The sequence below is a fragment of the Parasegetibacter sp. NRK P23 genome, assembly GCF_023721715.1.
In the GTDB taxonomy this organism is placed as follows: domain Bacteria; phylum Bacteroidota; class Bacteroidia; order Chitinophagales; family Chitinophagaceae; genus Parasegetibacter.
Genome location: NZ_JAMDLG010000001.1, coordinates 2,162,170 through 2,623,542, shown reverse-complemented (window position 1 = coordinate 2,623,542; position 461,373 = coordinate 2,162,170). Strand labels below are relative to the sequence as shown.

The window sequence follows — 461,373 nt, the reverse complement described above, 5'->3', positions numbered from 1 at the left end:
ATAAAACCTGGCTCCGTTTCACTACACGCGATGGTTACATTTATCCGCTTTTGTTACAGCCTGAAGGGAAAAAAAGAATGGCCACGGAAGATTTTTTAAGAGGCTTCCGCGGCTGATGCGTTATTGCGAGATTTCCACGTTGAATTTACTGTCTTCCTTTACGCCCAGTTCCGCGGCCGCCGCATTGCTGAGCCTGAAGCTCAACCCACTGTTCTGGCGCAGGTCAGGGACTTCTCCCAGCACTTTTGCGTAGATTGTTTTATTAGAACCGATATTGGTGATCTTCACCAGTGTCCCGGGCTGCGCACTGTTCATCAGGATATAAAATTTACCATCCTGCCAGCCGCTCGTGCTTTTGAAGATGGCGCCACTGAGTGTGGTGGTTTTTACTGTTCTGCCGGAGCGGATTTCATCTTCATAAGCACGTTGGAAATAGCTGGAGCCTTTGGGTGTATAAACAGGCTGTGTTTTCACCACAGGCTTTGTTTCTTCTTTTACGACGGGTTTAGACTCTTCTTTGACTACTGGCGGTGCTGTTTCCTTTTTCTCTTCTGTTTTTACCACCACTTCCTCCTTCACGGGGTTAGTAGTAACAGGTTCTGTTTTTACTGGAGCATTGTTGTTCGCGGCGGCCATACCGTCACCTGCGCCTGTAATATAGCCGATGATCAGTGGTTGCCCCACTGTAAGCGTTTCTCCCGGTAGTCCGTTCCACTTTTTCAGCGCGTCATAAGTTACTTTGTTGTGGTTAAGGCTTACCCGGTACATGCCTTCTTTTTCTTTCACCGTATAATAAACGGGGACGGCGCCTGGTTTTGAGGCCGCGTTGATGTCCTGTGAAAAATTAGAAGCCAGCGGTATTTTGATGGTCTGTCCGATGGAAAGTCCTTGTGTTGCCTGCATTCCGTTGAAAGCCGCGAGATCTTTCGGTGCGATATTGTACATTCTCCCGATGCTGTAAAGTCCTTCTTTGGCCGCTACAGTATGGTTCAGGTACAATGTACCGGTACCACTTCCCTGTACCAGGTTCTTTTGTGCGGAAACGCTGGCGGCAAACAATAAGGCAAGTCCAAAAACGATCATTTTTCTCCTCATACGGTTCAACTTTATGCCCTGCAAAGATGGGCAAATTATGTTTAAGTTCTTTCTAAAATACCCTTTCGTGCTCTTCAGGGGCTTAGTCGTTCTTTACGGTATATTAAAATTTTCTTTGCGCTGCTCAGCGCAACCGCGCAAATATCATACCTCAATAGCGGCCATCGGCTTTTTTAAGAATACGCCATGCTGCAGGGTAATAATTATTCACTCTGTTGGATAGCGCTTTTATCCAGCCCAGCGGCACCCCGCCATACTTCACAATACCCCATCCCGTGAAGGGAGCCGTGGCCTGCATGTCTTCCTTCCTGAGGTAGGTCAATGCTTCCTGCAATGTCAGTTCCCATTCCGGGACGTCATGTCTTAACGACGGGCTCAGGGCAAGTGCATGTTCAGGTATCCACTCTTTCCGGGAGGGCATACCTGCCAATACACCTGCTTTCTTCAGGTAGAGGGCCGATTGTAGTAGTGCGATCTCTTCTTCCATACCTGCAGGCAACACGGCGTACTGCTGTCCTACGGGTAGTAGAGAGAACCGGAAATCCTTATCGAGCAAAGTTGCCACCTGTTGATATACCTGTGCGGGAACTGAGGTGGTTTTCCTGCCGGTATGTGTTCTTGATGGCTTTGCTGAACCGGTTGTTTTGGTGATGCAACAAAGATAGAAACCTTCTCCTTTTATCCGATCAGGAAAAAAACGGTATCCATATCCGTTTTTTAACGGGGATTGCACCGCCATGATGCCCCAGTTGTCAGGAATATCCAATGGTACAGATTCGCCCCCAAGTTCTTCCAACATCCAGTCGGTGATGTGTTCATTCTCTTCGATGGAATAGGAACAAGTGGAGTAAATAAGGAATCCGCCTTCTTTCAAAGCGGGCCATACATCCGCCAGAATTCTTTGCTGGCGCTGGCTGCAGAGGGCAACGTTCTGCTCGCTCCATTCATCAATCGCCGCGGGATCTTTGCGGAACAAGCCTGATCCCGAGCAGGGGGCATCCACAACAATACCGTCAAAAAAGCCTTGCAGTTTCTGGAAATCGCGCGGATCATTGTTGCTTACTACTGTATTGGCGCCACCCCATTTTGTGAGGTTCTCTTCCAGTATGGCGGCCCTGCTTTTGATCACTTCATTGCTGACCAGTAAACTATTTTCAGCGAGGATGGATTGAATAAGGGTGGATTTCCCTCCCGGAGCCGCGCAGAGATCAAGTACTTTCAGTCCGGGGGCTTCCGCGCCACACGTTTTCAGGGCATGGGAAACAAACATGGAAGAGGCTTCCTGTACATAATACGCGCCACCGTGCAGCAAAGGGTCGAATATAAACGCGGGTCTTTCGTGGAGGTAATAACCATTTTCACACCAGGGAACCCGTTCCCCGAAAGGTGCTGGCGCAAGTGTTTCCGGAAAAGGTTTTAATGGGTTCAGCCGGATGGATACAGGGGGCTTTCCTTCGGCATGGGCCTCCAGGAAAGCATTTTCATCAAATCCATCCAAATTTCTCAGCGCGTGAACCAGTTGTTGCGGTACCAGACTCATACCACAAAGCTAAGTTGCGGGAACGGTTTTCCGGCATGTTGGTCAGGGATAGATCAGGTACTTTTTGCGGATGGATTTGAATTTATCCAGTGCGGGTTGCCATGATTTCCGGATGGCGGCTTCTGAAGTGCCATTTTTTATTTGCGCCATTAAAGCCGCGTTTCCGGCAAGTTTGTTGAAAAACAAACCGGTGGGGGCCGGGTTGAGCGTGGAAGATTTCAGGAAGAAATCTTTTTTCTCCGGGAACAGCCTGTAGGCTTCCAGCAGCCATTTCAGCTGAAGCTGTCCATTTATTTTCTGCAATGCCGATTCGGGTGTTCCGCTCAGGTTCCAACCATAACAAAGCTGGTTCAGTAACTTAGGATTGGCGGCACCCGGGCGACTCACGGGGGTGTAAGCGTACATGGTTTTGGGCAGATCGGGATGCCCGAAAACCTGGAATGCCTTATCTGTACCACGACCTTCATTCAGCGCCGTACCTTCAAAAAAGCAGGTGGAGGGATACAGGTAAATGGAAGTCATATCCGGCAGGTTGGGGGAGGGGGCAACGGGAAGCTTGTATTTGCTCTGATGGGTATAGCCGCTGCAAGGCACAACGGTAAGCGAAAAATTCTTCTTCTTTTTAGATAGAATAGAGGAGTCCAGCCATTTTTCTCCGAGCAGCATTTTGCCATATTCTCCGATCGTCATGCCATACACAACAGGAACAGGCTGCATGCCAATAAAGGAGCGAAAGGGCTTTTCCAGTACGGGTCCATCCACATAAAAACCATTTGGGTTGGGGCGGTCCAGTATCACCAGTGGTTTATCGAACTCGATGGCCGAAAGCATATATTCTTCCAACGATGAGATATAGGTGTAAAAACGGACACCAACATCCTGGATATCGAACACCATTATATCAATGTCTTTCAGATCAGCCGCTTCGGGCCTTCTTTTCTTTCCGTACAAAGAAACTATTTTGATGCCGGTCTGGGGATCAATAGCGGTATCGAATTTCTGGCCCGCGTCCATATCTCCCCTGAAACCGTGTTCCGGCGCGAAAATGGCGACTATATTTATATTGTTCCTTTTCAACACATCCACCAGGTGTTCTTTTCCCACCGTGGCGGTATGGTTGGCGAAAATACCTATCCGCTTGTTTTTCAGCAGGTGCAGGTATTTTTCAGGAGTTTCGGCGGCCGCAAGGATGGCTGGCTGGGCGGAAACACGACAGGAATGCAGCGATGCGGTTAAAAAAAAGCAGCAGGCTAAGCAAAGGAATATGGCTCTTGACATAACGGGAAATTCATCTGGTGTAGCCAAAATTAACTCAAATCTTCCCTAAAAACGGAGAAATGGTGTTACCTTGCCTGCCTGTTTAATATAAATTTTTAGCATGCAACAAGTAAAAAATGGCGACAAGGTTAAAGTGCATTACCATGGCCGCCTCACAGATGGTACTACATTCGATTCTTCAGAAGGCCGCGAGCCACTGGAGTTTGAAGTAGGCAGCGGAATGGTGATCGCCGGTTTCGATAATGGTGTGATGGGAATGGCTGTAGGAGAGAAAAAGACTATCGAAATTCCGGTAGATGAAGCTTATGGTCCCGCCAATCCGGATATGCTGGTGGAATACCCGCTGAACCAGTTCCCGCCCGATATGAATCCCGAGGCTGGAATGCGTTTGAACATGACCAACGGTGGCGGACAAGTGATCCCCGTTGTGATCAAAGAAGTAAAAGAAGAAGTAGTGGTACTGGATGCCAACCACCCCCTCGCAGGTCAGGACCTCGTGTTCGACCTCGAACTGGTGGAAATCGTTGGCGGATCCCTGATTATCACGCCTTAATATTTTTTCCGGGGAGAATGGTTTGGGGAACTGGCGCCGCATGGCGTAAAGCGGTTCCGGAATCATTCTCCTTTTTTTATTTCATTTTTCCTGTTGACCTATGTTCTCCTCTTATCATTTTACCGTTGCCGAACGGTTCCTCCATTACGTGCAGATAGATACGCAAAGTGATCCGTTTTCTTCTTCTTTCCCCTCTACCGAAAAACAAAAGGACCTTGGTGCCGTACTTGTACAGCAACTAAAGGAAATGGGAATTGAAGATGCTGAAATGGATACTCACGGATATGTATATGCGACTATTCCTTCCAATACAGAAAAGCAGGTGCCCGTCATCTGTTTTTGCGCGCACATGGATACTGCCCCCGATTGTACCGGCGCCAATGTGAAACCTTTGATCCACTGGAATTATGATGGCGGCGATATCGTACTGCCGGATGATTCCACACAGGTGATCAGTCCGGAGGCGCATCCTTATCTGAAAGAGAAAAAAGGGGAAGATATTATTACCGCTTCCGGCACCACTTTGCTGGGCGCTGACGACAAAGCGGGTGTGGCCATCATCATGGATATGGCGCATTATCTGGTAACGCATCCCCAGGTGAAACACGGGAAAATCCGTTTGTTGTTTACGCCAGACGAAGAAGTAGGGCGTGGCGTGGATAAAGTGGACCTCCAAAAACTGGGTGCCGACTTCGGTTATACGCTGGATGCAGGAGAACGCGGGGCTTATGAAGATGAGACTTTTTCCGCCGATGGTGTTACCATCACCATTCACGGGGTGAGTGCACATCCCGGTTACGCGAAAGATAAACTGGTGAACGCGCTGAAAGTCGCGGGCGCTTTCCTGTCTGCGTTACCGAAAGATGGACTTGCACCTGAACTGACAGAAGGAAGGGAAGGATTTTTTCATCCCATCCATTTTGATGGTATCGCTGAGAAAGCTACGCTGCGTTTTATCGTACGTGATTTTATTACCGCGAAATTAGCGGAGCATGAAGCCGTGCTGAAAGCGTGTCTTGACAAGGCTTTGGCGCAATACCCCGGCGCTACCGCTTCTTTTGAGGTGAAGGAGCAATACCGGAACATGAAAGAGATTGTGCAACAACATCCTGAAGTATCCGCTTATGCGATCGAGGCCATTCTCCGGGCCGGCATCGATGTTAAACCGATGAGTGCCAGGGGCGGAACGGATGGCTCACGCCTTTCGTTTATGGGATTGCCTTGTCCGAATATCTTCACCGGCGAGATGGCTTTTCATGGCAAGCATGAATATGTGAGCATCCAGGATATGCAGAAAAGTGTGGAGACGATTGTGCACCTGGCGGCGATTTGGGAAGAAAAACAACCTTCGTGATATGCGTGGCTGCCTGCTGCTGGTAATCTTTTGGGAACCATAGTTTCTTTTTGGTGGTCTTCTGGCGGTAGTTTTAGCGTAGGTCCATTTGATTGTCCTATAAAGTTGATAGTTAACTAAAATATTTAGTATTTTAGCGCAATTTTAATTTATGGACAGTGCTCAACAACATTTCCCAATCATCTTTTATAGCACCCTTGCCGGGGATGTGAAGATTGAAGTTGTCTTTAATGATGAAACCTTTTGGCTCACTCAAAAGCGCATGGCTGAGTTGTTTAGTGTAAAGGTGCCGGCAATCAGTAAGCATTTGTCCAATATTTTTGACACTGGGGAATTGCAGGAGGAGGAAGTTGTTTCCATTTTGGAAACAACTGCTGCAGATGGGAAAAAATACAAAACTTCATACTATAATCTCGATGCTATTATTGCAATAGGGTATAGGGTCAACAGTTACCAAGCTACACAATTTCGCATATGGGCTACCAAGACGCTTCGTGAGTTCATTATTAAGGGGTTTGTACTGGATGATGAGAGACTTAAGCAAGGTAAATACTTTGGCAAAGATTATTTTGATGAACTTTTAGCGCGTATTCGTGAGATACGTGCCAGTGAACGACGCTTCTACCTCAAAATCACTGATATCTACGAGCAGTGCAGTAGCGATTACAACAAAAATGCGGAGCTCACCCAAACTTTTTTCAAAACGGTACAGAATAAGTTGCATTTCGCCATATCCGGGAAAACTGCAGCACAAATTATTGCTGAACGTGCCAACGCCGATAAACCGAATATGGGCCTGACCACCTGGAAGAATGCCCCTGATGGAAAGGTGTTGAAAACAGATATTGGAATTGCCAAAAACTATCTTATTGAAAAGGAAATTAAAGAGCTTGAAAGAATTGTAACCATGTACCTGGACTTTGCCGAACTGCAGGCTTCCCGACAAATACCAATGAAAATGGCGGACTGGATCAGTCGTCTGGATGCCTTTTTGCAGTTTAATGAATACCAGATATTAAAGGATGCCGGTAAAGTTAGTCACGCTGTAGCCATGGAACTTGTTGAAAAATAATATGAAAAATTCAGGGTTATCCAGGATCATGATTTTGTGAGTGATTTCGAAAAGGAAGCAAAAAGGTTGGCTCAAAAACAACCTGGGAAAAAATAATATTTCGGGTGAGTATTTTCCTCTTGCGCTTCAATTAACCAATGATCCGCCGAAAAACAGCGCAACCGCAGGGTGGAAATCTATGTTTACAGCAGTGCTCCGCGCTGATCTTCCTTCCGCAAAATGGCGCGCACAATCAAATCTGCGTGTTCCCTTGAATTTTCAATGAACCATACATGGGTGTTTAATCCCCCGCACACCACGCCCGCCAGGAAGATACCCGGCACATTCGTTTCCATGGTTGCAGGATTATAAGATGGTTGTTTCACCTCATCATCACTCAGTGTAATACCCGTTTGTTGTAACAGGGTAAAATCGGGTTGGTAACCCGTCATAGCGATCACATAATCGTTGGGGATTTCTACACTTCCTTCCGGTGTATTCAACACCACGCTCTTTTCTTGTATTTCAGCGATGGTGCTGTGGAAAAAAGCCCGTATGCTACCTTCAGCGATCCTGTTCTCGATATCCGGCTTGGCCCAGTATTTTACTCTTTTACCAATCTCGCCTTCCCGGATCACCATGGTAACCTGAGCGCCTTTGCGCCAGGTCTCCAGGGCTGCGTCAACGGCGGAGTTGTTCGCGCCCACGACCAATACATGCTGAAGGGCATAGAAATGCGGGTCCTTGTAATAGTGCGTTACTTTAGGAAGTTCCTCACCCGGAACATGCATTTGATAAGGAAGATCGTAGAAGCCTGTTGCCAGCACCACGTTTTTGGTGTGGTAGGCATGGTGTTCGGTTGTTACGATGTGGTGGTCATTTTGTTGCCGGATACCCGTTACTTTTTCCCGTAATTGAATGTTCAGTCTGGCGGAAACGGCTACCCTGCGGTAATATTCCAGCGCTTCGGGGCGGGTAGGCTTCGCGTTGTTGGATACAAATGGTACACCGCCGATCTCAAGTTTTTCAGAAGTAGAGAAAAAAGTCATGTTGAGCGGGTAGTTGTACAGCGAATTGACCAGGCATCCTTTTTCCAGGATCAGGTATTGTAGTCCGGCCGCTTTGGCGGCCAATCCGCAGGCGAGTCCGATAGGCCCGCCTCCCGCAATTACAACATCGTACAGCATACGCAAATATACAATGAAGGAGTTTGAGTTGTTTTAACTGATTTTCAACTCCTTTTAACAATTATGTTAGGAAATTTTTTGGGGGTCCCGGTCGTTTATAGAGGTGAATCTTTACTTTTACGGACCAACATTAAAAAGAACTGAATGGATATTTTTCTTTTACAGGTGCCTGGCGCCAATACAACGGCTGATACGCTCAGCCAGGTGAATAACGCTGTTACAACCGCGCCTGCCACCAATGAAAGTTTGTTCGATATTTTGTCTAAAGGTGGTGTATTGATGATTCCGCTGGCGCTTCTGCTGGCAGTGGCCATCTATGTGTTCATAGAGCGTTTGCTGTTCATCAGCAAGGCAACAAAGAGCGATGATAACTTTATGAGCATCATCCGGGATCATATCGTATCCGGAAATGTTTCCGCCGCCAGGAGCCTGACCAAGAACACAAACAGTTCTGTAGCCCGCATCATCGACAAAGGTATCCAGCGCATTGGTAAACCGATTGATGTGATTGAAAGAAGTATGGAGAATATCGGTCGCCTGGAGCTGTACAAGATGGAGAAAAACATCGCCATCCTTTCCGTGATCGGGTATATCGCCCCGCTGTTCGGGTTTCTGGGTACCATTGTGGGGATGTTCCAGTTGTTCTACGGCATCGCTTCCAGTGGAGAATACACGATTTCGACCATTGCGGGCGGTATTTATGTGAAGATGATCTCTTCCGCGGCGGGTCTGATCATTGGACTGGCGGCTTACATCGGTTACCGGATACTTTCATCCCAGATCGATAAAGCGACCAATAAAATGGAAGTGGCCAGCGCCGATTTTATAGACGTTTTGCAGGAACCTACCCGTTGATTACATTAAACAGCACGAATGAATTTACGCAGAAAACACAGGGAAGAAGCCGAAGTGCACACAGGGCCGCTGAATGATATCCTTTTCATTCTGCTGCTGTTTTTCCTGATTGTGTCCACGCTGGCCAACCCGAATGTGATCAAGCTTTCCCAGCCGAAAGCGAAGAGCGATACGAAGGCAAAGCAAACAGTGGTGGTATCAATAGATATGGATAAGCAATTCTATGTTGGTACTACAAAAGTGTCGATAGAACAACTGAAAGAAACCCTGTTGCCGATTATTCAGAAAGAAACACAGGAACCTTCTATTGTGATCAACGCCGATAAATCGGTTCCGGTGGAAGATGTGGTGGCGGTGATGCGTGTGGCGCGGGAGCTCGGTGCCAAATCTGTACTGGCGGTTGATAAGAATGGGGCTCAGTAGACCGCTGTTTTCCTGGCTTTTACCATCCGGTCCTTCCCCTGCATATCTTTTTTTACTTCTATTGCTGAGAAGCCCGTCTGTTTGAAGAGGTGACGGATATTCTCTCCGGCATCTGCGTGTATTTCCATAAATACCGTTCCGCCCGGCGCCAGTTTCTGCGAAGCGAAAGCCGCGATCAGCCGGTAGAACAGGTATGGATCATTGTCGGGCACAAACAGGGCCAGGTGGGGCTCCTGTTCCACCACATGCGGTTCCATCTCATTTTTTTCTTCCAGCGGAATATAGGGCGGATTGGAAATAATCATATCGAATCCATGGAAGGGTTCCCATTTTTCCGGGTCCGTAAAGTCAGTATGGTGAAATTCGATTTCCGCACCCAGGGCCGAAGCATTTCTTTTGGCCATGTTCAGTGCGGCTTCGGAAACATCTAAAGCGTGAACTTCCAGGCAGGGGAGTTCGAGTTTTAAGGAAACAGGGATGCATCCGCTTCCAGTACCGATGTCTATTACACGCAGTGATTTTCCCGGATCAGCTTCTATGATGTGCGCGATCATCCAGTGCACCAGTTCTTCTGTTTCGGGCCTTGGGATCAGTACATCCTGATTCACGAAAAAACGGCGGTTCATAAACCAGGCTTCTTCCAGTACATATTGTACCGGAACGCCCTTCAGTAAGCGTTCCGCCATCTCAATGATGTTGTTCTCCTGCTGAGCCGTAAGCTCAGCATGGGCCAGCATCATACGCTCACTTCTTGATTGGCCGGTGATGTTTTCCATCACCATATCCGCGATATTGCCTGCTTCCCGGTTGTCGTAACGCGTCTCAAGTTTTTTCCGAAGTTCGTGGAATTGTTGCTGGATGGTCATAGCGTGGCAAAGTTAGGATGTTTCGGTGAATAGGAGGGAGTTGGTATCTTTGAAACATGAGGGATGAAGTTTACATGCGCAGGTGTTTTCAACTGGCGGAAGCGGCTTTGGGTGAAGTAGCGCCCAATCCTATTGTTGGCGCGGTATTGGTGCATGACGACCGCATCATAGGAGAGGGTTTTCATCGTAAATACGGTGCCGCGCATGCGGAAGTGAACGCGATCAATGCTGTGAAAGAAGCAGATCGCCCACTCATCCCCTACGCCACAATGTATGTGTCTCTGGAGCCCTGTGCACATTTTGGCAAAACCCCTCCCTGCGCGGACCTGCTGGTCCGCGAACATGTAAAACGGGTAGTAATCGCCAACCGCGATCCTTTTCCCGATGTGGATGGGAAAGGGATAGGCAAACTAAGAACGGCCGGTATTGAAGTGACCACCGGACTGCTTGAAGAAGAAGGCTGGTGGCTCAACCGCAGGTTCTTTACTTTCAACACCCAACAGCGTCCTTACATCGTTTTAAAGTGGGCCCAGACTGCCAACGGCATCATCGGGACACCCGGGGAACGATTGCTTATTTCCAACCAATTTACCAACCGGCTGGTGCACAAATGGCGTTCTGAAGAAGCGGCCATTTTGGTTGGAAAAAACACCGCGCTGGAAGATAATCCCAGGCTCGATAACCGCTACTGGCAAGGATCGGCTCCGGTAAGAATACTAATGGATCCTGCGCTGGAAGTGCCGGATAAGGCTCATATTTATAACAATGCAGCACCTTCAATTATCATCAATCACCAAGCTGAAAGAACCGTTGGCAACATCACCTGGCTGAAAGCGGATGCCTCACGGCCATTGGCAACCGAAGTTTGCAGGCTTCTTTACGAGCAAAATATCCAAAGCGTATTGGTGGAGGGAGGCGCGAAAACGCTTACTTCCTTCCTGGAAGCGGATTTGTACGATGAAGTCAGAATCATTACGAATGAAACCCTTACTGTGAACCAGGGTATTAAAGCACCTGTTCCGGGTAAGCTGGTACACCTGGACACCCAACGTATGGGTTCCGACACCGTAACTGTATTCCGGCGTCCCTGATCCGCCTTATTTCCCCGCATAAAGAATAATTCGGATATTTGCCGCCCATCATCATGCAGCAGGACTATTATTTCACCATTGAGCAGCCCTCCACGGCTGAATTTAAAGACAGGGGCAGCAAGTTCCTCGCCTATGCCTACCCGGTTCAGGAGGTGGCTGATGTAAAGCTGCGCCTGGGTGAGTTGAAAAAAGAACATCCTAAAGCGGTGCACCATTGTTTTGCATACCGGCTTGGCTTAGACGGCACACAATTCCGCGTAGCCGATGACGGAGAGCCATCAGGCTCTGCCGGAAGACCGATCCTCGGCCAGATCGACAGCAAGCAGCTTACCAATACCCTCGTGGTGGTGGTAAGGTATTTCGGGGGTACGCTACTGGGCGTGCCCGGGCTCATCAACGCCTATAAAACAGCGACGTCCCTTGCTTTGCAGGTTACGCCGATCGTTCAGAAACCTGTAGAAATAAAGTATGTCCTCCACTTCGATTATACCCTCATGAATGAAGTGATGATGGTCGTAAAGCAATCGCAATGTTCCGTGATCGCACAGGAGATGCAGCTTTTTTGCCAACTTACCATCGGGGTACCCCGGAACAGGCTTGATGAAGTGCTCTACCGCATCAGCGAGCTGAGGCATGTGGACATTGCGCCGGTTAAATAATTTTTCTATCCATCTTTCTTCATTCTCTTCTTCTCCTTACATCATCACGGATGCTTTGAACATCGTTTCTATATTTATAGAACTGCAGGCGGAACCAAAACGCTTTCAAATAAGTTTGGATGGCGAACAGCCCCCAGCGTTTATTGCTTTCAGGAATTGGTCGTAATTGTAAAATCACGCCTGTCCAACGTCTTTCAAAGTGCGCTATGTTTTCCCGGCGAATAACCTTTTCGGGAGGTTCCATCAGGGAGACTTTCTTCCATCTTATTCCATACAAAACTACATAGCGAATAGTAACTCCGGACATTACCTGTGCAATGGCCGGAAAGTGCACAGGTCGGAGGTGTCTGGCATTCAAATGCCGTATATCTGTTTTGAATCCGCTTTTTCCGGCGGTCCGCGCTATGTCGTCCAAATTCGTTCCATTGCTTGCAGTGACTTGCAGTTGCCGCAACAACGGAATAGCGATGTATTTATGATAGGTGGCCGATACCACGCAAAGACAGGCAATGCCATAATCCTGCGGGTGAAGTAGGCTTACTTCATTATTTATTATAATCTTGTTTTGCATGACAAGGTTTGGGGTTTCGTAAAAAAAGCTGTTGTTTTCTGCTCACTGTAAAAGTACCGGCAACCCGTAGGCTGATGTGTAGAATAAACGCTTATATGCGTGTATAAATGCTTTCGCTGAATTAGCGGGAAATTCCTTTCTTTTGTAGACCCAATTGATTCACCATGAGCAGTATACTCGTCCCTTTCGATTTCTCCGAAAACGCCATCAGGGCGCTTCAGCAGGCTTTTTTCCTGGCAGATACCACAGGTTCCTCCGTGGAGTTGTTGCACATCACGAATATGAACGTGGCCAGGGAGTATCCTAAAAGCTGGGGAACAGAAAGTATTGACGAAGCCCGGCTTCGTGGGCAGCTTGAAGCGGTTGTAAAGGAGCATAAAGGTAATTCCGGTGCAGGAATCACTATCACCATAAAAGAATCCACGCTCGTTTCAGGTGGTATCATCAGTTACCTGCTGGATACCAAACCCACATTAGCCGTAATGGGCACGCATGGCTGGAGTGGATTGGCCGATAAATTACTGGGCAGCAATACTTCCTCACTCATTACACATGCTATTTTTCCTATACTGGCCGTTCCTCCGCATTGGGCGCCTGCGCCGCTGACAAAAGGAATCGCCAATGTGGAGTTGAAAAACCTGTCCAGTTTGCTGCCTGCGCTGGAACAATGGGCGGCGTTCCTGCATACGCCTGTTGAAGTGATTGAGTTCAGTGCCGTTCCGGAGGTGGAAGAAGATTCGGCTGTAACGCCTGCACCAGGTTCCAATGTTGTGATTTCAGGCGTGGTGAGACTGATGGATGATCTTACCCTCGCCGAAAACATCGCGCAATACACTTCCGCGCAGGAAGGCGCTTACGCCATTATGTTCGTGCATGAGCGCAAATGGTTCGAGAAGATTTTTTCCGGTAGTATTTCAGAAAAAGTTTCAGGTATAATAGAAGCGCCATTGCTGGCGCTCCCGTTGAGCTGATCTTAGCGGAGAAAATACTTACTCACTTTCAATTCTTTGCTTCCCTTCGTGTATTCGTAAAATCCTTCTCCGGATTTTATCCCCAATTTACCAGCGGTTACCATATTCACCAGCAATGGAGAAGGTGCGTATTTCGGTTGTCCGAATCCGTTGTGCAGCACATTCAGTATGGAAAGACATACATCCAGCCCGATAAAATCAGCCAGTTGAAGCGGTCCCATCGGGTGCGCCATGCCCAGTTTCATAATCGTGTCAATCGATTCAACAGTAGCCACGCTTTCATGTAAGGTGTGAATAGCCTCGTTGATCATCGGCATCAGGATACGGTTGGCTACAAATCCAGGGTAATCGTTGGCCAGCGCCGGTATTTTACCCAGTTTTTCACTCAGTGCAAGGATGCTATTGGTTACATCGGATGAAGTCGCGTAGCCGTTGATGACTTCCACGAGTTTCATGACCGGAACAGGATTCATAAAATGCATCCCGATCACTTTCTCAGGGCGTTTTGTTACCGAGGCGATTTTTGTAATGGAAATAGAGGAGGTATTACTGGCCAGTATGGCGTTTTCCGGCGCGTGCTGGTCCAGTTCCCTGAAGATGTCCAGTTTAAGGGAGGTGAGTTCAGTAGCTGCTTCCACAGCAAGGTCAATGCCGGCTGTACCGTTGGCGATACTGGTAAAAGTGGTGATTCTTGCGAGCGCGGCTTCTTTTTCTTCGGTTGTAAGTTGTGATTTGGCGATCTGCCTGTCCATATTGGCGGCGATGGTGGACACAGCTTTTTCCAGTTGGGGTGCGCTTACATCAATCAGGTGAACGGAAAATCCATTTTGTGCGAATACATGGGCGATGCCATTTCCCATGGTGCCAGCTCCGATAACGGCGATGTTCTTCATATCAGCAAACGTATTTTAGGTTAGAAGCGGGAAGTTATTACATTTCACGAATATAAGGGCCGCCGTATGCTGGTAAGAAAAGAAGGCTGGTTGTGAGAACGTTGTTATTTTTTGCTTTTGAAGTCGCCGCGTTTCCAGGCTTTGATGAATTCGTTCCAGGCGAACGGGTTCATGATGTTCATGGGAGGGTTTTGTCCGCGGTAATACAATTGCTGGTTGGCTTTCTTCATGGAGTAGTTCATCCCTTCTCCGGCATCGGCGGGCAGCGTACGGGCGAGTACGCGCAATTTGGCGGCTTCCGTATTCTGGCGTGCGATCTCAAGGTCGTCATCGTCCACTTTCAGGTTCACGAAATCCCGTTCAAACTGTTCCCGGGTAGGCTTGGGTTTGATGATGGTAACTGGCAGGTAGGTGGTGTCTTCCACCATCAGCTGGATGAGGCTTTGTTCGTTGCCTTCCAGGTTTTTGGGAATTTCGGCCAGTTTGGCCTTGTACGAAACGTGCGAGAATTCAATGATGTCACCTTTCAGTACCACAATCGAGAAAACACCCTGGTCGTTGGTGAAGGTACCCTGGTTGCGCCCTTTTACGATAACGCTTACGGCGGGAATGGCTTTCAGGCTGTCGGCGGTCATTACCACACCGTACAATTGTACAACGGAATCCTTGAACGTTTCAAACTGTGCCTGGGCCGCTGCGGGAAGAAATAGGGCAGCAATAAGGAGGTATCGTAAAATTTTCTTCATCCTTTCAAAGATAAGTAGTCAGTACCTAAATCGGTCTGAATGAATCAACAAATTCACGTGGGAAAGGGTTAATTTTGCAGAACTATTCTTTTTTTAACAAAATGTTTTGGGATGACGCAGCAGCAAGTATTAGACGCGTTGAAGAATGTGCAGGAACCCGACCTCGGGCAGGATATCGTTACGCTGAATATGGTGAAAGATATTGAGATTGAAGAGGATAAAGTGTCATTTACAGTGGTGCTTACCACGCCGGCCTGTCCAATGAAGGACATGATCCGGAACGCTTGCGTGAACGCCGTTCAGATCCTGGTGAACAAGCAGGCTCAGGTAACCGTGAATTTCACTTCAAATACCAGTTCACAACGTGCGGCCAACCAGCAGGTGTTGCCAAAGGTGAAAAACATCATTGCGGTGGTGTCCGGCAAAGGCGGTGTTGGAAAGTCTACCGTTTCTTCCAACCTGGCCCTCGCATTGAGCCAGGGCGGCGCCAAAGTTGGACTGATGGATGCCGATATTTACGGTCCCAGCATACCCATCATGTTTGGGGTACGGGGCGAAAGGCCATTGATGCGCGATATCAATGGAAAAGGCATGATCCAGCCTTTGGAGAAGTATGGTATTAAACTGATGAGTATCGGGTTGCTTGTTGACGATAAGAACGCGGTGGTATGGCGCGGACCAATGGCCAGCAGCGCCATCAAACAGTTCATTACGGATGTGTTCTGGGATGAATTGGATTACCTTGTAATCGACATGCCTCCGGGTACAGGAGACATTCACCTCACCATTCTTCAAACCGTACCTGTTACGGGAGTAGTAGTGGTAACCACGCCGCAGGATGTGGCCCTCGCCGACGCCAAAAAAGGCATCGCCATGTTCGGCCAGGCGCAAATCAAAGTACCCATCATCGGACTCGTGGAGAACATGAGTTATTTCACACCCGCCGAACTTCCTGAAAATAAATATTACATCTTCGGAAAAGAAGGCGGCAAGCGGCTCGCGGAAGAATATGACCTTCCTTTCCTGGGACAAATCCCCATCGTGGAGAGCATCCGTGAAGGTGGTGATAAGGGGGTGCCCGCCGCTGTGGGGGAAAACGAGATCGCCCGTAAAGCCATCTTCGATTTCGCCGGAAATGCCGTAAGGCAGATCGCTATCCGCAACGCGAGTGTTGCCCCTACAAGGAAGGTGGAAGTGGTGTAAATTCTTGAACTTTTCCCGTAATGAACGGGTCCAAAATATTATGAACAGAAATGAGCTGGTCGCGCAGATACGCGCAAAGAAATCTTACCTCTGTGTAGGATTGGATACTGATATCACCAAGATTCCGAAACACCTGCTTTCTTACGCGGATCCCGTGTTTGAATTCAACCGCAGGATCATCGACGCTACAAAGGATTTATGTGTTTCGTATAAAATCAATACTGCTTTTTACGAAAGCCGCGGCATGAAAGGATGGGAGTCGCTGGAACGTACCATCAATTATATTCCCGATACACATTTTACCATTGCCGATGCCAAAAGGGGAGATATTGGCAACACGTCTGCGCAATATGCCAAGACATTCTTTGAGGCTTACCCGTTCCATTCGGTAACGGTGGCCCCTTATATGGGCAGCGATTCCGTATTGCCTTTCCTCGAATACCGCGACAAATGGACCATCCTTTTAGGGCTTACCTCTAACCTGGGCGCAGCTGATTTCGAACTCCTGCAAACTGACGGAGAACGTTTGTATGAAAAAGTGCTGAGAACGGCGTCAGGATGGGGTTCCCCGAATAACCTGATGTTTGTGGTAGGCGCCACGCAGGCTTCGGAATTTGAAAACATCCGCAATATTGTGCCCGATCATTTCTTCCTGGTGCCTGGCGTGGGTGCTCAGGGCGGAAGTTTGCGTGAAATTTCAGAAAAGGCAATGAACAAAGATGTGGGCATTCTCGTCAACGCATCGCGGGCCATTATTTATGCCGGTCACGGAGAGGATTTCGCGGAAGAAGCACGTACCGTGGCCGCTCAGTACCAGCAGGAAATGGCCGGGTACATCCGCAGCTACAGCGCCGTGGTATGATTTTTATAACGTTTTGACGGAAAATGTTGTTACAGAATTTATGAACACTTTAAACCGATCAAAATGAAAAAGGTACTCACGGCATTGTGCCTCCTTATGGGCGGAGCGGGTTACGCTCAAACTTTTCAACTGGGCGTGAAAGGCGGCGTGAACGTCAGCAATTACACAGGTAATTTCAGGCAGATTGATAAGGAAGCGCTGGTAGGCTTTCACATCGGCGGTATGCTGAACTTCAAACTGGGAAATAATTTCTCTTTAGGCCCGGAAGTGCTCTTCTCTTCGCAGGGCGCTAAAATTGATGATGGTAACGGTCTGCAGGACTATAAAGTATCTTATATCAATGTGCCGGTGATGGCAAGAGTGCGTTCCAATGGAGGATTTTATGTTGAAGCTGGTCCGCAGGTTGGGTTTAAGTTAACGGAGAATACAGATAATACACCCATCAACACTTTCGCGAAGAACCTTGATCTTTCCGGTGCAGTAGGACTGGGTTACCACGGTGCCAGTGGCTTCGGGGTTGGTATTCGTTATATCGCCGGGCTTTCTAAAGTGGGTGATTTTAATTCACAGCGTATTGATCCGGATTTCAAGAATAGTGTGTTGATGGGAAGTGTGTTTTTCACGCTGTTTAATAATAAGTAGTTTTTCTTTCACGCAACGACGCAAAGGGGCAAGGACGCAAGGCGTAGGGGAGTTGGCATAGCGTTTATTGGCGTTATAATTGAAAAGGTTAGCATGCATTTGATTGTATGCTAACCTTTTCAATTATAGTTGTTCTTATAAATCAACCGGCGTTATAAAAATAGTGCTCTCTTTGCGTCCTTGCCCCTTTGCGTCTTCGCGTGAAAATATCCCGTATTACTTAGCATTTCAACAGACATTTGCTCCTCCGAGATATGAAGCTGTGCGAGAAACCTTACCTCAAATCAATCACTTCCACTCCCGGATACTTCGCTGCATTAAACACAAATTGCGCATCAGGAACAGCAGCGGCTCCATTCAAGGAAGAAACCGTGTAAGTGAACCTGTTCCCGCTTTTTTCCATCACTTTGGTGCTGTAAATCGTTTGTGTGGCTTTATCTACCCATACCAGTACCTTATGAAAGGGCTTGCTTTTGTCTACGGGAGTAAGTTCGATTTCCTGGAGTGTTTTGGCGCCTTGTTTTTTCTCGCCGTTCATTTTGTAGAGGAAATCTTTATCGTAGAAGTTGGAGAACAATTTCTGGGGTGTGATCATATTTGCCGCGGGATCAACTTTGGAAATCTGCACTTCGTTGGCGGAGGGATCATAGGTCCAGATGTTTTTGCCGTCGCAGAAAATTTCCTGGTCGGTGAGGTTCACGTGGTATTTGGAACCTTTCATGGCGACGGTACCTTTTTTAGTGCCTAATACTTTTCCGGAGGCGTTTTCCACCTGGAGGGTGAAGCTGGCCTGAACAGATTTGTATGTTTTAAACTTAGCGGATACCTTATCCAGTACCACTTTGGCGGAGGGATCGTTCTTCGCCGCGCCATTCTGGGCGAAACTTCCTGCGGTTAATGCTAACAGAAGCGATAATGTAGCTATTCTTTTCATCTTAAAATATTCAGGGTATTCAATTGCGAAAATACGCCGCAAAAGTAGCATAATGCTACTTGATTCTAAGACGCCAATAATAATGCTGGGTTTAGCTATCGCTTATATCTTAACATAATGCTAACGGGATTCTTCCAGGAACTGTTCCAGTTCGTATTCGGTTTTGATCAGCACTTCGCGCGCTTTGGAGCCTACGCCAGGGCCAACAATACCTGCGGCCTCCAGTTGGTCCATCAAGCGGCCGGCACGGTTGTAGCCCAGTTTCATCCTGCGTTGTATGAGCGAGGTGGAGCCCATCTGGTTGGCCACGATTAAGCGGGCGGCATCTTCGAAAAGTTCGTCGCGGTCGCCACCCAGTTGGAAGTCTTTCGCGTCCATTTCTTTCTCATCCACATATTCGGGGAGGAGGAAGGCCTGGGGATAACCGCGCTGGTCGCCGATGAACTCCGTTATTTTGTCTACTTCCGGGGTATCCACGAAAGCACATTGTAAACGGGTGATTTCGCCGTTGTAGGAAATGAGCATATCGCCTTTACCGATCAGTTGCTCCGCGCCACCGGCATCGAGGATGGTGCGGGAATCTATTTTGGAAGAAACCTTGAAAGCAATCCGTGCCGGGAAGTTGGCCTTGATGGTACCCGTGATGATGTTCACCGAAGGACGCTGTGTGGCGATGATAAGGTGAATACCTACGGCACGTGCCAATTGCGCCAGGCGGGCGATGGGCATCTCCACTTCCTTGCCGGCGGTCATGATCAGGTCGGCGAATTCGTCCACCACCAATACAATGAACGGCAGGAACTGGTGCCCTTTCTGTGGATTGAGTTTGCGTTTAACGAATTTTTCGTTGTATTCCTTGATGTTGCGGCAACCGGCTTCCTTCAGCAGGTCGTAGCGGTTGTCCATTTCAATACAGAGCGCGTTTAGCGTGGATATTACTTTCTTGGTATCGGTGATGATGGCCTCTTCTTCGCCGGGTAATTTTGCAAGGAAATGTTTTTCGATCATCCGGTATACACTCAGTTCCACTTTCTTCGGATCCACCAGCACCAGCTTCAACTGGGATGGATGTTTTTTATAAAGAAGGGAAACCAGGATCGCGTTTAGTCCAACGGATTTACCCTGTCCCGTAGCACCCGCCATCAACAAGTGGGGCATGGAGGCGAGGTCGACGATGAAGTTTTCGTTGTCGATCTTTTTTCCCACCGCGATGGGTAAGCTGAATGCGTTGTGTTGGAACTTTTCTGAGGCGAGCAATGTTTTCATGCTCACCACTGTTTTTTTCACGTTCGGCACTTCGATACCGATGGTACCTTTGCCGGGAATAGGCGCGATGATGCGGATACCTAGCGCGGCCAGACTCAATGCGATATCGTCTTCCAGGTTCTTGATACGGGAGATGCGGACTCCCGCCGCCGGAACGATCTCATAAAGCGTAACCGTAGGTCCCACGGTGGCCGATATCTTCTGGATATTGATATCGTAATTCTTCAGGGTATTGATGATCTGGTTCTTGTTCGCTTCCAGCTCCGCCGGATCCTGGATAATCTTTTCACTGCCGTGCGCCTCCAGCAATTCGAGGTGCGGGTATTTGTAATCGCGCAAATCCAGCGTTGGTTCGTAAGGCGCGAGGTGGGCAACAGGGTTTTCTTCCGTTTCTGGATCGGGTTCCGGCGCGGATTTGATTTCCAGGGCCAGGTCGTTTAACGGATCAGGCTTTCTCAATCCCTGCTGGTGCAGGTGGAGGGTGGGAATCTCTTCTTCAGGATCAGGCTCGAAAGGAACGAGTTCATCTTCTGCTTCCGGTTCTTCCTCCAATGCTTCTTCTAAAATCTCCTCTTCAGGTTCTTCTTCATGTAGTATTTCAAATGCAGGAACGGGTTCTTCCGCAGGCATTTCTTTTTCTATCAGGGTAAGTGGTATTTCAACGGGTTCTTCCATTTTGGGCGGAATCACCACGATGCCCCCTTTCCCTTTCAACTGGTTGCCAGACGGCACTACTGGTGCAACCACGGGTATTTCTTTTTCCACTTCGGTTTCTTCCGATTCCGGCACGGCAACCGGAACAGCAGCCGGAGCCGCCAGTTTCTTTTCGGGCCAGGCGAAACGTGGATTGAAGCGCCAAACCACATAACAAAATGCCGCCAGCAGAATCACCGCGGCTGTACCGGTTTTTCCAATGAGGGCGTTCAGCCAGTTGCACACCATATCACCTACGGCGCCGCCCCAGGGAAACGCAAAGGATTGACCGATAAATGCCGCCAGCACACTCAGGACCAGTAAGCCGGTGATCACATAACGGATGTTCCGCTTCAGTGAAAATACCTGGCGTTCAAACAGAAGGTTCACCCCCAGCATAAAAAAGAAGGTACAGAAAAGGTAGGAGGCGATGCCAAAGCCTTTGTAAAAGAAAATATGGGAGATGTAAGCGCCCAGTGCGCCCAGCAGGTTCGCGATCTTCAGGTCGTTGGGCATCAGAATCCCGGCACCTTCACGGAAAACCTGGTCCTGGTCCACTTCCCAGGTAAACAGGTACGATGAAAAGGCGAAGAACAGGAAAAAGGCGACAAGCAAACAGAAGGCTCCCAGTATTTTCCGGGTGCGCTCGTCTTTCGCCACTTCTTTCATTTTTACCTCGGGTTCCTTCTCGGGGGTAAGCTGATCGGGATCAGGTGCCTTGTATTTCGATTTCCTCACTTTACTGGCCATAGCAACAAAGATAAAAGAAGGTTTGAACAGCCGTACATACCGGTCGTCAAAACTTTCTTTTCACATATTATAAGTTAATAGTATTTTTCCGCATCATTTGAGCCACCATATTCCCGCGCTTACCCATGGAGTATTTGATTCGCATTTTTTCTTATTGTTCTTTAAGGGTTCCACTGACCGGTTTGTTGTTGCCGGCAGTATTCGTTTTTTTTATGCAACAAGGCCGGGCTCAAGCTATCGAAAAAACAGATACCATTTCTGTTCAGAACATCCGGACCGCTTCTTACATAGAAGACTATACTGCTTTTTATACGCATCCACGGCAGGAAGAACCGATCCCTTCTATTCAGAATATCCCATTCGTACCCAGGAAAAATTTCCTGAAGAATACCGTTCTTCCACCCAAATATGTTGACCGTGATGTGTACCTGAAATTCACGCTCCGCAACCATGCCGATACCAGCGAACGGGTGTATTTCTTTCCAAGTCTTTATTACAAAAAGATCGAAGTATTGCAGGCCGGTTCCAACGGAAACCTCATTCCTATCCCGGATACCGCTTCCCGCCGTGCACCTGATTCTCACCGCGAAGGATTCAGGCGCATCACCATTCCCGCCGATACCGCCATCACCTATGTGGTACGGTTACAGGCTGTGCGTACCTCCATCAATACCCTGGATCCCAAACTCGTGGCCAGTCACTATGTACCCGTGCTCATCACGCTTTCCAGGCAGCAGGGTGGCGACCTCAACATGTTCGGTTACCTGTTTTCCGGGTTGCTGCTTTTAATGGTGCTGTACTCCCTTACAAATTACGTGCAAACTTTTAACCCGGAGTTCCTTTCGTATGCGATTTACACGTTTTGTATGGGGCTGCTCATGTTCCTCAAAACCTATTTCTATAATTTCTCTCATCCCTTCAACTATTTCTTTGAGGGCTACCTCGATTTTATCATCCAGGGCTGTGGTATCCTGTTTTACCTGATGTTCCTGAACCAGTTCCTGCAATCGAAGGAAAAGTATCCTTTGATGTACCGTGTGCTCACCACCGCGCAGGCCGTGATCCTGGTGTCGCTGTTCCTTTTCTCTTACGCGCATTTCAGGATGGATAATTATGAAATGGAATTCAATATCGAGAACGGGATCAAATATATCCTGCTTGGCGTAGGCGTTTTCTTTATTCTTTATGGTTTGCGGGTGAAAGATAAACTCATGCGTTACCTGGTATGGGGAAACATCGTGCTGATCGTATTCGCCGCTTTCTCTTTGCTGATGATCATATTCAGGATCAATTTCAAAGGAGTTCCTAAAGTATTCAACCAATCGTTGTTTTATTATGAACTGGGACTGGTGATAGAACTGATCTGCTTCCTGGCGGGATTGAGTTATAAGAACAGGAAAGAACTGATCCAGCGAACGCGCGAAAGGGAAAAACTACGACTGGAAAACGAACGCAAGGAACTGGAAAAACAGATGGCGGTATATGTGGCGCAACAGGAAGAAAGAAACCGGATTTCCACCGATATGCACGATGAACTGGGCAGTGGTATGACGGCCATCCGCCTGCTCAGTGAACTGGCCAAAAACAAATTGCGGGAGAACCCTTTGCCGGAAGTGGAAAAGATTTCCGCTTCAGCCAACGAACTGTTGAATAAAATGAACGCCATCATCTGGAGTATGAACAGTTCACACGACACGCTCGAGAACCTGGTGGCGTATATCAGAAGCTATTCACTGGAATATTTTGAAGGCTCCGAAATTGATTGCCATATTTCCACGCCCGTTAGTTTGCCGCAACAGGAAATTACCGGAGAAAAAAGAAGGAACATCTTCCTTTGTGTGAAAGAATCACTGCACAATATCATCAAACATGCACAGTGCACGAAGGTAGACATGCAGATCAGCATCAATTCAAATATACTCGTGGTACAAATCCACGACAATGGCGTGGGCATCGATATGGATAAACTCCGCCAGTTCGGCAACGGACTGGTGAACATGAAACGCCGCATGAACAGCATCTCGGGCCAATACGATATTCAACGGAGAGATGGAACGGTAACGCGGTTGACGCTGCCGTTGTAATTTTGAATGTTGGATGTTGAATTTTGAATTACTTCTTCAGCCCCATCGCCAGCAACACCCATCCTGCGATGAAAAACAATCCACCGATAGGGGTGATGATGCCGATGCGTTTCAGTCCTACCGATTGGGTATCGTGCAGGAAAGTGAGCACATACAATGAGCCCGAAAAAAGAAGGATACCTGCGATGAACGCATATCCAGCCCACACAATGTTGTTGGTCGGAAATTCTTTGTATAGAATGGCGGCCAGGAAGAGCGCGAATGTGTGGTAGAACTGGTATTGCACGCCGGTTTGAAACGTACTTACGGTTTCAGCCGGAACAATTTTTTTCAATCCATGTGCGCCGAAGGCGCCTAGGGCAACGGAGAGGGCGCCCAGCAAAGAGGCCAGGGTAAGAAAGGTTTTATGCATGGTCTGCGGTTTCCAGGAATAATTCTACACTGATGGCTTCTTCGTTGATCACGAGATCAGCCTTTTCATAATACATTTTTCGTTCACCGAGTTTGCGCTGGATATAGTGCCTGAGGTCATCGTCACTGATCTCCCGGAGCAGCGGGCGCTTGTTTTTCTCCCGCAGCAGCCTTTGCCAGAGGATATCGATGGGCGGGTTGATCCAGACCACCTTTCCATGTTTTTTCATGTACTCGATGTTGTTGAAAAAGCAGGGCGTTCCGCCGCCGCAGGAAACAACAAAACCTTCTGTTGAGTCGGCCCGTTCAGTAATATCGTACAGGGTGTTCTTTTCCACGATCCTGAAGTATTCTTCTCCTTCTTCCGCGAAAATGCTTTCGATGGAGCGACCTTCTTTTTCAACGATTACCTCGTCGAGGTCGTAAAAAGGAACATTCAGGTATTCCGCCAGCTTCGCCCCCCAATATGATTTGCCTGATCCCATAAAGCCTACCAGGAAAGTTTTCATCCGTGGTTCCATAACATCATCTTTTAAAGTTAGACCATTAATTTCCTTGGAGAGTTGCAGGATAAAGGTAGATAATTTTGGTTTTAACGTACCGGTTTTACAAAGGAGGTTGATAAGTGGTGGAATTATGTGCATGAATTGTATGAATCCTCACTTGAAGGCGTTGATCCCTGTGATGTCCATACCCGTTATGAGCAGGTGGATATCGTGGGTGCCTTCGTAGGTGATCACGCTTTCCAGGTTCATGATATGGCGCATTACCGTGTATTCGCCTGTAATGCCCATGCCACCTAAGATCTGTCTGGCCTCACGCGCAATGTTGGCGGCTATTTCGCAGGCGTTTCTTTTCGCCATGGATACCTGTTGCGGCGTGGCGGAACCATTGTCCATCAGGGTGCCGAGCCGCCAGTTCATCAACTGTGCCTTCGTGATTTCCGTAAGCATCTCGGCCAGTTTTTTTTGTTGAAGCTGAAAGCTGGCGATGGGCTTTCCGAATTGAACACGTTCCAGGCTGTATTGCAAAGCGGTGTGGTAACAATCCATCGCGGCGCCCACGGCCCCCCAGGCAATCCCATAGCGCGCTTTGGTAAGGCAACCCAATGGTCCTTTCAATCCTTTAACCCCCGGCAACAGGTTTTCTTTTGGAACGGGCACATTGTCGAATACCAGTTCACCCGTTGCGCTGGCGCGAAGGCTCCATTTACCGGTGGTATGCGGGGTGGTGAAGCCGGGCATGCCCCGTTCGAGGATCAGCCCACGAATTTCACCCGCATCATCTTTTGCCCAAACAACGGCCACCTGCGCATAAGGGGCATTGCTGATCCACATTTTTGAACCATTCAGTATATAATGATCGCCTTCTTCCGAAAAATGCGACAGCATACCCCCCGGATCGCTACCATGATCGGGTTCCGTTAAGCCAAAGCAACCCAGCCATTCCCCCGAAGCAAGTTTCGGGAGGTATTTCCTCTTCTGTTCTTCAGAGCCGTACGCGAAAATGGGATACATTACTAGTGAACCCTGAACGGAAGCGGTGGAACGAACGCCACTGTCGCCTCTTTCCAGTTCCTGCATCATCAGTCCGTAGCTGATATGGTCGAGTCCGCCACCGCCATACACTTCCGGTATCGTGGGGCCAAAGCAGCCCAACGCACCCAGTTGCGGTACAATAAATTCCGGGAATTCGGCCTTTTGCGCGTATGCTTCAATTACAGGCGATATCTCTTTCTTCACATAATTACGAACCGTTTCACGGATCAGTTTTTGTTCCTCCGTAAAAAGTTCATCCAACGCGAAATAATCGGGTGAGCGGAATTGATCGATAGGCATAGCAGGCAAATTTTCATCCGCTCTCAATGTAAGCAAATTAGTGATGGCGGGCAATATTTGTTTGAATGAAAGGCGGAAATAAGGGTTCGTACATTTCTTGCCCTGCAATTAAGTGATATAAGTAAATTGCCTGCATGAAAACACCATTTGCCCCTACGCGGGAATGTGCCGCTCAACTGGATGCGGCAGATCAACTCGCTGCTTTCAAAAAGGAATTTCTTTTCCCCCAACACAATGGCGCCGATGCCATTTATTTCTGTGGCAACTCGCTCGGATTACAAGCCAGGAAAGTATCTGCGGCCATTCAGCAGGAACTGAACGATTGGCAGCAACTCGCCGTGGAAGGTTATTTCCACGCAAAAAATCCATGGTTGTTTTACCATGAACAGTTTTCGGAGACGCTCGCCGGTATGATGGGATGCCACAAGGATGAAGTAACCGTTATGAATACGCTTACGGTAAACCTGCACCTGATGTTGCAAAGCTTTTACCGGCCCTCCGGGAAGCGAAACAAGATCATGATGGAAGCAGGCGCTTTTCCTTCCGACCAATATGCACTGGAAACCGTGGCGCGTTTGCACCACCTTGATCCCGATACCACCATTATTGAAATCCACCCACGCTCCGGAGAAAAACTATTGCGTACGGAAGATATTTTAGCGACAATTGAAACACATGGTGATGAACTGGCTTTGTTGCTGATGGGCGGCATCAACTATTACACCGGACAACTATACGATATAGCAACGATCACCGCGGCAGCGCAGCGGCAGGGCGCCTTTGCCGGCTGGGACCTGGCGCATGTGGCGGGGAATATCCCTATGCAGTTACACAACTGGAACGTGGACTTCGCGGTATGGTGTTCCTACAAATACCTGAATGGCGGACCAGGTGCCGTTGGGGGACTTTTTGTGCACGAAAAACATGGGAATGATCCCGGTTTCCCGCGTGCAGCAGGTTGGTGGGGAAACGATGAACGTACCCGTTTTAAAATGGAAAAGGGTTTTGTACCTAAAAAAGGCGCTTCCGGCTGGCAAATCAGTACCGCGCAGGTTTTTAATATGGTGAGTCTCAAAGCTTCGCTGGAACATTTTAAAGTTGCGGGTATTGAAAAGCTGCGTGCGAAAAGTCTGGAACTTACCGCATACCTCGAATATCTTTTGGGACAGTCTTCCATGCCTTTCGAGATCATCACACCGAAGGAGCAAGAATGGCGCGGGGCGCAACTTTCCCTCTATTTTCCGGAAAACGGTAAAGCCATTCATACACAAATGATGCAGCAGGGCATCATTTGCGATTACCGGGAGCCTGGTGTGATACGACTGGCGCCTGCACCACTGTATTGCTCTTTCAATGATGTGTATCGTTTTTATGAAGTATTGAAAAATATGCCACATGCGTTATAACTGGCTTGCCCTTGGCGACTCGTACACCATTGGCGAAGGTGTTCCCCTGTTTGAAAGTTATCCTTACCAGACGCTGGAAATGCTGCGTGCAAGAGGACTGCTGTTTGATGCTCCGGAGATTATCGCTAAAACCGGCTGGACCACCGGCGAATTGCTGGCGAGGCTGGAAAAACATACCCTTCAACCGAGGTACGATCTTATAACATTATTGATCGGAGTAAACAACCAGTACCGTGGCTTGCCTATTGATGCGTATGAATATGAGTTGAAACAACTTCTCGATCTGGCAAAAGATAAAGGGGGTAAAATAGTGGTCATCAGTATCCCGGACTGGGGCGTAACCCCGTTTGCGGCGGAACGCGACCAGGAAAAAATAGCGTCCGAACTGGATGTTTACAATGCAATAAACAGCAGGATGGCTGGAGAATACGGTGCGGGATATGTTGATATAACCGGGATTTACAGGGAAAAAGGGGCTTTGGAAGCGATGGTGGTAGAAGATAAACTGCATCCATCAGGAACGATGTATAAAGTATGGTCAGATGAACTGATGAAAGTAATTGCAGGATATTTTGAATAGAAGGGATGGAATGTAGGAAAGGAGCGAAAAAAAGATCCCGCCTTGCGGCGGGATGCACTAATCAAATACCATTAACCATTAAACCTTATCCTATGAAAACTCAAATATAAGACATCATTGTTCTAACACTGGTTGTACTCCGCCACTTTTTTTACACTTCTTTCACATTCTTGATTCAGGTCAATACGCAAACGTTTGTTTTTCAATGATGTTCAGTTCCATGAAGGTTTGAACTGCTTCTGGAAATCCGGGAAACTCATGCGTTTGTAAGCGCCTTCGCCGAAATATTTTACGATGGGCTCGAATTCTGCGGGTGTGAGGTAGCCGGGGATCGCCTGCGGCGCTTCCCCCGGTGGAATAATGATGGTGGTAGGATAGGAGAGGCGTCCGTTGGTCCATTCGATGGCCAGGCGGCTGGTTTTGGATGCCTGGTCCACCGGGTAGGATTTGCCGTTCCATACCAGGTTCTCTCTGGTTTCCGCATTCACTTTTATGGCGTGGAACTTCTCGGTAAGGTATTTTATCACTGCCGGGTTACTGTAGGTGTTTTTGTCCATCACCTTGCACCAGCCGCACCAGGTCGTGTACAGGTCGGCTAGTACGGGCCTTGGGTCTTCCTTTTTCAGCGCTTCCACTTCAGGAAGTGTTTTCCAGTTCATTGTCTCTTTCTGTACCGCACTTCGTGGGGCACAGCCGGCTAGCAAAGCCAGTAAAACCCACACCATAACCTTTTGCATCTTATTTTTGTTGTTTGGTTTAAAGTTACGATCAACTCATGAATAAAATTGTGGTGGCCATAACCGGGGCAAGCGGTTCCGTATATGCGAAAGTTTTGCTGGACAAACTGGAAAAAGCACAGCCCCGTCCCGATGCCGTTGCGGTGGTAATGACACCCAACGCGCGCCAGGTCTGGGAAACCGAACTGGGGGACGCATCTTTCAAAAAATATTCCTTCTCCTTCTATGAACAGCACGATTTCAACGCGCCCTTCGCCTCCGGCTCCGGGCAGTTCAACACCATGATCATCGTTCCGTGTTCCATGGGCACATTGGGACGGATCGCCAACGGCATCTCCAACGACCTGATCACCCGGGCAGCGGATGTGGTGTTGAAAGAACGCCGCAAACTAATATGCGTGGCGCGTGAAACGCCTTATAACCTGGTGCACATCCGCAATATGGAAACCATCACTTTAGCCGGAGGCATCATATGCCCGGCAACCCCATCTTTTTACAGCGTACCGAAAACCATCGAAGAAGTAGCCGCCACGGTGGTGGACAGGGTTCTCGACCTGGCTGGCGTGAAGGTAGATACCTTCCGTTGGGGAAGTGGTTCTTAGGAGCCGGGGTGAAAGCCCCGGAGATACCGAAGCATGAGGAAAACACGGTACCCGGTGCTACCGGGTACCGTGTTTTCACGCGTTCCTTTCCGTTTTTTTCTATTTATAACCTATTGCCGTTTTTTGCAGGTTTGCTGCGTGTTTGCAGGACCCGGTGCCACCGCTAGGTAATTCCCCCTTCCCCGCGGTGTTTTTCTTTCGGCGCGTTAAGTTTTTTCCTACTCTTCCTCCTCGGTGTTTTTCAGTTTCGAGAGCAACGCGTAAGCGTTCTTTACGACAATCTTTTTTCCTGTGATATTTTCTGAAGGAGCCACCAGTATTTTGCCATCCTGCGTTGCAGTTCTTTTCACCGTTACCATGGAATAATTGCCATTGCCATTGTCGGTGAAAATACATTCGTCGTTGCCGAAGCGGACCACCGCTTCTTCCGGAACGATGATCCCCGATGTATCTGAGACCGCAATGCGCGCGTTGAGGAACATACCAGGCAACAGGGAATGATCTTCTTTCTCAAAATGACAATGCACCACCACGCTTCTGTTTTCATCCAGGTTACGGCTGATCAGAATGATCTCGGCAGGATGCACTTCATTGGGACGGTCACTAAGGGTGAGGGCCACTTTCTGACCGATCTTCAAGGCTGGAATATCTTTTTCAAAGACGGTGAGCGCCGCATGGATATCATCAGGATTCACCAGTTCAAAAAGCACATCTGTCGGGTTCACGTATTTGCCGATGTTCACGTTCACTTTAGAGACGAATCCGTTGATAGGCGCATGTATGGCCACTTTCCGTGTAATCGTTGTTTCAGAAAGGCGGTCCGGGTTCAAACCGAGCAGTCTCAGTTTTTCCCGCAGTCCATGCCACTGGATACGCTGCGCTTTGTATTCCGATTCCGCCTGCTCCAGCGATTGATCGCTGTTTGCTTTGGAGGCGTTGAGGGCTTGCTGGCGCTTGTATGTTTTTTCAAGGTAAGTGATCCTGGAGGCGGCCACGAGGTAGTCTTGCTGCAATTGGATGTAGGCCGGGTCTTCCATCCAGGCGATGGTTTGTCCTTTACGTATTTGCATGCCCGGGAGTAATTCCGTGGAAGAAAGGTAGCCGCCAAGCGGGAAGCTCACGGATACCAGGTTTTGAGGGGGTACTTCTACGATCCCGTTTACTTTTAATTCGTCGGATAACGTTCCGCTTCCCAGTGTTTCAGATACTATTCCTGCATTTTTTACCTGGTTCTGTGTCAGTGAAATACTATTGGCTTCCACCGTATTTTCCGCGGCGGGTTCAGCGGTTTTTTCACTTGAATCTGGTTTGCAGGCGACCAGCGTTGCGGCGATGATGAACGGATATATAAAGTGTTTCATGTTAGTTGTTTTGTCCGGTTAAATAAAGCAGGTTGTTGGCGCTTTTAGCGGATTGAAGCTGGGTGTCGAGCCATGCTATCTTTGCTTCCATGGCTTGCCGCACCACCAGGTTCCATTCCAGGTAACTGATGTCCCCGTTGTCAAGTTGTTGCGTGGCGAGTTGTATTGTGGTAGCTGCGTTCGGCAGGATGGTCTGTTGGTAAACGCTCAGTTGCTGATAAAGTCTTTGGTAACGAGCGGTTTCTTCGTTGACCGCCTGTTGCAATTGAAGTGTTTGTGCTTCTAATTGTTGTTGTGCTTCCAATGTTTTGATCTGTGCCGCGGCTGCACTCTTTGACCTCGATCTGCCAAGTAAAGGAACGAGGATGCCTGCCTGTACCGTGGAAAATCTTCTGCTGCCATCAAAATATTGTTCAGTATTCACATCGGTTTGTTGCCATCCCCGGATAGACGTGTTATAATAACCAATGGTGAAGTCGGGATACTGTTGCATTCTGGCCAGTTGAGCGGCTTGTTCCGCCGATTTTACCTGCGTTGTAAATGGGAGCAGCAGCGGGTGAACGGCAGATATCGAGCTATCCGGCAATGGTGAACCTGTAAAGCCAAGCAGTGTTTTTGTTTCCGGAACAAGTTTGGTGTTTCCAGCAAGAAACCTCAGTTGCTCCACACGTATGTTCTTTTCCGTGAGCGCTTCCTGCACCGCATTCGTATTCAGTAATAGCAATTGCTCAGCGCTATAGGTGCCCATTGCTCCTGCTGCTCCCGCTTCCAGCCTTGTTTTTTCTCTTTCAAAAGCGCCTTTGTACAAGTTTGCGGCTTCTTCCAGCAAGGTCTTTTTTTCAGACCAGTACAGGTACTCAACATAGGTGTTCCTTACCTGAAGGTCGATATTGGCTTCCTGAACATGAAACATGGCTTCGGCTGAAGCGGTTTCTGTTTTCAGTAATGCTTTCTGTTTTGAATAAACACCTGGCCAGTGAATGGTCTGGCTTACACCGAAACGGTTATCAGTAAATGCGGAGTTGATGTTGCCATATTCTCCTGAAATATTTGTTTTGTCGGGGTTGAAGCCGGTTTTTTCAAGCTGTTTCCTGTAATTGATATTGCTTTGTCCGCTCTTAAGAAACGGGTTGTTCGCATTTGCCTGTTGCAGGATTTCCGGCAACGAAGTGTTTTCCTGCGCAAAAAGCCCCGTGGATGCGCAAAGCAGCAGTATCATGGAAAGTGGTTTCATGGTCTGATTTTTACGTATTTTTCTTTGTTCCGACCAAACATATAATATAGGCAGTACAAGCAAAGTGAGCAGCGTGGCGGTAACCAGCCCACCGATCACCACGGTGGCCAATGGGCGCTGCACTTCCGCTCCTGCGCCATTGCTGAGCGCCATCGGGAGAAATCCTAAGGAAGCTACAGCGGCCGTCATCAATACCGGGCGCAACCTGATCCTCGTTCCTTTCAGCACGATTGATCTCAGGTCTTCCATACCTTCCCGCCGGAGGCGGTTGAATTCTGTAATCAACACGATGCCGTTGAGTACCGCCACCCCAAACAGCGCGATAAAACCCACGCCCGCTGAAATGCTGAACGGCATTCCGCGCATACCCAACGCGAACACGCCACCAATGGCTGACAATGGGATTGCAGAAAATATAAGCAGTGCCTGCCTGATGGATCGGAACGCGAAGTAGAGCAGCAGGAAGATCAGCAATAAGGCTACTGGAACGGCAATGGATAAACGCTTCTGCGCCTCCACCAGGTTCTCGAACTGGCCGCCGTAAGTGATGTAGTAACCAGGAGGAAGTGAAAGGCCTGCCGTGGTTTTCTTTTGTAATTCTTCCACAATAGATTGTACGTCGCGCCCACGTACATTGAAGCCCACCGTGATTCTTCGCTTAGCATCTTCACGTTGTATTTGTGATGGGCCTTCCTTAATCGCCACATCCGCTACCTGGTTCAGTGGAATCTGCATACCACCGGGTGTTTGAATTAACAATTGTTGCACATCTTTCAGCGACTTTCTTTGTTCCGCGCCAAGTCGCACCACCAGGTTGAACCGTCTTTCTCCTTCGTACAATAATCCGGCGGATGCACCCGCGAATGCGGTGTTGATTACGGTGTTCACGTCTTCGATCTGTAAGCCGTACCGGGCAAGCGCCGCTCTGTTAAAATCTATTACGATCTGAGGCAGACCGGCCACTTTCTCCACATACAGGTCCTTTGCGCCTTCAATATTTCCAGCCAGGTTACCGAGTTTACCGGCGTAGTGCGCAAGCGTATCCATATTTTCCCCGAATATCTTACACACCACATCCTGCCGGGCACCCGTCATCAGTTCATTGAAACGCATTTGTACGGGGAACATGAAGCCTACGTTGATGCCCGGAACATCTTTCAGAGCATCGCCCATTTTTTCGGCGAGTGCATCAAAATTTTCAGCTGTGGTCCACTCATCTTTGTCTTTCAGGATCACCATCATATCGCCCCAGTCCATGGGCATGGGATCGGTGGGGATTTCTCCGGAGCCCAGTTTGGTGACTACTTTTTCCACTTCCGGGAAACTGTCTTTCAGAATACGTGCCGCCTGTTGAACATATTCGACGCCGGTGGTGAGCGATGTGCCGGTAAGCATCCGGGTTTCCACGGCAAAATCACCCTCTTCAAGTTGAGGGATAAACTCTCCGCCCAATCGCGTGAGCAGGAATATACTTCCGGCAAACAGCGCAAGGGAGATGCCCATGATCCAACGTGGGATACCCAGCGCACGGGCCAGGACAGGCTTGTAGCGTTGTTCCAGCCAGTGCATCATCTTGTCGGCCCAGGTGTCGTGGTGCGTAATTTTTTTACTCAGCACAAGGCTGCTCATCATGGGTACGTAAGTAACGGAAAGCAGGAATGCCCCGATAATGGCGAAGGAAACCGTTTGGGCCATGGGCTTGAACATTTTTCCCTCAATACCTTTCAGTGAAAGAATAGGCAGGTAAACAATGAGGATAATGATCTGCCCGAATACGGCGGCGTTCATCATTTTTCCGGCGGCAGCACTCACTTCCGTGTTCATCTCTTCCTGCGTAATGCGTGAGGCGCCCGCGAACGCTTTGCTGTGCCGGAGGCGGTGCATCACCGCTTCCACGATGATCACGGCTCCGTCTACAATGAGGCCGAAATCCAATGCGCCCAGACTCATCAGGTTCCCGGAAACACCGAACATGTTCATGCAGATGATGGCGAATAGCATGGATAAGGGAATTACAGAAGCCACCACCAGTCCGGCCCTGAGGTTGCCCAGGAACAATACAAGTATGAAAACCACGATCAGCGCACCTTCCAGCAGGTTCTTCTCTACCGTGCCAATGGCGTTGTTCACCATTTTACTCCGGTCCAGGAAAGGCTCTATGGTAACGCCTTCGGGCAGGGTCTTTTTGATGCTTTCGATCTTTTCTTTCACGGCTTTCACCACACTGGAAGAATTGGCGCCTTTCAGCATCATGACCACCGCGCCGGCTACTTCACCCTGGTCGTTGAAAGTGAGTGCACCATACCGCGTGGCATGCCCAATCCCGATAGTGGCCACATCACGCAGGAGCACAGGTGTTCCATTCATGGTGGATTTTACCGCGATCTGTTCCAGGTCCGCAATGCTTTGTGCCAGCCCTTCACTGCGGATGAAAAGTACGCCGCTGCTTTTTTCGATGTATGCGCCACCTGTGTTCTGGTTGCTTTTTTCCAGCGCGGCGAATACATCTGAAAGTGTAAGCCCTATGCTTTTCAGCTTATCGGCCTGCACGTTTACCTCGTATTGTTTCAGAAAACCGCCGAAACTGCTTACATCTGCTACGCCGGGTGTACCCAGGAGTTGACGCCGTACGATCCAGTCCTGCATGGTGCGGAGTTCCATGGCATCGTATTTATCTTCGTACCCTTTTTCGGGCCGGAGCACATACTGGTATATTTCTCCGAGTCCTGTTGTGATCGGCCCCAGCTGTGGTGTACCGGCACCCGCGGGAATATCGTTCTGCACCTGGATCAGGCGTTCGCTCACTTGCTGCCGGGCCCAATACACATCCACGTCGTCTTCAAAAACAATGGTTACAACGGAAAGGCCGAACCTTGAAAAAGAGCGGATCTCTACCAGTCCGCTGATGTTCGCGTTGGCCTGTTCTACAGGAAAAGTGATCAGTCGTTCAACTTCAGGAGCCGCCAGCGAAGGGGCCACCGTGATTACCTGAACCTGGTTGTTGGTGATATCTGGAACCGCGTCAATAGGCAGTTGCGTAACGGAATAACTGCCGAAACTAATAAGGCCGAGCAGAAGAATGCCTACAATGAGTTTGTTCCTTACGGAGAAGGAAATGATAGCGTGAAGCATCGGGAATGATTCGGTTCACGCAAAGACGGACCGCTTCGTACCTCGCGGAGCGGAGACGCAAAGCATAGCTGAGTTGGCAATCACTTGATTGTGCAAGCTCGTTGTCTTTGCTGACCGTAGGTCTATAAACGTTCAATACACTGAACTGCTTTCTGCATTGAAGCTGTACAAATAAAACAAACAGCTCCTTGCGTCTCTGCTCCTGCGAGGAACGAAGCAGTGCGTCTTTGCGTGAAAAATTAAAAAATGAATTACAACCAAACAACTCGCTACACCCGCGGAGGCTGCCAGATATTCCCCGTCGTAGTAGTGGGGAGCGATGTTTCCCTTGTAATCGGAAAAGAAGCAATTGCTTCAAAAGAAGGAATAGAAATAATATCGAACGAAGGTGCGGGGTTATAAAATACAACCGCGGCGTTTACGCAATCGTGCGTTTTGAACGGCAACTGCATATCGCGGTCATAATCCGCATCCTGCTCGTCAAAAGCGGAATAGTGTTCTTTCAGAAAAGCGAGAAGAGAAGTGGAGGGATCTTTTTCACGATGCTCCATAAAATGCTGCACCAATACGGGAAGTTTCAACAACTGATGAAACTCCGTTTGGGTGGATACACATATCCCGATAAGGAAAAAAGCGATCCATTTTCGCATGGGGCAAAGGTATCAATATTTTCGGGACAAAAAAATCAATACCTTCAAGTCAACAAGCCAACACGATGATTGAGTCCATCAGAAAACAATACAATCAGCTGTTTACAACGGAGGGATACCGTTCTTTCCTGGCCGCTCTGGAAGAAAAATACCCTGGTGTGGTGGAGTTCCGGATCGCCGAAACGCCCGTGTTTATACCGCGTGATTTCTCCCGGAAAATGGAAGAGACCTGTGCGTATATAATTGACAGTATGATGAAGCCCGGGTTTATGGAGGCTACGGCAAGAGCGGTTCCCGCTGAAGAATGGACCCCGGGAGAAACAGCGCATTGTCATTGCCTCGCCTTTGATTTCGGGATATGCAGGAATGCTTCCGGGGAACTGGTGCCCATGTTGATTGAAATGCAGGGATTCCCCTCGCTTTTTGGTTTCCAGGTGATGTTCCCTGAATTGATGAAGGAATACTTATGGATGCCGGAGGGGTACAGCCAGTTTATGGGTGGACATTCCAAAGAAAGTTTTCTGCAATTGCTGAAAGAAACAATTGTGGGGGCGCATGCGCCTGAAGAAGTGGTGTTGCTGGAAATTAAGCCACACGAACAAAAAACCCGCATCGATTTTTATTGTACCACACAGTACCTGGGTATTCAACCGGTTTGTATTACAGAAGTTTTTTCAGAGAGGAATGACCTGTATTATGAATTGAATGGCCGAAAAATACAAATAAAGCGCATATACAACCGTGTTATATCCGATGAGTTGAAGGGAAGAAAAGATATCCTGGATCGCGCGCTGGATTTTTCAAAACCCTGGAACGTGGAATGGGTGCCGCATCCCAACTGGTTCTACCGGTTGAGCAAGTTTACCCTTCCGTTATTGAAACATGAATATATTCCGGAAACCAGGTTCCTGCATGAATGGAAAGAACTGCCCGCCGACCTGGAAAATTATGTACTCAAACCTTTGTTCTCGTTTGCTGGTCAGGGCGTGGTGATCGATGTAACGATGGAAGATATTACTGCTATTAAAGATCCTGAAAACTGGATACTGCAATCGAAAGTGAATTATGCGGATGTGATTGAAACGCCTGATGGCGCGGCAAAGGCGGAGATCAGGCTGATGTATTTGTGGCCCGAAGGGGCTGCAAGACCGCAACTGGCGATCAACCTGGCACGATTGAGCAAAGGAAAAATGATTGGTACGCGGTACAATAAAGACAAGACCTGGGTGGGTGGAAGTGTGGCGATGGTGGAACAGGATCAGGACAAACTTCCGGGCTGAGCCGCCATTTGAGCGGAACCGAAAACCGCGTCCTGTAGGAAGTTCGGAAGCACATTGGAATAGGTCCAAAGAATTTTATCCGGATCGTTCAGTTGTTCGATCATGCTTTGCCATTTCTCAAAGCCATGGTTCTCGATAATGGTCTTTTTTTTGTCCTCCCTTTGCAGGTACATGGTCATGCCTACTGCATCAGCTTCCGGGTGGAATTGCGTCCCGATCATGTGTTCGTTGAAACGTATGGCCATGATGGCTCTTTCTAATGCTACATGGGGGCGTTCTTTCTCTATCGCCAATATACTTGCGCCGGTTTTTTCCATGCGCAAGGCATCGGGCTCGATCACCTGGAAATCCCTGCTGTCCACTACATAAAAAGGATCCTGCAAGCCTTCAAATACTGGTTCTCCAATGCCTGCCTCCATCAGGTGGACCGGGAAGATGCCGAATGCAGTGGATTTCCTCCTGCATACGTTCGCAAGTTGCAGGTGCCTGCATATTAATTGGAAGGAATGGCAGATGAAAAAGACTTTTTTAGGCGGAAGGCTGCTATTGGCGTTCCATGCCTGCATGTCCGCGAACCAATTGAAATATGCGGCTTCCCAGGCGCTGCCCTCCGTATCCAACGGGCTGCCTGGACCTCCTGAAGAAATGTAAAGGTCGTAAGAAGTATCGGGCACCTGGTGGCGCAAACGAACGTCATACTCATCCCAAACAAGGTTGAGCTGATGTAATGCTCCGAATTGTTGCAGGATTTCCCGAATGCAGCGCATCCCTTCATTGGGTTGGCCCTCATACAGGTCAAGTATGGCCACACGGATATTTCTCTTCGCACCGAACATGCGGCAAATATAGCTGAAATTTATCAATTGATGGCCGGGCGAAAGATAGGGTTCCGTTAAAAAACGGTACGGGATAACGTGATAATACGGGTGGATGAATGTTGAAAGATTGATTTTACGTGCCTAACTTTGCCTGCTACACATCCTCGAGGAACTGATCCCTGATATAGTCTACCACCTGGATCAGGTTGCCACCACTCTCTTCATATACCTTCAGTTGCCTGTCGGCACCGGTGCCGCGGTCGAGCATGGTATGTATGTATGAGATGGCGTGTCTGCAACCGAGGTGATCTGCGACATCATCCACGAAATCCAGGAGTTCGTAGATGAGGGCGCGGGTGTTAACTTCTTCTTCCTTGCCGAAATCGATGAGCCGGCCATCGATGCCGTACCTGCTGGCGCGCCATTTGTTCTCGTTGATAAAGGCGCGTTTGTAGATGATGAAGTTGAGGTTTTCCATCCGGAGTTTGTAAAGCTTCGCGCAGATGCACTGGAACAGCGCCGTGATGGCGATGGTTTCAGAGATGGTCATGGGCACATCGCAGATACGGAACTCAACGGTATCAAAGAAGGGGTGTACACGGAGGTCCCACCAGATCTTCTTGGCGTTGTCAATGCAATTGGTTTTTACCAACAGCTTGATGTAGTTGTCGTATTCTTCGATGCTTTCGAAATAATCCGGGATGCCGGTGCGGGGGAATTTGTCGAATACCTTGGTGCGGAAAGATTTGAAACCGGTGAGCCTTCCTTCCCAGAAAGGGGAGTTGGTGCTGAGTGCGTAAACGTGCGGCAGGAAATACCGGGCGCTGTTGGCGATGTGGATGGCCATTTCCCGGGTTTGCATGCCCACATGCACGTGGAGGCCGAAAATGAGGTTGCTGCGGGCGGCTTCCTGCATTTCGTTCACGATCTCGTGGTAACGGGCGTGGTCGGTAATAAGTTGGCGCTCCCAGTGCGAGAAAGGGTGGGTGCCTGAGGCGCCTATGGCGTAACCCAGATCACCTGCGATGCCCGAGAGTGTTTTGCGTAGCAGTGCCACGTCTTTGAAAGCCTCATCGATGTCCTGGCAGATATCGGTGCCTACTTCCACCACGGCCTGGTGCATTTCGGCCTTCACTTTATCTTTGATCACTTTCTGTCCTTCCTGCACAATCTTTTGTTCATGGCTCCTGAGCTCCCGGGTTTCGGGGTCGAGTACCATGTATTCTTCTTCCACGCCCAGCGTGAAATGCTTGTAGTTGATGTTGGCCATGCTTCGTTTGATTGCTTGTTAGCGCAGCGTTTGCTGGTGTGAACTTCTGCGGATGTATTCGCCCCAGGTCAGGTTATCCTTTCCATCCACCTGCGCCAGCGCTTTTTCAATGGCAAAAGTGGCGACGGTTTCCACCACCCATTCAAAATTCTCCGCTCCCACGCTGTGAATATCGGCATCCGGAGCGGGATTACAAAAATCTATCGCATAAGGAACGCCGTTGCGAACGGCAAGTTCCACGGTATTAAAATCGTAGCCCAGGTACTGGTTGATGCGCAACACGATCTCCTCCATTTCCCGGAGCCGTTCAGCCGAAGGCGAAAAATCCGCGACATACCGCAGGTGAAAGGGATTGCGGGGTTCATAGGGCATGATACGCACATATTTGCCGCCAATACAATAGCAGCGGTAGTACTCTTCGAAAACGATTTCCTCTTGTAACAACATCACGAGCTGACCCGTCTCGCCATGTTTTTCAAAAAAGTCTTCCGGTCCCGTGAGCCGGTACACACTTTTCCAGCCCCCGCCGGCAAAAGGTTTCATATAAGCAGGAAACCCAACATAGGAAAAGATGGACGGCCAGTCCATGGGATAAGAAAGGTTGGAGAAAGATGCTTCTGATGTATCCGTAGGTAACTCCCGGGAAGGTAGGATCACTGTTTTTGGAACGGGAACCTCGATTTTTGTGGCCAGGCAGTTGTTGAAGAATTTTTCGTCGGCGCTCCACCAGAACGGGTTGTTGATCACCGCCGTACCACACAGCGCCGCGTTCTTCAGGTAAGCGCGGTAGAACGGGACATCCTGCGATATCCGGTCGATTATCACGGCGTAGCCGGAGGGTTCTCCCTGCATCACTTTATCGATTACCACGGGTTCGGCTATAATGCCCGCAATGCCCCTGCTGTTGATGCGTTCGATGAACGCTTCGGGAAAACTTCTTTCTTTACCGAAAAGGATACCTATTTTCTTCATACAAATGTTGTTGGTGTAAGAGTTGTGCTTTATAAGAATGGTTATTTCACCAATGATAGATAATGGGGAAACATGTTCAGCCATAAGGGCCAGTCGTGGACCGCTTCGGGACGTATATCCAGCCAGTGGTTCACTCTTTTCTTCAGTAATATATTGCTCATTTCCTCATTGTAGGGACGACATATATCATTTTCTCCCGTGCCCAGCACGATGCCGAGCCTCCAGATATCAGGGTGGTTGGCATCGGGCACGAAGTCAACCGGATTATTAAAATAGACATGGTCGTCGAAATAGCCATCCAGTCTTCCTTTGATGTTGAATACGCCGCTCATGGAGAAGATGTAGCTCACAATATATGGGTGCCTGAATCCGAAGTTGAGAGCATGGTATCCCCCGAAACTGCATCCTGCGGCAATGATGCGTTGGTGTCCCGTTTCCTGCTGCATTCTCGGAACGATCTCGTCTTTCAGCATGGTATCATAACGGTGCTGGTTCCAGGCCCTTTCGCCGGGATGCGCCTGTTTGTTGTACCAGGCGAAACTGTCGAAACTGTCCGGGCAGTAAATTTTCATCTTGCCCTGCTCCAGGAACCAGGATGCCGCCTGTATCAGGTGCCTGTCTTTTGCTTCGTAATATTTTCCCATGGAAGTGGGAAAGAGCAATACGGGAATTCCTGCCGTTCCAAAGACCAGCATTTCCATTTCGCGTTCCAGATTTGGGGAGTACCAGCGGTGAAATTCCTCTTGCATGCAGTGTATTTGAGGTGCTACCAAATATATCTTTTTTACGGCAGAATTCCTACATTTGGCGTTTACATTAATGAAAGGATCATGCACGGCAATTACCGGCCGTATGTATGTTTCGAAGAATAAACCGGAAGGATGTCTGTTATTGCTGCGAAAGAAATGTACCACCATACCACACTGCTTAGTTCATTGCACCTGAACCGCGAGGTAAAGGTGGAATGCTGGTATCCCGCACCTGGAGATATAAGGGAAGAATACCGCCTTATTCTCGTAAACGATGGACAACTGTTACACGATGCAGGGTTCCCGTCCACACTTTCAACTTACCATTCCGAAGAAGCCAATGTGCCTGTTTTTTGTGTGGGTATTCACGCGGGCAAAGAAAGGTTAATGGAGTACGGTACTATAAACGAAAAGGATTACCTGGGCCGTGGCGCTAAAGCCAGACTGTACGCGCGTTTTGTAATGGAGGAATTGTTGCCCTGGATACGCATGCAATACCGCATTCCGGCTTTCCGTGAAAAAATATTCGCTGGGTTCTCCCTTGGTGGATTAAGCGCTTTGGATATCGTGTTGAACCACCCCCATGAATTCTCCTGTGCCGCTGTTTTCTCCGGCTCACTCTGGTGGCGGAACCTAGCGCTGGACCATGAACATTATGCAGATGAAAATAACCGCATCATCCATAACTATGTGAAGTCCCTTCCTTATTTCCCCTGGATGCGTTTCTTTTTCGAATGCGGAACGGAAGATGAAGCGGCGGACCGCAACAACAACGGCGTGATCGATTCCATTGATGATACGCTTGACCTGATAAAAATTTTGAAGGAGAAAGGATATGGGGATGAACAGGTGAGGTATTTGGAAATTGAAGGAGGGAAGCATGATGCGGAAACCTGGGGAGCGGCGTGGCCGGTATTTTTGGAGTGGTGAAATAGGATTCGGAGCTTGAAAATTTTTTACAAAATAAAACGGGCGAATCACAATTGCGATTCGCCCGTTTTATTTTGTAAAAAAGAATTTAGAATGTTATTCTGAATCCAAGTTGACTTGTCCACCTGGATGAATTGAAAACGCCATCGCTAATTGTATAAGGTCTGTTATTGGTAGGAGGCGTAAATTTAAATCTTGGTGTGAGGTTCGAAGCGCTTGCATAGCTGTCAAACTGGAGGAGTTGATAATTGTCATTGTTCGCAAAGTACACGGTTCCCCACTTACGATTAATCATGTTGGTGAAGTTAAATACATCGTAAGTTACTTGCAGTTGGTAAGTTCTTCCGGCAAGTTTAATATTAAAATCCTGTTGTAGTTTCAGGTCCACTACATGGGTAAAGGGGAGTCTTGCTCCGTTTCTTTCTGCGTATTGCCCCCTTCGCTTGCTAAGGTATTTGTCGCCATCGATAAAGGCATTAAAAAGTTCCCATTGCTGTTGAGGCGTAAGGGTTCCGTTTTGAAGGAACGTGATCTCTGAAGCATTTCTGGGAACATAAATCAGGTCATTATCTTCAGCGTTGTCCAGGTCTCTCACCATGCCTCTGGACATTACATAACTGTAAGGAGAACCGCTTTGCCCATTATATACCAGGGAAATTGTTGTGGCAAGCCTATTCATTGCATAGCTGAATTTCTTGGAAACGAAAGCGTTGATTCTATGGCCCTGGTCGAAATCGCTTCTGCTTAATGTTATAAAGTTTCTGCCATTGACAGTTTCCATATATCTCCATTGCGAACTGTTCTGGGAGCTGGTACCTTCATTCAGCACGGTTGAACTTCCATAGGAATAGTTAGCATTAAGGGCGAATCCGTTTTTAAATGACTTGTCTATGGATGCTGTGAAATTATATGCATAACCCTTTTTGCCATCATTGTTTGAAAGGAGATATACACCAGTATAAGGATTGGAGCCATTAGAGCGCATAGGGATTCTGGCCGTGAAACTTCCACTTAATGGATAAACATTTCTTTGGTCTGCACCCACGCTTGTTCCAGTTGGCGCAAGTATGTTTACACTTTTGTAGTCAATTTCATTGATGTTTTTGGTGAAAATTCCCTCTATGGTAAACTTCCAGCCCTTACCAAGATTTTTGTCAACTGCCAATGATGTTCTGAATACTTTATTCATTCTAAAGTCCTCAGAAATAATATTCACCTCTCCGGAAGGGATATTGAGGGTTTGTCCAAAGTCGGAAGCTACATATTGATCAAAAGGGTCAGGACGGAAAGCTACGTTACTAGCATTTATTCCGCCGATAACTACTCCGTTATTATTGTAAATTGCTCCCGGCCAAACCAAAGGAACTCTTCCTGTAAACATCCCGAGACCTCCTCTAATCGTGATATCTTCCTCATTAATCTTGTAAACGAATCCAATTCTTGGATTGATCGACAGTTTAGGGTTGTTGATTTGTCCAGAGCGCGCTCCCTTAAGATCATAATATTGTGAAATGGCACCAAGGGCGGTATCATTGAAGAACTTGTCAGTTTTCGCTGTGGTGAGAAAATAAGCCTTGTCTGCCCGTACACCAAGATTCAAAGTGAAGTTGTCTGAAACTTTAATTTCATCGTTCACAAAAAATGCAAGACGTGCAGTGTTGAACTTGGCCGCTGCGTTTTCAGAATTGTCTCCAGTTACGTCGTCTACTAGCGAGTAAGAACGGTTATAGGTGGTTGCAGAACCTCCGTTAAGAAATGCTGAAAGATTTGGGAAATCGTATGAGCCATAGTTTTGACGAATGAAAACATTATAAGACTTGCTGAATTCATTGTCTGTTCCTATAGATATACTGTGGCTTCCTGCATATAATTTGAACACATCGAAGAGCGCGTAGTTGTTTTGCTTCAACAAATTACCGGTAGAAAATTCTTCGGTTCCAAAGTACAGATTAGATGAGCCGTCTCTTATGCGGACGCGTGGAAATGGATTGCCCATTGCTCCTCTGTCATCTTCAACATTGGTAAAGGTGAGAAGGAGTCGGTTGCTTTTGCCCGCTTTCAGACGGGAGTTCAACTCCAATGTTCCGGAATTTGAAAGCGTTGGAAAGGCGTAGCCATTATTGTAGAAATTAATGTTCTGATTGGTGCTTCTGCTGGTATTGAGCCGCTCGCCTTTATTCATCCTATAGGACGCGCTGAGCCTGTGTATGGCATTTATATTCCAGTCAACTTTAGCCACTATCCTGTCTGCCGTTACTTTTTCCGGGTTATCCAGGTAGCCTCCCGGATCATAACCATAAGTGTTTTTCAGGACATTGGTAAGGTTGGTCAGATCTGACTGAGTTAATGAACCTTCATAGTTGTCAAAATTGAAAGGTTGCGGTCTTTCATCGCGTTGTACTTCTCCGTTGAGGAAGAAAAAGAGCTTGTTTTCAATAATGGGGCCACCAACACGGAAGCCATAAGTTTTATTACTGAAATTGGAAAGCTTTACAGCCTGGCTCTTGTCAATCCCAGGTGTTTTGCCGGATAGGTTCTGATTCCTAAAAAAATAGTATACGGAACCTTCGTATTTATTTGTACCGCTTCTGGTGATCGCGTTGATGCCGCCCCCGGTAAAGTTGCCAAGCGAAGCGTCGTAGGGTGAAAGTACCACCTGAAACTGGTCAATGGCGTCAATTGAAATCGGTGCAATACCGGCCTGGCCTCCATTGGTTCCAGATGCAGCAAGTCCGAATACATCATTGTTAACCGCACCGTCAATGTAAAAACTGTTGAACCGGTTATTCTGGCCAGCAATTGAAATGCCGCCATCATTGGTGATTTTGGTTTGAGGGACATACCTTAAATAGTCAGCGATATTTCTTCCTACTGTTGGGAGGTTGGCCATTTTGTCTTTGCCTATGTTTGTTTCTGCCCCCCCCTTGGCCCCCTGCGGGTTTCTCCTGCTACTAGAAACAATAACTTCACTTAACTGGGAGCCTTCATTAGAGAGCGTTGCATCCTGCTTGGAAGTTTCACCTAGTGATAACTGAATATCACTTTTAACAAGTTTTTCATAGCCAACGTAAGAAATTTCAATAATGTAAGGACCACCTGGGTTGATATTCGCCAGGTCATAGCGTCCGCCTGTCCTCGTGGTTGTCGTGTAGACTGAGCCTGTAGGAACGTGGGTGGCTTTTACCGTTGCGCCAACAAGCGCCTCTCCATTTTTGGCTTTTACGGAACCACTCATACTACTGGTGGTCACCTGCGCGAACATAGCCGCCGGTAGTACCAACAGGGCAAGTAGGTACAAAATTCTCTTAATAAGCATAATGTATGTGTTTTACTGTGCAAAGATGAAGAAATATGTTAAAGGCTTTTTTAGGATTTGTTAACAAATTATTAGGACATGAAAAATACCCAGATGCTGCATGTTAACAGGAAATTCATGGTAAACCCTGCCCTAAAGAAGCCGCTCAACTTTTGCCCGTCTTTAATCGTTACATTTGCACTTTAATCCCGATAAAAGATGTTAGACAGTATAGAAAGTGCCATAGCCGATATCAGGAACGGAAAAATGGTGATCGTGGTAGATGATGAAGACCGTGAAAATGAAGGGGATTTCGTGATCGCCGCCCGCCACGCCACCCCCGAAGTGATCAATTTCATGAGTAAATACGGTCGCGGACTGATTTGCGCCCCAATCACAGAGGAACGCTGCACTGAACTGGGACTGGAAATGATGGTGAACAGCAATACTTCCCTCCACGAAACGGCATTCACCGTTTCCGTTGACCTGCTCGGTCACGGCTGTACAACGGGCATATCCGCCCACGACCGCTCCAAAACCATTCTCTCCCTCATCGATCCCGATACAAAACCCGGCGACCTCGGCCGCCCCGGACATATATTCCCGCTCCGCGCCAAAACCGGCGGTGTACTCCGCAGAACCGGCCATACCGAAGCCACCATCGACCTGGCAAGGCTCGCCGGATTCGAACCCGCGGGCGTACTCGTGGAAATCATGAACGATGATGGCTCTATGGCCCGCCTTCCCGAACTGGAAGTGCTCGCCAAACAATTCGACCTCAAAATCATCTCCATCAAGGACCTGATCGAATACCGCCTGAAATCCGACTCGCTCATCGAAGAGATCGTGCGCGTGGAGATGCCCACGCAGTATGGTAATTTTCAACTGGTCGCTTTCCAGGAACGCCATACCAGCAACGAACATATGGCGCTTATCAAAGGCTCCTGGGCAAAAGATGAGCCCGTCCTCGTGCGCGTACACTCTTCCTGCTTCACCGGCGATATCCTCAGTTCCCTCCGCTGCGATTGCGGTGAACAATTACACAAAGCCATGCAAATGGTGGAATCCGAAGGCAAAGGCGCTATCCTGTACATGAATCAGGAAGGCCGCGGCATTGGCTTGCTGAACAAACTGAAAGCATACAAACTCCAGGAGCAGGGCATGGATACCGTGGAAGCGAACCTCCACCTCGGCTTCCAGACCGATCAACGCGATTATGGCGTTGGCGCACAAATCCTCCGCCACCTCGGCATCAGTCGCATCAAACTGATGAGCAACAATCCAAAAAAACGCACGGGCCTCATTGGTTACGGCCTCGAAATCGTAGAAACAGTACCCATCGAATCCTGCCCCAACCCCCACAACGAAAAATACCTTACCACAAAACGGGACAAAATGGGCCATGAAATTCTGAATGGTATGCCCCAAAACCCCGTCGTATCAGGGAATAGTTAATTCAAAAGAATATATAATAGTATAGAAAATGCCCCGTACAAAACCGGGGCATTTTCATTATCAAATCTTATTAAATCAGTCCGTGAATTCAATGTCATCTACACACAAAATCAAGGCGTTGCGTCGCTGCATTGCGAGGTACGATGCAATCGCGAGAAATAAAAAAAACTTCAGCAATAAAACTTACTTCACCCCACTGCTATCCTTCCGCTTCCGCAACAAATCCCCCAGCGTCTCAAACTCCTTTCTCACCGAAATACTCGCCCCGGAACGATTCCGCTGCCTGCCCACATAAAAATCATAACTGTTCCTTGTAAAGAATGTAGCCCGCACCCTGCCGTCCGGCGTAATCTTCCATTCCGCGTTCAGATCCGGGAGGAACTGAAAATTCAACTGTGCCTGCTGCATGGTACTCAGCCCGAAATCCAGTTCACTCCCGAAAGTGAATGTGAGCCTGTCGTTCAGAATACTTTTACCCACGGAGAGGTTGAAATTACTCCGGTCTATCACCAGGCCCGAGCGACCGGAAGACGAGGAGTTCTCCAATATGATGTTACTACCGTTGTAAAAACTGGTAGATATGTTCACCTTCAATGTTTCATCCTTGAAGATTTTTTGCAATACGGAATTGAATTCCTTGCTGAGCGTATTGGAGAAAATACCCGAAATGGTATTTACCACCACACCTTCCACGAAGGAGGCGCCCACGTCCACGTTGTTGGAAGAGAAGGGCGCGAAACTGTTGAACACCACGAGGTAGGTCACCTGTTTGTTCAGTTCCTGGTTATCCTGTTTAATCAGTTCGAGGGCCTGGGTGAAAGCCAGGTCGTTGCGGAAGGGCATGTTGGTGGGGAAGTCGAAGTTGAAGCGGATATCCGGGCGGTTCAGACTTCCCCTCAGTTCAGCGATCACATACACGTCACCCCGGTATTTCCGGATATTGGGGTCGCCGAGAAGCGCCGAGTTCTGCGAGGAGATCAGGTCGCTGAAGCGCACGTTCTGCGCGGTGTATTCCGCATCAATCTTAATATCCGCTTCATATGGATCCCCGTTCCACTGGATATAATTGCCCGCGCCCGGACGAAGGGTAAATGGTTTCCGTACCAATGTCTGGAAACTGAAATTGTATTCGCCCCGGTCAATCTCGTAGCGACCGTTCATGGTAAATCGATCTCTCGTGCCGATGTGGAAGTTCACGATACCTTTGCCCGTGGCTTTGATCACGTCGCCGGTAAGATCGTCAAGGATCATATCGATGGAAAGCAGGTTGTTCGCGGTCACGTCCATGTCCAGGGTAAAGTTGGATTCTTTCTTCATCGCATCGTTGGCGTTCATCTCACGCCCATACACTTTCCAAACGATGAAATCGGCGCTGCCGCCTTCGCGGGTGCTGGAAGAAGGAATGAAAATATGCGAGGAGTCGGTGGGTTCTGCACGGAGCGTCATGCGGATATCCGATTCGGGTCCGGTGATGCTCATGGTAGCCCTGCCGCGCGCCTGACCGTAAAACTGTGGGTTGTTGGCGGCGAAGGTGTTCAGCAGTTCGAGACGGTTCGCGCTGAGGTTCAGGTTGAACCGCATATCGCTGAAATTGTTATGGGCCAGACTTCCGGAGCCACGGGCTGAATCGCCGAAGCGGTCGTACACCACAAATTTTCCAAAATCAATCCCTTCTTCGGTGAACTGGATCGTGGTGGTGGGCAGCCGGTATTCTACCTGGGTATAGTCCACTTTCAGCATGGCGTTGGTTAAGGTAACGGGACCGGTATACACCAGGTTATCGCCTGATCCCCTGATCCTGAGTTTGCCCGTTGCCTTGCCTTCGATTTTACTGAAGATGCCGGTCAGGTATTGCTGCAGCAGGTTTACCCGGGTGTTGCGTACATCCGCCAGTATATCGATCTCCTGCTGCGTGGTATCTTTTGTATTTACGGAACCGGATATGTCGAATGTATAATCTTTATTATCCGCTTCCGCGAGGAAGTTGACCTTGCCTGATTGCAGCATGTAGTTGGCGTTTCCGCGGATGTTTCCGATGGAGTCGTTATCCAGTCTGAATTGTTCTATGTTGAGGTCCGTTTCGGCGGAAAGTTTCCCGAAGGGATCCGCTACGCGTACCGTACCATGCAGGATGCCTTCCAGCCTGTTGCTGGTGATAAAGAAAGGGGCGAAGTCGCCGATATTGATGTTGGCCAGATCAACGCGAAGGTCGTTGGTATAACCGATATCGGAAGGTTCAGTGGATACCGTGATCTCCTGCAGGTCCTGGTAGATGCGCAGGTTACTGGAGTTGAGCTGGTTTTTCCGGAGGATCAGTTCCCCGTTCCGGTCGATCGCCCATGTTTTCCCGTTGATGTCAAAGTTGGACGCGTTGAATACGATTTGTACGCCATCGGATAACGTGATCACTTTGGCGCTGATGTTCGCGGTATTGAAAGTCTGGTTGGCCGTGGCTTTTATCGCGATATTGGACGTATCGTTCCTGGAAGCGATGGTGATGCTGGTTTCGGGGAAATACAAACTATCGTTCACCACGGTATTGCCTATTACGGTGTGCAGGTTCAATGCGTTGAGGTCGCCGTTTCCTTTCAATACCAATCCTGAAAAACCGACATCTCCGATGTTGAAGGAAGGAATATCGGCATCGAGGGTGAAGATGTTTTGTGCCGAATTGATTCTTCCGCTGAAAGCGCTGTTGTCGAACCCTGAAATGCCGAGGTCAAGTAAGGAGATGTATTCATCCACGCTTTTTGTTTTCACCACGAAGCTAAAATCTTCGTCGGTGCTCAGGCGTTTGGGCGTTTTCACATAGCTGGGGTAATAGATGCTCAGGAATTGAGACACGGCCGCGGGCATATCGCGCACGGAGTATTTGCCCACGATGGCGGCATCCAGTTCATTGCTTTTGAGTACAAGCGTTTTGTAGTCGTCAATGATTCTTGAACTGAGGTTGAGGGAGTCGAAAGATATCCTTTTACCGGAAACATAGGCGGACGCATTGTAGATGCGTGCTTCTCCGAGGAAGTTGTCGATATCGTCTCCTTCAAAATTGAGGGCGAACGAACCAGTAAAATCGAAAGGTTTTCGGGAGAATCCGAGTTTTTTGAGGTCGGCTTTTTGTACGAGCGCATCAAAATCGAACCGGGGTATCTTGTTGCTGAAATCCACCAGTCCGTTGAGGTGGAACACGAGGTTACTGTCCAGCGATTGTATCCATCCGTTGAACTTTTTCCTGCTGAGCGTTCCTTTCGCGGCGATATCCGTATAAGTGTACCCATTAGCTTCGAGCGATTGGATTTTCGCATCGAGGTCGGCGTTGATGTTTTTAAGTTCAAAATCTGTTCCTTTCAGTTTGGAAGAGAAACTGATTGTTCCAAGCTGCGGCACATTAAGGAACTTTCCGATATGGAAACTATTCGCGCTGAGGTTGCCGGAATACCGTGCCATACTGTTCTCCGGCAATTTCATGTTTACGTCGGAAGTGATGGAACCCAGGTTGGTGCGAATGGTACCATAGGTTACGAAATCCCTTATAAACCCGGTGAAGTTACCCTGGAACTGCAGCCATTCTATGGATTGTATATTCGGTTGTGTGATGGTGCGCAGTTGTGGAACGATCAGCATGGCGTCTTCCGAAGTGGTACGGAAATCCCTTGCTTTGAAATCAATATAGGTTCTTTCGATGTAAGGCAATCCTGAAATGGTGAGGTCCCCGTTAAGTGAAGTGTTTTTGCCTGCTTCAACGAGAAGGTTGCGTCCTTTAAGGTTTTCTATTCTGCCCGAAACATTTCCCGATACTTTAAGTTTCTTCTTCCACGACTTTAATTCCGGGGCGAAGAAGGCGATATCGTCGCTATCGATCACGGCATCTTCAAAATTACCGGTTAAACGAACCCTTCTTTCGAAGTCGATCATATCGTCGTTGAAGTTTTCGTACTCCATGGCGAAGTAGTTCTTTAGCCTGCTTTTCGGGGTCCTGATGTCCAGGTTGCTGAAGAACATGCCTTTGGGAAAGAACTTAATATCAGCTCTTAATGTATCTACTGTAAACCCCGATCTTTCTTCAAAATGAAGGGCCGCCTTTCCTGAAATGGTATCCTGCTCCCATTTGAAATTCCTGAACCGTCCGCTGATGGTGGTGAAATGGATGTGGTTGGGATCGAAAGAGGCGTACACGCCGCGTTCTGTGCGGAGGTCGTGTTTGAATTGCCCTTCCCGCAATCCGAGGTTGGCGACTTTAATCAACCAGTTATCGGGGTTCCATTGGAGTTCATCGCTGTTCATAGCCACAGCATCGTTTCTTTTCGGCCTGAGGCTGTCGGGACGGAGCCCGTCGTATTGGTAAACGCTGAAGAATGGGTTGCGGAGAATGAGCGAGTTGATGTCGATGATGCGCTTCGCGAAGCTGATTTCCCTGGCATTCATTTCCATGGAAGCGAGCCTTGCGGTGAGGTCTTCCCCGCGCCATTCATCCCTTTGGATGATGGTGGTATTGGTGAGGTCTATCTCGCGGATATCCAGTTGTATGTTCTTTTTCTTTTTTGTTTTTGTGGAAGGCGCGGAGCCGAAATAGTTGGCGATGAACTGGTAGTTCCAGGTACTGTCTTTCCGGTGGAGGTAAATGCTCGCGTCATCCAGTCCGATGTATTTCAGTTCTATATTGCTTCTTACGAAAAACCAGTCGGTGATGTTTACTTTAAGTGTTCCGGCATATAGGAGGGTATCCCGGTTCAGGTCCTCAATCAGTGTACCTTCCAGTAACATCCTGTTGAAAAGGGCGAAATCCACTTTTTTGATGGAAACATTCGTCTTCAGGTCTTTGGAAAGGCGGTGCGTCACTTTGCCGACGAGCCAGTTCTGGACAGGAGTGGTTTGTACAAGTCCCCAGGCCAGGATCAGCAGGAGAATCAGAACCAGGAAGGTCCGCAGCAGGAAAGTAAAAAAGCGCTTCAGGAAATTACCTCGATTGATGTGTAAAAATAGGTAAACAAACCTACGTGGCAAATTCAATACCAAAGAGATAGGAAGTATTTCATCCCTTTTAATTTAACAGAAACTTTGAATGGGGTTTTTGGGTAGCTTGCGGTAGAAAACCTGCACCAATGAGAATACTGCTATTGCTACTATTCGCTTTCCCTACTATCGCTTTTGCCCAAACAGCCTCTTCTCCCCGTTATGTGTTGGTGATCCATGGTGGCGCCGGCACCATCCTGAAAAGTTCAATGACGCCGGAGGCGGAAGCCGCGTACCATGCCGCATTGAAAGCAGCTTTGGCCGCGGGTGAAACCATTCTGAAAAACGGCGGCAACGCATTGGATGCCGTGGAAGCCGCGGTGCGGGTGATGGAAGATAATCCCCTTTTCAATGCGGGTAAAGGAGCGGTATTCACCAACGATGGCCGCAACGAACTGGATGCCGCCATCATGGATGGGAAAACATTATCGGCAGGTTCAGTGGCTGGCGTTACCACCATTAAGAACCCGATCACAGCGGCACGCGCGGTAATGGAACAAAGCCCCCATGTAATGCTCACGGGAAAAGGGGCGGAAACATTTGCCGCGGAAAAGAAACTGGAAATTGTGGCTCCGTCTTATTTCTATACTGAATCCCGCTGGAAAGGATTACAGCGATTGAAAAAGGAAGATTCACTCAAAACTACACTCGATCACAACGAAAAGCAGGAGGCAGCTGTACTTCAACCCGGCAACCGCGACCATAAATATGGAACGGTAGGTGCCGTTGCCCTGGACCTTCACGGTAACCTGGCCGCGGCAACTTCCACAGGGGGCATGACCAACAAAAAATACGGCAGGGTAGGCGATGCACCCATCATCGGAGCCGGCACTTACGCCAACAATACCACCTGCGCCATCAGTTGCACCGGCTGGGGCGAATACTTTATCCGCCTGGTGATGGCTAAATCAATCAGTGATATGATGGAGTATGGAAAGATGCCACTTTCCAATGCCGCCAATGAAATGATCCATCACAAACTGCCCCAACTCGGCGGCGATGGCGGGCTGATCGCCGTGGATAAGAATGGTAATATTGCCATGCCTTTTAATACCGCCGGGATGTACAGAGGATATGTGAAGGATGGGAAGGTGGTGACGGAGATTTACAAGTAGCTCATTACACCTCCGGTTCCTGCTGGCTCAGACAATGAAAACTTCCCAATCCCCAGATGATCTCGGTGGAATCAATGCCCACCACTTCTCGTGAAGGAAATGCTTCCTGGATGAGCTGCAATGCTTTATCGTCCATCTTGCTGCTGTAGGTGGGAACGATCACCGACTTGTTCGCGATATAAAAATTGGCATAGGAAGCAGGTAGACGCTGGTCATCGTACACCACCGCTTCGGGCATCGGTAATTCAATGATGTTCAGTTGCTTGCCGTTCAGCAGACGCATTTTTTTGAGTTGACTCAGGTTGTGCTGCAGCAACGCGTAGTTCTCATCGTTTTGATCTGTTTCCACTACGGTAAGCACGGTATCTTCATTCACAAAACGGATGGTATCGTCAATATGGCCATCGGTATCATCGCCCACGATTCCTTCGTCCACCCAGAGAATTTGTTCTGCGCCATAATAATCGCGGAGGTAAGTTTCCACCTGTTCCTGGTTCAGGTGCGGGTTCCTGTTAGGATTCAGCAAACAGGCCGTGGAGGTGAGGATTGTTCCTGCCCCGTTGAATTCCACTGAACCACCTTCCATCACTATATCGGGATGGAAAACGGGCAGGTTGAAATGCTCAGCTATTTTCGTGGGGATTACATCGTCAAGGTCGAATGGCGGATATTTTCCACCCCAGGCATTGTATCCCCAATCCACGATCGCTTTTTTATGTTCCGCATGGGGATTGATCAGGAAGGCGGGGCCGTGGTCCCTGCACCAGGCATCGTTGGTGGGGAAATGGTAAAACGAAACCTTTGAAAGATCGGCACCTGCTTTTTCGATATACGACAGGGCGAAGGCTTCCATTTTCGCATCGCTCACGTTGATGCGCACCAGTTCACTTTCGGCCAGTTTGGCGATAAACTGCGCGTAGTAAGGGTAGATCGCGTCTATCTTTCCGGGCCAGGAGGCTTCTTTGTGGGGCCAGCTGAGCCAGGTGGCGGTGTGCGGGGCGAATTCGGCGGGGAAATAGTAGCCAAGTTCTTTCGGGGTCATCTTCCGTGCGCTTATTGTTCTTTAAAATAGGGTTCAGTGTGGTCCGGTCAGGTTAATCTTCATCTATCAGCCTTTTGGTGATGGGCTGGTAGGAGTCGATGCGGCGGTCGCGGAGGAAGGGCCAGTGGGTGCGGTACCGGTCGGTTTTTTCCAGGTCCAGTTCCATCACTTTTATTTCCTCTGCTTCATGGGAAGCCTGGTACAATACGCTGCCGAATGGATTGGCCACGAAGGAGCCGCCCCAGAATTTCATCGCCCCATCCTGCTCCAGACCGGTTCTGTTCACACTCACCACGTGTACACCGTTGGCCACGGCGTGACTGCGTTGAATGGTTTGCCAGGCATTGTACTGCTCCACATTGGTGGCTTCATCCTGCGAAGTGGCCCAGCCAATGGCGGTGGGGTAGAAGAGGATCTCGGCACCCATGAGTGCCGTAATGCGGGAGGCTTCCGGGTACCATTGGTCCCAGCAGATCAGCACGCCAATCTTGGCGAATTTGGTATTGAATACTTTATAACCCAGGTCGCCGGGTGTAAAGTAGAACTTCTCGTAATAAGCAGGATCATCCGGGATGTGCATCTTCCTGTATTTACCCAGGTAGCTGCCATCGGCATCCAGCACGGCGGTGGTATTATGGTAAAGTCCCTGCGCACGTTTCTCAAAGAGCGAGGCGATGATGACCACACCCAGTTCTCCCGCGAGTTTTTGCAACGCATCAGTGGACGGTCCGGGAATGGGTTCCGCCAGTTTGAAGTTGTCGTAATCTTCCACGTCGCAGAAATACAGCGAGGTGAAAAGTTCCTGCAGGCAAACGATCTGCGCACCCTGTTGAGCGGCTTCACGTACTTTCTGCATGGCTTTTTCAAGATTGGCCTGCTTGTCTGCTACACAACTCATCTGCACCAGACCTACTTTAACTTTACTCATATTACCTGTTTGCGGCTTGTTTAAAATGGGGGCAAAGCATTCCTGATTTGCGGGGGCAAAGGTATATAATTTCTACCGGGCTTTTTGTACAATAGGTGTTAAAACGGATACCCGATCGCTATGTTCAGCACCATGTTTTCCTTCCGCCATTGCTTGTCGCCAAAACTGATCTCGTCCAGTACCCACCTGTTTCCTTCGGGATACCAGGGTTTGCGCAGGGGGAAAGCCAGGTCGAATCGTACTACCAGTATGGAGGCATCGAACCGGAGACCTGCACCGGCGCCAACGGCTATCTCTTTGGTCCAGTCCTCCAGGCCGCTGCCGGGTTTTTGCGCGTTCTCTTTTCGGAACCAGATGTTGCCGGCATCGGCGAAAATGGCGCCGTTCACTACGCTGAATAGTTTGGCCCGTAGTTCAGTACTCATTTCCAGCTTCACATCGCCGGCTTCGCTTGCGAGCAATTGGCTGCTGGTGGAATGGTAGCTGCCCGGTCCCAGTGTTCTTGCCCTGAAAGCCCGGATGCTGTTGCTTCCCCCGATAAAGTATTGCTTTACGAATGGCATTACTTCCGAGTTGCCATATGAAAAGCCGTAGCCAAGTAAGAACCTGTTGGCCCAGGTGGCGCCTTCACTCAGTTTCCAGTAATTGCGGAGGTCTGCGGTGAACCGGACATATTGAGAGAACGGATTGCCCAGCAGTTGTTTCTGGCCTGATGCGTTTCTTTCCTTTGTGAGCAGGCCCAACGCGTTGCCGGAGAGGTCGATATTAAAGTCCGCGAAGCTGGTGTTCCATCTTTTGGTCTCGGCCTGGTTGCTGAAACGCAAGGTGTAGGTGGACCCGATAATGAATTGTTTTTCGAAAGACTGCCGCAGCGCGAGGTCCTGGGAAAGAATGGCTTCAAACTCAGGCGTAATATTCGAGGGCAAAACGTAATTGAAGTTCAACGGAAGGAATATATGTTCCCAAAAATTGTTCTGTTTCCAGTTGTAGCCATAGTTTCCGCGAACAGCTTTCAGGGTGTACAGGCCCGTTCTTTTCAATATCTCGTAACCTACCGCCATGCGTGTGTTGGGTACGAACGGCGTTCTGGGGTTGATGATTCTGAAAGGGGATATGAAGCGCGGAAAACTGAGTCCCACTTCACCGTTCAGTGTAAGTGATCTCGTCGATAATTGTGTGGCACCGCCGCCAACCTGGTTCTCGAAACCGCCGCCCAGACTGATGTCCAACTTCTCCGCCCCGCGCATCAGGTTGCGGTTGATCATGCGCAGCGATACTTCCGAACCAATGAAGTTATTTGATTTACTGTTGCCGTTCAGTTCCAGTTGGATCGTTCTTTTGGGGTAGGGCGTCAGGAAAAGTGTAGCGTTCAGCAAGGGCTGACCTGGTACCCGTTCAAAAGCTGCCCGGATGAATTTGAAACTGCCTAAACTAACCAGGCGCCGCAACGTGATGTTATGGGAAGAGCGCCGGTAAATGGAGTCCTGCTTGAGGAACACGGACCGGTCGAATACGATGGGGCGGAAAAGGCTGTCGTCATCTACCAGACTGAATTCCTTGTATGGACGAACTTTGTCTTCCTGGATAAGCGAGTCTTTCTCCAGCGAATAATTCGGGTAAATGGTCACTTCTTTGATGTGGTAGGGCTGGCGCGCAAGACCCGGTGTTTCAGGCTTAACGGTAACATAGAGGTCCACTTTTCCTTTTAAAGAAGAATCTACTTCCACCAACAGGTATTCCGGGTTAAAGTAGAAGAATCCTTCTTCTTTCAGGGCCAGGTCAATGCGGTCGCGCTCCTCCTTTATTTTATCCAGACTGAACCGCTCCCCAGGTTTTAATACGGACTCGTTTCTATAGGTCCGGATGATGGAAGCCACCATGGAACTGTCTTCAGGAAGTACAACTTTGTTGATGTGATACGCTTCTCCGGCATGAACGGTATAAACGGCTCTGGCGGTTTTTTCAGTTTCTATGGTCTCAAAAAGTGTGGTGGCATTGAAGAAGCCATTGTTCTGCAAGTGGTTCCTGAGCACCGCAGCGGTATAGCCCGCCCGCAGTTTGCTCAACAGCACCGGTGGCTCTCCCCATTTTTCGCGGAGCAGGTAGTTCAGTCCCTTTCCTTTCGGGGGCTTTGCCAGGTTGTACAAACTGAGTGGGATGCGCATACCCAGTATTTTCCGGTTGGGTACGGGCCGGATCAGGCCCTCTAATTCCGTTCTCAACAGTTTTTTTCCCTTGGGATCATCGGTGAATTTCAGGGTGGCGCCTGTGTATAATTTATCACCTGCGGGCAGCTTTTTCAGGTTGCTGCACGAGGCGAGTAGTAATAGGAATGGTATGTAGTATAAGATCCTTGTCATGCGTTATTGTTTGTCGTCCTCCTCGTCTCTTCTCCGGATGATCTTTTCCTGCCGTGTGCGCTGGAGAATTTCCCTGAAGTTATTGTAGTCCATAAACAGGATAAAGCTGACGCCGGTTTCCACGAACTGTCCCTGTATCACCACATCATCGTTGTTACGGCGGTAAAGTTTCACCCGGTAGCGGCCGTCTCTCGACAGTTTGTATTCAATGGAAATATCTCCCGCCAGGTTACTGGCATTTTGTGCGCCTTCCACGCCAATGCTGCTGCCAACAGTTACGGTGGTGCGGTCATTGAACAGGTTTTTGGACGCGCTGATGTTCAGATCGGTTTGTGTATTCTTGTTGCCGCTGGAATAATCGTCCTGCGATTCCAGGTCGAAATTCAGGTCCACGCCTTTAATAACGTCGCCCAGCAGGTTGTTGAGTTGCTGGCCCACGATCTTACCCGCGGTACGCCGGGCCGTGGAGGCGAGGTCGCCTGAAAGACTGCTTTCCAGGCTGGAGAAGGGGTTGTCTGCGATGAAGTTGTTCAGCACCAGCAATCCCATCACCTGTTTGTTCAGTTCCGAAGGATCCTGGTTAATTTGTTTCAGTCTGGTATACACCACTCCTCCGAACGCGTTCCGTTCCTGCTCCGGCATATCAAGTTTAAAGGAGATTTCCGGCTGGAGCATTTCTCCATCTATATTAAGGTACACTTCAAAGGGAAGTCTTTGGCGAACCGCGGCGGTGTTGGTATTGCTTACCACATCCTGGATCAGCGTGTAGGCAGTGGTGTTCAGGCGGTACACCGCGCTCAGGTCCAAAGTGGCTTCGGTAGGGGCGCCGTTCCAGATGATGGTACCACCTTTCACGATATCGAAATTCCTTTTGATGAGTTGGTTTAGGGAAAGCTGGTATTTGCCTTCATCCACTTCATACCTGCCCGTCATACTTGTTTTCCCGCTGGGGTCGATGGTGGTGTTGAGACTGGCGGTACCATTCACCTGGAGGAAGTCCCCGTTCATTTCATCCAGCACGATGGTGAGGGAAGAGGTCGGGGTGATTTCGGTGTTTACACTGAGTTGTATCCCCGTAACTTTATCCTCTTCCAAAGAGTCTTTTTTTACCTGGTTGCGGATGAGGGTGGAATCCAATGGCGCGTTTCTGTTTACAAAAGCGATAATGCCTTTCCGGTCTTCCAGCCCGGGGTCTTCTTCTTTAATGATAACGGTAAGTTTGGACTCGTCCCTTACTTTCACCTGTCCTTCAATTACGGGCAGATCCAGGTCGCCTTTCACGGTGAGGGCGGCATCTATGGCGGCGGGTCCGTAAATCCATTGGTCGGGGCTACTGCGTTCGTTCACCGCCCTGAAATTGCTGGCATCCAGTTTCAGGTTGAAACGGAACTTACTGTAATCCGTGGTGAGGATTCTTCCGGAGACCACAGCTTCGTTACGGGCGCTGTCGGCCAGCACGAATTCATTCAGGAGGATGCCCTGCTCATCGAAGATGATGCTTTCGTTCGGCATGTTCACGTATGTGTTGTATGCCTTATATACCAGGCTTGCGTTACGTGTGTTCAGGTTGCCCCTGATGATTGGTTTGGAGGGCGTTCCTTTTACGCTGATATTCCCATTAATAAATCCCCTCATTGAATCCAGGAAGCTGGTCATTACGGGTTGCAAGCTGCGTATATTGATGGGGGATAGCTTTACGTCCAGGTTCATGCTGCCGCTGTCGTTCGCGTTGTACCATCCGTCGATGTCCACATTGTTTCCGTTGCTGCCCAGGTTCGCGTTTACATTGTAAATACCTGCTTCTTTGCTGTTGAGCTGCGCGGTCAACTGACCTACGGGGTAACCCAATCCTTTCAGGCTATCGATCCGGATATCGGCGTTAAAAGAGAAGGGTTTCAGTTCGGGTACAATGACGCTTCCGTTCAGGTAACCTTCTGCCAGTGTGGTATCCTTTTCGATAATGGCCGTAAGCGCTTCGATGGGGAAGTTGTTGAAACGCATTTCAACGGGTTTCCCGCCCGCCCCGGTTGTTACGGTGATGGACTGGCCCTGGTGCGACAGTTCCAGCGCACCACCTGCAAGACCGCCATCCTCAAATACAACCTGGTTCTCGGGGTTTACGTTCCAGTTGGCGCCGTTCAGTAGAATGCCCGGTTGCAATTGTAATATTTTACGTGTGCCGGCTGATTGCAGACTACCGGCTAACCTGTACCGCTCTTTTTCCTCACGGTCGTCTGTACTTACGGCCCAACTGATGGTATTTTGGGAAATGCCTCCGCTCACTTGGGTTTTGAACAAAGGGAAATCACTGCTGATCAACCTTCTGATACCCGCAAAGTAGTTCATGCTGTCTTTGTTGCCTTCCAGGTCAATGCGCAGGGAATCGAAGATGAAGTTGCCATACCGTATTTGTCTGGTAGCGGTCTCAAAATTGAGGGTGGCATCGGCTGTATTGATGAAGCCATTGAAGGGCATGGGCGTCATCGACTTCCATTCCGGAACAAAGGTAGCTGCGATCTTCGGATAAGAGATGACACCTGAAAGCCTTGCCTGCTGAGGGTTTTGTGGGAATGGAATAGTATCCGGTCTGTCGCTGAGGTACCTTTGGATCATATCACCCGTTTGTGTGGCCAGTTGGGTAAGACCATATTTTCCAGACAGGTCCAGCTGAAGAAAGGGTGCATTCACCCGGATGCGTTGACTATCAGCGAACCGCGTTGCCTCAATGCGAATACTATCGAGCGGGTACAGTTCGCCGTTCCTGCCGAATTGTACTTCGTGGATGGTGATATCGCCTTCGGGATGATCGGGGTCCGCGCTGGCAAGGTCCGCGTCTATCTTTCCTTTAAGGGTAAGTTCTTCCCGGGTGAAGCCAAGTTTTTTAAGGTCAACAAAAAACGCTTCAATATTCGATTTAAGACTGGGACGTGTGCTGTCAAGGCTGTACTCCAGCGTTAATTTGGTTTGAAGGTTTGGATCTTCTGAATCCAGGGCCGTTTTCAGTAGTTTGTTTTGTAAACTACCATTCAGTTTCATTTTCGAATAGGTATAGCCGTTCGCTTCCAGCGAAGCGATGTTACCCTGAAATACAGCATTGGCGGTATTGGGGTCTAACCCTTTTCCTTTGGCGGTAACCTGCACCGTTGTTTTGCCGAGGGCTGGATTTTTCAGGAGATAGCCCAGGTCAAGCGTGTTGGTGGAAACCGCCATATCGTACCGTGCATTGCGTTGGTCGGTGATGTTTTCCAGTTTTCCTTTAATAGAGATATTGCCGCTACTTGTTTTCAGTTGAAGATCAGTGCGCATATTGCTTAGCGTACCATTGTAGGTACCGCTGAGGGAAAAGGTTTCAGGCAACTGAATGTTATCGGGCAATAAATCTTTCGGGAGCCAGCTCAGCAAGCCTTCTCTTGTGGACGAAAATTGTTTGAGCCGGAGATCGATCTTCATTTTTTCAGCGTCGGGAAGGCCGGTTACTTTGGCGGAGGCATTCAGGCTTGTTTTCCCTTCGTTCAGCGTAAGCGAAGGAATATCCAGGTTATTCAGTTTGCCTTTCAGGGTAGTATTTAATTTGAACGTTTTGCCCAGTAGCGGCCGCACGTATTCATTCTTTCCCAGTTCAGGAGAAAAATAAAGCATGTCATCCAAAACGATGGAGGTGTTCGATACCGCTGCGGCGATGGACACAAGCTGGGGATGGCTGGTGAACTGGCCGATGGAATCATATTTGGCATAGAGATCAGCATTGATCTGGTTGCGGTTGGTCTGCAGTCGACCGTTCTTCCAGGAGATGCCTTTATCGCCGTAAACGATATCGCCTTCCAATGCTTTTAATTGCAGGCCGGAGCGTTCGCCGGCAGTCATATTGCGGATGGACGCCGTATATTCTTCGCCGTTATAGCTGATCTTTTCAATGGAGGTATTCAGGTCGCTCAGCAAAAGATGGGCAAAGTCAATACCCGCGGGTGCCGCTGGTGTATTGTTGTCGTTATAGCTGAACTGGTTCCTGGCCAGGGAGAGTTGCTCCACATAAAACCGGAATGGCGCGGAGGTATCTGCATCTACGGAGGCGACTGGTGCCTGGGGTTCAGCAGAAGGGCCCATTACCACGCCGGTATGGTGGTCGTGGAGCAATACTTGTTTTACCATTAACCGGTTATCATCAAGCTTCAGGTTGGACCGGTCTATCCGGAGTAACCCGGCGTAAGTTTGTGTTTTGATGCCACCGGGCCCGTCGTCGAATATAAATGTTGTTTGTTTGAGACTGATTTTGCCGATGCTTACTTCGGGAAGTGGGGAACTGCCTTGTGTGGCAACCGCTTCAACAACGGTGGTATCTCTGGAAGCGCTGAATTTTACGACCCCGTTCAATCCCAATGATTCCAAGTAATCTACATCATAGCGTTGTTTTTCTAGGTCCAGGGATCTGATCTTCGTTTTTATGCTGTTCCCTTTCAGCATATAATATTGTCCGCCGAAAGCGTCATTGAACGTGAGGTTCAGTTTGTTCAACGTAAGTTTCCCGATATCGAACCGCATGGCACTTCCCGCCGATGAAGTATCAGCCGGAGCGGCGCTGCTATCGGAGAAGGCATCAATAATAAAACTGAAATTGAACTGGTCGGTATTTACGGGCCTGTATGCGTTGGCGTATAAACTATCCACTTCTACGCTGTGTATGGTCAGTTGATTACTTAACAGGTCCAGCAGGCGGTAGGAGGCTTCCAGTTCGCCGATGTAGAGCAGTGTTTTCTGCTGTTGGTCATCCACTCTTATACCCGATAATTCCAGGTTGTACAACCAGTTGATTCGGATAGAGCCTATTTCAATGTTTGTCTTGAGTGTCTTTTCAAGATAACTTACCGCGATGTTTTTGATTTTTCCCTGTGCCCATGGGGTTTGCAGGATCAGGGTCAGCAACACCAGTAACACGACCACTATGCCAAACAGCCATGCCAGCCCACGAAGTATGCGCCTGTAAATTGGTCGTTTTGTCTTTTCCATGCGAGGTATTAATGGTCGTTATTCAAAGATAACGCCAATACCTTCAATACATTACATTAAATTATTACCTATACGGCGTGTGAGAGACTGTGCTCCCTGGATACGGGAAGGAAGAGGTGCCAGCAGAGCGCCATCAACAGGCACTGACCAGCGCCCGACCTGCGGTGCAACTGCTCCAGAGATGAAGCCTGATCGGCGTTTAAGGCTGAACGTAATAACGGATTGGAAAGAGAATCCTGGTAAATGATGAGTTCAGTTGCGGGAGATTTCTGCCATTTGTAAAAGAAGCGTTCCTGTTCAATATCAATGTGACCGCGGCCGATATGCCATTTCTCATTCCCCATTTGTCCAATTTTTACCCCATATTCATTTTTGAGGATCAGCTTCTTCTGAAGCAGGCTTTCTTCTTCCTCAACAATAAACATCCGTTGCTCATCGTGGCTCGTTACACGGAGGGTAGCCAGGGCAGGATTATAAACGATAGACACTTCCGTGCCGTTGCCATTCTGTAATTCGAATACTTCGTTGCCGTGGTGGGAGTGAACGTAGATCTGAGCCATAATGCATTTTTTACGCCGGAAAGGTACAGCCATCTCCCTTGCCGCACTCCAGTCCGCAATTTGTTAATATAAAATTCATATTGGACAGGTCTATGAAATGCACATTCTTTGGAAATATGAGCAACTTTACTTAAGTTAATTGATTGAATATTAAAAAGTAAAATCATGCGTTTTTCAGTCCGCATCCTGCTGATCCTTTTCTCGTGTATTGTTTCGCTTTCAGTTTCCGCTCAAATCCTTCAGTCGGGATTTGATCCGAAGGAATATGTGAACGCGCTCAATCTCGGAGCGCATTTTTATGATTCACTGACGCCGGGACCCAAGATCAGACCAGGGAACGAATACCGAAGGGTGTATTCTTCAAAGGTGTCCGGACTTTACAATAAATGGGAAATGTGGACCTTTCAAAATAAAACCGGGATCATTTCCATCCGTGGCACCATTGGAAAAACGCCTTCCTGGCTCGAAAACTTCTATGCGGCCATGGTGCCGGCAACCGGTACTATTAAAGTATCGGACTCCGTTAATTTTCAGTACAGGCTTTCCGCGAATCCACGCGCCATGGTGCATGTGGGCTGGCTCACCGGGCTTGCGGATATGGCGCCTTCGATGTTGGCGGAAGTAAAAAAACTTTACCAGAAAGGCGTGAAGGAATTCATCATTATCGGCCATAGTCAGGGTGGCGCGTTGAGTTATATGGTGCGGTCTTTCTTTGAATACCTGGAGCCCGAATTGCTTCCCAAAGACATCCGGTTCAAAACGTATTGCAGCGCGGCGCCTAAACCTGGCAACCAGTATTACGCCTACGATTTTGATTTTATTACCCGGAACGGATGGGGTTTCAGGATCGTGAACGCAGTGGATTGGGTACCCGAAACGCCCTTCTCCCTCCAGACCGTACGCGATTTTAATGAAGTGAATCCCTTTAAAGATGTAAAAGGGGCACTGAAAAAGCAGCCTTTCCTGGTGAGGGCCTACGGCAATCATGTCTACAATAAGATGGAGCGCTCTTCCAGTAAGTCAGTGAAAAGATTCCGGAAATACCTGGGAAAAACGGTATTTAAACAGGTGAAAAAATCAATGCCGCAGATGGAAGAACCTGCCTACGCTCACGAAAGTAATTACCAGACAGCGGGTGTGCCCATCATTCTTCAGCCGGATTCCGCTTATTTTAACCAGTATGTTTTTACCGGGAAGAATGTGTTCGTACACCATTCTTTTGAAGCGTACCGTTACCTGCTTAATTTGTGGTATCCGCTTAAATAGTGGGTAATTTGCTTCGGCATGGTTTTGTAATGCAGTAAATTTATAAGGGCCTTATTCATTTACTACAAAACAAGTTTATGCCATCTACTCCCAAAACTTCCGTGAAAAAGGCGGTCAGAAAGACCGTTAAAAAAGCCGTTGCGCCAGTTAAAACAACGAAAGCCGCTGTTAAAAAGACCGCTGGTAAACCCGTTAAAAAATTGGTGAAGTCACCGGTTAAAAAAACAAAGGCTGCCACGAAAGCAACACCTTTAAAAAAAGCAGCGGTTAAGACTGTTCCGGCGAAAAAAACAGCGCCTAAAAAGGTCAAAACTGTTGCCACAAAAGCCCGGCCCGTTGCAAAACAAACCCCAGCGAAAGTACGCAAGCCGGCAATGAAAAAAGAAGTGTCGATTGCTGAAAAAGCCGCCGCGGCAGCCGAAACAGTAAAGGAAAAAGCTGCACAGGTTTGGGATGATGTAAAAGAAAAGACTGCTGAAATTGCCGAAGCCGCCAGCGAAAAGATCACCGATCTGAAGGAGAAAGTAACGGCTATTTTACCTGGCGCAAAGACTAAAAAGAAAAAGAAATGACCGGACGTGAACTACATTTCATGCAAATGGCCATAGCCCTTTCACGGAAAGGAATGGAAGGTGGATATGGCGGCCCTTTCGGCTGCGTGATCGTAAAAGGAGATGAAGTGGTGGGCCGCGGTTGGAACAATGTGGCAGCGCACAAAGATCCTACCGCGCATGCCGAAGTGGTGGCCATCAGGGACGCCTGCAGGTTCCTGGATCATTTTCAGCTGGATGGTTGTGAAGTATATGCCAGCTGCGAACCCTGTCCGATGTGCCTGGGGGCATTGTATTGGGCAAGGCCATCAAAAGTATTTTATGCGAACACGCGCCACGATGCGGCGGCCATTGGTTTCGACGACTCATTTATTTACAATGAACTGGAACTGCCAACTGAGTTAAGAAAGGTGCCACTGATTCATTTACCAGTGCCTTCCGCCACATTGGTCTTCGAGGACTGGAAACATCTTCCCGGAAAAACGATCTATTGACGGTAATGGAGGTGCAGCACGGTATAAGCGATCACGATCAGGCCCAGCAATACGATGAGTGCAAGATAAATCCATCGGAGGGAGATTTTTCTTTTCTTCCTGCCCCGGTTCTTTTTTTTCAACTGCGTTTCCAGGTGTAGGTTGATTTGCTGCACATGGTCGGCGATGGGCGTAGCAGGAGAAACCAGCGACAGGCCTTCCAGCGCGTCTTTCTCGAAGTCGGACGCTGCCATCCTCGCTTCCATTTCCGCGGCTTCCTGTTCGTTCAGTTCACCGCGCAGGAATTTGAGCAGCATCTTTTCATCGATGGGGCCGTTTCCTTGTTCGTATGGTGATTGTTCGTTCATGATGGTCGCTTCATTTTACGTTCCATAAGGATGCGGAGGTTGCGTTTTCCGTTCTGGATATGGCTCTTCACCTGCAACATCGAAAAACCGGTTTCAGCGCATATCTGCTGGTAGGATTTTTTTTCCAGGTAGAACAGTTTGATGCACCGTTGTTGCTCCGGGTTCAGCAGGGGGATCACCGATTCCATCAGGTTCAGTTGCCATTCGTGTTCCAGGATTTCTTCCACTGGTATTTCTGATTCGGAAGAAAGCGTGTGCTCGTGCAGTTCCGTCTTCTGCGGTTTTCCCCTCAGTTGCATCAGGCAATGGTTCTTCGCGATCATGTACACCCAGGATTTGAAGTAGCTCACTTCATACTTCTGCAGTTCGGTGAGTGCTTTCAGAAATACCTGTTGTACGGCATCGCGTGCTTCGTCTTCATCTTTCAGGTACTTCATGCAAACGCCGAACAGCAGCATGGTGTACCGTTCGAACAGGACGCCCAGCCACTCATTGTTCTGCTGGTGGCGGAACCGGTTCAGCAGTTCCTGGTCGGTAATGTCTTCAAATGATTTGATCGCCACGTGCCGCTAAGGTTTCCTGTTTGATGGATTCTTGGTAAATTTCCATAAAAATCGGCACATCAATATTTTATTATGCAAACTCTTTTTTCGGAGGAACAATTTTCTGTTGCCATCTGCATTGTGCCAGTCGCCCCTTTGCGCGCCACCGCTTCGCATCGTGCTGAAATGGTGAGCCAGCTCCTGTTTGGGGAACGGTGCCGCATACTCGAAAATGAACCGGGGGGATGGGTGAAAGTGCAGTTGCGTTTTGATGGTTATGAAGGCTGGTGCCAGCAAGCGCAGCTTCATGCTATAGATGCATCATTGTTTGAGCAGGAAAGCGAAGCATTTGCGGGCGATTGGGTGAACGATGTGATGTTGAACGGCGAGCCGGTGCGCATTCCGCTTGGCGCGTCCCTGCCCGGATTTCATCCCGAAGGTTTTTCGTGGGGCAAACTTCAGTTGTTGTATAAAGGGATTTTGTGGCGCCGGTCTGAAACACTTCGTGAAGATGTAATCCTGAAAGGGCTCGCGTTCCAGTTTCTTCACACCGGTTACCTGTGGGGCGGAAAATCCGTTTTCGGCGCAGACTGCAGCGGTTTCGTACAACAGGTGTTCAAATTAATGGGGGTGCCATTGCTCAGGGATGCGTCAATGCAGGCAGGGCAGGGAAAAGAAATCGGCTTCCTCGAAGAGACCCGTTGCGGCGACCTGGCTTTCTTCGACAACGAAGAAGGAAAAATCACGCACGTGGGGTTGTTACTCGGCGACGGACAAATTATCCACGCATCAGGAGAAGTGCGGGTGGATTTGATCCACCACGAAGGAATCATCAGCAGTACCACCGGCGAGCGCACACATAAATTGCGGTTATTGCGCAGGGTGCTGCCGGAATATGTTTTTGAGTAGGTATTGGACGTATGCAAGGCCTGGTGTTTTTATTCAACTTTACTTCCGTTGCGTAATCCGGAACGCCGGTATTAAGACGAATTAACGATATAAGCTTTGGACGGCTCGAGTAATGGCAGCATTGATTTCAACGCCGGAAGGAACGCCCTTAATTCCTCCAATTTACTTGTAGTAGTATTCAGCACCACGATACAAACTGGAAAATCTTTTAAGTGTTGCTGAAAGATCAGGTTTTTATCGATCGTAATCAGTACATCATAAGCATGATCCCTGCACAATCCCATCAATTTACCATTCTTGATTCCGCTCCACCCGCATTCCGCAACGGTGTACACTTCATATTCAGCCAGGAAAGGTTTCAGTTTTCTGGTTACACATTCATCAAGCAAAATTTTCATTCAGGATGTTTGTAGATGTTTCAATAAGTTTTTGAGACATCTCCAATAATTTGATCACCTGCTCTTTTTGTACCCCTTCAAAATCGTTCAGGAAGGTTTCGATGGAATCACCTGTTTCGAGGTAGTCAAACAGGTTCTTAATCGGTACCCTTGTGCCGAAGAATACCGGCGTGCCGCCAAGGATCTCCGGGTCGATATGGATAATTTTTCCGCTCATGAAACTACGTTTATCCAAATGTACCCTTTTTGAAGGATAATCATAGTGAGCGCCAGTGTGCCTGTTTAATAAAGAAATGTCTTTCATAAACACAAAACTATCTCAATGACCATTGCAAAAAAATAGGTGTTTTAACCCATAAAAAAAGGCCACCATACAGGCGGCCTTTATCCAATATTTGAAAAAAGCTTACATCATATCCATGGCCTTCACGAATGCGGTGACCACAAACGCGAGGGAGAGGGAAGAATATTCAGGAAGGAGGAACCACATACCTGCCATCAAAGCAAGCGATAAAAAGAAGTAAACCCAATATTTACCGGTTGATTTTTTTTCTTCCATACGTTTAAAATTTTGGCGAAATTAAGCGTTTTGTTCTTTATTTCCGAAGTTTTCCTGGTAAAGCTTGATGGCATCGCTCACAATTTTGAGCGCAGTGGCCTTATCCTGGAATTCTTCCACTTTTACGGTCTTGTTCTCGAGCCTTTTGTATTCTTCGAAGAAGTGACGCAGCTCACTGAAGAAATGCGGGGGCAGTTCTTCCATATTGTTGTAGTGGTTCACACTGGGATCGTTAGATGCCACCGCGATGATCTTATCGTCTCCGTCTCCGCCATCGATCATCTGCATTACGCCGATCACTTTGGCTTCCATGAGGGTGAGGGGCTGCACGGGGAGCGACGTGAACACGAGGATGTCCAGCGGATCCTTATCGTCACCATAAGTCTGGGGAATAAATCCGTAGTTCACAGGGTAGTGGAAAGAAGAGTAGATCACACGGTCCAGTTTCAGCAGGCCGCTTGCTTTGTCGATCTCGTATTTTGCTCTCGAGCCCTGGGGTATCTCGATGATCACATTTACCACTCTTGGGGCCTGGTCACCGGGTTCAACGCCGTGCCAGGGGTGTAACACTTGATGCATATTTGTTTTTTACTTAATATATGTTTTGTTTTGAGTAAGGTCTTAAGGCGGTGCAAAAGTAGTGTTCCTCTTTTATTGATGCACTCGTTTGCGTGAAAATTATATTATTTGTGGATAGATTTTGGTTCAGCAATGGTTTGCGCACTGTAAATTCCTTTGTGCCCGCTCACCATGTAAGCCGCCACACAAGCGGTGGCGAAGTACAGGATGTTCCCGCCGCCAAACAATTCGGCGCCCATAAGGGTACAGGCGATGGGGGTATTGGTGGCGCCACAGAACACAGCGATGAACCCAAGACCCGCGAACAGGTCTACCGGAACGCCCAATACCGGGGCCAGTACATTGCCCAGTGTTGCCCCGATAAAAAATAACGGGGTCACTTCACCGCCTTTGAAGCCCGAACCCAGTGTGATGGCCGTGAAAGCCAGTTTGATGGCCCAACTGAAGGTATCGGCTCCGCCAGTCTGGAATGCGTTGATGATAGAAACTCCGGTTCCATCTTTGGTATGCACGCCCAGCCCCAGGTAATCACCCGCTCCCGGCAGGCTGCCCAATGCTACCATTACAATGCCCCCCGCCACTGGCACCAGCCAGGGTTTAGGCATAATTCTTTTCATTTCCGCGCTCCAGTTGCGCACCGACCAGGCGAACAAGCGTCCTGCCAGACCGAAAGCTACACCTGCCGCCACGGCTTTTACCCAAAGCAAGGGATCGGTGAGGTAGGGATCGGCTTCCGCGATGGTTTGGACCTTATATAAAGTGTGGTGCACACCCCAGGCCATGCAGGTGAGGTGCCCGGCATAACCCGCGATCATGCAGAAAAGGAGTGAACGGTAGCGGATATTGCCGATGGAAACTACTTCAAGTGCGAAGATGGCACCTGTAACGGGCGTTCCGAAAACCGCGCCGAATCCAGCCGCCATGCCCGCTGAAATAAGCAATGTTTTATCCTGGGGACCAATCTTGAAAATCGGAAAAAAAGAAGCGGCCATGCTGCCGCCAATCTGGACGGCGGTTCCTTCGCGACCGGCCGAACCGCCAAAAAGATGAGTGATGAGGGTGGATGCCAACACCAGCGGGGCCATTCTCCTCGGAATGCCGGCATCGGGCGATTGAATTTCGTTCAGCAAAAGGTTATTCCCCTTCTCACTGTTTTTGCCGTAATGATGGTACAGGTACCATATACCCAAACCGGCCACAGGCAACAAATACAACAGCCACGGATGTTGCCAGCGCAGATTGGTGGCCATATCCAGCGAAACAAGAAAAAATGCCACGAGCGAACCGGTAGCGCCGCTGATCAGCAGTACCCGGATTGTTTGAAGCAGATAATACTTTGCGGACATCCGTTACAGGTTTCCGGAGAACGTGTACTTGAAATCCACTTTCCAGGTGCCGTCTCTTTTGATGACCTTTAATACCTGGGGTTTCTTTTTGTAACTGTTCGAGAAGTTGATGATGGAAACGGAGTCGCTTACTTCTTCTTCTGAATTGATGGTGATGCTGGCCCGGCGGAAAGCCTCCCGGTCGTCGGAGGAAAGGTTGCGGTAACTCTCTTCCCAGCGGGTGAGCAGGTTCTGGTTTGTACTGTCTTCGAGGAGGAAAAAGGCGGCTTTCTTGTAATTGCCATCTAAAGAGGCGCGCACAAATTCTCTGCCGGCGTCAAGGGCGTTCTCTGCATTTTTTGGCGCGTCGTCGTGGGAATTGCATGCAAGCCAACAGCCTGTTACTGTGGTTAAGAACAATAACAGGCTGCGTTTTTTACTTTTCAACATTTGAATTATGATTGATGTCTGTTCTGGGATCGTTGTTCCAGATACGCTTCCTCACGTTCCTTGTCTTTGTCGTAGGCGCGGATAATGGCTTTCACCAGTCTGTGCCTTACAACGTCTTCTTCGTCCAGCTCAATATGCGCGATGCCATCAATGTGTTTCAGGATGCGGGTGGCTTTATCCAGACCGCTTCGCTGGTTCTTGGGAAGGTCCACCTGTGTGGGGTCTCCCGTTATAATGGCTTTCGCGTTGGCGCCTATACGGGTCAGGAACATTTTCAATTGCAGTTCGTTGGAGTTCTGCGCCTCATCGAGGATGATGAAGGCGTTGTCCAGCGTTCTTCCGCGCATATAAGCCAGCGGTGCAATTTCGATGGTCCTGGTACTCATGTAGTAACCAAGTTTATCGGCGGGAATCATGTCGTCCAGCGCATCGTATAGCGGACGAAGATACGGATCAATTTTTTCTTTCAGGTCGCCGGGTAAAAAACCAAGGCTTTCGCCTGCTTCCACCGCGGGACGTGTGAGGATGATTTTTTTAACGGCCTTGTTTTTCAGGGCGCGTACGGCCAGGGCTACGGCAGTATATGTTTTACCGGTACCCGCGGGTCCGATTGCGAATACAATATCATTCTTATCGCAGGCGGTTACCATGCGTTTCTGGTTGGCCGTCCGGGCGCGTACGGTTTTTCCGTTCGGACCAAATACTAAAATGTCGTTCGGATTTCTTTCTACAAAATTGTCAACGGTCTCGGCATCGTCTCCACCAAGGATCTGTTCAAAATAATTCTCACTCATGTGTCCGTTTCTTTCGAGGTACTGCACAATGAGGTCGATCTTTTCTTTGGCGGTTTCCACTTGTTCAGGGGCGCCGCTGAGTTTGATCTGTGTGCCGCGTGAGAGGATCTTGAGTAGTGGGAATTTCTTTTTCAGGAGGTCCAGCTTTCCGTTGTTGACCCCGAAGAATTCAATGGGGTTCACCGTTTCGAGGTTGATGATCGTGTCTGTCAAGGTGTTCGAATTTTGGTTCACAATTACTGGCGCTGCAAAGGTTCAGTGCAATTTATATGCCTTCAGCAATGAAGGTCATACACTGATAACGCTTCTAACCAAATATAGTTTTTGAACACTATTAGATGCAATTTTAGTTATTAACAGGATGTTGAAAGAAATGTCTGTAAAGCACTGTTATTTAATTCTTAACCGAAATTGTGTAATGCTGTTTTTTAACGTTTACCAGCGCCCCACGAGTTTGATGTTCAGCAACCGGGGTGTGAGCCGGTTGGGAATGGAGAAAACGTTGTTGGAAAAGTCTTTCACCATCTGGTAAGAAATGGTATTCGCCCTGTCGATGAGGTTGAACACCTCGAGGCTGAGCCAGATGTTTTTGAAGTTCCTGAACGGGCTTTTGCTTCTCCTGTTGCTGGCGTCGGTGTCCAGTAAAAGCGCGCTGAATCCCATGTCCATGCGGATGTAGGGTTCAATGATGAGCGCGTTTCTGTACTTCACGCTATTGGGTAAGTTAAAGGGCATATTGCTGCCGTAAATAGCGTTAATGTGCACCTTGAAGTTCTTGTTGGTGGAAAGGTAGTCCTGGAAGAAAAGGCCGAAGGTGATGAAGCGGTCGGTAGGGCGCCTGAACCAGCCTCCGTTCACCAAAGTGCTGTCGGTTGGATTGTTCTGTTCATCCAGTGTGTAGTTGTAATAAGTATCGTTTTCCAGGTTCTCTCTTGTGCGCATGAAACCCAGGCTCACCCAGCTTTCCGCGTCTTTTACGATCTCTCCGAAGAGGCGGGTTTCAAATCCGGCGGCATAGGCTTTTGCGTTGTTCTCTCCTGCGTAACGGATCTTCACGTTCTCCTGGTCGTAGGTAACCACATCGTACAGGTTCTTGTACCATGCTTCGGTGGTAAGGCGGAAGGGACGGTCGTTCCAGGTAAACTGGTAATCCATTCCCGCGCTGACCTGCCAGCTTTTCTGTGCCAGCAGGTCGCGGTTCACGCTGCCATCGGGTCTGCGGAGTTCGCGGTAAAAAGGAGGCTGGTGGTAAGCGCCGAGTGAAGCACGGAAAATAATGTCCTTCTTCCATTCCGGCCTGAACGTGCCCTGCAGTCGTGGCGACAGCAACAGTTCTTTATTGAGTGCGTTGTAATTGAAGCGAAGTCCTGCCTGTAAAGTAAATTTTCCTGAATCTGAAGGGAGAAGATTGTCCTGAAGGTACCCGGTCAGTCTGATGAAATCCAGGTCCGCATTGGAACGGATCGCTTTGTTCAGGGTGAGCGCGCCGGGCTGGTAGGGAAGGGAGTAACCTGCTGAATCCTGCAACTCCCATTCATTCAGTTTGTCGTAGATATTGTATTGCTCAAGGCCAAGTCCCCATTGGATGAAATGTTTTCCTGCATCCAGCGCTCCTTTGTGAGAGAGGTGCAGGTTCTGGAGGTTGAGCCTGTTCCGGGCGAACTGCTGGTAAAGTCCGGCACCAAGGGGATTGGTGATGGAACCAAATTCCGGTTTGCTTTTATCGAATTCTCTTTCTCCAAAAAGATAGGTGCCTGAAATGTCGATGGATTCTTCTTCTTTGTTCTGAAAATAAGAAGCCATCCATTTGAGCCGGAGTTTATCGTTCACGATGCGCTCCGCGGAAATGCCGAGCATATTGGTGGCGTACCGGTCTTTTTCTTTTCCTTCAAAATAAATATCGAGGGCGATGTTGGCGGTGTAGAAGGGACTGAATACCGAGGTGGATTGCTGGCTGAAGGTGGGTTCCAGACTAAACTTTGTTCCAGAGCGGATACCCGTGGCCGATAGTTCCCAACGGTTGTTGGGGCGATACGTCAGGAAAGCCTGCACATCAGAAGAGGAAGGTACGTAATTGCCCTGTGTTTCCTGGCTCGCCAGCAGGTTGCGGTTGCTTCTGTTCCTGGCCCCGGCCAGCCAACTGAGTTTGCCGTTCCTGGAGGCGCCTTCCAGGTGCAGTCCCTGTTCCAGCAGGGAGATGTAAGCGGATCCGCCGCTGCGCGAAGGTTGTTTGTATTTTATATCGAGTACCGAAGAAATTTTATCGCCATATTTCGCTTGGAAACCGCCATTGTAAAATTGTACGCTGCGTGTAAGTTCGGGGTTAATGAAACTCAACCCTTCCTGTTGTCCGCTGCGCACCAGGTATGGTCTGTATACTTCAAAATCGTTGATATAGATAAGGTTCTCATCATAATTGCCACCCCGCACGGAATATTGGGAGGTCAGCTCATTGTTGGAACCTACCAGTATTTTGATAAGGCTTTCAATGCCGCCTGTGGTAGAAGGAAGTATCAACGCGTTTTTAGGGTTAATGCTCACCAATCCCGGTTGATAACGGTCGGCATTGTTGGTGACCACTACTTCTTTTAAAGTATTGGTTTCCCTTTCAAGCTTAATGGTGATCGTTTCCACCTCCCCGGTATTCAGGATGAAATTCTTCTGAAGCGGCTTGTATCCTGTATAAGTAAATACCAGCGCAAAGGCTTTGTTGGAGGGAACGGTCCATTCAAACCGGCCGGAATCATTGGAATTCAATCCGCCGTTCTTTCCCAGCATTGAAATCGAGGCGCCACTCAGCGGATGATCATTCTCATTCAGTATTATGCCTTTTACGGTAGCCGTTTTGTTTTGCGCGACGGCTATTTTTCCTAAAGAAAGCAGGAGGAAAGAAATCAATAAGCAGCGGAAAATAGTGGGGGATAGCATTCAGCGTTGGTTCAGCTAATGGGTTGGGTATTCTTTAAAGCGGCGATGGTGGCCATTGGGTCTTTCGATTTGAAAACGGTGCTGCCAGCTACCAGTACGTCTGCCCCGGCACCCAGTATTTGTGCCGCGTTGTCTTCGGTAACGCCGCCGTCAATTTCGATCAGCGCCGAGGCTTTGCGTTCCTCGATCAGTTTTTTAAGTTGCCTGATCTTTTCTAAGGTATGCGGAATGAATTGTTGCCCGCCAAAACCAGGATTCACACTCATCAGGCAAACCACATCCACATCGTTGATGATATCGGTAAGCAGGTGAATGGGGGTATGCGGGTTAACAGCGATACCGGGTTTCATACCCAGTTGCCGTATCTGTTGAATGTTCCGGTGGAGGTGCGGACAGGCTTCAATGTGTACCGTTAATATATCCGCGCCTGCTTTTTTGAACGCCTCAGCGTATAAACCCGGTTCCTCGATCATCAGGTGAACGTCACAGGTTTTTTGGGTGGTGGTCCTGATCTGTTCAATCACGGGCAGGCCGAAACTGATGTTCGGCACAAATCGCCCGTCCATTACGTCGAGGTGGAACCAGTCTGCTTCTGAAGCGTTCAGCATGTCGCAGGTTTCCTGTAAACGCAGGAAATTGGCGGCAAGCAGGGAGGGAGCGATGATCGGCATTGTATCAGTTTTTGGAGATAATTCGCTGCAATATAATCAGTCGGCGAGTTTCTGCAACGCTTCACGTGCGGCTTTATAGTCCGGATCGAGTCCTATCGCTTTTTTATATTGGTTGGCCGCGGTGGTTTTTTCTCCCATTTCTTCGAGGCATTTGCCCTGCCAATAATAAGCATCGGGATAGCTGTTGGAAACGGTGGCAGCCAGTTGGAACACTTTAAGCGCGTCGCGGTAATTTTTCTGGTTGAACAACAATCGCCCCTTTTCCGTGTAAGACTCCATGAAAGTATGGTCGATATTGATGCTTTGGTTGAAGGAACGGAGCGCCTCCGGCTGATTGCCTTTTTGAAGATGGTATATGCCTTTAATGTAGTAGGGGTCTCCTTTGGGGTTTTGCCGGCTCATGCGTGCGATCAGTGTATCAGACAGTTCCAGCGCTTTGGAGTTTCCTGTAACGGCATACAGGTAAGCCAGGCTAAAAGGCGTTTCGGAAGCAGGTTCTATCCTGTAAGCGGTTTCGTAAGCGAGGATGCCTGCGGTGGTATCTTTCAGTTCCAGCAACAGTTCTCCTTTAAAAAGGTGCAGCGCGGGGTTGAGGGAATCTTTTTGCAGGATGGTGTCCGTTTGGCGGAGTGCTGGCCTCAATTCGCCCTGGCGCCGTAAGCGGGCCGCGAGTTGCATACGGAGGGGGAGAGAATCAGGATAAGAACGGATTTCAGCTTTCAAACGGCTGATCGTATTCTGTTCCGGTTGTTCCTCCTGCTGTTGTCCTCCGGCGGAACCATTGTGCTGGCAGGAACTTCCCGCAAAAAAAGAGGTCATCAGGATAACATATGCGGCGTAACTGAACTTCATCTGCTTCAAAATTTATTGCGGGCCCGAAAACTGAAATTAAACATTCCAGTATTAAACGAACAAAATGCAGAAAAGGTATATTTGCATTTCAATCAACAAATTACGCGTTCTATCTTAATAATTTTCAACTCTTTAAAATTACACGCATGTACACAGGAATGCTCCATTTGCATAGTTTTTTACGCTGGGTGATCCTTCTTTTGCTGGTCATCGCCATCCTCAGAAGTATCGCAGGTATCTCCGGTAAAAAAGCGTTCACGCCAGGTGATAAGAAAACCGGGCTTTTCCTGATGATTTCCTGCGATATTATGTTATTGATCGGATTGTACCTTTGGGCCGTGGGCGATAGTTGGGGGCTGGTGCACATCAAGGCCGAAGGCATGGCTGGTGTAATGAAGAACCCCACCATGCGTTTCTTCGCGGTGGAGCACTTCATCAGCATGATCATCGCCATCGCGCTGGTGCACGTAGGCAAATCCTTCGCGAAGAAGAATATCGCCGACGAAGTGAAGCACAAGCGTTCCCTGCTGTTCTATGGACTGGCATTGCTGGTGATCCTGATTTCCATTCCCTGGCCGTTCCGCGAAATCGGAGCAGGCAGAGGCTGGTTCTGATAAAAAATGTTTCGTTCAATCGTATTTCTTTCCGGCACGGTATTCCGGGAAGAAATACGATTTTGATTTACATCCTACTGTTTTTTCAATAAACAGCTAAATTTTTTGTTGTGGTTCCCTCGAAAAAGATCATAGTAACCATCGATGGCTGGTCCTCCTGCGGAAAAAGTACACTCGCCAAGCAGCTGGCGAAGGAACTGAACTACGTTTATATAGACAGTGGCGCGATGTACCGGGCCGTTACCCTGTATTTTCTGAGGAACCATATCGACTGGACCAGTCCCGTACAGGTGGTAGAGGCCCTGCAAAATATTCACCTGGATTTCCGTTTCAACGAACAAAGCGCCCAGAGCGAAATGTTCCTGAATGACGAAAATGTGGAATACGTGATCCGCGACCTTGTGGTGGCCGAAAAAGTAAGCGATGTGGCTTCCATTAAGGAAGTACGCGATTTCGCCGTGGCCCAGCAACGGAAAATGGGTGCCCGGAAAGGCATTGTAATGGACGGCCGCGACATCGGTACCGTGGTTTTCCCCCATGCCGAACTAAAAATATTCATGACCGCCGATAACGCCATCCGGGTGCAGCGGCGCTTCAAAGAACTCTTCCAGAAGAACCCCAACATCAGCATTGAAGAGGTGAAAAATAACCTCGAAATGCGCGACTACATTGATTCTCACCGCGAAATAAGCCCGCTCCGGCAAGCAGATGACGCCATCGTTATCGACAATACACACCTCACCATGGAGCAACAATTACACAAGGCTTTGCATCTCGTTAACGAAAAATGCGGGTAAAACACTTGCAGGTTTTCAAAATGGCATTTACCTTTGCCTAAGCATTAACACCTATTCGTACCCAAAATCCTCTTAAAAACTCCATCGGTTAATCTGTATGGCTTTTATGGTAAACTTCTACTGAAAAGTAGTGCTGTCCATTTATTGCCCGCGCTTAACCACCTCCAATCTCCGGTTTGAAAAACGGCTTTACCACTGTTCACATACAAACCACAATAAGATGAATAATTTTTACACAAACAACGGCAAAAGCCGTAACGGCATCGTATTGCCTATTCTTTTTGCCCTGATCTCTTTCTTCGCCACTGCCGCGCAGGCGCAATGCCCATCCGGCTCCGTGGCTCCTACCAACTGGGCCACTTATAACAATGGAGATGTAGTTTGTATTTCTTCTTCCTTCACCGGTGGTCTTACCCTTAACAATGGCGCTAAACTGTTCATCTCCAGTACCGGTTCCTTCACCGGACAACTTACCGCCAAACAAGGTTCTATTGTAGAAGTAGCTGTTGGCGGCACATTCAGTCCTTCAGGTCTTTGGGATTTTAAAGGTTCACTGCTCAATTATGGTACCGCGGTACTGAATAGCGCCAGTTTCAAAACCGGTGCAAGCATTCAGAACGAAGGCGCCATCAGCGGAAACAGCCTTCAGTATATGGATGGACCGCTTACTTTCTCCAACGCGGTATGCGGTACCATGAACATGCCTTCCCTCCAGGTGAAGAATAACGTTACTTTCAATAACAATGGCCGTCTTAATATTTCAGGATCTTTTGAAGTGCAGAGTGGCGGGAAATTTAATAACCGCGGTCGCCTTTATGTATCCGGCAGTTCCGTGATCACCGGGAAAGTGTACAACGAATCATGGATGGTGTTGCAGGGTACGAGTTTGAACCCCGGAGATTCTATTGTTAACCTGCACTACCTGGTGTTCAACGGTGGTATCACCGTAGACAAGCCCATCCGAAACGAAGGACTGGTGATGGTGAACGGGTTGGTGAACTTCAATTCAGCGGGTACCCTCCGTCAGACAAATCCTTCCGCGCTTTTCCGCATCTCCGGCGATATGACCCGTGACAACGTGAGCAACACCGGCGGTAACCTTTATGTGGGTGGAACAACCATTCACAACAACAGCCAACTGAACGGCCTGAATGCTTCCAACAAACTGAAAGTAAACAAAAGCATGAATAACCTCGGTTCCAATGTAGTGGTGGATGCCACCATGCCTTTGTACGATACCACCAACTTTGCGGACAGCTATGGAGCTCCGCTCAACTGTCAGGCTGCCGGAGCGCCTACACCTGTTAAGCTGAGTAGCTTTGAAGCCGCGGAGAAAAACGGAAAAGTTTACCTGAAGTGGACCACTGAAATGGAACTGAACCACAGTTATTTTGAAGTGGAATCCGCTACGGACGGAAAGAATTTTACCGCCATCGAAAAGATCGCTGGTAAAGGAAACGCTTCCACTCAGCAACAGTACAACGCCATTCATACGCAACCCGCGGCAGGCTTTAATTTCTACCGCCTTAAAATCGTGGCAACCGATGGTACCGTTGAATACAGCAATGTAGTAAAACTGAACATGGGTTCCTCCCTGAGTGTAGAACAAGTAAAAACCTATCCCAACCCTTTCATCGACCGCATCAATCTTGATGTAAAACTCGACAAAACACAACAGGTACAGGTGCTGCTGGTCGACAACGCAGGAAAAGTAATGCAGTCGAAGAGCATGCAGCTTTCCGCCGGCCGCCATACCGTGGAAGTGCCCAACCTGGCCGCTTACGCCAAAGGTATTTATACCGTGATCCTGCAAACGCAGGAGCAGAAAGTGGCCATGAAACTGATGAAGTAACACTGTGGTTTGTATAAAAAAGAGGGCCGTCGCATTCTTGCGATGGCCCTTCTTGTTATTTGGAAGTTTTATTTTTTTACGAGATTACCGGATCAGTTGTGCCCGGAATCAATTCCCGTACCCTTTCAATCACCTGCTCCACCAAAGCATCAGGGCAGGACGCGCCACTGGTCATGAGTATACGAAGTGGCCTGTTCGCTGGAAGATAATCGGTGGAAAGCAGTTCGCGCGCATGATGAAAATCGTAATGCAGTATGGAAGTATCCGATAATATTTTTGACGCGTCGCTGATAAAATAGGTCGGGAGTTTCTCTTCACAGAGTTCTACAAGGTGAGAAGTATTGGAACTGTTATACCCGCCCACCACAATGGCTATATCCGCGGGTGTTTCCAACATGCCATACACGGCCTGCTGGTTGTCGTTGGTGGCATAACAAAGTGTGTCGCGGGTATCGGCGAATCTTTCGGTGGTGTTTTCGGGTTTCAGATCGAATACTTTCACCATGATTTTTTTCAGGTATTCTGCGATCTCCTGTGTATCGCTGGCCAGCATGGTGGTTTGGTTCACCACGCCGATACGCTGCAGGTCTTTTTCAGGATCGAATCCCGGGGAAAATCTGCCTTCGAAGAGGGTGAAAAAATCTTCTTTAGCACGTTCACCTGTAATGATTTTCCCGAGTTCAATGGTTTCTTTAATGTCTTTTACCACAAGGGTAGGCGTTCCCGCGGCGCTGTGGGAGAAAGTGGCACGGGTCTCTTCATGCCCGGGTTTGCCATGTACCACCACGCTGTAGCCTTTTTCCGCGATCTGGGCGGAACGGTTCCATACTTTCTCCACGAAGGGGCAGGTGGTGTTGTAATGTTCAACGGCTATGCCCATTTCGTGCAACTTGGATTCCATTTCCAGGGTAGTGCCGAAAGCAGGGATCAGCACAATGTCTTCGGCGCTCAGGGTTGAAAGGGGAATCAGTTCATTGCCTTTCGTATCCATCAGGAAGCGGACACCTCTTGAAATAAGGTCGGCGTTTACCTGCGGGTTGTGGATCATTTCACTGAGGAGGTAGATGTTTTTTCCCGGGTTTTCCTCCACCGTACGGAACGCGATCTCAATAGCGTTTTCCACGCCATAGCAGAAGCCAAAATGCCTGGCCAGGTAAATGTGCAGTGGTCCGAAATTGAGCAGGGTAGGCGTGAAGTCTTTCTTCAGCTTATCCTTGCTGCGTCGTTGTTGTTTGATGGACGTAATGAGCGGACTTCTGTAAAAAGCGGGCACATTGAATTGCTTCATCCGTGGAATATATTTTTCTTTACCCTAACGGGAATATTGTTCATTTGTTCGGCCTTACGGCACGCTGCTTGCGAGTGGTAAAGGTACAAAGTTCCCGAAATACATTAATTTAACCGGCAAACACTATCAATGGCTGTTCTTTTTGATCCTCCTTCCTGGGCTTTTTCTGCGAATATTTATGAAGTGAACCTTCGGCAATACACGCCCGAAGGTACCATCCGTGCTTTTATGGACCACCTGCCCCGGCTGGCGGATATGGGCGTTCAGGTGTTGTGGCTCATGCCGGTTACGCCCATCGCGGTGGAAGGAAGAAAGGGTACGCTGGGAAGTTATTACGCCTCGAAGGCTTTCCGGGCGCTGAACCCGGAATTCGGCACCCTGGATGATTTCCGTGCACTGGTGGATAAGGTACACGAACTGGGGATGAAGCTCATCATCGACTGGGTCGCGAACCATACCGGTCTTGACCATGAATGGACCCGTACAAACCCTGATTTTTACCTGTGTGACGCAGCGGGAAATTTCACGGAAAAAAACGGGTGGGACGATGTGATTGACCTCGATTACACCAACCCTGCCCTCGAAGAAGAAATGATCGCCTGTATGGAATGGTGGCTGCAAAGCTTCAAGATAGATGGGTTCCGCTGCGATATGGCACACCTTGTGCCGCTTTCATTCTGGCAAAAGGCCCGGACCCGGCTGGATGCGCGGCAGCAACATTTCTGGCTCGCCGAATGCGAGGAAGTGCGCTACCACGATGTATTTGATGTTACCTACACCTGGGAATGGATGCATGCCAGCGAAAGGTTCGCGAAACAACAAGCCTCCATGCAGGACCTCTGGGAATTGTTGTACAAACTGGACCACCGGTTTCCCCCGGTTGCCATGCGCGCTTATTTTACGACGAACCACGACGAGAACAGTTGGAATGGTACGGAATACGAGAAGTTCGGTGGACTGGCACTGCCACTGGCTGTATTCTCCGCTACCTGGAATGGGATGCCCCTATTGTACAGCGGCCAGGAAATGCCCAACATTAAACGGCTGAAGTTCTTCGATAAAGATGAGATAGAATGGAATGAAAGGCCCGCCCTGCATGAGTTCTATAAGAAACTGTTTCACCTCCGCGCTGTGCATTCCGCCCTTCGGGCGGGCGATACGAATGTATATACCCAACGTATTCCTACTTCTCACCCTTTACAGGTGTTTTGCTTTGTACGTGAAAACCAGGGTGCACGCGTGTTGATTATGCTGAATTTCTCCGCTTCTACCGTAAGTTTTTCATTGAATACTGAAATCGCGTCGGGCCAATTTACGGAGCTGTTTGGTAACAACGAAGTTGTGCTGGAAAGTAATACCTCAATCACCCTCCCGCCTTATGGCTATTATGTTTTCCATCAATAGCAACCATGTTGGTATAGGATTCTCCTGCAACTCTTCTGAATAATACACTATAAAACAAAAATCCTCCCGGTTATTACCGGGAGGATTTTTGTTTATTCGGGTCTGACCAGTTATTATCTGTCCAGTTCGTTCAATCCATAGGAGAAAATACCTTCAACGTTCAGGTAAATACCTTCCAGAATTGTGCTGCTGCCCGCTTTTGAAAGCGCGGCCTTCAGTTCATCTACGCTTGTTACCGGGCTGTTACCGGCTTTCAGGATAATGAAACCGTTCTTCATCCTGGTTTGATCTGCGATGAGGCCTGTGGAAGAAATACCTTTAACCACCACGCCACCTTTAATGCCGAGTTCTTTTGCTTTGGAGGCTTCCAGGTTCACAAATTCAGCGCCCATTTTATCGAGTACGGAACCCTTTACAGCTGCAAGCGTATTGGAACCGTTCTTCAGTGTTACATTCGTCGTATATTCTTTGCCGTTACGCAGGTAAGTGATGGCCACTTTTTCGCCAATACTGTAAGAGGCTATTTTTCCTACCATTTCCGGTCCGCTGTAAGTGTTGGAGCCATTGATTTTGGTAATGATGTCCCCTTTCTTAATACCGGCATCCTGTGCGGCGCCTCCGGGCACCACTTCCATTACATATACGCCTTCACCTTCAGGAATGCCGTTGGCCTTTTTCTGATCATCGCTCAACAACTCGTTGGGGTATTGAATACCAATGTAGCCGCGTTGAACAGAACCAAACTTCATAAGGTCATTCACGATCTTCTTTACCAGGTTCACCGGAATCGCATAAGAATAGCCGGAATAATAACCTGTGGGAGAAGCGATCGCGGAGTTGATGCCCACCAGCTCACCGTTGGTGTTGATGAGTGCACCACCACTGTTGCCCTGGTTCACGGCCGCATCGGTCTGTATGAAAGATTCGATTACATTCGTAGGGTTCGCCTGGCGCTGGTTGATGCCCAGACTTCTTGCTTTAGCGGAAACAATACCTGCTGTAACGGTAGTTTCCAGGTTCAGTGGATAACCAATCGCCAGTACCCACTGACCAATCTTGATGTTATCGGAATTGCCATACAATACGAAGGGAAGGTTCTTGCCGTCAATTTTCAGTACAGCGAGGTCGCTGCCCGGATCGTTGCCCACTACTTTGGCTTTATAGGTCTTCTTATTGCTGAGCGTCACATTTATTTCATCGGCGATGCCATTATTACCATTAGATACCACGTGGTTGTTGGTAACAATATAGCCGTCCTCGCTGATGAGGACACCGGAGCCCGAAGCACGTTGTTCAGGAATCACGGTGGGGCCGTATCCGAAGAAGTCGCCGAAGATGTCATCGAAACCACCATTGCCGCGCCTGTTGTTGTTAACACGTTGCTGCATGGTTTTCGTTTTAATGTGCACAACGGCCGGCGCCGCCGCGGCAGATGCCTGCGTGAAGTCAACCGGAGCCGCTACATTGCCCGAAGCGTCTACGAAATTCGCGTAATTGGCAGGAATTTTTCCGTCGGTTGCGGAATAGGAGTTGTTATTGCCGCCGATCCATTTACCATATCCCCATACACTCAGTACGGAGGTTCCGGCACTGATCAGCACAATGGAAAGAATCTGTTTGATTTTCATTTTGCTACTCATTTAAGTTCTCTAATCTTATTCAAATTTAATGCCTTGCGTACAAAATAAACGAGAACGTTCGTATATGGTTGTTGCCGAAAGCCCATTTAACAGTAAATTAGTAAGATTTTCGTAGATGTTAACGGTTCTATGGGAAACTCGGTGAAAAATTGACAGTGAAGATTGACAGTCTGCATGTCATTTTTTTAGGGTCAGCAAAAACTCCATTGTGTCCACACCATCAGCATAATCCTCCAGTTCAGGGACCTGCGCCTTTCCGAAAGGAATATGGTTCCTGCCTACCAGGCATTGGAGTTCCTCACTGCCTTCCAATGCATCTATTACCGCGTTGGGCGCGCGGTAAAATTCATAATGCAGTACAGCAATCGGTGCGAAAAGTGATTTGTTTTCCACCAGCAGCATTGTGTTTTTCGTCATGAAATATTCCTTGTTCAGGATACGGACTGCGAGGTGGTAGTCGAAGTTGCTTCTGAATTTCGGGTGATCGAAGAACCACGCATAGGGTTCGAATGCTTCCAGCAGGGGCAGGAAATCATAATTTTCGGGCACGAAAAGTTTGGTCACATTCCGGCAGCCCATACCGAAATAAAGGTGGATATCGGTGGCGAGCGCGTTCAGTTCTTCAGGAGATTCCTCACCCGTAAGTATAGCCGCAGAAGTACGGTTCTTCCGGATAATGTTGGGGAACTTCCCGAAATACTGGTCGAAATACCGCGCTGAATTGTTGCTGCCTGTAGCGATGTACGCGTCGGCGCCTTTAAGCGTTTCTTCGAAACGGGTCTGTCCTTTTATTTCGGGTGCCTGTTTTTCCAGCCATTGTACCAGGTGGGGGAGCAGTACATCGTCTTTGGAAGAAAGTTTCACCATTGCTGTGTGTCCCGTAATAAAAGCACAGAGCCAGTCGTGGAACCCCACCATTGGAATATTTCCCGCCATCACGATGCCCACGTTGGCCGGAGCTGTATTTTCTTCCGGAAGCTGGTAGTTTCCGGCCCAGGCCGTGAGTTTTTCTTCTTTCAGCCATCCGGCAATGCCGGCTATGGCGTTGGCCGTAAACTGTTCGTTGAACCAGGGATTTTTTTGCAGGGCAAGTTCCTTTGCTTCGGCCCATCCGGGTTCGTTTCCATTCATATATCCGCCTAGCTTTACCAGCAGGGCAATTCTTTCTTGCAGGTTCATTTCGTTGATCTTCTGTATCAAACCGGCGCTTTCTTGCGCTGTTTTTTGTAAAAAATTGTACGTTTGCCGTGTAAAGTTATTGCAAATCATACTGTTTAAAATAAAGAACCTATGGCGATCAAAATAACCGATGAGTGTATCAACTGTGGCGCGTGTGAACCCGAATGCCCCAATACCGCCATTTATGAAGGCGGCGTGGAGTGGGCCATATCAGACGGAACTGCGGTGAAAGGTCTTTTCACCATGATGGATGGCAGTACAATAGATGCCGATCAGCGCAATGCCCCTGTAAGCGTGGATATTTATTACATTGTTCCCAATAAATGCACCGAATGCCAGGGCTTCCATGAAGAGCCCCAATGCGCGGCCGTTTGCCCCGTGGATTGCTGTGTGCCCGATGAAATGTACCAGGAAACCGTGGAGGAACTGATGGACAAGAAAGCGAAGCTGCATGTGTAAAAGAAATTCTTGGCCGTTTCGGAAATTTTATTAACTTAGTTTAAGCAATTTCAAACTCTTAATAAGAGTAGCCTAGCGCTACCTAATGCAGGCGGGTGATATTTCCCGTCGAGAATCAAGGGTGAAGGGACAAACAACCTTCACCTTTTATTTTTTCCTTTACTTTGCTTTCAGAAAATTCAACCAATACATGAAGCCCGTTATCGCATTCGTAACCGGTGGTTACTCCGGTGAAGCCGTTGTTTCCTATAAAAGCGCCATTACCATCGAACAAAACCTGGACCCGGAAAAATACGAGGTGTACCGCATCAATATCACGCCTGAAGAATGGTTTCATCCTACGGCCGATGGCGGAAAAATACCGGTAGATAAAAGTGATTTCACCCTTACGATTGCCGGGAAAAAAATCCGTTTCAACGGGGTATTCATCGGTATCCACGGAACACCGGGTGAGGATGGGAAACTGCAGGGGTACTTCGATCTGATGGGCTTGCCCTATACTTCTTGCGACGCGGCCGTTTCTGCCCTTACATTCAATAAAAGGTATACGGTAGCCGTGGCGGCTTTTGGCGGGATCAGGGTGGCGAAATCGCTTCACCTGTTCAAAGCGCAGCCGCTTTCCTCCGCACAGGTGCTGGCTCAATTGAAACTGCCCGTTTTTGTGAAGCCAAACAATGGAGGCTCCAGTATCGGGATGAGTAAGGTAAACCTGCCAGAAGAATTGGCGCCCGCCATCGAAAAAGCATTTAAGGAAGATGCCCAGGTGCTGGTGGAGGAATTTATTACGGGCCGGGAGTTCACCATCGGCGTCTATCGCTCAAAAGGCGCCATTCATGTGCTGCCGATCACTGAAGTGAAAAGCAAGAAAGAGTTTTTTGATTTTGAGGCGAAATACACGCCTGGCCTGGCGATGGAGACCACGCCCGCTGAAATAGATGCCGCGCTCCAATCCCAATTGGAAATGAATGCTAAAAAGGTTTACGAGCTTTTCAACTGCCGGGGCGTGGTGCGCATGGATTTTATTTATGAACCGGAAATAAAAGAGCCTTTCCTCCTGGAGATCAATACCGTGCCCGGACAAAGCGAGGCAAGTATCGTTCCGCAACAGGTACGCGCCTCCGGTGGAACGCTGAAAGATTTTTACTCCGCCCTCCTGGATGAATGTTTGGCATAATTTTGTTTTCTTTGAACCACCCAAACAGGGCAAATACTTAAAAAACAGATACCACGTGTTCCGATTCATAACGAATAAACCTTTCTGGGTGAACCTCCTGGCCGCTATTGCGCTGATTTTCATCCTGGTGTTCATTTTTCTTCAATCCCTTGACTTTTTTACGAACCACGGCAAAATACTCCGGGTGCCTTCCGTGGCGGGGATGAATGTGGACAAAGCAACGGAAACGCTGGAAGCGCAAGGTTTTGATGTGGCCATCCAGGATTCGGTTTACGTAGATACCGCCGCGCGCCTGAGTGTGATCCGTCAGTTCCCGGAACCGGATGTATCGGTGAAAGTGAACCGGACCGTATACCTCACCATCAACCGCGCCATTCCGCCAATCATAGATATGCCGAACCTGTTGAACATGAGCTACCGCTCCGCCAGCGATTACCTGAAATCGTACGGACTGAAACTCGGCGACACCAGCTACAAACCGGATTTCGCCAAAAACGCGGTGATTGAGCAACTGTACAACAACCAGAAAGTGGAGCCCGGCACCAAGATTCCGATGGGAAGCACTATTTCCCTGGTATTCGGAAGCGGCATCAGCAACGAAGAGATTTCCGTGCCCGATCTGTTCGGCATGACCCTCACGGAAGCCGAAGCCTTGTTGAACGCGAACGGACTTTCACGTGGCGCCACCGTGGTGGATCCCAACGTGCAGGATACCGCCGGGGCTTATATTTACAAACAATCGCCGGAAAGAAACGGGGAGGAAGGACGCATCAACAGGATCCGTCCCGGACAACTCGTGACCATCTGGCTCGGACTTCAAAAACCAGTGCGCGTGGATTCCACGGGCACCAACTTTTAACCAAGTATCTACCACCTAAAAGCATATAACTGATGAAAACAATGACTGTTGCGGAACTGAAATCCAGGCTTGACAGCGGTGAAAAGCTCAACCTCCTGGACGTGCGCGAGCCACACGAACACGCCGAATTCAACATCGGCGGAACCTTGTATCCCCTAGGAAAGATACAGACTATGCAACTCGATGATATCGAAGACCTCAAAGAGGAAGAAGTAATCTGCTACTGCAGAAGCGGTAACCGCAGCGGACAAGCGTGTCTTATTCTTGAAACCGTTGGCTTTAAGAATGTGACCAATGTGGTGGGCGGAATGCTCGCCTGGCAGGAAATCGTTGGGTGAGCGAATTTTGAATGATGGATTTTGAATGTTGAATTGGTTGTTGAATTCATAATTCAAAAGAAGCAAAGAAGTATAATTTTAAAAGCCGGGGTATGTTGAATAAACACGCCCCGGCTTTCTTTTATACTGTAGCATTAAATGCGTAGTAATCCATCATTCAAAATTAAAATCTGATGTTCACTCCCGCCATCCAGTTCACGCCTGCCATCGGGTAATAATAATTCTCCGTAGTAAAAGCGCCGCCATACTGGTAGCTGAAGGTGTAACCGTTCGGCTCATATTTCCGGTCGAATACGTTGTTGACATGGAACATCAGCGTGAGTTCCGGAACGAGTTTCTGTTGAATACTGTATTGCATTCTCAGGTCCTGCACATAAAAATCGTCCAGGCTCCTTTCTTTTCGGGAGGTATTATCCAGGTATTGACGCCCAACATATTTTCCGGGCAGACTTACCCGCGCATGTTTGAAGGGAACCAAATCCAGGGAGAAGGACGACACAATGGAAGGGGAGAAGGCGATATCGGCTTTTTTCAACGTTTCTGATAACTGTACATAGTTCGGGTCGTCGTAGTTATCGTAGTACACCGTAATGTTCTTCACCTTGTTCCTGCTCAGGGTAAGATTGCCTGAAACGCTGGCCCAGTCGGTAAGGCGTGCTGCGGCTTCCAGTTCTATCCCCATTCTGTAACTATCGGGTATGTTCACACGCGTGGCGGCGCCCACATCATTGATTTTCCCGGTAGGGATCAGTTGGTTTTTGTAATCCATGTGGTAGAAAGTAGCCGCCAATTGGTAACGGCTGTTCCTGAACTGCAGACCGGATTCAATGTTGCGGAGCAGTTCGTGCTTCGGTTTGGATAAAGCGCCTGCTTCAAAATCATCCCGGTTGGGTTCTTTCTGCCCGATGGAGTAGGAGGCGAATGCGGTGAACCCATTGCCGAAAAGATAGGATACACCTGCTTTAGGGTTGAAAAAACGGTATTGGTTGTAAGCGCTTAATCCGGGTGTACTTCTGAATCCATCGATATCATATTTCACGTACCGGAACTGCAGGTCGGCGAAGGTGTAAAAGTTGCGGAATGCTTCAAACTGCCATTTGGCGTACGTGTTGAAGTCGCGCTTCATCGCGGTGTAATTGTACCATTCATGGTCTTTGGGGATGCCTGTTTCGGCCCAGATCACTTTGCCGTAGTGCTTGCCGTCGTATTGGTTCACGCCGCCCCCGTAAGTGAGTTCATGTTTGCCGTTTTTATATTGGAGGGAGAAAATGCCGCCATAGAAATGGTTGTCGAGCCAGAGTTGACGGATCAGGTCCGTTTCCGAAACCGGGTCGCCGTTCACGTCCGGATCAGCAAGTCCGTAGTCAGAGAACGATTGATCGGCTTTGTACTGCTCGTAATAACCGCGTCCCCTTGAAAGGAAAAGTGCGGTGTTGAGTTTCAGTTTAGGCGACAGTTCCTGGTTGTAAAACAATTGGTAGTGGTCCTGCTGGTAATTGTCGGTCTCATTGTCGTAGGGTGTTCCGGGCTTTTCGGTTCCCACTGAATTATAAGTGCGGTCGTTGTCGAGTTTGCTTTCAGGCAGCCCGTTCCAGGATTGGTAAGTTTTTTCTTTACCGGTGATCACGTTGAAGCGGACGGAGCTTTTTTCATTGAGCCACGCTGCGGAAAGGTAAGCCGATTTCAGGTCGGAGGTGGCACGGTCCACGAAGCCGTCGCTGGCAATTTTGGAAAAGCGTGCGTCGATGGTGAAATGATTGTTCAGTAGTCCGGAACCGGCTTTTACCGTGTGTTTCCAGGTGTTGAAGGAGCCGTAGGAATTATTGGCTTCGCCGTAGGCCTTCTCGTTGAATTCGTTGGTGCTGAAATTGATGGTGCCTCCGAACGCGCCCGCGCCATTGGTGGAAGTGCCCACCCCGCGTTGTATCTGTACGCTGCTCACGGAGGAAGCGAAATCGGGGAGGTTTACAAAGAAAGTACCATGCGATTCGGGATCGTTATAGGGGATCCCGTTGATGGTCATGTTGATGCGTTGCACATCGGTTCCCCTGATGCGCCATCCGGTATAACCTACGCCGTTTCCAGCGTCGGAACTCACCACCATGGAGGGGGTTTGTTGCAGGAGGAAAGGCAGGTCCTGGCCGATGTTGTTCTTTTCCAGGTCCTTTTTGGTGAGATTGGTTTTCGAAAAAGGCGCAATCTCGGAAGCGCGGGTGGCTTTCACTTCGATGGGCTGCAGCAGCAGTTCGGTGCGGTTAAGCCTGATGACCAGGTTTGCTGCACCGGGCACCTGGGCCTGTACCTGGGTTTCATTGTAACCAACGGCGCTGATCTTCAATAGATAACTTCCCGGTTTAACGGGAGCGATGCGGAAATCGCCTTTGGATCCGGCGGAAACCGCGAAATGGTGGACCAACTGAACGGATGCCCCGGCAATAACTTCTCCGGTAACGGCATCGGTGATTTTGCCCGAAATAGATTGGGCGAATAGCATTGGGGAAAATACAAACAAGCATATCCCCAAAAACAATTTTTTCATGTTTCTTTTTTTAAAGTTGAAAAATTGAATTTGGAAATGCTGCGATTGTGAAGAGGGGAGAACAATATTGCGCGAATCCTTCCACCTTCCCTGCGCAGGCATTACCCTGTCCAGGTTCTACGGGTATGATCTCAGCTTTCACAAAATGTGAATTAAGCACCCCGGGAACTTGATGTCTTTACGTTGGAGCTCCTTTGAAAGACGGTCCAAAGGTATGCCGCCCGTTTTTTTTTGCCAAAAACTTGTAACATTTCCTTTGCGATAACGTACCACAGGTGTATTCAGTAGCAAAACCTATAAAAGTAAGCGCATGAAAAATCTTCTTTTTTTAGCAGGATGCTTCCTGGCGTCTTTCTCCGCAGTGGCCCAGGAGAAGATCGTTGTAGATGAAAACGTAACCCCGCGCGATATTGAAAAGTTCGTTGCGGTGGAAGTGTCGGGGGGAATCGATCTGTATATTTCTCAATCCAATGAAATCGCGCTAGCCGTCAGCGCTTCGGAAAAAAAGCTGGTTCCTTACCTGAAAACGGAGGTGAAAGATGGTGTTTTAAGGATTTATGCGGAGAAGGGAATGAAGTCTTTTAACCGGATCGGAAAGCCTTTAAAGGCGTATATCTCGGCTCCCGTATTGCATAGAATAAGTGCTTCCGGGGCTTGTGATGTGCTGATTTCAGGGGTATTGAAGCAGGACGACCTTGAGATCAATTTGTCCGGATCCTCCGATTTCAAGGGCACCCTTGAGGTTAAGAACCTTGCTGTGCACCAGAGCGGCAGTTCCGATTCTTTCCTGGCGGGAAAGGCGCAACATGCCAAACTGGAAGTGAGCGGCGCTTCGGATATCAAAGCTTATGGCCTGGAAACGGAATATTGCAAAGCTTCCGCAAGCGGCGCCTCCGACATCCAGATCAGCGTGAACAAAGAAATTGCCGCGAGTGCCAGCGGCGCTTCAGATATTTATTTCAAGGGCAGCGCCACGGCCAAAGATATTAAGCAGAGTGGGGCGAGTACAGTAGCACGACGTTCCTGAACAGTCTCGTGTTTTATTGTTGTGCCGGGGGCGTATCAGCGTGATGCGCCCTCTTTATTTTTAGGAGGTCGAGAAATTTATGAAAAAGATTTGGCCGTTAAAAATCAGCGCCTTACCTTTGCACTCCACATCGCGAAGTAGAGCAGCGGTAGCTCGTCGGGCTCATAACCCGAAGGTCGGAGGTTCGATCCCTCCCTTCGCAACTAAGGAAGCCTCGAGAGAGGCTTTTTTTATTTGTACTACTTTTGCAAGGTCTCAGCTGAAAAATGAAAGCAGGATTCGTAAACATATTCGGGAAGCCCAACGCGGGAAAAAGCACGTTGCTCAACGCGCTCATCGGAGAAAAAATGGCCATTGTTTCCCCTAAAGTGCAAACCACCCGGCACAGGATCAAGGCGTTCCTCACGGAACCTGGCTACCAGATTATTTTCTCCGATACGCCAGGCATTATTGAGCCGAAATACAAACTGCACGAAAAAATGATGCAGGCCGTCAGAAATTCGCTGGAGGATGCGGATGTGGCCATTCTGCTTGCCGACATCAACGATGACCGCGAGGAGGTGGACCAGCTTTTCAGTAAACTTCGGCTCAAAGTGCCAGGCGTTTTTGTGCTGAATAAAATCGATACGGTTTCCCCCGCCAAACTGAAAGAAGCGCTCGACTGGTTCTCGGATAAACCTTATGCCAGAGAAATCGTGACTTTATCGGCCCTGAAAGGATTCGATAAGCATGATTTTATAGAAAAGATTTTAAAATATCTTCCCGAAGGAGAACCCTTCTACAGCGAGGACGATCTCACGGATTTGCCTACCCGCTTTTTTGTAGGAGAAATGATCCGGGAAAAGATATTCCAGTTTTATGAAGATGAGATTCCTTACCATACCACCGTGTTGGTGCAGGAATACAAAGAAAAGGATACGCTGGTGAAAATCGCCGCCGATATCATCGTGCAGCGGGAAACACAAAAGGCGATCATCCTGGGCGGAAAAGGTTCAGGCATCAAAAAACTGGGCACCGAAGCGAGGAAAGATATCGAAGCATTCATCGGAAGGAAAGTGTTCCTGGAACTGTTTGTGAAAGTCCGTCCCAAGTGGCGGGACAGTGAGATTTTTCTGAGGGAATATGGGTATAAATAATGTTGAATTTTGAATGCTGAACTTTAAATGGAATACTATGGGGAATTGTTCGGCAATCAGGTTCTAAATTGAAAAAAGAATAAAGTGCGATCACATAAAACCAATTGGCCGCACTGAAAACAGGTTGTTTCGGATTTTGATTGTTCCCTGAATGAAACTGCGTTGCACCAACAAATTCATTCTTCATCCAACATTCAAAATCCAAAATTCAAAATTTTATTATGTCAGGATTTACATTAGCTATTGTTGGAAGACCGAACGTGGGGAAAAGCACCTTCTTCAACCGGATGCTGGAACAAAGAAAAGCAATCGTGGACGACGTGAGTGGTGTTACCCGCGACAGGCAATACGGCGTGGCGGAATGGGCCGGCAAATCGTTTAACGTGATTGATACCGGCGGTTTCGTGGCCGGAAGTGAGGATGTTTTTGAAAAAGAAATCCGCAAGCAGGTGATCATCGCACTCGATGAAGCAGATGCAGTTGTGTTTATGGTGGATACCGTGACCGGCATCACCGACCTCGACGACTCCATGGCCGATGTATTGCGCAGAACCACCAAACCGGTTTTCCTGGCGGTGAACAAAGTGGACAACCACGAACGTTTACTGGAGGCTACTGAGTTTTACAGCCTCGGTTTCGAACATATTTTCTTCCTTTCCTCCATGACCGGGAGCGGAACAGGTGAACTCCTCGACGCCGTTACGGCCCTGATACCGGAACAACCCGAGGCAGAAGAGGGCGCGGAGGAAAATCCTATTCCCAAGTTCGCCATCATCGGGCAGCCCAATGTGGGGAAATCCTCTCTGCTGAACGCATTGGTAGGGCAGGAACGCACCATCGTGAGCAATATCGCCGGAACCACCAGAGATACGATCCATACCCACTATAACCTCTTCCAGAAAGAATTCATCCTCATCGATACGGCAGGTATTCGGAAGAAAACCAAGGTGAACGAGGACCTGGAGTTCTATTCGGTGATCCGCGCCATCAAAGCCATGGACGAAGCCGATGTTTGTTTACTGGTATTGGATGCTGAAAAGGGAATCACGGCCCAGGACCTGAGCATTTTCAGTCTGGCGTCTAAAAAAGGTAAAGGCATCGTGATTCTCGTGAACAAATGGGATACCATGGAGAAGGAAACGAATACCGCCCGCGATTACGAAAAGGTGCTGAAAGACAGGATCGCGCCTTTCTCCGACGTGCCCATTCTCTTCATATCCGCCACCGAAAAAGTGCGCATTTTCAAGGCGATTGAAATCGCGCTGGATGTATTCGCGCATAGGCAACAACGTATCCCCACATCTAAACTGAACGATGTGATGCTGAAGGCCATTGAAGCTTATCATGCGCCGGTGGTACGCGGCAACCAGGTGAAAATCAAGTATGTGACGCAATTGCCGACGCACGTGCCTTCGTTCGCGTTTTTTGCCAATTATCCGGATGACATCAAGCAGCCTTACCGCAATTACCTGGAGAACCAGTTGAGGAAAAACTTCAATTTCAGCGGTGTGCCGGTGCGGTTGTTCTTCAGAAAAAAATAAAAGATTTTTAACAGGGGCTTGCAGGAACCGTTCCAGCGATTATCTTTGCTGGCAAAACCGAAAAAACAATAACAATGAAAAAGTTCTTCGCCGTTCTCGCTATCGCTGCTTCTGTTGCTGCTTGTAACAATGCCGCTGAACCTACTGAATCTGCTGACTCAACTTCTGCCGCTGTAGATTCTACTGCTGCTGCTATCGACTCTACTGTAGCTGCCGCTACCGATTCAGTTTCCGCTATCGCTGATTCCGCTAAAGGCGCTATCGACAGCATCGCTAAATAATGATCTTCAAAGATTAAGCATAAAAAATCCCCGCTTTAAGCGGGGATTTTTATTTTCTTCAGCCATTGGCGCAGCTGTTTCCGGTATTTTTTCAGTTCTTCCTGCTCCAATTGGATAAAACTGTTCTCCTCCAGCTTTCCAATCACCTCATCTCTTTCCGCTTCGGAATCGTACAGCATATTGCGGAATGGGTTATTGTAGTCTTTTTCCCGGGATGCATAAATGGCGCCTGCGATCCATTCGCGGGTGGCAATCGCTTCGTTGGCAAGTGTCACAAGGTCTTCGGCTGTAAAAGTTGCGGCTTTCTTCCTGAATACATTGAAGTAAACATTCCAGGCGTGGAAACATTTTTGTTTGTTGTAATCCGCGGCCTGCGTGGTGTAGAAGGCGTGCACGTCCGCCCAACTGTTGATCTTTTTCGATTTGATGGAACTGATCAGTTCTTTCAGTGTTTCTTCCGGCATTAACTGTCCACCCACATTCTGCCATTTTTTGGATGAACGCCCCTGAACAAATTGGTCGAAGTTTTCGGGTGAAGCCGGGCAAAGTTCATATAGGCAATTCACGGCGTGGAAAACGATCATCTTCCGGAAAATGCCCCAGGCTTTCCGCACTTTAACCAACTGGACGATGCGGTTCGTGTTTTCCCAGCCGTTTACGGTTACCAGTAGCGTATCAATCTGCGGATCGTTGTTCAGGAGCAGGGAAAGTCCGGTCTCACGGGCTTGTTTATCCGTAATATCGGTTTTTCCTGAAACCTGTTCCAGGAAAGCCTTTCCTACGGCAAGTTCCATGATCTTCAGTCCTTCTTCCATTTCCTGCACGCTATCGGGTGCGAGGTAGCCATATTCGAGCGACTGCACTTTTTCCACACGCTTATCCCTGTCGGCCGATTTCCAGGAGTTCCTGGCGAGCGCGTACATGTTATAGAGGAACCAATAGCCGGGCATCACGACCAGCTTATCTTTGGAAACATTGTTGCTGACCAGGGAAAAGGGAATTTTAATATCCAGTTCCGCCGGGTAATCCCCTTTGGCCATGATGGTGAAGGAAGGAAACCTGGAATTGTGTTTCAGACTCACGCACAACCCGGGCCAGAAGCCTCTTCCTGCAACGATCTCCCCATCGGCGCCCCTGGAATTATGATTGGAACCAATGGTGGCGCCGGCAGCCATATTGCTTTGTCCCATCACCAGGGCCGCGCAAAGGAACGAATTGTTGTGGTGCTGCTCGTGGGCGGGGAATATCAGTGAATTCAATACTTCGCAACAGGATATGGTGGCATTGTTGCCGAGGTAGGAGTTGATGAGCCGCGCGCCATATTTCAGTTGCGAATGGGAGGCCATTACAAACCGAACGGCTTTAACACCATAGAATATCCTGCAGCCGTAACCGATGATGCCATTCACCATTTCACAGCCTTCTCCAATTTGAGTTGATGCTTTCGGAATAGAATTGATGGTGAGGTTCTTCAGTTTATTTGCGCCTTTGATGTAGGCATCGGAGCCGATCCATACATCTTTGATCATGTTGGTATTCTTGATGATGGAGCGGTCGCCCACTTTACCATAATAGCCCCTTTGTTTATCGAATCTGGCTTCCGTGAATGTCTTAAACCGGTCCAGCAGTTTTTTATCTGCCCTGTATTTGGCCCATAGGTAAGCGTCGCCTGGCAACATGCCGTTAAAAGGGATTACGCTGCGGCCGCCGTTCTCATTGCAGAGTTCCAGGAAAATGCGGATCTGCTCATCTTCTCCATCTTTCACGATGCCGTTTCCGAACTTAGCGGTACTGCTCGTGGTCATTTCGTTCACGTTCATGATCATCACCTCGTTGCCGATAATGTAGTGGGCGAGGTAGTTCACGTTATCGATCACGGCGTTGTCGCCGATATCGCAACTGATGATGATGCTATTGTATAGTCCAACGGGCATCCGGAGGTTGTGGAACTCGAGGTAGAAAGGCTCCAGTTTACCGATCCGGATCAAACCGAAGAATTTACAGTTCTTAACCAGTTCCGGGTTGAAAGCTTCTGAAACAAAGATATTGTTCCAGTTGTCGGACTGGTTCCTGTTGCGGACGAGTATCTCTATTTCCTGCGCGTTGAGCTGGCGGTAGCCCGCGTTGCCCCCATTTTGCAGGTTGCGTAAATGGTATTCATTTTTCCCTTCGGGCAGGTATTGTTCCGGAACGAACTGGTAGCCGAGGGAGTCAAGCTTATGGCGAACGATATGGTTCATTATTCAACGGTTACGGATTTGGCAAGGTTGCGTGGTTTGTCAACATCAAGTCCTTTCGCGACGCCCACGTAGTATGCGAGCAGTTGCATGGGGATCACGGAGAGCATGGGCGCAATCAGTTCATCAGCGGAAGGAACGGTGAGTACATCATCGGCCATACCGGAGATGGTATCATCCCCTTCTGTGATCGTGGCCAATACCATGCCTTTCCTGGCTTTGATTTCCTGTATGTTGCTGACGATCTTTTCGTGGTACGCATCTTTTGTTGCGACAAAAACAACTGGCAACTGTTCGTCTACCAATGCTATGGGGCCGTGCTTCATTTCCGCGGCGGGATAACCTTCGGCATGGATATAAGAAATCTCTTTCAGTTTTAATGCGCCTTCCAGGGCTACCGGGAAGTTATAGCCTCTTCCCAGGTAAAGAAAATCGCGCGCGTCTTTGTATTTTTCAGCCACTGCTTTGATGTGTTCGCTGGAACTCAGTACAGTCGCTACTTTTTCAGGAACATCCTGCATTTCGTTGAGCAGGTGGAGGTACCTTTCTTTGGTGATGGTGCCCTTCGTTTGTGCGATCTTCAGGGCGATCATGTTCAGTACCGCAAGTTGGGCGGTGAAAGCTTTTGTGGAAGCTACGCCTATCTCCGGACCCGCGTGCGTATATGCGCCGGCGTGAGAGATGCGGGCGATGGAAGAACCCACCGCGTTCACCACGCCAAAAATAATCGCGCCCTGTTCTTTGGCTTTTTCTATCGCGACAAGCGTATCCGCCGTTTCTCCACTTTGTGAGATCGCGATAATCACATCACCCTTGTTGACGATGGGGTTTCTGTACCTGAATTCCGAAGCATATTCCACTTCAACGGGTATTCTGCACAGTTCTTCGAACACATATTCCGCCACCAATCCGGCGTGCCACGAAGTGCCGCAGGCGATCATGATAATGCGCGGGGCGTTCACGAGGGCTTCCATATATTTCTCCACACCAGCCATGGTGATCGTTCCGGCAGCGGCATCCAGTCTGCCCCGGAGGCAATCCTGAATCGTACTGGGTTGTTCGAATATTTCTTTCAGCATAAAATGGTCGTAACCGCCTTTTTCGATGGCGGCCAGTTCCATGTCCAGTTTCTGCACGTAGGGCGTGATCTTCTCGTTGCCCAGGTTTTTCAGCACCAGCTCATCGGCTTTGATGATGGCCAGTTCGTAATCATTCACGTACACCACTTCTTTGGTGTATTCAATAATGGGGGATGCATCAGATGCCAGGAAATGTTCTCCTTTACCGATACCGATTACTAGTGGACTCCCTTTGCGTGCCGCTATGATGGTATCAGGATTGTCCTGGTCGAGGAGAAGGATCACGTAGGCGCCCACGACTCTTTTCAGCGCGATGCGTACTGCTTCTTCCAGGCTGCAGTTGTTGTTTACCTGGATGTCTTCGATGAATTTCAGCAATACTTCAGTATCGGTATCACTTTCAAATTTATAGCCTTTGTTCTCTAACTCTTTTTTGAGCAGGGCATAGTTCTCGATAATGCCGTTGTGTACCATGGCCAGTTTGCCATTTGCGGACGTATGTGGATGGGCGTTACGGTCACAAGGTTCACCGTGGGTGGCCCAACGCGTGTGCCCTATGCCTGCGTTGGCATGAACATCCCGGCCCACCAGCTTTTCTTCGAGTTCGGCAACTTTGCCTTTCTTTTTATACGTTCTCAGCTCATCGTTCATCAGGGCTACGCCGGAGCTGTCGTAACCTCTGTATTCCAGGCGCTTCAGGCCTTTCAGGATAATGGGATAAGCTTCTTTTGGTCCTATGTAAGCAACGATTCCGCACATGGTATTGATTTTAACGGCTACAAATATCTGTTATTTGGTTAAAACGCAACCGTTTGCGTATTGTTATGTGCCTATAAAAGATTGAAGTGTTTGGGGTAGCAGGTGCCCGGGCCAACCCTGGTAACAAACAGGCCGCACAAACCTGCATATCGCATCGGCACCAACGGCTGTGAACCTGCTGTCTGTAGTGGCCGGGAACGGTCCGCCATGGTGCATGGCTTCAGTAACCGTAACGCCCGTTGGAACACCGTTGAATACAAGTCTTCCGCATTTTCGTTCTAAGATTTCAAGTATTTCAGGCACCAGTATTTCATCTGCTGATCTGGCCTGGATTGTTCCTGTTAATTGTCCGTCCATAGCCTCCAATGCCTCGGCTAATTCCTGCATATTATTGCATAAAACAGCCACGGCGTAAGGACCGAAAATTTCTTCCCTTAACATCCGGTTTGCAATAAATTTTTTTGCGGAGGTAGTGGAGATGGTGGGGATAGAAAAAAGGTCGTTGCCGGGTGCTTCGGCGGAAGCCAGTAAATCCACCATTCCGGATGCCAGCACTTCTTTCCGTTTTGTGCTGAAACTTTTGGCGATCTCTTCATGCAGCATGGGTTCACTTTGGCTTTTATTCAGGGCTTTCTTCAACGCGGCAAGCAGGTGATTCGTATGGGTTGTTTGAAGTAAGAACCATACCCCCGGATTGGTGCAGAACTGGCCCGCACTGGCGGTAAGAGATTGAACGAGCGTTCCGGAAAGTGCCTCCGCGTCTTTCTGGGCTTCCGGAAGAATAACCACGGGATTCACACTGCCCATTTCAGCGAAAACAGGAATGGGGGCTGGTCTCGCCTGGGCCAGGTCGTACAAGGCTTTTCCTCCCGAAAACGAACCGGTGAAGGCAACGGCTGCGGTAAGCGGATGTTGCACAAGCAATGCACCTGTTTCAAAACCTTCGTCCGGAACATGTTGAAAGATAGGCGGTGAAAATCCTTCTTTTTCAATGACTGTTTGCAACAGCTTTGCACACAACAAAGATGTTTCCGGGTGCGCCGGATGCGCTTTCACAATCACCGGGCAGCCTGCGGCCAATGCTGTGGCCGTGTCTCCGCCGGGCGTTGAGTAAGCGAAAGGGAAATTGCTTGCGCCGAAAACCACAACGGGCCCAAGCGCCCTGTTCATTTTCAGGATGGGTGCCGGACCGCTGAGGTCCTTTGAAATGTGGAGCCATTTACCGGCCGCGCAAGCGTCGGCGTATTGGTTCCATTGTAAAATCGTGCGGTTGAGTTCAGTTTTTAACCTTGCCGGTGGTAAATGCGTTTCTTTGGCTGCAGCATGGATAAGTTCGGTTTCATTTGCTTGCAGCGCCATCGCAATAGCATGCATCAAAGCCGCGCGCTGCGCGGGTAAAGTATTGGCGAAATGCGGATACACGTTGAAAGCATCGGCAACAACGGCGTTTATTTTCATTTTCAAATCCATGGGCTGAAGTTAATCTGTTTTATAACTTGCAAAACATGTGCTCAAATATGGAGTGATGGCGCGTTTTTAAACGGTGTTCCAACCCGGAAAACAACGTCGGTGGCACCGGTTTCCTTCCCGAAGCAGTTTCAGGCCGGTTTAATACCGATTCTATCCATAAATTTTTACCGTGTTTATACCGGGGTGAACCCGCGTTTTTTAACGCAGAAAATTACAATAGATGCGGATGGTGTTTTGAAAAGAACTGGTGAAAATACGGATACCTGCAAATTGACTTTTTTTGTACTAGCGGTGCCGCCGGTACCACCGTTAAAGCAACAGGCCCTGGAGGAAATAGTAGGCCACGCTGAAATAAATGATTAGTCCGGTTACGTCCACCAACGTGGCCACGAAAGGCGCGGAGGATACTGCCGGGTCGGCACCGAGTTTTTTCAGAAAGATTGGTAGCATGGAGCCGGTGAGTGTGCCCCACAAAACCACGCCCAGTAAGGTGATGCCCACCACCAGACCAACTTCAGTACCGAAGCTCCCATAAAGCTCCGGGAAGAAATGCGCCGCGATGAATACCCTGAAAAAGCCGATCACGCCCAATACACCGCCCAGTAACAGACCGGAAAGAATTTCCCGGCGCATCACCCGCCACCAGTCGGAGACGGAAATTTCGCCCAGGGCCATCGCCTGGATAATGAGTGTGGATGCCTGGGAGCCGCTGTTGCCGCCGCTTGAAATAATCAGCGGTACGAAAAGCGCCAGGATAACGGCTTTCGCGATTTCATCCTCGAAATAAGCCATAGCGGTAGCCGTGAGCATTTCGCCCAGGAAAAGGATGATGAGCCAGCCCACACGTTTGCGGAACAGTTTCAGGAGCGGCATTTCGAGGTAGGGTTCGTCCAGGGCCTCGGTACCGCCTATCTTTTGAATGTCTTCGGAGAATTCCTCGTTGGTGATCCAGAGTACATCGTCGATGGTAACGATGCCCAGCAGCAGGTTTGCATCGTCCACTACGGGCAGGGCCACGCGGTTGTTCATCTTGAAGATGTTGTTGGCGCTCTCCTGGTCGTCGTTTACATGGAGGGCGATGAATCGGCCATCTATCAGTTCGTTCACCGGTTTATCGGGGGCGGCGAAGAGGAACTCACGGATACGGATATCGTCTATCAGCTGCCCCTGGTCGTTGACCACATAAAGTACATCGATGGTCTCGGAATCGCGGCCCACTTCCCGGATATGGTCCAGCACCTGTTGTACGGTCCATTCTTCGTGGATGGCGAGGTAATCCGGCGTCATCAGCCTGCCCACGGTACCTTCGGGGTAGCCCAGCAGCGCGAGGGTGATCCTGCGCTCTTCGGGATCAAGTGTTTTGATCATTTCCCGCACCACTTCGGTAGGCAGTTCTTCCAGGAAGGCCGTACGGTCGTCGGCGGGCAGTTCATTCAGTAACTCGGCACTGGTAAACGCCGGCAACGACTGGATGATGCGCTTCTGGGTGGGGAAGTCAAGTATTTTAAAAGTGCTGGTGGCGCGGTGGAGCGAAAGATGGGCCATGATCTGTGCCTCATAGTCTGGGAACTCATAGATCATTTCAGCCACGTCGCTGATGTTCTGGTGGTTCAGAAAATCACGGATCAGTAGCTTGTCTTCCCGTGCTATCAACGCTTCAAACTGGCGGAAAAGTTCTTTTTGTTCCGTTTCCATCGACATCCCGCAAAGTTAAGGAATTCGGTTCAGCCTTATTGCGCATCGAACCATACCGGTTCCGTTTCGTTCCAGGCCCCGTTGTAGTTGATGAACAGCTCTTCTCCCGCGGCAATGTCTCTTACGGTGCGTATCTGCATGGTTCTGCCCTCATAATCCATATCATAATCGCAATTAGAATGGTAGGCATGGTTGTACATCGAAAGGTAGCCGAGGGCCACCACACATTCATCTAGGTTTTCTCCCCATTCGAAGATATAATCGTGGAGCGGCGTTTGATCGAGCAGTTTCCGGTGGTCACTGTTCATCACAATGACAGGAGAAATTTCTATCACCGTTCCGGCTTCCAGCGCTTCCGCCGTAAATACGCCGCGGTCCATGGAAGGAGTGGGGGCGATGTAAAGGCAGGGTAAAATCATATGAGTTCTCCTACATGGTTGCGGATGTTGGCGCTGAGGGAATCGGTGGGCAGGTCGTTTGCATCCAGGCCGAAAGGGTTTTCGATTTCTTCGGCGATCAGTTCAAGTGAAGCGAGTACATAGAAGATAAAGCCGATTACGGGTATCACGTAATAGCCCAGGCTGAATACAAAACCGAAAGGCAACGTCATCACGTAGGCGAAGATGAATTTTTTTAGGAAAGCGGAGTAGGAGAAGGGGATAGGCGTATTGCGGATGCGTTCACAGGCACCGCAGATATCGGCGAAGCTCTGCATTTCCGTGTTGAGTGTAATAAGCTGGTCGCCGGTGATGGTGCCTTGTTTGTAAAGGCGGTTCACTTTATCTATCATCAGAAATGCGATCTGGTTGGGCACGTGTTTGTGCGGATCAATGTTTTCGTGGGAGAACCCATGAGTAGATATGAAGTCGCCAGCATGGTATTTACCCCTGAGGTGGTTTTTCAGCGAGAAAGCGAAGTTCGGGATCATCACCCTGAAATAAGCCCGGTGTTCATCATTTTCAGGTAGGATCGCCGCCATTTTCATGGCCAGGTTTCTGCTGGCATTCACCAGGGAACCCCAGTGTTTACGGCCTTCCCACCAACGGTCGTAGGCGGTATTGGACCGGAAGGCCAGCAAAAGGGAAATTACGAAGCCCAGCATGCTGTGCAATAAGGTGATGTTCTTTACATGGCTGCTTTCCGCTAATTTCCAGACCTCTGTTTCCAGGTAAGCGATGATGCCGGAATAAATGCAGATGGCAATGATCATGGGCAGTAGTTTGCGGAAAGTATCTGCCTTGTGTACGCGGAAAATAAAGGTGAACCAGTCTTTCGGGTTGTATTCTACCATAGATAAATAAGGTCGAATGTACAGGATTTTTGGATTTTGGGAGGCCGTTGAAGGAATTAATACATTATACGGAGGTGTTCGTATATTTTAAACAAGGTTTGTCGGGTGTTTTTACAACATTTACACAGCATTGCATCATACGATGCGTTGTTAACCTATGTTTCTTTTCTCATGTCTGTGTGTGTTTAAAAAAGTCCCGCTTCGAGCGGGACTTTTTATATCCGGAATCCCTAATTTGTGGCATGAGCGCTAAAGTGAAGATTCTGCTGTTTTTTGGTGCCATCCTCGGTATCCTGATCGCCGCGTATGTTTGGTGGGTACCGGCCCTTGCGGAGAAATTCGCGGGAAGGGTGCCGGTTTCCTACGAGCAATCCGTGGGGCAGCAGTTGTATGATCAGATGCGCAAGACCTGGGAGGTGGATGAAGCAAGAACCCGCCTGCTGCAGCTTTTTTACGAAGACCTGAATTACGACCGTGCTTACAACACCAAAGTTACTGTGGTGAAGTCCCCGGAGAAAAATGCTTTCGCTTTACCCGGCGGTTTTATTGTAGTGTACACCGGCATTCTGGAAGATATGCCTTCCGCCGAAGCACTTGCCGCGTTGCTGGCGCACGAAACGGCACACATCACACAGCGCCACACGCTGCGCAATATCATGCGGAGCATGGGCCGCGGTATGCTGATCGCGCTGGTCACCGGAAACGGGGATGGTGTGGCGGGCGCGATATTGAGTCGTGCCAATGAATTGAAAGGATTGGAGTATTCCCGCGAACTGGAAACCGAAGCCGACAATCAGGGCATTGCCTTCATGAAAAAAAGAAAGATCAACCCCGTTGGTATGAAAGCGTTGATGGAGTTCCTCGCGGAAGAAACGGCCGGAAGCGAACCTGCGGCTTTCATGAGCACTCACCCGCTTTTTGATACCAGGATCGCCAATATTGATGCCCAACTCAAAAACTCTTCCGAAGAAAGGGAAGATGTGCGGCTCAACGAATTTTTCAAGATCATCAAAGCAGGAAATCCCGCACCTTCAGGAGATTGGTAAACTACATTACTCATCCACTTACACAAAAAGTGTTACTTGCCGAAGAAGAAACTATAATGCGTTCTAATTGTAGATGTCTCTCCATTCTTCAGCCGCTCCTGCTTAATTAATGCTCCGCGTCTGCGAGGCACGAAGCAGTGCGCCGTCGCGAGAAATTTCTTCTCCCCCAATCATCCCGATTCAAACGAAGCTTACTGCTCATCTATTTCACGTTAAAAATGCAAACCGCAACCCTTAATCTTCCTGCTTAATCAACGCTTTGCGTCCTTGCTCCCTTGCGTCTTCGCGTGAAAAAGCAATCGCGTGAAAAAAACAAAAAAAATGCCGCTCCTCATCAAGAAGCGGCATTACTATTCAAAGAAATAGTACTAATTCTTAGCAAACTCAGCACGAATCACATTCAGCGCCCCACCTGCCTTGAACCACTGGATCTGTTGTTCATTGTAGGTATGGTTCACCGGGAACTGCTCCCTGCTGCCGTCTTTGTGGGTAAGTACTACTGTAAGCGGAGCGCCTGGTGCGAATTCAGTGAGTCCTTCGATATCGATCACATCATCTTCCTGGATGCGGTCATAATCTTCTTTGTTGGCGAAAGTAAGTGCCAGCATACCTTGTTTTTTCAGGTTGGTCTCGTGGATACGCGCGAAGCTCTTCACCAAGATGGCACGTACACCGAGGTGACGCGGTTCCATAGCAGCGTGCTCACGGCTGGAGCCTTCACCATAGTTTTCATCACCAACCACCACGCTTCCGAGACCGGCGGCTTTGTAAGCGCGTTGGGTGGCCGGAACCGGGCCGTATTCACCCGTAAGCTGGTTCTTGATTTTATCGGTTTCGTTGTTGAAAGCATTCACGGCGCCGATCAGCATGTTGTTGGAAATGTTATCGAGGTGACCGCGGTATTTCAACCATGGACCTGCCATAGAAATATGGTCCGTTGTACATTTTCCTTTTGCTTTGATCAGCAGTTTCAGTCCACGCAACTCTGTTCCTTCCCATGCGGAGAATGGTTCCAGCAATTGGAGACGGTCGCTGGTCGGGCTTACGGCAACAGCAACGGATGATCCGTCGGTGGCAGGAGCCTGATAACCGGCGTCTTCCACTTCAAAACCTTTCACGGGCAATTCTATACCTGCGGGCTCGTCCAGTTTTACCTGTGCGCCGGCTTCGTTGGTAAGCGTATCGGTGATGGGGTTGAAAGTAAGACTACCCGCTATCGCGAATGCGGTTACAATTTCAGGAGAGGCTACGAATGCGTGTGTATTGGGGTTGCCGTCCGCTCTTTTAGCGAAGTTCCTGTTGAAGGAAGTAATGATGGAGTTTTTCTCTCCTTTTTCAGCGCCATGACGTGCCCACTGTCCGATGCAGGGACCACAGGCGTTGGCCAGCACCACACCGCCAATATCGGCGAAGGTGTTCAGGATGCCATCTCTTTCCGCGGTGAACCGAACCAGTTCAGAACCGGGGGTGATGGTGAACTCAGATTTTGCCTTCAGGTTTTTGGAAGCGGCCTGGTTGGCGATGGAAGCTGCACGGGTCATGTCTTCATAAGAAGAGTTGGTGCAGGAGCCGATCAGACCCACATCCAGTTTAGCGGGCCAGTTGTTGGTGCGCACCGCTTCGGCGAATTTGCTGAGGGGCCAGGCCAGGTCGGGCGTGAAAGGTCCGTTGATATGGGGTTCCAGTTCAGAGAGGTTGATCTCAATCAGTTGGTCATAGTATTTTTCAGGAGTGGCGTACACTTCAGCATCAGGGCGAAGGTGTTCACGCACACCATCCGCCAATTCGGCCACTTCGGCTCTTTCGGTACCACGGAGGTAAGCGCTCATCTTATCATCGTAAGCGAACAGGGAACAGGTTGCGCCGATTTCAGCACCCATGTTACAGATGGTGCCTTTACCGGTTGCGCTGAGGCTGTCGGCACCTTCACCGAAGTATTCCACGATAGCGCCGGTTCCACCTTTTACGGTGAGAATGCCCGCCACTTTCAGGATCACGTCTTTCGCCGCGGTCCAGCCATTCATTTTGCCGGTCAGTTTCACGCCGATCAGTTTGGGCATTTTCAGTTCCCAGGGCAGTCCGGCCATAACATCCACCGCATCCGCGCCACCAACTCCGATGGCGATCATACCAAGACCACCCGCGTTAGGCGTGTGGGAATCGGTACCGATCATCATACCGCCGGGGAAGGCGTAATTTTCCAGCACCACCTGGTGGATGATACCAGCGCCGGGTTTCCAGAAACCTATGCCGTATTTATTGGATACTGAAGCGAGGAAATCGTACACTTCTTTGTTTACATCGATGGCGGTGGCGAGGTCGGCCTCGGCACCCACTTTCGCCTGGATCAGGTGATCACAGTGTACACTGGAGGGAACAGCGGCTTTCGCTCTTCCGCAGGTCATGAACTGGAGCAGCGCCATCTGGGCGGTCGCATCCTGCATGGCCACGCGGTCCGGGGCAAAGTCAACATAATCCTTACCACGCTCATAAGCGCTTTTCGCGGGCGAATAAGTATGCGCGTACAGGATTTTTTCTGCCAAAGTCATTGGTCGTCCCAGCAATTGACGGGCAGCAGCTACTTTACCGGGGAGTTCTCCATATACCTTTTTGATCAAGTCCAAGTCGAAAACCATTGTATATAAAATTTTAATGAAGAATGCTGTGTGCTTTGAGGCGCTGCGAATTTACTTAAAATTTGCCTTTTTGCCGAAACCAATGTTGTGATTCCCGTGTATTTTCAATAAATTAGCGGTATTAAAAAACCGGTGTTCCTCCATGAAAAAGCTGAAAGATATCATTGAAATGAATGCTTTCGGGGTGTGTTCCTACCTGGGCGACAAAATGGGCATCGCCAGTTCCCGTATCCGCCTTTGGTTCGTGTATATTTCCTTCATGACCCTCGGTTCCCCGCTTATTATTTATATGATCGTGGCCTTTTGGATGAATATGAAGCATTATATGCTCTCGGCCCGCCGCAATCCACTCCGCAACCTGTAGGTCATTCACATTTGATTAACCCGTACCCACGGGCTTAATGGCTACTTTTGGTGATTATTCCGTAAGGCGATGATCACCTATAAATACAGTTATACCAACTATAAGGATTGGCTTGCCGGGTTCGCCCGCGCAATGGGAACATCTCCCCGGAATGAACACCATTTTGTGATTCCCGCGACCTACGGGGAGGGCCATATCTGGCAGTTCTCGCTTCCCAACGGACTGGATATGGTGATCAGCGATTTTAAACTTTCCAAAAACCTGGTACTGCACCGCACCGCTTCGCCCAGCCGCTATTATACTTTGCGTTTCGACGAGATACTGGTGTCTGAGGAACTGGAAGTTCGGATTCATAATGACAGCGTAAAAGAAAAGGGGCACCTCCGTTCCGCTGTTACGCTCACCTGCGATATGTTCGATCTTGAAGTTTTGCTTTCGAAAGGGTCTGCCGTCCGTTCCATTGCAGTGCTGTTTCCGGAAACCTGGCTGGCGCGGTATTTCGACTTCAAAGAACCCGAATCGGTATTGAAGCAGTACCTGGCCATGAAAACGGCCAGCCTGAACTTTGAACCCATTGATACCAACTACCGCCAACTGATGAACGAAATTTTCTCGTTTTCACCGGAACATCCTTTGTGGCTCGCGAAACTCGAGAACAGGACCATGCTGCTGGCGGAACGGTTCTTTACCCGTTTGTTCGATAAACTGGCCGGTAACAAAAGCCTCAAACCCGGTGTGTCTCCATTAGATGTTCAATTGCTGATGGAAGTGGAATCGGCCCTGCTCAAAAGTATTGATTCCGCCCCGCCCACCATTCCCGAGTTGTCCAGGATGGCTTCTATGAGCCCTTCCAAACTGAAGAAGCAATTCAAAACAGTGTATGGGTTGCCTGTCTATAAATATTACCAGAAGCACCGGATGCATGAGGCCCGCAAGTTATTGTTGTCTGGAAAATACTCCGTAAAAGAAGTGGGGCTGCGCCTCGGATACTCCAACCTGAGCCACTTCGCGCTCGCCTTTAAAAAAGAGTTCAGTGTGCTTCCAAGTGAAGTGCTGTTGCTGAACTAAAAAAGAATGAATTTTTTTTGGGATATGTAGAGAGATTTCCCTAATATTGACAAGTCAGGTTCTTGATTGGCCCGATAAGGGCATTAAATGATTTACCTGGGCTTTATTTTTGAGACGGTTTAGTAAGTTTTTTCCCCGGGTCCCGTTTTTACTATCCACCCTTCCGGAAAAACCAACCCGTCCATCCGATCGAAAGGCCGTTGTCCAACCTATTTAAAAACCATAGTTACTTTCCCAACCTTCCTGAAAATATTTAAAATCAATTTTCGCCTTTGGAAAACGAATTGGTGGAGGCTGTATCAATGTTTGGTACAGCCTCTTTTTTATTTTCCCCAAACGTTGATCTGAATTAAGCGCTGCAATTTATTTTGGTACAGTTTTAGAATAACGATGGTCAATAAATTCTACCATCATGAAAAAACTGATCCTTTCCCTTTCTATGTTATGCAGTGTGGCTTTGCTCTGGACCGCCTGCGATAAGAAAGATGAAGACAATTCCGGTAAGGCCCGCGTTCAGGTAAGACTTACTGACGACCCGGGAGATTTTGATGCCGTTTATGTAGACGTAAGGGAGGTTAGAGTGAATATGACCGATGCCGATGATGACGGCTGGCAAACGCTTTCAGGTATAAGGCCCGGCATTTATAACCTGCTTGATCTGGTAAATGATAAGGATACATTGCTCGCAGACGCATTCCTTCCATCCGGCCGCATCCATCAGATGCGACTGGTATTGGGCTCCCAAAACAGTGTGGTGGTAAATGGTGTGGAAACGCCGCTTCAAACACCCAGCGCTCAACAAAGCGGACTTAAACTGAACATCCAGCAGGATATTGATGGCGGCCTGCTCTATGTAATCCTCCTTGATTTTGATGTGGCGAAATCCATTGTGCATACGGGTAATGGTAAGTTTATTTTAAAGCCGGTGATCAGAACTATTTTTGAATCAGTGGGCGGTTCGGTGAAAGGTGTGGTACTGCCAGACTCTGTGAAAGCGGCCTTGTTGCTGATGAACGGCAACGATACCATCGCCAGTTCCTTTACAGGAGCCAATGGCGGGTACCTGATGAAAGGACTTCCTTCCGGCAATTACTGGTTGAATGTAAGGCCGCTTCATCCTGATTTTGATACGGCGGTGGTGAACAATATTGTGGTGAATGCAGGGAGTGTGACCTGGGTGGATACGGTGCGGTTAAGGAAATGATGTTGGTTCACGCAAAGGGCGCTAAGGAGCGGGGACGCAAAGAGCGGTTTAGTTGTAAGGCGTTTGATTGATTTGTAAGTTTACTTTGTATAGTTCAATTCCCAATAAAAGAAACAAGGCATATCGATTTGATATGCCTTGTTTCTTTATAAATTAAACTGTGTATTTACACCACAGCCTTTCTTAACCTCGTTAACTCTTTCAGCAACCCTTCCAGTTTATCCAATTGCAACATGTTCGCGCCATCGCTTTTCGCTTCAGCGGGATTGGGGTGCGTTTCGATGAACAAGCCATCAGCGCCTGCGGCGATGGCCGCTTTGGCGATGGTGCCAATCATGCCCGGGTTGCCCCCGGTTACGCCGCTGGTTTGATTGGGCTGCTGTAAAGAGTGGGTGCAGTCCATCACAACGGGCACATCAAAAGCGCGCATTACAGGGATGTTCCGGTAATCCACCACGAGATCCTGGTAACCGAAGGTGGTACCTCTTTCAGTAAGCATCACTTTTTCGTTCCCGGCCTTCCGGATCTTTTCCACGGCGAACTGCATGGAGGCGCCACTCAGGAACTGCCCTTTTTTTACGTTCACCACTTTGCCGGTTTCAGCGGCCGCGATCAGCAGGTCCGTTTGGCGGCAAAGGAAAGCGGGGATTTGTAAGATGTCTGCGTATTCCGCTGCCATGGCGGCTTCCGGGGCGGAATGAATATCGGTGGTGGTGGGAAGATTATAATGTTCTCCCATCTTTTTCAGCAGGGAAAGTCCTGTGTCGTCCCCAAGTCCGGTAAAGGAATTGGCGCTGGTGCGGTTGGCCTTCCGGTAAGAGGACTTAAAAATATAAGGGATGCCCAGGGAGCGGCATATTTCACTTACTTTCCCGGCCACATCCATCAGCAACTGCTCACTTTCTATCACACATGGACCGGCAATAAGAAAAAACTGGGTGGGTTCGTATTCCTGCCCTTTGAACAACGATTTCAGGTATTCCATGCCGCAAAGGTAAAAGATTACGTGCAAACCGTTGCGCCATTTGTACATTCCGTCATCGGGCAAATGAAAGTTTTATTAGGTTTGTGCACCCAAAAAATCAAATGAATGGTAAGAGAGAAAATACTGGTAATAGGCGCTTGCGGACAGATAGGCGTTGAACTTACACTGGCCCTGCGCAAAGTATATGGCGGTTCAAATGTGATCGCATCCGACCTGCGGGAGGAAAATGAATTGTTGCGCGGATCCGGTCCTTATGTGCAACTGGATGCCATGAACAAAGAGATGTTGCATGTACTGGTGATCCGCCATAACATCACACAGGTTTACCTGCTGGCGGCGATACTCTCCGCAACGGGTGAGAAAAACCCCAACCTGGCCTGGTCGCTGAATATGCAGAGCCTGCTCAACTTATTGGATATCGCGAAGGAGGAAAAACTCCACAAAGTGTATTGGCCCAGCAGCATCGCGGTATTCGGACCCACTTCTCCTAAAAAAATGTGTCCCCAGCAAACCGTAATCGAACCCACCACGGTATATGGGATCAGTAAATATGCGGGCGAATTCTGGTGCAACTATTATTTCCAGCGGTATGGCGTGGATGCGCGCAGCCTGCGTTACCCGGGACTCATCAGCTACAAATCAGCGCCGGGTGGTGGTACCACAGATTACGCGGTGGAAATTTTTCATGAAGCGCTGGAGGAAAATAAATACGAATGCTTCCTGAAGGAAGATACTTATCTTCCTATGATGTACATGCCCGATGCCATTCGTGCCACGATTGAACTGATGGAAGCGCCCGCGGATAAAATATCGGTACGTACTTCTTATAACCTGGCCTCCATGAGTTTTTCACCTGCCGAAATTGGCGCGGAGATCAAAAAGCATATTCCGGAATTTGACATCAGTTATAAACCCGATTACCGCCAGCAGATCGCCGACAGCTGGCCGCAAAGTATTGATGATGCGGTGGCCCGGAAAGACTGGGGATGGAACCATGAATTCGGTCTGGCAAAAATGACCGAAGATATGTTGCAGAACCTGAAGCCTTAGCGGACGGTTCTGAAATCTTCAAACCAGGTGTAAGGGATCGGACGGGATTCCACGTGTGTAACGATGGCGTTCTCCGATCCCTCCCAGCACCAATCCTTGAAGGCGATCAGTTGTTCAGTGGTGCCGGTGGCGATCAGTAAAACCGTTCCATCCGGCATATTGCGGGCGGTTCCGGTGAGGCCCAGTTGCCTGGCTTTTTCGTTTGCGGTTGCCCGGTAGAAAACACCCTGCACCTTTCCACGCACAATAATTTCTATCGTTTCTTCTGCCATACGTTTATTGTTTTCCTATATCGGCTACGGTTTTCTTTTCCAGTATTCTAAGCGTGGCGTCCCGTACGTTTACCATTACATCGTGCAGTCCGCATGATTTTTCATCACAGTTCTTACAGCGTTCGTAAAAGTTAAGGCTCACGCAGGGGAGCAGCGCGATAGGGCCATCCAGCAGCCGCATCACTTCCGCGAGTTGGATGTTTTTGGGGGATTTCTTAAAATAATAGCCGCCGCCTTTTCCTTTTTTGCTGTCCAGTATATCAGCCTTTTTCATTTCCAGGAGAATGTTCTCCAGGAACTTGAGCGGGATTTTCTTTTTCTTCGAAATCTCTGCAATCAGAACCGGTTCGTCTGATTGTTTCTGTGCCAAATACATCAATGCCTGGAAGGCGTATTGCGTTTTCTTGCTGATCATACGGAGGGCCTTTGAAATAAATATACTACAAATATACTAGGAAAGTAGGGAATGGAACTCAGATCAGTTTGTGCTCGTAAGCATATTTGATGAGCCCGAGCACACTGTTGGTGCCTGTCTTCCTGAAGATGTTCTTCCGGTGGGTTTCCACGGTTCTTTCGCTGATAAAAAGGGCATCAGCGATCTGTTTGTTGTTGAATTCTTTTTCAATCAGGGCGATGATTTCGATCTCCCTGGCCGTCAGGTGTACTTCGGCGTTTTCTTTCCGGATCAGACTAGCCTTTCCCATTTCGGCCATGACCTCCTCGCTGAAATAGAGCCCGCCTTCAGCGATTTTGTCGAGGGCATGCAGCAGTTCGGATTTCCCGATGTTCTTCAGTACATAACCGGCGATGTCCGCATCAGCGATCATCTGGTTCACTAGCTGTCCCTCACCGCTCATCGACAGTGCGAGTATGCGTATATGGGGGTATTGCTTCCGGATGGTGGCCGCCAGTTCCCTGCCATTCATTTCGGGCATCATCACATCCGTTAACAGTACATCTACCGGAATATTCCGTAGCTGATCGAGGAGGAAACGCGCGCTGGTGGTGGTGAGTTCCACACTGTACCGGGGTTGTCCTCCCAAAAGAGAGATCAACCCATCGATCACGATCTGGTGGTCATCTACTATCGCGAGCCTGATTTTGTCCTGCGCCATGCGCCGAAGTTATTGATTTTTACAGGCCCAGTACTTCTTTCATGCTGAAAATTCCTTTCCTGCCGGCAATGTATTCCGCTGCCAGCACTGCCCCGGAAGCGAACCCGGTTCGGTTGTGCGCGGTATGGATGATCTCAATGTCGTCGATGGAAGAGGAATATTTTATTTTGTGGGTACCCGGCGCCGGATCGATTCTTTCGGAGAGAATGCTGAGTTCGGCGGGGTTTCCGGTGGTATCGTTTACCCATGACTGTTTCCTGGTGATTTTTTCCATCACCTGTTCGGCCAGCGTGATGGCCGTACCGCTGGGCGCGTCCAGCTTCTGGGTATGGTGGATTTCCACCATGCTCACGTCATAATCGGCGTGCGGCGCCATGAGTTCGGCGAGTTTCCGGTTCAGTTCAAAGAAGATGTTTACGCCAATGCTGAAATTGCTGGCGTACAGCAACGTGCCGTTCTTTTCTTTGACCAGCGCCGTTACTTCATCATATTTGTTCAGCCAACCTGTGGAGCCGCATACGAGGGGCACGCCCGCTTCTATGCAGCGGACCACATTATCGTAGGCGCTTTCCGGTCCCGTGAACTCTATCGCCACGTCGGCCTGCTGAATATTTTCTATGGTATTGTCTTCCAGGTTATCGATACTGATCTTCAGTACAATCTCGTGGCCTTTGGCCACGGCGATCTTTTCAATGGCCTGGCCCATTTTGCCGTATCCTATTAGCGCTATTTTCATCGTGTTGTTTTCTAGCGCAGCGAAATTACGCTTTTAGAGGAGTTTTTCCCGATGTTCAGCACAAAGCTTATACCTGTGGTATTGGCCATGGGGCTATAACCTGGTTTTATCTGGAAACTCAGGTCCTCGCTCACGTCGAAAGATTTAAGGTGGGCATCTACTGTGGCGTCCACCACGTTCAGTCCCCAGAAGAGGAGGAAGAACAAAACGGAATAATCTATATACCGTCTGAATTCATCCCTGCCGTTTTTGATGGATTGCTTCGAATATATTCTCAGTTCTTCTGGAACCAGTATGTCGTTTGCGTCATTGGTATCGGCCAGCAACCGGTATGCATCCCTGTACAGGCGATAGGTTTTGATGTTGTCGGTGAAAACATAAGCCGTGGTACCCAGCGCGCCATACACAAGCGGGAGTTTCCAGTAACTGCGGTTATAAATCTGTCCCCAGCCGGGTAAAATAGCGGAACGGATGGTTGCTTTGCGCGGGATGATCTCGTGTTTTTTCCTGGTTTTCACCGAGTCTTTTTCCGCAGTAACGGAGTCTGTTTTAACGGGAACAATGTTACCGTTTTCACGGATGATCAGGCTGGAAGAGTCCTTATCCTGTGCGTAAATGCAGCAGGATAAGGCGGAGAAAAATAATAGGAGAAAGTATTTCATCAGTTAACTGTAACATTCATTTGTTCCAGTATCTTGTTCAACTCCTGGATAGAATAGTATTCGATACTGATACTACCATATCCTTTTTTGTTGTGCTGGAGTTTCACTTTGGTACTGAAATGCGATGCCAAGTTATCTTCAATTTTTTTGAAAGCGGGCGGTATTGTGGCTTTTGCGTTATTTTTAACAGCTTCAGGCTTGCCACCTTCCTTGTACATTTTGCGTACGAGGTCTTCGGTCTGGCGCACGGAAAGCCCTTTGTTCTTCACTTCCCCGTAGATGTAGAGTTGTTTGTCCACCGCGTCAATGGAGATCAACGCGCGTGCGTGTCCCATGGAAAGATCAGCGTTCCTTACGGCTACCTGGATATCTGGCGGCAATTTCAGCAGACGGATATAATTGGTTACCGTACTCCTTTCTTTGCCCATTCTTTCGGCCACCTGTTCCTGCGTGTACGAGAGTTCGTCCATCATCCTTTTGTAGGACAGGCCAATCTCCATAGCATTCAGGTCCTCCCTTTGCAGGTTTTCCAGCAATGCCAGTTCCAGCAGTTGCTGGTCGTTGGCCTGGCGGATGTAGGCGGGAATATCTTTGAGTCCGGCGATCTTGCTGGCGCGGTACCTTCTTTCACCCGATATCAGGCGGTATTTCCCGTCGGGGAGTTTGGATACCGTGATGGGCTGAATGATATCGTGCATTTTGATGGAGTTCGCCAGCTCATTGAGGGCGGTCTCTTCAAAATCGTGGCGCGGGTTCTTGGGGTTGGTCTCTATCAGCTCTATCGGGATGCGGATGATGCCCGTAGCCGCGTCCACCACACTGCTTTTCAGGTTGCCCGTGGTGGTTTTGAGATCGGCGTCAATATTCTTCAGCAGGGAGCGTATCCCTTTTCCCAGCGCTTCTTTTTTATTCGGAGTCGTCATCGTGTTCGGTAGTTAATATTCTGTCTTCCTGGTTAATTTTAGTGAGGTTGTTCTTTTGCAGTATTTCTTTCGCGAGGTGCAGGTAGTTGAGTGAACCTTTGCTTTCCGCGTCATACAGGATAACGGGTTTCCCGAAACTGGGCGCTTCGCTGAGTCTTGTGTTCCGGTGTACGATGGTATGGAAAACCATATCTTCAAAATGCCTTCTTACTTCACTTACCACCTGGTTACAGAGACGCAGGCGCCCGTCGTACATGGTCATCAGGATACCTTCAATCACCAGTTCAGGATTCAGCCTGTTTTGTACGATCTTAATGGTATTCAATAATTTACCCAGACCTTCCAGGGCGAAAAACTCGCATTGTACGGGCACGATCACGGAATCAGCCGCCGTAAGCGCGTTCACGGTAATCAGACCCAGGGAAGGGGAGCAGTCGATCACGATAAAATCGTAATCATCTTTAATGACCTCGAGTGCGTTTTGCAGCACCAGTTCCCGGTTAGGGTAGTTGATCATCTCGATTTCGGCGCCCACCAGGTCAATATGTGAGGGAATCACATCCAGGTTGGGGATATCCGATTTCAGCACCACATCTTTTGCGGGCGTGTCGTTCACCATGCAATCGTAGAGGCTCTGCGTGATGTTGTGGAGGTCGAATCCCACGCCGGTGGTGCTGTTCGCCTGCGGATCAGCATCTACGAGCAGTGTCCTGTACTCCAGTACAGCGAAACTTGCCGCCAGGTTAATGGCGGTGGTGGTTTTACCCACTCCTCCTTTTTGGTTTGCTACGCCTATGATTCGGGCCATGCTGTTCGGGTTCTTTTAATTATAATGGATCAGGAATTACCTGTTTGAAGGGTAATATCGGTGCCAATAGCTGGCAAATGTAAGGTTAACCCGGCATTTCGGAACATTTCCCGGGCTTTTTCATGGTCAACGCGTATAAATCCGAAGGTATCGTAGTGGACACCCACGATATGGTCCACATTCACCCATTCGGCGGCCTGAACGGCATCTTCCACGCCCATGGTGAAATTGTCGCCGATAGGGAGTACCGCGAAGTCAAGTTTAGCCCAGCGGGGGATGAGCTGCATGTCCATGGTAAGGGCCGTATCGCCGCTGTAATAAAAATTGCCTTCTTCCGTGGTAAAAACAAAGCCCATCGGGTTCCCGCCGTAACTGCCATCGGGTAAACCGCTGGAGTGCTGGGCCACCACGCATTTTACGGCGCCGAAATCAAAGTTCCACTTCCCGCCGGTATTCATGGGGTGGGTATTGGCTACCCCGCTTTTGTTCAGCCACTCATGAATTTCCCAGGCGGCTACCACGGTAGCTCCGGTACGTTGCGCAATGGCAACGCAATCCGCGAAGTGATCGGCATGACCATGGGAAAGGAAGATATAATCCGCGGGAATGCTGTTCACATCTATCGATTTTGCCAACTCATTGTACGTTACAAAAGGATCGAATAAAATATGCTTTCCTTTGATTTCCACGGAGAAGCAGGAATGGCCGTAATAGGTTAATTTCATGTGTTTTATGAGGTTTTCTTTTAATGTGAACCGGTTTCTGAAGAAAGCAGTTCATATTAAGGTAAGTTCCGGTGCAAAAATAATCGTTCGTGGTTGAATTCGGGAACAATTACATTCCTTTGCTGTTAGGAAGGACCGCCAAGACGTTTCACGCAATGACGCAAAGGAGCAAAGACGCAAGGAGCGGTTTTAGGGAAGAAGGTCAAATGTTATTGAAGATAGGCAAGGAATGTGCATCCGCCTTGAAAACAACAGCTGTAACGCGTGACCCAAAACTGGTTACAAATAATCAAGGCTTTGCGTCCTTGCTGCTTTGCGTCGTTGCGTGAAAAAAACTCAATCCGCGAGCAATTAAAAAAATACATGGAAGAAAAATACCTCATCATAGCCGGCACCGACCGGCCCGGCAGCAACACCATCAAAATAGCACGCCTCTACCGCCAGATGCTTGAAAAAAAAGCCATTGAAGCGAAACTCTTTTCCCTCGAAGAATACAACCCCCTCGGAAAAGGAGAAGAGCGCCAGGTCTGGCAGGAAGAATGGCTGATCCCGCCCACCAAATTCATTTTCGTGTCGCCGGAATATAACGGCAGCATCCCCGGAATACTGAAATTACTCATTGATCAGGCCGATATCAGAAGGGCGTGGTGGCATAAAAAAGCAATGCTGGTGGGCGTTTCCACCGGAAGAGCGGGAAACCTCCGGGGCATGGACCACCTCACGGGGATACTGCACTACCTTAAAATGCATGTCCTCCCCAATAAACTGCCTATCTCCACCGTAGATAAACTCTTGGACGAGCACGGACAACTCTCCGATATGCCGCTCATCCATTCCATGGAAGCGCAGGTAGACGAATTCATTCAATTTTAAACAAAAAAAATGCGGAACAGCAACGGTTGGTGGATCATTGTAGCGATCATGCTGCTTTTGGATATATATGTTTTCCAGGTGGTGAAATACCTGACGCAGGGCGCGGGTGATAAAACAAGGCTGTTGGTTCATGGCGCTTTCTGGCTGGTTTCAGGCGTGGCACTTTTATTCATGGTGCTGATCCCGTTTGTGAACTACGATAACTGGCCCAAAGCCGCGCGAACTTATATTTTTGCGATGGTGGTGGGACTGTTTTTCGCTAAGCTGATCGGTACGATATTCTTTTTCGCCGATGATGTGAGGCGCGGCATCATGTGGGTGGTGGGTAAGGCGTTCAGCAATCCTTCGGTTGAAGTGAACATTTCAGGTGAAGGGATATCCCGTTCCACTTTTATGAGCTGGCTCGGTATTGGAGTGGGCGGCACTTTGTTTGGCAGTCTGTTGTTCGGATTCCGGAACAAATACAATTACAGGATAGAAAAGCTGGCGCTGCATTTTCCTGAATTGCCATCCGCCTTTAAAGGATTAAAGGTGGTACATATTTCAGATATACATTCGGGGAGTCTGCAGGATGAAAATGGGGTGCGGAAAGGCATTGAAATGATCATGAATGAAAAGCCTGACCTGATCCTTTTCACCGGCGACCTCGTGAACGACCGCGCCACGGAAATGGATCCCTGGAAGCAGGTGTTCGGTTCTCTCAAAGCGCCGCTGGGCGTATATTCCACCCTCGGTAACCACGATTACGGCGACTATGTAAACTGGGAAAATGACCAGGTAAAAGCGAAGAACCTGGAAGACCTGAAAGCCGTACACGCTGAAATGGGCTGGCGCTTACTGATGAATGAACATGTGGTACTGGAAAAAGAAGGACAACAAATCGCTTTGCTGGGCATCGAGAACTGGGGTGCGAAGGGCCGCTTTCCCAAATATGGTAAGATGGACACCGCTTACCCAGGCACCGAAAATATTCCCTTCAAAATACTCATGAGCCACGATCCTTCTCACTGGGATGCACAGGTGCGGACCACTTACCCCGATGTGCAACTGATGCTGGCCGGGCATACGCATGGTATGCAGTTTGGCGTGGAAATGCCCGGGTTCAAATGGAGCCCGGTACAATATATGTATAAACAATGGGGTGGATTGTATGAAGAAGGGACACAAAAACTATATGTGAACCGCGGTTTCGGATTTATCGGTTATCCCGGAAGGGTGGGAATCCTGCCCGAAATCACGGTATTCACCCTCGCCTGATTTTTTTCGGAACGGAATAGGGGTGAACCCACATACAGTTGTTTTCCTGCTGAAAGCAAAGAATTACTTAAAAAAAGTTTTCTTCAACGGCGCCGGCCACAGGTTTGTCACTTATAACAATCTTTAACAACCGGTGGCATGTAAGTTGATTTCGATGAGGAAAGCTAAAAAACGACTTGTATGAAAAAGAGTATTTTTTTCCTGGCCATCGCCCTGCTGGGTTTTGCTCAGATCAGCCTCGCTCAGAAACCTAATTTCGGACTCGGTATCAAAGCCGGGGCCAACATGAACAAGATTGACGGACAATCTTTCAAAGACGGGTACAATTTCGGCTACCAGTTGGGTGGTTTCGCCGAACTTAACTTTAGCAAAACATTCGGATTGCAGCCCGAAGTATTGTGGACCGAATCGAACGCCCGCACCGGGGCAAAGTTTGAGGACATCTACCAGGACCTCGGCGCCCAGGTAAAAGATGTAAAACTGAACTACCTCGCCATCCCCCTGTTGCTGAACATCCGCCCTTCCAATTTCATCACTTTCCAGGTAGGACCGCAGTACAGCATCCTGATCGATAAGGACAAGCGCCTGCTGGACAACGGGAAAGAAGCTTTTAAAAGCGGGGATTTCTCCATGCTGGGTGGTGTACAACTGAAAATCGCCATGTTCAGGGCTTATGGCCGCTATGCGGTGGGCCTGAACGACATCAACGATATCGACAACCGCGACCAGTGGAAAAGCCAGGCATGGCAGGTTGGTCTCGGTTATGTGTTCTGATAAAACAGCAGAAACAGATTAGAACCCGGTCAATTCGACCGGGTTTTTTTGTGTGGCACCAATATTGACCCCGTAGTTTTTCCCGTTTTCCCGCCATCCCGCGGGCAGAATGGCAGTACTTTTATCTTAAATAAGCACGGATGAGCGAACAGCATTTTTTCCTGAGACCTGAAGATGAGATGGATTTTATGCCCATTATTCCCCTGAACGAAAGCGAAGACGATAACAATGCCGCGATGGACCTGCCAGCCGAGGTTCCTTTATTGCCGCTCCGGAACACCGTTTTGTTCCCGGGCGTGGTATTGCCGATAACGGTGGGAAGGGAAAAAAGCATCAAAGCGGTCCAGGAAGCGTATAAAAGTGATAAGCTGATTGGCGTGATCGCGCAGAAAGATAGTGCCGTGGAAGAACCCGTGGTAGCCGACCTGGAAACGGTGGGTACCGTGGCGCGCATCATCAAACTGATTAAAATGCCGGATGGCGGCACCACGGTGATTATCCAGGGAAAGAAAAGGTTCCTTATAGAAAAAGTGCTGGCGGAAGAACCGTTCTTTAAAGCGGCCATCGCTCAGATGCCGGAGGAAGAAGCCCCGGTCGACGAAAACTTCCTGGCTTATGTGGCCAACATCAAGGACCTCGCCACCCAGATCATGTCGTTTACACCGAACCTTCCGGCGGAAGCGGGGATCATGCTCAAAAATATCGAGAACCCGGCCTTCCTGATCCATTTCGTGGCCAGCAACCTGAACGCGGGATTGGGGGAAAAACAAAAGCTCCTGGTCTCGAACAGTATCCGTGAAAGGGCCGATCTTCTGATGCAATTGCTGCAGCGCGACCTCCAGTTCGCGGAACTGAAAAATAAGGTGACCACGAAAACCCGTGCCGAACTCGACAAACAGCAAAGGGAATACTTCCTGCAACAGCAGATGAAAAGCATCAAGGAAGAACTCGGCGGAGATCCCAATGAGCGCGAACTGCGAGATCTCCAGCAGAAAGCGGAGCTGAAAAAATGGCCCGAAGCCGCGAAGGAAATGTTCCGCAAAGGCATCGAAAAGCTGGAAAGAATGCACCCCTCCACGCCCGATTACTCCGTGGTGTACAACCACCTCGATCTGCTGCTGGAATTGCCATGGGAAGAACATACACAAGATAGCTACGACCTGGTAAAGGCCCGCACTATACTGGATACCGACCATTACGGCATGGACCGCATCAAAGAACGTATCCTCGAATACCTCGCCGTGCTGAAGCTGAAAGGAGATATGAAAAGTCCGATCCTTTGTTTTGTTGGTCCGCCCGGTATCGGTAAAACATCGCTCGGCAGAAGTATCGCTTCGGCTGTAAACAGGAAATACGCCCGCTTAAGCCTGGGTGGTCTGCACGATGAAAGTGAATTGCGCGGACACCGGAAAACGTACATCGGCGCCATGCCCGGCAGGATCATTCAGTCTTTGAGGAAAATCAAAACCTCCAACCCGGTGATGATCCTGGATGAAATTGATAAGATCGGCAACGACCACCGCGGCGATCCCAGCAGCGCGTTGCTTGAAATACTGGACCCGGAACAGAACAATACTTTCTACGACAATTACCTGGAACTGGAATACGACCTCAGTAAGGTGCTTTTCATTGCCACCGCGAACAATATCAACAACATCCAGCCCGCGCTCCGCGACAGGCTGGAGATCATCGACCTGAGCGGATACGCCATCGAAGAAAAGATCGAGATCGCCAAAAGGCATCTGATCCCCAAACAAAAGGAATCGCATGGATTGGCGAAATACAATTTCCGCATCCCCGATAAGGTGATCGAAAAGATCATCAAGGATTATACAAGGGAAAGCGGGGTGCGTGACCTGGACCGCCAGATCGCCGGCGTGATGCGTAACCTGGCCAAAAAAGTGGCCATGGAGGAAAAACTGAAACCCACGCTCGCGGTAACGGATGTAGAGGAGATGCTCGGGAAACCCCGTTTCAGCAACGAAGTGTACAAGTCTGCCAATATACCCGGGGTGGCCGTAGGACTGGCCTGGACCTATGTTGGCGGTGATATACTTTTTATTGAAGCGAGTTTAAGTGAAGGAAAAGGAGAAATGCGGCTTACCGGTAACCTCGGTAATGTGATGAAGGAATCTGCCAGTACGGCGCTCAGTTATTTACAGGCGAACGCGGCGAAGGCCGGCATCGACTCTAAACTGTTCGCGGCAAAAAACATTCATATCCACGTGCCCGAAGGCGCCGTTCCAAAGGATGGCCCCAGCGCCGGCATTACCATGATGACCGCCCTGGCCTCCGCGTTCACCGGCCGGAAAATAAAATCCCACCTGGCCATGACGGGAGAGATCACGCTTCGCGGACAGGTACTCCCGGTGGGAGGGATCAAGGAAAAAATTCTTGCGGCCAAACGCGCGGGGCTGAAAGAGATCGTCCTTTGTTACGTGAACGAAAAAGATGTGCTGGAAATTGATCCCGCCTTTATTAAAGGGCTGAAGTTTCATTATGTGAAACAGATGCAGGAAGTGCTGGACATCGCTTTAGTTTAATATAGTAATACAATGAAATAAGCGTGGCGGCCGCAGGAATGTGGTCGCCATTTTTTTGCTCCCGCTAAACGTTTGCCGGTGCATACCATGGGCCATCCCGTTGTTTGAGCTGTCCGGTATTCGTGTTCAATTTCACCTTTGGCCTTTGCATTTACCCCGTTTTTTAAACGTTGTGACGCCTGCAAACGTTTGTGTGGAAAATCATTAAAAAATAGCGCAAACGTTTGTAATGCGGGTTACAAACGTTTGCGGCAGGTAGTAGCGTTTTCAGGTGTTTTTTGTATTGAAAACACGGGCTAAATTGGGCTTGTATTCAACCAGAACGAGAACAGAATAAGTAGGGAAGGATCCCTGTTTGATGCCTCAATAAATTGACAACAAGCTTATGAGAATGACACTAGCCCCTTGCACGGGGAGGTTAGCCGCGTTGCTGGCCTTCTCTTTCCTGCACGCTATTCAGGGAAATGCACAGTCTGTTCCCCTTTCCGGTAAAGATTCTCTTCCAAAGGATTTCAAAGCGCCAGCGCAAATCTCCCAACTGGGGCAATTGCAAAAAGACGGTGCCGTAAAAGTGCGGCCACTTCAGTTCACCCCTTTTATTACCGCGCAACAACTGGTAAAAGGCAACCTCGCCGGCGTATTCGTGCAGGAGCCTTCCGGAGAACCGGGCACTGAACAGAATATGTTCATCAGGGGCATCTCCTCACCACTGCTTTCCAAAAGAGAACTTTTCGACAACCAGGCGGCTGTTTTTCTCAACGGCATTCCCCTCACGATGGACAATCCTTTCGCCTATGAAATACAACAATACGATTTCAACAGGATCGGGCCGGCCACCAACCTCCTCGCCAACCTGAACATCAACAATGTGGCGAGTATTGAGGTCATAAAAGATCCGGCTAAACTGGCCCTGCTGGGACCCATCGCCGCCAACGGCGCCATCTGGATCACCACGAAAGCAGCCAAATCAGGTGATCGGGAATTGAATATCCATGCTTATTACGGCGTTGCCCCTAAAGAACGCGTAATGGCCGTGAACGGTGTATACGAAAACAATTTCCGCCTTCCGTTCTATGATATGTACGGCACCATGGCCGACCGCTTTAATTATCCCGCTTACCTGAAAGATTCCTCCAACGCCGATTATTACGGCAGGTCGAACTGGACGGACCTCTATTATAAGAACCAGGCCCTGTACAATGTAGACATGAGTTTGACCGGCGGTTCCGAAAGGGCCAACTTTCGCTTCTTCGGCGGTGCCACGCAAAACGCCAACAGCGCCGATGAAACTTCACTCCAAAGGTACAACGCCTCCTTCTCCATCAACGTGATGCCGCTGAAATGGCTCACCATGTCCAGCCTGATCAACGCCGCGCACATGACGCGCGACCGCAACCGCAGTTTTCGCGACAGGCTCGCCGAAGCCAGGTATATTCCCGATGTTTCCAACCCCCTCACGCCCAATAAAGAAGTGTACGGCAGGTATCTTTCCCAGTTCGAAGACAATGTGAAAGACGACAATACCACGAATACCGTTCAGGGCTATTTTAATATTTCCGCGCAGCTTAAAGGCGCCCGCTACAATGGCGGCATTTCCTTTGATTACAACGAAGCCGCACGCGATGTATTCTATCCCACACAGTTGCTGGAGAACAACAACTTTGTGTCCAACTACTTTGGTTACAACCAGCGCTTCATCTTCAGCAACAGCATCGGCTACAACTGGAAGCTGGACGATACACGGAACGTTGATTTTGAAGCAGGACAGAGCTTCCTGAACACCTTCAATAAATTCGATTACGCGTATGCATACAATGGACCCAATAACTTTATCAAACTGAATATTGTAGAAGGCAACAGGAATGATGATGACTATCTTACGCCTCAGGGCTTCGATGTGTTTTACCACCCCTCTTCCGTGAAGCAGGCCATCGCTTCTTTTTATGGCAAAGCCACTTACAACTGGAACGACGTTGTTCGTTTAACCGGCCTCGTTAGAAGGGATGGTTCTTCCGCCATGCAGCCCGACAACAGGTGGTACACCGGCTATGCGGCTAACCTGGCGGTGAACGCACACAAATTATGGATGAAGAACAGTACGCTGTTCAATACATTTGATATCAACGCGTCTTTCGGCAGCAATGGTAAACTCGTTTCCGACGACCGCTTCGCCGGAGGACCCAACTACCGTTCCGATCTTTCATGGACAGGCGCACCAACGATTGGCAGTTACGCCGGACTTCCCGGGTTGTCAAGACCTTATAACTCAGGCTGGGTGGGATATGGCATTCCCTGGGCGAAGGTGCAGCAGGCTACCCTGGGCGCAAATGCCAGTTTGCTGAAAGGAAAACTGGACATTGGTGTTGATTTCTATTCCAAAACTGATAAAGATATGATGCTTGCCGTACCCGTTCCTATGGAATATGGTTACGCCAGCGCTTTCCGTCCGGGAATGGAGGTGAACAATACAGGGGTAGACTTTACTATAGGTGCCACCGTTTTGAAAGCATCAGGTAAAAACGGTATCGGTCTGAATGTCAACGGGAACCTCAACTTCAATAAAAATGAACTGAAAGCACTTCCCGGTGGATTGAATGAAGTGATTATAGGGAACCGCCTGTTGAAAGTAGGCGAACGCATCGATGCGTTCTGGGTGTACCAGAACGAAGGGAAATACAATACAGATGCCGAAGTGCCTGTGAATCCGGGAACGGCACAGCCCATAGCTTTTGAAGGTGTACCCATGAAAGCCGGGGATGCCCGCTGGAAAGATGTGAACGGCGATTTCGCCATTAATTCAGACGACAAGGTGCTTGCCGGAAATTCATTGCCCAAACTGACCGGTGGTTTCGGCGGAGCGCTCGCTTACAAAGCGTTCACCCTCAACTTCCAGTTCTACTTTGCCCTCGGCCATTATTTGCAGAACCAATATGCCGCGAGTAAGTTCGACTTCATCAACTACGACGCGTCTTCTGATATCAACGCAGTGAAAGAAATCACATTCTGGGAAAGAAAGATGGACCTCGCCGGTTACCCCATGTACAACCCGTGGAGCAATACTATACCCTATCGCCTTGACCAGGACCTGTTCCTCGATAAAGCATCTTTCCTGAAGCTCCGTTCCCTCACATTGTCGTATAACCTGGTGGCAGGTAAGGGCGCAGGCAAAACATTTAAAGAAGCCACTGTATATGTTACTGGCGCGAACCTCTTCACGGTTACCCCCTTCAAAGGTACAGACCCCGAACTGGTTCAATACAACGGCATCTACAACGGTTACGGTTTGCCCATTCAGCGTTCGTTCATCCTGGGCGTAAAAATCGATTTATAAAATTTTCAATCTACTAACACCGGCATTTTATGACAGGTAAAAGTGTACTGACTGTTTTTCTTGCGGCCACACTGGTAACGGGCCCGGTGCTGCAATCCTGCAACAAGAAGCTGGATATAGAAAGCACCCGCCAGTCGGATGAGGCCAACAGTTGGAAAACCATCGACGACGCACGTTCCGGTTTGATGGGGATTTACGGATTGTTCCGTGCCGCCATCGCCGACAACAACGCGCACTGGCTGATGGGGGAACTCCGCAACGGCGATTTTACTTCCCTGAAAAGACCAGATCTGAAGGCGATTATTGAAGGTAACCTCAACGCGGGGTACCCCGTTTTTGAAAGCGTATCCAACTGGCGCAGGTTTTACGCCGCCGTGAACGCCTGCAACCTGTTTATTGAGCGTTCAGCAGAAGCGCTTGCAGATACGCGTTATACAGAGATTAACCATAAGATAGATGTGGCCCAGGCCCGTGTGCTCCGCGCCTTCATCTATTATTATATGGTACGCATCTGGGGAGATGTTCCCTTGCTCACCAAATCTTACGATAACGGCAAGTTCGAACAGTTCGCCCGCAGCAGCAAGGAAGATGTGCTCGGTTTCGCCGTAAAGGAAATTGAAGATGCCGCCCCGTTGCTGCCTTATGTGTATGGCGGCGGCGATCCGGTGCTGCCCGGAACCATTTATCATACCAAGAGTTACAATGAGTGGCGCAATATGCTCATCAACAAAGTATCGGCATACGCCATCCTGGCCCATATTTCCGCGTTGCAGGGCAACTATTACGCCGTGGCAGGATACACTGATTTTGTGATGAACAACTTTAACAGGATCGGCATCAGCTACCTTACCGTGGACCAGGTTACGCGTACCAACGGATTGTTCAACGAACTGGCCAACGGCCTTTCCGCTTCCCAGAACCAGTTCATTTCTTTCAACTTCATCAAAGGAATGGGTGAATCCTCCGTAACGGGACATATTGAGCAACTCACCCTCGCATACCCGCTGGTGTCCAAGCAACTGCCCGATATCTATATCACCAACGATACGCTCGCTGCCATGTTCCCGACCAGGAACGGTCAGGACCAGCGTTTCGGTGCCGATACCACCAGTGTTTCCCAGGGAACGCCCACTTTGTACCGGAACGCTTATATCACTGGTTACGGAGAAGAGATTCCCATCTTCAGCAAAATTAAGGCGATCAACGCGGGGGTAGCCGGAGAATCCCAGTTCAATATTTTCACTTCAGCCATACTGTTCTCCCGCCTGGAAGAGATCGCGCTGCTGAGGGCCGAGGCGTTAACCGTATTGGGCCACGAATCTGATGCCATCACCCTGCTCAATAACATGCGTTCCAGGAGAGGATTAGAGTCTTTTGATCCGGCAGAACCGGGCAGCGACCTGCTCAAAGAAATATTTGAAGAACGCCGCAGAGAGCTTGTGGGTGAAGGCTGGAGGTGGTACGACCTGGTGCGTTACCACAAGATCAGGAGAGAAGATCCCGCCTTTAACGACCTGATAGACCGCGGCGGAATTTACTGGCCGGTGGCAAGGGATGTCATCAAGAACAATCCAAAAATCGTACAGAACAGTTACTGGCAGTAGCCCGCCACTGAAAGTGCATAAACCTAACAAGATGCGAATGAGAAACATATTTTCTATAAAAAGCATGCTCTTTACCCTGGCGGTGGCCTGTTGCTTTGCCGCCTGCTCCAAAAAGGACGATACCTATTATAACTACGACAAGGAGTCCAGCGTGTTCCAGGGTAACAGCTACGAATACCTGCAAAGGTTTCCTGGCTTGTATGATTCCATGCTGCTGGTCATTGACCGGCTGGGTGGTTTGAAGGATTCCCTGGTTTCAGGAGAAGTAACGTTGTTTGCGATCAACAACAACAGTTTTAACCTGGCCATGAAAAACCTGAACCTGCGCAGGGCCACCATGCAGCCCGCGCGGCCGCCGTTAACACTGGCCACGCTCGACTCCGCGCACCTTGATACGCTGGCGTGCCGCTACATACTGCGCGGCTTATACAATACCGATAGGGTAGTAGGGAACGCGGACGGTATCCTGGCACCCAACATCAAATATGATTACTCGATGAACCTGCTCTACGAAAGGGTGAACGCGGGCGGTTATGTTGGCGGAGGACCACAACAATTGTTCTTCAGCGATCCCAAGGAAACGCCGTTCGAGATATTCTGGGTAACCACCAAAACACAGATCGTGAACGTAAAGACGAATAACGGTATCGTACATGTGCTTTCTTCCGGACACGATTTCGGATTCGGGAACGAGTTCGTGGAAAGAATGAACAAATAACCCTTCACCATTACCGAACAGCTAAAAAAATGATTATGAAGAACAACAAACTCCTGTTCCCCTGTTGGCTGGCCATCGCCGGTACCGTAATGGCAGGTGTTGCTTCCTGTAAGAAATATGTTCCTGAATACAGGGACGCCCTGAGTGCTGAAGCAGGGTTTGCCCAAACCGCCTTCGAACCTGTTGTGGGCCGCACCACCATGTACTCCAATGTTTTTTCCAACCCCAACAACAGCAGTTCTTATCCCATCGAATTCAAAATCGTGAATGCACGCCGTTTTAACGGGGAGGCGGCGCCTGAGTTGACCGATATCTTTCCGGTGAAAGTCTGGAAGCAGGCTTATACCGGGTTGGAAAAATCTTTGGAAGAAATTGAAGCGAAGCGGGAAGTGGAGTATCATAATGTATTTGAAATAAGAAAGCACTCCGGCGACTTTGTAATGTGGTCTTCTTCCAGCTCCAACTTCATCCGTTGCCAGGCCGATTCCGGTTATGTGTTTGATGTGGAAATGAGTAACTCGGGCGGCAGAAGGTATTTCAGGGGCATGCGGCTGATGCCTTTCCGTGAACGTCCTTATGAACCGTCTAACCTAAACGCCATCACCGGGCAGTCGGTGGCGAACGGCATCACGCCAACCTACATGGTCAACATCGTGGGGGACTCTCTTAAAAGAATACTTGGCAACTTCGAAGTGGACGTATTTATCCGGGAAGCATCGCCTGAAAACGTGACCGGGGAAAATACGCTCTCTTTTATGTTCCTTGATAAATACTACAAACCCATTAACCCCAATAAGTTCGCCCTCACCGACTGGGACAACCTGCTGCACGGCTTCAACATGCGCATGAGTGATACCAGGGTTACCTACGATGTGGCTTACCCGATGCCGCTGATCAACCTCCCCACGCGGTACACCACCGCCGATGGTCGCCGCGCCAGGGTTCGTTTCGCTTACTCCCGCATCGGTTTCGGCGGGATGCGGGAAACCGGGGTGATAGGACTTGATTTCTCCATTTTCCAGGAAGGCAACTGGGAGATCGTATTCGCCTTTAAAACCGATAACCCCAAGTTTACCGATGACTAACGCCAATCAACACGCTATAATGAAGCAACTCAACCATAACGTTATGAGAAAATTACTGGCCGCACCGCTGGCGCTGCTGTTCTGCTGCCTCGTACCCACGCTGTTGAAGGCGCAAACGAAGGTGACCATCCGCGGGATCGTGGTGGATAAGGTGGACAACTCCCGTAAACCCGGCGTTTCCATTACCGCAGGCAAAAAAGTACTGGGCTCCACCGACAACGAAGGTAAGTTCGATTTTACCGTGGAAGCCGGAACTACCGTTACCTTTACCTTCAGCGGATTCGGTTCTGAAAAAAGAACCATCACGCAATCCCAGCTCAGCATGGAGATTGTGATGTCGCCCAAAGACGACGCGATGAAAGAAGTAGTGGTACAGGGGTTCAAACGCTCCACCCGCGAAACCACCACCGGCGCCACTACGGTGATTTCCGGTAAACAACTGCAGGATGTGCCCGTCGCCAACGTGATGGAACTCCTCCAGGGAAAAGTGGCCGGCCTGAACATCCAGAACAACACAGGTTCTCCCGGTGCGATGGGTACCATTAACCTGCGCGGTATTTCAAGTGCTGCCGTGAGCGCAGATGGATTTCTTACCCCCACTTCACCACTGTTTGTAATAGATGGTGTGCCCGTAGACATGAACACCAACTACGAATATGGTTTCCAGGGTGGAGGACCCGGCATTAGTCCGCTCTCCCTTATTCCTCCGGAAGATATTGAGCAGATGGAGTTCCTGAAAGATGCCGCCGCCACTTCACAATACGGTTCACGTGGCGCTTACGGTGTAATTATCGTGACCACGAGGCGCGGTCGTTCCAAAGTGCCCATCATATCCTATTCCGGTTCTTACTTTATGAACTACGCGCCCGCACAACGCAAAGTGATGGGGGGAAACGATGAGCGCCAGGCACGGATCAGCCAGATACTGAATTACGATACGACTTACGAATCCGCGCTCCGGTTGATTAACTCCACACCATTCCTGTCGGATTCACTTAACCCTTACTACAACAACTCCACAGACTGGCAAAACCTTTTCTTCCGCACCACCTACAACCAGACCCATAACATCAATATCTCCGGTGGTGACCAGACTTTCAACTACAAAACCAACCTGAACTATTATTCAGAAGATGGTATCATGCGGAACACCGGTTTCAAAAGATACACTTTGGGTATGGACGCCCTGTATCAGCCCACTGAAAAATTCAGAATGGTGACCAACCTCCGTGGTTCCATGGGGCAAAGGAACAACGGCAGCGGACTCGGTTTGCAACAGGTGGATATTAAAGCGGCTTCCAATCTGTCCTCCTTACTGTCCCCGGCTTATTACGCCGACTTTAATGCGGCGGCGGATGGAAAGGAAGTGGACGATGACAACAAGAACATCAACATAGCTACCACGCTCGATCTGCAGTATGAACCCATCAAGGGCCTGCGGATGTCGAACCTGTTTACTTACAATATCATCACGGGTACTTCCAGTCGCTTCAGTCCTTCCTTCATCAACAACAACCGTTCCGGATACTACAGCTACAACGATAAAACGTACACTGTTTACAACCGTTCGGCGCTCAGTTACATCAAAACCATCAACAGGCATAACCTGAATGCGTTTGTGTTCAATGAACTGTCTTCTTATGGATTCCGGGCGAATGCCATTGAACTGAACCAGACCAGTAACGACCAGATCGAAGGTCCGGTGGGTTACAACTGGACACTTTCCCGCGGCGGTACCCTCAACAACGCGAAAGATACCCGCATCCACGGTTATGGCGGTACCATCTCCTATAACTTCGATACCAAATATGTGATCGACCTGAGTTACCGCTGGGACGGAACTTCAACCAACGGACCCACCACCGGTTATACCCAGAACCCTTCGGTGAGTGCGCGCTGGAACTTTAACCGGGAAAACTTCTTCACCGATAAAGCCTGGCTCAGCTACGGATCCATCAGGGCCGGATGGGGTAAGAACATCGTTCCTACCGGAAGCATCTTTGATGCCTACGGAACGTACAGCATCGGCAACAACTACAATGATGATCCCACCGTTTACATCAACTGGGGCAATATTCCAAACGACAACTTTAAACCACAAACCAAAACCAAGTTCAACCTCGGCTTCGAACTCGGTTTCCTGAACAACGCCATCAATACCACAGTGGAAACTTACTACGAATCGATGGACAACGAAGTGATGGAAGTACCGCTTTCCGTAGAGAATGGATTTTCTACCATCAAGTCGAACGAAAGAAGTATGGTGAACTATGGCTATGAGATCACCGCGATGTTCCGGTTACTGCCGCAGGGCCGTCCGCTGCAATGGACTGTTTCCGGGACCTACGCCCTCAACAACCCTGTACTGACAAGATTACCGAACAACGAGCGTCAGCGGGTACAGAATTTCACCGATTCCGATAATTCGGGTGTGCCCATTGTTTATCGTCTTGGCATGTCGCCATTCTCCAACCTGGTGTACCATACCGCCGGAGTATTCGCCAGCACCGCGGATGTACCCGTGAATCCACAGACAGGATTGCGTTTGCAGAACGGAAGGAATACAGGTGTTTACTTCCAGGGCGGAGATCCCATGTTCACGGACATCAACGGTGATTACATCATAGATGAGCAGGACCTGGTTTCCGCCGGTAACCCGTTGCCCAGGATAACAGGCGGGTTCAATTCACTGACCACTTATAAAAACTTCACCCTGAGCGTGAACCTTTCTTACACCATAAAAAGAGATTTGCTGAACAGCGCGTTGTCTGAAACCTTCCGCAACTTCTACAATCCTACTTCTCCCAATGCACTCGTGCCGATTGATGAATATGATTTCTGGAAGCCATCCGCGGATGATAAAGCCAGCGGCAGCGCCAACGCCACTTATCCCAATCCGTTCGATTTCAGAAGAGCGAACCTGATTCAGCCTTACCGGTATAATCAAACGCTTTTCATGGAAGATGGCTCTTACTGGAAAATCAACAACATCACCCTGAAATACAACTTCAACAGGAACTGGACCAGGAGTATTGGTGTTACTTCCGCCAATGTTTACTTAACACTCAATAACGTGTACACCTTCTCCAATTACTCCGGGCCTGATCCCGAACTGGTAAGCCAGCTTGGAAGAGATGTTTCCGGCGGATACCCGAACAGAAGAAGCATGGCCGTTGGTATGAACATTCAATTCTAAACAGGTAAAGAAAGAAGGATGTTAAACAGAAAATCGACAACAATGAAACACAGACTGATCCATATATTACTGGTTTGCGCAGTGGCCGCAACCGGCTCCGGCTGTAAGAAGTTCCTCAACCTCGATCCGCTGAGTAACCTCTCCGGAAACAATTTCTGGAGAACAGAAGAGGATGTGGACAATTACACCAACGGCCTGTTTGAATTGTACCGCGCCGCTACTTTCAGGAGCAACATGAAATCGCCCGGAGGATCGGATGAATTTCCTTTCTTCGCTTTTTCCGGCGATATGCGTTTTGCGCCGGTGTATGAGCCTTCCAACAGCGGATGGGGACGTACCTATGTTGAGTTCCTGCGCACGAATAACCTGAACCCCATTGTGCGCGGCACTTTTGGGTGGAGCGGGAACAACTGGTCTACCATTTTCAATACTTCCCGTTTCATGAACTGGGACCGTTTATTCAAAGTGGTGTCGGGTGCCAATGTGCTGGTGCAGGAAGTAGATGGCGTGGCCGTGCTCTCCGATGAAATGAAAGCCAAATACAAGGCTGAAGGCGTGTTCATGCGTAATATGGCTTACTTCACCATGGTGCGCCTGTACGGTGATGTACCGTATTATACCAATGCGTACAATTCCACCCCGCTGGCCCGCACGAATATGGTAGAAGTGTTGGAGAAATGCGTGGCCGATATGGAAGCGCATTACGAGAACCTGCCCTGGACCTACAACGACGCGGCAAGAAGAGCGGTGCGCGGGATGCGCGGCGGCGCCCTGGCGCTGATGATGCACATGAACATGTGGCTCGCTTCTTTTGATCCCGGAAACGCGAACGAGCACTATACGAAAACCGTAGCGTTCGGTGAAGAACTGATCAATGAAAATGGCGGCGCTTACGAACTGCTTCCTTACGACAATGGAAATTTCCGGGTAGTATTCCGCGGCCGTTCCAAAGAAGGATTGTTTGAAATGCCGCAGAACTCCAATTACGGTGAAAGCTTTGGCTGGTCGTATTATTCCGATCACGTTACCCGCGCATTTGTGGGCGGTACCACCACCAGGAGGAACACTTACCTGTATTATGCGCAGGCTTTCCTGGATGAAATCTATCCCAGCGGTGAGCCCGATATCCGGAGGTCGGATTGGTACGATGGCATCTATTCCACTACCGGCGAATTCTGGCTCACCAAGTACAGCAATATCTTCCAGACCGAAAACAACGCTACTTATGTGGACGACAGCCAGATCGTTTTCCGGTTGGGGGAGTCTTACCTGATGTTGGCTGAAGCTTACGCGGCATTGAGCCGTGACGAAGAGGCCATCACCATGCTGAATACCATCCGCAACAGGGCGCGCGCCATGGTATATTCCGGACCTGGTGGAGATGAATTGAAAGAGGCGATATGGTATGAGCGTTGTAAGGAGCTGATAGGAGAAGGACATTTCTCCTACGATATGATCCGCACCAGGAACGTGCTTGATCCCGACCTCAGCTTCGGCAACACCATCTCTCCCGAAGATTTCAAGAATGGCGCATGGACCTGGCCCCTCAGCAATGCCGTCCGCAACAATAACCCGAACGTTACTTTAAATAATTACTGGAATTAAGGATCCATAAACCAACGCAGATGATACCAGTTAAAAAAACAGGAGCAATATCCCTAGTCCTGCTGATCCTTTTCAGCAGCTGTAAAAAAAGCAACTACGAAGACGGTGGTGTGCTGGACCCGGTTTTCAAGGGTTCATCCATGGAATACCTTGAATCGGGAAAAGGCATGTTTGATACGTTGAACAAGATCATCCGTTTCGCCGGAATGGAAGAAACGCTCCGCAACCAGGAGGTGACCTTCTTCGCGCCACCGGATCCCACGATCCGGCTTACGATCCGGTTAACGAACATGCTGCTTTATTCTTATGGAAAAGATACCATCAGAAGGGTGGAGCAGGTGAAGCCGGCCGTCTGGAAAAAAATGCTGGGCCGGTATATGTTCGCCCACAAAAAATCACTGAATGATTATCCGCAGATAGATTTCTTCAACATCCCGGTTTTTCCCGGTCAGCCTTATGTTTCACTGGAAGGATCGGTGATGAATGTTGGCGTTGATTACCAGGATGCGGGTGGCATTCAGTATGCAGGACTCAGAACTTTGTACCTGTCTTATATAAGATCCATGTCTGCGCCATCCAATTCGCTTCTGTCAGCTAGTGTAGCTACTTCCAATATCACCACAAACAACGGATACGTTCACGTGCTGCGTTATGCGCTGAGTGGATTGGCCCTCAACCCCTCGCTGAACGACCTTGATCTTTCCACGCATTACTTCGGCTTTGACCCTTTACTTTTCTACAACGAGGCACTGAATGCGGGCATAGATCCTTAAAGCAATGCTGTTCCAACATTCTCAACTGAAAATTATGAGCAAAACGCATCGATCATACATGAAAAAATTTTGGCTGCTGCCGGCAGGCATGGCGCTGTTCCTGTTTGCCTGCACCAAAGACAATCAAACCAGGGTGCAGTTGTATCCTGAAGGACCAAAGGCTGAGATCAGGTTCCTGGATGGACTGCCAAGTCCCTCGCAGGGCAGGGCAGGAGCCCCTGTTACTTTTAAAGTGCTCGGACTGAAAGGCAAGGAAAATAATTTCAAGTTCCTGATGGGGCAGTTGGAAACGGAGGTGATCACCGTAGGCGACAGCACCGTAACGGTACGTGTGCCGGAAGATGCCATTACCGGCGGTGCCGCAGTAGTGTACAACAACCAATATTATTTTGGTCCTGAATTCCGGGTAAGAGGGAACATCTCCATTGACCCTGCTTTCACCGCATTCAACGGGGCTGAAGGAACTATATTTGATGTTGTACCCGCTACGGGGTTGGCCAACAACTACATTGTAGCCGGTTCTTTCACCAACTATCAGAACCAGGGTTCTCCCGCTGCACCAATCATTAACCTGGCAAGAATCAACGGAACAGGCGCTCCCATGACGGGCTCTGGCGACAGGCTGCTTACGCGCACTGGTGCGGAAGGAGGAGCGGTTTACGCCATTGCTCCCATGTCAACTTCGCAATACCTGATCTCCGGCTTTTTCTCCAGGTACAATGAAAGAGACGGGATCAGCTCCATTACCCGGGTGTACCAACGCGCACAATTGGATACTTCCGTTGTAACACTCGTGAACACGGATCCGATCAACAATCCGAATGACGACAGGGATACCGTGGCCACCTTCAACGGCGGCGTGAACGGCGTTATCCGGAGGGCTTTTGAAACTACTTCAGGACAAATCATCGCCGTAGGCGCTTTCACTGAATACCGCAGTTACTTTTACGAGCGTTCCACCAAGAGCGCCAAAGTAACCGACAGGGTGCTGATGAATACTGTATTGCGCATGAACAGCAATGGTACGCTGGATTCTACTTTCAACTACGACCTGGCGCTGCACCGCGGCAAACCCGGCGTGAACGGCGCTGTTTCAGAGGCTTTGCGTATTTCCGGTAACCGCATCGTGATCGTGGGCAACTTCACCAACTACAATGGCAGCGCTGCCGGCAGAATAGTCGCGGTCAACGAAAGCGACGGCTCCGTTGCCACCAACTTCAATACCGGAACAGGCGCGGACGGGGTGATTACCGCCGCCACATACAACGCCACTACAGGAAGGATACTGCTCACCGGCGAGTTCAGGAATTTTAACGGCACACCCGTGAACGGTGTGGTGATGCTGAAAACAGATGGCTCCATTGATACAGGTTTTACCCTTGCACCGGTTGAGGGCGGAATGGTCACTTTCGCAACGCAACTCAATTCAGGGAGAATACTTATCGCCGGTAATTTCCATAAATACAATGGGAAGATTCGTCCGGGCTTCGGTGTATTGGATGCTTCGGGAAACGCCATCCAGGGCTATAACAACTTAGGCGCCTTCAGCGGAACCGTGTACAAGGCGCTGGAAAGAACAACTGAACAGGGATATCCCGGCGTAATACTTGTGGGCAACTTCTCCCGGTTCGATAACACAGAAGTAAGGAATATCGTGTTCCTTGAAATAAGGAACTAACCCATGCTGAACATTAAAACATTGAAGATGCGCAAGAACATTTTTCATACTTTAATCGGAGTGGCCGCCATAGCGGCTGCCATCACCACCTACACCTCCTGTAATAAGCCTTTTGAACCCGCTTTGCAGGAAGATTACGGTACCGATGGCGGCGTTTCCAAAACGCAGAAAATGCTGGTGATCGTAGTGGACGGAGCCGTAGGACTGGAAGTGCAGAAAATTCAGCCGCCCTATATTTCCGTGCTCACCGACAACGCTATTTATTCCTGGAACGGACTAACGGATACCCGTAAAACGCCCGTTACCAACGCACTCGGCTGGACCAGTCTGCTCACCGGCGTAAACCAGGATAAGCACCAGGTTACAGGAGAAGATTTCACCGGCAACCAGTTGCAGCAATACCCCTCCTTTTTTTCCAGGCTAAAACAATTGCGGCCCGAATGGCGCACAGCGGCGTATGGTGCCTCGCAGGCGTTCATCACAAACCTGGCCGCGGATGCCACTGAAAAAACAACTTTCGCCGGGAATGATGAAGCTGTTGCGGATGCGGCATTAAATGATATCTCCATCAAGGATTCCAGGCTGATCGTGGCGCAGTTCCACGATGTGGACCTTGCCGGACAGGCAGGCGCCTACTCCGAAGCCGATGCGGGCTACAAAGCCGCTGTGCTTAAAACGGATACCTATATCCGTGAGCTGGTGGAAGCATTGGGCAGAAGATCAACCTACAACCTGGAGAACTGGATGATCATCGTTACTTCCAACAAAGGATCAATTGTTGCCGATGATCCGGTTGCAGCGGATAAACTGGCTTATGATGATTCAAGAAGGAATACCTTTTTTGTTTGCTATGCGCCCAACCTGAAAGTGAACTACCGCCCCGGCTCTTTGCCTTTTTCCGGCAACACACCTGTTTATCAGGGAGGATCGGCCGCCGCGACAAAAGCGCAAACACTGAACGCAGGCAGCACATTGGATATTGGCGCGTCTGGCAGCTATACCATTGAATGCAAGGTACGCATACCTACAGGAAACTACTATTACCCGGCTATTGTCGGGAAAAGGGCCAGTTTCTCCGGTGGTGTGGTGGGATGGGTATTCTTCCTGGAAGGTAATTTCTGGATGGTGAACTTCGGACAAAGCGGCCTTGGTAACCGGCAGATCAGAGGACATTCTATATCAGACGGAAAATGGCATACCCTTACCGTTACCATCAGGCAGGTGAATGCGACAACCCGAAGAGTAGAAACTTTTACCGACGGCGTATATTATGATGGTGGTATTACAGATGACGCCAGGAATATCCATGCCTGGGGCAATCTTAACAGTCCGGCTCCGCTAAATATCGGACAGCTTGCAGGCGATAATGCGCCCGGCTTGCAGAATTATAATGTGACCGATGTGAAAATATACGACACCGCTTTCAGCCGGGAATACATCGCCACGAATTATTGCAGAACAAGTCATCCGGTTGAAGAAGCCAACACTTTTGATAACCTGCTGGCGTATTGGTCCTGCCGTGATATCGCGAAAGTGAATGTGAATGGTACCGAGCGGGAAGCCTTGCTTGCCCAGTCTGGTAAAATCACTGACCAGAATGTACTGAACAACCTGGCCATGCCACTCTCCGGCACTTATGGCAAAACAAGTTTCGTGGAAGTGGTGAACGGTATTTGTCCTACGCCCGATGCCAATTCATATAAAGTGGTACCCAACTCGGTTGACCTCGTTACGCAGCTGATGGCCTGGATGGGCATTATGCCGTCAAAGAACTGGGGCCTGGAAGGCAGCACCTGGCTCACTTCCTACATGAATCTTTAAACGTATAGAACGAATTAATTGCTGGCCAAACCTTAACATAAACAAACTAGGATGATACCAAAACATACCGGAAAGAAACTGATGGCCCTGGCGCTTTCTTCCTTATTGCTGACGCAATGCGCGAAAAGCACGATCGATTTTGAAAGCGGGGTGGACGATGGCGGCTTCGACGCGCCTTCCGTTACGGTAGATACCACCCGCGCCTTCGTGGATGTGAGCAAATACGCGCAGGCCAGGGTCTTCCCCGGACTCGTTTGCTCCTCGGAACCCCGGCTGGAAAACCACCAGCTTACCATGAGTCTGAACTACAACTATGTGGCGCAGAACCTCCGTATCTCCGTTCCACCGCAACCCCAGTTCAGCACAGGGCTTTACGCGCCGCCCGGAGAGCTGATCGTGATTGATGTGCCCGCGGATTATTCGCTATCCCTGCAAATCGGGGCGTGGACAGATAACCTGAGCAATGTGCAGAACGCCCCGCGCGATCCTGTCATCTTCACACGCACACAACTGGCACCCGGAAGGAACTATGTGCGCAACCTGTATGGCGGACACATCTATATTTATGCCGCCCGTCCGGTTACCACACCCGTTAATTTTCGTATATCCGGCGCCGTTAAATCCCCGGATTTTGAATTAGGAAAATCCAATAACGCGGAATGGACCGCGGCCATCCGGAATTCCTGTGTTCCCTACCTGGAGCTCCGTAGCCGGAACATGACTTTTGTAGTGCCCCGTGAATATTGTGTGGCCAGAAATATCCAGGATCCTGAAAGTATCATGACCGAATGGGACCGTGCCATAGATGTGGATGTTTACCAATGGGAAGGACTGCAAGACAATCCCGCTGAAGGCGTTGACCTCGCACCCAGACTGCCTTATCGCGTGGTACAGGATATTAAACCTTCGGTAGGCTATGGCCACAGCGGGTTCCCGATCGTAACCTACAACGATTACGGCTGGTTCGATGAATACACCAATCTGTCCACCATCCGCAAAGGATGGGCATGGGGCACCTTCCATGAACTGGGACACAACAACCAGCAGGGCAACTACTGGAGTTGGGGCTCACTGGGAGAAACCACCTGCAACCTGTTCTCGTTCAAAGCGGCCCGCAGGCAGAGCATCGAAAAGAATGACCCCGCCGCATGGCCCCCTTATCATCCTTCCCTCAATACTTCGTTCGCCAATGCCCTCGCATTCGCGGCAACTACCGGAACGAAAAATTTTGATGGAACCGATACGCGGATTAATGATCCGTTCTCCAGGCTTACCCCCTTTATCCAAATATTTGAAAAAATACCTGCCGATTGGGGTTATCCCGGACAGCCAGATGGCTACGCGTTCATGACCGAACTCTACAAGAAAGCGCGCCGCGCCCAACGTCCTTCCAATAACGATCAGGATAAAAGAGATTTTGTTTACGAAACACTTTGCGACTTTACCCGTAAAGACTGGCGCTTCTTCTTCAACGCCTGGGGTATGACCGTGAGCAATGTTTCGCTCACCGCTATTGAAAACAAAGGCTATCAGCTGGTAACACAGGAAATCTGGAAATACAACCCACTTACAGGAACAGGAGGAAATACCTTCATCGACCTTTATGCAAGAAGCAACTGGACCGTAACCTTCACTTCTTCCAATGCAGAAGGCGTAGGCAGTTCAGGAAGTGTGCAGGCAGCTGTGCTCGATGGTAATCCCGCCACCTACTGGCATACCGCTTACGGACCTACCACCATGCCACAGGTGATTACGGTAGATATGGGCAGAATACTTCCGATCAAAGGATTCAGCTTCGTGCAACGGCAGAGTTTGTCGAGGAACATTAAAAACCTGAAAGTTGAAATAAGCACTGACAATACCAACTGGACAACGGTAGCCGGAAGTCCGTTGCTGTTGCAGAAGATTGCCGCTGAGCAGTTCTTTACCCTTCCTTCAGCGGTGAATGCCCGTTATTTCAGGCTTTCCATTCTTTCAGCGGCGGATACTTACAATGGCTCGGCTGCGCCTGATGGCAACAATATCTGCCTGGCGGAATTAAATGTGATCAAACCTTAACAACAGGCTTTCATTCCTGAATCCCATAAAACAGTTATGATGAAGAATACGAATGTACATATAGGAAGGCTGGCGGTTACAACGGCGCTTGTGGCTGCTATGGCGCTGCCCGCCTGTAAGAAGTATGCCGATCCCCCGCCGTTCTTTGAAGACGATAGTTCCGGCGCGGTATTGAACGGCCGGAAAGTAATGCTCATCGTTGTTGACGGTGGTGTTGCCCAGGCCATAAAAACCATTGCGCCACCTGCCATTACCACCATGATGGAAAAGGGTAAGTATACCTATACCGCCCGCACGGAAGACGTGACCACTACTGGCGCCACCTGGAAAACGCTGGCTTCGGGTGTGTCTTATTCAAGACATAATATCTCCGATAGCTCACTGGTATATTCTGCCGCTTCAGGCAGTAACCAGCACGATGCGCCGGCTAACTATCCATCCTTCATGCAGTTCATCCTCACCTCCAGCCGGGCCGATATCAAAACATCGGTGATTTCTCCCTGGGGGTATATGGTAAACAAGTTGTTTCCCGAAGCTGAAGATCCGGTGGTGGCAGCGAACGATCAGGGAGTAAAAGACAGTGCGCTTTTGCGCCTTAAAGCGCCTGATACAGATCTGGTGCTGGTGCATTTCAATGGCGTGAACATTGCCGGAAAGGAGCATGGTTATTCCGCTTCAGCAGAAGGATATAAGCAAGCTGTTCTGAAAGTGGATGGATACATCGGTGAACTGATGGCTGCCATGAAGGCGCGGCCAGAATACAACAAGAGCGAAGAGTGGATGGTGATTGTAACTGCTTCCCATGGCGGAAACGGGAACAGTCATGGTGGTTCATCCCTCAATGAAACAAATGTATTTACACTCTATTATAATGAAAACCTGAAAAAGCAGGAACTGATCAGGGGTGGATTCAATGGGGTTCAAATGACTGGAAGAGATGCTACGGCCATCAAAGCTTCGTTGAGCAATGGAAATGACTATAATCCCGGGACGGGCCAGCAAACCGTGCAGATGAAGGTGAGGGGCTCAGCAGGCTATTATCCGCATTTCTTTTCAAAAATGGAAAGATGGCCGTCAACACCCGGATGGTCAATGTTTTCATCCGGCGGGAATTGGGCCATCTCGGTAAGAACTACCACCAGTGGCGAACAACGGATTCAACCAGGTTCACCCACCGTATTCAATAACCAATGGCATACCATAACGGTCGTTTTTGCCGATAGCGCCGGCAAGAAATGGGTGAGAAGGTACACCGATGGTATAAGACACGATCAGACCGAAATCACCTCGCTGTTTAACAACGGCGGCACACTAACTACTTCCGCCCCCCTCACCATCGGTTGGGGCGCAGATCCGGGGTATACTGGTGTTACATTTTTCCCCGCTGATATCATGGTCTTCAATACCGCGCTAACCGATACTGAGATTTATTCCAACATTTGTCTGAAAGATGTAACCACGCATCCCAAATACACGAATCTTATCGGCTATTGGCCCGGAACAGATGGTTACGGGAGCCAGTTTGTGAATAAAGCGCCCGGACAAACCACCAACTTCGTACTTTCCGGCCCTTATAAATGGGCGGGATTAACCGATGTGCCCTGTTCCCTGAATCCATTAGGCAGTGGAGAAATAGCTGTTCAGCCAGCCAACGTGGATATTGTTGCCCAGCTGTTCTACTGGATGCGCATTTCCGTGAACTCCTCCTGGAACCTGGATGGCAGCGGATGGATTAATTTGTTTGAGCGAGAACTGGTGCAGTTGTAATGTATGTTTTAGAATACCATTAACAAACCTTTTATACGCCCTTATGTTATAATAGTATCAATTCAAATGAATTCTTTTTCATGTTGGTTGTTTTAAGGGTTAAAGAAAAATCCCCCTGTATTTACAGGGGGATACTTTTTTAATTGCCTATCTTCATTTTATGAGATGGTGGTGTTCAATCCTGTTTGCTGTGTGCGTGCTTTGCCTTTCAACAAAAGCACAAACGCTGGGTGGCGAAACCACTTTCAATTTCCTTAAACTACCTTTTTCCCCTCAACAAAGCGCACTGGGAGGCATTAATGCCGCCCAACATACCAATGATGTGTCGCTTGCATTCCATAATCCTGCGCTTTTGTCGAAGGAGATGGATAGGCAACTTGCCACATCCTTTAACAGCTTTTACGGCGGGATCAAAAATTACGCGCTGCAGTTCGCTTACCATCATTCAAAACTTGCCACGGACTTTTCCATCGGAACGCATTTTCTGAATTATGGCGACATTTTACAAACGGATGCCTCCGGCATGGAAATAGGCAGCTTCCGGCCCCGGGATTTTGTGCTGCAGGTATCCGCGGCAAGGACTTACCTGAAAAAATGGCGTTACGGTGTTTCCCTCAAATGGATCGGTTCAAATTACGGTATGGCCCGGGCAAATGGTATGGCCGTTGATGTGGGCGTTTTGTACAACGATACGGCAAACGGACTCAGAATCGCACTAACGGCCATCAATATGGGAACTCAGTTCAGGACCTACGCCGGTCTGAAAGAAGAACTGCCTTTCGACCTTCAACTCGGCATTTCCAAAAAACTGGCCGACGCCCCGCTTCAGTTCAGTGTAAACCTCCACCACCTTCACCGCTTCGATATCCGGTACAATGACCCGCTTTTTAACGAAGAAGCAGGAGAGGAGAATGCGGGCCGTTCCGGTCTGGATGGATTGTTCCGGCATGTAGTATTGGGGGCGCAGCTTTTCCTCGGGGAAAAAATCGAGTTGAGCACGGGCTATAACCACCTTCGTCGGCGGGAATTGAATGTCGCTAACACCACGAACGGGTTGAACGGATTTTCCATGGGCATAGGGATAATCCTTGAAAAGATACAGGTCAGGTATGCAAGTACATGGTACCAGAACAACAGGGCTTACCAGCAACTGGGGCTTAATCTTCCACTGAAATCTTACACAAAACGGTAGAATGCGTGGAAGATAAAAAAGATAGTAAAATTATTAAATGTGATCTTATGCATGACGCCGGATAATAATTTACACTTAGTGGCGTTAATAGAAAACCCTTTGAAAGCTCTTTAACTTTTAACAGAGCCAATACTTATGATTTCAGTTTTAATCGTGGACGACCACACCCTGGTTCGCGAAACCTGGAGCTTTATCCTAAAAACCAGCCCCTACATTAGTCATGTAGAAGAATGCGCGGATGGCATTTCCGCCATTGTAAAAGCATCGGAATACAAACCCGATGTCATTCTGATGGACATCAACATGGAGCCGATCTCCGGCATTGAAGCTTCCAAACGTATCCTGGAGCAACATCCCGGTATCAGGATAATAGGCCTTTCCACCCACACGGATGCCGCTACCATCAAAAGAATGATCGCCGCCGGCGCGGCCGGATACGTTACCAAAACAAGCCCGGTAAGCGAAATGATCCACGCCATTCAACAGGTGATGGAAGGCGGAAACTATGTTTGCGAGGAACTGAAAGATATCCGCTGGAACTGATCTGATCGCGCAAAACGTTGCGCCGTGGCGTCGTTGCGAGAGATTATTTTTTTTCTCGCAACGACGCCACGGCGCAACGGAACTGTGGTAGGGCAAGATGCTAAAAAATAATGCTGTAATGCAAAGGAGCAAGGCTTTGCGTCCTTGCTCCTTTGCGTCTTGGCGTGAAACTATTCCATTCCTTGATTGCTTCGTTCTTCGCGATTAATGTGCGCAAACCTCTTTCTCTTCCTTAAACGCCACACGCGGCTTCAGTCCCAGCAACGCGAACATGGCGTTGTCTTCCTCGAACTCGGGGTTGGGCGTGGTGAGCAATTTGTCTCCGGCAAAAATAGAATTGGCGCCGGCCATAAAACAGAGCGCCTGTTCGGCAATGCTCATCTCCGCGCGTCCCGCGCTGAGCCTTACCATCGCTTTCGGCATAATGATCCTTGCGGTGGCGATCATGCGCACCATATCCCAGATGTCTACTTTTGGATTATTCATTAAAGGTGTTCCGGCCACACGCACGAGTGCGTTGATGGGCACGCTTTCCGGGTGTTCGGGCATATTGCTCAGGGTTTGCAGCATACCGATGCGGTCGTCGTGGGTTTCTCCGAGACCGATGATGCCGCCGCAACAAACGGTAACACCTGCTTTGCGAACGTTATCCAGGGTTTGGAGACGGTCATCATAAGTACGGGTGGTGATGATGTCGTCGTAGTGTTCGCGGGAGGTGTCGAGGTTGTGGTTGTAAGCGTGTAAGCCTGCTTCGGCCAGTTTCTGCGCCTGCTCTTCCGTTAGCATGCCCAGCGTGCAGCAAACTTCCATGCCCATGGCGTTGACGCCTTTTACCATATCCAGTACGCGGTCGAAATCGCGGTTGTTGCGTACTTCGCGCCAGGCGGCGCCCATGCAGAAGCGGGTTGAGCCTGCTTCTTTGGCTTTCTGCGCGTATTTCAGGACTTCATCTTTCTGCATCAGTGCCTGAACGTTCACGCCGGTATTGTAGCGGGCAGCCTGTGGACAATAGGCGCAGTCTTCAGTGCAGCCGCCTGTTTTTATACTCAGGAGGGTACAAACCTGTACTTCTCCGGTATCGTTGTATTCACGGTGAATGGCCGCGGCCCTGAAAACAAGCTCCAGCAGCGGCGTGTCGTAAATTTCCTTTATCTCTTCAGCGGTCCAGTCGTTTCTGATCATAAATGTTGTTTTTTCAACCTGGGGGCAAAAATAAGTCAAAATACGTTTCCCCTTCTACAGGTAGCTGAGGTTGGTTTTCGGTGTAAGTGTGAGCAAGGTCTCATACATGAGCCGGATGGTTTGTTCGATATCCGATTTGTGCAGCATTTCCACGGTGGTGTGCATGTAGCGAAGGGGGATGGAAATGAGTACGGAAGGGCAGCCATCGTTCGCATAAGCGAAAGAATCGGTATCGGTGCCGGTGCTGCGGGAGACGGTGCGGAGCTGAACGGGGATATCTTTTTTCCCGGCTACATCCTGTACCAGGTCGAGTAATTTGTTGTGTACCGCCGGGCCATAGGCGAGGGAGGGGCCTTTTCCGCAGGCCACATCGCCTTCAATGATCTTGTTGACCATGGGGGTGGAAGTATCGTGCGTTACGTCGGTGATGATGGCTATGTTTGGTTTGATGCGGCGGGCGATCATTTCAGCGCCACGGAGGCCGATTTCTTCCTGCACGGCGTTCACCACGTATAACCCGTAGGGCAGTTTGTCTTTGTTTTCTTTCAGCATCCGGGCTACTTCGGCGATCATAAAGCCACCAATACGGTTGTCCATGGCGCGACCTATAAAGTAATTATTGGCCAGTTCATCAAATCCATCCTGGTAAGTGGCCACTGCGCCAATATGGATACCGAGGTCTTCCACTTCTTTTTTGGTACGGGCGCCGCAATCCAGGAACAGATTGTCTACGCGCGGTTGCGGTTCTTTCGTATCCGGGTTTCCAATGCGGGTGTGGATGGCGGGCCAGCCGAACACGGCTTTAACCGGGCCTTTTTTTCCGTGGACGAATACCCGTTGTCCGGGTGCGATCTGGTGGTCAACGCCGCCATTTCTTTTCAGGTACAGTAATCCTTCGGGCGAAACGTAATTTACGAACCAGCTGATTTCATCGGCATGGGCCTCAATCACCACTTTAAAAGGCGCTTCGGGGTTAATAACGCCCACGGCTGTTCCGTATGGGTCGGTAAATTGCGTATCGGTAAAAGGTTTGATGTATTCCAGCCACATTTTCTGCCCGCTGCTTTCAAAACCCACAGGGGAGGGATTATTGATATAGGCTTTCAGGAACTCCATTGATTTTTTCGTGAGCAACTCTTCCTGTTTTTTCTGTTTGTTTTTAGCCATGGTGCATCTGTAATTTTGCTGTTGAATGGTCAAAAGTAAGGAATATCAGGTTCCGGCGGCCACCAGTATGGCCTGGAGCAGCATCATGCCATCGATACCGCCAAGGTAAAGGAGGTCGCTGCGGTCAGTCTTGCTTTTTTCAATGAGTATGAACGTGGCGATGGCGGAAAGCATCATGGCGTTGAAGATATAGATGTTTCTGTCCGTCATAAGTTGGTATATACTGATGCCCATGAAAAGTACGAGCAACAGGTAAATGATGCGGTAACTGTTTTGCAGGCCGATGGCTACTGGAACGGTGCCGATGCCCGCTTTCCCATCGAAATATGTGTCGCGGATATCGAAGGCGAGGCAAAGCGCCCCCATGAAGAGGAACCGCCGGATGAAAATCAGCCAGATGTCAAGGTTCCAGCCGCTTTCCGCCACGGGCAACCAAACGGTTATAATGGTCCAGGTAAGTGTAAGTACAAAAATCTTCAGCAGTCCAAAATCCTTCAGCCTTTTTTTTGTCGGGAAGGGCAGGAATGGAAACGTATACAGAATAGTAAGTGCTCCGAGTATGCCCACAACGATGAGGTGGCTGAATGAAAAACTCAGCATCCCCGCAATTACCCCGGCAATGCCCAGCACTATTAGTGTTTTATGTGTGTTTTTGTGTTGAAACGACCAGGATGTGCGCGGGTCGGAGGGAGGGTGCTTGGTTTTTATGAAATAGTGAAGGTTGTATTGCAATAGGGTGGAGCCTGCAACAAAAACATAGAAGCCAGAGCCCTGTAAAGGTATGCCCAGTAACAGATTGGTTTCAATACAAAGCGCCACCGCGCAGATAGAGATGAAAAGGGAACTGTACAGCAGAAAATCTGCCACAACGGCTACTTTAGTTTTATAAGCATTCAATGCCAGAGAAATTATCGTACAAATACAACTTGCTCAATGGTGATGGTGTCACTGTAATTCTGAGCGGCATCTCTTACCCATATTTTAAAATTGACCGTGTCGTTCTCGGATGAATTCGGATTTGCGAACAAAGGTAGGTTAGTCTCGTAAACATCAGGAGATGAATTGATTCTGAAGTTCGCTGTTATTTCACCCTTGGGTGATGGGGGAAAGGTAGGAACTTTGTACCTGAGCGGGTTGAATTGCCAGGCTTCACCTACAGCCGACTGGTTTAAAACTTCCATCATCATGTAAATAGAATCCGTCAAGTCTCCCTCTTTGTCTGTGTATTCCATTGTTATGCTAAAAAGTCCTCCACTGCGAACGGTGGTGGCAGAAAGCGATTTAAGGCTGATGGCGGGTTTTGTTTCAAACGTATCTTTATCGCACGAAAGCAGCAAAAGAACCGCGGAAACCAGTAATATAGGGAGTCTGAATTTCATGAAATTGAATTGGTTGTAACAAATTTATGTTTTCGGTACAAAAGAACCTACAAATGGATTGTGAATTTGATGCCAAAACTTGGAAGAACGATGCATCGCAGTTTAATGAACGTGCCATCCGGCTGTTTCAGTATCAATACAGGCATAACAAAATCTACAGGGAATATGTTGACCTGTTGAACGTTCCGGCCGGAAAACTGCGGCAATGGCAGGATATTCCTTTTCTTCCCATTTCTTTTTTTAAGTCCCATCAACTTCAAACCGGAAGCTGGGTGCCGGAGACCTGGTTCGAAAGCAGCGGTACAACAGGCGCACAAACCAGCAGACATTTTGTAAAGCAGATGGAAACTTACCAGAATAGCTTTATGGAGGGGTTCAGGCTTTTTTACGGAGCGCCATCAGATTGGTGCATCATCGGCTTGTTGCCCGCTTATCTTGAGCGGCAGCATTCTTCCCTGGTGGTAATGACGGACGCGCTCATCAAAGCCAGCAGACATCCAAAAAGCGGTTTTTACCTGTATAACCACGATGAACTGGCAGAAGTGTTACGGCAGAATGAACGGAAAGGGCAGAAAACCTGGCTCATTGGGGTGACCTTCGCTTTGCTGGACTTCGCGGAGCAATATCCCATGGAACTCAGGCACACAGTGGTTTTGGAAACCGGGGGCATGAAAGGAAGAAGGCGTGAACTGACCCGGTCTGAAATACATGAAGTGCTTCGTGCGCAGTGGAAACTGAAAAAAATACATGCGGAATATGGGATGACAGAACTTTTCTCCCAGGCGTATTCTTTCGGTGACGGACTGTTCAACTGTCCGCCATGGATGAAAATAGTATTGCGGGAAGAGGATGATCCACTGGCACTGGTACGGCCGCATTCCGCCAAACCTGTTTCCGGTGCTATAAATATTATTGACCTTGCCAATGTGGATTCCTGCGCGTTCATCGCTACGGAAGATGTGGGACGTCTTCATCCCGACGGTCGTTTTGAAGTGCTGGGGCGGATGGACAATACCGATATAAGGGGCTGTAGCTTGCTGGTGGTGTAAGTTTATTCTCCTTCCAGTATCCTCACGCCCAGGTCCGTTTCCAGGCTGCTGAAATTGTCTTTTTCTTCATACAAATGCCTGTACTCCGAAGGCGTTACACCCTTCAGTTTACGGAATTGCCGGTTAAAATGCGCCAGGTTGTTGAAGCCTGAAGCATGGCAGGCGTCGGTTACCGCGCATTCGGTTTCCAGTAAAAGTTGCCCGGCATAGCCGATGCGCACTTCGTTCAGAAAGTCGATATATGTTTTCCGGGTTCTTTTTTTGAAGTAGTTGCAGAAGGCGGGAACGGTCATGCCGGAAATGGCGGCAACATCCGAAAGTTGCACTTTTTCGCGGAACGAGGCCATGGTGAACCGGTACACTTTATCGATGCGTTCCTGGTCGCGCCAGTTGTAATATTCTGGTTGCACGCCGGCTGAAAGATGCGTATGCTGGTGGGTGCTCCCTATGGCATGCAGGCATTCCAGCAGCGAAAGTAGCCTGTTTCCGGTACCGGCACTCAGGGAAAGAATGAGTTTAACGATGCGTTGGGTGATGTCTCCATCTACTTTCAGTCCGCTTTTGCCCATCGTGAACAGGTCGCGCAACATCCGGTTCTCCGGGAGTTGAACAAAGGCTTCTCCCCAAACCTCTTCTCTGAAATGGATCACGGCCGCGCTGATGATGGCGGAGGGGTCGGATTTATCAAACTGATGCGGCAGCTTTCCGCCTATATAAAATAGATCCCCTTTCTTAAATGGACCGATATAATTCCCAGCCCTGCAAATACCTTCTCCTTCTATAAAGTAGATAAGTTCGGTTTCCTCATGCTGGTGCCAGGGTACCTCAAAGCTGGGCGTGGTATGCACACGGGCGGCAAAGGATTCGCCTTCCTTTAACGGCAATCGTTCGATAAATGGCTTCATGATCGCAAAATATTAATACGATATTAAGTGAAATTCGGCTTAAAGCAAAGTGAAATATTAAAATAGTATTGCTATTTATTAATACAGGCGTTGAAGATTGTTGCTGATACCTGTAAGTTTGCTTTTCAAATAAGCATTGTTTGCCCATGTTGTTATTAGGAATAGATATTGGTACCTCCTCGGTAAAGGTTTCCGTGCTGGATGGGGAAACCGGGAAAGTAAAGGCCGCCGCTACCTGGCCCGAAACCGAAGCCCCTGTAAAAGCGTTGAAACCCGGTTGGGCCGAGCAATCCCCCAACGACTGGTGGGATCACTTTAAAAAAGCGCTCGAAAAAATCTCCGCTATTGTTCACCTGGAAGAAATAGGAGCGGTGGGCATCGCCTACCAGATGCACGGTCTCGTGTTAACGGATGTGAATGGAAACGTGTTGCGCGATTCCATCATCTGGTGCGACAGCCGCGCGGTGCCTTATGGCGACGCGGCCGCGGCCAAACTTGGTGAAACCTATTGCAGAAAGCATTTGCTGAACGATCCTGGTAACTTCACGGCGGCCAAGCTCGCCTGGGTAAAGGAACATGAGTCGGATTTGTACAAACGTATACATAAAATGATGCTGCCCGGCGATTATTTCGGATTACGTTTAACCGGAAACGTTACCACGAGCGCGTCTGCCTTATCCGAAGGAATATTCTGGGACTTTATAAAGAACGATGTTTCTACGGAAGTACTGGAAGTATTCGGTTTCGATAAAAAGATCATCCCCGAAATTCGTCCGGTAATGAGTGAACACGGTCAGGTGAGCGCAGCCGCCGCCGCTGAACTTGGTTTACGGTCAGGCATTCCCGTTACTTACAAAGCTGGAGATCAGCCCAACAACGCACTCTCGTTGAATGTAATGGAACCCGGAGAAGTGGCCGCCACGGCAGGAACCTCCGGCGTCATCTATGCCGTGACCGATGAACTCCTCGCTGACAAAAGGTCTCGCGTCAACAGTTTCGCGCATGTGAGTTACAGTGAGCACGAAAAGAGAATCGGCGTATTGTTGTGCATCAATGGCACAGGCAGCATGAACAGCTGGCTCAAACGCTCCATGGGCAATTCCCTTTCTTATATTGATATCAACGAACTCGCCGCCACGGCGCCTGAAGGCTCCGACGGATTGCTGGTACTGCCTTTCGGCAACGGCGCCGAAAGAATATTCGAAAATAAAGTAACCGGCGCGCGCTTCGTGGACCTCGACCTGAACAGGCATACGCAGGCGCATTGCTTCCGTGCCGCCCAGGAAGGGATCGCTTTCGCTTTCCGTTACGGACTGGATATTTTAAGGGAGAATGGGTTCGCTCCTTCGGTGATCCGTGCCGGGTACGCGAATATGTTCCTGAGTCCTTTGTTCGCCCAGACTTTCGTAAACATCACCGGTGTGGCGGTAGAACTCCATTCTTCAGACGGAAGTGTAGGGGCCGCTATCGGTGCAGGATTGGGCGTGGGCTACTATAAATCGGCAGGAGAAGCATTTGGCAATAAAAAAGCGCTGAAGCTGATTACGCACAAACGGGACTCCCTCCTGGAAACTACTTATGTAAGGTGGAAAAATGAATTGAATCAATCGCTGCAAGCATAATCTTTCATCACAAATCATAAAAAATCAACTCAAATGAATATAGTTCTTGGCGACAAAGAGTATTTCTCCGGTATCGGAGCCGTAGGTTATGAAGGACCTGAATCAGACAATCCAATGGCCTTCCGCTGGTACGACGCAAAACGCGTAGTGGCGGGGAAAACAATGGAAGAACACCTGCGCTTCGCCTGCGCCTACTGGCATTCTTTCTGCGGCAATGGCGCCGATCCCTTTGGTGAACCCACGCATATTTTTGCCTGGGACCAGCACAGCGATGCAGTGACCCGTGCCAAAATGAAGATGGACGCGGCTTTCGAATTCATGACCAAAATGGGATTGCCCTTCTATTGCTTCCATGATGTGGATGTGGTGGACTATACCAATGATGTGAACGAGAACGACAAACGCCTCGCCACGTTAACGGAATACGCGAAGCAGAAGCAGGCTGCCAGCGGTATCCAACTGCTTTGGGGAACCGCTAACCTGTTCAGCCACAAACGTTATATGAACGGCGCTTCCACCAATCCTGATTTCCATGTGCTGGCGCACGCCGGCGCACAGGTGAAAGCCGCCATGGATGCCACGATCGCACTGGGCGGACAGAACTACGTTTTCTGGGGTGGAAGAGAAGGGTATATGTCGCTGCTGAATACCGATATGAAGCGCGAACAAGAGCACCTGGCCATGTTCCTCACCAAAGCCCGCGATTATGCACGCAGCCAGGGCTTTAAAGGTGCTTTCTTCATCGAGCCAAAGCCATGTGAGCCTACCAAGCACCAATACGATTACGATTCCGCTACTGTAATCAGTTTCCTCCGTCAGTACAACCTGATGGACGACTTTAAACTGAACCTGGAAGTAAACCACGCCACACTCGCCGGCCATACTTTCCAGCACGAGCTGCAAGTAGCCGTAGACGCAGGGTTGCTCGGTTCCATCGACGCCAACCGCGGGGATTACCAGAACGGATGGGATACCGACCAGTTCCCCAATAACCTCAACGAACTCGCGGAAAGTATGTTGATCATCCTCGAAGGCGGTGGCTTTAAAGGAGGCGGCATCAATTTCGACGCGAAGATCAGAAGGAACTCTACTGATCCGCAAGACCTTTTCTATGCCCACATCGGCGGTATGGACGCGTTCGCCCGTGCATTGGTGATCGCGGATAATATTCTTCAGAAATCTGATTATAAGAAGATCCGTGAAGAAAGATATGCTTCTTTCGATGCAGGAGAAGGAAAGCGTTTCGAGAACGGAGAACTTTCCCTGGCTGATCTGCGTGCGTTCGCTGTGGCGAATGGAGAGCCTGCGGTGAAGAGTGGTAAGCAGGAGTTGCTGGAGAATATTGTGAACAGGTATATTTAGTGATTTTTCACGCGATTGCTTTGTGCTGCGCACTTCGCAACGCACTGCTTCGTTCTTTGCAGGAGCAGGGACGCAAGGAGCGGTTTGGGTGCTGCGGGTTGAGGATTTTCCCGCGGCAGCACGAACGATTGTTACGGAGCGGGCGATTTGAGTGGTGAATAGCGTGAACTACTGAATACGCACTAGTGAAAATAAAGAAACGGGCTGTGTTGTAAAATCACACAGCCCGTTTTAGTATCATATTGTTTACACCTGCGGATACTTCCAGCCGTTTTCGTACTTCGGTTTCAATAATTTTCTGGCTTTTTTACTGGTTACAGACTGCCTTTCTTTATCCCAGAATACTTTTTCTTTTGAACGAAGCGAGATGTTGCCGAGGTGGCAATGCGCCGCTACTCTGGCACCCGCTTCGATAGGGCAATTGAGCAGGTCTTTGTTCTTTGCGCGCACCGCTTTGATGAAATTGATGGTGTGCATATCCAGTCCGTCGTCTGATCTTTTGGTCCAGGGAACGGCGGCAATATCTTTCTTATCTTTTTCGGGGATCACTTCCCAGCCGCTTCGGTTAACGATGAGTGTTGCATTGGATCCAATAAAGGCGATACCGTGGTTGTAACCGAAGGATTGTCCCTTGCCCATGGAATGTTCCCAGGTAAGTTGGAAACTGCCGTAATCATACAGGGCGGTTTGCAGGTCCGGGGTTTCTTTCGCATCGGTGGGAAACATGTATTTGGCCCCGGAACTGGCCACGGATACGGGATCTCCGGCGTTCATGCCCCAGAGCGCGATATCAAAAAGGTGCACGCCCCAGTCGGTCATCAGTCCGCCGGCATAATCCCAGAACCAGCGGAACTGGTAATGGAAACGGTTTTGGTTGAAGGGACGCTTTGGTGCGGGCCCCAGCCACATGTTGTAATCAACACCTTCGGGAACGGGACCATCGGGAACCGGTGTAAGGGGTTCACCGCCGCCGCGGAAGAACCAGGTTTTCACCGAATAGATGTTTCCTAACTTCCCTGAGTGCACATAAGCGATGGCGTCCTGGAAATGTTGCTGGCTGCGTTGCCATTGGTTCACCTGTACAATGCGGTCATATTTTTTTGCGGCTTCCACCATTGTTATCGTCTCCGCTACTGAGTTGGCGGCGGGTTTCTCCACGTATATTTCTTTCCCGGCCTTGCAGGCGTCCACCATCATCAGGCAATGCCAGTGATCGGGGGTTGCAATGATGACCGCCTGCACTTCAGGCGAGGCGAGCACTTCACGGTAATCCTTATAGGTTTTCGGAACGATGTTCTTCTTTTTCAATTCATCCATCCGCTGGGACAATACATTGTCATCCACATCACAAAGCGCCACACAACGGGTGCCGTTTACTTTGAGCATACTCATGAGGTTGCTCCAGCCCATGCCTTTGCACCCGATCAACGCGATGCCTACAGGGGTTTCCTGAAGAGGCGCTGCCTGTACGATAGAAGGGAATGTTCCGGCAAAGCCTATGCTGGCCCCGGTTAAAATGCTGTTTTTGAGGAAATTACGTCTTTGCATACTGGCAAGGTTTGTTTTGAAGGGAAAACGTGAATATAACTAAAAAAATTATTTCCGGTCGGGAGTAGGGGTAGGCGGTTGCTGAATTGTAATCATCTAAAGTAGCTTTGAGCGCGGTTAAAACATATCACCGGATTTATCACATAAAAGGCATGGAATTAACGGACCAGGTTTTGGTGCCTTTGTTGCTCAACCGCAACGAAGGGGCTTTTGAAACGGTTTTTAAAAGATATTTTAAAGACCTGCATGCCTATGCCTGTAGTATTCTTAAAGCGGAATTGTACGCGGAAGAAATGGTGCAGCAGGTGTTCTTCAAACTTTGGGACCGCAACCACCAGTTGCAGATACAGGGTTCCCTGGCCGCCTACCTGTACCGCTCGGTGCACAACGAATGCCTTAACCATTTAAAGCACCTGAAAGTACGCCATGTGCACCAGGCTTACGCCACGCACCACGCGGTACACCACGCGGAAGATGCCGACCCCGTGCGTTTGGAAGAACTGGAGAAAAGGATCGATACCGCTATGAGCCGTCTCCCTGAGCAATGCCGTACTATTTTTCAGCTCAGCCGCTTCGAGGAACTCCGTTACCGGGAAATAGCCGATAAACTCGGGATTTCCGTGAAAACCGTAGAAAACCAGATGGGCAAGGCATTGCGCATCATGCGGGAAGAACTGGCCGAATACCTGCCTGCCCTTATTATTTTGTACCTGTTGAACACCTAAACCCCGGAAAGTGAAAGAACTGAACAACGATATTATTCATGATCTCCTGGTGAAGACCTTACTGGGAGAGGCTTCTCCGGAAGAAGTGCAGGCGGTGGAACGCTGGAAAGCGGTATCGCCCGATAACCGGAAACTGGCGGAAGACATCGCCACGGTATGGCGAAGGAGTCGTGAAATCGCCGCGACGGCTCAAATGGATGAACAGCAGGCCTGGAACCGCTTCCGCGCGAAACTGCATGACCCCTCGCGTTTACAGGAAGCACCCGTGGTTGCCATGAAGAAAAAATGGAGATGGCCCGTAGCCGCAGCCTGGATATTGCTGGTGGGCATCGCGGCAACCATCATGTACCATTTCGGATTTTCCCGCCAGGAAACATTCTTCAGTACCGATCGCGCGCTGGCTGTTCAGCTTCCGGATGCTTCTTCTGTTTCGCTCAATAAAAACAGCTCCGTTACTTATGCCGCTGCCCCGCTTTCGGGCGAAAGAAAAGTAAAACTGAAAGGGGAAGCTTTCTTTGAAGTGAAAAAAACGGGAAAACCTTTCCGGGTGTACGTGAACAATACGGTGGTAACGGTACTGGGTACTTCATTTTATATTGATGGCAGAAGCGCACAAACGGAAGTGCAGGTGAAGACCGGCCTCGTGCAGGTGGTGCACCACCAGGACACGGTGCTGCTCCACCCGGGAGAAAAAATTTCGCTGCGCAACGATGCCGATTCATTAGTAAAAGAAGTGGCCCACGGCAGGTTGTTTGAAGTATTCGTTTCAGGAGAAATCGTATGCGACAATACCCTGCTTTCCGATCTGGTGGAACTGTTGCGCCAGGAATACGGGGCCATCATCGTGTTAGGTGATAGCGCAGTAGGGAACATCACCATCACCACTACATTTAAAGACATGTCGCTCGATGAGATACTCAATGTAGTGCAACAGACATTGGGTGTTAAAGTAGACCGCAAAGACAAAAAATACCTCATTCGTTCATGAAAAAGTTTGTACGTGTTCAAGCCATGCTGTTGTTGGTCTTCCTGACTTCAGCCCAATATATTTTTGCACAGCAAAACCTGCAGAAGCAGGTATCGCTTGACGTGAAGCAGCAACGCATCGACCAGGTGCTGGAACTCCTGAGCAATAAAGGCGATTTTTATTTCTCCTACAACAGTCGTCTTTTCAAAAGAGACAGCCTGGTCAGCATCTCCGTGCAGCAGAAATCCGTGAAGTATATCCTGGACCAGTTGTTCAGTGAAAAGCTACAATACATAGAAAGCGGCCGGTACATCATACTCAGGCCAAGACCGGTAACCCTCCAGTTGCAGACGGAACAGGGCGTGGATGAAAAATTCGTGCAGGTGAAGGGCTGGGTGCTGGACGATCTCACCGGAGAGAGAGTGGGTTACGCCAGTGTTTACGACCGGAGGTTCCTGGCTTCCGCACTCACCAACGACGCCGGTTATTTCGCCCTGCGTTTCAGGAACAGGAAGGGTGGCGCACAGTTGTATGTAAGTAAGGAATCGTATAAAGATACCAGTCTCTATATCTCCCTGGAACGCGACCACAAGCTGACCATACCACTTGTTCCCGTTCTCCCCGAAGGACAGATCATTACGGTTTCGCCGATGGACTACCTTCGCCCCGATACGGTGATCGTGAAAGTGGAAATAGATACGAATGTGCTGAAGTACATGCCGCTCCTGAATGTAAAGAAAGTGGAAGACAACCCCATCGCCTCGTTCCTGCTGTCTGCACGTCAGAAATGGCAGAGCATGAACCTCAAGAACTTTTTCGCTGAAAGGCCGTTCCAGTTGTCACTTATACCCGGATTGAGCACACAGGGAAAAATGAGTGGACAGGTAGTGAATAATTTCTCCTTCAACGTGCTTGGTGGTTATACGGGTGGCGTGAACGGCGCGGAGATCGCCGGCCTGTTTAATATCAACAAAAAAAGAGTGCAATACGTTCAGGTAGGTGGACTGTTCAATTTTACCGGTGAAAGTGTGCTTGGTTTCCAGGTGGGTGGCGTACACAATATGGTGCTCGATTCCGCAACCGGTTTCCAGCTGGGTGGTGTTTGGAACCATGTGGGCCGCGCCATGAGCGGTATGCAGGTGGGCGGTGTGGGTAACTTCGTGGGCCGGGACGCAAAAGGTTTCCAGGTAGGCGGTGTAATTAATTTAACCGCTGGAAATATGAAAGGCGCCCAGGCGGCGGGCGTATTTAATATTGCGGGGAAGGGCATCGATGGTGTGCAGTTCTCTGGCGTGATCAATGTTGCGGGAAAAGGCGTGAAAGGCGTTCAGTCCGCTGGTGTGATGAACATCTCCACGAAAACGATCCGGGGAACCCAGGTGGCGGGCGTTATCAACTACGCTAAAAAAGTGTACGGCACACAAATAGGACTCATCAACATTTCCGATAGTTCCAACGCGGTAAATTTCGGTTTGCTGAACATCGTGTTCAAAGGGTATCACAAACTTAGCATCGCCACCAACGAAGTTCAGCCGCTGAACATCGCCATTAAAACCGGTCATCCCCGTTTTTACAACATACTTACTGTTGGGGGTGATCCGAAACTGAACGATCGTTTCTTTTCTTTCGGTTATGGTTTGGGAAGTGAACTCCGCATCGCCAAATGGCTCTCCTTCAATCCATCGATTACTTCAGAATATATCTACCAAGGTTCCTGGGACTATTTCAATTCTCTGAATAAGTTCCATGCCGATGTGCATTTCCGCATCACAAAATGGTTCTCCATATTCGGAGGCGCCTCCGCTTCAGGATACTATACCAGGCAAACCATCCCCGGGAAAGGATACCGCTTACTCGAATACCAGCACTTTAACAACAAGTATACGCTATCCGATAACGTTAACGGCTGGATTGGCTGGAACGTAGGCGTGCATCTGTTCTAAGCGGTGGCACCGCTGTAGCGGTGCCACGGGGTGCCGTTTTAAAACATGCTCCAACTCGGTTAAAAAACATTTCAAGGTTCAGATTTAGCGAATTCATAGCGTAACCTATGCCTGGCATAGGTTGCGGCGTAAAAAGCATGTTCGGTGGTTGCCGAAACCGGTGCCACCGATATCATTTTCCCCTGCGCCGAACCGTGTTTTGAACCGGCTCCCTACCGTTAAAACACGCTATCTGAATAGCTTCTCCTCTTAACACTTTCGACACTTAACCATTCCATCTACCAAACAATCAATCTGCACCAAAAACATTATCCTCTACTTGTCTACCTCTCGAAATCACAACAGCTCCCACGTTGCGCCGTAGTGCCGTCGCGAGAAATTTCTTCTTCCTCCTAAATTCCCCTCAGCTTCCCTTCACGCTTCCGCACCTGCAAGGCTGCGAGAAACAAAGCAGGAAGCTGCGCCTCCGCGAAAAACTCCTTCGTCCGAAAGCTTCCATATCTGCACGCCAGCCTTCACATCCCGCAAGGAAATATCAGCCATTCCTCCGCTTACACTTCCAAGAAAAAAATGTCCGGCAGTTTCCTCTTGTATTCTTTTCAGAAAAAATCAACGAAACAAAACTCCTGCCCCGCATTTGCAAACCTTTAACTAAAAAAACTTTCTCCCGAATAGGGGTACCACGCCCAAGGGTTGTATCTATTCAAAGACCCTTTTTTATGACGCTCAATAAACTCAGCGCGATACTCTTAACCTTTATCCTCCTGTTGTTCAAACATAATGTCCAGGCACAACAACATCAGCGTATAAGGGGCAACGTAAGTGACGCCCAGTTGAAATCTCCTTTGGAAGGCGCCACGGTATTACTCGATGGCGGAAAACAAAAAGCAATTACGGGAAGCGACGGTAACTTCAGTTTCGAACTGGTGCCGTTAGGTATACACTACATTACGGTATCCTACACTGGTTATTCAGGCAGAACATTTGATAATCTTTCCCTGAACGCCGGAAAAGAGCTTGTATTAAATCTTGGACTGGAACCTTCATTGGAAGAAGAGGCCCAGGTGGTGGTAACGGCTAAGTCCAAAAAGAACCGTCCCATTAATGATATGAGCGTGGTGAGTGCAAGAGCATTTACCGTAGAAGAAACACAGCGGTATGCTGCGGCGGTGAACGATCCGCTGCGCATGGCCACCGCTTATGCCGGTGTGGTTTCCGCGGAAGATGGCGGCAACGATATTGTGATCCGTGGCAATTCCCCGGCCGGACTCATCTGGCGTATGGAAGGTGTTGATATTCCCAATCCCAACCATTTCAGTTCAGCGGGAAGCAGCGGCGGTGGGATATCTATTCTCAGTACGCAGTTGCTCGCGAATTCAGATTTTATCACCGGAGCTTTCGCCGCTGAATATGGAAACGGGCTGAGCGGTGTTTTTGACCTGCACCTGAGGAAGGGAAACAATAAAAAAGGCGAGTATTCAGCACAGTTAGGTGTGCTTGGCCTGAATCTCGGGGCCGAAGGTCCGTTGTTGCCTTTCTACAAAGGATCTTACCTCGTGAACTACCGGCTTTCCTCGCTGCAGTTGCTGGATAAACTTGGCGTGGCGGTAGGGCCAGGTACTACCGATTTCCAGGACCTTTCCTTCCACGTACACCTGCCCACCGCCAAGTGGGGTTCGTTCAGTTTCTTCGGGTTTGGTGGATTGAGCAGGAGCAAGGTAAAAGCCGAAGACGATCCGGCAAAGTGGGAAGATGAATGGAAAAGATACCATTCAGATTATATCGCGAATACCGGTATGGGCGGACTGAAACATGAGCTGTTGCTGGGGAAGAAAACGCGCCTCGAAACAACTTTGTCGTATTCCGCCACAGATAACGGTTCCGAACTGCAGTATGTGGAATATGATAAATCGAATTCGCTTTACCACAAAGATGCTTACGTAAATACAAAGCTGGCCCTGGCGTCACTTATTCAGCACCGTGTATCACCGCAGCACCTTTTTAAAGGAGGGGTTCGTCTTCAACGACTGGGCTTTTCCTTCGACCAGCAAACCCGCGACAATCCCGGTGCACCATTGGAACAGGTAATCCTGGAGGTAGGGAATACCATGTTGTTACAGGCGCATGCCCAATGGCAGTTCCGTCCCACCAACAAACTCACATTATTGTCGGGGCTTCACTACATGCACCTCTTCCTGAATGATACCTGGATTGCTGAACCACGCGCCGCCATTCAGTTTCATGCGGATGCTAAAAATACGGTCAGCATCGGATATGGCTTACACAGCCAGGTACAACCTTTGGGCGTGTATTATGTAAAGCAGGAAGATGCTGGAGGTGTAATGAGAAATGCCAATCGCGATCTTGATCTTTCCAAAGCGCATCACCTGGTGCTTTCCTGGCAACGACAGCTCGGTAACAACTGGAAAACCAGGGCTGAACTGTATTACCAGCACCTGTTCGATGTGCCGGTAAGCATTTACGATACCAGTAGTTTCTCCATGCTTAATGTGCGCGGTGATTATATCGCCGAACCACTGGTGAACGAGGGCAAAGGGGCCAACTACGGGCTGGAACTCTCACTGGAAAAACACCTCACGAACGGCTTTTACGGCATGCTTTCCACTTCCTTCTACCAATCAAAATACAAGGCAAAGAACGGCGTGGAACACAATACGAGGTTCAATGGAAAGCAGGCGTTCTCGCTGGTGGCGGGAAAAGAATGGGTGCGGGCCAACAACAAAAAAGTGTGGGGACTGAACACGAGGGTATTGCAGAATGGCGGATACTGGAACACGCCCGTCAACCTGGAACAGTCAATCGCCAATGATTATGCCGTGTATTACGAGGAACAGGCTTATTCCATCCAGAACCCGGCGTACTTCAGGATCGATATCCGCGCCAGTTTGCAGTGGAATTATAAAAAGTGCGCGGCTACTCTGTCGCTCGATCTTCAGAACGCCACCAACAGGCAAAACGTATTCATGCAGGTGTACGACCGGCAAACGGCTTCACTAAAAACAGCTTATCAAACCGGCGTAATTCCTGTGCTTAACTACAAAGTTGAATTCTAACACAAACAGCCACCCCCTCTCCCCGGGGAGAGGGGCCGGGGGTGAGGCGTCTCTAAACAAATTCATTCAAATCATAAAAATAAAAGTCATGAAAAAACACATCAACAATTTGGTCCTTGCGGTTTCTCTTTTGTTCACCCTTTCTTCCTGTGAAAAAGTAGTAGGAGAAGGCCCCGTGGTTACAGAAACACGGAGCAATACGAATTTCGATGAAGTAAGTCTTTCGTTGCCCGGCAGACTGGAAGTGCAGCAGGGAACCGCGTTTAAAATTGAACTTTCCGCGCAGCGTAATGTCCTGGATCGCATCCGCACCCAGCAGAATGGTTCTGAACTGGTGTTTAAATTCGAGAATGATGTCCGGATAAAGTCGCATGAAGAGATCACCGTTAAGGTTACCCTGCCTGAGTTGGAGGCTTTGTCTGTAAGCGGTTCCGGTAATGCCCGTGCCTATGGCTCGTTTGAAGGCAGTTCACTCCGGCTGCGCATCAGCGGCTCGGGTAACCTGGAAGTGGATGAAGCTGTGTACAATAGCATAGACGCCACCATCAGTGGAAGTGGCAACATCAGGGTCAAGGACGGTAGCGCTAACGTAAGCGACCTGCGCATCAGCGGAAGCGGATCCCTGTATATGGAGGACGTGCCCGTAAAAGATGTGCATACCACCACCAGCGGTTCCGGGAACATGAGGGTGTGGGCCGAAAATAAACTGGACGCCACCATCAGCGGGAGTGGTAGCGTGCAATACAGGGGAACACCCATCGTGGATACCCGTATTTCAGGGTCCGGAAGGGTGAGCCGCATCAATTAACCGGTATATTTGCCGTATGTACAAACGGCAGGAAGCAGCACGGATAAGACAGGAATTCTGGACCACCTTCGGACGGTACATGAGTCCTGTCCCGTCCTTTTCAGACGAACCCGTAAACTGGGTGAATTATAAAACGGGAGAAAAGTTCATTTTTATCCGGAAAGACCAGTCGGGAAAGAAAGCATACATCGGGTTGGAACTGCAACATCCGGACGAAGGAATGCGCGCGCTGTACTTTGAACAGTTGGTGCAACTTAAAAACATCTTTCTCGCTTCCGCGGGAGAAGGGTGGATATGGGAAAAGGATTTCACGGATGAAAACGGAAAGAAGATCACCAGGATTTATAAAGAAGTGGAAGGCTATTCCATGTTCAATAAGGAACACTGGCCAGAACTGATCCGTTTCTTCAAAGAAAATATGATCCTGCTGGATGAGTTCTGGAGCCAGGCGAAGTACTCCTTCGAAGCGCTCCGATAAAAAAGTGGCAAAAAAGTTTGGGGAATTATAATATTCCCCTACTTTTATGTAAACGATTGCACTGTTGAAAGCCAGAACTACAATCCACGACATAGCAAAAGCGCTGAACACCACCGCGGCCACCGTTTCGCGGGCGCTGAACAACCATCCCGCCATCAGTGAAGCCACCAAAGTTTCCGTAAGGGCCATGGCCCAACAACTGAATTACCAGCAGAACAAACTGGCCTCCGCATTGCGTTCGGGAAAATCGAACATCCTCGGTGTGATGATTCCCAGTGCGGAGATCAACTTCTTCGGCTCCGTTGTTCATGGCATTCAGCAGATCGCCAACCTCCACAATTATAATATCATCATCTACCAGTCTAATGAACTGGCTACTTACGAGCAGAAGGGCCTGGAGGCGTTTTTGCGCTCAAGGGTGGATGGTGTGATCGCTTCCGTGGCGAAAGAAACCGTGAACTGGGAACATTACCGCGAAGTAAAAGCCCGCGGCGTGCCGCTGGTACTCTTCGACCGTGATGTGGAAGAACTGGAACTGCCCTCCGTGGTGGTAGACGATTACAAAGGCGCGTTTATGGCTACGGAACATCTGGTGGAACAGGGATGCCGGCGCATCGCGCATATCTCAGGACAACAGCACCTCCGCATCTTTAACGACCGTTTGCGGGGCTATAAAGATGCGCTGAAGGCCAACGGACTTGAAGTGGTAGACGACATGATCGTGCCCGGAACGGTGTCCATTGAATCCGGCCGTGCAGCCATGCAGCAACTGATGGAAAACAAAATAAAGCCCGACGGGGTTTTTGCTGTGGAAGATTTTACCGGTCTCGGCGCGTTGCAATACCTCAAAACCGCACAGGTGAAAGTGCCTGCGGAAGTGGCGGTGATCGGCTTCGCCAATGAGGGCTTCAGCCAATACATCACACCCTCTCTTTCTACCATCGACCAACAAACGAAGATAATGGGGGAAGAAGCGGCCAATCTCTTCTTCGACCTAAACGCCCAGGGCGATTTCTACGCGGCAAAACCAAAGAAAAAAATACTTGAACCCGTACTGGTGACCCGAGAGTCCAGTACAAGGATAAAAATCAAAGCGATATAATGACAATGACCACGCAACCGAAACTGGCCGAAAAAATAGGGGAGGCCTTCCGGACAAAATTTCAGACTGAACCCACCATTACACGTTCGCCCGGACGCATCAACCTGATCGGAGAACATACGGATTACAACGGGGGATTCGTGCTGCCCGCAGCCATCGACAAAGCCGTATATGTAGCGCTTGCCCCAACTGGAAGTACAGCTTGTCATTACCTCGCTGTGGATCTGAACCAGGAGCATGAAGATGATGTGCGTTCCCTTAAAAATATCGAGGGACATTGGTCGGCCTACATCAATGGCGTGGTGGACCAGTTACAACGGAAAGGGTTTGAAGTGCCCGGATTTTATTGTGCCGTAGGAGGCGATATTCCGGTAGGAGCGGGACTTTCCTCCTCCGCGGCTGTGGAATGCGCCGTGGTGTTCGCTTTAAACGATATGTTCGGTTTCGGGCTGGATAAACTGACCATGGTGCAACTGGCGCAGAAAGCTGAGAATGAATTCGTGGGCGTTAAGTGCGGGATCATGGACCAGTTCGCCAGTATGTTCGGGAAACAGGGGCATGTGATCCGCCTGGATTGCCGCAGCCTGGAATATACTTATGAGCCATTCGTAAGCAAGGATATTATTGTTGTATTGATGGATACAGGGGTGAAACATTCGCTCGCCTCTTCAGAATACAATACCCGCCGCCAGGAATGTGAAAAGGGTGTGGCGCTCGTGAAAGAGCATGTGCCGGGCGTTTCATTGCTTCGTGATGTAACCGTTGACATGCTGGACAAGTATGTAAAGGCCGTGGATGAAAATGTGTACCGCAAATGTTTGTACGTGGTGCAGGAAATCCAGCGTTTGCTGGATGGTTGTGAGGACCTCCGCAACAATAACCTGCCGGCTTTCGGGAAGAAAATGGTGGAAACCCATGATGGACTGAGTAAGCTGTATGAAGTGAGTTGTCCCGAACTGGATTTTCTGGTGGATGAAATACGGAACGAACCCGATGTACTCGGTGGCAGAATGATGGGTGGCGGATTCGGCGGATGTACCATCAACCTCGTAAAAAAAGATGCCGCGGAAACCGTGATCGCCAAAATGAAAGAAAAGTACCTGGCACAGTTCGGAAAAGAACTGGTGACCTACCAGACCACCATTATGGACGGGACTTCCACCGTTCTCTAATTAACGTGTAACGATTTAAAACAGCATATCAACCATTTATGAAACTCTTGCAAACGACCGATTATCTCGTGTTCTTCATCTATTTCATTATAGTGGCAGGATACGGATTCTTCGTGTACTACCGTAAAAAGACCGCCCAGATGGATTCCAAGGATTACTTCCTGGCGGAAGGATCCCTTACCTGGTGGGCCATCGGCGCTTCACTGATCGCCTCCAACATTTCGGCGGAGCAGTTCATCGGAATGAGTGGGAACGGGTTCACCATGGGACTGGCCATCTCCACCTACGAGTGGATGGCGGCCGCGACATTGATTGTGGTGGCAACGTTCTTTATTCCGGTGTACCTGAAGAACAAGATTTACACCATGCCACAGTTCCTGAGCCAGCGCTACAACGGCACCGTGGCCATGATTATGGCCGTGTTCTGGCTCCTGCTGTATGTCGTGGTGAACCTTACCTCGATATTGTACCTGGGCGCGTTGGCGATCAGCGCGATTTCCGGGCTGAACCTTACGTTCTGTATGATCATGCTTGCGGTATTCGCGATCTTTATCACGCTGGGCGGTATGAAGGTGATTGGCTACACCGATGTGATCCAGGTGTTTTTCCTGATCCTCGGCGGACTTGTAACCACTTACCTGGCGCTTGATCTCGTGGCGCAACAGGGCGGCGGTTCAGGTGTAATGAAAGGACTTACCATGTTAAGAGAAGGGGCCGATGACCATTTCCATATGATCTTCAGTAAGGACAATCCAAACTATCCGAGTCTGCCGGGCTTAACAGTACTGGTGGGTGGTATGTGGATCGTGAACCTGAACTACTGGGGTTGTAACCAATACATCACGCAACGTGCGCTGGGCGCCGACCTTAAAACCGCGCGTAACGGGATCATGTTCGCCGCATTCCTGAAACTTTTGATGCCGGTAATCGTGGTATTGCCCGGTATCGCGGCTTATTACCTGCACAGCAAAGGGTATTTCCAGGCTGAAATGATGGTGGACGGCGAGATTGTGCCCGATAAAGCTTACCCTGTATTGCTGAACCTTTTGCCCACCGGACTTAAAGGATTGGCGTTCGCAGCACTTACTGCGGCGGTGGTGGCATCCCTTGCGGGAAAAGCGAACAGCATCGCCACGATATTCACTTTGGATATTTTCAAGAAAAGGATCGAAGTGGAAGCCGATGAAAGAAGAATGGTGAAAGTGGGCAGAATTACCGTTGTAGTAGCCATGGTACTGGCGGTACTGATCGCGCCCTTCCTGGGTATTGATAAAAAAGGCGGTTTTGAATTTATCCAGGAATATACTGGTTTTGTGTCTCCCGGTATCTTCGCCATGTTCATCCTCGGGTTCTTCTGGAAAAAGACAACGTCCAACGCGGCTTTATTCGCTACCATTGGCGGTTTCGCGATGTCTATCTTCCTGAAGTTCCTGCCCGGTATTATGGATCTGTCTTTCCTTCATGGCATGGGCTTCTCCGTTCCGAACAAAGATGGCGTTTATGAAATTCCGTTCCTCGACAGGATGGGCTTCGTATTCCTTTTCTGTATCCTCGGTATGTTCCTGATCAGCCGCGCGGAAAATAAGAAAGGCGTGAATCCCAAAGGACTTGAAGTGGACAGCTCCATGTTCAAAACGCACCCGGCCTTTACCGTTGGCGCAATATTCATCATAGGTATCCTGGTGGCATTGTACAGCTTCTTCTACTAGAAGTTGTACAACCTCGTTCAGGTTATAGAGTTATCAACTATGACAATGTTGAACATCTAGTAAAGAACATACTTGTCGAATAATCAAAGCTCTGCCCCTCTCCCCTGGAGAGGGGGGCGGGGTGAGGCTCCGAAGGCGTATCAAACGATACGCCTTCTTTTTTGCCCGAACTGAATGGTCAAACACAGTTATTTCAGCCAGATACGCGGGAAATCTTGCCAAAAGTGTACACAACACACATATTTTTAAAAATGTTTTTTGTCTTGGAGATCATGTGTTTTAAATGCTGAAACCCTTGCTGGTATTGGGGTCTATTAATATTCGGGGCATTAGGGATAATAAAATCCCCGGAATTATGGTTTTACACCGTTCCGGGGATGATCTAAATTTGTTTTAACAAACAGCGCAAAACAAAAAGACAGGTCAGGCAATCGTAGCGTTCAAATGGCAATCGAAGAGGTCGTAAAAAGCTGACAAAAATTAATCGTTAAACGCGCAAAAAAAAAATAACAAGCAGTGAGTTTCGGCTCCTCCAAATAATTCTCACCTTTTTTCATATGGCAAGCAATCGTTAGACGCCTACTGTTTCTACAGCGGGCTTTCTTTTTTTTGGATGTGTGAAGTTAACGTCTCCGGCCAAATCACAAAACTTTTTTTAACAAATTTTTCGTTTTCCCAAAGCGTTGTTGATTTTCAATAATTTACCTTCTTCTTAAATTTTTTAGGATGGCTATTTTGGGGAGAAAACCATTAAGGCATGAATTTCCTCGTGAAATCCGCATGGCTGGCGCTGATGGGAATTTCTTCTCCACTACTCAAACTGATCTTCTTGTTCCGAATGGCCACGATTTTATCGTGGGCCACTACATAGCTCCGGTGTACGCGGCTGAACTGGTCTTCGGGGAGTTTTTCCAGGATCTTCTTTAACGGCATCAGGGTCATCACGGGTTTGTCGTTCCTGAAATTGATGCGGATATAATCTTCCAGGCTTTCAATATAAGTGATGTCGGGAAGGGAAATTTTTACCATCCGGTATTCGGAGTATACAAAAAGCGCGTGTTCGGGTGTATTGACGGGGCGCGTTTTATAGTCGTGGTATTCTATGGCTTTCTGAACGGCTTTTTTAAAGCGTTCGGGCTGAACCGGCTTCAGCAGGTAGTCGATGGCGTTCAGTTCAAACCCTTCGAAGGCGAATTTTTTATAGGCGGTGATAAAAATGATCATGGGCGGGTCCTGCATGGAGCGTACCAGGTCGAGTCCTGTGATATCGGGCATATTGATGTCAAGGAAAACCAGGTCGGTTTTCCCGGTGCGAAGGAAAGACGCGGCGGAGAGTGCGTCGTCGAAAGTATGCAACAATTTCAGCGCCGGTGTTTCTCCGATGTATTTGCTGATGATGTCCAGCGCGATGGGTTCGTCGTCAACGGCAATGCAGGTAAGTGTTGTCATACGGTATGTTTTGGAAGGGTGAGTAATACGGTAAAGTGACCGTTTTCTGTTGAAATGTCAAGCTGATGGCGGTCGCCGTAGAGAAATCCTAATCTTTTGTTCGTGTTGTCCAAACCGGTTTGCGTGCCTTCAAGATTGGTTCTGTTGGGGAAGAGTTTATTGCTGCAGAAAAAACGGAGGCTATCGTTTTCCTGCGCGATGTGGATGGTGATATCTGCCGGTTCATGGTTGCTGGTGCCGAATTTGAAAGCATTCTCCACAAAGGTCATCAGGACAAGGGGCGGAACGGGAAATGAATCGTCTGCAACTTTTGTGGTAACGTGCACTTCCATCTTTTTTCCCATCCGGAGTTTTTGCAATGCGATGAAATCGTTCAGGCAATTCAATTCATCTTCCAGGGGCACGAAATCGCTGGTGGTTTCTTCCGTAAGATAGCGGAGCATATTCGAGAGGCGCAGAATGCTGGCCGGTGTTTCCGGGTGCTGCAAAACTGAAAGGCCGTAAATGTTATTTAATGTATTGAACAGGAAATGCGGATTGATCTGTGCCTTCAGAATGTACAGCTCTGCTTTGGCGCGCTGCGTTTCAGCCTGTGCGGTACGTTGTTCGCTTAGCCGCCATCTTTTTGCGGTTTCCAGGGCCACACCCAACGCTATGGTGAAGAAATAGAGGAATACACTGATGATGTCGAATCGTCGCTGGTTCATCCTGCCCGGTGGTTTCCCCCCATTTTCCGCGCCCAACCCTGGCGGCCGGTCCTCGTGTATTCTATCTTCCGGTGGCCACATCGGCGGCGGATTTTCTCCGGGATGGGGTCGTGGTCCTTCTGCGGAGCTTTCTTCGAAGCCCTGTTGTCTCGACATTTTTTCCGAAACCAGCTTGTCAAAAGGTTTAAGCAGTAAAATACCCGTAAATAGAAAAAGGAGAGCAAGGCTGTAGCCAAAGTATTTTTTCTCCAGGAAGAGCAGCGGAAACAATACTGTGGTATTAAGGTAAAAAACCAATGCGTAGCAGGAGAAAAACAACCAGTAATAGGGGGATTTCACCAGTTGGAACATGCTTTCCCCCCTATACCACTCACTCATAAAAAGAATAGGCAGACTCATGAACAAGACCCATCCCAGCAGGTGCATGGATATGGAGAGTTTCTTTTGTGTGAGCATCTGCAAATCAACCATAGTTGTAGTGCTTAACGGTAAATGTACCGTTAAAATACGGGAATGACTGGATGAAAAAACGCTATTTTTCCTGTTCTTCCCGCCGTAAAAACGCTTTCAGCGATGCATTGATGTGGAGCGTGATGTCTTCTTCAGATGCTTTTTTGCAAAATTCGTAGCTGGGGCGGTACCGGATCAGGAATGTTTGAAGTGAATCGCCGCTGAGTCCGGTCAGTTGCATGACTTTGCTCCGGGAGAACCTGTAGTTTACATACGCGGCTTCTTCTTCCCGCTTTTCTCTTTTCAGCAATTGACGTTTGTCTTTTTCCTTTTTAGAAAGATAGGTAAAGGGACTTAACGTAATACCGAACCCGTTGCCGTGGTTTCTCATCAGCACTTTTTCTTTATCTGCCGCAATCAGGTTGTACCTTTCACGCGCTTCCAGAGAGTCCTGCCTGTACCGGTCGGCCTGAACCACCACTGTTTTTAGTTCAGTGGCTTTTCTCCGGATGAAAATGTCGATCTCCTGCTTAAAAAAATCATCGTCCACCAACAATGTATCCTGCGTGTATCCGGCAATAGAGAATATAAGGGTATCAAAGCTGTTCGCCCTAATGGAGAAGCTCCCTGAACGGTCTGAACTGGCTTTTGTTTTCAGGGTTATATTGGTCACGAGCACATCCGCAATCACACTACTGTCCGAGAAGTCCCGCATTTTACCCCTGGCGTTTTGCGCTGAAGTGTGGTAAACTGCTAAGAGTAAGATGAACAGTGGTAGAATTTGCCTCATATAATTGTTTGCCGGGCCAAAATAGGTTTATTTCCAAATTTTGTGCCCTGCTATTGGTTAAATTATACCCAAAACAATTACCGCTCCCTGAACAGAGCCACCATTTGAGCTGTTCTTATTTCCACATCGCATTCCTGCAGCATCTGGTGCAACTGTAACAGTTCCGTGCGGTTTAGTATACACTGGATGTTGGGGCTAGGCGTGGGCAGTACAATACATTTGCAGGGCATCTCTGCACAGTCAGGGATATGCGCCGTTCTATCGGCTACTACTGCCGTGAAGTAGCCAAACTCTTCATCAGATAACGTAAGCATTGACGTGCCGAAGCACACCTGGAAATGCTTGCAGTCCACGCATTGAAACACATAGCCGTTCTCATCGCAATACCATTTGATAAGGTTGCACATTTTTTTTCTGTAAATGTGCTGATTTTCGAGGGAGAGGGCTTGCGCGATGCGGAAATTGTGGTTGCGGGATCGGGAAATTTTCACTGCGAGGTGCGCGGAAAACCGCTCCAAACACAAACAACACAGGGGCGCGAAGCAGTTCATCCTTTCGAGCAATAAAATTTTCCCCTTTTAAGAAAGTTCTCCAAACACAAACGAGGCCTTGCGTCCTGGCTACCTTGCGTCTTTGCGAGGAACTCTACTGAATAACAAACTCCCTCGTCTGCAACGTATGCGCACTGAAATACCCCAGCGCCCCACCTGAAATATTAGACACCGGGTTTGAAGGTGCCGCCGACTGGTTATCGCCCGTAGCACTCTGATCCAGGCTATACCAGTACTTGTGCACGTTAGCATCAATGCACTGCATCTGGATGCGGATGTTGTCGCCCACTTTCAGGTCATCCTCATCTTCATCGGAGAAGAAGCGGAGTACAAACTTTACTTTGTTCCCATCGGAAAATCCATCATCGCGGATGAAAATGCTTTTTTCTTTTACGCCATTAACGTATTGAATAAAGCGGTAGTAATTCCTTTTGCCCGCCGGATCCTGGTATTCCGCCTGCACCAGTAGACGCGTATCGCCGAAAAGTTGCTCTTCTTTGGCGAAAGCCGTATCCAGGGGTACCTGTTCGGGCATGGTGCTGCTGGAGGTGAAGACCTGCCCGTTGCTTTCCACCCTTAGCTGGTAGGTTTTTCCTGAGGTTCCGGCCAGGGAAGGAGCCTGGTATACACCTGGTGCTGTTTCGGTAAGCGTTGTGGTGGGGCCGCCCACTTCGGTAACAGTAACGATTGCCCCGCTCAGCCCCGCGAAATCGTTGTTTTCGCTGAATTGCTTCGTGGTGGATACCAGCACCATACAGGTGCCCGACTCGTTGGTGATCGCGCCTTCCACTACAATTTTACCACTGCCGTCGGCGGTATCGATGTTGATGACCTTTTCGCAGGAGGTGAGGAAGAACAGCAGTGCGATGCCGATATAATGAATGTGTTTACGCATGGGATCAGAATTTAAAGTTCCAGGAAATGGAAGGAATGAATTTGAAGAGCGCCGTTTGTACGGCTTCGGTTTTGTTGGGGTCCGTTTCGCTGTCGCGGAAAGTGATGGTGTACGCGTTCTCTCTTCCGTAAGCGTTGTAAATACTGAATGCCAGCTCGGAAAGCGTTTTCTCCGTTTTTTTGAGCGTGTACACCGCGCCCAGATCAAGGCGGTGGTAATCGGGCATCCGGTAACCATTCCTTTCACTGTAATAATAAATCGTTTGCCCGTCCAGCTGGTATTTGCCGGTGGGGAAGGTGATGGCGTCGCCGGTATAATACACCCAGTTGGCGGAGAGGTTCCATTTGTTGTTCAGCTTGTACATGCCTACAAGTGCAATGTCATGGGTGCGGTCCTGGCGGGCGTTGTACCAGTTGTTGTTGTTGATGCCGTCGATCTTTCTTTCTGTTTTTGAAAGTGTATAGCTGATCCAGCCGGTGAACCGTCCCCTTGTTTTTTTGAGGAGGTTCTCAATGCCGTAGGCGCGGCCTTTTCCGAAGAGCAGTTGGCTTTCGATGGCATCTTCGTTGGTGAAGATGTCGGCCCCGTCGCGGTAATCAATCTGGTTCTGAAGGTCTTTGTAATATACTTCTGTACTGAGTTCGTAATCGCCGTTACCGAAATTTCTATAATAGCCGAGGGCTACCTGATCGGAAATTTCGGGTTTGATGATGTTCGTGCTGGCCACCCATTTATCGGTAGGGTTGGAGGATACTGAGTTCGAAAGCAGGTGCAGGTTCTGAACGTTCCGCACATAAGAAGCTTTTACGGAAGAACTTTCTCCTGTGCTGTAGCTGATGGAAACCCGTGGTTCAGGATTGAAATAAGTCTTCACGAAATCACCTTTCTTGTACGAGAATGTATCGGTTACATTGCCTTGCTGGTCGATGGCGTAGAAATCTCCTTTACCCAGGATACTGAAGGCTGTTAAACGGATACCGTAGCCCAATTGCACTTTGTCGGATATTTTCCAGGCATCTCCGGCGAAAAGCGCGTTCTCCCACGATAGCCGGTCCTGGAGTTTGCTGAAGTTCACGGAGCTGCCTTCTCCGGGACGCACTTCTCCCGGACGGATGGTATGGTGCACGGAGTTGAGTCCGAACCGCACCTGGTGGTTGCTGCCCGCGTTCCATTGGAACTCCTGTTTGAGGTTATAATCGCGGATATCGGAGAGGATATCGAGGTTGTTCGCGCCCGTTCTGATGTTGATGAGGTAATCGTAATTACTGAAGATGAATGAGGTGTTGGAGAACAATCTCGGGTGGAAGATATGGTTCCAGCGGAGGGTGGCGGTGGCGTTTCCCCAACTGAGCCCGAAGTTATCGCCTGCGGCCAGTTTATCGCGGCCGAAATAACCTGAAAGGAAGAGCCTGTCCTTTTTCCCGAGCGTATAGTTCATTTTAGCGTTCAGGTCGTAGAAGTAAAGCGTGTTGTTGTTGATGGTGGAATCGGGTGAAAGTTTGAGGAACATATCCACGTAGGTTCTTCTTCCACTCAGCAGGAAAGAGGATTTGTCTTTCTGAATAGGGCCTTCCACATTGAGTTTTGCGGATATCAGCCCAACGCCGCCGCTTACGGAATAATCTTTATTGTTGCCGTCGTTCATTTTAATATCCAATACGGAAGAAAGGCGTCCGCCGTATTGGGCGGGCATTCCACCTTTGTAAACGGTCACGTCTTTGATGGCGTCGGAATTGAAGGTGGAGAAGAAGCCAAGAAGGTGGGAGGCGTTGTACACGGTGGCTTCATCCAGTAATATCAGGTTCTGGTCGGCCGCGCCGCCACGAACGTAGAAGCCGCTGTTACCGTCTCCCGCTGATTTTATGCCCGGAAGCAATTGCAATACTTTCAACGCGTCGCGTTCGCCGAGCAATACGGGGATGTTCCTGATCTCCTGGGTATTGATGCGTTCCATGCCCATTTGGGGTTGTTTCAGGCTGCGGCGGGTGGAGGAGGCGCGCACCACCACTTCATCGAGGGCCGTTGGCGCTGTTTCCAGTTCAATGTTCAGGGTAACAGGGCTGTTCAATGCTACATTGATTTTCTTTTCCACCATACCCACGGCGGAAACGATCAGTTCGTAATTGCCTTCGGGAAGCAGGATGGAATAGAACCCGTATTCGTTGCTGGTAGCGCCAGCGGATGCACCATTGATCCGGATGCTCGCGCCGATGATGGTTTCTCCTTTTGCCTCGGAACGGATGGTGCCGCTGACGCTGAACTTCTTCTGCGCATGAGCGATACTGATAGTGAACAGAAGGATAAAGAACGGTAAGATTTTTTTCATGGATGTTTATTTGTTGGAATGGGTGCTGAAAGGTTGATATAAAAGGCGGGTATGTTTCATGCAGTTTAGATTTTTGCAAAGATGTACAACAGATAGTGTTGTAAAAAGGTTAAAACAATTGAAGCGGACAAAAACGACCATGAATTTCAGGTGGTTTCCATCCATTTAAGGAACTCAGGCGCTTTTTGTTTGCTCACCAATAGTGTTTCAGGTGTATTTACGGTTAATTTAATATGTAATCGGCGGGTGAAATAGTGTTCGATGCCTTTGATGGCGCCACGGTTCACGAGGAACTGCCGGTTGATCCTGTAGAACTGTGCGGACGAAAGGGATTGCTCCAGTTCCTCCAGCGTACTGTTGATGGTGTAGGCGTCTCCGGTTAAAGTAGTTACGCTTGTCTGACCCGATGAAGCGTAGATATAGGCGATATCAACTGCTTTCACCGGGATGATCTTTTCCTGGAAATGAACCAGTAAGGTTGTCTTGTAAGGGGTGTGCATGTCCCGAAGCAGGTTTTGCATCTTCGCTGCGGAGAACCAGGTTTGGAGCACATCAAACTTCTGAAGGCTCTTCTTCAGTTTCTCTTCATCCATAGGTTTCAGCAGGTAGTCGATACCGTTGGCTTCAAAGGCGCGTATGGCGTATTCATCGTAGGCCGTGCAAAAAATAACGGGCACTTCCACGTTCAGTTCCCGGAAAATATCAAAGCTGAGCCCGTCACCCAGTTGTATGTCCGCGAAAATCAGGCCGGGCGTATGTTCTTTCAGCCAGCGCAAGCCTGCTTTCACTGAAGGTGCGATTTCCACCACTTTCATATCCGGACGCAAGGTTTCTACCATGCGTTTCAGTTCCAGTCCGCTCTTGCTTTCATCTTCCAATATCAATACCTGCATCATGCCAGGGGAATTTTAACTTTGAATACCGTATCATCCGCATAAATTACGATTCCTCTTCCGCACAACAGCCTGCACCTTTCATCAATGTTCTGCAATCCTTTGCCGGAGCTGCTTTCTTCCACCGATCGCCTCGGTTGGCGGTTGTTCTCCACCGATAGGAAATCCTCTTCCTCGTAAATATGAATAGTGAGCGGATCTTCTTTGGAAACCACATTGTGTTTCACCGCGTTTTCGAGGAGCAACTGCAATGAAATAGGGGGTATCTTTTTATAAGTAGAAATATGTTCAGGATGAATTTTGATGCGGAGGGCATCTTCAAATCTTTCTTTCAGGATATACGCGTAAGCTTCCAGGAACTGCAGCTCTTCTGTTACCGTGGCCAGTTCCTGTTGTTTGTGGTTCAACAGGTAACGGTAAACCTGCGCCAGTTGCGAGATGTAATTGCGCGACAATGGGTCCTGTACCATGGTGCGCAAGGTACTCAGGGAATTGAAAAGGAAATGCGGACTCACCTGTTGGGTAAGCGATTGCAAACGCGCACGTACATTCTCATGTTTCAGTTTTTCGATTTCCAGTTTGGATTGGTGCGACACTTCCAGCACCGTGATGTAGTAGACCATAAAATACTGGAACCCGCCCAAAACAAGGCTCCTGACCAATATGGCGAAGTAAGGATGTTTCACGTCGCGATCCAGTATGAACGGGGCCAGGAACGCCGATAGCAATACGCTTACAAAAAGCGCCATCGCCACTTTAATACCCGGACGGTTCAGCAATCGGTACCTGAAATGTGTACGGTGAATGTAGTGGTGGGTGAACCAGCAGGAGAGGGTGAAGAGGAATGCGCCGCCAATCTGAAATACGGCCTGCTGAACGGGTACATCCTCCGTGCGGTAGAGCTTACGGAGCGAGACGATCACAGCCAGACTGAATGAAATGGTGAGGCCGGGAACGAGATGCCATTTGCGGAGGAATCCATTCATGGTGCAAAGGTAGGCCGCGGCAATGCTCCCGGCAAAACCGGAAGGGTGAAACGGACAAAAAGCCACCTGAACGGGATCACCATCCGATGCCGTAGTCTTCTCCGTGGTTGGAACTCCCGCCCCAGAAGGAGCCATGCTGCCAGTCGAAGAAGATCGCGTTGATGGGGCCGCTGGTGCGGTCGTCGAAACTCAGGGTATAACCCATTTTGCGGAGCGCTTCGCGCACATTTTCCGGTGTGCGCTGGTGCAGCAGCAGATGCCCCGGTTTGGGCTGACGATCCGCTGTTTTGGTGCCGCCCAGCGAGAGCCAAAGCTGGTTGGAATTGATGTTCGCCGCTTCGGCAGCTTGTTGCACATTCATCCCGAATTCCACCACGTTAAGGAAGAATTGCAGCAGGTTCTGGTCCTGCGTATCGCCTCCCTGTACGGCGAAAGACAAAAACGGTTTGCCGTTCTTCAGGGCGAGCGTTGGCGTAAGTGTTACGCGGGGCCGCTTTCCAGGAGCCACCACATTAAAAGGGTTGAGCGCTGAATCCAGTACAAAACTCTGGAGCCGCTGGCTCATGCCCACGCCCGTGTTGCCAGCAATGCAGGCGGGGAGCCATCCGCCGCTGGGCGTAATGGAAACCACCCAACCTTCTTTGTCTGCCGCTTCCACGGAGGTGGTGCCGCGCCAGAGGCGGTCCATGTATTCGTTGTCGGGAACGTTGTATGCCTCCTGTCCGCGGGCATCATGCGCGGGAACAAAGTTGCCGGGCTTTCTGGTGGCGCTGGTATCTAGCAGGTAACCTCTTTTTTTGAGCAGTTCCAGGTAGGGGTTCTTCTTTCCCTCAAAAGGGTAGGGATCACCCGGGCCCGCGTTGGGATTGTTCTTTTCTTTCCATATCTCCGCCGCACGTTGCTGGGCGTAAGCTTTGGAGAGCAGTCCTTTAATCGGTTCCTCTGGCGTAAAATACGGATCGCCATAATAAAAATCGCGGTCCGCAAAAGCGAGATTCATTGCCTGGTAAACGGTATGGATGTACTCGGTGGAATTGTAGCCCATCTTTTTAAGGTCGAAGCGTTCCAGGATATTGAGGGCCTGCAGCAAGGCCGGGCCTTGTGTCCATTCGCGGAGTTTGAATACCTCGATGCCTTTGTAGTTCGTTTGCAGCGGTGTTTCTTCGATTACTTTCCAGTTGGCGAGATCGTTCATGGTAATGAGGCCGCCCTGTTCTTTGGAACCGCGTACAAATTCTTCGGCGATATCGCCTTTGTAAAAACGGTTGTAAGCCGCGTAGATAGCTTCTTTCCTGGATTTTCCTTTTTGCAGGGCTTCTTTTTCTGCCGCTACCATTTTTTGCAGGGTCAGCAGCAGGTCTTTTTGAACGAAGATTTCTCCTGGCCGTGGCGCTTCCCTTTGTTCGCCTGCATGGGGAAGGAATACTTTCGCGGAATAGGGCCATTCTTTGATCCGCGCTTTGTTCCGCTCCATGCTGTTGGCGGTTTGCGCGTCTATCGGGTATCCGGCGGCCAGTTCCATAGCAGGAGCCAGCACTTTTTCGAGTGTCATGGTCCCGTATTCAGCCAGCATATAACAGATGCCGCCCGGTGTGCCTGGTGTTACGGCTGCCAGCGGACCATATTCGGGCGGGAACTCAAGACCTTTGGATTGAAAAAAAGCTGGTGTTGCTCCCGTAGGTGCCAGGCCCAGCGCGTTGATGCCGATTACCTTGCCTGTTTTGGGGTTGTAAATAAGCGCCTGTGTTTCTCCGCCCCAACTCAGTACGTCCCACATGGTGCAGGTAGCGGCCAGCATGGCACAGGCCGCGTCCACAGCGTTTCCGCCCTGTTGGAATACCATCGATCCCGCTGTGGCGGCGAGCGGTTTACCGGTAATGGCCATCCAGTTTTTACCGTGTAGTACTGGTTTTTGAGTTTGCTGGGAATAGATAACAGGGGAAAGCAGGACGAATGCGCCCGCAAGGAATATAGTTTTACGCATGTGTTTCGGTTGGAACTCAAATCTAGGCAATTTAAAAGAAAGAACCCCGCCAGGAATGACGGGGTTTTCAACCAAAACTAACTGCTGAGAATGATGTTTATTGTCACATGAGCATAAAGTAAAGGTAGTCGTACCATTCCGACCCTGAAATACCACTTTGTGGTAAATGTTTTTGCAGGAATGTTATCAGGTCACATATACATGTGGTTTACACGATTACTTCAGTTTAATACTCCACATTTTCATGTGGCATAGCGCTGAACGGTTCATTTTATTTTTACGGAAAATCATTCCTATGTATCAGCTGCGTAAAATCACGATCGTAGTTTTACTGGTGTCTTCCGCTTTCATTTCCTGCCGGAAAAATGATTCGCCTTCCAACCAGGAAAAACCAATGTCTTTGCTCCGCAAAATAGAATGGAATGTTGGCTTGGTTTCGCAATATGAGTACAATTCAGACAGTACAATCCGGCAAATAGCCTCTTTACAGGGAACCATCTCATCATTGAATACCTATACGCATATCAACAAACGCGTAACAGAGGTAAACACAGGGCACTCGCTCTACACGAACAAATTTTATTACACCGGTGACTTACTTACTTCAATTATAAATGCGTCCATTCATCCCACATTACCCGATTCATATAAATTGGAGTATGAATACGATAATAAGAAAAGGCTTTCGAGGTTATTGTACTACGATATTCATGAAGGTGGACAAACCTTAAAGGCTTCATCCACTTATTTATATAATGCGGAGGGCCTTCCTTCAAAAATCACGACACAATCCGGCTCGGCCGTCATCAATACATATGTGGACGCTTATTCCGCTCAGCACCGCTTCAATCCCTGGGTTTTCGTGGCAATCGGATTAAACGAAAATTATACGCTCTACAATTATCCCGTCCTGCGTAATGCACAGCGCCTTCCAGCCATTATACGTACCACAAGGATTAATCCGGGACAACCGGAGGTGCTGGAGAAGACCGTTACCAATACTTACTTCATCAACAACCTCCGGCTCGATTCAGTGAAAAGTTCAGTAGTATTCGATACTGAACCCCAATACAACGCTTCCTTCTCCTACAAACTCCTTTACTGATCTACCTGCTGGCGGCCATTTTTGCCCGGCTCAATACCTGGCGGATGGCCGATGTATGATCTCCATGTGTGTTTTCTCCGTTCTCCATCCTGGCGGCACAGTTTGCTTTGTAACGGCGGTACAGGTAAATTGAAGTGCCAACAACGGCGGCGGCGATGCCCGCGGCTTTCATGATGTTATTCCTTTGCATGACTTAAATTTTTAGGTGATACAGATATTTTCTTTCAAAAAGGCAATTACCATACCACCCCGCACGTTCCTTTCGGGCATATTTCCCGGATGGGTTAAAATCCTTATTTTTACCGTACGGGCAAAAGATTAGCAGCTGAACGATATCAGAAGAACAGCCCATGGAGCAACATGAATAAACCATTACACCCACTCCTCCAATATCAGCTGGGTAAACACCTGGACAATGAACTGCTGAAGAACCCCGGCATGAAGGATTTTATTGCCGCTATCAACCAGGTATACGCCGAACACATCACCGATCAGCAAAGCACGAACAACACTTCCGAAGGAACCTCTTATATTCAGTCTGAACTCGGGCATCTATCCCTGGTCGCAAGTCTCAACAAGAATGGTGTTGTTTTTACCGATATCAGGGGACGGATCACCTGGTACAACGAGGCATTCTCCTCGCTCACTGGCTATGTTGGGGAGGAGATCATCGGGAAAACGCCCGTAGAACTGTTGAAAGGTCCCGAAACCGATATGGACGCGCTGAGAAGAATGCTGGATCTTTTCTACAGCGGGAAAGCATTTGAACCGGAATTGCTGTGCTACCGGAAAGATGGCACAACTTTCTGGGCCAGGTGCTCCGGACAGGCCATTACTGACGCGAACGGCGCCGCCATCGAATTCTTCGCGATAGTGGAAGACATCACCGCCAGCAAACTCGCCGAAGATGTGCTCCGTCTCCAGGAAGAAAAGTACCGCAACATCATCGCCAATATGAACCTCGGTCTCATCGAAGTGGATATCGATGAAAAGATCCAGTACGTGAACAATAGTTTCTGCGAGATGTGCGGGTATGAAAGGGAGGAGTTGCTGGGGAAAAACCCCTGGATGCTTTTCGCCCGGAACAAAGACCAGGAACTGATGGAGGTGAAGAATGAACTCCGGAAAAAAGGGATATCAGATGCTTATGAGATCACGGTAAAAGATAAAAAAGGCGCCATCAAATGGTGGCTCATCAGCGCGGCGCCAAGGTACAACGATAAGGGTGAACTGGTAGGCTCTACCGGCATTCACCTCGATATTACCGATCAGAAATACATGGAAGACGCGCTTGTTTCTTCCTGGGAGCAGGCGGAGGAGTCTTCCCGTGCCAAAGAGAATTTCCTGGCCAACATGAGCCATGAAATGCGTACGCCCATGAACGCGATCATGGGCATGGCGCTGCAACTGGAGAAAACTAACCTGAGCGATAGCCAGCAATTCTACCTGCAAAACATCATCACGGCTTCCGAGAACCTGCTCGTGATCATGAACGATATCCTCGATATCTCCAAGATAGAAGCAGGTCAGCTCGTGATCGAAGCACTGCCTTTCAGGCTGAGGGATGTGGTGAACCAGGTACTCCGGATGCATGAACTGAAAGCGGAGGAAAAAGAGATTGAACTGAAACAGGAGATGGACGATTCCATTGCGCCTGAACTTATAGGTGATCCGTTCCGCCTGCAGCAGATACTGGTGAACCTGGTGGGCAACGCGATCAAATTTACAACGGAAGGTTCCGTGTCGGTGGAATGCACCGTAAGTAATGATAAGGCGTCCGAACAGGAGATCGTGATAAAAGTAAAAGATACCGGTTCTGGCATTGATCCGGATTACCTCACCAGGATATTCGAAAAATTCAGCCAGGAAGACCGCTCCATCGCCCGTAAGTTCGGGGGGACCGGCCTGGGCATGAGCATCGTGAAGAACCTCACCGAATTGCTGGGCGGGTCCATCGCCATTGAAAGTGAACAACAGGTGGGCACCACCGTTATCGTGACCCTTCCATTCGAGAAGAGTGGCGCCCGGCCCGTATTATCGATTGAAGAGCCGGAACATATCGCTGACCTCACCGGGAAGAAGGTGTTACTGGTGGAAGACAATGAAATGAATACACTGGTCGCGAAGATGCTGCTCCAGCAATATGGTATAGAAGTAACGGAAGCCGGAAATGGCATTGAGGCCGTGGAAGCCGTTAAGAACAACAACTTCGACCTGATCCTCATGGATATTCAGATGCCGCAGATGGACGGACTCGAAGCCACGCGCATCATTCGCCAGGAACTGAAAAGTACAACGCCCATCGTGGCCCTCACGGCCCATGCGCTGAAAGGGGAGGCGGAAAAATGCCTGAATGCGGGGATGAACGATTTTCTTTCAAAACCATACCGGGAAAACGTATTGCTGGGGATGCTGGAAAAATGGATAAGGGGAGATGCGGCTCCGGTAACGGAACAGGAGGTGAAGAAGCGCAAATCCGGCTTTACGATAGATATAGCTACGCTGGAAACCTATAGTGCGGGTGACCCCGAATTCATGCAAAGCCTGATCTCCGTGTTCTGCAGGCAGACACCTATAGCGATGGTGGAAATGCAGCGCGGATTTGAAGAGCGCGAGTTTGAACTGATGAGCGCCGCGGCCCACCGCATCAAGCCCTCCCTGGAGATCGTGGGTGCCACGGAAGCAGGCGCCATTGCTTTGGAAATTGAACATTGGGACAAGCACAGCCGGGACGATAAAGCACTGCAAATGCTGCTCTCAAAATTATCCATGCTGATCGACGATGCCGTGGCCCAGCTCAGGGACCATCAGACCCAGGCTTCAGACTGATTCAGTTGCTGCTTTCTTTCCAGGATTTCTGCAGGGAACGCGGCGCCCTGATTTCCCAAGAAGTTTGTACCAGCTCCTTCAACTCGGCTTCACCCACCTTTTCGAGGTTGATGAGCAGCATGGGGTGGTTATTGTAATGCGCGGTAATGAAATACACTGCGGGCCTGAGTTTCATCCATCTTTCCCTTTCAGCGGAATACACGGCGAGTGTTTTTCCATCTTCCCAGAGCCTGGCGAAAAGTTTGCTGTTTACTTTGCAGGCGGGCGTGCCGTGGGAGCTGGACTCCTCCGTTCCGGGCAGTTCCAGGGCAATATTCAATACTTTCCGCCAATAATGAAGCATGTCGATATTCATGGGATGAAGATTGATAAGGTTCCGCTAAGGTAATGAAGAATAGATTTCATCCCAATACCGTTGAAGAACACCACGCATTTTTTAAAAGAAGAATTAAATGTGTAAAGAATACGTTCAAACCCTTAATTTGCGGCCCAGAAATATTCTGCATGGCATTACTTGAAAAGAAACTCGTTGTTAAAACCTCTACCATACCCGATTCAGGGATGGGCCTGTTTACAGAAGTAGATATCCCCAAAGGAACACAGATCGTGGAATACAAAGGACGCGTCAGTTCCTGGAAAGAAGCCAACCACGATGATGGTGAAAACGGCTATATCTTTTTCGTGAACCGCAACCACGTTATTGACGCGCGCCGCATGAAGTCTTCACTGGCCCGTTATGCGAACGATGCGCGCGGACTCCGTAAAGTGAAAGGCCTGGTGAACAACGCGGAATATGAACCCATCGGCACAAGGGTGTTCATCAAAGCGTTGCGCAATATTCCCGCCGGCTCCGAAATTTTTGTGAGCTATGGCAAAGAGTATTGGGAAACCATCAGAGAGAATATAAAGATCGACGCGCAGAAGGCGAAAGAAGCCGCTGCTAAGAAAACGAAAGCAGCAAAGAAGAAAAAATAGCGGCATCCTTATCCATTGGATAAGATCACTCTTTTTTCCTTTGAACTGCGCAGCGCCATTTCAACGATTTTAATGATACGCACCCCGTCCCCTGCAGGCACGGGGTTTTCTCCTTTTCCTGTAATGGCGTCGTGCACATCGCTGAAGTAACCCATATAGTTCCCCGGTTCAGAAGTCTGAAGTTCCCTGACCACCGCACCATTCCTTACGGTATGCAATAAGCCATCGGGTGAAGCGGGCGCGGGGCACCAGCTTTCAATAGAAGGCACCACACCTGCCAGTAATTCCTCTTCCTGCCGGTCCGAACGTTGCTGGTGGAATGATCCCAGACTGCCGTTCAAAATGTAAGCAGGCAGCAGTTCACGTACCAGCATATTACTTTTTAAACGTACCCGCAGGTTGTTTTTATAGAAAAGGAGCAGCTCGAAATAGTCGTTCGCAATCACGTTTTCCCGCATCGTACATACATCCGCGAAAACGGCTTCGGGGAAACCGAATAATTGCAGCGACTGGTCTATCAGGTGCGCACCCAGGTCGTGAAGGATACCTGCTCCGGGAAGATCGCCTTCCTTGTGTGGCTTTCCCGCGGGCACATCACGGAAACGGTTGTACGCTATCTCCACTTCCTTTATGGTACCCAACACACCTTCGTCCAGCACTTTTTTTACCGCCCTGAAGTCGCCATCGTAACGGCGGTTCTGGTAAACACATAAAATAAGTCCCAGCTTTTCCGCCAGCGCCGCAAGTTCCTCCGCTTCGTGCAGGTGAACGGTCATAGGCTTTTCCAGTATCACATGTTTTCCTGCCAGCAACGCTGCTTTCGTATAGTCGAAATGCGTTTGCACGGGTGTATTCACAATAATGAGTGCTATGGCATCATTCGCCAGCATTTCTTCCACCGACCTGTACACTATGGCATTCGGGTACCTTTCTCTCGATTCATTTTTCGTGCGCTCCACCATGCCCGTCAACTCAAATCCCGGATGCGCCTCAATGAATGGCGCATGAAAAAGCTTACCACTCATACCATAAGAACAAATGCCCGTGCGTATTACTGTTGCCATAATCTCAGAAATTTGGGCCATGAAAATACGATAAAGACGCATCATAACCACCATGCGTCCTTACCGTATTTTAACCAACGTAGCGTCGTGGCGTCGTCGCGAGCAACCAATCCCTACAAATTCAACCGCTCACCAACCAGTCTATGCTTTGCGTCCTTGCTCCTGCGAGGTACGAAGCAGTGCGTTGCGAGGCCGCAAGGCCGAAGCAATTGCGTGAAAAAATCTCACCACACCTTCAGGAAACAAACTGTTACACGTGCACCACCACCTTCTCCCTATGCCGCTCCTCCAACTCCGCAATCGCCTGCACCGTCTTTACCAATGAATCCGGCGTTACCGAAATACTATCAATCCCTTCCTCCACCAGAAACTGCGCGAATGCCGGATTATCCGATGGTCCCTGCCCGCAGATGCCTACTTTCACCCCACATCTTTTCGCCGTCCTGATCAGCATCCGGATCATCTCTTTTACCGCGGGATTCATTTCATTGTACAAATGCGCCACCAATGAAGAATCCCGGTCCAGCCCAAGCGTAAGCTGCGTCAGGTCATTCGAGCCAATGGAGAACCCATCAATGTGTTGCGCGAACGCTTCCGCCATAATGATGTTGGAAGGAATCTCTGCCATCAGAAAGACTTCCAGCCCGTCTTTTCCTCTTTCCAGTCCGTATTTTTTCATCACTTCATACACGGCCAACAGTTCTTCCACTGTTCTGCAGAAAGGAACCATCACCACCACATTGCTTAATCCGAGGTGGTTGCGTACATGGCTGATCGCTTTACATTCCAGTCCGAAAGCCTCTTTGTACGCGTCACTGTAATACCGCGAAGCACCTCTCCAGCCGATCATCGGGTTCTCTTCGGAAGGTTCAAAATATTTTCCGCCCAGCAGGTTGAAGTATTCGTTGCTCTTGAAGTCGGAGAACCGCACGATCACTTTTTCAGGGTAGAAAGCGGAAGCGATCTTCGCGATGCCGAAAGATAGTTTCTGAATGAAGAAATCTTCTTCGTCAGCAAAGCCAGCCATTCTTTTTTCTATCTCGGCTGTGAGTTCGGGATCATTCAGTGTTCTGTGGCGCAACAACGCAAGTGGATGCACCTGGATGTAGTTGTTGATGATGAATTCTTCCCTGGCGAGTCCAACGCCTTTATTGGGCAGCGCCGCGAACTGGAAACTCATGGAAGGAGAAGCCACGTTCAGCATAATATTCGTTCGGGTTTCAGGGATATCCCGTACATCAGTAAACGATGTTTCGAAAGGTATTTCGCCTTCATAAATATGGCCGGTATCGCCTTCAGCGCAGGAGGCGGTCACCAGTTGTCCATCGGCGAGTAATTGTGTGGCGTTGCCACAACCCACTATTGCCGGGATGCCCATTTCTCTGGCCACGATAGCTGCATGGCAGGTCCTGCCTCCTTTGTTGGTGATAATAGCGGCCGCTTTTTTCATCACGGGCTCCCAGTCGGGATCCGTCATTTCGGTTACCAGTACATCGCCTTCCCTGAATTCGTTGCCTTCCGTGAGGCGTTTGTCGAGTGAATAAAGGATGCTTACCTTACCTGAGGCTACTTTGTCGCCAACGGCAATGCCGTCCAGGATTTTTTTTGATTGACGGTTCTCATCTGTAATGCGGTAACCCGTTAGTTTTGCGGGGTCTTTACGGGAGTGAATGGTTTCGGGACGCGCCTGGAGAATGAACAACTGCCCGGAAAGTCCGTCCACGGCCCATTCCACATCCATCGGGGTCCATTTCCCTTTTCTTTGGGAATAGTACTTTTCGATGTTGCTCACCCAAACGGCGAGTTCAAGGATGGATTCATCTTTGAGACAGAATTTCTGCCGTACTGATTTTTCTGTCGGAATGATTTTTACGCGTTCATCTGGGTCATCGCCATACACCATCATTTTGTCTTTCTGACCGATCTTTTTCTCGATGATTGCCGGGAAGCCCTTTTCTAATGCGGGTTTGAAAACAAGGTATTCATCAGGGGAAACTGAACCCTGTACAATCATTTCGCCCAATCCGAACGAGGCGTTGATCAATACGGTGTGTGGAAAACCGCTTTCAGTATCCAGCGAGAAGGCGACCCCTGAGATGCCGAGGTCGGAACGTACCATTTTCTGTACGCAAACGGAAAGTCCGATGCTGAAATGGTCGTACCCAAAGCTTTCCCGGTAACTGATGGCGCGGTCGGTGAAAAGTGAGGCGAAACAGTTGCGCACGGCATCCATCAGTGATACCGGGCCGCGTACGTTAAGGTAGGTTTCCTGCTGACCAGCGAAAGACGCGTCGGGGAGGTCTTCCGCAGTGGCAGAAGAGCGTACGGCCACATCAGTGAACTCCTGGTCATAATCAGCGGAGAGCATTTTATAAGCCTCGATGATTTCGGCGCTGAACTCAGGCGGGAAGCGGCTGTTCTGGATCAGTTGGCGCACACGCAAGCCACCCCGGCGGAGCGATTCGATCTGGTTTACGTCAACTTGTTGAATGATGTCCCGGATTTGCTGGTCAAGCTGGTTGTACGCGATAAACCTGCGGTAGGCTTCTACGGTAATCACGAATCCGTCAGGTATTCGTATTCCGGCAGCAGTGAGGTGCTGGAGCATTTCACCCAATGAGGCGTTCTTTCCGCCAACCAGTTCCAGGTCGTCCAGTCCAACGGCTTTTAATGGCAAAACAATCGCATTTTTGTGCATAGCTGTACATTTATGGCAAGTGAATAAATACACAGGGAAATGCAGCAAGTGCTTAGAAAGGGTACGGCAAATGTTCCGAAAATTGAAATGCCCCCGCTTGTCTTCTACACAAAATGGGCGTTCTTCCCGACAAAAGCAATCATTTGTCTGCTTTTTTAAAAGGTGTACTACATTTATGGGATAAGCACGATTTGTATGAGCATGACCACGGAATTCTGGCGCACACAGTTTGTTGATTTTCTGCAAAAGCATTGGGCAACAGGCGATGGCGCGCACGACCTCCATCATCTGCACCGGGTATGGCAATACGCAACCTCCATTGCAGATAAAGAGGGGGGAAGCATTGACAGGCTGGTGTTACTATGTGCCGCTTATTTTCATGATTTCATCGCGCTGCCGAAAGATCATCCTGATCGTGCCGCTTCTTCCCGCATGAGCGCGGATAAAGCATTGGAGATTTTAAGAACAACTTTCCCGGCATTTCCTCCGGATTTGTATCCTGCGGTGCACCATGCCATTCATGCGCACAGCTTTTCGGCGAATATACCCACTCAAACACCGGAAGCCGCGATATTACAGGATGCCGATCGGATGGAAGCATTGGGGGCCCTGGGAATCGCAAGGTTATTCTATACCGCCGGACGAATGAACGGCAACCTGTTTGATCCGGAAGATCCGTTGGCAGAGAAAAGACCGTTAAACGATAAGTTGTTCGCCCTGGATCATATTGAAGTGAAGCTGCTCACCCTCCCCGCCACCATGAAAACGACGGCTGGAAAAGAAATGGCGGAAGAAAGAGCGGCGTATATAACCGCATTCAGGTCCCGTTTACTTTCCGAAATCGCGTTTTAATACCTGCTCATGAAAAGTTTTTTCACTGTATGCTTAATTGTTGGGGCTACCTTTTTTGCTCCGGTATCCGCACAACAAATGCCGGAACTGAAAATGGAAACTGGTTTGAACCAGCGGTTCCCGGGACCGGTGTTTATCCCCGTTCCAAAAGCATGGAAAGATGGCGTGGAATATGAACTGGAAAACCGGCGATCAAAAAAAAGATTCGCTTTGCAAAGATTGTCGGATGAGGAATTGGTTTTTCTCCTGACGGATACTTTACAACAGGGGCAGACTGAAGTATTTCGTTTTGTTCGCAACAAGCGTCAGGATAAACAGTTTGTACATGCGGAAAAAACGGATAGCGGCATCCTGGTAAAAAACGGCGAACAGCCCGTGTTTTTCTACCATACCTCCGTAAAATATCCGGGAGGAGATTCCGGCTCAGTATATAAAAGGAGTGGGTTTATTCATCCTGTTTATACCCCGGGAGGAAAGGTTTTAACGGATGATTTTCCGGTAGGTCACACGCACCAACATGCGCTTTTTTCCGCATGGGTGAATACTATTTTTAAAGGGGAGAAAACTGATTTCTGGAACCAGCACCAGTTAACGGGTACCGCAAAGCATGTTGCCGTGGAAACAATGAACTCAGGACCAGTATGTGTACAATTGAAACTGCGGCTGGCGCAGGAAAGTCTGAAATATGGTACAGTACTGGACGAGAAGTGGGAACTCCGTATATACAATCTTCCTGGAACTTTTTTATTCGACCTGCATACAGAACAAACGAATGTTACCGGCGATACGCTTTTCCTGCCCAAATATATTTATGGTGGTATGGCCTTGAGGGGGGCGGCCAGATGGAACAAAGAAGATTCAGCGCATTTCGAAGAAAACTGGAAAGTGATTAATGCAGCAGGAGAAGAGAACGAAGCCGCCAACCATAAGCCGGCAAGATGGGTAAAGGTTTCAGGAACAGGTGCTTCAGGTAATGGAATGGTGGTGTATGATCATCCCGCAAATTTTCGTTACCCGCAGCCGGTACGCGTTCATCTCTCCATGCCTTATTTTGTTTTTTCACCCGTAGTGAATGAGGGTTTCGCGATTGCGCCCGGTGAAAAATACAAAGCCAGGTACCGTTATTTTACCTATGATGGTTATCCTGGGAAAAACAGGCTTTTACAGGAAGAACAAAATTGGATATCAGCGCCAGTAATGAAATTAACGTACAAGAAGTGAGTGCTGTCCTGCTGTATTAATGTCTCTCCAAATCCTGTTGATGAGCTGAGCCTTATCGGCGAAACTTAACCCGCCATAAGGAAAGAGATTAGTCACAACATCGCGTGCTGTTTTCGCGAGTGCCAGACTCCTGGCAGATACCGCCTCCAGGAGTGCATCATTCAGCTTTTGCCCTTGTTCACAAACCTCCCAGGAACGATGCACGGAAGTATAAAAATTATGCTTTGTAGTCAGCAATAAATTGTGCTGCGAGATCCATGCTGCCCTGATTTGCCCGGCCCGGAGGTCTCCGTTTTTTAATGCAAATTCTTCTGAGAAAAACACCGCGTAACTAAGGTCTAAAAAGTGGCGAGCCATACCCGCCATATTGATGGAAAGCGTAGTATCCGCCAGTTGCAGGAAAGGATATTGATAAATGGGATGTGGGTGCGTAGCGTATTCAGGCGCGATACGGAAAGCGCGCGAAGCTGGTAAGAACAGCGCTTCAACGGAGAAAGCATGGCTCGCGGTTGCGGTCATACCTATGCTGTTCCAGGTTTGGTGCAATGTTATTTCTTCTTTTTTGAAAAGAAACGCAAGTACTTCACCGGTGCCCGTGGTGCAATTGCCCGTAAAGGCAGTGGCGTAAGGCGCGCCCGTGGCATATTTCCAGTAGCCGCTGATGATATAACCTCCCTCAGTAACTTCGGCTTTGCCGCCAACGGCGCCACTGCCTGCAATACAAACTTCGGGTCCGCTGAAAAATTCTTTCCTGGTCTGTTCAGCAGTGAAACCTGCGAACCAGCCCGCACCACTGCAAAGCGTTACCGTCCACCCAAGACTACCATCGATCCGGGCAAGCGCCTCTTCCAATGCGAGCAGCTCAGGCAATGAAACCGGATGTTGCCAGGAAGTATCATCGATCAATGCACGGAACCATCCTTTGGAATGAATCAGGGAGATTAGTTCAGGGATAAGCTGCTCATTTGTTGCTGACTGATTCGTGTATTGCAGGAGCAGCTTGCTTTCCAGGTCCGTGATGGGTGAAATATCATCTTGTAACATGGTGTAAAGGTAGTTTGTAAATCCGTTTTTTACTGGTATGGATTGGGTTAAAACACGGCTTGAAAACATTTTTGCCCGGCATAAATTTGCTGAAATGAAGGGGCCATGGATAAAACTGGTGAAATTTTTAAGAGAGAAAAAGTGTATACCGATAATATATACCTTTATGGAAATGGACTGAATATGAAAACACTTTCGCTCAAACTGGATGAAGCCATTTTTGAGGAGGCAGAAGCAATTACTTCAAAAATGCATCTGCCGAGAAACAGGTACATTAATGAAGCGGTAAAAGCATATAACATATACAATAAACGACGGTTGTTAAAGCAACAGTTGGTTCGGGAATCAGGATTGGTGGCTCCGGACTCAATGGAGGTATTGCGGGAGTTTGAAAAAATGTTTGATGGGAATACGACAGTTTGAAGTATGGTTGGCTAACCTGGAACCTGCCATTGGAACAGAGCCTGGAAAAACGCGCCCGGTTGTGATTGTTCAGACTGATTTGTTGAACGGCATCCATCCATCTACTTTGATTTGTCCTGTTTCTACCAATGTAAATAAACAGGCGGAATTACTAAGGGTGCATCTTAAAAAAGGAATGCTGGACCATGCAAGCGATATATTGGTGGATCAGTTGCGCGCAATAGACAACAGGCGACTTATAAAAAGGCTGGGTAAGATTCCCGCCGCGCAAGCGGAGAAACTCCGGTCAAATATGCGGGTGTTGCTGGATTTGTGATGGATACCGGAAAAATATGTACATTCATCGCAATGATTGATAACGTTGCACTATGGGAGACATACAGATCAAGAAGAACGCTAAACAGTACGATGCGGTAATAGTAGGTTCGGGCGCAGGTGGCGGTATGGCGGCTTATATGCTGGCCAACGCCGGACTTAAAGTCTGCCTGATTGAAGCAGGACCTATGTACGATCCGCAGAAGAACATCACACAACTGAAAAATCCATGGGACTCTCCCCGCAGGGGGGCAGGGACAAAGTTTCGTCCTTTCGGGGATTTTGATGCATGTTACCATGGATGGGATATAGATGGGGAGCCGTATACCAAAGAGAAAGGAACCGAATGGGACTGGTTCCGGGCAAGAATGCTCGGCGGAAGAACGAACCATTGGGGCAGGATTTCTCTCCGGTTCGGGCCGAAAGATTTTAAAAGAAGAAGTATCGATGGGCTGGGCGACGACTGGCCTATCGGGTACGACGATATCAGTCCGTTCTACGACCGGGTGGATCGTATGATCGGGATTTTTGGCTCAAAAGAAGGAATCGAAAATGAACCTGATGGTATTTTCCTGCCGCCACCAAAGCCGCGGCTGCACGAAATGTTCATCAAAAAAGCCGGGGAGGGAATGGGCATTCCGGTGATCCCATCGAGGATGTCGATCCTTACTCAAAAGATCAATGACGACAGAGGCGTGTGCTTTTTCTGTTCGCAATGCAACAGGAACTGTAGTATGGCTAAGGCGGATTTCTCCTCCTCTAATGTGCTGATCTATCCGGCTATGAAAACCGGCAACCTGGACGTGATTCCCAATGCCATGGCGAGGGAAGTCCTCACCAACCAGGAAGGATTGGCAACGGGCATCTCTTATGTAAACAAGGATGACCTGAATGAATACCAGGTCTTCGGAAGGGTGGTGATCCTGGCGGCGAGCGCATGCGAAAGTGCGCGGTTGATGCTCAACTCAAAATCCGACCGGCACCCGAACGGGATTGCCAACAGCAGCGATGTGGTGGGCAGGTACCTGCATGATTCCACGGGCGCATCATTGGGAGGCGTTCTGCCGCAGCTCTTCGACCGTAAGCGCTACAACGAAGACGGCGTGGGCGGGATGCACGTATATACCCCGTGGTGGCTCGATAATAAAAAGCTGGATTTCCCACGAGGATACCATATTGAGTATTGGGGCGGCTTTTCAAAACCAGCCTACGGGTTTACGGATGGTATTGAAAATATGAACGGGAAGATGATGGTGAAAGGCGTACAGAAAGAAGCGGGTGGATATGGAAAATCTTTGAAAGAAGACTATCGTTTTTTCTATGGGGCTTCAGTGGGTATGGCCGGAAGGGGCGAAGCAATCGCCAGCCGCGAGAACCATTGCGCCATAGATCCGAACGTGGTGGATAAATACGGTATCCCGGTACTGAAGTTTAATGTGAAATGGAGCGAGCACGAAATCGCGCAGGCAAAGCACATGAAGGAAACGTTTAAGGAAATGATGCACAATATGGGGGCCATCATTACCTGGGGTGGAAACGACGGGCCGGAAAACAATTATGGCCTCGAAACACCAGGCAAGATCATCCACGAGGCGGGTACGGTGCGCATGGGCAACGATGCGAAAACCTCAGCGCTTAACAAATGGAACCAGGCGCACGATTGCAAGAACCTGTTCGTCGTGGATGGCGGTGCTTTCGTATCGCAGGCGGATAAGAACATTACATGGACGATTCTCGCCTTGTCGATGAGGGCCAGCGAGTACATCATGGACGAAATGAAAAAACAAAACATCTGACCTGGTTATGGATAGAAGGAAATCACTCAAACTGATTGCTACAGGTGCTATTGCTTCAGGTGCGGTGGCCGCAGGCTGTGCTACTTCCGATGAAAAGGCGGTAAAGAAAGAGGAACCTGCTTTCAACTTCGACAGGGCTGCCCCGGAACTGGAAAGAGATACCGCGCTCATGGCACAAACGTTCTTCACCAAAGAAGAAATGGAAACCATCACCGTGCTGGCCGATATCATCATCCCGGCGGATGACGTGAGCGGCAGCGCTTCGCAGGCCGGTGTACCAGCATTTATCGAGTTCATCGTGAAAGACATGCCCCGGCACCAGGTGCCCATGCGCGGTGGCTTGCGCTGGCTCAACCTGCAATGCCTTAAACGTTTCGAAAAACCTTTCGTGGCCTGTTCGCCGGAGCAAAGGATCGAAATCGTGGACCAGATCGCCTATCCCAACAAGGCCAAAAAAGAAATGGCGCAGGGCGTGGCCTTCTTTTCATTGATGCGGAACCTTACCGCAACGGGTTTTTACACTTCCGAAATGGGCGTAAAAGATATTGGTTACGCAGGGAACAAACCCAACCAGTGGAACGGCGTACCGGCAGAAGTGCTTGCGCAATACAACTTGGCATATTCCGAGAAGGAATTAAAAGAATGCCTGAGCTTTTAGTGGAAACGTTTAAACCTTAATGGCATCGAGTTTATCGGTACATTCCGCAAGCAATGCTGAAACTGGCTTACGCAGCACAGGATGTACAAATGTGCCTGCAATGTCATTCAGTGGCGTGAGCACAAACCTGCGGAAAGCCATCTGGGGGTGGGGGATGGTGAGTTCGGGGGTAGAAAGCACGAACTCATTGTAAAAAATAATATCAATGTCGATGAGGCGGGGACCATATTTTTCCTTCCTTACCCGTCCGCATTCCGCTTCAATAGCGAGCAATACGCTCAGTAGCTCGTGCGGCCCGAGTGCAGTCTCCACCAGCAAAGCCTGGTTGAGAAAAGCCGGTTGATCGGTTTTGCCCCAGGCTTCCGTTGCGTAAAAAGGGGATGTTTTTTGAATGGAACCGACCTTTTTCCCGATCAAAGTGGCCGCCAGTTCAAGATTTCTCCTTTTTTCACCTAAATTGCCGCCTATCAGTAAATAAGCCTGATTCATATATCCGCCAGGTTGAAGGCTGCAAATATCTTTAAATTTATTTTCAAAGAACCGGTAGCACAATGAGAAGTTTCTTCAAATTCTTTTTCGCCTCCCTGCTGGCGCTCGTCGTTTTTTCGCTGATAGGCTTTTTTATCATGATGATGGTGGTGGCCGGACTCACCTCAAAAGAGCCCGAAGCCGTTGCCGCGAAATCGGTGCTGGTGCTTGATCTTAGCCTGCCATACATGGAACAGGAACTGCAGGATCCCATCGCGGAACTTTCAGGAGAATCCGATCGCCTTGTACCTGGACTATACGATGTGGTAAGGCTGATTGACAAGGCCGCCAAAGATTCTTCCATTAAAGCGCTCTACATTAAAGCGGGCAATAACCCAAATGGGTTTGCCGCTTCTGAAGAAATCAGGAACGCTGTGATCCGCTTCCGGTCCAAAAGAAAACCGGTGATCGCCTACGCCGAATACATCTCGCAGAAAGCATATTTTGTGGCGAACGCGGCTAATAAAGTGTACGTGCACCCAAAAGGCGGCATGGAATGGATGGGCCTTTCAGCCCAGATACCTTTCATCAAAGGAACGCTGGATAAACTGGAAATAGAACCGCAGATATTTTACGCCGGCAAATTCAAAAGCGCTACCGAGCCGCTCCGCGAATATAAAATGACCGATGCCAACAAACTCCAGACCCTCGAAATGCTGGAGGATATGTATCGCCGTATGCTGGTTACAACGGCTGAGGCACGTCAGGTGGATACGGCTACGCTTCGTGCACTTACTTTAAACGCTGCTGTAAAGACCGCTCAGGATGCCGTTTCCCAAAAACTGATAGATGGGTTGAAATACGATGATGAAGTGAAAGCCGAGTTGCGCACGCACCTGAAACTCGCTAAAGATGCGGCCATCTCTTTCGTGAGCATGGGCAGTTATTCCAAAGCGGTGAATTACAAACGAACAGGCTCAATGTCTAACAGGATCGCTGTAATCTATGCGGAAGGAGATATCTTATCCGGGAAAGGCGCTGAAGGACAGATTGGTTCCGATACTTACCGTAATCTTATCCATAAAGCCCGCACCGATAAAGCCGTAAAGGCCATCGTGCTCCGGATCAATTCAGGTGGAGGTTCTTCCATCGCGAGTGAAACCATCTGGCGGGAATTGTCGCTCGCCCGGAAAGACAAGCCCGTTGTGGTGAGTTTTGGCGATGTGGCCGCTTCCGGCGGATACTATATGGCTTGCGCGGGCGATAGTATTTTCGCGCAGCCCAATACCATTACGGGTTCTATTGGCGTGTTCGGAATGATCTTCAACCTGAAACAGTTCATGGATCAAAAGCTGGGTGTTACATTCGATGGCGTAAAAACTGCACCATTGGCCGATATGGGCAATGCATTCCGGCCATTGAACGAAACAGAAAAAGCGTGGATACAACAGGAGATCGACCAGATATACCTCGATTTTAAAACCCGTGTTTCTGATGCCCGGAAACTTTCCATGGAGTATGTGGACAGTATCGCACAGGGGCGGGTATGGACAGGAGAGCGCGCGCTGAAACTTGGCCTGATCGATAAGCTCGGTGGGCTCGAAGACGCGATCGCCTGCGCTGCGCGCATGGCCAAAGTTTCCGATTACAGGGTGCGTGAATTCCCGGAGCCGCAATCCTTCCTGGATAAAATTTTCAACACAGGCAAAGAAGCCGTCAGGACAAATGCCCTGAAAGAAGAACTTGGTGCGGAAGGGTTCGCGCTTTACCAACGCGCCAGGTTCATCCGTCAGCACCTGAACCAGGCACAAACCCGTATGCCATTCGATATCCTGGTACACCCAGGCAGATTTTCCGTAGAACAATAATACATGAGTAAACAATACAGCCAGGTCAGGGCCACGATGGCCGTCGCGAAAGCGAGTCTGCGCGCTATTTTCAGAAGTCCTTCCACCGTGGTGTTCAGCCTCGGTTTTCCCCTGATTTTTATTCTGGTGTTCGGCTTCCTCGGAAGCGGCGGCAAAGTATCGTTGAAAGTAGGATTCGACCCCGCTTCCGATACCAGCAACATCGTGTTTCAGTCGCTGAAGGATTTAAAGGGACTAAATATTCAATCCGGTACTTACGCTTCAATGATGGAAGAATTGCAGAAAGGAAGAATGACCGCATTGCTGAACATCCTTCCGCCGAAGGCGGGCGATTCTTCCTATAGGATCAGCATCCTCACTTCTGATGCGGTGAACCCGCAACAGGTGCAGGTATTGCGTTCTTTGCTGGAAGGGAAGATCAGCGGGCTGAACGCGGCGCTTTTTCCTGACCGCCCCACCATCGCTGAGGTTGAAATAGCATCCCAGGCGGTGAAAGGGAGGGTGTATCGTACCATAGATTTTATTCTGCCGGGCCAGTTGGGCTTCTCCCTGCTGAGTGCCGGTGTTTTCGGCGTGGCGTTCCTTTTCATCGGCCTGCGCCAAACACTTGTGCTGAAGCGTTTTTTTGCCACACCGGTTACCCGCGCTTCCATCCTGGTGGGAGAGGGGATCAGCCGGGTCATCTTCCAACTTTCAACAGCCATCGTGATATTGCTTGTTGGGCATTTTTTCTTTCAATTTACGTTGGTGCATGGATGGGTCACTTTTATTGAATTGCTGGCGCTGAGTCTGATCGGACTGTTCGTTTTTATGGGCTTTGGCTTTGTGGTGAGCGGTATCGCGAAGAATGAATCGGCGGTGCCCCCCATCGCCAACATGGTGACCATGCCGCAGTTCCTGCTGGCGGGCACTTTTTTCTCCATAGACGCTTTCCCATCCTGGCTCCAGCCGTTTTGCAGGGTGCTGCCGTTAACTTACCTGAACGATGCCATGCGCAACGTGGCGTTTGAAGGGATGCACCTGGTGGATTGCGGTAAACAGCTTGGCGCATTGGGCATCTGGATCGTCCTGGTGTATGCCGCTGCCGTGAAGTTGTTCAGGTGGGAGTAGCCCTAAATTCGTAATATTGCAGCATGACCAGCAGTATTGAATTGATCCCTTCTTTCAAAATAGGCAATCCGTTCAGGGAAGGCGGCCAGGAACACGACCGGCACCTGCTCCTGGAGATCGGCGGCAGATCGGTTACACTCGCCGTGTACAACGGTGAAAAACAACTGCTCACCGGGCTGGAACATTACCAGTTGCCCGAATCGTTCGAAGAGATTTACCGCCAGTTGGAAGATTTCCTGCTCACCCATGAATGGATCAGGAAACAATACCGTGCGGTATGGATTTGTTTCAATACCAGCGACGCATTGCTTTTTCCCGAAGAACTGCACGATCCTTCCATCCAGGAATTGGTATTGAATACCGTTTCGGGTGATCTTCCCGATGGCGACGTGATCAATGAACTGGTAGAGAAATGCGGGTTCTATTGCGTGTACCGGGTGCCTTCTTCTTTGTATGACCTCATCGGCTCCCGTTTCGGAGAAGAATCTGCCACACATATTTATTCCGTTATGGCTCGCTTCAACGCGGTCAATCCCGTTCAGGATGAAATGGAGGTGGTGATTGGCGCAGGCAGAATGACGGTACAGCTTACATTGGATGGGAAACTTCAGCTGATGCAGTCTTACCCTTGCGGCAACGGCGTGGAAGCGGCATATTTCCTGTTGAATATCCGCCAGCAGTTTGGGCTGGACGCGGAAGCCATTCCGGTCGTATTGAGCGGGATGGTGGAAATGGACTCCGCGCTGGAACAGGAGATCAGTAAATATTTCCGGGAAACCCGCTTCGCGGAAAAACCTTCCGGTGTGGACCATACGGAAGAATTCAGTCAATACCCCGCACATTATTTTCATACCATATCTAAACTGGCATTATGCGTATCATCAGCGGTAGCTTAGGAGGAAGAAAAGTAAGTCCTCCCGCTAAAATGCCCTACACACGCCCCACCACCGATATCGCGAAAGAGGGGCTTTTCAACATCATTCAGAACAACATTGAAATAGAAGGCATCAAAACGCTGGATCTTTTCGGGGGCACCGGCAGCATCAGTTACGAACTGGGGTCCCGTGGTGCCGCTGATCAGACCATCGTGGAGAAGGACCCCACTATGCACGCTTTCATCAAAAAAACAGCGGCAGAACTTGGGTTGAAGCACCTTGATGTGGTGAAAAGTGAAGTGTTCAAATTCATGGACCTGTGCCAGGAGCAATACGATCTTATCTTCGCCGGCCCGCCGTATGCGCTGGAAACGATCGACCTGCTTCCGGTGAAAGTGGTGGAGAAAAAACTCCTGAAGCCTAACGGCTGGTTCATCCTGGAACATACGCCACGGAACAACTATGAAGGCTATCCGCTGTTCGTACAGGAACGGAACTATGGCACCACTGTATTCTCATTCTTCATCAACCGGTAATATGCAGGAAACAACCGTTGTGCCTTACTTTATTACGGGCATTGGTACCGATGTGGGCAAAACTGTATCGTCAGCGATTGTAGCACGTGCGTTGAACGCATGGTACTGGAAGCCCATCCAGGCCGGACTGGAACCCGGGACCGATCAGCAAACAGTTGCTGCGTTAGCGGATATGCCCGCCGAAAAAATACTGCCCGAAAGTTATCGTTTGCTGAAGCCCGCTTCCCCACACTGGGCCGCCAGGGACGAAAAGGTTCAGATCGATATTAAAAAGATCACGCGCGATTTCAGGAATATACTGGAACACATCAGCAAAACCTCTTCTGGGAAACAATACCTGTTGATTGAAGGCGCAGGCGGTATCATGGTGCCGCTCAACGAAAAACAGTTTGTTGGGGATATGATCAAACAACTGAGTATCCCTTCAATTTTAGTGAGCAGGCATTACCTGGGAAGCATCAACCACTCCATGCTTTCGGCAGAGTACTGCAGGATGAAAGATATTGAAGTGAAAGGCTGGATCTTCAATGGAAGCTATGGGCATTATGCCGATGAAATATGCCACTGGAGCGGGTTGCCCCAACTAGCCGCGTTCCCCGAACTGCCAGCCATCACCCCGGAAACAATTGCCGCGCAGGCCACGGAGTGGGCGGATACTTTAAAAAGGATACTATGACCAAAAAAGAACTCCGGAAAATATACATCGAAAAAAGGAACGCGTTATCCGAAAGGGAGGTGCTCCGTGCCGACGACCTGCTCCTGATCCGGTTCCAGCAATTGTATTTCGAATCACTGAACGTGGCGCACAGCTATATGGCCGGTCCCGGGAAGAAAGAATTTGATACCACGCATATCCTCGATTACCTCCGCTTTCAGTACCCCGAACTGGTGGTGGCCGTTCCCCGTATTTATCCCGGCTCTTTTGAAATGGAACACATTGTTGTGGACGATGACACCGTTTACCAACCCAATACCTGGGGTATCCCCGAACCAATAGAAGGAACGGTGATTGAACCTTCAGCCATTGACCTGGTATTGGTGCCGCTGCTCTGTTTTGATGAACGCGGTTACAGGGTGGGCTATGGAAAAGGTTATTACGACCGCTTCCTGGCGCAATGTCGGCCCGATGTGGTTAAGCTGGGATTATCTTATTTCGAACCTGTTCCCGTTATCACGGATGCCGCTGATTTTGACGTACCTTTAAATTACTGTATCACACCGGAAAATAGCTATGAATTTTAATTTCCCGCTGCTGAAGCCGGTCCGCATGTTGTTGCTGCCAATCTCCCTGCTGGCCGGTATTTATATTTTTATCAGGAACAAACTCTACGATAAGGGCATTTTGCGCTCCGCGAGGTTCAGTCTGCCGCTGATCGGTGTAGGTAACCTCGCGTTGGGCGGAACGGGCAAATCGCCTATGGTAGAATACATTGTTCGTTTACTGAAAGACCAATACAACGTGGCTACCCTAAGTCGTGGTTACAAAAGGAAAACAAAGGGTTATGCGCTGGCTGGTGTGGATACCACCGCATTGGAGATTGGGGATGAACCCATGCAGTTCCACAGGAAATTCCCTGGTATTTCAGTAGCGGTGGGAGAAGAAAGAATTGTAGCCATTCCCCAACTGCTGCACGACCGGCCCGATACGCAGGCGATTATTCTCGATGATGTATTCCAGCACCGTCCGGTGCAGCCCGGGTTAAACATCCTCCTTACGGATTACAGCAACCTTTATACACGGGACTGGTTCATGCCCACCGGTGATTTGCGGGATGAGCGCCGTTCCGCCAGAAGAGCGGATATTATCGTGGTTACCAAGTGTCCGGATGATCTTTCAGCAGAAAAGAAAAAAGAAATATTGGCTGAAATAAACCCGGTACCAGGGCAGGAAGTTTATTTTTCGGCTATCCATTACGGTGAACCATATCATATCATCAAAGGAAATACCGCCCCGCTGGTAGAAGAAACCGAAGTATTGCTGGTGTCCGGCATCGCCAATCCGCGCCCGTTGAAACAATACCTGCAGGAGCATACCAAGACCTATTGGATGATGGCCTATGGCGATCACCACATCTTCTCGATAGACGATCTAAAAGAGATCATACGGAAGTTTCAGTCGCTCACTAATCCCGATAAACTAATTCTTACCACCGAAAAAGATGCGGTACGGTTATTGAAATTTGGCAAAGAACTGTCGGAACTTCCTGTGTTCGTGCTGCCTGTGGAGCACCGCATTTTATTCGGGGAAGCTGAACAATTTAATAGCAGAATCCTTACATTCATAGAGAAATTCCCTATGAACCATAATACACTTTCATGAAGAAAAAAAAACAAGGCAAACCAGGCAAGAAGAGATCGGCTCCGGAACTCAGTTTCAGGGGTAAACTGGAAGTGTCGCGCTCCGGAATGGGCTTCGTGATCGTGGATGGTCTCGAAAGGGATATCATGATCCGTCCTTCCGATATGCTTACCGCTTTGCACGGGGATACCGTAAAAGTGGACGTAACGAAAGACAATCCTGTGAGCGGGAGGATGCAGGGCGTGATCACCGAAGTGATCAGCCGGAAACAAACGGATTTTACCGGAACCATACAGGTGAGCAGGAACTTTGCGTTCTTTACCGCCGACAACGATAAACCTATGCCCGATATCTACATTCCGCTTACCGAGTTGAATGGCGCGGAGAACGGGCAAAGGGTGGTGGCCCGCATCACCAGATGGGAAAAAAATAAAAAGCCGGAAGGCGTGGTGGTCAGCCTGCTGAGCAGTGAAGACGCCAACGACGCGGCCATGAAAGAAATACTGCTGGAGAACGGCTTCCCGCTCGATTTCCCGGATGAGGTTATGGAAGAGGCGGCCAGGTTGCCGGACGTGATCTCCAAAGCGGAGATTAAAAAAAGAAAGGACTTCAGAAAAATACTCACCTTCACCATTGATCCGGTGGATGCCAAAGATTTTGATGATGCCATCTCTTACCGCAAAACAAAATCGGGGTATGAGATTGGGGTGCACATCGCCGATGTGAGTCATTATGTTGAACCCGGGACTGAACTCGATAAAGAGGCCTACAAAAGAGCGACTTCCGTTTACCTGCCGGACAGGGTGAATCCCATGTTGCCGGAGCAGATATCGAACGTGTTGTGTTCCCTCCGGCCCAAAGAAGAGAAACTCGCTTTCTCCGCCGTTTTCGAAATGGATAAAAAGGGAACGGTGAAAAAATACTGGATCGGCAGGACGGTTATTTATTCCGACCACCGGTTCACCTATGAAGAAGTGCAGGAAATCATTGAAAAAAGGGAAGGACTATACGCAGAAGAAATACTGCACCTCAACCAGTTGGCGCAGCAATTCAGGAAAGAAAGGTTCGATAAGGGCGCCATCAATTTCTCTTCTACGGAAGTACGTTTCAAACTGGATGAGAAAGGTAAACCCGTTGGCATTGTAGTAAAAGAAAGTAAGGAATCGCACCAGTTGATCGAAGAGTTTATGTTGCTGGCGAACCGCACGGTCGCCACCCATGTTTCCGAGATCAAATACAAGGATAAGGAGGTGCCGTTCCCATACCGTGTGCACGATCAGCCCGATGAAGAGAAACTAAAGCCATTCGTGGAGTTCGCGCTCAAATACGGGCACCGGTTCGACCTTACTTCTCCAGAAAAAATCGCGGCCTCATTCAATGGAATGCTCGCCGCTGTTCACGGAAAGCCGGAACAACATGTTTTGGAACAACTTGGTATCCGCACCATGGCCAAAGCGATTTATACTACCGGAAATATTGGTCACTATGGGTTGGGATTCTCCCATTACGCGCACTTCACTTCACCCATCCGCCGGTACCCTGATGTGATGGTACATCGGATTGTGCAGGAATGTCTGGATAACAATATTCATCCCGATAAACGCCTGGAAGAGAAATGCAAACACTCCAGTGAACGGGAACGTGCGGCCATGGATTCTGAACGCGCATCCAACAAATACAAGCAGGTGGAGTACATGCACAATTACCTCGGCGATGAGTTTGAAGGCGTGATCTCCGGCGTTTCTTCCTTCGGCTTCTGGGTGGAAACCGTGGAACACAAATGCGAAGGATTGGTGAGCATCGCGAGTTTGAGTGACTACGATGAATTCCGGCATGTGGAATCGGATTACGCCCTGGTGGGCAGAAGAAGTGGCCGGAAGTTCAGGATGGGTGATAAAGTGACCATCAAAGTAGTGGCGGCGAATCTCACCAAGCGGCAGCTTGATTATGAATGGGTGATTGCCTCGGCTATTAAGGAGGAACACGAAGAACAGCGTCCTCCAAGGAAAAAAGACCAGCAAAAGAAAGGTGGTTCCGGCCAGAAGCAGAAGCCCGGCAAAAAGAAATCAGCAAAAAAACAATAGGCGTACATGCACTCGTTTGAAGAACTTACCCGTTTATTCCTGGAAAGATTTGAGCACCGGCATTTCCCGGAAACACCGGCCAGCCTGTATGATCCCGCACACTATTTCCTGGGCCTGGGCGGCAAACGCATCCGTCCCGTAACCTGCCTTATGGGCAACGAACTGTTCGATGACATCATCGCCGATTCCTGGCACGTGGCCACCGCCATTGAGCTGTTCCATAATTTCACCCTCATCCACGATGACATCATGGACAAGGCGCCGCTGCGCCGCGGCATGGAAACCGTGCACACCAAATACGGCGATAGCACCGCGTTGCTGGCCGGTGATGTAATGCTGGTGGTGGCTTACGATCATATCAATAAAGTACAGTCTGGTTACATCCATAAAATCATGTACCTGTTCAACAAAACGGCACGTGAAGTATGTGAGGGACAGCAACTGGATATGGATTTTGAAAAAAGAGCGTATGTAAGCCTGAACGAATACATCCGCATGATAGAACTGAAGACCTCCGTACTGCTGGCCGCCAGTCTGCAGATGGGTGCGGTATTGGGTGGTGCCGGAGATGCCAACCAACATCATCTCTACGAATTCGGCAGGAACCTGGGCATCGCGTTCCAGGTGCAGGACGATTACCTGGATGCCTTCGGCGATCCTAAAAAATTTGGAAAGCAGGTAGGAGGGGACATCCTCTCCAATAAAAAGACCTTCCTCATGATCCACGCGCTGGAAACGGCCACCGCTTCGCAAAAACAGGAACTGGTACGGCTGATGGAAGAAAGCCCCGCCGATAAGGTCGAGAAAGTACTGAACGTGTTCCGGGATTGCGGTGTGGATGAATGGGCGCTCCGCCTGAAACAACAATACCTTGATACAGCCATACAACACCTTGAAGATATTGCCGTACTTTCGGCACGGAAAGAGCCGTTGAAAAAACTGGCCTCCTTCCTGATCCAACGGGAACACTAAAAACTGCTACCTAAACTAACCGACACCAATGGCCAGTAAACTTTTCAGGAAGAAATCCATTGAATCCATCAAACGTGAATACGAAGCCGGCCAAACGGAGCATGGCAAAATGAACAAGGTCCTCAATGTCCGCGACCTTACTTTTCTCGGTATTGCCGCGGTGGTGGGCGCCGGTATTTTCTCCACCATCGGTGGTGCCGCTTACAACGGCGGACCCGGTATTTCTCTCCTGTTCGTCATCACGGCCATCACCTGCGGGTTCTCAGCATTGTGTTATGCGGAATTCGCGAGCCGGGTACCGGTTGCGGGAAGCGCATATACCTACTCGTATGTTGCTTTCGGGGAACTGATCGCCTGGGTGATCGGCTGGGCCCTGATACTGGAATACGCTATTGGTAATATTGTGGTGGCCATTTCCTGGAGCGGGTATTTCAACAACCTGCTCGTACACATTTTCAATATCCATCTTCCCGACTGGATGCTGGTAGATCCTCAATCGGCGGCATCGGCCTTTAAAACCGCCACAACGGCCCTGGCATCGGGTACAGTCACCGATCCGGAGCAACTGAAAAGTTACGCCTTCGTAGTAGAAGCCTACAACAAAGCGCCGCAGATCGGCAGCACAAAAATATTCTTCAACCTGCCCGCCTTCGTGGTGGTGGCGCTCATTACGTGGATCGCTTATATTGGGATCAAGGAGAGCAAGCAGGCTTCTAATTTTATGGTTATCTTCAAAGTGGCCGTCATCATTTTCGTGATCATCGCCGGCGCGTTTTTCGTGGACACAAACAACTGGGTTCCGTTCATGCCGAATGGATTTGAAGGCGTGCTGAAAGGTGTTTCCGCGGTATTCTACGCGTATATCGGCTTCGATGCTATTTCCACCACCGCCGAAGAATGTAAAAATCCGCAGCGCGATATGCCCCGCGGCATGATCTATTCCCTCCTGATATGCACGGTATTGTACATCCTCATCGCCCTCGTCTTAACAGGCATTGAAAACTATGCCGCTTTCAAAGACGTGAACGATCCGCTGGCTTTCGTCTTCGAAAAACGTGCACCCTGGATCGAGAAGATCATCTCCATCAGCGCCGTGGTGGCCACCACTTCAGTATTACTCGTATTCCAGCTTGGTCAGCCCAGGATATGGATGAGCATGAGTCGCGACGGATTATTACCTAAAAAATTCCAGCAGATCCATCCCAAATACCAGACCCCCTCTTTCGCTACCATCATCACGGGTATCATTGTAGGCGCGGGCGCGCTTTTCCTGGAGGGCGGACTGGTAACTGATCTTACCAGCATTGGTACTTTTTTCGCTTTCGTGCTGGTATCCGGTGGGGTATTGCTGCTGCCGCCCGCAGCCAAAGAGCCGGGCAAGTTCAAACTGCCGTATGTGAACGGGCAGTTCATTGTGCCCGGACTGTTGGCCATCTTTATCTGGCTCTTCCGGGTACGTATAAGCGATGCTTTTACCAATATCGGCAACGAAGGGTACCAGGAAATCCTGTTCCTGCTGTTCCTCGCCGTGGCGCTGCTGCTCACGGTGCTTACTTTTATCCGTAAATATTCGTTGATCCCGATTATGGGTGTGCTCTCCTGTTTGTACCTGATGATAGAGATTCCCGCGGTGAGCTGGAAATGGTTTTTTGTGTGGATGGGGCTGGGGCTGGCGATTTATTTTCTGTACGGGCGGAAGAATAGTAGGTTGGCGTAAAGCGGTTTTGCGGATTCGCGTGGAAAGGAATATTTCTCGCAACGACGCTACGGCGCAACGTTGGCGTAATATTATGTTCTATTCTGTTGCTTTATTTTATAATTGGGGATTTTATTTTCTATTTTTTTTGAGTGGAAAGAATAGAAATAAGAATCCTGTAACAATGCACGCTTAAAACAACAGCTTTACTACAAAAAGCCGTCCCTTAACTCGACAGCCCGTTGCGCCGTGGCGTCGTTGCGAGAAAAAAACTTCCCTCACAGAAACCATCCAAAACATAATGAACGCCTTGCGTCCTTGCTCCTGCGAGGAACGAAGCAGTGCGTCGTTGCGAGGCACGAAGCAATCACGTGAAACTGCGCCAAAAGAAAAACGGCCCTCCTCCCGGAAGACCGTCTTCAAAATCATTATCAGAAAAGCCTATAAACTCGCCGCAAGCTCAGTACCCATTTTCACATAATCAGCATTATTAGCAGCCTTTGCCAGTTCCACACAGGTTTTCGCGCTTGCTTTCGCGCCTGCTTTATCACCGGCGTCTTTTTGGATTTTAGCTTTCAGGAGGTACATCCAGAAAGGCTTCTGACCGGCCTTTTCAGCGGATTCGATGGCCCCGTTTGCATAGCTGAGCGCTTTGGTCAGGTCTTTTTCCCACTCGTAGTAGAAGTTGGCGGCCTGGAAGTAGGGCTTGCGGTCGCTTTCCATGGCTTTGTCGAGCTGGGCTTTGAGGCGGTCCTTCACTTTTGTTTTCACGGGAATAGCCACGGCGGTGTTCTCCCACATGATATGAATTTCGCAGCTTTCGTTCTGCACGTTGGCGATCTGCATGGTGAAGGTCTCGTTTTTGGTAGCTGTTTTCATGGAAGGCACTTTCAGGCGAACCACATCTTCGGCTTCTTTATAACCATCAACACCCCAGTTGCCGATGCCTTTGTTGAGCACAATCTCCCATTCGTTCTTTTGGGGAATGGTGTAAATGGCGTAGCTGCCGGTATCAATCTGCTTGCCGCCAATTTCCACCACATCGGTGAATTTCACGCGGGTGGCGTTGTTTGCGCCGGTGCGCCACAATTTACCCCAGGGCACCAGGTTGCCGAATACTGTTCTTCCTTTTGCGTTCGGACGGGAATAAGTAAGTTCGATGCTGCCCAAACCAAATGCCTGCTTAATGTTTTGAGTGGTGCTGGGCTGTGGCATGTTTACCTGGGCGAAAGCGCCGTAAGCCATGCACGCGGCAACGAACGTAGAAATGATCTTTTTCATCACGTAGAGTTTTATTGATTGGATTGCAAATTTGAAATAATTTTCAAAGATAGGAGTTATAGATATGCTACAGGCATTCTCTATATTTACAAACAGGGAAGTTTTATCCCTGCCCGACCATAAACCATCGCGGATGAGGATATGCTTTTTTTTGCTCCTTTTTACTTTGCTTGCGCCGGGTATGGTACGCGCCCAGCAAAAGGACAGTGTGTTGCAGCATGGTATTAACCTGTACAACGCAGGAAACTACAGGGAAGCGGTAACCGTATTTGAGGGACGTTTGAAAACCGCCGAGAAAGAAAAAGACCTGCCAGCGCAAACCATTCTTTGTAATAACCTCGGCAATGCCTGCTCTCAAAAAGGTGATGCGGTAAAGGCGCTTGGGTATTACCAACGGTCCGTGAAACTGGCGGAAACACTGGGCAACGATACGGCAAGGGCGAAAGCCATCAAAAATATCGGAACGTTATACGAATCTCAGAAAGACTTTGAGGCCGCACTCCGGCATTACCAGGAAGCCGAAATACTTGCTGAAAAAATCAGAGATTCCCTGATCCTGGCCGATTGCGCCAACAACAGGGCCATGATACTGGAGCAACAACAACGTTATGATACCGCGTTGAAAGCATACCGGCAGGCATTGGGTATTTACGAGCGCAAAAACCTTGACGACCGCGTGGCACTTACGCTGAACAATATGGGCGTGTTGTATAAAACGCAGGGAGATTATGCAAAAGCCCTGGAATACTACGGCCGTTCAGCACAACTTTCAGAAAAGATTGGCGACCAGTTTTTCGTGGCCGCGAACTATATTAATATGGGGAACGTGCACCGGTTGCTGAAACAGCACAAACAAGCCGTGGCACTTCATGAGCAATCGCTGGCCGTAGGTGAAAAAAACAGTATGGCCACCATCATCACGGAAGCCTATGCGAACCTCTCGGAGGATTATGCCGCAGCCGGGGATTTTGCCAAAGCGTACAGTTTGCATAAACGGTACAAAGCCGTACAGGATAGTTTCCTGAATGTGGAAAGATCGCGCCAGCTTGCGGAAATGCAAACCAGGTTTGAAACGGAAAAGAAAGAACAGCAGATCACATTGCTGAACAAGCAGAATACCATCCAGCAATTGACCATCGGGAAAAGAAATACCACCATCGGCATCATCGCTATTGCTTTCCTGGCCGCGATAGCACTGGGATTACTCTTTTATAACCGTTACAAATTAAAACAGGAAACGCGCTTACAGGCCGCCGTTATGGAGCAGCAGGATATCGCTGCCAAAGCCGTGATTGAAGCGGAAGAACAGGAGCGGCGCCGCATCGCCGGAGACCTGCACGATGGGTTGGGACAATTGTTCTCCGCTGTGAAAATGAACCTCTCGGAATTTGCGCACCGCGTGGAAGAGATCGCCAAACCTGAGGATAAATCATTGCTCGATAAAACCATAGCCATTACCGATGAAAGCTGCCGGGAAATACGTTCCATCTCCCACCAGATGATGCCGAATATATTGCTGAAATCAGGACTGGTGAGTGCAGTAAGGGATTTTATCGATAAGATTCAATCTTCACGCCTTAAAATAAGAGTAGATACATTCGGGCTGCAGGAACGGCTTGATCCGCACATTGAAACCGTGCTGTACCGGGTGATCCAGGAGTCGGTAAACAACGTGATCAAACATTCCGGCGCGGATACACTGGATATCCAGATGCACAAAGAGGAAACCGAAATATCCATCACCATTGAAGACAACGGGAAAGGTTTCGATGTGAAGGATGTGGAAGCATTCGCGGGAATCGGGTTAAAGAATATGATGAACCGCATCGCAGTATTGAAAGGACATATTGAGTTCGATTCCGCGCCGGGAAAAGGCACGGTGGTATCCGTGAGCCTGCCCTTGAACGGGAGCGCCTGATCACTTGTTGTACGCGGGATGAAAGCGTTGTAAGGTTTCGCGCAGGTATTCCCGGTTAAGGTGCGTATAAATTTCGGTGGTGGTAATACTTTCGTGACCCAGCATTTCCTGGACCGCACGCAGGTCGGCGCCGCCTTCCACGAGGTGCGTCGCAAAGGAGTGGCGGAAGGTGTGGGGAGAAATGCTTTTCTCAATGCCCGCGGTCCTTGCCAGGTCCTTCAAAATAAGGAAGATCATAACCCTTGTGAGGCGTTTCCCCCGTCTGTTCAGGAAAAGTATGTCTTCTTCTCCTGGTTGAACGGGTTGCAACCTTCTTACCGTATCCATATAAATGGCGATGTATTTCAACGCTTCTGATCCGATGGGGACCAGCCTTTCTTTATCGCCTTTGCCCGTTACACGGATGAATTCGAGGTCGGGGAAAATGCAGGATATTCTCAGGTTTACCAATTCTGAAACGCGCAGTCCGCAACTGTAGAGTGTTTCCAGCATAGCCTTGTTACGTGTGCCTTCCGGTTTGCTGAGGTCTATGGCATCAATGAGCGCCTGGATGTCTGTTACACTTAATACATCAGGAAGGGCGCGTTGTAAACGTGGCGCTTCGAGTAACAAAGCCGGATTACTGGAAATAAGTTGTTCCTGCTGGCAATACCGGAAGAACGCCTTTATGCCCGAGATAATCCGGGCCTGCGAACGGGCCGTCATACCCAGCGCTGCGATCTGGCCGATGAATGTTTCGAGTTGCGCCAGTGTAATATCTGAAGGAGAAGTGCCGGGGGCTTCCGCTTCGAGGTACTGAATAAGCTTGTCCAGGTCGTAGCCGTAGGCTTCCACGGAAGTATCAGCCAGTGATTTTTCCAACTGAAGGTATGCTTTGAATCCTTTGCGGTACGCTTTCCACATGGCTCAAATATCCTCAAAAAACGCAAACCTGGCCATATGGTGTTCCACCATGAGGGAGAGTACACTGAACTGAATGTTTTTCCAATAGGGATGGAGGGCCATGTATTGTCTGGCCGCATCTTCCAGCATACCGATCTTTTTCCATGATACAGCCGCTTCGGGCCATCCGAATGCGTCGCTGAAACGGGTTTTCACTTCAATGATGTGTAAGGTGCCGTTCTTTTCAGCGATAATATCAATCTCTTTTCTGCCTGTGCGCCAGTTGCGTTGCAGGATGCGGAACCCATTCCGGCTGAGCCACCATGCGCCCGCGAATTCGCCTAAATTCCCCCTGATTTGTTGGATGCCCATGCGATACCTTTATATTTGTAACCATTAGATGAAAACTATGACAACTACGAAAAGGATATTTCCCCTGCATGGGAAGGTACAACACTACGCCTGGGGTGGCAACCGTTTTATCCCCGAACTGTTGGGGGAGAAAAACACCGATCAGCAACCGTTCGCCGAATACTGGATGGGTGCACACGACCAGGTACCGTCTTTGATTGAAACAGAAAATGGCGTACAACTCGGATTGAACACCTTCATCCGTGAAAATACGGTGGATGCACTCGGTGAATCAACCGCCCGCGCCTTCGGCAGATTACCCTTTCTGTTTAAGGTGCTGGATGTAAAAGAAATGCTGTCGATACAGGTGCATCCCACGCGCGAAGAAGCCATCAAAGGATTCGCCAGGGAAGAGGCGGCGGGAATGCCAGCGGGTGACCCTTCCCGTAATTATAAGGACGATAACCACAAACCAGAGGTAATGGTGGCCCTCAGCGATTTCTGGCTGCTCCATGGTTTCCGGAAAAAAGAAGCCATCCGCCATGCACTGGAACAGCAGGCCGCCTGGCATGCCCTGATCCCCGTACTCGAAGAAAAAGGAATAAAAGGGCTGTACGAAACCGTGATGAATGCCTCGCAGGAAGAAGTGGACAAGATGCTGGCACCTCTGGCCGAACAGGTGTTGCCGCTGTATAAAGACAACCTGCTCTCCAAAGCCGATCCCGCTTTCTGGGCAGCGCGCGCCATCGAACAATACAGCGGCGGAAAAACCGAAAAGCTGGACCGTGGCATATTCTCTATTTACTTTTTTAACCTGGTGCACCTGAAGGAAGGAGAGGCTATTTTTCAGGGGGCTGGAATTCCACACGCTTATCTTGAAGGGCAGAACATGGAGCTGATGGCCAATTCAGACAATGTGCTGCGTGGCGGGTTAACCCCAAAGCATATTGATGTGGCCGAACTTATCAGGCATACTTCTTTCGAAGAAGTAACGCCCGCAGTGATGCAACCTACAGCAGGAGAAGACGGCTCCATCGAATACCCGTGCCCGGTACCTGATTTTTCGATGAATGCGGTGGAATTGTCCACCGGTGGGAAATGGTCGCAGAAAAGTTATTCGGCGGAAGTCGTGTTTGTTCAGAAAGGACAGGTGGAACTGGTAAGCGGTGACACGGTACTGCCTTTGACAACCGGCAGCGCTGCATTCGTGATGGCTGATACTCCGTATGAACTGGTAGGTACGGCCCAGGCTACCGTGTTTATCGCCGGTGTTCCACGGTGAAAAAACGTGGAATAAGGAAAAGAATATTGGTTACTTTTGCATCAGAACGTTAAAACAGAAGCATGAAACTGAACAGATCCACCATAGTTATTTTTGTTGTGATGGTAGTGCTGGCGGCCCTTTACCGGCTTGTACCCGAACGTCCGCTTGGTTTTGCCCCGCAGATCGCGATGGCGCTTTTTGGTGGTGCCGTTATTAAAGACAGAAAGTTCGCCTTTGCGCTTCCACTGCTTTCCATGTTTATTTCCGATTTGCTTTACGAATTGGCTTATACCCAGGGATGGCTGTCCATGCAAGGTTTTTATGAAGGACAATTTACCAACTATGTGCTGTTCGCCGGACTTACCCTTATCGGTTTCCTGCTCCGCGACCTGAAAGTTTTCAAAATAATGGCAACCACCATTGTTGGCCCGACCTTGTTCTTCCTGGCCTCGAACTTTTTCGTATGGCTGGAAGGCGCCGGTTTGAATCGTCCTAAAACATGGGATGGGCTGGTGATGTGTTATACAGATGCGGTTCCTTTTTATGAAGGAAGCCTGGTTTCAACCGTGTTTTTCTCCGTGGTGTTGTTTGGTGGATATTTCTTCATCAATGGGATGAAGGAAGTGAATAAGGTGGAAACAGCAGGGTAGGTGGAGTATGTATTAAGTTTAGAATATCAACTGATAAAGAAAATGGGGTATCAAAAAATTGATACCCATTTTCTTTATCAGTTAGGAATATTTTCCCATTTATTTGATGCCCAACGTGTTTCTCAGTTTATCAAAGGGCTTACCCGTGGCGTCGTCGCGCCGTTGCGAGAGACCTGCTTTCCGCTTCTATGAAATGGCTTATTAAAAGTTATCCCCCCGCTTCATACCCATAATCTACCAGTAAATCCCTGCCATCAGCGGCTCGGGTAGCCAACTCATCACAACGGTTGTTGTAAGGATTATCCGCATGTCCTTTCACCCAAACAAAACGTATCCGGAAAGGGCGCGACAATTCATAATACTTCCGCCACAAATCCGGGTTCTTCTTCCCCCCTTTAAAATTGTTCGCGATCCACCCATTCAGCCAGCCCTTCTCAATCGCGTTCACCACATACTGACTATCGGAATAGATCACTATGGGCAGATCGGTTCTTTTCAACTGCTCCAGGCCCGCGATTACGGCCCAGAGTTCCATGCGGTTGTTGGTCGTTTTCCGGAAACCCTGAGAAAGTTCTTTTACTTTATCGCCCCACATCAATAAAGTGCCGTATCCTCCGGGGCCGGGATTACCCCGTGAAGAACCATCTGTATATATCGTGATCTGGTTGGTGGTCATTTTTTAACATCCGTTTGAGCGGCAAAACTAAGGATTGAAGTAAACAAGCGTTGTTTTATTTTATCATAAACAAGGAAAATATAGTATTGATTCCCAGTAGAATAAAAAGGCTATTTTAATTTTTAAACCTGGAATACGCCCGTTTTAAATGGGGCGATTTCCGGGTTATGACTGGCTGCGGATAATCCCTCAGAAATGACTTTCCGGGTATCCATCGGGTCAATGATCGCATCCACCCAAAGCCTTGCGGCAGCATAATATGGAGAGGTCTGGATTTCATATTTTGCTTTGATCTTATCAAGCAGTTCCTTTTCTTCCTCGGGGGCCACCGTTTTGTCCTGGGCTTTCATCGCCGAGACCTGAATCTGCAACAATGTCTTAGCGGCCTGTTCACCACCCATCACCGCGATCTTCGCGGAGGGCCATGCGTAGATGAAGCGCGGATCGTATGCCTTGCCGCACATGGCGTAATTGCCGGCACCGTAAGAGTTCCCGATGATGATCGTGATTTTGGGCACTACAGAATTGGCCACTGCGTTCACCAGTTTGGCGCCGTCTTTGATGATGCCCGCGTGTTCGCTCCTGGAACCTACCATAAAACCGGTGACATCCTGGAGGAAAACAAGTGGGATGGTCTTCTGGTTACAATTCTGAATAAACCTGGCTGCCTTATCGGCGCTGTCGTTATAGATCACGCCACCCATCTGCATTTCACCTTTCTTACTCTTCACGATCTTTCTTTGGTTGGCCACGATGCCTACTGCCCATCCATCAATTCGGGCGTATCCGCAGAGAATGGTCTGACCATAATCTGATTTGAACGCATCAAAACTTCCTCCATCCACAATTCTTTCAATCACTTCCATCATATCGTAGGGCTTGCTTCCGTCTGAAGGGAAAACACCGTACAATTCTTCGGGGTTTTTCCCCGGCGCAACGGGTATAATTCTATCAAAAGAAGCTTTGGCCGGTGCACCGATCTTATCCATGATGCGCTTAACCTGGTCCAGACACGCTTCTTCAGTATCGAATTTATAATCGGCGATGCCTGAAATGGATGTATGTGTGTCAGCGCCACCCAATGTTTCCGCGTCCACCTCTTCTCCTATGGCGGCTTTTACGAGGTAGGGGCCGGCAAGGAAAATAGACCCTTTCCCGGTCACCATCAGTGTTTCATCGCTCATGATGGGAAGGTATGCACCACCAGCCACGCAGGCGCCCATTACGGCGGCAATCTGTGTGATGCCCATCGCACTCATTTTCGCGTTGTTGCGGAATATCCTTCCGAAATGTTCTTTATCGGGGAAAATCTCATCCTGCATCGGGAGGTAAACACCGGCACTGTCTACCAGGTAAATAACGGGGAGGTGGTTTTCCATGGCGATCTCCTGTAAACGCAGGTTTTTCTTTCCTGTGATCGGGAACCAGGCTCCGGCTTTCACCGTCTGGTCGTTCGCGACCACGAGGCACTGGCGTCCGCTTACATACGCCATTACGGCCACGGTGCCGCCCGCAGGGCAACCGCCTTCCGCTTCGTACATGCCAAAGCCAGCAAGTTGTCCGATCTCTATTATGGGAGCGGTTTTATCACACAAATAGGCGATGCGTTCACGGGCCGTTAGTTTACCGCGCTCTTTTTGTTTGGCAATGGCTTTTTTGCCGCCACCCAGACTAACTTCATCGAGGTGCCGGCGCAGTTTCGCCAAAGCCTGTTTCATGGTGTCTTCCTGTTGGTTAAAAGTGATGTCCATACGGCATTATTTCTTTGTGATGTTAGGTAGTTTTTTAAAAATACGGGTTTTCCCAACAGAAGGCGTTGTAAGTTTGTTGCAACTTGGTTGAACAGAAAGGTATGAAGCAAGGAAAGTTCCCCTGGAAATGGATCGTGGCAATCGTGCTGGTTATCGGTATCAAATGGTTCTCCGTACACCATCCTTCGGTGGAACGGTATTATTCCAATGGGGTTTACCCTCCCCTTGCAAGACTGCTCCGCACTTTATTCGGCTGGCTTCCTTTCAGCCTGGGTGATGCGTTGTATGTGCTGTTACCCCTCACCGTTATATGGTGGCTGGTGCGCTGGATCAAAAGAATGCTGAAAAGGCAACTGCCTGAAAAATGGGGGATACTTGTGCTGAAACAGGCTGGGGGCTTCGCTTTAACTATCTATATCTGTTTTTATACTTTGTGGGGATTGAACTATTCGAGGTTAGGTGTGCGCGACGTATTAAAGCTGGATGTGCACGCGTATGAAACTGCGGAACTGGTTACGGTGATGGAAATAATCTCCTCCAAACTTACTGCGGAAGCCGCATTGGTGAACGAAGCGCACCGCGATTCGCTGAAAAAGATGCGTTTTATGCGAGCCGAAGTGCAGAAAGCGTATGATGCCCTCTCTAAGACTATTCCCGAACTTTCGTTCAGTAACATGTCGCTGAAAAGATCCCTGTTTGGAAGGGTGGGAAACTATACCGGCTTTTCAGGCTATTTGAATCCTTTCACGAATGAAGCACACCTTAACCGTACCATTCCATGGTTTTATCAACCTGCCGTAGCCTGCCATGAAATCGCGCACCAGATCGGTATTTCCAGTGAGGCGGAAGCGAATTTCGTGGGATATCTTTCCTGTAAATCATCGCCCAGCGCTATCTTCCGGTATTCGATCTATTACGATATGTTCTTTTATGGCATGCGTGAATTAAGAAGAAGGGACAGTACGCTGGCCAAAGGATTTCTTGAAAACGCGCATCCACAGGTGAAAAAAGACAGGGCCGCTTACAAGAAGTTCCTCGACGAGCACCGCTCCGTACTTGAACCGATGGTAGACAGTTTCTATGATGCTTATCTCCGTGCGAATGAACAATCTTCCGGTATCCGTAGTTATGATGAAGTGATCGGATTACTGATGGCCTGGTACAGGAAGTATGGGCTGGAAGCCATTTGATAATGACCGTGCACCCTGGTACAAACCTTGCAAACATTGTTCAAACCGGCAGTATGAAACTATTGATAGCACTACTTATTCCTTTAGCGGTTGGCTTTACCGGCAGTTATTTTACAACGCCTGAGATACAGGGTTGGTACAGTACATTGAACAAACCCTGGTTCCAGCCGCCCAACTGGTTGTTCGGCCCTGTGTGGACGAGTCTCTATATCTTAATGGGAATCGCCATGTACCTGATCTGGAAGCAATCGGACAGCACGCCCGGTAAAAAAGGCGCTTTGTATATTTATGCGGTACAGCTGGTGTTCAACTTTTTTTGGTCGATGATCTTTTTCAGGTTCCATGCCTTAGGCTTCTCGATGGGCTGGATCGTTGTGCTGTGGTTGCTGATCCTCCTCACGATCTTCCGCTTTGGCAAAATATCTTCCACGGCGGCATGGTTGCTGGTTCCTTATATCAGTTGGGTGAGTTTCGCTTCCATCCTGAATTTCACGATCTGGCAGCTCAATTAGAACTTATTCTTCCACATCATACTTTCCACGGGACGGTTGGGCTGACCGCTGTACTTCGCATTTTGTTTCTGGTTGTATTTTACTTCAATCTCACCTTCAACGGGGAAGTAAATGAGTTGACCAACGGGCATTCCATGGTATACGCGCACCGGTTGTTTCACGGAAATTTCCAGGGTCCAGTTGCCGCAGAAGCCCACATCGCCCTTGCCCGCAGTGGCGTGGATATCTATGCCAAGTCGTCCTGTAGAAGATTTTCCTTCCAGGAAGGGGACATGCGCGTGCGTTTCCGTGTATTCTTCGGTTACGCCGAGGTATAGCACGTTCGGTAACAGTACAATTCCTTCTTCAGGAATTTCGAAATGTTCGATGGTATTGTGTTTGCGGGCATCCAGTTCTGTGTCCTTGTACGTGGCCAGGTATTTGCCCAGGTGCACGTCGTAGGAATTGCTTCCCAGGCTGCTCCTGTCGTAGGGTTCAATTAAAATGGTGCCTTTCGCTATTTCTTCCAGGATGCGCTTATCAGATAAAATCATACCGCTTGTTCTCTATAATTCGTGCAATATTACCCCGTTTGCCGGGAATTGCCGAATTTGCCGGAAGAATTTCATTATGCCACTGATACTCATTAAAGAACCTCGGCAGGAAACAAAGCTCGCGGTGTGGGAAATTGCGGAGGAAGAAACATTTTTCCAGCGGAAAGCTTCCGTACAGCGGGAGATCGCGCACCCGCAGAAGCGTTTGCAGCACCTTGCCGGGCGCTACCTGCTGAAAGAACTTTTCCCTGATTTTCCAGCCCACGAAATCGCTGTGGCGCCCACACGAAAGCCTTTTTTACCAGGTGATGCTTTTCATTTTTCCATTTCTCATTGCGCCAACCTGGCCGCCGTAGTGGTAAGCCGGGATAGGAGGGTGGGGGTTGATGTGGAAAAGATCACGGAGAAAACCGTAAAGCTGAAAGGTAAATTTCTGGATGCCGATGCCCGCGGTCACTTTGATGCCTGGGTGAAAAAAGCCGCGGCATTACCGTTTTTTCACGGTGATCCTGAAGCATTGTGCGCCACATTAATCTGGAGTGCCAAAGAGGCCATGTTCAAATGGTATGGACTGGGCAACGTGGACTTCAGGCAACAAATGCTGGTGCGCTCCCTTTCTTTCCAGGACGATGGCAAGGTGCTTATGGACGGCGTTTTTATGTTGGAACAGCCATTCCCGCTGAAACTGCATGGCCTTGTACTGGGCGAAGAAGTACTGGTATGGACGATCTCCTGAGGTTATTCCTCCGCTTCTTCGGGTTCTTCCAATAGCTTCAGGTCTATAATGTCCTGCCCCGCGATCCCTTCAATGGAACCTTTAAAATGGGCCGCGTTCAGCAATACTTTCTCCAGTTGTTTCTCCCGCGCTTTCCATAGTTTTTCCATGGTGTCCCGTTCGCGTTGAATAGACAGCTTCATGGATAAAAATCCTTCCCGGATCGCTTTCCATTGTTCCGCGAATTCGTTGCTGGTGAGGTAGTCGTACAACATGTGCATTTTATCGCCTTTGTTCTCCTGCGAGCGGGCGGCCTGCGCCACGCGTAAAATACCATCGCGTACCAGTGAAGAAACAGAACGTATCTCGTGGAAATTACAGATCCATACACCGTCTTTTTCTCCGAAGCCTTCCATGTCTTTGGGCATGGCCTGGGTCACGATAATGGCGATATCGGCTTTAAGGCTACGCATATCGCTTTTCAGTTTTTCGATCCAGTCGTTGGAGAAATCTTTCGTGCGTTTGCTTTCATAAATGATGCGGCCGCATTCCTGCCCGATGTTGTTCCGCACCACCTGGATACAGTCCGCGCCACGCACGCCTTTGCCTACTTCTTCTACCAGGTCGAACGGATGTGCTGATCGCAAAAGCGCTTCCAGCGCCAGTTCCTGGATTTCACCCTGGAGTTGCATGGAACCTTGTTCGGCCCTTCGCTTCATTTCTTCCGCCAGTTTTTTCTGGTCGTCCAGTTGTTTTTCCAATTCTTTCAACCGGAGTTGAAACTCGGTTTCGCGGGCGGCGTTCTTCTGTTCTTCCAGTTGACGGATATCTTCCGCGATGCGGGACCTTTCTTCCTGTAATTTTTTCTGAACGGATATTTCAAGCTCTTCTTCCTTGCGGCGAAGGGCCTCTTCCTTCTGCATGAATTCCAGTTGCTGTTTGCGCGCTTCTTTCAACCTTTCTTCGTTCTCCATTTTTTCCTGCTGCAACAGCGTGATCCTGTTCTCAAAATCAGCGGTAATGTTGCGGCGCATGTTTTCCTCCATCTGCTGCGCGAACTGTTTTTTCTCCAGTTCTGCCTGCTCTTTCAGTTGCAACTCTTTCTGCCGGGCTTCTTCCTGCCAAAGCTTTTCTTTCTGCCGCAGCAAATCTTCCTGTTGCCGGGTTTGTTGCTGCATTTCTTTTTCTTTTTGCAGGAACAACTCCTCTTTCTGGCGGAATTCCTCATTTTTGGAACGAACGAACTCCTCCATCTTGCCACGCAATTCTTTCTTGTATTCTTTTGCCACCGCTTCTTCCATCTGGAATGGGGTGCCGCAGTTCGGACATTTTATTTCATTCAGCATAATCAGTGCTCCGCTTTAATAATACATGAGGTTAGAAACTGGTGCCATATAAAAGGCTATGGGCGATCAAGCCGATGAGCAGGGCAATGCCCAGGCTCAGCAACGAGCCAATCAGCAAATACTCTGTTTTCGCTTCCATCGGGTTGCTCTTTTCATACAAGGGCCTTCCTTTTTCAGAAAAGCGCAACAAACTTTTCGCGGCAATGAGCAGGCCCACCGCTCCGAATTCACCTTTGATCACCAACAGGAAGATGATGATCCTTTCAATGATACCGATCCATTTACCCGCATTGGCCAGGCTTTCCGCATCAGGTATCCGGTTGCGCCATTTCTTGGTAAGCTGGCCGATCAGGATACCCGTTGGGGTGGAGAGTAGTACCAGTGAGGTAACCACGATCCAGAACCGGTTATTTTCTCCCAGTTGATACAATGTTTCCACTATACTTTGCGGCGTGAAAAAAACATAACACCATGCTATCATAAGCATGATGAAATGAAGCGCCTGGTCGGCAACAAATACCACTGCGTTCTGCTTTTGGTAAGATTTCCAGCCATCAATAACCGCATGTGTCACAAAAATGAACAGGGCTACATCCCAGTGCTTCGCGCCGGTGAGCAGCCAGGCCATGGCGGCGGTTACCAGTGCATGAAGGTATAAATGGGGGGCCGCGAAATGTTTGGCGTTGCGGCTGTCGATCCACTGTTTGGGCTGCAGCAGGAAATCGGTGAGCAGGTGTGCAAGGATAAGCTTGATGAGCCAGGTGTATTTTTCGTCCATTAGGCTAAAGTTACTACTTGTTTATAGTCGTTCAGCAATTGAGCGATCTCCTGCCACTTGGCTGCTTTAAGCTGCCGGTTAATGGTGGGCTGCGACTTGTTCAACCGCTCCGATATTTCCTGTTGGGTGGTATGGCCCAGCATTTCAAAGATTACTTCCGATTGTTTGCTGGTGAGTTCGTTGAAAAGTCCATCGGCATACCGTGCGATGAGCTCAAATAGTAACTGTGTTTTTCTGTCTTCCTCCCCGGTGAAAATACCGAGCCTTTTTTCTTCCTTCACCATGTGATCAAACTGCCGTCCGGATAACAGAAACGCGGTTCCTTTCGCCGTGCCCAGCGATTGAAACGGTGTTTCCACCGTGCCAATGCCAATGCTGGCCCGGATATCCGAGAGGGGCATCGAAGCATCCGGTGCCGGGATACTTCTTGCCGCGGCCCTGGCCCTCAGCGTCCAGTCCAGCGCGTCTGCCGCCTCCGGGAAGTAGGCCTGGAAGCTGTCTCCACGGTAAAACTCCAGTTTGTTTTTTGTCCCGGTTATCGCGTGAAGTTGTTCCAATAAAGTGGCTTCCTGCTCCGCAGTAAGGGAGGAGGATTGTACAATATCACCGGTAACTATGGCGCTTTTCATTATAGCTAAATTATGCTATTTTTAGGTTTTATAGCTTTTTTTTGCTATAAAATAATATTATTGATGAAAGATGCTATAAAGGAGGAAAAAATCACAAACCCATAAGCCGGATTCTGTTACCCGAAGGCGCTGTCATTTATCTGGCACAACCATTACTGGCTGCGTCTATCTGCCTACCCTCCGGTCTTTCCGCCGAAGGCGGAAAAGGGCGAGCCACCCCGGACCGGTTTACATGGCATTTCAGCATGAAAGGTTTACCCGCCCCTGGTGTTACCACCAGGAACCGTGGGCTTTTACCCCACATTTTCACCCTTACCCGTATGCTTACGCGTAGCGGGCGGTTATTTTCTGTGGCACTTGCTCTCTCCGCCGAAAGGTGGAGGCCGGCCGTTAGCCGGTTCACTGCTCTGTGCTGTCCGGACTTTCCTCATTCACCGAAGGTGAACGCGACAGCGGGTTTGTGATACCGCAAAGGTAGTTGTTAAAACTTGAAATAAACTTCCGTTGCGCCATAACCGTACCAGGGATGGTACTGGTGCACAAAGTGTTTCACATCTTTCCGGTGTTTGAGTATCTCATGGATCTCATCTTTCAGCTTTCCGGTCCCCACGCCGTGTATTACCGTGAGCTGGGGGAGGTGGTGCATATATACTTTGTCGAGGTGCTTTTCGAATGTCCGTAACTGGTAGTCGAGGATTTCTCCTTTACCCATCGATTTCCAGTCTTCCCGGAGTTTCTCAATGTGCAGGTCTATCGTGGTTTGAACGTTTTCGGCGCCCCTGCTTTTTTTGTTGGTGATTTTAAAGCCAGAGGCGGAAAGTTTGCCCAGGTCAAAAGCGGCTGAAGCGGGGAGATCGGGTGCATGGTCCTCCGCGCTGCGGTCGGGGTAATCGGCGAAGAGTTGGTGCGCGAACAGGGCTTCTCCTTTTTCTTTCAGCTGTTCAATCTTCGCGAAAAGCTGTTTCGCTTTCATTTTATGCGCGGCTTCAAAATACGGCGCCTTGCGCACGATCGGTTTGCTGAGGGAGAACTCGAACCAGAACTGCGGGTTATCGTTCATGTCCTCGAACGGCACATCATGCAGGTAAAAATCGTGGAATGCAGCCACCTGGTTTTTGAGTTCAAAAACAGTATCGGAGTGGCCTTCCAGTTTGTACGTGAACTGCAGGTCGTAAGGGGAATTGTTCTGCAGGTGAATTTTCAGGGTGGTCACATAGTCGTCGCCGAATTCGTCGGTACGGAAAACGGGCAGGAAGGCGAGCCATACGCCGGTGGCTTCACGCGGTGCGGTGGTTTTCTTCTTTTCGCGCGGCACATCATCTATGAATACCTTTTTTTTGGGCGCTTCCGGGAAAAGTTTTTTCTCGGTGAACCGCTTGAAATAAGGAAAATCGATCTGGTCGGTATAGGCGGGGAACTTCACGCCACGCACTTCAATCATCACCATTTTTTCGTTCATGATCTCAATCACCCTGCCTTCTTCATTGGAGTGCAGCACTATAATCTGGTCGCCAACTTCATATTTCATGGTGCAAAGGTAGGAGAGATTATTCAAAAGAAGTTTGGGGGATTGGGGCGTGCCCCTTCGGGTCGGGCTATCCGCTGCAAGTCCGCCCGCTACGGCCTCCGGCCTCGCGGTTGCGGGCTTTCCGCTGCTATCCCTCACGCAGTGTTCACGGGAAGATGCCGGGAGATGTTTGCGTTTCTATGGGGAGTTTTGAAAAGCATTGCTTACACAGGTGTTGGTTTAAGAGAAAGGTTTCCCGCGAAGACGCAAGGGAGCAAGGGCGCAAGGAGCGGTTACATTTTTTATCTGGCTGGTTTTGTTCCTGGGAACTGGTGGTGGCATTGGCTCTTATCAAATAAAGTGGTTGCTATCCCTGGCTTCATGCCCTCATTCCTCGAAGGGGCAAGGATGCAGGGAGTGGTTGAGGAATGGCTTGCGGAGGAATTTCTCGCACTGCTTCGTGCCTCGCAGGCGCTAAGAAGCGAGGACGCAAGGCCTTGTTTGTGTTTGATGCGTTTTTATTGCTGAAGGAATGTTGCTCGTAGTAGCTGACATGCAATGGAGCTCATGCTCATATTGTGGTGTTGTTTTAATAGGCTTCCCTTGTATTGGTGCTCAGCATAGCTGATTTATCACTGTCTGTACCTGTGATTTTTCTGTTGTACTGATTTGTTTGTGTGGTTTATTTAGAGAAGTATTCTCTCTTACCACCCCTGCTTCCTGCTTCGTTCCTCGCAGCCTCGCAGCCTCGCAATCACGAGGACGTAACGTTTGGTAGAATTTAATTATGCCCCAATTACACTTCGATTGGTCAGAACATTGCCCCTTTCCCCCGAAAGAGGGGACGGGGTGAGGCCAAAAAAGCCCGCTGCTCAGCGGGCCTTACTTCTCTTGATTGTAAACACTAAAAATGAACTGCTTTATTTCTGTGCGAAACCTTCTTTTTTATTGCCGAACTCTACATAAAACTGCTGCATCAGTTCAGCATCACTGGCACGCAGGTGATCCGCCTGCAAAGAAGCGAGGATGATCTTCGGCGTAAACTCGTTTTTGAAACGGGTTACGATGTCCGCGTCAGCTTGTTGGGCAGTCGCATCGTTCCAGTTAAAACTGATCAGCTTGGGCTGCGATTTCATGAAGTTCTCCACTGATTCAGCATCCGCAATGTTCGCATTGGCGAAATTGAACGCTACTTTAGGAGCGGCGGCTTCGTTGAAGTTACGGATGATTTCCATTTCAGCGGCTGCGCCCGACTTGCGGAGGAAGCTGAAATCGATGGAACCGAATTCCTTCAGGAAATTCCCGTACACTTCCGCGTCAATCGCTTGCAGGTTCTGCCTGAAGCTGATTTTAGTTTCAGCGGTTTTCCCTTTTACAGGAGTGGAGAGCATGATTTGCTCGCAGCACACGGTGGTGTCTTTTACAGATGGGGCAATACCTTTTTCGATGGTGGTATCGTCCTGTACAAATGACTGGTTGCCTATAAAGAAGGTCACCAGGGTGAGCATCATAACGATGCGGTTAAGGATTGTTTTTGTGTTCATGGCTATTTTGTTTTCCGTTTTCATGTTATAAGTGTTGTGGTATTCCGTATTTGATATAACAAAGATAATGTTTAAGGCTGGTACTATGCAATACATAATACTATGTTTGGTTTTAAATCAGGATAAATGGTTGTTTTTTCATTTGATCCATCTTACCTCATTCTCTGCTCTAATAGTTCTCTCTGTGTTCGCCTGATACGGCATTCAATCGTGGAGCCTTTCGGGTGCTTTCCCCGCGCCGGGAAAGTTGCTACTTGAAGTCTGATTCAACGATGCAAATGTACTGCGCGTTTTCAGAATCCGGAAATATTTTTTGGATAAACGGCAAAATTATAGGCTTAATGCCCTGTTTTATGTTTTCGTTAACGGACATTTTCCTGTGAAAGGAGGGTTTCGCAGGATGACTAATCGGCTGTTTTGAGGGCTGAACTGAGGATATCTGTGTATGAACCGGCTATTTCAGCCTGTTTCCCAGGTATCCCGCAATTTCCATCAACCAGGCGATCCCGATATGTATAAATAGTCCTCCGGCAATGGATTTGGTGCGCCAGGCAATGATGCCCAGCAATAAGCCGCCTAAAAAAGAGCTGATGCATTCGCCCAAAGGCTTCCCGAAATGGATGGAACAATAGAAAGCGGCCATGGGTAGGATGGCCATTGGGCCGGCGAAATGCACCATGCCTATTGCAAGCAGTCCCCTGAAAAAGAGTTCGATCCCGATAAAATCGGTGGCATAACTGAGTTCATACAGGAAAATCATCCAAATCCGGCGAAAGCCGCTCTCCGGCAGGGGAAGTTTGCTGAACTTGGGGTAATAGTCAATAAAAGAAGGAAGCATGGCGGCTACCGCAATCAGCGGAACCATGATCCCCAGCATAATAAGGTAAGCGTAAATATGCTTGTTTTCGGGGTAGGAGAGCCCCAGTACGGGATTGCCTGCTTTCAGGTAGCGCCATACCAGCCACATGGCGATGGTGAGGAGCAGTAACTTCAGTGGTGTATTCAGTATCCTGGACCAATACACAGGATTATGCTCTTTAAACAGTGTTTCCAGTGAGGAAAGAATAGTGGTGGAACTCACCTTGAAAGCGAACAACGCCGCGATCACCAATACCAGTCCGGCAAGCGGAACCAAAGGAACTTTCATGGTATGGCAGGCGATGCACAAAAGGAAAGGTAAACCATACGTAACGCTATACAATATAGTATAGCCAGCCCAACGGGAAAATCCCTGCCAGCGCGATAAGTGTGCATCCAGTTGCCACCTGTAATTGATGAATACGATCAGGCCCGTGAATACGGTAACCAGCGCCAGTAATAACTTGTCGGTATTTTTCCAGTAGTCCTGGATATAGCCAAGAATGTCGTGCATGCTCCAAGATAGGCAAAAAACCTGCCTAGGTGTTCACCGACTGGAAAGCGGATTTTATTTTTTCCGGGAGTTGGGATTCGATCATCTTCTCGGAGAGGAGGATCATGTTTTTGAAAGCGAGCGCATGGGAGATGCCGTGTCCGATGATCACGGGTTTGGAAACGCCCAGTACCGGGGTCCCGCCGTAAATTTCGAAATTGAAGCGGTCGAAGTACGCGTCTTTCAGTTGACGGGCCTGCGCCAGGTCGTAGAGGGATTCCGCCATTTTAAGGATCACATTACCGGTGAATCCTTCACACACCATTACATCACTTTTGTCCTGGAAAATATCGCGTCCTTCAATGTTCCCGACAAAGTTGATGGAAGTTGTTTCTTTTAAAAGGGGATAAGCGGCTTGCGCGAGCAGGTTGCCCTTGCCTTCTTCTTCGCCAATGTTCACCAGTCCAACGCGGGGCGCTTCAATGCCCAGCACGTGTTTGGCGTAGAGTGCGCCCAGTACACCGAACTGCTGGAGGTTTTCCGGCTTACAATCGGCATTGATGCCCACATCGAGCAGCAAACCGGTACCACCGTTTTCTTTGGGGATGATGGTGGCGATAGTGGGGCGGAGTACGCCTTCAATGGCTTTGATGGTATACATGGTACCAACAAGCATTGCGCCGGTGTTTCCGGCGCTGATGAAAGCGTCTATCTTACCATTGGAAAGAAGGTAGAACCCGATGGCGATGGAGGACTGTTGCTTTTCCTTCAGCGCTTTGGTGGGGTGTTCGTTCATTTCTATAACCTGGGGTGCGTGTACAATCTTGAACTGCGTCGCATCCAGGCCTTCTTCTGAGAGCATGGGCAGGAATTTATCCTGGTCGCCAATCAGAAACAGGTTTGCCGGAGTTGTCGATTCAGATAAGTACAGCTTAAGTGCCTTAACGGCTTCAAGTGGGGCGAAATCACCGCCCATCATATCTATTCCGATGTTCATCTCCGGCAAACTACTAAAAGTATATGAACGAATTGTAAAAACTACTTACTTTTTAATGGGAGCGGTTTCAGAAACCAGCTGTCCTTTGTAGTACAGCTTCCCTTCGCTCACGTGTGCGCGGTGGCGAACGTGTGTTTCGCCCGTAGTGCTGTCTACACTCAGGGTAGCACCTTCCGCCTTGTAATGTGTTCTTCTTTTAGCACTACGCTGTTGTGAATGTCTGCGCTTCGGATTTGGCATAACACAATTTTTACAGGTTTTTAAATTTATCCAGATCTTTCCAGATCGGGTTCGTTGACTGATTGTTTCCGGCGTTCATCTTCTTCAGCATCTCCAACACTTCTTTATTGCAATGAGGTCCGCCGATCTCGTCTTCCCCGCACATTCTCTGTAGAGGAATGCTCAGGTTAACGAATTCATAGATCCAGTCGGAGAGGTGCAGGTGACTTTCCGTTTTCGATATATAATATACATCCGGATCATCTCCATTCGCGTTCATCTCTTCAGGATTCTCCACGAGTTTTACAAGTACATTGAATTCATCCCACAATTCCATCGGAAGCTGGTTCCCACAACGGTCGCAATTCACTTCCACGGAACCGCCCACTTCAAACTTCAGCATCATGAAACCGGTGTTCTTTTCCAGTGTCAGTTTCACCAATGCGCGGCTGTTCCTGAATTCCTGTTCCTTATATTGCTCAAAGAACTTGTCTGTTACTTCGTACTGAAACTCATGAAATCCGGGCTTCAATCCTACAAAAGCGATCTCAAATTCCCTTCGGCTGTTCATTGAGTAGCATTTTAAAGAGTTTGCAAAGGTAGATAAATTTATTGAATTTCAGCGGGAAGATTTAATTTTTTTAGGCTGAGAGGAAGGGGTGCTTTGGATGAAGCTTACTTGTGGTAAACAACCAGTTCACATTTGTTCCTGATGCTGCGTTCTACAGCGGGGATTTTGTCCTGCGCTTCAGCCTCCATCAGCTTAAGTAACTGATCCATAGCTTTTTCGCCCAGGCCGTAAGGGTGCTCCTCTACGGAGGCCACCAACGGGTAATTCATATACCGGAAAGAAGGGGAGTTGCCGAAGCCGACAAATTCCACGGAAGGATGGCCCAGCGCCAGCGCATCTAGCGCCACATGGTCCTTGAACGCAAGTACCGCTGTTGGCGGCTCCGCCACACGCATCATCTTCCCGAACGCGGTTTCCGTTCCGGAACGGCTCAGGTCCGAAGATTGTATCCATCCCGTTTGCAGTGTAATGCCCGCTTCCGCCAGCGCAGCTTTAAACCCTTCACAGCGTTCAACACTGGTCACCAGGTTGTCTGGCCCCATAAGATGTCCAAGTTTGGTATGACCACGCGAGATCAGGAAGCGTGTCGCATCCTTCGCGGCCTCAAACACATTGTTGGAAACAGAGTAAATGGCATCAGTATCAGGCACCCGTACAAAATATACAACGGGGATGCCTACCTGCTCCAACTGCCGGATATGGTCAAAATCACGGGTTTGTTTGGTCACGGTGATGATCACCCCATCCACGCGTTGCAGTAACATCGTTTTTACCAGGTCGCGTTCCCGGTCGGGGTCCTCGTGCGACTGGCAGAGCAGTGTAATGTAATTGTTTTGCCTTGCCACGGCTTCCATGCCGCTTACGGCTTCCACATAAAACTGGTCGCGCAATGAAGGCATGATCACGCCCAGTTGAAACGATTTCTTTTGTTGGAAAAAACGTGCAGCCTGGTTCGGAATATAATTCAGTTCCTTCGCCTTCGCCTTTACTCTTTCTTTGGTAAGGGCGCCGATGGCCGGATGGTCGTTCAGGGCCTTAGACACAGTTGAAACCGACATTTTCAACAGCTTCGCGATCTCAACTATGGTAACGGCTTTTTTCATTTTTCTGGTTGGGGGGTGAAATTAAGCATTTTCAGATTTCTTCAATCGTTGGAATAGCAGAACACTGCTTCCCGCCGGTAAATCAGTGCATTGTATGTATTACCTTGTGCCGGAAATACAGAAAAATGTCTAACGATCTATCTGCGGCAGGAGCCGCTTCTCCATCCATGCTTCAGTTCTCTTTAAAGGATAAAGTGATTTTAGTTACAGGTGCCACAGGCGTACTGGGCGAAGCATTCGTACGGGCCATCGCCGAAGCCGGTGGCACCGTGGTGTTGCTTGGCAGGAATGCGGCCGTGGCGAAAGAAAGAACGGACCTGCTGGTTTCCCAGGGATATAAAGCCGGCTATCGTGTTTGTGACGTCCTGAACCAGGAGGCGCTGGAAACTGTTGCGGAAAAAGTATTGTCTGAATATGGCGCTATCCATGGATTGGTAAACGGAGCGGGCGGTAACAAACCCGGCGCGGTGATCATGCCCGACCAGGACCTGTTCTCCCTGGACGTTCCCGCTTTGCAGGAAGTATTCAACCTGAATCTTTTCGGTACGGTACTGCCTTCTATGGTGTTCGGAAAGCACATCGCCGCGGCAGGCGGGGGCAGCATCGTCAACATCTCTTCCATTGCGGCGCAGCAGGTGCTTACCCGCGTACTGGGTTATTCCCTGGCGAAGGGCGCCGTGGATAATTTCACCCGCTGGATGAGTGTGGAACTCGCCTTGCGCAAATACAACAATACAAGGGTGAACGCCATCGCCCCGGGCTTTTTCCTGGCGGAACAGAACAGGAAATTGCTCCTGAATGATGACGGAACGCTTACGCCGCGCGGACAAGCCGTTATTTCCAATACACCATACGGGCGTTTCGGTAATCCGAATGAACTTACGGGCGCGTTGGTATGGTTGCTGAGCGACGCATCCGCCTTCGTAACCGGGGAAATCATCCGCGTGGATGGTGGCTTCGGTGCATGGTCCGGCGTTTAATTCAACCGGAATCCGTAAATTCCACTACTTCAAATCAACTTATTCATCTATAAATCACGACTTCCATTATGAAATTTGCACAAACCTGGCGCTGGTTCGGTCCCGGCGACCCCGTTTCTCTCCGCGATGTACGCCAGACAGGCGCCACAGGTATTGTTACCGCACTCCACCAGGTGCCACACGGTGAAGTATGGACCACCGATGAGATCCGGAAAAGAAAAGAAATGATCGAGGCCGCAGGACTCACCTGGGATGTGGTGGAAAGCGTGACCATCCATGAGTCCATCAAAACACATACCGGCGACTATAGAAAATACATCGGTTTCTACAAAGATTCCTTGCGTAACCTCGCTTCGGAAGGCATTAAGATCGTTACCTACAATTTTATGCCCGTGAACGACTGGACCCGCACCAACCTGGATTATCCCATGCCCGACGAATCAAAGGCGCTGTACTTTAACTGGGTGGACCTGGCGGTTTTCGATATTTATATCCTGAAAAGAGAGAATGCTTCAGACAGCTACCCCGCTGATATCCTGAAAGAAGCCGAACAGCGCCATGCGTCTTATTCCAAAGAACAACTGGAAGAACTCGCGGGCATCGTGATGTTCGGTATCCCCGGCGAAAAGAAATCGACCGTAGCGGAAATGCGCGAGAAACTAAAAGTCTACGACGGCTTCTCCCATGCCGACCTGCGCGGAAACCTGAAATCATTCCTTTCCGAAATCGTACCCGTGGCCGATGAACTGGGGATGCAACTTGCCATTCACCCGGATGACCCTCCGTTCGATATCCTCGGTTTGCCCCGTGTGGTGAACAAACAGGCTGATTATGATTATATCCTGGGCGAAGTGCCCGGCGCTTCCAACGGCGTTTGCTTTTGTACCGGTTCTTTAGGTGCCTCCCCGCAAAACGACCTGGTGGATATGGCCCGTAAGATCGGCGACAAAGTACATTTCATTCACCTCCGCAATGTGAAGAAGGATGCGCAGGGTAACTTTTTTGAAGATGACCACCTGGGCGGAGACGTGGACATGTACGCGGTGATGAAGGAACTCCTGAAAATTCAACAGGGCAAACCCGCGCCCATTCCGTTCCGGCCAGATCACGGCCACCAGATGATGGACGACCTGAACAAGATCACCAACCCGGGCTATTCCGCTATCGGAAGGATGCGCGGACTCGCGGAACTCCGTGGCCTGGAACTGGGCATCTGCCGGGAAAACGGTTGGTAATTCATATTAAAACAACGAACATGCAAGCCACTGATTTGATGCAGGGAGGGAAACCTTTCCTGCATCCTGATTTTCTGCTGGAATCGAAATTAGCTTCCGAACTGTACCATGATGTGGCGGCGGATATGCCCATCATCGATTACCATAACCACCTTTCTCCCGCCGATGTGGCCAACAACAGGCGTTTCGGCAATATGACGGAAATCTGGCTGCATGGCGACCACTACAAGTGGCGGGCTATGCGCGCCAATGGCATCAGCGAGGCGTTCATAACCGGGAAAAGTTCAGATCGTGAGAAATTCAGGCATTGGTCCGCGACTGTTCCCCGCACATTACGCAACCCGCTATATCACTGGTCGCACCTCGAATTGCTGAATCCTTTCGGTGTCAATGAACTGCTCAACGCCACCAATGCCGATGCGGTTTACGACCGTTGCAATGAGGTGCTGAAAGACTTTCCCGTTCAAACATTGCTTAACCATTATAAAGTAAGCTGGTTGTGTACCACAGATCATCCTTTGGATGACCTGGCTTTTCATCAGAAGGCAGCAGCGGAAATCCCCGGTAAAATGTTGCCCGGTTTTCGTCCCGATGCCCTGCTGGACTTTAGTACGCCTCAAAAATTCAGCACTTCAAAAGAAGGGCTGGAAAAGGCAACGGGAAAGGAAATCCGTAATCTGGCAGATTATATTGATGCTTTTTTACAGCGGGTACAATATTTCCACGACAATGGCTGTCGCATCAGCGACCATGGTTTCGGGGCTATGCCACAGTTGGCGAACGATGCGGCTGGTCTGGATAAAGCTTTCACGCATTTGCTGGAAGGTAAAACGATCAGTGTCGATCAGGCCGATCAGCTCCGTGGGTTGATCCTCCTGGAATTGTGCCGGAAATACCACCAATTGGGCTGGGTACAACAATTTCATGTAGGCGCCATCCGCAACAACAATACGCGTTTGGGGATACTACTTGGCGCCGATGCCGGAACCGATTCCATCCACGATCTTCCGCAGGCGGAAAGAATGGCCGCGTTTCTCAACCAGCTCGATACTACTAATCAACTGGGACGTACGGTAATTTATAACCTGAATCCCGCTGATAACGCGGTTTTCGCGACCATGGCCGGCAACTTCCAGGATGGTAGCATTCCCGGTAAAATACAATGGGGTGCGGCCTGGTGGTTCCTCGACCAGAAAGATGGCATGGAAGAGCAGTTCAAAATATTGTCGAATATGGGACTGGCAAGCCGTTTCATTGGGATGCTCACCGATAGCAGGAGTTTTCTTTCCTTCTCCCGCCATGAATATTTCCGGAGAATACTCTGTAATTTACTGGCCGACGATGTGTTGAAAGGACAGATTCCTGCTGATAAGAATATGTTGAAAGAATTGATCCGGGGCATCTGCTACGAAAATGCGCGTGCATATTTTTCCAAAGATTAATAAGGTTGGAAACGTTTTCAATTCGTAACTTTCCAACCTTTACCGCAACTTTCGATTAGAAAATTTAACTTTCAGTCTATTTTACTGAGAAATTTTCAGGACGGAATTGCCGGAATTTTACATTTATTGTTGAACGATCACGCTATGCAACCAACTGTATTCTGCTTCGGAGAACCGATGCTCCGGATCATGCCCGATGCGCAAAGCAGCGCAGCCACCATCTACAAAGGAGGAGCCGAACTGAATGTGGCCGCCGGACTTGCCAGGTGGAACTTTCCTGTTGAATATGTTTCCGCCATGCCCGATAACGCGTTGGCCAACCAGTTCATCGGTCTGATGAACGGAAACGGCATCGCTACCAGCCACATGCTTCGTACCGGCGACCGTATAGGTACTTACTACCTGATGGGCGGTACCGATCTGCGCAACCAGGTGGTGTACGATCGGAAATATTCCTCCTTCGGAATGCTGAAAACAGGTCAGTTCAAATGGAATGATATCCTGGAGGAAAACGGATGGCTGCACCTCACCACCATCAATCCTTCTTTGTCGGACGAACTGATGGAAGTTTGTATTGAACTCACCGAAGCCGCTCAGGCAAAGAACATGCGCATCAGCATTGACCTTAATTTCAGACCCGCGCTCTGGAAGAACAGAACCATACCGGTAGAGAAGTTCAGGCAACTCGTGAAGCCTGTGCATTTGTTGTTCGGGAACATCTGGTCCGCGGAACAATTGCTCGGAATCCCGGTAAAGGCGCAGATACAGGCGGACAGCGGGATAGATGAAACTGTGGAAGCAGCGGCACATTGCAGCGCTGAACTGGAAAAGATTATCCCTTCGCTCAGATATACCGCATTCAGTTTTCGTTTTACCGAACAACTGCCCGGTAAATACATGGCCACCATCCATTCCGGTAGTGATTATGCCGTTTCACAGATTCATTTCATCGATGAGATCGTGGACAAAGTGGGCAGTGGCGACAGTTGCATGGCCGGGCTGATCGCCGGGTGCATCAGAGAGAACGAATTACAGGAGATCATTGACTTTGCGGCGGCAGCGGCCGTTTCCAAATTAGGTCAACCGGGCGACTGGAACCTGTGGTCCGCGGAGCAAATTGAAAAACTTATCACTAAAGTCGTATAACCATGAACGTTATTGAGCAGATCGAGAAGGACCGCTTGGTACCCGTATTTTTTGATGCTGATCCCGCTCGTGCCACGGCCGTGCTGGAACAGTGCTATGCAGCGGGTATCCGTTCTTTCGAGTTCACCAACAGGGGGGCTAATGCCGCGGAAGTATTTACTATACTGAAACAAAAAGTGAAGGAATCGATGCCGGGCATGTTTCTCGGAATCGGTACGATCTGGAATGAGGAAGAAGCCGAGCATTTTATTAACCTGGGCGCTGAATTCGTGGTGTCTCCCGTGGTGAACCCCGCCGTGGCCGATGCCTGCGCCCGCCACCATATTCCCTGGATGCCCGGTTGCATGACGCCTACCGAAGTATACCAGGCCAAAGTTTCCGGCGCTTCGGTGGTAAAGATATTTCCCGGTGCGGTAATGGGACCCGCATTCATCAAATCCCTGAAAGCTGTTTTTCCTGCCATGAAATTCATGGTAACAGGCGGTGTGACCACAGAACATGAGTCGCTGAAGAAATGGTTCGAAGCGGGTGTTTCCGCCGTTGGTATCGGGAAAGAATTGTTGCAGAAAGAAGTGCGTGAAACCTTCGGTTTTATTCAATCTTTATAAAAACGAACCGCTTGTCCAAACAACCCGATAGCACCATACTGGATATTGCCGCATTGCTGAAACTCTCTCCGGCAACCATTTCCCGTGCGTTGAACAACCATCCTTACGTGAAAGAACACACGAGGAAGCTGGTTGTAGAAGCCGCAGAGAAACTGGGCTACAGGAGGAATATTCTTGCTTCAGGCTTGCGCAACAGGAAGACGAACACCATCGGGATGATTGTTCCCCGCATCTCCATGTTCTTCCATGCCGCGGTAATTACGGCGGTACAAACCGCCTTGTACAACCACGGATACCAGTTAATCATCAGCCAATCCAACGATGATCCCGCCCTCGAGAAAGAATTGCTGGAAACATTTTATGCTTCAAGGGTTGAAGCGGTGCTGGTGGCCTGTTGCCTTCAAACAACGGATTTTTCAGTTTTCGATAAACTCAGCAACAACGGAACGCCCGTTCTTTTTTACGACCGTGTTCCCGGAGCGGATGCCGCCGTGAATATGGTGCGTGGAGATGATGTGCGTGGGGGATACCTGGCCGGCAATCATCTGGTAGAAACCGGATGCGGCAAAATCGCACACATCAGCGGACCCGTTTCCAGTAACCTGTACCGCGACCGTAAAAAAGGGTTCCTGCAGGCCATGGAGCAGCATGGCGTACCCGTTCGCGAAGATTGGATCTTTCACCACGACCTCACTTACGCCAATGCGAGGGCCACACTCGAGAAACTATTCTCCGGAACGGAAGTGCCAGACGGTATTTTCACCGCCAACGACGTCACCGCACTGGCCGTGTTGGAATTCGCCAGGGAAAAAGGTATACAGGTGCCCGGCGCATTGAAGATTGTAGGCTATTCCAACGATCCGCGTTCCGCTATCGTGAGCCCGGCCATCACCACCATCGAGCAATTCCCGGAACAGGTTGGGCTGCGGGCAGGCGAAACCCTGCTCGATTTGCTGGACAGGAGCAACGGGAGTACCCAATATGTTCATAAAGAAGTGATTACGCCTGTCCAACTGATTCGAAGGATGAGCACCTGATAAATCCTGTTTATTCCTGAAAACGTTTTCATACTTTTACAATCCTTTAAACTTTCTACAATATGAATTTCGAAAGCAGGTGGGCCACCGCGCCTTCAGAAGCAAAAAAAATGGATACGCAGGCGTTAAGAAAGCACTTTCATATCGGAGGTCTTTTCCAGCCTGATCAGATCAATATCGTGCTGTCGCATTACGACCGCTTCATTACCGCGGGCATCATGCCTGTAAAGCAAACGTTGAAACTGGAAGCGCCGGAGAATCTTAAAGCGCCTTATTTCCTGGAAAGAAGGGAGCTTGGTTTGATCAATGTAGGGGGAAAAGGAACAGTAACCGCTGATGGCACCACGTATGAGATCGGCTACAAAGAAGCGCTGTACCTGGGTAAAGGCATTCAGGACGTAGCATTCGCTTCCGCTTCAGCCGACGCGCCAGCGAAATTCTATATGAATTCCACACCGGCGCACCACAGCTATCCTTCCGCGCACATCACCCGGGAAAAAGCGGATATCGTGGAACTGGGCGCGCCTGAAACCGCGAACCACCGTGTTATCAATAAAATGATCGTAAACAGTGTAATCCCTACCTGCCAGTTGCAGATCGGTATGACGGAACTGAAATCAGGCAGCGTATGGAACACCATGCCTGCGCATACTCATGACCGTCGTATGGAAGTATACTTCTATTTTGAAGTACCGGAAAACCAGGCTGTATGTCATTTTATGGGAGAACCCCAGGAAACAAGGCATATCTGGATGCAGAACGAAGAAGCGGTGATTTCTCCCAACTGGTCCATCCATTCGGGAGCGGGCACTTCCAACTATACCTTCATCTGGGGCATGGCGGGAGAGAACCTTGATTATGGGGATATGGACCATTGCAAGATCACTGAACTCAGATAAATACATGCATATATGAAAAAGATAACCTTATTTGGCGCAGCCTGCCTGTTGCTGGGTGCCTGCGGTACAACCGGGCAAACCAAAATCAGCCTGTCCAACCCATCCGCCTTTGAAAGAAAGGCGGAAGTAGTGGAACTCCCATGGTCAGCTGTGCTTAAAAAGTATCCCGCAATGGATACCACCCAACTGAAAGTGACCGATGCCGGCTCCGGAAAAGAACTGCTGTACCAGATCGAATACAAAGGGGAAAAATCTCCTGTGAACCTGCTGGTGCAGGTGGATATCCCCGCTTCAGGCACCACCACAATCGCGCTCGATAAAGGAAAACCTGCAGCCACAACACCACTCACTTATGGAAGATATGTGCCGGAACGCCTTGACGATTTTGCATGGGAAAACGACCGCATCGCTTTCCGGATGTATGGAAAAGCACTGGAAACCACGCCCAAAGACAATGCCTATGGCGTGGATGTATGGAGCAAACGTACGCCCGCACTGATTATCAACAAATGGTACAAAACAGGAGATTACCATAAAGACAACGGTGAAGGACTCGATTATTACAAAGTAGGACGCACCTTGGGCGGCGGGGATATTGCGCCTTATACCGCAGACAGCATCTGGTTCCCGCTGAATTACCGCACCTGGAAAGTGCTGGACAACGGCCCGCTCCGCACCACGTTCGAACTGGGTTACGAACCATGGAACGTGAATGGACGAATCGTTAAAGCTGTTAAAAGAATCTCACTGGATGCGGGCAGTAGCCTCAACAAAGCAGTGGTAACCTACGAGACTTCAGATAAAAATCCTTTGGATGTTATCACTGGTATCACGAAAAGGCCTGAACCAGGCGGCAATACCGTAACAGACGCGGCCATTGGGTTAACAGCTTATGAAGAACCCGCTCATGGCGAAGACGGCGTGATCTTCCTGGCTACCCTTGCCGCAAAGAAAGCGGAAACAACTGAGTTCAAACAGCACCTGGCCACCAAAATGCAGGTGGAAAGTGGCAAACCTTTGGCGTATTACTTTGGTGCAGCCTGGAACAAAGCGGGCTATTTCACTTCCAATGAGGCCTGGACCAACTATGTGCGCAATTTTTACCAACGTTCACAAGAACCGATTCAAATCAAATTCTAATCATGAGTGTATTACAAACATTTGATCTTACCGGAAAAACAGCTTTGGTAACCGGCTGTAAGCGTGGTATCGGTATGGCGATGGCCGTGGCTTTGGCTGAGGCGGGCGCCGATATTATAGGCGTGTCCGCTACTTTGGAACTTTCCGGGAGCCAGGTGGAGAAAGAAGTGCTGGCAACGGGCAGGAAATTCCACGCTTACCAGTGCAATTTCCAGGACAGGAACGATCTGTACCGCTTCATCAAAGAAGTTCAGTCTGCACATCATGTGGATATTCTTATAAATAATGCCGGAACCATCCTTCGCAAGCCAGCCGCTGAACATCCCGATGAATACTGGGATGAAGTGATTGCCATCAACCAGACCGCCGCATTCATCCTCACCCGGGAATTCGGGGCGAAGATGGTGGAGAAAGGCAGTGGTAAAGTGGTGTTCACAGCGTCGTTACTCAGTTTCCAGGGCGGCATCACTGTACCTGGCTACGCGGCCAGCAAAGGCGCCATCGCTTCCCTCACCAAGGCCTTCGCCAACGAATGGGCGGGCAAAGGTGTGAACGTGAACGCCATCGCGCCGGGATATATTTCTACCGATAACACCGCCGCCCTCCGGGCCGATGAAAACAGGAGCAAATCTATCCTCGACAGGATTCCGGCCGGAAGATGGGGCGAACCTTCAGATTTTAAAGGACCTGTGGTGTTCTTATGCTCGAATGCGGGCGCTTATGTACATGGTACATTGCTCACGGTAGATGGCGGATGGATGGGACGATGAACTTTAAAGCCTAAAGACTTGTTAATAAATTCCTGTAAAGGCGTGCTCCACAGCACGCCTTTGTTATTTGCGGGAATAAGATTTGCCTGATCCCGATAGTTTGGATGTTAAACGGCGTCTAATTAGCCTTCATTGAAAGTGTGTAAGGATGTTTAAAATTTACCGGATGAAAAATTTGTGCCTGTTAGTAGTTGCCAGTGTTTACAGCTTATCGCTCTTCGCCCAGCCCCCTGCTCAGGATGGCCCTCCCAGGGTAAAAGATGGCAAACTGTATGGAAGAATTACCGATGAGAAAACAAAAAAAGGAATAGATGCCGCTTCGGTTCAGTTGTTCATCGTTAAAGAACAGGACGGGATTTTTAAAGATAGCCTCGTAAGAGGCATGCTCACCAAACCCAACGGCGATTTCAGCTTTGAAGGACTGCCCCTGAACGACAGCCTGAAAATGATGCTCAGCGCCGTAGGATATGCTTTCACTGAATATGGGCTCAATCCAATCGGGGCAACAGGTGCACAGGATGCGGGCAATATTAAACTAGCCCCCGAGGCCACGGTACTCGATAATGTGACCGTTACCGCCAGCCGCCCTACCATGCAGATGGGCATCGACAGAAAGGTATTCAATGTAGAAAAAAACCTCATGGCAACAGGCGGAACCGCGGTTGACATCATGCGCAACATTCCTTCCATTACCGTGGACGTCGAGGGAAACATTGAACTCCGGAACAGTACACCCCAGATTTTTATTGATGGAAGGCCCACCATTCTTACTTTGGAACAAATTCCTGCCGATAACATTGAGCGCGTAGAACTTATTACCAATCCCTCCGCGAAATTTGACGCGGCCAGTGGCGGCGGGATCATTAACGTGATCCTCAAAAAGAACCGCAGACTTGGTTTTAATGGTACCGTATCCGCTGGTATCGGAACGCCTGAAGTCCTGAATGGTAACGCCAACCTGAATTTAAGAGAAGGCAAATTCAATTTTTTCCTGAGTGGTGGGTATAACCAGTCGGGTGGCGTGGCGCGTGGAGAAACATTTCGTCAGAACAAAGTGAACGGCGTTACCGATAACTTCTTCAACCAATACAACCGAAACGAGCGCGACCGGAAATTCAACAACATCAGGTACGGCATCGACTATTTTCTCGACAACAGGAACACCCTTTCGGTTTCCCAGAACCTTACCGATGGCCGCTTCGCGAACCGGGAAACCCAGGACCAGGAATACCTGAACAGTGCCGGTATCCTCGAAAGAACTGGTTACCGCGTTTCCAGCGGAAGAAATGGTTTCAAAAGGAACAATGTTCAATTGAATTACAAACACCTCTTCAACTCTTCCGGCAAAGAACTCACCGCGGATGCCACTTACAATGGTGGAAGCGGCACCAACACCACCAATATCCTGAATACTTATACCAATGCGGATGGAACGGAATACGCTTCCCCGAGTAACGTAAGAAACGCAGGTTCCAGCGACAACGATCAATGGACGTTCCAATTGGATTATGTAAATCCGATCAATGATACACGTAAAATAGAGACTGGTCTGCGCAGCTTCATCAACAACAGCAACAGCATGTTCAGCACTTTCTCCATCGATAACGGGGGCGCTGAAACCAAACTTCCGCTCAGCAACAACTACTCATTCCGCGAACTGGTTCATGCGGGCTACTTTACCTACACCGATCAATTCAAAGGGATCGGCTACCAGGCCGGCTTGAGAACGGAAATCTCTGATTTCGAAGGAACATTGATCGACAGCGCACGCACCTTCGGTTATAAATACCCGAATCAACTGAAAGATATATGGGACGCGCTTTTCCCCAGTTTATACCTTTCAAAACAGGTGAGTGAGAACACGGAACTTCAACTCAACTATTCCCGCCGCATCCGCCGTCCGGGGTTCCGCCAGGTGAATCCCTTCATCGATATCAACGATCCCGTGAACCTGCAGCAGGGTAATCCGGAACTGCGTCCCGAATTCACGAATTCACTCGAATTCAACTTAAACCAGAAGTATAAAAAAGGCAATTTCCTCGGTGTAATTTATTATCGCAACAACAACGGCGACATCACCCAATACAGTGATACCATCAGCGCGGCGCAGTACCAGCAACTGAACAACGCCGCCGTTGACCCCAACGCCATCCTGAATACTTACATCAACGCACAAAGTACCAACAGGCTGGGCCTTGAACTCACCTTGCAACATAAGTTCACCCGTAATTTCGATATCGTGCCTACCATGAACTTCCAATACAGGAAAGTGAACGCCAATGTGGGCGACCTGAACCTCAGCAACGAAGGCTTCAACTGGGAAAGCAAACTGATCGTAAACTATAAAATCACCAACGCCTCTCCCGTGTTCAACAACCTCGGGTTTCAGGTAACGGGCGAATATGAATCACCCGAAATTATCCCGCAGGGCAGAAGGAAAGAGCAGTATGGCGTGGATTTCGCGATGCGGAAAGACCTGTTTAAAGACAATAAAGGAAATATCACTTTCGCGATCGATGATGTATTTAATTCCAAACGTTTCGGCACCATCTACGATACGGATGCTTTCTACCAGGATTCCTACCGCCGTTGGCGCGTACGGACTTTCAGGGTAACATTGAGCTATCGTTTCGGGGATAATAATTTCTCGCTGTTCAACAGGAGAAGAGGTGGCGGGGAAGAAAGAAGCGGGGATGATATGGAAGGGTGATCTTGTGCACGGAGTAGTTTTTTTCACGCAACTGCTTTGTGCTTCGCACGGCGCAGACGCGAGGTAGCAAGGACGCAAGGCGTTATTTGTGTTTGGAGCGTTTCTGTTTTATTTCTCGCAACGGCGCAATGACGCAAGGCTAGAGCACTATTTAATTTTTTCCTGATTGGTTGGGGAAGAGGGGAGTCTTAGTTGAGAATATTGCAATGATTGTATGTATGCTGCAATGGGTGTGTCATTGTAGCTGCTTCACATTTTCCGATCTTAATTGCTGACTGATGAAGTAATATGATGCGTTTTTTATTCCTTATAGAAAATCACGGCAATGAACCTCGATAATCCGAATGGAACATCAGGCAAAGCTCTTTCCCCCAAATTTAAACGCTCCCAATAAAACAGCCCGCCGCGTCGTAGCGTCGTTGCGAGAAAATTTCCATGCCCGCTCCCCGATAGCATCGCGCTGAAACACAAACAACGCTTTGCGTCCTTGCTCCTTGGCGTCTTTGCGAGAAAATAAAAAGTACTAAAGTAGTTGTGTGAAACAACAAAAAAGCCGGCAACATTACTGCTGCCGGCCTTAAGTTTTAGGGGAATATCTTACTTAGTTACCACCATTTTGTCCGCGTCTTTCGCATTCAGGTTGATCTCGAATACGGTAGTTTCGTTTGTTTTGCGGCTGGTCACTTCAAAACGGAGGAAAGTGTCGTCGATTGCTTCAGTGTTCAGCAGGAATTTCTTGTAACCGATCTCTCCGGCGAGGTTGTCTTTGTAAAGCACATCACCGTAAGCGCCTTTCACCACTACTGTGTAATCGCTCTGGTTGGCCAGGTTCAGTTGGAACACAGGACGCTCCTCCATTTTACCGATGAACTTCAGGTTAACGGCGGTGGGAGCAGGACCATCAGCAGCCATTACTGTGCTGTTGAAAGAGAAAGACATGATGGCCATCAGTGCTACAGCGAAAAATTTGTTGTTAAGTCCCTTTTTCATAATAAATGATTTCTTAGTTAATTAATTTTTTTTGCCTCGAATTATGAATATGGACTACAATCGTGTTACAAGCGGATGCTAGATGTTGAGCGGCTCGGTGCGCGTTCAGCGCTGTTTGATATATCAACAGTACAAAAGTATAACGGGACAAACGGGGCCGCAAATCAAAAAAAAGGTGATTTCATTACCGTAAAACTGTTAGAAAAAATGCAAAACCCTTGCTGGGAAAGTGTTTCAGCGAATAAAAATCATGACACCCAGCCTTGTTTTTTGTCAAAAAAAACTTTTAAAAACGTTTGAAATGCGTGAATAGGTTAAGAAATCATGAACTAATTGCAGAAATGTTCATTCATTTTAAAATCCATATATGTTGTTCGCTGTATTAAACCGCCATTCCGGGGTTTGCAATATGCCGTCTTCAGGAACTTCATACCAGGGTGATAGCTTGCGGTTCTCCTTGTTCACCAGTATATGGATATCCTGGGCCGGCATATAGCTCTGGGCCAGCAGGAATATCTTTTTCCCAAAAGTCTTTTCCCGCGCTACGGCCATTACGATCACGGCATGCCCCGGACTTCCGGCTTCTATGAAAACATCTCCCGCCTCCAACTGCGCTATGGGTTTCCGATGGAGTTGTTTGCTCAGGGATATCGTGCTGGCATAAGCGAAGACGATATCAAGGTATTTTCTGAAATTGATGTAGGAATGGTCTGCCGCGGCGCCCGCCTTCCAGGAACAATGGTTCCCGTTAAACTGGATACGTTCCCCGTTTGCCCACCTGCTGTATGTTGCGGAGAATCCGTTCACAAAATTAAAGCTGATCAGTTGAGGTTGTTTTGTTTGAAAAAGATATTCAGCACGCAGCCGCATCACGGCATCGGCACATTGCTGGAGATCGCGTTTGCCCACATCAATATCCAGAACACCCGCATGAACTTGCTGATTGGCTTTCAGGCGGCCATCATACAAGTATACGGCGCTACCGTGCGGCTTCATAGGAAAGTGGTGCAGGAAGTGAACGAAGGTGTTCCTGGCTGCAGGAACCAGTTCATAACCGGCCGGGGGTGGAAACCTTAATAGCAGTGTATCTGATGGAGTCGCTTGTGCCGGAATTTCTTCCTCCGACGAAAGCGCATCGGGCTGGAAGGTACAGGCATGGCCATAGAGTGAAAGGAGTCCTGCTAAAATGCAAAGTTGTTTCATGGGAGCAATGGTTGGTTGATTACTCCCGGGAAGCAGGAACGCTATTTCTCCATAAGCCGCGGCTGTTTAATTTGTGTTAATGTCTGTTTCTGTAAGCCTGTATTTTACGGCGTGAGGAAGTGGTTTCACCGGTCTGCCGCTGAATTCTCCCCATATTTTGGTGAAGGCTGCGCCGAAATAGAAGATCAGCGCGGTATAAAATACGAACAATAGAATGAGCACAATAGCGGATGATGTACCAAAGATGGTGCTGATGTTACTGTAGTTCAGCAACCAGCGGAGGATCAGTTTGCCGATATTGAACGCGATGCTGGTAACAATGCCACCCACAATGGTGGTGCGAAGCGGTGCCCGTCCATCCGGCAAAAAATGGAACACCAGTACGAACCATACGGTAACGATGATAATGGAAATGAAATAGCTGAGTACACTGTTGAAATATACCGCCATCTGCGGAAGCAGTTTTTCCAGGTAACCGGCCAAAAAAACATTCGCGGCCTCAGCGATCACACCGATGAACAGCAGTAGTCCGGCGGACACGATCACGCCTACCGACTTCAGCCTGGAGGTCAGTGTTTGTAATACTTTCTTCTTCCCGACTTTTACCTTCCAGATCTGGTTGATGGAGTTTTTTATGACCCTGAAGAGGGTGGTGGCCACGAATAGAAGGAATATAAATCCCCCGATGGTGATGAAAGGGTTTTCCGCCAGGCTCCTGAATGCGCGCAGGGTTTCCAGTATTTGCAAGGCGCTTTCCTGCCCCAGCATCTGGTCGAGTTGCCGGAAAAGCTGTCCGCCAATAGACTTTTTTCCGAAGATGGATCCGAGTAACTGGATGATGATGATCAGGATGGGAGGAAGGGCGAAGGTGGTGAAGAACGCCGTGGCGCCAGCCATACGCAGCGGATCATTGGAAACCAGTTCCCTGAAAGTGTTTCTTAAAATCTGTATGGTGGAACTTACGAACTTCATGGTGCTTTTTTACAGGCGTAAAAGTCCTGCTTTATACAATTGGTTCACGGGTTTATTGTACCAGAACAGGTCAAAATCTTCCAGTCCCGCGGCTTCATACTGTGCTGTTATTTCCTGCAATGTAAATGTTTTCATGTTGGATGGCGACAACTTTGGAAGTGTGTCCACGAGCCAGGCGCCTTGTTCCCGGTTGAGTTTTATTTCCAGTGTTTCTTTGTTGTTGCTGAAGGCAAGACTCATCATTTCCCACTGTTGTCCTTTTTTCGATTTGGTGAAATGGCTGATCTCTGGTGGTTTTCCGAGCCATACCAACTTGGCTGTGGGTTTGGGCGCGCTGTATTCCTCTTCTTCCAGGCATTTGACGATATAATCTGGAGGAACAGAAGTAGTAGGTACTTTGAAATCGAACCATTTTGAAAGCGGGTAATCGAAGCAGGCGCCGTGCATATAATTGAGCAACGATTTTTTCAGGCCGAAACTGAAGGCATCGTGGTCGGCGCCTTTCGGATCGGTATGAACGATGTCGTTGTTGGCGAAACTGCCGATGGTTTCCGTTTCCTTTTTCACACCGAATTTTTCGGGATGCAGGCCCACCGGACTGTGTGCCGTCATGGCGAACTGGTGCCAGAAGGCGGATTGCAGTACTCCGGCCTGGAACATTTGCCGTACCATTTCGAGCGAATCGATCGTTTCCTGGGAAGTTTGTGTGGGGAACCCGTACATCAGGTAGGCGTGTACCATGATGCCGGCTTCAGTGAAATTCCTGTTCACCCTGGCCACCTGGGCAACGGTAATCCCTTTCTGGATCAGTTCCAGTAAACGGTCGGAAGCCACTTCAAGCCCACCGGATACGGCGATGCAACCCGAGGCTTTGAGTAAGATGCAGAGGTCACGGGTGAAGCTTTTTTCAAAACGGATATTCGTCCACCAGGAAACGACCAGTTTTCTCCGGATGATTTCCAGCGCGAGGGCACGCATCAATGCGGGCGGGGCTGCTTCATCCACGAAATGAAAGCCCGTTTGTCCCGTTTGCGCAATCAGTTCTTCCATGCGGTCGCACAAAAGGCTGGCGGTAACGGGTTCGTATAGCCGTATATAGTCGAGTGAAATATCACAGAAAGTGCATTTGCCCCAATAGCAGCCATGGGCCATGGTCAGTTTATTCCAGCGCCCGTCGCTCCAGAGACTGTGCATCGGATTAGTGACCTCAATCGCGGAGATGTATTGATCGAGTGGAAGATCACTGTAATCCGGTGTGCCCACCTGGCCCTGTTTATAGTCGGTACAGGCCGGGTTGCTGATGTAAGTTACGGTATCATTTTGCAGGAAGAAGGTGCGTTTCAACTGATCGCTCCCTATCTCGCCGTTCACGTGCCTGATTAAATTTTCTATGGGTGCTTCTCCATCATCGAGGGTGATGAAATCGAAACAACTGAATACCCTTGGGTCTGATAAAGAACGGAGTTCCGTATTGGCGAAACCGCCGCCCATCACCACTTTGGAAGAAGGGAAATGAAGCTTGATGAATTGCCCACAACGCAAGGCCGCGTAAAGATTACCGGGGAAAGGAACGGAGATCGCCACGAGTTCTGGGTTCAGCCGTTCCATCTTTTCTTTCAGCAAATCCAGCAGGATTCGGTCTATATAAGTGGGCGCTCCCTGAAGCGCCTCATGTAACTCATCGAAACTGTTCGCGGAGCGACCCATTCTTTCCGCGTACCTGCTGAAACCGAAATGCGGATCGGCGCATTCTTTAATCAGGTCTGAAAGGTCTTCCAGGTACATGGTGGCCAGGTGCTTTGCCTTGTCCTGGTTACCCATGGCGCCGAAGGCCCATTGCAGGTCGTCTGTTTGTTCGAAGCGGGAAGCTTCGGGCAGGAAGCGGCGGCTGCATACCTGGTGCGCAAGTGTTGGATTTTTTCCTTGCAGGAAGCTGATTACCGCATCTATAGTGTGGATGTATTCATCTTTGAAGAGCAGCATCCGTTTCGCATTCGCTGAAATGGCCGTTCCTTCCTGTTCAATATGCTGAAACAACGCGGAGAGCCCATTCTTACTAAAAAGTGCCAGCGTTACTTCGATGCCAAGATCGGCCTGGAAGGAACGGATTTTTTTTGTATTCAGAAATCCTTTCAGGTAGGCCGTAGCCGGGTAGGGCGTATTGAGCTGTGTAAACGGAGGCGTGAACAGGAAAACGGGAACACTCAAAGTCTGATGATTTAAAACGCAAAAGTACCCGATAATTTCCGGTTACTGAAACCCATATCACAGGACGTATTCGCCGTTTATGGGGTTCACTGGCTCAGGCACGTTCTTTTCTCCCAGCATTTGGAGCAGGTTGATTTCGATGGTGCGCGCGATCTGGTTCAGCGGAATGGCCGCCACATTGTTCTCGAAGGGATTGATCAGGCTCATCCCGTTGATTTGGGTGGAAACGAACACAAAGCCCAGCAACCAGCTCATCGGAATTGACCAGATGCCCATAGTCTGAGACGTTACCAACGCAATGGATACCACAAAAAGCCAGATGAAAAGTTTCGTAAAATAACTATAAGTGGTGGGAAAAACAGTGTTTTTGATGCGTTCGCTCATACCCATTTCATCCGTAAATTTAACCAGCAGGGCATCCAGTTGTATCAGCCTGAACCCATCTATATACCCCTGCTGGTGCAAGGCCTGGAGCTCGCGGGCCTGAAGTAGGAGCAAGGCGTTGGGCAGGTTCGTGTGTTCGTCCACTTCGTGGAGATCACCAGTGGGAATATAGGTTTTGTCGCTATCGGTTACACCACCCCTCAAAGCGCCTTTTAAGGTGTACAGAAAACCAATATGCCGGTAAATCAATCTTGTGCGCAGTCCCTTCAAGACTTCAGGGGCCACTTCTTCCTTATCTATGTAACTCAGTACCGACCTGGCCCAGGAGCGCGAATCGTTCACCAATGCCCCCCATACTTTCCGGGCCTCCCACCAACGGTCGTAAGACTGGTTGTTGTTGAAACCGATAAAAAACGCGATGGCCGTACCCAGCACCGTTGGTACAATCACCGGAATCTGAATGTGGTAGTTTAGCAGGTATTTATGGATGAGGTAGGCTCCTGTACAGGAAGCTATCATGATCAGGTCTACATGCCAGGTGTTGCGCAGGATGCGACTGACCCTGATGTTGGAGGTAACAAGCATGAGTGGGATTTAGTGGCTTAAGTAATGAAGTTACTGTTTCCCACCCATGCTTAAAATATTATGCCATCTAAATATCGTAGGGAATAAAAAACTCGGTGGTATTGCCCTGCTTGTCGGTAGCGATCAGGTCCACTTCCCCGTTGTTCCAGTTTTTTGTTTTCACTGCTTCGGAAAATTGCAGAAACTTGGTTTTATCTGAAATGTAGTTACCGTTGGTAAAACATGCACCGGGGCAATCCCAGCTGCCTTCCACCTTTAATTCATTACCTGAACCGCTGTTCAGGCGGAACATGGCGGAACGGGAAATATAAAAGCTTTGCCATTTGGCAGCATTGGTGGCCCTTACTTCAAAATAAGGATTGGTATTGTCGAGTGGCACAATAACAACCAGTTCAGGGTTTTTGGTAAGCAGCACATAAGGTTCCCACACATCGTCGATACCGCCTTTTGGGCCTTTGTGTATGATGTTTTGTGGGACGGAGCCCTGCTGGAATACAAGCGTGTCGATGTATTCCCTTTTAGCCGTGCCGCTGGTTGCGCTGCCGTAAACATGAAGGTATGCGGTCCATTCTCCTGCGCGGAAACCATCTATGTTCGCGGACAGTTTTCCATTCACCTTATCGAAACGGAGGTGGTACTGGTTAACGGTACCCTTGCGTTGGAACACGACAAAAGCGGAATCTACTTGCGCGGTAGAGATGGTGGTGGCATCGAAGGTGATTTGAAACTCCTGCGCGGGGGGCTCCGGCTCTGGGGCCGGAGCGTCGTCTTTACTGCAGGAACTGGTACCGGCGCACAATATGCTAAGGAAAAGTGCGCAACGGAAGAATGTGTTGGAACGTGGGTAGAAAAACATGGCTGTACTTTTTTTACCACTACTGACCGCGTTCGGGGATTCAACGTTGCAAACGGCTCCACCACATGTTCATGTGATTCGAAAGTATTTTAACCGAATAGTTAAGGTGCAAAACACGGTGTCGGATAACGGAAAACAACGTCGGTGGCACCGGTTTACCAACTGATTTTACCGCCACCGCATAAAACGCGAAAACCGTTCTTTCACCTAAAATTTAAGGTGAAAGAACGGTTCAAACGGTGTTTTTCCCACCGTTTAGGCGGCGAGTCTGTGGTTCAGCTCTTCGCCGATGGCATATTCAATGGATGTTGGTATATGGTCTGCTGCTGCGCTGTCAATGGCTTTCACACTATTCGTTGCAGTATCCCACCCGAATATATGTACGGGGCTACCATTGTAGCTTACCCGGAATCTTCTTTTATCGTTCGCCATATAAGGCTTGGCTTTTACGTTCACCACGCTTCCGTTCACTTCAATGGTAAATTCCAGTGTTGGTTCTCTTTCTATACGTTTCATAGTCTTTAGTTTTTATAGATGAGCGAATAAGTACAAATGGGATAATTCAAGAAATATGCCTTTAAGGAGCCGGAAAGCCGGGTTAAGCAGTTCTTTAATGCGATTTTAACCCTCATATTAAGATGATGCGGATTATTTTAATTTTCAGGTGGTTCATTTTATAACTGAGTTTACGTAATCGTCCGTAAGAGTAACGTCTTACAATGTGGTTAATTGGTGGTTAAACGGGGTGTATTCCGATGATTTTTACGTTATTTTTTTGGAATATTGAAGCTCCGGAACGGCACAGTTCGTAGCAAGAATACGACCTCATTCCTGGACCGCCGCCGGACCTTATCCGTAGCAGCCCTTAAAAGCTGCTGCGGTTTTAGAAATCCCTGAACAAAAAAATGAACCCTATGAAGTTGTTGCAGAAACAATTACATGATGGCAGGAACGAAGGCGAAACCTGCGTAAACGACCACGAAGTGGAATATGTACGCCTGCCCGAAGAGATTGTGGTGTACGGCCGCCACCCGGAATTCGATGAAGTCGGGAACGGCATCGACGTGAGTATCGTTTTTTCAGTGTCCAGCATCCAGGAGTTGTTCGAAACACTCTCGCTGACCGGCTTAAACGAACTTAAGGACATCACCCCTGCCAGATTGCTGGAAGTATGGACCGCCGGCCTCGCCGAAATCCACACTTGTATCAACGACCGGTTCGCCGGCCTCATTTTCCGGAATTTTATGGGTGAACTCCTTGTAAAAGAGGACGTTGAGGGCGCCACCTGGCATAAGACCACTGGCATTTCAAACGATCCCTACCACCTTTTGTGGTTCACAAGCACCCATATTAAGGAGTTCAAAGCCAGGCTGGTAGCGGTTTAACGAACATTCAACTTATTATTTGACAGATACAGCGGCCCATAGTGGCCGTTTTTGCTTTACAATCTTACCTTTGTGGCTCATTTTCAGGGTCGCAGCATGGTGGTACAGTTTTTTGTGTGTTGCGCCCGTAAACCAAGTAACCCGTATCATGGGAATGGAAAAGGGCCCTAAAAAAGAAAGGAAATACATACTAACCAGGAGGCTTGACAATTTCTTCGGAGAAATGTATGCCATCTGGAAATTCGTCCAACGCTTCTTTAAAGAACTTTTTCTGCCGCCTTACGAATGGCAGGAAGTGATCCGCCAGTGCTTCCAGGTGGGTTATAAATCACTCGCACTTATTTCTTTAACCGGGTTCGTAACGGGGATCGTATTCACCAAGCAGTCGAGGCCATCACTTTCGGAGTTCGGTGCCACATCGTGGCTGCCGTCGCTGGTTTCTATCGCCATCCTCCGTGCCCTGGCCCCCCTGGTTACCGCATTGATCGCCGCGGGTAAAGTGGGGTCTAATATCGGGGCGGAACTGGGTTCCATGCGCGTAACAGAGCAGATCGATGCCATGGAAGTTTCCGCTACCAATCCTTTTAAGTTCCTGGTGGTAACAAGGGTAATGGCCACAACGCTGATGTTGCCGATGCTGATGTGTTATACCGGTTTCCTGGCCATGATGGGCGCTTACCTTAATGTGCACCAGAATGAGCTTACTTCCATGGAAACCTTTTTCTCCCGCGCTTTCGAAAAAATCGTTTTCCTGGATATCGTTTCTTCCGTAGTGAAATCACTGGTGTTCGGGTTCACCATAGGTATGGTGGGCTGCTACCAGGGCTACCATGCCACGCAGGGAACGCAGGGGGTGGGGATCGCCGCGAACAAGTCGGTGGTAATCGCCATGTTCCTCATATTCATCGAAGAAATTTCATTGGTTCAGGTCACCAACTGGCTCCGTACTTTCTGATATGAAAAAGACAATACCTAAAATAGACAAGCATAAAAAGGTGATCGATATCACCGGGCTCCGGAAATCGTTCGGCGATAACCACGTGCTTCAGGGGGTGGACCTGCAGGTGTATCACGGTGAGAACGTGGTGGTGCTTGGCCGGTCGGGAACGGGAAAGTCTGTACTCATCAAGATCATTGTCGGGCTGCTGAAACCGGATGCCGGGCACGTGAACGTGTTGGGTAAAAATGTGGAAACTCTCTCTGAAAAAGAGTTGCGCGAACTCCGCAGGAAAATCGGCTTCTCCTTCCAGAACAGCGCGCTCTACGATAGTATGACGGTAAAAGAAAACCTGGAATTCCCTATTCTGCGCAGCAACCGTAAAATGACCCGAAAAGAAATTGACATCGCCGCTGAAAAAGTGCTGGATGCCGTGGGCCTTTTACAGACCCTTCACCAGTACCCCGGAGAATTGTCCGGCGGTCAGAAAAAAAGGGTAGGCATCGCCCGGACGCTCATCATGCAGCCCGAGATCATGTTGTACGATGAACCCACCGCTGGTTTGGACCCCATCACCAGCATGGAAATCAACAACCTGATTAACGAAGTGCAGGAGCGTTTCCATACTTCTTCCATCATCATCACCCACGACCTTACCTGCGCCAAAATAACCGGCGACCGCCTGGCCGTATTGCTGGACGGCGATTTCCTCGCCACCGGAAGTTTCAGCGAAGTGTTCTCCGTAGACGATGAACGCATTAATAATTTTTACGAATATAATTTTATAGACGGATGAGTGCACCTAAAAACAAACGCGCCGTAATCGTAGGCATCTTCATTTCACTGGGCATACTCATATTGCTGGTGACGGTGATGACATTAAGCGGACAGAAAAAAAGTTTCGTGAGCGCGATCTCCCTGCGCAGTTCTTTCGACGATGTGGGTGGTTTGCAAAAAGGGAACAATGTATGGTACGCCGGTGTGAAAGTGGGCGTGGTGAAGGAAGTGGAATTCGCCGCCGATGGCTCCGTACAGGTGGTGCTGAACGTGGAAGAACGTGTGGCGCCCTTCATTAAGAAAGACGCGTTCGTAAAAGTTGGTTCCGACGGATTGATCGGTAACAAGATCATGGTCATCTATGGCGGAACCGCTGCTTCACCGGCAGTAGCGGATGGCGATGTATTACAGGTGAAAAAAGCCATTTCCACCGATGAAATGATGGCCACGCTCCAGGACAATAATAAGAACCTGCTTGCCATAACGGATAATTTCAAAACGATCAGCGGTCGTCTGGCAAATGGAGAAGGCACCATGGGCGCCTTGCTGAAAGACTCTTCTTTGTATGTGCATCTTCAGCGTACCATGGAACGTTTCCAGGCATCCGCGGCAAATACGGAACAATTGACCTCGGGTATCGCACAGTACGTGGCGCAACTCGAAAAGCCCGGTACTTTCTCGCACGAATTTGTGAACGATACCACGATGATGCACAACCTGAAAGCTGCTGCCGGAGAAATAAAAGCCGCGTCTTTAGCTGTTTCTGCAACCACGGGAAACCTGAAAGCCGCCACGGAATCTTTCAATCAGAAACTCAACAGCCCCGATAACGCGGCTGGTGTATTGCTGAACGATCCCGCCACCGCCAATGAATTGAAGTTGCTGATACAAAACCTGGAATCGGGCAGCGCCAAACTGGATGAAAACATGGAGGCCCTGCAACACAACTTCCTGTTCCGTGGCTATTTCCGCAAGAAGGCCAAACGGGAGGAGAAAGAAAAAGAAGCCGCGCAAAAAAATAAATAATGACCCCTTTCCTGATCATCGCGTTCATCGTGTTGGTTGCCGTGGGCATGGCCCTGTACCGGAAGCCTGCGAAAAAAGCGCCGCTTTCAGATGCTACTTCCACGATACTCGAAAAATATATCCCTTTCTACGAAGCGTTGGATGCCGAGGGCAAAAAACGTTTTGAAGAAATGGTAAGCACGTTCCTGGGCTATGTAAGAGTGCACGGGATAGAAACAGATGTGACTGAAACCGATAAGTTGCTCGTGGCTTCCAGTGCTGTAATTCCCATTTTCGCTTTCCCCGAATGGAAATATTATAACCTCACGGATGTTTTGTTATATGCAGATTCTTTTACGGATCGTGGCTTCTCCATGAAAGAGAAAGAACGCAACGTGCTGGGGATGGTGGGAGAGGGCGCGATGCAGCGGGTCATGATCCTTTCCAAACCTTCCCTGTACCAGGGTTTCGAAAACAAAACCGCCAAAGAAAATGTGGGCATCCATGAATTTGTTCACCTGCTGGATAAGGAAGATGGTTCAGTGGATGGCGTGCCGGAAGCCTTGCTCAACAGGCAATACACAATTCCCTGGCTGCACATGATCAACGAGAATATGCAGACTATCCTCGCCGGTAAATCAGACATTAATGTGTACGGCGCCACGAATAAAGCTGAATTCTTCGCCGTGGCCGCGGAATATTTTTTCGAAAGACCCGATCTTTTCCGGGAGAAACATCCTGAATTGTATGAACTGATGGCCGGGGTTTTCCGGCAGGAACCGGCACACGCTTAAAAATTATGGAAGGACAATACAGAAAAGATATTTATCCCGGTCTGGAAGTGGAGATCATCCTCAAAAAGGACCAGCGCACCGGAAAGCGTACGCGGGGCATCGTTCAAAGGCTGCTCACCTCTGCCGTTTACCATTCCCGTGGGATAAAGGTTCAGTTGGAGGATGGCCAGGTGGGTCGCGTATGTGCCATACTGGGAGACGTTGAGGAGGAATAGGCCTTCTATGGCTGTTGGGTGGCTGGTAGTCCCAATTTCAGCAATTCAACCAGTTTCGGGATATCGGTGGTGCGCACGTAAATAGGGTCATAAAAAGTATTGTTCTTCGCTACCAGATACGATTCATATATTTTGAGGTGCGTCCACCTTGATTTGTAAGGAAGTTCCAGCACGAACCTGATGCCATTCTCCGTAGTGTAACGGTACATCGCCGCATCACGGTACAGGTTCTCCTCTTTCAACTCCGCGAAGAATTCCAATGCTTTAATCAATGCGGGCAATTCATGCTGGTCTATAAAAATGCCTTCTTCCAGAGAGGGACTTAGAAATGCGCTCATGCGTCCAGTTCCCGGCAGGTGTATGGCGAAGCGGGTGGAGTCTGTGCTGAAATCGCGTACCCAAAGCAAGTGTACATCCCGCAACGCGATGTTGCCGAGTTTGCGCTGCATGTTCTTTAATACGCTTCCTTTTGAATGAAGCAGCACTTCATAACGGCTATCAATACGCATGGAATCCTGGGACAATACAACAATCGGCCAACATACTAAAACGAGTATAAATGTTTTCATGAAAAAGGTTTCCATGAAATTAAAACAGCCGGTAATGCCCGGCTGTTAAGGAATTTGAAAGGGGGAGAAGGATTAACTTTTCTTTTGTGATTGTTCTTCCCGTTAAGGATTGTTGTTCCCTACGGGACGGAACGAAAGTTTTTTCCACCGCCTGAACAACATCATGAAAGCGGCTGCCAGCAGGAGCAGCGGCCACGCTTCTACGAGTCTGATCAAAATGCTCCGCATCCATTCTGATCCATTTCTCAGGGCCTGGCTTATTTCCGCTCCAAAGCCGGCTCTTGTTATCGCGACAGGATTAACCGTCATATAAGTGTCCGCTTTAAGTGGTTCGTACAAAGAAACCGTGAAAGTGGAATAGGCTACATTGTCCAGGATTTCCAGGTTTTCGATGCGCCGGTTGGTGATTTTTGTTCTCCGTTCTTCTTCATGCACCGCGCTTTCAACGGTGGTTTTTGGTTGGGGGCGAATAGGTTTGACCTGCAATTCAGCTTCGTTCTTCAAAGCGTTGGAAAGGTAGGTGAAAGTGGCATCCGTATCTTTCATATTCCTGTATTCGATGTGGCTGGCAAGGGATGAAATCAGCGTTGCCAAGGAATCCAGTTTACTAGCGGGGACGCGCAATGTAAGTTCGGAAACAGGGGTGAAAAGATGTATCTTTTTAAGAGAATCGCTGCCGGAAGCGTATTCGTGGTAGTCTGAAGCGGTAGTGGAAAAACTGCTTTCAGCCACTACGCCATCCACGGAACGGGTCATTTTCTCGATTTGGTTGCTGGCGTCCAGTACATCGGTTACACGGCACCGTATGGTGGCGGACCTGATCCTTTTTCTGGAAGGTGCGTTTAGCGTTGAGATATCACTGGAGAAGGTGGTGGAATCGGTTACGGCTGCAACGGCATCCGTATATTCCATGGAATTATTTTCGCAGGAGCATAAGATGGCAAGGGCCATCACGTTAATAAGGGATAAATGGCGCATGGTTATGGTTTTTTATTGATACCATGCGCCATTGAAAAGTAACCTCAACGGAATTGTTAAAGTTAGGGTTGGTATTTCTTAAAGACCGAAGTAGCGGTATGTCCTCCGAAACCAAAAGTGTTGTTCACCACATAGTTTACGGTCTGGTGCAGCGAACTGCCTAAAACAATATCCAGTCCTTCCGGAATAGCTGGATCCAATACAGTAGTATTGATGGTGGCGGGGATAATATCGTGTTTTACAGAAAGTGCGCAGGTAATGCTTTCGATGGCACCGGCCGCACCAAGTAAATGACCCGTCATCGATTTGGTGCTGGTTACTTTTACCCGGTGGTGGCCGAAAACACTTTTGATGCCGTTCAGTTCACCGATGTCTCCAAGTGGGGTAGAAGTCGCGTGCGCGTTGATGTAGTCTACCTGTTCGGGTGAAACGCCCGCTTCCTGCAATGCTTTCTTTGTACCAAGTGCGGCACCCAGTCCGTTGGCGGGCGTTCCGGTAAGATGGTAGGCATCTGCGGCCATACCGCCACCAACGATCTCTGCATAAATATGCGCGCCACGACGTACCGCATGGTCATGTTCTTCCAGGATCAGGGCACCGGCACCTTCCCCGATCACGAAGCCGTCGCGGGTAGCATCGAATGGCCGGGAGGCGGAAGCGTATTGTTCATTGTTCTTCGACAAGGCCTGGGCCGCGCCGAAACCGCCTACCGCCGATGGTGTAATCGCCGCTTCTGAGCCCCCGGCTACCATAACAGTGGCTTTGCCCAAACGAATGGTATCAAAAGCGTTGATGATAGCCGTATTGGAAGAGGCGCATGCTGAAACCGTGCAGTAATTTGGACCGTGCAGTTTATGCCGGATGGAAATCACGCCCGCAGCGATGTCTACGATCATCTTTGGAATGAAGTAGGGGTTGAACCTTGGTGTGCCGTCACCGCTATGGAATTCCTTTAACTGCTCTTCGAATGTGCCGATACCTCCATTACCCGAGGCCCAGATCACACCAATTTCATAACGTTCTTCTTCGGTCATCGCCGCGAAATCCAGCCCTGAATCCTTAATGGCCTCATCGCTTGCGGCAACGGCGTATTGGGTGAAAAGATCATATTTCCTGGCTTCTTTCTTTTCAAAATAAGCTTCAGCGTTATAACCTTTTACTTCGCAACCGAACTTCGTTTTGAACTTTTCGGTATCGAACTTGGTAAGCAGTGTGGCGCCGCTTTTACCGGCCACGATATTGTTCCAGAAATCGTTCACATTGTTGCCCAGCGGGGTAAGCGCCCCCATGCCGGTGATCACTACTCGTTTCATTTGTTCTTTTTGATGGGTTGAGTTCCGCTTTGTTCCAGGTTGGCTATCATGAGCTTTACCTGTTGCATCGCGGTGGAAAAATAGTTGTTATTGTTGCACACCCTGGCGATCATGATGGCCCCTTCTATGATGGCGATCATGGTGATGGCGGTGTGTTCAGGGATGATGTCGTTGCGTAATTCTCCGGTTTCCATTCCGTTGTTGATGATCCGCTCCAGTTGTTTTTTCCAGGAACGGATGGCGTCGGATGCTTTTTTCCGGAGTGCGGGATGGGTGTCGTCGGCTTCAACGGAAGTATTCAGAATGGGACATCCGCCTGTTGCCGAGATGGTGCCGAACAGCGCTGAATAGCTTTCAACATAGGCCAATAACTTGCCGGTTGCTGTGGTGGCCGCAGCGGCTTCCTGGGCAACAGTGGTCGTTATTTGCGCAAGATTGTATTCGAATGCGGCGAGGGCCACTTCATCTTTCCCTGAAAAATTGCCGTAGATACTACCTTTTGTTAAACCGGTGGCCATTGTGAGGTCGTTCAGGGAAGTGCCCGCGTACCCTTTCCTGTTGAAAACGGGTGCGGTTTTTTCGATGATGAGTTGCCTGGTGACGTCCGATTTACGCATGAATGGAAAGAAATAATTTGTAAAATTATACCAATCGGTATATTTTAAGAAATATTTCTTTCGTCGGCCAAACGCAAGGTGGGAATACGTAATCTTTTATTTCGATAATGTAATTTTTCCGACGGCTATTTTACTCTTAGCCAGCATACGGTCATCTTTACCGACGAGGTACATTTCTTTGCCGAAAACGGTTCCGCTCCTGGGCATGGCCGTGGGCGTTTCGGTATTTGAGCATAGGAAACTGCGGTTGAATGTTCCGGTTAGCGCATCCAATGTAATGCTATAACAATGGGATGCGTTAAAAAGTATTGTTTTTTTAGGGATTTGACCGGGATGCAGAATTGCTTCGTTCCTTGAATTGTCGTTAAAGAATAATGTGATGGTATTCCCCGATTGAAGGGTGTTGAAGCCTGAATAATAGGGGCGTTTTCCGAGGTCGAAAAAACTGGAAGAACTAAATTCAGAATAGCCCGCTGACCCTCCTCTGAATACTTCGCGTTGAAACTTTGGAATGATTTTTACCCAATTTACATTTTGCGCACGGTCTATCCTGCACATGAACAGGTCGCCTGATTCATAAACTGAGTATGTAACCGGGGTCCATTGTCCGGGCATACCATTGGATCCTGGTGAATAGGTTTGAGTCGTATAATTGTACTGATAAAATTTTTCAGCCAGGATGATCAACCCGCCATCGTTGTCATAGTGGATTTTGCGAAATTTCATCAATGTGGACAATGCTTCCCCTTCATTTTTTATTTTCTCTAGTTTCTCCAGTTCTTTTTTTTCTTCTTTACTTAAATTGTCAGATGCTTCTTCATCAGCTATTACATCCAGCATAGAGAGGTTGAGTTGTTTATCCGTTGTGGAAACTACTTCACATGAAACGGGATCTATTTTTTGAAGCAACATACCGTCAATGGTTTTATCCTTTCGGTCTTTACTATAAAACCCCGCCAGTACCAGCATCTCATTTTTCTCTTGTACAATTTTGGTACTGTTCAGCCATTTGCCGTTTACGGTGGTATTAAGTTCTTTTAACTGCGTGCCTTTTGGATCGTAAATACGGATATTATACCTTGCAAAGTCAAGAAATTTGCCTTTTTTCTTTTTACCCTCTCGGTATTCATATATTCTTCCCACCAGAACAATCCGGTTGTTGGAAGTATAAATGAGGTCTTCCAACTGGTAGGTTTTCGGATCAAACTCGTTTGATAAGGAAACCGTATTGGCGGTAGGGCGCAAAGCCTCGTTGAACCCACTAATGCTGAAAATGTTATTACTTTTTCCTTCGAGACTGCTTACCACCACCATACTGGTGCTGTCAGGATTATAAATTATCCTGAAGTTGATGTCGTCTCCCTTTTCTTTTTTCCGGATACTGACCAATTCTTTCCAAGTGCTTTTTATTTCACCGGTATTCTTATTTATCTCAGCGGCATGTACAATAAATGAGGTGTTTTTTTTGTCGTATTCGGATGCAAGTATGAACAGCTTTTCTTTGAGGGGAAAAAATTGAAGAAAGTCTTTTCCTTTTAATTCTTTGCTAAAATCTGTGTTGTACAATTCAGATAAACGACTATCCAGCTTTATGAGTCTGGCGGAAATACGCAGTGATCCACCAATGGCGATGTAGGTTTTCATCGTAAGATGCCCCTCCTGAAGGTAAACGCCGGTTTTATCCGCCTGAATAACTTCTAAGTCTGTACTCCCTCTTTTCAATTTAAATTCTTCTCCCCAATTTATAGAGGGTTTCTGTGCTAAGCCGGACATTGCAAATAAGGAGAGGAGGGCTTGGGTAAACCATTTTTTCATCGGTGAAGTGGGGTTGTGTTAGGGTGAGCTGCATGCTGCATTACGATAAGGTATATGCGCAAATGTCTGAAATATTTTTCAGTAATGAAGCCCTGCAAAGGAAAATCTGAACACAACGCATGCAGGTGGCAGAAACCACTCCTACCGAACGCCCGCGTCTATCGGGCTAGTCGTTTGAATGAAAATAACCGTTCCCAGAAATTCTTTTTAGACCTGCGTTGCTGTTGAAAAGAAACAGGTGTAACGTGTTCCATCAGCAGGGGCCTCAGCTCCTGAAGCTCCGAGGCTTTGGTCCAGGTTTCCATTCCCAGTTTCCATACTGGTGTGTGGCGGGTGATTTTACCCTGGAGTTCAAGCAATGTAAATGGGCCTCTTTCAAGCTTTCCGTCGTGGATGTAATAGGTTTTCATGATATGGGTAAGTGTAACTGTGTAAAGAAAACGTAGATTTTATAATTATATGATGCTAAGTGAAATTCTTTGACATATATCAAATTGTGGTGAGCAAACGATTGATTTTTAAGGCTAAACCTGATTCATCGTTACAAAAGAGGAACTGTTGACCTGTTAGAGAAAACAAAAAATATATATTCCCGGAAAGAAAAATTTGGACATCCGCCAAGATTCCATGTACATTTGCCTAACGGTGTTAAATTGTTTACCATGTAAATAAAACCGATGGCAAGTAAAGACAGAATACTACGACTGAAAGAAGAAAACAGGTGCAATATCCTGGAAGCTGCCCTCCACATTGCGAAGGAGGAAGGGTGGCAGTCGTTGAGTATGCGTAAGATTGCCGATAAGATTGAGTACACCGCGCCGATCATTTATGAATATTTCAACAGCAAGGATGCGATATTAAAGCAATTGGCCACCCAGGGTTTTCTGATGTTGTCGAAAGATGTGAGTGAAGCACGGGATCGTTTTGCTGAACCGGAAGCGCGACTGGAAGCTATGTGGATCGCTTATTGGGAATTCGCTTTCCGTGAGCCTGAATTGTACCAGTTGATGTTTGGGGTACAGGTGGGGTGTTGTACCATGGAAGGAACTTATCCTGAAAACTACCAGGATCCCAAAAAACTGATTATGGATGTGATTGCCGGACTTGTAAAAGCGGCTGGCAAATCTGAAGATGAGATTTGTAAGAAGTACTACACTTTCTGGTCGGTGATTCACGGATTGGTATCCATTAATTTTGTGCGGAATGAAATTTCAGATGAGATGAACAGGGAGGTGCTGAGAGATGCCGTTCGGGGAATAATTCTTTCTATTACCAATGGATCAACGGTTAATGATGCGTCAACGGTTACCAATGGATCAACAGCCCCGGCCTGATCTTTTTTTTGAATATAGATTTAACAGCATTAAATGAATAAACATTGTTTTTGAAGTTTTTGAAAATGGTATTTAACAATGATAAATAATTGAATAATGTTCAGTGTTTCGCGCATATCTGACATAAGTATTCAGTACAAAACAGCCGACTAATAATTTGCAGCAAGTCCGAAGTATTTGAATAACGAAGTAAACCTAATATAAACTGAAAGCTTTTTATAAACGATTAACAGGCATAACCGGGTAAAAGCGATTAGATCAGGTTAATCGTTTAAAGCAGGTAAAACGGGTTAAGCGAATAAAGTATTTAAAACTTTTAGACCTGGTTAAAACGGTAAGCCTCGGATAAACGATTAACAAGCATAACCGGGTAAAAGGGATTAGACCAGGTTAACCATTTAAAGCAGGTAAAACGGGTTAAACGAATAAAGTATTTAAGCTTGTAAAACTTGTTAAAACGGTAAGCCTTGGATAAACGATTAACATGCATATCCGGGTAAATGCGATTAGATCAGGTTAACCATTTAAGGCAGGTAAAACGGGTTAAACGAATAAAGTATTTAAGCTTTTAAACCTGGTAAAAACGGTAAACCTTGGATAAACGATTAACAAGCATTACCTGGTAAAAGCGGTTAAATCTGGTTAACCGTTTAAAACAGGTAAAACAGGTAAAACAGGTAAAACAGGTAAAACAGGTAAAACAGGTAAAACAGGTAAAACAGGTAAAACGAATAAAGCATGTAAATCTTTAACCAGGTAATCGAAAGAAATGGTAATCACGTAAAACACTAAATGCTTATTTATTCAATGCTCAACTACAATTAAAATTTTTTAAAGATAATTTCTAACCATCCTTCAAACTCAATCTCATGCAAACAAACACAGCATCAAACCGGAATCCCCGGTCTTTTTCATCCCAATCATTTAACGGCATTAAATTATTTAATAGTAATATCATGAAATCGTTTTTTCTCGGCCTGCTCGCACTTTCCGTTCTTTCTTCCTGCAGTGAAAACCAGGCTGCTCCCGGTGCTGCAGTTGAAGCGCCTGTACTGCCCCTGCTTGAAGTAACAGCACAGAATACCACCACAATCATAGAATATCCTGCTTCCATTCAAGGCGCGGTGAATGTTGAAATCCGCGCACAGGTAAGTGGCAACCTGGAAAAAGTATTGGTGGACGAAGGTGATTTTGTGAAAGAAGGACAACCACTTTTTAAAGTGAACGACCAACCTTACCGCGAACAACTGAACAGTGCACTGGGAACACTTCACGCCGCGGAAGCCGCAGTTATTAACGCCGCGCTGGAAGTGGATCGCCTGACCCCGCTGGTTGAAAACAAAGTTATCTCCGAATTTCAATTGAAAGCCGCTAAAGCCGCACACAATGTGGCATTGGCAAATGCTGAACAGGCGCGTGCCATGGTGGGCTCCGCTAAAATCAATCTGGGGTACACTACCATAAAAGCGCCCGTGAGTGGTTACATTGGCCGTCTTCCCAAAAAGCAGGGTAGCCTCGTATCGCCTGCAGATACCGAAGCCTTAACGCTACTCTCCGATATCCATAATGTACATGCCTATTTCTCCCTGGGTGAACGTGATTTTATCCGCTTCAAATCGCAATACAAAGGGAACTCCGTGGAGGAAAAACTCAAACAGGTTCCACCTGTGGGATTGCGGCTGGCCGATCAATCCGTTTATACGGAACCCGGTAAGATAGATATGGTGGATGGACAATTTGATAAAACAACCGGGGCCATTACCCTGAGGGCCAGTTTCCCGAATGCGAAAGGCCTGCTGCGTTCCGGCAACACCGGCAAAGTGCAACTGCAACTGGAACACCCCGGCGCCGTATTGGTGCCACAGGCTTCCACGGTGGAAATTCAGGATAAAACCTTCGTGTTCCTGGTAGATAAAGGGAACAAAGTCACCAAACAGCCCATCGTGATCGAAGGAAAAACAGGAACGGATTACCTGGTAAAAGAAGGCCTTAAAGCCGGTGATAAGATCGTGGTGAAAGGATTCGAAAACCTCCAGGAAGGCGTGGTGATTTCGCCTGAAAAAAGTACCGATAAAGTAGCAAAGAACTAATTCTAAGATTTTACAAACAACCTTTATGTTAAAGCGATTTATTGAACGCCCCGTATTGGCCACGGTGATCTCTATCCTGCTGGTGATCGTGGGTGTGTTAGGATTGACCAAACTTCCCCTCCAACAGTTCCCCGATATCGCGCCGCCCGCCGTGCAGGTTATGGCCCTGTATCCCGGTGCCAACGCTGAAACAGTGCTGCGTTCCGTGGCGCCGTCTCTTGAAGAGTCCATTAATGGCGTGGAGAACATGTTGTACATGAGTTCCACCGCCAGTAACGACGGCTCACTCGTGATCACCGTTTTCTTTAAGCTGGGTACCGATCCCGACCAGGCCGCGGTGAACGTTCAGAACAGGGTGGCCCAGGCTACCAGTCAGCTACCTGCTGAAGTGGTGCAGGCGGGTATTACCACCGCGAAACAACAGAACAGTCTGGTAATGGTGGTGGACCTTTTTTCTGAAGACAAAGAAAAATATGATCAGACTTTCCTGACCAACTACGCACAGATCAACATCATCCCGGAGATCAAAAGGATACCCGGTGTCGGGCAGGCGGTGGTATTTGGTGGCAGCAAGGATTATTCCATGCGTGTATGGCTGAATCCAGCGCAACTTACTTCTTACAACCTCACTCCGCAGGAAGTAATGGCCGCCATCCGCGATAAGAACCTGGAAGCCGCGCCTGGAAGGTTTGGCGAAAGCAGCAAGGAGTCATTCGAATATGTAATCAAATACAAAGGGAAGCTCAGTAAGCCCGATGAGTACGAAAACATCGTGATCCGCTCGAACAGTGATGGTTCTATCCTTAGATTGAAAGATGTGGCCAGGGTGGAATTCGGGTCCTATACTTACGGCAGCAATACCCGTGTGGAGGGGTTGCCGGGACTGAACATCGGTATCTTCCAGAATGCGGGTTCCAATTCCAGTGATATACAGATCGCGATCAAAGCATTGATGGAAAAGGCCGCGAAAGATTTTCCGAAAGATGTGAAGCACCTTATTCTTTACAATACGAAGGACTCCCTCGATCAATCCATCAGTCAGGTAAAAACAACTTTGATCGAAGCGTTCATTCTCGTGTTCCTTGTGGTGTTTCTTTTCCTGCAGGATTTCCGTTCCACCCTTATTCCCGCGATCGCCGTTCCGGTAGCCATCCTCGGTACTTTCTTCTTCATGCAGTTGCTTGGTTTTTCCATCAACCTGCTCACGTTGTTTGCGCTGGTGCTGGCCATTGGTATTGTAGTGGATGATGCCATTGTGGTGGTGGAAGCGGTACATGCAAAAATGGAACACGAACACCTTTCTCCCAAAAAAGCCACGGTATCCGCGATGAGTGAAATCACCGGCGCGATCATCTCCATCACACTGGTAATGGCGGCGGTGTTTTTGCCGGTAGGTTTTATGGAAGGGTCCACCGGCGTATTCTACCGGCAGTTTGCCTTTACCCTGGCTATTGCCATCGTGATTTCCGCGGTGAACGCGTTAACGCTGAGTCCTGCGTTGGCAGCGCTTTTCCTGAAAGAACACGAGGGTTCCACACACGGAAACAAGAAAACATTCAAAGAGAAGTTCTTCGCCGGGTTCAATTCAGGCTTTAATAAACTCACCAATAAGTACACCGGATCCATCAGGTTCATGACAAAATACCGTTGGGCCAGTTTGACCGCGCTTCTGCTGGTGATTGTTTCCACTGTGTACATGGTGCGTAAAACACCGACCGGGTTTATTCCTTCAGAAGACCAGGGCTTTATCGCCATCTCCATCGCCACACCGGCAGGGGCTTCCCTCGACCGCACCAACGCGATCGTAAAAGAAGTGGAAGAGAAACTGGCTGCGCTTCCGTCTAAAAAAACGCTGATGGGATTGGGTGGATTCAATATCCTTACGCAATCCACAAGTCCTTCCGCAGGTGTGGCCTTTATCCTGCTCAAACCCGCAAAGGAAAGGGGAGATTTGAAAGACATCAACGCGATCATGGGAGATGTGAACCAACGCCTGGCCGCGATTAAAGGCGCCAACTTCTTTGTGTTCACTTTCCCGACAGTGCCCGGTTTTAGCAATGTGGACGGACTTGATTTTGTGTTGCAGGACAGAACAGGTGGTGATCTCCAGAAATTCAGCGGCGTGGCCAACAACTTCATCATGGAATTGATGAAACGCCCGGAAATAGCCGTGGCATTCACCTCCTTCAAAGCTGATTACCCGCAACTGGAAATGGAAGTGGACGAAGTGAAGGCGGAACAACTGGATGTGAACCTCCGCGATGTATTGCAGACCATGCAGGCCTATTTCGGCAGTGCGCAGGCTTCCGATTTCAACAGGTTCGGGAAATACTACCGTGTAATGGTGCAGGCCGATGTCTCCGAAAGAGCCTCTCCCGAAGCGCTGGACGCCGTATTCGTGAAGAACAGGCAAGGCGAAATGGTGCCGCTCAATACAATCGTGCGCCTGAACAGGGTTTATGGGCCGGAAACCGCTTCGCGTTACAACCTGTTCAATTCTATCGGTGTGAACGCCATGGCCAAACCCGGTTTCAGTTCCGGTGACGCGATCCGTGCCGTGGAAGAAGTAGCACAGCAACAATTGCCTTCCGGTTATTCTTATGAATTCTCCGGGATGACAAAGGAAGAAATCAGTTCCGGCGGACAATCCGCGGTGATCTTCATCCTTTCTCTGCTGTTCATATATTTCCTGCTGGCGGCGCAATACGAAAGTTATATACTGCCCCTTGCCGTAATTCTTTCCATTCCAACAGGTGTATTTGGTGTGTTCGCGGCGATTGGTATGACCGGCATCTCGAATAACATCTATGTGCAGGTAGCACTGGTGATGCTGATCGGACTTTTGGCGAAGAACGCTATCCTTATCGTTGAATTCGCGGCACAGCGCCGCCGGATGGGATATACTTTGCTGGAATCGGCACTGGAAGCGGCGCGGCTGAGGTTGCGTCCTATCATCATGACCTCTCTCGCGTTTATTGTGGGACTGATCCCGATGATGTTCGCGACCGGTCCATCGGCGCAGGGTAACCACTCCATCAGCATCGGGGCCGCAGGCGGTATGGTGAGCGGTGTATTGCTGGGATTGTTTTTCATCCCCGTATTGTTCATCGTGTTCCAGGGACTCCAGGAGAAACTGGTCAGCAGAAAAACACCTGAACTTGCGCTGGAACCCGCCTGATTGAATTGATATGTTTTAAATGAATGAAGTGCCTGTAAGGTAATGCCAGTGCGGTCTGCTAATGCAGGCCTTCATTCCATCAGCAAAAAATCAACAGTAAAAAGATGAAAAAATTACTGAATATACCCATTCTTGCCATCGCGATCTTTTCGATCCTGAACGCATGTAATGTAACGAAGAATACTTCGGCCACGGAAATCCCTCTACCGGATACTTTCCGCTATGCGACTACATCCGATACTGCTTCTGTAGCGGCAGTGAATTGGAAAGCGTTTTTTACAGACAGCCGGTTGCTGGCACTGATAGATACCGCTATTATCAGGAACTATGATATGCAGGTGGCCCTTAAAAATATGGAAGCCGCGCAACTTACCCTGAAGCAGTTGAAGAACGCCTACCTTCCCGATGTGCGTTTACAGGTTATGGCCAGTTCAAACCGCCCGTCAGACAATAGTCTGAACGGTTTGAGCGCCAGCCAGTTCCTCGGCACCACCCATGTGGAAGATTTTACCGCGGCAGTCGGGCTTTCCTGGGAAGCGGATATCTGGGGCAAGATAAAGAACCAAAAAGCCGCAGCCCTGGCCGCTTTTCTCCAAACCGGGGAAGCGCGTAAAGCCATTCAGACCAATATAGTGGCGAACCTGGCGAAAGGTTATTTTAACCTGCAGATGCTGGACGAGCAACTGCGCATCGCAAAAAATAACATTTTGCTCAACGACAGCACACTCCGCATCATTCGTTTGCAATACAACGCGGGCGAAGTAACCCTGGCGGGTGTGCAACAGGCAGAAGCACAGCAGATGGCGGCGCAGCAACTGGTCCCATTGCTGGAACAGCAAATCGCTATCCGTGAAAACGCGCTGAGTATCCTCTCGGGGAAACTGCCCGGTAGCATCCAACGCAGTCCGTTGCCAGCCAGCGCCTCATTCGCGGGCGCGCTTACCGCGGGTGTACCGGCCACCTTACTGGGAAGAAGGCCCGATGTAAAGTCGCAGGAACTCGCGCTTGCCATCGCCAATGCAAGAACAGGCATTGCCAGGGCAAATATGTACCCTTCGCTGAGTATTACGGCTTCCGGCGGACTGAACGCTTTCAAAGCAAGCAACTGGTTTAACTTACCTGCTTCGCTCTTCGGAACGGTGGCCGGAGGTTTAACACAACCGCTCTTTTTGAAAAAACAACTGAGGACGCAATATGAACTGGCGCTGATAGAAAGGGAAAACACCGTGATCCGTTTCCGCGGTACCGTACTTACCGCCGTTGGGGAAGTAAGCGATGCATTGGTACAGTTGGAGAAACTGAAGGAACAGGAGCTCATCGCAGCGAACCGCACGCAAACCCTGCAAAAAGCGATTCAAAACGCCACCCTGCTTTTTGCGAATGGGAAAGCAAGCTACCTGGAAGTGATTACCGCACAGGCAAATGTATTACAAAGCGAACTTGACCTTGTGGCCGTAAAAACAGCGCATCTTACTGCGGGGGTTGAATTGTACCGCTCCCTGGGTGGGGGCTGGAATTGATAAAATGATGGTGGCAAAGAATATATGAAATGATTTTATTGATCGTATGCCCTTATCGGACAGCATAAAGCCCATAAAAGGCATAATATTAGAGCTGGATAAATTTTAACCTCCGAAAAGCTGTGATATTTACTTCTTTCATATACATTTGTGCTTTCATAGGATAAGGTTTAATGGTTTAACCATTATTAGCCCCGGTGTCTACCGGGGCTTTTGTTTTTTTAATAATTGATCTGGTCGAAAACATACAGGGCATCCTGCCAGCTGAGCCGGGATTCTACGATCCTTACCTGGGTAAAGTAATTACCTGTTCTGTTGTACGTGGTTTGAACGCCCCAACTGTTGAAATTGGCGTATTCAAGGTCAAAGTCGCGGGGCGCAACGCCGTTCAGTGACTCGACCACTGAATATCCTCTGAAAGTTTCTACAATATAGTTTCCGGTAAAATGGTCCACATAAGCAACGGTACCCCGCTCGTGCGTACGCATCCATTCCTGGGGATCCGGGTTGTTGTCTATGAGCACCTTGCTGCAACTGCTTAACACAAATGTACTGGCCAGCATCAGGAGTAAAATTGCCCTTTTCATAGTTGTAAATTTTGGGTTTGGAGATAGGAAGTCAATATCCGCCCAAAGCTTACTAACAACTTGTTAAACAAAGGATGTTGAGGATTTCATTAACAGGGTTTTATGGCAACTGTTAATGAAATGTTCAGGTAAGTATTTCCCGGATTTTTTCCGCTACCGCACTAAGCAGCCCGGGGTCCGTTTTCATATAAGCCTTTTCATCTGCTCCATAGGGTATTATTGCCCGGTAGTTGCCCTCATCATCGGGTTCAAAATGAAATGTACAATCCTGTATATTAACGATGAACCGGTGTGAATACCCCGTTTGCTGCAATTGGGTGGCAAAGGAATAGTCGGTTCCCAGGTGGTGAAGTTCCAGGTCAAATACATCGAACATAGCAGGTGGTGGCTGATATTTTTTATATTGGTGAAAGATAGGCCTTTTGTGGGCTCTGCCATTCAATCCTGTATCATGCTTCGATCAAAGTTATTGGTATATATGGTTTCCATGCTTTGTTTTTCCTCCTGTTTCACCTTCAGGATGGAAGAGGGTAAGATGTTGCGGAAGCTGAATCGTGCTGGGGTGGATGCCCGTTCTGTAATGCTGACCTATGGAAATGATCGTATACACTATACCGTAACCGGATCGGATACTATGCCCACGCTCGTTATCTTACATGGCAGTCCGGGGGGCAGCAGGGAATACCTTCCTTACCTCAGGAGTGCGGCATTGCTGGAGAAATTCCGCGTGGTGGCGGTGGACCGTCCGGGGTTTGGGCTTAGTAATTTTGGAACATCCTATCCGTTGGAGGAGCAGTCGCGTTTGTTGGGGCCAGTATTGTACGCCCTTCGCAATAGAAAACCTTTGTTTGTGGCCGGCCATTCATTGGGTGGGCCTGTTGCGGCTATTCTTGCAGCCGATTACCCTGAACTGGTGCATGGATTGGTGATTATGTCTGGCGCATTGGATCCTGCATTGGAAAAGAAAGAATCCTGGCGGCCATTGTTGAACAGGGAGCCGCTCCGCTCGTTATTGCCCGGCGCTTTTCCCCAGAGTAATATTGAATTGTGGTACCTTAAGAACGACCTGAAACTGTTGGCGCAGAAACTGGACCGCATTCGTGCCCGGGTATATATTCTCCATGGGGCCACCGATAAAATGGTGCCTCCGGAGAACGTAGCTTATATGCGGCAACATTTCGTGCACGCCCAAAGCATACAGGTAACCATGCTGCCGCGAACCGGACACCTGCTGCACCTCACAAGGGTGAAAAAGGTCACGGAGTTTCTGCTTGGCTTGGAATGATTTTTTGCCCGGGATGTTTTGGTACAAATAACACAATTAACGTGGGAAGCGGTTAACTTCGCGGCAATGTATTTTGCATGAAACGGATATGTCTTCTTACCCTGCTTTTTTTTCTTTGCTTTATTTCTTTTCAACCTGCAACTGCGCAGGTGAATTACAAGGCGGAAATGAAGGCGCTCAGCCGGAACATTCAACAATATTTCTTTCTGCAAAAGGAAGGCTATTATAAAGAAACCGTTCATCCCGAAAAAGATGGCCGTCCTGTGTCTTACCTGTGGCCACTTTGCGCTATGCTTCAGGCTTCCAATGAAGCCAGGGATGCGCCGTTGATGAAGCAGGTGTATATGGTGATCGGCAAATACCTCGATCCCCGTTCCCCGGCTCCGGGCTATGCTTCTTACCCCATGGAGAAAGGTGGCGGCTCCCGCTTTTACGACGATAACCAATGGATCGGCATCACCGCCATGGACACCTATGAACGTACAGGAAAAAAGGCATACCTCGAAACCGGGAAATTGATCTATCGCTTCATGATGACAGGATACGATACCATCTCAGGAGGAGGATTGTACTGGAAGGAAGATGAGAAAAAATCCAAGAACACCTGCAGCAATGGACCGGGCATATTGCTTGCCCTGCAGTTGCACCATGCTACAAAAGAAAAGGCCTATCTCGATACGGCCCTGCTTTTATACAAATGGACCAATCAACAACTGAAAGCGCCCAATGGCGTTTTTTACGATAACATTGAAGTGCCAGGTGGCAAACTTGTAAAATGGATGTTCTCCTATAACGCAGGTACGATGTTGCAGGCTAATGTGTATTTATATGAAGCAACGGGTGATACAGCTTATCTTACCGAGGCGCGAAGCATAGCAAAGGCTGCCACGGCGTATTTTCTTTCCGGTGAAAAATTCCTCGATGCTTACTGGTTCAACGCGGTGCTGTTGCGGGGATACGAGCACCTGCTGCGGCACGATGCTGATACAACGCATATAGTCGCTTTCCGTGCCTGCCTTGACCATGAAATACTTCACCAGAAATCCGCGAACGGCCTATTTAAAAAAGAAAAGGAACTCGACCTGGTGGCGCAGGGTGGCATGCTGGAAATGCTGGCCAGGTTCGCCGCGATGCAAAGACGTGGTATGCTAAAGTAGGTTGATGGCGCTACACAACCTTATTGCCTTCGGCGATTTTTTTAATGCGTTGCAACGCTTCTTCCCACATCGGCTGGTGTACTTTGATGTGCTTCAGCGACAGCGGACCGGCATCCGTGGAAAGTATGGTGCCACCGGCTTTTTCAGCCAGGGCAAATATTTCAGTGTATTCTCCTAACGGTGTGGGGGGAACGCTGTTGATGTCATCATAATAACCTGTCTTTAACAGCGATGCGGGTTCGTTAAGGAGAATAATCCCTTTCGCGCCCATGTTGCCATCGTTGTCTTTCCATACTACTTCCGATCCCTGCGCCCAGTTGGTCTCGGCCCAGGTGCCTTCTCCGAAGGCGGCGGCCCATTGGCGCAAGGTTTCAGTTCCGGTGAGTACGGCCCAGGTCCTTGCAGGTGCTGCGTTTATTTCTATGGAAAGTACAATACGCGCCGTTTCAACATATTCTTTTAATAAAGTGCCGATGATCTCATTCCACCCCGCCTCGAAGTTTTTGCGCGCGAAATCAGGATTGTCGGCCGGAAATGTTTCCAGTCCGCTATGGGTTAGTCTTAACAACGTGCCGTTCGCTTCTTCAGATAATTCAAAACTAACCAGTGAATCTCCCTCATATCCTTTGTAGCGCCAGCTGTAGGCGAGTTTGTGTTGCGGAACCACTTCCGTTATAACGCAAATATGTGTATAAGTATGTGCTTCCGTTCCGCCATCAAATTCAAAGGTGAACCCGGGCTCCGCTTTGAATTCTGCCAGGTCGAAATACCATTCTTTCATCTGGGTTTTGTCGGTAATGGCTTTCCATATTTTTGAGGCGGGTGCGGTAAGGTGTATTTCTTTCACCAATGCTTCCATATTGATCCGGTTTAATTACCTTCAATTTACTTTATCCGCATGGATTTTTATTTTACTTTTTGAAAAGCGATATGAAAGATTTTCCACCGGAATTTTCCGATAACGAACAGGAACATCATTTTGAATGGACCACACCGTCAGGAACGGCGTTCATTGATTATAAAAAAACGAGCCGCCAGTTAATGCTCATCCATACCGAAGTGCCTGAAACCATGCAGGGACAGGGCATCGCGCCCAAACTGGTAACCGCGGCGCTTACTTTTGCGGAAGAGAACGGACTGAAGGTGATCCCGCTTTGTGTATATGTACTCGCGTTCCTGAAGAAGCACCCGGAATGGAACCGCGTGCTGGCGCATGAACCCAAAGGATAAAAATTACAACACCAGTTTCTGGAAAAGTTCTTCCAGGGTGGTGGCAGCGTCTTCGCAGAATCCCGGGTGCACTTTGGAACATTGCACCACCGTGCTTCTCGTGGCTGTGAGCCAGCGAAAACGCGCCGCCGCATCCAATGCGCCAATGGGGCCGCTACCGGGCAGCGCCAGACTTATTTCCCTGAACGCGTTCAGGTGATGGCTGATCTCATCGCAATCCACCGCGTCGGAAAACGCATGTATGCGTTCGTGGTTGATGTGGAACTTCGTTTCCAGGAAACGCAGGCTCTTGCAATAAAGAATCACCCCCACGTTTACAAATTCCTCCCTTTCAACGCGTGGTACCACCCTTACTACGGCATATTCATATAAGTGCTTTCCTTGCATGGAGGGCTTCGTTTACAAAGTTTCGGGAATGGAGCAGCCTGTTCTCCAGGAAACGGGCATAAATATTCTTTTGCTCAGGAACACTGCTTTCATGGTGCGTAAGCCATTCGTCGGGGATGAGTTCTGTGATGGCACGGATATGTTCCGGTGTGAGCAGCTTTTTAAAGTCTTCATCCACTGCTTCAATATCCGTGGCATAGGGGAGCAGTACATGGTCTTTCACCTGCACAAAGGGTTTGGTACTTTGTTCTTCCCAATTGGTCCAGGTATGGTGGAAATAAAGTGAGGCGCCGTGGTCTATCAGCCACAGTTCCCGGTTCCATACCAGCATATTGGTATTCCGGGGGGTACGGTCCACATTCATCAGGAAGGCGTCCATCCACACAATTTCGGATGCGGTACGGGAAGGCAGTTTCGTAACGTTGGGATCGAAGGTGATGGCGCCGGAAAGGTAGTGCAGTGCCAGGTTCAGGCCCACACTCGCTTTCAGGAGATCCTGGATTTCCTCATCAGGCTCTGTTCTGCCAAAAGCCTCATCCAGTTGGGCGAAAACCAGTTCCGGAACGCGGAACCCAAGCAGTCTGGCCATTTCTCCGCCTATCAGGTCGGCGATCAGTGCACGGGAACCCTGTCCCGCACCCCTGAATTTCAGTACATACATAAAACCATCGTCTGCTTCGGTAATGGCAGGCAGGGAACCGCCCTCCCGTAACGGGGTGATGTAACGGGTCACGTTTACTGTTCTGAGTTGCGGAGCAAATAAAGCCATAAAAGGTATTCCTGCTGCAAAGAAAAGGAACTTTGCGGAGGAATTTCATAATCCTTAGAGCATGAATGGCTTAGGTGAATTTTGCTGTAAGTGTTAAAATAAATGTAAAAAAGACAATTATTTTAAATAAGTTTGTTCTAACGATTGAATTCGGGAGCCAAAACTGGATTGCTACTATGAATATCACTTGCCATAAATACACTTCGGTGGTGTTGTGTTTGTTGATTTGGTGCGCACAAAACACCGCCATGGCCCAGGAGCCTGTTTACAAACTTGGCATAGAACAAGGCCTTTCCAATAATTCAATACGCTGTATTTTCCAGGACCATAACGGCTACATGTGGTTTGGTACCTACGATGGCCTGAACCGCTATGATGGCTACGATTTTAAGGTGTTCAGGAACAGACCGGGCGACTCTCTTTCGCTCTCCCACAATTTCATTTACAGTATCGCGGAAGATAAATCAAACCGTTTGTGGATCGGAACAGGGCAGGGGATCGGTATATATGACCCGCCCACGGATGTTTTTACGCCCGCCCGTTTTTCTGATCCAAGAGACGGTAAAAAGAAACGCATCATCACCAGTGTTAATGCGGTGGCGGCCGATGAGAAAGGGAACGTGTACATCGGCTCAAACGGGTTGGGTTTTATGGTGCAGCAGGCGGGGGGCGATGCCGCAAAGGTGGTGCCGGTGCAGGTAAATGGTGCTGAAACGTATTTTTATAATGCTTTCGATATAGATGTGGATCGTGCGCAGCGGGTATGGGTATTGAACGATATCGGGTTGTGCAGGTATGATCCAAAGCAGGGAAAACTGATGCTGGTGCATCCGCCCATTCCTCTCGTAAGGAGTATGGCTGTGGGGGAGCAGGGTGAAATATGGCTTGCGTCGGACGCAGGCGTGTTCCGTTTCGATCCCGCTTCAAAAAAACTTACCCGCGACAACAGGAGCAACGGCATTACCGGAACAATCACCAGCATCGCTTTTGATGGGCGCAGAAACCTCTGGATACCCTCGGAAGGTGGTGGTGTCACTATTTTCAGGGGTGATGGCCTGGGGCGGGATGAATTGAAATACGGGGAAGGGAAGTACATGCTCAACAGCGAGTCGGTATTGAGTGTTTACGAGGATCGCGAAGGAAGAATATGGATGGGAAGCATGAAAGGCGGTCTGAACGTCATGGATCCTTTCAAAACCAGGTTCCGCGCCGTGGACCTCACGTTCACGGGCAACAAGGAGTTGCCGGCGAACAATTTCACTTCTTCCTTCTGCGAAGATTCTGAAGGGTACATCTGGATCGGATCGGAAGGTGGCGGTTTAACCCGGTGGAACCGAAAATTGAATACGGTGGTGCATTACAGGCACCGTCCAGGAGATGCCTCCTCACTCAGCAACAACCAGGTTACGAATATTTATGAGGATAGCCGTGGGGAAATATGGGTGGCTACTTTCGGTGGCGGTGTGAACCGCTTCAAAAAAAACAGCGGCACATTTGAGCATTATACCTGCTTCAACAGCGGGGAAAAAATTGTTAACCCCAATGCCTGGCAGTTCCTCGAAGACCGCGACCATGTTTTGTGGGTATCCACCTTTAGCGCTGGAAAACTGTACAGGTATGATCCGGAGAAAAACAGTTTTCTTCCCTTCGACCAGCAACTAAATGACCTGTTCTCTCTTTATGAGGACAGGGCCGGTACCATGTGGGCCGGCGATTGTTATTACCTGGTGCGGATCGATAAGCAAAATCACCAGCACCAGTATGTAGACATCGGCAAACCCGTAAGGGCATTGCATGAAGACAAAAAAGGCCGTTTCTGGATTGGTACCGAAGGAGCCGGGCTGATGCAATACGACAGGAAGACAGGTAAAATACTGAAGCGTTGGAGTGATGAGGATGGATTAAGTAATAATGCCATCCTCAGAATACTGGAAGATGATAAGGGGGTGTTGTGGCTCACCACGTTCAACGGCCTCACCAAATTCGACCCCGCTTCAAATACCTTCACCCGTTTTTTCTCTTCCGATGGTTTACAAAGCAACCAGTTCCTGCACAACGCGGCGCTCAGGTTAAAATCTGGTGAATTTCTCCTGGGGGGTATTGGCGGCGCAAATATTTTTTTCCCGTCATCCATTGTGCCGCGGTCGTACATGCCACCGTTGTCGCTTACTGCATTAAGCATCAACAACCTTCCACTTCGCGAAGGCAACCGGTATGTGAAGAATGAAAAGAACGAGCCGGTTGCACTGGAAGTACCTTATGATGATGCATCGGTAACCGTAAGTTTCGCGGCATTGGAGTTTTCCGCACCGGAAAAAGTAAGTTATGCCTACTTCCTGGAAGGCTGGGATAAGAACTGGCATGAAGCGAGCAAACAACGGCAGGTGAGTTATCCCAGGTTGCGGGAGGGGAATTATGTGCTGCACATCAGGTCTACCAATGCTGATGGTGTCTGGAACCCGGGACAAATTCGCTTACCCATTACCGTATTACCGCCCTGGTACCGCACCTGGTGGGCCTATGCGGCTTATCTTATACTTGCAGCCATCGGTTTTTATGTATTGCTCCGCTACAGGGCAAGGCAGCAGCAGTTGTCTTACGAAATGAGACTCGTGAAGCTGAACGCTGAAAAGGAGCGGGCCGAGCATGAAATGGAAAAGGTAAAAAGCAACCAGGAAAAAGAGATCAACGAAAGACGCATCTCGTTCCTCACCAATATCTCGCACGAATTCCGCACGCCGCTTACCTTAATCATCAATCCGCTGAAAGATATGATCCGCCGGAAGCGGGAGGAAGAAGACGCGCCCGCCGATGAATTGCAGATCGTGTACAGGAATGCGCGCCGCCTGTTGAGCCTGGTGGACCAATTGCTGCTTTTCCGTAAATCCGATGGAATGGAAGAGCAATTGAAAGTAAGCGAGTTGAATTTCCGGGAATTGTGTGAGGAAGTCTACCAGGCATTCACCCAGCAGGCCAGGCTTCAGCAGATTGAACTGGTATTCGAGTGCGCCGAACCACAAGTCGCCTTATTCGGTGACAGGGGAAAACTGGAAATTATCCTGTACAATTTATTGTCCAATGCAATGAAATACACCCCAGCCGGTGGAAAAATTACTGTTGGCTTGTCAGAGGAAAAAGAACAGGTGGTATTAAAAGTAGCGGATACAGGTGCAGGGATACCCGCCCATGTGGGCGACAAATTGTTCGGGCGCTTTTACCAGGTGGAGCAGCCGGGAGTGGCCAAACCCGGATTTGGTATCGGACTGTACCTGGTGAAGCAGTTTGTAGATGAACTGAAGGCTGATATTGATTATGAAAGCCGGGAAGGTGCCGGTACGGAATTTACCATCACCTTCCGCAAAGGAAATGACCATTTGCAGGATGCCATTGTAGAAGAAAAGGCGGCTTCCGGCAACGGTTTGCTCAACGAATTGGTGGAAGATGAACTTTGTGTGGCGGAAGAAATCAGGTTGGAAGCAAAGCAGGAAGCCATTATCGGAGAAGAACCCGGGCTGCTGGTAGTGGATGATGATCCGCAGATCAGGCAATACATCGCCGGGATGTTCACCGGTTTCACGGTGTACACGGCTGAAAACGCAGAGGAAGGGCTGGTTCTCGCCAGACGGCATCTCCCCGACATGATCCTCTGCGACGTAAACATGCCCGGCATGAATGGCGTGGAACTCTGCGGCATATTAAAAAAGGATCCCGCGCTCAACTTTATTCCGGTGATCCTGCTCACCGGCAGCGCTTCCCAGGAGATGAAACTGAAAGCCGTGGAAACCGGGGCGGATGATTACCTCACCAAACCGTTCGACAAAGACCTGCTGCTCGCAAGGGTACAATCCTTATTGAAGAACAGGTCCAATCTCCAGCACTATTTCTACAATGAAGTCACCCTCCAGGATAATCCGCTGAAAATACCTGCCGAATACAAGGAGTTCCTCGAAAAATGTATGGCCATTGTGGAGCGGCATATAGACGATGAACAATTCAACGTAAAACTTTTCGCTTCGGAACTGGGCATGAGTCATTCCGCCCTGTATAAAAAAGTGAAATCCATTTCCGGACAATCGGTAAACGCCTTTATCCGCTTTATACGGCTCCGGAAGGCAGCTGAAATATTAATTCATACCCCCTCGAATGTGAACGAAGCGGCTTTCCAGGTGGGCATCAGCAGCATTAAATACTTCAGGGAGCAGTTTACCAGGCAGTTCGGGGTTACGCCATCAGAGTACATACGAAAGTACAGGAAAGCTTTTGGCCGGTCCTACCACCTTACGGACACCACAAACAAACGGAAATAATCAGCTTCAACAGGGGAAATACGAAATTGTACCCCCAATTGGGAGAAAATGAGGGTTAAAATCGGGTGCAACGAGGTTAATATTGCATCAGCACCCAAGTAACGAAACCAAAATTGCCATATAAAATGAGAAAATTCCGGGCTTTCCCACAGGCTCCCCCTTGCAGGGACAAACCATCCTTTTTACCATTATTTCAGAAAATTTCAGTTCGGTACGGTTCCGCCTCCGGTTCTTAAACGGCGGTAACATTACCCGGATTCAGGTCGTGAACGCGTGGCTCCCCCGTGTAACGGGTTTGCCGTGCCTGCACTGCCCATTCATCAATTACAACAAACCATTACATGAGTTTCAGGAAAAATAGCCGTTTTTGGGTGATGTGGATATTGCTCTTCGTGTTCCACAGCGCTGTTGCCCAGCAGCAGGTGACCGTTCAGGGAACGGTGGCCGATAGTGTTGGCGGATTGCCTAACGTAAGCATCGCCGTTTCAGGTAAAACGCAAAAGTTCGTGACCGACGAACTGGGACGTTTTAAAGCAGCAGTGGCGTCAGACGCCATTCTGGAGTTTACATTTACAGGTTACCAGAAAGAAGTGGTGGCCCTTTCGGGAAAGAACATTGCCAACGGGGTGATTGAACTGGCCGTTAAGATGATCCCGCTGAACGCTGACCTTGGGGAAGTAACCGTAATCGGTTTCGGTGGCACGCAGAAGAAGTCGAGCCTGGTAAGTTCCATTACTACTGTAAGCGTGAAGGACCTCACCGGTCCAACCGGGAACCTTACCAACCAGCTTGCGGGCCGCGTGGCGGGGATGATCTCTTTCCAGCAAAGCGGTGAGCCGGGGCGTGGAACGGATAACTCCGCGTTTTACATCAGGGGATTGTCTACGTTCGGAACTGGTAAACAGGATCCGCTCATCCTGATTGATGGGGTGGAGTCTTCTCCAACCGACCTTGCGCGGATTCAACCCGATGATATTTCTGATTTTTCCGTATTGAAAGATGCCGCCGCCGCTTCAGTGTATGGCGCACGCGGCGCGAATGGGGTGATACTCGTGAATACAAAAACCGGTAAGGAAGGCGTGGCCAAATTCTTCCTAAGAAGTGAAACCAGGATGTCTTCCAATACGAAGAATTTCGATATGGCGGATAATATTACTTATATGCGACTGGCCAATGAGGCCGCGCTTACCCGTTCCCCGAACGCTATCCTGCCGTATTCTCCCAATAAGATCAACCACACCATCGATGGAGATGATCCTTTTCTTTACCCCAGCAACAACTGGATCGATCAGCTCATCAGGAAAAATACCATCAACCAGAACAACTACCTGAGTGTGAACGGTGGAACGCCCCGTGCTAAATACCATGTGGCCGCCTCTTATGGTCGCGACAACGGGGTGCTGAAAGTGGACCCCATCAATGATTTCAACAACAACATCAAACTTTCAAAATATTCACTCCGTTCCACTGTTACTCTGAACCTTCGGGAGGGTACTGAACTGGTGGTGCGTTTATATGGCCAGTTTGATGATTATAGCGGACCCATAGGCGGAGGTGCTGCTATTTTCGACTATGCGCGCCGCTCCAATCCGGTGATGTTTCCCGCCCTTTACCCAAGGGAGAAAAGGCCGTATGTGGATCATCCGCTTTTCGGCTCCGCGCTCACCCAGGCCAACGGACAACTTACCTCCACCCTCTATGTTAACCCATACGCCGAAATGGTGCGGGGCTATAGCGTGTATAAGACCTCAAATGTGCAACCTCAGTTAGAACTGAAGCAGGACCTCGACTTCCTTACCAAAGGACTGAGTTTCCGTACCATGGGCTACCTCAGAAGGTATTCCTATTTTGATGTGAACAGGTCTTACAATCCTTTTTACTATAATAGTGTGGTGGGAGAAGATGGTAAATCCTATGATATCATGGTATTGAACGATGGTTCAGCCACCTCTGTGGGAACAACCGGTACCGAATACCTGGGATATGGTGAAGGGGGAAAAGTAGTGGATTCCAGGCTTTGGCTGGAAGGAACCCTTACTTACAACAGGCTTTTCGCTGAGAAGCACCGCGTTGGTGGGTCATTGATTTATTACATGTCAAGTTATGAAACCGGTAACGCCGGAACCGTAGCTTCTTCCTTACCCAGCAGGAACAGCGGTTTGTCCGGAAGGATGACATACGGTTTCGATGACCGTTACCTCGCCGAGTTCAACTTCGGGTACAACGGGTCCGAAAGGTTTGATTCCCGCAACCGCTTCGGTTTCTTCCCTTCAGGCGGTATCGGCTATAAAATTTCTAATGAGAAATTCTTTGATGGCCTTTCGCACGTGATCACTGACCTGAAGTTCAGGGCCACCTACGGCGTGGTGGGTAACGACCAGATCGGCAACGTGAACGACCGCTTCTTCTACCTGTCTAATGTAAACCTCAACGATGGCGGCTTCGGCGCTTCCTTTGGCAGGAACGATGGTACCGCTACTTATTACCGCCCCGGTGTATCCATTTCCCGCTACGCGAATGCCGGTATCACCTGGGAAAAATCAAGACAACTGAACCTGGGGATGGACCTGAAATTGTTCAACTCCCTGGACCTGATCGTGGATGTGTTCAAACAGAAACGTTCCCAGATATTATTGCCCAAGACATATGTGGAGTCCGCACTGGGCCTGATGGCCGTGCCATATGCCAACTATGGTAAGTCTGAAACGCAGGGTGTTGACCTTTCCGCCAGCTACCAGAAATCCTTCAGCAAAAACTTTCATGGAAACCTTCGGGGAACTTTCACTTACGCCACCAGCAAGCGTATAACGGTGGATGAGTTGTTGTACGATGAGAGCCTTGCGCACCTGCGCACCGCCGGCTCGTCCATTTCGCAGGCATGGGGCTATATCGCCGAGCGTTTGTTCATCGATGAAAAAGAAGTGGCGAACTCTCCCACGCAGTTCAATGATCCAGGGCTGATGGCGGGAGACATCAAATACCGCGACATCAACGGAGATGGCGTGATCACCTCCGATGACCGTGTAGCCATCGGTTATCCGCAACAACCGGAAATTATCTATGGTTTCGGTGCGTCCATGAGTTACAAGAAACTTGATTTCAGCTTCTACTTCCAGGGATCGGCCCGCTCTTCCTTCTTCATCAACCCCGCGGCCATCCAGCCCTTCTTCCAGGAAGGTGGCTTCCAGAATGGCTTGCTGAACGTGATCGCCAACGACCACTGGAGCGAAGAGAACAGGAACCTCTATGCTTTCTGGCCCCGCCTCAGTACCTGGAGGGTAAACCCCAACAACCAGACCTCCACCTGGTGGATGCGCAATGGTGATTTCCTCCGGTTGAAGAGTGTGGACCTGGGTTACACTTTCGGAAAAATACCCGCCGTGGGTATATCAGGTGTAAGGGCATACCTGTCCGCCACCAACCTCTTTGTGCTGAGCGATTTTAAATTGTGGGACGTTGAAATGGGCGGTAACGGTTTGGGATACCCGATCCAATCGGTGTACAGTCTTGGATTGGAAGTGAATTTTTAACCTGAAGGAAAAACTGAACAAATTATGAAACGTAAAAATATATGGATACCGGTGGCCCTTTCCCTGTCTGTGTCGATGCTGGCCTCCTGTAAAAAATTCCTGGATGTGGTGCCGGACAACGTGGCCACCATTGAGAATGCCTTCAAATTAAGAAACGAAGCTGAAAAATACCTGTTCACCCTTTATTCTTATCAGCCCAAAGGGGGAGACGGATGGTACAATGTAGGATTGCTGGGCGGTGACGAAATATGGCTGCCGCAAAACGACCAGGCGCACTGGCATCCAATCTTCCGGATCGCGCAGGGACAACAGAACAAAGATGCGCCGCTGTTTGATGAATGGACAGGCTCCAGGAAAGGCAACAGTACCCGTTTCGACCACCAGAAACTCTGGAGAGGCATCAGGCAGTGCAATATCTTCATTGAGAATATGGAGAACCCTACGCTGGTGCCCGATATTACACAGTCTGAAAGAGAACGCTGGATCGCTGAAGCCAAGTTCCTCAAGGCCTACTACCATTTTTACATGATGCGTATGTATGGTCCGATTCCCATTATGGATAAGAACCTGGGCCTGGATGATGATGTGGATGGCTCTTTGTCGAAAAGAATGCCCGTTGATTCCTGTGTGAATTACATCTCCAATCTGCTCGATGAATCATACGACAGGCTTCCCCCGCGTATTACAGAAGAAAATACACAATTGGGAAGGATCACGCAAACCATTGCCATGGCGGTGAAAGCGAAACTGTGGATCACAGCCGCCAGTCCGCTGTTCAATGGAAACGCCGATATGGCCTCGTTCCGTGATAAAGAAGGGGTAGCGCTCTTTAATCCGACCTTCGATGCCAACAAATGGGTGAAGGCGCGCGATGCCATTAAGGTAGCGATTGAAACCGCTGAGGCCAACGGTCACGGACTGTATAAATACACCGTGGATTTCCTCGGGCTTACCGATACTACAAAGACCCAACTGAGCATCAGGAACGCGGTTACAGAAAGATGGGGACGTGAAAACGTATGGCCCAACGCGCAAATGTACTTCGTGAACGAAGCGCTTTGTATGCCGCCGATGGAAAGGGGTACCAATACAACAAGGGCGCAGTTGCAGGGGATCTGGGCGCCGCCGATGAAAATCGCAAAAATGTTCTACACCCAAAATGGTGTGCCGATAGAAGAAGACCGCACCCTTAATTTCTCGAACTATGAACAATTGCGCACGGCCACTTCCGCTGAACGCAATTATATTGAACCTGGTTTCGTGACCGCGCGCCTGAATTTTGACCGTGAACCGCGCTTCTACGCTTCGCTTGGATTCGATGGTGGTGTTTGGTACATGAAAGACGCCACTACCTCAGGAAACGACAGGAACACCTTCTATGTGAAAGCGAAAAATGGCGACAAAGCAGGTTTCGGCGACTTCGTGAACTGGAATGAAACGGGCTATTTCATTAAAAAACTGGTGCATTGGGAATCCACAACCGCAGGTTCTTCCGCACCCGTTTATAAACAATACCCCTGGCCGGAAATCCGAATGTCTGATCTGCTGCTCATGTATGCCGAAGCTTTGAATGAAGTGGAACCCGGATCCGCACAGGCCATCCAGTACGTGGATATGGTGCGGGAGAGAGCCGGATTGAAAGGTGTAGTGCAATCTTGGAGCAATTATTCCAGCAACCCCACTAAATACACCACACAGGATGGTCTCCGTGAAATTATCCACAGAGAGCGCCTTATCGAACTTGCTTTCGAGGGACAAAGATTCTGGGACCTCCGCCGCTGGAAAAAAGCATTCGAAGAACAGAATAAGGACATCACCGGATGGACCATCATGGGCAAAACCGCGGAGACCTATTACAGGGAAAGGGTAATCTACAGCCAGCGTTTTCTTTCTCCAAGGGATTATTTCTGGCCGATAGGATTGTATGATACCCGCCGCAACCCTAATCTCGTTGAAAACCCAGGATGGTAAGCTCAATTTAAACCAGAAATTATGAAACTGACAATAAAAACAATCATGATAATGCTGCTGCTGGGAACTGTTGTTTCCTGCAGGAAAAGCGAAGGGCATAACCCTATAAACGATGATCCGGTACCGCCTGCGGTGGTTACGGGTGTCTCGGTCGTGAACCTGCCCGGCAAGGCGAAAATTACGTACCAGGTTCCGAATGATGAAAGGTTGCTTTATGTAAAGGCGGAATACGTGCCCACTTCGGGTGTGCCGGCGGAAGCTAAGGCATCTTATTACCTGGATTCCCTGATTGTGGAAGGATTTGCCGATACAAAGGAGTATGAGGTGAAATTGTATTCCGTATCCAGAAGTGGCGTAGAATCTGAACCGGTGGTGGTAAAAGTGCAGCCGCAAGAGGCCCCGATATGGAAAGTGTTTAAGAGCATGAAAGTATTGAATGCTTTCGGCGGCTTCAATATAACGGCTGAAAATCCTTCAAAGGATAACATCGGGCTGATCGTGCTTTCTAAAAATAAATTCCTGGAATACGAAGCCAACAATAACTGGAGCGTTTTCACCAATGTGGACAGCATTCTTCAGAAAATCAGAGGACTGGATACCACCCTGGTAACACTCGGCTTCCTGGTACGCGATCGTTGGGGCAATACAACGGATACGCTCTTCCAGGATATAAAACCCATTTTTGAAGTGCAACTCGACCCTTCTAAATTCAGAGGGCTGGCACTTCCGGGCGACGCGCCGCAGGTTACCAACGGCGCCCGGTTGGAGTACGCCTGGGACAACAGGCTGGGCTGGCCCTACACCAGCTTCACCCACCAGGTGAATGGAGGACCGCAACCACACATGATTACTTTCGATATGGGCGTGCTTTCTAAGTTGAGCCGCGTTTACATAAGACCATATCCGGAAGGAAGCAGGTGGTATTTCCTCACCACGATGAAACGCTTTGAAATCTACGGATCAGAGAATCCTTCTTCCAACGGCGCGCTGGATGCAAGCTGGACACTGCTTGGTTACTATGAAGTGGTTAAACCTTCTGGATTACCTTATGGTACCGACAATAACCTTGATCAGACAACAGCCAGCGCCGGGTTTAACTGGGAGATAAGACTTGATGCGCCTAGGGTAAGATACCTCCGTATCCGCTGCCTGGAGAATTTCGCGGGAGGAACGGCGCAAAGTATCAATGAACTGAAAGTATATGGTGACCCGCGTTAAGTGTGTCCCGTTCATCTAAATTAAAAACAGCATCATGAAACTGTTTTCAGCTATAAAAAATAAAATGGCGGTGGCCGGCGCCATCCTGTGCTCCGGAACATTACTGCTCTCCTGTTCAAAATGGGACGATTATAAACAACATATTGAAGGAGGTGAAATTCTTTACACCGGAAAACTGGACTCCGCGAAAATATTTTCGGGAAAAGAACGCATACAGGTTTACGGACTTTTAAATGCCGATCCTAAAATCACAACACTGAAAGTATTTTGGAACAATAAGAATGATTCGGTGGTGTACGAAATAAAACCTTCCCTTATTGATACCTTTCGCCAATACATCAATATTCCTGAAGGTATAAGGCCTTTTACAATACACACTTATGATGCCAAAGGAAATAAGTCGGTCCCGGTAACGGTCACAGGTGTTTCCTATGGGGATGCTTACCGGCGTAAATTAACCAATCGACTGATCGCGGGTATTGAATTCGAACCCGGATATTCCATAATCACCTGGGAGCAGTTGGATCCTTCTATTGGGCCACAGTTCACGGAAATACAATACACCGATAGTGGCATGGTGAAATCAGTATTCATCAAACCCGGTGAAACTTCAATAGCGCTCCCCGGAATGGATACCACCACTACTATCCGTTACAGAACAATATACAAGCCTGAGCCTACCAGTGTGGATACTTTCCATGTCCCTTATACCGAGCGACTGGTGAAAATCGCCCCGCAACTGCTCAACCGGAAAGTACCATTCATCACCTCAGGACGAAGCGGAAGATGGGGGAATCTTGCGGACTGGAAATCGAATGACGCCGTGAAAAGTCATGGCGGATACGGCGGCTGGGACGAATGGAACGGTAATATCTTCAACGTGGAATCTGGATGGGGCGCTCCCGCAGTAACAAATGGCAAAATATGGCAAACACGGGTACTGAATCCCGGAACATATACATTCGCTATCTCCGACCTCAGGGATACGAATTTAACGGAAGCGGATAATGCCTACCTGGTGGTTTCAGAAGGCGATGGTTTGCCGGATGTGGCGCAGGTACAAACGGCGATCGGGTACACCAAGATCGTGAACGGAAAACCCCTGGCCCAATTAAAAGTGACCTTCACTTTAACCGAAAGGAAAGAAGTGAGTATCGGCTACCTTACCACGCAACCGGCAGGAGATCCAGGCAGGTTCTGTAATGTAAGGGCATTCAACTTTATTGAGAATTAAGGCAGTTTGGTTAGATTCATTTGCAATCAACGAGGGGCATGTTTCTACATGTCCCTCTCTTTTAATGGCCTTTAAGGGTTTAAGCAATTGTTAAAACAGTAAGCTTAATACGATACTTGCAGGAATGGTTAAAATATACGAAGTCATTCCGCTCCTTAACCCTTTAACTTGCGCGCAATACTCCTTTATTGATTTATTGTAATCCGAAAATTGATGTTGAAAAAGATCATGGTTCTTTTGCTGGTTGTAATGGTCACAACCGCAGCTTCGGCCCAACAGCCGAAACACAGTTTTGAGATCGGCAAAAAAGATTTCATCCTCGATGGAAAGCCCTTCCACATTATCAGTGGTGAAATGCACTATGCGAGGATACCCCGGCCTTACTGGCGGGATAGGCTGAAAAAAGCCCGTGCCATGGGACTCAATACCATCTGCACGTATATGTTCTGGAACGCGCACGAACCCACACCCGGAAAATTCGATTTCAAAGACAACCTGGACATCGCGGCTTTCTGTAAAATCGCGCAGGAAGAAGGACTATGGGTGATCATTCGTCCCGGTCCATATACCTGTGCCGAATGGGACCTCGGCGGTTTGCCCGCCTGGCTGCTCAAAAACAAAGGTATCACACTCCGCAGTTCCGATCCGAAGTATATGCCCGCCACACTGGCTTTCCTGAAAAGGGCCGTGCAGTCCTTCAAACCTAACCTCATCTCCAAAGGCGGGAACGTCCTGATGGTACAGGTGGAAAACGAATATGGTGTTTATGCCGGAGACAAAGTATATGTAAACGCGATTAAGCAAACTTTGCTGGATGCAGGCGTAGATGTACCCCTTTTCCATTGCGACTGGGCCGGAAAGAATTATTACGACAACGCGCACGTTGAAGGTGTAATGCCATCTATTAATTTCGGTGGCGGCGCACAGAAGAACTTCGCCATCTTCGAAAAATACGCGCCAGACGTTCCTAAATTCAACTCCGAATTCTGGACCGGATGGTTCGACTACTGGGGCGGAAAACACGAAGTGCATTCCGTGGAAGAAAAACTCGCCGACTTCAAATGGATGGTAGACAACGGGGTGTCCGTGAACCTCTACATGTTCCACGGCGGCACCAGCAACGGTTTCTTCCCCGGAGCAAATGGCAGCAATACTTATTTTACGCCTTATACCACCAGCTACGATTACGACGCGCCGCTGAGTGAAGATGGTGAACCCAACGAAAAGTTTTACGCTTTCCAGAAAGTCATCAAAGATAAATATCCTTCGCTGCAACTTCCCGCGCTTCCGGCACCCCTCAAAAAGATTACGATTCCTGAATTTACTTTCAAACCTGTGGCCTCCCTTCGGGAAAACTTACCGAAACCCATCATCTCCGAGAAGCCGCAGCCCATGGAAATGCTGGACCAGAACTCCGGTTATATTTTGTATGCACACGAAACCGCCGGTCCCTTGCAAGGCAACCTGCTCATTAAAAGAGTGATGGATCGCGCTACAGTGTATGTGGATGGAAAAAAAATCGGAGTGCTTGATAGAAGATTGAACCAATCCACCTTAGCATTGGATATTAAAGAGAACACAAAGCACCGCATTGAAATCTTAGTGGAACACCAGGCGCGTGTGAACTTCGGCAACGCCATCGACTCAGAAAGAAAGGGCATCACCGAAGGGGTATGGTTCAATGGAAAAGAACTGACCGGCTGGCAACATTATAAACTCCCGCTCAACAATGTAGCGGCTTTCAAACCTTCTGCGCACAGGAATGGGTACCCGCACCTCTATCGTGCGAAGATTACACTCAGTGAAACAGGCGATACTTATTTTGATACCCGGAAACTGGGCAAGGGTTTATTATGGGTGAATGGAAAACATATAGGCCGCTACTGGTTCATAGGTCCGCAACAAACCCTGTTTATTCCCGGGTGCTGGTTGAAAAAAGGGGAAAACGAAATCATGATCCTGGAAAGTGAATCCATCGCGGAGCCAAAAATAACAGGCATCACCAAACAAATCTGGGACACAAAAGTGGATTCTTCTCTTCTCCACGGAAAAAACGGAATGCTCCCCGTATTGCCTGACGCCGACAAAAAATATGCCGGCACACTCGAAGACAAAGACGGCTGGCAGGAAGTTTCGTTCAACAACACCTTCTCCGGCCGTTACATTTGCCTCGAAGCGAATGCGTCCTACGGTAACGTGAATTATACCACCATCGCCGAACTCCGTTTCCTTGATGCGCAGGGAAAAGAAATTCCCCGAGAAGAATACAATATCGTTTTCGCGGACAGCGAAGAACTTTCACAGGAAAACGGTCTGGCCAATCTCCTGGCCGATAACCAACCCACCACTTACTGGCATACCGCCTGGAGCAAAAACGAAAAGCAGTTGCCCCACCAGGTAATCATTGACCTTGGTACATCAAGAAAAGTAAAAGGAATGAAGTATTTGCCACGGACAGGTGTTTCAAAAGGAAGGGTGAAAGCGTTTAATTTGTATGTTTCAGAGGGAGGTTTTGAGTTTAAGTAGCCTTACCCTGCCCCCTCTCCCAGGGGAGAGGGGCAATGTTCATTTTGACGGAGTAGTATAATCATTACAATAAGTAATTTTCCACGCCAAGACGCAAAGAAGCAAGGACGCAAAGCCTTGCTTCTTTGTTACAGTATCAATTTCCAGCATCTTGTGCTACAACAACTCCTTGCGTACCTTGCGCCTTTGCGTCTTCGCGTGAAAAAAATAATCTCCAGCAACAACGCTGCCACGTAAAACAGAAAAGCCCGGAACGTATTGTCCGGGCTTTGTTTTTCTAAGGTAACCACCACCTTAGAAAGTATACCTCAGCGTGATGCCGAATGTTCTTGGATCACCCAATACACCTGCATAGTGTCCGGCATTGCCTGCCGCGGGCAATAGTTGTTCAAAATAATCCTTGTCAAACAGGTTGCGTGCCCAGATGAAGGCGGAAAACCCTTCCAGTGCGCGGAAACCTAACCGGGCGTTCACGAGGGAATACCCGTCGATGTTCAGGAACCTGGAAGGCGAGGGGCTGGAAGAGAAAGAGGAGCGGTGATAAGTTTCTACCGCGAAGAAATATTTTCCATCCTGCTCCAGGAACTTCGCCTGGTTGGAAGTAAGTTCTCCACCCAGTGAGCCGGCCCATTTGGAGATGCCGGGAAGTTCACCGCCGGAGATATCTTTGAAAGCGGAGGGAGCACCTGTTTCTTCCAGGGGAACCGGGGCGTTTTTAAAGGAAACATATTTTCCATCCATATAGGCGATGGCACCGTTCAGACTAACATGTTTGCCTAACCGTGTATTTGCATCGAGTTCAACACCAAGCACGCGTACTTTTTCGGCGTTGGCGAGATAGCCCCTGTTTACGCCTACTTCAGCGGTTTGTACCTGGGTTTGGTAATCTTTGATATCGGTATGGTGGAAGACGATGTTCACAGTGGTACCGCGTGCGGGTTGTGATTTAACGCCCACTTCATAGTGTGTAACGTATTCAGGTTTGATCCTGGCGAGTTCAATCATCACTTCCCCGCCGGAAGTGGGAAGACCGCCAAGGTTTACGCCGATGGGTTTGTAACTGGTGCTGAAGGTGGCGAAGGTATTTACTTTTTCGGCGGCTTTAAAGGAGACGGTAAGTTGTCCTGAGAGATTGCTTTCATCCACATCGGCTTTAAAAGCCTGGTTGGTATATACGGCGTTCTTCAGCGCGAGCAATGCTGGATCTGATGTTTGCAGTCCGCCATAGGTTTGGCGGTCATAGTCTACTTCCTTTTGGTCGTAGTTGAACCGGAGTCCTGGCAGTACGTGCAACCTGTCGGTGATGGCCCAGTCTAACTGACCGAATGCGGCTGCGCCGAAACTTTTTAAACGAGAGTTGGTTCTGATGCCGTAACCTTCAAACAAGCCCGGCGTTTGCCACAATGAACTGGTGGAACTCTGGGAGAATCGCCACTGTGCATCGCCGGATTCTTCGATATGGTAAGGATCGGTTTTGAGGTCCTGTCCGATGAGGAACGCGCCGATCACGCCGCTGAGTTTGGCCGAAAGGTCACCGGCGTAGCGGATTTCCTGTGTCCATTGTTTGTGTTTGGAAGTAGCCTGTGAAAGCGAGAGCACGGCCAGGCCCGTGAAATCCCGGTCGTTAGAGGGATCCCAGTTCCAGTAGCGCCATGCGGTGGTGGAGGTGAGTGTGCCTCTGCCAACCTTCGCGTCAATATTCAGTGATACGCCACCGAGGTCGTTGCCGGAGCGCCAGGTGGTGTTGTGGTCGATGATTCTGTCGAAAGGATTGAGAGAAGGCAATTGGTAATTCAGGTCAGCGATGATGTTGTTGAACTGACGGTATGCCGCACGTTGCGTTTGCACCACACCGGCGACTACCTGCGCGTAGCCGTCGGGACGTTGCTGCGTGGCATCTCCTGCCAGTGTGATTTTGATACGGTCGTTCGGAACGAACAACAACTGGCCCCGGACACCGAGGTTGTTGAGGTCGTTCACTTTCTTCTGTGTGGCGATATTTTCCAACACACCATCTCGCTGGGTGCCGGAGAAAGATAACCTGCCGGCCAGCTTTTTGGTGATGCCTCCTGTAACGGAAGCTTTGGCCTGTATGTAACCATAGTTGCCATAACTTACTTCGAACTTAGCGCCCGGTTTGAAAGTGGGTGCGCTGGTGGTGATGTTGAAAGCGCCTGCTGTGGTGTTTTTTCCAAACAGCGTTCCCTGCGGTCCGCGTAACACTTCGATTTGTTCTATATCAATAAAGTCAAGTGTGGTGGCGGCGGGACGGGCATAATAAACACCATCCACGTAAAACCCGACGCCGGGATCAATGCCATCATTTGTCAGTCCGAAGGTGGAGCCGAGGCCGCGCACATTCAGTGTGGTATTTCTTGGGTTGGAAGAATAAAGTTGTACGGTGGGTACCAATTCTTTCAACCTGTTCACGTTAAACGCGCCGGCATCCGCTACCTGCCCGCCGCCTACCACGGTGATCGGGATGGGTACCGATTGTGCTGTTTCCAGTCTTCGGCGCGAGGAAATTACTACTTCCTTTAATTGTTCATCACTCACCAATACGATCGCTATGGGCGCGAGGGCCGTTTCCGTGGTTACCACTACATCCTGTTGTGTGAAGCCTACGGAACTGATCCGCAGGGTAGCCGGAAGTTGCTCGGGTTTACGGATTTTGAAATGGCCATCGGCGTCGGCCACAACATAAACGTTTGATCCTTTTATGGTTACGCTCGCTCCGATTACAGGGAAGCCTTTCTGGTCTTTTACCGTTCCTTCCAGTGTTTCCTGCGCGAAAACAGTACTGAAAGCGAAGAATAGGAGAAGGCTGAGTTGTATTTTTTTGCTCATAGCGCTGCTGAATTTTTAAAAGTCTAGTGTTTTGGTGGACAAATATATAAAGTCTACTTAAATACTAGACAAATAATTTTAAACTTTTTTTTCAAAAGTTCTTTCAGCGCTTTTTGGGGGATTGGTGGCTTATTCTTTTGTACCGGTATAAATCAATATCGGTTGTTGTTTTAAATGAAGCTGAATGTCTTCAAAACGCAAACCGTCTTTCCCGTTCAGTTCATCCCGCCATACTTCAGGCGCATCTTCCGGAAGTTGAATGAAAGAAGATAGTTTAGCTGATACGGGATTTGCAATACCCTTCTTCCCGGGCACTACAACCAGCACCCAGGTTCTATCGTATACACGGGCGAAGCAAAATATTTCTTCCTTCGTTGATCTATCAAGTGGAATATAGTTTCCTTTTGTAAAGCAATCGATGTATTGCCTGCGGATGCGCAGCAACGCTTTCGTTAACCTGATTTTTGCTGCTTCCCAATTTCTATTTCCCGTTTCAGTTTTATGCAATGCTTTAAAGTCTACCGGGCGCCTGTTGTCGGGATCTACAAAAGAGAAGTTCGTGCTTTCATTGCCCTGGTAAATATCGGGCATACCCGGGGCCATACACTTCAAGGCAAGTTGAGCCAGGGAACATGATTGCGCGTACACATCCATTTCTTCCACGAAAGCTGAAAGGGATTGGTAGAAAAGATTCGTGGCATCACACAATGTTCTGGTAAACTTTTCGATGCGTTGTTCGTAATCAGTATCCGGATCGTTCCAGCAGGTTTTCACTTTGGCTTCGCGCACCCATTTCAGGTGTGCCTGAACGGCCCGGTCGGCAAAATCCTTCTCTTCTGTAAATCCGCCGATCAGGGATTGGTAAATGTACCAGGCTTCTTCCGGTGTGATATTATTGGCTTGAATGTCTGCATCATTAAGGCGCTGCCATTGCTCGAAGGTTTGCATCCATTTTTCAGGTAAATGGGAGAGGACCAGAATTCTTATGCGCGCATCTTCGCCGCGTTTGGTATCGTGCGTGGAAGAAGCGTTCATGGTGAAAGGACTGTTTTCCATTCTTTGCGACATCAGCTGGTGAAATTTTTCCTGGCTGATCTTTTCACCATCCGGATCATCACCTACTTCATTCAGCGCTATTAACGGAATATACCGGTAGAAAGTGGTGTCTTCCACGCCTTTGGCCATCAGTGGTGAAGCCAGCTGGCAGGTCCGCTGCAGGAAAAAAGTACTGCTTGGAGAAAGCGCTTCGTCTGCTTCACGTTGCCATACATTTTCGAGCCATGCGGTAGAAGCCGTTGCCGACCGCATCTCTTTCCATATATTTTCAAGAATGCTCTTTTCTGCAGGATGGTGATGGTGGGGCGGGTAAAGACGGTACACGGGCATACGGGTCAGGAAATCTTTTAAGGTTGCGCGTGCCCCCTCACGGGTAACCCCATTGCTCAGTAGGCCATTCGTTTCAGCGGTATGAACCAGGTTGTCCCATTCCCCGCGCATATACATCTCAAGAATCAGTTCTTTTGAATGCTGAATGATCGCTTCGGGATCATCTTTCGAAATGTGTTTCCGGTAGCATGTTTTGAGTTCGTTGAAGCCTTCGTTGTGCAGGTAAAGCTGGTTGACGAAATGCAGGAAATCGTACCCGCTGGTACCTTGCAGCGGCCAGGTTGCCGGAACCTGTTCATTATGCGCCAGGATTTTCTCTGCTACTATATAACAGGCTTCTCCAAAAGTTGCCCTGAACCTGTGGAGGTAGTTTTCAGGATCGGCCAATCCATCAATATGGTCTATTCTGAATCCCTGTACCAATCCTTCTTTGTAAAGTTGTGCCAGCAACTGGTGGTATTCGCGGAACACGCTTTCATCCTGCATGTTCAGACAAATAAGATTATTCACGGTAAAAAAACGCCGGTAATTGATCAGGCCGGAAGTGGCGTTCCAGTAAGTGAGCCGGTAATGTTGGGCTTCCAGCACTTTTTTGCGCAGCAGGATGCTGTTGTTGACCTGTGTAAGAAAATTTTCGAGTGCGGCATTAAAGGATTCGTTGGTATTTAAGATTTGTATCCATGCTGTTTTCATTTCCTGCAAGGCTTCATAAGTAGTAATTTCTTTCATGCCGGTAAGCAGGTTACGGATGCTGTTTTCCACTGGCTCCATGCCGGGTACCGCGGAAGCGAAGCCAGCCAGCAATTCAAGTGAATCCGGGGAAAGCGGGAAGAAAGAATCGTTATAATTGAAGTGCCATCCTTTTTTATTGAATTGAATGGTGAGGTTGCCCTTTTCGATGGCCTCGTCCGCTTCTTCTCCCAGGAAGGGTACCATCAGTTTTCCATTCAGTTCCGGATGGGGATGGTGCCAGTTGATGTCGAAATAATTACAGTAAGGCGATTTTTCTCCCCATTCCAGTACGTTCCACAAACGGTAATTGTTTTCATGAAAAGCCATGTGGTTGGGAACAATGTCCTGCAGCCACCAGATGCCGTAGTTTTTGAGTTCGGTGGAGAGCGTGCGCCATTCTTCCAATGTGCCGATCTCCGGATTTACCGTATGCGGGTCCGTTACATCGTAGCCGTGGGTGCTTCCGGGAACAGCACTGAAAACCGGGGAAGCATACAGTGTGGAGATGCCCAGTTGATGGAGGTAGGGCAGGATTTCTTTGAGGTGACTGAAGGTAAATGTTTTACTGAATTGAATGCGGTAGCTGGCTACTGGTGTAAGATCAGAAGGGTTGAATTTCATAAACAACGGCGGTATAAGGTGGAATAAATGATGTTTTTGTTTCAGTGGAGGAAAGGCTCCATTGTGCTTCGGAGGAATCGAATATTTTTTTGAGGGATGGATATTGTTTGTCGTGGAAAACTTCGGGTTTATCCGAGAAGTTCAGCAGTACCAGGAGATGCTCTCCGGGCGCTTTGCGCTCGAAGGAAATCAGTTTACCCGATGGTTCCTCCACAACTGTAGCGTTCCGGTCCGTATTCCGGAGTGCTGCCCTGTTCTTCCGCATGGCGATCAGGTAGGTATAATAACGGATAAGTATAGCTGCTTTTTCATTATCCGTGTTCCAGGAAAGCGTGGATTTGCTGAATTCATCTTCGGATTGTGGATCGGGCACTTCGTCTGCCCAGTTGAAGCTTTTGAACTCTTCTTTTCTTCCCTTTCTCAGGTTACTGATGAGTTCAGGGTCGGAATGGTCCGTAAAGAAGAGGAACGGATTTGTTTCCCCGTATTCTTCACCCATAAACAGCATTGGGGTGTGCGCGGTGAGCAACATGGCCGCCGCGGCCAGCTTCAGTGCGTCGAAAGATACCAGGGAGCTGAGCCTTTCTCCTTTTAAGCGGTTACCGATCTGGTCGTGGTTTTGCGTGAAAACGACGAACTGGTGGTAGGGAAGTTGTTCCGGACTTCTTCCAAATTTCCGGTTACGCACTTGTGAGTATTCACCCGTGTACACATAGGACTCACGCAGACTCTTTACAAACGGCGCCACGTTCCCGAAATCGGCGTAATAACCATTTGTTTCATTGGTGAGTAAAGCGTGGAGCGCATGGTGAAACTCATCGGTCCATTGTCCGGAGAGGCCGTATCCGCCTTCGTTGGCCGGTTTAATATAACGGGGCGCGTTGTAGTCTATCTCCGCGATCAGTACTTTTTTTCTCCCGGAAATGCTTTCCAGTTGTTGCACCGCGTTGGCGAGTTCTTCCATAAAATGGGTAGCGCCGCAATCCCAGATGGCGTGTACGGCATCAATCCGCAATCCATCCATTCTGAATTCGTTGAGCCACATCAATGCGTTGTTGATGTAAAAAGAACGTACGCCATCGCACCAGGCATCGTCAAAGTTGAGCGCCTTTCCCCAAGGTGTTTTGTATTTCTCTGTAAAATAAGGGCCGTATTGTTCGAGGTAATTGCCTTCTGGTCCCAGGTGGTTGTATACCACATCCAGTATAACGGCGATGCCATGCAGGTGCGCGGCGTTTACCAATGCCTTTAACTGGTCGGGTGTGCCGTAAGTATGGTGCACAGCGAAAGGAAATACCCCATCGTATCCCCAGTTTCTTTTCCCGGGAAACTGTGCCACGGGCATCAGCTCAATGGTGTTGATGCCGATAGAACTGAGGTAGGGCAGGCGTTTTATGATGCCTTCGAAACTATGTTCAGGAGTAAAGCAACCGGTATGCAATTCGTACATCACCATGTCATGGAGCGGTATACCTTTCCATTCGGTGTCGGTCCAGGTGAAATGCGGATCCACCACTTCTGAAGCGCCGTGCACGCCATCCGGTTGCCTGCGGGAAGCGGGATCGGGTATTGCTTCAGCGCCATCCACACTATAACGGTAATGCATGCCTGGGGGAATATCGGGTAAGATAATGCGCCAGTAGCCGGAATCATCTTTGTCGAGCTGAAAAGCCTTTTCCCTGTAATCGTCTTCTAAAATAAGTTGAACATTTTCCGCAAGGGGTGCCCATACGGAGAAAAGGCAGTGGCCATCATTCATCACGAAAGCCCCCGCGAAAGGATATTTGTTTGCCGGTTCCATACCTTCCGGGCTGAAAAGGCTATGCCACGGCGAATAGGGAGCAGGCGTACATTTTTTTGCCCGTAATGGGGGATCTTACTTCAGTATTTTATTGGCCCAGGGAATAAAATACTGGAAATTTGGCGCATCGGTATGCCCGCCATCGTGCTGGCGCCATGCCAGTTTCCCGTCCATCAACCCCGACAATACCGGAGGCATTGCTTCTTTTTGATCATCGTTGCTAAGCCCCAGATCGGTTGCCCCGAGCAATTTATAAACGGCTCCCGCGGCAACAGTAGCTTTGAAACTGCCGTTCTGGTCCAGCCATTTTGCGTCACCTTTTTCGGGGATGCCATAACTGATGAACACGGGTCGGGGTGCGCAAAGCGCAATGAGTTCGTGGGAATCTACAGGAAGATCGCAACCTGTTTTCCTTCCGAAACCGGCTGTTTCCGCGGCGTATTTCAGGTAGTTTCCGGCCATCCAATGGTAGGAGCCGCTGTTGGCAAGACTTTCCACCGCTTCTCCGAAAATCCTCCTGTGGAGCGTAGTGCCACCTTTGCCCGAAGAACCGATGAGGGCGATGGCGAACCTTTGGTCGAACGCCATGGTAACCAATGCCGCTTTGCCATACCTGGAAACACCTTCTATCCCTACTCTCTTCGCATCTACCAAAGTATCTTTTTCGAAGAAGTCGAGTGCACGCGAGGCGCCCCATCCCCAGGCCCTTAATGCGCCCCATTGATCGGGCTTGCGCGACTGGCCCTTATTGGTGAGGCCAATGATGCCGCGCGTGAGCCCTGCGCCATTGTCGGCCTGGATGCTCGACGGATCCAGCACGCAATAGCCCCATCCCGCGGCCAGCAGTTGTTCGGTGGGTGGAGAGTCGCCGTTGGGCGGTGGGGCGAAAAAGTTCGGGCCCGGAAGCCGGGTGGCGGGCGCGTAGGCCGGGTATTTGTCAAAAATTTGTTTCAGTTCCGGGTTATTTTTTGAAAGCAACTCTTTTAACGCGGCATTGATTTTCTCCATGTCTTCCGGCGATGGTTGTGCTGGTGCGGGCAATGCAGGACGCCCAAACATAATGAGCAGTGGTACGGGGCCTTTTACGTTCCGGGGTACCACCACCACCATATTGATGCGCACATCTATAAGCGGATAGGTGCTATTGTCGGCCACGCCAATCACCTGCCGGGCAATCACCGGAATCCTGCCAACGAATTCATGGTCCGTTATTTTTGTGGTCCACTGTATTGCGGGAGCGTTAGCAGGGATCTTGCCATACACTTCAGTTTCAAAATCCGCAACGATTTCGGGCCTGCGCTGCGACCACCATTGCTGTACTGTTGTTATCTTCTTTCCGCTCTTTAATGTGAATGGGTCGGGCAACTGCGGGCATGGGTTCGCCAGCGCTTCCTCATAGTTCGCATGGTTGGGGTCGGCTTCGTTAGCACTTGGTCCGGGACGCAGCGTTTTGATGCCCAACTGCGCCATCATGTTGGCCTGGTCTTGTTGCGCGGTAAAAGTTTTTAAAGATGGGTATTGGGTGCTATCTATGGATGTATGTTGGGAGAAGGCGCAAATAGAATGCAGGATATATGCATGCAGGAAGAATAGTTTTTTCATATTGCAACTGATCGTTTTGGAAGAAATGACACTGTTGATGCTAAGTTAGATCAGGGAATTGAAAAGTATTGATGTGATATTACTGGAGGCAGATAGTATTTTAATGTGTTTCGTTATTACTCCGGCTCATATCCCTTTTGAAACCTCAATCAACGTTCGCAGGTCATCTGTTTCTCCAACTGAAAATATTTCTCCGGATGGTGCAATTACTATTTGTTGCGGAACGGATTCAATATGATACAGCCTGGCTATTCTATGCTGTTGGTCAATTAAAACACGGCCGAAGTATTTCTTGTCATTTATTATTTTTTTCGCCTGGGCGATTGTGTTCTCCGGTGTATCGAATTCGTATGTATCGATCAGTAATATCGCCACCGTGCTGTCATTTTCATACTGGTCAATGTATTGCTTCATGGCTGGTATAGTGGCAAGGCAGGGGCGGCACCAGCTTGCCCAGAAGTCCAGCACAATGGTTTTTCCTTTCAGCGCCTTCGTGGTAACGCTGTCTCCGTTTAGGTTTTGAAGTGCGAATTTCCGCATGTGGAAGTTTCCCATTTGTTTCAGCACTTTATCTCGTTGCTGCTGGTTGATTTTTTGAACGAGGAGAACGCGCAGCGAGTCGGCTTCTTTACCGGATTTTCCAGGAACGGCTGAAAGGCGCTTCAGGTGTTGAAGGTTGAACCGGGCATATTCATTGTTGTTGATGTTCTGCAGCAGGAATTGGTAAGCATATTCGGGGCTCTTTACCTGTTCTGTTACCGTAAGGTAGGTGTTGTACATTTCTTCATTCATCGGAATGCCCGTTGCCGCCATGCTTTCTGCAAAATGAAATGCGGAGTCAAAGCGTTTTTCGCTAATGTGGTATTGGACGTATTGGTACAGTAATTTTTGATATGAAGTGTTTAGTGTTCCATCGTTTTGTTCTGGAAGCGAATTTTGAAGCTGCTTTTCAACCATTCGAATGGCACGTTGAAGGAGAACGCCTGCAAAATGTATTTTATTTTTCGATGGTTTTTCCTGTGTTAATAACGCTTCAGCATAATATTCGTATGAGTTGGCTACAACAGCAGGTTTATTGATCAGCTCCTCATATTCAATTAATTTTTCACTTCGAAGTTGATCAAGTTGCAGGTGTAGAATCTTATTATAGAAAACATATTTCTTTCTTTCCGATGTGTCCGGGAACGTTTGAATATAGTATTGAAGTTTTGCTAGAACTGTACTTTCTGTATCATTGGTGCTTCTTTCCAGGCTATCCAGAAAAATATCCTGGGCAATAGTTCCATTTGGAAATTGGGTGATTGTTTTTCTTTCCAGCTGCTCGTAAGCATATTTTTCACCCAGCAGTTTATAAATGAATCGCGCGTTTCCCCAGTTTTTTTCATTTTTTGACAAGGTTGAAAGTGAATCCGCAAGTTGGTAAAGGACTGGTCGCATGGAATCCTGGTTGCGGCTATACATTAACCTTAAGTAATACCTGAAGTCCGGGTCGTTTTTTTTCAACTCAGGGTAATCTTTAAATACTTGCTGGTATATACTGATGATGGCTTCTTCTGCTGATTTTCGGTTTAATTTTAAGATACGCCAGGCGTAGTCACTGAGTAATTCTACCGTCTCAGCATAAGTTTGCATGGGGATGCTTGCCCCTTTCTCAAAAACAGATGGCCGGTATCCTGTTTCGTTGTTGTCCAGAACCATTCCTTTCTGATCAGTTACTGCTGCCACTACGGCAATAACTTTAGCGGGCAGCTTTACTACGCTTTTGAAATTGTCGCCATTTTTAAAGAGTGGCGCAGCGCAATAATGGTAGTCGTTTTCGTGTTTGTAGACTACGGCAGCCCTGATGTTTTCAGGTAACCGTAGCAATGACGGAGGTGAATAAAGAAGCGTAATGGTGGTATCGGATCGTTTCACCATCTGTAATGTTCCTTTCACACTGGATTGGGCCTTTACTGTAGTGGGGAAACACAGCAGGATGCCTGCTACAAGGCGTGAAATTGCGCTATACAGCAAAGCCGTTTTGAATGAATATGTCATAGTTAAGGTTGGAGGATGCAGTAACACCCACTATCGCTTCAAATTTGTAATACGGCTAATTTAAGCAAAATATATCATGCGTATCTGAAGCCCTAATGCGCAATCTCCCGCATTCCCAATTTTGTTTTAGTTTCGCCCCATATCTCCCATGGGGCAATACCACGATACAAAACTAACCCAGCAAATCGCCGATGGCGACCAGCGCGCTTTCAAACAAATCTACGAGCGCTATGCCCCCGCCATGTTCAACAACGCCTTCCGTTTTACCAAACACCACGAACGCGCCAAAGACCTCACCCAGGATATTTTCTTCCGCATCTGGACCAACAGGGAAAAACTCCGCGAAGTGGAACATTTTGAAGCCTACCTCTATGTGGTGGCCCGGAACTGCATTTTCAACGACCTGAAAAAGCAGCTCCCGCTTAACGGCTCCGGGGAGTTCCTCGAGTCATTCCTGCTGTACGAAGACACCACACCGCTGGAACAGGCGGAAACAAGGGACCTCGAAAAGCGCTTAATGGAAACCATAGCGGGTTTGCCGGCCCAGATGCAGACCGTTTTCAGGCTCAGCAGGTTCGAAGGGCTCACCCACGCGCAGATCGCTGCTAAACTGGGTATCTCGGAGAACACATCTAAAAGTTATGTGGTCCGCGCCCTTATTGCCATCCGCAGGCAGCTTTCCGGGCAGGGAGAACAGTTGCTGGTGTTGCTGCTTGCGCTCTGGAAACTCCGTTAATTTTTTTTCTGCCGAACGCATTACCCTGCGGTGAACCGGTGTCTTTACCGTAACAACTTCTTATGGATACTACTGAACAGCAACAATTAATGGAGAAATTCCTGGCAGGAAAGATGGCCTTATCGGAAATCAAAAGGTTCAGGGAATTGCTTCACCGCCAGGAAGGTGCGGAGCAATGGGAAGCACTGATCGCTGAGAAATTGAAAGAAAACCCTGAAAATAATTTTGCAGAAGAAGCTATTGAACAATGGTACAGGGAATTGCAAACCCGCATGGCTGCTTCGCCGGTAGCGGAAATTGGTTCCGGAACCGCTAAGGTGCGGAGGTTGCGCAACTGGGGTTGGGCCGCAGCCGCGATGGTAGTACTGGCAGGGGCAGTTTGGTTGTTCTCCCAACAGCAAGGGAAAGACACACCGCAGGTAGCCACTACTCCGGCAGAAATTCAGCCCGGGAAAGAGGGGGCCGTGCTTACGCTCGCGGATGGTTCTAAGGTGGTGCTGGATAGTCTGGGAAATGGGGTGATCTCCACCCAGAACGGGACCAGAGTAGTGCTGAAAGATGGACTGGTGGCGTATGAACCACAGCAAAAGGAAGGCGCTGTCGCTTACAACAGTATTGCCACGCCAAAGGGGCGCCAGTTCAGCATCTTGTTGCCCGACGGCTCCAGGGCCTGGCTCAACGCTGAAAGTTGTTTGCGTTATCCCACCGCTTTTTCCGGGAACGAGCGCCGGGTGCAGGTTTCAGGAGAAGTATATTTTGAAGTGGCCCACAATGCGGATATGCCCTTCCGGGTGAGTATCGGCGCCGGAACGGAAGTGGAAGTGTTGGGTACCAGTTTTAATGTGAACGCGTACACCAATGAAAAGGCGATCTATACTACGCTGCTGGAAGGAAAGGTGAAGATGAAGGCGGTCGGAAAAGGGGAACTGTTGCTGCGTCCGGGGCAGCAGGCACGCCTGCCAGTAAGCAATGCCAATAGTATTGCGCTTGAAACAGAAGTAGATACCGATAAAGTGATGGCCTGGAAAAACGGCTTGTTCAATTTTGATGGTGCGGGCATTGAAGAAGTGATGCGGCAACTGGAACGCTGGTACGATATAGAAGTGGTGTACGAAAAAGGAATTCCGGATATCATTTTCGGGGGGAAACTGCGGAAAGATGTGAGTTTATCAGGTGTGCTGAAATCGCTGGAAGAATCCGAGGTGCATTTCCGGATGGAGGGGCGGCGCCTGATTGTGTTACCTTAAAAAAGAAGATCAATATATAACCATTACCTACCTGTGAAAGAACCGGCCAAAAAAGAGCCGGAGGTGCTTGCGACACCCCCGGCGAAAAGATGGCTGGTATAAAAATGCGCTGTAAGCATATTTCTTAACAACCAAACTGCAACAAAAGTATGCAAAAAACTGCTGTGTCTGCTACCCTGTGTGGCAGATCGCCACGCGCTTTCCCGCTATGGAGGGAAGGTCGCTGGAAACCAATTCTGAAAGCTATGAGAATGCTGAGTTTTTTTCTGTTCGTCGCTTCCCTTACCGTGTCGGCCAGTTCCCGTTCCCAGAACGTGACCATCTCGGGTAAGGGTATCCAGTTGAAAAAACTGTTCTCCCTCGTGGAGCAACAAACCGGGGTGGTATTCTTCTACAACCAGCGGTTACTGGCCGGTACTAAACCGGTGAATGTTTCCGCGAAGCAAATGCCGCTGGAAGTTTTCCTCGGGAAGGTGATGGAAGACCAGCCCCTGCAGTTCCGCCTGGATGGAAAAACGGTTACGCTGTCCCGTAAAATTGTTTCTGTAGAACCTGCCGCCGAAAAAATACCGGCAAATCCTGTGCAACGCGCCGATACGCTGATTCGTGTAACGGGAACCATTCTTTCCGAACAGGACGAACCCATTGCCGGGGCGAGTATCGTTGTGAAAGGTTCCCGCAAAGGGGTGAGCGCCGATGCCCAGGGCAACTTCAGTATGGAAGCCGAACGCGGGCAATCGCTGGTGGTGTCCTATGTTGGTTATGAAAACCAGTTGGTGAAAGTGAATGGCTCCGGCCCGCTGCGGATAAAAATGATCGTGTCCGCCGCGGCCATGACCGATCTTGTGGTAACGGGTATCTATCAGCGCAAAAAAGAAAGTTTTACCGGTTCTTCCTCTACTTATACCGCAAAAGAACTGAAGAACATCGGCAACCAGAATATCCTTCAAAGTCTGAAAACACTGGACCCTTCGTTCGCGGTACTCGATAACAATATTTTCGGCTCCGATCCCAACCGCCTGCCCGATATTGAAATCCGGGGCAAAAGCAGTGTGATCGGCTTAACGGAAGAATACGGCACCAATCCCAACCAACCCTTGTTTATATTGGACGGTTTTGAAACCACGCTTACCATCATCAGCGACCTGAGCATGGACCGCGTGGAAAGCATCACCGTACTCAAAGATGCCGCGGCCACGGCCATCTACGGTTCCAGGGCCGCCAACGGTGTGGTGGTGGTGGAAACAAAACGACCTGTGCCCGGCCAACTCAGGGTATCGTACAACCTCAACTCCTCCTTTTCTTTCGCCGATCTTTCAGATTATAACCTGATGAACGCCGCGGAGAAACTCGAATTCGAAAAGCTCTCCGGTTTCTTCAGTTCCCGCGACGCGAACGGCAACCTCACCAATTATGAGCAGGAGCAGAAATATTTTGACCGGAAAAAAGAAGTGGAACGCGGTGTGAATACCTACTGGCCCAACGAACCGCTCCGCTTCGCGCCCGTGCTCCGACACACGCTGATGGCCGAAGGCGGCGACGCGAACCTGCGTTACAGCGCCATGCTCACCATCGGCAATACCAACGGGGTGATGAAAGGCTCTTCCCGCGATGTAACCGGCGGCAACATACGGCTCATCTACCGCAAAGGAAAAGTCTCGTTCAATAACTCGCTGAGTATCGATTATACCAGCGCCAGCCGTGAAAGTGTGCCTTTCTCCCGTTTCTCCAGGGCGAATCCTTATCACAGGAAATACAACGCGCAGGGCGGCATCGATAAGGTGATGGAATCTTTTCAATACCTGGATGTCGGCACGTTTTCCGTTCAAACGATGAATGTGTTCAATCCGCTCTATGATATGAGCAACAACAATGTGGACGAATCGCGTTCGCAGGGCTTTACCAACAACTTTGAAATAGAATGGCGCATCTTTGATGAACTCCGGGCCAGGGGCCGCGCCAGCGTGCGCAGGATCACCGCCAGAGATGAAATTTTCCGCTCTCCGTTCAATTCCGAATTCTTTGGCGTGGATGTGCTGCAACAAGGTTCCTACAATGAGAACATTTCGGAGGAGATGAACTACGACGGCGATTTCAGTTTCACGTACGGCAAATTGCTGAACGGAAAGCATATGCTGAACGCTGTTGCGGGGGTGAGGATGAACCAGTTGGAATCCGAAATGAGCGGTTATGAAGTGCGTGGATTCGTGGACGATGATTTCAGTAATCCCACTTTTGCCTTTGGCTATCCTGAAGGAAAAAGATCGGTTTACCAAGAAGCGCAACGCAGGAACGCGAGTTTCTTCCTCAATACCGGCTACGCGTACAACGACAGGTTCCTGTTCGACGCCACGTTGCGTTCCGATGGTTCCTCCGTGTATGGCGCCAGCAAACAGTTTACGTCCATCTGGTCGTTCGGCGCGGGCTGGAACCTTCACAACGAAGACTTCATCCGGAACTCAAGCCTGAACTGGTTCGATATGCTGAAACTCCGTGGCTCCATCGGGAATCCTGGTAACCAGAATTTCAGTGATTATATTTCCATGCGGGTGTACCGCTACAACAATGAAAACCGCAATCCTTTCGGTTCCAGTGTGGTGATCAATAATTTCGGCAACAGCAACCTGAAATGGCAGAAAACACTGGATAAGAACATCGGTCTGGACGTGGTGCTGCTCGACAGGCGCGTGCGGGTGAACGCGGATTATTTCATCAAGAACACAGATCCACTGCTGGTTTTCGTGGCCATGCCTTCTTCTTCCGGCGTAACCAGCATCCCCCAGAATATGGGAGAGCAACTAACAAAAGGGTTCACCGTCATCGCCGATTATACCTTCCTCCGCAGGAAAAATTTCAACTGGCTTGTGAATGTGAACATGCGCCAATGGAAATCGGAGTACCGTAATATTGGCAATGCGCTGGATCAGTTCAATGAGGAGAACAAGAGCCGTAACCTCGTACGATACTATGATGGTGGCAGCCCCTCCGATCTTTGGGCCGTCCGTTCATTGGGCATCGATCCCGTTACGGGAAGGGAAGTGTTCCTGAACAGCAACGACAAGCAAACCTTCGTACACAATTACAACGACGAAAGGGTGGTGGGCAACAGCGATCCGGACCTGGAAGGCATCATCGGCACAACGGCCCGCTACAAAGGTTTCTCCGCTTCCATTAACCTGCGGTACCGTTTGGGCGGACAGGTATTCATGCAGACCCTTTATGAAAAAGTGGAGAATATTTCGATGGCCAATATCGCGCTGAACCAGGATAAACGCGCTTTGTATGACCGGTGGAAAAATCCCGGAGACAACGCGGTATTCCGGGCGATCTCTTCTTCCGACGTAACGCCGATTTCTTCCCGGTTCATCGCCAACAACAACCTGATATCCGGAGAGTCCATTTCGGTGGGGTATGAAACCACCACCGCCGCCTGGCTGCATAAAATGGGCGCTTCGTCCATGAATGTGCGCGCGTACATGAACGATATCTTCCGTATCGCTACCGTGGTCAACGAAAGGGGACTGGATTATCCTTTCGCCCGTTCCGTATCGTTGTCGCTGGGTATCCGTTTTTAACACCATTCCAAACAAGTTTGTATGAAGCTTAAAATATTTATCACCTGCGCGGTATTCGCGGTTACTTCGGTCTCCTGTAAAAAGTGGATCGATGTAAAGCCTTCTGATCGTTTATCGGAGGATATGCTTTTCGCTACCCGCGATGGTTACCTGAAAGCGCTGAACGGCGTTTATGTGGAACTCACGAATAACTCGATATACGGGCAGAACATGTCTGCCACCGTGCTAGATGTGTTGGCCCAGTATTATTATATGGTGTCTTCCACCCATCCGTATTACAATTACACCATGTTCACCTACACGGCCGACAACACAAAGCTGAGTTTCGACAACATGTGGAAGAAAAGCTATGAGCTGATCGCCAATTGTAATGTGCTCATCGAAAAATGCGGGGAACAAAACGCTTTGTTGCCCGCGCCCTACTTCGGTATCGTGAAAGGCGAAGCGCTGGCGCTGCGTGCCCTGTTGCATTTTGATATGCTGCGGCTTTTCGGGCCGATATGGTCCGAAGAAAAAAAATCGCTGCCGGCTATTCCTTACAAAACCACTTCGGTAACGGAAGTGACTCCGTTGCTGAGTTCGGCTCAGGTGATGGAGCAGGTGCTGGCAGACCTCACCGCCGCGCGTGACCTGCTGCGCGAAGCCGATCCGGTGCTTACGGAAGGCGTACGCAATGCCGCCAATCCTGCCGGAACGAACGAGCTCTTCTTCCGCCAGTACCGCCTGAACTATTATGCCGTGCGCGCATTGATGGCGCGGGCTTACAGCTGGATGAAAGAAAAGAACGCCGCTTTCCAGGAGGCTAAGGCGATATTGGAAGAAGTGCAGTCGCCTTCAAAACCGGTGTTCCCTTATGTAACGAACGCCGCCGCTACCAGTGCGGATAAGCCCGACCGTATGTTCTCCACGGAAGTGATGTTCGCCCTGTACAACAGCAACCGGATCAATATTTACAACAATGTTTTTTCGGCTGCCATTCAGCCCGGGGCAAGACTATCCTTCAATGCCGGGAACGCCGATATGGCGCGGGTGAACGAAATGTACAACGATGAAAACGACTACCGCAGGCGTATATGGGAGAACGTTACACTGGATAATGCGACACTGCTTACCAACCAGAAGTACAAAGATTTTGTGGATGCCCCTGGTCGTTATATGATCCCGCTGATCCGCCTGAGCGAATTGCTGCTGATCGCCGCTGAATGCAGTGGTACACTGGAAGAGGGAACCGCCTACCTGAACGCGCTGCGTTCCGCGAGGAACTGCGTGAGTGTGTCCCCCGCCGGTGAACCCGATCTGAAAGCGGCCATCACCGCGGAGTTCAGGCGCGAAATGATTGGAGAGGGACAAATGTTCTTCTACTACAAACGCAACGCCATCCAAACCATTCCCAACAACGCCGCGCTTACCGGTACGAAAACAATGGTGCTTGAAAATTATGTGGTGCCGCTGCCAGACAGTGAAATCAGTCAGCGTGGCAAATAAATATTCATCAGCAAAAAAGAAAGATTATGTTCCGTAACAATAAAATAGTCCTCCTCTTATCGCTTTTCCTGCTGTCGATGACCGCCTGCAAAAAGGATATGATGCAGTATGAAGGGGTGGAAGGCGTTTACTTCGCCGTGCAGCACGGCGCTTCCTGGGGAAACGAACGTTCCTGGCCCTACCAGCCTTTTACCAACGTTGAATTTGTAAAACTTACCGGCAACGAGGTGACGATCAACATAAAGGTGATGATCACCGGGCCTGCCAAAGATTATGACCGCCCTTTCCTGGTGGAAATCGATCCCGATTCTACCACGGCGCAGGCGGGCGTTCATTTTGAAACCATTTCTAAGGAACTGGTGGTGCCGGCAGGGAAAATGGAAGCTTATGTGCCCGTTACCCTGAAACGGACCAACGACCTTCAGACCTCGGCGAAAAGTATCGGGCTGAAACTGCTGCCCAATGAGCATTTCAAACTTTCCTTCCCGGAATGGGACGCGGTACCGGGCTATACGGCCAGTTCCACGGGTATCGTGCAAAAATTCGACGCCAGCCTGCACAAGATCAACGTGAACGATTTTATGGTGCAACCCGCGGTGTGGATCGGTTCCATCCAGCCCGGAAACATGGAGTCCGGTTTGTGGGGCGCTTTCTCCAGAAAGAAAATAGAACTGATGTGCCGTCTCTTCAACCTGACTTACGCTGATTTTGGAAGTACGACCACCATGCCCACTGTATTGGCGCTGCTGATCGCCGTTGAGGGCGGTAACTACCTGATTGAAAGGTACAACGCCAAGGATCCCGTATTGGAAGATGACGGCCGGCTGATGTTCATGGGCGCCGTTCCCTGGACCTCCTACATTGGCGTACCCTGGGTGCCTGGCCCCTGATGCCTGGCCCTGAACTTGGGCCGGATCCACTTTTCGAACTTCATAAAAACTGGCCGGTGGAGGTCGCCTGTACCCCGCTGCCGGAGCTGACTAAAACATTTGAGCATGAAAAAAAACATCATACTGCTTTCCCTCATCGTATTGGGTGTAACCGCCTGCTACAAGGATAAGGGGAACTACGATTATAAAGAGATCAATGAGATCACGATCTCGGGAATAGAAGCTGTTTACGCCGGGATGACAGGGGTAGATAAGTTGCAAATAGAACCCACCATCACCATGACCATGAGCAATGGTGATCCGGAACGATTCAGCTATTTATGGATCGTGATCAAGGGTACTTCCGTGATAGATACCATCGGCACCGAAGCCGCACTGGACTATGCGATTAATCTTCCACCCGATAACTACAGTCTGCATTTCCGGGTGCTGGACCAAACAACGGGTGTGGTCTGGAAAACAAGGACCAACTTCAATGTGGCAACGCCCTATTCAAGAGGCTGGATGCTGATGGGTGAAGATGAAAACGGTAATGCTGAAATTGAAATGCTCTCCATGGTGGTGGATACCGCCCACGTAAAAGGCGTCCTTTCCCAAAGCGGGTTGCCCGTGCTGAAAACTCCCATCGGTGTGGTACATACCGGCGGCAGCGCAAGTTATATGAAACTCTGGGTGATGACGGGCTCCGGAACTTACCAGTTGGATCGCCTCAGCATGAGAGGGGCTGCGTCCAACAGGTTCGGACGACTGGTGTATACCACAGATCCCATCAATAAAGATGGATTGGATCCTATATTGATCGCACCGCAAATCAGGGATATCGGTGGCGCGGTTAGCAGCACTTCAAACAGGGCCATGTTGTGTTCCGACGGGAATATCTTCGCTACTTACCTGGGCCTGAACGGGGATTTTTATACCAATCCCATTAACCGCGAGGCCACAAAAATGAACGTGATGCTCAAAGCCGCGCCCTATATGTTGTATCCCATCGGAAGCATGAACTCAATGGTGTGGTACGATACCGATAACGATCGGTTCATGAACTACAGTTCGTTCCTGCTGAATACTTCTTCCGTAGCCATGAAAGACAATCCTGGCGATATATTTCCGTGGAACCAGGCGGGTACGGGCCGCAAACTGGTTTACGCGGAGAATACACGCAATACTGATGGCGGTTCCACCAACGGCAACTCTTTCGCTGTGCTGAAAGACAATTCCAACCAAGCTTTCATTTATAAGTTCTACGCGAACGGCGCGGCTCCGGGAAAGCGGAGTTTTTATACCGTAAAACCCATGGCCACCGACTTCGATAAAGCGACTTTTTATGCTTTCTCTTCCAGGCGTACCGTGGTGTTTTATGTTGCCAACAACAAATTATACGCCTACGATTACAATACCGGGAACGAGAAAATATACCAGTTTCCTGATATTGATGCGGGCGAAATCACGATGCTGAAATTCGATACACAGGTGGATCAACTTACCAATGCCTTGTACGTGGCAACTTACAATGCGCAAACGAAGGGCACACTGCGCCGCTACATTGTGGGCAGCGATCCCAATGTGGTAGCGCTCACGCCGGGCGTTTCCTGGAGTGGGTTGCTGAAGGTGAAAAACATGAACTGGAGGGCGGTGAACTGATTGCGCGCAAGGTGAACTGTTTTCATTAAATGATACATGGAATTTTTCCCGCGACGGCGCCTGCTTCCTGCTTCGTACCTCGCAGTCTCGCAGTCTCGCAGGCGCAACGTGAAAGCAGCTTGATTATGCTGATTTCTTTGAAGAAAACACAATTCGATTACCAAAAAACATTGCCCCTCTCTGCAGGAGAGGGGGCGGGGTGAGGCCCCACAATTATGAAAAATACAATCATTATTTCCGCATTATTACTATCAGCCACAGTTCTGCAGGCGCAACAATCCTTCGAAATAAAAGGTAAAATCTCTGATCCTTCCCTGGAAGGCGCGAAAGTTCACCTCATGTATAACGATGCCGGACAGAGCCGGAAAGACAGTACGGTGCTGGAAAACGGGGCTTTCTACTTTAAGGGCACCGTGGCGCAACCTGTGCAGGGAACGCTTCTTCTGAAAGCGGCCACTACAAAGCCCGCCACATTGGCCGAGTTACTGGGGCCACCTCCTAACCGTGCGGATGTGTACCTCGAAAAAGGAATCATTCTGCTGGAAGGGAAGGGGATGTCGGTGGCGCAAATAAAAGGCGGAAGATCCACGAAGGAATTGCTTACACTTAAAAACGCGTTGAAACCCTTTAAAGAAAAACAGGTGGAAACGGTACTTCAGATGAACACATTCCGTGAAGCGAATGATTCAGTCGGAAAGGCGCGCGCCATCGCGGAGCTGAATAGGATACGGGAGCAGGAAGATAGTGTGAACCTGGCTTTCATTAAAAACAATCCCAACTCTTATGTCGCCATTAATATGTTGAAGGAACGTGCCAATCCGAAGGCGCTTGCGGAAAACAGAGACGAGGTGGAAGCCTCGTTTAACAGGTTTTCACGGGAAATGAAACAAAGTCTGGCCGGACAGGATATCGCGAAAAAACTGGAAGTGACCGCAAGGATCGCTCCTGGGAAAATGGCGCCCGACTTTACCATGAACGATACCCTGGGGAATCCCGTAAGTCTGTCGTCCTTCAAAGGGAAATATGTGTTGCTTGATTTCTGGGCCTCCTGGTGTACGCCCTGTCGTTATGAAAATCCTTCCGTAGTGAAAGCGTACAACGAATTCAAAGACAAAAATTTCACCATACTCGCTGTATCACTTGACGGGCCAAAAGCCAAACAGGCCTGGCTGGACGCGATCCATAAAGACGGTCTCACCTGGACGCATGTATCGGACCTGCAATACTGGAACAGCGCCGCCGTTCAGTTGTATGGCGTAAGCAGTGTCCCGATGAACTACCTCATCGGTCCGGATGGGAAGATCATCGCGACGCACCTGAGAGGGGAAGCGCTCAGTAAAAAGTTGAAAGAGCTTTTGCATTAAAAGAAGTCGCCGCGGTAATAATGCTTACCGCGGCGACTTCTTTTTACCATTTTTCATCAGGCTTCGCTGAATTGTTTTTCTATCCCTTCTATCTTATCCAACACTTCATTCAACGCCTTTTGTTGCTTCCTGATCTGCCGGGGCCGGATGTAAAACCAATTGAATCCTACCCAAAGCAGTGTGGCACCATAAGTGATCAGTTTACCGGTACCGCTCATGCGCAAGGTGTATTCATACAGGTAAAGACATAGTCCCACCGTGAGCAATACAAAATAGCAGTTCATGATGGTGGTATGCAGGAACTGTTCTCCTTTTTTGATGGCGCGCATTTTTTCGATGAAATCATGCCCGTTGCTGCCGTTATCGTTGTTCCGGTAAAGTGGGATCATTTTACCCGATACCACTGAAAAAAGAGAAATTGCAAGAATGATCAATACGATACCTGCTTTCGTGGAGATGAGTTTCGGCTGGTAATGCACCCATATCCACACAATAAACGCGGCGGTGGCCAATAACATCAGGTTTACGAGTACGATCCGCTTCATCCTCCGCGACCTGAATTTTTCTATTCTTTTCAGGACAGCCGTTTTGTCGGCTTTGGGTGTGGGCCGTTCCTGCCAGAGGGCGCTGAAGTTGATATCAGTATCCATTTTCCTTGAATTTTTTAGTCAGTTTTTCTTTAATGCGGTGAATGCGCACACGCACATTGCTGTCGGAAATACCGGTGATGCGCGCGATCTCGCTTTGTTTCACCGCTTCCAGTTCCAGGGAGATGATGATGCGGTCCAGTTCCGGGAGTTCGGAGATGAGCCGGTACAGCAACCGGATGCGTGGCTCCAGGTCATGCTCCGTGTCGTAGTGGTGCAGCGGAGCATCTTTCTTCAGTCTGAATTCGCGGTTGTTTTTTTCGATCTGCCGCAGGCACAGGTTTACAGCGATCCGGTAAATCCAGGTGCCGATGGCTGCTTCTCCCCTGAAGGTTGGCAATTGTTTCCATACGATCACGAAAGTCTCCTGCGCCATGTCGAGTGCCAGGTCGTGGTCATTTACATAACCCATGCACAACCGGAAAATCCTGTCCCAGTATTGGTGGTACACCTCGTCGAAATTGTTCATTTCAGCCAATCGGTTATAGATGCGATGAATATGTCCTGCTGGTCCATGAATACGCCGTGCGAACAATTGTCAAGATATAAAACCCGTGATTCATTTCCTATGATTCCGCGTAGCGTATTGATATGCGCGGGATTGAACAAACCATCTTCTTTGCCGTAAATGCCATAGATGGGGATGTTTTCCTTGCTGACCTTATGCAGCGCAGTGGTAATGTCCAGTGTGGTGTATTTTTCATTTTTCCAGAAGCCCATCACAGGATTGAGCATGGTTTTGTAGTTGGTGGCGGTGAGGGAAGCGGTATATTGTTTCATCGCTTCATGTTCCATCATTTCCTTATACAATTGCCGTGCTTTCGGGGTTGGATTGCCGGTGTTGTAAAGGCGCGCCTGCATGGCAAGCATAAAACAGCCTGAACTGTAATGGATGGAAGCGGTATCATACCCTTTTACTTCATGCAATTGCTTTAGAAGGCCGGAGTCTTTGCTGGCGTTTTGCACGTTGGTAAGAATAGTGCGGAACATGTGCTGAAGAGAAAGCGGCGCGCCCGCAAGAATAAGATGATTAACCTGTTGAGGATATTGCGCAGCGAATTTACCGGCCACCACACCACCGAAACTGTGACCCAATAAGGCGGCAGATTTTATGTTGTACTGTTTGTAGATACCATGGATATCATTGAACGTTTCTTCAAAAGTAAACTTCGCGGAATCGGAGATGGACCTTCCTTCGCCACGACGGTCGTACACGATCACAAAAAATCCTTTTTTCGCGAGTTCCGGCGCGGTGGTCAGTTCAAAATCGAGGGTGCTTCCGCCCGGACCACCGTGTAAAAAGAGCAGTGGTTTTCCTGAAGCCGGCCCGAAGGTTTTTACATAAAGCTGTTGCGCCTGTGCAAAGCTGCTGAAGGCGATAAGAAAAGTAAAAAGAATGAATGGTTGAACCTGCCGCATATTGTTTTTTCGAATTAGATACGCGGGCTTTCAGAATGTTACAACAGGGCAGGAATTTTCCTGGTTATTTTTTCACCACCTTTTTCGTGCCATAACAACGGCTACAGGTAACCTCGCCTTTGTACGTGCTTGGCGGTGTATAAGTAGTGGTTTTGATATAGTCACCTGAAACCGATGAGCCGGTATGTTTTTCGCTGATCGAATAAGAATAGGTATAGGGCGATTTGATGGTTTTGGTAACGGTGCCGGTTCCGGCGCATTCGGGACATCTGGTAAAAAACTGTTCGTTGCTTTCGTTCAATATTTTAAAATTGGTGGCCGTGGGCGGAATCACATCGCCGTTGCTGAGGTTTCTGCCGTTCAGCGAAGTATGCAGTACCATTGCTTTTTTTCCATTGAATAGCACCACCTGTCCGTACTGAAGTACGTCCGCGGCCAGTTTCATCCCGGCAAGCTCTTCTACCTGGTGCGCATATACCTGGGTGTGGTTGGCAGCCGCCGCGCTTTTCGCTTTCAGCAGGTGCGATGCCGCCAGCGTTTTGTCGCCCTTTGCATAATGTATTTTGGCCAGGCCTATATTGGCGTAGAGGTGCGCATAGCTATTGAACTTTGTTTTTGAAATGGCTTTCTCATAATAGAAACGGGCGCTGTCGGGATTGTTCTTCATAAAAAGAGCTGCGATCTCAATATTGTAATACGGCATCATATCGGCTACGGCCCTGAACAGTTGAGCGAAGGAGAGGGAGGAGTCCAGGTCACGAAACTCGGTTTTTGTGCGGAGGAATTCGGCCAGACTTAAACCTGCGTATAACGAAGAGGGGGCTTCTTGCCATCCCATTTTGTACCATTTGTAGGCTTCTGCCAGGTTGTTGATGCTGTCGTGTGTGGTGTGGTAGGTTTTGGCGATAGCGGTTTTGCCTACTCCTTTTAGTTTGTCGAGGTTTTGCAGCAGGAAGGCTCTTTGAGCGAGGTAATCGGTGCCAAGTCCACCACCGCGGTAACAGCAGTTTGCAGCGGTGGCGGCAATGTCCATGGTATTCGTGCTGTCCACATAAATAGTTTGTTGATTGGGTCGCGATACCCGGAATAAGTACGGCGTGGGATGAAAAATGCCATCGTCTTTCAACTGTCCGAAGTCCATCGTCATGTATTGTGCCGGGATGAGTATTTCGGCTTTAGCATTCATCAGGCCCCAGTCCGTATTTTCAAAGAAGAGCACATACTGTGGGTAATGGTAGTTTATTTTTATTTGATGGTATTCTTTGCTGAATGGCTGAAAATCAAAATTATACAAGGCGTATTTTCCATTTTTACCCAATACCATAAAATTGCTGCCCGCGTACCCTTGAGGCAGCATGGTTAAGTCTTTCCCCTTTTTAATTACTTTCCCTGTTTGCCTGTGAAGCAGTTCCACTTTATGGTTTTTATCTTCCGCGATAAAGCAGCCGGCTTTGGGGGCGTCATATATTTTATGGTATTTCCGTTTCACCACTTCATTATTTTGTTGATCCGTCAGGCCGTAGAATCCCAATCCCAGACTGCTGATTTTAAGGTCCTGGGAAAGCAGTATATTTCCATAACATACACTTGCCAGTAATACTATAGATTTAAGGATATGATTCATTGAATATCAGTTGATAAGAATGAAAGAATCGAATTGGAATTAAAGTATTGGTTTCAGGCTTTTGAATAATCCCGCGCTCGTTCCTACCCAAACGAAATTGTTGTTGTCGATGGATGCGCATTGCAGGTTTCCCTGGATACCTTTAAAGGCAATCTCCTCCTGTCCGTTGTAAAAAAGCCTGTTGGCCTGTGAAACGTAAATGGCATGTTGCCCTGTTTTGTCCTGCCCAATATGGTATACCAGTCCGGCCTTCCAGTAGCTTACCAAAGGAAGCCAGCTGTTGTTATGGCCTTTCTGATCAGAGTAATACGGAATAAGAATATTCATGTTGGCGCTGGGCACATATTCGTACACGCAAAGTGTGGTGCGTTCGGTATTGCCCGCGATGTAAAAACCTTCGCAATGATTTTTCAGGAAGGTAGGGTTCTTACCCATTACATAGGTGTGCGAAGGCGTGCGTTGGTTGAAGATTTTTCTGCCATCGGGACGGATATTGCCGAAGAAGCCGTCTTTCATGGTGCTTCTTCCGAAACTGGCGTACACCGATCCGTCTCCGTTCCAGGAGGCACGCATGAAATCGCATTGGATGGGGTCGTTGAGGTTGGCGATCAGCGCTTCGCCGTTATAATCCAGGGTGGCCCCGGTGTTTTTCGGGGTATTGTACACCCAGAACTTAGCGCCGTAGGTATAATTGTCCAGACTGATCCCCCCGAGAAAGAGTTTTTCGCCATCGGCCCGGAGGGCGATGCACCGGATCGTGTTCCCGCTCATGTTGAGTTGTTCTTTCCATTCCGCTCCGTTACTGTAGGAGAAGAAAATCCTGTTCAGGTCGTCGAGGTAGGCGGCGTTTCCTTCGTTGAAGACGATGTCTTTTACGGCACGTTCTCCGGCGATATTTATTTTTTCAAAGGACGCATCCGCGATCCAGGCCGCTGTTGTGTTGCCGGGTGACGGCTCTTCGGTTGGCGTGGTGTTCTTCGAGCACGCCAGCAGGCTCAGGGAAAGCAGGTAAAAGAGTTGTTTCAGTTTCATACGGAACAGGGTTGATCCTTCCCGCAATAATAACAACTGCGGAACGCTTATACCATACCCTCTAACACGTATATTGCTATGGTTTCCGCTTTACCCGGAATTCGCCTTCCGTAATCTGCACGTGGGCGTTTAAGGTGTTGTCATAAAGGTGCGCGGAGAAAACACCCTGGATGATGTCGTCGTTGATAACCGAATAACGTACTGTAGCTGAGCCGGGATTGTTCACGATATTCAGGCTTTTCGACATTACAAACAATTTTCCGGAATTATCATAGTACCCAAAGTTCATGAGTGCGAGTGGTGAATTGCTGGCGGTGGTGTAGTCGATACCCGTGGTGAATGCGGCGTCGCCATTCATTACTACGGAAACCGCGTTGCGTAATACCTGGTTGATGTCTGCGGTGGCGGAAATAATGGCTGAAAATCCGGAAACGCCGGTAGTGGTGGTGTTCACCGAAGTGGTACCGGGATAATAAGCCTGCTTAATGGTATTGCTGTAATCTACGGTAGCGCCGTTGGCTTTGAACCTGAAATAGTAATCACCGCCGGAGCCGCCATCATCCCCGGATTTAGAACAACTTCCGATAAAAATGGCGCAGCATGCGACCAGAACAGCAACAATTGAGGCGTTGAATTTTCTTTTCATAAAGAATCTTTTGCATTGAAAGGAATAACTACTGGTTTTCGTAGTTGTGCTGATAAGGTTTTTCAATGCATAGATTCTAAGGAGCGATGAAGGTAAGAAAATTTTCAGATTCCTTTTTTAAGCCGTTTCGTTCACTACCGCATCCTGCCGCTGGCCCATTCAATGGCGTACAGCGCTTTCAGGTATTTCACCTGCAATTCCACCAGTTTTTGTTGTGTTTCAATCACCTTGCTTTCGCGGCTGTTGATCAGGAACAAAGCGCTTTCGCCCTGGGAGAATTTCAGTTCTTCCGTCTTCAGCAAAAAACTCAGGTCGTTGTACATGGAAGTGGCCGTTTGCAACTGGGAGCGGAGGAGTTTCGCTTCGTTGAGGTATTGCAGAATTTTCTGTTCGATCTGAAAGGATTTGCGTGCGATATCCAGGTTGGCAGATTCTATTTTCAGTTGCGCGTTCCTGTAGGCGCCTCGCGCTTCTCTCAGCAGCAGGGGCATTTTGAAGGTAAGTCCCCACTGGTGGTTGTTGCGGAAATACGCGGGATTGATTTCCTTGTAGTCATAATACTCTTTGCTCAGCAGGTTCGCTTTCAGTTTAAGTACAGGCAACAGTTCCTGTCTTTTGAGCCGGAGCTCCACATCCATTTCCTGTAGTTTGAAACGATAGGCCCTTAGTTCCGGGTGGTTGAGGATGATGTTGTTCATGACTTCCGCCTGCAATGCTTCAGGTGCTTCCAGATTGGTGCTGAGGCTGTCGGGTATGGCGTTTTCAGGTAACAACATAGGATTGCCCGCTTCGGACCACAGGTAACCGGAGAGTTCAATGGCTTGCCTGTTGCGTTCCTGCAACGCGGCAGTGGCCAGCAACCGGTAGTTGAGCAATTGGCTGTGGGCTTCCACGGTATCGGCCATGGGGCGGTCGCCGTTTTCGAATAAGAGCCGCACCAGGGCCAGTCGTTCCGCGCTGATGGCTTCAAACTCCTGGTATACTTGCAGCAACTGGTGGGCGCCGGCCCATTGCCAGTAGGTGGTGTAGGCGTCAAACAGCAGGTTGTTGTAAGCGGCCAGTCTTTCCTGTTCGCTTCTGGTGCTGATAATTTTCGCCTGTTGTAGAGCTGCCCTGCGTTTATCGATGAGCAATCCGTTCAATACAGGGATTTCCAGACCGAGGTACGTAGCCACTCCTTTGGTGCGTTCGGGGTTAAGGTATACCCCTTCGTTTCTTTCAAAACCGGTTTTCAGTTCCACGCCAAATGCTGTAGGCAGGCGCAGTTCCGGGTTCGTGTTGCGGTAATAATTGGTACCGTCAAGCGATTTGGCGTTGTTGGTCAGTTCAGCTACGGGATCAAACGCGCCGCGTGCGGCCAGCAGGTTGGCTTCCGCCATTTCAGTGAGCAGGTTGGCCTGCCGGGCCACAGGATGGTAAGTGCGTACCTGTTCAATAAAACGGGTCACGCTTAACGTGTTGGCGGTATCCTGTGCCGTGCCCCGCGCACCAAAAAGCGCCAGCAGGAGAAATGTATAGATTGAACTTGCTCTCATCAGTAAGGACGCTTTTTATTTTTGAACGGGTGCAGCCTGAGCCTGATAATATTCCGGCGGGAAACCATTGATGCGCCGCCATATTTCGTAGTAAATGCGCACATCTTTGAGCAGGGCGATGCCTTCAGCGCCACCGCCGATGCTCAGTTGCTCGGGCCATTTTCTATCGTCTGGGTCTTCGGTTACCAATACACGAAATTTGCCGTTCACGCTCACCGATTTTTCGATGGCTATTATTCTTCCGCCAAAGGTGCCGTAGCTGCCGCCGGGCCATCCGCTGAAAACGATTACCGGGAACCCGTCGAATATGAAACGCACTTTCTGGCCGATGCTGATGAGGGGAAGGTCCATGGGGGAAACGAAAAGCTCTATCGCGAACTGTACCTTATCGGGTACGATTTCAGCGATCATTTCACCTTCTTTGAGGAACTCGCCGATACCCGCTTTTTTGGCCTTCGATACCTGCCCGCTTTGCGGAGCCAGTATATAATACAATTTGTTCCTTACATCGTAGTTGGCATAGGCGTTCTGGAGTTTGGCCACTTCGGCTTCCGCTGTTGCCGCTTCGGACAAAGAGGAGAAGCCTTCTCCCTGTGCCTTGGCGATCTTGTCCGTATATTCCTGTATGGCCGATTGTTTTTCGATGCTGAGGTTCACCAGTTCCTGCCTGCTTTGTTCCAGTTTGTTGGTGGCGCTGTTCAGTTTTGCGGTGCTGTTCTGGAAGTTAATTTTTCTTCTTTCAAATTCAGTGAGGGAGATGGCGCCATTGTCCAGCAGTACCTTTGCGGCGTCAATCTGCCTTTGGTAGGCGTCCAGTTCGTTTTTTACCGCAATCAGTTCAGCCTCTTCGGTTCTGATCTTTAATTGTTGCTGGGTAATTTTGTTGTCTAATGTTTCGAGTTTGAACTTCCTCGCTTCCCGCAAAGCTTCCATTTGCGCTTCGCTGGCGTTGGCTTTGTTGCGGTAGCCATCAATACTTTGTTGTTTGGCGACGATCTGCTGCTGGGTTCTCTGGAGCAGGTTGCTGTCGAAGTATTCGGCTTTCACTTCCCCCAGTTGCAGGATGGTATCCCCGGCCTTCACGAAATCTCCTTCTTTCACGTACCATTTGGACACGGAACCGGCGATCACGGTATTGATCTGTTGCGGACGCTGTTCCTGCCGGAGCGTGGTCACCGAACCCCTTGCACGGATGTTCTGTGTCCACGGAAGGAACATGAACACCAGCAATACGAAGAGGGTGCCGAAGAGCCAGCGTTTGGCCCGGCTTTTCCGGTCGATCCGGTATATTTTTCCGAAAGCCGACGGACACTTTTCAGTTCCTGCTTCAATCGGTTGGTATAGGTAGTTGTTCATTGTTGTTGTTTTTCCCTGTGGCTGTTACTGTTGGTTGTCCATTTGAATAATTTTATCGCAATGCGGCGCGAGCCTTTCGTCTTCTGAAGCAATTACGATGGTGGCATTTTTTTCCTGCCGGATGTAATTGATCATATTCGTCCGGTAAGGTTCCTGCAGGTGCTCAAACGGTTCTTCCAGTAACAGCAGCCGGCTGGGACCCAGGAGTGCACGCATCAGGAGGATGTTCTTCCTTACATTGCGCGACAGTTTATTGCCCACCGGCAGCAACTGGCTGTCGTAACCGTTACGGCTGGTACGGATGAATTGCTGCAGGCCGCAAAGTTCCGCGAGCTTCGACACCTGATCCAGTGTTACGGACTTATTGCCCATGGTGATGTTGTCCCAGAGTGAACCTTCAAAAATGTCCTGTACACTGAGTAAGATGCCTGTTTGTGCACGCAGACTTTCCACACTATAATTTGATAGCGGCACACCGTTCAGCAGAATATCGCCTGTAAAGTTAGAGAACGCGCCGGTGAGTAAGCGCAGTACGGTGGATTTTCCGGAGCCGGATGCGCCTTTCAGTTGAACGATCTGTTGTTTTTGAATATCCAGGTTAACGCCCCGCAGCACCTGGTCACTGTTTTCATAAGAGAAATGCACGTTTTTAAAGCTGATGTCCACGCCCTCTTTCTCGGGCGCAAGCTTCACCGTGCCGGATTCTTCCAGGTCGGCGCCAGCGATGGCGTTCAGTTTTTCAACGGAAACCAGTGCGTCGTAAATAGAGTCGAGGTTGGTGATCACCTTTTCAATAGAGGCGATGATCGCGATGATCACGATATCCGCCGCGATGAATTGTCCCACGTTGATCTGCTGGTTCACCAGCAGGTAGGCGCCGATGATAAGCATGGCCGCCGTAATCACGATTCTGAAAGAGATCAGGCTCCAGAACTGGGTAAGGAGGATACGGAAATGTCCGGTACGGGATTCCAGGTATTTACCGGCCACTTCATCGCTTTTGTTCATGTGCAGGGAAGTACCCTTGGTGTATTTGAATGATTTGATGGACCGGGCGATCTCCTGCAACCAGGCCGCCATTTTATATTTGTAAGAACTCGCTTTTAACGCGGTTCTCAGTCCCTGTGGAGACGTAAAACGGATGATACTGGCCACGGTCACCATCAGGAACAGGCCGAAGCCTATAAAGATAGGGTGGTAGAAAGCCAGCAGAAGTAGCCCGAGCGTCACCTGGATGATGGCCCCCGGTAAATCAATCAGGAGTTTGTCCATTGATTTCTGAAGCGAAACCGTGTCGAAATAGCGGTTCGTTAATTCAGGCAGGTATTCGCCATCCAGCTTTTCGATGTTGAGTTTGGGGATACGGTCGCTGTATTCAAGGGAATACCGGACGAATATTTTTTGTTTCACCTTCTCCAGCAACTGCAACTGACGCACCTGTAACAGGCCGGCGATAAATACTCCGAACACCACCAGCCCGATCAGTACGGCAATACTGGTTGAAAATGTGCCCGCCATGACGAAGTTGATAATGGACTGAATGCCAAGCGGCAGCGAAAGTTGCACCAACCCCGCGAACAAAGCGAATATGTACATGGCCACCACGTCTTTCCGGTCCGGGAAAAGTACCTGGTTCAATTGACGGATAGCGGCCGACATGGAAGCAGTTTTTTGCTGCATAGGGGTATTTCTTTTTTGCTGAACAAAATTATATTTACTAACTTAAATAATAGTATTACTATTGTTAATGAAAGGATAAATATATTTAATGAAAGTTATAATATTCTAATTTTGCTCTAATCTCGTTCTTATGGACTTCCAGATTCAGATTAAAATGAACCCCAAGCTCTACCTCCGCGACCCCGAACAATCGGCGTTGGGCAGGAGTATTGTGCAGCATAGTATTCTGATGATCCATAAAATGGGTTTTGAAGATTTTACGTTTAAAAAACTTGCCCAGGAAATCGGCACCACGGAAGCAAGTATATACAGATATTTCGAAAACAAGCACCGGCTGCTCACTTATATTATCGCCTGGTTCTGGACCTGGCTCGAATACCAGATCGTTTACCATACCCACAACATGGGCTCCGCACGCGAAAAAGTGCTAACGGTCATCAAACTGCTCACGTCCCGGTTGAAGGATGAGTTTACTTTCGAGCACATCGACAAAACAAGATTGTACGAAGTGGCGATTACGGAAGGAAGCAAACCCTACCTGACCAAGCATGTGGAAGAAGACAACCGCGACCGCCTCTTTAAACCTTACAAAGATCTTTGTGGAAGAATAGCCGATATTTTCACAGCGTACAACCCTTCCTATAAATATCCCCGTTCACTTTCCAGTTCACTCCTTGAGCTGGCGCATTACCAGTTCTTTTTTAAACACCACCTGCCCTCACTCACCGATTTTGCGCAAGAGCCCGATGATGCTGGCGTGGTGCGTTTCCTGGAACAAATGGTGTTCAGTAGTTTGGACGCACCGGTTGCCTGATCTGATATTGTACTTTTCACCCGCTGATAACAGGATTTCCGGACAATGGTTTAGGACATGTTTTTAAAATCCTTCATTAGTAGATGACCAGTGTCTTATTTCATACCTTATACATAGTATCCGGTTTACCTGCTGAAATCATTTTCAAAATTGCTTCATGGAACTGAAAGTGGTAATGGATTGTCTTACCCGTTATGCTTCTTGGGTAGAGCGGGGGAAAATCTTCTTCCGGGATGGGTGTTTACACTGATGATGTGGATTTGGAAAGCCGCTTTCAGGAAGGCTATGCTTATCTTGTTTGGAAAAGCGGTGCCACCGACGTTGTTTTCCTGCGTCACCCACCGTTGAAATACCGTGATGCACATACGTGTTACTGCTCTGCTGCTTCAGTGAAAAAACATGCTTTAACCAAGACATCCATTTCAATCTGTAAACACTTCGGTTATCTTTTAAAATATTCTGATACGGAGTGCAGGTGCTTATTCTAAAAGATTGATTCGGAGGAGATATATAGACTAAAGCTATTCGATAATAAAATACATTGATTTTGTTTACTGCTGCCAACCCCTAATTTTACGTACTTTAATAGAAGCAATTTCAAATCATCGAACAAAACTTATACACATGGAAAAGGAATCAAACGACATCAGTAAGTGCCCGTTCCACAACGGTAAAATGAAACAAAGCGTTGCCGGAGGTGGTACACGAAACCGCGACTGGTGGCCGACTCAGTTAAAGGTCGGCGTGCTGCGCCAGAATTCTCCCGCTTCAGATCCTATGGACAAAGACTTCAATTACGCGGAAGCCTTTAAAAGCCTGGACCTTGAAGCGGTAAAAAAAGACCTTCATGCTTTGATGACGGATTCGCAAGACTGGTGGCCGGCGGATTTCGGTCATTACGGACCATTATTCATCCGTATGGCCTGGCACAGCGCCGGTACCTACCGTGTAGGGGATGGGCGTGGCGGTGCGGGAGCGGGACAGCAACGCTTTGCGCCCCTGAACAGTTGGCCCGATAACGTGAGCCTTGATAAGGCGCGCAGGCTCCTCTGGCCCATTAAACAGAAATACGGTAAAAAAATATCCTGGGCCGACCTTATGATACTCACTGGTAACGTGGCCCTGGAATCCATGGGCTTTAAAACCTTTGGTTTCGCGGGCGGAAGGGAAGATGTGTGGGAACCCGATGAATCAGTGTATTGGGGTTCTGAAACCACCTGGCTGGGTGGCGATATCCGTTACGCGCATGGCTCTGAAGGGGTGCCCAAAGAACATGGTGTGGTATCCTCCGACGACAATGCCGATGGCAAGATACATTCCCGCAACCTGGAAAATCCACTCGCCGCTGTGCAGATGGGATTGATCTACGTGAACCCTGAAGGTCCCGATGGTAATCCTGATCCCGTACTTGCGGCTAAGGATATCCGTGATACCTTCGGTCGCATGGCCATGAACGATGAAGAAACGGTGGCGTTGATTGCAGGCGGCCACAGCTTCGGAAAAACACATGGCGCCGCACCCGCCACGCATGTGGGCAAAGAGCCGGAAGCGGCAGGCATTGAAGAACAGGGCTTCGGTTGGAGCAGCAGCTACGGCTCCGGGAGAGGTGCCGATACCATTACCAGCGGACTGGAAGTAATATGGACCAAAACCCCCACGCAATGGAGCAATAACTTTTTCGAGAACCTCTTCGCCTTCGAATGGGAACTCACTAAAAGTCCGGCCGGTGCGCACCAATGGGTGGCGAAGAATGCGGACAGCATCATTCCCGATGCCTACGATGGCTCGAAAAAGCACCTGCCCACCATGCTAACGACCGATCTGTCCCTGCGCTTCGATCCTGCATACGAAAAGATATCCCGGCGTTTCCTGGAAAATCCCGATGCCTTCGCCGACGCGTTCGCAAGAGCTTGGTTTAAATTAACGCACCGCGACATGGGGCCGCGTGCCCGTTACCTGGGCCCGGATGTTCCGGCGGAAGAACTGCTGTGGCAGGATCCTATACCCGCTGTGGACCATGAACTGGTGAATGAGCAGGATGTTCAGGACCTGAAAGCAAAGTTACTTTCCTCCGGACTCACTTTATCCGAACTCGTGACCACCGCCTGGGCTTCCGCGGCCACGTTCCGGGGCTCCGATAAACGCGGGGGGGCGAACGGAGCCCGCATCAGGCTGGAACCACAAAGGAACTGGGCGGCGAACAACCCGGCGCAACTGCAAAAAGTGCTGGACGTACTTACCGGTATTCAACACGAATTCAACAACGCGCAAACCGGCGGCAAAAAAGTATCACTTGCCGACCTGATTGTACTGGGCGGTTGCGCGGCCGTTGAAAAAGCCGCTTACGAAGCGGGACATGACATTAAAGTGCCTTTCACGCCCGGACGTATGGATGCTTCGCAGGAACAAACCGACGTGGAATCAATGGGCTACCTCGAACCCAAAGCCGATGGCTTCCGCAACTACAGGGCTTCCCGTTTACCCGTTTCTACCGAGGAAATGCTCATCGACAAGGCCCAGCTGCTCACCCTTACCGCTCCGGAACTGACCGTGCTGGTAGGAGGCATGCGCGTACTGAACGCCAATTACGATGGCTCCGCTCACGGTGTGTTCACCAAAGAGCCGGGTAAGCTGACCAACGACTTTTTCGTAAACCTGCTCGATATGGGTACCGCCTGGAAAGCAATGTCCGACGACAAGGAACTCTACCTCGGCAGCGAACGCGCCACCGGAAAAGCGAAGTGGACCGCCACCCGCGCCGACCTGGTATTCGGTTCCAACTCCGAACTCAGGGCCATCGCTGAAGTGTACGCCAGCGACGACGCTAAGGAAAAATTCGTGAAAGATTTCGTGGCGGCCTGGAACAAGGTGATGAACCTGGACAGGTTTGATATCGCGTAACAGTTAATAGAAATTGAACCGCGAGGGCGTGTCCATTTTGCGATGCGCCCTCTTTTTATTTGGGTCCTTATGGGAATGATTTTCTCTTATGCGATGCTGAGCGTCCTTTTTTACTTTTAAGTTACCAGTTCTTATCAAAGTTCTCCTTCGCGAACATGAAGCGATTTTGAAAAAAAATCTAAAATCAGTACTTTGATATGGAAACTGACTTCCCATGAGAAAAACACTTCTGATCCTTGTGGTCCTTCTTTCCGGTCAACGTCTGGCCGCGCAGGATACACTCCTTTTTCCCGGAACTTTATGGTACGATTTCTATTGGGATGGGGATGAACAATATCCCCGGGACGCGATGATGCTTCGTTCACGAATTGATACCATTGACTTTAATTTCCGCTGGCAGTTCGATACGGGCTCGCCCCGTACTTTTTTCTATGGCAAACTCTGGAACTCCTTCGTGGCAGCGTATCCATACCTGGGAAAACGGTTCTTCATTACCGATAGTACGAGACTGGACGGCTTTACCCAGGTGGCGAACCCACTGGTGCGTATCAGCGGAAAGTTATTGCCCAAAAACCGGTTGGGCGTAATGGAAAATTATGGCAATGCGGTGGAACCTGCTGTAATTCTGGAAAGCAGGGGCGCTTCCGCTACCATCGGAACCATTGGCATTGACCTGTTCCGGGATGGGGTTTTGGTCATCAATTTCAAAGACAATAAAATCGGATTCACATCAGTGTTAAAGGAGGCGTTTTATGCTAAAAAGGAACGCAATGTGGTGGATTTCATGTTGTATCAGAACCGCATCATTCTTCCGGTTACCGTGGGCGGAAAAAAACTCCGTTTCTTCTACGACAGCGGCGCGAGTTTGTTCCCGCTGAAATCCACCGCGTCCTTCCTTGGTGAACTTCCGGCTGTAAATTACACCGATACACTTCGGAACATCACCACCTGGGGAAAGTCGCACGATGTGCCCGGCGGTGTTTTTAAAGAGAAAGTATTCATCGGTAAAATGGAGATCAAGCAGCCGAAACTTTATATTCACCCGGATCCGGATAAATTCCATACCAATATCTTCAGGGAGGCGGGAACGCTGGGTTTGATCGGGAATGAATTCTTTCAGGAAAAAGTACTTGTGCTGGATTTTACACGAATGAAATGCGCCATATTGGACCAGTTGAAATAAAGTCCTTTTTTTATAGAAAACGCAGTGCTGGCCCGCGTGTTTAAGCCTCTTCTGGTCGGAGTGTATTTCGCTGGTGGTAGTCGGAATTCACCTCATCTTACGAGTACTGAAAGTGATCAGTTATTTTTTCTGGCAGAAACATATTTCAATCGTAGTGGAACGATTCATTAAATGTGTTTCTTTCTAATTGCAGGGTCTGCTATGTACCTATTTATGGGTATTGTCTCCCATAAACGCCTATTGTAATTTGCCGCCTGAAGGCGGTGTTCGTCTTCTGCTCAATATCCCAGGTAAAAACATAATCTCTACCGTATGAAGAAGGTAATATTACTATTGCTGCTGGTTCCATTTTTAAATTGTGGAAAAAAGGATGCCACGCCTACGCCTGAAGAAAAGCGTAGTGCCGATGCTGCATACAATGCGGCAAAAGTTCCCGGATTGGGAAATATTTATTTTGAAACGGACCTGTTGCCCGGTCAGGAAGCACAACTCGCCATGAAGCTGGTGTTCGGTAACGATACCCTTGCGGCTTATGCCAGTACCGACGCGCAGGGGCGCGTGGCCTTTATTTCCGCAACGGTGCTCACTTTCAACAACGGACAGCATGCGTATGTATGCCACATCAACCCGGCTACGGGAAGCAGTCGTTATTACACTACAACGGGCGGTGTATCCGATGGACTGGTATTGGAAGAAAGGGCTTTCGGTAACAACAACTTTGAGATCGCTGTATTGGACGAAACAGGCGGGGGAGAACCAGAGGTGTTGAAAAGCGCTTATTTTAATGATGGGGAGAAAGCCGCCGGCTATTCAGCTTTCCGCCAGCAACAGGGAACGGATCCCTGGAATTGCGCGCAGCCGCAGCCTGCGGAAGACCTGGACAAAACCATCGACAATCACCTGCAATACCACGCCTGCGGCGGACTCGCATGGGACAGCTATCCGGCGCTTTCAACTATTAAGAACGCGTTCACCGAAGCGCTGGATGCCATCAAATCTCTCGATGCCTATAAGCCCAAACTGGAAAAGATACAACTGCTCGAAAATGCAAGGGCAAAACTCTCCGCCGTATTAAAAGCCGTTACCGGAAAATTGTCAGGGCTCAAATGGGAATCCGCGGCATTGTCCGGATTGCTGAAAAGCCTGGAAGAGCAACTGCGTAAACTGAAAGCGGAACCTTCACTGGAACTCGCGCTGGTGCCCGCCGCATCGGATATGAATTATGATGAAGTAACCGATATCACCGCAAAGTTCACTTATGTTGTTAACGATGCGGATACGAAACTTCCTTTTACGAAAAAGCCTGTTTTTGCCGACTTTGAACTGATGTCCGCCTCCGGTAACATCGTTTATAAAACCGCAAAAGCTTCTGTTCCGGCAAACGGCTTGCTCGTTTTTCAGATTGACCCCTACACGATCACCAACTATAAAAGTTATTCAAGCCTGAAATCGCGCTGCACACTGGTGGGGGGAGAAGGACAGCAGCCGCTGGAGCATTCGTTGTCGCTTTCCTACATGGAACCGAAGGTGGTTGAAGTGAACGGCGCACCCGTTCTGTCCACGCCTTTCATCGTTTTTAACAATGTGGCGCGGGATTTCAAACTGGTGAATAAAGACAACAGACAACTGTACATTCATTACAGCGATGTAACCATCGGAGAGGTGGGCAACAGTCTCGTGAACCACCAGTTGGTCCCCGGTGATGATGGTTTTAGTTTGAAGTTGTCCACCAATGAGAAGACCGATCAATCCACTCATGTAACGATTCTTTACAAAGGCGAACAGGTGGCCAAACTGAATTTTAAGTTATCGGTGGAATGCGATCCCGCGATTGTACATGCACCCGTTATCGGCAATATCACACTTGCCTGTTCCGATGGCACTGCCGGAACCCTTTCCTTTCTGGTACCGTTCACTGCCGACGGTCCGGGAATTCTGATTGACGGGTCTTATTCCGCGTTATGCGATGCAAGCACTACCTGTTATCCGGTTAGGCTCTATTTTAAGAGTCCTGGTGCAGATTGGTCGATAGGACACAACAGCTATAATGTAAAACTCATTTCAGGAACCGTTAACCAGGGTGTTCTACGCGTTTCCATGAGGTATGGATTATGTGTTTCGGGTAAAACCGTTGCGGAGGGTTTTCAGCAGCAATACCCGGATTTCCAGTGGGAGATACAGTTGATGAACAAGTGCAATATGCGCTCAGGCAGGGTAAAGGCATTGTAATGACCGCCGCGTAATTTGTGTTGACAGAATGTAGTGGTTTTGAACGCAATCACAAAATCACTACATTCATGCTGAAACCAACGATTTGTTCATGCCATCCATCCTCGATACGCCACCGCCATTTATTCAGCAGGAGTTGACAGATTTGTCGATTGATCTTTCACTTTCCATTCCCGCCAAGCAACTCGATCGCAACATACTCATCGCCACTTGGAACATCCGTGCTTTCGGTGACTTCACGGAAGCCTGGGAAGCCGGGCCGAATCAGTCGCCCAAACGCGACCTTCATTCCCTCCTCGCTATCGTGGAAATAATAAAACGGTTCGATATCATCGCCGTGCAGGAAGTAAGGGCCAACCTCAAATGCTTACGCCATACCATGAAGCTTCTCGGCTCCGATTGGGCCTTTCTGATGACGGATGTCAACAATTCAGGTTCCGGAAATTATGAAAGGCTCGCGTTCATTTACGATACGCGGAAAGTGAAATTGTCCGGCCTCGCCTGCGAAATCGTAGTGCCCCATGAAGTGCTGGAAGCCAACCGCATGATTGGAGCCGATGCCCTGCAAAGGCAGTTCGTACGTACACCCTATGCCGTTAGTTTCTTGTCTGGGGGAAGAACTTTTGTTCTACTTACCATGCACGTGTTGTATGGCGACAGGAGCGCCGACAGGGTGCCCGAACTGAAAGCCATCGCCAACTGGGTAAAAGACTGGGCGGATGAATTACACAGTTGGGACCATACGCTGCTGGTGCTCGGCGATTTTAATATCGTGAAAAGAGGTGATCCTACTTATGAAGCCTTTGTGTCCACAGGGTTACAGGTGCCGCAGGAACTGGAATCCTTCAGCAGAACCATCTTTAAAGACAGTTATTCTTACTACGACCAGATCGCGTGGTTCAACAATACACTTTCCCTTCAATACAAAACAGGCGGCGTGTACGATTTCAGGGATAAAGTGCTGAAACAGCGAAACTATACCACCAGGGAACTTTCTTACAGAATATCGGATCATTTCCCGCTTTGGGCCGAGTTCGGGGTGTGAAGAACATTTGCGTGGATGGATTCAATTACACCTAAAAAGAAGTTTTTCAATTCCTGAAGTTGAATATTCAATAAATTCAGGTCTACAAAACATTCGTATGCCGAAGATCATCACCGTAACCTTCAATCCCGCGATCGATAAAAGTACCACTGTCCCGGTGTTAATGCCGGAGAAAAAACTCAGATGTGGTGATCCGGTATTCGAGCCGGGAGGCGGGGGCATCAATGTGGCCAGGGCCATTAAAAAACTCGGGGGTGAGGCCACGGCTTTTTACCTGGCGGGCGGTTATGCCGGGCAGGCGTTTGTGGATTTGTTGAAAGCAGAGGGCGTGGAATCGGTGGTTACGCCTATTGCAGGAAATACCAGGGAGAATTTTATCGTACTGGAATCGGCATCGGGGCAGCAATACCGTTTTGGAATGCCGGGGCCCGAAATTTCGGAGACTGAATGGCGTGATTGCCTGAACGGACTGGAACTCGCAAAGGATGCGGATATTATCGTAGTTAGCGGCAGTTTGCCAAAAGGCGTTCCCGATGATGTATACCTGATGATAGGCGCCATCGCGCAACGCAACAAAGCCCGGTTGATCATCGATACTTCAGGTGATGCCCTGAAGAAAACTGTTCAGGCGGGTGTTTATCTTTTAAAGCCCAACCTCGGCGAACTCGCTTCGCTCGTGGAGAAAGACGACCTGGATATAGAACTGGTGGATGATGCGGCCAGGGAAGTAATCAGAAGCGGCCACTGCGAAGTAATGGTGGTGTCTATGGGCGCTGCCGGCGCTATGGTGGTAACGAAAGATATCGCGGAGCACATCTTTCCTCCGGCAGTAAAAATTAAGAGTACGGTTGGCGCGGGCGATAGTATGGTAGCCGGTATGGTGTGGAGCATCGCGCAAAACAGGAGCATTCAGGATGCCGTCCGGTACGGTGTGGCTTGCGGAACAGCGGCTACAATGAACGAGGGAACGGCATTGTGCCGTAAAAAAGATGCCGATCATTTGTTCACGCTTATGAAGTCGAGAAACGTACTATAAATAGAAGCACTATGGAACTAATGAAAGGCGGCTGCCGCGGCCCGGACTTTCTCATTTGGATGTGAAACCGCGATTTGCCCGATCAACTCCAGCAAAGAAGGATAGTGGTAAGAATAATGGCAAAGGAGTTGCAGGCACTGAAGCTGTAATTTCTCTGAACCTGTTTGTAGTATTTTTTCAAGATGTGGCAACGCCTCCGGCCTGAAGTGGCGATAGAACATCGCTTCCAATATAGTGCTAAGTACAGGTTCGTTAAATGCCGCGCCATTTGAAATTGCATCAAGGTATAAACGATCCACCTTTTCATGTTCAACAAACCGAAGGGCATACCAGGCCATACCACTGATGGTTTCAGTAGTGTCTTTCAGGTAGGGAAGAATGGCGGGTAAAGCGTTGTTTGTTCCGGCGTTGCCCAGCACGGAAAGCAACAGCATGGGATCGTTGATAGGTTTTAGCAGGTGGATCAATCGTGCTACCAGTGAATCTGCGCGTGAACGATCGGTTGTACTCAACGCGCCGGCCATATTGCCCAACGAAAGAAAGGTGGATGATTTGCGGGCGGAAGGTGTTTTCGGGTCCGTTACAATGTCTTCCAGTTCGTATTGTAAGGCATATCCAGGTGTTTGGATAAGACCAACCGACGGCACGATATACCGAAGCAGGTTCACCTCCTCATGCCGGTATTTTTTGATCATTTTTACCATTATAGCCTGGGCCTCTGTTGTAGCGGCGCCAATCAATGCGGCCCTGATCAGTTTGAAACGGGCTGTCCGAGGGTTGGTTTCCAAAAAAATGTTTTCCAGTTGTTCCGATAGAGGCTTTTCCGCCAGCAGAAAGGCTTTCAGGTCGTCCAGTATATGCTGTTGCCGGAGTTCGGTGGTGCTGTCTTCAATGGTGGCCAATGCCGCTTCCAGGTCTGCGGACCGTATATTTTCCGCGCGCGCCAGTATTCTTTTCTGCTCCAGCAACTGCACCCGTTGCGGGTAATAAAATGGTCGTTTATAAGCGTATGAATCGGAGCTGTGGCCCGCATTATTTTTTAAAATTTGTTTCCTGCTGTAAGCATAGCTGTTCTTCATTGCACTGGCCAGGTGATGACTGATGAAAGATTGCCGGTTGATGAAGCCGTTTACTTCCGAAGGAAACGCCGCTGCTTTTTCAAACGTAAAACGAAGGTGGCTGTGGTAAACAGTATGTTGGGGAATGAGATCGGGATGCCGGCTGGATTTTTCATACACGGCATTCAGAGAATCCATTACAAGGGTGCGGCCGTTGTGGTTAAAAACCGCGTTTACCTTTCCATCTGAAAGATATATTTCGTTTGTCCGTTTATGCCTGGAAGTTCCGGGATTGAAATACTGCCATCCTTCAATAAACTGGACAACGAGGTGTTCAGCCGCATCTCCTGGTGTTCCGGGAAAAAAGATGCTATCGATCAACCCATTTGAATGACGTGTGAAACAAAATCCTGCAAGTAGGCTGTTGTTAACTGCTTCTTTCACAGATTCCGGTAAGGGAAGATTGAGTTTGCTGATGGAAGTAAACCGGCAGCAAACATGCGAACCATTCTTATCCTTTTGTACTGAGATATTTATCAGTCCTTCCATTCCGGCATTCAGTTGCGTGTCGGCGATCGCTGCATTAAAAAAGGAAAGGTTTGTTTGCACACCACTGTTAAAAACGACAGCGTATTCCCAGGCTTCCGGCGCTCGGGACACCAGCTTTCTTTCCTGCGCATATCCTTGCAGGACCATGAGGGGACAGTAAATAAAAACGGTTGCCGTTTTGGTGAAGGAAAGAAGCCGTGTCGGGAAATACGCTGTCGTCATAAAATTACCAGTTCAGGTTAAAGCCTTTGTCGGATTCCAGCAAAGTGCCATTCAGGCGGAAAGCGGCAGGTGTTTCATAAATGGGGATGGTTTCTTTTTTAATGCAGGGCGCGAAGCAACTCCAGTTGGAAAGGTCAGGGTATCTTACAAAAAGATTGATCTCTCCTTTCAGCGCTTCCAGTGTGGCTTCTACGGAAGAGATGTTCTTCAGCCGCCAAACACCTTCTTCTCTCGCAAGACCGGCAGTGCCGCCGAAGCCCAGTCCTCCTTTCACTAAAGTGATGATGCCTTCTATGCCGCCTTCCAGCACATCTTCCATGCCATAAGAGGCGGCTACGCGGAGGGTCGTGCCATAGGTGGGGCCGATGTGTGCGGAAACTCCGTTTCTGTCCATCTGTACGTCGTAGCTGCATCCTACAGATCCACCCAGCGAGAAAGTGGTATTGATGCCGATGGAAGGAAGCCAGTCCATAAAGTTGAGGGAAGAGAAGGTGCGGGTGGGCATAATTTCACTCAATTGCAATTCTTCCTCATCACTTTCAGAAAAGGTGGCGCTGGAAATATTGGTGGTTCTGTTGAAAAAAGATCTGCCCATCAGGTTTACCACCACTTTTCTTTCATGGGCCTGGTTGTTGTTGGCCTTGGCGGTGAACTCTCCGTTCATGGTGGCCATGGGAATAGTGATGGTGAAAGGCAGCCCGAAGGACCCCCTGACATTGGCGTTGAAGTTGACCGCTACTTTGTATTCTGAGCCGGTGGTGCCCATGCCGTTTTCCACGTTTCCGCCCAGTGGCTTCACGGCGTAACTGGAAACTTTGAGCGAGGCGTTTGATAGGCTGAAGTTAGCGCCATCGTTGCCCATCGATTCCTGTATCTGGTCGGTAAGTGGTTTCAGCAGTTGCGCGATGGAGTATTCTTCTTCAATTCTTTTTTCTTCTCTTTTGATTTCCAGGTTTACATTCGATACCGGTTTTTTCTGTGTAATCAATCCGTTGTTGGCAGTCTTGTTGAGCGTGGTAGCCGAAGCCGTTGCCGTGCTCTTTTTTTGCGGAAACAACATGGTTACCCGTTGCTGACGGCCCAAAGGCGCTTTCACCCCGGTATTGATGAGCTGGTTCTTGCGCAGGATTTCCGTATTCGAAATGTTGACCGGTTTGAACTTGAGGGATGTTTTACCGATCTCATATTTCCGGAGGGAATAGCCCCGCTTGCTGATTTCCTGTTCAATTTTATTGACGCGCGCCAGGTATTCTTCCACCGTGATTTCTTTTCCGCTGATGGTTTTAATTTTGTCGGTAGGCTTCATTTGCTGCCCGTTTACTTTGGCTTCTGCAAGGTCGAATCGTTTAAAAGCGACCGGTGTTTTGCCGCTGAAACTGACCGGCTGCCTGTTTTCGATGACGATCCTGTTCTGGGCCATCGAACTGTTTGCGAGCAGGAACGAGGTGCCCGCGAGGAGGAATACTTTTTTCATAATTGTATGTTGTGGGATGAAGGAATATTAGCGGGTGCCGGGAATGGGGGTATCGGTTGGACCTTTGGCATAGAGGAAGGGGAAGCTGTCGTCAATAGAAGGAAGACGGGCTTTTTCGGTTGCGGATAACAGTTTGTAAATACCCCGCAGCATCCACTGCGGGTTGTGGTTATGGCCCATCAGTTTGGTGGGTTCAGCCATGAAATCGGTCATTACCCCGCTTTTTCTCGCTTTCAGGATACGAACGGTGTTGTCGCTTCGGCTATCGCCCGGACATTTGTTGAATTCGCAGGGGTTAAGGGAAAGGTAGCGGTCGTCGTCGGTAGTGTATTTCTGAAGATCGCCGTATTCCACATGGTCGAACCAGTGGCGTTTGCCCGGCGCATGGTAGAAAGGAACGCCTACTACACTTACCGGGTCCAGATAGTATTCAAAACGGTGGATGCGGTTGGGCAATAAACTATTTCCTTTGTTTTTAAAGGCATCGTTGCCCAGTACTCTTGGTGCGGAGAAACCGTATACGGACTGTACATTGTATCCGGCGGCTTTCAGGTCAACCCCTGCGATCACGGCCATGGCGGAACCCAGGCTGTGGCCGGTGAGCCATATCTTTTTCGATTTCCCGCCGTTGGCATTCAGGAAGCCGATCAGTTCGGGCCTGATGAGCAGGTAACTTTCGTAAAAACCACTGTGCAATTTTGTGCCGGACAGCGAACCGGTTCCATCCTTGAACGTGGCGAGAAAGTCGGTTCCGATCCATTCCCCTCTGTTGCCGATTTCTTTATATGCATCGGTGCCGCGGAAAACGATGAAGTTCGCTTTTGGCGCATCTATCATCATGAGTTCAGGATCGAAGCCCGCATCAATGCCCAGTATCTTCACCCCGTTGCGCTGGCGGATAAATTTGAATTGCGCCGTGTTTTCGTTCACCCAGGCAATGGAATCTTCTTCGAAGTTCCGGGCAACCGGCTGACTCGCTTTCGGAGGCACGGTGCTTTTCGAAGAATCCAGCCTGAGGTTAATGTTGGCAGGTAATTTGGTTACCTTCTGCGCTTCGGGCACCATCTTTACCGGAACGGCCAGGAGCGCTAGGCGTTTCGGTCGCTGCCGTTCATCAAAGAAGTAATGCGCGAACCGCCCGGCAAACACGGCTTCAATATTACTGTTGTTTACCGTGCTGTTCTGTTCGATCCAATCGGTACTGGAAATGGAAGTGACCGGACGCTGGCCATTCTGAAGGTAGCGCGTTTGGTAATACAGTCTTTCCGGGTAAATCAGTTCACTCATCTTGGCGAGAATGAATGCGTTCCCGGGCGTCATGCCGGTTTCGTTGTAATTGAAATACTGCATACAGTTATTTTCCTTTTCAGGAATATCGAAGGCAAAACGCGGGTCGGTACAGAACCGGACCTGTGTTTTTGCGCTGAAGCAAATGCTGAATGAAAGCAGCATGAACATTAATACTCGTTTCATATAATGGTGATTGAGGATTGAAAAGATTACCGCATCATGCAGGAAATACCCGCCACGGGGATAAATGCCTGCGACTTCCCGTTTTTATCCAGTATCCAGCGCATCCCGTAGTTGATGATCACGTTCCTGCTGATGCGCCAGTCGCCACCCAGGCTCAAGGCGTTGGGATGAACGGTGGTCCACTTCACGGAGGATTCAACAATCTCCACATCTGCCGGAGCGGTAAACGCTTCGCTCAGTGCTTCTATGGGTGTTTTGAGCGCTTTCTTTTCATAGAGGAATTCCACGAAAAAGCTATAGAGTGGTCCGCCATAACGGAGGTTGATACCCGCGGAATAAAGTTTGTTTTCGGCTACGGCCAATTGTTGGGTTTCTTCCCCGGTATTTTTATCTCTTAACAGGAAGTTCAGTTCTTCTTCATACCAGGTAGTGCGGATCAGGCCGGAGAGCAGCCATCGTTTTCCCAACGGAACACCGCCATTCACCCACATGCCCCATCCGGTATTCCGGTTCAGTCTTAATTTGTTCAATGATCCCGCGCTATCGCTCTGGTAAGTGTATACGCGGCCAAAAGCAACGTCCAGCGAGGCGGCGTTCCAATGTTCCGCTACGAACAATGCGGCCCGTTCATTTATTTCCGTGTTCCGCCGGCTGTTCAGGGTTTGCAGTTCAGCGTTCGTATTGCTGATTTCGGTGCGGATGGCCGATCTTTCAATGATACTGATACTGGTGTCCAGCTTTTCCTGCAAGGCTTTTAATTGTGCTTCCAGCGTGGTTTGCTCTTCCTGGAAACGAATGGAAATTTCTTCATAAAGGTCCTTCTCCATCAAAGGGTCGCGGCCTTTTAAGATGTTCATTTTTCCAGCGAAGCCTATTCTCCGGTCGCTTTCTTCGTTCTGAACCGTTCCCAATGATACATCGAGTGAGGCCAGTCTTCTCATGAAATAATCGGAGCGCTGGTATTTTTTCAGGTCTTTTCTCCGGTACAACAATTCCCAGACCGGTTGCGATTGAATGGCGATATTTGGATTGAGGCGCCATGATTTGAACGACCAGTCTACCTTAAAATCCTTGATATCAGAAGTGCGGTTGATCTGGGAAGGCGTTACGCCCATCAGGTCGAATACGGGAGAAGGAGGAATAGCGAATTCTTTCGGTGATAATCGTCCGGACTTGCTTTCCTCTTCCTGTGCGAATCCGGCGAAAGGAAGAAGCAGTAGCGGTAATAAGAATAGTTGTCGCATGAAAGGCATATTTGCGGGGATGTACTCCTGTTGGTTTTGTTCCCTGTAAATGTCCGTTGTGAAGGGGCTTCAGTATATACCGGTTCCTGGCGAAAAATCAGCGGGATAAATACCTGATATTTGGTATTGGGGTCACCGGCGATTGTAGTAGTTTTCAAGCCTGAATCGTGCAAGGTTCAATGATTCGTAATATTTAATGCTTTATTGTATGCGGCTCTTGTATAAAAAGATATGTATTGTTCTGCTACTGGTGCTGGTTTCGGGTGTTCTTCTTGCACAGAAAGTGAACGAAGACAGCCTTTGGCAGATCATCCGGAAACCGAAGGACGATACCACCCGGGTGGACGCCCTGAACCGGCTGGGGGGCTACCTGCTCACGCACAAGCAGGATACGGCGGGCCTTTCCCTGCTTGGGCAGGCGCTGGATATTGCGCGGAAGGAGAAATATTATACGGGTATATGCCAGTCGCTGATCGCAAAAGGCAACTACGCGGTGAAGATGAACAACTGGCTGGAAGCGATCGGGACTTATGAAGCTATTCTTACTGAGCCATCACCTTCGAAAGACAGTCTCCGCAGGCTCCGTGCCCACATGATGGCCCATAATAACCTCGGGGGTATCTACAACCGGAATGGTGATTACGCTACGGCTTTATCGCACCGCCTGAAATCCCTTGAACTCGCGGAACTGCAAACGCCTGATCCTAACAACCTGGTGATTGTGTATTGCAACATTGCGAGTGAATACCGGCAGTTGAAACTTTTCGACAAAGCCGCGGAATACCTGGCGAGCGCCGAGCCCCAGGTGAAAAAGGCGAAGCCGATTTATCATTTCGATTATTTGTACGAATTGCATTCACTCTATAGTGTGCGTAAAGACAGTGCTGGTATAGACCGCGTACTGAAAGAAATGAAAACCCTGATCGCAACCGCAGAATTCAGTCCTTACCAGGCATTGGATACCCGTTATGAATATTATAAGCTGGAAGGGAATTTCTTCCGCGATTACCTCAGGGCATACGATAAAGCGATCGCCGCGCATGAACAATCATTGAAAACGGCTTCAGAAATGAACAATGAAGGCAGCCGCCTTTCCGCCATGCAAAACCTGGCTACGAGTTATTATGAGGCGGGCATGATTCCCAAAGCCATTCCGTTGTTCGAAGAAGTATACCAGGCCGGCGTCGCCACCGGACTTACGTTTAATGCCCGGAGAGCGGCTGGTTACCTGGCCGATATTTTTAAGGGAAGAAAGCAGTTTCAGCAAGCCCTGGATTACCGTGAAAAAGCCATCCGCCTGAGCGATAGTCTGGAAACAGATGAAAAACTGAAGGAACTGAATTTCCTGGAAGCCAAATACCAGAACGAAAAACGCATGACCCATATTTCTTCCCTGGAAAAAGAGAATGCGTTGCGGAAACTGGAGGTGCTGGAGAAGAACCGCTGGCTGCTGGTATCCTTGGGCGTGGCCCTGTTGTTGTTGCTTTTGGTATTGCTGATTTACAGAACGGGCAGGCAACGAAGAATACTGGCCGAAAAAGATAGAAAACTGAAAGAAGATGAAATCAAATTCCTGGAGGGGCAGCAACAGGTGATCTCGCTCCAATCGATGGTGAACGGGCAGGAAGCGGAGCGCACTCGCATCGCGAAGGACCTGCATGATGGGCTTGGCGGACTATTCTCCACCGTGCGGATGCACTACAGTACACTACAGGAAGAGGTGCCCGGCTTAACGGGCAATCCGCTGTATAAAAAAACCAGGGAACTGATCGGTGCCGCCTCTGAAGAACTGAGACGGGTGGCGCACAATATGATGCCCGAAGTATTGCTGAAAGTAGGGCTTCCCGAAGCGCTCCGGGATATGAGCAACAACATCAGCGCAGGCAAAATGTTATCCGTTAACTTTCAATCTTACGGATTGGAAAACCGTCTCGACCGCACCACAGAAGTGATGTTGTACCGTATTGTGCAGGAACTGATGAACAACATTATCAAACACGCGGCCGCCACCAGTGTGCTGGTGCAACTGAACAGGGAAGGGGACAGGCTCAGCCTCGTGGTGGAAGACAATGGCAAAGGGTTTGATACCACTGGTACCGGCGAGGCGCAGAGTATGGGCTTGTCAACCGTAAAAAGCCGTGTGGAATACCTGAACGGGAAATTGTCGATCGATTCCGTGCCCAATGTTGGGACCACTGTATTGATCGATATTTTACTGGACGAAGGGCAATCCTTGAACCGATAACGTACATTTGACCATCGCTGAATTTATGGTAAAACTGATGATTATAGATGATCACCCGCTGGTGGTGGATGGTGTGGCCACCATGCTGAAGGATGAGTGCTACCTGGAGGTGATTGCCGCCGCCCGCACGGGCAGGCAGGCCTTAAATATATTGGGGGAACACCCCGAATGTGATCTTGTATTGCTGGACATTAACCTGCCCGATACCGATGGACTTCAACTCTGCGAACAGATCAGGCGGTTGTATCCTTCTGTAAAAATCATCTGCCTTACTTCTGTGAACGAAGCGGGCATCATTTCCCAGATGATCCGCAAAGGAGCGAATGGTTACCTGCTCAAGGATATGGAAAAAACGGAACTGGTTACGGCCATCAACAAAGTGCTGGACGGAGACGTTTACCTGAGTAAAGCGGCCAACGATAAAATACTCCAGCAACTCCGGGAACTGGACATCAATCCGCAGCAGATTCCCATGCTGACCAGGCGGGAAAAAGAAATTCTATCCTTACTCGATAAAGGACTTTCCAGCCAGGAGATCGCGGAGAAACTTTGCCTGAGTATTTACACGATTGATACGCACAGGAAGAATATGCTGCAAAAAATGAATGTACACAATACACCCGCGCTCCTGAAAGCCGCTTACAACCTGGGGTTGCTGGTCAGGCAGCAATAAGTTTACAATGCAGCCCTTAGTTTCGCCGGCAGACTTTTTACCACCAGTTCATAAGAGTGATCGATCCATTCCTTCAATACCGCGTCCGGCACTGAGCCATCGGGCGTAACGGTGTTCCAGTGTTTTTTGTTCATGTGGTAACCGGGTGTAATACAGGGATAACGTTCCCTCAACTCAACGGCAAGATCGGGATCGCATTTTACATTGAACCCGAACTGCTCGCTGTCGAGCGAGGTGAGCAGGTAAATTTTACCGCCCACTTTATAAACAAGTGTATCCGGACCGAAGGGGAGGGTTTCTTCGGTGCCTGGTTTTGAAAGGCAGTATGCCTGAAGCGCTTCGATGTGCATGGGGTAAAGATAAAATATTCTCTTTTGCCATGCTTCGTATCGGCTACTTTCATTGCCCTAAGCTGCTTAAATTTACCAGGATAAAAATTCAGCCGCCTTCATTAACCATTTTGTATGAAAATAGCCATCGCTTCCCCGGTTTATCCTTTGTCTGTAACACATGCTCTTGCTGAAATGGAAAAGCTCACTATGGACGCCGCCGGACAAGGCGCTTCCATCATTTGTTTTCCGGAAACGTTTATACCGGGTTACCCACTTAAAACGGATGATCCCTACCAGGCTCCGGATAAGCAGGAATTGGAATCGGCGCTTGAAACTGCCTGTAAAACAGCGCTTCGGTATCAAATCGCCATCATTCTTCCCATGGATTGGTATTCGGAATCGGGCCTGCAGAACGTGGCGCAGGTGATTTCCGCATCGGGGGAGTGGCTCGGTTTTCAGGCTAAAGTGCAGTTGGATCCTTCGGAAGATCATATCTGGGTGCCGGGAACGGAACGGCGTTTATTCGAGACCGGTGGGCTGAAGTTTGGGATATCCATTTGCCATGAAGGGTTTCGTTATCCGGAGACGGTTCGTTGGGCGGCTGTTAACGGTGCCCATATCGTGTTCCATCCGCATTTTGCGGGCAGCGATATTTCGGGCAGAAAGCCGGAACAGTGGGGGAGTATGGAGCAGCCTTACTACGAGAAGGCGATGATGATGCGCGCGTTGGAGAATACCATTTATTTCGCGAGCGCTAATTACACCACAAAATTCCCTGAATCGGCCTCATCCATCATCGCGCCGGACGGTGGGTTGATGGCGCATCAGCCCTACGGATTGCCCGGTGCGCTGGTCGCGGAGATTGATCTTTCGAAGGCGACGGGTTTGTTGGCGAAGCGGTGGAAGATGGCATAGGTTACTTTTTTATCAAAGCTTGCTTTTCACAAAGAAGTAACTTATACAGTATGTTCAGCGTTTAATCTGCTATTTTAACTTCTCCCAGTATGCCGTAAGCATTTGTGGCGTAATTGTCTCCCATCCGGAATGCCAGGTAGGCCGATTTGGTATAAATCGGATGCACTGAAGTTTCGACCACTACTCCTCCATTATTGCTGTAATTGTTTGCTGCGGTCACAACCATGTAGTCGTCCGTGTTGGCAACAGGTGTGATTCGCGTGTAATACCACACATCTTCCTGCATGAGTGTAGACCCATTGAAGCTATTTTTGGTAGTAAAAAAAGTCAAATCTTCGCCTTGTATTGAAGGAGTACCATCGTTGGTCAATGGGTTGTATTTGACCTGAACAACGAAAGCTGCAAACTGGCCGCCGCCATTTCCTTTCCATTTAAAGTACAGTGATTTTCCACTGAAGGGCAGTGCAGTTTTCGTTTGCAGTCTTGCACCGTTTCGGTAGCTTTGTCCGTGGATTTTTACTCCTTCGGTTGTGGTGTGGTATGTAGTGGAACCTGAATCCAGCAAATCAAGCGTTTGGAAACTGAAGGCATTCCAGCCTTTAGCAGTTATAACCAACGTGGTGTCTTTAACAGGGGCATAAATAATTTCTGTTTCCGTACTTTTTTCACAAGAACTGGCAGCAATCATTACGACAAGTGCTGAGCATAGAAAAAGGCTACTTCTCTTCATAGACGTTAAGGGGGCTGAATTGAGCATTTAAGATACATATATAATGGGAAAAACTGTGTTGACGGCAAAAAAAAAAGGCTGGAGAAAACTCCAACCTTTAACTCTCGTGCCCAGAACAGGAATCGAACCTGCACTCCCTTTCGAAAACCAGATTTTGAGTCTAGCGCGTCTACCAATTCCGCCATCTGGGCTTTTGCTCAACGGGCAGCAATATTACGGATTCCGGCTATTCTGTCCAAAATCCGCTGTAAGTATTTTTTCTTCAGGTAGTAATCTTTTACGCGCAGCAGCGCTTTTTCGGCAGCAGGATCTTCCGGGTCAGCGTCCAGATCTTTTTCAACAGTTTCATATAATGTTTTTTCGAGTGTGGTAATTTGTTGCGCCGTTTGCTCCACTGTGGCGGTGTTCCCTTCCATTTCGGCATCCGCCAGCGCTTCGTTGATGTCCATCATTTCCATCAGGAAATCGGGCGGGAGGGGGGCTTGTTTTTCTGTTTCCAGCAATCCTTTGGATTCCAGTATATAGCCGATGGTCGCATCCGGATCAAGAAGTGTTTTGTACGCTTTGTTGAGTTGGGCGGCTTTTTCGAGGTTAACCATCTGTTCTTCCTCCGATCCGGATGTATTGAAGTCGGGATGAAGTTCACGGCTCAAAGCGTAGAACTTCTTTTTCAATAAGGATGGATCCGTTTTGAAGGATGGTTTTTCGCCAAACAATTCGAAATACTGCATCATCAGGAATTTGTTCGGTGCAAAGGTAGCACGAAACGATGAGCTAAAACGCCAGGTAATAATCTTTCAGCAGTTCCCGGAATTCGGGGGTGTAATCGCCGTCCACTTTGATGGAGAGGGTATGTTCTGTAGGCGAGGGGTCGGGTGTGCGCGAAAATTGCACGATGGCCCGGAACCAGTTGTGTGTGGTGGTTTGTTGCACCAATAATGTTTCATGCAGGTGAAACCCCAGGGGCACGGCTATTTCCTTTACTTCTTGCAAACGGTGAAAGGGAAGGAGCAGACCGAAACTTCCGGAGTCGGAGAGCCACTGGTCGATCGTCTCCAGGAGTTGTTGCAAACTTAATGTGGTACTGTGTTTGGCAGCATCTTTACCGGCATTGCCGGACACGAGATCGCCTTCAAAAAAAGGTGGATTGGAAATGATGAAATCGTAAGAATGGGGGAACTGGTAACGCCGTACATCGCCGGGGAAGATGGTGATGCTGCTTTTCCAGGGACTATGGTCCACGTTGTCTTTCAGTTGCCGGAAAGCGTCCAGGTCTATTTCAATGCCATGTATACGCGCTTTGGTTTGTTGCGCCAGCATCAGCATCTGCAGACCGGTTCCCGCGCCAATATCCAGTATGGTGGCGTAATTCGGGACTTTGCGGGCAAACCATGCACCCAGGATGCATGCGTCTGTGCATACCTTCATGGCGCATTTACTTTGCTCTATGCGGAATTGTTTGAACTGGAACCAGGTGTTTGCCATAAGCAGGGCAAAAGTAATCAACGTCCGGTAATCTGCCCGAGTTCTGTTACATAACCCGGCCCAACGGGCAGGGAGACCTGGTTGCTGAGCCATACCTGTGTGCGTTCGATGCGGTTGATGTTGGCCGCGGCCACGATATAAGAGCGGTGGATGCGCACGAACCGGCCTTCGGGCAGTAGTTGCTCCGCCTCCTGGAGGGTAAGACGGGCCAGTATCTTCTGCGAACGGAGGTGAAAATGCACATAATTGCCGGCGCTTTGCAGGTAGATAAGATCGTCTAAAAGGATGCGTATCTGGTCGTAGCCGGACTTCACGAATATGTAGGGCTGCTCTTCAGGTACTTCTTTTGAAGGGTGTTGCAGTTTATGCAGGTGCAATGCTTTGTTGCAGGATTTCAGGAAACGCGCGAACGAAAATGGTTTCAGCAGGTAGTCGATCGCGTCGAGTTCAAAACTTTGCACGGCATGTTCGCTGTACGCGGTGGTGAATACCACCATGGGCGGCGACTGCATGGATTTCACCAGTTCCAGCCCGGAAATATCGGGCATCTTGATGTCCAGGAACAGCATATCGGGCGGGTCCTGCTGAATGTGGTGCAGGGCTTCCAGCGCGTTGGTGAAACTGGCTTTCAGTTCCAGGAACGGCACTTTCGAAGCGAGTTGCCTGATCACTTCCAGGGCCATCGGTTCATCGTCTATTGAAATCGCGGTAATTGCTGCCGTTTGCATACTGTGCTAGTTTTTCTGAAAATAGAACAGGCTTGTTTTGATGCTGTTCCAGAATTTACGGATAGGGCCGGGCTGTTGTTTCCATGCTCTGAACTGTTCGGATGCCTGTTCGCGGCGCCATGCGTCTATCTCGGCCAGTACCTGTTCCTGCAGGAGTTGATCCTGTTGGGCGGCCTGTTCGTAGAACTTGTTTTCCATGGCTTGCCTGGCGCCGCGTTCCAGTTGAAGGGTGGTGCGTTGGGCGTTCACTGCGTCGTTCAGTTTCTCTTCGTACAAACCCGAGGGCATCATCAACTTGGTTAACAGGGGCATCAGTTCTATGAGCATGATGAGGAAGATCACGAGCCGGTAGCGGTATTGAACCGGGGGGTGCAGCAGCATCAGGTCGTCCAGGGTTTCAATGCGGATCAGGAATCCGTCGTTCAACCCTTTTTCAAATTCGGCCATGCGTGCGGCAATATGTTCTTCCGTTCTTTTTTCTTTAGCGAGGGCGGAGTCCAGCATGGGTTGCTGTTCCCGCTTCCATACAATCAGGTCTTCTTCGGCCTTCAGCCAGGCCAGTTTTTTTACTTTGGCGATGGTGTATTCGCCTATTTTGCCGGAGCCTCCGGTGCCGTCGGTCTCGCGGATATAGCCGCTCTTCAGGTCGGCGATCTCCTGTTCTCTTCTTTTCTGTTCATTCCTGATGCGTTCAATTTCCGTTTTGGCCTGTTGCAGGGTGATGGCGTTTTCCTGGCGCACCTGCGCGAGGTAGGCCGTAGTTTTTTTCTCTTTGATCACCGGCAAATGCGCATCCACATCTTTTTCGAATAACCACAGTACAACGGGTTGCGACAGAAAGAAACCGATGGTGAGCGCCAGCACGATCCGGAACGCCAGGGGCAACAATTTGTTCTTTCCCCCATTGCTGTTCATGCCTGCGATCAGTCCCCGGTCGATGGTGAGGATGATGAACCCGAAGAACAATGCGCACGGAATGATGAGCAGTGATTCGGTGAGCAGCGTGGAGAAGAAATAGCCCCAGGCCAGCGTGGCGAAAATCCAGGTAGCCATTACCGTGTACCCGATGATGGAATAGCGGAACCTGTCCGGGCCGCAATCTTTCATCAGTTGGGGGTCGGCGGCGGCCATCCACCAGAGGAAGCGGTCCCAGCCCGAATTTTCGTTACCGGGTTGTGATGGTGAGGTGAACGAAGAATTCATCGGGGGTTTGTCGGATGTTGAGTGCATGGTGTTGCGGGTATAATAGGTTTAAACGTTGTTTTACATTTTCAAGCCCGATGCCGGAACGGTCCTTTTCGGGATCGGATTCATCTTTCCTGTGGATGCTGTTGTAGGCGTCGAAATACACGTGTTGAGCATCACAGGATAAGTTGATTCTTATCCATGATCTTTCCTTCAGGCTGATCCCGTGCTTGAACGCGTTCTCTACGAACGGTATCAGCAGCATGGGCGCTATCTGGTGGTCACAGTCTTGTTCGTGAACGGTAAAGTTGATGTCGATGTCGGGCGATTGTTCGGTGCGAAGTTTTTGGAGGTCGATGTAATGTTGAAGATAAGTAATTTCTTCTTCGAGTGCAATTTTTTCATGTTGATCTTCCTTTAACATAAAGCGCATCATATCGCCCAGTTTCTGCACCCCTTCGGCGGTACGGTCCGCGTTTTCCTGGAGTGCCGTGCCGTAAATGGTATTCAGCGCGTTGAACAGGAAATGCGGGTTGATCTGTGAGCGGAGAAAATCCAGGTTGGCGGAAGAGGTGCTGACCGCGGTTTCCAGTGTATGCACCTTTGATTGCTGCTCCTGTCTGATATTGTAATAATATTTGCTGAGTGGCCATATAATGAAGGCGGGGATAATAGCGGCTGAAATGAAAAGCAGCATAATGATCTCTTCTCGGTGGAAACGGACGGCGATGAAATAGAACATCATCGGCAGTTGTGATACCAGCAGCAGAAAGAAAGAGGGTAGAAATACTTTTCGTTTTTTGCCATGTTGTTTGTAGCGGGGAATGATGCGGTACACCCAAAGGAAAAAGAATAAAATGAATACCGGAATTTCATAGATGAAGAAGAATTGTACCACACCAAGATGCCCGTTGGAGAGAATGAGCATTACGGCTGAAAGGCCCATCCACAGCATGGCTGCAACCGTGATCTCTCTCAGGATTTTCTGCTCTTCCTTTTTACCTGCGAGATGTTCGTTGTGTATCCATTGTACGAAGGTCTTTATGATGTAATAGCTTCCAATGGCCAGCATCACCAGAATGCTGTAACTGAACGCGCTTTTCAGCCACAATATCCTGGCGGTGGTTCTTGAAGCTGAACTGATGAAGAAATGTGTATTGGAAAGATAAGAGGCGAAGAAGAACATCGTGAGCAGAAAAAGGCCGCTGAGGAAAATGGTGAGGACACCATAATAAGGTTGTTTACCCGATTGGAGTGCGGGAAAAGTTCTGTAATTCAACAAAAGGAAAACCACATATGATGCCAGTACCTGCAGGATGCGCGGGGCCATCAGGTGTTTGATGTAATCAAAACGGACGGCCTGGCCCATGTCCTCATCAGCGGGGATTTCCAGGTAGTAGCCGGAAGGCTCCGTGATGCCCTGGTACGACAGCAGGAGCAGGTAAGTGATAAGGCAACTTGTGACGAGCCAGAATTCAAATTTTCGCAGGTTCATTTCGGAAACTTTCCGCAAGTATATTGCAGTTCCGTGTATTCTACCACGGTGGTGTGATGAACCTGCCTATCGGTGTGATAAAATGAAACCCGGTGTGATTTACCAGGTGGCCCTTGCGGAAGGCGTTACGTCCATGCCGCTGAAGTCGCCATCCAGGTATTTGTAATGGGCTGTAATGGCGATCATCCCGGCATTGTCGGTGCAATATTGAAAAGCGGGGATGAATACGTTCCATTTTTTCTTTTCACCCAGGGCGGTGAGCGCGTTTCGCAGCCCGGAATTGGCGGATACGCCACCGGCGATGCACAGGTTTTTGATCCCTGTTTCTTTCGCCGCTTTTTCCAGTTTATTCAGCAGGATGCTCACGATCCTGTGCTGGATGGAAGCGCACACATCATTCATGTTATTGGCCAGGAAATCCGGGTCCTTGGTCTGTTGTTCCTGCACGAAATAAAGTATGGCTGTTTTCAGTCCGCTGAAACTGAAGTTAAGTCCGGGTATCTGGGGTTCAGGGAACCGGAATTTGAGCGGATCGCCCAGTTTGGCGTATTTATCGATGAGCGGGCCGCCGGGGTAGGGCAGTCCCAGTATTTTTGCGGATTTGTCAAATGCTTCACCTGCGGCATCGTCCAGGGTTTCGCCGATTACGGTAAGGCGGTTGGGCGCATCGCAGCGCACGATCTGCGTGTGGCCGCCACTTACGGTAAGGCAAAGGAAGGGGAATGCCGGTTTGGGGTCATCGATCAGGTTGGCGAGCACATGCGCCTGCATGTGGTGCACGGCGATAAGCGGAATGTCCAGTGCAAGGGCAAGTGATTTGGCGAACTGCGCGCCCACGAGCAATGCGCCGATCAGTCCGGGTGCCTGCGTGAAAGCGATGGCATCGAGTTGACGCATTTCCACCCCGGCTTCTTTCAACGCGGCGTCCACTACGGGAACGATGTGCTGAAGGTGGGCACGGGAAGCGAGTTCGGGCACCACGCCACCATATTTTTCGTGAACGGTTTGGTTGGCGATAAAATTGGAACGGATCACCCCGTCCACCGAAACGGCGGAGGAGGTTTCATCGCAGGAAGATTCTATGGCGAGTATGGTGGGCACTGGAGGAGGTTTGATGTGCGAAATTACAAATTACTTCGTTCTGATGGCCACCACCGGATCCAGCCTTGCGGCTGTCCGGGCAGGAATGATACCTGAAAGCACGCCGAGCAATATACAAATACTGATGGCCAGTGCCAGGTTTTGTATGGAAACAAAGATGGCGAAGCCGAAGGCGGCGCTGAGTATTTTGGTCAAAATGAATACGAGCAATACACCTACCAGTCCACCAATGATGCAGAGGAAAGCCGATTCCAATAGAAATTCGGTGAGGATGATGGATTTTTTCGCCCCAATAGCTTTTTTCAGGCCGATCTGGCTGGTTCTTTCCCTAACGGTCACGAACATGATATTGGCTACGCCGAAGGCGCCTACAATAAGCGATAATGCCGCGATGGCCCAGCCCCCGGCGTTGATGGAACCGAAGATGGAATCAAGGAAGTCGTTGGCGGCGGATATTTCGTTGAGCGCAAAATTGTCTTCCTGGGTGGGAGAGAGTTTCCGGATGGAGCGCATCACACCGGTCAGGTCTTCTTTTAAGGCCTGAACGGGCAGGTCCTCGGCGCCTTTGGCCATCAGGATACCGCCGGCGTATTTTTCATTGATAAGCGCGCGGGCGAACAGGTAGGGCACGATCAGGATATTGTCGAAATCCCATCCCCCGAAGTTGCTCTGGCCGTATTTTTTCATCACGCCCACAATCTGCACTTTTCTGCCTTTGATGGTGACTTCCTTGCCCACGGCCCTTTCGGGGTTGCCGAAGAGTTTTTCAGCGTTGGCATAGCCCAGTACCATGGCGTTGCTGCCGCTGAGAAAATCATTGGCGCTCAGGTAGCGGCCATAAGCCACGTCAATAGGTTGGATATCGCTGTATTCTTCGGTAACGGCATACCAGGTTACGTTGTTCAGCTGAGATTCCTTGTATTCCACGTTAGAGCCGCTGAACGTGATAAAGGCCACGTTTTGCGCAAGGGACGATCTTTTTTTGATGAATTCCAGTTCTTCGTATTTGGGGTTTGGCCGGTTGGCGTATTTCCACCAGGAATTGGGACCGCCATCGTCGCCCCAGGGTTCTTTCTGGATGTAAATGGTATTGGCGCCCATGGAGGATACGCTCTCCTGGATATTGTATTTCAGCGAACTGATGGTGGCCAGTACACCGATGATGCAGAATATGCCGATGGTAATGCCAAAAAGGGAAAGGAAGGTGCGGAGTTTGTTTACCCGCAACTCCTGTAAAGCCATTTTAAAGCTGCTCCAGAGTACTTCGAGGATTTTTAGCATACCCAAATATAGGACTTGGGCATTTTATATTAAAATTTGAAGGATAAGCGGTGCCAGGCCGGTATTTTCAGTTGCTTTTCACCGTCGCCTCATTCACCTTAAACACAAATCCCACCCCATAAATATTGCTGATGCTGATGTCGGGATTGTTCCCGATGTATTTGCGGATGCGGGAGATGAATACGTCCAGGCTTCTGCCCAGGAAATAATCGTTCTGCCCCCAAAGCCGGGTGAGTATCTCCGCGCGTTTGATCACCCGGTTGGGGTGGTTGAACAGGTATTCCAGGAGTTCGGCCTCCCTTGGGGTGAGCGTTACTTCTTTCTGTCCGTCGATGATTAATTTGAGGGAGTCCTTGTGGTAACGGAGGTTGCCCATTTCCAGCACGTCGTTTTTTTCGTGGAAGGCGCCCGACTGGTTCCTCCGGATGATGTTCCGGATGCGGAGCACGAGTTCGTCAATATCGAAGGGTTTGGTGATATAATCGTCCGCGCCCAGTTTTAACCCCGCAATACGGTCGGTTTTTTCCCCGCGTGCCGTGAGGAAAAGGAACGGTATCTTGGTGTTCATCGACACGATGCGTTCCGCTAACTCGAAACCATTCATCTCCGGCAACTGGATATCGATCAGGATGATATGGAACTGGTAGGGCGATGCCTTAAAGGTTTCGAGGGCCTGCAAACCGGTTTTGCACCAGGCCACTTCAAAATCCATCACTTCGAGGTATTGTTTTACTACGTTCCCCAGATCGTGTTCGTCTTCAATCAGTAAAACCTTCGCTTTCATCACTAAAATTTATTGTACCCGTTTTATTTAAGCGGGATCATTATGGTAAAGATACTGCCTGTTCCGGGTTCGCTGGAAACGGAAATTTTCCAGCCGTGGGCATCTACGCATTCTTTTACATAGAACAGGCCCAGGCCAAGCCCACGGAGCGGGTGGGAATAGCTGTTCTTTTCCCGGTAAAATTTTTCAAAAATATGCCGGATGTTTTTGGGTGACATACCCATGCCGTTGTCTTGTATAGAGAGTACCATGTGTCCTTCTTCTTCCCGCGTGGCAATCACCAGTTCCTTTACATCGCTTTCATTGTATTTGATGGCGTTGTCGAACAGGTTCATCACCATGGTGGTGAAGTAGAATTCATCCAGTAATACCCGTTCCTGCTTTAAGGTATTGTTGTAAATAATATTAACGGGTGTATCACCCAGTTTCAGCCTGTAATCCGTAATGATGCCCTGGATCAGTTCGGGCAGCAGGTATTCTTTTTTGTCGAGATTCCTGTTTTCCATCAGGGTAATGTCCAGTACCTGGTTGAACAACCTTTTCAGCCTGTCGGCCTGCCTTGCAATCACTTCCGCCAAAGAAACGATGTTCTCCTTTTTCTCCATGATGCGTTCGTTGCGCAGGTTCTTGTTCGCGACGATGATGGCGGAGAGCGGCGTATGGAACTCGTGGGTGATGTTATTGATGAAATCCGATTTCATTTCGGCCAGCTTCTTCTGGCGGAGCCAGTTCCTGAAAGTGAAGAAGAACAGCACCAGCATAATCAGGATAGAACCCAGCGACAGGCCAAGTGTTAACAACATGCGGCGTACGATCTCCATGTTTCTTTTTACCGTATCCACATACAACGTAAAAGTAACACCGTAATTAAATGCTTCAGGACTGCTCACCGTGAAAGCCGATACATTGTTCTGGCTGTTGAGGTCCTTCAGGTTACCTCCGATCAGGATGCCCGTGGGCGACTGAATATTTTTTGAGATATAGGGCGAAACGAATTTCTTGTTGTAAACGGAGAGGTATTTTACATCGGAAAGCACGATGTGCATGTCATCTATCCGTAAGGCATATTCGAGAGAATCGGTGATGTTGTTTTGCTTCTTCACCTCCTGGATCAGTTGTCCGATGTTTTCTTTCCGGATCAGTTCGTGGAAAATGGAATCGGCCAGTTTGCCCACATAAGGATTCAGCTTTGCCGGCGCGAACTGCCGCAGGGAATCCATATAATACAACTTCGGGTTCAGCATGGAATCAATGATCTTTCTGCCACCGGGGAAAACCTTATCGTTGCGTACACTCAGTCCATACTTTTCTTTCAGAATGCCTTTTTCCGAATAATAATACCGTTCATTGGTCAACTGGTAAGTGTTCCACACCAGGTAGAACTGTACGCAGGCCAAAATCAGGAAGCTGATAATGGCGATGATCCGATAAGTGTTCAGGGATTGTTTCATAACCTTTCCGGAGTTTAAAGTAACGGCAAATTCCGCGGAGCGCCTTCAAATTTAAAATCCGTTAACATTCCGTTTGAATTCCGTTGACAACAAACCGGGCCGCCCTTGAATAATTTGCCTACATAAATAAAACCGGCTAATTGTTATGAGAAGAACAACGATTTTGTTGCTCCAGGCAGCGCTTTGCCTTTCTTTTTCCAGTGTACAGGCGGGAATGCTCCCGGTAGAACCCAATGTTACAGAAGTTACGCGGCAACTGATCCGTTGGTACGACGCGCAAAAGACCGATAAGCCGGTTTACCTCTCTTCCCAGGCGGAAGGCGAAGCTTTTATTGACTGGCTGGCCAGTTGGAACACAGCCGTAGTCGATTCTTTCTCCACCCGTTTGAAAAAGAAGGAAGCGCCTTCTCCCGTATTGTGGAATACCTATAAAGAAACCGAACAGCAGTTGTGGAGAAGGTTCCAGGTATTCAAAAAGAACCACGAAAAATATAAGATACACATCACTTTCAACAACGACCCGGTATTGGTGCCCGTGGTCAAGAAGGTGGAAGCTTTCTTCTACGAAGTATATCCCATGATCCACGAGCGTTACGGCAAACGCGGCGGCAACGAAGGCTGGGAAGTATATGTGCGCTTCGACCCGGAACTCACCAATGTGCCCGCTTACGCCAGCGACGGCAAGCTTACCTTCAGCAACGAATGGTTCAAAAAGAACCCTAATGATATTGGTGTACTCACCCATGAGGCGATTCACCTGTTGCAGAAAGATTACCAGCGTGGCGTTCCCGGCTGGCTGGTGGAAGGCATGGCCGATTACATCCGTCACACCTACAAAAAGATCGCCCATGAAGCATTCCCGCTTCCTGCCGATACCAAAACAAGAAATTATACGGATGCATACCGGGTTACCGCCCGTTTCCTGAACTGGATGGAAGTACAATCGCCCGGGTTCAACGATTACCTGCACCACCGCATGATGCGCGAGCGCTACAATGAAGCCATGATTGAAGAGAAGATGGGCATGGGGCTGGATGCATTGTGGCAGCTGTATGCCGCAGAACAATAAAAAACAAACACATATACAACGATTCGCCAAATTCTACAAACCAAACAAACCAGTTTATGAGTAAAAAAAGAAGCGTTTCCCTTCGCGGTGGCAGTGCCGTGTTGGGAATAGGCCTTTTAAGCTTTAGCGCCCTTCTGATGCATGCGGACGCGAGGGCCGAAGGGCGTTCGGTGTACGCGCCGGAAGGCTATTTTCAGCAACCGCCCAGTTCGTTGTACATCGGAGGAACAGTACGCGACAAGTTGGGCACACCTATTTCCGGCGTTACCGTACGCGTGGTGGGAGCGGATTCCACAACGGGCGTAGCTACGGATGATATGGGAAAATTCTCCATTAAGGCTGATCCGAAAGGAACATTGGAACTTTCTCACATCAACTATAAAACATTAACCTACGCCATCAACAACGTAATTGACCTCGACATTACGATGGATGGCAAAGAGGGGAACATGAACGAAGTAGTAGTGGTGGCTTATGGTAAGCAAAAAAGGCTGAACCTGGTAAGTGCCCAGTCTACCGTAAATGTTGAAGAATTAAAAACACCTGTGGCCAACGTTTCTGCCATGCTGGCCGGTAGAATCGCCGGTTTGGTGGGCGTGCAAAGAAGCGGTGAGCCAGGTAGGGATGGCGCAGACGTATGGATCAGAGGTATCGCGTCGTTTTCCCGTTCCGGTCCGCTGATTTATGTGGATGGCGTACCCAACCGTGGAATCGGGATGCTTGAACCCGAGGATATCGAATCGGTAACCACGCTGAAAGATGCCGCCGCAGTAGCGATGTATGGTGTAAATGGCGCCAACGGCGTGATCCTGATTAAAACAAAATCGGGTAAGGCTGGTAAGCCGCAATTCAACGCCCGTTACGATCAGGGGATGACGGCATTTACCATGACGCCTAAGCTCGCCGATGGCGTTACCTATATGCAACTGGTGAACGAAGCGCAGATCGCCAGCGGATTTGCGCCGGGAGCCGTAAAGTATTCCCAGGATTATATCGACAGAACGGCCACAGGTGAAGATCCGTTCGTTTATCCGAATGTGGACTGGATGGATGCGCTGTTCAACGATTTTGGGAAGAATCGTCGACTTAACCTGAATGCCAGAGGAGGCGCGCAAAACGCAAACTACTATGTTTCACTCACCTATTATGATGAAACAGGGTTGCTTAAAACTGATGGATTGCAATCATACAATGCTGATACAAGATTCAAAAGGTATAACTTCACTTCTAACCTGAACCTGGACCTTACCAAAACCACAAAGTTTGAATTGGGCGTTCAGGGTTACATCAGTAACGCGAACTATTCAGGCGAAAGTTCTTCTTCCGCTTTCGCGCAAGCGATGCAAATTACACCGGTAGTGTTCCCCATCATGTACCCTGGAAACATTGTTCCCGGCGTAAGTTCCCAGGGCGACCAGCGTAACCCTTATGCAGATATCACGCAGAGAGGCTTCAGCAATACAGCTAACTCCCAGTTGTATACTAACCTGAGGGTAAACCAGGACCTGGGTTTCATAACACCCGGACTTACATTTACCAGCATGTTCTCGTTCGATAATTTCGTTTCTCAAACCATTTCCAGAACAAAACGCAGAGATACCTGGTACGTAAACCAGACCACGCCGCGTAATCCTGATGGCACACTTAACCTGATCAGAACCTTTGCAGGAAACAACACGCTCGGTTTTGGCAGTGCCGTTGGAGGTAACAAAAGATACTACACAGAAAGCGCTATCAACTATACAAAAGATATTGGCAACAGTAACATTACCGGTATGGTATTGTACAGCCAGTTGGATAATACCACCACATTTACACCTGGCAACCTGCAGGCCTCTATCCCAAACAGAACGAGGGGTATTTCAGCAAGAGGTACCTATGCTTATGACAGCAGGTATTTTGTTGAGTTGAACATGGGTTACAATGGTTCGGAAAACTTTGCCCCCGATAACAGGTATGGGTTCTTCCCTTCGGTTGGCCTGGGATGGGTAGTATCCAACGAGAAGTTTTTCGACAACATCAAAGATTATGTTCAGTTCCTGAAATTCAGGTATTCTGATGGTTATGTGGGTTCAAGCAACGTGAACCGTTTTGCCTTCCTGTCATTTGTTACACAGTCGGCTGCCGGTTACACTTTTGGCGGAGCTGGTGCGCGTGCCTCCACTTCAGGAGCAGCAATAGAGCAATACGGAACTTTCGTGCAATGGGCGGAAGGAAGGAAAAGAAACCTTGGGCTTGAATTCAAAGTGCTGAATAATAAACTCTCCTTTATTGTAGATGGTTTTCATGAGCGCCGTACAGGGGAGTTCCTGGCCCGTGGAAGCATTTCTGATATAGTTGGTTTGCTGAACGTTCCGCCTGCTAACGTGGGTATCATTGAGAACCGTGGTATTGACGGGCAGGTGGAAGCGATGGGTATCAACATTGGTAAAACAAGACTCACCCTCAGAGGTAATTTTACCTATGCCATCGACAAAATTATTGACAACGACCAGCCCGAACAGAAGTATCCCTGGTTGAACAGGTATGGCTGGAATTCTTTGTCAAGATTTGGTTACACAGCTCTCGGGCTGTTTAAAGATGAAGATGATATCGCAAAAAGTCCGAAGCAGGAAGTGGGTAGTACTCCAAGACCCGGCGACATTAAATACAAGGATTTGAACAATGATGGTGTGATCAACGCCGATGATATTCAAAGGATTGGTCGCGGAGATGTTCCCGCCATAGTATATGGATTTGGTACGAGCCTCACCTGGAAAGATTTTTACATCGATCTGTTTATTCAGGGCACTGCGCTGGCCGACAGGATGATTGCTGGTGATGGTGTGATTCCCTTCAACAACAGTACCGGTGCCGACAGAAGTAACCTTTTTGCTGCAGCCGTAGACCGCTGGACACCGGATAACCCTAAGGAGAATCCGCTGTATCCAAGACTGGGCTGGGGCACACAGAACGCCAATAATGCCGTAGCAAGTTCATGGTGGGTGAAAGACGTAGGTTTTGTGCGCCTTAAAACTGCTGAACTCGGTTATAATATCCCTAAAAAAACATTCAGCAGCATAGGTATAAAAAGCGCACGTGTTTATTTGCAGGGTGTTAACCTTTTAACCATCAGCAAATTTGACCTGTGGGATCCTGAACTGAATACCAACAACGGTACGATTTATCCCAACATCACAACAGCATCTATCGGTTTACAGGCAAGCTTCTAATGCGGCCTGAGTACATTCCAAAAAATTGAATCAATGAAATTCATATACAACGCACTTATCATTGCAGCTTTGGCGACCGGGGCTGGTTCTTGCGCAAAAGGATTCCTGGACCAGGTGCCAGATGACAGGTTGACTATAGAAGCGATCTTCCTGCAGCGCAATACCACGGAACAATTTCTCGCCAACGTTTACAGCCAGATGCCCGATGAATCGGATGGCCGTTTCGCGCCGACAAATAATAACGGCCCCTGGACCGCGGCATCGGATGAGGCTAAATACAATTGGACCTTCGTACAGGCGAATAATTTCAACAATGGTTCCTGGAACCCTACTTCAAGTATTGTACGGGCTTACTGGCGGAACTATTACATGGGAATCAGGAACGCTACGTACTTTATCCAGAATGTGGACAAATGTCTCGACCTTCCAGCAGAACTCCGTAATCAGTACAAACATGAAGCTAGGGCCCTGAGGGCGATTTACTATTTCTACCTGGTAAGAACTTACGGTCCGGTGGTAATGCTGGGCGACCAGATGCTTTCCATAGACGCTACGGCTGATGAACTTGCGCTTCCAAGAAGTTCCATGGATGAATGTGTTAATTACATCGTAAACGAATTGGATGCGTGCGTCGCGCAACTTCCTTTGGTTCCCATTTCCAACGACCAGTATGGCCGCGTGAACAAAGCGGTGGCCATGGCTTATAAAGTAGAAGTGCTGCTGCTAAATGCAAGCCCGCTATTTAATGGGAATACAGACTACGCCGACTTGAAAAATAAGGATGGCAAACAACTGATCAGTCAGCAGTATGATGCTGAAAAATGGAAAAAAGCAGCGGATGCCGCCAAAGATTTTATCAATCAGTATGTAGTATCCGGTACCTTTGCGCTTTATAAAGAGAACGATCCTACTACAAACCAATTCAGCGCATACCTTTCCTGCAGAAATGTGATGCTCACTGATTGGGGAATTTCAAGCACCAACAAAGAATGGATCGTGGCCCGTCCCGGTTCAAACATGGGAAGCACGCAATATGAAAGAACGCCCAACCATGCGCAAACAGCTCAGATCGATGTGAAAGGTGGTGGCGCGCTGGGGGTTACGCAAACCATGGTAGACGCTTATTTTATGGCCAATGGCCGCAGCATCGATGATCCCTCATCCGGCTACATGAATACAGGGTTTTCCAACTTCCAGGCTCCTGGAGACATAGCGCCACGTCAAACTTATAACCAGTGGGTAGGCAGAGAGCCCAGGTTTTATGTGGGCGTTACTTACAACAACAGCCTCTGGCTTACCAGAGACTATGGTGAACTGGTTACCAATCTTGAAAGTTCTGGTAATTCAGGTGTTAAGGCCACCGCAAGTGATTTTAGTCCTACAGGATACGTTGTCAGGAAAAATGTTATACCCGGAAGCAGAAACTCCGCCTCCCGTGCGATACCAATGATCCGCCTTGCGCAGCTTTTCCTCAACTACTGTGAGGCGTTGAACGAATACAGCGCGAGCAACGCAAATGAAGTAATGACCTACCTGAACATGATCAGGGAAAGAGCAGGCGTTCCGCAATATGGTGGCAGCAGCCCCGACGCGCTGCCGGTACCTGCAGGACAGGCAGCCATTCGTGAGGCGATAAGGAAAGAAAGAAGGGTGGAACTCGCTTTTGAAAGCAGCAGGTATTTCGATACCCGTAGGTGGAAAATTGCCGAAACAACTGATAAAGGAGCCTTTAAAGGACTAAACATCAATGGCGACGGCACGCAGTTTTATAACGTGGTAACATTTGAGACCAGAGTTTTTGAAAAGAAACATTATCTGTTTCCTCTTCCTCAAAGTGAGATGAACATCAATACCCAATTGGTACAAAACACCGGATGGTAACTCCTCTCATAACCCTAAAAAAATAAAATGAAATCATTTATATCAAAAGCACTTTGCATTCTTCTGCTGCTGGGTGTATTTAACCACAGCATGGCGCAGGATATTACGGCGCTGGGAGGAACACTCACCGTAAACAGGGACAACTCAGGAGGACCAAACGCTGGAGAAGGATCCTTGAAAGTGGTAGACAATAATACCAGCTCCAAATTCCTCATCAACCCGTTCGTAAACCCTTTGTGGATGCAGTTCGAATGCACTGCTCCAGCTACAGCCGCCCAATATTCATTAACTTCTGGCGGGGATGCCCCAGGCCGTGATCCCAAAGACTGGCGCCTGGAAGGCTCATCCAACGGCACTGACTGGACCCTGCTCGATTCACGTACCAACCAAACCTTTTCCGGCCGCGGGCAAACAAGGATATTTGATATCGCCACACCTGCGGAATATAAGTTTTACCGTGTTACCATCACATCCGTTAATGGTGATCCACTCTTCCAACTGGCGGAATGGAGGCTGTTTGAAGCCAAAGTGCCCGTAGCGCCTACCGAACTTACCGGCACCGTACTCTCCGGAGCAAATATTAACCTGGCCTGGAAACGCAATGCCAACAACGATGTTACAGCGGTGATCGAAAAATCAACAGATGGTACCAACTTCGTAGTTGCGGGCACAACAAGCCCCACGCCATCCTCATTTTCCGTTATCGATCTGCAACCCGGCACCACTTATCAGTTCCGTGTAAGGTCAGGCAACAAATACGGTAACTCCGCTCCCTCCAATGTGCTCACATTACAAACGCGGAATATCAGCAGCGAATTGAAAAGCATCACACAGGATGGCGGAAAACTCACCGTATTGCTTGAACACAGCAGTGGAGCAGCCTCAGGTGAGGGATCTTCCAAGTTGATAGACAATAATAATTCTACCAAGTATCTCCCTTATAATTCACCATTCCCGGCCACAGGCTTGTGGATGCAATATGAAGCCACAGCGGCCTACATACCATCAGCCTATACCATTGTAACCGGTAACGATGCCACAGATCGTGATCCCAGGACATGGAGATTTGAAGGCTCCAATGACGGACAGAACTGGACGGTGTTGGATACGAAAACGAATGTTTCCATTCCGCAAAGGAACTTTGAACTCTTTGTTCCTTTAACCACTTCTGAAGCCTTCAAGTTTTTCCGTCTTTTCGTAACGCAAAACAATGGCTCCACAAACACAGTGGCTTCTTTCCAGATGTCGGAATGGAGAATCTGGGGCATCAACCCCAATGCGCCTATCGTTCCCACCAGTTTCCGTATAACGGGTAAAACGATTACTACTGTTGCATTGGCATGGAACAGCGCCGGAACAGCCGGTGTGGATATTCAGCGTTCTGAAAACGGAACAAGTTTCGCCGTTGTAGGATCCTCGGCAGCAGGAGCAACAACCTATACAGATGCCGATCTTTATGGTGGCACCCAATACTGGTACCGCATCCGCTCCAAAGGGCAACCGACGAATTCCGTTTGGACCGATACCATCAGTGTTACAACCGACTGGGATCCCGCACTTCCGCTTACCCCGCGTGACTTAACGGCCACCCCCTTGTCTGAAAATTCTATCCGGATCAACTGGAGCGACCGCTCCGCGAATGAGACAAATTTTGAGATTGAACGTTCCGCTAATGGTACGCTTTTCTCCCGCATCGCCACCGTAAATGCTGATGTCACCGAATACCTCGACCAGGATGCGGCACTTACCGTTGCCACACGCTTCTGGTACCGTATCCGGGCGATCAACGCCGCAGGTACTTCCTTCTATTCGAATATCGCCAATGCCGTGACACTTGGGCAGAATACAGCGCCCTCTTTCGATGTGATCGCGGATACCATGACCTGTAGCGCATCAAAGCAATATACGATCCCCGTTACTTCCATTACGCCTGGTGTTGAAGCCTGGCAGAATGTAGCGCTTACGGTAATGAGCAGCAAGTCAGGTGTATTAAGGCAGTTGGATGTGGCGACTGTAAATAACGGAGCTTCTGAAATCACATTTACCGGCAGAGGCGCCAGAACCGGAAGGGATACTACGTTTATAACTGTAGTGGCCACGGATAACGGCGGAACACTCAACGGGGGAAGGAACACCTTCTCACGCACCTTCCGCGTCATCATTAATCCAATCAGAGTTTCCATCACCGCTAACCCCGGCACACAGATCACCCGTTACAGCACTGCGCAGCTCACCGCATCAGGCGCACCCAATTACGCCTGGGATGATTCAGCAGGCATCATCAGTCCGCTCAACGGCGCTTCCATTACCGTGAAGCCCATGGTGAACACCACTTACAGGGTTACCGGAAGCAATGCTGAAGGTTGCACCGCCGATACCACCATCACCGTTCAGCTTTCCGCCGGCGTACTGGCTGAAGCCGTGAACATCCTTACGCCCAACGGCGATGGGAAGAACGACCGCTGGATTGTATGGAACATCAACAGGTATCCCGAAAACACCGTGAGCGTGTTCGACAGAAGCGGCCGCCTCGTGTTCCGTCAGCGCAATTATTCCAACAACTGGGATGGTACCTTCAACGGTAAACCACTTCAGGAGGGCGCTTACTACTATGTGATTGAGCTGGGCTCCGGTATTGAGCCACTGAAAGGAACACTTACCCTTATCCGCGAGAGAAAGTAACCATCACCACCAAAACCTACACAAATGAGCGTACGATCAATATACAAAAGCAGCATCCTGAAAGGCGTCTTCGCGCTGGTGCTGATCGGCGGCGGAATGGCCCAGGAAGCCTCGGCCCAGCTTAGCCCATTCGGAGCCTCCTGGTTCCAGAACCAGTACCTGAACAACCCCGCCATGTCGGGGTTGAAGGAAGGCACTTTGCTGAACGGCGGCTACCGCCAACTCGCATCCACCATCTCCGGTTCAGGTTCTTCCCAATACCTTACCGGTGAACACCGTTTCTCTAACCGGGTGGGTGTGGGACTGATGGCCGTAAACGATGAAGCGGGCCTGATCCGCAACACCACTCTGCGCGCTACTTATACCTACCACCTGCCACTGGAAGGAGAGAAGGGATTGCATTTCGGCATATCCGCCGGAGGCGCTTTCCAGTCCCTCGACCAGAAAGCGATGAGCGGTGAAATAGATGATCCGCTGGTGATCGGTTTCCAGGACCGCGGCTTCGATTTTGACGCCGATTTCGGCGCGGCCTATACCGATGGAAAACTTACCGTTCAGGGCGCTTTCCCCAATATGGTCACTTATTTCAGAAAAGGAGAAAGCGACCTCGTGAACAGGACCACTTTCTTCGCCGCCGCTTCCTACAAACTGAAAGTGGGGATCGAAGAAGATGAAGTGGGCGTGGAACCCAAACTCGGTTACCGCGGTATCCAGGGGCAGGAAGGCATCATCGATGGTGGTGTGAACCTTTCCTTCAAGCAGGAACTGCTGAACCTGTACGGCATGTACCATTCTTCCAAAAACCTGACTTTCGGACTGGGCATCCGGATCAAGGAAGTGGCGTTGCTTTCCGCAGCGTATACCACGCAGCCTTCCGGACTGAGCCAGGAAGTGAAAGGAAACATGGAGTTCGGCGTGCGCTTCCAGCTCAAGTAACCCTTGCTAATGTTTGAATACACCTGAGATGGGAGGGAGGCCCCTTCAAAAAGGGCTTCCTTTTCCATCTCTTTTTTATGAATCTAAACCTGCTTACTATGCGTATCCCCCTCAAGAAACTGGCCCATGGCCTTACCCTCGCGACTGTTTTTAGCTGTCTCATCGCGTGCGGACAAAAAAAATACGAAGGCATCCCGAATACCAATACCGGCGGTGGCTCCGGAACGGTAGACAATTCACCCCCACCTCCCGAAACCTGGCAGGAACATTGGTTCGAGCACAGGCAGTTGGTGAAAAGAGTGTACTATGATAGCTTGCTGGCACTTTATCTGGATGATGATGTGAACCGCGGAAGCACCACCTGGCTCACCAAACTCATCAAAGATACCTGGCAGTACACCCGTAAGGAATACAACTACGGCTATGGCCCAAGTCCGCGCCTGTTTGCGGTATTCCATGCCGACAAATACGGCGGCGGTCACCCGGCTTATTATTTTGACGCCGGCCACGATTACAGAAATGTCATAGATTGCGGCCTGGGTGGAAAAGATGCCTGGCTGAACCAGACCTGGCAGGAAAGGAACATCATCATCCATGAGATCGGACATATCGTGGAGAGCGCCAGCCTGAATACTAAAGGTTCTCCCGCTTTCAAGATATGGGGCGACAGCAAATGGTGCGAGATCTATATTTATGATGTGTACAAAGGATTGGGAAGGGAAGAGGAAGCGAAGAAACTGTACGACGAGATGATGGTGCAAACCGATAACTTCCCCCGTGCAGGAACACAGTGGTTCAAGAACTGGTTCTACCCGATCTATGAAAACTATGGAAAAACAAAAGTTTTGGTGAACTTCTTTGCCATGCTGAAGGCGCATTTTCCGAAAGATGCCAGCAACAAATTCACCCGCGATATGAACTGGGGTGAGTTCATTCACTTCTGGAGCGGTGCTGCCGGGGTGAACCTGAAGGCGCAGGCGACGATCGCTTTCGGATGGCCCGCTGAATACGAGGCCCAGTTCACCAAGGCGCAGTCCGATTTTCCATTGGTGCCCTATACCCGGTAATTTTTATTTTTTGATAAAAGGAACAACAACTGATGAAGCCTAAGCACCTCGCGGTAGTATTGATGGCGGCCACGCTGGCCGGACCTCAGGCGAAAGCGCAAAAAGTATTGTCTGTGACCGACCCCGTTGAGTGGGTGAATCCATTGATGGGAACACAGTCGAAAGTGAGTTTGTCTAACGGGAACACCTATCCGGCCATCGCCGTTCCCTGGGGCATGAACTTCTGGATGCCCCAAACGGGCCGGAACGGAGATGGATGGGCATATACCTACGATGCCGATAAAATCAGGGGATTCAAACAAACCCACCAGCCTTCCCCCTGGATGAACGACCACGGTCAGTTCAGCCTGATGCCCGTTACCGGCTCCATGAAATTCGACCAGGAGCAACGTGCCAGTTGGTTCTCCCACAAAGCTGAAACGGCAAAACCTTATTATTACAAAGTGTACCTCGCCGACCACGATGTGACCGCCGAGTTCACGCCCACGGAAAGAGCGGCCAGCTTTCGTTTCAGCTATCCCACAACAGACAGTTCTTTCCTCGTACTTGACGCATTCGACCGCGGTTCTTATGTGAAGATCATTCCTTCAGAAAGAAAGATCATCGGGTACTCCACCCGCAACAGTGGTGGTGTGACGAAAGATTTTAAAAACTGGTTCGTGGTTCAGTTCGACAGGCCTTTTACCGTGGCGCATGCCTGGCGCGGACAGAACCTTGCCAAAGATACATTGGAGATAAACGCGCACCATGCCGGTGCCATTGTTGGTTTCAAAACGGTAAAAAATGCACCTGTACTGGTGCAGGTCGCATCTTCCTTCATCAGCCTGGAACAGGCGCAGCGCAACCTTTCCACCGAAATCGGAAAGGCATCTTTTGAAACGGTTATGGCTTCCGCCAAACAAGCCTGGAACAAACAGATGAACAGGTTGCTGGTAGAAGGCGGTACCGTGGATCAGACACGTACTTTCTATTCCTGCCTCTACCGCACGCTTCAGTTCCCGCAAAGAATGTATGAGATAGATGCGAACGGGAAGCCGGTGCATTATAGTCCGTACAATGGTAAGATACTTCCTGGCTACATGTTCTCCGGAACCGGTTTCTGGGATACCTTCCGCGCGTTGTATCCTTTCCTTAACCTCATGTATCCGGCCATCAACAAAGAGATGCAGGAAGGTTTGCTGAACGCGTACAAAGAAGGCGGGTTCCTGCCCGAATGGTCCGCGCCCGGTTTCCGCAACATCATGATCGGCAACAACTCCGCTTCCGTGGTTTCAGATGCTTACATGAAAGGACTGAGAGGATACGATATTGAAAAACTGTACGAAGCCCTGCAGAACGGTGCCAACAATGAAGGGCCGATGACGGCGGTTGGCAGAAAAGGCGTACAGTATTACAACGAACTCGGATACGTTCCCTACGATGTGAAGATCAACGAGAACGCGGCACGTACGCTGGAATACGCTTACGATGATTTCACCATCTGGCAACTAGCTAAAGCGTTGAAGCGTCCGCAGGCGGAGATTGATCTGTATAAGAAACGTGCGATGAACTATAAGAACCTGTTCGATCCCGAATCCAAACTGATGCGTGGAAAGAACAAGGATGGGAAGTTCCAGTCGCCCTTCAACCCGTTCAAATGGGGTGACGCGTTTACGGAAGGGAACTCCTGGCACTACAGTTGGTCCGTTTTTCAGGATATTGAAGGATTGAAGCAACTCATGGGTGGCGATAAATCTTTCATCGGCATGCTGGATTCGGTATTCAATATGCCTCCCGTATTCGACGATTCTTACTATGGCGGCACGATCCACGAGATCCGTGAAATGCAGATCATGAACATGGGGCAGTACGCGCATGGCAACCAGCCCATCCAGCACATGATCTACCTTTATAACTACACTTCCGCACCCTGGAAAACACAATACTGGGTGCGCGAGGCGATGAACAAATTGTACAACCCCAATCCCGATGGCTATTGCGGTGATGAAGACAATGGCCAGACCTCGGCCTGGTACGTGTTCTCCGCGATGGGCTTCTATCCTGTTTGCCCGGGTACCACGCAGTATGTATTGGGCGCGCCGCTTTTCCCCAAAATTACGCTTCAGCCGGAAGCCGGGAAAAAACTGGTGATTGAGGCGCCCGGCAATTCAGACAAAGCGATCTATGTACAGGACCTGAAACTGAATGGTGCCACGTACACAAAGAACTGGCTTGATCATTTTGAGCTGATGAAAGGCGGTAACCTCCGTTTCCAGATGGGCGCTTCTCCTAAAAAAGACAGAGGTGCGGTACAATCGGCCTGGCCGTACTCCATGAGTTTGGATAAGTAGAACAGGTTGAGTCGAATTTTGAATGGGCCCCTTCGCAACGGAGGGGCTTTTTTATTGCTTCTCTGCCAATCTTCTTCCCAATACCGTTGTGCCGAGACCAAGTATCGCCACCGTAATAAAAGACCATCTTAAACTGGCGACTTCAGCGATGAACCCGATAATGGGTGGTCCGATCAGGAAACCCAGGAACCCTATGGAGGATACAGCCGCAAGAGCCACACCTGGAAGCATGGTGGTGGATTTGCCGGCCTGGCTATAGGCCAGCGGTACTACGGAAGATGTTCCCAGTCCTACCAGGAGGAAGCCACAGGTAGCCGCAAAAATAGTGGGGATGGCCACAGCCAGTCCCATGCCCGCCAGAATAAGCAGGCCGCTCATCTGAAGGATGCGTGTGTTGCCAAAGCGGGTCACCAGAAAATCGGCGGCGAAACGGCCTCCGGCCATGGTGGTCATGAATGCGACATATCCGAGCCGGGTGATCTCAGTAGGCGCGTTCACCACTTTTTCAAAATAAATACCGCTCCAGTCGAACATGGTTCCTTCACAGATCATGCTGGCGAAAGCGATCATGCCGAGGGTGAAAATCTTTTTATCGGGCTTCACGAATATCTTTCGTTTGGCGCTTCCGGCACTGGCCGCATCGCGTGGGAGAATGTATTTGTGTGCCACAGCAAGCAATACAAGCGTAATGAGGTAGATGATGCAGAAATGCCTGAAAGGTGAAATGTGGTCGGCCACCATAAAGCTGCTGATCACACCACCGGTGAAGCCGGCCAGGCTCCACAAACCGTGGAAAGAAGCCATGATGCTGCGGCGGTAAATCCTTTCAACACCTACACCTTGTGTGTTTACGCTGATGTTGCAGAGGTTGCCGCACATCCCGAAAATGAACAGTCCCAGCGTAAGTTGCCATACCTGCGTTACCGTGCCCAGCGCTACCAGCACGGCTGGATACAGCATTGCCGCGGTGGTCAGTGTTTTTTTACTGCTGAAACGACTCACCAGGTAGCCGGAAAGCCCCATGGCGGTGAGTTGTCCCAATGGGAGGGCAAACAATACCCCGCCCAGTCCCCCGTCGGAAAGATGGAGTGCGTTCTTAATATCGGGGATACGGCTGGCCCAGGTGGAAAAGACGAGTCCCTGCAAAAAGAAGAACGTGCTAACGCCAACCCTGAAATAGCGTTGTGTGGTGAAAGAAAGGGAAAAATTCATGCTGCTACTGTTTTCTGCGCTAAAAAATGGCAGCAAATCGTTGGCGCAAAACTACCAAAAAATCACCGAAACGATGGTTGCCGTATCTTTAAGCCATGGAAAGTTATCTTCAAAGCACCATCAAATTGTTCCGTTATTATAAGGAGCAGGCCGATAAAACCATGGCCCAATTAGAAGAACAGGAACTGTTCTGGCAATACAATCTTCAAAGTAATTCTATCGCCACGATCGTGCGGCATATGGCCGGCAACATGCTGAGTCGTTTTACCGATTTCCTGGTTTCCGACGGAGAAAAAGACTGGCGGGACCGCGACGCGGAGTTTTCCGCTGAACCGGGTGCGCGCACGGCATTACTGGAACATTGGGAAAAAGGCTGGGCCGTACTCCTGGAAACCCTGTCTTTATTGAAACAGGACGATCTCGAGAAGGTGGTGTATATCCGCAACGAGGGGCACACGGTAATCGAGGCCGTGAACAGGCAACTTGCGCATTACGCCAGCCACGTAGGGCAAATCCTGTACATCGGGAAGATGATAAAAGGGGAAAGCTGGCAATACCTTTCAATTCCTCCTAACCAGTCCGCGCAATTTAACCAGCAAAAGTTCTCTCAGGATAAAACCAGGAAACATTTTACGGATAAGGCATGAAACTTTGTGATCATTGAATACAAAGTGCCGTTCTGATACTTTTTTATCCATGTATTCTTCCCAAACATGAATAATGGATTTCGTGTGCGAAATTTTGTAAATTCCGATCCTGACATGCGTATCCTTTTATAACCAGTTAGCATACGCGTTGATTTTTAAAAATTGATCTCCATGAAACGATGCTTGCTTTTTGCCTTCCTTTTCTTCCTGGTATCTGATGTTTTTGCGTTGTTGCGCCTTCCCGGTATTTTCTCTGACCACATGGTTTTGCAACGGAATAGTGTTGTATCGGTATGGGGTTGGAGTCAGCCCAATGAAACGGTGCGCGTAACCGCGTCCTGGTTGAAAGACACGGTTACGGTTCAGTCGAAGGAGAATGCCCGTTGGGAGTTGAAACTTTCTACGCCGGAAGCGGGCGGACCTTATGAGCTGCACGTGATGACCCGCTATGAAAAGCTGGTGCTAAAAGATGTGTTGATCGGCGAAGTATGGCTTTGTTCCGGCCAATCGAATATGGAATGGAATGTTTACAATGGGTTACCACAAATGGAAGCGGAGTTGCCCAATGCTACCAATAAGAACATCCGGTTGATGCATGTGCAGAAAAAAGGAGCGGAGCATCCGCAGGAAGACCTGCGGGATACCTGGAAGGTCTGCAATCCTGAAGATGCGAAATCCTTCAGCGCTGTGGCGTACTTTCTGGCCAAAAGACTTCAGAACGAACTTAACGTCCCCATTGGCGTGATCAACGCCAGTTGGGGCGGCACGCCCGCGGAGGTTTGGACACCGGAGGCCGTGGTAACGGAAAGCCCTTTTCTGAAAGGGTTCGCTGCGCAGCAAAAGTATAGTATACACTGGCCCGTTGCGCCGGGTGTACTTTGGAACGCGATGATCCATCCCCTGGTAGGGTATAAGATCGCCGGCGCCTGCTGGTACCAGGGCGAATCGAATGTTGGCACCTGGCAGGGCTACCACCTGCTCTTTTCCGGCATGATCCAGGCCTGGCGACAGGCATGGGGCTATGAGTTTCCATTTTACTTTGTCCAGATCGCACCCTATACCTACAATTCGGGAAGCGCGCAATCGGCGGCCCTGTTGCGTGAGCAACAACAAAAAACACTTTCCCTGCCTTCCACCGCAATGGTAGTGGTAACTGATATTACAGACAATGTAAAAGACATTCATCCCCGTCTCAAAAAAGAAGTGGGAGATCGCCTGGCAGCTATCGCGCTGGCGGAAATGTACCAGCGCAAACTGATCGACTACAAAAGTCCTGTTTTCGACTATTTTAAAATCGAGAAGAACCGCATGCGCATTCACTTCAAATACCTCAACGGCGCTCTTGTGGTGAAGGGCACTGAAGTGACCGATCTTTTCCTTGCAGGAGCCGATGGGGTATTCTACCCCGCGAAGGGAGTAGTGGATAAAAATACATTGCTCGTCACCAGCGATAAAGTGCCAAACCCGGTGGCTGTCCGTTTTGGATTCACCGATACTTCCATACCCAACCTGTTCAACAGCAACGGGCTTCCCGTTTCACCATTCCGTACGGATACCTGGGAACTGCGTTAGTGCAGTAATTGTTCCAGTAACGGATCGGTATAATCTTCAATGAAGCCGATAATGTTATCGTACTTGCTGAATTCCTCCGCGGTATGCATCGTTGTGATCACCACTGCTTTCATGCCGGCGTTGGCGGCCGCCTCAACGCCTTTGGGCGCATCTTCGAACACAATACAATGCGCAGGATCAATATTAAGTTGCGCAGCACCTTTCAGAAATGTTTCCGGATCCGGTTTACTCAGTACCACATCATCCGCGCTCACGATAACCGGGAAGTATTTGTGCAGGTCCAGTCCATCCAGGATAAAACTGATGTTGAAGGGGATGGCCGCGGAACCTATCGCCATGGGTATTCCTTTCTTGTGTGCACTTTCAAGGAAGGAATCCAATCCGTTGATCAGTTTCATGTGTTCCCGGTAAGCCGTCTGGTAACGTTTTTCTTTTTCAACGGACCAGTGATCGATCTCTTGTGGCGTGAACGCTTCTTTACCGAAAATACGTTCCAGCAGTTCGCTGTTTTTTCCATACATCTCTTTATCTACCTGGGCTTTTGTTAATCCTGCCGCGAGGTCGTTGTTGAGGATATCAAACCAGCTTTTGGAATGATAAGCCATGTCGTCTATGATGGTTCCGTTCAGGTCAAAAAGAAACGCTTTGTTCATCTGTTGTGTTTTGATTCGGGGCAAAGGTAAAGCGGTAGAAGTTGAGTTGGTGGCTGATGGTGTTTTTCTATAGTTAAATACGGAGACGTTAGGCAGAAAAACACTGAATAATAATGGCGTTTTTCACCTAAGAATAAATGGCATATAAAAAAAAGCTGTATCAATTAAGATACAGCCCGTTTTCACATGTGTCCGCAGGTATTCGTCCCTACTCTTGCAAAAAACGGCAAAAAAACGCATATAAAAACTGTTAGTTGCAATATTTTACTTATTTTACGGGTACAAACGACTGACTTATGCGATTACCTAAACTAAGCCTCTTGCTGGGCATTTTCCTATTATTTATGGCAAACTGCGTTTTTGCGCAGGAAAAGGTGGTAACAGGAACCGTACTTGATGACCTGGGAACTCCATTAGAAGGAGTGACAGTGCGAATCAAGAAAAGTTCACGTGCTACTCAAACCGGAGCTGAAGGTAAGTTCAGTCTCCGGGTGAACAGTACAGATGTACTTGAATTTTCTTATGTAGGATTTCAACCTCAGGAAGCCAGAGTGGGTGACCGCTCAGCGTTTTCTATAGTGCTGAAGCCTGCTGGAGCAAACCTGGGAGAAGTGGTTGTGACGGCAATGGATATTAAGAGAAGCAAACGCGAACTTGGGTTCGCTACGCAGACCGTTGATGGGGATGATGTAAAAGAAACTCAACGGGAAAATTTTCTGAATAGCTTACAGGGGCGGGTTGCGGGCCTTACAGTAAACCCTACCTCGGGAGCGGCAGGAGCCTCGTCTTCCCTCGTGCTGCGAGGCTTTAACTCTCTTTCTCTAAGTAATGAACCTTTGTATGTGGTGGATGGCGTTATTCTTGACAACCAATCAGTAGATGAGGACTCTAAAGGAGGAGCATCAATAGGTATTGTTCAGCGTGGCGCAGGATTGACCTCAACCAATAATCAGAAAAACGATTATATCAACCGTATGGCGGATATAAACCCGAATGATATTGAAAGTATCACTGTACTTAAGGGACCAGAGGCGACTGCCTTATACGGAAGCCAGGCAAGTTCCGGAGCTATTGTAATCACTACAAAAAAAGGCAAATCCAATAAACTGGCCGTTCAGTACGACAACAGTTTCAGGCTACAGAAAATTACACGTTTCCCTGAAACGATTGATAAGTATGAAAACGGAGAAAATGGTGTTCCAAGTAATGTTTGGCGTTATTTTGGACCAGAATACCCTGAAGGAACGGTGCTGTTCGATAATAAGAACTATTTCTTTAAAAACGGGTTCTCACAAACTCATAACCTGGGATTGGACTTTGGAATCAAAAAATCGATTTTCAGGGTTTCAGGTTCTTTCTTTGATCAGGATGGTATGGTTCCTAACAATACCTATAGAAGAAACAATATAAGAGTATCCAATACTACTAAAATCGGCAAATACGTAGACATTACGCCTACTGTTTCTTATATAGGCAGCAACAACAGAAAAGTAATTCGAAGCACAGGCGGCTTCATGATCAGCTTGCTAAGCTGGCCTAATACAGTCGATATCCGTGACTATGAAGATGAGTCAGGTGGTAAAGTGCCTGTTTTCAATGCTAACCCGAACGCCGATTACGATAACCCACTTTTCAATGTGTACAAAAACAAAAGTTATGATGAAACGGACAGGTACAACGCTTCAGTGGGGATCAATATTAATCCTTATCCGTGGTTATCTGTTTCAGGAAGGTTTGGCTACGAAACCTACAATACCTATGGTTATCTTCAATACCACCCGCAGTCTTATTACATCTCAGCCAGTGTGAACGGTATTCAGGACAACTGGTGGAGAAAGTACAAAGGATATAACCATACGATTACGGCTACTGCAAAAAAGAAATTCAACAAAAATTTTTCTGGCCGCTTGATGGTTGGAACAATGTGGCAGGATTATGAAACAAGTATGTATGCGGTTACCGGAAACAATTTAACTGATCCGAACAGGACCGACAGCAGTAATACGGCTCCAAATACGAGAGATCGTTTGCTCAGGAATAAAATCGGAGAATACAACCTTTCCCAACTCAGGCAAATCGCCTATTTCGGCGAGGCGATGCTGAGTTACAAGGACCTTGTATACCTGACAGCTTCCCAGCGTTTTGAGCAGGCTTCCACGCTGCCTTCCCAAAATAGAAATTACAATTACCCTGGTGCAAGTCTTAGCGTGATATTAAGTGATATTGTGCCTGGCATGTCAGCTGGAAAAGTTGATTTTGTAAAACTTCGTGGGTCGCTTGCTGGAACGGCCCGGCTCAATCTTCCTTATAGCACACAATCTATATTCGCGGACGTTTCATCCAGCGGTGGTGGCTATCAATATGGATTTACGAACAATAACCCTAATCTTGAACCTGAAAGACAAAGCACCTTTGAGGTGGGAACAGAAGTCAGAATGTTCAACAGCCGGCTCACTTTCGATCTTGCCTATTACAACACGCTTACCAAGTCTCAGATCATAGAAAGTTTCCGCCTCAGTTACGGAACCGGATATGTTTTAAATACGCAAAATGCCGGTAGCACCAGGAACCAGGGGGTTGAAGCGGTGATAGGTATTGATGTGGTTAAAAAGAATGACTTTTCCTACAGAACACAGTTTAACATGAACAGGATGTGGGGGCGTGTTATTGAAATGCCCGCTAACGTACTGGAATATTACATTGCGGATACATGGGTTTACAACAATACAAGAGGTGGCATAAGTTTAAATTCTCCAACCACATCCATTACTTCCGCAAACTATCTTACAAATGCCAAGGGAGATATTTTGATAGATCCAGCCACCGGACTTCCACTGGTAAATACAGTGTATAGCGTAGTTGGTGATCGTAATCCGGATATCAGATTGGGTTGGAACAACCAGTTCCGCTATAAGAACTGGAGCTTTAATTTCTTATGGGATCTTAAGTTGGGTGGTGATATTTTCAATGGCACTGCGAAATACCTTACGGCTATTGGAAGGCACCCGATTACCGAAGACCGTTATACGCCAAGAATTGTAGAAGGTGTGCTTCGCGACGGATTGGAAGAGACTGCCAATCCCACCAAAAATACCATCCAGATAATACCCGGATACAACTTTAATTATTATGGGGCAAACATGCCGGATGCGCTGTTTATTGAAAAGGATGTTAACTGGTTCAGGTTGAGGGACGTTACATTAAGTTACACTGTTCCTGAATCTATCACAGGAAAGATCAAAGGGATTAAAAACCTCGGTATTTTCTGCACCGCAAATGACCTGGTGCTGATTACAAACTACACCGGTGCTGATCCAAGTGTAAGTGGGAATAGTGCAGGTACGCGGGGAGTTGGGTCTTTTGGTTTTGATTATTCAACAGTGGCTGCTCCGGTTAGCATAAACTTTGGATTACGTGCTTCTTTCTAATAATTAATCAGCAAAACGATGAAAATGAGAATTCATAATAAATGGTTACTTCCTGCAATTGCCGTTATGGCGGCGGTTGGGTGTTCAAAAAAAATCGATGAAGCTTATCTTAATCCCAATGCGGAAACCGTTAAGCCGATTGAACAACTTCTGCCTGGTTTAATCGATAATATGACCTGTAGTTATACGCCAGCTGCCGGAACAAATTACGGTACAACCAATGATGGTTTGTACTTTGGTAAATACATTCAGTTCTGGACAACCAATACCGCTAATAACCAGTATGACCTTATGGGAGGTGCTATTGGAAACAGTGATTTGTTGGGCAGTGTTTGGGCCATGCATTATTACGGTCAGGGGCAAAACCTGAACCGGGTGGTAGAGTGGGGAACGGAGCAGGAAAAATGGGATTATGTAGGGGTGGCACATGCAATCAGGGCATGGGGTTGGCTTACACTTACAAGTGTATACGGCGAAGCGATTCTAAAGGAAGCGTTTAATACCAGTCAGCGTGTATTCAATTATGATTCGCAAGAAGAGATTTATGCGGAGGTGAGAAGGGTTGCCCATCTTGCACTTGAAAATTTAAACAGAACCGATGGTAATGTCAGCAAAGAAAATCTTGCGATCGGCGACAAACTTTTCTACCAGGGCGATGTGGAGAAATGGAAAAAGTTTGTATATGCCGTTCTCGCACGTTCTTTCAACCACATGTCGAATAAAGCTGATTATAAACCCGATTCTGTCATCAAGTATTGCGATCTGGCTATTAATGATAATGTTGACAACGCATACGCCCGCTTTACCAATGCAGGACCAGTGGGCACCTATCATTTCTGGGGACCTCAGCGGTCTAATTTCGGGGCGCAGCGGCAAACAGATTTTGTAGCAAACCTGATGACCGGTCAGAACGAAACGTTTAATGGCGTAATGGATCCGCGGGCCTGGTACATATTGCAATCCAATCCCAATGGAACGTTCACCGGACTTAGAATTGCCCAGTCTGCTACATCCCTTGCCGTAAACGATCGTCCGAATGGTTTCTGGGGACAACGCTTTGATTCCACTGTGGCGCCCGCGAATGATAGTCGTGCGAAATATGTTTTCAGAAATGGCCCGCTTTACCCTATTATTACTGCAGCGGAAGTACAGTTTATGAAAGCTGAAGCGCTCTATCACAAATCGGAGAAAGCGGCTGCACTTGTCGCTTATGAAAGAGGAATTGAATTAAGCATGAATATGCTGGCCACTGATTTTGCAACGAATGTTCCTTCAGATAAGTTGTTGACGCCTTCCATGATAAGTGATTATTTGAATGAACCGACAATTGTGCCGGCCGTTGCCGACTTTAATCTTTCCCATATCATGATGCAGAAATATATAGCAATGTATGGTTATGGAGTAATTGAAACCTGGGTGGATATGAGACGGTATAATTATACAGATACTGAAGAAGGCACTGCCAGACAGGTGTACACTGGTTTTGAACTTCCCTCCACGTTTTATGTCAACAACCTTGGAGAACCTGTTTACCGCGCCAGGCCACGTTATAACTCTGAGTACCTGTATAATATTGAGGCGCTTCAGAAGGTCGGAGGTTTAGATTTAAATTACCACACCAAAAAAATGTGGTTTTCTGAACCCTAATTTTAAACGTCAAAAAATTATATAATGTCTAGTAAAAGATTTGTTCCATTTGCATCTCTGGTGTTAGCATTTGGTTTGCTGCTTTCCTGTACGAAAGAGTTCAAGGAAAACACACCTATGTTGGATGAACTTTCGGATTCAGCCACCATTAAAATCTTTAATGCTTCGGTTTCTTCCGCAAGAAATCAGTTAATTATTAATGATATACTTACCTTACGGACGGTGTTCACCTATAACTCCACCTGGCCTACATCAGCGGCAAATACCGGCTTTGTTGTATCCCCCGGTCAGAAATCTCTTGTGATAAAGGATTCTAGTGCAACTTCTACCCAGCCTGTTCAAAATATTGCGCTGACAGCTGAAGCAGGAAAGTCATATTCGATCTTTCTGTACGATACTGTTACCGCAATGAAAAATAAGCTGGTCGTTAACGATATTGTGATCCCATCTGACACAACATCCAGGCTCAGGTTTGCAAATTTCAGCTTCAGAAGGGCCACGCCTGCTCCCGCAATCGATGTTTACTCTTTCAACAGAAAACAATTGATATTTACCAATGTTGCATTGAATGATGTTACCGGATACATCTCTTACCCCTCACTCACATCTGACACGCTGGCTATTCTCCCAGCCGGTGCAACTGATACGCTTGTTAAGTTAAATGGTTATTCAACTACTCCTAAGCGTAGCTATACGCTTGTTTTCCGGGGTGTTTATACTGTTACAGGTACTGGCGCCACAGCGAGAGGTGTTTCGTCTGTTACGGATTATTAACCGGTATTTAGTTTATGTTTTCCGATGAAATATTAATCCCCCCAAAGGACCGCCCCGGCGGTCCTTTTTTATTCTCCCGTACTCACCGCATTCTTTCCTTTCCCCAACACGAACCTTACCGTAAACCCAAACGCCGCCGGTTCAAAAAACAATTCGGGAACCATATTCAGTTCCGGTTTCCAGTCCAGGGAAATATTGATCGGCGCCGTTGGAAAAACATAGTCCAGTCCCACTACACCTGCGGCGCCAACGCGGGCACGTTTTTCAAAGGAGCCTACATAACCGCCGCCGCCGAAATACCATTGCAATCCCTCCGCGGCCAGCGGCTGGTGGATTTCGTATAAAGCGCCTATGCCATAGGGATTACCTAAGGAAATCAGTCCTTCGATGGCGCCGTCTTTGGAGATGAAATGCTTGAAAGAAAGAGAGTTGTTGATGGTGGGGGCCGTGGGGCTCAGCCTTACGCCTATGGCGGTTTTGTAATCCTGGGCTTTGGCGGAGCCGGAAGTGGCGATGCACAAAGTAACCGCCACGCATAACCGGATACATGGGTTCATAAAAGGTTGTTTCGGGATTAACAACCAAACCTGTGCCGTCATTGTTCCAGAGCCGCTAAATTGTTGTTAATTGGGGTTTTTCTTCCCCGGGAAGTTCAGCCACAGGTAGCCGATGAACACCGCGGCCAGGGAAGCGATCAGTGTCGCGATCTTCGAGATGTCCTGGTTTTCCACTTCACGGAACGCCAGCATGGAGATGAAGATGGACATGGTAAAGCCGATGCCCGCCAGGGCGCCGATGCCCCCAAGCTGGAACCAGGTACTGCCTTTAGGTTTCTCACCCAGTCTCAGTTTTACCGTGAGCCAGCTCATGAAAGTGATGCCCAGCGGTTTCCCGATCACAAGGCCGGCAATGATGCCCCAGCTCAGGCTGGTGCTGATCGCTCCGGCAAAATCGCTCGGGATAGGAATGGCCGTATTGGCCAACGCGAAAATGGGTAGTATGAGAAAATTGACAGGATCGTGTAAGCGGTGTATAAAGTTGGAAAGGTCCTTTAACGGGACGAAAAGCGCGAATACCACCCCCGCAATAGTAGCGTGGATACCGGAACGGAACACCACATACCAAAGCAGCAGTCCCAGTATGATGTGGATGAAGTTGAACTTCATTTTAGTTTTTCCAAGGATGAAAAGCGCCACACAAATGGCCGCCCCGGCCAGCAGAAACTTCACCTGCACATCCCCACCGTAGAACAGTGCGATGACCAATATGGCCCCGAGATCATCGATGATGGCCAGGGCCATCAGGAAAACCTTCAGGGAAAAGGGCACTTTCTTGCCCAGTAAACTGGCTACACCCAGTGAAAACGCAATATCGGTGGCCATCGGGATGCCCCAGCCGTGCTGAAACCCTGTGCCTGCATTGAAGAGTAGAAATATCCCCGCAGGAGCCAGCATCCCGCCTATGGCGGCGGCGATGGGCATAATGGATTTTTTAAAGGAACTAAGTTCTCCTGCCAACAATTCCCGCTTAATCTCCATGCCTACCAGGAAAAAGAAGGCGGCCATCAACAGATCGTTGATCCAGTGGAGCAGGGAGTGGGGGAGGTGCAGTATTTCCGGCGCATGCAGTTCCATGTTCCAGAAACCGATGTACCTTTCCGCGGCGCCTGTATTGGCCAGCACCATCGATATAATCGTACATACAAACAGCGTAATGCCCACGGCACGGCTATCGTGTATAAACTCGAGTATCGGATTAATGAAACGTGAACGGATAATGTGTCGAACTTTGCTCATGAAATATCTTATTTAGTCTAAATACCTTGTGCCCCCCATCGCGAGGCCCGCAGGGCCGAAGCGATCTCCCCTCAACTACCTCTACCCAACCAGCCGCTCTCCCAACCAGCCGCTCAGCCAACAAACCAATTCTTCCCCATCAATCAACTCCCCAGCCAACTAACCAGCTCCCCACTCAACAACAAATCCCGCCCTCCCAACAAATTCCCCACTCAAAACCAACTCCCCACTCAACCACCAACCCCTCAGCCAACCAACAAATCCTTCCTCCACAACCACCCACTCCCCCTACTCAAACAACTCATACTTCGTTTTAGGCCTCCTCGCTTCCAGCCACCGGAAACCCCGCAGCCGCATCTCCGCCACGTTCACCTGCTTAATAGGCGTTTGCGTCCCCTTTGGCTGATTGATGAACGCGATCTGACTCAACTCCTTCGTAGAGTCAAAACGCATATCTATCGCATCCGCGGTCATCCGGTTGGTGCCCACATAAGCGCTGTCGTCGTCCATCACATAATAAATGCTTTCCGCTTCTCCTTTCGCTCTTATATAATCAATGTTCCCGTTGATAAAATAAGCGTTGATGGTAAACCCTTTGATCTGGTTGTACAGTTCTTTCGCCGTTTCGTTCACCGCGATGGCATTGTTGAACACGTAAGCGCGGAGGGGTTGTTTGTTCAACGTATACAGGTACATCGTATCACCGGATATCTGCGTTTTGTTGGCCCAGGCCACCGGGTCGCGGAACATGCGGAAAATAGAATCTTTTCCGGAGTAAAACAGACTATCGCAAACAGCCTGCAGGGAATCTGAGAAGATGCGCACATTCCGATACGCTTCAAAATAACGGGAAGCAGTATCCGAAGCGGCGGTGTCTTTTTTGTCTTTCAGTGATTCGGTATTTACAACGGTGAGTCCTTTCAGGGTATCTGCATTGGTGCTGTCGCGGAGCGTGGCGAGGTCCGACAGTTTCCCGGAGAACAAAGTGTCGGCGGCAACATAAATCGAATCTGTTTTCTGCTTGATGATCAGCAATGGCTTTTTGGTGGCCAGTAAGGCACCGGAGTTTCTGTTGCTGAACAATTGGTTGGCGAGGATGGTAATACCTTGTGCGGTGTCGATCAGTACGGCGTTTCCTTCAGCCTGACTGATACCTGTTTTTTCATCAAAAGCAATCTTGTTACCGGTAACGGTAACTGCGCCGTCTTCAATCACTGGATTAAGACCGAACTGCGCCGCGCCGTTTTTAAGGTCGTAATAACCTTCACTGGTGGTGATTTTTCTTTTACTGCTGTCGATGATCGTGGTTTTGGTGATGAACCTTGCCGTTTCGGTGGTGAGGTTGTACAGCAGTGAATCCGCTTTAAGGTTGTACTGCGGGTCGTTCAGCACCACATTCCTTTTGAAATAGGCATCTTTGATGTCCGAATAATAGTAGGCTTCTTCACTGGTAAGCACCGACTTTCCGTTGACCACTTTTCCGCCGTTCTTATAAATGCCGATCTTCAGCGCTACATCGTATTCCAGTTCATTGGTGGTAAGCACGGCTTTGCCGTCGGTAAGACGCACATTTTTCTGCAGGTAAGCATATCTTCTGTCCGCGTGGTAACGCAGGTAATCACCATAAGTATGAATGGAATCGCCGTCGTTGATATGGATATTGCCGAAGGCTTCCAGCTTACGTTCCTTAATATTGTAGATGGCGCTGTCGCAGAAGAACCAGGTGCCTTCGTGCAACGCTTTTACGTGGCCCACAACGGTACGGAACTTGCTCGAGTCATTGTCTGCACGATAACCCAGCCTGTCGAACGAACGCAGTTCAATATGCTTCATCGTATCCTGCACGGGAGCGAAGTGCAGATGTTGTATTGCTTTTGTATTGTCCTGGCTGCCCCACATCCAGGAGCCCAGTACCACAATGAATGACCAGGTAAAATATTTCATCTTTTATTTAACGATCACGGTATCTCCTTTTACCGTTATGGTGTCACGATCAATGGGGGCGGGCTTCGTTAGCGGACCGGATTTTTCCTTTCTGCCGAATACGGAGAAGCTTACATACCTTTTGGGGTTCATCCTCAGGTCGTCGAGCAATATGTTCAGACTTCTGGTGGAATTCTCCAGGTTACGGTAAAGCTGCTGGTCGTTCAGCAACAGGCCCGCGGAGCCTTCCGTATTATTGAGTTTCGCCATGGCGCTATCCAGGGAGTTTACTGAACTGTTTAAAGCGCTTATGGTGCTTTCCAGTTCAATTTCAGAAAATTTTGCCGTGGTTTTTTCCACGTTCTCCAGCACATTATTGATCTTCTGCTCGTTGTTGGCGAGTGTTCCGGTAAAGCGCTCTACATTGTTGAGTGATTTTGCGAGGGCACCCTGTTGCGCGTTCAGCAGTTGTTGTAGCGATGCGGTACTGGCGGCGAGGTGCGCAATCGTGGCCCTGATGTTCTGTTGCGCGTCGGGATCGAGTGTTTGGTTGATGCCGCCCAAAGTTAGTTTGAGCGAATCCATCACACTGTTTACCCTTTCGAGGGTGGGGGCTAGGTTCTTTTTCAGTTCTTCCACCACACCGGGTTTGTTGTGTATCCCGATGGTGTCGCCGTTCTGAAGGTATTCCGAAGAGGTGCCCAGCGCGATAGAAATAGTGGTAACGCCAAGGCCTCCCAGACTGGGGTTGATGGTGGCTTTGGAATCTTTTGGAATGAGGAGTTCTTTACTCATACGGAGCTCCACTACCACGCCGCTCACGTTTTTATCTTTTTCGCGCATCGTGGAAACGGCACCCACCTGCAAACCGTTGATCATAACGGGATTTGAAGGGGCCAGTCCGTCCACGTTGGGGAACTCCACGTAAAAGTTTGTTTTTTTATCGAAAAGGGAATTGCCTTTCAGAAAATTAAACCCAAGAATAAGTACCACGATGCCGATGGCCGTAAGTACACCTATTTTGGTTTCGTTTGATATGCGCATGGGTCAGTGCTTTCCTTATTGTATGGCAACAAATGTATAAAAATTGTGCCGCACGACCGTGAAAATGCAGTTAAATCGGTGATAGTCAACTTATTTTTTGGGCAGCGTTCCCTCTTTGGATACCGAAGGTGAATATGGGGAAGGAGGTTCGTTGCTGATAGGAGAACCAGTTTCCACACCGCCCACCTGTGAAGATTCCAGTTCTACCTTGTAGCGTTTGATGGCCGTGGCGATGCATTGGGCGATCTCCTGCTGGCCGGGTTCACTGTTCAGGTATTCTTCTTCTTCTTTATTAGAGATGTAGCCGGTTTCCACCAGAATGCTTGGCATCGCGGTGGCCTGAAGTACCCAGATGCCTACCGCGCGTTGCTTGATATCACGGCTGGCACGGCCCACTTTACGGAATTCTTCTTCCACATGGAGTGCAAGGGTCGCGCTTCTTTTAAAGAATTGTTTGGTTTTCAGACTGGCCATCACGATAAAATCCTGCGAATTTGGGTCGATGTCACCATATTTGGCCTGGTAATTCTCCTCCATTAACATGGGGGCGTTTTCGCGCAAGGCCACTTCTTTTTCATCATTTTTATGAGAACCCCAAATGTATGTTTCTGTTCCTTTGGCAGGGTTAGGAATGGTATAGTAGCGGTATTGAGGTACTTTACGGGTGTATTTTTTCTTGTTCTTCCAATACGTGGATGTTTTATATCCTGTAAGTTCTCTGCCTTTTTTTGCGGGTGCTGAGTTCACGTGAATGGAAACGAATAGATCGCCCCTGCTTTCGTTCGCGAAATTGGCACGGGAATGCAGGTCAGGGTAAATATCTGTGGTGCGGGTGAAAAGTATTTTGGTATTGGGCAATTCTTTCTTCAGCAGATCACCCAGCTTCAAACTAACAGCCAGGCATATGTCCTTTTCTTTGGAAAAACTGCCATTAGCCCCTCCATCGCTACCCCCGTGTCCGGGATCTATGATAATGGTGCGCAGCGCGTTGGCCCTGTTGGGAGATAAATTGTTCCTGAAAGAGATCGCGGTAACAATAATGGCCACCAATGCCAGACACAGACTGATTTTTTTGAGCATACCTAATCTTAATATTTACTTAAACCAAAAACTGGGGTATCGTTCACAACTTTATTCTCTTATTTTTGCCCCCACTGCATTATGAACAACCGTTGCAAAGTTAGTCCAATTTACATTTTTACCGGGATAATAGCCTTGCTTTTATCTGGAATAACGCTTAAATCTACTGCGGTTGTATCCAACAACGAGCCTTTTCGTAATTTTTTAACAGTCTTTCAACAGGATACTGTTCCACCGCCAACACTCAAAAGACCAACACTGCGGAACGGAGATTCTTCCCTGTTGCCGGTTTCAGGCAGACTCAATCTAAATGATACGATTCCTGTTAAAGGAGATTCACTGCGTGGAAAAGATTCCGTTGTACAAAAGATTGATACACTCGATATAAAGATATCCAGAGACTCTTTAGATGCTCCGGTGAACTACCAGGCGGAAGATTCCATCGTGTGGGACATCAAAAAGAACAAGGCCTATATGTATGGGAAGGGTGTGATCGAATACAAAGATGTAAACCTGACCGCCGACCGCATCAGTCTCGATCAGGCTACACAATTGGTTACCGCCACCTATACGCTGGACACCGCTGGCGCCCAGGTGGGCGTGCCCAAACTGAAACAGGCGGAAACGCCTTTCACCGCGGATACCATTGTGTATAATTTCAAAACACAACGCGGCATTACGAAAACCACGTTCACCCAGCAGGGAGAAATGTATGTGGCCGGGGAGAAGATCAAAAAGGTAAACGAGAACGATTATTTCGCCCTCCGTGCCACCGTTACCACCTGTAACTATGACCATCCGCACTTTGCCTTCAAGGCCAATAAAATGAAACTGGTGAACAAGAAGCTGGCCGTTACCGGCCCTATTCACCCGGAATTTGAAGGTGTGCCCATCCCGTTGTACCTGCCATTCGGCTTGTTCCCGATGTCGAAAGGTGGCCGACAATCCGGTATCCTCGCACCAACTTTTTCCACGAACGAACAGTTCGGCCTCGGATTGGAAGGATTGGGGTACTACAAAGTGCTGAACGATAATTTTGATGTAACCTTACTCACCAACGTATATTCTTATGGTGGATGGTCGGTGAACGTTCAGCCCACGTACAGGAAACGTTACCGCTACCAGGGTGGCATGACCTTCAGGATGCAGGATTTTAAAGTGAACTTCAAAGGCGACCCGGATTATACGCAAACAAAAACCTTCAACATTACCTGGAACCACAGTGTGGATGGAAAGGCCAGACCCGGACAAACATTTTCCGCCAGCGTGAACGCCGGTTCCACCAAATTCAACCAGTATATTCCCAATAACCCCACCGCCAATTTCAACAATAACCTTAACTCTTCCATCGCGTACAGCAAAACCTGGGAAGGCGTGGCCAACCTCACGGCCAGCGCCAACCACAACCAGAACGCCGTTACCAGGCTGGTACAGTTGAACCTGCCGGATATCGGTTTTACGGTCAATACATTGTACCCGTTCCAGCGGGAAGAAATGGTGGGACAGCCGAAATGGTACGAAAAACTCGGGGTAGGACTGAACACCAACTTCCGGAGCATGGTATCGTTTTATGATTCCGCGTTCAGCTTCCGCCAATTGATTGATACGTTCCAGTGGGGCGCTTCCCATAATGTGCCTATCACGCTTTCTTTGCCGCCGCTGGGCCCGTTGCAGATTGCGCCTTCCGTGAGTTTCGATGAAAGATGGTACGCGCAGGAATTCATCCGCCAATGGAACCCGACAGACGGAAAGGTGGATACCATCATCAACAAAGGATTCTATTCCGCCCGCCAGATGGCCTTCGGCCTGGGCTTCAACACCGCAATCTTCGGTACCAAAAACTTTAAGAACTCCCGGCTCGTGGCCCTGCGCCACGTAATACGTCCATCAGTTGGTTTGAACTATCGCCCCGATTTCCAAAAAGATAATTATTATACCTCCCAGGTGGATACCTCCGGCAGGGCACAGCGCTTCTCCCGTTTCGACGGAAGTATTTTCGGCGGCTTCGGCGAAGGTACTTTCGGGGGCATGAGCTTCGGTGTAGACAATAACCTGGAGATGAAAATCCGCTCCAAAAAAGATACTGGCGACGCAGCCATTAAAAAAGTGCGCCTGATTGACGGTTTTGGTTTCAATGGTTCTTACAACTTCATGGCCGATTCTTTCAAATTATCGGATATCAGTTTGTACATCAGGAGTACATTATTCGAGAAGCTGAACATCACCGCCAACGGAAACCTCAGCCCTTACAAAGTGGATGCCCAGGGATACCGGTTGAAAGAATACATGTGGGAAGGCCGTAAATTCTCTCCCGGCGCATTGGGCAGGATCACAGGCGGAAGCATCGCCATGAGTACCTCTTTCAGCAGCAAACCCAAAGACGATAAAAAGCAACAGACAAAAGAGGAAATGGAAGATGAACTTGGGCCATTGACCGCGGAAGAACAGCAGGCGCAGCTAGACTTCGCCCGCCGGAACCCGGGAGAGTTCGCGGATTTTAATATACCCTGGTCTATCAATACTTCTTTCTCCCTGAGTTTTCAGCGTGTACCCAAAACAGATTATTCCGGCTTCGAAACGGTAGTGAATTCCAACCTGAATCTCGGAGGAGATTTTAACCTCACGGAGAAATGGAAAATGGGCGCAAATACTTTCTTCGATTTCAAAACAGGCAAAATTCAGTCTTTCACCATGTTCATCACGCGTGAAATGCACTGCTGGCAGATGTCCATCAACATCACGCCCGTGGGTTTATACCGTTTCTTCAACATCACGCTTCAACCTAAATCGGGCCTGCTCCGCGACCTGAAAGTGAACCGTACCCGTTATTTCTACACCGGCTTCTGATATGCGCCACAATCCTTAATTTTAGGCATGTTCAAATCTATTGCAGGCAGGTTCTTCGCCTTGTGGGGCATGTTGTGGTTCATTGCCACCATGCTGCTTTTCTTTCCCTGGTTTCTGTATTGCAGGTGGTTTTTACCCGAACCGAAAAGAACTGCGGCCTTCATCAGCGCTTCCCGTTTGTGGATGGGTATCTATCTTCCAATGATCGGTTGCCCGTTGAAGGTGCGGGGTACATCGAATTTTCAAAAAGGTAAAAATTATATTGTCGTTTGTAACCACAATTCTTTGATGGACGTACCGGTCACTTCCCCCGGCATACCGGGTACGAACAAAACCATCGCCAAAAAAGAATTCGCTAAAGTTCCCCTGTTCGGCATCATTTACCAGTTGGGCAGCGTTTTGGTGGACCGGAAAAGTGAACAGAGCCGCAGAGATGGCTACCAGCAAATGAAAGCCGTACTGGAAATGGGCCTGCACATGTGCATTTACCCGGAAGGAACGCGCAACAAAACCAGTGAACCGCTAAAACCCTTTAAAGATGGCGCTTTCCGCCTTGCGCTTGAAACAGGGAAGCCGGTAATGCCCGCTTTACTTTACCATACAAGAGGGGTGATGCCCGCAGGAAAAATATTCTTCCTCTGGCCTCATCCGCTGGAAATGCATTTTCTTCCATCCATGAGTCCGGCCTCGGGAGAAAGCGTGAAAGCGTTCCGGGAGCGGGTGTTTGAAGTGATGAAAACTGAATTGATCGCGGCCGAAAAAAGGAAAAACTAAACTACCATTTTGCGGAACGGTAAAATTCGGTATATTTGCCGCTCCAAAAACGGACCGGTAGCTCAGCTGGATAGAGCAACTGCCTTCTAAGCAGTAGGTCATTGGTTCGAATCCAATCCGGTTCACAGGAAACCGCCTCAAAAGGGCGGTTTTTTTATACGCATGACAGAAAGGTGTGCGGGAAAAAAGTTATTTTGCAATATATGTACACGTTAAACGCAATCGTAAATATCCTGCAAAAGCACAAGCCGGAACTTCAAAAAAAGTATCCTATTGCACGGCTTGGCGTATTTGGATCATATGCCAGGGGAGAGGCCACTGAGCATAGCGATATTGATATTGCCGTTGACATTACCGGACCAATGGGGTTAAGTTTTATCCAAATGGCTGATGAAATTGAAGGGCTGTTCGGAATTAAAACCGATGTGGTGCCTAGCCGTTCCATAAAGCCCGCTTATCTACCCTATGTAGAAAAAGACATTATCTATGTCTAAACGTGTTCCTTCACTCGTGATCGGTGATATTTTACAATGCATCAGTCACATTCAGACTTATACCACTGATCTCTCATTTGATGATTTTTGTTCCAACTTTATGGTGGTGGAGGCATGTCTTTATAACATTCAGGTGATTGGTGAAGCTACGGCACATTTACCAGAGGATGTGAAAGAAGGAAATCCTCAAATTCCCTGGAGTCTGATCAAGGGAATGCGGAACAGGCTCATTCATGAATATTTTGGAACTGATCTTCCTGTAGTATGGAATGTAATCAGGAATGATCTGCCAGCACTTCAAACAGAAATGCTTGCTGTTTATAAGAAATTGCAGGCGCTTAACAGGTAGGTCTGCCCGCACAGGAATGCGTATCATTTACCATGTCTGTGCGATAAGGCACCAGATGCTGAAATTACCGTTCGCACACGGTCATAACATGGCACACAATCGCCTGGAAACATTATTACAAAAGATAACTGCATAAGCCATCTTCAAAAAAACGATCCCATGCCAGCAAAAAACAAACTATCCAACACAGAACTCCAACAACTCCTCGCCACCCTCAAATCCCGCTTCGAAAAAAACATGAACCGCCACAAAGGACTGGAATGGGCGAAAGTGGAAGAGCGGATCACAAAGCAGCCTGATAAAGCATGGTCGCTCCAACAAATGGAAGTTTCAGGGGGGGAACCCGATGTGGTAGGGTATGATAAAGCCGAAGGCACTTTTCTCTTTTTTGATTGCTCCGCGGAGTCGCCGAAAGAACGGCGGAGTTTGTGTTTTGACGATGAAGCGCTGGAGGCCCGGAAAGAAAACAAGCCCCAGGGCAGCGCCATCGGGATGGCCCATGAAATGGGGGTAGCGTTGCTTTCTGAAGAGGAATACCGTTTCCTGCAGGAACTCGGGAAGTTCGACCTGAAAACATCCAGTTGGGTGCAAACGCCCGCAAACATCAGGAAGCTCGGCGGCGCTCTTTTCTGCGACCGGCGGTACGATACTGTGTTTCTCTACCACAACGGCGTACAGTCTTATTATGCGGCCAGGGCGTTCCGTGCCTCGCTGAAAGTTTGAGGCGGGTAATTATTTTTCCAGCACCACGGTTGTAACGGAGCGTGCGGGCAATTCAACCGCTTGCGTGGCTTTAATGGGATATGCTTTCAGGTCATCCTCTTTCGATGTTACATATTTTGTAGCGCGTTTCACGCGACCCTTTCCCGAAATGTTCAGTTGCAACGATTGAACTGTATCGGTATAATTAATGAATACCGCCACCACCTGTTTATCTGACACATACGCGGAGGCCATCAGATGTTGCGCGGCCGCGAATTCATCTTTACCGTCGTTACGACTTGTTTGCACGCGCTGCATACCCGGACGGATAAACCTGCTGAAGTTTCCCATGGCCCATAATCCTTTGGTCTGGTAGAAATCTCCGTCGGTATGGGTGGCGTTTGGGCGCAGAGCAATCAGGAAATAGCGTGTATCAAATGCGGGATTGCCAGGTTCATAGCTGTTCCAGAGGTGCCAGGCCTTTGCATTGGCTACAGTCAGGTCGGTATGGATCACTTTAGCCAGGAACAGCGCGCAATCCATGGCGCTTCTTCTTCCCCGGATTCCTTCCCGGAAACTTTCGCCCAGCATGGAATATTCAGTTTGCCAGTAATCTACGCCGTAGGCAAGGGCGGTATCTTTCAACGCCTGCCGGATGCGGATGCGGTTTGTATCGCCTCCATCAGTAAAGTAACTGTGTCCGCCAATAAATGGCGCCATGTGTGTAAGTTTTGAAACGTTCAGGGCGCTTTTCGGGTTAAAAAAAGTCTGTATCTGCGTACCCGCGCGGCCTTTATTTGTATAGAGGTAATCCAGCATGCCCGCTTCGGTGATCATGATGCGGGAACTGAGTTGCTGCGCGGATAGCGCACTGTCAAGTGCTGTTATGACTTTATATATTTCTCCATTGTACCACGGACTTCCTTCCTGGCTGGCCTGCCCCGGTTTATTGCTCCAGTCCCATTGTGGTTCATTCACCGGACTGATGTATTTAAAGTTGATGCCTTCCTGCTGGAAGTGCTTCAGCACATCCGCAAGAAATCCCGCGTAAGCGCTGTATTTGTCGGGACGAAGGTTCGAGGTGAAATCTTTTTCCGTTTTAAATCCGCGTCCGTTTCTCGTAAAATGCACGGGTGGCGTATTGGAAAAAGCGATCAGGTTTTCAACGCCGTAAGTTTTTGCTTTTTTTACAAACCACAGGTAACCCGATTGTTTGCTCCAATCGTAGGAGCCATCCGGGTTTTGAAAACTTTCCACTCTTTTCCTGAAATCTTTGATACCGCTGCTGTCGCCCTGTTCAGCGGTTCCGCCACCAATGTTGAAGCGCCAGGCGGAGAGACCGATTCCTTTAGGGGTGCCGTTTTGATCCATTTCTTTGCTGAAGAGCCATTCCGCGATCTGTTCTTTTTTTCCTTCGGGCCAGTGCTTGCCGATGCCTTCAGAGAACCAGCAGCCGGAGGCGCCGATGTTATCTACGACCTGCTCTTTACGGTCGGTGTGAATGGTAAAACGGATGGCTTTGTTTTGCTGCGCGAAGCCTGTTGCCGGTAAGATAAGAAGGGGTAGTAAGGGTAATCTCATTGTAATACAATTCTGAAACATTAAATGTAAAGAAAATGACGGGATAACGGGTTGAAAGAAAGCGGGCGTATCTTTTTAATGGATACGCCCGCTCAGGGAAGGTTTAATCATGTAATTATTCCTTATAGAAGCTGAGGGATACTTTTCTTACTTTGTAATAGCTTCCGGTATTGGGCATGTTCGCTACGAAGCCGATACATACATTGGTTGGTTCATCAACCCTGAACTCAATATATGGGGTGGCTGTTGCGGAAACCGTTGAGAAGTTGAGGTAGTATGTTGCGGAGGTGATGTCTGCAAAGTCGGGCAGGGTAGCGGCTTTGTTTACCACCAGGTATTTGGTGCCCGCTGCGCCGAGGTCGCTCATGTGCGAGGTAAAGCGCCATTTACCGGCGAATGGAAGATGCACCACCTGGTATATTTTCCCGTTTGGCACAGCGGGTAATCCCCATCCGCCTTCCATGGAAAGATGACCGGCATTGTTTCTAAGTTCCCATCCGCCATTTCCTCCCGATGCGTTTTTCACATCTGCGGAAGTGGTCCAGTCGGCCAAAACGCCCCATCTTGCGCCATCCCATGAAGCCCTGTTAAAGGGGGCGCCCGGGTTCTTTACATATTGCGCGGAAACATCTATCCATGCCGCCCCGGATATGGGCTGATAGCTTTGGTAGGGAGTTAAGAAAGTGTCTATGGCGTTTTTGGCGGGCAGAAAATAAGTTCTGTACAGTACTTCGGAACCATATTTATGATTGGGCAATACACCTTCCGATTCTGTATTGGGAAGGAGCAGTGGAACCCTTGTGGAAGCGCTGTCGCCATTAACCGTGAGGTAACGGATTTCAGTAAGGATCGCTTTGGTGGCGGTGTCCATACCTCCAAGCACTACTACAGTTTCGAGTTGGGGATTCAACTTACTTTCCTTGATAGCCCTGTTGCTGATGGATTCCTGGAACCTGGTTCCGAAGGCGGCGACGCTTCCGTAAAGTGATACGGATTTATTACCCGAGGCATCGAACGTTACGAACTCAAAAGATTGTTCACCCTCCGGTACATTGGGGATGGTCTTGTATACGGCAGTGCCCAGTTCTCCTGGTTTTACCGTAAAGGTTGCGGAATCCGCTTTCGCGCCCCAGTAAACGCGGAACATCGTAACGCGGGGATCGTTATTCAGGAAGGCGGTAAAGCCCACCCTGTTCTTACCCGGATACATGTGCACGCTGTCTATTTTCCCGGTGTACACGATCTCCCCGTTGGGAACGTATTTTTCTTTGTACTCATCCATTTTGGAGCAGGACAGTGCCATAGTGCCGGCTAGCGCCACAAACAGTCCTTTCCGGAAGTATTTTGATATGGTAGATTTCATCTTGAATAGTTGTTGTTGGTTACCTAATGATTAGCGTGGATCGCCATATACCTGTACTTCAGCGAGCGCGAGGAAATAAGAACCGGCCCAGTTTTGAAGGCAACGGATGCGTACGTACCTCATTTTGGGTACATCGGAGCGAAGGTCCCAGTTGAAGCCCGCGAAGCCAATGGTTCTGTCTTCGTTCGTTGATTGTCCGTAAGGCAGGCCGGAAGGTTTTTTCTCTTCACACTCCGCGAGTAAGGTCCAATTGTTGAAACTGCCGTCCAAAGGAGGGTTGGCGCTGCCCCATATTTCAAACTTCCTTGGGTTTCCGCCATAAAAGAAGCCGCGTCCGGAGTTCAGGTATTCAGGATAATCCCATATCACGATCCGGCTGAGTTGCGCCAGCTTTCCCACATCAAAAGTGATCACGGATGGTTTTCCCTCATCTTTTGTAATGTTTACCATCGGCCATCCTTCCGTATTGCCATCCCAAAGGTTGGCGACCCTGTTGGAGGACCAGGCGGAAGGCGCGTCACCGGGGAGGTTGTACTCACGGTAGCCGTTTTTAGGCAATGCGGTTTCGTAAAATGGCGTAAGTGTTTTAAACAAAGTATCCGTAATGTTCATAAACCGATCCCGCACATAAATCGCCAGTTTTTTGGGAAGGGTGTCCATGCCCCTGATGGCGGAGTTGATGCTGTCAAGACTGGTATAAATGCCTGAATAGGGGAACCATTGCCCAACGGAGTCAATCATCACCTCAATGGCGAGATCGTACTTGGAAGGGTTTTTTGTTTTTACCCTGATGCCGGCAAAGTCTGGCAGTACTTCCATGTTTCTGAAAACGCCCCAGATGGGGTTTTCCAGTGGTTTTACCTGTACGGTTACCGGATCGGAGGCTACTTCGGCTTTGTTCACCACGTAAAGTTTTACGTCGTGTTGCAGTGTATCGCCGAATCCGTCGGCTACCAGGAATTTTTCATAAATGCTTGCCTTCACTTCCCGCATTCTGCCACCGCCCAGATCGTATACCGCTTTTACATAAGCGATGTCGGGAATATTGGGCACATTATAGCCTATGATCGCCTTAGCGCTATCGTTTGTTACCGTGATCGCTGAAACGGGACCTGGTGTTCCGCTGCTTGGGGTGAGCGGGTCGTTAAATGCTTCTTTTTTTGCGCACGCGATGGCCAGTATGCTCATGGAGCCTACCAGGATCGCGGGCAATATATTGCGTAAGTTCATATTCAGGTTTGATTTTCGGTTGAAGAATTACCATCCGGGGTTTTGCACCAGGTTGGGGTTTACGGAAAGGTTGTACAGCTTGATGGGCCACAGGTAGTCACGTGGCGATACAAACCGCTGCTGGTAGAGGGTTCTCACCTGGTAATAGGTGTCGTCCGTTGTACCCGTGATGGTCCATCCCTTTACCGGTTGGTTCATTTCGAACGAAGCGTCTTTCCAGCGGCGCAGGTCCCAGAAACGACTTCCTTCAAAAGCCATTTCGATGGCTCTTTCCCTTTTGATGATTTCCCTTCTGCCGTTTTTAGTGGTGTACTTGGTGGGGTTGTTGGAGTACTGCCCCCATGAAACCTGCACGGTGGGAATACCTGCACGCTCCCTTACTTTGTTCAGGTAGTCGCACACCTCATTCTGTGCGCCATCCGCTTCATTCAGCGCTTCGGCATAAAGCAGGTATAGATCAGCCAACCTTACTTCCGGCCACTCATAACCACGAACAGTGGTACCGTTTTCGGTGAAGGAGAAGTTCCAGTCTACCAGCTTTTTGATAAAATACCCTGTCTGGTTGATGCCTCCGCCAATATCGGTGCCGCCATACTGGTTTGCTTTGGCTTTCATCACATAGGTACCGAGGTCGGATTGTGTAGGACTGCTGTAAAGGTACCAGGTACCGCCATCGAAGCCCAGGTCGGCATAAAAACGGGGTTCTCTGTCGAAGTTGAGCCTGGCCGTTTTATACGCTGGTTCAATCAGGTATTTTTCACTGTCAACGGCTACGCGCAGCCCGTATTTGGTGTTAAAATCCAGGGTTTTGTCTTCGTTGATGGGGACGCCGTTTTTCGTATAGAACATTTCAGCCATTTTCATCGTAGCACTGAACATGGCCCTCATATTGGTATTGGAAGCCGCGGCTGTTGTGAGTCTTCCCATACATGTTTGTTGCAACCTGCTGGCGAGTCTGCCGGAATTTCCCCATATCTTTTCAACGTTCCATCTGTCGCATACCGCCTGCCGGATACTCAGCTGTGTTTTGGTGTGTTCCGTAAGCTGGAACGATGTGGCGGGGAATTTGTAAAGGGCGAATCCCTGTAATTCGGCTTCCTCAATTGCTTCTTTACAAGCCTGTGCGGCCTTTACCCATTTTTGTTGATCGTATTCGTTGTTGAACAAAGGGGTGCCGTCGTGGTTTTTGGCGGAAGCCAGATCGGGGTTTCCGTTAAAAAGGGGACTGGCCGACAGTACAAGCACACGGGCCTTGATGGCTTTCGCGATGGGAACGGTGATGCGCCCCAACTCCGTGTTTCTGTCCGCGATAAATGCAGGCAACGAAGGGATGGATTCGTCGATCAGTTTTACGATGTAGTTCACGCAACTGTCGAAGGGCACACGGCTCACTTTCACTTCGTCCGCTTCCGCGAATACGGGAATGTTCTTATCCATCAATGGGAAAGCGCCATACATGCGCAGCAGCAGGAAGTGGTAATAAGCCTTCAGAAACTTCACTTCCCCCAGCCATCTTTCCCTTTCGGAACTGGAGAGGTCCACTACTTTATTAAGGTCGGAAACATTCTCCATGAAAATGTTGCATTGCCTGATGGCCTGGAAGGTATTCACGCCGTACCTGCTGCCATCCCAGTAGTTTACATGAGGTTCGGTTACGTTCTGGTAGCCTCTTCCGATGCTCCAGCTCCATATTTCGGTATCAAATTCCCTGTATTCTGAAGGGAACCAGATTTCGTCTCCACCCAGAAAGCCTACGTTTCCTTGCGGATCAGCGTTATTCGGGAGATAGGAATAGCAGGTGGCCAGGTATTTCTGCGCCTGGGTTCTGAGTGAAAAGGCATGGTCTATCGTAGCCACGTTATCGGGAACAATGTCCATATATTTTTTGCACGACGTCAAAGCGAGCGCGGTGCAAACGGATGCGATCAGTATATTTTTTCCTTTGAACATTTCTGTTGATTTAGAGATTGAAGTTGATACCGGCGTTGAATACACGTTGCACAGGGTAGCCGAGACCGTTACCGCCCATTTCCGGATCCCACATGTCGAAGGCGCTCCATACATGTAGGTTGCTTCCGTTCAGGTAAACCCTTGTCGTTTTTAAGCCGATTTTTTTAAGCAGATAAGTGGGAATAGAATAGCCTACTTCCATGTTTTTCAATCTGAGGAAAGAACCGTCTCTCATCCACCAGGTGGAAGTGAGGTTGTTGTTGTCGATAAACTGGTTGCTGAGGCGTGGCCAGAAGGCGTAACTGTTCCTGTTGTCTTCACTCCAATGATCGTTCGCGATGGTATTAAGCAATCCATTCTGTGAACCGCCGTTTCTTACGAAGGGAGAGATGTTTTGCGGGTTGATAAAGAAAGATGACCTGGCTGAGCCCTGGAACATGACGCTGAAGTCGAAGTTGCCATAACCCACAGATCCACCGAAACCATAAATGATCTCAGGTGTGGTGGGAAGTCCGATGGGTACCACATCATTGCTGGTAATCCTTCCGTCTTTGTCCACATCATGGTACTTAATGTCGCCACCCATTACATTCTCATACGGTGTTCTTGGGGTATTCAACACTTCTTTTTCATCATAGAAGAGACGTTCCGCAATATAACCGTAAACCTGTCCTATCCTTGCGCCAAGTCTGTACAGGTTGGCGAGTTGCGGACCATATTCAGGCTCGTCGTAAGCTGTTATTTTTCCTGTGGCGTAGGTGAGGTTGGCGCGTCCTTCCACCCATATTTTTTTACTGATGGTTTTGTTGTAGTTCATCAACAAGTCTACACCCTTCACCTCTGTTTTTCCTACGTTCGCCGAAACGCCCGCCTGAAGGCCCATTGTGGTGGGGATATAGGACCTGGGCATTAAGAGTTGTGACCGTTTGTTTTTGTAGGCGTCCACCGTAAAAGTGAGCGAGTTCATTATTGTAAGGTCCATGCCGATGTTCAACTGTCGGGATTTTTCCCAGGTAATCCTTGGGTTGGCGTATCGGTCAATGGAAATACCGTTCAGGCGAAAATCATAATCAAGTCCGAAGTTATAACCGTAATTACCATTGTCCATGTTTACTCTGGACATGTAGAAGAACCTGTCGTTGGCACTGCCGATCTGGTCGTTTCCAACCAGTCCATAGGTACCCCTCAGCTTCAGGTTAGTGATTTTGTCGGCCAGATTGTCGAAGAATTTCTCATTGGAAACGTTCCAGGCCAGGCCTATGGAGGGGAAGAAACCAAAACGCTTGGATGCCTTGTCGAATTTCTCAGATCCGTTGTAACCGAAATCAAACTCCGCCAGGTAGCGCCGGTCGTATCCATAAGTGAAACGTCCTGAAACGCCCAGGTTCCTGGCTGGCAGGCTGGCCTCAAGGGTAGGCGCATTGCCGGTAAGGTAATTCCTTAAAATACCGATCACCATACCCGACACTTCATGATCGTCGTTGAATGTTCTGTTGTAGTTCAACGCCGCTTCCGTATAAAAAATACTGTTCACCATTTTGTAGCCTTCTGAATACCCTAAGAACTCGGTTCCCTGGGGGTTTATCGGGTTGGGGCCGCCCGCATTCAAGACCATGAGGTCGTCGATATTACGGTCATCGTAGGAGAGGGCTTTATAATAGAACGGGGTATAGCTCCTGGTCATGTCGAAGTAGCCGTATCTTCTGGTGTACGACATCAGGCGTCCCGAAAGGCCCGGGGTAATACCACCCATATCCTGTTTTACTTCCACCTGCACCTGAAGCGTAGAGGCATTGCTTTGCGCAAAACCAGACATCATATTCGCATAGGGGTTGCTGTACATGGTAGGGTTGGATAGCCCTGGAATAGTGCTGTTCCCGAACAAAGGGTGTTTAATGTGGGGAAGGTATTCCTGCGGATAAATAGCGGGGAACATCACGGGGTTCGACCAGATCGCCTGGTTGAATACCCTTTGTCCGCCGCTTCCCATAGTGCCATCGCTTCTTCTGTCGCCTATCGGACCATTGTAATCGTCAAACTGTCCGTACATTCTTAATGCGGCAGACGTGGTATTGGTTACTTTCAGGTCGATGTTGGAACGAACGGAATAATTCTTCAGTTGAATGTTGTTGTTGAAACCATTCAATTTGTTTTCTTTCAACAGGCCATTGTCAACGTTGTAAGTTCCTGCTATGTAATAGCGGGCCTTGGCCACGCCGCCTGATACGCCGAAGTTGAAGCGCTGGTTGATGGTATAATCATCAATCAGCATATCGATCCAGTTGTTGTCTGGATACAGCAGCGGGTTGTCTCCGGCAATTGTTCTGTTGATCTTGGTTTGTGAGTACGGCGCGCCTCCTGGCGCATCTCTGGTGAGCGCGGCCTCGTTGGCCATGTTCATATACGTGATATTGTCCGTCAGGTTAAAGTTCCTGGTATTGGTGGAAAGAGAGTTCTCGAACCTTCCGGTTAGTGTGGTGGTGCCTGCCACACCGGTTTTGGTGGTAATAATCAGTACCCCATTTGCGCCCCTTGCGCCGTACACAGCCGCGGCTGTGGCATCTTTCAGCACGGAAAAGGAGGCGATATCATCGGGCTGTAAACGGGCCAGGTCGTTGTTGGTAGATTCCACGCCATCAATCAGGATCAGCGGATCTACTTTACCGGCACCGAAAGAACCCAGTCCGCGGATAAAGAAGGATGCGTTGTCCGACCCCGGTTCTCCGGTTCTTTGGTAGGCGATCACACCGGAAACCCTTCCCGCAAGCATGTTCGTGAGGTTGCTGGTGGGGCCCTTCAGTTCTTTGGGATCAACGGAAGTGATTGAGCTCACCAGACTGGTTTTTTTCTGGGTACCGAAACCAACGCTTACCACCACGTTTTCCATCGCCTGGTAATCGGTGGTCAGTTTAACATCAATTTTATCGTTTCCCTGGATGGGCTGCTCCAAAGTCTGGTAGCCCACGCTTGTGAATACCAGAGTGCCGTTGGCCGGCGCTTTAATGGAGTACACGCCTCCGGGGCCAGAAACAGCGGAACGTCCGGGGTTCGCTTTTACTGTAATGGTAACACCTTCCAGTGCGGAGGAGTCGCTCCGCACCTTACCAGTTATGGTAATCTCGGTTTGGGCCGAAGCATTCAGGTTGGCAAGAAAAAGGAAGAGCAGGAAGAAAAAACTTCCTTTCCCCATCTTGCGGGATAGTCGTTTTTGGATCATAAACAGTGGGTTTTGAAATGAAATGATTGAGGGTTTTTGGTTTATATTAAAGCAATCGATGCCTGAAAATTGCACTATATTAACTTGTTGTCATAGGGGGTAGATCGCAGAAAAAAGGGGATGAATCGGTAATTCAGCCCAGGCGTGTTATTTTCTCAGTAGCTGCTGGGAAGGCCGTCTTTTTTCATACCCTGAACAATCAGTACATTGGTGATGTACAGCATTTCCTGGCCATTGTCTTCGTTTGCGCCGTTGATGCCGTAGGGCCAGAAATGCATACCATCCCCTTTAATGGTTTCGGTTGTACTTCCTGTCATGAAACGAAGCATCTTATTGGCATTTTTGCCCTGGTATACCCCTCCCTGAATGAGTTGGTTCCATACCGCATGTGTACCAACTCCAACCGTGTGGGCGAGTTCATGCAAGGCCGTACCCGTTCTTTGGTAACTCGTGTTAGGGCCAAAGCGGACATTTCCGGCAATGGTGGCATCGGCCGTTTGTACGCCCGGATTGTAATTCACGGTAAGGTGCTTGGTGATGGAAGTGTAATTGTTGTAATAAACCAACGCTTCATCGAACGCGGCTTTTATTCTGGCATAGGCCGCTTTTTCATCATCGGTCGGGTTCGCGTTTTGGTTCAGGGTGTAGGTTACATTGCCGCGCGCGATGGTGGACACCGTAACATCGGCGCCATATACTGTTGTGCCGTAGGTGTTCGTGCCATAACTTCTGATGTGGTAAGTAGTGGATGGCTCCAGGTTGGAAAAGCGGAGGAAAAGATTCTGATCGTTACTGCTGGTCGCGGCGATTTTGGTATCCGCGATGGTTGGATTGGGGTTTTTGCTCAAACAAATACCCACTTCCCGCATGGCGATGCCTTTGGTATCTACCACTTTGCCCGCGGCGAAAAGGGTGGTGGCCCCGCTGGCGAAGATGGTGTCCGTGAAAAGTTCGGCCTGGGGTACACGGGTTGTGGTGAACTGAATGTCTTTGGAATAGGATGTACCCTTGCTGTTGGTGGCATATCCCCGGACAAAGTAAGTAGTGTTGGGGGATAATTGTTTCAGGTCCACTGTAAACCGGCCGCTGGTCAGGTAGCTGGTGGCCGTGGTTTTGTTTTCCGTTGGGGTGGCGGATGTGCCGAAAAGAACGCCGCGGTCGGCAAGCGCTTCTCCGCCATTGGAGGGTACGTTGCCGTAAAAAGTGGCCCCGGCGGTGGTGATGTTGCGAACACTGTCGGCGGTAATGGAGGGTAGGGTTAGCTCCGGCGTTACCGTGCCGGGGTCGTTGGTTCCGCCGGTTTTTTTGTTACAGGCGTAAATGCAGCCTACGGCTACGGCCGCAAGTAATGGCAGGTGCAAAAGTTTTTTCATAACTGTTTGTTTTGGTCAATGGATGAATCAGCCAATGCAAAATGCACAGTTATGGAGCGAAGTTATAGGGGGTGAATGTTCAAAAAAGGGGGGTGTAATAGTAAAAATCACCCGGAAAAAGCGGGTATGGACTTTAGGGCCTGTTCACGGCTTTCTCGTTCACCTGGTAATTTTTTCCGAAAGTATGGTGGTAACGCTTCCGGTATTCAGAGGGGTTCATCCCGAAAAGTTTCGCGAACTGGGTCCGGAAATATTTACTGTCGCCTATGCCTACCTGGAAAGCGGCCTCGTTCACATTGCAATCTGTGGTAATCAGTAATTCGGCCGCCTTGCGCAGTCGGAGAAAACGAAGGAAGCCGTTGATGGATTGTCCCGAAACATGTTTCACTTTTTTATACAGGTTGGAATGGCTCATGCCCATTTCGCGCGCGAATTGTTTAATGGAGAAGTCGTCTTTGTCGAAATTCGCTTCCACAATTTCGATGCACTTCTCGAGGAAGATTTTGTATTCTTCAGAAATGGACAGGTTGTTCCTTTGCAAGGTCACTTCGTTGTAGAAATACTTCTGAATATTGTTCCTGCTTTTTAATAAACTCGCCACCCGGGCCAGCAGTAGTTCTTTTTCAAAAGGTTTGGTGATGTAATCATCGGCGCCGCATTCCACGCCTTTCAGTTTAATTTCCGCGGAGGAACTACCTGTAAGCAGGATGAGTTGGATGTGGTTGAGTGTGGGATCTTCCTTAATGGCCGCGCAGAATTCAATACCGCTCATTTCATCCATCACGATATCGCTGATGATGATATCTGGTTGGTATTGCCGCGCCATGGCCAGCCCTTCTTTTCCGTTGGTGGCTTCCAGTATCCTGAAGTTTTCGTGGAAAACCTGTTTCAGGTAGGTGCGTATGCCTTCATTGTCGTCCACAACCAGTATGCTGTGTCCCGAGTTGATCAGTGTACTGATGCCAACTTCCGGCGGCGGCAGTTCTTCTTCAGCATGCAGTATTGCTGGTTCTTCCTGAATGGAAAGTTCCTGTAACAATTCTGATTGTTGTACTGAAGAATCCTTGATTTGTGTTGAGGAGAAATGGGCGCGGCCTTTCGGAATCGTAAGGGTGAAACTTGTTCCTTTTTCTGGGACAGAAGTGAAACCGATGCTTCCTTTATGCGCTTCCACAAAACTTTTCGCGAGGAAGAGGCCAATGCCGAAACCAGCTTTGGTGGCGGGGCTGGTTTGTTTAGACTGGTAGAATCTCTCAAACAACCGCGCACTTTCTTCCTCCGGAATGCCGCATCCGGTATCCGCTACAACTAGTTCAGCTTCGTTTTCCCGCTCAGACAACATTATTCGGATACGCCCGCCCGGCGGCGTAAACTTCATCGCATTGGAAATAAGGTTGAAGATGGCGATTTCAATTTTTTCACGGTCCCCGTATATTTCCAGTTCCTGTATAGCGCTTTCGAAACTGTATTGCAGTTCCTGCGTTTTGGCTTGTTGTGAAAAACAGAGGAACACTTCTCTGCAAACGTGCACCATGTTGAGTTTCGCTATGCGAAGGTCGTCGGCGCCGCTGTCCGCTTTTTTGAAAAGCAGGAGTTGGTCCACCAGACTGAGCAATCTTTTACTGTTTCTGAAAGCCATTTTCATGCCCGCGGTTTCCAGGCTGTTGCCCTGTTTCTGCAGCAAATCCTTTATCGGGTTGATGATTAGCGTGATGGGTGTTCTGAATTCGTGGGCGATATTGGTAAAGAAATCGAGTTTCCGGCGATTGATTTCCTGTTCCCGTTCCGCGTTAAGGTGCGCGAGTTTTACTTCGAAAGCCAGTTTGGCCTGCCGGCTGCTGAAGCGCAGGTACATCGCGAGGATGCTTACGGCAATGGAAACATAAAGTGTCCATGCCCACCAACTCCGGTACCAGGGCGGCAATACTTTGATGGAAATGAGTTTTTCATTGCCCGTCCAGGTACCACCTGGATCGGTTGACCTGATGCGCAAAGTATATGATCCTTCTTCCAGGCGGCTGTAATGCGCCGTTCTCAGTTTGCCGGAATGGTTCCAGTGTTTATCCCAGCCTTCCAGGTAATAGGCGTAAGCGATCTGATCGGGGTTGTTGAATTCCGGCGATGCGAAGTCAATGGATAAGATCGCCTGGTCGTAAGGTAGTTCGAGTTCACTCAAAGTGTACATCACCTGGTTTCCGGTGAAACTGCTGTTTTGCGCTACCGTTTGGTTGTTGATCCGTAAATCTGTGATCACAATGGGAGCGGGGGAATAACTGAGTGCGATACTATCCGGATCGAAATAATTCATTCCCTTTAGCGTGCCGAAAAAAAGTTGTCCCGATGGTGCTGCGAAAGCCGCGTTATAGATGAACTGGTTCGATTGGAGGCCATCGGTCTGGAAGTAATTCGTGATCTTTTTTGTGTCGGTATTCAACCTTGATAATCCGTTAAAAGTAGTTAGCCAAAGGTCTCCGTTTTTATCTTCCACGATGTTCAATACCGAGTTGTTGGCCAATCCGTTTTCTTCCGTAAATGCTTCAAATTGTCCGCTGTTCCTGTCAAAAAGCAGCAATCCGTTTCCTTCGGTGGCGATCCAGCACCTTCCTTTTTTGTCTTCGCGGATGGCCCGTACAGGGGCTTCAGTATTGTAAAATTGGTGTTTGCCACTTTTTTTGTCGATCCTGATGAGTGCTTCGAAGTTGCCCGCCCAAAGTTCACCTTTACGGTCTTCTGTAATACAGAGTATGTCCCGAAGGCTTTGATCATATACTTCGAATGTATTGGTGCTTTTATTGAAGGTGAACAGGGCACCTGTTACCGTTCCCGCCCATAGTGTTCCGCTCTTGTCTTCTAAAAGTGTCCATACGTTTCCTTCGTAGGTGCGCGCCTGTTTGTTGATGAAGGTGTAGTTGGTAAACCGACCGCTCTTCGCATCAAATTTATCAACACCTTTGCCATACGTACCCACCCATACGTTTCCGTCCGAGGTTTTGCGTATGGCAGTGATTACGCTGCTTGAAAGGCCGTTCTTCCCGTTAAAGGTTTTGAATTTGTTTGCCGCGGGTTCCCAAAGGCATACCCCGGCGCCTTCAATGCCAATCCAGTATTTTCCGTTGCCATCATATTCAAAGCAGGATACAAAATTCCCCGGTAAACTGTTGGGGGTATCAGGCAGATGCTCAAGTGAACCGAATATTTTTTTTCCTTTCTGCCGGCAGAACAGCCCCTGCTGTAAAGTGCCCACCCATTTGTTTTCCTTTCTATCTATATAAATAGCTGAGACAAAATCGCCGTGGATATCTTCCAGGTCAGCGGGCACATGAATGTTTTGCGCTTCGTTAAATGCATAAATGCCGCCGCCATCTGTTCCCATCAGCAGGCGTTGCGGGGTTTGATAGAAACAGAGAATTCTTTCTCCTTTAGGTGAAGGGTAGCCCAGCGAACGAACTTTGTTCGACTGAATATTATAGCTGTACAACCTGTTTACCAAAGCGATAAGCACATTACCTTTCCCATCGGTTTCCATCAGCGAGCAGGTGGTGAGCGTAGTGTTCAGGATGGTGATTTCTTTGGTGGAGGGATTATATTTTCCTATTCCCATCTGGTACACCAGCACCCATATTGTGCCATCCTTATCTTCTTTCAGTCCGTTCACCTGAACGTCGTATACCATGCTGCCGTTACCCGATTTTACCGGTACCTGTTCCAGCAGGCCCGATGCATTATTGTACCGCAACAGCCCTAATGATTGTGGCGCTACGAGTATTTCACCTGTTTTCGTGGCGAGCACTTCGTTTACCGGAATGCCTTTCAGCGCCTTCTTTGGCGCATTCTTCAAACCTGTAGCATAGTATACGGGTGAAAAACGCTGTGTGGTGTTTGAAAAAGTACAGAGCCCTTTTTTAGTGGCTATCCAGAGGCGGTCCGATTTGTCTTCGGTAATGGTGGTGATCTTGTTGTTCACCAGGGAGGTGGTGTCGTTCAGCCGGTGCCTGAAAATTTTGCAGCCATAACCGTCATACCGGTTAATACCATCGTAAGTGCCGATCCACAAAAAGCCAAACCTGTCCTGGTAAATGCTGGTGATGGTGTTGTTGGAAAGGCCTGATTCAATACTTAAATTTCTGACTGAAGTGGGAGGAGTACTCTGGGCATGATGTACACAAAATACTAAGGACAACAGAACTAAAAATGTTCTTTTGCCTGATTGTAAGCAGTTTTTGGTATAAGAAATACGCATCATGATCCCTCCATTTGCAAGAAAAGGTTTAATTACAAAATGGGGTTTGCGGATTTTAAGGGATAATTACCATTTAATAACCTTTTTTAACATGGAATGGACAATACTATTGGCGCTAGTTCTTTCCTGCATAGTCATAATTTACCATCCATTGTACGCCGAACCGGTCGTAGAAAAGGCCGAACAGCGCGCCCCAGAAAGTTTTTTCCAACGGAATAACCACCACGCCTTCCCGGGAAAGTGCGTTATAAATACGTTTTACCTCGGTTTCGCTAGAGGTGCTCACCGAAACGGCCATGTTCTGCCCCATGACCAGTTCGCCGAAGGTGGAAGGGGCATCACTTCCCATCAGAATAGTACCATTTCCAATCGGAAGTGATACGTGCATCACTTTGTTCCCCTCTTCTCTGCTCTCATTTTCAACAGCGTTGAACCTGATAAAATGGATAAAAGTTCCCCCGAATACTTCCTTATAGAAAAGAAAGGCGCTGGCGCAGTTGCCGTTAAAGGTGAGATAGGGATTTACCGCTGCCATGGAAGTCGCAGTTTTTTAGTGAACGGTAAATTTAGAGCGGTTACCATTTTTAATGTGGTGCTAAACTGACAAAAATGAGGTGAAATGCGACTGCGGGTAAAGTTGGAACCGTTTGATTATATAGACTATAAAGTCAATTTAACCCTCTATTATCGGTGATTTACCCCCGTTGCTCTGGGCGTATCTTTGCGATATTTGCGTCAGCTTAAAAATAACCATCTGAATAATAATAAAGTGAAGGCGGGAAAGACTGCTGATTGAAAGGCAAATGGTTTCAGTATTTTTTCCGCCTGACTTAAATTTAAGTATGAATGATATGCTGCCGGAAATGAAAAAAAAGTTCAATACAATAAAAATTGAAGGCTTATTCGGGCTATTCATCCTTGTCTGTCTTTCGCTTAGCTATACGCAGCAGGTTTGTGCTACGGAAAAAACACAACCTGGTTTTTGGATTACATCCCCTGAAGAACAAGTGAACGCACCCAACACCTGGATCGCTTTCAGAAGAGATTTTACATTGGAAAAGAAACCGCAACATGCCGAAGCCATTATCGCTGCCGATACCAAGTACTGGCTTTGGATAAATGGGAAACTGGTGGTATTTGAAGGCGGACTAAAACGCGGCCCCACACCCTCCGATTCCTATTATGATAAGGTTGACCTTGCGCCGTACCTTAACAAAGGCGATAACGCCATTGCTGTTCTGGTCTGGCATTTCGGAAAAGATGGCTTCTCTCATATCAACAGCGGAAAGTCAGGACTTCTTTTCAGCATGCAATCTGGCCGCTTTAAACTAATCAGCGACAAAAAATGGGTTTGTCGTATCCATCCCGCTTATGGTACAGCAGATGGGCCCTCTCCGAACAGCCGTTTGCCGGAATCCAACATCAGGTTCGACGCGGCAAAAGATATTCCGGATTGGCAGGTCTTACCCGTAGCCAATCTTTACGGCTTTCAATCCGCAAAGGAAATCGGAAGTCCGGGTGATGCGCCTTGGAACAAGCTGATAGAACGCCCGATTCCCCTTTGGAAAGATTTCGGCATAAAGTCATTATCGTTTGAACGCCGCACCGGCTCAAAGGTAGATACCATCATTGCACGCCTGCCCTATAACATGCAGATGACTCCAATCATTTCTGCGGATGACCAATTGGGCGGAAATCTGATTGGCATCGCCACCGATCACAGCCGAAGTGGTGGAGATGTGAACCTAAGTGCTGCATACGTTACAAAGAAGGGATACCAGGAATATGAATCTTACGGCTGGCTGAATGGTGAAAAAATAATACTCACCGTGCCCGCCGGGGTCAGCATACTTTCGGTTAAATACCGTGAAACTGGTTTCAACACGGAAATAACGCAAAGCTTTCATTGCAGCGATGAATTTTATAACCGGTTCTGGAAAAAAGCGTCACGTACCTTGTATGTGAATATGCGCGATAATTATTTCGATTGTCCCGACAGGGAACGCGCCCAGTGGTGGGGAGATGTTGTATTGCTGATGGGTGAATGCTTTTATACGGCTTCCGTTTCCACGCATACCCTTATGCGCAAAGCGATCCGTGAATTGGCTGCCTGGCAGCGTCCTGAAGGTCAGCTGTTTTCCCCCATACCCGGAAACTTTAAAGGTGAATTGCCCGACCAGATGCTCACCAGTATCGGCTACTATGGTTTCTGGAACTATTATCAGAATACTGGAGACCGCAAAACGATAGAATCGGTTTATCCTGCCGTAAAAAAGTACCTCGCCTTATGGGAAACGGATGAAACAGGGCTTACGGTGCTTCGAAAAGGCGACTGGCTGTGGGGCGACTGGGGCGAAAACAAAGACATCAGGCTGATCATGGCCGGCTGGCATTACCTGGCTTTGAAAGGCGCCGCGAACATGGCCACCTTACTGGGGCACGAAGCAGATAGGATAATGTTTTCCCATACAATGGAAACAGTAAAAAAAGGATTCAACCGTTGCTGGAATGGACAGGCTTATCGCCATCCGGATTATCAGCTGGAAACCGACGACAGGGCACAGGCACTGGCGGTGATAACCGGTATCGCCGATGCTTCAAAGTATGAGCAACTGTTGAAGTTATTTCAAACCCAATGCTTCGCAAGTCCGTACATGGAAAAATATGTAATGGAAGCGTTGTTTGTTATGGGCGAGGGGAAATACGCGCTTGAAAGAACAAAGCGCCGCTTCTCGGAAATGGTGGAGCATCGTGATTATACAACGCTTTTTGAAGGATGGGGCATTGGAGAGAAGGGATATGGCGGAGGTACCACCAACCACGCCTGGAGCGGCGGGGCACAGATCGTGATAGGGGAATATCTTTTCGGAATTAAGCCACTGGAGGCGGGGTATAAAACATTTTTGGTAGAACCATGTCCGGCAACTTTTACAAGTGCCACAATAGATATCCCCACGGTAAAAGGAAACATTCATTCATCGTTTGAAAACAACGCAGGTGGTTTTGCCGTGAAATTGATTGTTCCGGCAGGAGCTACTGCTATTGTAAGCATACCTGATGGCCAGTCCGTGCTGATCAACAACAGGCCGCTCCATCAAAAAATGCTTTCGGTAAAAGAAAACCCGAAGAAGGCTGGGTTCATGGCTTTCAGGTTGCCGCCCGGCGAATATTCAATATATCGGGAAACTCCTTTATAAGGGAAATTGCTTTTAATATTGCGCGATTAAATCCGCAATGGAACGATAAAATATTGATAGCCGAAATGCCTGAAAAAAGATGCACCCTCAGCAGTAATCAGGTAAGCGGCCAGATGTGTGCTTTGTAATGATGGCAGCGGCTATAACTCAAGGCAGAATTTTAATCATATCGTTTTATTTTTATTTATTATTGTTTATCAATAATAATTTATTATTTTGCATCCATAACACCATCTTATGAGATCAAAGTATTTTTTGAAACATTGGGATGTTTTCCTGATGGTTTTTATTGGGATAACGATCATCATCGGCAGTCTGCCCAGACATTCTGAATTTTTTGTAACAGGAGAGGATGAATATTTTCTGGGTATCAGAAATGAAGAAGATGGGTGGCTTCGACCGGATTCGTTGCTTACCTATTCAGGGTTTCAATCGCTCCAACGTACTATTGAATCCAGGAAAAAACAAAAAAGGCGGATGGATGAGGGGAATATTGTAAGAGGTATGTATGTAGGCATGTGGGGGGTGGCAACCGGTTCTGCATCAGCAGATTTATTTACGAGTAAAGAGTCGGATAAGCGGTATTACTTTGCGCTGAACGATTTCGCGCTGAAGCACAACATCAGCCGGTTCAAGGTGGTGAATGGAGAAAGGCGAATTCTATACACCAATAAGATTCCCCGCAAAGACAATGTCGTGGAATACGCAAAGGTCACATCCGTTAAAGTGCCTTATATTTTCCAGGATGTAACAACCAGGGATACGCCTGTACAACAGAGAAACAGGGGGCGTATTCTTATTGAGATCAGTAAGTCGGCGCACCAGGTGCTTGGTGTGGTGATCCGGGCAGGCTGGATTATTTTTTTTGCATTCATCTACATTCTTGTGGCCCTTCCGTTAAAAATGGTCATCCGTATTTCCCAGGGGAAAGCATTTTCAGCAAGGAATGTGCGTGCGCTGCATCTTATTGCCGTAACCCTGCTGATCATGTCCTGGGGTGGTATCGTTTTGCGTTTTATCCTGCAATTTATTTTCCGGCATACGCTAACGGACGAGGTGTACGTGCCGGTTGGCGCTTTGTTGCACGATAATATCGGATTGATGATGGGCGCCATAGCAGTACTGGCCACGGCGAAAGCGTTCAAAAAAGGACTTTCTTTGCAGAAAGAACAGGAGTTCACCATATGAAGCCGATAATATGCCGATAGTAGTAAACCTGGATGTGATGCTGGCTAAAAGAAAGATGTCCCTCACTGAACTCAGTGAACGGGTAGGGATTACGTTGGCTAACCTGAGCATTTTAAAAAGCGGTAAGGCCAAGGCGATCCGTTTCTCTACCCTGGAAGAGGTATGTAAGGTGTTGGAGTGCCAGCCTGGTGATCTCTTGGAATATATGGATGACGCGGCTTACAGGAAGCTGATGCGCTAACCGGTCCCTTTTTCTATGAGGTATTTCCAGTACCGTTTGGGCATGTGCCGGATATGCAGTTGCATGTTTTTCCTTGATGGTATGTTCACGCTGGTGAAATACCTTTTCCACAATTGCTGGAAAGCGGCCTCCGTTTCATGGATGATGTGAGAAATATCTTTTCCATTGGCGGTTTCCGCTTTAAAATCAAGGGTTACATTGGTGGTTTGCTGCAGGTCATAATAAATGCCGTATTTTCTTTTTTCATCGTAAATCAGCCAGCGCTGGTCGGCATACCTGTTGGAAAAATGCGGCGCGATCAACGGGAGCACGTTGAAATCGGGGGCTATGATCGCGTAATACAACTCGTCGCTGGTGAGCTGGAAGCGTACAAATGCCTCCATGCGGTGTTTTTCCCGCTCTACTTTTTTAACGGTCTGCGTTACCTTCAATACATGTGGGTTGCCGATGTTTCTTTCGGCGCCCTTCCTGCCGGAAAGTACATACCGGATAAACGAAAGCACCAGGCTTTCCATATAAGGGATTTCAGCAAGATAGGTGAGGTACACCAAGCGTGCCGTTTGTGGTGAGATGGCCGCGAGTTTTTTCCATACCCGCTTTGCTTTTTCCCGGTTGGAAATGGCGTTGTGTTGTTGGCCGAACACGTTCGCGTTGAAGGTGGGGGCAGGATGAATGCTGGCGTCGGTAAATTTGTATTCGTAGATTTCGAAGACGGCGGTGAGCAGTCCTTCAAAGCTGCCGTCGTACACCACCTGCGTCATGTCAGAATAGTTTTAACTGGGGTGAAAAATTCGGGGCGTATTTCGATTGTTGCAGGGAAATGATCTGCTGCCGGATCTGCAGGTCGGAAAGGTCTTTCCGGAAGGATGGATCTTCGGCGATGAAATAACGCGCCCTTTCCACGGCTACGCCTATTTTCCGGAGCAAATCAAGACTTATCTTCCCGAAGCGCCTTGCGGCCACGATCCTGTGGGCGCTTTGTATACCGATGCCCGGGACGCGGATGATCTGTTCCAGGTCCGCTGTTTGAAGGTGTACCGGGAAGAGGTGCATGTTCCGGAGTGCCCAGCTCAGTTTGGGGTCTATCTCCATGTCCAGCAGCGGGTGTTCCGGCGGTACGATTTCCTGCGGCTGAAAACCGTAGAACCGCAGCAGCCAGTCTGCCTGGTACAACCTGTTTTCCCGCAGCATAGGAACCGGGGTGCCGGGCGCGGGAAGTCTGTTGTCGGTGCTCACCGGTATATAGCCTGAATAGTACACTCTCTTTAAAGAATAGGAACGGTAGAAATGTGCCGCGATGTGGAGGATTTGCCGGTCCGTCTCCGGACTGGCGCCTATCACCATTTGGGTGCTTTGTCCTGCCGGTGCGAAAGCGGGTGTATGGGTGAATTTTCGTTTTTCCTCCCTCTGGCGTACAATTTCCTTACTGAGGTATTGCATCGGCGTAAGCACGTCTTCCTGGTTTTTATCGGGCGCCAGCAGCTTCAGACTTTCTTTCGTAGGCATCTCCACGTTCACGCTGAGCCTGTCGGCGTACAGTCCGGCTGCTTTCATCAGTTCTTCGCTGGCCCCGGGTATGGCTTTCAGGTGAATATACCCGTTGAAGCGGTGTTCCGTCCGTAGTTTGCGGGCGATCATTACCAACCGTTCCATAGTATAATCCGCGTTTTTAAAAATGCCGGAACTCAGGAACAGGCCTTCAATATAATTCCGGCGGTAAAATCCGATGGTGAGTTCGACCACCTCGTCTACCGTAAACGCGGCTCTTTTCACATCATTGCTTTTCCGGCTCACACAATAGGCGCAATCGAAAATACAGTGGTTGGTCAGCAGTATCTTCAGCAGCGAAACACAACGGCCATCTTCGGTGTAAGCATGACAAATACCCATCCCGGTGGTGTTGCCAATGCTTTTTCCGGCATTGCCCCGCTTGCTGCCGCTCGAAGAACAGGACACGTCATACTTGGCTGCATCAGCCAGAATTTCCAGTTTCTCAAGTGTTCTTTCCCTCATGATTTCAAAGCTAATAAATAAAATTCAAATTGCTAAAAAATTTAGTATTTTTGATTTGTCGCGGAATGATTCTGCAAAATGTTCAACATCAAAAAACAAACTTCATGAAGATTCCAGCCCAGTATTTACCAGTAATGCCTTATCTCATCCTTCAGGATGCCCAGGCTTTTGCGCGGTTTATGCGTCATGTATTTAAAGCGGAGGAACAACTGATTGTTCCCGGTGAACGAGGGATTATGCATGGAGAATTGAAGGTAGGAGATGCGGTGATCATGTTTGCCAACGCTACGGAATTGTGGAAACCATTTCCAGGTTCAGTTTTTATTTATGTGGAAGCGGTGGAAGGTATTTTCGAAAGAGCCTTTGCGGAAGGGTGTAAACAGTTACAGGAGCTGGCGCAACGGGAATACGGCTATGGTGGTGGATTTGAGGACCCGTTCGGCAACCAGTGGTGGGTAAACACGTATACGGGAGAATAAGCAAATGTGCGGTGATTTTATGTCGGATGATTCTTATTGAGATTTTTCCGAAGTTATAGCGCTTCATGTATTGCATAGCGCAATAGAGCGTAGTGTACTATAGTTATCCCAATCCTGCCCTGTTTGGGTTGTAGGTTTATTGAAATAAAAATATTTCCATAAAGAAATTCCCTACATTTGTATAAGTACTTATATAATTATGTTGTACCAGCAATTAGGATTTCTTGCCTTCGGAAGCCGGCTGCGCCGTTTGAGTGAAGGATTTCTCGCAGAGATTAACGCCACTTACCGCGCGTTGAACATTCCATTTGACGCTTCGTGGTTCCCTGTGTTTTACCTGCTCGATCAGGAAGGACAGGTTTCTATACGTGATATCTCGGATAAAGCGGGTGTGTCACATTCCGCCGTAAGTCAATTGGTATCGCTCCTGCAGGAGAGGGGATTGGTGGAAAGCGTGGTATCTGAAGTGGATGCCCGCAAAAAGGTACTTTCTTTTACGGCGGAGGGTAAGAAGTTGTTGAAGCGGGTAAAACCTGTTTGGACAGCGTTACAGGCATCTTTGGAGGATTTATCGCAGGAAAATGTTGCGCTGAAGCAGCTATTAAAAACGGTGCTTCAATTGGAAAAAGCGCTGGAAACAAAACCGCTTTCCGCCAGGATCATTCAACAAATTCAATCATAACAACCACCGCGCTTTATTCACCTGGAAGAAAGCGAGGCTACATTGCAGCATATGGAAAACACTTTTTTATACGGAACGGAGCAGCTTACGGTGGAAAAGGCCATCGCAATTTCCAATGGTACATTGAAGGGAATCATTGCGCCGCAGGCGCGGGAAGCCATTCTTAAAAGTCAGCGGGATGTGCAGGAGATTGTTGCTTCAGGGAAAACGGTGTATGGTGTGAATACCGGCTTTGGCATCCTGGCCGATACGCCCATTTCGGAAGAAGATACGCGCACCCTGCAGTATAAAATATTACAAAGTCATTCGGTAGGGGTGGGACAACCGGTTCCGGTACAGATCGCCCGGCTCATGCTCATCACTAAAGTGCATGCGCTGGCGAAGGGAGTTTCCGGTGTGCAATTGACCACATTGGAAAGATTGTGCGCGCACATTGATGAAGAAGTTACGCCCGTGGTGCCGGAACAGGGCTCGGTAGGCGCCTCCGGTGACCTTGCGCCACTCGCGCATCTTTGTTTGCCCTTGATAGGATTGGGAGAAGTCTGGTACAAAGGAGCGCGGCAACCCGCTGCCAAAGTGATGCAGGTATTACAGTGGGAACCCGTGGTACTCGGGCCGAAGGAAGGACTTGCGCTGATCAATGGCACGCAATTTATTTTGTCCTATGCCACACTCGCCGTCGCACGTTTGTTCAACTGCCTGGAAGCGGCTGATATTATCGGCGCCATGAGTCTGGAAGCGCTTACCGGTACCCAGGCCCCTTTTGATGAGCGGCTCCACGAGCTCAGGCCTTTTGAAGGCAATATACTGGTCGCGCAACGGCTCCGGAAACTGCTGGCGGGTAGCGAGATCATGCAAAGTCACATCGATTGCGGGCGCGTCCAGGATCCGTATTCACTCCGCTGTATGCCGCAGGTGCATGGCGCCACACGTAACGCCTGGATCCACCTGAAAACACTTACGGAAATAGAACTCAATTCGGTTACCGACAACCCCGTTATCTTCAGCGCCGGTGATACCATTTCGGGCGGGAACTTCCATGGTCAGCCGATGGCGCTGCCACTGGATTATGCCTGCTTCGCCGCCGCTGAACTGGGGAATATATCCGATCGCCGTTGTTATCTTTTGCTGGAAGGAAAATGGGGACTCCCTATGTTGCTGATGAAAAATGTGGGATTAAACAGTGGTTTCATGATCCCACAGTACACCACGGCAGCACTGGTTACAGAAAATAAAACATTGTGTTTCCCCGCCAGCGCCGATAGTATTCCCACTTCCCTAGGTCAGGAAGATCATGTGAGCATGGGCAGTATCTCCGGTAGGAAACTCAACCGCGTGATCGATAACCTTGAGCAGATATTGGCCATAGAGTTGCTCTCGGCCTGTCAGGCCATTGAATTCAGAAGGCCACTACGTTCCAGTGCCCTGCTTGAATTCGCGCATGACCATGTACGGCATTATGTGGGCTTCGCCGAAGAGGACCGCATTTTCGCTGATGATATCCGGGAGATACACGCCATGATAGCCAATGAGCGTTTTGTTAAAGAGGTGAATGGTTTCGCACGGGAGAAGGGGATTGATTTGTGAGTGAGTTTCACGCAACTGCTTCGTTCCTCGCAGGAGCAAGGACGCAAGGGGCGGTTGTGGTGCAGCTCGCTGAGAGGTGTTTTCTCGCAACGACTTCTTGCCCTACAGACGTAAGGAGTGGTTGAGACTGTAGCTTGCTGAGGCGTTATTTCTCGCAACGACACGGCGACGCAACGTTAGCGTACTATATAATTTCTGGTTGATTTATTTGAAAGGAAGGGGCCGGATGCTTCCTGATTGAAAAGATTCAGGGAGAATTTAGCGTGAAGTGTAAAGAATTAAATAAGTTCTTCCAAAGAAAATCAACCATTCCTCAATAAGCAGCCCGTTGCGTCGCCGCGTCGCCGCGTGAAACAAAAAAATATCCCAAAATGAACCATTCCAAACACAAACAACGTTGCGAGGCACGAAGCAATGCGTCCTTGCTCCTGCGAAGTACGAAGCAGTGCGCTGCGCAGTGCGAAGCACAAAGCAATGGCGTGAAAAAATAAATAACATTAGAATCACATCCCGCACCACCACAAAAAAACTACCATGAACAACACCACCCTCCGCTGCAAAGACTGGCTCCAGGAAGCCGCCCTCCGAATGCTCGAAAATAACCTCCACCCAGATGTGGCCGAACGTCCCGAAGACCTTGTAGTGTACGGCGGAAGGGGCAAAGCCGCCCGGAACCATCAGGCGCTGGAGGCCATCAAAAAAGCGCTCATCACCCTTGAAAACGATGAAACCCTGCTTGTGCAAAGCGGTAAGCCCGTAGCCATTATGCCCACGCATGAAGATGCGCCACGCGTACTCATCTCCAATTCACAACTCGTGCCCAACTGGGCCAATTGGGAGCATTTTGATGAACTCGAAAAAAAAGGCCTGATGATGTATGGTCAGATGACCGCCGGTTCCTGGATATATATCGGCTCCCAGGGCATCGTACAGGGTACGTTCGAAACTTTTGCCGCGGTTGCTGATAAACATTTTGAAGGAACCCTGAAAGGTAAACTCTGCGTTACCGCAGGACTTGGTGGTATGGGCGGCGCCCAGACACTGGCCGTAACCATGAACAACGGCGTATGTCTAGCCGCTGAAGTGGAACGTTGGCGCATTGAAAAAAGACTGGAAACCCGGTATTGTGATGTAATGATCGAAGATATAGATGCCGCCATCGATCGTGCTTTGGAAGCGAAGAGCACAGGCGAAGCGCTTTCAATCGGCGTGTTGTGCAATGCCGTGGATCTCCTGCGCAGGCTGCGCGAAAGAAATATTGTTCCGGATGTGCTTACTGACCAAACATCGGCGCATGATCCGTTGGTGGGCTATATTCCGCATGGGATGAGCCTGGAAGAGGCGAACAGGTTGCGGTCTGATAATAAAACGGCTTACCTGGAAGCGGCTTACATCAGCATGAAAGAACATGTTGAACTGATGCTGGCGCTGCAAGATGAAGGTGCCATTACTTTTGATTACGGCAACAATCTCCGGGCCCGCGCATATGAAAAAGGCTTGAAGAACGCTTTCGGCTTCCCTGGTTTCGTTCCCGCATACATAAGGCCGTTATTCTGTGAAGGCAAGGGGCCGTTCCGCTGGGCGGCATTGAGTGGTGATCCCGAAGATATTGCCGTTACCGATAAAGTAATTGCGGAACTCTTTCCACAAAATGAATCGTTGCAACGTTGGCTGAAACTGGCCAGGGAAAAAATTGCTTTCCAGGGATTGCCCGCCCGTATCTGCTGGCTGGGACAAGGAGAGCGGGAAAAAGCGGGCCTTGCATTCAACGAACTGGTACGTTCAGGGAAAGTAAAGGCGCCCATCGTGATCGGAAGGGATCACCTGGATACCGGATCTGTCGCTTCGCCCAACCGGGAAACGGAGGCCATGAAAGATGGTTCTGATGCCGTGGCGGACTGGCCTATCCTCAATGCGCTCGTAAATACCGCTGGCGGCGCTTCCTGGGTGAGCCTCCACCATGGCGGCGGCGTGGGTATGGGATACAGCATACATGCGGGAATGGTGATTGTTGCCGATGGTACCGATGCCGCTGAAAAAAGATTGTCGAGGGTGTTAAGGAATGATCCGGCCATGGGGGTGATCAGGCATTTCGATGCAGGGTATGAACTGGCCGGGCAAACGGCAAAGGCCCATAAACTTGATCTGGAAAGCCGTTTTTAATGTTCTTTTAATCTGAGTTTCACCATGTTTTAATCTGCTCCGGGCATATTTGACGCATTCCCGAACAGGGTATGGAAATTGCCATACCCTTTTTATCACCTCATCAATTACCCTATACTATGAGCAGATTGATCATAATTTCAAACAGGCTTCCTTATTCCCTTGAAAAAGAAGGAGATAAGGTGGGGCTGAGGCAAAGTTCCGGTGGATTGGTATCGGCTATTAAGAGTTATATTGAACAAGGGCAGGAGGGATGTGAATTCTCCGAAAAAATCTGGGCCGGCGTGGCCGACTTCTCTCCGGAAGAATGGGAGGAAATCAGGAAAAACGAGGATACCCAGGACTTTTCTATTTTACCATTGTTCACCGATGAGCAATTGTACAGCGATTATTACAATGGGTTTTCCAACTCTGTACTCTGGCCACTGTTCCACTATTTCCCTTCCTTGGCGGTTTATAAGAGAGAATATTTCGATGCCTATGTAAAAGTGAACCGCCAGTTCGCCGATGCATTGATACCCATGTTACAACCCGGCGACGTGATCTGGGTGCACGATTACCAACTGATGCTGCTGCCGCAAATGCTGCGTCTCGAAATACCGGATGCGACCATTGGTTTCTTCCTGCATATCCCATTCCCATCCTACGAATTGTTGCGTCTGTTGCCTTCGGAATGGAAGGATTCGTTGCTGAAAGGCTTGCTGGGTGCCGACCTTGTTGGTTTCCATACTTTCGATTATGTGCAGCATTTTATTCATTCGGTAAAAATGCTTCTGCGCATTGACAACAATTACAATACACTCACTTATCAGCACCGGCTCGTAAAAGCGGACCTCTTCCCGATAGGTATCGACTTCAATAAATTTCACGATGCCACCAATAACCACGAAGTATTGGAGATCAGAAATGGCATTAAAAAGAATTTCTACGAAAAGAAAATCATTTTCTCCGTAGACCGCCTCGATTACACGAAGGGCTTGATGTACCGTTTGCAGGGCTTTGAAAAGTTCCTTGAAATGTTCCCGGAATGGAGAGAAAACGTTGTTTTTATATTGAATGTAGTTCCGTCCCGCGATAGCATAGAAACTTACAATGAAATGAAGCGCCGCATTGAAGAGAAGGTAAGTACCATCAACGGTATTTATTCCAACCTCAGCTGGCAGCCCGTTATTTACCGGTACAATCACTTGCCGTTCGACGACCTCTGCGCCTTGTACCAGGCCGCCGACGTGGCGCTGATTACGCCGCTCCGCGACGGGATGAACCTGGTGGCGAAGGAGTTTGTAGCCAGTTGCAACGCGCACCGGGGGGTATTGGTATTGAGTGAACTGGCCGGTGCCGCAAGCGAACTGAGCGAAGCGCTGCATGTGAACCCTACAGATGTGGAAGATGTGGCCGCCACCATCAACCGGGCGCTTACCATGCCGGTTGCCGAACAGCGCAACCGCATCCTGCTGATGCAGAAAAGACTGATCGATTACAATGTAACAAGATGGGTAAACGATTTTATGGATCAACTCAAAGCGGTGAAAAAAGAACAGAACAAGATCGGCGTAAAACTATTGGACGACCGCATAACAGGTATGCTTAAACAACGTTATGCCAGCGCGCAGAAAAGAGCCATTCTCCTCGACTATGATGGAACACTGGCGCCATTCACGAAACTTCCGGGTGATGCGCGTCCTGAATCGGGCGTAATCACCTTACTCAAACGCCTGGCCGAGGATGAGAAGAATGAAGTGGCGATCATCAGCGGAAGAGACGCGGCAACCCTCGACCAGTGGCTCGGTCACCTGCCCATTACCCTCGTGGCTGAACACGGCGCGCAAATCAGGAAGAAAGGCGCGGACTGGGTTTCCACTACCAGTATTCCCGATGCCTGGAAGGAGGAAATCAGGCCTTTGCTCCAGGTTTTTGTTACACGATGCGCAGGGTCGTTTATTGAAGAAAAGAAGAACACCCTTGCCTGGCACTACCGCAATACCATGCCTGAATTCGGTTTTACGCGTTCCAGGGAGTTGATCAATTCCATTTCCCAGCTCGCGCAGAATACGCCGATACAGGTGATAGACGGTAATAAAGTAGTGGAGATAAGGCTTACAGGCGTGGATAAGGGTATTACTGCTTTGAACCTCGTTGAAGCCAGTCGCCCCGATTTTATTCTTTGCATGGGCGACGATACCACGGATGAAGATATGTTCAAAGTGCTGGAGCACCGTGGTTTTACCATTAAGATCGGGAACGGCAACACCGCCGCCCAGTACAATATTATCTCGCAGGAAAGGGTACTTCCTTTCCTCCATTCAGTAACTACTCAACAAAATAAACCAGAATATGCCGGTGCATAAATACAATATGGGCGTGGTGGGCAACTGTTCCTACCTGGCCTACGTGGACACAACCGCCAATGTGAAATGGATGTGTATGCCGCGCTTCGACAGCAGTTTTCTCTTCGGATCATTACTCGACGAAGAAAAAGGAGGTGATTTCTATATTCGTCCGGCAGCCGAGATCTATGAATCAAAGCAATATTATCTTCCAAACACCAATGTTTTATGTACTGAATTTCTTTCCGCTGAAGGAAGTTTCCGGGTCATCGACTGCGCGCCGCGCATGATGGTGCACGAAAGGCAGTTCAAACCCCTGATGCTGGTGCGTAAGATTGAAGTGCTGAATGGTGATCCCGCCATAAAAGTGCGGTGTCAGCCACGCGGGGAATATGGTGAACTTGTTCCGGAGACGGTGATGGGCAGCAACCACATCAGGTTCCTCAATTTCGAAAAGCAGGTGCGCATTACCACCGATATCCCGCTTACTTATGTGCAGGATGAAAAGCCTTTCGTCCTCGACCAGAACCGGTACATCGTGCTAACCTACGGGGCTCCGCTGGAAGCGCCTTTGCAGGAAACCTCGGAAGAATTCATCCGGAAAACAGTCGACTACTGGCAAACCTGGGTCAAAAGTTCTTACATCCCCACAATTTACCAGGATCAGATCATTCGTTCCTCACTGGTATTGAAACTGCACCAGTATGAAGATACCGGCGGCATTATCGCTTCCGGAACTACGAGTCTGCCCGAGTTTCACGACAGTACACGCAACTGGGATTACCGTTTCTGCTGGTTCCGCGACGCGTACTACACCCTGAAAGCATTCAACCAGATCGGTCACTTTGAAGAACTGGAAAAATATTTCGATTTCATTCAGAACATCATCTACAACGCGGAAGACTCCCTCCAGCCATTGTATTCCATTACCGGCGAAAAGGACCTCGTGGAACTGGAACTGGACCTGCATGGGTACATGGGGAACAAGCCAGTGCGCATCGGCAACAAAGCCTATATACAGACCCAACACGATGTATACGGGCAGGTATTGGTGAACCTGCTGCCGCTTTACACAGACAAGCGATTGACTTTCTCCAAGAAAAGCAGTTACCTCAAAATCGTTCCCTGGCTCCTCAACCAGATTGAACGCACCATGACGTTGCCGGATTCCGGCTTATGGGAATTCAGGAACCAGACTCAGGTACATTCGTATACGTTGCTCTTTCATTGGGCGGGTGCGAAAGCCGCTTATAAAATCGGCGAAGCCTTCTCCGATATGGCGCTGATGCAGAAGGCGGGTAAACTGGCCGAGGAAGCCGATGCATTGCTGAAATCCTGTTACGATGTGGATCGGAAAGTATATACCCAGGCGATGCATACCTCTAACCTTGATGCGAGTACGCTGGCGATGGTGACCATGAACTACCTCGATCACAACAAAGAAGCCGCCAAACTCCATATTGAGGCTTTGGAGAAAGAGTTGCTCGCTGAACACGGTCTTTTTTACCGTTATAAGCACTATGACGATTTTGGTTTTCCGGAAAGCACCTTCCTGGTATGCGCCTTCTGGTATGTGGATGCGCTGGCTTGTGTGGGCAGGATCGATGATGCGCGTAGGAACCTGGAGCAGTTGTTTAAATTCTCTAACCACCTCGGCATTTACAGTGAAGATGTTTCTACTGATGGCTCCCAATGGGGGAACTTCCCGCAAACGTATAGTCATGTGGGATTGATCAACGCTGCGTTTCGGATCGCGAAGAAACTGGATATGCCGGAGTTTATGTAGAATAATATATATTGAATGTAAAATATTGGTAGTCAAATTTTAGACATGCAATGCTTTACATTTTTTTGTGAACCAGCTTAAAGTTTTTCTGTCAGAACTTCGGGCAATTCAGTCTGTTTCTTCGAATAAAATTGTAATATAGGCCGATGGTATGGGAGAAGTAAAAATCACCTTCCGTAGGGTGTCCCGAATAACTGAACCCATCCAGGTAATCCGTGGAGCTGATCCGGTAAGTGGTTTCCACGCCAATGGATAGTCGTTCTGAAAACCGGTATTTCAGTCCCGCGCTCACCGGTAAACTGATCAATCCTTTTGGTGGTGAGGTAACGGTGTCGACGGCCAGGCCGGTCATTAATGCCGATTCGGGAGAAAAATATTCTGAATTGAGTGCGCTCCAGTCTCTGTGCACCTTCATAAAAGAATAACCGATTCCGGCTGCGAGGTAAGGGGATAATTTGCCTGAAGTACTATTGTGGTTATTGCCCAGCACATCCCAAACCAATGCGGCCGATACTTCAGTGATCTTGTTGGTGAACTGAAAGTTTCGCCATCTTCTCCATTCGGGATCGGCATAGCGTGCTTCGTTCCCGTGTAAATTACCCCTGAGCAAACTTATTTTCACTGAGAAGGAACGGGTTAAAAGACGGGCCACTGAAATTCCCGCTACGGGTTTCATGGTTTTGTAGGAACCGATTTTGTCGGGTGTAAGGTCGCCCTGGTAAATAAATGTTCCAGCGTGAATCCCGAGTTCATATTTCCAGGGATCAATCTGGGCGGAAGTTTCATTGCAACAAATTAAAACGAGCGCTGTAGCCGGTAGTGCCTTCAATAGTAGTTTATTCATGCCTGTGGTTTTTCCAGCGTAGAACTCTTTACATGCGCAACGTTTTCTTTTATAAAGAAAGGGGGAAACTATTATTGTGGAGACGGTATTTAAACGCCGTACTTAGTGGTGAAAAGACTGTATTTGGAAGAGATTAACAAGGGCATGGGAGACCGTTTTGGTGTATGATGAAAAAATGCAACCGAGCTGGATGGGAGATACAATTCCTTCAAAAAAGGAAAGGCCAAAGTGATAAGTGCGGGATAGCATAAAACGTATCCAGAAAATGCTGAAATGTTAATTTTCGTTAAAACCCGTGTTTAAACTTCAATTCATCGGCGCATTTCCCGGTTCTGTCCATAAACGTTTTCATTCGATTTTCTCACTTGGTAATTTCAGTGAAACAAAACCGGGTAGTATGAATATGATTCAATCCAACGTAGCTGGCGCGCCACTGTTTCTCCGGGTGAATTACAGTCTGGTGAAAATTGATCCGGCGGATATTCTCTACATTGAATGCGCCGATAACTACATGAAATTGCATTTGAAGGAAGGTCGCCCCCTGTTGGTGCGCATCACCCTGAAAGCGTTGATGACAATGCTTCCTGAAGGTTTTATGCGCATCCACCGTTCTTATGTGGTGGCACTTAATCAGATCAGCGCCATCAGGAACAGGTCTTTAAAGATCGGGACAAGCGAGTTGCCACTTGGTGTGAGTTATGAAGAGCCCTTCATGCGCAGAATAAAAAACAGTCCTACCTTTGGACATGCTCATTACTAACCTCGGTATGCTCGTTAATACAGGGCACCACCAACATCCCCTTCGCGGAGCCGCCATGAAAGCTATGGCATGTATCCCCAATGCATGGGTTCGGGTACATGAGGGCCGCATATTGGGTTTCGGCGCCATGGATACAATTGATACTTCGAACACCGATGAAGAAGTCTGGGACGCGCAGGGCGAATGGTGTTTTCCCTCCTGGTGCGATAGCCATACCCATCTTGTGTTCGCGGCCAGCAGGGAAGAGGAGTTTGTGATGAAGATAGGAGGGAAGTCATATGCGGAGATCGCTGCCGCGGGTGGGGGCATATTAAATTCAGCGCGGAAACTCCGGGCGATGCCGGAAGAGGAACTTTACGAGGTAGCCGCGCAACGTTTGAAAGAATTGTTGTTGCTGGGAACGGGTGCCATCGAAATAAAAAGCGGATACGGTTTAACAACGGATTCGGAACTGAAGATGTTGCGCGTGGTGAAACGGCTGAAACAGAATATTCCTATTCCCGTTAAAGCCACCTTTTTAGGGGCGCACGCGCTTCCTGAAATGTTCAAAGAGGATAAAGAAGGCTACCTTAAACTGATAGAAGAAGAAATGCTTCCGGCCATAGCTAACGAAGGATTGGCGGATTATATAGATGTTTTTTGCGAAAAGGGTTTCTTTTCAAACGAAGAAACGGCGCGGCTCATCAAAAAAGGAGCGGCGTTCGGCCTGAAAGCGCGCATTCATGCGAACCAGCTTTCCGCCTCCGGGGCCGTAGAAACCGCGGTGGCAAATGGCGCCGTGAGCGTGGACCATTTGGAAGTGATGGATAGAGCAGCCATCAACGCGCTGGCCGCTTCAACTACAATCGGCACCTTACTTCCCACGGCCGCGTATTTCCTGCGGATGGATTTTCAGCCCGCAAGAACATTATTGGACGCGGGTTGCGCCATTGCCCTCGCCTCTGATTTCAATCCCGGTTCCTCTCCTTCCGGAAATATGAATACGGTGGTTTCCATGTCGTGCATACAAATGAAAATGTTTCCGGAAGAAGCGTTGCATGCCGCCACTACGAATGCGGCGTTCGCCATGGAACTGGAAAACGAAGTGGGTTCCATCGCGGAAGGAAAGCTGGCGAATTTTTTCTTCACCAAACCGCTTTCATCGCTGGCCTACCTCCCTTACGCCTTCGGTTCCAACCTGATCTCCCGTGTAATGTTGAATGGAAAATGGTATTCCCCGCTCGCTATTTCAGGGGAATAGCTTACATTCATTTTACAATTGACTGCCATGCAACATTTCCGCTTTTACAACAGGGAAGACCTGCTGTTTCTTACCCGCCTCCGACGTTTCGAAACCAAATTGGGAGAAAGGCTCGCCACCCTTTCCAACAGTGATGAATGGGAAGAATCGCTGCGCCATTCGCCCGCGAAGTATATCCTTATCGGTATTCCGGAAGATATTGGGGTGAAAGGGAATTTTGGCAATGGCGGGGCCGATAGTGTATGGTTGCCTTTTCTTTCCGCTTTCCTGAACATCCAAAGCAACGATTATTTTTCCGGCGAAGAAATGATGGTGTTGGGGCATTTCGATTTCGGGGACCTGAAATACCTGATCGAGAACAATGCCAGCAACGAAGAAGAACGGGTGGATGCCTACCGGCACGCGGTGCACGCCATTGATGAGGAAGTGGAATCACTGGTGAAGGTGATTGCCGCTGCGAACAAAATCCCGGTGGTGATAGGTGGGGGGCACAACAATGCGTATCCCCTGATTAAAGGCGTGGCAAAGGGATTAACCAAAGCGGGCATCATTCCACTTGCCCAGATCAACGCGGTGAACCTGGATGCCCATACTGATTACCGTCCATTGGAAGGGCGACACAGCGGTAACGGTTTCCGGTATGCCGATGAGGATGGGTTCCTGCACCAGTATTGTGTGGTGGGCATACATGAAAATTACGTTCCGCAGAACGTATTGACGGACATGGCCGAGAATCCGTTTACCGATTACATTACCTGGGAAGATATTTTCCTGTACGAAAGGCGCAGTTTTATGCAGGCCGTGGCCCATGCGGCAGACTTCACCAAAGATGGTTACACCGGTATCGAACTGGACCTTGATGCCATCCAGGGTGTACTCAGCAGTGCCGAAACGCCTGTTGGTATTTCAGCGATCAATGCACGGCAATACGTTTATTACACAGCTTCAGAAAATAATGTGGCTTATCTCCACATATGTGAGGGTGCGCAACAACTTGCCGATGGGCGCCGCAGCGATACCACCGGTAAGTTGATCTCCTACCTGGTCACCGATTTTGTGAAGGCGCACGTAGTGGCAGTTAACGATCCAGCGCCATAATCTGTTCAAAAAGCTCCTCGTACTGCACATTCATCTGTTCCAGTTCAGCACCCACGGCTTTGTAGGATTTCTCCGTGTCCTGGAATTTCTTCGGGTCTGAATAAGTATCCGGGTTGCCCAGCGCGGCTTCCAGTTTTTCTTTTTCCGCCTTTTTAGCGGCTATTTTTTCTTCCAGTTGCTGGAAAGTCTTTTGTAATTTTTGAAGCTCCTTGTTGATGGGGGCGTTCCCTTGCTTTGCTTGCGGTTGTGGCGCCACAGGGGCGGGCTTCGACTTTTCTTTTTCTTTCTCCTCTTTTTTAGGCGCTTCTTCTATCGCACGGGCGGCCATTCTCTCCTTCCATTCCACCCATTCGTGGTAGGTGCCCTTGAATTCTTTGATTTTACCATCCACGATCTCCCATATCTTGTTGGCGGCTTTGGAAATGAAGTAGCGGTCGTGGCTCACCAGGATGATGCTCCCTTCATACTTGTTCAGCGCTTCCACCAGGAGTTCCACGGAATGGATATCAAGGTGGTTGGTCGGTTCATCGAGCATGAGGAAGTTGGCCTTGCTCACAATAACTTTTGCCAGAGCCACACGTGCTTTTTCCCCACCGCTTAGTATCTTGATGCGTTTATCCACGTCGTCGCCGCCGAAAAGGAACGCGCCCAAAAGACTTCTGTATTCCAGTTCCGTTTTCCCCGCGCGGGAACTGTTCATCTCTTCGATCAGCGTATTGTTCAGTCCGAGTGATTCCAACTGGTGCTGTGCATAGAAACTTTCCGCCACGTTATGCCCCCATATTCTTTCCCCTTCAATGGGTTCGGTACCGGCCACAATACGGAGGAGTGTGGATTTACCTTTACCGTTCGCACCGATCAGCGCGATCTTATCGCCGCGTTCAATTTCGCCGGAGGCATTCTTCAGAATCTGCAGGTCTCCGAAAGATTTCGACACATTTTTCAGCGTACAAATGATTTTGCCGGGCTCTTTGCCCACCGAGAAGTTGATGCGCATGTTCGGGCGCTCAATTTCCACATCTTCGATCCGGTCTATCTTATCCAATCGTTTTTGCACACTCTGTGCCTGAGCGGCTTTAGAAGCTTTGGCCTTGAAGCGCTCAATAAAGCGTTCCTGCTGGCGGATAAAATCCTGCTGGTTCTCGTAAGCGCGTTTCTGCATTTCCACCCTTACTTCCTTTTCGGTTTCATAGTAAGAGTAGTTGCCTACGTATATGTGAAGCTCCTGCTGGTAGAGTTCCACGATTTTATTCACCATTTTGTCGAGGAAGAACTTGTCGTGGCTCACAATTACCACGCTGCCCTTATAATTAAGCAGGTATTTCTCCAGCCATTCGATAGAAGGGAGGTCAAGGTGGTTGGTTGGTTCGTCCAGCAGCAGCACATCGGGTTGTTGCAGGATCATTTTAGCGAGCAGTACGCGCATTCTCCAGCCACCGCTGAATTCTTTATAGGGGCGAACGAGGTCGGTATCGCTGAAACCGAGTCCGTGTAAAACCTCTTCTGCTTTGTGTTGCACATTGTAGCCATCGAGCAGATCGATCTCATGGAGCACATCCATGTACCTGTTCAGCAGTTTTTCGTCTTCTTTGGCTTCGAGCAGCTTTTCGAGTTCGTGTTGTTCTTTCTGAAGGGCCATCACTTTTTCGAAGGCTTCCATGGCCACCTGGGTGATGTTGTTGTTCGTATCAAAGCTCAGCAGGTCCTGGTGCAGGTAGCCAATAGTGGTTTCTTTACTTTTCACGACTGAACCGGCACTGGGCGTATATTCCCCCACCAGTACTTTCAGCAGGGTACTTTTTCCCGTACCGTTGTAGCCTATGAGGCCTATTCTTTCTCCCGGGTTCAGGTGCCAGGTGGCATCGCGTACAATGGTTCTGGCCCCGAATTCGAACGTAACATCCTGTAATCCAATCAGCATTATCTTCCGGCGTTTTTTCTGCCGCCCCGCAAAGGTATTACATGTTTAGGGCGGTAAGCCTTACATTTGTAAAAAAACTTTCGCTCATGAAGCAATTCTTTTGCCTGGCCATTGCCGCTGCTGCTTTTCTGGCGGCCTGTAGTTCTTCCGATACCAAAGCGCCTGAAAATGCCGAACCCGCTCCACCGAAAGTGAGTAAACATACCGCCGCCTTCAATTCCTCTTTTTCCGCTTTGCTGGGTGGATACTATGAACTGAAAGATGCACTGGTGGCCAGCGATACCGCAAAAGCCAACCTTGCCGCCGCGAAAATGGGCGCCGCCGCCGATAGCGTAAAACTGAACGAAATCTCCAACGACAGCACCGGCGCCATCGCCGCCACTGCCGCCGATTATACCAAAACACTCAGTGATCTCTCTAAAACACTACGTTCCGAATCCGATCTCGAAGCAAAAAGAAAAGAGTTCCAGATGGTATCCGACGCGATGTACGACCTGGTAAGAACAGTTCAATACGATGAGCAGGTGGTGTACCACCAATATTGCCCGATGGCCTTCGATAACCAGGGCGCTTACTGGCTGAGCAACTCCAGCGATATCAAGAATCCGTATTTCGGGAAGAAAATGCTGGTTTGCGGCGAGGTGAAAGATTCGCTCAACTTCTAGCGATTGGCTTATGCCAGTAAAATGACATATAAAAAATCCCCCGGCGGTTAAATACTTCCGGGGGATTTTTTATGTGGTGTTTTCACCGGGCAACTCCGGGCCGTAACACTGTCTCGTCTCCCGGAAAACAACGTCGGTGGCACCGGTTTCCAACCCTCCTCCACCAGCCATTCCTCCACGATGCCCGTAAACACTTACTTATTAAGAATTTCCGCCCTGCATCAGTGAAATCACGGGATACCCGCGGGGATAAACACCGGGTACCCCCCCCGTTCTTCCGGGAACCCCCAACCTTTCCCGGAAAAACTTGTTATTCCCAGCATGAAAGGAACTTTACTCAGCGTTTTTCTTTTTCTTTTCACCCATCAGCTTTCAGCTCAAGATAAATTTACCATCAGCGGGTATGTAAAAGATGCCCTGTCTGGCGAAACACTTATCGGCGCCACGATTGCCGTGAACGGAAGCGGACGGGCTGTACTGGCCAATCAATACGGCTTCTATTCTATTACTTTGCCAGCCGGGGAATATGAGTTATACGTTTCTTTTGTAGGGTACGAAGTGCTGGGTAAAAGTATTAAACTGGACGCGGACACGCGAACTGATTTGCTGCTCACCCCACGCACCGCGGCCGCCAATGAAGTGGTAGTCACCGCCAGGAAAAGGGACAACAACCTGAAGGACGCGCAGATGGGTAAGATAAGCCTGTCTATGAACCAGGTGAAATCGCTGCCCGTGCTTTTCGGGGAAGTGGATATTCTTAAAACAATTCAACTGCTGCCCGGCGTGCGCAATGCGGGGGAAGGCAATGCCGGTTTTTACGTGCGCGGTGGTGGCCCCGACCAGAACCTGATTATGCTGGACGACGCCGTAGTGTACAACACCGGCCACTTATTCGGGTTTTTCTCCATTTTTAATTCCGACGCTATCAAAAATACCTCGCTCATCAAAGGAGGAATGCCACCTCAATACGGAGGAAGGTTGTCTTCGGTACTGGATGTGGCCATGAAAGATGGTAATATGAATGAATGGGAAGCCCGGGGCGGCGTGGGGCTCATTGCTTCGCGCATTTCTGTGGAGGGGCCGATTCAAAAAGACAAAGCATCTTTTATGCTTTCCGCCCGCCGGACCTATATTGATGCCCTGATAAAACCGTTCATCTCAAAATCAAGTTCGTTCTATGGTTCAGGATACTATTTCTATGACCTGAACACCAAGTTGAACTATACTTTTTCCGATAAGGACCGGCTCTATCTCAGCGGTTATTTTGGCCGCGATGTATTTACGTTCCGCAACCGGGAACGTGCTTTCAACGCGGATATCCCCTGGGGTAATTCAACGGCAACCATCCGGTGGAACCATGTTTTCAATCCAAAACTGTTCTCCAATACCACCGTGGTGTACAACGATTATAAGTTCTCCTTCGGCGCCGCCCAGCAGGATTTCGAACTGAAACTGAGTTCAGGTATCAGGGACGTCACCACGAAAGCGGATTTCGATTATTTTGTTTCTCCGAAACATAAGTTGAAATTCGGCGGACTATGGACCTACCACACTTTCGTGCCGAATGTGCTTTCCGGCAGTCAGGGTGAAACCACCTTCAATCCCAACAACAGCAATACGAAATATGCCCATGAAACCGGGTTATATATACTGGACGACTGGTCTGTGAGCGATAAACTTAAACTCAATGCGGGCCTGCGCTGGAGTGGATTCGCACAAACGGGTCCGTACAAAACCTTCACCACGGATGCGGACGGAAACAAGCTGGACAGCACGGTATACAACCGGGGCGAGCGCGTAAAAATGTACCAGGGCATTGAACCGCGTTTAACGGTAAGGTACACACTGAATGCGCAATCCTCCCTGAAATTTGCCGTAAACCGCAACCAGCAGTTCATTCACCTGGTCAGCAATGCGGGTTCCACGTTGCCGACTGATCTCTGGGTACCGAGTACCCTTCGCGTGAAACCGCAATTAAGCTGGCAATATGCCGCGGGGTACTTCAGGAATTTTTCAGAAAACACCTGGGAAACTTCTGTTGAAGTCTATTTCAAAGACATGCAAAACCAGATCGAATACCGGGAAGGATACACGCCTTCTCTGAAAGATCCGGAAGAAGAATTCACTTTCGGAAAAGGATGGAGTTACGGTGCGGAATTTTACGTAAATAAAGCGAAAGGAAGGCTCACGGGCTGGGTAGGTTATACATTGTCCTGGACCTGGCGCAAGTTTCCCGGACTGAACGATGGATTGAAGTTCCCCGCTAAATATGACCGTCGGCACGATCTATCCGTGGTGGGAATTTATGAGTTGAGCAAGAAATGGAAACTGTCCTCTGTTTTTGTTTATGGTACCGGTAACGCCACCACGCTTCCCGAGCGGTTCTATCTCGTGGAAGGCGTACTGACACAGGAATACAGTAAGGTGAACGCGTATCGGTTGCCCGCTTACCACCGGCTTGACCTCGCCGCCACGTATTCGCCCGCGCCCCGTCGCCCCGAACGGCGGTTCCGCAATGAATGGGTTTTCAGTATTTACAATGTGTACAGCAGGCTGAATCCCTATTTTATTTATTTCGATCAAACGGGAAGCGCGTATGATGGAACGCTGGAGGTGGAGAGTTTGCAGGTGTCGCTTTTTCCGATACTTCCATCGGTTACCTGGAATTTCAGGTTTTAGGTGGCGTTTCTTAATCAATGCGTGATTGCTTCGTAATAATACCATTCCCACGCCGTTCATCCAATCCTCCCGCTGAACCTGTTTAAGTTTCGTAAATTCAAACATGAGGTTCGGGGTAGTTTTATTCCTTTTATCATTTGCGCCACAACTACGTGCGCAACCGCTGAATGGCGTCTGGAAAGGCACGCTCACCCAGCGTGAAGGAGGCTGCTTTCCCGTCTATTACCTCGAGATTCAATTACAGGAAGACGGGGTCCAACTGATGGGTGTTAGCTATGACTATTACGATACCACGAAGTACGTGAAACACAGGTTTACCGGCCGCTACAATGCGCTCACCAAACGAATGGTGCTGGAAGAAACGAAAATGCTGGCCGTGCGGATTCCACCACATTGTGTGCCGTGCATAAAAAGTTATGACCTTGTATATTCAAAAGAGGATGGGTTAGAGGTGTTGTCCGGTTCCTGGAAAGGGGTGGATGCTGAAAAAGGCGCGCCCTGTCCGCCCGGAGAAATTCGCTTGTTGCGGAACCCGCAACCGGTGTTCCCTGTGGAGCGACTTGCGCCTGATACGCCTTCAAATACATTGACGGACCGCATTACGGACCTTGTTTCTACCATTGATGTACATGCGCCGGAAATGGAAATTCTCCTGTATGATAATGCTGAAATTGATGGCGATACCGTGAGTCTGCACGTCAACAACCGGGCGATCGCGCAAAAGGTAAGGCTCGCGGCGCAGCCGCTGCGCTACGAACTGAAACTGGAACCCGGTGTGGTGTACGACCTGGTGATGCGCGCCGAGAACTTAGGGGAAATCCCTCCCAACACAGCATTGATGGTCATACGTTCGGGGGAGGAGCGGTTTGAGGTAAGAATGTCGTCCACATTGGAGAAAAGCGCGATGGTGCGTTTCCGGTTTATCCAGCGTTGATCATTCTTTGAGTTTAAAGCGGATCATGGCGCTCTTTTGTAAGTTTGAAGTCAGCCGCACTTCCTTTTTCAGGTCGCCGCATTCCACCACCATCAGCGCGGTATTGGGCGGCACTTCGCCCAGGTTTTCTGCCACCATCACCAGTTCCTGGATATCGTCTGCGTTTTCAATGCGGAAGGTGAGCGTCAGCGGTTTCGCGGTGAGTTGCTGTTTGGAAAGTATAAGCTGGTTGTTGCGGTAAACGGAGATGGTATCTTTATCAATTACGCCATTGTCGTAGAGTTTAACGGTCACCTCTTTGCTGGTGACTTCTATGGTGCTCACCAAAACATTTTCCCTGCCCGCGATCACCTTCGGGGTAATTTTTGGCGCGGCAACGGCAGGCTTGGTCTCGTTGGGACGAATGCTCTCAATCACTACGGGATTCGCTTTTTTCACCGAATCCGGTTTTGTTTTTACCGTAGGCGGTGTATTGGTTTTAGAAGGAGTGGTTGTTTTAGGGGGTGTTGTAGTTTTTTTTGGCGTAACGGGTGTCGCTTTTTTAACGGTGGGCGCACTTGTTTTTACACGGTCGCGCGGGTCGGGAGCGCCATCAAGATCGGGCCTGGGCGCAGAAAGGAAAGGTTCTTTTTTGAAGTCGGAGAAAGGTACTTTTCTTAACCTGACCCTTCCTCTGCCGCAATCACTGGAATCCCTTACGTTCAGGGAGGTGAAGGGGCCTTCAAGGAACTCTTCCCTGCCGAGTTTTGAATATTCAAGGTAACAGGTCATGATGCAGGCGCTGCTGTTGGAGGCGATCCGCAGTTCCAGCATTTTCTTTTCCTGCACCAGCACCCGGTTTGATTTTGGATCAAAAGTGCCGCTGAAAGAAGCCTTCCCGTAAAAACTGGTGTCCTGGTAGGAATAGGTGACGCCTTTGAGTTGTCCCGAAACGTCCTTTATCTGCACTTCGTATTTATAAGGATTGGCGGCTTGTGGACTATGCAGTCTTTCAAAAACGGATGTTTGTCCACCGGAAAATGCGCCGCGCCAGATGCCCGTGATGTTCTGGGCCGATGTAAAAATCACCGAAAGCTGAAACAGTAAAATAATCAATATCCTCATAGTGTTTTTCCCTATGTGAAATTCCGAAAATACGCCACGGCTTTCTGCCAAGAGTTTGTTAATTTCGCCGTTCTCAAATAACAAGTCGAAAGATAGGACAATTAAAATCATGATCAACATCACATTACCAGATGGGGCAGTGCGGCAGTATCCTTCGGGAACTTCGGCGCTGGAAGTGGCCAGATCCATTTCAGAAGGATTGGCCCGGAAAGTTTTGGCAGCGAATGTAAATGGAGAAGTGTGGGATGCCACGCGACCCATAACCACGGATGCTACGCTGAAACTCCTCACGTGGGATGATGATGGCGGCAAGTCCACTTTCTGGCACTCTTCGGCCCACCTGCTGGCCGAGGCGCTGGAAGCCCTGTTTCCCGGAACGAAATTCGGAATAGGTCCTTCCATTGAAAAAGGATTTTACTACGATATCGATACCGGTGACCGCCAGATCGGGGAGGAAGACCTGCGTGCGATTGAAAAGAAAATGGCTGAACTCGCAAAGAACAACGAGGAATATACACGTAAATCCGTTTCAAAGCAGGATGCCCTGGCTTATTTCACCGATAAGAACGATGAATACAAACTCGAACTGATCGACGGCCTGAAAGATGGGGAAATCACTTTTTACTCCCAGGGTAATTTCACAGACCTCTGTCGTGGGCCACATATTCCGCACACCGGCTTCATCAAAGCCGTGAAACTGACCAGCATCGCCGGTGCCTACTGGAGGGGCGATGAAAAAAGAAAGATGCTGACCCGCATCTACGGCGTTACGTTCCCCAACCAGAAAGAACTGGACGAGTATATCGTACTGATGGAGGAAGCGAAAAAGCGCGACCACCGCAAGCTGGGAAAGGAACTCGAGCTGTTTACCTTCTCCGAAAAAGTGGGGATGGGTCTTCCGCTGTGGTTGCCGAAAGGGGCCATGCTCCGCGAAAGGTTGCAGCAGTTTTTGCAGAAAGCGCAAATCGAAACCGGTTACCTGCCCGTGGTAACTCCACATATCGGTCATAAGAACCTGTACGTGACTTCGGGCCACTACGAGAAATACGGAAAAGACAGTTTCCAGCCCATCAAAACGCCACAGGAAGGAGAGGAGTTCTTCCTGAAACCGATGAACTGTCCGCACCATTGCGAGATATACAAAGCGTCACCACGTTCTTATAAGGATTTGCCCCTCCGTTTGGCGGAGTTCGGAACGGTGTACCGCTACGAACAGCATGGAGAACTGCACGGACTTACCCGTGTAAGAGGGTTTACCCAGGACGATGCGCACCTTTTCTGCCGTCCCGACCAGGTGAAGGATGAATTCAAAAAGGTGATCGATCTTGTTTTGTATGTATTCAATTCACTCAGCTTTACCGATTTCACCGCCCAGGTTTCCCTGCGCGACAAGGAAGACCGCTCCAAATACATTGGTACCGACGAAAACTGGAACCTGGCCGAAGAAGCCATCATTGAAGCCGCGGCTGAAAAAGGGCTGAAAACGGTGGTGGAATACGGAGAAGCCGCGTTTTATGGTCCTAAGCTCGACTTTATGGTGAAGGACGCCATCGGCAGGAAATGGCAACTGGGTACCATCCAGGTGGATTACAACCTGCCTGAACGCTTCGACCTTACTTATGTGGGCGAAGACAACCAGAAACACCGACCCGTGATGATCCACCGCGCCCCGTTCGGCTCGCTCGAAAGGTTCATCGCCGTACTCACGGAACACTGCGCGGGTAAATTCCCGGTTTGGCTCACGCCTACCCAGGTGAAGATCCTGCCCATCAGCGATAAGTTCCTCGATTACGCCAAAAATGTTTCGGATGTATTGAAAATTGCTGATATTCGTGTGGAAATTGACGACAGAAACGAGAAAATAGGGAAAAAGATCAGGGATACAGAATTGGAGAAAGTCCCCTATATGCTCGTTTTGGGTGAAAAAGAGGTGAACGAAGGACAGGTGGCGGTACGCCGCCAGGGAAAAGGAGACGTAGGCACCATGCCAACCGCGGACTTCGTTAAACTTATCACCGAAGAAATTGTTAATAAAACTTTTTAATACCTGTTTGCCACAGGCACTATTCTTAATCAAAAAACATAAATGGCATTACCAAACAGAGGAAGATTCAATCCTAATTTCAGAAGACAGGTACAGCAGGAACACCGTACCAACCAAATGATCCGCGTACCCCAGGTAAGACTGGTGGGCGACAATGTTGAGCCAGGCGTTTACTCCACTTTTGATGCCATGAAAATGGCGCAGGAAAAGGCGTTGGACCTGGTGGAAATTTCCCCAAACGCAGATCCTCCCGTTTGCCGTATTATCGATTACAATAAATTCCTATACGAAAAGCGGAAGAAGGAAAAGGAAATGAAGGCCAAAAGCAAGGCCTCCGAAGTAAAAGAAATCCGCTTTACACCTGGTACCGACGACCACGATTTCGATTTCAAAGCAAAACATGCCGAGAAATTCCTTCAGGAAGGCAACAAAGTGAAAGCCTATGTGCAGTTCCGCGGACGGGCCATCATGTTCAAGGAAAGAGGTGAACTCCTTCTTTTGAAATTCGCCGAAAGACTTGGCGAAACCGGTGTGCTTGAAGGAATGCCAAAAATGGAAGGTAAAAGAATGCTCGTAATCTTCGCGCCGAAAGCCAAGAAGAAAGCCTAGGTTCTTTATACAGCATATTGGTGAGGGCGTATCTTAAGAGATATGCCCTCTTCTGTTTCATCACTTCCGGGTTGGTATTCAGCAACGGTGTTCAGTATGAAAGACTTATCCCCTCAATTGGCAGAAAAAGTATACCGGAAGGATGTTTATTTCGGAAAAAAATATACCTTTGCATCCCGTTAAAATACGGACGTTTTTGTAAGTCACTGATTTTCAGAAACGGAAATTGCCCAAACGGTTCCATAAGTGTTCTCCGGTGAGAGCCACCAGCAGGGTGTAACAGCAAAATTCGGATCAAAATGCCAAAGGTTAAAACCAATTCGAGTGCCAAAAAAAGGTTTAAAGTAACCGGTACGGGTCAGATCACCTTTCAGAAGTCTTTCAAGCGCCACATTCTTACCAAAAAATCCAAAAAACGCAAGCGTGCCCTTAACAAAAAAGGTGTTGTAGCGCCAGCTAACATGGATTTCGTAATGCGCCTCCTGCGTCTGAAATAATCCCCCTTTACCTCTTATTATTAACTTTTTTAAACTCATTATAACATGCCACGTTCAGTAAACGCTGTTGCATCTAAGGCAAGAAGGAAAAAAGTGCTGAAGCAAGCCAAAGGCTTCTACGGCAAACGTAAAAACGTATATACCGTTGCGAAAAACGTACTCGAGAAAGGACTTACCTACCGTTATGTTGGCCGCAAATTAAAGAAACGCGAATACCGCGCCCTGTGGATCGTGCGTATCAACGCCGCCGTAAGGGAGCAAGGACTTACTTACTCTGTATTCATGAACAAACTGGCCGAAAAGAACATCAGCATCGACCGTAAAGTACTGGCCGATCTCGCGATGAATGAGCCGGAAAGCTTCAAAAAACTGGTTGACTCCGTGAAATAAGGAGCCAGCTTCAAATAGCAGAACCGGGGTGTTGAAAAACATCCCGGTTTTTTTTGTTCGCACCCCTCAAAAAAAACTACTTTTGCATCGCCGCGAAAACGGCGCTAACAAATCTTCATTACCAATACACTCTGGAGTAAATGAACAATACGTACACCGGCCTGGTGCAACAAACCTTCCACTTTCCGCAGGAAGGATTTGACGTAAAAAACGGATACCTGCATTTTAATGGCGTTGATGTGAAATACCTGATCGACAAGTACGGTACCCCCATGAAGGTAACCTACCTGCCTAAGATCGGGATGCAGATCAATAAGGCAAAGACCATGTTCGCTAACGCGTTCAAGCGCCACAAATATGAAGGTCAATACAATTATTGTTATTGTACGAAGAGCTCCCATTTCTCCTTCGTGGTGGAAGAAGCGCTGAAACACAATATTCATCTCGAGACTTCTTACGCTTACGACCTGGAGATCATCAACAAGTTGTACGAAAAAAAGAAGATCAACAAGGAAACCTTCATCATCTGCAACGGGTTTAAGCAACGCGCCTATACCAGCCGCATCGCTAAACTCCTGAACGCAGGATTCAAGAATGTTGTGCCCGTTCTTGACAATAAAGAGGAACTGAACCTCTATAAGCGTTCCGTAAAAACGCCTTTCAAGATCGGGATCCGGGTAGCCGCGGAAGAAGAACCTTCCTTTCCGTTCTATACTTCAAGACTCGGCATCCGCGCCAAAGATATCCTCGAATTCTATGTGGACGAGATCGAAGGGAACGAGCACAAGTTCCAACTGAAAATGCTCCACATCTTCCTCAACAAAGGAATAAAAGATGATATCTACTATTGGAGTGAACTGAACAAGATCATCAACCTGTATTGCCAGTTGAAGAAGATATGCCCCGAACTGGATTCCATCAACATCGGCGGCGGATTTCCCATTAAACACTCGCTCGGCTTCGATTACGACTACCAGTTCATGATCAACGAGATCGTGCGTAACATCAAGATCGCCTGTAAAAAAGCGAAAGTGCCCATGCCCGATATCTTCACAGAATTCGGCAGTTTCACCGTAGGAGAGAGTATGGCGCATATTTATAGCGTGATCGGCAACAAATCGCAGAACGACCGTGAAACCTGGTACATGATCGACTCTTCTTTCATTACCACTTTGCCCGATACCTGGGGGATAGGAGAGAAATTCCTGATGCTCCCGATCAACAAATGGGAGAACGAATACCAGCGGGTGGTGTTAGGAGGGATCACCTGCGACAGCCATGATTATTATGATTCAGAAGAACACATCAACGAAGTGTTTCTACCCAAAGTGAACGCGGGCGAAGAACCATTGTACGTGGGTTTCTTCCATACCGGCGCTTACCAGGACCAGATCAGCGGATACGGCGGTATCAAACACTGCCTGATTCCTTCGCCCAAGCACATTATTATTGAATACGATAAGAACGGCAAGCTGATCGACTGGGTATATGCGAAAGAGCAATCTGCGCAATCCATGCTGAAGATCCTGGGTTATATTAAATAAGCAGGAACATACATAAATGAAAACTCCCCTCGGTAACGAAGGGAGTTTTTTTATTGAAACCGTCCATAGTATGTAGGTTAAAAGTAGCGGTTGTCCAGTACATAGAAACCATCACGGTCTTTCCAGTAGGTGAACCCGCTACGGTCGGTATAATAGTACCTGCCGCCGTCGCGTTTGCAGTAGCGGTCGGGAACGGAAACCACTATCGGGGGAACATAGCCATATCTTTTCTGTAATTTCTTACGTTGACCAGGCGAGAAATTCCGGGCCGATTTATAACCGTACACTTTCTTCGCGTGTCCGGGAGGCAGGTGGCGGAAATCGTTGCCTCTTCTGCCATTGCCGTCAATAATCACCACGGGGCCGCCGTCTCTTTCCCACCTGTCGTTATCCCAGTTGCGGTCGCGGTCTCTATCCCGGTCCCTATCCCGGTCCCTGTCCCTGTCACGGCGATCTCTGTCGTTGGTACGGCCCCCTGGGTAACGTACGCTGCCATCGGGGTAGCGCACCGTGCCATCAGGATACCTCACACTTCCGTCCGGGTAACGTGTGGCCTGTTGGTTGCGTTGTTGTGCGTAAGTAGTGCTGCTGCTCGCGAGAAGTCCAATTGTTCCTGTAATCAGTAACCACTGGTGTAAAAATCTGGTTTTCATAACGCGATGTTTTTATATTTACCTATAAGCCAATTTGTTTGCCAGTTTTCATTAAAATTCCGTTAATGAGGTACGTTGCCATTGTTTTAACAATACTTGCTGCCATGCAGGAAGGAAAGGCGCAGACCGCCACAGATAGCGTGAAACAAACCGTGAATAACCTGTTTACGGCTATGCGTACAGGTGATACCATATTGCTGCGTTCCGCTTTTTCAAATGAAGCGATCCTTCAAACCATAACTAACGCAGGTGGACAAACGAAAGTGAGAACGGATAAAGTAGATGCCTTTGTTCAATCCGTAGGAAGACCGCATACTGAAGTGTATGATGAACGCATCGTTTTTGAAAGGGTGGACGTGGATGGCGACCTGGCGAGTGTATGGACGCCTTACAAGTTTTACATCGGAACAAAGTTCAGCCATTGTGGGGTGAACTCCTTCCAGTTGGTGCGGTTGAACGGGGAATGGAAGATTCAGTATTTGATCGATACCAGAAGAAAAGAACCCTGCCGGTAGGGGCAGGGTTGCTGATTATCGCTTTTTCATTTTGTATTTCTTATTCACTTTCGGGCTGTTGAAGTACTGGTTCAGTTCTTCTTCGGTCATCCCTATGGCGATATCTATCGGCACATCTACCAGTTGCACCTGGATCTGTTTCATCTCATTGCGCATGTTCTGCGCCTTGGTATTGATATCCGGATCTTCTTCGCCCAGTAATGAGTTATTCTGAAGGTTGTATTCGAGCCGCTTGATGCTGCTTCTTACCACCGCAGCCGAGTTCTGTTCAGCCTGTTTGGTGGGCGCCACACTTTCTTTCACCGGCACCATAGCCACACCAACGCCAGGGAGTATTTTACCGGCTGTTTTCTGGCCATCGGTTGGAAGGGAAGAGAATACGGTTCCTCCCAAAGCTGTGGCCGCCGAGGACAGTTCAAAAGTGGTACGTGTACCTTTCGTCTTCTTCAACCGCTTGTCCATTTGCAGGAACGTATATTTCAATTGCAACACATAGCTGCTGAGGTTCTTCCTTACATATTCATATTCCTGGAGGGCAAGCGGGTAGTTCAACGCGTCTTTTACCACAATCTTAATAATAGCGGTATCCCTCGCCCTGAATTTATTGGAGCCGACAAAATAGAGCAGCAGTGTTTTTTCCTTTTCTTTTTCGTTGTCTTTAATGAAGTCATACGGTGGCGACCAGATAAAATCGTCATCACATTGTTTTACAACCGTATAATTTTTTAAGGGGATGTTCGAGAGCATCGTGATCTGTTCGATCGGGAAACTTCCGATATCGCATTGCACCTTAAAATTGATGGTATCGCCTTCGTCCACGTAAAGCGTATTGTTTACGTTGGGCTTAACCCTGGAAGGGATAATCTCCGTATTGTAGAAAACCAGGGTAAAAACGGTATCTATCCTTTCTTCGGGATTGGAAAGATTCTGTACTCCGATGTTTACACGGTAATCGTAATCATATTTGAGCTTCCCGGAAAGGAAGAACGATTTTTCCGCCTTGAACGAAAGGGTGCCGTTATCCTTATTGATTTTCAGTCCCACCGGGGAATTGCGGAGGAACCAGAAATATTTCCCATCGTTCTTGTTGATCTCAAACTGGTAGGTGAGGGTGGAATCCACGTGCAGCGTCACATAAGGATTCAGGTTCCTGATCCGGAGGGCGGTATCCAGGAAAACCGGGTGGTACGTCGTGTCTGTTCTGATCACCGTGCTGTCGCCATGTTCCTGGCCCCGTACAAACTTGCTCATCGAGAGTACCAGAAAGCATAATAATATATGCCCGGACTTTTGAATGCGTTTCCTCATCTTGGATTTTGTGTGTTATGTAGCCGTCTGATCAAGGGCCGAAGTTAAAACAAACCACACAAAATCAGTGTGAAATAGGTATAAAAAATCCTCCCCGGGAACGGGGAGGATATCAAACCAAACCAACTGCTTATGAACTAAACTTTTCTTGTTATTGAATCTCAATGGATTTTTGCGGTGCGGCTGTTTCCGCTTTTTTAGGCAGGAACAGTTTCAAAACGCCGTTCTCATATTTAGCGGTGATGCCTGCCGCATCAATTTTTTCATCAAGGGAAAAACTTCTTTTGAAAGACTGTGCGGTAAATTCCCTGCGAACATATTTTTCCTGTTCGTTGGTTTTTTCTTCTTTTTTCTCCGCTGAAATCGTGAGCAGGTCGTTTTCCAGGTTCACTTTAAAATCTGTTTTCTCATACCCGGCCGCTGCTACATCCAGGTGGTAACCTTCGGCTTTCTCTACAATGTTCACCGCGGGATGATGAAATGGTGAACCGGTGAAAGCGTGCTTTCCGAATACGGAGGGAAAATTGAAGAAGTCTTCAAACAAATTGTTTGCGGGGCGGTTGTTAACTTTTACCAGTGTCATAGCTATTCTTTTTTAATGTTTTTTGAATTTGATTGAACGATAGGCTAAGATCAAATCAGGGACCAGTTGAAAAAAATGGCTTTTGCAGAGAAAATTTGTCTGATTCTAACTTCATCAATATGACTAATTGTCGTTTTCGCTTATTTTTTAGCGACATAATGTCTGGTTTTAATCTATTTCAATCGTCCTATATTTGCATATCGAAATAAGAAAAAAGAAAAAGTATGTATCCAGCAGAATTAATAATGCCGATGAAGGCAGAACTTACAGATAATGGTTTTGATGAATTGGTAACACCAGAAGAGGTGACGAACACACTTACGCAGTCAGGTACCACCCTGGTGATGATCAACTCAGTATGTGGTTGCTCCGCAGGAAGTGCACGTCCGGGTGTATTGATGGCGGTAGCGAACAGTGGAAAACGTCCCGACAGGCTCACCACAAGCTTTGCCGGTTTCGATACAGCCGCGGTAAGCAAGCTCCGCGAACACCTGCTGCCTTATCCGCCTTCTTCACCCGCTATCGCTTTGTTTAAGGATGGGCAACTGGTGCACATGATCGAAAGACACCAGATTGAAGGGCGTCCCGCTCAAATGATCGCGCACAACCTGATCGGCGCCTTTGAACAATATTGCGGTTAATTATACCCGTAAATAACTTTCCTGTATACAAACTCCTCCAGGCATGGGGGAGTTTTTTATTTTGTGCCGGGCAATATTTTATGATGCCCGGTTTTCGCACTTCCTGTTTATTCTATATCATTGTAAATTGAATCTTAACCAAATAACATTCATGTATCCCAACCTATATTTCGCGTTTAAGGACCTGTTTGGTGTGGAATGGAAATTCCTTCGTTTTGTGAATTCCTTTGGCTTCTTTGTGGCACTGGCTTTTATAGGTGCGGCGGTTGTGCTTACCCGTGAATTAAAACGGAAGGAAAGGGAGGGATTGCTTCATCCCAAAGAAGAAAAGATCGTGGTGGGTAAACCCGCTGGTATCGGGGAACTGCTGCTCAACTTCATAATAGGATTTCTTTTCGGTTATAAATTATTAGGAACACTCTTTTTAGATGCTGCCATTACCGAGAATACGCAGGAGTATCTTTTCTCCTCGCAGGGGCATTTGCTTTCCGGACTTTTCCTTGGCTCGGTCCTGGCTTTCTTCAAATGGCAGGAAAAGAACAAACAAAAACTGAAACAACCCGAAGAAAGACTGGTACGCATCTGGCCGCACGACAGGGTAGGCGACCTGGTGATCTTCGCCGCGATATTTGGTTTCGCAGGTGCCAAAGTGTTCCATAACCTGGAAAACTGGGGTGAATTTGTGCAGGATCCGATAGGGGCCTTGTTTTCCCCGAGTGGTCTTACCTTCTATGGCGGACTTATCTGCGCCGCAGCGGCCATCTGGTATTATGCCCGCAAGAACAATATCAACATCTGGCACCTGAACGACGCGGCAGCGCCCGGACTAATGTTGGCATATGCTGTGGGCCGCATCGGTTGCCAGGTTTCTGGCGATGGTGATTGGGGCATCGTGAACAAAACGCCTAATCCATATTCGTGGTTACCAGACTGGATGTGGAGTTATACGTACCCCAATAACGTGAACGGGGAAGGTATACCCATTCCTGGTTGCGTCGGACAATATTGCAACGAACTCGCGAACCCGGTTTATCCTACGCCTTTTTATGAAACCGTGATGGGATTGCTGATTTTCGCCGCCCTTATGCTGATGCGCACAAAACTCAAAGTGCCCGGAACCCTGTTTGCGGTTTACCTTATATTGAATGGTGTAGAACGATTCCTGATTGAAAAAATCCGCGTAAATACCACGTACGATATTTTCGGTTTTCACCCCACGCAGGCGGAATTAATTTCCTCCGGACTGGTGATCGCGGGTATTATAGTGTACATCATCCGTAAAAGAACGTACAAACCTTCGCTGGCCGATCACAAAGCGTAACCAGAAACGTCTCAATTCAAGCCCATGTTGTTCCGTGCTTTTTCCTATGGCCTGTTCATCAGTTTCCTGGGCACATTGCCGTTGGGTACGCTTAATATCGCAGCGATGCAGATTTCGGTTACCGATGGGTTGCGTCCTGCATTGTTGTTCGCTTTGGGCGCACTACTGGTGGAGATGATTTACGTGCGCCTGTCGTTGGTAGCGATGGACTGGGTAAGAAGACAGGAGAAACTTTTCCGCTGGCTGGAATGGGCCACTTTACTGATCATCCTCGTTTTAGCCGCGGCGAGTTTTGTGGCCGCCACAAGTCCTGTGGTGGAAAAAAATGTGATACTCAGCAGTACGCTGCCCCGTTTTTGGCTTGGCGTGAGTATGAGCGCATTGAATCCTGTTCAGATTCCTTTTTGGTTCGGATGGAGTTCGGTGCTGTTTGGAAAGAACATCCTTCAAACCAAAGAATCCTTTTACAACATATACATCGCGGGCATTGGCCTTGGTACATTGTTCGGTAATTCCGTATTTATTTTCGGTGGTCGGTTAATGGTAGATACGCTGAACGCGAACCAGAATACCTTGCATTGGATTATTGGCGGCGTATTCGCGGTTACCGCGATGATACAGGCTTACCGGATGTTTTTTGTGAAGAAGAAACCGCTGTAAGCATTATGCTTTTGCCCATGCATCCCGGTCGTCGGGACTGAATTTCCAGGGAGCGAAATTGTTTTCGATGTTACCGAACATCATGTTCCATTCCTGCGGCGCGTTGCTTTCTTCCATAACGAGGGAGCGGCGCAATTCAAGAATGATCTCCAGCGGATTGATGCTCACGGGGCATTCTTCCACGCAGGCGTTGCAGGTGGTGCATGCCCGGAGTTCTTCCGTGGTAATATAGTTGTGCAACAGGCTTTTCCCATCGTCCTGGAAGCTGCCTTTGTTCGCGTTAATATTTTTCCCTACTTCCTCCAGCCTGTCGCGGGTATCCATCATGATCTTCCTGGGAGAAAGCAGTTTCCCGGTTGCGTTGGCGGGGCATGCCGCTGAACAACGGCCGCATTCTGTGCAGGAGTAAGCATCCAGGAGGTTGCGCCAGCTCAGGTCCATTACGTCGCGGGCGCCGAATTTTGCGGGCGGCGGCGCGTCTCCGGCTTGCGCGGCCAGTTCGGGTTGCATGGCGAACAACACTTCCTGTTGGATGGAAGGCATGTTGTTCATGTGTCCCTGAGGCGCGAGCCTTGCGTAATAAGCATTGGGGAACGCGAGTATGATGTGCAGGTGCTTTGAATAGGGAAGGTAGTTCAGGAACGCGAAGATGCCCAGGATGTGCAGCCACCAGCAGGTGCGCTCAAGTCCGGTCAGTGCGCTGTCGGAAAGCCCTGAAAACAGGGGCTGTAACAGCGAAGATACCACGAAGTTACCTGTAAGGAATGCACTGTAATGAGGCGCGCCCCGTTGTTGAAGGAGCGTGTCGGCGGCATTCATGGTCAGGAACAGGCTCATCAGTACGATCTCGGTGATGAGGATGTAATTCGCGTCGGAACGGGGCCAGCCGTCCAGTTCTTTCTTTCTGAAGCGGCGGATGTTCATTACATTCCTTCTGATCAGGAAAATGACACACACGATCAGTACACCCAAAGCCAGTATCTCGAAAAAGTTGATCAGAAAATTATAGAAGCCACCCAGGTAAGGCGCGAAAAGCCGGTGTGTGCCGAAGATGCCGTCCAGGAATATTTCCAGCACTTCTATGTTGATGATTACGAAACCCGCATAGATGATGAAGTGCATGATGGCTACAGAAGGATTCCTGAACATCTTCTTTTGCCCGAAAGCCAGCAATAAGAGGTTGCGCCAGCGTGCCGCCGGGTTATCGGTCAGTGTTTCTTCTTTCCCCAATAAGATATTACGGCGAATTTGTTTCGCCTTGCCTGCGAAAAGAAAGATGGCCGCAGCTGCAGCCGCCACGAAAAGTATCTGCGGTAGAATCGACATAATAAGCAGTTGTGCGCCACTAAGATAAGAGTTTTGCGTGTTTCGATGGTTAAATAGCTAAGTCTTATTAATTTACGACCAAATAAGCGCTATCGTTTTATGTCGGAACAGAAAAAGTACATTCTTAATAAAGAAGAAGCCGGAAGAAAGATCCAGCGGATGGCCTATGAAATTGCGGAAAGGAACATGACAGAGACCCCTCCAGCACTCATCCTGGCAGGGATCCGCGACAATGGCGTGGTGATCGCCCGCTCTTTACAACATCTTTTACAACAAATCTACCCCGCCCCGGTACAGGTGCTGGAAGTGGAACTGGACAAACGGCATCCCGGTGTTATTTCCTGGAGCGATGCCGGGGATTTTAACGGTAAAACCATTGTGCTGGTAGACGATGTGGCCAACAGTGGAAAAACGATGTTGTACGCGTTAAAACCACTGCTGGAATTTCACCCGGAAAGTATCCAGACCCTGGCGCTGGTGGAGAGAACACATAAGAAGTTCCCAGTACATACGGATTATGTGGGGCTGTCGCTGTCTACCACCTTGCAGGAGCATATATTCGTGGAAGTGGAAGGGGAAAGGGTAACGGGGGCGTATCTGGTGTGAAGTCTCACCCCCAACCCCTCTCAGGGGGGAGAGGGGCGTTTGTTCCAGCTGTTTAAGTTGAATGTGTGCCCGATAATAATAAGTAATCTAACTTGTTATCGTTGTTTTGCTAAAAGGGTAAACGAACTCCATCACAGAAGCGGCGTTTATTTATTCCAAAATTGGAAAAGAATAAATTGGCTCTATTTCAATGTTCGGCCAATGGCGACCTTGGTATATGAATTTACAGGAGTTTTTGTCCCACCCTCAGGTTCCTATTAGAGCATAATTAGCGGTGATGCCGATACCTGCCTGAGCATGTGAGGCGAGGTTGAATCCTTTGAAATTATAAAACCTGACATCATATTCAAAGCATAGGTTTTCTTCCAATTTAGAAATCATTGCTGACGCTTAAGAGAGATACTGCTTTAACTTTTGGGCTTCTTCCATCATCTTACTTGAAGTTATTACAGTCCTATAAAAAAGCTCCCAATAAGTTCGACACTTGTTGGGAGCTTTTTTTTCTTAAAGAAATTGTAACCGGTACAAGATCGCATTAGTCAAGTTTAATGCAATCCGCACGCTTCACTTTTATTTTACCGTAAAAGGCACTTTCACTTTATCCCACATCAGTTCAACCACGCCTTTGGGAGTGATGTTGATCGTGAATTGCTCTGTCATGGCGTTGGCCTTGGGTTTTGCGGTAACGCGCAACTGGTCGGCGGTGGAGTCGTATTTATAAGCGCCCCATTGCTCTGCGGTTTTATTGAAAATGATGGTCCACTCTTTCTCACCCGGGATAGTGAAGAGGGAATATTTTCCGGCGGGCAGTGTTTTTCCGTTCACTTTTACGTCTTTATCCACGGTAAAAATGGTGGCTTCATTTGCGCCGGTGCGCCATACTTTTCCATAAGGAGCAAAATTGCCTTCCCAAACATTTCTCCCCTTCACAGAGGGGCGGCTGTAATCAATAGTGATGGTTGTTCCCTTTACAGTTTGGGTAACGGTGGCCGGGGGACTGGGACGTTTAGACTTGTCCTGCTGCGCATTGGCGGAAGTGGTGGAAAGAACAAAAGCTGCGCCCAGCAAAACTGTGGCTGCACGTTGAAAGATCTTTTTCATTGTATGAATTTGTTGTTTTAAAATCAATTGAGGCAGAAAGTTAACAAACCCTTTCTAAGAATGGTTCATAAAAATTATCTCTTTACATTGCGGGAAGAAAAAAACTGAATATGGTTACGTTGGATAACGGTAAACTCAGGGTGAAAATAGCGGAGAAAGGTGCCGAATTACAGGAGTTATTTTCAATTGCAGAGGGGATCAACTTTATGTGGAGCGGCGATCCCGCTTACTGGGGGAAGTTCTCACCGATACTTTTTCCGATCGTTGGCACCTTAAGAAACAACAACTTTTCGCACAACGGAAATACCTACTCACTCAGCCGGCATGGTTTCGCACGGGATAAAGTTTTTACCGTTGAACACACAGCTGCGACCGAATGCAGTTTGTTGCTTTCTTCGGATGAGGATACGCTGAAGGTGTATCCGTTCCTTTTTCATTTCAGGATAAGATACAGGCTTGAAGCCGATACGCTCCTTGTGCAATATGAAGTAGAAAATAACGGGGCGGAAACCATGTTTTTTTCCGTAGGGGCGCATCCGGCATTCGCCGTACCATTCCTTCCGGGTACTGCGTATACTGGCTACGAACTTTTCTTTGGCCGGGAGGTTACGGCCGGGCGCTGGCCTATTACCGAGGATGGGCTGATTGCGGAAAGCCCGGTTCCGTTATTGGAACACAACGCAACACTGCCGCTTTCTCATGAATTATTCGAAAAGGATGCGCTGGTTTTTAAGCAGTTTCCTGCCGATTCAATCCTCATTCGTGCCGCTAAAGGTGGTCCCGGATTGGAAGTGACCTGGAAAGATTTTCCATTCCTCGGCATTTGGGCCGCAAAGAATGCAGACTTTGTTTGTATCGAACCCTGGTGCGGTATTGCGGATGCCTGGAACGCCGGAGGCGAAATCGCAACAAAAGAAGGGATAGAAAAACTGGAACCCGGTAATGTTTTTTCACGGGGCTGGCAGGTCCGTATTATCCCCGGATAGCCGCCGGATTTTCACTGTAGCACAGCTTCCTACCGTATAAAAGCATACCTTTGCGCCTCCAGATAAACAAGGGCTTTCATGAAATACGAGCAGGAAATAAAGCGCAGAAGATCGTTCGCCATCATATCCCACCCGGATGCGGGTAAAACAACGCTTACGGAGAAATTCCTCCTGTTTGGTGGTGCCATTCAAACCGCGGGTGCTGTTAAAAGCAATAAGATCAAGAAGCATGCGGCAAGCGACTTTATGGAGATCGAGCGCCAGAGAGGTATCTCGGTAGCTACTTCCGTGATGACCTTCGAATACAAAGGATGCCTGGTAAACCTGCTCGATACACCCGGTCACAAAGACTTTGCCGAGGATACCTACAGAACCCTTACTGCCGTGGACAGTGTTATTCTCGTGGTGGACAGCGTGAACGGGGTGGAAGCACAAACCCGCCGGCTGATGGAGGTTTGTCGCATGAGAGATACGCCCGTAATCGTATTCATCAACAAAATGGATCGGGATGGTAAGAACCGCTTCGACCTGCTGGAAGAAATTGAAAAAGAACTGAGCATCAGTCTGCACCCCCTTACCTGGCCCATCAACAGCGGAAAAGACTTTAAAGGCGTTTACAACCTTTACGATAAAAACCTCCTGCTTTTTACCGCCAATACAAAGGCCGCAGAAGAAGATTCACTTCATATTTCTGATCTCGCCGATGAAGTGGTGGATCAGAAACTAGGAGACCGCGACGCGGAAATTCTCCGGGAAGATGTTGAACTGGTGGATGGCGTGCATGGAGAGTTGAATGTGCAAGACTATCTCGCAGGAAAAGTGGCCCCAGTTTTCTTCGGTAGTGCCGTGAACAACTTCGGGGTGAAGGAGATGCTGGATACATTTATCCGCATCGCACCTACGCCACGGAGCAGAGAAACGTCTAAAAGAGTGATAGATGTGAACGAAGATAAGTTCAGTGGCTTTATCTTCAAAATACACGCCAACCTGGATCCTAAGCACCGCGACCGGATCGCGTTTCTCCGGGTTTGCTCCGGCCGGTTCGAGCGCAACAAATTCTACCACCACGTGCGCCTCGATAAAGATGTGCGTTTCAGTAACCCCTATAGTTTTCTTGCCCGCGATAAAGATGTGATTGAAGAAGCTTATCCCGGAGATGTGATTGGCCTGTTCGATACCGGCAACTTCAAAATCGGCGATACGCTTACCGAAGGAGAAGATTTCTATTTCACCGGCATACCCACTTTCTCACCGGAAATATTCAAGGAACTGGTGAATAAGGATCCGATGAAGACCAAACAACTTGAAAAAGGCATCATGCAACTTACGGACGAAGGGGTGGCCCAGTTGTTTACCCAGTTCGGGGGCAACAAGAAAATCATCGGTTGCGTGGGTGACCTCCAGTTTGAAGTGATTCAATACCGTTTGTTGCAGGAATACGGCGCATCCTGCGAATTCAGGACCCTGCCTTATTATAAAGCCTGCTGGATCACTTCCAATGATAAAAACAAACTCAACGAATTTACCCGCTTCAAATCAAATAACGTGGCGGAAGATAAGGACGGGCACCTGGTGTACCTCGCGCAGAGTGAGTGGTTCCTGAACACAGAACGCACCAACAACCCGGATATTGAGTTTCACTTTACGAGTGAAGTACACAAGTAATTTTGGATGCTGAATTTTGAATGATGAATTGGGGTGCTTGAAATTTTAAATCCTTAATAGCTGTTTTGCGATTCAGGCCAGGCCATTGTTTAGGTCAGAAGAAACTTGTTTAGGCCGGAAGAGTTCTATTTTGAATACAGAATTACTTCTTGCTATTGAAAGGGGAGAAACGCGAAAATGTGTTTTTACCCTGCGCTATTCTCCATGTAGCTGTTCGTTTTAAAACATGCCCGTCCCGTTAATGAAATGAATTTTGAATGTTGAATTACAATGCATCCAACATTCAAAATTCATCATCCAAAATTTAAAATTCTCCCACCACACCCAGGTAATTCTGTGGGGTAATCGCTTTCAGCTCCTTCTTCACTTCGCCAGAAACCTTCAGCGTTGTAATAAAACTGTGGATCGCTTTTTTATCGATATGCGCTTTGCCGCGCGTAAGTTCTTTCAGTGCCTCGTATGGTTTGGGATAGTTCTCCCTTCTGAGGATGGTTTGGATAGCTTCCGCCACTACTGCCCAGTTGTCTTCCAGGTCGGAATGGAGTTTTTTCTCGTTCAGCAAAAGTTTACCCAATCCCTTTTCAATCGCTTTGATGGCGATGATGATATGAGAGAACGGAACGCCGAGGTTGCGGAGCACGGTGGAGTCGGTAAGGTCGCGTTGCAGACGGGAAACCGGCAGTTTTGCGGCGAGGTGTTCCAGCAAGGCGTTGGCGATACCGAGGTTGCCTTCCGCATTCTCAAAGTCGATGGGATTTACTTTGTGTGGCATGGCCGAAGAACCCACTTCTCCTTTCTTGGTTTGTTGTTTGAAGTAATCCATGGAGATGTACGTCCAGATATCACGGCACAGGTCGATCAATATATTGTTTATGCGTTTCATGGCATCAAAATGAGCGGCCATATTATCGTAATGTTCGATCTGGGTGGTGAATTGCATCCTGTGCAGTCCCAGTATATTATTCACGAATTCGTTGCCGAAGTCGATCCAGTTTCTTTTAGGGAAAGCTACATGGTGCGCGTTAAAATTACCGGTGGCACCACCGAATTTAGCGGCGAAAGGAATGTGCGTGAACAGTTCAACCTGTCCTTCCAGCCTTTCCACGAAAACCATAAATTCTTTTCCCAGACGGGTGGGGGATGCAGGCTGGCCGTGTGTGCGGGCGAGCATGGGCACATGCTTCCAGTCGTTGGCGAAATCGTGCAGTTTGTGCTGAAGGTTCAGCAGGGCGGGGAGGTATTCGTGTTCCACCGCGTTCTTCCAGGAAAGCGGGATGGAGGTATTGTTGATGTCCTGTGAGGTAAGTCCGAAATGGATCCATTCTTTCACTTCGCCTGCTTCCACTTCATCGAGCCGGGCTTTCAGGAAGTATTCCACGGCTTTCACGTCGTGGTTGGTGATTTTTTCAATGTCTTTGATCTGTTGTGCGGCGGCGAAATCGAATTCTTCGGCTACTTTCCGCAGGTGTGCCTTAACTTTGGCGGGCAGTTTCACGATCTTTTTTTCGCCGAGGAAGAGGAGGTATTCAATTTCCACCAGCACCCGGTATTTCATGAGGGCGTATTCGGAGAAATATTCATCAAGGTGCTGCACCTGACCACGATAGCGGCCATCAATGGGGGAGATGGCGGAAAGAGCATTCAATTCCATGTATTGTTACCTTTTATTTTGTTGCGTGATCCCTGCGGAAACGTGCCCATCCTTTGCAGGGAAGACCATTTAACGTAGGTTTGCGGGCAAAATTAAGTGAATTGGAACGAAAGATAAGGGTTGGGGCGGTCAGTTATTTGAATACGAAGCCTTTGTTGTATGGTATTGAACGCGCGGAATGCCGGAAAGATATGGATCTGGTGCTGGATTATCCCGCAAAGGTGGCGCAAATGCTGCTGAATGATGAGATTGATATGGGGCTGGTACCCGTGGCCGTGATTCCGCGTCTCCGGGAATGGCATATCAATACCGATTTCTGCATCGGCGCCGATGGCGATGTGGCTTCCGTTTGTCTTTTCAGTGAAACGGAATTGCACAAAACAGAAAAAGTGTTGCTCGATTACCAGAGCCGCACTTCAGCGGCGCTTACCCGCGTGCTGCTGAAAAACTACTGGCGCATGGATCCGGTAATCGAAGATGGCGGCGGCGAAGATTACCGCAGCCGCATCAAAGGAACCACCGCGGGCCTGGTGATTGGCGACCGCGCCCTGGAACAACGAAAGATATCTACCTATATCTATGACCTTGCAGATGCCTGGAAGGACCATACCGGACTATCCTTCACCTTCGCGGCCTGGATCAGTAATAAACCCATCGATCCGGATTTTATCAGTGCTTTCAATACCGCTAACGCAGTGGGGTTTCAACACCTCGACGAAATCGTGGCCGCGCATCCTTATGATGTTTTCGACCTTAAAAAATATTACAAACAGCACATCAGCTACCAGTTGGATGAAAGAAAACGTGCGGGGCTGGAGGAGTTTTTGTTTCAGTTGAAGCGCTTGTAGGTATATAATACGGAGATTTTTTATCTATCTTTACCCCATCATTTAACCTAAACCTTAAATCAATTGAAACTGATTCAATCCTTAGCCTTATCCGCTACCTGCATCTTCGCACTTGTTAGTTGTACAAAAGACGTTGAGAACTCCATGCCTATTGCCAATGCGGGTATGTCGCGTTCTATTAAACTTCCCCAGGATACTGTGAAACTCAGAGGAACTGCCACTGATGCTGATGGCTCGCTGATTGGTTATATCTGGAAGATGGTTTCTGGTCCTAACCGTCCTTTCTTGGACAATAGCGGTTCAGATTCAGCCCTTGTTATGGGACTTACAAAAGGTACTTACCAGTTTGAGTTTACGGCTATTGATGACAAAGGAGGCCGAGGTTTTGATACGGTACAAATAGAAGTATTGCCTTCAGACATTATCCAGCTTTCCCAACAGCCTTCCTTTAATGAGTATGAAGGATATCTTGCAGGTAACGACAACGGATATGAAGCCTCCTGGCAAACGCACGAGCTCGGAGTAATATATTGGACCGACCAGGGTGTTCCTTATGGGATGCGGCCGGTTGTGAAATTTGATTTGAGCAGTATTCCTGCCAATGCCACCATCGTAAGCGCAAAGTTATCATTGTATAGCCATCCCAATCCTTCAAATGGTAATCACGTCAGCCCCAATTCCGGATCGGACATCTCAATGCTTATTCAGCGGGTTACCAGTCCGTGGACGGTGTCTTCCCTGAAATGGAATAACAAACCTTCAACAACTTCAACCGGACAGGTAATTGTTCCGCATACCGCGTTGCCATCTTTGGACCTTTTAAATGTCGATGTAAAAAGTATGGTTGCTGCAATGGTAGAAAGCAATAATTACGGATTTGCTATGAAATTGCAGAATGAGGCACTCTACAATTCACGTATTTTCTGCTCCAGCCGACATTCAGATGCATCAAAACATCCAAAATTGGTAGTGGAATACAGGGTGGATAAGTAAATTCTATTCTATAAGTAATTCTAAACTCCCGGTTAGCTTAGCTTCCGGGAGTTCTTGTTTCAGTTGGCGCGCTTGTAAAGCTCCCTATCCACTTCCCCTACCACAAACACACTGCCGCAAACCAATACCATATCATCTGCGGTAGCAGCGGCTAACGCAGTTTGCACGGCCTCATCCACCACAGGGAAAATACTGCCTTGTAATCCGTATTTTGCTGCTTTTTCTTTCAGTTCTTCCGCAGGCAATGCCCTTGGAATGGAAGCATTGGTAAAGTAGTAGGCAGCATTTTGAGGGAGCAGACTGAGTACTTTCTCCACATCCTTATCTTTCACCATCCCAATTACAATATGTAACTTTTCGTACTGCTGGTGTTCCAGTTGTTCCAGAATCTGACGCATACCATCTTCGTTATGGCCCACATCTAATACAAACAAAGGGGTTTCCCGTAATACTTCCCATCTGCCCATCAGCCCGGTGTTTTCTTTTACATGCAGCAGTCCCTTGCGCAGGTGTTCATTATTCAAAGCGGTGAATTGTTTCTGAAGTATGGAAGCTGCGGCCAGCACGGTCGCCATATTTTTAGCCTGATATCTTCCGGGCAGATCGGTTGAAAAAAAACTTGTCCCGTCCTCCGTAGCGTATTCAACGTTCAATTCAACAGGAGAGGATTGGATTGTTTGAGGACGAAATAGCTGGTCGGCGAATATGATGGGCGTGTTTTTTTCTCGTGCTTTTTCGGTAAAAACAGCCACAGTCTCCGGGTGGGATTCCCCGATCACCACCGGTATTTTCTCTTTGATGATACCGGCTTTTTCATGCGCGATCTGGGGGAGCGTGTCGCCCAGCAACTGCATGTGGTCATAACCGATATTCGTGATGATACTCAGTTCAGGGGTGATTACATTGGTGCTGTCCAGTCTGCCGCCGAGCCCGGTTTCTATAACGGCGACGTCTACCCGTTGTTCAGCGAAATACCGGAATGCCAGGGCTACGGTTACTTCAAAGAACGAGGGTTCTATTGCTTCAAAATATGTTTTATAGTCTTCGGTGAAACGGATCACTTCTGCTTCCGGTATCATCGCTCCGTTGATGCGGATGCGTTCCCGGAAGTCCTGCAAATGGGGACTGGTATACAGCCCGGTTTTATACCCTGCTTCCTGCAGAACGGAGGCGAGCATGTGGCTCACGGAACCTTTCCCGTTGGTGCCGGCAATATGGATGGATTTGAACAACTGCTGCGGATTGCCTGCCTTTTTGCAAAGCAGGAGGGTATTGGTGAGGTCTTTTTTGATGGCGGCCGCGCCAATGCGTGTGAACATGGGCAGGCGGGCGTAGAGGTAGTCGAGCGTTTCGGCGTAAGTCACCTGATGAACATTGTAATAAAAAAAGCGGATAACAACTCGAAGGTATGAACTGTTATCCGCATGGAATAAGTTTAAGAAAGGAAAGCTATCCGCGCACTTTAAAGTTAAAAATGATGGTACCGACCTGTTCAGCTGGTGAATCCGGAGACGCGTTCATTTTAATTTTTTTCGCTTTTTCTATTGCAATCGCTTTAAGATTAGGATTGGATGTAGTAGACCCTCTTTGTTGAAAAGTGGCCGCGACAACGCGTCCGTTCTGATCTACACGGATATCGACCGCTACTTTGGCGTTTTCATTGAAATCATCTTCAAAAGAAGGATAGGTGGTAATCCTGCGTCCTGAAAGTCCACGACTGATCGCTACGCCAGACTTGCCGGTTCCGCCATTACCGGTATAACTATCACTGTCCGGGTTTCCATTGATCTTTCCCTGGTCACCTTTTCCTCCGGCGATGCCCTGGTTGGTGGATTTGTTGTAAGTATCCGCATTGTTGCCGCCCGGGCCGGAAGCTGTTCCTCCTTTGTAAACCGCTTTAGGCTGAGGCTTGGGAGCGGGGGGCGTAACTGTCTCAGCTTTTTTAACCGTTTTATTGACCGGTTTGTCCGTAATCTTCGTTGAGGTGGAAGCACGGGTAGGTTTGGCAATTTCCGGTGCAGCCTCGTCACTTTCATCGGTATCCACATCTTTCATCTGTTCCGTAGTGGAAGAAGATGTTTTGGGCGGATCATAAGAAGTTTCGTTGGACGCCGATGGCGGACCAGGAATTAAAGGTGGTTCTTCCCCAAGACCTTCATCGCTGTTGCCAAGGTTCACTTCAATTCCATCTTCTATTAACACAGGCGGCTGTGCCGGGGTACTCCAGCGCACCAAAAAAAGGATCACCGCCAGTAAGACGTAACTTACGATAGCGTAGATCAGCGCTTTTTGCCTGCTTTTATTTTCCTGTTGTACTGCGATCATGGTATAACTGTTTTCGTTCGAGAGATGCACACTATTCATTTTTTACACACTAATTATCCTTTTTCCCGAATATCTTTTTCAATATCCCGCCCTTTTTTTTTTCGTCGGGCTTGGTCGCTTCTTTTTTATCCTGGGTTTTGGGCGTATCCTTTTTTTCTCCTTTCCGGGCCTCATCCAGCACCTTTTTTTCATCATCTGAAAGCGGCTGCGATTCTACCGGGATATTATTTCCAGGCGTAGGCGTGAACATGTAGTCGTTGGCATCGTAAGTGGGGTCCTGTCCTTCAGCTCCCGGCGGTACTTCCGGCGCTACGTGGAGGTAATCGTACATCACTTCGTTGCGCAGGCTTTCAGGCACAGCGAACTTGGCGGAAGCATCTATGCCTAAAGTTTTGTCTTTGTATACTTCGTTGAAGAAATAAGCCCAGATGGGAAGGCCCATCAATGCGCCCTGTCCGTAATAATTACTGGATATCCTGATGAACGGATCATCGCAACCCACCCATGCACCCGCAAGCAGTTGGGGGGTAAAGCCCATGAACCACCCATCAGTATTGTCGTTGGTGGTACCTGTTTTTCCCGCGGCCTCGCCGGTAATGCCGTATGCGCCACGCAACGCACGACCTGTTCCGAAATCCACGGTACCGCGCATCATATTGGTGATGGTATATGCTTCACCTTCGGTGATCATCTGGATGCGTTCCGTAACGAAGGATTCCAGCACGTTACCGTTCTTGTCTTCGATTCTGCTGATATAAACCGGTTTGGTATTGTATCCGTTGTTCGGGAACATGGTGTAGGCGCGCATCATCTCATATAATGAGATATCGGGAACACCGAGGCAGAGCGTGGGTACTTCAGGAAGTTCACTTTCAATTTTACATTCCTTCAGAAACTGCGCGAACCGCTTGATGCCCACCTGTTTTAAAAGATATGCCGTCACATTATTGAGCGACCATGCCAAACCTGTGGCCATACTGGTGGAAGCGCTGCTGTTGCCGCTGGAGTTTTTGGAGCACCAGTTGTTGTAGGCGGGAAAACATTGTGGGGTGTTCTCACAAGCGGTTTCAGGCGTGAAGCCCAGTTCCTTGATGGCCTGCACGTAGAGCAGGGGTTTGATGGTTGAACCCACCTGCCTTTTGGTATTGATGTTAACGTGGTCGTACTTGAATGTTTTAAAATCCACGCCGCCCACCCAGGCTTTCACTTCGCCGGTCATAGGGTCCATCACCATGAAGCCGGTTTGCAGCATTTGCTTGTGGTATTTGATGGAGTCGATCGGTGTCATTACAGTATCGGTATACCGCTTGCTGTTCCAGGCGAATACCCGCATGGGTACTTTTTCCTTAAAACTTTTACGGATATCTTCTTCTGAAATGTCTTCCGCTTTCATGGAGCGCCAGCGGTCGCTGTTCTTCATCGCGGCTTCAAGAATGTTCTCGCGCCCCTTCCAGATGGATCCGTTCTTGATATTGGCCTGGCTGTTGAGTACTTTCTGGAGGGTGGACATGTGCTTGTTCACCGCCATTTCCGCCGCCAGTTGCATCCGCGGGTTGATGGTGGTGTACACTTTTAAGCCATCGCGGTAAATATTATATTCTTCACCGTTCTCTTTTTTGTGTTCTTTGCACCATTTCTTCAGGTCATCGCGCAGCACATCCCTGAAATAAGGCGCTATGCCGGCGTTTTCATCCATTTTCTTATAGTTCAGTTTAATCGGCTTCAGCTTGTACTTCTGCGCTTCTTCTTCAGGAACCACATTATTGCGCACCATCTGGTCAATCACGGTATTCCTGCGGTCCATGGCATTTTTAGGATACCTCCGCGGGTTATAAATGGTGTTCCCTTTCAGCATACCAATGAGTACAGCCGCTTCTTCGAGTTGCAAACGATCGGGTTCCTTCTGAAAGAAAGTTTTCGATGCGTTTCTGATTCCATACACGTTGTCGCCGAAAGCCACCGTGTTCAGGTAAAGCGTGATGATCTCTTCTTTGGTAAAATTCCTTTCCAGCTTCACGGCTATGATCCATTCTTTCAATTTCTGAACGGCGCGCATGAGTGGGTTACGCGCTCTTGATTCTCCAAACAGGTTCAGCGCCAGTTGTTGTGTGATGGTACTGGCACCGCCTTTACTGTTGAAGGTAAGTACCCCGAATACGGCCCTTCCCAATGATTTGGCGTCGATGCCGGAATGCTCGTGGAAACGTTCATCTTCGGTGGCGATGAGCGCGTTGATGGCGAAAGGACTGATGTCTTTATATTTAACGGAAGTTCTGTCTTGTAGATAATATTTCCCCATCATGGTACCATCGGAAGCGTAAATCTCCGTGGCCAGGGAAGCCGAAGGGTTTTCCAGTTCCGAAATAGAGGGCATAGAACCCAACAAACCGAAGTTGGCGCCTATGATCAGGAGAATAAAAGCACCCAGACCTGCAAAGAAGACCTTCCAGAGGATGCGAACGGATTTTTTCATACAGTAATTTACAATTTAATCCCGCCCAAAGCTAACAAAAAATGTACCTATAGTTGGGCACAGCGATATTTAATCACTTGATTTTAACAGCCTCCTGCCAGAATTCAAGATAACCGCCCGTTTCACGTTTTTCCTGCAGGGTGGGGAGGTTCGCTTCGCTGATCACGAGGAAGCTGTATTTGGCCGCGGGTAACCAGGGCACGATCTCCGTACCGGCTTTCGCACGGGCCCCATTGGCGTACTGAATAGCGGAAGCGGCATCGGCGAAGCCGGAGAAACTCAACAGGCGGATGGTATCATTCAACTGGATGTTTCCCGCGTTAATGGGTTGACCGGCATAATATTCCCTGTTGTAACGGATAAAGGCGTTCCTGGCTTCGGAAATGTACACGGGATCCACTTTGTCCAGCACAAGCATTACGTAGTGCGGCTGCGCCGGGTTATAAATGTACCCGTTCTTAGAGAAGAGTGCCACTGGTTTTATGGCCGGAAGATTGGAGGAGATACTGTCTTTTTTTACGGGCAGTTGTGTTTTTACCAGTTGCTGCGCGGAATCCACCCGTACATTCTTCGCGGCATCCACATCCTTGTACTTTTGAATGATACTATCGGGCGTAACGGGTGCCTTGAGGGATGAATTTTTGTTGAGTATATTCTTTTGAGCGATATCCGTTTTAATACCTGGTTGAATACTGGTGTTTATACCTGCCGATTGCACGGTTTTTATCTCTTCTTCCAGCACTGTCTTTTTCGCGAAAATAGAACTGTCAACAGGCGCGGTTTCATCTTCATCCCTGGTTACTTCCAGTTTGGTGAGGTAATCTTCAATTTCTTTCCTCCTGGCCAGGATGGATTTAAGGTGCTCGGCTTTCGGCGCAAGGGGAGACGTGGTAAACGAGGAAGTGATGCGGTTCAACTGCTGGATCGCATTGGCATCATCGCGCTGTTTAATATGGTAAACGGCTTCGATATACAACAGCTGCGGGGTCCAGTACACCTGCCCGTACATACTATCGGCGCTGCGTTTCATATCCAGTGCTTCCTGGAAGGCGCCTTCAATGAATTTGTTGTAGATTTTTTCGTAAGTAGCGGTGGCCGCTTTTTCATGGTTCGCGGCACTGTTTTTTACCTGTGAGGGATCTACGGTTTTTACCGCGGCATTGCTGCCGGGGAACTCTTTTTGAAGTTGTGTTTTAAACCGGGCGGCTTTATCGTTTAATCCCAGTTTCCAATAGCAGTAATACAGGTTGAAGTATATATTTTCTTTGTTGGTCGTATTGGGGAACCTTGCGAGCAATGCTTCATATTGTTCCGCCGCTTTGGCGTAATCTTCGAGTTTGTCCTGGTAGGCGAAACCAATTTCGTAGAGCGCGTTGCGGATGGAATCGTTGGATACCTGCATTTGCTGCTCGGTAAGTGGCACCTTGGCTAAGAGTGATTCATACGTAATTTCTGCCGTAGAGTCCTGCACCTGCTCATTGGATGCAGTCACCTCCTGGATTTGTGTATTGCGGTCAATGGCCGACATTCTTCTCCAGTTGTCGGCATCCGGGCGATCGCCCCATTTTACATTGAATTCACTTCTTCCTTTCGAGCGGAGCCCGGCATTGTAGAAATACCATTCTCCCTTACCGGTTCCGGCAAACAGGTCGGCGGGCGCTTCTTCATTCAGTGCGGCGGAGCCGGTATATTTGCCGCGTTGGGCCTTAGCGGAAGCCTTGGCTATTTTTTTCAGGATATCGTCCCTTTCATTTTCCGGAAGCCGGGCCAGGTATTGCAGGCTATCCTGCCTTTTTACCACGGCAACATTTGCGGCGAGTGTGCCCAGCGCCGATTTTCTCGCCAGGATAAGGTCCGCAGATTCAATAGCGGGTTCATCGAGGTTGATGCTGTCGTAAGCGTTTTTGGCCAGCAGGAATTCGCCCGTATTAAAATAGGCGTTGCCCAGTTCCACCCAAGCCTGGTTGCGCAAAGAAACATTCGCGCTGTTGAAGCGGATGCTGCGTTGCATGGATTGAATGATGCCCGTATGGTTGTTCCGTTCCTTGTCCATAATGCCCGCGGTAAAATATATGATGTCGCGGTAGGTCGTATAGTTATCGCGGCGCGCCATTTTATACAACGTCAGGATATTCTCATTGATATAATTATCTCCTCCTTCTTTGTTCAGGCGGATGGCGTTCAGGCGGGCGTAAATATCCTGGATGGGGTTGAGCGTGCTTTTGATTGATTTATTGTACCAATCGATGGCCTCATTCCGGTGGGCCGCTTTTTCGTGGAGCTGTGCGATCAGGAATTGCCATCTTGAGGTTTCCGTAGTGCCTTCTGCGGAGGGCAGTGCTTGTTCCAGGTAAAAAGCCGCGCTGTCGTATATATTATTGGTGTAGAAATAATAGGCCTGCATCTGCGCGAGTTCGGGTTTCAGCCGCTCAGGAAACTGGGGGTCGAGCCGGAGCGATTGTATGAGGGCCGAAGCTTTTGCCATATTACCCTGTTCAATAGCGGTGCGGATGATCCATATCAGGCCCTCGTTCCTGGAGGGGGCTTCAGAGAACATTTTTTTAGGGAGGTTCCGGTTTTCTTTGGTGGAAACCAGAAACGCGTTTCCACCTTCACTGGAATTGCTGGCGATTATTTTCGCGTAGCCGTCTTTTTCCCTCGGGGCGAACGCCGTATTCAGGAACTGGAAAGTCAATGCCGCGGAATCAAGGTCGTTGCGGAGGAAATAAGCCCTGCCGATCAGCAGGTACATGTTGTCGATCCAGTCGTTGCGGAGGTCGTGCAACACGATGCCCGCCGTCGCCTTGTAAATAACGGAATCCAGTTCAGCCTTGCTGGCTGCGGTATTTGTAAGAGAATAATTGTAAAAGGGGAGCAGTTTGGTGAAATCATCCACGTGCATGGTTTTCGCCTGCTTCAATACATTATCAATCTTCAGGGTTGCGTTGTAGAAATAATTGTAATGGGTGATGGTGTTTTGAACGAACCTCCGGCTGCCGGTGAACTTTTTCGTGTAGGTTTTTTCATAACCCAACGCCCTGTTCTCGTACTTTTTAGGTTTCTCTAACCTGAGTTCATAACCTTCCTGCCCGAAACAAAGCACTGTCGGGGAAAAAAAAGTGGAAAATAATATAAGATTTCTGATGACCGCCCGCATGAAGCAATTCTACACCTTAATAACTGAAATTCAATAATATTATTGTAATTTGATTGGCAAAAATCGTTTACTTTCGATCCGCAAACCTCTCTTTATGGCCAAATCTGATGCCAATTCCACACTCAAACGCCTTCAAAACCGTTATCGTCTGGTGGTGATGAACGATGATACCTATGAAGAGGTGGTCACTTTCAAACTTTCAAGGCTCAGTGTGTATGTATTTTTAAGCACGATATTTGTTGTGCTGGTGGGGCTCACGGTGGCGCTGATCGTTTTTACCCCCCTCAGGTATTATATTCCGGGGTATGGCAGTTTGAATGAAAGAAAGGCCCTGATGAACCTGAAAATAAGAACAGATTCCCTGGAAAGGGAAATGAAGTACAAGGATGTTTACCTGGAAGGGATCAAAAAAGCACTTACTGGAGATGGAAATGTGGTACTGGACACAACATTGCTGGCCATACCACACGTGGAAACGACCAATGAATAAACCATTTTTGATAATCCTAAAATCCGGACCATGTTCAACTCAAAATCCAAATCCGATTCCACGCCGCTTTCCACCAACGGCGGAACCAGCCTTATTGGCGCAGGCACCATTTTCACGGGCAATGTTGTAGCCCCCGGCGATATGCGCATCGACGGTACCATCAAAGGGAATATTTCCAGCAAAGCAAAGATCGTAATCGGCCCGGACGGGCTGGTAGAAGGCGATATCGAAGGCGACCAGGCTGATATTATGGGGCGTGTTTCCGGCTCCGTAAGGGTGAACGACCTGCTGTACCTTCGTGGAGGCTCCGTTGTGGACGGCAACATCAGCGCGAAACAGCTCCAGGTGGAACCCGAGGCCAAATTCAACGGGCAATGCCAGATGATTGTTCCTGCACCCGCAATGGCCGCCGCCCAGTCAAAAGAAAAAAACGACAAAAGGATACCTGCCCTCGCCATAGGGCAGGGATAAGTTCCTCTTTGTTTTTCCCTAATTTTGCAGCCACGCGGTAAAACCCCGCGTGGCTAAATTTTTTATATGGACAAACAGGTGGCAAGGAAATCCTTTTTAGCGATCGTAGTTGTTTTCGCAGCGCTGAATGGCTTCCTGATTTTTGGAAAAGCGTTGCTGGCCAAATGGGAAGCAGACAGGGATGTATTAATTATTGGCCACACCCTGATCTTTCTTCTTACCACACTTACCTATTCCCTGCACGTGCGGGCGCTCAATAAAAAAACATCAATGGGCTTTGTAAACGCAGTGTATGGCGGCATGCTCATCAAAATGTTCGGATGCCTTATCGCTGCTTTTGTTTACATCATCATAGCCAAATCAGGCGTAAACAAACCCGCGCTGTTTGGCTGCATGTTCTTCTATCTTCTTTATACCTTCCTGGAAACCAGGATCGTAACCAAACTCAATAGTCTGCAGAAAAAGAATGGCTAAACAGGAAGCCCCGCTGGAAGCGCTCCGTTCCTACCTGCCGCATGGTTCCTTTGAACAGGTGCAGCATTACCTTTTACATTATAAGGTGCACCTTACTATTACGCGGGCCCGGAAATCGGTTTTGGGCGATTACAGGAACGCGGTCAATGAAAAGAACCACCGCATTTCGGTAAACGGCAATCTTAACCGTTATGCTTTCCTGGTAACCTTATTACATGAGTTGGCGCATCTGCTCACTTTCGACCGGTACGGGCACCGCGTGGCCCCGCATGGCAAGGAATGGAAAACCCTGTTCAGTCATATCCTCGCGGAGTTCATCCGGCTGAATGTGTTTCCGGCAGACATCACGAAGGCGCTGCTGGACTCGTTGGGAAATCCTGCCGCCAGCAGTTGCGCCGATGAACAACTGCTTCGTGTATTGCGTCGTTATGATCCCGTAAAGGATGGACACGTGCTGGTAGACGAACTGCCAATAGGCGCACTATTCACCATTGAAAAGGGACGAATTTTTAAAAGGGGAGAAAAGATCCGGAAAAGAATCCGTTGTGAAGAAATGGCGACCGGGAAAATCTATCTTTTCAGCCCGGTGTACGAAGTGATGAAAGCATAAAAGAAAAAGCCCTTCCTAAAAGGAAGAGCTTAATCATTAACCCTACAACCCTTAACTCTTTAATCAGATAATCAATATATTATGGTTCGTTGTTTCAAGTTAATTCCAGTCTGAATTATATCCTTTCGCTTTGATCATTTGATTACCGTACAAAGATAATGTTCAAACATTGAAAAAACATTTAAAGCCATGTTAAGATTATCTTGAAGTGGTGTTAAATACCTTCAGGTGGGTATTGTTCCCGCTTCATCAAACCCCTAATTTTCAGCATGAAATTTCCCTGGTTTCTTCCCAATGCCCGGAACCAAACCCTCTGGTTTTCAGCCGTAGTGATGGTTGCGGGGCTGCTGCTCGGCTGGTGGCGGCCCAATACTATCCTGTTCGCTTACCTGGTGGAAACACTGGTAATCGGATTGGTTCATGCCCTGAAAATGCTCACCGTTTCTATACTGGGCCGGAAGCAAAAAGTACTTCGTCTGGAAAAGCCCCACGACCACAACAACCATGTTTTCATGGTGCCGTTCTTCCTGGTGCATTACAATTTTTTCATTTTTGTTCAGTCGGTATTCATCTTCCTCTTGCTGGGCGTGGATGACAAGGGTGTGAAGGACAGTTTCAGTGTGGTGGAGAATTTCGCCTACATGCTTGGTCAGCCCGGAGCGGGCTGGGCGGTTGCTTCCATTGCTTTTTTCAATGTAATGCAGTCGGTAACCGATTTTTTTCTTCCCCGGAAATACCATGAAACTGTATTGTCCGACATGTTCATGCAGCCTTACGTCAGGATATTCGTGCAACAGATCGTGGCCATTACCGGCGGCTTTTTTATCATTTTCCTGCATGCGGGACTTATGGCGGCGATACTGCTGGTGGTGATACGCCTGGTGGTTGACCTGTTCGCTACGGCTTTCAGGTACAGTCCGGAGGCCAGAAAAATATTGGCCCGGAAACTCGCCAAGGGAGAAACCGGGCCTGAAAAAGTGGAGAAACAGCTGGAGCTGTTGTTTATGAATTAACCGAAAAGGTCGGAGGAAAGATAGCGGTCGCCGCGGTCGCAGATGATGCACACGATTACCCCGGATTCGATTTCTTCCGCTATCTGCAGGGCGGCGTGAACGGCCCCGCCACTGCTCATCCCGGAGAAGATGGCTTCTTCCTTAGCGAGGCGGTTGGCCATGATGCGGGCATCTTTCTCGGCGATATCCACTACACGGTCAACCCTGGAGCGGTCGAATATTTTAGGAAGATACGCTTCCGGCCATTTGCGGATGCCGGGGATTTTGGAACCGTCTGTGGGCTGGCATCCTACGATCTGAACGGCGGGGTTCTGTGATTTGAGGAAGCGGGAAACGCCCATAATGGTGCCGGTGGTACCCATGGCCGAAACGAAATGCGTCACTTCGCCCTGGGTGTCGCGCCATATTTCAGGGCCGGTGGTATTGAAGTGCATGTTCGCGTTGTCTTCGTTCGCGAACTGGTTCAGCATAAAATAACCCCCTTTTTTAACCTGCGCATGTGCGTAGTCGATAGCGCCTTCCATAGATTTTTCTTTGGGCGTAAGAATAACTTTGGCGCCGAAAGCTTCCATGGTGAGTACGCGTTCGCGGGTAGCGTCTTCCGGCATCACGAGTTCGATGGCGATGCCATACAGGTTCGCGATCATGGCGAGTGCTATACCGGTGTTGCCGCTGGTGGCTTCAATTAATTTAATACCTGGTTTAATATCTCCCCTTTCCAAAGCGGCGCTGATCATGCCATACGCAGCCCGGTCTTTCACGGAACCGCCGGGGTTATGGCCTTCCAGTTTCGCGTAAATGGTGACGCCGGGCTTGTTAAAAACGTTTCTAAGTTTAACCATGGGGGTGTTCCCCACGAGTTCCAATACAGAAGATGCGGTCATGCTTATTATAAAATTTGTTCTGAAATCGAGATGTGTTCGTCGGCCTTATAGTAAATACGTGCGTTTGGTGCAACAGATCGGATGAGCCATACATTCCCGCCAATGATGCTGTGGTGGCCCACAACGGTTTCTCCGCCGAGAATGGTGGCCCCGGCATAGATTACGACATGGTCCTCAATGGTGGGATGCCTTTTCTGGAGTGCCATCGTTTTTTCAACGCTCAATGCACCAAGGGTAACGCCCTGGTATATTTTAACGTGTTCCCCGATAACGGTGGTTTCGCCAATCACGATACCAGTACCGTGGTCGATGCAGCAATAGGCGCCGATCTTTGCGCCGGGATGGATATCGATACCGGTGCGGTTGTGCGCGAATTCCGTCATAAGGCGGGGGAGAAGCGGTACGCCCAGTGTGTAAAGGATATGCGCCATCCGATAGAAAGCGAGGGCGTAAAAGCCAGGATAGGCGCGGATTACCTCGTACCTGCTGGTGGCGGCGGGGTCTCCTTCGAGTATGGCGGTGGCATCTTTATTCAGCATATCGTCCAATGCGGGGATGGACTGGAAAAAGAGATCGGCTGTTGTTGTGGCCGGTTGTTCCAGTTGCGCTTCCATAGGACTCAACAGTTGCTCCAACTGTTCGCGCAACGCTTCATATTTTTCTGCCAGCGCTATTTCAGTAGGTAAACAATGCCCGGTCTGCTCCGGGAAAAGCCAGTTCAGCAAAGCACTCGAAAAGGTGCAAACATCACTTGTAGCGGGGAATGCGGTAGCTGCGGCGGCCACGTGGCGCCTGAATATCCTTTCTCTGAATGAATCGCCTGGCATAAAACGTAGTTGTACCAGCAAATGTAGTCTACTATGGCTATAGGATAGTGAATTTCGTAAAATTTTAGTCTTTTCACTACCTTTCAGGTCTAAATCGCAAAAATTTCAATGAGCACAAAAAGAATCGCGCAGCAGGTGATAGGTTCCCTGATAATCAGTTCGGTATGTTCTGTTTCCCTCGCTCAGACAAAAACCACCACAAAGCCCCCGGTAACCAAGCCCAAAACCACTACCACCAAAACAACGGTAAATCCCAAGCCACCTGTAGTGGCGCCGGCCCCCGCCATGAAGAATGCCATCGACTCGCTTTCTTATGCGATAGGGGTGAACGTGGCCAGCTACTTTAAAACACAGGGTGTGGACACCATGAATTACAAATTGCTGAACAAAGCCTTTGCTGATGTGCTGGGCGGAAAAACTCCTTTATTGGATGAAATGCAGGCAAATATGACTTTACAGGAAAAACTTCAGGCATTCGCCAACAAAAAAATCAACGCAGTGAAAGAAGAAAGCGCAAAATTCCTCGCGGAAAACAAAAAAAGAGCCGGGGTAACCGAATTGCCCAGCGGCCTTCAGTATGAAGTTCTAAAAACCGGTACCGGCACCGTGCATCCACACGATACCAGCCGCGTGAAAGTGCATTACACCGGAAAACTGATCAACGGTAAAAAGTTTGACAGCTCCGTTGACCGCGGCCAGCCGCTGGAAATAGGGGTTGGACAGGTGATCAAAGGCTGGACAGAAGCCCTGAAACTGATGAAAGAAGGGGATAAGTGGATCATTTACATGCCCTCTTCCCTGGGTTATGGCGATCGTGGTGCCGGAGGAGATATTCCCGGTGGCGCGGCGCTGATCTTTGAAGTGGAAATGCTCGAGATCCTAAAATAATCCAGATGGACGGAACTTCTTTGCAATACCCTATCGGCAAATACCAGCCGGTAGGGTATTCCGAACAGCAGAAAAAAATATGGCTGAACGATATCCGGTACCTTCCGGAACTGTTGGAACACGCCATCAATGGTCTGGATGCCTTTCAGTTTGAAACACCCTACCGGGAAGGCGGCTGGCAGGTAAGGCAGGTGGTGCATCATCTGGCGGACAGTCATATGAATGCTTTTATCCGTTGCCGCCTCGCGCTCACGGAAAAGCAGCCCATCGTAAAACCTTACGACGAAAAAGCCTGGGCCGAACTGCCCGACGTATTCGCGGTGCCGGTGAACATGTCGGTAACCCTGCTGCATGCCCTGCACGCCAGGTGGTACACGCTGATGAGTAGTATTGACGGTGAACAATGGGAGCGCACTATATACCATCCGGTGTACGGAAACATACAAACTTTATGGTTTATGCTGGGTTCCTACGCCTGGCATGGAAAGCACCATGTGGCGCATATTACATCGCTCCGGGAAAGGATGAACTGGTAGAATGCTACCCTTCATCTTCAGATATTTCCCCGGCAGCAACCGATAAATTTCTACCAATGAAAGATCCGCTAGACTGGAAACTGATTTCAAGTGAATACCTTTTCAAAGATTCCTGGCTCACGGCCCGCAAAGATACCTGCGAAAGGCCCGATGGCACCATTGTGACGCCCTATTACGTGATGGAATACCCCAACTGGGCCACCGCTCTGGCGCTTACGGAAGATGGAAAAGTGATACTCGTGAAACAATACCGTCATGCCATAGGAAGAACCTGTATGGAGATTCCAGGCGGCTGCATTGATGATACCGATGCTTCTCCAGAAGCGGCCATCCAACGCGAACTGCTGGAAGAAACGGGGTACGCGTTTGATTCTTTTGAATTTCTGGGGGAAATATCTGCTAATCCCAGTACCAATAACAATATGATGTACATGTTCCTGGCGAAAGGGGGGAAGAAAGTGCAGGAGCAGATGCTGGATCATAATGAAGAAATTGAGGTGCACCTGGTGGAGATGGGGGAATTGAAGGAGATGTTGCGGCGGAATGAGATTTTACAGAGTATGCATGTGAGTTGTATATTTTATGGGATGATGAAGCTTGGTGAAGTGAATTATTAATACCACAAACGCGGATTTGTACTCCTGATATATTGCATTGCTTTTTCAGAAAGTGGCTTTCTGGGTTCTGCGCCTGGAATGGCACTCAATGCTTTAAGTCCGGAAATAAAGAGCCTGATATTAAAGCCGGTTTTAAGAAGAAATAGAAGTCCCCACATGCCTGCCGTGCTGTAAAAGTATTTTTTTGGCAAATAGCGCCAGGCCACTTTGGATTTATTAATCCACATCCCTTTCAGTTTTTCCGGTTTAGGCTGTCGCCCATGGGGTGATTCTTTATGCAACACGGTTACGCCGGAATTATATTGTATAGAGAATCCCGCCTCAATAGTTCTGTAGCTTAAGTCGTACTCTTCCATCCCATAGAAAAAATCTACGGGCAGCATGCCGGCTTTTTCGAAGACTTCCTTTTTAATGGCATGCGCGCAGCCTACATAGTAGTAGGTGCCAAATGCCTGAAGATGACTGTACGCCTTAAAATGTTTGTGCGGAAAAGCATTGATCTGCCATTGACGGTTTTCATGGTACAAAACCCGGAAGGACAAAATGCCTGGCGCCCGCTCCTTGTAGGGGGCTGAAAAGGCTGTATGAATTTGTTGCAGAGCGCCTGCGTCGTCCAGCAATGCATCGTCGTCCAGGAAGAATAGGATAGGGGCCGTGGCTAGTGAGATGCCAAGGTTTCTTCCCCTTGAAACGCCAAGATTTTCTGGTGACGAGACGTACTTAAAAGGGTAAATATTATGCTGGCTGATATAGGCTTCAACATCTTGGTAAGAAACAGAGGAGTTATTATTTATAAGAATAACCTCTTGAAGAAGCTCAGCTGTTTGTTTAAGTGTGGTGATGTTTTGAAGAAGTTCAAGCGCGTCAGCTGGGCGGTTGTAAGAGATGATAATGATACTTATTTTGTTGATTTCCATCAGAAAAGCGCTTATTCGCGCCAAATTAATCTATTTTAGGGATTTTGTGGATGGCTGAAATATTTTGCAGAATATTGCAGGGAGAAATATTTACAGCTACCAGAAACGTGATTTATTGTATATGTTATTGAAGAAAATTTTAAAGGCAGCAGGCTTAACCGGCATACCGAAGGCGATGGCAGATGAGCTCACCAGCGCCAGGGGAAACCTTGATAAAACGTTTCCTTCTGATTTTTCTCCAGCTGAAGCGCAGCACATCAACTTTGTGAAGGAAAAAACAATGACGAGCCCTGAAAGACTGGTGACATTGGCGCGTGCAATAGATCACTTAGAATCGGGTAAAATTGAGGGGGATATTGTAGAGTGCGGTGTATGGAAAGGTGGCAGTATGATGCTCGTCGCGAGAAAATTGATGGAATACAATAATACTGCAAGACGGCTTTTTCTATTTGATACATTCGAGGGCATGTCTGAACCCGGAAGTGCGGATGTAAGCGCGGTGGACCTTTCTAAAGCCGAGGATCTTTTGAAAAAAGAAGACCGGCTTAACGGAGATAATGTATGGTGTTATTCGCCTGTTGATGAGGTAAAGGCCAATTTGTCCCAAACTGGTTACCCGCTTTCTTCGATACACTTCATCAAAGGTAAGGTAGAGGAAACCCTGCCGCATCCGGAAATTGGAAAGATAGCCTTGCTTAGACTTGATACCGATTGGTATGAGTCCACCAAGCATGAATTGGAAACATTGTATGATCTGCTGGTACCCGGTGGCATTTTGATCATAGATGATTATGGGCATTGGAGTGGAGCAAGAAAAGCTGTAGATGAATTTTTTGCGGAAAGAGAGATACGCATATTTTTAAACCGGATAGATTACACAGGCCGTATTGCTATTAAACCCAATTGATATGAGTCTTTTTAAGTGGCTATTTCCCGATAAAGTGGAATTTAAATCACAAATTGATTTTCCCGCAGCGGCCCTGGAGCCATTCATAGATAAAAACAGGCAGGCGCTTTCTCTCATTCCCAACTGGATTGATGAGGATGCATTTAAAAAATCCTGGTTCGATTATGGCGTGCCTTCCTTTATAAGGGGGGACATTAACAAGCCCATCAGCAGAACCCTTACTTATTCAGACCTGCTGCTTTATTTTTCTGACAAACATTTTCCCCACTTGAATTATTTCGAGATTGGTGTTTCCGTAGGAAAGAACTTTTTCCAAATGATCAATGGTCACGAAAAAGGGACTTTTACCGCTTTCGATATTGAAACAATAAATCCGGTACTTGAAAATGAATTGGAGCTGGTTGAAACTGAAACCTGGAAAACACCAGCGGGTTCCATCAAGAAAAACGAGTCATACCTGAAAAAATACCGGAGGAATGCGCTGGATGTGCGCTATTTATGTGGGGATGTATGGGATGAGAACAGTTGGGCGAAGCTCAAAGGGAATAAGTACAACATCGTTTTCTCGGATGCGCTTCATACGCCAAAGGCGATCTTGTTTGAATTTGAAATGCTTGTTAAATATGACCTGCTGGATGAAAAATTCGTGATAGTATGGGATGACCTGGTGGGAAAGATGCAGAAATCCTTCTTCAGGATCATCAATAAATACAAAAGGAATTATCCCATCCATGATATTTACCTGGTAAACATTAACGGATGGATTGGAGAGCATGAGGCGCCGCATACCGTTGGTATCATTTCCAGTTTTCCTTTGTAGTATGAAAATTGCGCTGACAAATCTTTCCAATCATTCTTTTAATGAAGGTCGTGAGAGACTGAACACTTCAGCTTTGAAGCATGGTGTGCAGGACCTTTATTCTTTTTCTTTCGAATCATTTTCCGGAAAACCGTTTTTTAAACAGTTTGAGCATATTCTTGCACAGCCAAGGGGATTGGGATATTGGCTCTGGAAGCCCTATATTATCCTGGAAACACTGGAACAGTTAAACGATGGAGACGTTCTGATTTATTCCGATTGCGGAATTGAAATCATTGAAGACCTTAGTCCTTTGGTTGAAATTTGTGCCGCTAAGCAGCCAGTGGTGCTGTTTGCCAATGGTAATTTATTAAATGCCGCCTGGACTAAACGGGATTGTTTTGTGCGGATGAACGCGGATGCCCCGGCTTATTGGCTGGCCATACAATGTGATGCTTCTTTTGCGCTGTTTCGAAAAGGAAGTGATAGCGTGAAATTTGTACAGGAGTGGTTGAATTATGCATCTAACGAATCTATTCTCACGGATATTCCTAATTCCAGTGGCAAAAGAAACCTTCCCGGCTTTATTGAACACCGCCACGACCAGTCTATATTATCTATTCTGGCAAAAAAGTATGGTTACTCATTGTACAGGCAGGCCTCTCAATACGGAAATCATTATAAAATGCCTGAATTAAGAGTGCCAGGGGAATTCAACTGTGTTAGTCAACGCTACCAGCAGGAAGTGAGTTTCTATGCGCAAAATTGGTTCAGCAATTCGCCTTATCCACAGCTGCTTCATCACCACAGGCTTGTGAATGCGAAAAATAATACCGTGCAGAAACGCAGCCTTGCTACGGTATTAAGCTCGTATATAAACCGGCTTTCGGGAAAGATATTCAACTTGTACTACAAGAAATACAAGAATAATGGTTGAACCGAACGCCCCATACCCATTAATAACCGTGGTAATTCCAACTTATAATTCGCAAAATGAATTAGAAGTGGCTATCAAAAGTGTGCAATCACAGCTTTTTTTAAACTGGGAACTTCTAATTATAGACGGGGGCTCTTCAGACAACACGCTGGATATCATCAGGAATTACGCGAACAATGATGCCCGGATCAGTTATGTTTCGGAGAAAGACAATGGAGTGTACGATGCTATGAATAAGGGCATATCGCTTGCGAGAGGAGAGTGGATCTACTTCTTAGGATCTGACGATAAGCTTTATGCTGAGAAAGTTTTTTCAGTAGTGGCACCAATGCTGCAACATGCACCGGGACAGTTCGTTTATGGCAACGTAAAAATGGGAGATCGCCCCGAAAAATATGATGGTCCTTTTGATTTCAGCAAACTGCTGATCAAAAATATTCCACATCAGGCCAGTTTTTATAAGAAAGAACTGTTCAAAAAGTTTGGCCTCTACGATCAGCGTTACAGGCAGCATGCTGATTGGGCGTTGAATATAAAATGTTTCAGGCAGGTCGATCCGTTATATATTGACGTAATAGTTGGTCTTTTTGGATTAGGTGGTATCAGTGGGGCACATGATGAATTATTTTTAAGAGAAGTGTTGCTGCCTGAAAAAATGAACTTGTTGAAAGAAGAAGGAAAGCATGTGCTGCGTAATATCAGGAGTTATGATATTGTATGGAGAATGGTGAGGAACGCCGCTTTTAAAGACGAGCAGGACTTTGAGCATGCGTTTTTAACGCAGGAAGTACCCATGGTAATTAAAAGTATGTTTCATGTGCAGCGTTGCATCCCTGTCGGAGCGCTTAAAAATGGGTTTGTCTCTAAAACTTTAATGACAGCGAATTATTTGTATAACAGGATAATTTTCAGGCTTTGATGTTGTCCATTATAATCGTTAATTATAAATCAGTTCAACATATCCTGAACTGCCTTCAATCCGCATCCCGATACCCCGGTTTTCTCTCCTATGAATGGATCGTGGTGGATAACGAAGTTGACGGCAATTGTATGGAGTTGATAAAGCAGGCCTTCCCCTCTGTGAAGTATTTTCGTATGGGGTACAATGCAGGGTTTGCACGGGCCAACAATGCCGGTATGCGAAAAGCTTCCGGAGATGTTTTTTTATTGCTTAACCCTGATGTATTATTTTCTTCAGATGTTTTACCCGGTTGTTTACAAAGGTTCAATGAATCTTCCTACGCTGCTTGCAGCGTTCAACTCCGGTTTGCCGATGGTACACCGCAGATTACCGGAAATTATTTTATAAAGGGAGCATTGAATCTGCTGCTGCCTTTGCCTTACATAGGAGCGCTGGTGAAGAAGGCCGGTCAGTTTTTTGGGGTAAAGAAAACAAATGTTGAAGAAGCCAAAAGTTTGGAAGTGGTGGATTGGATCAATGGCGCTTTCCTGATGGTAAAAAAAGAGGTGGTGCAACAAGCAGGTATGCTTGACGAAGATTTTTTTCTTTATGCTGAAGAAATAGAATGGTGCAGCCGGTTAAGGAAAACCGGAGAATTATGCGTTTATGGAGATCTTGATATTGTTCACCTGCAGGGAGAAACGATAAATGCGGCTACTGGCAACCTGGAAAAAGGCTACTACAACTTATACGATAAAAAAGGGCTTCAGTTGATTGTATCTAATTTATTACGCGTCAGGAAACAGTGGGGACTGCTATGGTATTTGTTTCACCTGGCCGCTTATTCATTTGCTGCTTTGTTGTACCTGTTCATCTTTCCCATCCAAAATCTTATTTCCGGAAAGCTTGTGTTGCATAATGCGGATAAAGCGTCGGGTTTCTTTACGAATATGATAAAAACATGGCGCCTATTTCCAAAAATGGTAAGACTGACGCCATATTTTTACAAGATGATTTAAGTAGAACTTATACTTTGTTCTTTAACCGTGAATAATTTTTCCATCCTACAAAAGCGGCCAGCAAAAGCAGCAGGTAGGTAACGGCTGCTGCGCCCATGGTAATCATTGAGCCCGTTTTATAACTTTGCGGCTCAAAACGGAATTCTACCTCATTTTGCCCGGCAGGAATTTTCATACCGCGTAAGATGTAGTTTACTTTACAAAAGTCTGCTTTACTGCCGTTGATATAAGCGTTCCAACCTTGTTTGTAATATACTTCACTGAACACGGCGAATTGTGGTGAAAGCGCACTGGTTTTATACCTGATCAGGTCATTTTTGTTTTCCAGCCAGGTAATGGTCGCGGTTGAATCATATACGGGCTGTTCTCCCGCAATAGATTTGAATTTTTCCTGAACAATCGCTACCTCCTTTAGTGGCATACTATCCAATGCTGCCATTTCCGCATCTGCATTTGGAACGTATTTGATGGATCGGGCGAGCCAGCATGGTCCAAATGCTTCAGGATTCAGTTGTGCAACAGGTTGATTGTTCGATGGGTTTGAAACAATAAAATACCGCGTATTCATCATATTAAACGCCTGCATGTTTCCTTTAGAAAGCTGGTATTCGATAAAATCCTGATATAGCTCCAGTTTTGCCGGGCTATATCCCCCAACAGAATTGTGAAAAAAAGAAGCCCTGGAACTATTGAAAGGCCCTTGCTGGTCGGCTTGATCAAAAACACGGAATGGAAGATTACTGTCTTGCTTGATTTGCAGATCAGCCTGCGTGGGCTGGGTTTCAAAATCTGATTTTTCAATAAAATTATTGCTGTTAAGGTACCTTGTTCCTACGGAGAGTATATCGAAGCTGCTTAACAATAAGAGAGCGGGCAATACGATATTGAGTTTAAGTTTTTGCATCAGTAAGAACCAGATAAGTCCCGCACCCAATGCAATGAGCAGTAAACTCCTGAAAAGATCACTTCCGAAAAGACTTCTCCTATCGTCTTGTAACGCTTTCACAATGGAACTACCGAAAGATTCGGCCTGTTGCTGAACCTGCGGCGAAGCGTTGGCACCTGCCTGCTGAAGCATCATTCCTGAAAGGTTTTGTTTTAACCCCTTATCGTTTTCGTTGCTGAAATCGGAACTGATGTAAAAGAAAAGCATTCCTGCTGCTATTATTCCGGTGGCGATCAGTGACTTCTTAAAGATTGCAAGAACATGTTTGTTTTCGTCTTTTCCCGATGCAAGTCGTTCTAAAGCCAGCGCGGCGAGTGTTGGGAAAGCAAGTTGAGGAATAACGAGCGACATCGCCGGCGCGCGGAACTTGTTATAGAAAGGCAGCGCATCAAACAGGAAATAGTTGACGGTCTCCAGGTTTTTTCCCCACGACAAAACAAATGCGATAGCAGAGGCGATGATGATCCACCACTTGTGCCAGGAATCAACATAAAAACAGCCGAAAATAAAAAGGAAAACAATGATGGCACCCAGATAAACAGGCCCCGCATGAGAGGGTTGGTTTCCCCAATACGCGGGAAGTTGTTTTACGAACTGGTTCGCCTGTTCCTCTCCCATACCGGTAAGCTCAGAAAGCTTTTCAGCAGTTTTTGTGTTTTCGCCAAATTCACTTTTTAATTCATTGTTTACAACCGTTGGAACACTGCCGCCATACAAGCGTGGAACCATAATGGTGAAAGATTCACCTATACCATAGCTTCCGTAAAGAAAAGCGTAATCTTTATCCAATCCACCTTTGGTCTTCGTAGCGCTGTTGGGTTTTGTTAATTCAGAGGCGCCACCACGCATGGTTTCTTTCGCGTACTCCTGCAGGGGAAGCATGCTCACCGCATAGTTGGCGAAACCG

Annotated in this window: 378 protein-coding genes, 3 tRNA genes, 1 other RNA gene and 1 riboswitch (2 of these 383 cut by a window edge); of the genes, 201 read left to right on the top strand and 181 right to left on the bottom strand. The window is 48.8% G+C overall.

Features of this window, described 5'->3' with window-relative positions:
• Positions 1-116, top strand: partial view of a methionyl-tRNA formyltransferase gene (gene fmt, locus M4J38_RS10685; protein WP_251759553.1) — the end only. Its footprint begins 817 nt before the window's first position; 116 of the gene's 933 nt are visible here — the last part of the coding sequence; the start codon falls outside the window, past its left edge; its stop codon occupies positions 114-116.
• 4 nt (positions 117-120) lie between these two features.
• On the opposite strand, the gene M4J38_RS10680 is transcribed toward fmt, so the two are convergent.
• From M4J38_RS10680 to M4J38_RS10670, 3 genes are all read right to left on the bottom strand, one after another.
• On the bottom strand, positions 121-1,095 hold the full coding sequence (locus tag M4J38_RS10680) for a LysM peptidoglycan-binding domain-containing protein (protein WP_251759552.1): 975 nt from the start codon (positions 1,093-1,095) through the stop codon (positions 121-123).
• Between the two features lie 151 nt (positions 1,096-1,246).
• Positions 1,247-2,635, bottom strand: coding sequence for an RNA methyltransferase (locus M4J38_RS10675; RefSeq protein WP_251759551.1), 1,389 nt, complete (start codon positions 2,633-2,635; stop codon positions 1,247-1,249).
• A 42-nt stretch (positions 2,636-2,677) separates the two neighbouring features.
• Positions 2,678-3,913, bottom strand: a complete 1,236-nt coding sequence (locus M4J38_RS10670) for an exo-beta-N-acetylmuramidase NamZ domain-containing protein (RefSeq protein ID WP_251759550.1) — start codon at positions 3,911-3,913, stop codon at positions 2,678-2,680.
• 100 nt (positions 3,914-4,013) lie between these two features.
• Between M4J38_RS10670 and M4J38_RS10665 the strand changes: the two genes are divergently transcribed.
• The 3 genes from M4J38_RS10665 to M4J38_RS10655 all read left to right on the top strand — a co-directional run bounded on the left by M4J38_RS10665 (position 4,014) and on the right by M4J38_RS10655 (position 6,892).
• Entirely contained in the window at positions 4,014-4,466 is a 453-nt protein-coding gene (locus tag M4J38_RS10665; protein WP_251759549.1) for a peptidylprolyl isomerase, read from the top strand.
• Between the two features lie 100 nt (positions 4,467-4,566).
• Entirely contained in the window at positions 4,567-5,820 is a 1,254-nt protein-coding gene (gene pepT / locus M4J38_RS10660) for a peptidase T (RefSeq protein WP_251759548.1), read from the top strand.
• Between the two features lie 151 nt (positions 5,821-5,971).
• Positions 5,972-6,892, top strand: a complete 921-nt coding sequence (locus M4J38_RS10655) for a virulence RhuM family protein (RefSeq protein ID WP_251759547.1) — start codon at positions 5,972-5,974, stop codon at positions 6,890-6,892.
• Positions 6,893-7,074: 182 nt separating this feature from the next.
• Here M4J38_RS10655 and M4J38_RS10650 read toward each other — a convergent pair whose 3' ends face one another.
• Positions 7,075-8,058 carry a YpdA family putative bacillithiol disulfide reductase gene (locus M4J38_RS10650; RefSeq protein ID WP_251759546.1) on the bottom strand — a complete coding sequence of 328 codons (984 nt, stop codon included), beginning with the start codon at positions 8,056-8,058 and terminating at the stop codon, positions 7,075-7,077.
• Positions 8,059-8,202: 144 nt separating this feature from the next.
• Between M4J38_RS10650 and M4J38_RS10645 the strand changes: the two genes are divergently transcribed.
• Positions 8,203-8,913 carry a MotA/TolQ/ExbB proton channel family protein gene (locus M4J38_RS10645; RefSeq protein WP_251759545.1) on the top strand — a complete coding sequence of 237 codons (711 nt, stop codon included), beginning with the start codon at positions 8,203-8,205 and terminating at the stop codon, positions 8,911-8,913.
• Between the two features lie 18 nt (positions 8,914-8,931).
• The gene (locus M4J38_RS10640) at positions 8,932-9,336 is read left to right on the top strand and encodes a biopolymer transporter ExbD (protein ID WP_251759544.1); all 405 of its coding nucleotides are present in this window, start codon (positions 8,932-8,934) and stop codon (positions 9,334-9,336) included.
• Here the strand turns inward: M4J38_RS10640 and prmC are convergent.
• A complete protein-coding gene (prmC, locus tag M4J38_RS10635; protein WP_251759543.1) occupies positions 9,330-10,202 on the bottom strand; it encodes a peptide chain release factor N(5)-glutamine methyltransferase in 873 nt (290 codons plus the stop codon). The two genes, M4J38_RS10640 and prmC, sit on opposite strands and share 7 nt — an antisense overlap.
• Before the next feature lie 56 nt (positions 10,203-10,258).
• Here prmC and ribD point away from each other — a divergent pair, with 56 nt between their 5' ends.
• Both ribD and M4J38_RS10625 read left to right on the top strand, forming a co-directional pair.
• On the top strand, positions 10,259-11,293 hold the full coding sequence (gene ribD, locus M4J38_RS10630; protein WP_251759542.1) for a bifunctional diaminohydroxyphosphoribosylaminopyrimidine deaminase/5-amino-6-(5-phosphoribosylamino)uracil reductase RibD: 1,035 nt from the start codon (positions 10,259-10,261) through the stop codon (positions 11,291-11,293).
• 38 nt (positions 11,294-11,331) lie between these two features.
• The gene (locus M4J38_RS10625; RefSeq protein ID WP_251759541.1) at positions 11,332-11,952 is read left to right on the top strand and encodes a YigZ family protein; all 621 of its coding nucleotides are present in this window, start codon (positions 11,332-11,334) and stop codon (positions 11,950-11,952) included.
• 19 nt (positions 11,953-11,971) lie between these two features.
• Here M4J38_RS10625 and M4J38_RS10620 read toward each other — a convergent pair whose 3' ends face one another.
• On the bottom strand, positions 11,972-12,523 hold the full coding sequence (locus M4J38_RS10620) for a cysteine peptidase family C39 domain-containing protein (RefSeq protein WP_251759540.1): 552 nt from the start codon (positions 12,521-12,523) through the stop codon (positions 11,972-11,974).
• Positions 12,524-12,687: 164 nt separating this feature from the next.
• Here M4J38_RS10620 and M4J38_RS10615 point away from each other — a divergent pair, with 164 nt between their 5' ends.
• The gene (locus tag M4J38_RS10615) at positions 12,688-13,494 is read left to right on the top strand and encodes a universal stress protein (protein ID WP_251759539.1); all 807 of its coding nucleotides are present in this window, start codon (positions 12,688-12,690) and stop codon (positions 13,492-13,494) included.
• Positions 13,495-13,496: 2 nt separating this feature from the next.
• Here M4J38_RS10615 and M4J38_RS10610 read toward each other — a convergent pair whose 3' ends face one another.
• Positions 13,497-14,387: a 3-hydroxyacyl-CoA dehydrogenase family protein gene (locus M4J38_RS10610; RefSeq protein WP_251759538.1), complete on the bottom strand. Its 891-nt coding sequence runs from the start codon at positions 14,385-14,387 to the stop codon at positions 13,497-13,499.
• Positions 14,388-14,491: 104 nt separating this feature from the next.
• Positions 14,492-15,133 carry a carboxypeptidase-like regulatory domain-containing protein gene (locus M4J38_RS10605; protein WP_251759537.1) on the bottom strand — a complete coding sequence of 214 codons (642 nt, stop codon included), beginning with the start codon at positions 15,131-15,133 and terminating at the stop codon, positions 14,492-14,494.
• A 111-nt stretch (positions 15,134-15,244) separates the two neighbouring features.
• Here M4J38_RS10605 and M4J38_RS10600 point away from each other — a divergent pair, with 111 nt between their 5' ends.
• From M4J38_RS10600 to M4J38_RS10590, 3 genes are all read left to right on the top strand, one after another.
• Positions 15,245-16,336, top strand: a complete 1,092-nt coding sequence (locus M4J38_RS10600; protein ID WP_251759536.1) for an Mrp/NBP35 family ATP-binding protein — start codon at positions 15,245-15,247, stop codon at positions 16,334-16,336.
• 40 nt (positions 16,337-16,376) lie between these two features.
• A complete protein-coding gene (gene pyrF, locus M4J38_RS10595) occupies positions 16,377-17,198 on the top strand; it encodes an orotidine-5'-phosphate decarboxylase (RefSeq protein WP_251759535.1) in 822 nt (273 codons plus the stop codon).
• Positions 17,199-17,261: 63 nt separating this feature from the next.
• Complete coding sequence (locus tag M4J38_RS10590; protein ID WP_251759534.1) at positions 17,262-17,840, top strand: porin family protein; 579 nt, start codon at positions 17,262-17,264, stop codon at positions 17,838-17,840.
• Positions 17,841-18,114: 274 nt separating this feature from the next.
• Here the strand turns inward: M4J38_RS10590 and M4J38_RS10585 are convergent, their stop codons facing one another.
• Together M4J38_RS10585 and M4J38_RS10580 are read right to left on the bottom strand one after the other, a co-directional pair.
• Complete coding sequence (locus M4J38_RS10585) at positions 18,115-18,774, bottom strand: outer membrane lipoprotein carrier protein LolA (protein WP_251759533.1); 660 nt, start codon at positions 18,772-18,774, stop codon at positions 18,115-18,117.
• 120 nt (positions 18,775-18,894) lie between these two features.
• Entirely contained in the window at positions 18,895-21,483 is a 2,589-nt protein-coding gene (locus M4J38_RS10580) for a DNA translocase FtsK (RefSeq protein ID WP_251759532.1), read from the bottom strand.
• A 212-nt stretch (positions 21,484-21,695) separates the two neighbouring features.
• Here M4J38_RS10580 and M4J38_RS10575 point away from each other — a divergent pair, with 212 nt between their 5' ends.
• Positions 21,696-23,567 carry a 7TM diverse intracellular signaling domain-containing protein gene (locus M4J38_RS10575; protein ID WP_251759531.1) on the top strand — a complete coding sequence of 624 codons (1,872 nt, stop codon included), beginning with the start codon at positions 21,696-21,698 and terminating at the stop codon, positions 23,565-23,567.
• Positions 23,568-23,595: 28 nt separating this feature from the next.
• On the opposite strand, the gene M4J38_RS10570 is transcribed toward M4J38_RS10575, so the two are convergent.
• The 3 genes from M4J38_RS10570 to M4J38_RS10560 all read right to left on the bottom strand — a co-directional run bounded on the left by M4J38_RS10570 (position 23,596) and on the right by M4J38_RS10560 (position 25,816).
• A complete protein-coding gene (locus M4J38_RS10570; RefSeq protein ID WP_251759530.1) occupies positions 23,596-23,979 on the bottom strand; it encodes a DUF423 domain-containing protein in 384 nt (127 codons plus the stop codon).
• The gene (locus M4J38_RS10565; protein ID WP_251759529.1) at positions 23,972-24,499 is read right to left on the bottom strand and encodes a shikimate kinase; all 528 of its coding nucleotides are present in this window, start codon (positions 24,497-24,499) and stop codon (positions 23,972-23,974) included. The genes M4J38_RS10570 and M4J38_RS10565 overlap by 8 nt, the downstream gene beginning before the upstream one ends.
• Positions 24,500-24,637: 138 nt before the next feature.
• On the bottom strand, positions 24,638-25,816 hold the full coding sequence (locus M4J38_RS10560; protein WP_251759528.1) for an acyl-CoA dehydrogenase family protein: 1,179 nt from the start codon (positions 25,814-25,816) through the stop codon (positions 24,638-24,640).
• A 134-nt stretch (positions 25,817-25,950) separates the two neighbouring features.
• On the opposite strand from M4J38_RS10560, the gene kynU reads away from it, so the two are divergent.
• Together kynU and M4J38_RS10550 are read left to right on the top strand one after the other, a co-directional pair.
• Complete coding sequence (gene kynU / locus M4J38_RS10555; protein WP_251759527.1) at positions 25,951-27,222, top strand: kynureninase; 1,272 nt, start codon at positions 25,951-25,953, stop codon at positions 27,220-27,222.
• On the top strand, positions 27,212-27,802 hold the full coding sequence (locus M4J38_RS10550) for an SGNH/GDSL hydrolase family protein (protein ID WP_251759526.1): 591 nt from the start codon (positions 27,212-27,214) through the stop codon (positions 27,800-27,802). Before kynU ends, M4J38_RS10550 begins: the two co-directional genes overlap by 11 nt.
• Positions 27,803-28,014: 212 nt before the next feature.
• Here M4J38_RS10550 and M4J38_RS10545 read toward each other — a convergent pair whose 3' ends face one another.
• On the bottom strand, positions 28,015-28,461 hold the full coding sequence (locus tag M4J38_RS10545) for a DUF255 domain-containing protein (RefSeq protein WP_251759525.1): 447 nt from the start codon (positions 28,459-28,461) through the stop codon (positions 28,015-28,017).
• Between the two features lie 116 nt (positions 28,462-28,577).
• On the opposite strand from M4J38_RS10545, the gene M4J38_RS10540 reads away from it, so the two are divergent.
• Complete coding sequence (locus tag M4J38_RS10540; RefSeq protein WP_251759524.1) at positions 28,578-29,141, top strand: UbiX family flavin prenyltransferase; 564 nt, start codon at positions 28,578-28,580, stop codon at positions 29,139-29,141.
• A 218-nt stretch (positions 29,142-29,359) separates the two neighbouring features.
• Here the strand turns inward: M4J38_RS10540 and M4J38_RS10535 are convergent, their stop codons facing one another.
• The 3 genes from M4J38_RS10535 to M4J38_RS10525 all read right to left on the bottom strand — a co-directional run bounded on the left by M4J38_RS10535 (position 29,360) and on the right by M4J38_RS10525 (position 35,518).
• Positions 29,360-30,502: an efflux RND transporter periplasmic adaptor subunit gene (locus tag M4J38_RS10535; RefSeq protein WP_251759523.1), complete on the bottom strand. Its 1,143-nt coding sequence runs from the start codon at positions 30,500-30,502 to the stop codon at positions 29,360-29,362.
• A 1-nt stretch (position 30,503) separates the two neighbouring features.
• A complete protein-coding gene (locus M4J38_RS10530; protein ID WP_251759522.1) occupies positions 30,504-34,868 on the bottom strand; it encodes a CusA/CzcA family heavy metal efflux RND transporter in 4,365 nt (1,454 codons plus the stop codon).
• Positions 34,869-35,137: 269 nt separating this feature from the next.
• Complete coding sequence (locus tag M4J38_RS10525) at positions 35,138-35,518, bottom strand: hypothetical protein (RefSeq protein ID WP_251759521.1); 381 nt, start codon at positions 35,516-35,518, stop codon at positions 35,138-35,140.
• Positions 35,519-35,583: 65 nt separating this feature from the next.
• Here M4J38_RS10525 and M4J38_RS10520 point away from each other — a divergent pair, with 65 nt between their 5' ends.
• Positions 35,584-36,798 (top strand): hypothetical protein, encoded by a 1,215-nt coding sequence (locus M4J38_RS10520; RefSeq protein WP_251759520.1) that lies wholly within the window; start codon positions 35,584-35,586, stop codon positions 36,796-36,798.
• Here M4J38_RS10520 and M4J38_RS10515 read toward each other — a convergent pair.
• The 4 genes from M4J38_RS10515 to M4J38_RS10500 all read right to left on the bottom strand — a co-directional run bounded on the left by M4J38_RS10515 (position 36,777) and on the right by M4J38_RS10500 (position 40,607).
• A complete protein-coding gene (locus tag M4J38_RS10515; protein WP_251759519.1) occupies positions 36,777-37,634 on the bottom strand; it encodes a type 1 glutamine amidotransferase in 858 nt (285 codons plus the stop codon). The two genes, M4J38_RS10520 and M4J38_RS10515, sit on opposite strands and share 22 nt — an antisense overlap.
• Before the next feature lie 136 nt (positions 37,635-37,770).
• Positions 37,771-38,886, bottom strand: coding sequence for a carboxylate-amine ligase (locus M4J38_RS10510; protein WP_251759518.1), 1,116 nt, complete (start codon positions 38,884-38,886; stop codon positions 37,771-37,773).
• A gap of 18 nt (positions 38,887-38,904) precedes the next feature.
• On the bottom strand, positions 38,905-39,858 hold the full coding sequence (locus tag M4J38_RS10505; protein ID WP_251759517.1) for a RimK family alpha-L-glutamate ligase: 954 nt from the start codon (positions 39,856-39,858) through the stop codon (positions 38,905-38,907).
• Between the two features lie 41 nt (positions 39,859-39,899).
• Complete coding sequence (locus M4J38_RS10500) at positions 39,900-40,607, bottom strand: esterase family protein (protein WP_251759516.1); 708 nt, start codon at positions 40,605-40,607, stop codon at positions 39,900-39,902.
• Between the two features lie 132 nt (positions 40,608-40,739).
• On the opposite strand from M4J38_RS10500, the gene M4J38_RS10495 reads away from it, so the two are divergent.
• The gene (locus M4J38_RS10495; protein WP_251759515.1) at positions 40,740-41,537 is read left to right on the top strand and encodes an esterase family protein; all 798 of its coding nucleotides are present in this window, start codon (positions 40,740-40,742) and stop codon (positions 41,535-41,537) included.
• A gap of 88 nt (positions 41,538-41,625) precedes the next feature.
• Here M4J38_RS10495 and M4J38_RS10490 read toward each other — a convergent pair whose 3' ends face one another.
• On the bottom strand, positions 41,626-44,853 hold the full coding sequence (locus M4J38_RS10490) for a carboxypeptidase regulatory-like domain-containing protein (RefSeq protein ID WP_251759514.1): 3,228 nt from the start codon (positions 44,851-44,853) through the stop codon (positions 41,626-41,628).
• 198 nt (positions 44,854-45,051) lie between these two features.
• Here M4J38_RS10490 and M4J38_RS10485 point away from each other — a divergent pair, with 198 nt between their 5' ends.
• Positions 45,052-46,287 (top strand): bifunctional 3,4-dihydroxy-2-butanone-4-phosphate synthase/GTP cyclohydrolase II, encoded by a 1,236-nt coding sequence (locus M4J38_RS10485; protein ID WP_251759513.1) that lies wholly within the window; start codon positions 45,052-45,054, stop codon positions 46,285-46,287.
• 183 nt (positions 46,288-46,470) lie between these two features.
• Here M4J38_RS10485 and M4J38_RS10480 read toward each other — a convergent pair whose 3' ends face one another.
• Positions 46,471-51,303 (bottom strand): translocation/assembly module TamB domain-containing protein, encoded by a 4,833-nt coding sequence (locus M4J38_RS10480; protein ID WP_251759512.1) that lies wholly within the window; start codon positions 51,301-51,303, stop codon positions 46,471-46,473.
• Between the two features lie 86 nt (positions 51,304-51,389).
• On the opposite strand from M4J38_RS10480, the gene M4J38_RS10475 reads away from it, so the two are divergent.
• Positions 51,390-52,415 (top strand): isoaspartyl peptidase/L-asparaginase family protein, encoded by a 1,026-nt coding sequence (locus M4J38_RS10475; RefSeq protein ID WP_251759511.1) that lies wholly within the window; start codon positions 51,390-51,392, stop codon positions 52,413-52,415.
• A 4-nt stretch (positions 52,416-52,419) separates the two neighbouring features.
• On the opposite strand, the gene M4J38_RS10470 is transcribed toward M4J38_RS10475, so the two are convergent.
• From M4J38_RS10470 to M4J38_RS10450, 5 genes are all read right to left on the bottom strand, one after another.
• Positions 52,420-53,457: an agmatine/peptidylarginine deiminase gene (locus M4J38_RS10470; protein WP_251759510.1), complete on the bottom strand. Its 1,038-nt coding sequence runs from the start codon at positions 53,455-53,457 to the stop codon at positions 52,420-52,422.
• Positions 53,458-53,509: 52 nt separating this feature from the next.
• Positions 53,510-54,385: a carbon-nitrogen hydrolase gene (locus M4J38_RS10465; protein ID WP_251759509.1), complete on the bottom strand. Its 876-nt coding sequence runs from the start codon at positions 54,383-54,385 to the stop codon at positions 53,510-53,512.
• Positions 54,386-54,483: 98 nt separating this feature from the next.
• On the bottom strand, positions 54,484-56,745 hold the full coding sequence (locus tag M4J38_RS10460; RefSeq protein WP_251759508.1) for a BamA/TamA family outer membrane protein: 2,262 nt from the start codon (positions 56,743-56,745) through the stop codon (positions 54,484-54,486).
• Positions 56,746-56,748: 3 nt separating this feature from the next.
• Complete coding sequence (locus M4J38_RS10455; RefSeq protein WP_251759507.1) at positions 56,749-61,749, bottom strand: translocation/assembly module TamB domain-containing protein; 5,001 nt, start codon at positions 61,747-61,749, stop codon at positions 56,749-56,751.
• 68 nt (positions 61,750-61,817) lie between these two features.
• Entirely contained in the window at positions 61,818-62,309 is a 492-nt protein-coding gene (locus tag M4J38_RS10450; RefSeq protein WP_251759506.1) for a hypothetical protein, read from the bottom strand.
• 165 nt (positions 62,310-62,474) lie between these two features.
• Between M4J38_RS10450 and M4J38_RS10445 the strand changes: the two genes are divergently transcribed.
• Positions 62,475-63,575 (top strand): lipase family protein, encoded by a 1,101-nt coding sequence (locus tag M4J38_RS10445; RefSeq protein WP_251759505.1) that lies wholly within the window; start codon positions 62,475-62,477, stop codon positions 63,573-63,575.
• Between the two features lie 55 nt (positions 63,576-63,630).
• Here M4J38_RS10445 and M4J38_RS10440 read toward each other — a convergent pair whose 3' ends face one another.
• A complete protein-coding gene (locus M4J38_RS10440; protein WP_251759504.1) occupies positions 63,631-63,942 on the bottom strand; it encodes a hypothetical protein in 312 nt (103 codons plus the stop codon).
• Between the two features lie 7 nt (positions 63,943-63,949).
• On the opposite strand from M4J38_RS10440, the gene M4J38_RS10435 reads away from it, so the two are divergent.
• Positions 63,950-64,147: a hypothetical protein gene (locus M4J38_RS10435; protein WP_251759503.1), complete on the top strand. Its 198-nt coding sequence runs from the start codon at positions 63,950-63,952 to the stop codon at positions 64,145-64,147.
• Positions 64,144-64,620, top strand: a complete 477-nt coding sequence (locus tag M4J38_RS10430) for a nucleoside deaminase (RefSeq protein WP_251759502.1) — start codon at positions 64,144-64,146, stop codon at positions 64,618-64,620. Before M4J38_RS10435 ends, M4J38_RS10430 begins: the two co-directional genes overlap by 4 nt.
• Here M4J38_RS10430 and M4J38_RS10425 read toward each other — a convergent pair.
• Both M4J38_RS10425 and M4J38_RS10420 read right to left on the bottom strand, forming a co-directional pair.
• Entirely contained in the window at positions 64,614-64,967 is a 354-nt protein-coding gene (locus tag M4J38_RS10425) for a hypothetical protein (RefSeq protein WP_251759501.1), read from the bottom strand. The two genes, M4J38_RS10430 and M4J38_RS10425, sit on opposite strands and share 7 nt — an antisense overlap.
• Positions 64,964-65,530 carry an RNA polymerase sigma factor gene (locus tag M4J38_RS10420; RefSeq protein ID WP_251759500.1) on the bottom strand — a complete coding sequence of 189 codons (567 nt, stop codon included), beginning with the start codon at positions 65,528-65,530 and terminating at the stop codon, positions 64,964-64,966. The genes M4J38_RS10425 and M4J38_RS10420 overlap by 4 nt, the downstream gene beginning before the upstream one ends.
• Positions 65,531-65,602: 72 nt before the next feature.
• Here M4J38_RS10420 and M4J38_RS10415 point away from each other — a divergent pair, with 72 nt between their 5' ends.
• Positions 65,603-66,418, top strand: coding sequence for a C40 family peptidase (locus tag M4J38_RS10415; protein ID WP_251759499.1), 816 nt, complete (start codon positions 65,603-65,605; stop codon positions 66,416-66,418).
• A 71-nt stretch (positions 66,419-66,489) separates the two neighbouring features.
• Here M4J38_RS10415 and M4J38_RS10410 read toward each other — a convergent pair whose 3' ends face one another.
• The 10 genes from M4J38_RS10410 to M4J38_RS10365 all read right to left on the bottom strand — a co-directional run bounded on the left by M4J38_RS10410 (position 66,490) and on the right by M4J38_RS10365 (position 74,974).
• Entirely contained in the window at positions 66,490-66,816 is a 327-nt protein-coding gene (locus M4J38_RS10410) for a DUF5615 family PIN-like protein (RefSeq protein WP_251759498.1), read from the bottom strand.
• On the bottom strand, positions 66,800-67,033 hold the full coding sequence (locus M4J38_RS10405; protein WP_251759497.1) for a DUF433 domain-containing protein: 234 nt from the start codon (positions 67,031-67,033) through the stop codon (positions 66,800-66,802). The genes M4J38_RS10410 and M4J38_RS10405 overlap by 17 nt, the downstream gene beginning before the upstream one ends.
• A gap of 189 nt (positions 67,034-67,222) precedes the next feature.
• Positions 67,223-67,375, bottom strand: coding sequence for a hypothetical protein (locus tag M4J38_RS10400; RefSeq protein ID WP_251759496.1), 153 nt, complete (start codon positions 67,373-67,375; stop codon positions 67,223-67,225).
• Positions 67,376-67,396: 21 nt separating this feature from the next.
• The gene (locus tag M4J38_RS10395; RefSeq protein WP_251759495.1) at positions 67,397-67,954 is read right to left on the bottom strand and encodes an inorganic diphosphatase; all 558 of its coding nucleotides are present in this window, start codon (positions 67,952-67,954) and stop codon (positions 67,397-67,399) included.
• 104 nt (positions 67,955-68,058) lie between these two features.
• Entirely contained in the window at positions 68,059-69,300 is a 1,242-nt protein-coding gene (locus M4J38_RS10390) for a voltage-gated chloride channel family protein (RefSeq protein ID WP_251759494.1), read from the bottom strand.
• A 3-nt stretch (positions 69,301-69,303) separates the two neighbouring features.
• Complete coding sequence (locus M4J38_RS10385) at positions 69,304-69,729, bottom strand: DUF4878 domain-containing protein (protein ID WP_251759493.1); 426 nt, start codon at positions 69,727-69,729, stop codon at positions 69,304-69,306.
• 5 nt (positions 69,730-69,734) lie between these two features.
• Positions 69,735-70,736, bottom strand: coding sequence for a PhoH family protein (locus M4J38_RS10380; RefSeq protein ID WP_251759492.1), 1,002 nt, complete (start codon positions 70,734-70,736; stop codon positions 69,735-69,737).
• A gap of 222 nt (positions 70,737-70,958) precedes the next feature.
• Complete coding sequence (locus tag M4J38_RS10375; protein WP_251759491.1) at positions 70,959-73,451, bottom strand: TonB-dependent receptor; 2,493 nt, start codon at positions 73,449-73,451, stop codon at positions 70,959-70,961.
• 11 nt (positions 73,452-73,462) lie between these two features.
• The gene (rpe, locus tag M4J38_RS10370) at positions 73,463-74,122 is read right to left on the bottom strand and encodes a ribulose-phosphate 3-epimerase (RefSeq protein ID WP_251759490.1); all 660 of its coding nucleotides are present in this window, start codon (positions 74,120-74,122) and stop codon (positions 73,463-73,465) included.
• Positions 74,123-74,158: 36 nt separating this feature from the next.
• Entirely contained in the window at positions 74,159-74,974 is an 816-nt protein-coding gene (locus M4J38_RS10365; protein WP_251759489.1) for a lipopolysaccharide assembly protein LapB, read from the bottom strand.
• Between the two features lie 146 nt (positions 74,975-75,120).
• Between M4J38_RS10365 and M4J38_RS10360 the strand changes: the two genes are divergently transcribed.
• From M4J38_RS10360 to M4J38_RS10350, 3 genes are all read left to right on the top strand, one after another.
• A complete protein-coding gene (locus M4J38_RS10360) occupies positions 75,121-75,588 on the top strand; it encodes a hypothetical protein (RefSeq protein ID WP_251759488.1) in 468 nt (155 codons plus the stop codon).
• Between the two features lie 110 nt (positions 75,589-75,698).
• Positions 75,699-76,385 (top strand): (d)CMP kinase, encoded by a 687-nt coding sequence (gene cmk / locus M4J38_RS10355; protein WP_251759487.1) that lies wholly within the window; start codon positions 75,699-75,701, stop codon positions 76,383-76,385.
• A 220-nt stretch (positions 76,386-76,605) separates the two neighbouring features.
• Positions 76,606-78,237, top strand: a complete 1,632-nt coding sequence (locus M4J38_RS10350) for a T9SS type A sorting domain-containing protein (RefSeq protein WP_251759486.1) — start codon at positions 76,606-76,608, stop codon at positions 78,235-78,237.
• 76 nt (positions 78,238-78,313) lie between these two features.
• Here the strand turns inward: M4J38_RS10350 and M4J38_RS10345 are convergent, their stop codons facing one another.
• The gene (locus M4J38_RS10345) at positions 78,314-79,525 is read right to left on the bottom strand and encodes a 4-hydroxy-3-methylbut-2-enyl diphosphate reductase (RefSeq protein ID WP_251759485.1); all 1,212 of its coding nucleotides are present in this window, start codon (positions 79,523-79,525) and stop codon (positions 78,314-78,316) included.
• Between the two features lie 129 nt (positions 79,526-79,654).
• Here M4J38_RS10345 and M4J38_RS10340 point away from each other — a divergent pair, with 129 nt between their 5' ends.
• The gene (locus tag M4J38_RS10340; RefSeq protein WP_251759484.1) at positions 79,655-80,929 is read left to right on the top strand and encodes an alpha-amylase family glycosyl hydrolase; all 1,275 of its coding nucleotides are present in this window, start codon (positions 79,655-79,657) and stop codon (positions 80,927-80,929) included.
• 113 nt (positions 80,930-81,042) lie between these two features.
• Here M4J38_RS10340 and M4J38_RS10335 read toward each other — a convergent pair whose 3' ends face one another.
• Entirely contained in the window at positions 81,043-82,557 is a 1,515-nt protein-coding gene (locus M4J38_RS10335; protein ID WP_251759483.1) for a trypsin-like peptidase domain-containing protein, read from the bottom strand.
• A 189-nt stretch (positions 82,558-82,746) separates the two neighbouring features.
• Positions 82,747-83,769, bottom strand: a complete 1,023-nt coding sequence (locus M4J38_RS10330; RefSeq protein ID WP_251759482.1) for an acyl-CoA reductase — start codon at positions 83,767-83,769, stop codon at positions 82,747-82,749.
• A gap of 90 nt (positions 83,770-83,859) precedes the next feature.
• Here M4J38_RS10330 and M4J38_RS10325 point away from each other — a divergent pair, with 90 nt between their 5' ends.
• From M4J38_RS10325 to M4J38_RS10310, 4 genes are all read left to right on the top strand, one after another.
• Positions 83,860-84,207 (top strand): 4Fe-4S dicluster domain-containing protein, encoded by a 348-nt coding sequence (locus M4J38_RS10325; protein ID WP_251759481.1) that lies wholly within the window; start codon positions 83,860-83,862, stop codon positions 84,205-84,207.
• 190 nt (positions 84,208-84,397) lie between these two features.
• Positions 84,398-85,381, top strand: a complete 984-nt coding sequence (locus M4J38_RS10320) for a D-alanine--D-alanine ligase (protein ID WP_251759480.1) — start codon at positions 84,398-84,400, stop codon at positions 85,379-85,381.
• 55 nt (positions 85,382-85,436) lie between these two features.
• Positions 85,437-86,240 (top strand): PASTA domain-containing protein, encoded by an 804-nt coding sequence (locus M4J38_RS10315; RefSeq protein ID WP_251759479.1) that lies wholly within the window; start codon positions 85,437-85,439, stop codon positions 86,238-86,240.
• Between the two features lie 32 nt (positions 86,241-86,272).
• Complete coding sequence (locus tag M4J38_RS10310) at positions 86,273-86,578, top strand: rhodanese-like domain-containing protein (protein ID WP_251759478.1); 306 nt, start codon at positions 86,273-86,275, stop codon at positions 86,576-86,578.
• 163 nt (positions 86,579-86,741) lie between these two features.
• On the opposite strand, the gene M4J38_RS10305 is transcribed toward M4J38_RS10310, so the two are convergent.
• Entirely contained in the window at positions 86,742-89,117 is a 2,376-nt protein-coding gene (locus M4J38_RS10305) for a TonB-dependent receptor (RefSeq protein WP_251759477.1), read from the bottom strand.
• Positions 89,118-89,186: 69 nt separating this feature from the next.
• Positions 89,187-89,291: riboswitch (TPP riboswitch) on the bottom strand.
• Between the two features lie 136 nt (positions 89,292-89,427).
• Between M4J38_RS10305 and M4J38_RS10300 the strand changes: the two genes are divergently transcribed.
• From M4J38_RS10300 to M4J38_RS10280, 5 genes are all read left to right on the top strand, one after another.
• Complete coding sequence (locus M4J38_RS10300) at positions 89,428-90,144, top strand: head GIN domain-containing protein (protein WP_251759476.1); 717 nt, start codon at positions 89,428-89,430, stop codon at positions 90,142-90,144.
• 131 nt (positions 90,145-90,275) lie between these two features.
• Positions 90,276-90,347: transfer RNA gene (locus M4J38_RS10295), tRNA-Met, on the top strand.
• A 63-nt stretch (positions 90,348-90,410) separates the two neighbouring features.
• Positions 90,411-91,280 carry a GTPase Era gene (gene era / locus M4J38_RS10290; RefSeq protein ID WP_251759475.1) on the top strand — a complete coding sequence of 290 codons (870 nt, stop codon included), beginning with the start codon at positions 90,411-90,413 and terminating at the stop codon, positions 91,278-91,280.
• 221 nt (positions 91,281-91,501) lie between these two features.
• Positions 91,502-92,821: a ribosome biogenesis GTPase Der gene (gene der, locus M4J38_RS10285; RefSeq protein ID WP_251759474.1), complete on the top strand. Its 1,320-nt coding sequence runs from the start codon at positions 91,502-91,504 to the stop codon at positions 92,819-92,821.
• 74 nt (positions 92,822-92,895) lie between these two features.
• The gene (locus M4J38_RS10280) at positions 92,896-93,102 is read left to right on the top strand and encodes a hypothetical protein (protein WP_251759473.1); all 207 of its coding nucleotides are present in this window, start codon (positions 92,896-92,898) and stop codon (positions 93,100-93,102) included.
• Between the two features lie 35 nt (positions 93,103-93,137).
• Here M4J38_RS10280 and M4J38_RS10275 read toward each other — a convergent pair whose 3' ends face one another.
• The 6 genes from M4J38_RS10275 to M4J38_RS10250 form a co-directional block, all read right to left on the bottom strand.
• Positions 93,138-95,342, bottom strand: a complete 2,205-nt coding sequence (locus M4J38_RS10275; RefSeq protein WP_251759472.1) for a DUF4954 family protein — start codon at positions 95,340-95,342, stop codon at positions 93,138-93,140.
• Positions 95,342-97,177: a glutamine--fructose-6-phosphate transaminase (isomerizing) gene (gene glmS / locus M4J38_RS10270; protein WP_251759471.1), complete on the bottom strand. Its 1,836-nt coding sequence runs from the start codon at positions 97,175-97,177 to the stop codon at positions 95,342-95,344. Before glmS ends, M4J38_RS10275 begins: the two co-directional genes overlap by 1 nt.
• Before the next feature lie 63 nt (positions 97,178-97,240).
• Positions 97,241-98,647: an aldehyde dehydrogenase (NADP(+)) gene (locus M4J38_RS10265; protein WP_251759470.1), complete on the bottom strand. Its 1,407-nt coding sequence runs from the start codon at positions 98,645-98,647 to the stop codon at positions 97,241-97,243.
• 309 nt (positions 98,648-98,956) lie between these two features.
• A complete protein-coding gene (gene mgtE / locus M4J38_RS10260; RefSeq protein ID WP_251759469.1) occupies positions 98,957-100,348 on the bottom strand; it encodes a magnesium transporter in 1,392 nt (463 codons plus the stop codon).
• A 29-nt stretch (positions 100,349-100,377) separates the two neighbouring features.
• Entirely contained in the window at positions 100,378-100,761 is a 384-nt protein-coding gene (locus M4J38_RS10255) for an SET domain-containing protein (protein WP_251759468.1), read from the bottom strand.
• Entirely contained in the window at positions 100,758-101,633 is an 876-nt protein-coding gene (locus M4J38_RS10250; protein ID WP_251759467.1) for a bestrophin family protein, read from the bottom strand. The genes M4J38_RS10255 and M4J38_RS10250 overlap by 4 nt, the downstream gene beginning before the upstream one ends.
• Before the next feature lie 242 nt (positions 101,634-101,875).
• On the opposite strand from M4J38_RS10250, the gene M4J38_RS10245 reads away from it, so the two are divergent.
• Complete coding sequence (locus tag M4J38_RS10245; RefSeq protein WP_251759466.1) at positions 101,876-102,679, top strand: M48 family metallopeptidase; 804 nt, start codon at positions 101,876-101,878, stop codon at positions 102,677-102,679.
• A gap of 368 nt (positions 102,680-103,047) precedes the next feature.
• On the opposite strand, the gene M4J38_RS10240 is transcribed toward M4J38_RS10245, so the two are convergent.
• Complete coding sequence (locus M4J38_RS10240) at positions 103,048-105,315, bottom strand: aconitate hydratase (RefSeq protein WP_251759465.1); 2,268 nt, start codon at positions 105,313-105,315, stop codon at positions 103,048-103,050.
• A 142-nt stretch (positions 105,316-105,457) separates the two neighbouring features.
• On the opposite strand from M4J38_RS10240, the gene M4J38_RS10235 reads away from it, so the two are divergent.
• From M4J38_RS10235 to M4J38_RS10225, 3 genes are all read left to right on the top strand, one after another.
• Positions 105,458-105,679: a PspC domain-containing protein gene (locus M4J38_RS10235; RefSeq protein WP_251759464.1), complete on the top strand. Its 222-nt coding sequence runs from the start codon at positions 105,458-105,460 to the stop codon at positions 105,677-105,679.
• Positions 105,680-105,748: 69 nt separating this feature from the next.
• A complete protein-coding gene (locus tag M4J38_RS10230; RefSeq protein ID WP_251759463.1) occupies positions 105,749-106,747 on the top strand; it encodes a helix-turn-helix transcriptional regulator in 999 nt (332 codons plus the stop codon).
• A gap of 412 nt (positions 106,748-107,159) precedes the next feature.
• A complete protein-coding gene (locus tag M4J38_RS10225) occupies positions 107,160-107,951 on the top strand; it encodes a DUF4382 domain-containing protein (protein WP_251759462.1) in 792 nt (263 codons plus the stop codon).
• A gap of 166 nt (positions 107,952-108,117) precedes the next feature.
• Here M4J38_RS10225 and kdsA read toward each other — a convergent pair whose 3' ends face one another.
• Positions 108,118-108,936 (bottom strand): 3-deoxy-8-phosphooctulonate synthase, encoded by an 819-nt coding sequence (kdsA, locus tag M4J38_RS10220; RefSeq protein WP_251759461.1) that lies wholly within the window; start codon positions 108,934-108,936, stop codon positions 108,118-108,120.
• Positions 108,937-109,041: 105 nt separating this feature from the next.
• Here kdsA and M4J38_RS10215 point away from each other — a divergent pair, with 105 nt between their 5' ends.
• Positions 109,042-109,986, top strand: coding sequence for an NAD-dependent epimerase/dehydratase family protein (locus M4J38_RS10215; RefSeq protein ID WP_251759460.1), 945 nt, complete (start codon positions 109,042-109,044; stop codon positions 109,984-109,986).
• On the opposite strand, the gene M4J38_RS10210 is transcribed toward M4J38_RS10215, so the two are convergent.
• The 8 genes from M4J38_RS10210 to M4J38_RS10175 are packed head-to-tail and all read right to left on the bottom strand — an operon-like array spanning position 109,983 to position 115,227.
• Positions 109,983-110,258, bottom strand: a complete 276-nt coding sequence (locus M4J38_RS10210) for an acylphosphatase (protein WP_251759459.1) — start codon at positions 110,256-110,258, stop codon at positions 109,983-109,985. The two genes, M4J38_RS10215 and M4J38_RS10210, sit on opposite strands and share 4 nt — an antisense overlap.
• A gap of 4 nt (positions 110,259-110,262) precedes the next feature.
• The gene (locus tag M4J38_RS10205; RefSeq protein WP_251759458.1) at positions 110,263-110,673 is read right to left on the bottom strand and encodes an Rrf2 family transcriptional regulator; all 411 of its coding nucleotides are present in this window, start codon (positions 110,671-110,673) and stop codon (positions 110,263-110,265) included.
• 58 nt (positions 110,674-110,731) lie between these two features.
• Positions 110,732-111,373, bottom strand: coding sequence for a response regulator transcription factor (locus tag M4J38_RS10200; protein ID WP_251759457.1), 642 nt, complete (start codon positions 111,371-111,373; stop codon positions 110,732-110,734).
• A 19-nt stretch (positions 111,374-111,392) separates the two neighbouring features.
• Positions 111,393-112,109 (bottom strand): 4-hydroxy-tetrahydrodipicolinate reductase, encoded by a 717-nt coding sequence (gene dapB, locus M4J38_RS10195; RefSeq protein ID WP_251759456.1) that lies wholly within the window; start codon positions 112,107-112,109, stop codon positions 111,393-111,395.
• An 11-nt stretch (positions 112,110-112,120) separates the two neighbouring features.
• Positions 112,121-112,771 carry a DUF5683 domain-containing protein gene (locus tag M4J38_RS10190; RefSeq protein ID WP_251759455.1) on the bottom strand — a complete coding sequence of 217 codons (651 nt, stop codon included), beginning with the start codon at positions 112,769-112,771 and terminating at the stop codon, positions 112,121-112,123.
• Positions 112,771-113,694 (bottom strand): ParB/RepB/Spo0J family partition protein, encoded by a 924-nt coding sequence (locus M4J38_RS10185; RefSeq protein ID WP_251759454.1) that lies wholly within the window; start codon positions 113,692-113,694, stop codon positions 112,771-112,773. The genes M4J38_RS10190 and M4J38_RS10185 overlap by 1 nt, the downstream gene beginning before the upstream one ends.
• Positions 113,678-114,502, bottom strand: coding sequence for a ParA family protein (locus M4J38_RS10180; protein ID WP_251759453.1), 825 nt, complete (start codon positions 114,500-114,502; stop codon positions 113,678-113,680). Before M4J38_RS10180 ends, M4J38_RS10185 begins: the two co-directional genes overlap by 17 nt.
• A 29-nt stretch (positions 114,503-114,531) precedes the next feature.
• Positions 114,532-115,227 (bottom strand): metal-dependent hydrolase, encoded by a 696-nt coding sequence (locus M4J38_RS10175; RefSeq protein WP_251759452.1) that lies wholly within the window; start codon positions 115,225-115,227, stop codon positions 114,532-114,534.
• Positions 115,228-115,590: 363 nt separating this feature from the next.
• On the opposite strand from M4J38_RS10175, the gene M4J38_RS10170 reads away from it, so the two are divergent.
• From M4J38_RS10170 to M4J38_RS10090, 17 genes are all read left to right on the top strand, one after another.
• Positions 115,591-116,100 (top strand): NADPH-dependent FMN reductase, encoded by a 510-nt coding sequence (locus M4J38_RS10170; RefSeq protein ID WP_251759451.1) that lies wholly within the window; start codon positions 115,591-115,593, stop codon positions 116,098-116,100.
• A 9-nt stretch (positions 116,101-116,109) separates the two neighbouring features.
• Complete coding sequence (locus M4J38_RS10165; RefSeq protein WP_251759450.1) at positions 116,110-117,357, top strand: metallophosphoesterase; 1,248 nt, start codon at positions 116,110-116,112, stop codon at positions 117,355-117,357.
• A 180-nt stretch (positions 117,358-117,537) separates the two neighbouring features.
• A complete protein-coding gene (locus M4J38_RS10160) occupies positions 117,538-118,131 on the top strand; it encodes a porin family protein (protein ID WP_251759449.1) in 594 nt (197 codons plus the stop codon).
• 140 nt (positions 118,132-118,271) lie between these two features.
• On the top strand, positions 118,272-120,674 hold the full coding sequence (gene lon / locus M4J38_RS10155; protein WP_251759448.1) for an endopeptidase La: 2,403 nt from the start codon (positions 118,272-118,274) through the stop codon (positions 120,672-120,674).
• 391 nt (positions 120,675-121,065) lie between these two features.
• Complete coding sequence (locus tag M4J38_RS10150) at positions 121,066-124,005, top strand: SusC/RagA family TonB-linked outer membrane protein (RefSeq protein WP_251759447.1); 2,940 nt, start codon at positions 121,066-121,068, stop codon at positions 124,003-124,005.
• Positions 124,006-124,034: 29 nt separating this feature from the next.
• Positions 124,035-125,609, top strand: coding sequence for a RagB/SusD family nutrient uptake outer membrane protein (locus M4J38_RS10145; RefSeq protein WP_251759446.1), 1,575 nt, complete (start codon positions 124,035-124,037; stop codon positions 125,607-125,609).
• 37 nt (positions 125,610-125,646) lie between these two features.
• A complete protein-coding gene (locus tag M4J38_RS10140; protein ID WP_251759445.1) occupies positions 125,647-126,327 on the top strand; it encodes a hypothetical protein in 681 nt (226 codons plus the stop codon).
• Between the two features lie 35 nt (positions 126,328-126,362).
• Positions 126,363-127,412, top strand: coding sequence for a DUF5007 domain-containing protein (locus M4J38_RS10135; protein WP_251759444.1), 1,050 nt, complete (start codon positions 126,363-126,365; stop codon positions 127,410-127,412).
• Positions 127,413-127,455: 43 nt separating this feature from the next.
• Complete coding sequence (locus M4J38_RS10130; protein ID WP_251759443.1) at positions 127,456-130,608, top strand: SusC/RagA family TonB-linked outer membrane protein; 3,153 nt, start codon at positions 127,456-127,458, stop codon at positions 130,606-130,608.
• A gap of 42 nt (positions 130,609-130,650) precedes the next feature.
• The gene (locus tag M4J38_RS10125) at positions 130,651-132,213 is read left to right on the top strand and encodes a RagB/SusD family nutrient uptake outer membrane protein (RefSeq protein ID WP_251759442.1); all 1,563 of its coding nucleotides are present in this window, start codon (positions 130,651-130,653) and stop codon (positions 132,211-132,213) included.
• 20 nt (positions 132,214-132,233) lie between these two features.
• On the top strand, positions 132,234-132,986 hold the full coding sequence (locus tag M4J38_RS10120; RefSeq protein WP_251759441.1) for a fasciclin domain-containing protein: 753 nt from the start codon (positions 132,234-132,236) through the stop codon (positions 132,984-132,986).
• A 58-nt stretch (positions 132,987-133,044) separates the two neighbouring features.
• Complete coding sequence (locus tag M4J38_RS10115; protein ID WP_251759440.1) at positions 133,045-134,664, top strand: DUF5008 domain-containing protein; 1,620 nt, start codon at positions 133,045-133,047, stop codon at positions 134,662-134,664.
• A 27-nt stretch (positions 134,665-134,691) separates the two neighbouring features.
• A complete protein-coding gene (locus M4J38_RS10110; RefSeq protein ID WP_251759439.1) occupies positions 134,692-136,485 on the top strand; it encodes a DUF4983 domain-containing protein in 1,794 nt (597 codons plus the stop codon).
• 51 nt (positions 136,486-136,536) lie between these two features.
• The gene (locus M4J38_RS10105) at positions 136,537-138,543 is read left to right on the top strand and encodes a M60 family metallopeptidase (protein WP_251759438.1); all 2,007 of its coding nucleotides are present in this window, start codon (positions 136,537-136,539) and stop codon (positions 138,541-138,543) included.
• A gap of 36 nt (positions 138,544-138,579) precedes the next feature.
• On the top strand, positions 138,580-140,310 hold the full coding sequence (locus M4J38_RS10100) for an alkaline phosphatase family protein (RefSeq protein WP_251759437.1): 1,731 nt from the start codon (positions 138,580-138,582) through the stop codon (positions 140,308-140,310).
• A 160-nt stretch (positions 140,311-140,470) separates the two neighbouring features.
• Positions 140,471-141,502: a type IX secretion system protein PorQ gene (gene porQ, locus M4J38_RS10095; RefSeq protein WP_254004474.1), complete on the top strand. Its 1,032-nt coding sequence runs from the start codon at positions 140,471-140,473 to the stop codon at positions 141,500-141,502.
• Between the two features lie 135 nt (positions 141,503-141,637).
• Positions 141,638-142,045, top strand: coding sequence for a response regulator transcription factor (locus tag M4J38_RS10090; protein WP_251759435.1), 408 nt, complete (start codon positions 141,638-141,640; stop codon positions 142,043-142,045).
• A gap of 204 nt (positions 142,046-142,249) precedes the next feature.
• On the opposite strand, the gene bioB is transcribed toward M4J38_RS10090, so the two are convergent.
• The 4 genes from bioB to M4J38_RS10070 are packed head-to-tail and all read right to left on the bottom strand — an operon-like array spanning position 142,250 to position 145,773.
• Positions 142,250-143,227 carry a biotin synthase BioB gene (bioB, locus tag M4J38_RS10085; RefSeq protein ID WP_251759434.1) on the bottom strand — a complete coding sequence of 326 codons (978 nt, stop codon included), beginning with the start codon at positions 143,225-143,227 and terminating at the stop codon, positions 142,250-142,252.
• Positions 143,228-143,281: 54 nt separating this feature from the next.
• Positions 143,282-144,394, bottom strand: coding sequence for a M42 family metallopeptidase (locus tag M4J38_RS10080; protein ID WP_251759433.1), 1,113 nt, complete (start codon positions 144,392-144,394; stop codon positions 143,282-143,284).
• A gap of 45 nt (positions 144,395-144,439) precedes the next feature.
• Positions 144,440-145,261: a UbiA family prenyltransferase gene (locus M4J38_RS10075; protein WP_251759432.1), complete on the bottom strand. Its 822-nt coding sequence runs from the start codon at positions 145,259-145,261 to the stop codon at positions 144,440-144,442.
• A 41-nt stretch (positions 145,262-145,302) separates the two neighbouring features.
• Complete coding sequence (locus M4J38_RS10070; protein WP_251759431.1) at positions 145,303-145,773, bottom strand: hypothetical protein; 471 nt, start codon at positions 145,771-145,773, stop codon at positions 145,303-145,305.
• A gap of 53 nt (positions 145,774-145,826) precedes the next feature.
• Here M4J38_RS10070 and M4J38_RS10065 point away from each other — a divergent pair, with 53 nt between their 5' ends.
• Positions 145,827-146,822 carry an acyl transferase gene (locus M4J38_RS10065; RefSeq protein ID WP_251759430.1) on the top strand — a complete coding sequence of 332 codons (996 nt, stop codon included), beginning with the start codon at positions 145,827-145,829 and terminating at the stop codon, positions 146,820-146,822.
• 2 nt (positions 146,823-146,824) lie between these two features.
• Here the strand turns inward: M4J38_RS10065 and M4J38_RS10060 are convergent, their stop codons facing one another.
• Positions 146,825-147,727, bottom strand: a complete 903-nt coding sequence (locus M4J38_RS10060) for an AraC family transcriptional regulator (RefSeq protein WP_251759429.1) — start codon at positions 147,725-147,727, stop codon at positions 146,825-146,827.
• A 146-nt stretch (positions 147,728-147,873) separates the two neighbouring features.
• Between M4J38_RS10060 and M4J38_RS10055 the strand changes: the two genes are divergently transcribed.
• Both M4J38_RS10055 and xylA read left to right on the top strand, forming a co-directional pair.
• Complete coding sequence (locus M4J38_RS10055) at positions 147,874-149,349, top strand: xylulokinase (RefSeq protein WP_251759428.1); 1,476 nt, start codon at positions 147,874-147,876, stop codon at positions 149,347-149,349.
• Between the two features lie 33 nt (positions 149,350-149,382).
• A complete protein-coding gene (gene xylA, locus M4J38_RS10050) occupies positions 149,383-150,711 on the top strand; it encodes a xylose isomerase (RefSeq protein WP_251759427.1) in 1,329 nt (442 codons plus the stop codon).
• Positions 150,712-150,957: 246 nt separating this feature from the next.
• On the opposite strand, the gene M4J38_RS10045 is transcribed toward xylA, so the two are convergent.
• Entirely contained in the window at positions 150,958-152,259 is a 1,302-nt protein-coding gene (locus tag M4J38_RS10045) for a Gfo/Idh/MocA family protein (RefSeq protein ID WP_251759426.1), read from the bottom strand.
• 152 nt (positions 152,260-152,411) lie between these two features.
• On the opposite strand from M4J38_RS10045, the gene M4J38_RS10040 reads away from it, so the two are divergent.
• From M4J38_RS10040 to M4J38_RS10000, 9 genes are all read left to right on the top strand, one after another.
• Entirely contained in the window at positions 152,412-152,984 is a 573-nt protein-coding gene (locus tag M4J38_RS10040; protein WP_251759425.1) for an RNA polymerase sigma-70 factor, read from the top strand.
• A 10-nt stretch (positions 152,985-152,994) separates the two neighbouring features.
• Positions 152,995-153,972, top strand: a complete 978-nt coding sequence (locus M4J38_RS10035; RefSeq protein WP_251759424.1) for a FecR domain-containing protein — start codon at positions 152,995-152,997, stop codon at positions 153,970-153,972.
• Positions 153,969-155,894 carry a hypothetical protein gene (locus tag M4J38_RS10030; RefSeq protein WP_251759423.1) on the top strand — a complete coding sequence of 642 codons (1,926 nt, stop codon included), beginning with the start codon at positions 153,969-153,971 and terminating at the stop codon, positions 155,892-155,894. The genes M4J38_RS10035 and M4J38_RS10030 overlap by 4 nt, the downstream gene beginning before the upstream one ends.
• 719 nt (positions 155,895-156,613) lie before the next feature.
• Positions 156,614-158,968 carry a TonB-dependent receptor gene (locus M4J38_RS10025; RefSeq protein WP_251759422.1) on the top strand — a complete coding sequence of 785 codons (2,355 nt, stop codon included), beginning with the start codon at positions 156,614-156,616 and terminating at the stop codon, positions 158,966-158,968.
• An 88-nt stretch (positions 158,969-159,056) separates the two neighbouring features.
• Positions 159,057-159,776 (top strand): head GIN domain-containing protein, encoded by a 720-nt coding sequence (locus M4J38_RS10020; protein WP_251759421.1) that lies wholly within the window; start codon positions 159,057-159,059, stop codon positions 159,774-159,776.
• Between the two features lie 16 nt (positions 159,777-159,792).
• Positions 159,793-160,254, top strand: coding sequence for a DUF4268 domain-containing protein (locus M4J38_RS10015; RefSeq protein ID WP_251759420.1), 462 nt, complete (start codon positions 159,793-159,795; stop codon positions 160,252-160,254).
• A 64-nt stretch (positions 160,255-160,318) separates the two neighbouring features.
• Positions 160,319-161,356, top strand: coding sequence for a LacI family DNA-binding transcriptional regulator (locus M4J38_RS10010; protein ID WP_251759419.1), 1,038 nt, complete (start codon positions 160,319-160,321; stop codon positions 161,354-161,356).
• Entirely contained in the window at positions 161,356-162,528 is a 1,173-nt protein-coding gene (gene galK, locus M4J38_RS10005; protein ID WP_251759418.1) for a galactokinase, read from the top strand. Before M4J38_RS10010 ends, galK begins: the two co-directional genes overlap by 1 nt.
• 38 nt (positions 162,529-162,566) lie before the next feature.
• Positions 162,567-164,237: a sodium/sugar symporter gene (locus tag M4J38_RS10000; protein ID WP_251759417.1), complete on the top strand. Its 1,671-nt coding sequence runs from the start codon at positions 162,567-162,569 to the stop codon at positions 164,235-164,237.
• Positions 164,238-164,987: 750 nt separating this feature from the next.
• Here M4J38_RS10000 and M4J38_RS09995 read toward each other — a convergent pair.
• The 9 genes from M4J38_RS09995 to M4J38_RS09955 form a co-directional block, all read right to left on the bottom strand.
• On the bottom strand, positions 164,988-165,686 hold the full coding sequence (locus tag M4J38_RS09995; protein WP_251759416.1) for a LytTR family DNA-binding domain-containing protein: 699 nt from the start codon (positions 165,684-165,686) through the stop codon (positions 164,988-164,990).
• On the bottom strand, positions 165,683-166,864 hold the full coding sequence (locus M4J38_RS09990; RefSeq protein ID WP_251759415.1) for a sensor histidine kinase: 1,182 nt from the start codon (positions 166,862-166,864) through the stop codon (positions 165,683-165,685). The genes M4J38_RS09995 and M4J38_RS09990 overlap by 4 nt, the downstream gene beginning before the upstream one ends.
• 61 nt (positions 166,865-166,925) lie before the next feature.
• Positions 166,926-167,633: a hypothetical protein gene (locus tag M4J38_RS09985; RefSeq protein ID WP_251759414.1), complete on the bottom strand. Its 708-nt coding sequence runs from the start codon at positions 167,631-167,633 to the stop codon at positions 166,926-166,928.
• A 77-nt stretch (positions 167,634-167,710) separates the two neighbouring features.
• Positions 167,711-168,184 carry a DUF6686 family protein gene (locus tag M4J38_RS09980; RefSeq protein WP_251759413.1) on the bottom strand — a complete coding sequence of 158 codons (474 nt, stop codon included), beginning with the start codon at positions 168,182-168,184 and terminating at the stop codon, positions 167,711-167,713.
• Between the two features lie 94 nt (positions 168,185-168,278).
• On the bottom strand, positions 168,279-169,079 hold the full coding sequence (locus tag M4J38_RS09975) for a DUF4249 domain-containing protein (protein ID WP_251759412.1): 801 nt from the start codon (positions 169,077-169,079) through the stop codon (positions 168,279-168,281).
• Positions 169,080-169,083: 4 nt separating this feature from the next.
• Positions 169,084-171,405: a TonB-dependent receptor gene (locus M4J38_RS09970; RefSeq protein WP_251759411.1), complete on the bottom strand. Its 2,322-nt coding sequence runs from the start codon at positions 171,403-171,405 to the stop codon at positions 169,084-169,086.
• 146 nt (positions 171,406-171,551) lie between these two features.
• Complete coding sequence (locus tag M4J38_RS09965) at positions 171,552-172,301, bottom strand: LytTR family DNA-binding domain-containing protein (protein ID WP_251759410.1); 750 nt, start codon at positions 172,299-172,301, stop codon at positions 171,552-171,554.
• Positions 172,298-173,419, bottom strand: coding sequence for a sensor histidine kinase (locus M4J38_RS09960; protein ID WP_251759409.1), 1,122 nt, complete (start codon positions 173,417-173,419; stop codon positions 172,298-172,300). Before M4J38_RS09960 ends, M4J38_RS09965 begins: the two co-directional genes overlap by 4 nt.
• A complete protein-coding gene (locus M4J38_RS09955; protein WP_251759408.1) occupies positions 173,361-175,268 on the bottom strand; it encodes a gamma-glutamyltransferase family protein in 1,908 nt (635 codons plus the stop codon). The genes M4J38_RS09960 and M4J38_RS09955 overlap by 59 nt, the downstream gene beginning before the upstream one ends.
• 295 nt (positions 175,269-175,563) lie before the next feature.
• Between M4J38_RS09955 and M4J38_RS09950 the strand changes: the two genes are divergently transcribed.
• Positions 175,564-176,373, top strand: a complete 810-nt coding sequence (locus tag M4J38_RS09950) for a hypothetical protein (RefSeq protein WP_251759407.1) — start codon at positions 175,564-175,566, stop codon at positions 176,371-176,373.
• 1 nt (position 176,374) lies between these two features.
• Here the strand turns inward: M4J38_RS09950 and M4J38_RS09945 are convergent, their stop codons facing one another.
• Complete coding sequence (locus tag M4J38_RS09945; RefSeq protein ID WP_251759406.1) at positions 176,375-176,563, bottom strand: hypothetical protein; 189 nt, start codon at positions 176,561-176,563, stop codon at positions 176,375-176,377.
• Positions 176,564-176,733: 170 nt separating this feature from the next.
• On the opposite strand from M4J38_RS09945, the gene M4J38_RS09940 reads away from it, so the two are divergent.
• Positions 176,734-179,202, top strand: a complete 2,469-nt coding sequence (locus tag M4J38_RS09940; protein ID WP_251759405.1) for a PAS domain S-box protein — start codon at positions 176,734-176,736, stop codon at positions 179,200-179,202.
• A 1-nt stretch (position 179,203) separates the two neighbouring features.
• On the opposite strand, the gene M4J38_RS09935 is transcribed toward M4J38_RS09940, so the two are convergent.
• On the bottom strand, positions 179,204-179,557 hold the full coding sequence (locus M4J38_RS09935; RefSeq protein ID WP_251759404.1) for an MmcQ/YjbR family DNA-binding protein: 354 nt from the start codon (positions 179,555-179,557) through the stop codon (positions 179,204-179,206).
• A gap of 149 nt (positions 179,558-179,706) precedes the next feature.
• Here M4J38_RS09935 and M4J38_RS09930 point away from each other — a divergent pair, with 149 nt between their 5' ends.
• The gene (locus tag M4J38_RS09930; RefSeq protein WP_251759403.1) at positions 179,707-180,177 is read left to right on the top strand and encodes an SET domain-containing protein; all 471 of its coding nucleotides are present in this window, start codon (positions 179,707-179,709) and stop codon (positions 180,175-180,177) included.
• Positions 180,178-180,185: 8 nt separating this feature from the next.
• Here the strand turns inward: M4J38_RS09930 and M4J38_RS09925 are convergent, their stop codons facing one another.
• Both M4J38_RS09925 and ppsA read right to left on the bottom strand, forming a co-directional pair.
• On the bottom strand, positions 180,186-181,241 hold the full coding sequence (locus M4J38_RS09925) for a Gfo/Idh/MocA family oxidoreductase (protein ID WP_251759402.1): 1,056 nt from the start codon (positions 181,239-181,241) through the stop codon (positions 180,186-180,188).
• Between the two features lie 250 nt (positions 181,242-181,491).
• Positions 181,492-183,939, bottom strand: a complete 2,448-nt coding sequence (gene ppsA, locus M4J38_RS09920; RefSeq protein ID WP_251759401.1) for a phosphoenolpyruvate synthase — start codon at positions 183,937-183,939, stop codon at positions 181,492-181,494.
• 195 nt (positions 183,940-184,134) lie between these two features.
• Between ppsA and M4J38_RS09915 the strand changes: the two genes are divergently transcribed.
• Positions 184,135-184,791, top strand: coding sequence for an HD domain-containing protein (locus M4J38_RS09915; protein ID WP_251759400.1), 657 nt, complete (start codon positions 184,135-184,137; stop codon positions 184,789-184,791).
• A gap of 9 nt (positions 184,792-184,800) precedes the next feature.
• Positions 184,801-186,012, top strand: a complete 1,212-nt coding sequence (locus tag M4J38_RS09910) for a PmoA family protein (protein ID WP_251759399.1) — start codon at positions 184,801-184,803, stop codon at positions 186,010-186,012.
• On the opposite strand, the gene M4J38_RS09905 is transcribed toward M4J38_RS09910, so the two are convergent.
• Positions 185,995-187,056 carry an acyl-CoA dehydrogenase gene (locus M4J38_RS09905; protein WP_251759398.1) on the bottom strand — a complete coding sequence of 354 codons (1,062 nt, stop codon included), beginning with the start codon at positions 187,054-187,056 and terminating at the stop codon, positions 185,995-185,997. The genes M4J38_RS09910 and M4J38_RS09905 overlap by 18 nt on opposite strands.
• A gap of 105 nt (positions 187,057-187,161) precedes the next feature.
• Between M4J38_RS09905 and M4J38_RS09900 the strand changes: the two genes are divergently transcribed.
• The 4 genes from M4J38_RS09900 to M4J38_RS09885 are packed head-to-tail and all read left to right on the top strand — an operon-like array spanning position 187,162 to position 190,248.
• Complete coding sequence (locus M4J38_RS09900) at positions 187,162-187,479, top strand: ribbon-helix-helix domain-containing protein (protein WP_251759397.1); 318 nt, start codon at positions 187,162-187,164, stop codon at positions 187,477-187,479.
• Entirely contained in the window at positions 187,460-187,795 is a 336-nt protein-coding gene (locus tag M4J38_RS09895; RefSeq protein WP_251759396.1) for a type II toxin-antitoxin system PemK/MazF family toxin, read from the top strand. Before M4J38_RS09900 ends, M4J38_RS09895 begins: the two co-directional genes overlap by 20 nt.
• Positions 187,796-187,847: 52 nt before the next feature.
• A complete protein-coding gene (locus M4J38_RS09890; RefSeq protein ID WP_251759395.1) occupies positions 187,848-189,590 on the top strand; it encodes a GMC family oxidoreductase in 1,743 nt (580 codons plus the stop codon).
• A 7-nt stretch (positions 189,591-189,597) separates the two neighbouring features.
• Positions 189,598-190,248 (top strand): gluconate 2-dehydrogenase subunit 3 family protein, encoded by a 651-nt coding sequence (locus tag M4J38_RS09885; RefSeq protein ID WP_251759394.1) that lies wholly within the window; start codon positions 189,598-189,600, stop codon positions 190,246-190,248.
• 9 nt (positions 190,249-190,257) lie between these two features.
• On the opposite strand, the gene folK is transcribed toward M4J38_RS09885, so the two are convergent.
• A complete protein-coding gene (folK, locus tag M4J38_RS09880) occupies positions 190,258-190,737 on the bottom strand; it encodes a 2-amino-4-hydroxy-6-hydroxymethyldihydropteridine diphosphokinase (protein WP_251759393.1) in 480 nt (159 codons plus the stop codon).
• A 62-nt stretch (positions 190,738-190,799) separates the two neighbouring features.
• On the opposite strand from folK, the gene sppA reads away from it, so the two are divergent.
• The 10 genes from sppA to M4J38_RS09830 are packed head-to-tail and all read left to right on the top strand — an operon-like array spanning position 190,800 to position 202,177.
• Positions 190,800-192,584 (top strand): signal peptide peptidase SppA, encoded by a 1,785-nt coding sequence (gene sppA, locus M4J38_RS09875; RefSeq protein WP_251759392.1) that lies wholly within the window; start codon positions 190,800-190,802, stop codon positions 192,582-192,584.
• A 3-nt stretch (positions 192,585-192,587) separates the two neighbouring features.
• Entirely contained in the window at positions 192,588-193,694 is a 1,107-nt protein-coding gene (locus tag M4J38_RS09870; protein WP_251759391.1) for an ABC transporter permease, read from the top strand.
• A gap of 23 nt (positions 193,695-193,717) precedes the next feature.
• Positions 193,718-194,590 carry a DUF3822 family protein gene (locus M4J38_RS09865; protein WP_251759390.1) on the top strand — a complete coding sequence of 291 codons (873 nt, stop codon included), beginning with the start codon at positions 193,718-193,720 and terminating at the stop codon, positions 194,588-194,590.
• Entirely contained in the window at positions 194,566-195,105 is a 540-nt protein-coding gene (locus M4J38_RS09860) for an RsmD family RNA methyltransferase (protein WP_251759389.1), read from the top strand. The genes M4J38_RS09865 and M4J38_RS09860 overlap by 25 nt, the downstream gene beginning before the upstream one ends.
• A gap of 1 nt (position 195,106) precedes the next feature.
• Complete coding sequence (gene bioD, locus M4J38_RS09855) at positions 195,107-195,781, top strand: dethiobiotin synthase (RefSeq protein WP_251759388.1); 675 nt, start codon at positions 195,107-195,109, stop codon at positions 195,779-195,781.
• Positions 195,778-196,347: a 5-formyltetrahydrofolate cyclo-ligase gene (locus M4J38_RS09850; protein WP_251759387.1), complete on the top strand. Its 570-nt coding sequence runs from the start codon at positions 195,778-195,780 to the stop codon at positions 196,345-196,347. The genes bioD and M4J38_RS09850 overlap by 4 nt, the downstream gene beginning before the upstream one ends.
• Positions 196,337-197,425 carry a tetraacyldisaccharide 4'-kinase gene (gene lpxK, locus M4J38_RS09845; RefSeq protein ID WP_251759386.1) on the top strand — a complete coding sequence of 363 codons (1,089 nt, stop codon included), beginning with the start codon at positions 196,337-196,339 and terminating at the stop codon, positions 197,423-197,425. The genes M4J38_RS09850 and lpxK overlap by 11 nt, the downstream gene beginning before the upstream one ends.
• Entirely contained in the window at positions 197,422-199,488 is a 2,067-nt protein-coding gene (gene rnr / locus M4J38_RS09840) for a ribonuclease R (RefSeq protein ID WP_251759385.1), read from the top strand. The genes lpxK and rnr overlap by 4 nt, the downstream gene beginning before the upstream one ends.
• A gap of 6 nt (positions 199,489-199,494) precedes the next feature.
• Positions 199,495-200,460: a polyprenyl synthetase family protein gene (locus M4J38_RS09835; RefSeq protein WP_251759384.1), complete on the top strand. Its 966-nt coding sequence runs from the start codon at positions 199,495-199,497 to the stop codon at positions 200,458-200,460.
• 28 nt (positions 200,461-200,488) lie between these two features.
• Positions 200,489-202,177, top strand: a complete 1,689-nt coding sequence (locus tag M4J38_RS09830; RefSeq protein ID WP_251759383.1) for an amino acid permease — start codon at positions 200,489-200,491, stop codon at positions 202,175-202,177.
• 420 nt (positions 202,178-202,597) lie between these two features.
• Here the strand turns inward: M4J38_RS09830 and M4J38_RS09825 are convergent, their stop codons facing one another.
• Positions 202,598-203,437: a DUF2911 domain-containing protein gene (locus tag M4J38_RS09825; RefSeq protein ID WP_251759382.1), complete on the bottom strand. Its 840-nt coding sequence runs from the start codon at positions 203,435-203,437 to the stop codon at positions 202,598-202,600.
• A 133-nt stretch (positions 203,438-203,570) separates the two neighbouring features.
• Between M4J38_RS09825 and M4J38_RS09820 the strand changes: the two genes are divergently transcribed.
• A complete protein-coding gene (locus tag M4J38_RS09820; RefSeq protein WP_251759381.1) occupies positions 203,571-205,355 on the top strand; it encodes a tetratricopeptide repeat protein in 1,785 nt (594 codons plus the stop codon).
• Here the strand turns inward: M4J38_RS09820 and xerD are convergent, their stop codons facing one another.
• Together xerD and M4J38_RS09810 are read right to left on the bottom strand one after the other, a co-directional pair.
• Entirely contained in the window at positions 205,356-206,258 is a 903-nt protein-coding gene (gene xerD, locus M4J38_RS09815) for a site-specific tyrosine recombinase XerD (protein WP_251759380.1), read from the bottom strand.
• 3 nt (positions 206,259-206,261) lie between these two features.
• Positions 206,262-206,609, bottom strand: coding sequence for a YraN family protein (locus M4J38_RS09810; RefSeq protein WP_251759379.1), 348 nt, complete (start codon positions 206,607-206,609; stop codon positions 206,262-206,264).
• 37 nt (positions 206,610-206,646) lie between these two features.
• Here M4J38_RS09810 and manA point away from each other — a divergent pair, with 37 nt between their 5' ends.
• Positions 206,647-207,870 (top strand): mannose-6-phosphate isomerase, class I, encoded by a 1,224-nt coding sequence (gene manA / locus M4J38_RS09805; protein ID WP_251759378.1) that lies wholly within the window; start codon positions 206,647-206,649, stop codon positions 207,868-207,870.
• Between the two features lie 62 nt (positions 207,871-207,932).
• Positions 207,933-208,502, top strand: a complete 570-nt coding sequence (locus tag M4J38_RS09800; protein ID WP_251759377.1) for a DUF6580 family putative transport protein — start codon at positions 207,933-207,935, stop codon at positions 208,500-208,502.
• Between the two features lie 208 nt (positions 208,503-208,710).
• Here the strand turns inward: M4J38_RS09800 and rnhA are convergent, their stop codons facing one another.
• Together rnhA and M4J38_RS09790 are read right to left on the bottom strand one after the other, a co-directional pair.
• Positions 208,711-209,178 carry a ribonuclease HI gene (gene rnhA / locus M4J38_RS09795; RefSeq protein ID WP_251759376.1) on the bottom strand — a complete coding sequence of 156 codons (468 nt, stop codon included), beginning with the start codon at positions 209,176-209,178 and terminating at the stop codon, positions 208,711-208,713.
• A 122-nt stretch (positions 209,179-209,300) separates the two neighbouring features.
• Positions 209,301-210,929: an acyl-CoA carboxylase subunit beta gene (locus tag M4J38_RS09790; protein WP_251759375.1), complete on the bottom strand. Its 1,629-nt coding sequence runs from the start codon at positions 210,927-210,929 to the stop codon at positions 209,301-209,303.
• A 101-nt stretch (positions 210,930-211,030) separates the two neighbouring features.
• Here M4J38_RS09790 and M4J38_RS09785 point away from each other — a divergent pair, with 101 nt between their 5' ends.
• Positions 211,031-212,119 carry a DUF3810 domain-containing protein gene (locus M4J38_RS09785; RefSeq protein ID WP_251759374.1) on the top strand — a complete coding sequence of 363 codons (1,089 nt, stop codon included), beginning with the start codon at positions 211,031-211,033 and terminating at the stop codon, positions 212,117-212,119.
• 53 nt (positions 212,120-212,172) lie between these two features.
• On the top strand, positions 212,173-212,631 hold the full coding sequence (locus M4J38_RS09780; protein WP_251759373.1) for a TspO/MBR family protein: 459 nt from the start codon (positions 212,173-212,175) through the stop codon (positions 212,629-212,631).
• Here the strand turns inward: M4J38_RS09780 and dcd are convergent.
• Positions 212,628-213,164: a dCTP deaminase gene (gene dcd, locus M4J38_RS09775; protein WP_251759372.1), complete on the bottom strand. Its 537-nt coding sequence runs from the start codon at positions 213,162-213,164 to the stop codon at positions 212,628-212,630. The genes M4J38_RS09780 and dcd overlap by 4 nt on opposite strands.
• Positions 213,165-213,240: 76 nt before the next feature.
• On the opposite strand from dcd, the gene M4J38_RS09770 reads away from it, so the two are divergent.
• Positions 213,241-213,900 carry a 4'-phosphopantetheinyl transferase superfamily protein gene (locus M4J38_RS09770; protein WP_251759371.1) on the top strand — a complete coding sequence of 220 codons (660 nt, stop codon included), beginning with the start codon at positions 213,241-213,243 and terminating at the stop codon, positions 213,898-213,900.
• Positions 213,901-213,902: 2 nt separating this feature from the next.
• Here M4J38_RS09770 and M4J38_RS09765 read toward each other — a convergent pair whose 3' ends face one another.
• The 11 genes from M4J38_RS09765 to M4J38_RS09715 form a co-directional block, all read right to left on the bottom strand.
• On the bottom strand, positions 213,903-215,225 hold the full coding sequence (locus M4J38_RS09765) for a DUF2130 domain-containing protein (RefSeq protein ID WP_251759370.1): 1,323 nt from the start codon (positions 215,223-215,225) through the stop codon (positions 213,903-213,905).
• A gap of 31 nt (positions 215,226-215,256) precedes the next feature.
• The gene (locus M4J38_RS09760) at positions 215,257-216,003 is read right to left on the bottom strand and encodes a DUF3307 domain-containing protein (RefSeq protein ID WP_251759369.1); all 747 of its coding nucleotides are present in this window, start codon (positions 216,001-216,003) and stop codon (positions 215,257-215,259) included.
• The gene (locus M4J38_RS09755; protein ID WP_251759368.1) at positions 216,003-216,632 is read right to left on the bottom strand and encodes a winged helix-turn-helix transcriptional regulator; all 630 of its coding nucleotides are present in this window, start codon (positions 216,630-216,632) and stop codon (positions 216,003-216,005) included. Before M4J38_RS09755 ends, M4J38_RS09760 begins: the two co-directional genes overlap by 1 nt.
• An 86-nt stretch (positions 216,633-216,718) precedes the next feature.
• Positions 216,719-217,097: RNase P RNA component class A (gene rnpB / locus M4J38_RS09750), an RNA gene on the bottom strand.
• Between the two features lie 16 nt (positions 217,098-217,113).
• Positions 217,114-218,160, bottom strand: coding sequence for a Smr/MutS family protein (locus M4J38_RS09745; protein ID WP_251759367.1), 1,047 nt, complete (start codon positions 218,158-218,160; stop codon positions 217,114-217,116).
• Positions 218,161-219,059: 899 nt separating this feature from the next.
• Complete coding sequence (locus M4J38_RS09740) at positions 219,060-219,683, bottom strand: hypothetical protein (RefSeq protein WP_251759366.1); 624 nt, start codon at positions 219,681-219,683, stop codon at positions 219,060-219,062.
• Between the two features lie 454 nt (positions 219,684-220,137).
• Positions 220,138-221,055 carry a CPBP family intramembrane glutamic endopeptidase gene (locus tag M4J38_RS09735; RefSeq protein ID WP_251759365.1) on the bottom strand — a complete coding sequence of 306 codons (918 nt, stop codon included), beginning with the start codon at positions 221,053-221,055 and terminating at the stop codon, positions 220,138-220,140.
• 25 nt (positions 221,056-221,080) lie between these two features.
• The gene (plsX, locus tag M4J38_RS09730; protein WP_251759364.1) at positions 221,081-222,031 is read right to left on the bottom strand and encodes a phosphate acyltransferase PlsX; all 951 of its coding nucleotides are present in this window, start codon (positions 222,029-222,031) and stop codon (positions 221,081-221,083) included.
• A gap of 45 nt (positions 222,032-222,076) precedes the next feature.
• A complete protein-coding gene (gene rpmF / locus M4J38_RS09725) occupies positions 222,077-222,271 on the bottom strand; it encodes a 50S ribosomal protein L32 (protein WP_251759363.1) in 195 nt (64 codons plus the stop codon).
• Between the two features lie 10 nt (positions 222,272-222,281).
• On the bottom strand, positions 222,282-222,821 hold the full coding sequence (locus M4J38_RS09720) for a DUF177 domain-containing protein (RefSeq protein WP_251759362.1): 540 nt from the start codon (positions 222,819-222,821) through the stop codon (positions 222,282-222,284).
• A gap of 104 nt (positions 222,822-222,925) precedes the next feature.
• The gene (locus M4J38_RS09715; RefSeq protein WP_251759361.1) at positions 222,926-223,924 is read right to left on the bottom strand and encodes a LacI family DNA-binding transcriptional regulator; all 999 of its coding nucleotides are present in this window, start codon (positions 223,922-223,924) and stop codon (positions 222,926-222,928) included.
• Positions 223,925-224,049: 125 nt separating this feature from the next.
• On the opposite strand from M4J38_RS09715, the gene M4J38_RS09710 reads away from it, so the two are divergent.
• From M4J38_RS09710 to M4J38_RS09665, 10 genes are all read left to right on the top strand, one after another.
• Positions 224,050-224,904 carry an SDR family oxidoreductase gene (locus tag M4J38_RS09710; RefSeq protein WP_251759360.1) on the top strand — a complete coding sequence of 285 codons (855 nt, stop codon included), beginning with the start codon at positions 224,050-224,052 and terminating at the stop codon, positions 224,902-224,904.
• A 68-nt stretch (positions 224,905-224,972) separates the two neighbouring features.
• Positions 224,973-226,139, top strand: coding sequence for a mannonate dehydratase (gene uxuA / locus M4J38_RS09705; RefSeq protein WP_251759359.1), 1,167 nt, complete (start codon positions 224,973-224,975; stop codon positions 226,137-226,139).
• 20 nt (positions 226,140-226,159) lie between these two features.
• Positions 226,160-227,581 carry a glucuronate isomerase gene (gene uxaC / locus M4J38_RS09700; protein WP_251759358.1) on the top strand — a complete coding sequence of 474 codons (1,422 nt, stop codon included), beginning with the start codon at positions 226,160-226,162 and terminating at the stop codon, positions 227,579-227,581.
• Positions 227,582-227,725: 144 nt separating this feature from the next.
• Positions 227,726-228,727 carry a sugar kinase gene (locus tag M4J38_RS09695; RefSeq protein ID WP_251759357.1) on the top strand — a complete coding sequence of 334 codons (1,002 nt, stop codon included), beginning with the start codon at positions 227,726-227,728 and terminating at the stop codon, positions 228,725-228,727.
• Positions 228,728-228,729: 2 nt separating this feature from the next.
• On the top strand, positions 228,730-229,335 hold the full coding sequence (locus M4J38_RS09690) for a bifunctional 4-hydroxy-2-oxoglutarate aldolase/2-dehydro-3-deoxy-phosphogluconate aldolase (RefSeq protein ID WP_251759356.1): 606 nt from the start codon (positions 228,730-228,732) through the stop codon (positions 229,333-229,335).
• Between the two features lie 11 nt (positions 229,336-229,346).
• The gene (locus M4J38_RS09685; protein ID WP_251759355.1) at positions 229,347-230,372 is read left to right on the top strand and encodes a LacI family DNA-binding transcriptional regulator; all 1,026 of its coding nucleotides are present in this window, start codon (positions 229,347-229,349) and stop codon (positions 230,370-230,372) included.
• 62 nt (positions 230,373-230,434) lie between these two features.
• A complete protein-coding gene (kduI, locus tag M4J38_RS09680; protein WP_251759354.1) occupies positions 230,435-231,271 on the top strand; it encodes a 5-dehydro-4-deoxy-D-glucuronate isomerase in 837 nt (278 codons plus the stop codon).
• 12 nt (positions 231,272-231,283) lie between these two features.
• A complete protein-coding gene (locus M4J38_RS09675) occupies positions 231,284-232,411 on the top strand; it encodes a DUF4861 family protein (RefSeq protein WP_251759353.1) in 1,128 nt (375 codons plus the stop codon).
• 2 nt (positions 232,412-232,413) lie between these two features.
• Positions 232,414-233,181: an SDR family NAD(P)-dependent oxidoreductase gene (locus tag M4J38_RS09670; RefSeq protein ID WP_251759352.1), complete on the top strand. Its 768-nt coding sequence runs from the start codon at positions 232,414-232,416 to the stop codon at positions 233,179-233,181.
• Positions 233,182-233,347: 166 nt separating this feature from the next.
• Positions 233,348-235,891: an outer membrane beta-barrel protein gene (locus tag M4J38_RS09665; protein WP_251759351.1), complete on the top strand. Its 2,544-nt coding sequence runs from the start codon at positions 233,348-233,350 to the stop codon at positions 235,889-235,891.
• A gap of 597 nt (positions 235,892-236,488) precedes the next feature.
• Here the strand turns inward: M4J38_RS09665 and M4J38_RS09660 are convergent.
• The 7 genes from M4J38_RS09660 to M4J38_RS09630 all read right to left on the bottom strand — a co-directional run bounded on the left by M4J38_RS09660 (position 236,489) and on the right by M4J38_RS09630 (position 243,605).
• Positions 236,489-236,881, bottom strand: a complete 393-nt coding sequence (locus M4J38_RS09660; RefSeq protein WP_251759350.1) for a hypothetical protein — start codon at positions 236,879-236,881, stop codon at positions 236,489-236,491.
• Between the two features lie 354 nt (positions 236,882-237,235).
• A complete protein-coding gene (locus M4J38_RS09655) occupies positions 237,236-238,084 on the bottom strand; it encodes a DUF4846 domain-containing protein (RefSeq protein WP_251759349.1) in 849 nt (282 codons plus the stop codon).
• A 66-nt stretch (positions 238,085-238,150) separates the two neighbouring features.
• Positions 238,151-239,056 carry a YihY/virulence factor BrkB family protein gene (locus tag M4J38_RS09650; RefSeq protein WP_251759348.1) on the bottom strand — a complete coding sequence of 302 codons (906 nt, stop codon included), beginning with the start codon at positions 239,054-239,056 and terminating at the stop codon, positions 238,151-238,153.
• Positions 239,057-239,065: 9 nt separating this feature from the next.
• Complete coding sequence (locus tag M4J38_RS09645; RefSeq protein ID WP_251759347.1) at positions 239,066-241,264, bottom strand: radical SAM protein; 2,199 nt, start codon at positions 241,262-241,264, stop codon at positions 239,066-239,068.
• Positions 241,265-241,321: 57 nt separating this feature from the next.
• Complete coding sequence (locus tag M4J38_RS09640) at positions 241,322-242,233, bottom strand: bestrophin family protein (protein WP_251759346.1); 912 nt, start codon at positions 242,231-242,233, stop codon at positions 241,322-241,324.
• 67 nt (positions 242,234-242,300) lie between these two features.
• The gene (locus tag M4J38_RS09635; protein ID WP_251759345.1) at positions 242,301-243,089 is read right to left on the bottom strand and encodes a hypothetical protein; all 789 of its coding nucleotides are present in this window, start codon (positions 243,087-243,089) and stop codon (positions 242,301-242,303) included.
• A gap of 255 nt (positions 243,090-243,344) precedes the next feature.
• The gene (locus M4J38_RS09630) at positions 243,345-243,605 is read right to left on the bottom strand and encodes a hypothetical protein (RefSeq protein WP_251759344.1); all 261 of its coding nucleotides are present in this window, start codon (positions 243,603-243,605) and stop codon (positions 243,345-243,347) included.
• A 398-nt stretch (positions 243,606-244,003) separates the two neighbouring features.
• Between M4J38_RS09630 and M4J38_RS09625 the strand changes: the two genes are divergently transcribed.
• From M4J38_RS09625 to M4J38_RS09600, 6 genes are all read left to right on the top strand, one after another.
• Positions 244,004-244,474, top strand: a complete 471-nt coding sequence (locus M4J38_RS09625; RefSeq protein WP_251759343.1) for a hypothetical protein — start codon at positions 244,004-244,006, stop codon at positions 244,472-244,474.
• A 148-nt stretch (positions 244,475-244,622) separates the two neighbouring features.
• On the top strand, positions 244,623-245,429 hold the full coding sequence (locus M4J38_RS09620) for an ABC transporter permease (protein WP_308217817.1): 807 nt from the start codon (positions 244,623-244,625) through the stop codon (positions 245,427-245,429).
• Position 245,430: 1 nt separating this feature from the next.
• The gene (locus tag M4J38_RS09615) at positions 245,431-246,207 is read left to right on the top strand and encodes an ABC transporter ATP-binding protein (RefSeq protein ID WP_251759342.1); all 777 of its coding nucleotides are present in this window, start codon (positions 245,431-245,433) and stop codon (positions 246,205-246,207) included.
• Positions 246,204-247,214 carry an MlaD family protein gene (locus tag M4J38_RS09610; RefSeq protein WP_251759341.1) on the top strand — a complete coding sequence of 337 codons (1,011 nt, stop codon included), beginning with the start codon at positions 246,204-246,206 and terminating at the stop codon, positions 247,212-247,214. The genes M4J38_RS09615 and M4J38_RS09610 overlap by 4 nt, the downstream gene beginning before the upstream one ends.
• Positions 247,214-247,987: a zinc-dependent peptidase gene (locus tag M4J38_RS09605; protein ID WP_251759340.1), complete on the top strand. Its 774-nt coding sequence runs from the start codon at positions 247,214-247,216 to the stop codon at positions 247,985-247,987. The genes M4J38_RS09610 and M4J38_RS09605 overlap by 1 nt, the downstream gene beginning before the upstream one ends.
• A gap of 5 nt (positions 247,988-247,992) precedes the next feature.
• Positions 247,993-248,202, top strand: coding sequence for a YwbE family protein (locus tag M4J38_RS09600; protein WP_251759339.1), 210 nt, complete (start codon positions 247,993-247,995; stop codon positions 248,200-248,202).
• Between the two features lie 5 nt (positions 248,203-248,207).
• On the opposite strand, the gene M4J38_RS09595 is transcribed toward M4J38_RS09600, so the two are convergent.
• The 6 genes from M4J38_RS09595 to M4J38_RS09570 all read right to left on the bottom strand — a co-directional run bounded on the left by M4J38_RS09595 (position 248,208) and on the right by M4J38_RS09570 (position 253,904).
• Positions 248,208-248,771 carry a hypothetical protein gene (locus M4J38_RS09595; protein ID WP_251759338.1) on the bottom strand — a complete coding sequence of 188 codons (564 nt, stop codon included), beginning with the start codon at positions 248,769-248,771 and terminating at the stop codon, positions 248,208-248,210.
• 102 nt (positions 248,772-248,873) lie between these two features.
• Positions 248,874-249,749 (bottom strand): DUF4349 domain-containing protein, encoded by an 876-nt coding sequence (locus tag M4J38_RS09590; RefSeq protein ID WP_251759337.1) that lies wholly within the window; start codon positions 249,747-249,749, stop codon positions 248,874-248,876.
• A 62-nt stretch (positions 249,750-249,811) separates the two neighbouring features.
• Positions 249,812-251,062, bottom strand: coding sequence for a beta-ketoacyl-ACP synthase II (gene fabF / locus M4J38_RS09585; RefSeq protein WP_251759336.1), 1,251 nt, complete (start codon positions 251,060-251,062; stop codon positions 249,812-249,814).
• Positions 251,059-251,679, bottom strand: coding sequence for a TetR/AcrR family transcriptional regulator (locus M4J38_RS09580; protein ID WP_251759335.1), 621 nt, complete (start codon positions 251,677-251,679; stop codon positions 251,059-251,061). The genes fabF and M4J38_RS09580 overlap by 4 nt, the downstream gene beginning before the upstream one ends.
• A gap of 96 nt (positions 251,680-251,775) precedes the next feature.
• Positions 251,776-253,401, bottom strand: coding sequence for a hypothetical protein (locus M4J38_RS09575; RefSeq protein WP_251759334.1), 1,626 nt, complete (start codon positions 253,399-253,401; stop codon positions 251,776-251,778).
• Between the two features lie 251 nt (positions 253,402-253,652).
• Positions 253,653-253,904: a DUF4339 domain-containing protein gene (locus M4J38_RS09570; RefSeq protein ID WP_251759333.1), complete on the bottom strand. Its 252-nt coding sequence runs from the start codon at positions 253,902-253,904 to the stop codon at positions 253,653-253,655.
• A gap of 267 nt (positions 253,905-254,171) precedes the next feature.
• Here M4J38_RS09570 and M4J38_RS09565 point away from each other — a divergent pair, with 267 nt between their 5' ends.
• From M4J38_RS09565 to M4J38_RS09550, 4 genes are all read left to right on the top strand, one after another.
• Positions 254,172-254,828 (top strand): TetR/AcrR family transcriptional regulator, encoded by a 657-nt coding sequence (locus tag M4J38_RS09565; RefSeq protein WP_251759332.1) that lies wholly within the window; start codon positions 254,172-254,174, stop codon positions 254,826-254,828.
• 956 nt (positions 254,829-255,784) lie between these two features.
• The gene (locus M4J38_RS09560) at positions 255,785-256,918 is read left to right on the top strand and encodes an efflux RND transporter periplasmic adaptor subunit (protein WP_251759331.1); all 1,134 of its coding nucleotides are present in this window, start codon (positions 255,785-255,787) and stop codon (positions 256,916-256,918) included.
• A 25-nt stretch (positions 256,919-256,943) separates the two neighbouring features.
• Positions 256,944-260,096 carry an efflux RND transporter permease subunit gene (locus tag M4J38_RS09555; RefSeq protein WP_251759330.1) on the top strand — a complete coding sequence of 1,051 codons (3,153 nt, stop codon included), beginning with the start codon at positions 256,944-256,946 and terminating at the stop codon, positions 260,094-260,096.
• Positions 260,097-260,200: 104 nt separating this feature from the next.
• Positions 260,201-261,616, top strand: a complete 1,416-nt coding sequence (locus tag M4J38_RS09550; RefSeq protein WP_251759329.1) for a TolC family protein — start codon at positions 260,201-260,203, stop codon at positions 261,614-261,616.
• 221 nt (positions 261,617-261,837) lie between these two features.
• Here M4J38_RS09550 and M4J38_RS09545 read toward each other — a convergent pair whose 3' ends face one another.
• Together M4J38_RS09545 and M4J38_RS09540 are read right to left on the bottom strand one after the other, a co-directional pair.
• Complete coding sequence (locus M4J38_RS09545; RefSeq protein ID WP_251759328.1) at positions 261,838-262,203, bottom strand: hypothetical protein; 366 nt, start codon at positions 262,201-262,203, stop codon at positions 261,838-261,840.
• A gap of 124 nt (positions 262,204-262,327) precedes the next feature.
• Entirely contained in the window at positions 262,328-262,579 is a 252-nt protein-coding gene (locus tag M4J38_RS09540) for a hypothetical protein (RefSeq protein ID WP_251759327.1), read from the bottom strand.
• Positions 262,580-262,654: 75 nt separating this feature from the next.
• Here M4J38_RS09540 and M4J38_RS09535 point away from each other — a divergent pair, with 75 nt between their 5' ends.
• The gene (locus M4J38_RS09535) at positions 262,655-263,488 is read left to right on the top strand and encodes an alpha/beta fold hydrolase (RefSeq protein ID WP_251759326.1); all 834 of its coding nucleotides are present in this window, start codon (positions 262,655-262,657) and stop codon (positions 263,486-263,488) included.
• 77 nt (positions 263,489-263,565) lie between these two features.
• Positions 263,566-264,645, top strand: a complete 1,080-nt coding sequence (locus M4J38_RS09530) for a glycoside hydrolase family 76 protein (RefSeq protein ID WP_251759325.1) — start codon at positions 263,566-263,568, stop codon at positions 264,643-264,645.
• Between the two features lie 10 nt (positions 264,646-264,655).
• Here the strand turns inward: M4J38_RS09530 and M4J38_RS09525 are convergent, their stop codons facing one another.
• Positions 264,656-265,504 carry an SRPBCC domain-containing protein gene (locus M4J38_RS09525; RefSeq protein ID WP_251759324.1) on the bottom strand — a complete coding sequence of 283 codons (849 nt, stop codon included), beginning with the start codon at positions 265,502-265,504 and terminating at the stop codon, positions 264,656-264,658.
• A gap of 71 nt (positions 265,505-265,575) precedes the next feature.
• On the opposite strand from M4J38_RS09525, the gene M4J38_RS09520 reads away from it, so the two are divergent.
• Entirely contained in the window at positions 265,576-265,875 is a 300-nt protein-coding gene (locus M4J38_RS09520; RefSeq protein WP_251759323.1) for a GNAT family N-acetyltransferase, read from the top strand.
• 3 nt (positions 265,876-265,878) lie between these two features.
• Here the strand turns inward: M4J38_RS09520 and M4J38_RS09515 are convergent, their stop codons facing one another.
• Together M4J38_RS09515 and M4J38_RS09510 are read right to left on the bottom strand one after the other, a co-directional pair.
• Positions 265,879-266,262 carry a DUF3037 domain-containing protein gene (locus M4J38_RS09515; protein WP_251759322.1) on the bottom strand — a complete coding sequence of 128 codons (384 nt, stop codon included), beginning with the start codon at positions 266,260-266,262 and terminating at the stop codon, positions 265,879-265,881.
• Positions 266,240-267,031, bottom strand: coding sequence for a HipA family kinase (locus M4J38_RS09510; protein ID WP_251759321.1), 792 nt, complete (start codon positions 267,029-267,031; stop codon positions 266,240-266,242). Before M4J38_RS09510 ends, M4J38_RS09515 begins: the two co-directional genes overlap by 23 nt.
• Positions 267,032-267,207: 176 nt before the next feature.
• On the opposite strand from M4J38_RS09510, the gene M4J38_RS09505 reads away from it, so the two are divergent.
• The 6 genes from M4J38_RS09505 (at position 267,208) to M4J38_RS09480 (ending at position 281,817) form a co-directional block, all read left to right on the top strand.
• On the top strand, positions 267,208-271,338 hold the full coding sequence (locus tag M4J38_RS09505; RefSeq protein ID WP_251759320.1) for a two-component regulator propeller domain-containing protein: 4,131 nt from the start codon (positions 267,208-267,210) through the stop codon (positions 271,336-271,338).
• A gap of 341 nt (positions 271,339-271,679) precedes the next feature.
• Entirely contained in the window at positions 271,680-274,868 is a 3,189-nt protein-coding gene (locus tag M4J38_RS09500; RefSeq protein ID WP_251759319.1) for a TonB-dependent receptor, read from the top strand.
• A 24-nt stretch (positions 274,869-274,892) separates the two neighbouring features.
• Positions 274,893-276,839, top strand: coding sequence for a RagB/SusD family nutrient uptake outer membrane protein (locus tag M4J38_RS09495; protein WP_251759318.1), 1,947 nt, complete (start codon positions 274,893-274,895; stop codon positions 276,837-276,839).
• A 21-nt stretch (positions 276,840-276,860) separates the two neighbouring features.
• Entirely contained in the window at positions 276,861-278,057 is a 1,197-nt protein-coding gene (locus tag M4J38_RS09490) for a DUF4959 domain-containing protein (protein ID WP_251759317.1), read from the top strand.
• A 34-nt stretch (positions 278,058-278,091) separates the two neighbouring features.
• On the top strand, positions 278,092-279,291 hold the full coding sequence (locus M4J38_RS09485; RefSeq protein ID WP_251759316.1) for a DUF4998 domain-containing protein: 1,200 nt from the start codon (positions 278,092-278,094) through the stop codon (positions 279,289-279,291).
• Between the two features lie 213 nt (positions 279,292-279,504).
• Complete coding sequence (locus tag M4J38_RS09480) at positions 279,505-281,817, top strand: beta-galactosidase (RefSeq protein ID WP_251759315.1); 2,313 nt, start codon at positions 279,505-279,507, stop codon at positions 281,815-281,817.
• A 294-nt stretch (positions 281,818-282,111) separates the two neighbouring features.
• Here the strand turns inward: M4J38_RS09480 and M4J38_RS09475 are convergent, their stop codons facing one another.
• The 5 genes from M4J38_RS09475 to M4J38_RS09455 all read right to left on the bottom strand — a co-directional run bounded on the left by M4J38_RS09475 (position 282,112) and on the right by M4J38_RS09455 (position 292,843).
• Positions 282,112-284,664, bottom strand: a complete 2,553-nt coding sequence (locus M4J38_RS09475; protein ID WP_251759314.1) for a TonB-dependent receptor — start codon at positions 284,662-284,664, stop codon at positions 282,112-282,114.
• Between the two features lie 129 nt (positions 284,665-284,793).
• A complete protein-coding gene (gene treY, locus M4J38_RS09470) occupies positions 284,794-287,403 on the bottom strand; it encodes a malto-oligosyltrehalose synthase (protein ID WP_251759313.1) in 2,610 nt (869 codons plus the stop codon).
• Positions 287,384-289,204 (bottom strand): malto-oligosyltrehalose trehalohydrolase, encoded by a 1,821-nt coding sequence (gene treZ / locus M4J38_RS09465; RefSeq protein ID WP_251759312.1) that lies wholly within the window; start codon positions 289,202-289,204, stop codon positions 287,384-287,386. The genes treY and treZ overlap by 20 nt, the downstream gene beginning before the upstream one ends.
• A gap of 75 nt (positions 289,205-289,279) precedes the next feature.
• Positions 289,280-290,806 carry a hypothetical protein gene (locus M4J38_RS09460; protein WP_251759311.1) on the bottom strand — a complete coding sequence of 509 codons (1,527 nt, stop codon included), beginning with the start codon at positions 290,804-290,806 and terminating at the stop codon, positions 289,280-289,282.
• Between the two features lie 126 nt (positions 290,807-290,932).
• Positions 290,933-292,843, bottom strand: a complete 1,911-nt coding sequence (locus M4J38_RS09455) for a TlpA disulfide reductase family protein (protein WP_251759310.1) — start codon at positions 292,841-292,843, stop codon at positions 290,933-290,935.
• Between the two features lie 148 nt (positions 292,844-292,991).
• On the opposite strand from M4J38_RS09455, the gene M4J38_RS09450 reads away from it, so the two are divergent.
• The 7 genes from M4J38_RS09450 (at position 292,992) to M4J38_RS09420 (ending at position 303,781) form a co-directional block, all read left to right on the top strand.
• A complete protein-coding gene (locus M4J38_RS09450) occupies positions 292,992-293,579 on the top strand; it encodes an RNA polymerase sigma factor (protein WP_251759309.1) in 588 nt (195 codons plus the stop codon).
• Between the two features lie 62 nt (positions 293,580-293,641).
• Positions 293,642-294,826 carry a FecR family protein gene (locus M4J38_RS09445; protein WP_251759308.1) on the top strand — a complete coding sequence of 395 codons (1,185 nt, stop codon included), beginning with the start codon at positions 293,642-293,644 and terminating at the stop codon, positions 294,824-294,826.
• Between the two features lie 149 nt (positions 294,827-294,975).
• Positions 294,976-298,401 carry a SusC/RagA family TonB-linked outer membrane protein gene (locus M4J38_RS09440; protein ID WP_251759307.1) on the top strand — a complete coding sequence of 1,142 codons (3,426 nt, stop codon included), beginning with the start codon at positions 294,976-294,978 and terminating at the stop codon, positions 298,399-298,401.
• Between the two features lie 21 nt (positions 298,402-298,422).
• The gene (locus M4J38_RS09435) at positions 298,423-299,886 is read left to right on the top strand and encodes a RagB/SusD family nutrient uptake outer membrane protein (RefSeq protein WP_251759306.1); all 1,464 of its coding nucleotides are present in this window, start codon (positions 298,423-298,425) and stop codon (positions 299,884-299,886) included.
• Positions 299,887-299,912: 26 nt separating this feature from the next.
• Entirely contained in the window at positions 299,913-300,776 is an 864-nt protein-coding gene (locus tag M4J38_RS09430) for a DUF4843 domain-containing protein (RefSeq protein ID WP_251759305.1), read from the top strand.
• Between the two features lie 105 nt (positions 300,777-300,881).
• Positions 300,882-302,417, top strand: a complete 1,536-nt coding sequence (locus tag M4J38_RS09425) for a PKD-like family lipoprotein (RefSeq protein ID WP_251759304.1) — start codon at positions 300,882-300,884, stop codon at positions 302,415-302,417.
• A 215-nt stretch (positions 302,418-302,632) separates the two neighbouring features.
• Complete coding sequence (locus M4J38_RS09420; RefSeq protein ID WP_251759303.1) at positions 302,633-303,781, top strand: TlpA disulfide reductase family protein; 1,149 nt, start codon at positions 302,633-302,635, stop codon at positions 303,779-303,781.
• A 56-nt stretch (positions 303,782-303,837) separates the two neighbouring features.
• Here M4J38_RS09420 and M4J38_RS09415 read toward each other — a convergent pair whose 3' ends face one another.
• The 9 genes from M4J38_RS09415 to M4J38_RS09375 form a co-directional block, all read right to left on the bottom strand.
• Positions 303,838-304,431 carry a hypothetical protein gene (locus tag M4J38_RS09415; RefSeq protein WP_251759302.1) on the bottom strand — a complete coding sequence of 198 codons (594 nt, stop codon included), beginning with the start codon at positions 304,429-304,431 and terminating at the stop codon, positions 303,838-303,840.
• Positions 304,421-304,897, bottom strand: a complete 477-nt coding sequence (locus M4J38_RS09410) for an RNA polymerase sigma factor (protein WP_251759301.1) — start codon at positions 304,895-304,897, stop codon at positions 304,421-304,423. The genes M4J38_RS09415 and M4J38_RS09410 overlap by 11 nt, the downstream gene beginning before the upstream one ends.
• Positions 304,894-305,847 (bottom strand): alpha/beta fold hydrolase, encoded by a 954-nt coding sequence (locus M4J38_RS09405; protein ID WP_251759300.1) that lies wholly within the window; start codon positions 305,845-305,847, stop codon positions 304,894-304,896. Before M4J38_RS09405 ends, M4J38_RS09410 begins: the two co-directional genes overlap by 4 nt.
• Positions 305,848-305,911: 64 nt before the next feature.
• Entirely contained in the window at positions 305,912-307,471 is a 1,560-nt protein-coding gene (locus M4J38_RS09400) for a lipopolysaccharide assembly protein LapB (protein WP_251759299.1), read from the bottom strand.
• A 39-nt stretch (positions 307,472-307,510) separates the two neighbouring features.
• Positions 307,511-308,503: a hypothetical protein gene (locus M4J38_RS09395; protein ID WP_251759298.1), complete on the bottom strand. Its 993-nt coding sequence runs from the start codon at positions 308,501-308,503 to the stop codon at positions 307,511-307,513.
• 76 nt (positions 308,504-308,579) lie between these two features.
• A complete protein-coding gene (locus M4J38_RS09390; RefSeq protein WP_251759297.1) occupies positions 308,580-309,149 on the bottom strand; it encodes a hypothetical protein in 570 nt (189 codons plus the stop codon).
• A gap of 134 nt (positions 309,150-309,283) precedes the next feature.
• The gene (locus tag M4J38_RS09385) at positions 309,284-310,684 is read right to left on the bottom strand and encodes a TolC family protein (RefSeq protein WP_251759296.1); all 1,401 of its coding nucleotides are present in this window, start codon (positions 310,682-310,684) and stop codon (positions 309,284-309,286) included.
• Positions 310,685-310,699: 15 nt separating this feature from the next.
• On the bottom strand, positions 310,700-312,040 hold the full coding sequence (locus M4J38_RS09380) for an HlyD family secretion protein (RefSeq protein WP_251759295.1): 1,341 nt from the start codon (positions 312,038-312,040) through the stop codon (positions 310,700-310,702).
• A 24-nt stretch (positions 312,041-312,064) separates the two neighbouring features.
• On the bottom strand, positions 312,065-313,720 hold the full coding sequence (locus M4J38_RS09375; RefSeq protein WP_251759294.1) for a peptidase domain-containing ABC transporter: 1,656 nt from the start codon (positions 313,718-313,720) through the stop codon (positions 312,065-312,067).
• Between the two features lie 130 nt (positions 313,721-313,850).
• Between M4J38_RS09375 and M4J38_RS09370 the strand changes: the two genes are divergently transcribed.
• The 6 genes from M4J38_RS09370 (at position 313,851) to M4J38_RS09345 (ending at position 322,928) form a co-directional block, all read left to right on the top strand.
• Complete coding sequence (locus tag M4J38_RS09370) at positions 313,851-314,534, top strand: TetR/AcrR family transcriptional regulator (RefSeq protein ID WP_251759293.1); 684 nt, start codon at positions 313,851-313,853, stop codon at positions 314,532-314,534.
• Positions 314,535-315,158: 624 nt separating this feature from the next.
• Positions 315,159-317,435 (top strand): catalase/peroxidase HPI, encoded by a 2,277-nt coding sequence (katG, locus tag M4J38_RS09365; RefSeq protein ID WP_256469197.1) that lies wholly within the window; start codon positions 315,159-315,161, stop codon positions 317,433-317,435.
• A gap of 214 nt (positions 317,436-317,649) precedes the next feature.
• Positions 317,650-318,618: a retropepsin-like domain-containing protein gene (locus M4J38_RS09360; protein WP_251759292.1), complete on the top strand. Its 969-nt coding sequence runs from the start codon at positions 317,650-317,652 to the stop codon at positions 318,616-318,618.
• A gap of 312 nt (positions 318,619-318,930) precedes the next feature.
• Positions 318,931-320,847 carry a hypothetical protein gene (locus M4J38_RS09355; protein WP_251759291.1) on the top strand — a complete coding sequence of 639 codons (1,917 nt, stop codon included), beginning with the start codon at positions 318,931-318,933 and terminating at the stop codon, positions 320,845-320,847.
• A 91-nt stretch (positions 320,848-320,938) separates the two neighbouring features.
• A complete protein-coding gene (locus M4J38_RS09350; RefSeq protein ID WP_251759290.1) occupies positions 320,939-321,892 on the top strand; it encodes an endonuclease/exonuclease/phosphatase family protein in 954 nt (317 codons plus the stop codon).
• A gap of 97 nt (positions 321,893-321,989) precedes the next feature.
• On the top strand, positions 321,990-322,928 hold the full coding sequence (locus tag M4J38_RS09345) for a 1-phosphofructokinase family hexose kinase (protein ID WP_251759289.1): 939 nt from the start codon (positions 321,990-321,992) through the stop codon (positions 322,926-322,928).
• Between the two features lie 17 nt (positions 322,929-322,945).
• On the opposite strand, the gene M4J38_RS09340 is transcribed toward M4J38_RS09345, so the two are convergent.
• The 4 genes from M4J38_RS09340 to M4J38_RS09325 are packed head-to-tail and all read right to left on the bottom strand — an operon-like array spanning position 322,946 to position 328,948.
• Positions 322,946-324,757, bottom strand: coding sequence for a hypothetical protein (locus tag M4J38_RS09340; RefSeq protein WP_251759288.1), 1,812 nt, complete (start codon positions 324,755-324,757; stop codon positions 322,946-322,948).
• A 4-nt stretch (positions 324,758-324,761) separates the two neighbouring features.
• Complete coding sequence (locus tag M4J38_RS09335; protein WP_251759287.1) at positions 324,762-326,231, bottom strand: hypothetical protein; 1,470 nt, start codon at positions 326,229-326,231, stop codon at positions 324,762-324,764.
• A gap of 27 nt (positions 326,232-326,258) precedes the next feature.
• A complete protein-coding gene (locus M4J38_RS09330; RefSeq protein ID WP_251759286.1) occupies positions 326,259-327,704 on the bottom strand; it encodes a lipase family protein in 1,446 nt (481 codons plus the stop codon).
• Between the two features lie 26 nt (positions 327,705-327,730).
• A complete protein-coding gene (locus tag M4J38_RS09325; protein WP_251759285.1) occupies positions 327,731-328,948 on the bottom strand; it encodes a hypothetical protein in 1,218 nt (405 codons plus the stop codon).
• A gap of 208 nt (positions 328,949-329,156) precedes the next feature.
• On the opposite strand from M4J38_RS09325, the gene M4J38_RS09320 reads away from it, so the two are divergent.
• On the top strand, positions 329,157-331,193 hold the full coding sequence (locus M4J38_RS09320; RefSeq protein ID WP_251759284.1) for a sensor histidine kinase: 2,037 nt from the start codon (positions 329,157-329,159) through the stop codon (positions 331,191-331,193).
• Positions 331,194-331,230: 37 nt separating this feature from the next.
• Complete coding sequence (locus tag M4J38_RS09315; RefSeq protein ID WP_251759283.1) at positions 331,231-331,866, top strand: response regulator transcription factor; 636 nt, start codon at positions 331,231-331,233, stop codon at positions 331,864-331,866.
• A 2-nt stretch (positions 331,867-331,868) separates the two neighbouring features.
• Here the strand turns inward: M4J38_RS09315 and M4J38_RS09310 are convergent, their stop codons facing one another.
• On the bottom strand, positions 331,869-332,216 hold the full coding sequence (locus tag M4J38_RS09310; protein WP_251759282.1) for an MmcQ/YjbR family DNA-binding protein: 348 nt from the start codon (positions 332,214-332,216) through the stop codon (positions 331,869-331,871).
• Positions 332,217-332,330: 114 nt separating this feature from the next.
• Between M4J38_RS09310 and M4J38_RS09305 the strand changes: the two genes are divergently transcribed.
• On the top strand, positions 332,331-333,113 hold the full coding sequence (locus M4J38_RS09305) for a carbon-nitrogen hydrolase family protein (protein WP_251759281.1): 783 nt from the start codon (positions 332,331-332,333) through the stop codon (positions 333,111-333,113).
• 61 nt (positions 333,114-333,174) lie between these two features.
• Here M4J38_RS09305 and M4J38_RS09300 read toward each other — a convergent pair whose 3' ends face one another.
• The 11 genes from M4J38_RS09300 to M4J38_RS09250 all read right to left on the bottom strand — a co-directional run bounded on the left by M4J38_RS09300 (position 333,175) and on the right by M4J38_RS09250 (position 343,353).
• On the bottom strand, positions 333,175-333,843 hold the full coding sequence (locus M4J38_RS09300; protein WP_251759280.1) for a hypothetical protein: 669 nt from the start codon (positions 333,841-333,843) through the stop codon (positions 333,175-333,177).
• A gap of 107 nt (positions 333,844-333,950) precedes the next feature.
• Positions 333,951-334,034 (bottom strand) — tRNA-Leu (locus tag M4J38_RS09295).
• Between the two features lie 6 nt (positions 334,035-334,040).
• Positions 334,041-334,577, bottom strand: a complete 537-nt coding sequence (gene hscB, locus M4J38_RS09290) for a Fe-S protein assembly co-chaperone HscB (RefSeq protein WP_251759279.1) — start codon at positions 334,575-334,577, stop codon at positions 334,041-334,043.
• Positions 334,578-334,617: 40 nt separating this feature from the next.
• Positions 334,618-335,271 carry a tRNA1(Val) (adenine(37)-N6)-methyltransferase gene (locus M4J38_RS09285; protein ID WP_251759278.1) on the bottom strand — a complete coding sequence of 218 codons (654 nt, stop codon included), beginning with the start codon at positions 335,269-335,271 and terminating at the stop codon, positions 334,618-334,620.
• A gap of 74 nt (positions 335,272-335,345) precedes the next feature.
• Positions 335,346-336,056: a LytTR family DNA-binding domain-containing protein gene (locus M4J38_RS09280; RefSeq protein WP_251759277.1), complete on the bottom strand. Its 711-nt coding sequence runs from the start codon at positions 336,054-336,056 to the stop codon at positions 335,346-335,348.
• Positions 336,057-336,062: 6 nt separating this feature from the next.
• Positions 336,063-337,259, bottom strand: coding sequence for a DUF4407 domain-containing protein (locus M4J38_RS09275; protein ID WP_251759276.1), 1,197 nt, complete (start codon positions 337,257-337,259; stop codon positions 336,063-336,065).
• Positions 337,222-338,736, bottom strand: a complete 1,515-nt coding sequence (locus M4J38_RS09270) for a sensor histidine kinase (RefSeq protein WP_251759275.1) — start codon at positions 338,734-338,736, stop codon at positions 337,222-337,224. Before M4J38_RS09270 ends, M4J38_RS09275 begins: the two co-directional genes overlap by 38 nt.
• Positions 338,737-338,835: 99 nt before the next feature.
• Positions 338,836-339,837: a tRNA (adenosine(37)-N6)-threonylcarbamoyltransferase complex transferase subunit TsaD gene (gene tsaD / locus M4J38_RS09265; protein WP_251759274.1), complete on the bottom strand. Its 1,002-nt coding sequence runs from the start codon at positions 339,835-339,837 to the stop codon at positions 338,836-338,838.
• Between the two features lie 30 nt (positions 339,838-339,867).
• On the bottom strand, positions 339,868-341,118 hold the full coding sequence (locus tag M4J38_RS09260) for an ABC transporter permease (RefSeq protein ID WP_251759273.1): 1,251 nt from the start codon (positions 341,116-341,118) through the stop codon (positions 339,868-339,870).
• A gap of 67 nt (positions 341,119-341,185) precedes the next feature.
• The gene (locus tag M4J38_RS09255; protein ID WP_251759272.1) at positions 341,186-341,902 is read right to left on the bottom strand and encodes a response regulator transcription factor; all 717 of its coding nucleotides are present in this window, start codon (positions 341,900-341,902) and stop codon (positions 341,186-341,188) included.
• A 23-nt stretch (positions 341,903-341,925) separates the two neighbouring features.
• Positions 341,926-343,353, bottom strand: a complete 1,428-nt coding sequence (locus M4J38_RS09250) for a sensor histidine kinase KdpD (RefSeq protein WP_251759271.1) — start codon at positions 343,351-343,353, stop codon at positions 341,926-341,928.
• Positions 343,354-343,498: 145 nt separating this feature from the next.
• Here M4J38_RS09250 and M4J38_RS09245 point away from each other — a divergent pair, with 145 nt between their 5' ends.
• The 7 genes from M4J38_RS09245 to M4J38_RS09215 all read left to right on the top strand — a co-directional run bounded on the left by M4J38_RS09245 (position 343,499) and on the right by M4J38_RS09215 (position 356,530).
• Positions 343,499-344,422: a basic secretory family protein gene (locus M4J38_RS09245; RefSeq protein WP_251759270.1), complete on the top strand. Its 924-nt coding sequence runs from the start codon at positions 343,499-343,501 to the stop codon at positions 344,420-344,422.
• A 56-nt stretch (positions 344,423-344,478) separates the two neighbouring features.
• Positions 344,479-347,634: a TonB-dependent receptor gene (locus tag M4J38_RS09240; protein ID WP_251759269.1), complete on the top strand. Its 3,156-nt coding sequence runs from the start codon at positions 344,479-344,481 to the stop codon at positions 347,632-347,634.
• 33 nt (positions 347,635-347,667) lie between these two features.
• On the top strand, positions 347,668-349,515 hold the full coding sequence (locus tag M4J38_RS09235) for a RagB/SusD family nutrient uptake outer membrane protein (RefSeq protein WP_251759268.1): 1,848 nt from the start codon (positions 347,668-347,670) through the stop codon (positions 349,513-349,515).
• Positions 349,516-349,542: 27 nt separating this feature from the next.
• Positions 349,543-352,197, top strand: a complete 2,655-nt coding sequence (locus M4J38_RS09230) for a gliding motility-associated C-terminal domain-containing protein (RefSeq protein WP_251759267.1) — start codon at positions 349,543-349,545, stop codon at positions 352,195-352,197.
• A 24-nt stretch (positions 352,198-352,221) separates the two neighbouring features.
• Positions 352,222-353,133 carry a PorP/SprF family type IX secretion system membrane protein gene (locus M4J38_RS09225; RefSeq protein WP_251759266.1) on the top strand — a complete coding sequence of 304 codons (912 nt, stop codon included), beginning with the start codon at positions 352,222-352,224 and terminating at the stop codon, positions 353,131-353,133.
• A gap of 98 nt (positions 353,134-353,231) precedes the next feature.
• Positions 353,232-354,200: a hypothetical protein gene (locus tag M4J38_RS09220; RefSeq protein ID WP_251759265.1), complete on the top strand. Its 969-nt coding sequence runs from the start codon at positions 353,232-353,234 to the stop codon at positions 354,198-354,200.
• Positions 354,201-354,232: 32 nt separating this feature from the next.
• The gene (locus M4J38_RS09215; RefSeq protein ID WP_251759264.1) at positions 354,233-356,530 is read left to right on the top strand and encodes a GH92 family glycosyl hydrolase; all 2,298 of its coding nucleotides are present in this window, start codon (positions 354,233-354,235) and stop codon (positions 356,528-356,530) included.
• 51 nt (positions 356,531-356,581) lie between these two features.
• On the opposite strand, the gene M4J38_RS09210 is transcribed toward M4J38_RS09215, so the two are convergent.
• Complete coding sequence (locus tag M4J38_RS09210) at positions 356,582-357,742, bottom strand: MFS transporter (protein WP_251759263.1); 1,161 nt, start codon at positions 357,740-357,742, stop codon at positions 356,582-356,584.
• A 95-nt stretch (positions 357,743-357,837) separates the two neighbouring features.
• Here M4J38_RS09210 and M4J38_RS09205 point away from each other — a divergent pair, with 95 nt between their 5' ends.
• On the top strand, positions 357,838-358,389 hold the full coding sequence (locus M4J38_RS09205) for a DUF1572 family protein (RefSeq protein WP_251759262.1): 552 nt from the start codon (positions 357,838-357,840) through the stop codon (positions 358,387-358,389).
• A gap of 171 nt (positions 358,390-358,560) precedes the next feature.
• A complete protein-coding gene (locus tag M4J38_RS09200; RefSeq protein WP_251759261.1) occupies positions 358,561-359,961 on the top strand; it encodes a sialate O-acetylesterase in 1,401 nt (466 codons plus the stop codon).
• Here the strand turns inward: M4J38_RS09200 and M4J38_RS09195 are convergent.
• On the bottom strand, positions 359,958-360,614 hold the full coding sequence (locus M4J38_RS09195; protein ID WP_251759260.1) for an HAD family phosphatase: 657 nt from the start codon (positions 360,612-360,614) through the stop codon (positions 359,958-359,960). The genes M4J38_RS09200 and M4J38_RS09195 overlap by 4 nt on opposite strands.
• A 296-nt stretch (positions 360,615-360,910) precedes the next feature.
• Between M4J38_RS09195 and M4J38_RS09190 the strand changes: the two genes are divergently transcribed.
• The 3 genes from M4J38_RS09190 to M4J38_RS09180 are packed head-to-tail and all read left to right on the top strand — an operon-like array spanning position 360,911 to position 366,463.
• Positions 360,911-364,042, top strand: a complete 3,132-nt coding sequence (locus M4J38_RS09190) for a SusC/RagA family TonB-linked outer membrane protein (protein ID WP_251759259.1) — start codon at positions 360,911-360,913, stop codon at positions 364,040-364,042.
• A gap of 24 nt (positions 364,043-364,066) precedes the next feature.
• Entirely contained in the window at positions 364,067-365,689 is a 1,623-nt protein-coding gene (locus M4J38_RS09185) for a SusD/RagB family nutrient-binding outer membrane lipoprotein (RefSeq protein WP_251759258.1), read from the top strand.
• A gap of 24 nt (positions 365,690-365,713) precedes the next feature.
• Positions 365,714-366,463: a DUF4397 domain-containing protein gene (locus M4J38_RS09180; RefSeq protein ID WP_251759257.1), complete on the top strand. Its 750-nt coding sequence runs from the start codon at positions 365,714-365,716 to the stop codon at positions 366,461-366,463.
• Between the two features lie 68 nt (positions 366,464-366,531).
• On the opposite strand, the gene M4J38_RS09175 is transcribed toward M4J38_RS09180, so the two are convergent.
• The 5 genes from M4J38_RS09175 to M4J38_RS09155 all read right to left on the bottom strand — a co-directional run bounded on the left by M4J38_RS09175 (position 366,532) and on the right by M4J38_RS09155 (position 372,306).
• On the bottom strand, positions 366,532-367,020 hold the full coding sequence (locus M4J38_RS09175) for a hypothetical protein (RefSeq protein ID WP_251759256.1): 489 nt from the start codon (positions 367,018-367,020) through the stop codon (positions 366,532-366,534).
• A 66-nt stretch (positions 367,021-367,086) separates the two neighbouring features.
• A complete protein-coding gene (nhaA, locus tag M4J38_RS09170; RefSeq protein WP_251759255.1) occupies positions 367,087-368,259 on the bottom strand; it encodes a Na+/H+ antiporter NhaA in 1,173 nt (390 codons plus the stop codon).
• 288 nt (positions 368,260-368,547) lie between these two features.
• Positions 368,548-370,203, bottom strand: a complete 1,656-nt coding sequence (locus M4J38_RS09165) for an OstA-like protein (RefSeq protein WP_251759254.1) — start codon at positions 370,201-370,203, stop codon at positions 368,548-368,550.
• Positions 370,204-370,206: 3 nt separating this feature from the next.
• Entirely contained in the window at positions 370,207-371,226 is a 1,020-nt protein-coding gene (locus tag M4J38_RS09160; protein WP_251759253.1) for an MlaD family protein, read from the bottom strand.
• A 90-nt stretch (positions 371,227-371,316) separates the two neighbouring features.
• Complete coding sequence (locus M4J38_RS09155) at positions 371,317-372,306, bottom strand: N-acetylmuramoyl-L-alanine amidase (protein ID WP_251759252.1); 990 nt, start codon at positions 372,304-372,306, stop codon at positions 371,317-371,319.
• A gap of 135 nt (positions 372,307-372,441) precedes the next feature.
• Between M4J38_RS09155 and M4J38_RS09150 the strand changes: the two genes are divergently transcribed.
• The 6 genes from M4J38_RS09150 to M4J38_RS09125 all read left to right on the top strand — a co-directional run bounded on the left by M4J38_RS09150 (position 372,442) and on the right by M4J38_RS09125 (position 377,493).
• The gene (locus M4J38_RS09150; RefSeq protein ID WP_251759251.1) at positions 372,442-375,153 is read left to right on the top strand and encodes a putative LPS assembly protein LptD; all 2,712 of its coding nucleotides are present in this window, start codon (positions 372,442-372,444) and stop codon (positions 375,151-375,153) included.
• Positions 375,154-375,180: 27 nt separating this feature from the next.
• Complete coding sequence (locus M4J38_RS09145) at positions 375,181-375,927, top strand: 1-acyl-sn-glycerol-3-phosphate acyltransferase (protein WP_251759250.1); 747 nt, start codon at positions 375,181-375,183, stop codon at positions 375,925-375,927.
• Between the two features lie 51 nt (positions 375,928-375,978).
• A tRNA-Arg gene (locus tag M4J38_RS09140) sits at positions 375,979-376,052 on the top strand.
• A gap of 78 nt (positions 376,053-376,130) precedes the next feature.
• Positions 376,131-376,421, top strand: coding sequence for a nucleotidyltransferase family protein (locus M4J38_RS09135; RefSeq protein WP_251760863.1), 291 nt, complete (start codon positions 376,131-376,133; stop codon positions 376,419-376,421).
• Complete coding sequence (locus M4J38_RS09130) at positions 376,414-376,770, top strand: DUF86 domain-containing protein (RefSeq protein ID WP_251759249.1); 357 nt, start codon at positions 376,414-376,416, stop codon at positions 376,768-376,770. Before M4J38_RS09135 ends, M4J38_RS09130 begins: the two co-directional genes overlap by 8 nt.
• Positions 376,771-376,929: 159 nt before the next feature.
• Positions 376,930-377,493 carry a DUF4256 domain-containing protein gene (locus M4J38_RS09125; protein ID WP_251759248.1) on the top strand — a complete coding sequence of 188 codons (564 nt, stop codon included), beginning with the start codon at positions 376,930-376,932 and terminating at the stop codon, positions 377,491-377,493.
• 9 nt (positions 377,494-377,502) lie between these two features.
• Here the strand turns inward: M4J38_RS09125 and M4J38_RS09120 are convergent, their stop codons facing one another.
• From M4J38_RS09120 to M4J38_RS09085, 8 genes are all read right to left on the bottom strand, one after another.
• Complete coding sequence (locus M4J38_RS09120) at positions 377,503-379,053, bottom strand: glycoside hydrolase (protein WP_251759247.1); 1,551 nt, start codon at positions 379,051-379,053, stop codon at positions 377,503-377,505.
• A gap of 115 nt (positions 379,054-379,168) precedes the next feature.
• Positions 379,169-380,416, bottom strand: coding sequence for a DUF4998 domain-containing protein (locus M4J38_RS09115; RefSeq protein ID WP_251759246.1), 1,248 nt, complete (start codon positions 380,414-380,416; stop codon positions 379,169-379,171).
• Between the two features lie 30 nt (positions 380,417-380,446).
• Entirely contained in the window at positions 380,447-381,646 is a 1,200-nt protein-coding gene (locus M4J38_RS09110; protein WP_251759245.1) for a DUF5000 domain-containing lipoprotein, read from the bottom strand.
• A gap of 27 nt (positions 381,647-381,673) precedes the next feature.
• Positions 381,674-383,596: a RagB/SusD family nutrient uptake outer membrane protein gene (locus tag M4J38_RS09105; protein ID WP_251759244.1), complete on the bottom strand. Its 1,923-nt coding sequence runs from the start codon at positions 383,594-383,596 to the stop codon at positions 381,674-381,676.
• 10 nt (positions 383,597-383,606) lie between these two features.
• Positions 383,607-386,813 carry a TonB-dependent receptor gene (locus tag M4J38_RS09100; protein WP_251759243.1) on the bottom strand — a complete coding sequence of 1,069 codons (3,207 nt, stop codon included), beginning with the start codon at positions 386,811-386,813 and terminating at the stop codon, positions 383,607-383,609.
• Positions 386,814-386,968: 155 nt separating this feature from the next.
• Positions 386,969-388,186: a hypothetical protein gene (locus M4J38_RS09095; protein WP_251759242.1), complete on the bottom strand. Its 1,218-nt coding sequence runs from the start codon at positions 388,184-388,186 to the stop codon at positions 386,969-386,971.
• A gap of 133 nt (positions 388,187-388,319) precedes the next feature.
• Positions 388,320-392,366: a two-component regulator propeller domain-containing protein gene (locus tag M4J38_RS09090; RefSeq protein ID WP_251759241.1), complete on the bottom strand. Its 4,047-nt coding sequence runs from the start codon at positions 392,364-392,366 to the stop codon at positions 388,320-388,322.
• Between the two features lie 175 nt (positions 392,367-392,541).
• Positions 392,542-392,961 carry a VOC family protein gene (locus tag M4J38_RS09085; protein WP_251759240.1) on the bottom strand — a complete coding sequence of 140 codons (420 nt, stop codon included), beginning with the start codon at positions 392,959-392,961 and terminating at the stop codon, positions 392,542-392,544.
• A 307-nt stretch (positions 392,962-393,268) separates the two neighbouring features.
• On the opposite strand from M4J38_RS09085, the gene M4J38_RS09080 reads away from it, so the two are divergent.
• From M4J38_RS09080 to M4J38_RS09070, 3 genes are all read left to right on the top strand, one after another.
• Positions 393,269-395,623 carry an alpha-L-rhamnosidase C-terminal domain-containing protein gene (locus M4J38_RS09080; protein ID WP_251759239.1) on the top strand — a complete coding sequence of 785 codons (2,355 nt, stop codon included), beginning with the start codon at positions 393,269-393,271 and terminating at the stop codon, positions 395,621-395,623.
• Between the two features lie 237 nt (positions 395,624-395,860).
• Positions 395,861-396,811, top strand: coding sequence for a DUF2975 domain-containing protein (locus tag M4J38_RS09075; protein ID WP_251759238.1), 951 nt, complete (start codon positions 395,861-395,863; stop codon positions 396,809-396,811).
• Positions 396,812-396,821: 10 nt separating this feature from the next.
• Entirely contained in the window at positions 396,822-397,052 is a 231-nt protein-coding gene (locus tag M4J38_RS09070; protein ID WP_251759237.1) for a helix-turn-helix transcriptional regulator, read from the top strand.
• On the opposite strand, the gene M4J38_RS09065 is transcribed toward M4J38_RS09070, so the two are convergent.
• Both M4J38_RS09065 and M4J38_RS09060 read right to left on the bottom strand, forming a co-directional pair.
• Entirely contained in the window at positions 397,049-397,813 is a 765-nt protein-coding gene (locus M4J38_RS09065; protein ID WP_251759236.1) for a TIGR03915 family putative DNA repair protein, read from the bottom strand. The two genes, M4J38_RS09070 and M4J38_RS09065, sit on opposite strands and share 4 nt — an antisense overlap.
• Position 397,814: 1 nt before the next feature.
• Positions 397,815-399,065, bottom strand: coding sequence for a putative DNA modification/repair radical SAM protein (locus M4J38_RS09060; RefSeq protein ID WP_251759235.1), 1,251 nt, complete (start codon positions 399,063-399,065; stop codon positions 397,815-397,817).
• 104 nt (positions 399,066-399,169) lie between these two features.
• On the opposite strand from M4J38_RS09060, the gene M4J38_RS09055 reads away from it, so the two are divergent.
• The 6 genes from M4J38_RS09055 to M4J38_RS09030 all read left to right on the top strand — a co-directional run bounded on the left by M4J38_RS09055 (position 399,170) and on the right by M4J38_RS09030 (position 408,089).
• Positions 399,170-399,544 (top strand): glyoxalase/bleomycin resistance/extradiol dioxygenase family protein, encoded by a 375-nt coding sequence (locus M4J38_RS09055; RefSeq protein ID WP_251759234.1) that lies wholly within the window; start codon positions 399,170-399,172, stop codon positions 399,542-399,544.
• Positions 399,545-399,743: 199 nt separating this feature from the next.
• Positions 399,744-400,226 (top strand): MarR family winged helix-turn-helix transcriptional regulator, encoded by a 483-nt coding sequence (locus M4J38_RS09050; RefSeq protein WP_251759233.1) that lies wholly within the window; start codon positions 399,744-399,746, stop codon positions 400,224-400,226.
• Between the two features lie 51 nt (positions 400,227-400,277).
• On the top strand, positions 400,278-401,813 hold the full coding sequence (hutH, locus tag M4J38_RS09045) for a histidine ammonia-lyase (RefSeq protein ID WP_251759232.1): 1,536 nt from the start codon (positions 400,278-400,280) through the stop codon (positions 401,811-401,813).
• Between the two features lie 534 nt (positions 401,814-402,347).
• Complete coding sequence (gene hutU, locus M4J38_RS09040; protein ID WP_251759231.1) at positions 402,348-403,976, top strand: urocanate hydratase; 1,629 nt, start codon at positions 402,348-402,350, stop codon at positions 403,974-403,976.
• A gap of 119 nt (positions 403,977-404,095) precedes the next feature.
• Positions 404,096-406,324, top strand: coding sequence for a bifunctional alpha,alpha-trehalose-phosphate synthase (UDP-forming)/trehalose-phosphatase (locus tag M4J38_RS09035; protein ID WP_251759230.1), 2,229 nt, complete (start codon positions 404,096-404,098; stop codon positions 406,322-406,324).
• Complete coding sequence (locus M4J38_RS09030) at positions 406,311-408,089, top strand: glycoside hydrolase family 15 protein (protein ID WP_251759229.1); 1,779 nt, start codon at positions 406,311-406,313, stop codon at positions 408,087-408,089. Before M4J38_RS09035 ends, M4J38_RS09030 begins: the two co-directional genes overlap by 14 nt.
• A 91-nt stretch (positions 408,090-408,180) precedes the next feature.
• Here the strand turns inward: M4J38_RS09030 and M4J38_RS09025 are convergent, their stop codons facing one another.
• A complete protein-coding gene (locus tag M4J38_RS09025) occupies positions 408,181-408,933 on the bottom strand; it encodes a DUF6089 family protein (protein WP_251759228.1) in 753 nt (250 codons plus the stop codon).
• Positions 408,934-409,330: 397 nt separating this feature from the next.
• Between M4J38_RS09025 and M4J38_RS09020 the strand changes: the two genes are divergently transcribed.
• Genes M4J38_RS09020 through M4J38_RS09010 form a run of 3 tightly spaced genes read left to right on the top strand, consistent with a single transcriptional unit; the run spans position 409,331 to position 412,031 of the window.
• The gene (locus tag M4J38_RS09020; RefSeq protein ID WP_251759227.1) at positions 409,331-409,693 is read left to right on the top strand and encodes a LytTR family DNA-binding domain-containing protein; all 363 of its coding nucleotides are present in this window, start codon (positions 409,331-409,333) and stop codon (positions 409,691-409,693) included.
• Positions 409,680-410,933, top strand: coding sequence for an imidazolonepropionase (gene hutI / locus M4J38_RS09015; protein ID WP_251759226.1), 1,254 nt, complete (start codon positions 409,680-409,682; stop codon positions 410,931-410,933). Before M4J38_RS09020 ends, hutI begins: the two co-directional genes overlap by 14 nt.
• A gap of 27 nt (positions 410,934-410,960) precedes the next feature.
• Positions 410,961-412,031, top strand: coding sequence for a formimidoylglutamase (locus M4J38_RS09010; protein WP_251759225.1), 1,071 nt, complete (start codon positions 410,961-410,963; stop codon positions 412,029-412,031).
• On the opposite strand, the gene M4J38_RS09005 is transcribed toward M4J38_RS09010, so the two are convergent.
• Positions 412,012-413,952, bottom strand: coding sequence for an ABC-F family ATP-binding cassette domain-containing protein (locus M4J38_RS09005; RefSeq protein WP_251759224.1), 1,941 nt, complete (start codon positions 413,950-413,952; stop codon positions 412,012-412,014). The two genes, M4J38_RS09010 and M4J38_RS09005, sit on opposite strands and share 20 nt — an antisense overlap.
• An 86-nt stretch (positions 413,953-414,038) precedes the next feature.
• Here M4J38_RS09005 and M4J38_RS09000 point away from each other — a divergent pair, with 86 nt between their 5' ends.
• From M4J38_RS09000 to M4J38_RS08990, 3 genes are all read left to right on the top strand, one after another.
• Complete coding sequence (locus M4J38_RS09000; protein ID WP_251759223.1) at positions 414,039-414,617, top strand: DUF3347 domain-containing protein; 579 nt, start codon at positions 414,039-414,041, stop codon at positions 414,615-414,617.
• Positions 414,618-414,938: 321 nt separating this feature from the next.
• Positions 414,939-417,296, top strand: coding sequence for a TonB-dependent receptor (locus M4J38_RS08995; protein WP_251759222.1), 2,358 nt, complete (start codon positions 414,939-414,941; stop codon positions 417,294-417,296).
• Between the two features lie 103 nt (positions 417,297-417,399).
• Complete coding sequence (locus M4J38_RS08990) at positions 417,400-418,230, top strand: hypothetical protein (RefSeq protein WP_251759221.1); 831 nt, start codon at positions 417,400-417,402, stop codon at positions 418,228-418,230.
• On the opposite strand, the gene M4J38_RS08985 is transcribed toward M4J38_RS08990, so the two are convergent.
• The gene (locus M4J38_RS08985; protein WP_251759220.1) at positions 418,231-419,334 is read right to left on the bottom strand and encodes a hypothetical protein; all 1,104 of its coding nucleotides are present in this window, start codon (positions 419,332-419,334) and stop codon (positions 418,231-418,233) included. It abuts the gene before it with no gap.
• A gap of 109 nt (positions 419,335-419,443) precedes the next feature.
• On the opposite strand from M4J38_RS08985, the gene thrS reads away from it, so the two are divergent.
• The 5 genes from thrS to M4J38_RS08960 all read left to right on the top strand — a co-directional run bounded on the left by thrS (position 419,444) and on the right by M4J38_RS08960 (position 424,418).
• Entirely contained in the window at positions 419,444-421,378 is a 1,935-nt protein-coding gene (thrS, locus tag M4J38_RS08980; protein WP_251759219.1) for a threonine--tRNA ligase, read from the top strand.
• A gap of 42 nt (positions 421,379-421,420) precedes the next feature.
• Positions 421,421-421,987: a translation initiation factor IF-3 gene (gene infC, locus M4J38_RS08975; RefSeq protein ID WP_251759218.1), complete on the top strand. Its 567-nt coding sequence runs from the start codon at positions 421,421-421,423 to the stop codon at positions 421,985-421,987.
• Between the two features lie 299 nt (positions 421,988-422,286).
• A complete protein-coding gene (gene rpmI / locus M4J38_RS08970) occupies positions 422,287-422,484 on the top strand; it encodes a 50S ribosomal protein L35 (RefSeq protein WP_251759217.1) in 198 nt (65 codons plus the stop codon).
• Between the two features lie 45 nt (positions 422,485-422,529).
• The gene (gene rplT, locus M4J38_RS08965) at positions 422,530-422,874 is read left to right on the top strand and encodes a 50S ribosomal protein L20 (RefSeq protein ID WP_251759216.1); all 345 of its coding nucleotides are present in this window, start codon (positions 422,530-422,532) and stop codon (positions 422,872-422,874) included.
• Positions 422,875-423,014: 140 nt separating this feature from the next.
• On the top strand, positions 423,015-424,418 hold the full coding sequence (locus M4J38_RS08960) for an arginine decarboxylase (RefSeq protein WP_251759215.1): 1,404 nt from the start codon (positions 423,015-423,017) through the stop codon (positions 424,416-424,418).
• Between the two features lie 77 nt (positions 424,419-424,495).
• Here M4J38_RS08960 and M4J38_RS08955 read toward each other — a convergent pair whose 3' ends face one another.
• Positions 424,496-425,071, bottom strand: coding sequence for a hypothetical protein (locus M4J38_RS08955; protein ID WP_251759214.1), 576 nt, complete (start codon positions 425,069-425,071; stop codon positions 424,496-424,498).
• A gap of 65 nt (positions 425,072-425,136) precedes the next feature.
• On the opposite strand from M4J38_RS08955, the gene M4J38_RS08950 reads away from it, so the two are divergent.
• Positions 425,137-425,586, top strand: a complete 450-nt coding sequence (locus tag M4J38_RS08950; RefSeq protein ID WP_251759213.1) for a nuclear transport factor 2 family protein — start codon at positions 425,137-425,139, stop codon at positions 425,584-425,586.
• Positions 425,587-425,601: 15 nt separating this feature from the next.
• Here the strand turns inward: M4J38_RS08950 and M4J38_RS08945 are convergent, their stop codons facing one another.
• Entirely contained in the window at positions 425,602-426,894 is a 1,293-nt protein-coding gene (locus tag M4J38_RS08945) for a hypothetical protein (RefSeq protein ID WP_251759212.1), read from the bottom strand.
• A 151-nt stretch (positions 426,895-427,045) separates the two neighbouring features.
• Positions 427,046-427,477: an Hsp20/alpha crystallin family protein gene (locus M4J38_RS08940; RefSeq protein ID WP_251759211.1), complete on the bottom strand. Its 432-nt coding sequence runs from the start codon at positions 427,475-427,477 to the stop codon at positions 427,046-427,048.
• Positions 427,478-427,701: 224 nt separating this feature from the next.
• On the opposite strand from M4J38_RS08940, the gene M4J38_RS08935 reads away from it, so the two are divergent.
• The 3 genes from M4J38_RS08935 (at position 427,702) to M4J38_RS08925 (ending at position 430,099) form a co-directional block, all read left to right on the top strand.
• Complete coding sequence (locus M4J38_RS08935; RefSeq protein ID WP_256469195.1) at positions 427,702-428,118, top strand: BrxA/BrxB family bacilliredoxin; 417 nt, start codon at positions 427,702-427,704, stop codon at positions 428,116-428,118.
• A gap of 151 nt (positions 428,119-428,269) precedes the next feature.
• Entirely contained in the window at positions 428,270-429,439 is a 1,170-nt protein-coding gene (locus M4J38_RS08930) for a prolipoprotein diacylglyceryl transferase (RefSeq protein WP_251759209.1), read from the top strand.
• Positions 429,440-429,463: 24 nt separating this feature from the next.
• A complete protein-coding gene (locus M4J38_RS08925; protein WP_251759208.1) occupies positions 429,464-430,099 on the top strand; it encodes a LysE family transporter in 636 nt (211 codons plus the stop codon).
• Positions 430,100-430,102: 3 nt separating this feature from the next.
• On the opposite strand, the gene M4J38_RS08920 is transcribed toward M4J38_RS08925, so the two are convergent.
• A complete protein-coding gene (locus M4J38_RS08920) occupies positions 430,103-431,425 on the bottom strand; it encodes a (Fe-S)-binding protein (RefSeq protein WP_251759207.1) in 1,323 nt (440 codons plus the stop codon).
• Between the two features lie 99 nt (positions 431,426-431,524).
• Between M4J38_RS08920 and M4J38_RS08915 the strand changes: the two genes are divergently transcribed.
• The gene (locus M4J38_RS08915) at positions 431,525-432,031 is read left to right on the top strand and encodes a phosphoribosyltransferase family protein (protein WP_251759206.1); all 507 of its coding nucleotides are present in this window, start codon (positions 431,525-431,527) and stop codon (positions 432,029-432,031) included.
• A gap of 570 nt (positions 432,032-432,601) precedes the next feature.
• Here the strand turns inward: M4J38_RS08915 and M4J38_RS08910 are convergent.
• Complete coding sequence (locus M4J38_RS08910; protein WP_251759205.1) at positions 432,602-433,132, bottom strand: DUF2911 domain-containing protein; 531 nt, start codon at positions 433,130-433,132, stop codon at positions 432,602-432,604.
• 110 nt (positions 433,133-433,242) lie between these two features.
• Between M4J38_RS08910 and M4J38_RS08905 the strand changes: the two genes are divergently transcribed.
• Both M4J38_RS08905 and M4J38_RS08900 read left to right on the top strand, forming a co-directional pair.
• Positions 433,243-434,118, top strand: coding sequence for an aldose 1-epimerase family protein (locus M4J38_RS08905; RefSeq protein ID WP_251759204.1), 876 nt, complete (start codon positions 433,243-433,245; stop codon positions 434,116-434,118).
• Positions 434,119-434,196: 78 nt separating this feature from the next.
• Entirely contained in the window at positions 434,197-435,783 is a 1,587-nt protein-coding gene (locus tag M4J38_RS08900) for a peptide chain release factor 3 (RefSeq protein WP_251759203.1), read from the top strand.
• A gap of 304 nt (positions 435,784-436,087) precedes the next feature.
• Here M4J38_RS08900 and purB read toward each other — a convergent pair whose 3' ends face one another.
• Positions 436,088-437,434, bottom strand: coding sequence for an adenylosuccinate lyase (gene purB, locus M4J38_RS08895; protein WP_251759202.1), 1,347 nt, complete (start codon positions 437,432-437,434; stop codon positions 436,088-436,090).
• Positions 437,435-437,535: 101 nt separating this feature from the next.
• Here purB and M4J38_RS08890 point away from each other — a divergent pair, with 101 nt between their 5' ends.
• A complete protein-coding gene (locus M4J38_RS08890) occupies positions 437,536-438,282 on the top strand; it encodes a menaquinone biosynthetic enzyme MqnA/MqnD family protein (protein WP_251759201.1) in 747 nt (248 codons plus the stop codon).
• Positions 438,283-438,345: 63 nt separating this feature from the next.
• On the top strand, positions 438,346-439,275 hold the full coding sequence (locus M4J38_RS08885; protein WP_251759200.1) for a DNRLRE domain-containing protein: 930 nt from the start codon (positions 438,346-438,348) through the stop codon (positions 439,273-439,275).
• A gap of 59 nt (positions 439,276-439,334) precedes the next feature.
• Here the strand turns inward: M4J38_RS08885 and M4J38_RS08880 are convergent, their stop codons facing one another.
• From M4J38_RS08880 to M4J38_RS08865, 4 genes are all read right to left on the bottom strand, one after another.
• A complete protein-coding gene (locus M4J38_RS08880) occupies positions 439,335-440,639 on the bottom strand; it encodes a folylpolyglutamate synthase/dihydrofolate synthase family protein (RefSeq protein WP_251759199.1) in 1,305 nt (434 codons plus the stop codon).
• 85 nt (positions 440,640-440,724) lie between these two features.
• Positions 440,725-441,600, bottom strand: coding sequence for a hypothetical protein (locus M4J38_RS08875; RefSeq protein WP_251759198.1), 876 nt, complete (start codon positions 441,598-441,600; stop codon positions 440,725-440,727).
• A 49-nt stretch (positions 441,601-441,649) separates the two neighbouring features.
• Entirely contained in the window at positions 441,650-444,073 is a 2,424-nt protein-coding gene (locus tag M4J38_RS08870) for a transglycosylase domain-containing protein (protein WP_251759197.1), read from the bottom strand.
• A 73-nt stretch (positions 444,074-444,146) separates the two neighbouring features.
• Entirely contained in the window at positions 444,147-447,230 is a 3,084-nt protein-coding gene (locus tag M4J38_RS08865; RefSeq protein ID WP_251759196.1) for a tetratricopeptide repeat protein, read from the bottom strand.
• Positions 447,231-447,324: 94 nt separating this feature from the next.
• Here M4J38_RS08865 and M4J38_RS08860 point away from each other — a divergent pair, with 94 nt between their 5' ends.
• The 5 genes from M4J38_RS08860 (at position 447,325) to M4J38_RS08840 (ending at position 450,288) form a co-directional block, all read left to right on the top strand.
• On the top strand, positions 447,325-447,720 hold the full coding sequence (locus M4J38_RS08860) for a hypothetical protein (RefSeq protein WP_251759195.1): 396 nt from the start codon (positions 447,325-447,327) through the stop codon (positions 447,718-447,720).
• Between the two features lie 30 nt (positions 447,721-447,750).
• Positions 447,751-448,191: a polymer-forming cytoskeletal protein gene (locus M4J38_RS08855; protein WP_251759194.1), complete on the top strand. Its 441-nt coding sequence runs from the start codon at positions 447,751-447,753 to the stop codon at positions 448,189-448,191.
• Positions 448,192-448,257: 66 nt separating this feature from the next.
• The gene (locus M4J38_RS08850) at positions 448,258-448,665 is read left to right on the top strand and encodes a hypothetical protein (RefSeq protein WP_251759193.1); all 408 of its coding nucleotides are present in this window, start codon (positions 448,258-448,260) and stop codon (positions 448,663-448,665) included.
• The gene (locus M4J38_RS08845) at positions 448,658-449,275 is read left to right on the top strand and encodes a SprT-like domain-containing protein (RefSeq protein WP_251759192.1); all 618 of its coding nucleotides are present in this window, start codon (positions 448,658-448,660) and stop codon (positions 449,273-449,275) included. The genes M4J38_RS08850 and M4J38_RS08845 overlap by 8 nt, the downstream gene beginning before the upstream one ends.
• A gap of 269 nt (positions 449,276-449,544) precedes the next feature.
• Positions 449,545-450,288 carry a DUF6498-containing protein gene (locus tag M4J38_RS08840; RefSeq protein WP_251759191.1) on the top strand — a complete coding sequence of 248 codons (744 nt, stop codon included), beginning with the start codon at positions 449,545-449,547 and terminating at the stop codon, positions 450,286-450,288.
• On the opposite strand, the gene cysM is transcribed toward M4J38_RS08840, so the two are convergent.
• A complete protein-coding gene (cysM, locus tag M4J38_RS08835; protein WP_374662837.1) occupies positions 450,285-451,178 on the bottom strand; it encodes a cysteine synthase CysM in 894 nt (297 codons plus the stop codon). The two genes, M4J38_RS08840 and cysM, sit on opposite strands and share 4 nt — an antisense overlap.
• Positions 451,178-451,999 carry a serine O-acetyltransferase gene (locus M4J38_RS08830; RefSeq protein WP_251759189.1) on the bottom strand — a complete coding sequence of 274 codons (822 nt, stop codon included), beginning with the start codon at positions 451,997-451,999 and terminating at the stop codon, positions 451,178-451,180. Before M4J38_RS08830 ends, cysM begins: the two co-directional genes overlap by 1 nt.
• Positions 452,000-452,107: 108 nt before the next feature.
• Between M4J38_RS08830 and M4J38_RS08825 the strand changes: the two genes are divergently transcribed.
• Genes M4J38_RS08825 through M4J38_RS08815 form a run of 3 tightly spaced genes read left to right on the top strand, consistent with a single transcriptional unit; the run spans position 452,108 to position 454,040 of the window.
• Entirely contained in the window at positions 452,108-452,887 is a 780-nt protein-coding gene (locus tag M4J38_RS08825; protein WP_251759188.1) for an FKBP-type peptidyl-prolyl cis-trans isomerase, read from the top strand.
• 5 nt (positions 452,888-452,892) lie between these two features.
• A complete protein-coding gene (locus M4J38_RS08820; RefSeq protein WP_251759187.1) occupies positions 452,893-453,423 on the top strand; it encodes a YfiT family bacillithiol transferase in 531 nt (176 codons plus the stop codon).
• A gap of 56 nt (positions 453,424-453,479) precedes the next feature.
• Positions 453,480-454,040 carry an NUDIX hydrolase gene (locus M4J38_RS08815; protein WP_251759186.1) on the top strand — a complete coding sequence of 187 codons (561 nt, stop codon included), beginning with the start codon at positions 453,480-453,482 and terminating at the stop codon, positions 454,038-454,040.
• Here the strand turns inward: M4J38_RS08815 and M4J38_RS08810 are convergent.
• Positions 454,037-454,957: a glycosyltransferase family 2 protein gene (locus M4J38_RS08810; RefSeq protein ID WP_251759185.1), complete on the bottom strand. Its 921-nt coding sequence runs from the start codon at positions 454,955-454,957 to the stop codon at positions 454,037-454,039. The two genes, M4J38_RS08815 and M4J38_RS08810, sit on opposite strands and share 4 nt — an antisense overlap.
• Before the next feature lie 64 nt (positions 454,958-455,021).
• Here M4J38_RS08810 and M4J38_RS08805 point away from each other — a divergent pair, with 64 nt between their 5' ends.
• Genes M4J38_RS08805 through M4J38_RS08785 form a run of 5 tightly spaced genes read left to right on the top strand, consistent with a single transcriptional unit; the run spans position 455,022 to position 459,520 of the window.
• The gene (locus M4J38_RS08805) at positions 455,022-455,864 is read left to right on the top strand and encodes a TylF/MycF/NovP-related O-methyltransferase (RefSeq protein WP_251759184.1); all 843 of its coding nucleotides are present in this window, start codon (positions 455,022-455,024) and stop codon (positions 455,862-455,864) included.
• A gap of 1 nt (position 455,865) precedes the next feature.
• A complete protein-coding gene (locus M4J38_RS08800) occupies positions 455,866-456,684 on the top strand; it encodes a hypothetical protein (RefSeq protein WP_251759183.1) in 819 nt (272 codons plus the stop codon).
• A gap of 1 nt (position 456,685) precedes the next feature.
• Positions 456,686-457,600, top strand: coding sequence for a hypothetical protein (locus M4J38_RS08795; RefSeq protein WP_251759182.1), 915 nt, complete (start codon positions 456,686-456,688; stop codon positions 457,598-457,600).
• Entirely contained in the window at positions 457,593-458,519 is a 927-nt protein-coding gene (locus M4J38_RS08790; protein WP_251759181.1) for a glycosyltransferase family 2 protein, read from the top strand. The genes M4J38_RS08795 and M4J38_RS08790 overlap by 8 nt, the downstream gene beginning before the upstream one ends.
• Positions 458,519-459,520 carry a glycosyltransferase family 2 protein gene (locus tag M4J38_RS08785; protein WP_251759180.1) on the top strand — a complete coding sequence of 334 codons (1,002 nt, stop codon included), beginning with the start codon at positions 458,519-458,521 and terminating at the stop codon, positions 459,518-459,520. Before M4J38_RS08790 ends, M4J38_RS08785 begins: the two co-directional genes overlap by 1 nt.
• 7 nt (positions 459,521-459,527) lie before the next feature.
• On the opposite strand, the gene M4J38_RS08780 is transcribed toward M4J38_RS08785, so the two are convergent.
• A protein-coding gene (locus M4J38_RS08780; protein WP_251759179.1) for a YfhO family protein crosses the window boundary here: on the bottom strand, positions 459,528-461,373 show its 3' portion. It continues 701 nt past the right edge of the window; only the last 1,846 of its 2,547 coding nucleotides appear in the window; its start codon lies off the right edge, out of view; it ends in the stop codon at positions 459,528-459,530.

Coding starts and splice junctions, on each gene's coding strand:
- M4J38_RS09520 (WP_251759323.1), top strand. CDS start 265,576: ATGAAAGATTTTCCACCGGAATTTTCCGATAACGAACAGGAACATCAT.
- M4J38_RS09625 (WP_251759343.1), top strand. CDS start 244,004: ATGAAGTTGTTGCAGAAACAATTACATGATGGCAGGAACGAAGGCGAA.
- M4J38_RS10230 (WP_251759463.1), top strand. CDS start 105,749: ATGATCACCTATAAATACAGTTATACCAACTATAAGGATTGGCTTGCC.
- M4J38_RS09430 (WP_251759305.1), top strand. CDS start 299,913: ATGTTCCGTAACAATAAAATAGTCCTCCTCTTATCGCTTTTCCTGCTG.
- xerD (WP_251759380.1), bottom strand. CDS start 206,258: ATGTGGAAAGCGTACCGCAAAGGATTCAAAGCATACCTTCAGTTGGAA.
- M4J38_RS09240 (WP_251759269.1), top strand. CDS start 344,479: ATGAGTAAAAAAAGAAGCGTTTCCCTTCGCGGTGGCAGTGCCGTGTTG.
- M4J38_RS10055 (WP_251759428.1), top strand. CDS start 147,874: ATGTTGTTATTAGGAATAGATATTGGTACCTCCTCGGTAAAGGTTTCC.
- treZ (WP_251759312.1), bottom strand. CDS start 289,204: ATGGAACCGGCAAACAAATATCCTTTCGCGGGGGCTTTCGTGATGAAT.
- M4J38_RS09740 (WP_251759366.1), bottom strand. CDS start 219,683: ATGAACACAAAAACAATCCTTAACCGCATCGTTATGATGCTCACCCTG.
- M4J38_RS10100 (WP_251759437.1), top strand. CDS start 138,580: ATGATGAAGAATACGAATGTACATATAGGAAGGCTGGCGGTTACAACG.
- M4J38_RS09570 (WP_251759333.1), bottom strand. CDS start 253,904: ATGAAAACCTATTACATCCACGACGGAAAGCTTGAAAGAGGCCCATTT.
- ppsA (WP_251759401.1), bottom strand. CDS start 183,939: ATGCACAAAAATGCGATTGTTTTGCCATTAAAAGCCGTTGGACTGGAC.
- M4J38_RS09250 (WP_251759271.1), bottom strand. CDS start 343,353: ATGAAACAATCCCTGAACACTTATCGGATCATCGCCATTATCAGCTTC.
- M4J38_RS09800 (WP_251759377.1), top strand. CDS start 207,933: ATGAAACTGAACAGATCCACCATAGTTATTTTTGTTGTGATGGTAGTG.
- M4J38_RS10025 (WP_251759422.1), top strand. CDS start 156,614: ATGACGCTCAATAAACTCAGCGCGATACTCTTAACCTTTATCCTCCTG.
- M4J38_RS10265 (WP_251759470.1), bottom strand. CDS start 98,647: ATGGATTTGAAAATGAAAATAAACGCCGTTGTTGCCGATGCTTTCAAC.
- M4J38_RS09310 (WP_251759282.1), bottom strand. CDS start 332,216: ATGCACATCGAAGCGCTTCAGGCATACTGCCTTTCAAAACCAGGCACC.
- M4J38_RS10670 (WP_251759550.1), bottom strand. CDS start 3,913: ATGTCAAGAGCCATATTCCTTTGCTTAGCCTGCTGCTTTTTTTTAACC.
- M4J38_RS09475 (WP_251759314.1), bottom strand. CDS start 284,664: ATGAGCAAAAAAATACAACTCAGCCTTCTCCTATTCTTCGCTTTCAGT.
- M4J38_RS10680 (WP_251759552.1), bottom strand. CDS start 1,095: ATGAGGAGAAAAATGATCGTTTTTGGACTTGCCTTATTGTTTGCCGCC.
- M4J38_RS10040 (WP_251759425.1), top strand. CDS start 152,412: ATGGAATTAACGGACCAGGTTTTGGTGCCTTTGTTGCTCAACCGCAAC.
- M4J38_RS09100 (WP_251759243.1), bottom strand. CDS start 386,813: ATGATCCAAAAACGACTATCCCGCAAGATGGGGAAAGGAAGTTTTTTC.
- M4J38_RS09930 (WP_251759403.1), top strand. CDS start 179,707: ATGGCATTACTTGAAAAGAAACTCGTTGTTAAAACCTCTACCATACCC.
- pepT (WP_251759548.1), top strand. CDS start 4,567: ATGTTCTCCTCTTATCATTTTACCGTTGCCGAACGGTTCCTCCATTAC.
- M4J38_RS09530 (WP_251759325.1), top strand. CDS start 263,566: ATGAAACGGATATGTCTTCTTACCCTGCTTTTTTTTCTTTGCTTTATT.
- M4J38_RS09630 (WP_251759344.1), bottom strand. CDS start 243,605: ATGAAACGTATAGAAAGAGAACCAACACTGGAATTTACCATTGAAGTG.
- M4J38_RS09285 (WP_251759278.1), bottom strand. CDS start 335,271: ATGAAGGTATGCACAGACGCATGCATCCTGGGTGCATGGTTTGCCCGC.
- M4J38_RS10170 (WP_251759451.1), top strand. CDS start 115,591: ATGGAAGAAAAATACCTCATCATAGCCGGCACCGACCGGCCCGGCAGC.
- M4J38_RS08960 (WP_251759215.1), top strand. CDS start 423,015: ATGAACAATACGTACACCGGCCTGGTGCAACAAACCTTCCACTTTCCG.
- M4J38_RS10200 (WP_251759457.1), bottom strand. CDS start 111,373: ATGGCGCAGGACAAAATCAGGCTCGCGATAGTAGATGACCACCAGATC.
- M4J38_RS09215 (WP_251759264.1), top strand. CDS start 354,233: ATGAAGCCTAAGCACCTCGCGGTAGTATTGATGGCGGCCACGCTGGCC.
- M4J38_RS10140 (WP_251759445.1), top strand. CDS start 125,647: ATGAGAAACATATTTTCTATAAAAAGCATGCTCTTTACCCTGGCGGTG.
- M4J38_RS09270 (WP_251759275.1), bottom strand. CDS start 338,736: ATGAACCTGCGAAAATTTGAATTCTGGCTCGTCACAAGTTGCCTTATC.
- ribD (WP_251759542.1), top strand. CDS start 10,259: ATGAGGGATGAAGTTTACATGCGCAGGTGTTTTCAACTGGCGGAAGCG.
- M4J38_RS08915 (WP_251759206.1), top strand. CDS start 431,525: ATGTCGGAACAGAAAAAGTACATTCTTAATAAAGAAGAAGCCGGAAGA.
- M4J38_RS09545 (WP_251759328.1), bottom strand. CDS start 262,203: ATGAAAAGGGCAATTTTACTCCTGATGCTGGCCAGTACATTTGTGTTA.
- M4J38_RS08825 (WP_251759188.1), top strand. CDS start 452,108: ATGAGCACAAAAAGAATCGCGCAGCAGGTGATAGGTTCCCTGATAATC.
- M4J38_RS09110 (WP_251759245.1), bottom strand. CDS start 381,646: ATGAACTTACGCAATATATTGCCCGCGATCCTGGTAGGCTCCATGAGC.
- bioB (WP_251759434.1), bottom strand. CDS start 143,227: ATGATCAGAAACGACTGGACCGCTGAAGAGATAAAGGAAATTTACGAC.
- M4J38_RS09605 (WP_251759340.1), top strand. CDS start 247,214: ATGACCCCTTTCCTGATCATCGCGTTCATCGTGTTGGTTGCCGTGGGC.
- M4J38_RS08815 (WP_251759186.1), top strand. CDS start 453,480: ATGAAAGATCCGCTAGACTGGAAACTGATTTCAAGTGAATACCTTTTC.
- M4J38_RS09075 (WP_251759238.1), top strand. CDS start 395,861: ATGAGATCAAAGTATTTTTTGAAACATTGGGATGTTTTCCTGATGGTT.
- M4J38_RS09175 (WP_251759256.1), bottom strand. CDS start 367,020: ATGAACCCATGTATCCGGTTATGCGTGGCGGTTACTTTGTGCATCGCC.
- M4J38_RS10045 (WP_251759426.1), bottom strand. CDS start 152,259: ATGCAAAGACGTAATTTCCTCAAAAACAGCATTTTAACCGGGGCCAGC.
- M4J38_RS10070 (WP_251759431.1), bottom strand. CDS start 145,773: ATGAAATTCAGACTCCCTATATTACTGGTTTCCGCGGTTCTTTTGCTG.
- M4J38_RS08810 (WP_251759185.1), bottom strand. CDS start 454,957: ATGGAAATCAACAAAATAAGTATCATTATCATCTCTTACAACCGCCCA.
- M4J38_RS09670 (WP_251759352.1), top strand. CDS start 232,414: ATGAGTGTATTACAAACATTTGATCTTACCGGAAAAACAGCTTTGGTA.
- M4J38_RS09955 (WP_251759408.1), bottom strand. CDS start 175,268: ATGCGTAAAACTATATTCCTTGCGGGCGCATTCGTCCTGCTTTCCCCT.
- M4J38_RS09580 (WP_251759335.1), bottom strand. CDS start 251,679: ATGCGTAAATCGGACGTCACCAGGCAACTCATCATCGAAAAAACCGCA.
- M4J38_RS09635 (WP_251759345.1), bottom strand. CDS start 243,089: ATGTTTTTCTACCCACGTTCCAACACATTCTTCCGTTGCGCACTTTTC.
- M4J38_RS10320 (WP_251759480.1), top strand. CDS start 84,398: ATGAAGCCCGTTATCGCATTCGTAACCGGTGGTTACTCCGGTGAAGCC.
- M4J38_RS09130 (WP_251759249.1), top strand. CDS start 376,414: ATGTCTAAACGTGTTCCTTCACTCGTGATCGGTGATATTTTACAATGC.
- M4J38_RS09125 (WP_251759248.1), top strand. CDS start 376,930: ATGCCAGCAAAAAACAAACTATCCAACACAGAACTCCAACAACTCCTC.
- M4J38_RS09600 (WP_251759339.1), top strand. CDS start 247,993: ATGGAAGGACAATACAGAAAAGATATTTATCCCGGTCTGGAAGTGGAG.
- M4J38_RS09785 (WP_251759374.1), top strand. CDS start 211,031: ATGAAGCAAGGAAAGTTCCCCTGGAAATGGATCGTGGCAATCGTGCTG.
- M4J38_RS09410 (WP_251759301.1), bottom strand. CDS start 304,897: ATGAACAATTTCGACGAGGTGTACCACCAATACTGGGACAGGATTTTC.
- M4J38_RS10640 (WP_251759544.1), top strand. CDS start 8,932: ATGAATTTACGCAGAAAACACAGGGAAGAAGCCGAAGTGCACACAGGG.
- M4J38_RS09505 (WP_251759320.1), top strand. CDS start 267,208: ATGAATATCACTTGCCATAAATACACTTCGGTGGTGTTGTGTTTGTTG.
- M4J38_RS09945 (WP_251759406.1), bottom strand. CDS start 176,563: ATGCAAAGGAATAACATCATGAAAGCCGCGGGCATCGCCGCCGCCGTT.
- M4J38_RS10485 (WP_251759513.1), top strand. CDS start 45,052: ATGTTAGACAGTATAGAAAGTGCCATAGCCGATATCAGGAACGGAAAA.
- M4J38_RS09460 (WP_251759311.1), bottom strand. CDS start 290,806: ATGAAAAAACTATTCTTCCTGCATGCATATATCCTGCATTCTATTTGC.
- M4J38_RS09935 (WP_251759404.1), bottom strand. CDS start 179,557: ATGAATATCGACATGCTTCATTATTGGCGGAAAGTATTGAATATTGCC.
- M4J38_RS08940 (WP_251759211.1), bottom strand. CDS start 427,477: ATGACACTGGTAAAAGTTAACAACCGCCCCGCAAACAATTTGTTTGAA.
- M4J38_RS09525 (WP_251759324.1), bottom strand. CDS start 265,504: ATGGAAGCATTGGTGAAAGAAATACACCTTACCGCACCCGCCTCAAAA.
- M4J38_RS09665 (WP_251759351.1), top strand. CDS start 233,348: ATGAAAAATTTGTGCCTGTTAGTAGTTGCCAGTGTTTACAGCTTATCG.
- M4J38_RS10395 (WP_251759495.1), bottom strand. CDS start 67,954: ATGCATCAAGTGTTACACCCCTGGCACGGCGTTGAACCCGGTGACCAG.
- M4J38_RS10280 (WP_251759473.1), top strand. CDS start 92,896: ATGAAAAAGTTCTTCGCCGTTCTCGCTATCGCTGCTTCTGTTGCTGCT.
- M4J38_RS09925 (WP_251759402.1), bottom strand. CDS start 181,241: ATGGCAACAGTAATACGCACGGGCATTTGTTCTTATGGTATGAGTGGT.
- M4J38_RS10475 (WP_251759511.1), top strand. CDS start 51,390: ATGAGAATACTGCTATTGCTACTATTCGCTTTCCCTACTATCGCTTTT.
- M4J38_RS10605 (WP_251759537.1), bottom strand. CDS start 15,133: ATGAAGAAAATTTTACGATACCTCCTTATTGCTGCCCTATTTCTTCCC.
- M4J38_RS09005 (WP_251759224.1), bottom strand. CDS start 413,952: ATGCTGATTGGATTACAGGATGTTACGTTCGAATTCGGGGCCAGAACC.
- M4J38_RS10645 (WP_251759545.1), top strand. CDS start 8,203: ATGGATATTTTTCTTTTACAGGTGCCTGGCGCCAATACAACGGCTGAT.
- M4J38_RS09330 (WP_251759286.1), bottom strand. CDS start 327,704: ATGAAACGAGTATTAATGTTCATGCTGCTTTCATTCAGCATTTGCTTC.
- M4J38_RS10385 (WP_251759493.1), bottom strand. CDS start 69,729: ATGTTGAAAAGTAAAAAACGCAGCCTGTTATTGTTCTTAACCACAGTA.
- M4J38_RS09610 (WP_251759341.1), top strand. CDS start 246,204: ATGAGTGCACCTAAAAACAAACGCGCCGTAATCGTAGGCATCTTCATT.
- M4J38_RS10550 (WP_251759526.1), top strand. CDS start 27,212: ATGCGTTATAACTGGCTTGCCCTTGGCGACTCGTACACCATTGGCGAA.
- dcd (WP_251759372.1), bottom strand. CDS start 213,164: ATGATTTTATCTGATAAGCGCATCCTGGAAGAAATAGCGAAAGGCACC.
- M4J38_RS09865 (WP_251759390.1), top strand. CDS start 193,718: ATGACCAGCAGTATTGAATTGATCCCTTCTTTCAAAATAGGCAATCCG.
- M4J38_RS09055 (WP_251759234.1), top strand. CDS start 399,170: ATGAAGATTCCAGCCCAGTATTTACCAGTAATGCCTTATCTCATCCTT.
- M4J38_RS10190 (WP_251759455.1), bottom strand. CDS start 112,771: ATGAAATACTTTCTCCTATTATTTTTCTCCGCCTTATCCTGCTGCATT.
- M4J38_RS09420 (WP_251759303.1), top strand. CDS start 302,633: ATGAAAAATACAATCATTATTTCCGCATTATTACTATCAGCCACAGTT.
- M4J38_RS09650 (WP_251759348.1), bottom strand. CDS start 239,056: ATGAAGTTCGTAAGTTCCACCATACAGATTTTAAGAAACACTTTCAGG.
- M4J38_RS08875 (WP_251759198.1), bottom strand. CDS start 441,600: ATGATCGCAGTACAACAGGAAAATAAAAGCAGGCAAAAAGCGCTGATC.
- M4J38_RS09315 (WP_251759283.1), top strand. CDS start 331,231: ATGATTATAGATGATCACCCGCTGGTGGTGGATGGTGTGGCCACCATG.
- M4J38_RS09940 (WP_251759405.1), top strand. CDS start 176,734: ATGAATAAACCATTACACCCACTCCTCCAATATCAGCTGGGTAAACAC.
- M4J38_RS09835 (WP_251759384.1), top strand. CDS start 199,495: ATGCACTCGTTTGAAGAACTTACCCGTTTATTCCTGGAAAGATTTGAG.
- M4J38_RS09415 (WP_251759302.1), bottom strand. CDS start 304,431: ATGGATACTGATATCAACTTCAGCGCCCTCTGGCAGGAACGGCCCACA.
- M4J38_RS09205 (WP_251759262.1), top strand. CDS start 357,838: ATGGAAAGTTATCTTCAAAGCACCATCAAATTGTTCCGTTATTATAAG.
- M4J38_RS09230 (WP_251759267.1), top strand. CDS start 349,543: ATGAAATCATTTATATCAAAAGCACTTTGCATTCTTCTGCTGCTGGGT.
- lpxK (WP_251759386.1), top strand. CDS start 196,337: ATGAATTTTAATTTCCCGCTGCTGAAGCCGGTCCGCATGTTGTTGCTG.
- pyrF (WP_251759535.1), top strand. CDS start 16,377: ATGAACAGAAATGAGCTGGTCGCGCAGATACGCGCAAAGAAATCTTAC.
- M4J38_RS10545 (WP_251759525.1), bottom strand. CDS start 28,461: ATGAACTGGAAAACACTTCCTGAAGTGGAAGCGCTGAAAAAGGAAGAC.
- M4J38_RS10300 (WP_251759476.1), top strand. CDS start 89,428: ATGAAAAATCTTCTTTTTTTAGCAGGATGCTTCCTGGCGTCTTTCTCC.
- M4J38_RS09675 (WP_251759353.1), top strand. CDS start 231,284: ATGAAAAAGATAACCTTATTTGGCGCAGCCTGCCTGTTGCTGGGTGCC.
- M4J38_RS09435 (WP_251759306.1), top strand. CDS start 298,423: ATGAAGCTTAAAATATTTATCACCTGCGCGGTATTCGCGGTTACTTCG.
- M4J38_RS09000 (WP_251759223.1), top strand. CDS start 414,039: ATGAAGCAATTCTTTTGCCTGGCCATTGCCGCTGCTGCTTTTCTGGCG.
- M4J38_RS10180 (WP_251759453.1), bottom strand. CDS start 114,502: ATGGCCCGAATCATAGGCGTAGCAAACCAAAAAGGAGGAGTGGGTAAA.
- M4J38_RS10255 (WP_251759468.1), bottom strand. CDS start 100,761: ATGATTTTACCCTGCCTTTACATCGCCCCCACTCCTTCCATGGACCGC.
- mgtE (WP_251759469.1), bottom strand. CDS start 100,348: ATGTCGATGGAAACGGAACAAAAAGAACTTTTCCGCCAGTTTGAAGCG.
- M4J38_RS09535 (WP_251759326.1), top strand. CDS start 262,655: ATGCTTCGATCAAAGTTATTGGTATATATGGTTTCCATGCTTTGTTTT.
- M4J38_RS10165 (WP_251759450.1), top strand. CDS start 116,110: ATGCGGAACAGCAACGGTTGGTGGATCATTGTAGCGATCATGCTGCTT.
- M4J38_RS09425 (WP_251759304.1), top strand. CDS start 300,882: ATGAAAAAAAACATCATACTGCTTTCCCTCATCGTATTGGGTGTAACC.
- M4J38_RS08800 (WP_251759183.1), top strand. CDS start 455,866: ATGAGTCTTTTTAAGTGGCTATTTCCCGATAAAGTGGAATTTAAATCA.
- M4J38_RS08905 (WP_251759204.1), top strand. CDS start 433,243: ATGGTTACGTTGGATAACGGTAAACTCAGGGTGAAAATAGCGGAGAAA.
- prmC (WP_251759543.1), bottom strand. CDS start 10,202: ATGACCATCCAGCAACAATTCCACGAACTTCGGAAAAAACTTGAGACG.
- M4J38_RS10610 (WP_251759538.1), bottom strand. CDS start 14,387: ATGAAGAACATCGCCGTTATCGGAGCTGGCACCATGGGAAATGGCATC.
- M4J38_RS10030 (WP_251759423.1), top strand. CDS start 153,969: ATGAAAAAGTTTGTACGTGTTCAAGCCATGCTGTTGTTGGTCTTCCTG.
- M4J38_RS09345 (WP_251759289.1), top strand. CDS start 321,990: ATGCCGAAGATCATCACCGTAACCTTCAATCCCGCGATCGATAAAAGT.
- M4J38_RS09400 (WP_251759299.1), bottom strand. CDS start 307,471: ATGAATCATATCCTTAAATCTATAGTATTACTGGCAAGTGTATGTTAT.
- M4J38_RS09165 (WP_251759254.1), bottom strand. CDS start 370,203: ATGAAATATTTTACCTGGTCATTCATTGTGGTACTGGGCTCCTGGATG.
- M4J38_RS09995 (WP_251759416.1), bottom strand. CDS start 165,686: ATGACAACACTTACCTGCATTGCCGTTGACGACGAACCCATCGCGCTG.
- M4J38_RS10465 (WP_251759509.1), bottom strand. CDS start 54,385: ATGAGTAAAGTTAAAGTAGGTCTGGTGCAGATGAGTTGTGTAGCAGAC.
- M4J38_RS09065 (WP_251759236.1), bottom strand. CDS start 397,813: ATGACGCAGGTGGTGTACGACGGCAGCTTTGAAGGACTGCTCACCGCC.
- M4J38_RS10065 (WP_251759430.1), top strand. CDS start 145,827: ATGGATTGTGAATTTGATGCCAAAACTTGGAAGAACGATGCATCGCAG.
- M4J38_RS08795 (WP_251759182.1), top strand. CDS start 456,686: ATGAAAATTGCGCTGACAAATCTTTCCAATCATTCTTTTAATGAAGGT.
- M4J38_RS09325 (WP_251759285.1), bottom strand. CDS start 328,948: ATGCGACAACTATTCTTATTACCGCTACTGCTTCTTCCTTTCGCCGGA.
- M4J38_RS09710 (WP_251759360.1), top strand. CDS start 224,050: ATGTCTAACGATCTATCTGCGGCAGGAGCCGCTTCTCCATCCATGCTT.
- M4J38_RS08830 (WP_251759189.1), bottom strand. CDS start 451,999: ATGCCAGGCGATTCATTCAGAGAAAGGATATTCAGGCGCCACGTGGCC.
- M4J38_RS10540 (WP_251759524.1), top strand. CDS start 28,578: ATGAATAAAATTGTGGTGGCCATAACCGGGGCAAGCGGTTCCGTATAT.
- M4J38_RS09615 (WP_251759342.1), top strand. CDS start 245,431: ATGAAAAAGACAATACCTAAAATAGACAAGCATAAAAAGGTGATCGAT.
- M4J38_RS09450 (WP_251759309.1), top strand. CDS start 292,992: ATGGGGCAATACCACGATACAAAACTAACCCAGCAAATCGCCGATGGC.
- M4J38_RS09220 (WP_251759265.1), top strand. CDS start 353,232: ATGCGTATCCCCCTCAAGAAACTGGCCCATGGCCTTACCCTCGCGACT.
- M4J38_RS09755 (WP_251759368.1), bottom strand. CDS start 216,632: ATGAAAAGCGCCATAGTTACCGGTGATATTGTACAATCCTCCTCCCTT.
- M4J38_RS10325 (WP_251759481.1), top strand. CDS start 83,860: ATGGCGATCAAAATAACCGATGAGTGTATCAACTGTGGCGCGTGTGAA.
- M4J38_RS09300 (WP_251759280.1), bottom strand. CDS start 333,843: ATGAAGAGAAGTAGCCTTTTTCTATGCTCAGCACTTGTCGTAATGATT.
- M4J38_RS09515 (WP_251759322.1), bottom strand. CDS start 266,262: ATGCAAGGAAAGCACTTATATGAATATGCCGTAGTAAGGGTGGTACCA.
- M4J38_RS10535 (WP_251759523.1), bottom strand. CDS start 30,502: ATGAAACACTTTATATATCCGTTCATCATCGCCGCAACGCTGGTCGCC.
- rpe (WP_251759490.1), bottom strand. CDS start 74,122: ATGCCGATCATCGCTCCCTCCCTGCTTGCCGCCAATTTCCTGCGTTTA.
- M4J38_RS09500 (WP_251759319.1), top strand. CDS start 271,680: ATGAGTTTCAGGAAAAATAGCCGTTTTTGGGTGATGTGGATATTGCTC.
- M4J38_RS10080 (WP_251759433.1), bottom strand. CDS start 144,394: ATGGCTAAAAACAAACAGAAAAAACAGGAAGAGTTGCTCACGAAAAAA.
- M4J38_RS09965 (WP_251759410.1), bottom strand. CDS start 172,301: ATGATGCAGGTATTGATATTGGAAGATGAAAGCAAGAGCGGACTGGAA.
- M4J38_RS10350 (WP_251759486.1), top strand. CDS start 76,606: ATGAATAATTTTTACACAAACAACGGCAAAAGCCGTAACGGCATCGTA.
- M4J38_RS10615 (WP_251759539.1), top strand. CDS start 12,688: ATGAGCAGTATACTCGTCCCTTTCGATTTCTCCGAAAACGCCATCAGG.
- rnr (WP_251759385.1), top strand. CDS start 197,422: ATGAAGAAAAAAAAACAAGGCAAACCAGGCAAGAAGAGATCGGCTCCG.
- M4J38_RS09490 (WP_251759317.1), top strand. CDS start 276,861: ATGAAACTGACAATAAAAACAATCATGATAATGCTGCTGCTGGGAACT.
- M4J38_RS08985 (WP_251759220.1), bottom strand. CDS start 419,334: ATGAGGATATTGATTATTTTACTGTTTCAGCTTTCGGTGATTTTTACA.
- M4J38_RS09915 (WP_251759400.1), top strand. CDS start 184,135: ATGAGCATGACCACGGAATTCTGGCGCACACAGTTTGTTGATTTTCTG.
- rpmI (WP_251759217.1), top strand. CDS start 422,287: ATGCCAAAGGTTAAAACCAATTCGAGTGCCAAAAAAAGGTTTAAAGTA.
- M4J38_RS10435 (WP_251759503.1), top strand. CDS start 63,950: ATGAAAAAAGAAGTGTCGATTGCTGAAAAAGCCGCCGCGGCAGCCGAA.
- M4J38_RS10650 (WP_251759546.1), bottom strand. CDS start 8,058: ATGCTGTACGATGTTGTAATTGCGGGAGGCGGGCCTATCGGACTCGCC.
- M4J38_RS10015 (WP_251759420.1), top strand. CDS start 159,793: ATGTACAAACGGCAGGAAGCAGCACGGATAAGACAGGAATTCTGGACC.
- M4J38_RS10375 (WP_251759491.1), bottom strand. CDS start 73,451: ATGCTATCCCCCACTATTTTCCGCTGCTTATTGATTTCTTTCCTCCTG.
- M4J38_RS08920 (WP_251759207.1), bottom strand. CDS start 431,425: ATGTCGATTCTACCGCAGATACTTTTCGTGGCGGCTGCAGCTGCGGCC.
- M4J38_RS09080 (WP_251759239.1), top strand. CDS start 393,269: ATGAATGATATGCTGCCGGAAATGAAAAAAAAGTTCAATACAATAAAA.
- M4J38_RS10460 (WP_251759508.1), bottom strand. CDS start 56,745: ATGACAAGGATCTTATACTACATACCATTCCTATTACTACTCGCCTCG.
- M4J38_RS09560 (WP_251759331.1), top strand. CDS start 255,785: ATGAAATCGTTTTTTCTCGGCCTGCTCGCACTTTCCGTTCTTTCTTCC.
- M4J38_RS09155 (WP_251759252.1), bottom strand. CDS start 372,306: ATGCTCAAAAAAATCAGTCTGTGTCTGGCATTGGTGGCCATTATTGTT.
- kdsA (WP_251759461.1), bottom strand. CDS start 108,936: ATGGAATACCTGAAATCGTTGTTCAAAGGGCAGGAATACGAACCCACC.
- M4J38_RS09720 (WP_251759362.1), bottom strand. CDS start 222,821: ATGAACAGCCGAAGGGAATTTGAGATCGCTTTTGTAGGATTGAAGCCC.
- M4J38_RS10565 (WP_251759529.1), bottom strand. CDS start 24,499: ATGGAACCACGGATGAAAACTTTCCTGGTAGGCTTTATGGGATCAGGC.
- M4J38_RS09260 (WP_251759273.1), bottom strand. CDS start 341,118: ATGCTAAAAATCCTCGAAGTACTCTGGAGCAGCTTTAAAATGGCTTTA.
- M4J38_RS09135 (WP_251760863.1), top strand. CDS start 376,131: ATGTACACGTTAAACGCAATCGTAAATATCCTGCAAAAGCACAAGCCG.
- M4J38_RS08865 (WP_251759196.1), bottom strand. CDS start 447,230: ATGCGGGCGGTCATCAGAAATCTTATATTATTTTCCACTTTTTTTTCC.
- M4J38_RS10125 (WP_251759442.1), top strand. CDS start 130,651: ATGAAACACAGACTGATCCATATATTACTGGTTTGCGCAGTGGCCGCA.
- M4J38_RS10205 (WP_251759458.1), bottom strand. CDS start 110,673: ATGATCAGCAAGAAAACGCAATACGCCTTCCAGGCATTGATGTATTTG.
- M4J38_RS09620 (WP_308217817.1), top strand. CDS start 244,623: ATGGGAATGGAAAAGGGCCCTAAAAAAGAAAGGAAATACATACTAACC.
- M4J38_RS10570 (WP_251759530.1), bottom strand. CDS start 23,979: ATGCATAAAACCTTTCTTACCCTGGCCTCTTTGCTGGGCGCCCTCTCC.
- M4J38_RS09655 (WP_251759349.1), bottom strand. CDS start 238,084: ATGAAACAACTTTGCATTTTAGCAGGACTCCTTTCACTCTATGGCCAT.
- M4J38_RS09335 (WP_251759287.1), bottom strand. CDS start 326,231: ATGAAAAAAGTATTCCTCCTCGCGGGCACCTCGTTCCTGCTCGCAAAC.
- M4J38_RS09280 (WP_251759277.1), bottom strand. CDS start 336,056: ATGCAAACGGCAGCAATTACCGCGATTTCAATAGACGATGAACCGATG.
- M4J38_RS09765 (WP_251759370.1), bottom strand. CDS start 215,225: ATGCTGAATGAAATAAAATGTCCGAACTGCGGCACCCCATTCCAGATG.
- M4J38_RS10590 (WP_251759534.1), top strand. CDS start 17,262: ATGAAAAAGGTACTCACGGCATTGTGCCTCCTTATGGGCGGAGCGGGT.
- M4J38_RS08790 (WP_251759181.1), top strand. CDS start 457,593: ATGGTTGAACCGAACGCCCCATACCCATTAATAACCGTGGTAATTCCA.
- M4J38_RS09210 (WP_251759263.1), bottom strand. CDS start 357,742: ATGAATTTTTCCCTTTCTTTCACCACACAACGCTATTTCAGGGTTGGC.
- M4J38_RS09495 (WP_251759318.1), top strand. CDS start 274,893: ATGAAACGTAAAAATATATGGATACCGGTGGCCCTTTCCCTGTCTGTG.
- M4J38_RS08955 (WP_251759214.1), bottom strand. CDS start 425,071: ATGAAAACCAGATTTTTACACCAGTGGTTACTGATTACAGGAACAATT.
- M4J38_RS09770 (WP_251759371.1), top strand. CDS start 213,241: ATGCCACTGATACTCATTAAAGAACCTCGGCAGGAAACAAAGCTCGCG.
- M4J38_RS10450 (WP_251759506.1), bottom strand. CDS start 62,309: ATGGCTCAGATCTACGTTCACTCCCACCACGGCAACGAAGTATTCGAA.
- M4J38_RS10415 (WP_251759499.1), top strand. CDS start 65,603: ATGCAAACTCTTTTTTCGGAGGAACAATTTTCTGTTGCCATCTGCATT.
- M4J38_RS10115 (WP_251759440.1), top strand. CDS start 133,045: ATGAAAAAATTTTGGCTGCTGCCGGCAGGCATGGCGCTGTTCCTGTTT.
- M4J38_RS10120 (WP_251759441.1), top strand. CDS start 132,234: ATGATACCAGTTAAAAAAACAGGAGCAATATCCCTAGTCCTGCTGATC.
- M4J38_RS09640 (WP_251759346.1), bottom strand. CDS start 242,233: ATGCTTGTTACCTCCAACATCAGGGTCAGTCGCATCCTGCGCAACACC.
- M4J38_RS09390 (WP_251759297.1), bottom strand. CDS start 309,149: ATGAAAAGAAAATTCAACGCCTCAATTGTTGCTGTTCTGGTCGCATGC.
- M4J38_RS09905 (WP_251759398.1), bottom strand. CDS start 187,056: ATGTTACAAGATGATATTTCACCCATCACGGACCTGGAAAGCAAGCTG.
- M4J38_RS10360 (WP_251759488.1), top strand. CDS start 75,121: ATGTACACAGGAATGCTCCATTTGCATAGTTTTTTACGCTGGGTGATC.
- treY (WP_251759313.1), bottom strand. CDS start 287,403: ATGAAATTCAACCCTTCTGATCTTACACCAGTAGCCAGCTACCGCATT.
- lon (WP_251759448.1), top strand. CDS start 118,272: ATGAGCGAACAGCATTTTTTCCTGAGACCTGAAGATGAGATGGATTTT.
- M4J38_RS10525 (WP_251759521.1), bottom strand. CDS start 35,518: ATGCGAAAATGGATCGCTTTTTTCCTTATCGGGATATGTGTATCCACC.
- M4J38_RS09830 (WP_251759383.1), top strand. CDS start 200,489: ATGGCCAGTAAACTTTTCAGGAAGAAATCCATTGAATCCATCAAACGT.
- M4J38_RS10410 (WP_251759498.1), bottom strand. CDS start 66,816: ATGAAAATTTTGCTTGATGAATGTGTAACCAGAAAACTGAAACCTTTC.
- plsX (WP_251759364.1), bottom strand. CDS start 222,031: ATGAACATCGGAATAGATATGATGGGCGGTGATTTCGCCCCACTTGAA.
- M4J38_RS08820 (WP_251759187.1), top strand. CDS start 452,893: ATGGACGGAACTTCTTTGCAATACCCTATCGGCAAATACCAGCCGGTA.
- M4J38_RS09375 (WP_251759294.1), bottom strand. CDS start 313,720: ATGCAGCAAAAAACTGCTTCCATGTCGGCCGCTATCCGTCAATTGAAC.
- M4J38_RS10160 (WP_251759449.1), top strand. CDS start 117,538: ATGAAAAAGAGTATTTTTTTCCTGGCCATCGCCCTGCTGGGTTTTGCT.
- M4J38_RS10225 (WP_251759462.1), top strand. CDS start 107,160: ATGAAAAAACTGATCCTTTCCCTTTCTATGTTATGCAGTGTGGCTTTG.
- M4J38_RS09780 (WP_251759373.1), top strand. CDS start 212,173: ATGAAACTATTGATAGCACTACTTATTCCTTTAGCGGTTGGCTTTACC.
- M4J38_RS09735 (WP_251759365.1), bottom strand. CDS start 221,055: ATGCACGACATTCTTGGCTATATCCAGGACTACTGGAAAAATACCGAC.
- M4J38_RS09860 (WP_251759389.1), top strand. CDS start 194,566: ATGCGTATCATCAGCGGTAGCTTAGGAGGAAGAAAAGTAAGTCCTCCC.
- M4J38_RS09910 (WP_251759399.1), top strand. CDS start 184,801: ATGAAAAGTTTTTTCACTGTATGCTTAATTGTTGGGGCTACCTTTTTT.
- M4J38_RS09200 (WP_251759261.1), top strand. CDS start 358,561: ATGAAACGATGCTTGCTTTTTGCCTTCCTTTTCTTCCTGGTATCTGAT.
- der (WP_251759474.1), top strand. CDS start 91,502: ATGTCAGGATTTACATTAGCTATTGTTGGAAGACCGAACGTGGGGAAA.
- M4J38_RS10020 (WP_251759421.1), top strand. CDS start 159,057: ATGAAAAAACACATCAACAATTTGGTCCTTGCGGTTTCTCTTTTGTTC.
- M4J38_RS08840 (WP_251759191.1), top strand. CDS start 449,545: ATGAAATTTCCCTGGTTTCTTCCCAATGCCCGGAACCAAACCCTCTGG.
- M4J38_RS10340 (WP_251759484.1), top strand. CDS start 79,655: ATGGCTGTTCTTTTTGATCCTCCTTCCTGGGCTTTTTCTGCGAATATT.
- rplT (WP_251759216.1), top strand. CDS start 422,530: ATGCCACGTTCAGTAAACGCTGTTGCATCTAAGGCAAGAAGGAAAAAA.
- M4J38_RS09660 (WP_251759350.1), bottom strand. CDS start 236,881: ATGAAAAAGGGACTTAACAACAAATTTTTCGCTGTAGCACTGATGGCC.
- M4J38_RS08870 (WP_251759197.1), bottom strand. CDS start 444,073: ATGAAAAAATCCGTTCGCATCCTCTGGAAGGTCTTCTTTGCAGGTCTG.
- M4J38_RS10175 (WP_251759452.1), bottom strand. CDS start 115,227: ATGAAATTAACCTATTACGGCCATTCCTGCTTCTCCGTGGAAATCAAA.
- M4J38_RS10500 (WP_251759516.1), bottom strand. CDS start 40,607: ATGCAAGAGGAATTTCACCGCTGGTACTCCCCAAATCTGGAACGCGAA.
- M4J38_RS09820 (WP_251759381.1), top strand. CDS start 203,571: ATGAGGATATGCTTTTTTTTGCTCCTTTTTACTTTGCTTGCGCCGGGT.
- M4J38_RS09050 (WP_251759233.1), top strand. CDS start 399,744: ATGTTGTACCAGCAATTAGGATTTCTTGCCTTCGGAAGCCGGCTGCGC.
- M4J38_RS10235 (WP_251759464.1), top strand. CDS start 105,458: ATGAAAAAGCTGAAAGATATCATTGAAATGAATGCTTTCGGGGTGTGT.
- M4J38_RS09885 (WP_251759394.1), top strand. CDS start 189,598: ATGGATAGAAGGAAATCACTCAAACTGATTGCTACAGGTGCTATTGCT.
- M4J38_RS10130 (WP_251759443.1), top strand. CDS start 127,456: ATGAGAAAATTACTGGCCGCACCGCTGGCGCTGCTGTTCTGCTGCCTC.
- M4J38_RS09975 (WP_251759412.1), bottom strand. CDS start 169,079: ATGCGTAAACACATTCATTATATCGGCATCGCACTGCTGTTCTTCCTC.
- M4J38_RS08785 (WP_251759180.1), top strand. CDS start 458,519: ATGTTGTCCATTATAATCGTTAATTATAAATCAGTTCAACATATCCTG.
- M4J38_RS10490 (WP_251759514.1), bottom strand. CDS start 44,853: ATGCTTATTAAGAGAATTTTGTACCTACTTGCCCTGTTGGTACTACCG.
- M4J38_RS09020 (WP_251759227.1), top strand. CDS start 409,331: ATGAATATGATTCAATCCAACGTAGCTGGCGCGCCACTGTTTCTCCGG.
- M4J38_RS08935 (WP_256469195.1), top strand. CDS start 427,702: ATGTATCCAGCAGAATTAATAATGCCGATGAAGGCAGAACTTACAGAT.
- M4J38_RS10585 (WP_251759533.1), bottom strand. CDS start 18,774: ATGAAAAGAATAGCTACATTATCGCTTCTGTTAGCATTAACCGCAGGA.
- M4J38_RS09035 (WP_251759230.1), top strand. CDS start 404,096: ATGAGCAGATTGATCATAATTTCAAACAGGCTTCCTTATTCCCTTGAA.
- M4J38_RS09145 (WP_251759250.1), top strand. CDS start 375,181: ATGTTCAAATCTATTGCAGGCAGGTTCTTCGCCTTGTGGGGCATGTTG.
- M4J38_RS09895 (WP_251759396.1), top strand. CDS start 187,460: ATGGGAATACGACAGTTTGAAGTATGGTTGGCTAACCTGGAACCTGCC.
- M4J38_RS10580 (WP_251759532.1), bottom strand. CDS start 21,483: ATGGCCAGTAAAGTGAGGAAATCGAAATACAAGGCACCTGATCCCGAT.
- M4J38_RS09565 (WP_251759332.1), top strand. CDS start 254,172: ATGGCAAGTAAAGACAGAATACTACGACTGAAAGAAGAAAACAGGTGC.
- M4J38_RS09960 (WP_251759409.1), bottom strand. CDS start 173,419: ATGGCTCCTTCTGGGGCGGGAGTTCCAACCACGGAGAAGACTACGGCA.
- M4J38_RS09455 (WP_251759310.1), bottom strand. CDS start 292,843: ATGACATATTCATTCAAAACGGCTTTGCTGTATAGCGCAATTTCACGC.
- M4J38_RS09985 (WP_251759414.1), bottom strand. CDS start 167,633: ATGAGGCAAATTCTACCACTGTTCATCTTACTCTTAGCAGTTTACCAC.
- M4J38_RS09355 (WP_251759291.1), top strand. CDS start 318,931: ATGAAGAAGGTAATATTACTATTGCTGCTGGTTCCATTTTTAAATTGT.
- M4J38_RS09195 (WP_251759260.1), bottom strand. CDS start 360,614: ATGAACAAAGCGTTTCTTTTTGACCTGAACGGAACCATCATAGACGAC.
- M4J38_RS09030 (WP_251759229.1), top strand. CDS start 406,311: ATGCCGGTGCATAAATACAATATGGGCGTGGTGGGCAACTGTTCCTAC.
- M4J38_RS09340 (WP_251759288.1), bottom strand. CDS start 324,757: ATGACGACAGCGTATTTCCCGACACGGCTTCTTTCCTTCACCAAAACG.
- rpmF (WP_251759363.1), bottom strand. CDS start 222,271: ATGCCAAATCCGAAGCGCAGACATTCACAACAGCGTAGTGCTAAAAGA.
- M4J38_RS09790 (WP_251759375.1), bottom strand. CDS start 210,929: ATGGACATCACTTTTAACCAACAGGAAGACACCATGAAACAGGCTTTG.
- sppA (WP_251759392.1), top strand. CDS start 190,800: ATGAGAAGTTTCTTCAAATTCTTTTTCGCCTCCCTGCTGGCGCTCGTC.
- hutH (WP_251759232.1), top strand. CDS start 400,278: ATGGAAAACACTTTTTTATACGGAACGGAGCAGCTTACGGTGGAAAAG.
- M4J38_RS09555 (WP_251759330.1), top strand. CDS start 256,944: ATGTTAAAGCGATTTATTGAACGCCCCGTATTGGCCACGGTGATCTCT.
- M4J38_RS10365 (WP_251759489.1), bottom strand. CDS start 74,974: ATGAAGTTCAGTTACGCCGCATATGTTATCCTGATGACCTCTTTTTTT.
- M4J38_RS09275 (WP_251759276.1), bottom strand. CDS start 337,259: ATGAATTCTTCGTTCACCTCACCATCACAACCCGGTAACGAAAATTCG.
- M4J38_RS09185 (WP_251759258.1), top strand. CDS start 364,067: ATGAGAATTCATAATAAATGGTTACTTCCTGCAATTGCCGTTATGGCG.
- M4J38_RS10600 (WP_251759536.1), top strand. CDS start 15,245: ATGACGCAGCAGCAAGTATTAGACGCGTTGAAGAATGTGCAGGAACCC.
- M4J38_RS10335 (WP_251759483.1), bottom strand. CDS start 82,557: ATGAAAATCAAACAGATTCTTTCCATTGTGCTGATCAGTGCCGGAACC.
- infC (WP_251759218.1), top strand. CDS start 421,421: ATGGCATTACCAAACAGAGGAAGATTCAATCCTAATTTCAGAAGACAG.
- M4J38_RS10250 (WP_251759467.1), bottom strand. CDS start 101,633: ATGGTAGAATACAACCCGAAAGACTGGTTCACCTTTATTTTCCGCGTA.
- M4J38_RS09380 (WP_251759295.1), bottom strand. CDS start 312,040: ATGAACAACTACCTATACCAACCGATTGAAGCAGGAACTGAAAAGTGT.
- M4J38_RS09900 (WP_251759397.1), top strand. CDS start 187,162: ATGGATAAAACTGGTGAAATTTTTAAGAGAGAAAAAGTGTATACCGAT.
- M4J38_RS10505 (WP_251759517.1), bottom strand. CDS start 39,858: ATGAAGAAAATAGGTATCCTTTTCGGTAAAGAAAGAAGTTTTCCCGAA.
- M4J38_RS09980 (WP_251759413.1), bottom strand. CDS start 168,184: ATGAACTGCTTCGCGCCCCTGTGTTGTTTGTGTTTGGAGCGGTTTTCC.
- M4J38_RS09095 (WP_251759242.1), bottom strand. CDS start 388,186: ATGAAAAAACTTTTGCACCTGCCATTACTTGCGGCCGTAGCCGTAGGC.
- manA (WP_251759378.1), top strand. CDS start 206,647: ATGACAACTACGAAAAGGATATTTCCCCTGCATGGGAAGGTACAACAC.
- M4J38_RS09255 (WP_251759272.1), bottom strand. CDS start 341,902: ATGAAAGCGAAGGTTTTACTGATTGAAGACGAACACGATCTGGGGAAC.
- galK (WP_251759418.1), top strand. CDS start 161,356: ATGACAATGACCACGCAACCGAAACTGGCCGAAAAAATAGGGGAGGCC.
- M4J38_RS09595 (WP_251759338.1), bottom strand. CDS start 248,771: ATGAAAACATTTATACTCGTTTTAGTATGTTGGCCGATTGTTGTATTG.
- katG (WP_256469197.1), top strand. CDS start 315,159: ATGGAAAAGGAATCAAACGACATCAGTAAGTGCCCGTTCCACAACGGT.
- M4J38_RS08900 (WP_251759203.1), top strand. CDS start 434,197: ATGAAATACGAGCAGGAAATAAAGCGCAGAAGATCGTTCGCCATCATA.
- M4J38_RS10445 (WP_251759505.1), top strand. CDS start 62,475: ATGCGTTTTTCAGTCCGCATCCTGCTGATCCTTTTCTCGTGTATTGTT.
- M4J38_RS09245 (WP_251759270.1), top strand. CDS start 343,499: ATGAGAAGAACAACGATTTTGTTGCTCCAGGCAGCGCTTTGCCTTTCT.
- M4J38_RS08995 (WP_251759222.1), top strand. CDS start 414,939: ATGAAAGGAACTTTACTCAGCGTTTTTCTTTTTCTTTTCACCCATCAG.
- nhaA (WP_251759255.1), bottom strand. CDS start 368,259: ATGAGCAAAGTTCGACACATTATCCGTTCACGTTTCATTAATCCGATA.
- M4J38_RS10150 (WP_251759447.1), top strand. CDS start 121,066: ATGACACTAGCCCCTTGCACGGGGAGGTTAGCCGCGTTGCTGGCCTTC.
- M4J38_RS09395 (WP_251759298.1), bottom strand. CDS start 308,503: ATGAAACTGAAACAACTCTTTTACCTGCTTTCCCTGAGCCTGCTGGCG.
- M4J38_RS09480 (WP_251759315.1), top strand. CDS start 279,505: ATGTTGAAAAAGATCATGGTTCTTTTGCTGGTTGTAATGGTCACAACC.
- M4J38_RS10135 (WP_251759444.1), top strand. CDS start 126,363: ATGAAGAACAACAAACTCCTGTTCCCCTGTTGGCTGGCCATCGCCGGT.
- M4J38_RS09115 (WP_251759246.1), bottom strand. CDS start 380,416: ATGAAATCTACCATATCAAAATACTTCCGGAAAGGACTGTTTGTGGCG.
- M4J38_RS10495 (WP_251759515.1), top strand. CDS start 40,740: ATGTCTGTTATTGCTGCGAAAGAAATGTACCACCATACCACACTGCTT.
- M4J38_RS09715 (WP_251759361.1), bottom strand. CDS start 223,924: ATGAAAAAAGCCGTTACCATAGTTGAGATCGCGAAGCTGTTGAAAATG.
- M4J38_RS09550 (WP_251759329.1), top strand. CDS start 260,201: ATGAAAAAATTACTGAATATACCCATTCTTGCCATCGCGATCTTTTCG.
- bioD (WP_251759388.1), top strand. CDS start 195,107: ATGCAGGAAACAACCGTTGTGCCTTACTTTATTACGGGCATTGGTACC.
- M4J38_RS09235 (WP_251759268.1), top strand. CDS start 347,668: ATGAAATTCATATACAACGCACTTATCATTGCAGCTTTGGCGACCGGG.
- M4J38_RS09745 (WP_251759367.1), bottom strand. CDS start 218,160: ATGAAATATGAAGTTGGCGACCAGATTATAGTGCTGCACTCCAATGAA.
- M4J38_RS09305 (WP_251759281.1), top strand. CDS start 332,331: ATGAAAATAGCCATCGCTTCCCCGGTTTATCCTTTGTCTGTAACACAT.
- M4J38_RS10530 (WP_251759522.1), bottom strand. CDS start 34,868: ATGCTTCACGCTATCATTTCCTTCTCCGTAAGGAACAAACTCATTGTA.
- M4J38_RS10090 (WP_251759435.1), top strand. CDS start 141,638: ATGATTTCAGTTTTAATCGTGGACGACCACACCCTGGTTCGCGAAACC.
- M4J38_RS10405 (WP_251759497.1), bottom strand. CDS start 67,033: ATGAGCGGAAAAATTATCCATATCGACCCGGAGATCCTTGGCGGCACG.
- M4J38_RS09350 (WP_251759290.1), top strand. CDS start 320,939: ATGCCATCCATCCTCGATACGCCACCGCCATTTATTCAGCAGGAGTTG.
- M4J38_RS09510 (WP_251759321.1), bottom strand. CDS start 267,031: ATGGCTTTATTTGCTCCGCAACTCAGAACAGTAAACGTGACCCGTTAC.
- M4J38_RS09870 (WP_251759391.1), top strand. CDS start 192,588: ATGAGTAAACAATACAGCCAGGTCAGGGCCACGATGGCCGTCGCGAAA.
- M4J38_RS08855 (WP_251759194.1), top strand. CDS start 447,751: ATGTTCAACTCAAAATCCAAATCCGATTCCACGCCGCTTTCCACCAAC.
- M4J38_RS09385 (WP_251759296.1), bottom strand. CDS start 310,684: ATGAGAGCAAGTTCAATCTATACATTTCTCCTGCTGGCGCTTTTTGGT.
- M4J38_RS08845 (WP_251759192.1), top strand. CDS start 448,658: ATGGCTAAACAGGAAGCCCCGCTGGAAGCGCTCCGTTCCTACCTGCCG.
- M4J38_RS09690 (WP_251759356.1), top strand. CDS start 228,730: ATGAACGTTATTGAGCAGATCGAGAAGGACCGCTTGGTACCCGTATTT.
- M4J38_RS08910 (WP_251759205.1), bottom strand. CDS start 433,132: ATGAAAAAGATCTTTCAACGTGCAGCCACAGTTTTGCTGGGCGCAGCT.
- M4J38_RS10305 (WP_251759477.1), bottom strand. CDS start 89,117: ATGAAAAAATTGTTTTTGGGGATATGCTTGTTTGTATTTTCCCCAATG.
- M4J38_RS09320 (WP_251759284.1), top strand. CDS start 329,157: ATGCGGCTCTTGTATAAAAAGATATGTATTGTTCTGCTACTGGTGCTG.
- M4J38_RS10210 (WP_251759459.1), bottom strand. CDS start 110,258: ATGGCAGAAGAAACGATAGAAATTATTGTGCGTGGAAAGGTGCAGGGT.
- porQ (WP_254004474.1), top strand. CDS start 140,471: ATGAGATGGTGGTGTTCAATCCTGTTTGCTGTGTGCGTGCTTTGCCTT.
- M4J38_RS10560 (WP_251759528.1), bottom strand. CDS start 25,816: ATGCCTATCGATCAATTCCGCTCACCCGATTATTTCGCGTTGGATGAA.
- M4J38_RS08990 (WP_251759221.1), top strand. CDS start 417,400: ATGAGGTTCGGGGTAGTTTTATTCCTTTTATCATTTGCGCCACAACTA.
- M4J38_RS09445 (WP_251759308.1), top strand. CDS start 293,642: ATGGATACTACTGAACAGCAACAATTAATGGAGAAATTCCTGGCAGGA.
- M4J38_RS10430 (WP_251759502.1), top strand. CDS start 64,144: ATGACCGGACGTGAACTACATTTCATGCAAATGGCCATAGCCCTTTCA.
- M4J38_RS10105 (WP_251759438.1), top strand. CDS start 136,537: ATGATACCAAAACATACCGGAAAGAAACTGATGGCCCTGGCGCTTTCT.
- M4J38_RS10110 (WP_251759439.1), top strand. CDS start 134,692: ATGCGCAAGAACATTTTTCATACTTTAATCGGAGTGGCCGCCATAGCG.
- M4J38_RS08925 (WP_251759208.1), top strand. CDS start 429,464: ATGTTGTTCCGTGCTTTTTCCTATGGCCTGTTCATCAGTTTCCTGGGC.
- M4J38_RS10665 (WP_251759549.1), top strand. CDS start 4,014: ATGCAACAAGTAAAAAATGGCGACAAGGTTAAAGTGCATTACCATGGC.
- M4J38_RS10000 (WP_251759417.1), top strand. CDS start 162,567: ATGAAACTCTTGCAAACGACCGATTATCTCGTGTTCTTCATCTATTTC.
- M4J38_RS10245 (WP_251759466.1), top strand. CDS start 101,876: ATGAGCGCTAAAGTGAAGATTCTGCTGTTTTTTGGTGCCATCCTCGGT.
- rnhA (WP_251759376.1), bottom strand. CDS start 209,178: ATGACCACCAACCAGATCACGATATATACAGATGGTTCTTCACGGGGT.
- M4J38_RS10215 (WP_251759460.1), top strand. CDS start 109,042: ATGGTAAGAGAGAAAATACTGGTAATAGGCGCTTGCGGACAGATAGGC.
- M4J38_RS09370 (WP_251759293.1), top strand. CDS start 313,851: ATGGACTTCCAGATTCAGATTAAAATGAACCCCAAGCTCTACCTCCGC.
- M4J38_RS09060 (WP_251759235.1), bottom strand. CDS start 399,065: ATGAGGGAAAGAACACTTGAGAAACTGGAAATTCTGGCTGATGCAGCC.
- xylA (WP_251759427.1), top strand. CDS start 149,383: ATGAATATAGTTCTTGGCGACAAAGAGTATTTCTCCGGTATCGGAGCC.
- uxaC (WP_251759358.1), top strand. CDS start 226,160: ATGCAAGCCACTGATTTGATGCAGGGAGGGAAACCTTTCCTGCATCCT.
- M4J38_RS09180 (WP_251759257.1), top strand. CDS start 365,714: ATGTCTAGTAAAAGATTTGTTCCATTTGCATCTCTGGTGTTAGCATTT.
- hscB (WP_251759279.1), bottom strand. CDS start 334,577: ATGATGCAGTATTTCGAATTGTTTGGCGAAAAACCATCCTTCAAAACG.
- M4J38_RS10310 (WP_251759478.1), top strand. CDS start 86,273: ATGAAAACAATGACTGTTGCGGAACTGAAATCCAGGCTTGACAGCGGT.
- M4J38_RS10240 (WP_251759465.1), bottom strand. CDS start 105,315: ATGGTTTTCGACTTGGACTTGATCAAAAAGGTATATGGAGAACTCCCC.
- M4J38_RS09810 (WP_251759379.1), bottom strand. CDS start 206,609: ATGGGCATCCAACAAATCAGGGGGAATTTAGGCGAATTCGCGGGCGCA.
- M4J38_RS10275 (WP_251759472.1), bottom strand. CDS start 95,342: ATGAACCATATCGTTCGCCATAAGCTTGACTCCCTCGGCTACCAGTTC.
- M4J38_RS09440 (WP_251759307.1), top strand. CDS start 294,976: ATGCAAAAAACTGCTGTGTCTGCTACCCTGTGTGGCAGATCGCCACGC.
- M4J38_RS09540 (WP_251759327.1), bottom strand. CDS start 262,579: ATGTTCGATGTATTTGACCTGGAACTTCACCACCTGGGAACCGACTAT.
- M4J38_RS08860 (WP_251759195.1), top strand. CDS start 447,325: ATGGCCAAATCTGATGCCAATTCCACACTCAAACGCCTTCAAAACCGT.
- M4J38_RS09590 (WP_251759337.1), bottom strand. CDS start 249,749: ATGCGCCATTTATCCCTTATTAACGTGATGGCCCTTGCCATCTTATGC.
- M4J38_RS08950 (WP_251759213.1), top strand. CDS start 425,137: ATGAGGTACGTTGCCATTGTTTTAACAATACTTGCTGCCATGCAGGAA.
- M4J38_RS09850 (WP_251759387.1), top strand. CDS start 195,778: ATGACCAAAAAAGAACTCCGGAAAATATACATCGAAAAAAGGAACGCG.
- M4J38_RS10390 (WP_251759494.1), bottom strand. CDS start 69,300: ATGTCCGCAAAGTATTATCTGCTTCAAACAATCCGGGTACTGCTGATC.
- M4J38_RS10345 (WP_251759485.1), bottom strand. CDS start 79,525: ATGAAGCAATTCAATGTGCCCGCTTTTTACAGAAGTCCGCTCATTACG.
- M4J38_RS10515 (WP_251759519.1), bottom strand. CDS start 37,634: ATGTTCGGTGCGAAGAGAAATATCCGTGTGGCCATACTTGACCTGTAT.
- M4J38_RS09360 (WP_251759292.1), top strand. CDS start 317,650: ATGAGAAAAACACTTCTGATCCTTGTGGTCCTTCTTTCCGGTCAACGT.
- folK (WP_251759393.1), bottom strand. CDS start 190,737: ATGAATCAGGCTTATTTACTGATAGGCGGCAATTTAGGTGAAAAAAGG.
- hutU (WP_251759231.1), top strand. CDS start 402,348: ATGAACAACACCACCCTCCGCTGCAAAGACTGGCTCCAGGAAGCCGCC.
- M4J38_RS09010 (WP_251759225.1), top strand. CDS start 410,961: ATGCAACATTTCCGCTTTTACAACAGGGAAGACCTGCTGTTTCTTACC.
- era (WP_251759475.1), top strand. CDS start 90,411: ATGAAAGCAGGATTCGTAAACATATTCGGGAAGCCCAACGCGGGAAAA.
- M4J38_RS09070 (WP_251759237.1), top strand. CDS start 396,822: ATGCCGATAGTAGTAAACCTGGATGTGATGCTGGCTAAAAGAAAGATG.
- dapB (WP_251759456.1), bottom strand. CDS start 112,109: ATGAAAATAGCGCTAATAGGATACGGCAAAATGGGCCAGGCCATTGAA.
- M4J38_RS10145 (WP_251759446.1), top strand. CDS start 124,035: ATGACAGGTAAAAGTGTACTGACTGTTTTTCTTGCGGCCACACTGGTA.
- M4J38_RS09970 (WP_251759411.1), bottom strand. CDS start 171,405: ATGAAAAAAATCTTACCGTTCTTTATCCTTCTGTTCACTATCAGTATC.
- M4J38_RS09085 (WP_251759240.1), bottom strand. CDS start 392,961: ATGGCAGCGGTAAATCCCTATCTCACCTTTAACGGCAACTGCGCCAGC.
- hutI (WP_251759226.1), top strand. CDS start 409,680: ATGCTCATTACTAACCTCGGTATGCTCGTTAATACAGGGCACCACCAA.
- M4J38_RS10470 (WP_251759510.1), bottom strand. CDS start 53,457: ATGACCCCGAAAGAACTTGGCTACTATTTCCCCGCCGAATTCGCCCCG.
- M4J38_RS10575 (WP_251759531.1), top strand. CDS start 21,696: ATGCAACAAGGCCGGGCTCAAGCTATCGAAAAAACAGATACCATTTCT.
- M4J38_RS10620 (WP_251759540.1), bottom strand. CDS start 12,523: ATGCAAAACAAGATTATAATAAATAATGAAGTAAGCCTACTTCACCCG.
- M4J38_RS10455 (WP_251759507.1), bottom strand. CDS start 61,749: ATGGAAAAGACAAAACGACCAATTTACAGGCGCATACTTCGTGGGCTG.
- M4J38_RS09760 (WP_251759369.1), bottom strand. CDS start 216,003: ATGGACGAAAAATACACCTGGCTCATCAAGCTTATCCTTGCACACCTG.
- fabF (WP_251759336.1), bottom strand. CDS start 251,062: ATGAAACGAGTAGTGATCACCGGCATGGGGGCGCTTACCCCGCTGGGC.
- M4J38_RS09190 (WP_251759259.1), top strand. CDS start 360,911: ATGCGATTACCTAAACTAAGCCTCTTGCTGGGCATTTTCCTATTATTT.
- M4J38_RS10185 (WP_251759454.1), bottom strand. CDS start 113,694: ATGACGACTCCGAATAAAAAAGAAGCGCTGGGAAAAGGGATACGCTCC.
- M4J38_RS09890 (WP_251759395.1), top strand. CDS start 187,848: ATGGGAGACATACAGATCAAGAAGAACGCTAAACAGTACGATGCGGTA.
- purB (WP_251759202.1), bottom strand. CDS start 437,434: ATGGAATTGAATGCTCTTTCCGCCATCTCCCCCATTGATGGCCGCTAT.
- M4J38_RS10400 (WP_251759496.1), bottom strand. CDS start 67,375: ATGGAAGAAAAAAAATCAACCGGTAAATATTGGGTTTACTTCTTTTTA.
- M4J38_RS09120 (WP_251759247.1), bottom strand. CDS start 379,053: ATGAGATTACCCTTACTACCCCTTCTTATCTTACCGGCAACAGGCTTC.
- kynU (WP_251759527.1), top strand. CDS start 25,951: ATGAAAACACCATTTGCCCCTACGCGGGAATGTGCCGCTCAACTGGAT.
- kduI (WP_251759354.1), top strand. CDS start 230,435: ATGAATTTCGAAAGCAGGTGGGCCACCGCGCCTTCAGAAGCAAAAAAA.
- M4J38_RS09225 (WP_251759266.1), top strand. CDS start 352,222: ATGAGCGTACGATCAATATACAAAAGCAGCATCCTGAAAGGCGTCTTC.
- M4J38_RS09485 (WP_251759316.1), top strand. CDS start 278,092: ATGAAACTGTTTTCAGCTATAAAAAATAAAATGGCGGTGGCCGGCGCC.
- M4J38_RS09990 (WP_251759415.1), bottom strand. CDS start 166,864: ATGGTTGATTTGCAGATGCTCACACAAAAGAAACTCTCCATATCCATG.
- M4J38_RS10510 (WP_251759518.1), bottom strand. CDS start 38,886: ATGGCCAACATCAACTACAAGCATTTCACGCTGGGCGTGGAAGAAGAA.
- M4J38_RS09160 (WP_251759253.1), bottom strand. CDS start 371,226: ATGCGCATATCAAACGAAACCAAAATAGGTGTACTTACGGCCATCGGC.
- M4J38_RS09825 (WP_251759382.1), bottom strand. CDS start 203,437: ATGAAAAAGATCATTTCTACGTTCGTTGCCGCGTGCATGGCTTACGGC.
- M4J38_RS08930 (WP_251759209.1), top strand. CDS start 428,270: ATGTATCCCAACCTATATTTCGCGTTTAAGGACCTGTTTGGTGTGGAA.
- M4J38_RS10060 (WP_251759429.1), bottom strand. CDS start 147,727: ATGAAGCCATTTATCGAACGATTGCCGTTAAAGGAAGGCGAATCCTTT.
- M4J38_RS09405 (WP_251759300.1), bottom strand. CDS start 305,847: ATGCGGCAGGTTCAACCATTCATTCTTTTTACTTTTCTTATCGCCTTC.
- M4J38_RS09025 (WP_251759228.1), bottom strand. CDS start 408,933: ATGAATAAACTACTATTGAAGGCACTACCGGCTACAGCGCTCGTTTTA.
- M4J38_RS08945 (WP_251759212.1), bottom strand. CDS start 426,894: ATGAGGAAACGCATTCAAAAGTCCGGGCATATATTATTATGCTTTCTG.
- M4J38_RS10520 (WP_251759520.1), top strand. CDS start 35,584: ATGATTGAGTCCATCAGAAAACAATACAATCAGCTGTTTACAACGGAG.
- M4J38_RS09950 (WP_251759407.1), top strand. CDS start 175,564: ATGTATCAGCTGCGTAAAATCACGATCGTAGTTTTACTGGTGTCTTCC.
- M4J38_RS09695 (WP_251759357.1), top strand. CDS start 227,726: ATGCAACCAACTGTATTCTGCTTCGGAGAACCGATGCTCCGGATCATG.
- M4J38_RS10675 (WP_251759551.1), bottom strand. CDS start 2,635: ATGAGTCTGGTACCGCAACAACTGGTTCACGCGCTGAGAAATTTGGAT.
- M4J38_RS08850 (WP_251759193.1), top strand. CDS start 448,258: ATGGACAAACAGGTGGCAAGGAAATCCTTTTTAGCGATCGTAGTTGTT.
- uxuA (WP_251759359.1), top strand. CDS start 224,973: ATGAAATTTGCACAAACCTGGCGCTGGTTCGGTCCCGGCGACCCCGTT.
- M4J38_RS10655 (WP_251759547.1), top strand. CDS start 5,972: ATGGACAGTGCTCAACAACATTTCCCAATCATCTTTTATAGCACCCTT.
- glmS (WP_251759471.1), bottom strand. CDS start 97,177: ATGTGCGGAATCGTTGCTTACATAGGACCAAAAGAAGCTTATCCCATT.
- thrS (WP_251759219.1), top strand. CDS start 419,444: ATGATCAACATCACATTACCAGATGGGGCAGTGCGGCAGTATCCTTCG.
- M4J38_RS09105 (WP_251759244.1), bottom strand. CDS start 383,596: ATGTTCAAAGGAAAAAATATACTGATCGCATCCGTTTGCACCGCGCTC.
- M4J38_RS10425 (WP_251759501.1), bottom strand. CDS start 64,967: ATGAACGAACAATCACCATACGAACAAGGAAACGGCCCCATCGATGAA.